Annotated in this window: 434 protein-coding genes, 9 tRNA genes and 1 pseudogene (2 of these 444 cut by a window edge); 273 read left to right on the forward strand and 171 right to left on the reverse strand. The window is 69.1% G+C overall.

The genetic code is table 11. From position 1 onward, the window contains the following. From AB0J78_RS00535 to AB0J78_RS00575, 9 genes are all read right to left on the reverse strand, one after another. Nucleotides 1–283: the 5' end (the start) of an N-acetylmuramoyl-L-alanine amidase gene (locus AB0J78_RS00535; RefSeq protein ID WP_132677506.1), read on the reverse strand. 866 nt of this gene lie to the left of the window's left edge; the window shows 283 of its 1149 coding nt (coding positions 1–283); the start codon lies at nt 281–283; its stop codon lies beyond the left edge, outside the window. A 331-nt stretch (nt 284–614) separates the two neighbouring features. Beyond that, a complete protein-coding gene (trxA, locus tag AB0J78_RS00540; protein ID WP_363785376.1) occupies nt 615–941 on the reverse strand; it encodes a thioredoxin in 327 nt (108 codons plus the stop codon). 162 nt (nt 942–1103) lie between these two features. Then, the gene (gene trxB, locus AB0J78_RS00545) at nt 1104–2084 is read right to left on the reverse strand and encodes a thioredoxin-disulfide reductase (protein ID WP_363785379.1); all 981 of its coding nucleotides are present in this window, start codon (nt 2082–2084) and stop codon (nt 1104–1106) included. Nucleotides 2085–2251: 167 nt separating this feature from the next. Beyond that, nucleotides 2252–3076 (reverse strand): hypothetical protein, encoded by an 825-nt coding sequence (locus AB0J78_RS00550; RefSeq protein ID WP_363785381.1) that lies wholly within the window; start codon nt 3074–3076, stop codon nt 2252–2254. Next, nucleotides 3073–3678: an RNA polymerase sigma factor SigM gene (sigM, locus tag AB0J78_RS00555; protein ID WP_363785384.1), complete on the reverse strand. Its 606-nt coding sequence runs from the start codon at nt 3676–3678 to the stop codon at nt 3073–3075. Before sigM ends, AB0J78_RS00550 begins: the two co-directional genes overlap by 4 nt. A gap of 129 nt (nt 3679–3807) precedes the next feature. Then, the gene (locus AB0J78_RS00560) at nt 3808–5367 is read right to left on the reverse strand and encodes a protein kinase family protein (RefSeq protein WP_363785387.1); all 1560 of its coding nucleotides are present in this window, start codon (nt 5365–5367) and stop codon (nt 3808–3810) included. An 84-nt stretch (nt 5368–5451) separates the two neighbouring features. Further along, a complete protein-coding gene (gene murJ / locus AB0J78_RS00565) occupies nt 5452–7260 on the reverse strand; it encodes a murein biosynthesis integral membrane protein MurJ (protein WP_363785389.1) in 1809 nt (602 codons plus the stop codon). A 102-nt stretch (nt 7261–7362) separates the two neighbouring features. Next, nucleotides 7363–9576, reverse strand: a complete 2214-nt coding sequence (locus AB0J78_RS00570; protein ID WP_363785391.1) for a DUF6049 family protein — start codon at nt 9574–9576, stop codon at nt 7363–7365. Beyond that, the gene (locus tag AB0J78_RS00575; protein WP_363785394.1) at nt 9573–10145 is read right to left on the reverse strand and encodes an NUDIX hydrolase; all 573 of its coding nucleotides are present in this window, start codon (nt 10143–10145) and stop codon (nt 9573–9575) included. The genes AB0J78_RS00570 and AB0J78_RS00575 overlap by 4 nt, the downstream gene beginning before the upstream one ends. A 124-nt stretch (nt 10146–10269) precedes the next feature. Here AB0J78_RS00575 and AB0J78_RS00580 point away from each other — a divergent pair, with 124 nt between their 5' ends. Next, a complete protein-coding gene (locus AB0J78_RS00580; protein ID WP_363785396.1) occupies nt 10270–11754 on the forward strand; it encodes a CCA tRNA nucleotidyltransferase in 1485 nt (494 codons plus the stop codon). Nucleotides 11755–11905: 151 nt separating this feature from the next. Beyond that, entirely contained in the window at nt 11906–12478 is a 573-nt protein-coding gene (locus AB0J78_RS00585) for a YqgE/AlgH family protein (protein WP_363785399.1), read from the forward strand. Nucleotides 12479–12605: 127 nt separating this feature from the next. Here the strand turns inward: AB0J78_RS00585 and AB0J78_RS00590 are convergent, their stop codons facing one another. Further along, nucleotides 12606–13007 (reverse strand): SdpI family protein, encoded by a 402-nt coding sequence (locus tag AB0J78_RS00590; protein ID WP_363785402.1) that lies wholly within the window; start codon nt 13005–13007, stop codon nt 12606–12608. Between the two features lie 290 nt (nt 13008–13297). Between AB0J78_RS00590 and leuS the strand changes: the two genes are divergently transcribed. The 3 genes from leuS to AB0J78_RS00605 all read left to right on the forward strand — a co-directional run bounded on the left by leuS (nt 13298) and on the right by AB0J78_RS00605 (nt 19624). Further along, nucleotides 13298–16201 carry a leucine--tRNA ligase gene (leuS, locus tag AB0J78_RS00595; protein WP_363785405.1) on the forward strand — a complete coding sequence of 968 codons (2904 nt, stop codon included), beginning with the start codon at nt 13298–13300 and terminating at the stop codon, nt 16199–16201. Nucleotides 16202–16506: 305 nt separating this feature from the next. After that, nucleotides 16507–18450 (forward strand): acyl-CoA dehydrogenase, encoded by a 1944-nt coding sequence (locus tag AB0J78_RS00600; protein ID WP_363785407.1) that lies wholly within the window; start codon nt 16507–16509, stop codon nt 18448–18450. Between the two features lie 166 nt (nt 18451–18616). Further along, entirely contained in the window at nt 18617–19624 is a 1008-nt protein-coding gene (locus AB0J78_RS00605; RefSeq protein WP_363785410.1) for a hypothetical protein, read from the forward strand. Here the strand turns inward: AB0J78_RS00605 and AB0J78_RS00610 are convergent, their stop codons facing one another. The 4 genes from AB0J78_RS00610 to AB0J78_RS00625 are packed head-to-tail and all read right to left on the reverse strand — an operon-like array spanning nt 19625 to nt 22850. Continuing rightward, nucleotides 19625–20905, reverse strand: coding sequence for a cytochrome P450 (locus tag AB0J78_RS00610; RefSeq protein ID WP_363785412.1), 1281 nt, complete (start codon nt 20903–20905; stop codon nt 19625–19627). Between the two features lie 15 nt (nt 20906–20920). Further along, nucleotides 20921–21271, reverse strand: coding sequence for a DUF742 domain-containing protein (locus AB0J78_RS00615; RefSeq protein WP_363785415.1), 351 nt, complete (start codon nt 21269–21271; stop codon nt 20921–20923). Then, on the reverse strand, nt 21268–21675 hold the full coding sequence (locus tag AB0J78_RS00620; protein ID WP_363785417.1) for a roadblock/LC7 domain-containing protein: 408 nt from the start codon (nt 21673–21675) through the stop codon (nt 21268–21270). Before AB0J78_RS00620 ends, AB0J78_RS00615 begins: the two co-directional genes overlap by 4 nt. Further along, the gene (locus AB0J78_RS00625) at nt 21672–22850 is read right to left on the reverse strand and encodes an ATP-binding protein (RefSeq protein ID WP_363785420.1); all 1179 of its coding nucleotides are present in this window, start codon (nt 22848–22850) and stop codon (nt 21672–21674) included. The genes AB0J78_RS00620 and AB0J78_RS00625 overlap by 4 nt, the downstream gene beginning before the upstream one ends. Nucleotides 22851–23496: 646 nt before the next feature. On the opposite strand from AB0J78_RS00625, the gene AB0J78_RS00630 reads away from it, so the two are divergent. Beyond that, nucleotides 23497–23811, forward strand: coding sequence for a hypothetical protein (locus AB0J78_RS00630; protein ID WP_363785422.1), 315 nt, complete (start codon nt 23497–23499; stop codon nt 23809–23811). 7 nt (nt 23812–23818) lie between these two features. On the opposite strand, the gene AB0J78_RS00635 is transcribed toward AB0J78_RS00630, so the two are convergent. After that, nucleotides 23819–24517 carry a TetR/AcrR family transcriptional regulator gene (locus AB0J78_RS00635; protein ID WP_363785425.1) on the reverse strand — a complete coding sequence of 233 codons (699 nt, stop codon included), beginning with the start codon at nt 24515–24517 and terminating at the stop codon, nt 23819–23821. Nucleotides 24518–24702: 185 nt separating this feature from the next. Here AB0J78_RS00635 and AB0J78_RS00640 point away from each other — a divergent pair, with 185 nt between their 5' ends. Beyond that, nucleotides 24703–24969, forward strand: coding sequence for a glutaredoxin domain-containing protein (locus AB0J78_RS00640; protein WP_363785428.1), 267 nt, complete (start codon nt 24703–24705; stop codon nt 24967–24969). A 238-nt stretch (nt 24970–25207) separates the two neighbouring features. Here AB0J78_RS00640 and AB0J78_RS00645 read toward each other — a convergent pair whose 3' ends face one another. Continuing rightward, on the reverse strand, nt 25208–25492 hold the full coding sequence (locus AB0J78_RS00645; RefSeq protein WP_363785431.1) for a hypothetical protein: 285 nt from the start codon (nt 25490–25492) through the stop codon (nt 25208–25210). A 256-nt stretch (nt 25493–25748) separates the two neighbouring features. Between AB0J78_RS00645 and ptsP the strand changes: the two genes are divergently transcribed. After that, nucleotides 25749–27383 carry a phosphoenolpyruvate--protein phosphotransferase gene (gene ptsP, locus AB0J78_RS00650; RefSeq protein ID WP_363785433.1) on the forward strand — a complete coding sequence of 545 codons (1635 nt, stop codon included), beginning with the start codon at nt 25749–25751 and terminating at the stop codon, nt 27381–27383. A 107-nt stretch (nt 27384–27490) separates the two neighbouring features. Here the strand turns inward: ptsP and AB0J78_RS00655 are convergent, their stop codons facing one another. Together AB0J78_RS00655 and AB0J78_RS00660 are read right to left on the reverse strand one after the other, a co-directional pair. Then, nucleotides 27491–28168, reverse strand: a complete 678-nt coding sequence (locus AB0J78_RS00655) for a response regulator transcription factor (RefSeq protein ID WP_363785435.1) — start codon at nt 28166–28168, stop codon at nt 27491–27493. Beyond that, nucleotides 28165–29340 (reverse strand): DUF5931 domain-containing protein, encoded by a 1176-nt coding sequence (locus AB0J78_RS00660; protein ID WP_363785437.1) that lies wholly within the window; start codon nt 29338–29340, stop codon nt 28165–28167. The genes AB0J78_RS00655 and AB0J78_RS00660 overlap by 4 nt, the downstream gene beginning before the upstream one ends. Nucleotides 29341–29547: 207 nt before the next feature. On the opposite strand from AB0J78_RS00660, the gene AB0J78_RS00665 reads away from it, so the two are divergent. Beyond that, nucleotides 29548–30744 (forward strand): GGDEF domain-containing protein, encoded by a 1197-nt coding sequence (locus AB0J78_RS00665; protein WP_363785439.1) that lies wholly within the window; start codon nt 29548–29550, stop codon nt 30742–30744. Nucleotides 30745–30843: 99 nt separating this feature from the next. Here AB0J78_RS00665 and AB0J78_RS00670 read toward each other — a convergent pair whose 3' ends face one another. Further along, nucleotides 30844–32034 carry an AI-2E family transporter gene (locus tag AB0J78_RS00670; protein ID WP_363785442.1) on the reverse strand — a complete coding sequence of 397 codons (1191 nt, stop codon included), beginning with the start codon at nt 32032–32034 and terminating at the stop codon, nt 30844–30846. Nucleotides 32035–32359: 325 nt separating this feature from the next. On the opposite strand from AB0J78_RS00670, the gene AB0J78_RS00675 reads away from it, so the two are divergent. After that, nucleotides 32360–33115 carry a hypothetical protein gene (locus AB0J78_RS00675; RefSeq protein ID WP_363785444.1) on the forward strand — a complete coding sequence of 252 codons (756 nt, stop codon included), beginning with the start codon at nt 32360–32362 and terminating at the stop codon, nt 33113–33115. A gap of 161 nt (nt 33116–33276) precedes the next feature. After that, nucleotides 33277–34401, forward strand: coding sequence for a hypothetical protein (locus tag AB0J78_RS00680; RefSeq protein ID WP_363785447.1), 1125 nt, complete (start codon nt 33277–33279; stop codon nt 34399–34401). 65 nt (nt 34402–34466) lie between these two features. On the opposite strand, the gene AB0J78_RS00685 is transcribed toward AB0J78_RS00680, so the two are convergent. Together AB0J78_RS00685 and AB0J78_RS00690 are read right to left on the reverse strand one after the other, a co-directional pair. Then, nucleotides 34467–35705, reverse strand: coding sequence for an IS30 family transposase (locus AB0J78_RS00685; RefSeq protein ID WP_363785450.1), 1239 nt, complete (start codon nt 35703–35705; stop codon nt 34467–34469). A 70-nt stretch (nt 35706–35775) separates the two neighbouring features. Beyond that, a complete protein-coding gene (locus AB0J78_RS00690) occupies nt 35776–37071 on the reverse strand; it encodes a glycosyltransferase family 87 protein (RefSeq protein WP_363785453.1) in 1296 nt (431 codons plus the stop codon). 341 nt (nt 37072–37412) lie between these two features. Between AB0J78_RS00690 and AB0J78_RS00695 the strand changes: the two genes are divergently transcribed. After that, nucleotides 37413–38270 (forward strand): sensor domain-containing diguanylate cyclase, encoded by an 858-nt coding sequence (locus tag AB0J78_RS00695; RefSeq protein WP_363785455.1) that lies wholly within the window; start codon nt 37413–37415, stop codon nt 38268–38270. A 133-nt stretch (nt 38271–38403) separates the two neighbouring features. Here AB0J78_RS00695 and AB0J78_RS00700 read toward each other — a convergent pair whose 3' ends face one another. After that, the gene (locus AB0J78_RS00700; RefSeq protein ID WP_363786341.1) at nt 38404–39501 is read right to left on the reverse strand and encodes an inositol-3-phosphate synthase; all 1098 of its coding nucleotides are present in this window, start codon (nt 39499–39501) and stop codon (nt 38404–38406) included. A gap of 20 nt (nt 39502–39521) precedes the next feature. Further along, on the reverse strand, nt 39522–40145 hold the full coding sequence (locus AB0J78_RS00705) for a PadR family transcriptional regulator (RefSeq protein WP_363785458.1): 624 nt from the start codon (nt 40143–40145) through the stop codon (nt 39522–39524). Nucleotides 40146–40357: 212 nt separating this feature from the next. On the opposite strand from AB0J78_RS00705, the gene AB0J78_RS00710 reads away from it, so the two are divergent. From AB0J78_RS00710 to AB0J78_RS00730, 5 genes are all read left to right on the forward strand, one after another. Beyond that, complete coding sequence (locus tag AB0J78_RS00710) at nt 40358–40762, forward strand: DUF5318 domain-containing protein (protein WP_207918906.1); 405 nt, start codon at nt 40358–40360, stop codon at nt 40760–40762. 103 nt (nt 40763–40865) lie between these two features. Then, nucleotides 40866–43952, forward strand: a complete 3087-nt coding sequence (locus tag AB0J78_RS00715; protein ID WP_363785461.1) for a transglycosylase domain-containing protein — start codon at nt 40866–40868, stop codon at nt 43950–43952. 144 nt (nt 43953–44096) lie between these two features. After that, entirely contained in the window at nt 44097–45671 is a 1575-nt protein-coding gene (locus AB0J78_RS00720; protein ID WP_363786343.1) for a glycosyltransferase 87 family protein, read from the forward strand. A 29-nt stretch (nt 45672–45700) separates the two neighbouring features. After that, nucleotides 45701–46105 (forward strand): hypothetical protein, encoded by a 405-nt coding sequence (locus AB0J78_RS00725; protein ID WP_363785464.1) that lies wholly within the window; start codon nt 45701–45703, stop codon nt 46103–46105. Nucleotides 46106–46254: 149 nt separating this feature from the next. Next, nucleotides 46255–46449 (forward strand): PspC domain-containing protein, encoded by a 195-nt coding sequence (locus tag AB0J78_RS00730; RefSeq protein ID WP_363785466.1) that lies wholly within the window; start codon nt 46255–46257, stop codon nt 46447–46449. Here the strand turns inward: AB0J78_RS00730 and AB0J78_RS00735 are convergent. From AB0J78_RS00735 to AB0J78_RS00750, 4 genes are read right to left on the reverse strand one after another with little or no spacing between them, the layout of a single operon-like run. Then, nucleotides 46413–47078, reverse strand: a complete 666-nt coding sequence (locus AB0J78_RS00735) for a hypothetical protein (RefSeq protein WP_363785469.1) — start codon at nt 47076–47078, stop codon at nt 46413–46415. The genes AB0J78_RS00730 and AB0J78_RS00735 overlap by 37 nt on opposite strands. Then, nucleotides 47075–47905 (reverse strand): ABC transporter ATP-binding protein, encoded by an 831-nt coding sequence (locus tag AB0J78_RS00740; protein WP_363785471.1) that lies wholly within the window; start codon nt 47903–47905, stop codon nt 47075–47077. Before AB0J78_RS00740 ends, AB0J78_RS00735 begins: the two co-directional genes overlap by 4 nt. Continuing rightward, entirely contained in the window at nt 47902–49317 is a 1416-nt protein-coding gene (locus tag AB0J78_RS00745; protein WP_363785473.1) for a M20/M25/M40 family metallo-hydrolase, read from the reverse strand. The genes AB0J78_RS00740 and AB0J78_RS00745 overlap by 4 nt, the downstream gene beginning before the upstream one ends. A gap of 54 nt (nt 49318–49371) precedes the next feature. Beyond that, complete coding sequence (locus AB0J78_RS00750; protein ID WP_363785475.1) at nt 49372–50010, reverse strand: GPP34 family phosphoprotein; 639 nt, start codon at nt 50008–50010, stop codon at nt 49372–49374. Nucleotides 50011–50467: 457 nt separating this feature from the next. Here AB0J78_RS00750 and pdhA point away from each other — a divergent pair, with 457 nt between their 5' ends. The 3 genes from pdhA to AB0J78_RS00765 are packed head-to-tail and all read left to right on the forward strand — an operon-like array spanning nt 50468 to nt 54082. Continuing rightward, on the forward strand, nt 50468–51709 hold the full coding sequence (gene pdhA, locus AB0J78_RS00755) for a pyruvate dehydrogenase (acetyl-transferring) E1 component subunit alpha (RefSeq protein WP_363785477.1): 1242 nt from the start codon (nt 50468–50470) through the stop codon (nt 51707–51709). Continuing rightward, nucleotides 51709–52725, forward strand: coding sequence for an alpha-ketoacid dehydrogenase subunit beta (locus tag AB0J78_RS00760; protein ID WP_363785480.1), 1017 nt, complete (start codon nt 51709–51711; stop codon nt 52723–52725). Before pdhA ends, AB0J78_RS00760 begins: the two co-directional genes overlap by 1 nt. Nucleotides 52726–52738: 13 nt before the next feature. Next, complete coding sequence (locus AB0J78_RS00765; protein ID WP_363785483.1) at nt 52739–54082, forward strand: dihydrolipoamide acetyltransferase family protein; 1344 nt, start codon at nt 52739–52741, stop codon at nt 54080–54082. 41 nt (nt 54083–54123) lie between these two features. On the opposite strand, the gene AB0J78_RS00770 is transcribed toward AB0J78_RS00765, so the two are convergent. The 3 genes from AB0J78_RS00770 to AB0J78_RS00780 form a co-directional block, all read right to left on the reverse strand. Beyond that, nucleotides 54124–54594: a pyridoxamine 5'-phosphate oxidase family protein gene (locus tag AB0J78_RS00770; RefSeq protein ID WP_363785485.1), complete on the reverse strand. Its 471-nt coding sequence runs from the start codon at nt 54592–54594 to the stop codon at nt 54124–54126. A 101-nt stretch (nt 54595–54695) separates the two neighbouring features. After that, nucleotides 54696–54977 (reverse strand): hypothetical protein, encoded by a 282-nt coding sequence (locus tag AB0J78_RS00775; protein ID WP_207918846.1) that lies wholly within the window; start codon nt 54975–54977, stop codon nt 54696–54698. 473 nt (nt 54978–55450) lie between these two features. Further along, the gene (locus AB0J78_RS00780) at nt 55451–56005 is read right to left on the reverse strand and encodes an SCP2 sterol-binding domain-containing protein (RefSeq protein WP_363785487.1); all 555 of its coding nucleotides are present in this window, start codon (nt 56003–56005) and stop codon (nt 55451–55453) included. A 120-nt stretch (nt 56006–56125) separates the two neighbouring features. Here AB0J78_RS00780 and AB0J78_RS00785 point away from each other — a divergent pair, with 120 nt between their 5' ends. Continuing rightward, nucleotides 56126–56803 carry a TetR/AcrR family transcriptional regulator gene (locus AB0J78_RS00785; protein WP_363785490.1) on the forward strand — a complete coding sequence of 226 codons (678 nt, stop codon included), beginning with the start codon at nt 56126–56128 and terminating at the stop codon, nt 56801–56803. Between the two features lie 65 nt (nt 56804–56868). Here the strand turns inward: AB0J78_RS00785 and AB0J78_RS00790 are convergent, their stop codons facing one another. Together AB0J78_RS00790 and AB0J78_RS00795 are read right to left on the reverse strand one after the other, a co-directional pair. Next, nucleotides 56869–57705, reverse strand: a complete 837-nt coding sequence (locus AB0J78_RS00790; RefSeq protein ID WP_363785492.1) for a MaoC/PaaZ C-terminal domain-containing protein — start codon at nt 57703–57705, stop codon at nt 56869–56871. Nucleotides 57706–57719: 14 nt separating this feature from the next. After that, nucleotides 57720–59051: a 3-oxoacyl-ACP reductase gene (locus tag AB0J78_RS00795; protein ID WP_363785494.1), complete on the reverse strand. Its 1332-nt coding sequence runs from the start codon at nt 59049–59051 to the stop codon at nt 57720–57722. 126 nt (nt 59052–59177) lie between these two features. Here AB0J78_RS00795 and AB0J78_RS00800 point away from each other — a divergent pair, with 126 nt between their 5' ends. Further along, nucleotides 59178–60455, forward strand: coding sequence for an acetyl-CoA C-acetyltransferase (locus tag AB0J78_RS00800; RefSeq protein WP_363785497.1), 1278 nt, complete (start codon nt 59178–59180; stop codon nt 60453–60455). Nucleotides 60456–60801: 346 nt separating this feature from the next. Then, nucleotides 60802–61992 (forward strand): ATP-binding protein, encoded by a 1191-nt coding sequence (locus AB0J78_RS00805; RefSeq protein ID WP_363785500.1) that lies wholly within the window; start codon nt 60802–60804, stop codon nt 61990–61992. Nucleotides 61993–62449: 457 nt separating this feature from the next. Here AB0J78_RS00805 and AB0J78_RS00810 read toward each other — a convergent pair whose 3' ends face one another. Beyond that, nucleotides 62450–63382 (reverse strand): aminoglycoside phosphotransferase family protein, encoded by a 933-nt coding sequence (locus tag AB0J78_RS00810; protein WP_363785503.1) that lies wholly within the window; start codon nt 63380–63382, stop codon nt 62450–62452. A 191-nt stretch (nt 63383–63573) separates the two neighbouring features. Between AB0J78_RS00810 and AB0J78_RS00815 the strand changes: the two genes are divergently transcribed. After that, nucleotides 63574–64347, forward strand: a complete 774-nt coding sequence (locus AB0J78_RS00815) for a LysR substrate-binding domain-containing protein (protein WP_363785505.1) — start codon at nt 63574–63576, stop codon at nt 64345–64347. 2 nt (nt 64348–64349) lie between these two features. Here the strand turns inward: AB0J78_RS00815 and AB0J78_RS00820 are convergent, their stop codons facing one another. Next, nucleotides 64350–66224 (reverse strand): arabinofuranosyltransferase, encoded by a 1875-nt coding sequence (locus AB0J78_RS00820; protein WP_363785508.1) that lies wholly within the window; start codon nt 66222–66224, stop codon nt 64350–64352. A 150-nt stretch (nt 66225–66374) separates the two neighbouring features. Here AB0J78_RS00820 and AB0J78_RS00825 point away from each other — a divergent pair, with 150 nt between their 5' ends. The 8 genes from AB0J78_RS00825 (at nt 66375) to AB0J78_RS00860 (ending at nt 77664) form a co-directional block, all read left to right on the forward strand. Next, nucleotides 66375–68222, forward strand: a complete 1848-nt coding sequence (locus AB0J78_RS00825) for an NHL domain-containing thioredoxin family protein (RefSeq protein ID WP_363785510.1) — start codon at nt 66375–66377, stop codon at nt 68220–68222. A 214-nt stretch (nt 68223–68436) separates the two neighbouring features. Continuing rightward, nucleotides 68437–68757 carry a co-chaperone GroES gene (locus tag AB0J78_RS00830; protein ID WP_132672051.1) on the forward strand — a complete coding sequence of 107 codons (321 nt, stop codon included), beginning with the start codon at nt 68437–68439 and terminating at the stop codon, nt 68755–68757. Between the two features lie 88 nt (nt 68758–68845). Further along, nucleotides 68846–70927, forward strand: a complete 2082-nt coding sequence (locus AB0J78_RS00835; protein ID WP_363785513.1) for a VanW family protein — start codon at nt 68846–68848, stop codon at nt 70925–70927. Nucleotides 70928–71500: 573 nt separating this feature from the next. Beyond that, nucleotides 71501–72286, forward strand: a complete 786-nt coding sequence (locus tag AB0J78_RS00840) for a basic amino acid ABC transporter substrate-binding protein (protein ID WP_363786345.1) — start codon at nt 71501–71503, stop codon at nt 72284–72286. Between the two features lie 144 nt (nt 72287–72430). Beyond that, entirely contained in the window at nt 72431–73228 is a 798-nt protein-coding gene (locus AB0J78_RS00845; protein ID WP_363786347.1) for an amino acid ABC transporter permease, read from the forward strand. Continuing rightward, on the forward strand, nt 73225–73968 hold the full coding sequence (locus AB0J78_RS00850; RefSeq protein WP_363785516.1) for an amino acid ABC transporter ATP-binding protein: 744 nt from the start codon (nt 73225–73227) through the stop codon (nt 73966–73968). The genes AB0J78_RS00845 and AB0J78_RS00850 overlap by 4 nt, the downstream gene beginning before the upstream one ends. A gap of 382 nt (nt 73969–74350) precedes the next feature. Beyond that, a complete protein-coding gene (locus AB0J78_RS00855) occupies nt 74351–76627 on the forward strand; it encodes an oxidoreductase (RefSeq protein ID WP_363785518.1) in 2277 nt (758 codons plus the stop codon). Between the two features lie 170 nt (nt 76628–76797). Further along, nucleotides 76798–77664, forward strand: a complete 867-nt coding sequence (locus AB0J78_RS00860) for an SGNH/GDSL hydrolase family protein (RefSeq protein ID WP_363785520.1) — start codon at nt 76798–76800, stop codon at nt 77662–77664. A gap of 147 nt (nt 77665–77811) precedes the next feature. Here AB0J78_RS00860 and AB0J78_RS00865 read toward each other — a convergent pair whose 3' ends face one another. Further along, complete coding sequence (locus tag AB0J78_RS00865) at nt 77812–79026, reverse strand: ROK family transcriptional regulator (RefSeq protein WP_363785522.1); 1215 nt, start codon at nt 79024–79026, stop codon at nt 77812–77814. Between the two features lie 121 nt (nt 79027–79147). Between AB0J78_RS00865 and AB0J78_RS00870 the strand changes: the two genes are divergently transcribed. The 3 genes from AB0J78_RS00870 to AB0J78_RS00880 are packed head-to-tail and all read left to right on the forward strand — an operon-like array spanning nt 79148 to nt 82199. Further along, on the forward strand, nt 79148–80482 hold the full coding sequence (locus tag AB0J78_RS00870; protein ID WP_363785525.1) for an extracellular solute-binding protein: 1335 nt from the start codon (nt 79148–79150) through the stop codon (nt 80480–80482). Next, entirely contained in the window at nt 80428–81360 is a 933-nt protein-coding gene (locus AB0J78_RS00875; protein ID WP_363785527.1) for a sugar ABC transporter permease, read from the forward strand. Before AB0J78_RS00870 ends, AB0J78_RS00875 begins: the two co-directional genes overlap by 55 nt. Next, the gene (locus AB0J78_RS00880) at nt 81360–82199 is read left to right on the forward strand and encodes a carbohydrate ABC transporter permease (RefSeq protein WP_363785530.1); all 840 of its coding nucleotides are present in this window, start codon (nt 81360–81362) and stop codon (nt 82197–82199) included. The genes AB0J78_RS00875 and AB0J78_RS00880 overlap by 1 nt, the downstream gene beginning before the upstream one ends. A gap of 51 nt (nt 82200–82250) precedes the next feature. Here AB0J78_RS00880 and AB0J78_RS00885 read toward each other — a convergent pair whose 3' ends face one another. From AB0J78_RS00885 to AB0J78_RS00910, 6 genes are all read right to left on the reverse strand, one after another. Continuing rightward, on the reverse strand, nt 82251–82388 hold the full coding sequence (locus AB0J78_RS00885; protein ID WP_363785532.1) for a hypothetical protein: 138 nt from the start codon (nt 82386–82388) through the stop codon (nt 82251–82253). A gap of 221 nt (nt 82389–82609) precedes the next feature. Continuing rightward, nucleotides 82610–84424: a phosphoenolpyruvate carboxykinase (GTP) gene (locus AB0J78_RS00890; RefSeq protein ID WP_363785534.1), complete on the reverse strand. Its 1815-nt coding sequence runs from the start codon at nt 84422–84424 to the stop codon at nt 82610–82612. Between the two features lie 434 nt (nt 84425–84858). Continuing rightward, complete coding sequence (locus AB0J78_RS00895; protein WP_363785536.1) at nt 84859–85704, reverse strand: DUF6802 family protein; 846 nt, start codon at nt 85702–85704, stop codon at nt 84859–84861. 190 nt (nt 85705–85894) lie between these two features. Next, nucleotides 85895–87748, reverse strand: coding sequence for a dynamin family protein (locus tag AB0J78_RS00900; protein ID WP_363785539.1), 1854 nt, complete (start codon nt 87746–87748; stop codon nt 85895–85897). 85 nt (nt 87749–87833) lie between these two features. After that, the gene (gene grpE / locus AB0J78_RS00905; protein ID WP_363786349.1) at nt 87834–88292 is read right to left on the reverse strand and encodes a nucleotide exchange factor GrpE; all 459 of its coding nucleotides are present in this window, start codon (nt 88290–88292) and stop codon (nt 87834–87836) included. Between the two features lie 5 nt (nt 88293–88297). Continuing rightward, nucleotides 88298–89821, reverse strand: coding sequence for a dynamin family protein (locus AB0J78_RS00910; RefSeq protein WP_363785541.1), 1524 nt, complete (start codon nt 89819–89821; stop codon nt 88298–88300). A gap of 213 nt (nt 89822–90034) precedes the next feature. On the opposite strand from AB0J78_RS00910, the gene AB0J78_RS00915 reads away from it, so the two are divergent. From AB0J78_RS00915 to AB0J78_RS00925, 3 genes are all read left to right on the forward strand, one after another. Beyond that, nucleotides 90035–90832, forward strand: a complete 798-nt coding sequence (locus tag AB0J78_RS00915; RefSeq protein WP_363785544.1) for an HAD family hydrolase — start codon at nt 90035–90037, stop codon at nt 90830–90832. A 182-nt stretch (nt 90833–91014) separates the two neighbouring features. Next, nucleotides 91015–91959, forward strand: coding sequence for an ABC transporter ATP-binding protein (locus tag AB0J78_RS00920; protein ID WP_363785546.1), 945 nt, complete (start codon nt 91015–91017; stop codon nt 91957–91959). Then, nucleotides 91956–92681 (forward strand): ABC transporter permease, encoded by a 726-nt coding sequence (locus tag AB0J78_RS00925; RefSeq protein ID WP_363785549.1) that lies wholly within the window; start codon nt 91956–91958, stop codon nt 92679–92681. Before AB0J78_RS00920 ends, AB0J78_RS00925 begins: the two co-directional genes overlap by 4 nt. 591 nt (nt 92682–93272) lie before the next feature. On the opposite strand, the gene AB0J78_RS00930 is transcribed toward AB0J78_RS00925, so the two are convergent. Then, a complete protein-coding gene (locus AB0J78_RS00930) occupies nt 93273–93740 on the reverse strand; it encodes a universal stress protein (protein WP_363785552.1) in 468 nt (155 codons plus the stop codon). Between the two features lie 233 nt (nt 93741–93973). Between AB0J78_RS00930 and AB0J78_RS00935 the strand changes: the two genes are divergently transcribed. The 4 genes from AB0J78_RS00935 (at nt 93974) to AB0J78_RS00950 (ending at nt 98492) form a co-directional block, all read left to right on the forward strand. Then, nucleotides 93974–94543, forward strand: coding sequence for a hypothetical protein (locus AB0J78_RS00935; RefSeq protein WP_363785555.1), 570 nt, complete (start codon nt 93974–93976; stop codon nt 94541–94543). A gap of 59 nt (nt 94544–94602) precedes the next feature. Then, nucleotides 94603–95316 (forward strand): tRNA (guanosine(46)-N7)-methyltransferase TrmB, encoded by a 714-nt coding sequence (gene trmB, locus AB0J78_RS00940; RefSeq protein ID WP_363785558.1) that lies wholly within the window; start codon nt 94603–94605, stop codon nt 95314–95316. A 186-nt stretch (nt 95317–95502) separates the two neighbouring features. Further along, nucleotides 95503–96711, forward strand: coding sequence for a nitric oxide synthase oxygenase (locus AB0J78_RS00945; RefSeq protein WP_363785561.1), 1209 nt, complete (start codon nt 95503–95505; stop codon nt 96709–96711). 449 nt (nt 96712–97160) lie between these two features. Then, the gene (locus AB0J78_RS00950; protein WP_363785563.1) at nt 97161–98492 is read left to right on the forward strand and encodes an amidohydrolase; all 1332 of its coding nucleotides are present in this window, start codon (nt 97161–97163) and stop codon (nt 98490–98492) included. A 48-nt stretch (nt 98493–98540) separates the two neighbouring features. On the opposite strand, the gene AB0J78_RS00955 is transcribed toward AB0J78_RS00950, so the two are convergent. After that, the gene (locus tag AB0J78_RS00955) at nt 98541–99233 is read right to left on the reverse strand and encodes an SDR family oxidoreductase (protein ID WP_363785566.1); all 693 of its coding nucleotides are present in this window, start codon (nt 99231–99233) and stop codon (nt 98541–98543) included. 131 nt (nt 99234–99364) lie between these two features. Here AB0J78_RS00955 and AB0J78_RS00960 point away from each other — a divergent pair, with 131 nt between their 5' ends. After that, nucleotides 99365–100666, forward strand: a complete 1302-nt coding sequence (locus AB0J78_RS00960) for an MFS transporter (protein WP_363785568.1) — start codon at nt 99365–99367, stop codon at nt 100664–100666. Between the two features lie 175 nt (nt 100667–100841). Here AB0J78_RS00960 and AB0J78_RS00965 read toward each other — a convergent pair whose 3' ends face one another. Continuing rightward, nucleotides 100842–102899 carry a PhoX family phosphatase gene (locus AB0J78_RS00965; protein ID WP_363785571.1) on the reverse strand — a complete coding sequence of 686 codons (2058 nt, stop codon included), beginning with the start codon at nt 102897–102899 and terminating at the stop codon, nt 100842–100844. A 370-nt stretch (nt 102900–103269) separates the two neighbouring features. On the opposite strand from AB0J78_RS00965, the gene AB0J78_RS00970 reads away from it, so the two are divergent. Continuing rightward, entirely contained in the window at nt 103270–104004 is a 735-nt protein-coding gene (locus tag AB0J78_RS00970) for an rRNA adenine N(6)-methyltransferase family protein (RefSeq protein ID WP_363785574.1), read from the forward strand. Nucleotides 104005–104096: 92 nt separating this feature from the next. On the opposite strand, the gene AB0J78_RS00975 is transcribed toward AB0J78_RS00970, so the two are convergent. The 8 genes from AB0J78_RS00975 to AB0J78_RS01010 form a co-directional block, all read right to left on the reverse strand. After that, entirely contained in the window at nt 104097–106052 is a 1956-nt protein-coding gene (locus tag AB0J78_RS00975; protein WP_363785577.1) for a PhoX family phosphatase, read from the reverse strand. Nucleotides 106053–106186: 134 nt separating this feature from the next. Continuing rightward, a complete protein-coding gene (locus tag AB0J78_RS00980) occupies nt 106187–107410 on the reverse strand; it encodes an MFS transporter (protein WP_363785579.1) in 1224 nt (407 codons plus the stop codon). Nucleotides 107411–107536: 126 nt separating this feature from the next. After that, nucleotides 107537–109285 carry a hypothetical protein gene (locus AB0J78_RS00985; protein WP_363785582.1) on the reverse strand — a complete coding sequence of 583 codons (1749 nt, stop codon included), beginning with the start codon at nt 109283–109285 and terminating at the stop codon, nt 107537–107539. A gap of 131 nt (nt 109286–109416) precedes the next feature. After that, nucleotides 109417–109791 carry a fluoride efflux transporter CrcB gene (crcB, locus tag AB0J78_RS00990; RefSeq protein ID WP_363785585.1) on the reverse strand — a complete coding sequence of 125 codons (375 nt, stop codon included), beginning with the start codon at nt 109789–109791 and terminating at the stop codon, nt 109417–109419. Further along, a complete protein-coding gene (locus tag AB0J78_RS00995) occupies nt 109788–110234 on the reverse strand; it encodes a CrcB family protein (RefSeq protein ID WP_363785587.1) in 447 nt (148 codons plus the stop codon). The genes crcB and AB0J78_RS00995 overlap by 4 nt, the downstream gene beginning before the upstream one ends. Nucleotides 110235–110370: 136 nt before the next feature. After that, nucleotides 110371–110922, reverse strand: coding sequence for an OmpA family protein (locus AB0J78_RS01000; RefSeq protein ID WP_363785589.1), 552 nt, complete (start codon nt 110920–110922; stop codon nt 110371–110373). Between the two features lie 199 nt (nt 110923–111121). Next, nucleotides 111122–111922 carry an ABC transporter permease gene (locus tag AB0J78_RS01005; RefSeq protein ID WP_363785591.1) on the reverse strand — a complete coding sequence of 267 codons (801 nt, stop codon included), beginning with the start codon at nt 111920–111922 and terminating at the stop codon, nt 111122–111124. Then, the gene (locus AB0J78_RS01010) at nt 111919–112869 is read right to left on the reverse strand and encodes an ATP-binding cassette domain-containing protein (protein WP_363785594.1); all 951 of its coding nucleotides are present in this window, start codon (nt 112867–112869) and stop codon (nt 111919–111921) included. The genes AB0J78_RS01005 and AB0J78_RS01010 overlap by 4 nt, the downstream gene beginning before the upstream one ends. Nucleotides 112870–113109: 240 nt before the next feature. Between AB0J78_RS01010 and AB0J78_RS01015 the strand changes: the two genes are divergently transcribed. Beyond that, nucleotides 113110–114951 (forward strand): acyl-CoA dehydrogenase, encoded by a 1842-nt coding sequence (locus AB0J78_RS01015; protein ID WP_363785596.1) that lies wholly within the window; start codon nt 113110–113112, stop codon nt 114949–114951. A gap of 66 nt (nt 114952–115017) precedes the next feature. On the opposite strand, the gene AB0J78_RS01020 is transcribed toward AB0J78_RS01015, so the two are convergent. Both AB0J78_RS01020 and AB0J78_RS01025 read right to left on the reverse strand, forming a co-directional pair. Continuing rightward, a complete protein-coding gene (locus AB0J78_RS01020) occupies nt 115018–116328 on the reverse strand; it encodes a glycosyltransferase 87 family protein (protein WP_363785598.1) in 1311 nt (436 codons plus the stop codon). A gap of 64 nt (nt 116329–116392) precedes the next feature. Beyond that, nucleotides 116393–117160, reverse strand: a complete 768-nt coding sequence (locus AB0J78_RS01025) for a deoxyribonuclease IV (protein WP_363785601.1) — start codon at nt 117158–117160, stop codon at nt 116393–116395. Between the two features lie 177 nt (nt 117161–117337). Between AB0J78_RS01025 and AB0J78_RS01030 the strand changes: the two genes are divergently transcribed. The 6 genes from AB0J78_RS01030 to dnaB all read left to right on the forward strand — a co-directional run bounded on the left by AB0J78_RS01030 (nt 117338) and on the right by dnaB (nt 122193). After that, nucleotides 117338–118276, forward strand: coding sequence for a hypothetical protein (locus AB0J78_RS01030; RefSeq protein ID WP_363785604.1), 939 nt, complete (start codon nt 117338–117340; stop codon nt 118274–118276). Nucleotides 118277–118661: 385 nt separating this feature from the next. Further along, nucleotides 118662–119003: a 30S ribosomal protein S6 gene (gene rpsF / locus AB0J78_RS01035; RefSeq protein WP_132621878.1), complete on the forward strand. Its 342-nt coding sequence runs from the start codon at nt 118662–118664 to the stop codon at nt 119001–119003. A gap of 44 nt (nt 119004–119047) precedes the next feature. Further along, complete coding sequence (locus tag AB0J78_RS01040) at nt 119048–119539, forward strand: single-stranded DNA-binding protein (RefSeq protein ID WP_132672017.1); 492 nt, start codon at nt 119048–119050, stop codon at nt 119537–119539. A gap of 50 nt (nt 119540–119589) precedes the next feature. Then, nucleotides 119590–119826: a 30S ribosomal protein S18 gene (gene rpsR, locus AB0J78_RS01045; RefSeq protein WP_093419808.1), complete on the forward strand. Its 237-nt coding sequence runs from the start codon at nt 119590–119592 to the stop codon at nt 119824–119826. Nucleotides 119827–119846: 20 nt separating this feature from the next. Then, nucleotides 119847–120299 (forward strand): 50S ribosomal protein L9, encoded by a 453-nt coding sequence (rplI, locus tag AB0J78_RS01050; RefSeq protein WP_132672016.1) that lies wholly within the window; start codon nt 119847–119849, stop codon nt 120297–120299. A gap of 493 nt (nt 120300–120792) precedes the next feature. Further along, nucleotides 120793–122193 carry a replicative DNA helicase gene (gene dnaB, locus AB0J78_RS01055; RefSeq protein WP_132621872.1) on the forward strand — a complete coding sequence of 467 codons (1401 nt, stop codon included), beginning with the start codon at nt 120793–120795 and terminating at the stop codon, nt 122191–122193. 189 nt (nt 122194–122382) lie between these two features. On the opposite strand, the gene AB0J78_RS01060 is transcribed toward dnaB, so the two are convergent. Further along, entirely contained in the window at nt 122383–122943 is a 561-nt protein-coding gene (locus AB0J78_RS01060) for a DinB family protein (protein WP_363785608.1), read from the reverse strand. Nucleotides 122944–123405: 462 nt separating this feature from the next. Between AB0J78_RS01060 and AB0J78_RS01065 the strand changes: the two genes are divergently transcribed. After that, entirely contained in the window at nt 123406–123801 is a 396-nt protein-coding gene (locus AB0J78_RS01065; protein ID WP_363785610.1) for an SSI family serine proteinase inhibitor, read from the forward strand. A 44-nt stretch (nt 123802–123845) separates the two neighbouring features. On the opposite strand, the gene AB0J78_RS01070 is transcribed toward AB0J78_RS01065, so the two are convergent. Then, entirely contained in the window at nt 123846–124502 is a 657-nt protein-coding gene (locus tag AB0J78_RS01070) for a methyltransferase domain-containing protein (protein WP_363785613.1), read from the reverse strand. A gap of 98 nt (nt 124503–124600) precedes the next feature. Here AB0J78_RS01070 and AB0J78_RS01075 point away from each other — a divergent pair, with 98 nt between their 5' ends. Next, nucleotides 124601–125068 carry a nitroreductase family deazaflavin-dependent oxidoreductase gene (locus tag AB0J78_RS01075; protein ID WP_363785616.1) on the forward strand — a complete coding sequence of 156 codons (468 nt, stop codon included), beginning with the start codon at nt 124601–124603 and terminating at the stop codon, nt 125066–125068. Nucleotides 125069–125148: 80 nt separating this feature from the next. Here the strand turns inward: AB0J78_RS01075 and AB0J78_RS01080 are convergent, their stop codons facing one another. Both AB0J78_RS01080 and AB0J78_RS01085 read right to left on the reverse strand, forming a co-directional pair. Then, nucleotides 125149–125622 carry an OsmC family protein gene (locus AB0J78_RS01080; RefSeq protein WP_363785619.1) on the reverse strand — a complete coding sequence of 158 codons (474 nt, stop codon included), beginning with the start codon at nt 125620–125622 and terminating at the stop codon, nt 125149–125151. A gap of 93 nt (nt 125623–125715) precedes the next feature. Then, a tRNA-Gly gene (locus AB0J78_RS01085) sits at nt 125716–125786 on the reverse strand. A 90-nt stretch (nt 125787–125876) separates the two neighbouring features. Here AB0J78_RS01085 and dcd point away from each other — a divergent pair. Both dcd and AB0J78_RS01095 read left to right on the forward strand, forming a co-directional pair. Then, nucleotides 125877–126458 carry a dCTP deaminase gene (dcd, locus tag AB0J78_RS01090; RefSeq protein ID WP_132621854.1) on the forward strand — a complete coding sequence of 194 codons (582 nt, stop codon included), beginning with the start codon at nt 125877–125879 and terminating at the stop codon, nt 126456–126458. A 278-nt stretch (nt 126459–126736) separates the two neighbouring features. Beyond that, complete coding sequence (locus AB0J78_RS01095) at nt 126737–128143, forward strand: sugar porter family MFS transporter (RefSeq protein WP_363785621.1); 1407 nt, start codon at nt 126737–126739, stop codon at nt 128141–128143. Between the two features lie 161 nt (nt 128144–128304). Here AB0J78_RS01095 and AB0J78_RS01100 read toward each other — a convergent pair whose 3' ends face one another. After that, nucleotides 128305–128514: a hypothetical protein gene (locus AB0J78_RS01100; protein WP_363785623.1), complete on the reverse strand. Its 210-nt coding sequence runs from the start codon at nt 128512–128514 to the stop codon at nt 128305–128307. Between the two features lie 79 nt (nt 128515–128593). Between AB0J78_RS01100 and AB0J78_RS01105 the strand changes: the two genes are divergently transcribed. Both AB0J78_RS01105 and AB0J78_RS01110 read left to right on the forward strand, forming a co-directional pair. After that, on the forward strand, nt 128594–129451 hold the full coding sequence (locus tag AB0J78_RS01105) for a helix-turn-helix transcriptional regulator (RefSeq protein ID WP_363785626.1): 858 nt from the start codon (nt 128594–128596) through the stop codon (nt 129449–129451). Further along, nucleotides 129411–129599 (forward strand): DUF397 domain-containing protein, encoded by a 189-nt coding sequence (locus AB0J78_RS01110; protein WP_363785629.1) that lies wholly within the window; start codon nt 129411–129413, stop codon nt 129597–129599. The genes AB0J78_RS01105 and AB0J78_RS01110 overlap by 41 nt, the downstream gene beginning before the upstream one ends. A gap of 52 nt (nt 129600–129651) precedes the next feature. Here the strand turns inward: AB0J78_RS01110 and AB0J78_RS01115 are convergent, their stop codons facing one another. Further along, a complete protein-coding gene (locus AB0J78_RS01115; RefSeq protein WP_363785632.1) occupies nt 129652–131880 on the reverse strand; it encodes a (Fe-S)-binding protein in 2229 nt (742 codons plus the stop codon). Nucleotides 131881–132382: 502 nt separating this feature from the next. On the opposite strand from AB0J78_RS01115, the gene AB0J78_RS01120 reads away from it, so the two are divergent. The 6 genes from AB0J78_RS01120 (at nt 132383) to AB0J78_RS01145 (ending at nt 137908) form a co-directional block, all read left to right on the forward strand. Then, nucleotides 132383–132706 (forward strand): multidrug efflux SMR transporter, encoded by a 324-nt coding sequence (locus AB0J78_RS01120; RefSeq protein WP_363785635.1) that lies wholly within the window; start codon nt 132383–132385, stop codon nt 132704–132706. A gap of 5 nt (nt 132707–132711) precedes the next feature. After that, on the forward strand, nt 132712–133296 hold the full coding sequence (locus AB0J78_RS01125) for a TetR family transcriptional regulator (RefSeq protein ID WP_363786351.1): 585 nt from the start codon (nt 132712–132714) through the stop codon (nt 133294–133296). A gap of 323 nt (nt 133297–133619) precedes the next feature. Further along, nucleotides 133620–135494 carry a molecular chaperone DnaK gene (gene dnaK / locus AB0J78_RS01130; protein WP_363785638.1) on the forward strand — a complete coding sequence of 625 codons (1875 nt, stop codon included), beginning with the start codon at nt 133620–133622 and terminating at the stop codon, nt 135492–135494. A gap of 17 nt (nt 135495–135511) precedes the next feature. Further along, nucleotides 135512–136216: a nucleotide exchange factor GrpE gene (grpE, locus tag AB0J78_RS01135; RefSeq protein ID WP_363786353.1), complete on the forward strand. Its 705-nt coding sequence runs from the start codon at nt 135512–135514 to the stop codon at nt 136214–136216. 25 nt (nt 136217–136241) lie between these two features. Further along, nucleotides 136242–137435 (forward strand): molecular chaperone DnaJ, encoded by a 1194-nt coding sequence (gene dnaJ, locus AB0J78_RS01140; protein ID WP_210968147.1) that lies wholly within the window; start codon nt 136242–136244, stop codon nt 137433–137435. Between the two features lie 44 nt (nt 137436–137479). Next, nucleotides 137480–137908: a helix-turn-helix transcriptional regulator gene (locus tag AB0J78_RS01145; protein ID WP_165944488.1), complete on the forward strand. Its 429-nt coding sequence runs from the start codon at nt 137480–137482 to the stop codon at nt 137906–137908. Between the two features lie 294 nt (nt 137909–138202). Here the strand turns inward: AB0J78_RS01145 and AB0J78_RS01150 are convergent, their stop codons facing one another. Beyond that, the gene (locus AB0J78_RS01150) at nt 138203–139306 is read right to left on the reverse strand and encodes an FAD-binding oxidoreductase (protein WP_363786355.1); all 1104 of its coding nucleotides are present in this window, start codon (nt 139304–139306) and stop codon (nt 138203–138205) included. 351 nt (nt 139307–139657) lie between these two features. Between AB0J78_RS01150 and AB0J78_RS01155 the strand changes: the two genes are divergently transcribed. The 5 genes from AB0J78_RS01155 to AB0J78_RS01175 all read left to right on the forward strand — a co-directional run bounded on the left by AB0J78_RS01155 (nt 139658) and on the right by AB0J78_RS01175 (nt 145317). Next, the gene (locus AB0J78_RS01155) at nt 139658–140374 is read left to right on the forward strand and encodes a pyridoxamine 5'-phosphate oxidase family protein (RefSeq protein ID WP_363786357.1); all 717 of its coding nucleotides are present in this window, start codon (nt 139658–139660) and stop codon (nt 140372–140374) included. A 328-nt stretch (nt 140375–140702) separates the two neighbouring features. After that, nucleotides 140703–141167 (forward strand): MarR family transcriptional regulator, encoded by a 465-nt coding sequence (locus AB0J78_RS01160; RefSeq protein ID WP_307870184.1) that lies wholly within the window; start codon nt 140703–140705, stop codon nt 141165–141167. Nucleotides 141168–141333: 166 nt separating this feature from the next. Further along, entirely contained in the window at nt 141334–141825 is a 492-nt protein-coding gene (locus tag AB0J78_RS01165; RefSeq protein ID WP_363785642.1) for a MarR family winged helix-turn-helix transcriptional regulator, read from the forward strand. 74 nt (nt 141826–141899) lie between these two features. Then, entirely contained in the window at nt 141900–144329 is a 2430-nt protein-coding gene (locus tag AB0J78_RS01170) for an MFS transporter (protein ID WP_363786359.1), read from the forward strand. Nucleotides 144330–144450: 121 nt separating this feature from the next. Next, nucleotides 144451–145317, forward strand: a complete 867-nt coding sequence (locus AB0J78_RS01175) for a YceI family protein (protein WP_363785645.1) — start codon at nt 144451–144453, stop codon at nt 145315–145317. A gap of 204 nt (nt 145318–145521) precedes the next feature. Here AB0J78_RS01175 and AB0J78_RS01180 read toward each other — a convergent pair whose 3' ends face one another. Beyond that, nucleotides 145522–147099, reverse strand: coding sequence for an alanine/glycine:cation symporter family protein (locus AB0J78_RS01180; protein ID WP_363785647.1), 1578 nt, complete (start codon nt 147097–147099; stop codon nt 145522–145524). A gap of 226 nt (nt 147100–147325) precedes the next feature. Here AB0J78_RS01180 and clpB point away from each other — a divergent pair, with 226 nt between their 5' ends. Next, complete coding sequence (gene clpB / locus AB0J78_RS01185) at nt 147326–149911, forward strand: ATP-dependent chaperone ClpB (RefSeq protein ID WP_363785649.1); 2586 nt, start codon at nt 147326–147328, stop codon at nt 149909–149911. Between the two features lie 93 nt (nt 149912–150004). Here clpB and AB0J78_RS01190 read toward each other — a convergent pair whose 3' ends face one another. Beyond that, nucleotides 150005–151210, reverse strand: a complete 1206-nt coding sequence (locus AB0J78_RS01190; RefSeq protein WP_363785652.1) for an MFS transporter — start codon at nt 151208–151210, stop codon at nt 150005–150007. 90 nt (nt 151211–151300) lie between these two features. Between AB0J78_RS01190 and AB0J78_RS01195 the strand changes: the two genes are divergently transcribed. From AB0J78_RS01195 to AB0J78_RS01215, 5 genes are all read left to right on the forward strand, one after another. After that, entirely contained in the window at nt 151301–151924 is a 624-nt protein-coding gene (locus AB0J78_RS01195) for a helix-turn-helix domain-containing protein (protein WP_363785655.1), read from the forward strand. A gap of 109 nt (nt 151925–152033) precedes the next feature. Beyond that, nucleotides 152034–152732 carry a hypothetical protein gene (locus AB0J78_RS01200; protein WP_363785658.1) on the forward strand — a complete coding sequence of 233 codons (699 nt, stop codon included), beginning with the start codon at nt 152034–152036 and terminating at the stop codon, nt 152730–152732. Nucleotides 152733–152805: 73 nt separating this feature from the next. Then, nucleotides 152806–153579: an SDR family oxidoreductase gene (locus tag AB0J78_RS01205; protein ID WP_363785661.1), complete on the forward strand. Its 774-nt coding sequence runs from the start codon at nt 152806–152808 to the stop codon at nt 153577–153579. Nucleotides 153580–153597: 18 nt separating this feature from the next. Then, nucleotides 153598–154140 carry an orotate phosphoribosyltransferase gene (gene pyrE / locus AB0J78_RS01210; RefSeq protein ID WP_363785663.1) on the forward strand — a complete coding sequence of 181 codons (543 nt, stop codon included), beginning with the start codon at nt 153598–153600 and terminating at the stop codon, nt 154138–154140. Next, nucleotides 154137–154781: an RNA methyltransferase gene (locus AB0J78_RS01215; RefSeq protein WP_363785666.1), complete on the forward strand. Its 645-nt coding sequence runs from the start codon at nt 154137–154139 to the stop codon at nt 154779–154781. The genes pyrE and AB0J78_RS01215 overlap by 4 nt, the downstream gene beginning before the upstream one ends. A 111-nt stretch (nt 154782–154892) precedes the next feature. Here the strand turns inward: AB0J78_RS01215 and AB0J78_RS01220 are convergent, their stop codons facing one another. From AB0J78_RS01220 to AB0J78_RS01230, 3 genes are all read right to left on the reverse strand, one after another. Continuing rightward, nucleotides 154893–155564, reverse strand: coding sequence for a VTT domain-containing protein (locus AB0J78_RS01220; protein WP_363785669.1), 672 nt, complete (start codon nt 155562–155564; stop codon nt 154893–154895). A 321-nt stretch (nt 155565–155885) separates the two neighbouring features. Beyond that, nucleotides 155886–157040 (reverse strand): N-acetylglucosamine-6-phosphate deacetylase, encoded by a 1155-nt coding sequence (gene nagA, locus AB0J78_RS01225; protein ID WP_363786361.1) that lies wholly within the window; start codon nt 157038–157040, stop codon nt 155886–155888. Between the two features lie 126 nt (nt 157041–157166). Continuing rightward, nucleotides 157167–157736, reverse strand: a complete 570-nt coding sequence (locus AB0J78_RS01230; RefSeq protein WP_363785671.1) for a SigE family RNA polymerase sigma factor — start codon at nt 157734–157736, stop codon at nt 157167–157169. A gap of 93 nt (nt 157737–157829) precedes the next feature. Here AB0J78_RS01230 and AB0J78_RS01235 point away from each other — a divergent pair, with 93 nt between their 5' ends. From AB0J78_RS01235 to AB0J78_RS01250, 4 genes are all read left to right on the forward strand, one after another. Next, nucleotides 157830–158108 carry a YciI family protein gene (locus AB0J78_RS01235; protein WP_363785673.1) on the forward strand — a complete coding sequence of 93 codons (279 nt, stop codon included), beginning with the start codon at nt 157830–157832 and terminating at the stop codon, nt 158106–158108. 208 nt (nt 158109–158316) lie between these two features. After that, the gene (fbaA, locus tag AB0J78_RS01240) at nt 158317–159351 is read left to right on the forward strand and encodes a class II fructose-bisphosphate aldolase (RefSeq protein WP_363785675.1); all 1035 of its coding nucleotides are present in this window, start codon (nt 158317–158319) and stop codon (nt 159349–159351) included. Nucleotides 159352–159638: 287 nt separating this feature from the next. Further along, the gene (locus tag AB0J78_RS01245) at nt 159639–160049 is read left to right on the forward strand and encodes a DUF3151 domain-containing protein (RefSeq protein WP_363785678.1); all 411 of its coding nucleotides are present in this window, start codon (nt 159639–159641) and stop codon (nt 160047–160049) included. Between the two features lie 197 nt (nt 160050–160246). After that, nucleotides 160247–161335, forward strand: coding sequence for an FUSC family protein (locus tag AB0J78_RS01250; RefSeq protein WP_363785681.1), 1089 nt, complete (start codon nt 160247–160249; stop codon nt 161333–161335). Here the strand turns inward: AB0J78_RS01250 and AB0J78_RS01255 are convergent. The 3 genes from AB0J78_RS01255 to AB0J78_RS01265 form a co-directional block, all read right to left on the reverse strand. Next, nucleotides 161332–161574 (reverse strand): hypothetical protein, encoded by a 243-nt coding sequence (locus AB0J78_RS01255; RefSeq protein ID WP_132680425.1) that lies wholly within the window; start codon nt 161572–161574, stop codon nt 161332–161334. The genes AB0J78_RS01250 and AB0J78_RS01255 overlap by 4 nt on opposite strands. A gap of 188 nt (nt 161575–161762) precedes the next feature. Then, nucleotides 161763–162395, reverse strand: coding sequence for an HNH endonuclease family protein (locus tag AB0J78_RS01260; protein WP_363785683.1), 633 nt, complete (start codon nt 162393–162395; stop codon nt 161763–161765). Nucleotides 162396–162547: 152 nt separating this feature from the next. Continuing rightward, complete coding sequence (locus AB0J78_RS01265; protein WP_363785685.1) at nt 162548–163186, reverse strand: hypothetical protein; 639 nt, start codon at nt 163184–163186, stop codon at nt 162548–162550. Between the two features lie 166 nt (nt 163187–163352). Between AB0J78_RS01265 and AB0J78_RS01270 the strand changes: the two genes are divergently transcribed. Further along, nucleotides 163353–164639 carry an adenylosuccinate synthase gene (locus AB0J78_RS01270; protein ID WP_363785688.1) on the forward strand — a complete coding sequence of 429 codons (1287 nt, stop codon included), beginning with the start codon at nt 163353–163355 and terminating at the stop codon, nt 164637–164639. A 42-nt stretch (nt 164640–164681) separates the two neighbouring features. On the opposite strand, the gene AB0J78_RS01275 is transcribed toward AB0J78_RS01270, so the two are convergent. Together AB0J78_RS01275 and AB0J78_RS01280 are read right to left on the reverse strand one after the other, a co-directional pair. After that, nucleotides 164682–166295 (reverse strand): Na+/H+ antiporter, encoded by a 1614-nt coding sequence (locus AB0J78_RS01275; RefSeq protein WP_363785690.1) that lies wholly within the window; start codon nt 166293–166295, stop codon nt 164682–164684. 215 nt (nt 166296–166510) lie between these two features. Then, entirely contained in the window at nt 166511–167611 is a 1101-nt protein-coding gene (locus AB0J78_RS01280) for a glycerophosphodiester phosphodiesterase (protein WP_363785693.1), read from the reverse strand. 186 nt (nt 167612–167797) lie between these two features. Here AB0J78_RS01280 and purD point away from each other — a divergent pair, with 186 nt between their 5' ends. From purD to AB0J78_RS01295, 3 genes are all read left to right on the forward strand, one after another. Further along, complete coding sequence (purD, locus tag AB0J78_RS01285) at nt 167798–169060, forward strand: phosphoribosylamine--glycine ligase (protein WP_363785696.1); 1263 nt, start codon at nt 167798–167800, stop codon at nt 169058–169060. A gap of 95 nt (nt 169061–169155) precedes the next feature. Then, nucleotides 169156–170319, forward strand: a complete 1164-nt coding sequence (locus AB0J78_RS01290; protein ID WP_363785699.1) for a pyridoxal phosphate-dependent aminotransferase — start codon at nt 169156–169158, stop codon at nt 170317–170319. A 129-nt stretch (nt 170320–170448) separates the two neighbouring features. Further along, the gene (locus AB0J78_RS01295; protein WP_363785701.1) at nt 170449–170613 is read left to right on the forward strand and encodes a hypothetical protein; all 165 of its coding nucleotides are present in this window, start codon (nt 170449–170451) and stop codon (nt 170611–170613) included. 208 nt (nt 170614–170821) lie between these two features. Here the strand turns inward: AB0J78_RS01295 and AB0J78_RS01300 are convergent, their stop codons facing one another. Further along, complete coding sequence (locus AB0J78_RS01300; protein ID WP_363786363.1) at nt 170822–171415, reverse strand: HAD family phosphatase; 594 nt, start codon at nt 171413–171415, stop codon at nt 170822–170824. A 23-nt stretch (nt 171416–171438) separates the two neighbouring features. Next, on the reverse strand, nt 171439–172461 hold the full coding sequence (locus AB0J78_RS01305; RefSeq protein WP_363785703.1) for a GntG family PLP-dependent aldolase: 1023 nt from the start codon (nt 172459–172461) through the stop codon (nt 171439–171441). Nucleotides 172462–172628: 167 nt separating this feature from the next. Between AB0J78_RS01305 and AB0J78_RS01310 the strand changes: the two genes are divergently transcribed. From AB0J78_RS01310 to AB0J78_RS01320, 3 genes are all read left to right on the forward strand, one after another. Continuing rightward, on the forward strand, nt 172629–173144 hold the full coding sequence (locus AB0J78_RS01310; protein WP_132671969.1) for a SigE family RNA polymerase sigma factor: 516 nt from the start codon (nt 172629–172631) through the stop codon (nt 173142–173144). Between the two features lie 51 nt (nt 173145–173195). Continuing rightward, nucleotides 173196–173813: a hypothetical protein gene (locus AB0J78_RS01315; RefSeq protein ID WP_363785705.1), complete on the forward strand. Its 618-nt coding sequence runs from the start codon at nt 173196–173198 to the stop codon at nt 173811–173813. 89 nt (nt 173814–173902) lie between these two features. After that, the gene (locus AB0J78_RS01320; RefSeq protein ID WP_363785707.1) at nt 173903–174487 is read left to right on the forward strand and encodes a TetR family transcriptional regulator; all 585 of its coding nucleotides are present in this window, start codon (nt 173903–173905) and stop codon (nt 174485–174487) included. 55 nt (nt 174488–174542) lie between these two features. On the opposite strand, the gene AB0J78_RS01325 is transcribed toward AB0J78_RS01320, so the two are convergent. Then, the gene (locus tag AB0J78_RS01325) at nt 174543–175010 is read right to left on the reverse strand and encodes a hypothetical protein (RefSeq protein WP_363785710.1); all 468 of its coding nucleotides are present in this window, start codon (nt 175008–175010) and stop codon (nt 174543–174545) included. 106 nt (nt 175011–175116) lie between these two features. Between AB0J78_RS01325 and purB the strand changes: the two genes are divergently transcribed. Next, nucleotides 175117–176550, forward strand: coding sequence for an adenylosuccinate lyase (gene purB, locus AB0J78_RS01330; RefSeq protein WP_363785712.1), 1434 nt, complete (start codon nt 175117–175119; stop codon nt 176548–176550). 258 nt (nt 176551–176808) lie between these two features. Here purB and AB0J78_RS01335 read toward each other — a convergent pair whose 3' ends face one another. Then, nucleotides 176809–177456 carry a TenA family protein gene (locus AB0J78_RS01335; RefSeq protein ID WP_363785715.1) on the reverse strand — a complete coding sequence of 216 codons (648 nt, stop codon included), beginning with the start codon at nt 177454–177456 and terminating at the stop codon, nt 176809–176811. A 72-nt stretch (nt 177457–177528) separates the two neighbouring features. Here AB0J78_RS01335 and AB0J78_RS01340 point away from each other — a divergent pair, with 72 nt between their 5' ends. Both AB0J78_RS01340 and AB0J78_RS01345 read left to right on the forward strand, forming a co-directional pair. After that, entirely contained in the window at nt 177529–178419 is an 891-nt protein-coding gene (locus AB0J78_RS01340; RefSeq protein ID WP_363785718.1) for a phosphoribosylaminoimidazolesuccinocarboxamide synthase, read from the forward strand. A 223-nt stretch (nt 178420–178642) separates the two neighbouring features. Next, nucleotides 178643–179386, forward strand: a complete 744-nt coding sequence (locus AB0J78_RS01345; RefSeq protein WP_363785720.1) for a DUF2334 domain-containing protein — start codon at nt 178643–178645, stop codon at nt 179384–179386. Nucleotides 179387–179458: 72 nt separating this feature from the next. On the opposite strand, the gene AB0J78_RS01350 is transcribed toward AB0J78_RS01345, so the two are convergent. Both AB0J78_RS01350 and AB0J78_RS01355 read right to left on the reverse strand, forming a co-directional pair. Further along, entirely contained in the window at nt 179459–180094 is a 636-nt protein-coding gene (locus AB0J78_RS01350; RefSeq protein ID WP_363785723.1) for an MBL fold metallo-hydrolase, read from the reverse strand. A gap of 104 nt (nt 180095–180198) precedes the next feature. Further along, nucleotides 180199–180609 carry a hypothetical protein gene (locus AB0J78_RS01355; protein ID WP_363785725.1) on the reverse strand — a complete coding sequence of 137 codons (411 nt, stop codon included), beginning with the start codon at nt 180607–180609 and terminating at the stop codon, nt 180199–180201. A gap of 233 nt (nt 180610–180842) precedes the next feature. Between AB0J78_RS01355 and purS the strand changes: the two genes are divergently transcribed. Genes purS through purL form a run of 3 tightly spaced genes read left to right on the forward strand, consistent with a single transcriptional unit; the run spans nt 180843 to nt 184062 of the window. After that, complete coding sequence (gene purS, locus AB0J78_RS01360; RefSeq protein WP_132621754.1) at nt 180843–181082, forward strand: phosphoribosylformylglycinamidine synthase subunit PurS; 240 nt, start codon at nt 180843–180845, stop codon at nt 181080–181082. Beyond that, nucleotides 181079–181756 carry a phosphoribosylformylglycinamidine synthase subunit PurQ gene (gene purQ, locus AB0J78_RS01365; protein WP_363785728.1) on the forward strand — a complete coding sequence of 226 codons (678 nt, stop codon included), beginning with the start codon at nt 181079–181081 and terminating at the stop codon, nt 181754–181756. Before purS ends, purQ begins: the two co-directional genes overlap by 4 nt. Then, entirely contained in the window at nt 181753–184062 is a 2310-nt protein-coding gene (gene purL / locus AB0J78_RS01370; protein ID WP_363785730.1) for a phosphoribosylformylglycinamidine synthase subunit PurL, read from the forward strand. The genes purQ and purL overlap by 4 nt, the downstream gene beginning before the upstream one ends. 15 nt (nt 184063–184077) lie before the next feature. Here purL and AB0J78_RS01375 read toward each other — a convergent pair whose 3' ends face one another. After that, entirely contained in the window at nt 184078–185061 is a 984-nt protein-coding gene (locus AB0J78_RS01375) for a pentapeptide repeat-containing protein (RefSeq protein ID WP_363785733.1), read from the reverse strand. Between the two features lie 118 nt (nt 185062–185179). Continuing rightward, nucleotides 185180–185929: a lysozyme gene (locus AB0J78_RS01380; RefSeq protein WP_363786365.1), complete on the reverse strand. Its 750-nt coding sequence runs from the start codon at nt 185927–185929 to the stop codon at nt 185180–185182. Nucleotides 185930–186379: 450 nt separating this feature from the next. Between AB0J78_RS01380 and AB0J78_RS01385 the strand changes: the two genes are divergently transcribed. Further along, complete coding sequence (locus AB0J78_RS01385; protein ID WP_363785735.1) at nt 186380–188545, forward strand: EAL domain-containing protein; 2166 nt, start codon at nt 186380–186382, stop codon at nt 188543–188545. A gap of 45 nt (nt 188546–188590) precedes the next feature. On the opposite strand, the gene AB0J78_RS01390 is transcribed toward AB0J78_RS01385, so the two are convergent. Both AB0J78_RS01390 and AB0J78_RS01395 read right to left on the reverse strand, forming a co-directional pair. Next, on the reverse strand, nt 188591–190450 hold the full coding sequence (locus tag AB0J78_RS01390; RefSeq protein ID WP_363785738.1) for a glycoside hydrolase family 15 protein: 1860 nt from the start codon (nt 190448–190450) through the stop codon (nt 188591–188593). A 95-nt stretch (nt 190451–190545) separates the two neighbouring features. After that, complete coding sequence (locus AB0J78_RS01395) at nt 190546–191121, reverse strand: type VII secretion system-associated protein (RefSeq protein WP_363785741.1); 576 nt, start codon at nt 191119–191121, stop codon at nt 190546–190548. A gap of 184 nt (nt 191122–191305) precedes the next feature. Between AB0J78_RS01395 and AB0J78_RS01400 the strand changes: the two genes are divergently transcribed. From AB0J78_RS01400 to purM, 6 genes are all read left to right on the forward strand, one after another. Further along, complete coding sequence (locus tag AB0J78_RS01400) at nt 191306–191722, forward strand: PRC-barrel domain-containing protein (protein WP_363785744.1); 417 nt, start codon at nt 191306–191308, stop codon at nt 191720–191722. A gap of 289 nt (nt 191723–192011) precedes the next feature. Beyond that, nucleotides 192012–193184 (forward strand): S8 family peptidase, encoded by a 1173-nt coding sequence (locus tag AB0J78_RS01405; RefSeq protein WP_363785746.1) that lies wholly within the window; start codon nt 192012–192014, stop codon nt 193182–193184. 270 nt (nt 193185–193454) lie between these two features. Continuing rightward, entirely contained in the window at nt 193455–194243 is a 789-nt protein-coding gene (locus AB0J78_RS01410) for a DNA-binding response regulator (RefSeq protein WP_363785749.1), read from the forward strand. Nucleotides 194244–194407: 164 nt separating this feature from the next. Then, a complete protein-coding gene (locus AB0J78_RS01415; protein WP_363785751.1) occupies nt 194408–194797 on the forward strand; it encodes a sterol carrier family protein in 390 nt (129 codons plus the stop codon). Between the two features lie 163 nt (nt 194798–194960). Beyond that, nucleotides 194961–196523 (forward strand): amidophosphoribosyltransferase, encoded by a 1563-nt coding sequence (purF, locus tag AB0J78_RS01420; protein ID WP_363786367.1) that lies wholly within the window; start codon nt 194961–194963, stop codon nt 196521–196523. A gap of 82 nt (nt 196524–196605) precedes the next feature. Continuing rightward, the gene (purM, locus tag AB0J78_RS01425) at nt 196606–197718 is read left to right on the forward strand and encodes a phosphoribosylformylglycinamidine cyclo-ligase (protein ID WP_363785753.1); all 1113 of its coding nucleotides are present in this window, start codon (nt 196606–196608) and stop codon (nt 197716–197718) included. Between the two features lie 662 nt (nt 197719–198380). On the opposite strand, the gene AB0J78_RS01430 is transcribed toward purM, so the two are convergent. Next, nucleotides 198381–198569, reverse strand: coding sequence for a DUF3073 domain-containing protein (locus AB0J78_RS01430; RefSeq protein ID WP_093419982.1), 189 nt, complete (start codon nt 198567–198569; stop codon nt 198381–198383). Between the two features lie 246 nt (nt 198570–198815). Between AB0J78_RS01430 and AB0J78_RS01435 the strand changes: the two genes are divergently transcribed. Next, nucleotides 198816–199694: a hypothetical protein gene (locus AB0J78_RS01435; RefSeq protein ID WP_132680455.1), complete on the forward strand. Its 879-nt coding sequence runs from the start codon at nt 198816–198818 to the stop codon at nt 199692–199694. Nucleotides 199695–199810: 116 nt separating this feature from the next. Here the strand turns inward: AB0J78_RS01435 and AB0J78_RS01440 are convergent, their stop codons facing one another. The 5 genes from AB0J78_RS01440 to AB0J78_RS01460 all read right to left on the reverse strand — a co-directional run bounded on the left by AB0J78_RS01440 (nt 199811) and on the right by AB0J78_RS01460 (nt 203971). Further along, nucleotides 199811–200617: a methyltransferase domain-containing protein gene (locus AB0J78_RS01440; RefSeq protein WP_363785755.1), complete on the reverse strand. Its 807-nt coding sequence runs from the start codon at nt 200615–200617 to the stop codon at nt 199811–199813. 102 nt (nt 200618–200719) lie between these two features. Beyond that, nucleotides 200720–201637, reverse strand: coding sequence for an asparaginase (locus tag AB0J78_RS01445; protein ID WP_363785758.1), 918 nt, complete (start codon nt 201635–201637; stop codon nt 200720–200722). Beyond that, nucleotides 201634–202194: an aerial mycelium formation protein gene (locus AB0J78_RS01450; protein ID WP_363785761.1), complete on the reverse strand. Its 561-nt coding sequence runs from the start codon at nt 202192–202194 to the stop codon at nt 201634–201636. The genes AB0J78_RS01445 and AB0J78_RS01450 overlap by 4 nt, the downstream gene beginning before the upstream one ends. Before the next feature lie 212 nt (nt 202195–202406). Further along, a complete protein-coding gene (locus AB0J78_RS01455; RefSeq protein WP_363785764.1) occupies nt 202407–203549 on the reverse strand; it encodes a folate-binding protein in 1143 nt (380 codons plus the stop codon). 38 nt (nt 203550–203587) lie between these two features. Beyond that, nucleotides 203588–203971 carry a transcriptional repressor gene (locus tag AB0J78_RS01460; RefSeq protein WP_132672099.1) on the reverse strand — a complete coding sequence of 128 codons (384 nt, stop codon included), beginning with the start codon at nt 203969–203971 and terminating at the stop codon, nt 203588–203590. Nucleotides 203972–204111: 140 nt separating this feature from the next. Between AB0J78_RS01460 and AB0J78_RS01465 the strand changes: the two genes are divergently transcribed. Beyond that, nucleotides 204112–204960 (forward strand): aminodeoxychorismate lyase, encoded by an 849-nt coding sequence (locus AB0J78_RS01465; protein WP_363785767.1) that lies wholly within the window; start codon nt 204112–204114, stop codon nt 204958–204960. Between the two features lie 190 nt (nt 204961–205150). On the opposite strand, the gene AB0J78_RS01470 is transcribed toward AB0J78_RS01465, so the two are convergent. Further along, nucleotides 205151–205792 carry an FABP family protein gene (locus AB0J78_RS01470; RefSeq protein ID WP_363785769.1) on the reverse strand — a complete coding sequence of 214 codons (642 nt, stop codon included), beginning with the start codon at nt 205790–205792 and terminating at the stop codon, nt 205151–205153. Between the two features lie 257 nt (nt 205793–206049). On the opposite strand from AB0J78_RS01470, the gene AB0J78_RS01475 reads away from it, so the two are divergent. Further along, nucleotides 206050–206793: a methyltransferase domain-containing protein gene (locus tag AB0J78_RS01475; RefSeq protein ID WP_363785772.1), complete on the forward strand. Its 744-nt coding sequence runs from the start codon at nt 206050–206052 to the stop codon at nt 206791–206793. 52 nt (nt 206794–206845) lie between these two features. On the opposite strand, the gene AB0J78_RS01480 is transcribed toward AB0J78_RS01475, so the two are convergent. The 7 genes from AB0J78_RS01480 to AB0J78_RS01510 all read right to left on the reverse strand — a co-directional run bounded on the left by AB0J78_RS01480 (nt 206846) and on the right by AB0J78_RS01510 (nt 210858). Further along, on the reverse strand, nt 206846–207145 hold the full coding sequence (locus tag AB0J78_RS01480) for a DUF1416 domain-containing protein (RefSeq protein WP_363785774.1): 300 nt from the start codon (nt 207143–207145) through the stop codon (nt 206846–206848). A 34-nt stretch (nt 207146–207179) separates the two neighbouring features. Beyond that, on the reverse strand, nt 207180–208019 hold the full coding sequence (locus AB0J78_RS01485; RefSeq protein WP_363785776.1) for a sulfurtransferase: 840 nt from the start codon (nt 208017–208019) through the stop codon (nt 207180–207182). 32 nt (nt 208020–208051) lie between these two features. Then, entirely contained in the window at nt 208052–208495 is a 444-nt protein-coding gene (locus AB0J78_RS01490) for a DUF4395 domain-containing protein (protein WP_363785778.1), read from the reverse strand. Between the two features lie 130 nt (nt 208496–208625). Further along, the gene (locus AB0J78_RS01495) at nt 208626–208691 is read right to left on the reverse strand and encodes a putative leader peptide (RefSeq protein ID WP_363786369.1); all 66 of its coding nucleotides are present in this window, start codon (nt 208689–208691) and stop codon (nt 208626–208628) included. A gap of 138 nt (nt 208692–208829) precedes the next feature. Beyond that, on the reverse strand, nt 208830–209267 hold the full coding sequence (locus tag AB0J78_RS01500; RefSeq protein WP_363785781.1) for a thioredoxin family protein: 438 nt from the start codon (nt 209265–209267) through the stop codon (nt 208830–208832). Next, a complete protein-coding gene (locus AB0J78_RS01505; RefSeq protein WP_363785783.1) occupies nt 209264–210067 on the reverse strand; it encodes a DUF2993 domain-containing protein in 804 nt (267 codons plus the stop codon). Before AB0J78_RS01505 ends, AB0J78_RS01500 begins: the two co-directional genes overlap by 4 nt. Then, nucleotides 210064–210858: an alpha/beta fold hydrolase gene (locus AB0J78_RS01510; RefSeq protein WP_363785786.1), complete on the reverse strand. Its 795-nt coding sequence runs from the start codon at nt 210856–210858 to the stop codon at nt 210064–210066. Before AB0J78_RS01510 ends, AB0J78_RS01505 begins: the two co-directional genes overlap by 4 nt. 183 nt (nt 210859–211041) lie before the next feature. Between AB0J78_RS01510 and AB0J78_RS01515 the strand changes: the two genes are divergently transcribed. From AB0J78_RS01515 to pstB, 6 genes are all read left to right on the forward strand, one after another. Beyond that, nucleotides 211042–211806, forward strand: a complete 765-nt coding sequence (locus tag AB0J78_RS01515; RefSeq protein WP_363785788.1) for a response regulator transcription factor — start codon at nt 211042–211044, stop codon at nt 211804–211806. Nucleotides 211807–211889: 83 nt separating this feature from the next. Next, nucleotides 211890–212837 carry a mycothiol synthase gene (gene mshD / locus AB0J78_RS01520; protein WP_363786371.1) on the forward strand — a complete coding sequence of 316 codons (948 nt, stop codon included), beginning with the start codon at nt 211890–211892 and terminating at the stop codon, nt 212835–212837. A gap of 221 nt (nt 212838–213058) precedes the next feature. Further along, the gene (pstS, locus tag AB0J78_RS01525; RefSeq protein WP_363785791.1) at nt 213059–214174 is read left to right on the forward strand and encodes a phosphate ABC transporter substrate-binding protein PstS; all 1116 of its coding nucleotides are present in this window, start codon (nt 213059–213061) and stop codon (nt 214172–214174) included. A 165-nt stretch (nt 214175–214339) separates the two neighbouring features. Continuing rightward, nucleotides 214340–215305, forward strand: a complete 966-nt coding sequence (gene pstC / locus AB0J78_RS01530) for a phosphate ABC transporter permease subunit PstC (protein ID WP_363786373.1) — start codon at nt 214340–214342, stop codon at nt 215303–215305. Further along, complete coding sequence (gene pstA / locus AB0J78_RS01535; RefSeq protein ID WP_363785793.1) at nt 215302–216216, forward strand: phosphate ABC transporter permease PstA; 915 nt, start codon at nt 215302–215304, stop codon at nt 216214–216216. Before pstC ends, pstA begins: the two co-directional genes overlap by 4 nt. A gap of 11 nt (nt 216217–216227) precedes the next feature. Next, complete coding sequence (gene pstB / locus AB0J78_RS01540) at nt 216228–217004, forward strand: phosphate ABC transporter ATP-binding protein PstB (protein ID WP_363785796.1); 777 nt, start codon at nt 216228–216230, stop codon at nt 217002–217004. A gap of 256 nt (nt 217005–217260) precedes the next feature. Here the strand turns inward: pstB and AB0J78_RS01545 are convergent, their stop codons facing one another. The 7 genes from AB0J78_RS01545 to AB0J78_RS01575 form a co-directional block, all read right to left on the reverse strand. Beyond that, nucleotides 217261–218100 carry a helix-turn-helix transcriptional regulator gene (locus AB0J78_RS01545; protein ID WP_363785799.1) on the reverse strand — a complete coding sequence of 280 codons (840 nt, stop codon included), beginning with the start codon at nt 218098–218100 and terminating at the stop codon, nt 217261–217263. A 151-nt stretch (nt 218101–218251) separates the two neighbouring features. After that, nucleotides 218252–218899 carry a phosphate signaling complex protein PhoU gene (gene phoU, locus AB0J78_RS01550; protein ID WP_132621699.1) on the reverse strand — a complete coding sequence of 216 codons (648 nt, stop codon included), beginning with the start codon at nt 218897–218899 and terminating at the stop codon, nt 218252–218254. Nucleotides 218900–219002: 103 nt separating this feature from the next. Next, nucleotides 219003–221306, reverse strand: a complete 2304-nt coding sequence (locus AB0J78_RS01555; protein WP_363785801.1) for an LCP family protein — start codon at nt 221304–221306, stop codon at nt 219003–219005. Nucleotides 221307–221557: 251 nt separating this feature from the next. After that, the gene (locus tag AB0J78_RS01560; protein ID WP_363786375.1) at nt 221558–222304 is read right to left on the reverse strand and encodes a GGDEF domain-containing protein; all 747 of its coding nucleotides are present in this window, start codon (nt 222302–222304) and stop codon (nt 221558–221560) included. Between the two features lie 370 nt (nt 222305–222674). Further along, the gene (locus AB0J78_RS01565) at nt 222675–223070 is read right to left on the reverse strand and encodes a hypothetical protein (protein WP_363785804.1); all 396 of its coding nucleotides are present in this window, start codon (nt 223068–223070) and stop codon (nt 222675–222677) included. Between the two features lie 9 nt (nt 223071–223079). After that, nucleotides 223080–224234: a tRNA dihydrouridine synthase DusB gene (gene dusB, locus AB0J78_RS01570; protein ID WP_363785807.1), complete on the reverse strand. Its 1155-nt coding sequence runs from the start codon at nt 224232–224234 to the stop codon at nt 223080–223082. Nucleotides 224235–224359: 125 nt separating this feature from the next. Beyond that, nucleotides 224360–224986, reverse strand: a complete 627-nt coding sequence (locus tag AB0J78_RS01575) for a superoxide dismutase family protein (protein WP_363785810.1) — start codon at nt 224984–224986, stop codon at nt 224360–224362. A gap of 435 nt (nt 224987–225421) precedes the next feature. Here AB0J78_RS01575 and AB0J78_RS01580 point away from each other — a divergent pair, with 435 nt between their 5' ends. Next, the gene (locus AB0J78_RS01580; protein ID WP_363785813.1) at nt 225422–225721 is read left to right on the forward strand and encodes a hypothetical protein; all 300 of its coding nucleotides are present in this window, start codon (nt 225422–225424) and stop codon (nt 225719–225721) included. A 21-nt stretch (nt 225722–225742) separates the two neighbouring features. On the opposite strand, the gene AB0J78_RS01585 is transcribed toward AB0J78_RS01580, so the two are convergent. Beyond that, the gene (locus AB0J78_RS01585) at nt 225743–226114 is read right to left on the reverse strand and encodes an ArsC/Spx/MgsR family protein (RefSeq protein ID WP_132672095.1); all 372 of its coding nucleotides are present in this window, start codon (nt 226112–226114) and stop codon (nt 225743–225745) included. Further along, nucleotides 226114–226890: an ABC transporter ATP-binding protein gene (locus AB0J78_RS01590; protein WP_363785817.1), complete on the reverse strand. Its 777-nt coding sequence runs from the start codon at nt 226888–226890 to the stop codon at nt 226114–226116. The genes AB0J78_RS01585 and AB0J78_RS01590 overlap by 1 nt, the downstream gene beginning before the upstream one ends. 47 nt (nt 226891–226937) lie before the next feature. On the opposite strand from AB0J78_RS01590, the gene AB0J78_RS01595 reads away from it, so the two are divergent. Further along, the gene (locus tag AB0J78_RS01595) at nt 226938–227588 is read left to right on the forward strand and encodes a TetR/AcrR family transcriptional regulator (protein ID WP_363785820.1); all 651 of its coding nucleotides are present in this window, start codon (nt 226938–226940) and stop codon (nt 227586–227588) included. A 4-nt stretch (nt 227589–227592) separates the two neighbouring features. Here AB0J78_RS01595 and AB0J78_RS01600 read toward each other — a convergent pair whose 3' ends face one another. After that, a complete protein-coding gene (locus AB0J78_RS01600) occupies nt 227593–227802 on the reverse strand; it encodes a hypothetical protein (protein ID WP_363785822.1) in 210 nt (69 codons plus the stop codon). Between the two features lie 132 nt (nt 227803–227934). On the opposite strand from AB0J78_RS01600, the gene folP (AB0J78_RS01605) reads away from it, so the two are divergent. From folP (AB0J78_RS01605) to folP (AB0J78_RS01615), 3 genes are all read left to right on the forward strand, one after another. Continuing rightward, nucleotides 227935–228801 carry a dihydropteroate synthase gene (folP, locus tag AB0J78_RS01605; protein ID WP_363785825.1) on the forward strand — a complete coding sequence of 289 codons (867 nt, stop codon included), beginning with the start codon at nt 227935–227937 and terminating at the stop codon, nt 228799–228801. After that, nucleotides 228801–229547, forward strand: a complete 747-nt coding sequence (locus AB0J78_RS01610) for a pyrimidine reductase family protein (protein ID WP_363785828.1) — start codon at nt 228801–228803, stop codon at nt 229545–229547. The genes folP (AB0J78_RS01605) and AB0J78_RS01610 overlap by 1 nt, the downstream gene beginning before the upstream one ends. A gap of 152 nt (nt 229548–229699) precedes the next feature. Next, nucleotides 229700–230515: a dihydropteroate synthase gene (gene folP, locus AB0J78_RS01615; protein ID WP_363786377.1), complete on the forward strand. Its 816-nt coding sequence runs from the start codon at nt 229700–229702 to the stop codon at nt 230513–230515. Nucleotides 230516–231453: 938 nt separating this feature from the next. Here the strand turns inward: folP (AB0J78_RS01615) and AB0J78_RS01620 are convergent. Then, a tRNA-Lys gene (locus tag AB0J78_RS01620) sits at nt 231454–231529 on the reverse strand. Between the two features lie 149 nt (nt 231530–231678). Between AB0J78_RS01620 and AB0J78_RS01625 the strand changes: the two genes are divergently transcribed. The 4 genes from AB0J78_RS01625 (at nt 231679) to AB0J78_RS01640 (ending at nt 235512) form a co-directional block, all read left to right on the forward strand. Next, the gene (locus AB0J78_RS01625; protein ID WP_363785829.1) at nt 231679–232218 is read left to right on the forward strand and encodes an N-acetyltransferase family protein; all 540 of its coding nucleotides are present in this window, start codon (nt 231679–231681) and stop codon (nt 232216–232218) included. A 180-nt stretch (nt 232219–232398) separates the two neighbouring features. Continuing rightward, nucleotides 232399–233580, forward strand: a complete 1182-nt coding sequence (locus tag AB0J78_RS01630) for a cobalamin-independent methionine synthase II family protein (protein ID WP_363785832.1) — start codon at nt 232399–232401, stop codon at nt 233578–233580. 39 nt (nt 233581–233619) lie between these two features. Then, a complete protein-coding gene (locus tag AB0J78_RS01635) occupies nt 233620–234318 on the forward strand; it encodes a class I SAM-dependent methyltransferase (protein ID WP_363785834.1) in 699 nt (232 codons plus the stop codon). A gap of 51 nt (nt 234319–234369) precedes the next feature. Next, nucleotides 234370–235512: a serine hydrolase domain-containing protein gene (locus AB0J78_RS01640; RefSeq protein WP_363785837.1), complete on the forward strand. Its 1143-nt coding sequence runs from the start codon at nt 234370–234372 to the stop codon at nt 235510–235512. 7 nt (nt 235513–235519) lie between these two features. On the opposite strand, the gene AB0J78_RS01645 is transcribed toward AB0J78_RS01640, so the two are convergent. After that, nucleotides 235520–236062 carry a chorismate mutase gene (locus AB0J78_RS01645; protein WP_363785840.1) on the reverse strand — a complete coding sequence of 181 codons (543 nt, stop codon included), beginning with the start codon at nt 236060–236062 and terminating at the stop codon, nt 235520–235522. Between the two features lie 209 nt (nt 236063–236271). On the opposite strand from AB0J78_RS01645, the gene AB0J78_RS01650 reads away from it, so the two are divergent. Beyond that, complete coding sequence (locus AB0J78_RS01650) at nt 236272–236799, forward strand: phosphatase PAP2 family protein (protein ID WP_363785843.1); 528 nt, start codon at nt 236272–236274, stop codon at nt 236797–236799. A gap of 1 nt (nt 236800) precedes the next feature. Here the strand turns inward: AB0J78_RS01650 and AB0J78_RS01655 are convergent, their stop codons facing one another. Beyond that, nucleotides 236801–237415 carry a YigZ family protein gene (locus AB0J78_RS01655; protein WP_363785845.1) on the reverse strand — a complete coding sequence of 205 codons (615 nt, stop codon included), beginning with the start codon at nt 237413–237415 and terminating at the stop codon, nt 236801–236803. A gap of 155 nt (nt 237416–237570) precedes the next feature. Here AB0J78_RS01655 and AB0J78_RS01660 point away from each other — a divergent pair, with 155 nt between their 5' ends. After that, nucleotides 237571–237732, forward strand: a complete 162-nt coding sequence (locus AB0J78_RS01660; protein ID WP_363785847.1) for a hypothetical protein — start codon at nt 237571–237573, stop codon at nt 237730–237732. Between the two features lie 191 nt (nt 237733–237923). On the opposite strand, the gene AB0J78_RS01665 is transcribed toward AB0J78_RS01660, so the two are convergent. Beyond that, nucleotides 237924–239045: a 5-methyltetrahydropteroyltriglutamate--homocysteine S-methyltransferase gene (locus tag AB0J78_RS01665; protein ID WP_363785850.1), complete on the reverse strand. Its 1122-nt coding sequence runs from the start codon at nt 239043–239045 to the stop codon at nt 237924–237926. A gap of 170 nt (nt 239046–239215) precedes the next feature. Between AB0J78_RS01665 and AB0J78_RS01670 the strand changes: the two genes are divergently transcribed. After that, on the forward strand, nt 239216–240376 hold the full coding sequence (locus AB0J78_RS01670) for an FAD-dependent monooxygenase (protein WP_363785852.1): 1161 nt from the start codon (nt 239216–239218) through the stop codon (nt 240374–240376). A gap of 65 nt (nt 240377–240441) precedes the next feature. On the opposite strand, the gene AB0J78_RS01675 is transcribed toward AB0J78_RS01670, so the two are convergent. From AB0J78_RS01675 to AB0J78_RS01690, 4 genes are all read right to left on the reverse strand, one after another. Next, nucleotides 240442–241266, reverse strand: coding sequence for an aldo/keto reductase (locus AB0J78_RS01675; RefSeq protein ID WP_363785855.1), 825 nt, complete (start codon nt 241264–241266; stop codon nt 240442–240444). Nucleotides 241267–241382: 116 nt separating this feature from the next. Next, nucleotides 241383–242591 (reverse strand): MFS transporter, encoded by a 1209-nt coding sequence (locus tag AB0J78_RS01680; protein WP_363785858.1) that lies wholly within the window; start codon nt 242589–242591, stop codon nt 241383–241385. A gap of 201 nt (nt 242592–242792) precedes the next feature. Further along, on the reverse strand, nt 242793–244505 hold the full coding sequence (ctaD, locus tag AB0J78_RS01685) for a cytochrome c oxidase subunit I (RefSeq protein ID WP_363785860.1): 1713 nt from the start codon (nt 244503–244505) through the stop codon (nt 242793–242795). A gap of 176 nt (nt 244506–244681) precedes the next feature. Further along, a complete protein-coding gene (locus AB0J78_RS01690) occupies nt 244682–245251 on the reverse strand; it encodes a TetR/AcrR family transcriptional regulator (RefSeq protein WP_363785863.1) in 570 nt (189 codons plus the stop codon). 90 nt (nt 245252–245341) lie between these two features. Between AB0J78_RS01690 and AB0J78_RS01695 the strand changes: the two genes are divergently transcribed. Genes AB0J78_RS01695 through AB0J78_RS01705 form a run of 3 tightly spaced genes read left to right on the forward strand, consistent with a single transcriptional unit; the run spans nt 245342 to nt 250124 of the window. Continuing rightward, nucleotides 245342–246955: a carboxyl transferase domain-containing protein gene (locus AB0J78_RS01695; RefSeq protein ID WP_363785866.1), complete on the forward strand. Its 1614-nt coding sequence runs from the start codon at nt 245342–245344 to the stop codon at nt 246953–246955. Nucleotides 246956–246964: 9 nt separating this feature from the next. Next, on the forward strand, nt 246965–248962 hold the full coding sequence (locus AB0J78_RS01700) for an acetyl/propionyl/methylcrotonyl-CoA carboxylase subunit alpha (RefSeq protein ID WP_363786379.1): 1998 nt from the start codon (nt 246965–246967) through the stop codon (nt 248960–248962). 4 nt (nt 248963–248966) lie between these two features. Next, the gene (locus AB0J78_RS01705) at nt 248967–250124 is read left to right on the forward strand and encodes an acyl-CoA dehydrogenase family protein (protein WP_363785869.1); all 1158 of its coding nucleotides are present in this window, start codon (nt 248967–248969) and stop codon (nt 250122–250124) included. A 63-nt stretch (nt 250125–250187) separates the two neighbouring features. Here the strand turns inward: AB0J78_RS01705 and AB0J78_RS01710 are convergent, their stop codons facing one another. Continuing rightward, entirely contained in the window at nt 250188–250649 is a 462-nt protein-coding gene (locus AB0J78_RS01710) for a hypothetical protein (protein WP_363785871.1), read from the reverse strand. Nucleotides 250650–251179: 530 nt separating this feature from the next. Between AB0J78_RS01710 and AB0J78_RS01715 the strand changes: the two genes are divergently transcribed. From AB0J78_RS01715 to AB0J78_RS01740, 6 genes are all read left to right on the forward strand, one after another. After that, the gene (locus tag AB0J78_RS01715; protein ID WP_132680513.1) at nt 251180–251419 is read left to right on the forward strand and encodes a hypothetical protein; all 240 of its coding nucleotides are present in this window, start codon (nt 251180–251182) and stop codon (nt 251417–251419) included. A gap of 231 nt (nt 251420–251650) precedes the next feature. Then, nucleotides 251651–252241 carry a TetR/AcrR family transcriptional regulator gene (locus AB0J78_RS01720; protein WP_363785873.1) on the forward strand — a complete coding sequence of 197 codons (591 nt, stop codon included), beginning with the start codon at nt 251651–251653 and terminating at the stop codon, nt 252239–252241. A 312-nt stretch (nt 252242–252553) separates the two neighbouring features. Next, nucleotides 252554–252626, forward strand: a tRNA-Glu gene (locus AB0J78_RS01725). 23 nt (nt 252627–252649) lie between these two features. Then, a tRNA-Asp gene (locus AB0J78_RS01730) sits at nt 252650–252726 on the forward strand. 29 nt (nt 252727–252755) lie between these two features. After that, nucleotides 252756–252829 (forward strand) — tRNA-Phe (locus AB0J78_RS01735). 413 nt (nt 252830–253242) lie between these two features. Beyond that, nucleotides 253243–253800 (forward strand): AAA family ATPase, encoded by a 558-nt coding sequence (locus AB0J78_RS01740; protein WP_363785876.1) that lies wholly within the window; start codon nt 253243–253245, stop codon nt 253798–253800. A gap of 161 nt (nt 253801–253961) precedes the next feature. On the opposite strand, the gene AB0J78_RS01745 is transcribed toward AB0J78_RS01740, so the two are convergent. From AB0J78_RS01745 to AB0J78_RS01785, 9 genes are all read right to left on the reverse strand, one after another. Next, entirely contained in the window at nt 253962–255275 is a 1314-nt protein-coding gene (locus tag AB0J78_RS01745; protein WP_363785878.1) for a site-specific integrase, read from the reverse strand. 11 nt (nt 255276–255286) lie between these two features. Next, nucleotides 255287–255580, reverse strand: coding sequence for a helix-turn-helix domain-containing protein (locus AB0J78_RS01750; protein ID WP_363785880.1), 294 nt, complete (start codon nt 255578–255580; stop codon nt 255287–255289). After that, nucleotides 255577–256872: a DUF3631 domain-containing protein gene (locus tag AB0J78_RS01755; protein ID WP_363785882.1), complete on the reverse strand. Its 1296-nt coding sequence runs from the start codon at nt 256870–256872 to the stop codon at nt 255577–255579. Before AB0J78_RS01755 ends, AB0J78_RS01750 begins: the two co-directional genes overlap by 4 nt. 26 nt (nt 256873–256898) lie before the next feature. Next, nucleotides 256899–257906: a bifunctional DNA primase/polymerase gene (locus AB0J78_RS01760; protein WP_363785884.1), complete on the reverse strand. Its 1008-nt coding sequence runs from the start codon at nt 257904–257906 to the stop codon at nt 256899–256901. Between the two features lie 411 nt (nt 257907–258317). After that, entirely contained in the window at nt 258318–260525 is a 2208-nt protein-coding gene (locus AB0J78_RS01765) for a cell division protein FtsK (RefSeq protein WP_363785886.1), read from the reverse strand. Next, on the reverse strand, nt 260522–261361 hold the full coding sequence (locus AB0J78_RS01770) for an ABC transporter permease (RefSeq protein ID WP_363785889.1): 840 nt from the start codon (nt 261359–261361) through the stop codon (nt 260522–260524). Before AB0J78_RS01770 ends, AB0J78_RS01765 begins: the two co-directional genes overlap by 4 nt. Next, nucleotides 261358–261642: a hypothetical protein gene (locus AB0J78_RS01775; RefSeq protein WP_363785891.1), complete on the reverse strand. Its 285-nt coding sequence runs from the start codon at nt 261640–261642 to the stop codon at nt 261358–261360. The genes AB0J78_RS01770 and AB0J78_RS01775 overlap by 4 nt, the downstream gene beginning before the upstream one ends. 121 nt (nt 261643–261763) lie before the next feature. After that, nucleotides 261764–262303 carry a hypothetical protein gene (locus AB0J78_RS01780; protein ID WP_363785894.1) on the reverse strand — a complete coding sequence of 180 codons (540 nt, stop codon included), beginning with the start codon at nt 262301–262303 and terminating at the stop codon, nt 261764–261766. Then, a complete protein-coding gene (locus AB0J78_RS01785; RefSeq protein ID WP_363785896.1) occupies nt 262300–262608 on the reverse strand; it encodes a hypothetical protein in 309 nt (102 codons plus the stop codon). Before AB0J78_RS01785 ends, AB0J78_RS01780 begins: the two co-directional genes overlap by 4 nt. 165 nt (nt 262609–262773) lie before the next feature. Here AB0J78_RS01785 and AB0J78_RS01790 point away from each other — a divergent pair, with 165 nt between their 5' ends. After that, nucleotides 262774–263103, forward strand: coding sequence for a helix-turn-helix transcriptional regulator (locus AB0J78_RS01790; RefSeq protein ID WP_363785899.1), 330 nt, complete (start codon nt 262774–262776; stop codon nt 263101–263103). A 6-nt stretch (nt 263104–263109) separates the two neighbouring features. Here the strand turns inward: AB0J78_RS01790 and AB0J78_RS01795 are convergent, their stop codons facing one another. After that, nucleotides 263110–263313 (reverse strand): hypothetical protein, encoded by a 204-nt coding sequence (locus AB0J78_RS01795; RefSeq protein WP_363785901.1) that lies wholly within the window; start codon nt 263311–263313, stop codon nt 263110–263112. A 185-nt stretch (nt 263314–263498) separates the two neighbouring features. On the opposite strand from AB0J78_RS01795, the gene AB0J78_RS01800 reads away from it, so the two are divergent. Then, nucleotides 263499–264239 (forward strand): helix-turn-helix transcriptional regulator, encoded by a 741-nt coding sequence (locus AB0J78_RS01800; RefSeq protein ID WP_132621333.1) that lies wholly within the window; start codon nt 263499–263501, stop codon nt 264237–264239. Between the two features lie 11 nt (nt 264240–264250). Further along, complete coding sequence (locus tag AB0J78_RS01805) at nt 264251–264727, forward strand: NUDIX domain-containing protein (RefSeq protein ID WP_363785904.1); 477 nt, start codon at nt 264251–264253, stop codon at nt 264725–264727. Here the strand turns inward: AB0J78_RS01805 and AB0J78_RS01810 are convergent. The 4 genes from AB0J78_RS01810 to AB0J78_RS01825 form a co-directional block, all read right to left on the reverse strand. After that, nucleotides 264715–265263, reverse strand: a complete 549-nt coding sequence (locus AB0J78_RS01810) for an HD domain-containing protein (protein WP_363785906.1) — start codon at nt 265261–265263, stop codon at nt 264715–264717. The two genes, AB0J78_RS01805 and AB0J78_RS01810, sit on opposite strands and share 13 nt — an antisense overlap. A gap of 271 nt (nt 265264–265534) precedes the next feature. After that, nucleotides 265535–265729, reverse strand: a complete 195-nt coding sequence (locus tag AB0J78_RS01815; protein WP_363785908.1) for a hypothetical protein — start codon at nt 265727–265729, stop codon at nt 265535–265537. Continuing rightward, complete coding sequence (locus tag AB0J78_RS01820; protein WP_363785911.1) at nt 265726–265956, reverse strand: hypothetical protein; 231 nt, start codon at nt 265954–265956, stop codon at nt 265726–265728. The genes AB0J78_RS01815 and AB0J78_RS01820 overlap by 4 nt, the downstream gene beginning before the upstream one ends. A gap of 89 nt (nt 265957–266045) precedes the next feature. Further along, nucleotides 266046–267254: a helix-turn-helix transcriptional regulator gene (locus tag AB0J78_RS01825; protein ID WP_363785913.1), complete on the reverse strand. Its 1209-nt coding sequence runs from the start codon at nt 267252–267254 to the stop codon at nt 266046–266048. Nucleotides 267255–267526: 272 nt separating this feature from the next. On the opposite strand from AB0J78_RS01825, the gene AB0J78_RS01830 reads away from it, so the two are divergent. Together AB0J78_RS01830 and AB0J78_RS01835 are read left to right on the forward strand one after the other, a co-directional pair. Then, nucleotides 267527–267841 carry a hypothetical protein gene (locus tag AB0J78_RS01830; protein WP_363785915.1) on the forward strand — a complete coding sequence of 105 codons (315 nt, stop codon included), beginning with the start codon at nt 267527–267529 and terminating at the stop codon, nt 267839–267841. Between the two features lie 108 nt (nt 267842–267949). Beyond that, nucleotides 267950–269368: a PIN-like domain-containing protein gene (locus tag AB0J78_RS01835; protein ID WP_363785918.1), complete on the forward strand. Its 1419-nt coding sequence runs from the start codon at nt 267950–267952 to the stop codon at nt 269366–269368. Nucleotides 269369–269478: 110 nt separating this feature from the next. Here the strand turns inward: AB0J78_RS01835 and AB0J78_RS01840 are convergent, their stop codons facing one another. From AB0J78_RS01840 to AB0J78_RS01855, 4 genes are all read right to left on the reverse strand, one after another. Beyond that, nucleotides 269479–269961, reverse strand: a complete 483-nt coding sequence (locus tag AB0J78_RS01840; RefSeq protein WP_363785920.1) for a hypothetical protein — start codon at nt 269959–269961, stop codon at nt 269479–269481. After that, nucleotides 269958–270245 (reverse strand): helix-turn-helix transcriptional regulator, encoded by a 288-nt coding sequence (locus AB0J78_RS01845; protein ID WP_363786381.1) that lies wholly within the window; start codon nt 270243–270245, stop codon nt 269958–269960. Before AB0J78_RS01845 ends, AB0J78_RS01840 begins: the two co-directional genes overlap by 4 nt. An 811-nt stretch (nt 270246–271056) precedes the next feature. Then, complete coding sequence (locus AB0J78_RS01850) at nt 271057–271272, reverse strand: pentapeptide repeat-containing protein (RefSeq protein ID WP_363786383.1); 216 nt, start codon at nt 271270–271272, stop codon at nt 271057–271059. A gap of 100 nt (nt 271273–271372) precedes the next feature. Further along, nucleotides 271373–272617 carry an MFS transporter gene (locus AB0J78_RS01855; RefSeq protein WP_363785923.1) on the reverse strand — a complete coding sequence of 415 codons (1245 nt, stop codon included), beginning with the start codon at nt 272615–272617 and terminating at the stop codon, nt 271373–271375. A 411-nt stretch (nt 272618–273028) separates the two neighbouring features. Here AB0J78_RS01855 and AB0J78_RS01860 point away from each other — a divergent pair, with 411 nt between their 5' ends. Next, nucleotides 273029–273502: a hypothetical protein gene (locus AB0J78_RS01860; RefSeq protein WP_363785925.1), complete on the forward strand. Its 474-nt coding sequence runs from the start codon at nt 273029–273031 to the stop codon at nt 273500–273502. Nucleotides 273503–273584: 82 nt separating this feature from the next. On the opposite strand, the gene AB0J78_RS01865 is transcribed toward AB0J78_RS01860, so the two are convergent. The 6 genes and pseudogenes from AB0J78_RS01865 to AB0J78_RS01890 all read right to left on the reverse strand — a co-directional run bounded on the left by AB0J78_RS01865 (nt 273585) and on the right by AB0J78_RS01890 (nt 279289). After that, nucleotides 273585–274154 (reverse strand): alpha/beta fold hydrolase, encoded by a 570-nt coding sequence (locus tag AB0J78_RS01865; protein WP_363785928.1) that lies wholly within the window; start codon nt 274152–274154, stop codon nt 273585–273587. 366 nt (nt 274155–274520) lie between these two features. Further along, nucleotides 274521–276872, reverse strand: a complete 2352-nt coding sequence (locus tag AB0J78_RS01870) for an excinuclease ABC subunit UvrA (RefSeq protein ID WP_363786385.1) — start codon at nt 276870–276872, stop codon at nt 274521–274523. A gap of 11 nt (nt 276873–276883) precedes the next feature. Next, nucleotides 276884–277293, reverse strand: a pseudogene (locus tag AB0J78_RS01875) (VOC family protein). Nucleotides 277294–277303: 10 nt separating this feature from the next. Then, nucleotides 277304–277744 (reverse strand): helix-turn-helix transcriptional regulator, encoded by a 441-nt coding sequence (locus AB0J78_RS01880; RefSeq protein ID WP_363785931.1) that lies wholly within the window; start codon nt 277742–277744, stop codon nt 277304–277306. A 57-nt stretch (nt 277745–277801) separates the two neighbouring features. Next, nucleotides 277802–278389: a TIGR03086 family metal-binding protein gene (locus tag AB0J78_RS01885; RefSeq protein ID WP_363785933.1), complete on the reverse strand. Its 588-nt coding sequence runs from the start codon at nt 278387–278389 to the stop codon at nt 277802–277804. A 252-nt stretch (nt 278390–278641) separates the two neighbouring features. Continuing rightward, entirely contained in the window at nt 278642–279289 is a 648-nt protein-coding gene (locus AB0J78_RS01890; RefSeq protein ID WP_363785936.1) for a hypothetical protein, read from the reverse strand. A 62-nt stretch (nt 279290–279351) separates the two neighbouring features. On the opposite strand from AB0J78_RS01890, the gene AB0J78_RS01895 reads away from it, so the two are divergent. After that, complete coding sequence (locus AB0J78_RS01895; protein ID WP_363785939.1) at nt 279352–280797, forward strand: PLP-dependent aminotransferase family protein; 1446 nt, start codon at nt 279352–279354, stop codon at nt 280795–280797. A 386-nt stretch (nt 280798–281183) separates the two neighbouring features. Here the strand turns inward: AB0J78_RS01895 and AB0J78_RS01900 are convergent, their stop codons facing one another. Continuing rightward, on the reverse strand, nt 281184–281912 hold the full coding sequence (locus AB0J78_RS01900) for a hypothetical protein (protein ID WP_363785942.1): 729 nt from the start codon (nt 281910–281912) through the stop codon (nt 281184–281186). Nucleotides 281913–282398: 486 nt separating this feature from the next. Here AB0J78_RS01900 and AB0J78_RS01905 point away from each other — a divergent pair, with 486 nt between their 5' ends. The 4 genes from AB0J78_RS01905 (at nt 282399) to AB0J78_RS01920 (ending at nt 287341) form a co-directional block, all read left to right on the forward strand. Continuing rightward, the gene (locus AB0J78_RS01905; RefSeq protein ID WP_363785944.1) at nt 282399–283556 is read left to right on the forward strand and encodes a S8 family serine peptidase; all 1158 of its coding nucleotides are present in this window, start codon (nt 282399–282401) and stop codon (nt 283554–283556) included. A gap of 121 nt (nt 283557–283677) precedes the next feature. Further along, entirely contained in the window at nt 283678–284262 is a 585-nt protein-coding gene (locus AB0J78_RS01910; RefSeq protein WP_363785947.1) for a sigma-70 family RNA polymerase sigma factor, read from the forward strand. Next, nucleotides 284259–284732, forward strand: a complete 474-nt coding sequence (locus tag AB0J78_RS01915) for a hypothetical protein (protein WP_363785950.1) — start codon at nt 284259–284261, stop codon at nt 284730–284732. The genes AB0J78_RS01910 and AB0J78_RS01915 overlap by 4 nt, the downstream gene beginning before the upstream one ends. Then, nucleotides 284729–287341 carry a CHAT domain-containing protein gene (locus AB0J78_RS01920; RefSeq protein ID WP_363785952.1) on the forward strand — a complete coding sequence of 871 codons (2613 nt, stop codon included), beginning with the start codon at nt 284729–284731 and terminating at the stop codon, nt 287339–287341. Before AB0J78_RS01915 ends, AB0J78_RS01920 begins: the two co-directional genes overlap by 4 nt. Before the next feature lie 3 nt (nt 287342–287344). On the opposite strand, the gene AB0J78_RS01925 is transcribed toward AB0J78_RS01920, so the two are convergent. Further along, nucleotides 287345–288514 (reverse strand): pyridoxal phosphate-dependent aminotransferase, encoded by a 1170-nt coding sequence (locus AB0J78_RS01925; RefSeq protein WP_363785955.1) that lies wholly within the window; start codon nt 288512–288514, stop codon nt 287345–287347. A gap of 290 nt (nt 288515–288804) precedes the next feature. Here AB0J78_RS01925 and AB0J78_RS01930 point away from each other — a divergent pair, with 290 nt between their 5' ends. Next, nucleotides 288805–290013 carry a DUF445 domain-containing protein gene (locus AB0J78_RS01930; RefSeq protein WP_363785957.1) on the forward strand — a complete coding sequence of 403 codons (1209 nt, stop codon included), beginning with the start codon at nt 288805–288807 and terminating at the stop codon, nt 290011–290013. Between the two features lie 63 nt (nt 290014–290076). Here AB0J78_RS01930 and AB0J78_RS01935 read toward each other — a convergent pair whose 3' ends face one another. Beyond that, on the reverse strand, nt 290077–290622 hold the full coding sequence (locus AB0J78_RS01935) for a CGNR zinc finger domain-containing protein (RefSeq protein ID WP_132680534.1): 546 nt from the start codon (nt 290620–290622) through the stop codon (nt 290077–290079). A 102-nt stretch (nt 290623–290724) separates the two neighbouring features. On the opposite strand from AB0J78_RS01935, the gene AB0J78_RS01940 reads away from it, so the two are divergent. The 6 genes from AB0J78_RS01940 (at nt 290725) to AB0J78_RS01965 (ending at nt 294002) form a co-directional block, all read left to right on the forward strand. Then, on the forward strand, nt 290725–291105 hold the full coding sequence (locus AB0J78_RS01940) for a VOC family protein (protein WP_363785959.1): 381 nt from the start codon (nt 290725–290727) through the stop codon (nt 291103–291105). A 93-nt stretch (nt 291106–291198) separates the two neighbouring features. Further along, complete coding sequence (locus AB0J78_RS01945) at nt 291199–291615, forward strand: helix-turn-helix transcriptional regulator (RefSeq protein ID WP_363785961.1); 417 nt, start codon at nt 291199–291201, stop codon at nt 291613–291615. 8 nt (nt 291616–291623) lie between these two features. Continuing rightward, on the forward strand, nt 291624–292292 hold the full coding sequence (locus tag AB0J78_RS01950) for a hypothetical protein (protein ID WP_363785963.1): 669 nt from the start codon (nt 291624–291626) through the stop codon (nt 292290–292292). A 116-nt stretch (nt 292293–292408) separates the two neighbouring features. Beyond that, nucleotides 292409–292693 (forward strand): DUF2516 family protein, encoded by a 285-nt coding sequence (locus AB0J78_RS01955; protein WP_363786387.1) that lies wholly within the window; start codon nt 292409–292411, stop codon nt 292691–292693. Further along, nucleotides 292693–293433, forward strand: coding sequence for an alpha/beta hydrolase (locus AB0J78_RS01960; RefSeq protein ID WP_363785965.1), 741 nt, complete (start codon nt 292693–292695; stop codon nt 293431–293433). The genes AB0J78_RS01955 and AB0J78_RS01960 overlap by 1 nt, the downstream gene beginning before the upstream one ends. A gap of 20 nt (nt 293434–293453) precedes the next feature. After that, a complete protein-coding gene (locus AB0J78_RS01965; RefSeq protein ID WP_363785967.1) occupies nt 293454–294002 on the forward strand; it encodes a YbaK/EbsC family protein in 549 nt (182 codons plus the stop codon). 47 nt (nt 294003–294049) lie between these two features. On the opposite strand, the gene purU is transcribed toward AB0J78_RS01965, so the two are convergent. The 4 genes from purU to AB0J78_RS01985 form a co-directional block, all read right to left on the reverse strand. Then, nucleotides 294050–294922: a formyltetrahydrofolate deformylase gene (gene purU / locus AB0J78_RS01970; RefSeq protein ID WP_363785969.1), complete on the reverse strand. Its 873-nt coding sequence runs from the start codon at nt 294920–294922 to the stop codon at nt 294050–294052. A 32-nt stretch (nt 294923–294954) separates the two neighbouring features. Then, nucleotides 294955–295680, reverse strand: coding sequence for a maleylpyruvate isomerase family mycothiol-dependent enzyme (locus AB0J78_RS01975; protein WP_363785971.1), 726 nt, complete (start codon nt 295678–295680; stop codon nt 294955–294957). Between the two features lie 44 nt (nt 295681–295724). Further along, nucleotides 295725–296576, reverse strand: a complete 852-nt coding sequence (locus AB0J78_RS01980) for a class I SAM-dependent methyltransferase (protein ID WP_363786389.1) — start codon at nt 296574–296576, stop codon at nt 295725–295727. Between the two features lie 95 nt (nt 296577–296671). Beyond that, the gene (locus AB0J78_RS01985) at nt 296672–297190 is read right to left on the reverse strand and encodes a DUF2505 domain-containing protein (RefSeq protein WP_363785973.1); all 519 of its coding nucleotides are present in this window, start codon (nt 297188–297190) and stop codon (nt 296672–296674) included. Between the two features lie 37 nt (nt 297191–297227). On the opposite strand from AB0J78_RS01985, the gene AB0J78_RS01990 reads away from it, so the two are divergent. The 12 genes from AB0J78_RS01990 (at nt 297228) to AB0J78_RS02045 (ending at nt 310709) form a co-directional block, all read left to right on the forward strand. After that, the gene (locus AB0J78_RS01990; protein WP_363786391.1) at nt 297228–298340 is read left to right on the forward strand and encodes a UDP-N-acetylmuramate dehydrogenase; all 1113 of its coding nucleotides are present in this window, start codon (nt 297228–297230) and stop codon (nt 298338–298340) included. 77 nt (nt 298341–298417) lie between these two features. Further along, a complete protein-coding gene (locus AB0J78_RS01995) occupies nt 298418–299425 on the forward strand; it encodes a hypothetical protein (RefSeq protein ID WP_363785975.1) in 1008 nt (335 codons plus the stop codon). Between the two features lie 274 nt (nt 299426–299699). After that, a complete protein-coding gene (locus tag AB0J78_RS02000) occupies nt 299700–300839 on the forward strand; it encodes an Ig-like domain-containing protein (protein WP_363785977.1) in 1140 nt (379 codons plus the stop codon). Between the two features lie 263 nt (nt 300840–301102). Then, on the forward strand, nt 301103–302377 hold the full coding sequence (gene mshA, locus AB0J78_RS02005) for a D-inositol-3-phosphate glycosyltransferase (protein ID WP_363785978.1): 1275 nt from the start codon (nt 301103–301105) through the stop codon (nt 302375–302377). After that, nucleotides 302374–302856, forward strand: a complete 483-nt coding sequence (locus tag AB0J78_RS02010; RefSeq protein WP_363785979.1) for a YbjN domain-containing protein — start codon at nt 302374–302376, stop codon at nt 302854–302856. The genes mshA and AB0J78_RS02010 overlap by 4 nt, the downstream gene beginning before the upstream one ends. Before the next feature lie 693 nt (nt 302857–303549). Further along, on the forward strand, nt 303550–304293 hold the full coding sequence (locus tag AB0J78_RS02015; RefSeq protein ID WP_363785981.1) for a phosphoglyceromutase: 744 nt from the start codon (nt 303550–303552) through the stop codon (nt 304291–304293). 293 nt (nt 304294–304586) lie between these two features. Beyond that, nucleotides 304587–305783 carry an ATP-binding protein gene (locus AB0J78_RS02020; RefSeq protein ID WP_363786393.1) on the forward strand — a complete coding sequence of 399 codons (1197 nt, stop codon included), beginning with the start codon at nt 304587–304589 and terminating at the stop codon, nt 305781–305783. Next, nucleotides 305780–306460: a response regulator transcription factor gene (locus AB0J78_RS02025; protein ID WP_132621411.1), complete on the forward strand. Its 681-nt coding sequence runs from the start codon at nt 305780–305782 to the stop codon at nt 306458–306460. Before AB0J78_RS02020 ends, AB0J78_RS02025 begins: the two co-directional genes overlap by 4 nt. A gap of 132 nt (nt 306461–306592) precedes the next feature. Then, on the forward strand, nt 306593–307684 hold the full coding sequence (locus AB0J78_RS02030; RefSeq protein ID WP_363785983.1) for a Ppx/GppA phosphatase family protein: 1092 nt from the start codon (nt 306593–306595) through the stop codon (nt 307682–307684). Further along, nucleotides 307681–308856, forward strand: coding sequence for a hypothetical protein (locus tag AB0J78_RS02035; RefSeq protein ID WP_363785985.1), 1176 nt, complete (start codon nt 307681–307683; stop codon nt 308854–308856). Before AB0J78_RS02030 ends, AB0J78_RS02035 begins: the two co-directional genes overlap by 4 nt. A 105-nt stretch (nt 308857–308961) precedes the next feature. Then, a complete protein-coding gene (locus AB0J78_RS02040; protein ID WP_363785987.1) occupies nt 308962–309822 on the forward strand; it encodes a sugar phosphate isomerase/epimerase in 861 nt (286 codons plus the stop codon). Nucleotides 309823–309923: 101 nt separating this feature from the next. Continuing rightward, nucleotides 309924–310709 (forward strand): thioesterase family protein, encoded by a 786-nt coding sequence (locus AB0J78_RS02045; protein WP_363785989.1) that lies wholly within the window; start codon nt 309924–309926, stop codon nt 310707–310709. A 51-nt stretch (nt 310710–310760) separates the two neighbouring features. Here AB0J78_RS02045 and AB0J78_RS02050 read toward each other — a convergent pair whose 3' ends face one another. Further along, nucleotides 310761–312389, reverse strand: a complete 1629-nt coding sequence (locus AB0J78_RS02050; protein WP_363785991.1) for a long-chain fatty acid--CoA ligase — start codon at nt 312387–312389, stop codon at nt 310761–310763. Nucleotides 312390–312529: 140 nt separating this feature from the next. On the opposite strand from AB0J78_RS02050, the gene proC reads away from it, so the two are divergent. The 6 genes from proC to AB0J78_RS02080 all read left to right on the forward strand — a co-directional run bounded on the left by proC (nt 312530) and on the right by AB0J78_RS02080 (nt 316825). Further along, the gene (proC, locus tag AB0J78_RS02055) at nt 312530–313339 is read left to right on the forward strand and encodes a pyrroline-5-carboxylate reductase (protein ID WP_363785993.1); all 810 of its coding nucleotides are present in this window, start codon (nt 312530–312532) and stop codon (nt 313337–313339) included. 314 nt (nt 313340–313653) lie between these two features. After that, on the forward strand, nt 313654–313878 hold the full coding sequence (locus tag AB0J78_RS02060; protein WP_132621425.1) for a helix-turn-helix domain-containing protein: 225 nt from the start codon (nt 313654–313656) through the stop codon (nt 313876–313878). Between the two features lie 182 nt (nt 313879–314060). Continuing rightward, a complete protein-coding gene (locus AB0J78_RS02065; protein ID WP_010241351.1) occupies nt 314061–314162 on the forward strand; it encodes an AURKAIP1/COX24 domain-containing protein in 102 nt (33 codons plus the stop codon). 146 nt (nt 314163–314308) lie between these two features. Continuing rightward, nucleotides 314309–315343: an NAD-dependent epimerase/dehydratase family protein gene (locus AB0J78_RS02070; protein ID WP_363785996.1), complete on the forward strand. Its 1035-nt coding sequence runs from the start codon at nt 314309–314311 to the stop codon at nt 315341–315343. A 23-nt stretch (nt 315344–315366) separates the two neighbouring features. Next, nucleotides 315367–316275, forward strand: a complete 909-nt coding sequence (locus AB0J78_RS02075) for a lysophospholipid acyltransferase family protein (protein WP_363785998.1) — start codon at nt 315367–315369, stop codon at nt 316273–316275. 142 nt (nt 316276–316417) lie between these two features. Beyond that, a complete protein-coding gene (locus tag AB0J78_RS02080) occupies nt 316418–316825 on the forward strand; it encodes a VOC family protein (protein WP_363786000.1) in 408 nt (135 codons plus the stop codon). Between the two features lie 207 nt (nt 316826–317032). On the opposite strand, the gene AB0J78_RS02085 is transcribed toward AB0J78_RS02080, so the two are convergent. After that, nucleotides 317033–317920 (reverse strand): HAD-IB family hydrolase, encoded by an 888-nt coding sequence (locus tag AB0J78_RS02085; protein ID WP_363786395.1) that lies wholly within the window; start codon nt 317918–317920, stop codon nt 317033–317035. A 185-nt stretch (nt 317921–318105) separates the two neighbouring features. Then, complete coding sequence (locus AB0J78_RS02090; protein WP_363786002.1) at nt 318106–318792, reverse strand: sigma-70 family RNA polymerase sigma factor; 687 nt, start codon at nt 318790–318792, stop codon at nt 318106–318108. A 426-nt stretch (nt 318793–319218) separates the two neighbouring features. Here AB0J78_RS02090 and AB0J78_RS02095 point away from each other — a divergent pair, with 426 nt between their 5' ends. The 20 genes from AB0J78_RS02095 to AB0J78_RS02190 all read left to right on the forward strand — a co-directional run bounded on the left by AB0J78_RS02095 (nt 319219) and on the right by AB0J78_RS02190 (nt 337740). Beyond that, complete coding sequence (locus AB0J78_RS02095) at nt 319219–319437, forward strand: glutaredoxin family protein (protein ID WP_210968622.1); 219 nt, start codon at nt 319219–319221, stop codon at nt 319435–319437. A gap of 403 nt (nt 319438–319840) precedes the next feature. Continuing rightward, nucleotides 319841–320602: a redox-sensing transcriptional repressor Rex gene (locus AB0J78_RS02100; RefSeq protein ID WP_363786397.1), complete on the forward strand. Its 762-nt coding sequence runs from the start codon at nt 319841–319843 to the stop codon at nt 320600–320602. Then, complete coding sequence (locus tag AB0J78_RS02105; protein WP_363786004.1) at nt 320599–321984, forward strand: glutamyl-tRNA reductase; 1386 nt, start codon at nt 320599–320601, stop codon at nt 321982–321984. The genes AB0J78_RS02100 and AB0J78_RS02105 overlap by 4 nt, the downstream gene beginning before the upstream one ends. Further along, nucleotides 321981–322919 carry a hydroxymethylbilane synthase gene (gene hemC / locus AB0J78_RS02110; protein ID WP_363786006.1) on the forward strand — a complete coding sequence of 313 codons (939 nt, stop codon included), beginning with the start codon at nt 321981–321983 and terminating at the stop codon, nt 322917–322919. Before AB0J78_RS02105 ends, hemC begins: the two co-directional genes overlap by 4 nt. 14 nt (nt 322920–322933) lie before the next feature. After that, nucleotides 322934–324466 carry a bifunctional uroporphyrinogen-III C-methyltransferase/uroporphyrinogen-III synthase gene (locus AB0J78_RS02115; RefSeq protein ID WP_363786008.1) on the forward strand — a complete coding sequence of 511 codons (1533 nt, stop codon included), beginning with the start codon at nt 322934–322936 and terminating at the stop codon, nt 324464–324466. A gap of 220 nt (nt 324467–324686) precedes the next feature. Continuing rightward, nucleotides 324687–325670 carry a porphobilinogen synthase gene (gene hemB, locus AB0J78_RS02120; RefSeq protein WP_363786010.1) on the forward strand — a complete coding sequence of 328 codons (984 nt, stop codon included), beginning with the start codon at nt 324687–324689 and terminating at the stop codon, nt 325668–325670. Beyond that, nucleotides 325667–326242, forward strand: a complete 576-nt coding sequence (locus AB0J78_RS02125) for a hypothetical protein (RefSeq protein ID WP_363786012.1) — start codon at nt 325667–325669, stop codon at nt 326240–326242. Before hemB ends, AB0J78_RS02125 begins: the two co-directional genes overlap by 4 nt. A gap of 43 nt (nt 326243–326285) precedes the next feature. Beyond that, a complete protein-coding gene (locus AB0J78_RS02130) occupies nt 326286–326813 on the forward strand; it encodes a hypothetical protein (protein ID WP_363786014.1) in 528 nt (175 codons plus the stop codon). 111 nt (nt 326814–326924) lie between these two features. Further along, the gene (locus tag AB0J78_RS02135; RefSeq protein WP_363786016.1) at nt 326925–327578 is read left to right on the forward strand and encodes a hypothetical protein; all 654 of its coding nucleotides are present in this window, start codon (nt 326925–326927) and stop codon (nt 327576–327578) included. Further along, the gene (locus AB0J78_RS02140) at nt 327578–327937 is read left to right on the forward strand and encodes a hypothetical protein (RefSeq protein ID WP_363786018.1); all 360 of its coding nucleotides are present in this window, start codon (nt 327578–327580) and stop codon (nt 327935–327937) included. The genes AB0J78_RS02135 and AB0J78_RS02140 overlap by 1 nt, the downstream gene beginning before the upstream one ends. Beyond that, nucleotides 327934–328383 (forward strand): DUF3093 family protein, encoded by a 450-nt coding sequence (locus AB0J78_RS02145; protein ID WP_363786020.1) that lies wholly within the window; start codon nt 327934–327936, stop codon nt 328381–328383. Before AB0J78_RS02140 ends, AB0J78_RS02145 begins: the two co-directional genes overlap by 4 nt. 101 nt (nt 328384–328484) lie before the next feature. Next, nucleotides 328485–329120, forward strand: coding sequence for a hypothetical protein (locus AB0J78_RS02150; RefSeq protein WP_363786022.1), 636 nt, complete (start codon nt 328485–328487; stop codon nt 329118–329120). Between the two features lie 13 nt (nt 329121–329133). Then, nucleotides 329134–329466, forward strand: a complete 333-nt coding sequence (locus AB0J78_RS02155) for a hypothetical protein (RefSeq protein ID WP_363786024.1) — start codon at nt 329134–329136, stop codon at nt 329464–329466. Between the two features lie 153 nt (nt 329467–329619). Continuing rightward, a complete protein-coding gene (gene hemL, locus AB0J78_RS02160) occupies nt 329620–330969 on the forward strand; it encodes a glutamate-1-semialdehyde 2,1-aminomutase (protein WP_363786026.1) in 1350 nt (449 codons plus the stop codon). After that, nucleotides 330966–331610 carry a histidine phosphatase family protein gene (locus tag AB0J78_RS02165; protein WP_363786028.1) on the forward strand — a complete coding sequence of 215 codons (645 nt, stop codon included), beginning with the start codon at nt 330966–330968 and terminating at the stop codon, nt 331608–331610. Before hemL ends, AB0J78_RS02165 begins: the two co-directional genes overlap by 4 nt. Then, complete coding sequence (locus AB0J78_RS02170; RefSeq protein WP_363786030.1) at nt 331607–332200, forward strand: TlpA disulfide reductase family protein; 594 nt, start codon at nt 331607–331609, stop codon at nt 332198–332200. The genes AB0J78_RS02165 and AB0J78_RS02170 overlap by 4 nt, the downstream gene beginning before the upstream one ends. 467 nt (nt 332201–332667) lie before the next feature. Continuing rightward, the gene (locus AB0J78_RS02175) at nt 332668–333450 is read left to right on the forward strand and encodes a cytochrome c biogenesis CcdA family protein (RefSeq protein ID WP_132671813.1); all 783 of its coding nucleotides are present in this window, start codon (nt 332668–332670) and stop codon (nt 333448–333450) included. After that, nucleotides 333450–335075, forward strand: coding sequence for a cytochrome c biogenesis protein ResB (locus AB0J78_RS02180; RefSeq protein WP_363786032.1), 1626 nt, complete (start codon nt 333450–333452; stop codon nt 335073–335075). The genes AB0J78_RS02175 and AB0J78_RS02180 overlap by 1 nt, the downstream gene beginning before the upstream one ends. Continuing rightward, the gene (ccsB, locus tag AB0J78_RS02185) at nt 335075–336073 is read left to right on the forward strand and encodes a c-type cytochrome biogenesis protein CcsB (RefSeq protein WP_363786034.1); all 999 of its coding nucleotides are present in this window, start codon (nt 335075–335077) and stop codon (nt 336071–336073) included. Before AB0J78_RS02180 ends, ccsB begins: the two co-directional genes overlap by 1 nt. Nucleotides 336074–336267: 194 nt before the next feature. After that, complete coding sequence (locus AB0J78_RS02190; protein ID WP_363786036.1) at nt 336268–337740, forward strand: MinD/ParA family protein; 1473 nt, start codon at nt 336268–336270, stop codon at nt 337738–337740. Between the two features lie 200 nt (nt 337741–337940). Here AB0J78_RS02190 and AB0J78_RS02195 read toward each other — a convergent pair whose 3' ends face one another. Both AB0J78_RS02195 and AB0J78_RS02200 read right to left on the reverse strand, forming a co-directional pair. Continuing rightward, nucleotides 337941–338141 (reverse strand): hypothetical protein, encoded by a 201-nt coding sequence (locus AB0J78_RS02195; protein ID WP_363786038.1) that lies wholly within the window; start codon nt 338139–338141, stop codon nt 337941–337943. 324 nt (nt 338142–338465) lie between these two features. After that, nucleotides 338466–338690 carry a BldC family transcriptional regulator gene (locus tag AB0J78_RS02200; protein WP_093414319.1) on the reverse strand — a complete coding sequence of 75 codons (225 nt, stop codon included), beginning with the start codon at nt 338688–338690 and terminating at the stop codon, nt 338466–338468. A 196-nt stretch (nt 338691–338886) separates the two neighbouring features. On the opposite strand from AB0J78_RS02200, the gene AB0J78_RS02205 reads away from it, so the two are divergent. The 7 genes from AB0J78_RS02205 (at nt 338887) to AB0J78_RS02235 (ending at nt 343372) form a co-directional block, all read left to right on the forward strand. After that, a complete protein-coding gene (locus tag AB0J78_RS02205; RefSeq protein WP_363786041.1) occupies nt 338887–339261 on the forward strand; it encodes a DUF4229 domain-containing protein in 375 nt (124 codons plus the stop codon). Then, on the forward strand, nt 339258–340355 hold the full coding sequence (locus tag AB0J78_RS02210; RefSeq protein ID WP_363786043.1) for a PLP-dependent cysteine synthase family protein: 1098 nt from the start codon (nt 339258–339260) through the stop codon (nt 340353–340355). The genes AB0J78_RS02205 and AB0J78_RS02210 overlap by 4 nt, the downstream gene beginning before the upstream one ends. 104 nt (nt 340356–340459) lie before the next feature. Further along, nucleotides 340460–341026, forward strand: a complete 567-nt coding sequence (locus AB0J78_RS02215; protein WP_363786045.1) for a DUF3558 family protein — start codon at nt 340460–340462, stop codon at nt 341024–341026. 225 nt (nt 341027–341251) lie between these two features. Continuing rightward, nucleotides 341252–341581: a hypothetical protein gene (locus AB0J78_RS02220; protein WP_363786047.1), complete on the forward strand. Its 330-nt coding sequence runs from the start codon at nt 341252–341254 to the stop codon at nt 341579–341581. Between the two features lie 13 nt (nt 341582–341594). Beyond that, on the forward strand, nt 341595–342437 hold the full coding sequence (locus AB0J78_RS02225; RefSeq protein ID WP_363786049.1) for a hypothetical protein: 843 nt from the start codon (nt 341595–341597) through the stop codon (nt 342435–342437). A 13-nt stretch (nt 342438–342450) separates the two neighbouring features. Continuing rightward, entirely contained in the window at nt 342451–342879 is a 429-nt protein-coding gene (locus AB0J78_RS02230; RefSeq protein ID WP_363786051.1) for a hypothetical protein, read from the forward strand. A gap of 16 nt (nt 342880–342895) precedes the next feature. Continuing rightward, a complete protein-coding gene (locus tag AB0J78_RS02235; protein WP_363786053.1) occupies nt 342896–343372 on the forward strand; it encodes a hypothetical protein in 477 nt (158 codons plus the stop codon). Between the two features lie 45 nt (nt 343373–343417). Here AB0J78_RS02235 and AB0J78_RS02240 read toward each other — a convergent pair whose 3' ends face one another. The 3 genes from AB0J78_RS02240 to AB0J78_RS02250 all read right to left on the reverse strand — a co-directional run bounded on the left by AB0J78_RS02240 (nt 343418) and on the right by AB0J78_RS02250 (nt 346757). Then, nucleotides 343418–344290 (reverse strand): 1,4-dihydroxy-2-naphthoate polyprenyltransferase, encoded by an 873-nt coding sequence (locus AB0J78_RS02240; protein ID WP_363786055.1) that lies wholly within the window; start codon nt 344288–344290, stop codon nt 343418–343420. A 35-nt stretch (nt 344291–344325) separates the two neighbouring features. After that, on the reverse strand, nt 344326–345495 hold the full coding sequence (gene menE / locus AB0J78_RS02245) for an o-succinylbenzoate--CoA ligase (protein WP_363786057.1): 1170 nt from the start codon (nt 345493–345495) through the stop codon (nt 344326–344328). A 338-nt stretch (nt 345496–345833) separates the two neighbouring features. Then, nucleotides 345834–346757: a 1,4-dihydroxy-2-naphthoyl-CoA synthase gene (locus AB0J78_RS02250; RefSeq protein ID WP_363786059.1), complete on the reverse strand. Its 924-nt coding sequence runs from the start codon at nt 346755–346757 to the stop codon at nt 345834–345836. 133 nt (nt 346758–346890) lie between these two features. Here AB0J78_RS02250 and menD point away from each other — a divergent pair, with 133 nt between their 5' ends. Beyond that, the gene (gene menD, locus AB0J78_RS02255) at nt 346891–348570 is read left to right on the forward strand and encodes a 2-succinyl-5-enolpyruvyl-6-hydroxy-3-cyclohexene-1-carboxylic-acid synthase (RefSeq protein ID WP_363786061.1); all 1680 of its coding nucleotides are present in this window, start codon (nt 346891–346893) and stop codon (nt 348568–348570) included. A 247-nt stretch (nt 348571–348817) separates the two neighbouring features. Beyond that, on the forward strand, nt 348818–350317 hold the full coding sequence (locus tag AB0J78_RS02260) for a M1 family metallopeptidase (protein ID WP_363786063.1): 1500 nt from the start codon (nt 348818–348820) through the stop codon (nt 350315–350317). A gap of 4 nt (nt 350318–350321) precedes the next feature. Here AB0J78_RS02260 and AB0J78_RS02265 read toward each other — a convergent pair whose 3' ends face one another. Then, complete coding sequence (locus AB0J78_RS02265) at nt 350322–351611, reverse strand: isochorismate synthase (protein ID WP_363786065.1); 1290 nt, start codon at nt 351609–351611, stop codon at nt 350322–350324. An 88-nt stretch (nt 351612–351699) separates the two neighbouring features. Between AB0J78_RS02265 and AB0J78_RS02270 the strand changes: the two genes are divergently transcribed. The 3 genes from AB0J78_RS02270 to AB0J78_RS02280 all read left to right on the forward strand — a co-directional run bounded on the left by AB0J78_RS02270 (nt 351700) and on the right by AB0J78_RS02280 (nt 353878). Further along, entirely contained in the window at nt 351700–352197 is a 498-nt protein-coding gene (locus AB0J78_RS02270; RefSeq protein WP_363786067.1) for a DUF3592 domain-containing protein, read from the forward strand. Between the two features lie 106 nt (nt 352198–352303). After that, the gene (paaC, locus tag AB0J78_RS02275) at nt 352304–353236 is read left to right on the forward strand and encodes a 1,2-phenylacetyl-CoA epoxidase subunit PaaC (RefSeq protein WP_363786069.1); all 933 of its coding nucleotides are present in this window, start codon (nt 352304–352306) and stop codon (nt 353234–353236) included. 126 nt (nt 353237–353362) lie between these two features. Further along, a complete protein-coding gene (locus tag AB0J78_RS02280) occupies nt 353363–353878 on the forward strand; it encodes a hypothetical protein (protein WP_363786071.1) in 516 nt (171 codons plus the stop codon). On the opposite strand, the gene AB0J78_RS02285 is transcribed toward AB0J78_RS02280, so the two are convergent. Further along, nucleotides 353871–354722 (reverse strand): inositol monophosphatase family protein, encoded by an 852-nt coding sequence (locus AB0J78_RS02285; protein WP_363786073.1) that lies wholly within the window; start codon nt 354720–354722, stop codon nt 353871–353873. The genes AB0J78_RS02280 and AB0J78_RS02285 overlap by 8 nt on opposite strands. A 177-nt stretch (nt 354723–354899) precedes the next feature. Here AB0J78_RS02285 and AB0J78_RS02290 point away from each other — a divergent pair, with 177 nt between their 5' ends. Continuing rightward, a complete protein-coding gene (locus tag AB0J78_RS02290) occupies nt 354900–356024 on the forward strand; it encodes a glycosyltransferase family 1 protein (protein WP_363786075.1) in 1125 nt (374 codons plus the stop codon). A gap of 34 nt (nt 356025–356058) precedes the next feature. Further along, nucleotides 356059–356748, forward strand: a complete 690-nt coding sequence (locus AB0J78_RS02295; protein WP_363786077.1) for a demethylmenaquinone methyltransferase — start codon at nt 356059–356061, stop codon at nt 356746–356748. Nucleotides 356749–356769: 21 nt separating this feature from the next. Here the strand turns inward: AB0J78_RS02295 and AB0J78_RS02300 are convergent, their stop codons facing one another. Further along, a complete protein-coding gene (locus AB0J78_RS02300; RefSeq protein ID WP_363786079.1) occupies nt 356770–357687 on the reverse strand; it encodes a LysR family transcriptional regulator in 918 nt (305 codons plus the stop codon). Between the two features lie 97 nt (nt 357688–357784). On the opposite strand from AB0J78_RS02300, the gene AB0J78_RS02305 reads away from it, so the two are divergent. The 20 genes from AB0J78_RS02305 to AB0J78_RS02400 all read left to right on the forward strand — a co-directional run bounded on the left by AB0J78_RS02305 (nt 357785) and on the right by AB0J78_RS02400 (nt 381016). Further along, nucleotides 357785–359056, forward strand: coding sequence for a citrate:proton symporter (locus AB0J78_RS02305; protein WP_363786081.1), 1272 nt, complete (start codon nt 357785–357787; stop codon nt 359054–359056). Further along, nucleotides 359057–360346: an acyclic terpene utilization AtuA family protein gene (locus tag AB0J78_RS02310; RefSeq protein WP_363786083.1), complete on the forward strand. Its 1290-nt coding sequence runs from the start codon at nt 359057–359059 to the stop codon at nt 360344–360346. Further along, the gene (locus AB0J78_RS02315) at nt 360333–360632 is read left to right on the forward strand and encodes a hypothetical protein (protein WP_363786085.1); all 300 of its coding nucleotides are present in this window, start codon (nt 360333–360335) and stop codon (nt 360630–360632) included. The genes AB0J78_RS02310 and AB0J78_RS02315 overlap by 14 nt, the downstream gene beginning before the upstream one ends. Nucleotides 360633–360886: 254 nt before the next feature. Beyond that, nucleotides 360887–362185, forward strand: coding sequence for a geranylgeranyl reductase family protein (locus tag AB0J78_RS02320; protein ID WP_363786087.1), 1299 nt, complete (start codon nt 360887–360889; stop codon nt 362183–362185). Nucleotides 362186–362378: 193 nt separating this feature from the next. Continuing rightward, nucleotides 362379–362744 (forward strand): NADH-quinone oxidoreductase subunit A, encoded by a 366-nt coding sequence (locus AB0J78_RS02325; protein ID WP_132621507.1) that lies wholly within the window; start codon nt 362379–362381, stop codon nt 362742–362744. An 83-nt stretch (nt 362745–362827) separates the two neighbouring features. Continuing rightward, a complete protein-coding gene (locus tag AB0J78_RS02330; protein WP_363786089.1) occupies nt 362828–363499 on the forward strand; it encodes an NADH-quinone oxidoreductase subunit B family protein in 672 nt (223 codons plus the stop codon). A 5-nt stretch (nt 363500–363504) separates the two neighbouring features. Continuing rightward, nucleotides 363505–364266, forward strand: coding sequence for an NADH-quinone oxidoreductase subunit C (locus tag AB0J78_RS02335; RefSeq protein ID WP_363786091.1), 762 nt, complete (start codon nt 363505–363507; stop codon nt 364264–364266). A gap of 19 nt (nt 364267–364285) precedes the next feature. Continuing rightward, a complete protein-coding gene (locus AB0J78_RS02340; protein ID WP_363786093.1) occupies nt 364286–365614 on the forward strand; it encodes an NADH-quinone oxidoreductase subunit D in 1329 nt (442 codons plus the stop codon). Further along, the gene (gene nuoE, locus AB0J78_RS02345) at nt 365611–366366 is read left to right on the forward strand and encodes an NADH-quinone oxidoreductase subunit NuoE (RefSeq protein ID WP_363786095.1); all 756 of its coding nucleotides are present in this window, start codon (nt 365611–365613) and stop codon (nt 366364–366366) included. The genes AB0J78_RS02340 and nuoE overlap by 4 nt, the downstream gene beginning before the upstream one ends. A gap of 8 nt (nt 366367–366374) precedes the next feature. Next, complete coding sequence (gene nuoF / locus AB0J78_RS02350) at nt 366375–367673, forward strand: NADH-quinone oxidoreductase subunit NuoF (protein ID WP_363786097.1); 1299 nt, start codon at nt 366375–366377, stop codon at nt 367671–367673. Beyond that, nucleotides 367670–370198, forward strand: coding sequence for an NADH-quinone oxidoreductase subunit G (locus AB0J78_RS02355; protein ID WP_363786099.1), 2529 nt, complete (start codon nt 367670–367672; stop codon nt 370196–370198). The genes nuoF and AB0J78_RS02355 overlap by 4 nt, the downstream gene beginning before the upstream one ends. Beyond that, nucleotides 370195–371502, forward strand: coding sequence for an NADH-quinone oxidoreductase subunit NuoH (gene nuoH, locus AB0J78_RS02360; protein WP_363786101.1), 1308 nt, complete (start codon nt 370195–370197; stop codon nt 371500–371502). The genes AB0J78_RS02355 and nuoH overlap by 4 nt, the downstream gene beginning before the upstream one ends. Further along, nucleotides 371489–372055 (forward strand): NADH-quinone oxidoreductase subunit NuoI, encoded by a 567-nt coding sequence (gene nuoI, locus AB0J78_RS02365; RefSeq protein WP_132621523.1) that lies wholly within the window; start codon nt 371489–371491, stop codon nt 372053–372055. Before nuoH ends, nuoI begins: the two co-directional genes overlap by 14 nt. Next, nucleotides 372052–373002 carry an NADH-quinone oxidoreductase subunit J gene (locus AB0J78_RS02370; RefSeq protein WP_363786103.1) on the forward strand — a complete coding sequence of 317 codons (951 nt, stop codon included), beginning with the start codon at nt 372052–372054 and terminating at the stop codon, nt 373000–373002. Before nuoI ends, AB0J78_RS02370 begins: the two co-directional genes overlap by 4 nt. Further along, entirely contained in the window at nt 372999–373298 is a 300-nt protein-coding gene (nuoK, locus tag AB0J78_RS02375; RefSeq protein WP_093414272.1) for an NADH-quinone oxidoreductase subunit NuoK, read from the forward strand. Before AB0J78_RS02370 ends, nuoK begins: the two co-directional genes overlap by 4 nt. A gap of 23 nt (nt 373299–373321) precedes the next feature. After that, the gene (nuoL, locus tag AB0J78_RS02380) at nt 373322–375304 is read left to right on the forward strand and encodes an NADH-quinone oxidoreductase subunit L (RefSeq protein WP_363786105.1); all 1983 of its coding nucleotides are present in this window, start codon (nt 373322–373324) and stop codon (nt 375302–375304) included. 64 nt (nt 375305–375368) lie between these two features. Then, on the forward strand, nt 375369–376946 hold the full coding sequence (locus AB0J78_RS02385; RefSeq protein ID WP_363786107.1) for an NADH-quinone oxidoreductase subunit M: 1578 nt from the start codon (nt 375369–375371) through the stop codon (nt 376944–376946). Nucleotides 376947–376972: 26 nt separating this feature from the next. Further along, nucleotides 376973–378514 carry an NADH-quinone oxidoreductase subunit NuoN gene (gene nuoN / locus AB0J78_RS02390; protein WP_363786399.1) on the forward strand — a complete coding sequence of 514 codons (1542 nt, stop codon included), beginning with the start codon at nt 376973–376975 and terminating at the stop codon, nt 378512–378514. A gap of 47 nt (nt 378515–378561) precedes the next feature. Then, the gene (locus AB0J78_RS02395; protein ID WP_363786109.1) at nt 378562–379590 is read left to right on the forward strand and encodes a polyprenyl synthetase family protein; all 1029 of its coding nucleotides are present in this window, start codon (nt 378562–378564) and stop codon (nt 379588–379590) included. A gap of 145 nt (nt 379591–379735) precedes the next feature. Next, entirely contained in the window at nt 379736–381016 is a 1281-nt protein-coding gene (locus AB0J78_RS02400; RefSeq protein ID WP_363786111.1) for a hypothetical protein, read from the forward strand. Nucleotides 381017–381029: 13 nt separating this feature from the next. Here the strand turns inward: AB0J78_RS02400 and AB0J78_RS02405 are convergent, their stop codons facing one another. After that, nucleotides 381030–381473, reverse strand: a complete 444-nt coding sequence (locus AB0J78_RS02405) for an Lrp/AsnC family transcriptional regulator (RefSeq protein WP_363786113.1) — start codon at nt 381471–381473, stop codon at nt 381030–381032. Between the two features lie 74 nt (nt 381474–381547). On the opposite strand from AB0J78_RS02405, the gene ddaH reads away from it, so the two are divergent. After that, on the forward strand, nt 381548–382402 hold the full coding sequence (gene ddaH / locus AB0J78_RS02410; protein WP_363786115.1) for a dimethylargininase: 855 nt from the start codon (nt 381548–381550) through the stop codon (nt 382400–382402). A 49-nt stretch (nt 382403–382451) separates the two neighbouring features. Here ddaH and AB0J78_RS02415 read toward each other — a convergent pair whose 3' ends face one another. Further along, complete coding sequence (locus AB0J78_RS02415; RefSeq protein WP_363786117.1) at nt 382452–383360, reverse strand: YceI family protein; 909 nt, start codon at nt 383358–383360, stop codon at nt 382452–382454. A gap of 196 nt (nt 383361–383556) precedes the next feature. On the opposite strand from AB0J78_RS02415, the gene htpX reads away from it, so the two are divergent. Next, nucleotides 383557–384432, forward strand: coding sequence for a zinc metalloprotease HtpX (htpX, locus tag AB0J78_RS02420; RefSeq protein WP_363786119.1), 876 nt, complete (start codon nt 383557–383559; stop codon nt 384430–384432). On the opposite strand, the gene rfbA is transcribed toward htpX, so the two are convergent. The 3 genes from rfbA to AB0J78_RS02435 form a co-directional block, all read right to left on the reverse strand. Further along, nucleotides 384429–385304, reverse strand: a complete 876-nt coding sequence (rfbA, locus tag AB0J78_RS02425) for a glucose-1-phosphate thymidylyltransferase RfbA (RefSeq protein WP_363786121.1) — start codon at nt 385302–385304, stop codon at nt 384429–384431. The genes htpX and rfbA overlap by 4 nt on opposite strands. 206 nt (nt 385305–385510) lie before the next feature. Continuing rightward, nucleotides 385511–386002: a YajQ family cyclic di-GMP-binding protein gene (locus tag AB0J78_RS02430; RefSeq protein WP_210968354.1), complete on the reverse strand. Its 492-nt coding sequence runs from the start codon at nt 386000–386002 to the stop codon at nt 385511–385513. Nucleotides 386003–386049: 47 nt separating this feature from the next. Next, the gene (locus AB0J78_RS02435; RefSeq protein WP_363786124.1) at nt 386050–386442 is read right to left on the reverse strand and encodes a VOC family protein; all 393 of its coding nucleotides are present in this window, start codon (nt 386440–386442) and stop codon (nt 386050–386052) included. Between the two features lie 379 nt (nt 386443–386821). On the opposite strand from AB0J78_RS02435, the gene AB0J78_RS02440 reads away from it, so the two are divergent. Both AB0J78_RS02440 and AB0J78_RS02445 read left to right on the forward strand, forming a co-directional pair. Beyond that, complete coding sequence (locus tag AB0J78_RS02440) at nt 386822–388048, forward strand: PAS domain S-box protein (RefSeq protein ID WP_363786126.1); 1227 nt, start codon at nt 386822–386824, stop codon at nt 388046–388048. A gap of 1077 nt (nt 388049–389125) precedes the next feature. After that, nucleotides 389126–389734, forward strand: a complete 609-nt coding sequence (locus tag AB0J78_RS02445) for a hypothetical protein (RefSeq protein WP_363786128.1) — start codon at nt 389126–389128, stop codon at nt 389732–389734. Nucleotides 389735–389744: 10 nt separating this feature from the next. Here the strand turns inward: AB0J78_RS02445 and AB0J78_RS02450 are convergent, their stop codons facing one another. The 3 genes from AB0J78_RS02450 to AB0J78_RS02460 form a co-directional block, all read right to left on the reverse strand. After that, nucleotides 389745–390095 carry a signal peptidase I gene (locus AB0J78_RS02450; RefSeq protein ID WP_363786130.1) on the reverse strand — a complete coding sequence of 117 codons (351 nt, stop codon included), beginning with the start codon at nt 390093–390095 and terminating at the stop codon, nt 389745–389747. After that, nucleotides 390095–391693, reverse strand: a complete 1599-nt coding sequence (locus tag AB0J78_RS02455; protein WP_363786132.1) for a transcriptional regulator — start codon at nt 391691–391693, stop codon at nt 390095–390097. Before AB0J78_RS02455 ends, AB0J78_RS02450 begins: the two co-directional genes overlap by 1 nt. Nucleotides 391694–391844: 151 nt before the next feature. Next, nucleotides 391845–392192, reverse strand: coding sequence for a GntR family transcriptional regulator (locus tag AB0J78_RS02460; RefSeq protein WP_363786134.1), 348 nt, complete (start codon nt 392190–392192; stop codon nt 391845–391847). Between the two features lie 113 nt (nt 392193–392305). Here AB0J78_RS02460 and AB0J78_RS02465 point away from each other — a divergent pair, with 113 nt between their 5' ends. From AB0J78_RS02465 to AB0J78_RS02520, 12 genes are all read left to right on the forward strand, one after another. After that, entirely contained in the window at nt 392306–392587 is a 282-nt protein-coding gene (locus tag AB0J78_RS02465) for a hypothetical protein (protein ID WP_363786136.1), read from the forward strand. After that, nucleotides 392584–392997, forward strand: a complete 414-nt coding sequence (locus AB0J78_RS02470) for an RRQRL motif-containing zinc-binding protein (RefSeq protein WP_363786138.1) — start codon at nt 392584–392586, stop codon at nt 392995–392997. The genes AB0J78_RS02465 and AB0J78_RS02470 overlap by 4 nt, the downstream gene beginning before the upstream one ends. Nucleotides 392998–393030: 33 nt before the next feature. Then, on the forward strand, nt 393031–393246 hold the full coding sequence (locus AB0J78_RS02475; protein WP_363786140.1) for a hypothetical protein: 216 nt from the start codon (nt 393031–393033) through the stop codon (nt 393244–393246). A 62-nt stretch (nt 393247–393308) separates the two neighbouring features. Then, on the forward strand, nt 393309–393485 hold the full coding sequence (locus AB0J78_RS02480; protein WP_363786142.1) for a hypothetical protein: 177 nt from the start codon (nt 393309–393311) through the stop codon (nt 393483–393485). An 89-nt stretch (nt 393486–393574) separates the two neighbouring features. Continuing rightward, entirely contained in the window at nt 393575–393796 is a 222-nt protein-coding gene (locus AB0J78_RS02485) for a hypothetical protein (RefSeq protein WP_363786144.1), read from the forward strand. A gap of 110 nt (nt 393797–393906) precedes the next feature. After that, complete coding sequence (locus AB0J78_RS02490) at nt 393907–394734, forward strand: ABC transporter permease (protein WP_363786146.1); 828 nt, start codon at nt 393907–393909, stop codon at nt 394732–394734. After that, nucleotides 394731–396965 (forward strand): FtsK/SpoIIIE domain-containing protein, encoded by a 2235-nt coding sequence (locus AB0J78_RS02495; protein ID WP_363786148.1) that lies wholly within the window; start codon nt 394731–394733, stop codon nt 396963–396965. Before AB0J78_RS02490 ends, AB0J78_RS02495 begins: the two co-directional genes overlap by 4 nt. 535 nt (nt 396966–397500) lie before the next feature. Then, on the forward strand, nt 397501–398109 hold the full coding sequence (locus AB0J78_RS02500; RefSeq protein ID WP_363786150.1) for a GGDEF domain-containing protein: 609 nt from the start codon (nt 397501–397503) through the stop codon (nt 398107–398109). After that, complete coding sequence (locus tag AB0J78_RS02505) at nt 398106–398783, forward strand: hypothetical protein (protein WP_363786152.1); 678 nt, start codon at nt 398106–398108, stop codon at nt 398781–398783. Before AB0J78_RS02500 ends, AB0J78_RS02505 begins: the two co-directional genes overlap by 4 nt. Nucleotides 398784–398863: 80 nt before the next feature. Further along, nucleotides 398864–400213, forward strand: a complete 1350-nt coding sequence (locus AB0J78_RS02510; protein WP_363786154.1) for a DUF3631 domain-containing protein — start codon at nt 398864–398866, stop codon at nt 400211–400213. Nucleotides 400214–400266: 53 nt separating this feature from the next. Beyond that, nucleotides 400267–400458 carry a helix-turn-helix domain-containing protein gene (locus AB0J78_RS02515; RefSeq protein ID WP_363786156.1) on the forward strand — a complete coding sequence of 64 codons (192 nt, stop codon included), beginning with the start codon at nt 400267–400269 and terminating at the stop codon, nt 400456–400458. After that, nucleotides 400455–401813: a tyrosine-type recombinase/integrase gene (locus AB0J78_RS02520; RefSeq protein ID WP_363786158.1), complete on the forward strand. Its 1359-nt coding sequence runs from the start codon at nt 400455–400457 to the stop codon at nt 401811–401813. The genes AB0J78_RS02515 and AB0J78_RS02520 overlap by 4 nt, the downstream gene beginning before the upstream one ends. Before the next feature lie 125 nt (nt 401814–401938). On the opposite strand, the gene AB0J78_RS02525 is transcribed toward AB0J78_RS02520, so the two are convergent. Further along, nucleotides 401939–402020, reverse strand: a tRNA-Tyr gene (locus AB0J78_RS02525). Between the two features lie 73 nt (nt 402021–402093). After that, nucleotides 402094–402402: a hypothetical protein gene (locus tag AB0J78_RS02530; RefSeq protein WP_363786160.1), complete on the reverse strand. Its 309-nt coding sequence runs from the start codon at nt 402400–402402 to the stop codon at nt 402094–402096. A gap of 73 nt (nt 402403–402475) precedes the next feature. On the opposite strand from AB0J78_RS02530, the gene AB0J78_RS02535 reads away from it, so the two are divergent. The 13 genes from AB0J78_RS02535 (at nt 402476) to rplA (ending at nt 411339) form a co-directional block, all read left to right on the forward strand. Then, on the forward strand, nt 402476–402730 hold the full coding sequence (locus tag AB0J78_RS02535) for a hypothetical protein (protein ID WP_363786162.1): 255 nt from the start codon (nt 402476–402478) through the stop codon (nt 402728–402730). A 60-nt stretch (nt 402731–402790) separates the two neighbouring features. Then, nucleotides 402791–403768 (forward strand): alpha/beta fold hydrolase, encoded by a 978-nt coding sequence (locus tag AB0J78_RS02540; RefSeq protein WP_363786164.1) that lies wholly within the window; start codon nt 402791–402793, stop codon nt 403766–403768. A 312-nt stretch (nt 403769–404080) separates the two neighbouring features. Beyond that, complete coding sequence (locus tag AB0J78_RS02545; protein WP_363786166.1) at nt 404081–406708, forward strand: EAL domain-containing protein; 2628 nt, start codon at nt 404081–404083, stop codon at nt 406706–406708. A 132-nt stretch (nt 406709–406840) separates the two neighbouring features. Next, nucleotides 406841–406913 (forward strand) — tRNA-Thr (locus tag AB0J78_RS02550). Between the two features lie 102 nt (nt 406914–407015). After that, nucleotides 407016–407091 (forward strand) — tRNA-Met (locus AB0J78_RS02555). Nucleotides 407092–407155: 64 nt separating this feature from the next. Beyond that, on the forward strand, nt 407156–407320 hold the full coding sequence (gene rpmG / locus AB0J78_RS02560; protein WP_132621563.1) for a 50S ribosomal protein L33: 165 nt from the start codon (nt 407156–407158) through the stop codon (nt 407318–407320). A gap of 153 nt (nt 407321–407473) precedes the next feature. Continuing rightward, nucleotides 407474–407923 carry a MaoC family dehydratase N-terminal domain-containing protein gene (locus tag AB0J78_RS02565; RefSeq protein ID WP_363786168.1) on the forward strand — a complete coding sequence of 150 codons (450 nt, stop codon included), beginning with the start codon at nt 407474–407476 and terminating at the stop codon, nt 407921–407923. Next, a complete protein-coding gene (locus tag AB0J78_RS02570) occupies nt 407920–408339 on the forward strand; it encodes a MaoC family dehydratase (RefSeq protein ID WP_363786170.1) in 420 nt (139 codons plus the stop codon). The genes AB0J78_RS02565 and AB0J78_RS02570 overlap by 4 nt, the downstream gene beginning before the upstream one ends. A 178-nt stretch (nt 408340–408517) precedes the next feature. Further along, nucleotides 408518–408590, forward strand: a tRNA-Trp gene (locus AB0J78_RS02575). Between the two features lie 30 nt (nt 408591–408620). After that, nucleotides 408621–408995 carry a preprotein translocase subunit SecE gene (gene secE, locus AB0J78_RS02580; RefSeq protein WP_363786172.1) on the forward strand — a complete coding sequence of 125 codons (375 nt, stop codon included), beginning with the start codon at nt 408621–408623 and terminating at the stop codon, nt 408993–408995. A gap of 79 nt (nt 408996–409074) precedes the next feature. Beyond that, nucleotides 409075–409947: a transcription termination/antitermination protein NusG gene (gene nusG / locus AB0J78_RS02585; RefSeq protein ID WP_363786174.1), complete on the forward strand. Its 873-nt coding sequence runs from the start codon at nt 409075–409077 to the stop codon at nt 409945–409947. Between the two features lie 154 nt (nt 409948–410101). Then, nucleotides 410102–410536: a 50S ribosomal protein L11 gene (gene rplK / locus AB0J78_RS02590; protein WP_132621571.1), complete on the forward strand. Its 435-nt coding sequence runs from the start codon at nt 410102–410104 to the stop codon at nt 410534–410536. Nucleotides 410537–410631: 95 nt separating this feature from the next. Beyond that, nucleotides 410632–411339, forward strand: coding sequence for a 50S ribosomal protein L1 (gene rplA / locus AB0J78_RS02595; protein ID WP_363786177.1), 708 nt, complete (start codon nt 410632–410634; stop codon nt 411337–411339). Nucleotides 411340–411546: 207 nt separating this feature from the next. On the opposite strand, the gene AB0J78_RS02600 is transcribed toward rplA, so the two are convergent. Next, complete coding sequence (locus AB0J78_RS02600) at nt 411547–412305, reverse strand: hypothetical protein (RefSeq protein WP_363786179.1); 759 nt, start codon at nt 412303–412305, stop codon at nt 411547–411549. Nucleotides 412306–412599: 294 nt separating this feature from the next. Here AB0J78_RS02600 and rplJ point away from each other — a divergent pair, with 294 nt between their 5' ends. The 13 genes from rplJ to AB0J78_RS02665 all read left to right on the forward strand — a co-directional run bounded on the left by rplJ (nt 412600) and on the right by AB0J78_RS02665 (nt 425387). Further along, complete coding sequence (rplJ, locus tag AB0J78_RS02605) at nt 412600–413115, forward strand: 50S ribosomal protein L10 (RefSeq protein WP_363786181.1); 516 nt, start codon at nt 412600–412602, stop codon at nt 413113–413115. A gap of 133 nt (nt 413116–413248) precedes the next feature. Next, on the forward strand, nt 413249–413635 hold the full coding sequence (gene rplL / locus AB0J78_RS02610) for a 50S ribosomal protein L7/L12 (RefSeq protein ID WP_132673914.1): 387 nt from the start codon (nt 413249–413251) through the stop codon (nt 413633–413635). 489 nt (nt 413636–414124) lie between these two features. Further along, nucleotides 414125–415372 (forward strand): ABC transporter ATP-binding protein, encoded by a 1248-nt coding sequence (locus AB0J78_RS02615; protein ID WP_363786183.1) that lies wholly within the window; start codon nt 414125–414127, stop codon nt 415370–415372. Then, complete coding sequence (locus tag AB0J78_RS02620; RefSeq protein WP_363786185.1) at nt 415369–416157, forward strand: ABC transporter permease; 789 nt, start codon at nt 415369–415371, stop codon at nt 416155–416157. The genes AB0J78_RS02615 and AB0J78_RS02620 overlap by 4 nt, the downstream gene beginning before the upstream one ends. Nucleotides 416158–416179: 22 nt before the next feature. Further along, nucleotides 416180–417019 carry an ABC transporter permease gene (locus AB0J78_RS02625; RefSeq protein ID WP_132673917.1) on the forward strand — a complete coding sequence of 280 codons (840 nt, stop codon included), beginning with the start codon at nt 416180–416182 and terminating at the stop codon, nt 417017–417019. After that, nucleotides 417016–418359, forward strand: coding sequence for an MCE family protein (locus AB0J78_RS02630; protein ID WP_363786188.1), 1344 nt, complete (start codon nt 417016–417018; stop codon nt 418357–418359). Before AB0J78_RS02625 ends, AB0J78_RS02630 begins: the two co-directional genes overlap by 4 nt. Beyond that, a complete protein-coding gene (locus AB0J78_RS02635; RefSeq protein ID WP_363786190.1) occupies nt 418356–419417 on the forward strand; it encodes an MlaD family protein in 1062 nt (353 codons plus the stop codon). The genes AB0J78_RS02630 and AB0J78_RS02635 overlap by 4 nt, the downstream gene beginning before the upstream one ends. Further along, nucleotides 419414–420394, forward strand: a complete 981-nt coding sequence (locus tag AB0J78_RS02640; protein WP_363786192.1) for an MCE family protein — start codon at nt 419414–419416, stop codon at nt 420392–420394. Before AB0J78_RS02635 ends, AB0J78_RS02640 begins: the two co-directional genes overlap by 4 nt. After that, nucleotides 420391–421584, forward strand: a complete 1194-nt coding sequence (locus AB0J78_RS02645) for an MCE family protein (RefSeq protein ID WP_363786194.1) — start codon at nt 420391–420393, stop codon at nt 421582–421584. Before AB0J78_RS02640 ends, AB0J78_RS02645 begins: the two co-directional genes overlap by 4 nt. After that, nucleotides 421584–422777, forward strand: a complete 1194-nt coding sequence (locus AB0J78_RS02650; protein ID WP_363786196.1) for an MCE family protein — start codon at nt 421584–421586, stop codon at nt 422775–422777. The genes AB0J78_RS02645 and AB0J78_RS02650 overlap by 1 nt, the downstream gene beginning before the upstream one ends. Then, a complete protein-coding gene (locus tag AB0J78_RS02655) occupies nt 422777–423880 on the forward strand; it encodes an MlaD family protein (RefSeq protein WP_363786198.1) in 1104 nt (367 codons plus the stop codon). Before AB0J78_RS02650 ends, AB0J78_RS02655 begins: the two co-directional genes overlap by 1 nt. Nucleotides 423881–423892: 12 nt before the next feature. After that, entirely contained in the window at nt 423893–424411 is a 519-nt protein-coding gene (locus tag AB0J78_RS02660; RefSeq protein ID WP_363786200.1) for a nuclear transport factor 2 family protein, read from the forward strand. Nucleotides 424412–424448: 37 nt separating this feature from the next. Then, nucleotides 424449–425387: a hypothetical protein gene (locus AB0J78_RS02665; RefSeq protein ID WP_363786202.1), complete on the forward strand. Its 939-nt coding sequence runs from the start codon at nt 424449–424451 to the stop codon at nt 425385–425387. 99 nt (nt 425388–425486) lie between these two features. Here AB0J78_RS02665 and AB0J78_RS02670 read toward each other — a convergent pair whose 3' ends face one another. Next, complete coding sequence (locus AB0J78_RS02670; protein ID WP_363786204.1) at nt 425487–428732, reverse strand: CHAT domain-containing protein; 3246 nt, start codon at nt 428730–428732, stop codon at nt 425487–425489. 1102 nt (nt 428733–429834) lie between these two features. On the opposite strand from AB0J78_RS02670, the gene rpoB reads away from it, so the two are divergent. Together rpoB and AB0J78_RS02680 are read left to right on the forward strand one after the other, a co-directional pair. Beyond that, nucleotides 429835–433329 (forward strand): DNA-directed RNA polymerase subunit beta, encoded by a 3495-nt coding sequence (gene rpoB, locus AB0J78_RS02675; RefSeq protein WP_363786206.1) that lies wholly within the window; start codon nt 429835–429837, stop codon nt 433327–433329. Nucleotides 433330–433445: 116 nt separating this feature from the next. Further along, nucleotides 433446–437357, forward strand: coding sequence for a DNA-directed RNA polymerase subunit beta' (locus AB0J78_RS02680; protein WP_363786208.1), 3912 nt, complete (start codon nt 433446–433448; stop codon nt 437355–437357). Nucleotides 437358–437457: 100 nt separating this feature from the next. On the opposite strand, the gene AB0J78_RS02685 is transcribed toward AB0J78_RS02680, so the two are convergent. The 3 genes from AB0J78_RS02685 to AB0J78_RS02695 all read right to left on the reverse strand — a co-directional run bounded on the left by AB0J78_RS02685 (nt 437458) and on the right by AB0J78_RS02695 (nt 439650). Next, nucleotides 437458–437580 (reverse strand): hypothetical protein, encoded by a 123-nt coding sequence (locus AB0J78_RS02685; protein WP_363786210.1) that lies wholly within the window; start codon nt 437578–437580, stop codon nt 437458–437460. Nucleotides 437581–437735: 155 nt separating this feature from the next. Further along, nucleotides 437736–438182 carry a DUF6319 family protein gene (locus AB0J78_RS02690; protein ID WP_363786212.1) on the reverse strand — a complete coding sequence of 149 codons (447 nt, stop codon included), beginning with the start codon at nt 438180–438182 and terminating at the stop codon, nt 437736–437738. Between the two features lie 103 nt (nt 438183–438285). Then, nucleotides 438286–439650, reverse strand: coding sequence for a PLP-dependent aminotransferase family protein (locus tag AB0J78_RS02695; RefSeq protein ID WP_363786214.1), 1365 nt, complete (start codon nt 439648–439650; stop codon nt 438286–438288). Nucleotides 439651–439817: 167 nt separating this feature from the next. On the opposite strand from AB0J78_RS02695, the gene AB0J78_RS02700 reads away from it, so the two are divergent. The 11 genes from AB0J78_RS02700 to fusA all read left to right on the forward strand — a co-directional run. Next, nucleotides 439818–440351: a YbaB/EbfC family nucleoid-associated protein gene (locus AB0J78_RS02700; RefSeq protein WP_363786216.1), complete on the forward strand. Its 534-nt coding sequence runs from the start codon at nt 439818–439820 to the stop codon at nt 440349–440351. A 14-nt stretch (nt 440352–440365) separates the two neighbouring features. Beyond that, on the forward strand, nt 440366–440674 hold the full coding sequence (locus tag AB0J78_RS02705; RefSeq protein ID WP_363786218.1) for an ESX-1 secretion-associated protein: 309 nt from the start codon (nt 440366–440368) through the stop codon (nt 440672–440674). Further along, nucleotides 440671–445668: a hypothetical protein gene (locus tag AB0J78_RS02710; protein ID WP_363786220.1), complete on the forward strand. Its 4998-nt coding sequence runs from the start codon at nt 440671–440673 to the stop codon at nt 445666–445668. The genes AB0J78_RS02705 and AB0J78_RS02710 overlap by 4 nt, the downstream gene beginning before the upstream one ends. Nucleotides 445669–445675: 7 nt before the next feature. After that, nucleotides 445676–446029 (forward strand): hypothetical protein, encoded by a 354-nt coding sequence (locus tag AB0J78_RS02715; RefSeq protein ID WP_363786222.1) that lies wholly within the window; start codon nt 445676–445678, stop codon nt 446027–446029. Beyond that, a complete protein-coding gene (locus AB0J78_RS02720) occupies nt 446026–448053 on the forward strand; it encodes an ADP-ribosylglycohydrolase family protein (protein ID WP_363786224.1) in 2028 nt (675 codons plus the stop codon). Before AB0J78_RS02715 ends, AB0J78_RS02720 begins: the two co-directional genes overlap by 4 nt. Before the next feature lie 39 nt (nt 448054–448092). Beyond that, nucleotides 448093–450309: an ADP-ribosylglycohydrolase family protein gene (locus AB0J78_RS02725; RefSeq protein WP_363786226.1), complete on the forward strand. Its 2217-nt coding sequence runs from the start codon at nt 448093–448095 to the stop codon at nt 450307–450309. A 17-nt stretch (nt 450310–450326) separates the two neighbouring features. Then, nucleotides 450327–454229 (forward strand): ADP-ribosylglycohydrolase family protein, encoded by a 3903-nt coding sequence (locus tag AB0J78_RS02730; RefSeq protein WP_363786228.1) that lies wholly within the window; start codon nt 450327–450329, stop codon nt 454227–454229. Continuing rightward, nucleotides 454226–455662: a TNT domain-containing protein gene (locus AB0J78_RS02735; protein WP_363786230.1), complete on the forward strand. Its 1437-nt coding sequence runs from the start codon at nt 454226–454228 to the stop codon at nt 455660–455662. Before AB0J78_RS02730 ends, AB0J78_RS02735 begins: the two co-directional genes overlap by 4 nt. A gap of 506 nt (nt 455663–456168) precedes the next feature. Further along, nucleotides 456169–456543: a 30S ribosomal protein S12 gene (rpsL, locus tag AB0J78_RS02740; RefSeq protein ID WP_009948619.1), complete on the forward strand. Its 375-nt coding sequence runs from the start codon at nt 456169–456171 to the stop codon at nt 456541–456543. Beyond that, the gene (gene rpsG, locus AB0J78_RS02745; RefSeq protein ID WP_132673935.1) at nt 456543–457013 is read left to right on the forward strand and encodes a 30S ribosomal protein S7; all 471 of its coding nucleotides are present in this window, start codon (nt 456543–456545) and stop codon (nt 457011–457013) included. The genes rpsL and rpsG overlap by 1 nt, the downstream gene beginning before the upstream one ends. Before the next feature lie 96 nt (nt 457014–457109). Beyond that, a protein-coding gene (fusA, locus tag AB0J78_RS02750) for an elongation factor G (RefSeq protein WP_363786233.1) crosses the window boundary here: on the forward strand, nt 457110–458788 show its 5' portion. It continues 424 nt past the right edge of the window; 1679 of the gene's 2103 nt are visible here — the first part of the coding sequence; the start codon lies at nt 457110–457112; its stop codon lies beyond the right edge, outside the window.

A 458788-nucleotide genomic window follows, 5' to 3' on the forward strand; every position in this document is an offset into this window, starting at 1 on the left:
CGAACACGTCGTCACCGCTGACCGGCTTGGACACCAGGAATGCCAGCGAGCGGTCGCCGAGGCGCCACCGGGCGTCGGTCAGCGCGCGGTAGGTCGCCGGGCCGACGACTCCGTCGGTGATCAGGCCCCGCTGCTGCTGGAAGCCGCGTACCGCTTGTTCCACCGCTTCGTCGAAGAGCGCGGGCCCTGGCCGGCCGTTTGCCGGCAGCAGTCCCAGCGACGCAAGGGTGTTCTTGATCTCGGCAACGGCCGGACCGACGTCACCGCGGTGGAGCAGCTGCATGCACTCCTCGCTCGATTCAGGCGTCGGCGAGACCGACGCGGAGGATTGTCGGGATTCTCCCGAGTTCTGCGTTTGCGGAGCGGGTCCGCGGCTGGCGGACCCGTCGGGTCATTGTGCCTTGTGCGCCGTACCCCGGCGCTGCGGCCTACGAGCACCGGGCCGGACGTGCGACAACGGACCGTACACGAATGATCCCTCGCTGCGGCGAGAACGAGCCCCACCGCAGCGGCGGGGCCCGTGAAAGCACGAACCCGCCGTCACTGTCCTATCGACAAGACGGCGGGCGTGCGTTATTCGGTTGCCTCAAAACGAGGTTGACTTCACAGCGAAATCACAGGTAGTCGGACAGGTCCGACAGCAGCGCGGCCTTCGGCTTGGCGCCGACGATCTGCTTGACCGGCTCGCCGTTCTGGAAGACCAGCAGGGTCGGGACCGACATGACCTGGTAGTCGCGGGAGATGCCGGGGTTCTGGTCGATGTCGAGCTTGGCGACGGTGATCTTGTCGGCGTGCTCGTCGGCGATCTCCTCCAGCACCGGGGCGACCATCTTGCACGGGCCGCACCAGGTCGCCCAGAAGTCGACCAGCACGGGCTTGTCGCTGTCCAGGACGGTGGCCTTGAAGGAATCGGCGTCCACGGTCACGGTGTTGCCGGCCATGTTCAGCTCCCTTTTCGTTGAAAGTGGGACGGTTTGCTCAGGGGTGCGGGAGACGTGTGCGAACCCGCGGCGGTGCGAGCTGCGAGGGCGGACTTCCTAGCTCGCGGCTGCGCCGCCCGCACGCACACGGTTCCGGGACACGCTGTGGAATTGTTCTGGGGCTCAGGCCCCGTAGCCGCCGCCGACCAGCTCGGAGGCGATCTCGGCCTGCGGGGTCTCGTTCTCGGCGAGCCAGCGCTCGGCGTCGATCGCGGCGGAGCAACCGGACCCGGCGGCGGTAATGGCCTGCCGGTAGGTGTGGTCCACCAGGTCGCCGCAGGCGAACACGCCGGGCACGCCGGTATGCGTGCTGGGCTGCTGCACCTGCACGTAGCCCTCGTCGTCGAGAGCGACCTGGCCGCGCACCAGCTGGCTGCGCGGGTCGTGCCCGATGGCCACGAACATGCCGCTCACGGCCAGCTCGGAGGTCTCACCGGTGAGCGTGTCGCGCAGCTTCAGCCCGGCGACCTTGCCCTCGCCCTGGACTTCCTCGACGGCCTTGTTGGTCAGCCACTTGATCTTCTCGTTGGCCCGAGCGCGCTCCAGCATGATCTTGGAGGCGCGGAACTCGTCGCGGCGGTGGATGATCGTCACCGACTTCGCGAACCGGGTCAGGAAGGTGGCCTCCTCCATCGCCGAGTCACCGCCGCCGATCACGGCGATGTCCTGGTCGCGGAAGAAGAACCCGTCGCAGGTGGCGCAGGCGGAAACACCGCGGCCGAGCAGGGTTTCCTCGCCCGGGATGCCGAGGTAGCGCGCCGCGGCACCCATCGCGAGGATGACCGCGCGGGCCTTGTGCTCGACCCCGTTGGCGACGACGGTCTTGACGTCGCCGGAGAGGTCGATGCGCTCGACGTCCTCGGTGCGCAGCTCCGCGCCGAAGCGCTCGGCCTGCGACCGCATCTGCTCCATCAGGTCGGGACCCATGATCCCGTCTTTGAACCCGGGGTAGTTCTCCACATCGGTGGTGGTCATCAGTGCCCCACCGAACTGGGTTCCTTCGAAGATCACCGGCTCCAGCTCTGCCCGTGCCGCGTACACCGCAGCGGTGTAGCCGGCAGGACCGGAACCAACGATGATCACGTTGCGGACGTCGCTGGTCACCGCGCCCCTTCCCTTCGTAGCGTCTCCGCCGCGCTCAGCGCGACCGTATTGGCATCAACGCGATCCTATTCGGCGATGTTCCCGAACCCCGGGACCGGTGCGTCACAGCACAACGCGCCCGGTTCCTCCCACGATGCGGGAGCCGGGCGCGTTGCGGGCGGGGCTGTTCAGCCGCCGAAGGTGCTGTCGGAGACGGTCGAGGGGTTGCCCGGGCCGCAGTCCGCGCCGACCGCTAAGAGGCGGAACTTGCCGAGGCCGCCGCCCGGCAGGATCAGCAGCTGGGCGGGTTCGCCGTTGAGGGTGATCTCGCGAGCGCCCATCGGTTTGCCGCCCCGCACGCCGTTGGCCTGCAGGCAGCCGATCAGCTGCTGCGGGTCGGCGAGCGTGGAAACGTACTGGTCCGAGGCCATGACCTGCGAGAACTGCTGTCCGTCGAGGGTGACCTGGTCGCCGGCCAGGGCCAGCGGAGCGCCGTGGCCCCCACCCGGCTGGGTGGCGGTCGGGATCGGTGGCTGGGCGGTGTTGTCGTTGTCGCCGGTTCCGGGCAGCACGGCGAAGACCACGGCGGCTGCCGCTGCGGCGACGCCGACCAGCCCGGCACCGATGGTCGTCCTGCGGCGTCGGCGGGCCTTGGCCGCGGCGAAGTCGACGACCTGCGCCTCGTTCCCGGCTGGCGCTGACATCGTTGGCATCTGCGGCGCGGGTTGCGCGGGCGCGGACTCGCGGGTCCAGTTCCGGACCTCGTCCTGCAGCGCCGCGTCGATGCGCGCCGAGACGTCGTCGGGAATGGTCAGCGGGGGCAGGTCGGCGAGATCGGTGGTGGTGGCGTCGAGCGCCGCCATGATCTCCCTGGCCTCCGGGTCCGCTTCGACCTGACGACGCAGTTCGTCGGCGGTCGGTCCGTCCAGCACTCCTGCGTGCAGGTCGGCCAGCAGGTCCAGGGACCAAGGTGGTCCCTGCGGCGCCCCCGTGCGCCGGCTCTCCCCACTCATCGTCCCTCCCGTCGACGCATGGCCATCGCGTCATCTGGGACGTTCGCATCTGCACTTGGGTTCCGCAGGTGTCCCAGAAGTTTCGCGAGTCTTGCTCGGCCGCGTGCACATCGGCTCTTGACGGTGCCGTCGGCGATGCCGAGCATCACCGCGGTTTCGGCCACCGAATACCCCTCCACGTCGACCAGCACGATCGCCGCTCGCTGGTCCTCGGGGAGCTGGGACAGCGCTTCCTGCACGACCATGCTGGTGTCCCGATCGGCGATCGCGTCGCGCGGGACGGCAGGTTCGGGACCGGACTCGGGCAGCGGAACCGTGGGCCGCGCCTGGCGGCGCCGGATCCGGTCCAGGCACGCGTTCACCACGATCCGGTGCAGCCAGGTCGTGACGGCCGATTCGGCGCGGAACGACGCGGCGTTGCGGAAGGCCGAGATCATCGCGTCCTGTAACGCGTCCGCCGCTTCATCGGGGTCGCGCATGGTCCGCAGGGCCACGGCCCACAGCCGGTCCCGATGTCGGCGGAAGAGCTCGGAGAACGCATGTGGATCCCCGTTGGTGTGCGCCGCTATGAGATCGGCGTCTGAGAGGGCAGGGACAGACACGGCTCAAGACAATACTGACTGTGAATCACGGGCAGGTCCCCGTGCGGGAATGGAATCGAATTCCCCTGGTCAGCCAACGAAAAAGCGGATGTGATCGTGACTGCGATCACATCCGCTTCGTCGTGTCGGTCAGGCCACCGAGCCGGTGACCGTGACCTCGTTGATCTGCGAGGAGAACTCGCTGCCCTTCTGGGGCAGCTGGGTGAGGACCACCATGATCTTGCTGCTGGGCGCGACCGCCTCCAGCTTGATCGGGGTGTCGCCCGCGGCGAGGACTCCGCTGCCGAGCAGCTTGGAGTCCATGCTCGGCGAGCCGTCGACCTGGCGGATCTCGACCTTCGAACCCGCGCTCGGCGAGTTGATGACGACCTGCTGCAGCACCGACGGGCGTTCCAGCGTCAGCACGGCACCGGTGGCGGTGTTGATGCCGCCGGGACCGAGCTGCTGGAAGTAGCCGAAGGTCGACCAGTAGGTGCCCGGGTCGCCGTCGAAGAGGTTGTTGATCCGCGCCGGCGCGTCCGGATCGCCCTGCGCGGTGAACGACGTCCCCTCGGTGACCCGCACCGGCGCCGCCTGCGACGGCGGTTGCTGGGTGGCGGTTCCGGGGTTGTTGCCCTCGATCACCTGGCCGGAGCCGCTGGACTGGTTCGACTCGGTGAAGATGCCGATCACGCCGACCGCGATCCAGCCGATCACCAGGATCGTCGCGACCGCGAGCACTCCGACGCTGATCGCCAGCTTGCGGCGTTTGGCCTCGTCCGGCTTCGGGTCGTCGCGGCGCCACACCTCGTTGGACTCGGCCGGCGGCGCGCCGTTGGACAGCGTGCTCGCCGACTCGTAGGTCGCGTACTGCTCCAGCACCCGCAGCACGGCGGCACCGGTCCGGACGCCCCCGGTGGTGCCGGTCGAATCCGGGTTGCCCAGCGCGCGAACCGCGACGGTGGACAGCTCCATCGGCACGGTCGGGCGAAGAGTGCGCGGTGCGACCAGATTTCCGTCCGGTCCGGTCGGAGCCGACGGCAGGCCCTCGGGCGTGTCGCCGAGCGCCCAGCGCCCGGTCAGCAGCAGGTACAGCGCGGCGCCGAGCCCCCGCACGTCGTCGCTGGAGGAGGCGTGCGAGAGCGGACCCGGGAACGCCATCCGCACTTCGCCTTCGGGCGTGACCCGGATGCGCTGCGGGTGGTCGGCGCCCAGGACCAGACCGGCGTGGTGCGCCGATTCGACCGCAGCGGCCAGCGGTTGCATCAGCCGAGCGGCGGTTCCGGGAGGCAGCGGTCCTTCGGCGACCAGGTCCAGGAGGTCCGTGCCGTGCGTCCACTCGGCGATGACCAGGCCGAGAACGCCGGGCGGATCACCTGCGGACTGCGTGACGACGTCGAGCACCCGCGCGACGCCGACGTGGTTGAAGGTGCTGGCGTGCATCGCGCGTTCCAGGGTGCGTCGCGCGTTGGTGGCGGCCTGCGCGTCGGCGCGATCCCCGATCAGGATCGTCAGCGCGACGTCGCGGCCCAGGACTCCGTCCTTGGCACGCCACAGTTCGGCGTTGCAGCGCTCGTCCGAGCCGACCTTGGAGAGCAGCCGATACCGGCCGTGGTCCAAGACCCGACCCGGTGTGAGCTGCTCAGCCGAAGAATCGGCTTCCGGTTCGTCGCTGTCCGCCGCGATCCGCTCGGTGGGTTTGCTGGTCACCTTCCCTCTCCCGCTCCTTCCGGTCCGCCTACGGGTTGCCCTCACGGAAGGAGACTTCCTAGACGAGGGTACGTGACGAGAATGTCAGCGACGACGCAGCAAACCGGTGAGGCGCCCGATCGCGGGTTGAAGTTCGGCCACTCGAAGCATCGACATCAGCCCGAAGATCACCGCGAAGCCCAGCACGCTGCCGATCAGCAGCTGGAGCCATCCGGTTCCGGCGCCCGCCGAGCCCGGGACGAGCGCGTCGATGCCGACCGCGACACCCCACGCGGCGAGTCCGCCGACCACCGAGGCGACGAGAGATTTGGTCAGTGTGACGAGGAATCGGCTGCTGCCGAGCGGGCCGAGCCGGTGCCGCAGCCACGCCTCGCCGACCAGCCAGCCGACGATGAAGGTGAAGGAGTTGACGAAGGTCAGGCCGAACACGATCTGGTCCGACGGCAGCATCGCCGCGACCAGGACCGCCAGCAGCACCTTCGCGACCGTCATCACGACCATGATCAGCGTCGGGGTGCGGGCGTCGTTGAGCGCGTTGAACGTCCGCATCTGCATCATCGTCAGCGCGTACGGCAGCACGCCGAAGGCCGAAATCGCCAGCGCCAGACCGAGTGTCGTGGCCGATCCGGTCTCACCGCGAAGCGCGAACAGCGACAGCGCCAGCGGCACGCCGAGCGCGGTCATCACCGCGCTGACCGGCATCAGCGTCACCGTCGACAGCCGGTTGCCCAGCGACAGGTCGTCGATGACCTTGGCGTAGTCCTCGTCCGCCGCGGCCGCCGACATGCGCGGCAGGATCGCGGTCATGATCGAGAAACCGATGACGCCGTAGGGCAGCTGCAGCAGCATCCACACGTAGTTGTAGGTCGACCAGCCGCCCGCGTCGCCGGTGAAGGCGACCCGGCTCAGCGCGATCAGGCCGACCTGGCTGACCGCGACGTAGGCCAGCATCCACAGCGCCAGCCCGCCGAACTCCGACAGCCGCGAGTCCCAGCCCCAGCGCCAGCGGAAGGTGAATCCGGTGGCGCGCAGCGCGGGGACCTGGATGGCGGCCTGGCTGACCACGCCGAGCGTGACGCCGATGCCCAGCACCAGCACGTGCGCGTCGGTCATCGACACCGGGTTCACCGACATCTCGCCCGGCAGCAGCATGTAGACGCCGATCGTGACGATCACGACCAGGTTGTTGACCACCGGTGCCCAGGCCGGCGGGCTGAAGATCTGCTTGGACTGCAGGATCGCGCCGGCCAGCGCGGACAGGCCGTAGAAGAAGATCTGCGGCAGCAGCAGGTAGGCCAGGACGTTGACCAGCTCGGTGTTCGAGGTGTCCGACTCGGTGACGAAGATCCAGGTCAGCAGCGGGGCGCAGACCACGGCGATCAGCGTGCCGATGCCCAGCACCACCACGGCCAGCGTCATCATCTGCTGCACGAACCGCTCGCCGCCGTCGGCGTCGGCCTTCTGCGAGCGCACCAGCACCGGAACCACGACGCTGGTCAGCACCCCGCCGATGAGCAGCTCGAAGATGCTGTTGGGCAGCGTGTTGGAGACGTTGAACGAGTCGTTGACGACGCCGAAGCCGACCGCGAAGGCCAGCAGCAGCTTCCACAGGAAACCGGTGATCCGGCTGATCAGCGTCGCGATGGCCATCGAACCGCTGGCCTTGAGCAGCGAGGGCTTGCCGGGCGAGACCGGCCGGATGACCTGGGTCTGCTCGGCGGACTGCTCGAACGCCTGGTCCGGTCCCGGCTCGGCGGGGATCGCGGCGATCGGCTGCGTCTCGGCGACGTGCCAGCCCTGCCTGCTGCCCGCGCCCGGCACGGAGGTGCGGTGGATCGGCATGGTCGGGCCGTCCGGCTGCCCGCTCGTCCGCCGTGGATCTGGTCGGTTCACTGCCTCAATCCTTACCCGCCTGCGCCACCCGGGAGCACCGGGACGTTCGCACCAGGATCTCAGAAGCAGTTCGCGAACTTCCTTCGGTTCTCGGCCACCCCGTCAGCGCTGGTCGCGGTCGCCCTCGGGAGCGGACGGAGCGGACGTCACCGCGTGCGCCAGCGGCTGCGTCTCGGCCTCCTCCACCGACTTCTGAGCTACCGCGGTGCGCTCCCGGCGGGCCTTGGCCTTCTTCACGATCCGGCGCACCGACATCAGCACCAGCACGGCTCCCGCGATGCCCGTGAGCCACGGGATCATCGCGCCGTACTCGGTGGACTCCATCGGCAGCCGCTTGGTGGTGCCCAGCGGGGTGCCCGCGTCGGCGGTCACGCTGATGTCGACCATGAACCGGCCGGCGCGCTGCGCGGAGGCCTCCAGCATGAACTGGCGTCGCCCGTTGGCGGGCACGGTGGCCAGGCCGCCGCCGAAGTCGTGCTGCACCTCCACGCCGGGAACCGTGGGGATCTTGAACCGGATGCCGACGGTGAACGGCAGGTCGTTGACCACGGTGACCGGGATCGGGCTGTCCGAGGACAGTCGGTTGGTGGTGCCCGGGTACTCCTCGATGCGGACCTTGCCGAGCATGTCGTTGATCGGCGAGGTCGCCCGGCGGACCCAGTCCTCGGCCGCGCCGGAGTTGCCGCGCCAGGCGCTGGAGACGCCGTGCAGCAGGCCGTTGCGCAGCGGTGTGGTGACCCGGCCGGGCGAGACGGTCTGGGCGCGGTCCGATTCGGAGGAGCGCGCCAGGTCGCCGACCTTGAAGTTCTGCGCGGCCAGCTTGTCGATCGCCTCGCGCGAGATCTCCGAGCCGCCTGCCTGCACGGGGTAGGTCAGTTCGGCCTCGTCGAGCGTCGCCGGGTTCGGCGAGGGCAGCGCGGTGAGCCGGATCAGCCCGTCGGAGTCCAGCTTCGACATGCCGGTGAGCAGTCCGCGCAGGTCGTCGGCCCGCATGTTCCAGCGGCGGGGCGGCACCAGCACCGAGGTCGCGTTCGGGACGAATCCGTCGGTCGCCCGGAAGGCCAGTGCGCCGAGCGCGTTCTGCGAGGTCAGCGCGCCGCCGCTGGGCGGTGAGGGCTCGGTGACCTCCTGCTTGGTGTCGCGGTTGGGGTCCAGCGCGGACGCCAGCAGCGGGTCGATCGGGATCGCGGTCCGGTTCTGGCCGCGCAGCTTGACCGGGGTCAGCGAACCCGGCGGGACGTTCACCGCGCGGGTGTCCAGCAGCATCGTCGACGGCAGGTCGCCCACGGGCCGCTCGGTCAGGGCGCCTTCGATCGGCCACATCACGTCGCGCGGTTCGACGCCGAGGCCGTCCGGGGCGCTGAGCAGCTTGGCGCCGTCCATCGCGCCGTTGACGAGGTCGCCGAGCCCGGCGCGTCCCAGCGCGACCACATCGGCGTCGGCGTAGGGCAGCGGGATCACGCAGCGGCCGGTGGTGGCCTGGCGCAGCTTGGTCAGCCACAGGTCGGCGGCGGAGCGGCCGATGCCCTCGACGAGGGCGCCGTTGGGCTGGCGGACCTGGTAGCCGCCCTGCATGGCCTTGGCGGTGATCAGCAGGTCCGGGTCGATGGCGAAGCACAGCGCGTTGCCCAGCGAGGAACCGGCCGGGGCGCTGTCGCTGATGGCCTGCACGAGGTCGTAGAGCCGGCCTCCGGGCGCCAGCGAGGTGGACAGCTGGTCGTCGACGAGGACCGCACGACCGCCCGGCAGCGCCTCGCGCTCCAGCCGCGGCGTGTCGACGATCGGCACGACCAGGGTCGTCGGGGTGGCCTGCGCGGGGCGCATCGGCGGTTGCCCGGGGAGCGAGGTGACCGGCAGCAGGAACTCGGACTCGGCGACCGTGCTGCGCCCGGCCTGGATGTTGACCACCAGCGGGTAGACGCCGGTCTGGTTCAGCTGCAGCGAGTTCGAGCCGGTCAGCGGGATGCGGACCTGGACGGGCAGCGACTGGCCGGGTTCGAGCCGGTCGGTGACCGGCGAGAAGGACGGCTCGGTGATGCCGGTGACGCCCTCGCGCATGGCGCGCTGGACGGCGGGTTCGCCGTTCGGCGGGGTGCCGCGCTCGATGCGGGCCTGGACGCCGTTCAAGGCGTGTCCGCTGCGGTTGGTCAGCCTGCCGCTGACGACGACCTCGCCCGGCGAACCCCCACCCACCACCGAGGGCGTGACCTTGGTCACTTCGAAGTCGGCTGAACTGCCGCCCTGCGCGGTCGCCGGAGTGACCGGCAGCATCGCGACCATCAGCAGCGCGCACAGCGCGGCCAGCAGAAACCTCACGCCTGCTCCGTCCCGCTCCCTCTCGTCGGTCGTGCCCCGAGGCGCTCGCCTCCAGCGAGACCCACACCGCCGCGATCGCCGTCGTCGCGCAGGCTCAGGGCCCGGCGCACCAGCCGGCGTTCGTCGGCGTAGGCCAACACCTCGTCCAGCTCACCGAGCGGCACCCATGCCACCTCGGTGACCTCCACGTCCTCGTCGGACAGCTCTCCGCCCACCGCATCCATCAGGAAGTGGTGCACGGTCTTGTGGATTCGTCGATTTCCCGCGACGAACCAGTAATCGATGGTGCCGATCGCGGTCACAACACGGCCGATGATGCCGGTCTCCTCAGCGACTTCCCGCACCGCGGTCTGCTCCGGCGTCTCACCAGGCTCGATGTGCCCCTTCGGCAGCGACCACAAAAGTCGCCCCCTGCGATCAAGCCTCCCGATGATCGCAGCCAGCCCGTGGACGCCGTCGACCACCAGCCCGCCCGCCGAGGTCTCGTCGACAGTCCGCAGCCGACGCCGTCGGCGCCGGTTTCGACGCCCCGGCTGGGAACCGCCGGAGCGGCCGGGCGACGGGGGCATGCCCTGATGGTAGTTGCTCCAGGATCGCGTGGTCGTCTTGCTCAGCGGCGCGGGCGGTGGAACTTCGGCGCACTTCCGGGCGTGCGTCGTGGGTGGCCTCGCGTGGCCGATACCCTGGTTAATCGTGTCTAACGAGCAGCCCATCGGTTCCGGCCCGACGTCCTTGGAACGGGACGCCCAGCGCAACGCGGTCGTCGAGCTGATCAAGGTCGCACCGGTCGCCGAGGAGCTCGGCAAGCGGTTCGCCGCAGCCGGGCACCGGCTGTACCTGGTCGGCGGCAGCGTGCGGGACGCGCTGCTGGGGCGCCTGGGCACGGATCTGGACTTCACCACCGACGCGCGGCCCGAGCGGGTCCGCGAGCTGCTGGCCGGGTGGGCGGAGACGATCTGGGACACCGGGATCCAGTTCGGCACGCTCGGCGCCTTCCGGCACGGCACCACGGTGGAGATCACGACCTTCCGCGCCGACAGCTACGACCGCGTCGGCCGCAACCCCGAGGTGGCCTTCGGCGACACCATCGAGGGCGACCTGGTGCGCCGCGACTTCACCATCAACGCGATGGCCATCCAACTGCCCGAGCGCGCCTTCGTCGACCTGCACGGCGGCATGACCGACCTGGTGGACAAGCGGCTCGACACCCCGGCCGCGCCGGAGGACTCCTTCGCCGACGACCCGCTGCGGATGCTGCGCGCCGCCCGCTTCGTCGCCCAGCTCGGCTTCACCCCCAGCGACCGGGTGGTGACGGCGATGACCGAGATGTCCGCCGAGATCGCCCGGATCACCCCCGAGCGGGTGCAGGTGGAGCTCTCGAAGCTGCTGTGCGGCGAGTTCCCGAGGCGCGGCGTGGAGCTGCTGGTGTCGTCCGGCCTGGCCGATCACGTGCTGCCCGAGGTGCCGGCGATGAAGCTGGAGATCGACGAGCACCACCAGCACAAGGACGTCTACAGCCACTCGCTGACCGTCCTCGACCAGGCCATCGACCTGGAGAAGGCGGCCGACCCGGACGCCGAGCCCGACCTGGTGCTGCGGCTGGCCGCGCTGCTGCACGACATCGGCAAGCCGGCGACGAGGCGGTTCGAGTCGGGCGGCGGGGTGAGCTTCCACCACCACGAGGTGGTCGGCGCGAAGATGACCCGCAAGCGGATGCGCGCGCTGCGCTACCCCAAGGACGTCATCAACCAGGTCGCCGATCTGGTGTTCCTGCACCTGCGGTTCCACGGCTACAGCGATGGGCAGTGGACGGACTCGGCGGTGCGCCGCTACGTCAACGACGCGGGCCCGCTGCTGCCGCGGCTGCACAAGCTGGTGCGCGCCGATTGCACGACGCGCAACAAGCGCAAGGCCAACGCCCTGCAGCGCGCCTACGACGATCTCGAGGAGCGGATCGATCGGATCGCCGCCGAGGAGGACCTGGCGAAGGTGCGCCCGGACCTCGACGGCAACGAGATCATGGGTCTGCTCGGGGTCGAGCCGGGACCGGTCGTGGGCAAGGCGTGGAAGCACCTCAAGGAGCTCCGGCTGGATCGCGGACCCATGTCCCGCGAGGAGGCGATCGAGGAACTCCACCGCTGGGCCCGAGAGCAGGGAATCGAAACCCCAGGTCAGTGAGCCTCCAGCGGATCGGTATTAATACTGAACGATGACTATTGAGTGGAAATGCTCGATGTTCATCATTCGTTCGTATCGATTTCCCGTTTTCCGCCCATCTTGTTGCGCGAGGACGGGGTCACCTCCGCCCATCCGGTGAGATCATGCGGAGGTGGGATCGGACGCTGAGGTGGAGCCGGGGACGCTGCTGGTCGCTGCTCCGCAGCTGATGGACAAGAACTTCCGGCGAACCGTCGTCTACGTCATCCACCACCGCGCGGAGGGCACCCTCGGCGTCGTGCTGAACCGGCCGAGCGAGGTCGCGGTGCACGACGTGCTCCCGAAGTGGGGCGACCACGCCACGCTCCCCCAGTCGCTGTTCGTGGGCGGGCCCGTCGAGCAGCGCACGGCCATCTGCCTGGCCACGTTGCGAACGGGCGAGGACCTCACGGCGATCGACGGCGTGGTGGGCGTGCGAGGCCCGGTGGGGATGGTCGACCTGGACGGGGATCCGGAGGAGCTGGCGCCCAAGGCTCGCGGGCTGCGCTTCTTCGCCGGCTACGCGGGCTGGGACGCCGGCCAGCTGGCCGGGGAGATCGACAGGGGCGACTGGCTGATCGTTCCCGCGCTGCCGGACGACGTCATCGCCGACCCCGACACCGAGCTGTGGTCGAGGGTGCTGCGCAGGCAGGGGCCGCCCCTGGCGTTCCTGGCCACGCACCCCGGCGACGTGAAGCTGAACTAGTGGTCGCTTCGCTCGGCGGTGCGAGCTGAGCACCCACCTGAAACCGCGGCTCCGGTGCACCCGTGGTTCTCCACAGCCTGTGGATAAACAACTGTGGATAACTTGGGGACAAGTGCGGAAGTGCTGGTCAGCCGCCGCAGCAGCCGCCCGCGCAACCGCCGCAGCCACCGGCCGGAGCGGGAGCGGGCACGGCTTCCGCCGCGCGGTTGCCCACGACCCCGCCGAGGGTCATCAGCACGAACGCGCCGACCAGGCCGAGCACCGCGACCATCGCGACGCTGAAGCCGTTCGCCAGCGCGGGCATCGAGGCACCGGCCAGCGCGGCGATCGCACCGGCGGCCAGCATCGCCGGACCGGAGGCGCGGTTGGCGAGCTCGAACGCCTCCTCGCTGCGCATCGCGGCGGGAGTCCGCACGCCGACGTAGGTGTTGAGGGGCAGCGAACCCCGAAGGCCCCGGAACCCGAGCAGCAGCAGGGCCGCTCCGCCGAGGATCAGAACCGCGCAAAGGATCACCTGGACAGCGAGCACCCCAGCAGCCTAAACCTCCGCTCGCGGCCGATCCGCCGGACATCGGCTTGAGGTGCCCTGTCCCACACGTCCGCCGCACGGCTGAGCGGAAACCGTTTTGCCTGGTCCGCTACCCTGGGACCATGCACGCGAGGCTGCTTCTTGCGAGGCCGCGTTGAGTCGATAGGACCGGTTCAGCGCGGCGACCCCTCATGCCCGATCAGGGCCTGGGGGGTTTTCCGTTTTCCGGGGGCGGCACACTAGAGCGCACGAACGCGCGCGTTCCGGCGGAGCAGGGAAGGACGCAGAACATGACTGGCCAGCCAGAAGAGGTCAACACAGCGGGGCCGGCCTCTTCTTCAGAAGAGGTGCCGCCGTTCCGCTACACAGCGGGCACCGCGACCGAGATCGAGCAGCGCTGGCAGCGGGAGTGGACCGAGCGCGGCACGTTCCACGCGCCGAACCCGGCGGGCTCGCTCGCCGACGGCGAGGTGCCCGCGGACAAGCTGTTCGTCCAGGACATGTTCCCGTACCCGTCCGGTTCCGGTCTGCACGTCGGCCACCCGCTGGGCTTCATCGGCACCGACGTCTACGCCCGCTACCACCGCATGCTGGGCCGCAACGTGCTGCACACGATGGGCTTCGACGCGTTCGGCCTGCCCGCCGAGCAGTACGCGGTGCAGACGGGCACGCACCCGCGGACCACGACCGAGCAGAACATCGAGCGCTACCTGGGCCAGATCCGCCGATTGGGCCTGGGCCACGACGAGCGCCGTCGCATCGCGACGACCGACATCGAGTTCTACCGCTGGACGCAGTGGATCTTCCTGCAGATCTTCAACGCCTGGTACGACGCCGACGCCGACGGCGGCAAGGGCCGCGCCCGCCCGATCAGCGAGCTGGAGGCCGAGTTCGCCGCAGGCGAGCGCGCCACCCCGGACGGCCGCCCGTGGGCGGAGCTGTCCGACGACGAGCGCCGCGAGGTCGTCGACTCGCACCGGCTGGCCTACCTGTCCGAGGCGCCGGTCAACTGGGCGCCGGGTCTGGGCACCGTGGTGGCCAACGAGGAGGTGACCGCGGACGGGCTGACCGAGCGCGGCAACTTCCCGGTGTTCCGCCGCAACCTGAAGCAGTGGATGATGCGGATCACCGCCTACGCGGACCGCCTGGTCGACGACCTGGACCGGCTGGACTGGCCGGACAAGGTCAAGACGATGCAGCGGAACTGGATTGGCCGCTCCCAGGGCGCCAACGTGGTGTTCCCGGTCGGCGAGTCCGGTCGTTCCGTCGAGGTCTTCACGACCCGTCCGGACACCCTGTTCGGCGCGACCTACATGGTGCTGGCGCCGGAACACCCGCTGGTCGACGAGCTGACCGCGGCCTCCTGGCCGGACGCCACCGATGACCGCTGGACCGGTGGCGCGGCCACCCCGGCGGACGCCGTGGCCGCCTACCGGCGTGCCGCGTCGATGAAGTCGGACCTGGACCGGCAGGAGAACAAGGAGAAGACCGGTGTCTTCACCGGTGCCTTCGCCACCAACCCGGTCAACGGCACCCGCATCCCGATCTTCATCGCCGACTACGTGCTGATGGGCTACGGCACGGGCGCGATCATGGCGGTCCCGGGCCAGGACCAGCGCGACTGGGACTTCGCCACGGTCCTGGGGCTGCCGATCATCCGCACCGTGCAGCCGGCCGACGGATTCGACGGCGAGGCCTACACCGGCGACGGACCGGCCATCAACTCCGCGTCGGACGCCACCGGCCTGAGCCTCAACGGCCTGGACATCGCCGACGCCAAGAAGACCGTGACCGCCTGGCTGGAGGAGCACGGCCACGGCCGCGGCACCGTCCAGTACAAGCTGCGCGACTGGCTGTTCGCCCGCCAGCGCTACTGGGGCGAGCCGTTCCCGATCGTCTACGGCTCCGACGGCGTGCCGCGCGCGCTGCCGGAGGACCAGCTGCCGGTCGAGCTGCCCGAGGTCGAGGACTACTCGCCGCGCACCTTCGACCCGGAGGACGCCGACTCGCGCCCGGAGCCGCCGCTGGCCAAGGCCGAGGCGTGGCGCCACGTCGAGCTGGACCTGGGCGACGGGCTCAAGCACTACGAGCGCGACACCAACGTCATGCCGCAGTGGGCGGGTTCCTGCTGGTACCAGCTGCGCTACATCGACCCGGACAACTCCGAGCGCTTCGTCGACCCGGCCAACGAGCAGTACTGGATGGGCAAGAACGCGCAGGCGCACGGCGGCAACGACCCGGGCGGCGTGGACCTGTACGTCGGCGGTGTGGAGCACGCGGTGTTGCACCTGCTGTACTCCCGCTTCTGGCACAAGGTGCTGTTCGACCTGGGCCACCTGTCCTCTGAGGAGCCGTACCGGCGGCTGTACAACCAGGGCTACATCCAGGCCTACGCCTTCACCGACCCGCGCGGCGTCTACGTCCCGGCCGAAGAGGTCGAGGAGTCGGACGGGAAGTTCTACTTCCAGGGCCAGGAGGTCCGCCGCGAGTACGGGAAGATGGGCAAGAGCCTGAAGAACTCGGTCTCCCCGGACGAGATGGCCGACGCCTACGGCGCGGACACGTTGCGGCTGTACGAGATGTCGATGGGCCCGTTGGAGGCCTCGCGGCCGTGGGCGACCAAGGACGTCGTCGGCTCGCACCGGTTCCTGCAGCGGCTGTGGCGCAACGTCGTCGACGAGAGCACCGGCGAGCTGCGGGTGACCGACGAGGAGCCGGACACCGAGATGCTGCGCGCCCTGCACAAGACGATCGCGGGCGTCCGGGAGGACTTCACCGAGCTGCGGTTCAACACGGCCGTGGCGAAGCTGATCGAGTTCAACAACCGGATCACCAAGACGTACGCGTCGGCCGCGGGCACGCCGCGTTCGGTGGTGGAGCCGCTGGTGCTGATGGTGGCGCCGCTGACTCCGCACCTGGCCGAGGAGCTGTGGACCCGCTTGGGCCGCACCGAGAGCCTGGCGCACGGACCGTTCCCGGCCGCTGACGAGCAGTACCTGGTAGAGGACTCGATCGAGTACCCGATCCAGGTCAACGGCAAGGTGCGCTCCCGCATCCAGGTCCCGGCCTCGGCCGACCAGGACGCGGTCAAGGCCGCGGCCCTGGCCGACGACAAGATCGCGGCGGCCCTCGACGGCAAGGACCCCCGCAAGGTCATCGTCGTCCCGAACCGCTTGGTCAACATCGTCGCCTGACCTCACCCCACCTCGTAAGCCGGAACACGGCAGTCATCGGACGCCCGAACACCGCGGTGTTCCGCGGGCCCGAATACTCCGGTAATCGGGGGTCTGATTACTGCCGTAATCCGGGTTGTCCGGGTCGGGCCGGGTGGTGTGAGCGTGGCGTGGAGGGGCGTCCCCTTTGGGGGCGCCCCTTCGTCGTGTCCGGGGTGGGAGCGGCGGGTGCGGCACTACGCTGCGTGGTGAGTTACGTCGCATAGCAGGGTTACCCGTCGGTAACTACGGTGGGCGGCACACGGGACGAGCTAGTGGAGGCCGCGATGACCAACGCCGCATTCGACGCAGGTGAGCTCCGCAGTCTGCTGGACGGCAGGTGGGCGTCCGTGCGCGAGAAGGTCCGCGACTCGCTCGGCGAGAACGAGCTCGGCAACGCCGACGACCTCGACACCGAGAGCCATCGGGCGCGGACCCTGGAGCAGCTGCGCCTGCTGGCCAAGTCCGGCGTCCCCGAGCTCGGCTTCCCCGTCGCCCAGGGCGGCAGCGGTGACCAGGGCGGTTCGGTTGTCTCGCTGGAAATGCTGTGCGGGAACCTGTCGCTGATGGTCAAGTCCGGCGTGCAGTGGGGCCTGTTCGGCGGTGCGGTCGTGGCGCTGGGAACCGAGCACCACCACGAGAGCTACCTGCGCGACATCATGAGCGCCGAACTGCCGGGCTGCTTCGCGATGACCGAGACCGGCCACGGCTCCGACGTGCAGAGCCTGCGCACCACCGCCACCTACGATCCGGCGACCCGCGAGTTCGTCGTCCACACCCCGCACGAGGCGGCGCGCAAGGAGTACATCGGCAACGCCGCGCGCGACGGGCGCATGGCCGTGGTGTTCGCCCAGCTCATCACCGCGGGGGAGAGCCACGGCGTGCACGCGCTGCTGGTCCCGATCCGCGACGCGAGCGGGAACACCTGCGAGGGCGTGCGGATCGAGGACTGCGGGCGCAAGGCCGGTCTCAACGGCGTCGACAACGGCCGCATCTACTTCGACCAGGTGCGGGTGCCGCGCGAGAACCTGCTCAACCGCTACGGCGACGTCGCCGAGGACGGCACCTACAGCAGTCCGATCGACAGCCAGGGCAAGCGGTTCTTCACCATGCTCGGCACCCTGATCCGCGGCCGGATCTCGGTGGCCGGAACCTCGGGCGCCGCGGCGAAGCTGGCGCTGGAGATCGCGCTGCGCTACGCCGACGCGCGCCGCCAGTTCGACCGGCCGGGCACCGGCGAGGAGGTCGTGGTCCTCGACTACCTGGCGCACCAGCGCAAACTCCTCCCGGCGCTGGCGAAGTCCTACGCCCTGCACTTCGCGCAGGAGGAACTGGTGCAGGCCCTCGACGAGGTCGGGCGGGGTGACGACGAGCGGGCCCAGCGCGAGCTGGAATCCCGCGCCGCCGGGCTGAAGGCCATCACCACCTGGCACGCCACCCACACCATCCAGGCCTGCCGCGAGGCGTGCGGCGGAGCCGGCTACCTCACCGAGAACCAGCTGGCGGGGCTCAAGGCCGACACCGACGTGTTCACCACGTTCGAGGGCGACAACACGGTCCTGCTCCAGCTGGTCGCGAAGGGGCTGCTGACCGATTACAAGGACCAGTTCGACGGGATCGGCACGCTGGGCCTGGCGAAGTTCGTCGCGGACCAGTTCGTCGGCGCGGTCATCGAGCGCTCCGCCGCGCACTCGATCGTGCAGCGCATCATCGACGCCTCGAACAAGGACGACATCCTCGACCGCGGCTGGCAGCTCAAGCTCTTCGACGACCGCGAGGCGCACGTCCTCGACGGCCTGGGTCGCCGGTTGCGGAAGGCCAACAAGGACAACGCCTTCGAGGTGTTCAACAACGCCCAGGACCACGTGCTGCGCGCGGCCCGGGTGCACATCGACCGGCTGGTGCTGGAGGCGTTCGTCGCCGCCGTAGACCGCTGCCAGGACCCGCGCAACGCCGAGATCCTCGACAAGCTCTGCGACCTCTACGCGCTGTCCACCATCGAGGAGGACAAGGCGTGGTTCCTGGAGCACGAGCGGATCAGCCCGCGCCGCGCGAAGTCCGTCACCCAGGCCGTCAACGAGCTCTGCGGTGAACTCCGGCCGCACGCCGTCGACCTCGTCGACGGCTTCGGCACGCCGCGCCAGTGGCTGACCGCCCCCATCGCCACCGGCGCCGAATCCTCCCGCCAGGAAGCCCAACGAGCCCACGACGAGGCCAATCCCCTACCGTGACCAGTCTTTTTCGAATTTCGCGCGAAATTCGAGTCCGAACTTCGGGGCTCGAACTTCGCGCGAAATTCGAATTTCGGGACTGGAGTTGTCGGAAGCGGAGGGAACCGAATCGACTCGGGTGCGTCTGAGGTGGTGTTCGTGTTGATCGCCACTGAGGGAGAGAGCGATGAGGGTGCTGGTTCGGAAGAGCGTCGTGGCCGTTGCGTGCGGTGCGTTGCTGGTGGGGGTTCCGGCCACGGGTGCGGCCGCGGGCGGAGACGCCGTAGCCGCGGCGATCCCGGCCGCGGTGGCAGGGGCCGGTGGCGGTGCTGGGGCCGCGGAGATCACCTGCGATTCCGACTCCAGCGGCCAGGACGCCTCCTTCTACAGCGGGCCCTCGGCGGGCTACACCTACGACGAGAAGTTCAGCGCGGGCCCGAAGACCCCGGGACTGCCCGACCACACCCCGCAGGGCCTCGCCGCGTGGAACGACTGGGACGGCGCGGGCAACGGCCTGCTGCTGGTCACCGCCTACGGCAAGGACGGCTCGAACGCCAAGATCTACGGCGTCGACCCCTCCACCGGCAAGACCGTCGGTGACGTCGAGATCGCCGAAACCCACGCCAGCGGCATCGCGATCGCCCGGGGCTGGGCGTTCGTGACCGGCAGGAACAACGCCGAGGGCCACTACACCATCCGCAAGTACAAGCTCAGCGAGCTCGCCGACGCGCTGAAGGCCGAGGGCAGCCCCTACGTCAAGCAGACCGGCCAGGCCCGCGAGGTCTACGGCGCGTCGTTCCTGTCCGGCGACGGGAACACGCTCTACGCGGGCAAGTACAGCCGCGAGGGCCGCGAGAAGATGTACGCCTACAGCGTCGCCGCCGACGGCGGGCTGACCACCGGCAAGTCCTTCGAGATCCCGAAGGGCACGCAGGGCCTGTTGGTCACCGGCGACAAGTTCGTCTACAGCACCTCGCTCTCCCGCGACGTGCGCAGCAACCTGTACGTGATCGACAAGGGCGCCACCGACATCGACATCCCGTCGACGCGCTGCTTCCGCTCGCCGAGCATGTCCGAGGGCATCGACGACCTGGGCGGAAACGCCTACGTGCTCTACGAATCCGGTTCCCACCAGTACCCGGACGCCCGCAACGTCATCGACGAGCTGCACAAGGCGCCGGTCGCGGGTCTGTGATCAACCGCCGCGCAGCCACCTGCTGAACGCGGCCCACCGCCCGCCGGGCCGGTAGGTGTCGGGTTCGCGTCGGACGACGGGCGCGGGTGAGCCGAGCCAGGGCCGGATCTGCCTGGGCGGCGGCGGGAACCGCACCGGCAGCGAGGCCAAGGACCGGTGGAACGGGCCGGACTTCCACTCCAACGCCTCCGAGGGCACCGCGGGTTCGAGGTCCGGTAACCGGTCCAGGACGCGTTCGACGGCCGCGGTGCCCGTCATCCGCGCGATGCGCTGCGCGGGTGACGGGCACGCGTGCCTGCCCGCGCCGAAGGCGACGTGCGCCCGGTTTCCCACGCGGCCGCCTGAGTCGACGGCGGGATCGGTGTTGGCCCCGGCGAAGCTGATCAGGAGGGGTTGGTCGGCGGGCACCGGGTTGCCGCCGACCTGCACCTCCCGAGGTGGGAAGACCGTGCCGAAGTTGGCGATCGGCGGATCGGACCACAGCACCTCGTCGAGCGCGTCGGCCACCGGCAGGCTGCCACCGGACAGGTCCCCGGCGAACCGCTCGTCGACCAGCAGCAGCCGCAGGGTGTTGGCGATCAGGTTCTGCAGCGGCTCGCTCCCGGCGCTGCACAGCAGCGCGATCTGGTGCACGGCTTCGTCATCGGTCAGCCCGGCCTGGTGCGCCAGCAGCCACGACACGACGTCGGGTCCCGGCCGGCTCCGCTTCGCGGCGACGAGCTCGGCGACGGCCGTGCCGATCCCCCGCCCTCCGTCGACGCCGTCGAACAGCGCCAGCGCGCCGGAGACGATCTTCTCCGAGATCACCGGTGGCGCCCCGCAGATGCGGGTGACCATCAGCAGCGGCAGCACTCGCGCGTACTGCTCCACCAGGTCGGCCTCGCCGTCGGGGGCGAACCGGTCGATGAGCGCGTCGCCGGTCTCCTCCAGGTGGGTGCGCAGTTCCCGGGTGTCGACCCGCGCGAGCGCGTCGGTCACGGCGCCGCGCAGCCGGGCGTGGGTGGCGCCGTCGGTGAACATGCAGTTCGGCCGGTAGGTCATCATCGGCAGCACGGGGCAGCCCTGCGCGACGGTGCGCTGCCAGGTGCGCGGGTCCTTCGGGAAGTTCGCGGCATCGCGCAGCACCTGAAGTGCTTCGGCGTAGCCGAGCACCAGCGTGGCGGGCACGTCGGGTGCGATCTCCACCGGAGCCGTCGGACCCGCCCGGCGCAGCCGCCGGTAGACGGTCTGCGGGTCGGCGGCAAATTCCGGTCCGTGCAGCCGGGTTCGATCGTCGGTCACGAAGTCTCCTGCTCTCTACAAGCTGGCCCGAAGCCCGTCCAGGACGTTCTGCAGCAGCCCGACGTCCGGTGCTTCCAGGTCGTGCCGGGCGCTGCGGGTGACGATGTGGCCGCTGTCCAGCAGGTCGCCGAGCAGCACTTTCGTGACGCTCATCGGCAACTTGAGGTGTCCGGCGATTTCGGCGACGGACATCGCCCCGTCGCTGCAGAGGTGGAGCACGCGCCGCATCTCGGGACCGGCCGTGCCGGGCGGGGCTTCGCGCACCGCGTAGACCTGGGTGTCCATCTCGAAGGTGTTGCGCGACGGTCGTGCCCGGCCGCGCGTGACGACGTGCGGCCGGACCAACGCGCGCTCGCCGCGCTTCACGCGAACTCACCGACGCGTTGACCGGCGCTGAGCTCCTTCCCGAGCCGTTGGACGAGTTCCATCAACCGGTGGGTCATGGTCTCCACGTCCACGCCGTGTCCCGCCGATGCGGCGACGTAGGCGCGCGGACCTGCGGCGACGAGGAACACGTAGCCGTGGTCGTACTCGGTGATGGTCTGTCGCCAGGACTTCTCGGTCGAGCCGCAGAACGCGGAGTTGGCCCGTGCCAGCGATTGCAGGCCGGACATGGCGGCGGCGTGCCGCTCGGCGTCGTCGGAGGTGATGTCGGCGGAGTGGGCCATCAGCAGGCCGTCGGAGGACAGCAGGACGGCGTGCCTGGCCTCCGGGATCCGCAGTGCCTCGTCGAGCATCCACCCCAGGTCGTGTTGTCGGTTGCTGTTCATGATGCGGAGGTTCCCTTTTCGTCGTCCGGTTCGTCCTCGGACCCGCGACCGGTGAGGCTGCCGCGCTGCCACGCGCCCATCACCGATGGCTTGCCCGTTCCCCAGGAACCGTGCTCGGCGGACTGCGCGGGCACGGCGTGGCTGCGGCGCTGCCGCTTGGGCAGGCCCGTGCTGGTGTGCTGATCAGCGGCCGGTTCGTTCATCGCCGGTGCGGGCACCGGTGTTTCGGCCTTGGTGAGCAGTTCGTTGGGCAGGAACAGCACCGCGCGCATGCCCCCGTAGGGCGAGGCGGCCTCCACGAAGACCTTGAACCCGTAGCGCGCGGCGAGCACGCCGGCGAGCGCGAACCCGATCTGCGGCGGGTCGCCCAGCTTGTTGATGTCGACGACTTCCCGTCCGGTGAGCAGCGCTTTCGCGCGTTCGCGGGCTTCGGGGTTCATGCCGACCCCGGCGTCGTCCACGACGATGGACAGCCCGTTGTGGGCGGGCTGGAAGTGCACCTGGACCTGCGTGGCGGGCTGCGAGTAGCGCGCCGCGTTGTCCAGCAGTTCGGCGAGCGCGAGCACGACGGGTTCCACGGCCCGGCTGGACACCGAGAGCTCGCTCTCGGAGTGCGCCTCGATCCGCAGGTAGTCGCGGATCCGCGAGGTCGCCCCGCGCACGACGTCGAGCACGGGCGCGGCGGATCGCTGCTGGCCGGGCCAGGTCCCGCACAGCACGGCGGTGGCCTGGGCACGCCGCACGAGCTGCGAGTTCGCGTGGTCGATCTTCATCAGGCCGGCGAGCACGGCGGGATCGTCGTGCTCGTGCTGCATCTCGCTGATGGCGAGCTGCTGCTCGTTGGCGAGGCTCTGCACGCCGCGCATGGTGGAGATCATGGTGGCCTTGGCGGCGCGATCGGCGCGCTGCCTGGTCTCGTCGGCGAAGCCGGCGAACTGGCCGATGACGGTTTGCATCTCCTGGTGGAAGGGGGTGTCGGCGAGGTTGGGCCGCAGTGGTCCGGGCACGTCGATGGGCAGGCCCCGCTCGGCGTCCATCAGCGCTGGGAGTCGCCGCGTGACCAAGTGGTGCGCTTCTTCGTCGCGCAGCCGGCTCTGGAACTTGAGGCGCTGCAGGGAAACCAGGAAGGCCAGCAGAATCACTACGATTGCCGCGAGGGCAACCCACAATGCCACGTCCACTTGGGAGTGCTCCGTCGTTAGCGTGCGTGAATGAATTCGAAAGCGCTGGGATCGTCGAAGTTACCACGCTGGAGGTGCGGCAATCGAAAGTGATTCACCGCGCAAACAAACACTGATCGTGACGGATCACGTGGTATGACCAGCGAATATGTGACCTGCGTAGCGTGCCATTGCGACACACGCGTGATTCGCGGTGGCCGTCTGACCGTCATTCAGACGCGCTCAGTGACAACGCGGTGGTCACCGCCTGGCACTCCGCCGAACGACGGAAATTCGCGAACCGGAGCAACCGAATTCACTGCCAGAATCACAACCCCTCGAGTATTGGATTCCCCGATCTGATGAACCTCGAGTAATCGGCTCGTCCCGTAGTTACAATGCCCCGTTTCCGATCGACTCAATCCCCGAAAATGATCAGCGGGCGTCTCTTCTTTCCTCCTTGATCTTCGGGCGTTCCGGCCTTCGCCCCCGGCGTCTCCCCCGCCCGCGAGATCTGGCGGGATCCCCTGCCGGGCTCCGCGGGCGGGTCGCTAGTCTCTCCACATCGGACTGATGAAAGTGGAGGTAAGTCAACATGTTTCACGGATTCAAGCTTCTGGAGTTGTCTTCCGGGTGGCTCGTCGTGGCGGGATCACTCTTCGTGACAGCGGTTTTCCTGCTGACCTTCCCGCTGCGCGGGGGTCACGGCCAGCACGCGGGTTCCGGGCCGGGTGCGCTGACGGTGTGGGCGCTGCGGGAGTCGTTGAAGCCGCGATCGCCTCATTTCCACGAGATCGCAGAGCTTTTCCGCCTCATGAGCCTCGAACCGAAGCCCGTCGGGCCCGCGCGCGTGCGGGAGAGGCTGGAGCCACCGCCCTACGTCGGAGCACACCGCAGCCGGGTCGAAGACGCGGTTGAGCTCATTCACCCCAGGGTGGAGGTCTACCTGGACCCGGCGGCGCTCCGACCACACTGAGTCAGGATCAGGTCAGGCCGCTCTCCGCTGCCAGCTCGTGCAGGGTCGCGTCGAAGAGCTGATCGGCGTGGAACAGGTCGAACGGGAAGCGGCCGAAGACCTCCAGCGCGATGTGCCCGTAGAGGCGCACCCACCAGCGCATCAGGAAGTAGACCGCCTCGGCGTCCATCGCCTCCGGCGGCATGTCGATGCCCTCGTGGGAGAAGGCCTCGGCCAGCGACTTCTGCTGCACCGAGAGGTCCGGCAGGTCGATCGGTGCCTTGACCATCTCCCCCGCGTTGGGGTTCTCCGACATCATCGGGGCGACGATGCTCAGGAACACGCTCGCGAACCGGTCCGGCTGCCGGGAGCGGTCCTTCGGGGTGGCGAAGACCAGCGCGAACTCCTTCGGGTGCGCCAGCGCCCACGCGCGGAACCGGCGGCAGACCGCGAAGGTGCGGCCCAGGAAGTCCTCGCTGGACGGGTCGAACGCCGTCGACAGCTCGTCGGAGAGATCCGCGCAGATGTCGTCGCACAGCTGTCGCAGCAGGTCTTCGCGGGAGGCGTAGTAGCGGTAGAGGGCGGGCGCGGTGATGCCCAGCTCGCGCGCGATCGCGCGCAGCGTCACCGCGTCGCTGCCGTGCTCGACGAGCAGCGTCCGAGCGTGCCGCCGGATGTCCTGCTCGGTGGCTGCCCGCGCTCGCTCGCGCGGTGACAGCTCCGTCATGTCCCCAACCTCTCGGTCCGCGGAATGCGTCCACCTCGTAGGACGTCGGTCAGACCGTAACGGGCGTCACCACCGGGCTCCAAGGTCGGCCGCGCAAGCCATGAGCTGCGTCTCGTGCGAATGAATTCGGCGCCGCGGTTGTTCAAGCTCGAGAGGAAGAGCCGTGCGGGAAACCTGGAGGTCGGATGTCCGCCGAGCAAGTCACCGTCTACAGCAGGCCGGGCTGCCCGTTCTGCATGTCGCTCCGCGCCGGGCTGCAGCGCTCCGGTCTGGAGTTCAACGAGGTCGACATCTGGCAGGACCCGGATGCGGCGGGCGTCGTGCGCTCCATCGCCGATGGCAACGAGACGGTGCCGACCGTGGTGATCGGGGACTGGAAGGCGGTCAACCCGTCGACCCGCGAGGTCGTCGCCGCGGTGGCCGAGCACGCCCCGCACCTGCTGCCCGCCTGAGGTTTCGAGCTGAGGGCCGACCGCACGGGGGGCGTTGCGGCCGGCCCACAGCAGGTTGCGATCGTCGATGGCGCGAATACCGACGAGCGACAACCTGTTCAGTTTGACGGCAACTCCCCTGGGAAAGATCCACCTTGACCCCTGAATTCGCTCGAACGGTGGATCAAAGGCGGAATAATCATTTGTGTCCGAGAGCACAGAATTTTCGCGATTCACGATGTCGTCCCTGGTGGGAGCTCTAATCGCGCCTTTTGTTCGATCTTTTGCGGGATTTCCGCAGATCGTGTTTGTCGGGTGCCCCGGTCGAAGCGACCGGGGACTGGGACGCGTCGTGATGGCTGGTGTCGACCGGCTCTCCTGGAACGGGATCCACCCGGCCGGGGATTTCGGCGCGGGGGTCGGTTTCCCGATCATCATCAGCCGGTTTGGGCTGGGCCGCGAAGAAGCTCGCGAGGGCGGTGAGCTGTTCGGCGAGCCGGTCGACGTCGAGTCTCGGTTCGGTGAGCGTCGCGGTGAATGTCATGGCTCTAGCCTGCGATTTCAGGGGTGCGAGCCGGATCCGTACGGCTACTCAGTTGTTACCTATGAGTAATGCCACCCGCTGCTGCATTCGGGTGACGTAGGAACCCACGGCGGGTAGCGGGACTGCCCCCTGGCTCACACGATCAAGCCAAACGTCGAACACGTCCTTACGCTGGTTGTCAGCGGTGCGTTCTCGTCTGTGTCGTATCCGCGCCGGGTGCTTCTGCTGTGCAACTCGGAAAGGTATGGTCTAGACCATGTCGCGTTTGACTGGTGTCGGAGTCAGCTCCGGCCGCGCCGCCGGGCCGATCGTCCGGGTCGCCGAACCGCTGCCCGAGCCCGCCGCCACACCCGCCCCTGTCGACCAGGTCGCCGAGGCCGCGCGGATCCGCCCCGCCGCCGACGCGGTGGCCGAGGGGCTGTTCCAGCGCGCCGCCAGGGTCGGAGGTGACGCCAAGGCCGTGCTGGAGACCACCGCCGCCATGGCCATGGACCCGGCTCTGATCTCGCAGGCCGAACAGCTCGTCGCCACCCGGTCGCTGCCCGCCGTCCGCGCCGTCTACGAAGCCGCCAACGGCTTCGCCGACGCGCTGCGCGCCGCCGGAGGCTACATGGCCGAACGGGCCCGCGACGTCCACGACGTGCGAGACCGCATCATCGCCGGGATCGACGGCGTCACCCCGCCCGGCGTTCCAGAGCTCTCCGCCCCGAGCGTGCTGGTGGCGCGCGACCTCGCGCCCGCCGACACCGCCGACCTGGATCCGAAGCTGGTGCTCGCGCTGGTCACCGAAGAGGGCGGGCCCACCAGCCACACCGCGATCCTCGCGCGTGCGCTGGGAATCCCGGCGGTCGTCGCGGTGCGCGGGGTGCTGACCGCCTCCGGCGCCGGCGCCACCGTCGACGGGGACGCGGGCGACGTCGAGCTCTCCGACACCGAGGTGGCCGTGCGCGTCGCCGAGCGACCCGAGCACGCCGACTGGAACGGCGTCGGCCAGACCTCCGACGGGGTCCCGGTCAAGGTGCTCGCCAACGTCGGATCGGCCACCGACTCCACCACCGCGGTCGCCGCCGGGGCGCAGGGAGTCGGCCTGTTCCGCACCGAGTTCTGCTACCTCGGCGCCGACGTCGAACCCGACGTCGCCACCCAGCGCTCCGCCTACGCCGAGGTGCTCACGCCGTTCGCCGGCAAGCCCGTGATCGTGCGGACCCTCGACGCCGGTGCCGACAAACCGCTGTCGTTCCTCGACATGAGCGCCGAGCCGAACCCTGCGTTGGGCGTGCGCGGTCTGCGAGTGGCCTTCGACCGGCCCGACCTGCTGGACTCCCAGCTCGAAGCGATCGCCGGTGCCGCGCAGGACTCCGGTGCCGAGGTGTCGGTGATGGCGCCGATGGTCGCCACCGCGGACGAGGCCGGTTGGTTCGCCGAACGCGCTCGCGCCAACGGAATCGATCGAGTCGGCGTGATGATCGAGGTCCCGGCCGCAGCGCTGTCCGCGGCGGAGATCCTGCATGCGGTGGACTTCGTCAGCATCGGCACCAACGACCTGGCCCAGTACGTCTTCGCCGCCGACCGCATGGTCGGGGCGCTCGCCGGTCTCAACGACCCGTGGCAGCCGGCGCTGCTGCGGCTCATCGCGATGGTCGGGCAGGCGGGTCGACAGGTCGACAAACCGGTGGGTGTCTGCGGTGAGGCCGCCTCCGACCCGCACCTGGCCGGGGTCCTCGCGGGCCTGGGCGTCACCAGCGTGTCGATGAACTCCTCCGCCGTCCAGGCCGTCGGCGCCGCGCTCGCCCAGCACCCGCACGCCACGTTCCGCAAGGCGGCCGAAGCCGCGCTGGAAGCACCGAGCGCGGCAGCGGCGCGGCAGACGACCAAGACGACCCTGGTCTAGGGACTGTTGAAGAACGCGGCGGAGCCGCTGCGCTTTCCCCTTCGGGGGTTTCTGCCACCGGCACCGCCCAAGCGACGCAATTCCTCAACAGCTCTCCGGGACCGGCGTCAGTTCTCCTCTTCGGGCTCGCCGTCCTGGTCGAGTCCGTGCTCGATGGCGTAGCGGGCCAGCTCCACGCGGTTGTGGAGCTGGAGCTTGCGCAGGGTCGACTGGACGTGGTTCTCGACCGTGCGGTGGGAGATCACCAGCTTGTTCGCGATCTGCCGGGCCGTCATGCCCTTGGCGACCAGCCGCAGCACCTCGGTCTCGCGCTCGGTGAGCTGCGGCGCCTGGTGCTCGGAATCCGGCGTGATCGCCATCCGGCGGTACTCGCCCAGAACCAGCCCCGCCAGGCCCGCCGTGAACACCGCGTCGCCCGCGGCGGTGCGGCGGACCGCGTCCACCAGCTCCTCCGCCGAAGCGGACTTGACCAGGTATCCCGAAGCGCCGGCCTTCACCGCCTCCAGTACGTCGGCGTGCTCACCGCTGGCCGACAGCACCAGCACCCGGGTCCCGGGGATCTCCTGGGTGATCTGCAGCGTCGCCTGAACGCCCGAGGTGTCGCCGAGGTTGAGGTCCATCAGCACCACGTCCGGCGTCACCGCCTGCGCGATGCGCAACGCCGACGCGGCATCGCTCGCGGTGGCGCGGACGTCGAAACCGCGCTCGCTCAAATCGCGCGCGACCCCGTCCCGCCACATCGGGTGGTCGTCGACGACCATCACGGTGACCGGCGGTTCGCTCATCGCTGTCCTCCTCGGCGGCGTTTCGGCTCCGGAACGCGCGGGATCCGGACCTCCCACTCGGTGCCCTCGCCCGGCGCGGTGTCGAGACTGATCTTCCCACCCAGGGCGGCGACCCGACCCCGGATGGATTTCGCAATCCCCATCCGCCCTTCGGCGGCAGCCTCGTCCAACCGCCCGTCGGGGATGCCGGGTCCGTCGTCGCGGACGCTGAGCACCACCTCGTCCGGCAGCTCCTCCAGCAGCACCCAGGCCTGGGCCTGAGCGCCCGCGTGCCTGTCGACGTTGGCCAGCGCTTCCCGGGCCACCGCCGCGAGGTCGGCGCTGAGCTGCTCGCTCAGCCGGACCGCGTTCCCCGGCACCGACACGTGCACCCGCGCGGTGCGGAACCCCTGCAGGCGGGCCGCGAGATCGGTCTCACCGTCCTCTGTGGTCTCCGGCTTCGTGGCGATCAGGGAACGCAGCTTGATCTCCTGCTCCCCGGCCAGTTCCGCCAGTTCGGCCGCCTCCCCGCCGAGCTCCGCGCCGCGCCTGCGGACCCGCGCCAGCACCTGCAGCACGCTGTCGTGGATGGACCGGGCGAGCCGTTCCCGTTCCGCGGTGGCGGCTTCGGCGCGCAGCGCCTGCGCGAGCCGTTCGGTGGAGCGGCGCGCGGTGTCGGAGTTCAGGCCGATCACCAGGCCCACCCCGACCAGCAGCAGCGTGTCCAACGCCATGTCCGATCCGGTGCGGCCCCGGACCAGCAGATTGCCCGCGGCGGCGAGGATTCCGGTGACGACACCGCCCTTCATCCCCCACTGCACCGCAGCCGCCGTGACCCCGGTGGAGTGCCAGACCGTCACCACCGAGGGATTCGAGGAGTTCATGTGGGCCTCGGTGAGGATGAACTCGTTGAGCAGGAACAGCGCGTTGACCACCACGACGTCGGCGGCCACCAGCCGGTTGGTGCGCCCGGCTCGGGTCCGGTAGCGCCAGACCGTGAAGGCCGTCCACACCGCCATGCAGATGATGCAGATCGCCGCCAGCCACGGCCGCTCGTAGGCGTCGAAGAACACGACGAACCACACCGCGGCGTAGAGGAACGTCACGACGCGAAAGACGTTGTGCCCCCGCCACAGCGGCGTTCGGCCGTCGGCCACCTGAGGTGGCGTCGGCGATGCTTGCCAACCGGTCAACTCGAACTCCTCCCGAGCGCCCATCCTGCCCCACGAGGACTCCGTTGCGGAATCGCGTGGTCGGGAAAGCGAAATGCGTCGCACTGCTCCGAACCGCCGATCCGCGACGCCCGGTTGGGGGCGTTCACCGCGAAACGCCGTTCCCGTTTTCACGTTGTGCTTCGGTGTGCTCATTCGCTGTGCCAGGCTCCCGGCGGGAGGTGACTGATGGGCGGTTGGTTGCTGTGGCGCATGCGTCCTGCTGCGATCGGCTACGTCCTGTTGGTCCAAGCGCTGGCGCTGGCGCTGGTCGTGCTGGTGTTCATGACCGGGCGACGACCCGCCCCCGACGACCTGCTGAACTTCGCGGCGCTCGCCTCGACCGCCGGCGCGACCATCGTGATCACCTCCGTGTCGATCAACCTCCGGCGGCAGATCCGGCGCAACCCGTGGACCCTGCACATCGTCTACCTGGCGGCCGGAATCCTGTTGCTGCCGACCAACCTCCTGGTCCTGCTGCTGCTCGGGCCCGCGCTGCACGGCGTCCTGCACGACCGGCCGGAAGCGCACCGCTGGCTGTTCACCACCGCGGCCACGACCGTCGCCACGTTCGCCGCGCGGCTGGTCGCCGGGTGGAACGAGCCGGTGTGGACGGCGGTGAACTTCTTCGCCATCGGCGTGGTGCTGCTGGTGGTGCGCGCCTCGGTGGTCGCGGGCGGGATCCGGTTGCGCACGCCCGGAGCTCCGCGCTCCACAGTGCTGGGTGAGCCGATCGACGTGCTGCTGGGCATCGTCGCGGCCAGCCTCGGTGGACTGCTCGCGGTCGCGATGTCCGCGGAGCCGCTGACCGCGCTGCTCGCCGGGCCCCCGATGATCCTGCTGGACCTGGCCGGCCAGCTGCCGCAGTGGCGGCGGACCGCTCAGCACGACGGCAAGACCGGTCTGGCCAACTCCTCGCACTGGGAGCGCATCGCCCGCGTGGAGCTGATGCGCGCCCGGCAACGGCAGCAGCCGGTCGCCCTGCTGCTGCTGGACCTGGACCGCTTCAAGCGGGTCAACGACGAGCTCGGCCACCTGGCCGGTGACACGGTGCTGGCCAAGTTCGCGAACATGCTGCAGGACAACGTCCGCAGCGAAGACCTGGTCGGTCGCTTCGGCGGCGAGGAGTTCGTGGTGCTGCTGCCCGGAACCCAGGGCGAGACGGCCTACCGTGTCGCGGACCGGATCCGGGTGTCCACGGCCGCTCTGTCGGTGGAGACCCGGGACATCCACGGCGACCAGCGGGAGCTCACCGGGCTGACGGTGAGCATCGGCGTGGCGACCACCGGCCGGTTCGACTACGAGCTCACCGATCTCCTGGTGGCCGCCGACGCCGCGATGCTCGCCGCCAAGGCGGCCGGCCGCAACGTCGTGACCGTCGCTTGAGCGCGGTGGGCAATCACCTCGTGGGTGGCGGGAACCCCGGACCGGCGTCGCGGCGCCCTCCCCGGAGAACCGCTGAGAAATCTCCCCGCGGCAGATCCTTCAGTCCTTCTTCTGGTCGTCCTCGGGTTCTTCGTCCGCGGTCTTCTCCTCGGCCGGCTCGGCGTCGGCGGGCGCGGACGGTTCCAGGGGGATGCTGCCGGTGGTGTCCGGGAGCTCCTCCTCTGCCGCGATCAACGCCCGGATCGCGGCGTTGAGCACCGCGACCAGCGGGATCGCCAGCAGCGCGCCGACGATGCCGTTGATGACCACGCCGATGCTGATCGCCAGCACGACGCCCAGCGCGTGGATCTGCACCGCGCGACCGAGGATCAGCGGCTGGAGCACGTTGCCCTCCAGCTGCTGGACCAGCAGCACGATGCCGACCACGATCAGCGCCACGACCCAGCCCTTGGTCACCAGCGCCACCAGCACCGCGACCGCACCCGAGGCGACCGCGCCCACGATCGGCACGAATCCGCCGAGGAAGACCAGCGCGGCCAGCGGGATCGCCAGCGGAACGCCCAGGATCACCAGGCCCAGCCCGATGCCGAGCGCGTCCACCACCGCGACCAGCGCGGTCGCGCGCACGAAGCCGACCAGCGACGTGAACCCGGCGATGCCCGCGTTGTCCACCCGGTGGCGGACCTGGCGCGGCGCCAGGCGGACCACGAAAAGCCAGACGCGGCGGCCGTCGTAGAGGAAGTAGATGAGCGTGAACAGCGCCAGCACGATCCCGGTCAGCAGGTTGCCGAAGGTGCTCGCGGTGGACAGCGCGCCGCTGGTCAGGACCGCCTGGTTGGACTGCAACCAGTCCCGTGCCTGCTGGATGTAGTTGGCGATCTGGTCGTCGTTGAGGTGCAGCGGCGAGACCGCCAGCCACTGCCGCATCGCCTCGAGGCTGGCCACGACCTGGCGCTGCAGGTCCGGGAAGCCGTTGATGAAGGCGTTGACGACGAAGGTCAGCACACCGCCGACCACGGCGAGACCGCCGACGAGCACCATCGCCGTCGCCAGCGCCCGGGGCACCTCGCGGCGCGCCAGCCAGGACACCAGCGGTGCCAGCAACGCCGCCAGCAGCAGCGCGATCGCCACCGGGATCACGACCACGTAGATCCGCGTGATGATCATGCCCGTCACGTACAAGGCGGCGGCGATCACCAGCATGCGCCAGCTCACCGCCGCGGAAACCCGCAGAACCCGGGGGATCGCCGTCGAGGCGTCGTCGGGCTCGCTGATCTTCAGGTCGCTCACACCGCCACCGTATCGCCGATCTCCACCCCGCATCCCCACAACGGGCACCCCCACGAACTCCGCCGCCGACCGGGCCGGGGTGACCGGATCACTCCGGTATTCCGGTCACCGAATACCGCGGTAATCCGGGTCGGCCGCCCGGGGCCGGTTGGTGGCGGGATGTCCGGTTCGGGCGGGTCGGCAAGTCGAGCGGTGTAACACGATGTAGCGAACTGGCTTCTCTGCGCTTACGGAAGACGACCTTGTTTTGAAAGAGTTCCCGTCGCGAGGGAGGACGAAGCTCCGTGGGGGAGCCACAGCAGGCCGAGGAGGTTCTGGCACCGCGATGTCCGTCCGTGACCGTACGACGCAGACCGCCCGACGGCGGTTGCTGGGCCGTGCCCTGGTCCTGGCGGGCACGGCGGTCGCCGGAACCTCCGCGGCCTTGCTGGTCGGTCAGCCCGCGGAAGCCGAATCCGGGACGCCGACGGACGCGCTCGCCGAAGCTCCGGTGCTGTCCGAAGCCGCCGCGCTTCCCGGCGATGCCGCGGACCTCCCGGCGACCGCGCTGGAGCACGTGCGACAGGCGGACCCCGCTTCGTTCCCGCTCGACGAACTGGACCCGCTGGCCCTGGTGCCCGACGAACCGGTCGGACACCTCATCCCCGGCGGCAACGACGACGCGACCGCCGCACCCGCCCAGACGCCGCAGGACACCGAGCCCGCGGCGTCGCCGATCGAACCCGCAGACGGGCCGGACCGGCAGGCGGACGGCCCGCCGCCACCGGCGGCCGCGAACACCCCCGATCCCGAGCCGTCCACGGCATCCCCGCAGGTGGACGCTTCGGTCCGGGTGGCCGGACAACCCGTTCCGGACACCCCGAACACCCCCGAGCCGGAGCGTCCGGCCGTGAACACCGCACTGCCCGCGTCGAGCGGCTGCGCCAAGACGGCGGACGGTCAGCAACCGGGCGCCGGCCTCCCCGGCCGGTACCCGGCGGCACCGCTCGCCGACGGGGCGCGTCCGGACGCGTGCGCGCAGGACCACGCCGAAGTGCTGCGAGGGGTGCCGTCCCCTCGCCCCGGCGCGACCCCTGACTGACCCGCCTGCCGGCACCGATTCGCAGCGTGGCGAACGCGCGTGCCGGCGACTTCGCGATCTGAGTCCAACGCCGACCGATCATGATCAAGTTCTGATGACGGTGCGGCGCTCGAAGTTGATTTTCCCCCGGAACGCGGGGAGCCTGGTTAAGGAGAAGATCCATGCAGACTTGGGCGAAGCGCGGCGTTCAGACCGCGCTGGTCACTGGTGGCATGCTGGCCGTCGGTACGGGGGTCGCTTCCGCCGGGGATGCCTGTCAACAGCGTCCGATGCCGTTGGGAGAGTCGGTGTTCCCGCCCGCGCTCGACGACACTGCGCCGCTCGGCCGTTGCCTGGCCGGAGACCTGTTCTCAGAGGGTGCGCAGCACAACAGCCCGGTGGTCGAGTCCGGCCGCGGGCAGCTCGACGAGTCCGCCAACGAGCTGACGCGCGAGATCCCCGCGCTGCGGTTCCAGGACTCGCCGCTGAAGCTGGCCGGCTGGGCGGCGGACCCGTCCGAGGCCACGCCGCTCGACCTGCGCCGTTCGCCGCAGGGCAGTGCGCCGACCACCCCGGCACAGGGCTTCCACCGCTCGCTGAGCTGGTCCGCGCCCATCGGTGACGTCGTCCGCGACCGGCTCCCCGCCGGCGGACCGCAGACGGCCGAGCTGGTCATCCCGCACGACGACCTCGTCTACTTCGACGGCTTCGCCCCGGCCAACGGGATCATGGAGCTCTACGAAGGCGCCCTCGCCCCCCGCGAGGAGGCCCCGGTGGAGACCGGCGGCCTGCTGGCCACCGACTCCGTCGACCTGACCTCCGCCGACGTGGGCGGACTGCGCAGCGACCTGCGCACCGTGCCGCCGCTGGTGCTGTCCGCGGCCCTGGCCGAACCGCCCGCTCCGCCGGCCGCGCCGGTGGAGTTCGTGCCGCTGGACGTGCCGGGCGAGCGGCAGGCCCCGGTCACCGAGGTGCCGCCGCTGTCCGGGCTGTCCCTGCTGGAGCTGTCCAAGGTGCCCGGCACGGTCGAGCGCAGCGGTCCCGGCCTGTCCGCTCCGATCCCGGGCCTCGGCGAGCTCAACGCGCTGCAGAACGGCCAGACCTCGGCGCCGGCGCCCAGCCGGATCACCGCCGCTCTGGAGGACACCGTCCTCCCGGCGCACACCATGGTCGCGTCCCGGTCCGAGCTGCCGCTGCTGTCCGGCACGGCCGGTGCCCCCGACCTCACCCTGCCGATGCCGGCCATCAGCCCCGAGCTGATGCACCGCTTCGACAACGCCGAGACCGTGGTCATGCCCCGCGCCTGACCCCGCGCAGCAGAAGGCCCCGCCCGCTGTGGGGCGGATTCGAGGGGTCGTCGCAACACAACTGGTCAACTGGCTTGGGCCAGGAGCTTAGCGAAGCGCTCGGCTGGGGTGTCCCAGCCGAGCGTTTTGCGTGGGCGACCGTTGAGTTCGGCGGCGACGGCGTCCAGGTGCTCGGGGGTGTGGGGCGACAGGTCGGTGCCCTTGGGGAAGTACTGGCGGAGCAGGCCGTTGGTGTTTTCGTTTGAGCCGCGCTGCCAGGAGCTGGCCGGGTCGCAGAAGTAGACCGGGATCCCGGTGGCGACGGTGAACGCGTGGTGGCAGGCCATTTCCGTGCCCTGGTCCCAGGTCAGCGACCGCCATAGGTGGGCGGGCAGATCAGCGACCGCGCCGGTGAGGGCGTCGCGGAACAGCTCGGCGGAACGGCCGTCGGGCAGGTGGATGAGCTTGACGAACCGTGTGGCGCGCTCGACCAGCGTGCCGATCGCCGAGGCGCCGTCCTTGCCGATGATGAGGTCGCCCTCCCAGTGCCCGGGGATGGCGCGATCGGCGACCTCGGCGGGCCGTTCGCTGATCATCACCATCTTGTGGGTGTAGCGCGGCTGACGACGGCGGGCCTGGCGGCGCGGTTTGCGCATGACGCGGCCGGTGCGCAGGGTGTTGGCGATCTCTCGCCGCAGCTCACCGCGTCCCTGGATGTAGAGGGCCTGGTAGATCGTCTCGTGGACCACGTGCATCTCCGGCTGGTCGGGGAAGTCCCGGCGTAGTTGGCCGGCGATCTGCTCGGGGCTGAGCTTGCGGTCCAGGTGGGCCTGGGTGACCTGGCGTAGCTGCAGGTTCGTGGTGATCTTGCGTGGCTTGGGGCGGGGTCGCCGGGCCAGTGCCCGGTCCTGCGCGGAGTAAGGCCGGTAAGCCCACTTGCGGACGTCTCCCCGCAGCGGCATCCCGTTGCGGCGGATCTCCCGGCTGATCGTCGACGGTGATCGTCCCAGCTCCCGGGCGATCGTGCGGATGCCCGCCTGTTCCCGCCGCCGATCCGCGATGTAGAGGCGTTCCTGCTGGCCCAGGTACCGAGAACACACATCGGGGCGCCCCGCCGGACGAACCGGTGGGGCGCCCTTCGTGTTTCCGGTCGGCTGCCTGCCGTTGCGCCATCGCTTGCCGGTCCGCCGGTTGATCCCCACGATCCGGCACGCCTCCATGCTGCTGTACCCCTGCTTCACAAGATCAAAGTACGCAGCACGCTCCCGGTGGAGACCCTTGCGTCCCGGCCCCTTGTCCCGGTCCTTGCGGATCTCGAAGTCCATCGCATCCCCGAAGATCGGGTGTTGCGACGACCACTAGAACCCAAGTGGAAGCGGACGGGGCCTTCTCGCGTCAGGGGGTCACCGCGGGCTTCTCGGACCGCGGGATGTCGACCGGTGTCCGGTCGCGTTCGCGCCACCACAGGTAGCCGTTGTAGGCCAGGTAGGCGACGCCGAAGTAGACGTAGGAGTTGCCGACGAACTGCTCGAAGACGTTCCAGGTCAGCTCCAGGCCCTTGCCCTGGGGCATCTTCCAGTGCGGGCCCATCATGAAGAACCCGCTGATCAGCGTCGTCATCAGCAGCATCGCCCAGTCCCGCCGCACGTACGCCGCGCCTGCCAGCAGCACCAGTCCGGGGATGGCCCAGACCCAGTGGTGCGACCAGGAGATCGGCGAGAGCAGCAGACCGAGCACGCCGTTGAGCACCACGGCGGTGGGCAGGTCTCGCTGCCGGACCGCGTTGATCATCCCCAGCACCGCCAGGCCCAGCACGAGCACCGCGAGCACGCCCAGCACGAGCGTGAGGTTCGGCGCGCTCAGCTTGGACAGCAGCGACTTCAGCGACTGGTTGCCCGCGTAGGTCGAGGCGTCACCGGTGAACTTCGGCCCGAAGTTGACGTGGCTGTTGGCGAACATCTCGTGCAGCCAGAACCGGCGGGCGTTGTCGAAGGTGATCAGCAGACCGACAAGGGCGGTGCCGACGAAGGTCAGCAGCGACACCGCGATCGTCCGGAAGTCCCGTCGCAGCAGCGGCAGCAGCAGGAACACCAGAGGTGTGAGCTTGATGCCCGCGGCGATGCCGATCAGCAGGCCGCGCGGGTAGGGCAGCTTCTTGGTGCCCTCCACCCGCCACAGCAGGTCGACCACCACCAGCGCCATCAGCACGATGTTGATCTGCGCGTAGGTGATCGTCTCCATGATCGGTTCGCTGATCGTGGCGATCGGCAGCACGGCCGCGGTCACCATCAGCACCCGATCCCGGTGAGCCTGCAGGAACGTCGACTCCCGCAGCACCACGTACAGCGTGGTCAGCAGCGCCAGGTGGCTGACCAGCATGATCACCGCGGTGGAGACCACCTTGGGCACCAGCGCGAGCGGCGCGAACACGATCGCCGCGAACGGCGGGTAGATGAACGGCAGCTTCAGACCCGACTCGGTGGGCGGCAGGTTGTGGTAGAGATCGCGGCCGCCCAGCAGCGCTTGGGCGCCCTGCCGGTAGACCTCGCCGTCGATGTGGTCGTGGGTGTTGACCGTCGAGACCACCACGATGGCGATCAGCTCCGCGATCGCGATGACCGCCAGCAACGACCTGTGACTGCGCAATCGTTCGGCCAGCGGAACCAGATCCGCGGTTCCGGGCATTGGCATGCACCATCCTCTCGGCTACCACTGCCGCTCAAGGGTAGAGATGGGCTCGACGCGGTCGGACGCTCGGCGTCGCGCGGAAGCCCATTCGTGACGCACTCTCTATCGGGAGCGGCTCCGAGGTGTTTCGCACAGGCCTTCTCGATCGTGTTTCACCTGCATGAATGATCAAAATTCGATCATCGAGGTGACTCGTGGGGAAGGTGTGGTCAAGCCCCTGACACTGCGTTATAAGCGGAGCGTGAAACCACCATTACGGGTGGTCGCTTCTCTCTTGAAATGCGCCCCTGCACAAGGGGAGGCTCAGACGGACTGCTCCGTTTGGTGGGGAGGGAGGGGGCCGAATGAGTGTCCTTGACGTGGCTGCTGCCCAGCTGGCACCCGTGTGGGACGAGCTCGTCAGCGGGCTGAACGTCGGGGTGCTGCTGACCGATGACCGCGGCCAGGTGCTGGCCACCAACGACGTCGCCGCCGAGCTGATGCAGCTGGACCGGGCCGATCTGCTGACCGGAACTCGTCCTCACGACTGGCAGGTCCGCGACGACACCGGCTCGCCCATGCCGGACTGGGCCGACCTGGCCGGTCAGGTGCTGCGCGCGGGCTGCCCGCTGTCCATCCCGCTCGTCATCATCAGCGGTCGCACCGAGAGCCGCATCTGGGCCGACTACCACGCCGTCACCGTGCAGGGCCGCAGGCGAGTGCTCGTCCTGCTGCAGTCCGTGCACACCGACGTCTCGCACTCCTCCGGCCTGCTCGACCCGCTGACCGGTCTGCCCGGTCGCGTGCTGCTGCTCGACCGGCTGCAGCAGTCGCTGGTCCGGTCCCGCTCCCGCGGCACGCTGTCGACCCTGGTGCTCATCGACGTGCAGCGGCTCGCCGACTTCAACGCCGCGCACGGCTTCGAGCGAGGCGACGAGCTGCTGTCGACGTTGGCCGGTCGGCTGCGCGAGGGCCTCAAGGACGAGCACACCGTGGCCCGCTACGGAGGGGACGAGTTCGCGGTGGTCGCCGAACACCCCAGCGGAACGGGCGAGCGGATCGCCGCCCAGGCGCGCGAGGTGGCCGGCTGGCCGATGCGCGTCGGCCGCAAGCGCGTCCGCCCCGACCTGCGGGTCTCCTGGGTGACCACCGATGGCCTCGCCTCGGTCCACTCGGTCCTGGCCCGGGCGGAACAGCAGCTCACCGCGAAGGCGCGGACCTGACGACCGCTGGATCGCCCCGAAGAGAGCCTGGTCGTCAACCAGGAAGGAGGTACTGCGTGGGTCAAGTAACCCCTGCTGAACGAAGCGGGGCACCCACGGTGAGGTGGGTGCCCCGCTTCCTGTTCATGACGGTTCAGCGCTCGGCCTCGCCCGAGATGAAGTCCTCGACCGCCTGGTAGGCGTCGGAGTCGGAGTACTGCTCCGGCGGCGACTTCATGAAGTACGACGAAGCCGACAGGATCGGGCCACCGATGCCGCGGTCCTTGGCGATCTTCGCGGCGCGGATCGCGTCGATGATGATCCCCGCCGAGTTCGGCGAGTCCCACACCTCGAGCTTGTACTCCAGGTTCAGCGGCACGTCGCCGAAGGCGCGTCCCTCCAGCCGGATGTAGGCCCACTTGCGGTCGTCCAGCCACGGCACGTAGTCCGACGGACCGATGTGCACGTTGCGCTTGCCCAGGTCGCGGTCGACCTGCGAAGTCACCGACTGCGTCTTGGAGGTCTTCTTCGACTCCAGGCGCTCCAGCTCCTTCATGTTCAGGAAGTCCATGTTGCCGCCGACGTTGAGCTGCATCGTGCGGTCCAGGTGCACGCCCCGGTCCTCGAACAGCTTGGCCAGCACGCGGTGCGTGATGGTGGCGCCGACCTGCGACTTGATGTCGTCACCGACGATCGGCACGCCGGCCTCGGTGAACTTGGCGGCCCACTCCGGGTCGGAGGCGATGAACACCGGCAGCGCGTTGACGAAGCCCACGCCCGCGTCGATCGCGCACTGCGCGTAGAACTTGTCGGCGTCCTCCGAGCCCACCGGCAGGTAGGACACCAGGACGTCGACCTCGGCCTCGCGCAGCGCCTGGACCACGTCGACCGGCTGCTCGTCGGACTCCTCGATGGTCTCCCGGTAGAACCGGCCGAGACCGTCGTGGGTGTGCCCGCGCTGCACGGTGACGCCCAGCGGCGGCACGTCGGCGATCTTGATGGTGTTGTTCTCGCTGGCGACGATGGCCTCGGAGAGGTCCCGACCGACCTTCTTGGCGTCCACGTCGAACGCGGCGACGAACTTCACGTCGCTGACGTGGTAGTCGCCGAAGGCGACGTGCATCAACCCGGGAACCCTCGTGTCCGGATCGGCGTCGGAGTAGTAGTGCACGCCCTGCACCAGCGACGCAGCGCAGTTCCCAACGCCGACGATCGCCACTCGCACCGAGCGACCGGGACGATCTCCGCCCATGGCAGGGCCCTCCTTCTTGGTCATCTGTCGTGTCCTTGCTTGATTCGTGCCGGTGGCTGATTACCCACATCTGGGCGTCCACAGGCATCGGGCCGCCCGGACGTCGAGGCAGCTGCCTGCTCGACGCGTTCGGTCTCGATGATCTCGTCCAGCCAGCGAACCTCGCGCTCGCTGTGGTCCAGCCGCAGGCGGTGCAGTTCCCGCGTGTAGCGGTCGAGGCATTCCCCGGAACGGGCCAACGCGCTGCGCAACCCCTCCTGGCGCTCCTCCACCCGGCGGCGCCGGGCCAGCAGGATGCGCATGCGCGCCTCGGCGGGCGTGCGGGAGAAGAACACCACGTGCACGCCGAAGGCGTTGTCCTCGCAGGAACGGGGGCCGCTGTCGGCGACCAGCTCGTCGAAGCGCTGCTCACCTGCGGCGGTGATGCGGTACACGCGGCGGGCGCGGCGGCCCCACGCCTTGGACTCCTCGGCGTCCGATTCCTCTTCGATCAGCCCGGCCCGGCACAGCCTGCGCAGCGTCGGGTACAGCGACCCGCAGGAGAGCGCGCGGAACACGCCGAGCGTGTCGTTCAGCTGTTTCCGCAGCTCGTATCCGTGCATCGAGGAGCTGTGCAGGAGCCCGAGCACCGCGAGTTCGAGCATCTGCACCTCCTACGAGCGTCTAATAGGCGCCGCGAATAATAAGGACTGCCAGCGTCGGCAGGGGCACCCGGCGGAGTATATCGCGCCGATATATCGAGACTCACAGTCGAGCGGTGCCAGAGGTGGTCGGCGTCACCGCACGTGGTGGCGGAGATGCCCGCCTGCCCTGAACGGCGCATGGAGCGCGCGGGGGCGGCACGTACCCTGTGGTCGTGCGGACCCAACGGCAAGTGGTCGACTACGCGTTGCAGCGCCGAGCGCTCCTCGCGCAGTTGCACGCTGGCCGCGTCGGGGTGATGGAGGTCTGCGACGCCGACCCGTACTTGCTTCAGGCGGCGAAGTTCCACGGTGAACCCAGCGACACCACCTGCCCCGTGTGCAGGAAGGAAGAGCTGACCCAGGTCTCCTGGGTGTTCGGCGACGCTCTCAAGCACGCGTCCGGATCGGCGCGCAAACCCGAAGAGCTGGACCGGATGGCCAACCTGTTCGAGGAGTTCAACGTCTACGTCGTCGAGGTGTGCCGCACATGTAACTGGAACCACCTGGTGCTGTCTTACGTTCTCGGGACCAACGGCTTGAACGACGGCCGATCCGGGCGCAAGACTGCAGCGGAGTGAGATTCGGTCGTGCACCCGGCACGCCCGCACGCGCCGATGCGGCGCACCCCCGACGTGAACGCATCACCGGCGTCGCCCCGACGCCTGTCCTGGAGGCCAACTCGTGAACGACGAGCGTGACGACCATGCCAAGGGCCGCCACTCCCGGCATCCGAACCCCGACGGTCGCCCCACGCCACCCCCGCCGCAGAACCCCGGCCCTCCCGGTGGTCAAGCAGGACCACCGCAGCGGCCGGCCGGCGGACCCCCGCCGCCCCCGCCCGGCGGTCCGGCGTGGCCGGGAGAGCAGCCCGGTGGTCGTCCGGGAGCCGGTGGGCAGCAGCCGCCGCCCCCGCCGGGACGTCCCGGCGGGCAGCCCGGTGGGCAGCAGCCGCAGTGGCCCGGGGCCGAGGCCCCGGAGGAGACGACCGGTGCGTGGACGCCGTCCTTCGACGACGACTCCGCACCGGGTTCGAGCCCGTCGCCGCTGACCAGCAAGTTAAACGGGGAGGACGACGCGACGAGCTACTCGCCGTCACCACCACCACCGCCTCCTCCCCCGGGCCGTCCGGGACAGCCACCGGCGGGGCAGCAGCCGCCCGCCGGTCGTCCCGCGCCGCCACCAGGTGAGGCGCCGACGCAGAACCTCCCCCAGACGCCGGGCGCCGACCGTGGCGCTGCCGGTGCCGCAGGTGCTGCCGGTGCCGCAGGTGCTGCCGGTGCTGCCGGTGTCGCAGGTGCGGCCGGAGCCGCAGGTGCAGCTGGAGCCGGTGGTGCCGCTGCCGGTGCTGCCGGTGCTGCCGCCGGTGCGGGTGCGGTTGCCGCAGGTGCCGCTTCGGGCGGTGCCGGTGTCACCCGTGAGCCGAATCTGCTGACGCACTCGGACCAGGCGACGTACAACTACTACGCCGACGACTTCGACGACGACCCCTACGGCGACGACGATCGGTTCGGCGACCACCAGAGCGGCGGTGCCGCAGATGTCGGCAGCGCCGCTTTCCCGGGCAGGGACGACGACGAGGATCCAGACGACGACATGAGTGCCGCCCAAGCCAAGCGCGCCGTCCTGTGGCGGCGCATCCGCAGGGCCTGCTACGTGGGCGCGGCCGCAGCGGTGATCATCCCGACGCTGGTGTTCATCTACGGCTACCTGTTCTGGGAAGCGCCGGATGAGCAGAAGCTGCTGAACATGAAGCAGCCGATCACCATCACCTACGCGGACGACTCGCCGCTGGCGACGGTGAGCTCGGACGGTTCGCGCGAGGTCGTCCGCGATCTCAACCAGGTGTCCAAGCCGCTGCGGGACGCGACGATCTCGGCCGAGGACGCGAGCTTCTACACCAACCCCGGCTTCGACTTCCAGGGCATCGCCCGGTCGGTGTTCTTCATGTTCACGGGCTCCGGTGTCGGTGGTGGTTCGACGATCACCCAGCAGTTCATCAAGCTCGACCTCGAGCTGAACAAGTCGGATCCCGACTACGTCCGCAAGATCAAGGAGATCGTGCTCGCGTTCAAGATCACCAACGAGCGCGAGAAGGACGACATCCTCCTGTCGTACCTCAACACCGCCTACTACGGCCGAGGCGCCAACGGCATCACCGCGGCGGCCAACGCCTACTTCGGCAAGAAGCCGAGCGAGATCACCCCGGCCGAGGCTTCGGTGCTGGCGGGCATGGTGCAGCGCCCGAAGGGCAACGACCCGCGCGAGGACATGGAGCAGGCCACCTCGCGGTTCGACTACGTGCTCGACCAGATGGTCAAGAACGGCTTCCTGCCCGCTGCCGAGCGCGAGGGCCTGCAGCTGCCCGAGACCCGCGGTCAGAGCGACTGGCGGATCGACCGGCGGCTGACCCCGGACCAGTTCAAGATCAAGGACCAGGTCCTCCGGGAGCTCGAAGAGGCCGGCTACGACGAGGACACGCTGGCCCGCGAGGGCTTCAAGATCAAGACGACGATCGACCCGAAGGCCCAGAAGGCGGCGGTCGAGGCCGCCACCACCCAGGCCGAGAACACGCTGCCGGACAACATCAAGACCTCGCTGGTGGCGGTCGAGCCCAAGAGCGGTGAGGTCAAGGCGTACTACGGCGGCGGCGGGGACGTCGGTGGCTACGACTGGGCGGTCGCGCCCACCGAGCCCGGTTCGTCGTTCAAGCCGTTCGCGGTGCTGGCGGGTCTGCACAAGGGCATCGGCATCGGCGAGTTCTACGACGGCAGCAGCCCGCAGACGATCGCGGGAACCGAGTTCGCCAACGCCCCGAACGTGGCCTGCGACGTGCCGAACCACTGCGGTGTCCGCGAGGCGATGACGAAGTCGGTGAACACCGTGTTCGTCAACATGGCGTCCCGGTTCGGGCCGCCGGCCATCGCCGAGGCCGCGCACGCCGCCGGCGTCCCGACGGAGTACAAGTCGGGCAAGGGCTCGACCAAGACCCTGCAGAACGCCGACGGTCAGACCCAGTCCGGTGTCGCGCTGGGCATGTACCCGGTGAAGCCGATCGACATGGCCAACGCGTACGCGACGCTGGCGAACCAGGGCAAGTCGCACACCCCGCACCTGGTTCGGGAGATCACGCCGCGCGAGGGTCCGGCGATCAAGATCCACAACGAGCCGGTCAAGACGCTCTACGACGAGTCGGAGTCGGAGGCCGCGAAGCTGGCCTACAACACGATCGCGTCGATGTTCGACGTCGCCGACCACGCCAAGCGGGGTCTCGAAGGCGGCCGGCCGGTGATGTCCAAGACCGGTACGCACCAGTACCTGGACACCAAGGACAACGCCACCGCGTGGATGATCGGTGCGACTCCGCAGCTGTCCACCTCGGTGTCGATGCTGGCCAGCGAGAACGGCCGCAACATCCCGCTGGAGGACAACTCGGGCACCAGCTTCTACGGCGGCAAGTACCCGGCGATGGTGTGGCAGCAGTTCATGAACAGCTACCACAAGGGACTCAAGGTGGAGCAGTTCAAGAAGACCGACACCATCGGTCAGTTCCAGGACATCCCGCTGCCGCCGCCCCCGACCTCGTCGGAGCCGCCGTCGAGCTCGGCGCCGCCGCCCACGATGCCGAGCGACTCGCAGGACCAGGAGCCGACGACCAGCCGGGAGAAGCCCGGTGACGGTCAGGACTGCGGCGGGTTCTTCGAGCCGCCGTGCGAGTCCGAGACGAGCAGCCCCGGTGACGTCGCACCAACGCGTCGGTTCGGCGAGTAGTCGGAGCTGAAGCAGGAAGGGCACCCGTCCACCCGGCGGGTGCCCTTCCTGCTTTTCGGGGCCAAGTAGCATCCGGGCGTGTCCACCAACGAATCCGCCGATCGGGAAACAGCGGCGTCCTCGGGGAACGTGCTCGCGGCAGCGGTGGACAGTTCGTCCCTCTCACCGGCGGATCGGGTCCCGCCGACCTGGACGGAGTCGTTCCCGCGCAAGGTCAGTCGGCTCTTCGGCGGTCCGCTCGGCAGGCACGCGCAGGTAGGGCGGCAGTGGTTCTGGACGCCGCTGCGGGTGATCCTGCTGCTGGCGGTGCTGACGCTGGCCGCGGCGTGGCTGTTCAAGGCGCCCTGCCAGATCACCTACGACACCGGCAGCGGTCCGCAGCTGGACTGGCGGAACAGCAAGCAGTACGTCGCCATGTGCTACACCGACATCATCCCGCGCTACGGCGTGGGAGATCTCGCGCCGGACAACGCCTTCCCGTACAAGACCGGCTGGGTGGAGAACCAGGGCACGCCGAACGAGCAGGTCCGCTACATGGAATACCCGGTGCTGACCGGGCTTTTCCAGTGGATCAACGCCCGCACCGCCGACGGTTGGGCGACGCTGGCCGGTTTCGGCTGGCTCCCGGGTGGACTCACCAGCGTCCTGTACTTCAACATCACCGCGCTGTGGCTGGCGGCGGCCTGGCTGGTGACCGTCTGGGCGCTGGTCCTGCTGGCCCGCCGCCGCGTCTGGGACGTCGCGCTGGCCGCCGCCTCGCCGCTGGTCTTCGCGCACGCCTTCATCAACTTCGACGCCCTGGCCGCGGCGCTGGGAACCGCCGGTCTGCTGGCCTGGGCGAGGCGACGACCCGCGCTGGCCGGGGTGCTGATCGGCATCGGCGGCGCCACCAAGCTCTACCCGCTGTTCTTCCTCGGACCGCTGCTGATCCTGGCCTGGCGCGCGGGGAAGCTGCCCGACGCCGCGCGCGCGGTGCTGGCCGCCGCGGTGGCGTGGCTAGCGGTGAACGTCCCGATCCTGCTGGCGTACCCGGACGGCTGGGGCGAGTTCTTCCGGCTGAACAGCCAACGGCCCGCCGACCCGGACTCGCTGTACAACGCGCTGATGCACTTCACCGGTTGGGGCGGTTTCGACGGGCAGCTGCCGGCGGGCGCGACGCCGGTGGTGCTCAACGCGGTCAGCCTCGGGCTGTTCCTGCTGGCCTGCCTGGCGATCGGTTGGCTCGCGCTGGCCGCTCCGACCCGGCCGCGCGTGGCTCAGCTGTGCTTCCTGGTGCTGGCGGCGTTCCTGCTGACCAACAAGGTGTGGAGCCCGCAGTACTCGCTGTGGCTGGTTCCGCTGGCGGTGCTGGCGATCCCGCGCTGGCGGTTGCTGCTGACCTGGATGGTCGTCGACGCCGCCGTGTGGGCGCCGCGCATGTACTACTACCTGGGCACGGCCAACAAGGGACTGCCGGAGGGCTGGTTCCTGGGCGCGGTGCTGGTCCGGGACGCGATGGTCGTGCTGTTGTGCGTGCTGATCGTCCGCGAGATCCTCGATCCGGCCCGCGACAAGGTGCGCACCGCGCTGACGGTCTGCGGCGAGCACCCCGGCGGCATCGACGACCCGTGCGGCGGTCTGCTCGACGGCTCCCGGGACCGGTTCGTGTTACCCGGTGTCGCTCGTTGGGGGCAGCGAACTCTCGCTGCGGGCCGGGGGGCTCTAGCTTCGAAGCGCTGATCCGCTCGTCTCGTGGAGGTGCTTCTCAGATGTCAGGTCGCATGCTGACCGTCGTTCTCGCCGCAGTCGCGGTGGCCATCCCCGCTGCGGCCACGGCCGCGACGGCCGCGCCACCGGCCCCGGTCCAGGTCCAGCTCGGTGAGGCCAAGTGCCAGGACATGTCGGCCATGGTCGCCTCGATGCCGATGCTCGCGCCCGCGTTCCCCGACGCGGCCCACACCCCGGTCGTGGAGTACCGGATCACCGGCGCGCCTGACGCACCGATGACGCCTTACGAGGTCAAGGTCAACGGCGAGACCAAGGGCTCCGGTTCGGTGGGAGCCAAGGGCCTGATCGTCTCCAGCACCTCGGTGCCCAACAACACCACCACCAAGTTCGAGGTCACCTCGGGCGAGAAGGTCCTGGCGACCCGCACCTACACCCCCGCTTGCTGATCGGACCAGCGCAGATCGTCGCGGCCCCCGGGATTCCCGAGGGCCGCGACGGCGTTTCGCGATGGTGAGGGAGGGCCAGGGGCGGGGTCCGGGGTTGGTCAGGGCTCTTCCCTGAGGTTTCGCGGGCGCCCGCAACGCATTCTGAGTGCATGACGACCTACCAGAAGATGTCCCTGTCCCGTCCGAAGGACCAGGCGGTGATCGCCGGGGTCTGCGCCGGCCTGGCGCGGCGCTTCGGCATGAAGCCGACGACCGTCCGGATCCTCTTCCTGCTCTCCTGCCTGCTCCCGGGCCCGCAGTTCGTGGCCTACATCGTCCTCTGGGCGCTCATCCCGAAGTCCTGACGCCACGCGGTCAACGCCGTTGTCAGGACCAGCAGCAGCACCGCCGTGAGGGCGGCCTGCACGAGCACCGCAGGGGGTGCGGTGTCGGCGCCGAGGGCGAACAGCAGTGGGAACGCGAGGGGAACCCACTTCGCCAGCAGCGTCACCGTCAGCAGGACCACCGCCGCGACCAGGGTGTATCCGATGCGGGGGATCACCAGGGCCGAGCACGGCAGCGCCACGGCGACGCCGAAGACCGAGCAGATCAGGTGCACCAGCAGGCCGAGGGCGAGCGTGGTGAGCGGGACGTGGGCGTCGTGCGTGACGGCGCCCCAGCCCACCGCCAGCACCGCGAGCCCGGCCGAGCACGACAGCGCGGTCAGCACCACGCCGATCAGCACGCGGGTGGACGAGCCCGCGTGCGCGGCGATGATCATCCGCTGCTCCGGGCCGGACAACCCGGCCAGGGCGATCGTCAACCAGCACGCCACCACCAGCGAGGAGGCGGCCGTGACCGCGTACCCGGGCAGCGCGGGACCCTGGTTCGTGCTGTAGAAGACAGCGAGCAGTCCGATGTGGACCAGCACGGGCGGCACGTACCGCTGGGAGTGCCAGAGCTCGGCGAGCTGGTAGCGGACCAGCGCGATCACCGCTGCCTCCCGGGGGATTCCACCGCGACGACCGAGCAGCCGAGCTCGATCGCCTCCGCCAGCACGGCTTCCCGCCGGGTCGATTCCACCTCCAGCTCCACCGTCCGCCCGCGGCGGACGTCGAGCACGCCGTCGCACCCGGACCAGTCGGCGGCCCGGCCGCCGTGCAGCACGATCCGGCAGGTCGCGACCCCGGCTTCGAACTCGACGAGCCGCCCTCCGGTCAACCGGTACGACCGGGTGGCCGCGGTGCGCACGAGCTCCGGGCGGTGATCGGTGAACACGACGGCGGCGCCTTCGGCCGCCACCTCCGCGATGACCTCGGTGAGCACCGGACGGGTCTCGACGTCCAGTCCGGACCACGGCTCGTCGAGCACCAGCAGCTCCGGTTCGGTCAGCAGCGCCTGGGCGAGCGCCACCTTCTGCGCGTTGCCCTTGGACAGCTCCCGCAGCGGCGCGTCCGGACCACCGGCCAGGGCGAACCGCGCCAGCCACCGAGCCGCGCGTTCATCGGCGTCGGAGCTGGTCAGGCCGCTGATCCGACCGAGGTGGCGGAGGTAGGCGCGGGCGCTCATCCGCTGCCGCGCCGGGAACCGGTCCGGCACGTAGCCCACGCGCGGCACGGTCCGGACGGCACCGCCGGACGGCCGGGACACCCCGGCCAGGACCCGCAGCAGCGTCGACTTGCCGGAGCCGTTGGAGCCCAGGACGCCGACCACCTCGCCGGGGTGGACCGCCAGGTCGACGCCGCGCAGCACCGCGTGCCGGCCGTGCCGCTTGGTCAGACCGGACACGGCCGCGACGGGCTGCGCGGCGGTGCTGCTCACCGAGTCGCGTGGGCGTCGAGCACGTAGGCGATGGCGCTGGTGATCTTGGCGGCGAAGGCGAGGTTCAGGTTCTCGTCCGGGACGTGGGCGTTGCTGTCCGGGCCGAGGGCGCCTGTGACCACGAACTGCGCGTCCGGGTAGGCCTCGTGCAGCAACCCCATGAACGGGATCGAGCCGCCCAGGCCCAGGGTCCGCCAGCCCGCACCGAAGATCTCCTCAGCCGCGACGTCCAGCGCCCCGGACAGCCACGGGGCCGGGTCCGGCGCGTTCCAGCCCAGGCCCGCTTCGGAGTGCCCGAAGCTGACGCGGGCGCCGTAGGGCACCTCCTCCGACAGCCGCCGCTGCACGGCGGCCAGCGCGGCTTCGGGGTCGGCGGTCGGCGGCAACCGGAAGCTCAGCTGCAGCGTCGTCGACGGGCGCAGGACGTTGCCGGCGTCGGCGGGCTTGGGCAGCCCGTCCGCGCCGATCACCGACAGAGTCGGCCGCCAGGCGTTGTTCAGCGCCAGCTCCACCTCGTCGTCGGTGACCGGCCGCATGCCCTCCGGCCACGGCACGGAGCCGGTGACCATGCCGGGCACGGCCTCGATGGCCGCGCGGGTCTCCGCGATCCGGTTCTCCGGGATGGACACGGTGAGCTCGGGCAGCAGGATCTCGCCGGTGGCGGAGTCCTCGATGCGGTCGAGCAGCTGCCGCATGATCCGGAACGAGCTGGGCACGATGCCGCTGGCGATGCCGGAGTGCAGCCCGGAGTCGAGCACCTGCACCTCGACCTCCAGCTGGACCATGCCGCGCAGCGAGTTGGTCAGCCACATCCGCTGGTAGTCACCGGCGCCGGAGTCCAGGCACACCACCAGGGACACGGCGCCGAGCCGGTCCCGCAGGTGTTCCAGGTAGGCGGGCAGGTCGGGGCTGCCGGATTCCTCGCCGGTCTCCAGCAGCACGACGCAGCGCGCGTGCGAGCCGCCGTTCGCGCGGACCGCCTCGATCGCGGTGACGGCCGCGTACCCGGCGTAGCCGTCGTCTGCGGCGCCCCGGCCGAAGAGCTTGCCGTCGCGCACCACCGGGGTCCACGGGTCCAGGCCCTCCGACCAGCCGCCCAGCGGCGGCTGCTTGTCGAGGTGGCCGTAGAGCAGCACGGACTCGTCCGGGGCGTCGGCCGATCCGGGAACGTCCACCAGCAGCAGCGGGGTCCGTCCGGGCAATCGGACGACGTCGATCTCGGCGCCTTCGATGCCGCGGCCGTCGATCCACGCCCGCACGTGCTCGATGGCGGCGTCGAGGTGTCCGGTGTTCTCCCAGTCGGCGTCGAACGACGGCGACACGGCGGGGATCCTCACCAGCTCGGACAGACTCGGCAGAATCGCTTCGTCCCACGCCTGGTCAACGGTCTTGGAAACAGCAGCTCGATCCACGAGCGCGATCCTATGCCCGCGCCCGGAGGCGCGTCGGCCCGTGGCGTGAGTCGGTCAGCTGCTCGAAGCCGCCGCACCGGCCACCGTCACCGCGGTGATCGTGGCGGTGGTCTGCGCGATGACGTCGCGGACGGCGCCGCCGAGCTGCTCGCCCTTGCTGATCTCCTTGAGCCGCTTGCGCTCGGCCCGGTCCAGGCCCAAGACCACGTACAGCCCGGTGGCGTGCGTGAGCGCCGCGAGCAGGGCCAGGCGTTCGTCGAGTTCCACCTCGTTGCGAGCGGCGGCCCTGATGCGGGCGATCAGCGCGTCTCGCGTGCCCGGATCCGGCGCGAACCTGTCGTAGGAGATCCGCAGGAACGACTTCTGCTCGCGGTGCATCAGTCCGCGTTCGGCGAGGGAAGCGGCGTGCACCTTGCGCGCACCCCGGCGGCTCTGGATGAACGTCGTGGCCGCCACGGGTTTCCGCTTCGGGCCCGCCTTGTGCTGGAGGAACCCGATGGTCTGGTCGATCCAGCCGACGCCGGCCGGTTCGGCGTCCAGCACGGTCAGCTTCTTCTTCTCCAACCCGACGCGTTCGGTCAGCACCAGTTCGCCCAGCTCGGCGGCGCCGGTGTAGTCGGAGGTCGAGTAGTAGGAGCCGTTGGGCTTGTGCAGCAGCAGCACGAACTCCTCGGGCAAGCTCAGCGCGGTCATGCCAGGAGTCTGGCAGCGATCAGGGCGCGACGGCGGTCTTCAGCGCGAGCTCGTGACGTTTGTCAGTCGAACTCGTGCACTGGTCTGTTCGGGGGGCGTCACCGGGGTGGGGGTTGTCGTATTCGCGCAAGCTGAGACGCGGCCTCCCCAATATCGGTACTGCAATGGTCCGTAACTCGTTAGTTGGTCCTCCATTAATTCGATGACCTGCGAATTCGGTCCGTCCACAGAAGAACTACCGTGATCTCACGGGAGTTGATCGCTCGCTGCTGTACCGATCCACTCCCTGTGGCAGGGCTCACGGCCCACGCGGTTTTCGTGCCAGGATGACGAGGAGCGATCCATCGCTCCGCTCGGGCCGGCCGGGTGACCCACCAGGTCAACGGCAGGTCGGCGGAGCAAGCCGGTCTCCACCGCCACAAGCGGTGGTCGTCGGCGCGACACGAGGAGATCACACATGTCCCCCGAGCAATGGACGTCCTCTTCAGGTAATCCGCCCGCGAAGCGCACCGACCTCCCTGCCGCAACCGCAGCCAAGCCCACACGGGAGCAGGTGATCGCCGGTTTGCGCGCGACGAGTGAAGGCGGGGCTGACCTCGTTCAGCTCCTCACCCCAGAAGGCCAGCGGGTTTCGCACCCCGACTTCGACATCGACATCTCCCCCGAGCAGCTGCGCGACCTGTACCGCGACATGGTGCTGGTCCGTCGCGCCGACCGGGAGGGCAACGCCCTGCAGCGCCAGGGCCAGCTGGGCATCTGGGTGCCGCTGCTGGGCCAGGAGGCCGCCCAGATCGGTGCGGGGCGGGCGATGAAACCGCAGGACATGGCGTTCCCGAGCTACCGGGAGCACGGCGTGGCCTGGACCCGCGGCATCGACCCCACCGAGCTGCTGGGCATCTTCCGCGGCACCGACCACGGCAGCTGGGACCCCACGAGCACCGGGTTCCACCTGTACACGATCGTCATCGGCAACCAGTGCCTCAACGCCACCGGGTACGCCATGGGCCAGCGCTTCGACGGCAAGGTCGGCGATCCCGACGGCGAAGCCACGATGGTGTTCTTCGGCGACGGCGCCACCAGCCAGGGCGACGTGCACGAGGCCATGGTGTGGTCGGCCGTCTACGACTCACCGGTCGTCTTCTTCTGCCAGAACAACCAGTGGGCGATCTCCGAGCCCCTGGAGCGCCAGACCCGAGTACCGCTCTACCAGCGCGCCAGCGGCTACGGCTTCCCCGGCATCCGGGTGGACGGCAACGACGTGCTGGCCAGCCTCGCCGTCTCGAAGTGGGCGCTGGAGGAGTGCCGCAACGGCAACGGCCCGGTGCTCATCGAGGCGTTCACCTACCGGATGGACGCCCACACCACCTCCGACGACCCGACCCGCTACCGGATGTCCGACGAGCAGGAAGCCTGGAAGCTCAAGGACCCGATCGAGCGACTCCGGGTGCACCTGATCCGCGAGCACGCCGCTGACCAGGACTTCTTCGATTCCATCGACGCCGAGGCGGACCAGCTCGCCGCGCGGTTCCGCGAGTTCTGCTTCAACATGCCAGAGCCGCCACCGGAACGGCTGTTCTCGCAGGTCTACGCCGAGGAGACCCCGCAGATCGCCGCGCAGCGCGAGGACTACCTGCGCTACCTGTCCGGATTCGCCGACGAGGCTGCCAGCGGAAACGCGGTGGCGGGAGGTGTTCACTGATGGCCGCGCCCGCTCTCGAACGCCCGACCACCCCGTCGGGGACCCAGACCGTCACCATCGCCAAGGCGCTGAACATGGGGCTGCGCGCTTCGCTGGAGCGCGACCCGAAGGTGCTGATCATGGGTGAGGACGTCGGCAAGCTCGGCGGCGTCTTCCGCATCACCGACGGCCTGCAGAAGGACTTCGGCGAGCACCGGGTGCTCGACACCCCGCTGGCCGAGTCCGGGATCATCGGCACCGCGATCGGCCTGGCCATCCGCGGCTACCGGCCGGTGTGCGAGATCCAGTTCGACGGCTTCATCTTCCCCGGCTTCGACCAGATCATCAGCCAGCTCGCCAAGCTGCACTACCGCAGCCAGGGCAAGGTCAAGATGCCGATCGTCATCCGGGTGCCCTTCGGCGGCGGCATCGGTGCCGTGGAGCACCACTCGGAATCGCCGGAGTCGCTGTTCGCGCACATCGCCGGCCTGAAGGTGGTGTCCTGCTCGAACCCGGTGGACGCCTACTGGATGCTGCAGCAGGCCATCGAGTGCGACGACCCGGTGCTGTTCTTCGAGCCCAAGCGCCGCTACTACGAGAAGGCGGAGCTCGACACCTCCATCGATCCGCTGCCGCTGCTGAGCTCCCGCGTCGTGCGGTCCGGCTCGGCGGTGACCGTCGCGGCCTACGGCCCGATGGTGCGCACCTGCCTCGACGCGGCGACCGCTGCGGCCGAGGACGGGCTGGACCTGGAGGTCGTGGACCTGCGCGCGCTGTCCCCGCTGGACCTGGGTCCGGTGTTCGAGTCGGTGCGTCGCACCGGCCGGTTGGTGCTGGTCAGCGAGGCGCCGTCGGAGTCGTCGGTGACCTCGGAGATCGCCAGTCGGGTGCAGCAGGAGTGCTTCTACTCGCTGGAGGCCCCGGTGCTGCGGGCGACCGGGTTCGACACGCCCTACCCGCCGTCGAAGTTGGAGGAGGGCTTCCTGCCCGACCTCGACCGGGTGCTGGACGTCGTCGACCGTTCGCTGGCGTACTGAGGGGAGTTCATCGATGGCGCTCAAGAAGTTCCCGCTGCCCGACGTCGGCGAAGGCCTGACCGAGGCGGAGATCGTCGGCTGGAAGGTGCAGCCGGGCGAGAACGTCACCGTCAACCAGGTGATCGTGGAGATCGAGACGGCCAAGGCGTCGGTGGAGCTGCCCTGCCCGTGGGCGGGCACGATCCGCGACCTGCTGGTGGAGCCGGGCCAGACCGTCGAGGTCGGCACGCCGATCATCAGCATCGACATGGCCGGTGCCGACCCCGAACCGGAACACGAGCCGGACGAGGGCTCGGGCAAGATCGGCGAGGAGTCCAACGGCCGGATCGCCACGCTGGTCGGCTACGGTCCGCGGACCTCGGCGGCCAAGCGGCGTCCGCGCAAGGACCGGCACCCGGCCACCAACGGCACGCCGACCAACGGCACCGCGACCGCCACCGCCGTCGCACCGCCGGAACCGGAGGAACCGCAGGTCGAAGAGGCCGGTGGGTTCGTGCCGCTGGCCAAGCCGCCGGTCCGCAAGCTCGCCAAGGACCTCGGCGTCGACCTGCGCTCGCTGGCCGGGTCCGGCTCGGGTGGCGTGATCACCCGCGACGACGTCCAGGCCGCGGCGGCTCCGACCGCTGCTCCGGCCACGCCGGCCGCCGCTCCTTCCGGTGACCGCGAGCGGCGGGTGCCGATCAAGGGCGTCCGGAAGGCGACCGCGCAGGCGATGGTGGACAGCGCGTTCACCGCTCCGCACGTCACCGAGTTCCTGACCGTCGACGTCACGCCGATGATGGAGCTGCGCGAGCAGCTCAAGTCGGACCCGGCGTTCCGCGGTGTGAAGATCACGCCGCTGGCGTTCGCGGCCAAGGCCATGTGCCTGGCCGCCCGCCGGACCCCGGACGTCAACGCGACCTGGGACGAGGCGGCGGGCGAGATCGTCTACAAGGACTACGTGCACCTCGGGGTCGCGGCGGCCACGCCCCGCGGACTGGTGGTGCCCAAGGTCCGCGACGCCGACCGGATGTCGCTGCGCGAGCTCGCCGAGGCCCTGGAGCAGCTGACCAACACCGCCCGGGAGGGCAAGACGACTCCTGCGGACATGGTCGGCGGCACGATCACCATCACCAACGTCGGCGTCTTCGGCGTCGACACCGGCACGCCGATCATCAACCCCGGTGAGTCCGCGATCTTCGCCTTCGGCGCGATCCGCGACATGCCGTGGGTGGTCGACGGCCAGGTGGTGCCGCGCAAGGTGTGCCAGCTGGCGCTGAGCTTCGACCACCGCGTGGTCGACGGTCAGCAGGGCTCCCAGTACCTCGCCGACGTGGGCGCGCTGCTGGCGAACCCGAGCATGGCGTTCACCTACTGATGCACGGCCGAGGGGCGTTCCCGGCGAGCCCGGGGCGCCCCTCACGTGCGCTTGAAGACCCGAACCCCCTGGTCGGGGGTCCACGAGGTGATCACCAGGTGGGTCTGGTCGTCGGAGAGCCTGGTGGTGACGACCTCGGTGATCGCGCAGCGGAAGAGGTGGGCGTCGGTCTGCGGCGGCTGCGCCTCGGTCACCCACGCGGCCTGCTCGTCGCCGGTGACCTCGACGGCCACGCCGGAGATCTTGACGTCCGGTGCGGACATCGTCCCGTCGCCGGGGTTGGTGTGGAGCGCGAAGCGCCCGTCGCGCTGCAGGTCGCGGGCCTTGCGGGCGCCGGGCATGGACCCGAACGTCAGGTCTCCCCCGTACCAGCCGGCCTCCGTGCCGCTCACGCGCGGCGCGCCGTCCTGGCGCAACGTCGCCAGCACGTGGTGCTGCATCGACTCCAGCCGAGCCCGAGCGGCCGAGGCCAGCTCAGGTGCCTGTTCGGCGAACTCCTGCCATCCGGTCATGCCGACCAGAGTGGCAGGCGGCACCGACAGCGCCAGGACAGACGAACGGCCCGCCCCTGCCATCCCCCCGGATGCGGTGCGGGCCGTTCGGCCAAGTCTGGTCAGTTCCCCTTGCGACGGCGTCCGCCGCGGCGGGATCCGGAGTTCCCGGAGCTCGAAGATCCGGAACCGGAGGCGGAGCCTGCCGACACGGCGACGGGTTCTCCCGCCTCCGCCGAGGTCTCCTGCTCGGGCTCCTGGGACTTCTGCTCGTCGTACTCGCGGAGAAAGTCGAACGCGTGCTTGTCGAAGTCGTGGATGTCGATCTCCGGCAGTTCGCCGAGCTCGTTGTTGAGCTGCTTGAAGATCGGCGTTTCCACCTCAGGCGTCGTCAACTTCTTCACCGCTTCGCCCTCCCGTTCGTCATCGAAGCGTTGGCCGAGCCGAGCCCTCCCCGCGGAGCTCGTTCGATGAGCGTTGGACCTCGCGGGTCCTTCACCCACCGGTGGGACGCATGCCGCCGCTCATCCTGACGCGGCGGCACGCGGTTCACCCAATTGGATCAGTGCCTTGCACCTGCCCACGCACATGGTGCAACAACGATCCCGATCCAGCCGGATGAATCGATCTCACACATCCGCCAAGCCGCATACTGCCCTCTACCTAGTCAACACCGGTACCCGTTGTGCAATTCCGCACCGTGTCATATGCCACTGACCTGCGGTTAACCTCTGGAACAAGTTGATCTGCTAAAGGGACGAGGCCGGGAGAACGCGAACGGACCGGCTCCACTTGGGGGTGGGGAGCGCGGTCCGTTCGCTTGGTGCCGGGTCGCCGTGGGGGGCTTTTTCCGCCGACCCGGTGTCCGAGGGGAAGTTCACGCCTTCGGTATCTGGAAGAGCTTGGGCAGGTTGACGGCGAAACCGATGTCGCCGGCGAGCCTGACCCGCCGCGCCATCACCAGCTTCGGGGCGGTGGTGTTGCCGGAGGTCAGCTGCAGGAAGTCCAGCGGGACCATGGTGATGGTGACCGTCGCGGCGTCGTGCTGGGCGCCCTTGGTCACCTGGCAGCGGCCGTCGGTGAGCGCGCACTCGTAGTGCAGCAGGTCCTCGCCCTTGCCGATCCGCCAGTTGACCACCGCGTGACGGCGCTTGGCGTGTTCGGGCTGGTAGTGCTCGCTCATGCGCCGGAAGACCTCGTCGATGATGTTCTCGCGCAGTTCCGGCCTGGCGAGCACGGCGTTGAGCTGGTCCTCCGAGGCGCGCGAGATCAGCCGCGCGAACTGGTCGGGGGTCAGTTCGCTGAGGTCGATCCCGCCGCCGGCGGCGGATTCGGAGGCGGCGCGCAGCAGCTGGACCAGCTCGGCCTTGTCGATCTCCCGCGGGTCGACGTGGGCGAGGGTCGCGATGGGGTCCGACGGGGATTGAGGCATCGCTGCCCACCTCCATTACCTACCGGAGGGTAAGACTACGCACGAGTAGGTTGGCGGGCAAGGCACCAGAACTGAGTCGCTCCAACTAACCTGAGGCGAATTACCAGGGTATGAGGTGAGATGGAAGATCATCGGGACAGCGAGCGCCCGCGTTCCCGGCGTTTGCCGAGGGCCGTTCGCGAGCGGCAGATTCTCGACGCAGCCGTGGAGGTGTTCGCCAAGCACGGTTTCCACAACGCGTCGATGGACGAGATCGCCGAGACCGCGAGCATCTCGAAACCGATGCTCTACGCCTACCTCGGTGCCAAGGACGAGCTGTTCGTCGCCTGCGTCCGCCGCGAGGCCGCGAAGCTGGTCGAAGCCATCGGAGCGGACATCGGGACCGGTCTGGCCCCGGCCGACCAGCTCTGGCACCGCCTGCACATGTTCTTCGAGTACGTGCACGTCAACAAGGCGGGTTGGCAGCTGCTGCACCGCCAGGGAGACGTGCCCGGCGAGCCCTACGTCCAGGAGCTCTCCGAATGGCGGGAGCGCGCCACCCAGCTGATCGCGGCGCTGCTCGCCGAGGCGACCACCGACCAGCCGCAGCCGATGCAGTCCGAGCAGACCGAACCCTTCGCGGCGGCCCTGGTCGGAGCGGGTGAAGCGCTCGTCGAGTGGTGGTTCCAGCACCCCGATTTCACCGCCGAGGGCATGGCCATGCGCCTGATGAACATGCTCTGGCTCGGCTTCGGCGAGCTCGTCGAAGGCCGCTCCTGGTTCCCGTCCTCCCAGACCGAGGACCCCACCGGCTCCTGACCACCGCGCCGCGACGGACCGGCCCCCTGCGACGGGTCGTCCGCGGCAGGGGGCCGGTCGTCGGGTCAGCTCGTGATCGAGCCCGTGAGGTGCGGTTTTCCGGACCGGGAGTGCAGGGCGAAGTCCCAGCCGGAGCCCGTCGGGCGCATCGTGAAGTCGGCCTTCGACGGAAGCAGCAGGGGCTTGGCGAAGTCGACGTCCACCGTGAACGCCCCGGGGATCCGGCCCTCCAGCGCAGCCAGGCAGCGGGCCTTGGACCACATGCCGTGCGCGATCGCCTTCGGGAAGCCGAAGACCTTCGCGGTCAGCGGGTGCAGGTGGATCGGGTTGCGGTCGCCGGACACCGCCGCGTACTCGCGGCCGATGTCGGCGGGGACCCGCCACGTGCCCGACGCCGCGCCCGGCTCGATCTCCCGGCGCCGCTGCTGCGGGGCGTTCTCGTCCCGCTTGCCCACCCGCAGGTAGGTGCTGGTCTCCCGCCAGACGACCTCGTCGTCGACGCTGGTCTCGGTGACCACGTCGAACTGCTTGCCCTTCGGGTGCGGGCGCAGGTCGGCGACCCGGACCTTCTGCGTCAGCTCGTCGGTCACCAGCAGCGGCCGGTCCTGCTGGATCCGGTTGGCCACGTGCACCAGGCCGACCAGCGGGAACGGGAAGCCCTTGTCGGTCATCAGCTGCACCGACGCCGGGAACGACAGGATGTGCGGGTAGGTGATCGGCAGCTCGTCGCGCAACCCGAACCCGCAGACCCGGTTGTACTCGGCGAGATGCACGGGATCGATGGTGATCCCGCGCCGCACGTACTCGGTGTCGGGCAGCTCGCCGCCCCGGCGGGTCGGGCCCGTCGCGGCGGCCTTGAGGTACAGCGACCCCAGGTTCGGAGCGGTGGAAAGTTCCGGCATGTCCTCTCCCGACCTCAGGCGCCGAGCAGGCTCTGGCCGCAGACCCGGACCACGTTGCCGTTGACGCCGCCCGACGCGGGGTTGGCGTACCAGGCGATGGTCTCGGCGACGTCGACCGGCTGGCCGCCCTGCGACATGCTGTTCATCCGGCGACCGGCTTCCCGCACGAACAGCGGGATCGCCGCGGTCATCTTGGTCTCGATGAAGCCCGGCGCGACCGCGTTGATGGTGGCGCCCTTCTTCGCGGCCAGCGGCGCGGTGGACTGCACGTGCCCGATCACACCGGCCTTCGACGCGGCGTAGTTGCCCTGGCCGACGTTGCCGGCGATGCCGCTCATCGACGACACGCAGATGATCCGGCCACCGGCGCGCAGCGGGGAGCCCTTGCCGAGCAGCTTCTCGTTGATGCGCTCCTGCGAGGTCAGGTTCACCGCGAGCACCGAGTCCCACTGGGCCTCGCTCATCCGGCCGATCGTCTTGTCGCGGGTGATGCCCGCGTTGTGCACCACGATGTCCAGGCCGTCGTGCCGCTCGCTGAAGTGCTCGGCGAGCTTGGCGGGGGCGTCCTCAGCGGTGATGTCGAGCTGGAGGGCCGAGCCGCCGATGCGGTTGGCGACCTCGCTGAGCTCGCCGCCCTGCGCGGGCACGTCCAGGCAGACCACGTGGGCGCCGTCGCGCGCCAGGGTTTCGGCGATGGACGCGCCGATGCCCCGGGAAGCACCGGTGACCAGCGCGATCTTGCCCTGCAGCGGGCGGTCCTGGGCGATCTCCGGCACGTCGGCCTTGCCGATGCGGAGGACCTGGCCGGACACGTAGGCGGACTTGCCGGACAGCAGGAAGCGCAGCGTGGAGTCGGTGGCCTTCTCGGCGCCGTCGGCGACGTAGACCAGCTGGGAGGTGGCGCCGCGCTTGAGCTCCTTGCCCGCGGTGCGGGTGAAGCCCTCCAGCGCGCGCTGAGCGGTGGCCGCGCGCGGGTCGGACAATGCTTCCGGCTGGGTGCCGAGGACGATCAGCCGTCCGCAGCGGTCCATCTGCCGGATCGCGGGCGCGAAGAACTCGTACAGGGCGCGCAGGCCCTCGCTGGAGGTGATTCCGGTGGCGTCGAAGACCAGGGCGGCGTAGCGCTCGTCGTCGGCGCGCTCCTTGCGGACGTCGGCACCGACTTCCTGCAAGGTCGCGTTCAGCGAGTCGGCGAGCCGGCCCGAACCGCCGAGCAGCACCGGACCGGTGATCAGCGGCTCGCCGGGCTTGAAGCGGCGCAGCGGGGTCGGGTCGGGCAGGCCAAGCTTCTTGACGAACTGGCGCCCGAACGCGGACTGGGTGAACTGCTGGTATCGATCGGACATCTCTGGACACTCCCGAGGAGGCGGTTCATGAGGGTTCGGACACGAAGTCGCGCGGTCGCTCGACGGCTAACCTACCCGCGAGTAGATTAGATTGGCCAGGAACGAACCAGCAACGAGGGAGTAGGTATGACCACCGTTCGGCGAGTCGCGATCCTCGGCGGCAATCGGATCCCGTTCGCGCGATCCGGCGGTCCCTTCGCTCGCGCGTCCAACCAAGACATGCTCACCGCCGCGCTCGACGGGCTGGTCGCGCGGTTCGGCCTCGCGGACAAGACCGTGGACGAGTTCGTCGCCGGCGCCGTGCTCAAGCACAGCCGTGACTTCAACCTCGCCCGCGAAACCGTGCTGGGTTCCAAGCTCGACCCTCGCACGCCCGCCCACGACGTGCAGATGGCGTGCGCGACCGGGCTGGAAGCGGTCGTCTCGGTCGCGAACAAGATCGCGCTCGGCCAGATCGAGGTCGGCATCGGCGGCGGCGTGGACTCCGCCAGCGACGCCCCCATCGCGGTCAACGACGACTTCCGCCGGGTGCTGCTCAAGGCCAACCACGCCAAGACCACCGGCGCCAAGATCAAGGCGCTGGCCGGCGCCCGGCCGCAGCACGTGGTGCCGGAGATCCCGCAGAACTCCGAGCCGCGCACCGGTCTGTCCATGGGTGAGCACGCGGCGAAGACCGCGCTGGCCTGGGAGATCACCCGCGAAGCCCAGGACGAGCTGGCCGCGCGCAGCCACCACCGGCTCGCCGCCGCCTACGACCGCGGCTTCTTCGACGACCTGATCACCTCGTTCCAGGGCGTGGCCAAGGACCAGAACCTGCGCCCGGACAGCTCGGTGGACAAGCTCGCCAAGCTCAAGCCGGTGTTCGGCAAGGGCGAGGGCGCCACTATGACCGCGGGCAACTCGACCCCGCTGACCGACGGCGCCTCCACGGTGCTGCTGGCCAGCGAGGAGTGGGCCAAGGCCAACAACATCCCGGTGCTGGCCTACCTGTCGGACATCGCGCCGGCCGCCGTCGACCACGTCAGCGGTGACGAGGGCCTGCTGATGGCCCCGGCCTACGCGGTCCCGAAGCTGCTCGACCGCAACGAGCTGCAGCTCGGCGACTTCGACTTCTACGAGATCCACGAGGCGTTCGCCTCGCAGGTGCTGTCGACGCTGAAGGCCTGGGAGGACCCGGACTTCTGCAAGAACCGCCTGGGCCGGGACAAGGTCCTGGGCGAGATCGACACCGCGAAGCTCAACGTCAACGGATCCTCGCTGGCCGCGGGTCACCCGTTCGCCGCGACCGGTGGTCGCATCGTCGCCACGCTCGCCAAGCTGCTGTCGGAGAAGGGCCAGGGCAAGGGCCTGATCTCCATCTGCGCGGCAGGTGGTCAGGGCCTCACGGCCATCGTCGAACGCTGACGCCCCCGCCTGACGCGAAAGCCCCGGTGCACCTCGGTGACCGGGGCTTTCACATGCCCATCGGGCCGTATACAGATCTCTAGCAAAATCACTACACACCCGGATACACCCCAATCCGGAACCTTTACCGACCGGATTTCAGTGGAAACCAGGGCTCCGATTTCAGTGGAAGTCGGGTTCCGGATTTCCACTGAAATCCGGCACCGGCACCGGCACCGGCACCGGCACCGGGATCGGGGGCGGAATCGGGACCGGGACCGGGACCGGTGGGGAGGTGGACACGCCTGTACCGGAATCTCGCCAAGTATCGAATTTGAGCTAGAAACGCGGATACAGTCCGACGGTTATGGACCCGGTCCGCAACCCCTTCGCCCCCGGCGCCGGACAGCGACCGCCTGAAATGGCCGGACGCGCTCGCGAGCTGGACGCCTTCGACGTCGTGCTCGAACGAGTCGCCCGCGGACGTCCGGAGCGGAGCCTGGTGCTGACCGGGCTCCGCGGCGTCGGCAAGACCGTGCTGCTCGGCGAGCTGCGCTCGATGGCGGTCCGGCGCGGCTGGGGCGCGGGCAAGGTCGAGGCGCGTCCGGAGGCCGGCCTGCGTCGCCCGCTGTCCGCCGCCCTGCACCGCGCGATCCGAGACCTGGCCGTCCGCCACCGCGCCCCGGACCGGGTCGAGGAGGTCCTGGCGGTGCTGAAGGCGTTCGCGCTGAAGGCCAACCCGGCCGACGCGAAGCTGCGCGACCGCTGGCAGCCGGGCATCGACGTGCCCGCCGCAGTGGGCCGGGCCGATTCCGGAGACATCGAGATCGACCTCGTCGAGCTGTTCACCGAGGTCGCGGACCTCGCCGCCGACGTGGGCACCGGCATCGCGCTGCTGCTCGACGAGATGCAGGACGTGCAGGCCGAGGACGTCTCCGCGCTGTGCGCGGCGTGCCACGAGCTGTCCCAGTCCGGCGCGCCGCTGGTCGTCGTCGGGGCCGGACTGCCGCACGTGCCCGCCGTGCTGTCGGCCAGCAAGTCCTACTCGGAGCGGCTGTTCCGCTACGTCCGCATCGACCGGCTGGACCGCTCCGACGCCGACCGCGCCGTGATCGCGCCGATCGAGCGGGAAGAAGCCGAGATCACCCCGGCCGCGCTAGACACGTTGTTCACCGTCTCGGGCGGCTACCCGTACTTCGTGCAGGCCTACGGCAAGGCGACCTGGGACGCTGCCGTGCGCACCGAGATCGCCGAGGAGGACGTCCGGCTCGCGGCTCCGGAGGCGGAGTCGGAGCTGGCGGTCGGCTTCTTCGGCTCCCGCTACGAGCGGGCGACCCCGGCGGAGCGCGAGTACCTGCGGGCGATGGCGGAGCTCGTCGAGGGCAAGGACGAGCCCGCGCCCACGGCCAAGATCGCCGAGTACCTGGAGCGACGTCCGTCGTCGTTGTCCCCGGCCCGCGACGCGCTGATCAAGAAAGGGCTCGTCTACTCCGGGGAGCGCGGCCAGATCGCCTTCACGGTCCCGCACTTCGGCCGCTACCTGCTGACCCAGGACTAGCGGTCCATCGCGATCTCTAGCCTCGTATAGGAAGAGTGCTAGATCGCCTGATGCGAGGCGATGGACGGCCAACATCGACACGAGCCGTGCGGTTTCCGCGCCCTTCCGCCGCCGGAGCGGGTGAATAACAGTGACCTAAGACACATCGTGCAACGTGTGTAACGAACCCAGGGTGGGTGTCGATATTCATGATGACCCCGCGGTGCTGTCGGACCCCCGACCTGGCAGCATCGCGGGGCTTTCCAATTTCCGGGGTCCTCCAGCCCGCCTCCGCCGCGTTCTGATCAGCGCCGCATCTCGTCGAGGACGAGGACTCGGTCGTCCCAGTAGGTGCGCTGGACCTCGGCGGGATCGTTCTGGTCGAGGTGCTCGGATCAGCCGGAGGCGCGGCGTCGGCCGGTGCCGAGAAGGCCGCCAGGCAAGCGGCGGATGCGAGCGAGCGCGAGGGCTCACCGGTTCAGCCGCTCAGACCCCCGTCGAACGGCGTGGTCCGCCACTGCTCGATCGCGGGCCGCACCGCGTCGGCGAGCATCGGCAGCTGCGGCACGAGAGCCAGGCACGCGACCGACCGCAGCGCGCCGACGGCGTTGACGAACCGCAGCACGCGCCGGTCGAGCCGCCGCAGGCCCAGCGAGCGGGCGCGGGCGTCGTAGGACGCCTCGCACTCGGGGCCGAAGGCCGCCAGGTCCCACTCGACCGGACCGAGCGTGACCAGCTCGAAGTCGGCGCAGAGCTCGCCGTCGAGGGTGCGGACGATGTTGAACGGCGGCGCGTCTCCGTGGATCGGCTGGAGCTCCGCTCGGAACTCCGCCTCGAACGCCTCGCGCGAACTCACCAGCGGTTCCAGCACCGCCCACTCCCGCCGGGCGCGGTCGAGATCGGCCGGGTCCAGCAGATCTCGCCGCGCTTCGAGGTCGACCAGGGCATCGGTGATCATCTGCGGTTCGGCTGCCGACAGGAACGGCAGCTCGCCGGGGTATCCGCGCAGCGCCCGGTGCAGGTCGGCGACCAGCCCGGAGTTGTGCGCGTAGTCGGGCTCGGCGGCCTCGACGATCTCGGTGAACTGCCAGAACGTCATCGAGAACCCGTCGCGCTGGACCGGTTCGGCAGGCACCAGCGGACTCGGCGGGATCACCGGATGCCCTTGCTCAGCCAGCCACGCCACCACGTCGAGCTCGGTCCGCTGCCGCATCGCCTGGACCGCGATGCCGCTGGAGCGGGGCAGCACCACCGGCACCCGGACGACCACCGGCGCCGGTGCGAGGTGCACGACGACGGAGAACAGGTCGTGCAGCACTCGCGCCTCGCTCACGTCGAGGCCGAGCTCCCGGCCGGCGGCCACCGCCGCGCTCAGCGCTCGTGAAGTGCGTTGTCGATCGTCCGGTCGCATCCCGCTGATGTTGCCGCGCGGAGCGACCCGGCGCGAGCGAATTCGCGACGAGCAGCGTCAGCAGCACGAGTCCGGCCGCCGCGACCGCGACCCAGGACGTCGCCGTGCCCAGGGGTTCGGCGAGCGCGATGAGGCCGACCGCGATCGCCGGGCAACCCGCCCCCAGGTAGAAGGCGAGGTAGAGCGCTCCGGTGATCGCGCCGCGCTGCGCCGGAGGTGCCGTTCGCTCGACGGCAGCGGCGGCGCCTCCGTACGCCAGCCCGTGCCCGGCGCCCGCCGTGACCGCCGCGATCAGCGTGACCGCCACGGCGGAACAACCCAGCGGCTCGTTCGCGCTGTGCGGCTTCTCCACCGCCGCCACCCGCCTGCTCCCACCGGCCGCGGCGGCGCTGCGCGAGCACTACCCGCAGGTCCAGGTCCGGGTGATCGAGGCCGAACCGGCGCGCTGCTTCGACCTGCTGCTCTCCGGCGACGCCGACCTGGCCCTGGTGATCAACACCGCGGACCTGCCGCCGTCCGCGGACGAGCGCTTCGAGCAGCAGCAGCTCCTCGACGACCCGCTGGACCTGGTGGTGCCGGTCGGTCACCGGTTGGCCGAGCGCTCCCGGGTGTCGCTGGCCGATGTCGCCGACGAGCAGTGGATCGTCGGAAGCCCCGGCAGCACCTACCACCAGCTGGTGCGCGCCGCCTGCATGTCGGCCGGGTTCAGCCCGAACGTCGCGCACCACGCCGACGAGTGGGACACCGGAACGGCCCTGGTCGCGCACCACTTCGGCATCATCCTGGTCCCGCGCCTGGCACGCCTGCACGACTGGCCGGTGGTGCGCATCCCCCTGCACGGCGAGCCCGCCCCGGCCCGCAGGATCCTCGCCGCCACCCGGCTCGGCGGCAGCAGCCACCCGTTGGCCCGAACGGCGCTCGCCACGATCACCGCCACGGCGAAGACCCTGCTGCCCACGCCCTGAGCTCAGCGCACCCCGATCACCGCGAACGGGCCCACGTCCTGCCGGACGAACCCGGGCGAGTCGAACAGGGCGGGGTCGAACCGCACGTCGTAGACCTGCACGTTGGGCTGGTGCGGGAACGCGTCGTGGGACAGCGTGATGTGCAGGCCGTCCGGCCGCCGCCGCAGCACGAACGCGTTCGGCGGCGCGAACTCGCCGCGTCGCAGCAGCTCCCGCAGCCTGCGCGGATCACCGGCTTGGGCCCACCGGGAGATCTCGGCGGAGCGGTCCTCGTACCGGGACAGCGGGTTGGCGTAGTGCGGGGTCTCCTGCTGGAAGCCCCAGAAGGGCGCGAAGGACAGCAGCGGGTAGTGGGCCGTCAGCAGCACGGTGTCCGAGGGTTCGCGGCCGGTCGTCTCGCGCACGGCGCGCAGCAGGTCGTCGTGCCAGGCGCCGTCGACGGCGGGGTCGTCCTGGCGCTGCGCGTTGCTCCCCGTCGGGTAGTAGTCGGTGTGGGCCGGTTCGGCGGCCTCCGCGATCTCGGAGGTCAACGCCGTCTCCACGACGCCGACCGCACCGGCCAGCCCCAGCAGGAACGTCAGCGCCGCGGCTTGAACCCGCACGTGTTCCGGCAGCAGCGGCTGGATCCGCCGCCGAAGCTCCAGGATCCCCAGCACACCGGCCACGGCCAGCGCCACGTCGAGCACCACCGCCACCCGGAACGCGAGCAGCGTCGTGTGCGCCGCGACCGCCATCGTCGACAGCCCGAACCACAGGTAGACCACGCCGGTGAGCGCCAGCAGCGCCGCGGCCACCTCGCTGTGCCGGAAGGCCAGCACCGACCAGCAGAAACCGGTCAGGCACAGCACCCCGAACAGCGAGGGCTCCAGGAACGGCAGCGGCGGCACCGACTCCGGCGGCAGGTAGTTGTTCGCCGCTCCCGCCGAGGGCGCCCCGCCCAGCCGCGCCACCAGGAACGGTCCCCAGCAGGTCAGCGCCACCACCCCGGCGACCGCGCCGATCCCGAGCACGCGGGGCGCGAGCTCCCGGACGGGACGGATCCGCCGCGCGGCGAGCACGACCGCCATCGTCAGCACCACGGCGGTCGCGAACGCCAGGTGCAGCGCGTAGCTCAGTCCCGCGAAGCCGAGGAACACCCCGACGCCGATCACGGCCCCGACATGCCGGTGCGCCCGACAGCGCAGCAGGTGCCAGGCCACGACCGCGACCGGCGGGAGCCAGGCCGCCGCCATCCACGCGTACGGCTCGTCGAACCCGTGGAGGAACCCCGACAGGCCGGTGGCGACCGCGGCCAGCACCGCGATCCGCCGCCGCAGGACCGCGCTCCACAGCACGAAGGCGACGACCGAGGTGATCGCGACGGTCACCAGCGCGAACGGTTTGAACGCCGCCCAGGCGGGCATCCCGGTCAGCTCGGCGAAACGCCCGCCGAGCCAGAACCAGCCCGCCGGGTAGTACGGCGGCAGATCCGCGTAGTTCATGTCCGCGAGCGCCGGCGAGTCCGCCAGCCGCGTCAGGTACTGCGTCCGGAACATCTGGTCGATCGAGGTGCCGCCGTAGTAGAGCCGGGTCGGCTCCAACGGCCACGCCAGCACGGAGGTGACCAGCGCGGACAGCGCCACCCACACCGCGGGCACCAGCTTGCGGCCGACGACGTCGAGCAGCGCGGCGCCGAGCAGCAGCGCGAGGACGACGACCGCGCAGGCGGTGGCCGCGACCTCCGGCAGGGCGGTCGGCTCGCTGAGCCCGAACCGCGCGATCGGCAGCTGCACCGCCAGGCTCGTGGCGGCCGCGACGACGACCGCCGCCCCCAGCTCACCGATCAGCCGCACCGCCGACCGCGACCGAAGACACCCCTGCGCAGCCGAATGTTCCACGATCAAGTGACCTTAGGTGGTCACGCCCGCATCCCGAGCTCGCAAACGGAGTCCCTCGTCCGCCCGATCGTCCGAAGGCGGCAGTGAGGCGCGACTCAACGACCCCGGCCCTTGGGAACAGTCGTCGTGGGGGTGTTGTTGACTCCTGTTGTGAGTGTTGAGCAGCAGAAACGTCGGGGTCGGGTTCGTGCCGCCGAGCTGGTGGGACGGCAGTGGTTGAACACCGGAGGCAAGGAGCTCCAGCTCCAGGACTTCCGGGGCAAGGTCGTCGTCCTGGACTTCTGGACCTTCTGCTGCATCAACTGCCTGCACGTGATCGACGAGCTGCGCCCGCTCGAAGCCGAGTTCGCCGACGAGGTCGTGACCGTCGGCGTGCACTCGCCGAAGTTCGAGCACGAGGCCGATCCGGACGCCCTGATCGCCGCCGTCGAGCGCTACGCCGTGCACCACCCGGTGCTCGACGACCCCGAGCTGACCACCTGGCAGAACTACGCGGTGAAGGCGTGGCCGACGCTGGTCGTCATCGACCCCGAGGGCTACGTCGTGCACGTCGCCGCAGGTGAGGGCCACGTCGAGGCGCTGCGCAGCGTGATCTCCGAGGTCGTCGCCGAGCACGAGGCCAAGGGCACCCTGCACCGCGGCGACGGCCCCTACGTGCCACCGCCCGCGCCGGAGACCACGCTGCGGTTCCCCGGCAAGGTCATCGCGCTGAACAACGGGAACCTGCTGGTCTCGGACTCGGCGAACCACTCGCTGGTGGAGTTCGAGTCCGACGGCGAGACCGTGGTGCGCCGCATCGGCACCGGTGAGCGGGGACGCGCCGACGGCGTCGAGCCGACGTTCGCCGAGCCCGCCGGGCTCGCGGCGCTGCCGGAGGACGTGGCGGCGGCCGTCGGCTACGACGTGGTCGTCGCCGACACGGTGAACCACCTGCTGCGCGGCCTGCGGCTCTCCGACGGCGCGGTGACGAGCCTGGCCGGCATCGGTGAGCAGTGGCGGGACGGGTCCGACAGCGGCCGGGCGCTGGAGACACCGCTGACCAGCCCGTGGGACGTCGCCTGGTGGGAGCCCGCCGGTGGCGTGGTGATCGCGATGGCGGGCAACCACACGCTCGGCCTGTTCGACCCGAACACCGGCGAGGTCCGCCGGTTCGCGGGCACCACCGTCGAAGGCCTGCGCGATGGTGCCGCTGACCAGGCGTTCTTCGCGCAGACCTCCGGTCTCGCCGACGGCGGCGACCGGCTGTGGCTGGCCGATTCGGAGACCTCCGCGCTGCGCTGGGTGGAGGCCGACGGCGACGGCTTCGCGATCCGCACCGCCGTGGGCACCGGCCTGTTCGACTTCGGCCACGCCGACGGTCCGGCGGGCGAGGCGCTGCTCCAGCACCCGCTGGGCGTCGCCGTGCTGGCGGACGGTTCGGTCGCGGTCTGCGACACCTACAACGGCGCGATCCGCCGCTACGAGCCCGCCACCGACGAGGTGTCGACACTGGCCACCGACGTCTCCGAGCCCTCCGGCGCGACCGTCGTCGACGGCGAGCTGGTCGTGGTCGCCTCCGCCGCCCACCGGCTGGAGCGCCCGGTGCCGCCCGGCCTGGCAGCGAAGCTGATCAGCGGTGCGTCGCAGCAGGTCAAGCGGCCAGCGACCGAGATCGCTTCGGGCGAGGTGGAGCTCGCGGTGGTGTTCACGCCGCCGCCGGGCACCAAGCTCGACGAGCGCTACGGGCCCTCCACCCGCCTGGAGATCACCTCGACGCCGGAGGAGCTGCTGGTCGAGGGCGCGGGCGTGGGCACCGACCTGACCCGTCGTCTCGTGCTGGCCGACGGGATCGAGCAGGGCGTGCTGCACGTGGTCGCCCAGGCCGCCAGCTGCGACGACGACGATGAGGTCGAGCACCCCGCGTGCCGGCTGACCCGGCAGGACTGGGGCGTGCCGGTCACGATCTCGGACGGCGGCCCGGACCGGCTGCCGCTGGTGATGGGCGGTCTCGACGCCTGACCGGCACTGCTGGGACGGCGGGGACGAATTGAGACCTATCTGGTATTTGAGCTCGAAACCCCAGGTCATGGGGATGTGGACGGGGCCGCTCTCAGTTGAGCGCGGCCCCGTCGTCGCGCGTTGCCCAGGAGAATCGCGAATCGCGTGGTCAAGGCCGTGTTTTGAGGGCCCCCTGGCCCCGGGGTCACCCGGCGGTGGCAAGTAAACTTTTCGGGTGACCGATGCCAAGCTCGAAATCCAGATGCTGCACGACAGGGTCATGGTGCGCATCGCTGCTGAATCCGGGGAACGCCGCAGCAGCGGCGGCATCGTGATTCCGGCGACCGCGCAGATGGCCAAGCGGCTGATCTGGGGAGAGGTCTTCGGCGTGGGAAGTCACGTGCGGACCGTCAAGGTCGGCGACCAGGTCCTGTTCAACCCCGACGAGCAGTTCGAGGTCGAGGTCCAGGGGCAGGCGTACCTGGTGATGCGGGAGCGGGATCTGCACGCCGTGGCCACGGAACAGACCGAGCAGGGCACGGGCCTGTACCTGTAATCGGCGCCCCGAGCCGGAACCCCGGCCAGCGCGGGCGAGCGAGCACTTCCACGCCCCCACCGCACGACCGACAGGAGAAGGGGAAGCGGTGCCGGAAAACCACGACAACCGCACTGGTGCGGACCCGTCCACCGAACGGCTGCGCACCGACTCGGGCCAGCAGCACTCGTCCGACACCGGGACCACGCAGGCCTGGCCCGTCCAGGACCCCCAGGGCCAGGGCGGATCACCCGCGCCGGAGTCGGACAGCGAGCGCACCCAGCAGATCGCCGCGCTGCCCGCGGACTTCAGCGGCTTCCCCATCGGCGCCACGCAGACCATCCCCGCCGTCGGCTCCGATCAACCCACGGCCTACCACGGCGCCGAGCAGACCGATCCCGGCGCGACGCAGATGTTCGGCGGCCAGCAGGGCGGTGTCGGGGGCAGCCAGCTGAGCTGGAACACCTCCGACGAACCCACGCCCGCCGACGAGAAGCGGCAGAAGCTGCTCAAGGGCGGCCTGATCGCCGGTGCCGCCGCCGCTGCCCTGGTGCTGCTCTACGTCGGCGACCTGCTGTTCACCAGCGGATCGCTGCCGCGCGGCACCGTCGTCGCAGGCGTCGACGTCGGCACCCTCGACCCGGCCGCCGCCGAGAGCAAGCTCCGCGACGAGCTCGAACCCGGCCTCGACAAGCCGGTCCGGCTGCAGGTCGGCGACCGCGGCGCCACCGTCAAGCCCGACGACGTCGGGCTGCAGATGGACTGGGCCGAGACGGTCAAGAAGGCCGACGACGAGCCGCTGAACCCCTTCACCCGGATCGGCTCCCTGTTCAGCACCCACGACGTGACCCCGGTCAGCCGCAGCGACCGCGAGCAGCTGGTGGCGGCGCTGCAGGAGGTCAGTCCGCAGCTGGGCCTGGAGCCCACGGACGGCGACATCCGCTTCGAGGGCACCACGCCGATCCCGGTGAACCCGGTGCCCGGCCAGAACCTCGACATCCAGCACGCGGCCGACGCGGTGCAGGCCAAGTGGGCTGAGGGACGGCCGATCTCGCTGCCGGTCACCCAGCTCCCGGTGAGCACCACCCGCGAGGGCGTGCAGAAGGCGCTGCACGAGATCGCCGAGCCGGCCGTGGCCTCGCCGGTGACCGTGCGCGGCCAGGGCAAGAACGCGACGCTGGCACCGGAGGCGATCGCCGAGGCGCTGCGCTTCACCCCCGACGGTCGTGGCGGCCTGAAGGCGAGCCTCGAAGGTCCCGTGCTGGTGGGAGCCATCGAACCGCAGCTGCGCGACACCATGAAGCCCGGCAAGAACGCCGAGATCAAGCTGGAGAACGGCGCTCCGGTCGTGCACCCGTCGGAGGACGGTGTCGGTGTCGACTGGGAGAAGAGCCTGGCGCCGCTGCTCGACACGCTGCGCAAGCCGCAGCAGCGCGCGGTCCAGGCGGTCTACGTGCCGGCACCGGCGCAGTTCACCACCGACCAGGCCAACCAGCTCGGCATCCGCGAGGTCGTCGGCGAGTTCCAGACCGGCGGTTTCGAACCGGCTTCCGGTGTGAACATCCGCCGGGTCGCAGAGCAGGTCAACGGCGCGATCCTGCGTCCGGGCGAGACGTTCAGCCTCAACGGCTACACCGGACCGCGCGGCGTCCCGCAGGGCTACGTGGAGTCGGGGATCATCGAGGACGGCCACCCGGGCAAGGCGGTCGGCGGTGGCATCTCGCAGTTCGCGACCACGCTGTACAACGCCTCGTACTTCGGGGGCATGCAGGACGTCGAGCACAAGGCGCACAGCTACTACATCAGCCGCTACCCGGCGGGTCGCGAGGCGACGGTGTTCCAGTCACCGAACGGCAAGAGCATCATCGACGTGAAGTTCAAGAACGTCGCCAAGAGCGGCATCATGATCACCACGGAGTGGACTCCGTCGTCGATCAAGGTGAAGCTGTGGGGCACCAAGCAGTTCGACGTGCAGTCGTCGACGGGCCCGCGCACCGAACCGACGCCGCCGATGGAGAAGCCCGGCCCGGTGACCGGCCCCTGCAGCCCGAGCAAGGGCACGCCCGGCTTCACCGTCGTCGACACCCGCACCATCCGGGACATCACGACCGGCCAGGTTCGCACGGAGAACCAGAAGGTCAAGTACAACCCGCAGCCGATCATCCACTGCCCACCGCCACCACCGCGCTGATCAGCGACGACGAGGGCCCTTCCCGTTCCGGGAGGGGCCCTTTCGTCGTCATGGGGACATGTCGACATCCCCGTCGGGGCACTTGTCGACATCGCGCCACGGGCGGTTCTGGTCCGAACCGTCCATGACCAAGGTCCTCTTTGTCCGGACAGTTCGGACCAGAACCGCCACTGGCCACCGCGGGCGGGACCACGCCCCCGGTTCCTCCCGGTAATGGCGGGATGTCGACATATCGCTCTTCAGCGCTGCGCGTCGGCCACTGTGCGTGGTGGTCGCGTTGGGCTCGGGCCGTGGTGGTGGCCACAGGCCGGGGGTGTTCGGCCTGGTGGGGAGGGTGTGGTTCTGGTGCGAAAGCGGTGTGAGCGCGGGAAATCCTTTCGCTCGGCCAGCCCTGGTGAGGCAGGTTTGCCGCCTGGTGACCGCCGGGTTGATCGCGGATTTCGACGAACTTGATGGATTCGCAACACGAGGTATTGGGTTTACGTCCGATCGAGTGGCACCATTCGAGCACCCGCGTTCTCACCTACTAGGAGTTACATCGTGGCGCGTCGCAGGACCCTCCGTGCGCTGGCAATGTTGCCCGCGCTGACCCTGGCTGTGGCAGTGACAGGTTGTGTCGAATCCACGACGGGTGGCGGTGCCCCAGGCGGCGGCGAACTGAGCCTCATCGCTCCTGGTTCGCTGACCACCTGCACCCATCTCCCCTACGAGCCGTTCCAGTTCCCCGGCGAAGGCGGCAAGATCGTCGGCTTCGACGTCGAGCTGGTGGACCTGGTCGCGCGCGACCTCGGTGTGCAGCAGAAGATCGTCGACGCGCCGTTCGACGAGGGAATCCAGTCGGGTGAGTCGCTCAACAGCGGCCAGTGCGACGTGGCCGCCGCCGCGATGACCATCACCGACTCCCGCAAGCAGAACCTGGACTTCTCCGACCCGTACTTCAACGCGGAGCAGGCCCTGATGGTCAAGAAGGGTTCGGGCATCACCGACCTGTCCCAGCTGCGCGGCAAGAAGCTGGGCGTGCAGGTCGGCACCACCGGCAAGGACTACGCCGAGGCGCACAAGGCCGAGTTCGGCTACGAGGTCGTGGACTTCGACGACCTGGCCCTGCAGCAGACCGCGGTCAAGACCGGTCAGGTCGACGCCGCGGTGAACGACAACGGCGTGCTCTACAACTTCGCCAAGAACAACCCGGACACCGAGGTCACCAAGGAGTTCGTGACCGGGGACAAGTACGGAATCGGCGTCCGCAAGGGCAACGCCGCGCTGCTGGCCAAGGTCAACGAGTCCCTCGCCAAGGCCAAGCAGTCCGGTGAGTACGACCGCATCTACGAGAAGTGGTTCGGCAAGAAGCCGGAGTGACCCGCTGATACGTGGCATCTCGGGGCCGGCGTCGAACACGCCGGCCCCGAGCGGTGCAGCGGGGCCGCGCACACCGTCGCGGTAGCCCGCCGGACATATGGAGAGAAGTCGATGACAACCGAGATCGAGCGGCCCAAGGCAGGCATGGGCCGACGACAGCGGGCGCGGCTCAACCTCGGAATCCAGTACGCGGTGCTGGTCGTGGTTCTCGCCCTGGTGATCTTCATCGCGGACTGGGGCCAGATCGGCCGGGCGTTCTTCAACATCGAGGTCGCCAAGGCGCAGTTCCCCGACGTGATCACCACCGCGCTGCTCAACACCCTCATCTACACCGCGGTGGGCTTCGCGTTCGGCCTCGGCCTGGCGATCGTGCTGGCGCTGATGAAGATGTCGCCGGTTGCCCCCTACCGGTGGATCGCCACCGGCTACATCGAGCTGTTCCGCGGACTTCCCGCCCTTCTGGTGTTCATCGCGTTCGGCTACGGCATGCCGATCGCCTTCGGGCTGAAGTTCAACAACCTCTCCACCGTGATGCTCAGCCTCGGCCTGGTCGGCGCCGCCTACATGGCCGAGACCATCCGGGCGGGCATCCAGGCGGTGCCGAAGGGCCAGGTCGAGGCGGCGCGCTCGCTGGGCATGTCGTCGAGCCGCACGATGGTGACCGTGGTGCTGCCGCAGGCCTTCCGGATCATCCTCCCGCCGCTGACCAACGAACTGATCCTGCTGACCAAGGACTCGTCGCTGATCTACCTGCTGGGACTGTCGGTCGGCCAGTACGAGCTCGCCAAGTTCGGGCGCGGCGCGCTGAACCAGTACCAGTCGCTGACGCCGATCCTGATCGCCGGTCTGTGCTATCTGATCATCACGATTCCGCTGTCGCGCGTCTCCGACCTGCTGGAGCGCAAGTTCGGCGGCGTCCGGACCAAGGGGGCCACCAAGTGAGCGACGTGATGATCGAGCTCTCCGGGCTGAGCAAGTCCTTCGGCTCGCTGGAAGTGCTGCGCGACATCGACCTGCAGGTCCAGCGCGGCGAGGTCGTGTGCGTCATCGGGCCGTCCGGGTCCGGCAAGTCGACCCTGCTGCGCTGCGTGAACCTGCTGGAAGAGCCGTCGGCGGGCAAGGTTTCGGTCGACGGCACCGAGCTGACCGACCCGGACACCGACCTCGACGGCTCCCGGCGTCACGTCGGCATGGTCTTCCAGCAGTTCAACCTCTTCTCCCACCTGTCGGTGCTGGAGAACCTGACGGTGGCGCAGCGCAAGGTGCTGGGCCGCTCGAAGGAGGAGTCGGAGAAGGTCGCCGAGGAGAACCTGGCCAAGGTCGGGCTCTCCGAGAAGGCCGGTTCGATGCCCGCGCAGCTCTCCGGCGGTCAGCAGCAGCGGGTCGCGATCGCGCGGGCGCTGTCGATGAACCCGCACGTGATGCTCTTCGACGAGCCGACCTCGGCGCTGGACCCGGAGCTGGTCGGCGACGTGCTCGGCGTGATGCGGCAACTCGCCGATGAGGGCATGACGATGCTGGTGGTGACCCACGAGATGCAGTTCGCCCGCGAGGTCGCCGACCGCGTCCTGTTCATGGACGGTGGCGGCATCGTCGAGCAGGGCCCGCCGGCCGAGGTCATCGGCAACCCGAAGGAGGAGCGCACCCGCACCTTCCTGGCCCGAGTGCTGGATCCGATCTAGATATCCGTCGTCCTGCTCAGCGGTGCGAGTGGGGGAACCTGAGCGGCTTCGTGGACTCCGCGCGCCACTCCTTGAGTATGTGAATACGCGGCGTCGCGGCGTGCTCGCCACGAAGCCGCTCAGAACCCCCGGCGGTGCAGGTTGCTCAGGTGGTGAAGGAGAAAGCACCTTCGGTGCTTGCCTGACGTGGGATGGCTCTTGAGTTGTGCTTCGGACGACCCTGGCGTGTTGGTGTGCGACACGCCGGGGTCGTTTCACGTGGAACGGGAGGTCAAGTAGGCCATCCCGGTGTTTTCTGGTGCGGGGCGAAACCTCATGTCGTGGTCAGACGTCCTAATAGGTAGATGATCGACAACGCGTCACGCGGTTTCGGGGGCTACGGGTGCCTAGCGGCAAGGTGAGGGAGAACGGCAACGGTCCGCTGACCGCGGCCGAGCGACGAGTGGACGAGCTGCTGCGGCAGGGCAGACCGGAGACGCCGGAAGGCGAACCGCTCGACGTGCTGGCCGAGGAGTTCGAGGCGGACAAGGAGATCCGCGGCGAGTTCCTCACGCGGCGGCTGATCGACTCGCCGGACGAGGCGAGCTGGCGGCCCTTCACCAGGAAGGCCCGGCAACAGCCGGTGATCCTCATCAAGGACGCGGTGATCAGCGGCTGCCTGGACCTGCGCGCCGCCGAACTGCCCTACCTGCTGGAGTTCGTCCGCTGCCGGTTCCTCGAAGCCCCCGACGTCCGGCAGGCGTCGCTGGCCGGACTGGTGCTGCGGAACTGCCTGCTGCCGGGGATGCAGGCGCGGAACCTGCGCACCACCAGCGACACCCACCTGCTGCACTGCACCAGCCGCAACGGCGTCATCGACCTCGCCGACGCCGAGCTCGGCGGCTCGCTGCTGCTCAACGGCAGCGACCTGAACAACCCCGGCCGGCGCGCCATCTACGCCGACCGGCTGACGGTGGCCGGGGCGATGCTGGCCATGGGGATCAGCGTCGCCGGCGAGATCCGCATCCCCGGTGCCAAGATCGGCGGCAACCTCACGCTGGCCGGTGCCACGCTGCGCAACCGGGGCCGGTTGGCGCTCAACGCCAACGGGATCCAGCTCGGCGGTTCGCTGCGCTGCGACGCCGACCCGAACACCGGGAAGTCCTTCACCGTGGCCGGGCTGGTGTTCATCCCGAGCGCCACCATCGCCGGTGATCTGCGGATGCGCGACGCCGTGCTGGAGCCCGGGATGAGCCCGCCGAGGCGGGGCGAGTCGCCCTACGACGACCCGACCAGCACGCTCATCGCCGACCGCAGCCACGTGCACGGCGACGTCGAGATGGACGAGAACTTCCGCAGCGGCGGGACGATTCGCATGGTCAGCGCCCGCATAGAGGGGGACCTGCGGTTGTCCGGCGCTCAGATCGACCTGACCTGGGCGCAGTCCGCGCGGGCCGCGGTGGACCGCTCGCTGCGCGCCCTGCACATCGACGGCACCGAGATCCGCGGCAACCTCGCGGCGGGTTGGGTCAACGTCTGGGGCGAGTGGCGGATGACCGACGTCCAGGTGCACGGCAGCTTCCAGCTCAACCGGGCTCGGCTGACCGGCGCGCGGACGGATGTGCTGCAGGCGAGCCGGATGACCGTCGGCAGCAACTTCGACTGCCGGGAAGCCGACATCAGCGGGTCGATCCAGCTGCAGGGCGCCTCGATCGGCGCCAACCTCGACCTGCGGGCCAGCGAACTCACCAAACCCGCCTGGCACCGCCACAAGCTCGCCTACAAGCCCTCGGTGGACCTGCGCGGAGCGCGGATCGCGCGGGACCTGGTCTGCGCCTCGGGCGTCCGGCCGTTCGTGGCCGAAGGCGAGGTGCAGCTGCGCCGGAGCGAGATCGGCAGGCAGGCCAACTTCTGGGGAGCCCGGCTCGGAGACGGGTTGAGCCGCAACGCCATCAACGGGTTCGGCCTGGTCGCCCAGGAGCTGACGCTCAGCGTCGAGGATCCGCCGAAGGGCCGGATCCTGTTGCGGCAGGCCCAGTGCGAGCTGCTCGCGGACAACGCGCGGCTGTGGGAGGCCAGCGGCGGAGTCGACGTCGAGGACTTCAGCTACGACAACTTCACCGACAGCGTCGAACCCACCGACGTGGACAAGGTCAAGGAGCGGCTGGCCTGGCTGCGCGCCAACTCGGGCGACCGCTACCAGCCCGGGTCCTACGACCAGCTCGCGCACGTCTTCAGCGGCAACGGCAACGAGGAGCACGCGGTCACGGTGCTGATCGAGAAGCAGCGCCACCGCTACAAGGCGATCGCGGCCTCGACGCGGCCCGCGTTCCGCCCGCCGGTCCGCTTGTGGAGCCTGCTGCAACTGGCGACGGTCAGCTACGGCTACCGGCCGCTGCGCGCCCTGATCTGGCTGGTGCTGCTCACGGCCGCGGGCACCACGTGGTTCTCGGTGCACGGACCGCTGCAACCGGTCAACGACGAGGACCACCCGCACTGGAGCCCGCTGCTCTACACCGTCGACCAGCTGGTCCCGATCATCAACCTCGGCCACGACGTCATGTGGCGGACCCAGGGTCCGTCGCAGTGGATCACCGTCGCGCTCATCGCCGCGGGCTGGATCCTCGCCACCACGGTCGCGGCCGGCATCACCAGAGCCCTCCGCCGGGACATCCAGTGACCCCTCACCCGTCCGGGGCGGGCGGATTCGAATTTCGCGCGAAATTCGAAAAGCCCCGCCCCTTCGGGGGATTCCTGCCCTCCGTGCGGGTGGAATCCGGGTTCTGCGGGCTGATCTCGTGCTCAGATCGAGGAGTTTGGTCGCCTTGATCGGCTCGGGAGGTCTTCGTGGTGGGGTTGCGGTTGCCGGTGCTCGCCGGTGTCGGCGTGATGGCGTTGATGTCCGCGGGAGTTCCCGCGGGGGCACAGGAGGACGCGTTCGAGTACGTGGCGATGGGGGATTCGGCGGCGGCCGGCCCGCTGGTTCCGGGACCGGACCCGAACCTGCTGTGCTTCCGCTCGACGAGCAACTACCCGCAGGTCGCGGCGGCCCGGTTGGGCGCGCAGCTCAAGGACGTGACGTGCTCCGGGGCGGAGACCGAGGACTTCGCCGGTCGCCAGCACCACGTGCTCTCGCCGCAGTACGACGCGCTGAGCGAGACCACCGACCTGGTCACGGTGACCATCGGCGGCAACGACGTCTCCCTGGTGCAGGCGGCGGTGTCGTGCCTGAACGCGCTCCCGGAGCCGGTCGGCTCGTCCTGCGCGGACAGCTTCACCGCCAACGGCGACGAGCTGGCCGAGCGGATCGACGAGTTCACCCCCGACTTCGACGAGGCGCTGGAGGAGATCACCGACCGGGCGCCGAACGCGCAGGTCGTGGTGGTCGGCTACGGCACCTACCTGCCCCCGGGCGGCTGCTACCCGGAGCAGCCGATGTGGGCGCGCGACGCCGACTACATCCAGTCCACCGTGGACCGTCTGAGCGCGCGGCTCGGTGAGCGGGCTCGTGCGCACGGCGCGACGTTCGTCGACCTCGGTCCGGTCAGCGAGGGCCACGACGTCTGCCAGGCGCCGCAGGACAAGTACTTCGAGGGCGTCGTGCCGACCTCGTTTGCCGCTCCCCTGCACCCCAACGCCAACGGCATGACGGCCTTCGGCAACGTCGTCGCCGACGCGGTGTCGGGCTCGCGGCCAGGCCGCGAGCCCGCGGCATAGCCGCTGTTCAGGTATCGCGTTGCTTGGCGGTGCGGATGGCGGAAACCCCCGGAGGGGAAAGCGCAGCGGCTCAGAACCTCGGCCGTGCGAGCTGAGTCCGTCACCTGAAACAGCGGTTTCGCCACGCGAGCCGATCCAGGGACATCCTCAGGAGCCCAGCAGCGTGTTCAGGCGGGGCGAGTAAGTGTGGTCGAACACCAGTGACGCCGCGCCGACCGCTGCGGCGTCCTCGCCGATCAGCGCGTTCTCCACGCGCACCGGGCGCACCTGCGGCGCCCACACCTGCGCGGTGATCACCTTCGACACCCGGTTGCGGACCAGGTCGGAGACCTGCCGCAACGCGGGTCCGCCGAGCACGACGCGGTCCACGTCGAGGACGCTGACCACCGAGGCGAGCGCCTGGCCGAGGCGGGTCGCGGTCTGCCGCAGCACCTTGCGGGCCTCGGCCTCCCCGGCCACCGCGTCGCGGCACAGCTGGTCGTAGGCGGCGGCGACGGAGGTGGGCGCGGGTCGGCCGATGGCGGTCCGCCAGTCGGCGACGATGGAGCGCATCGAGCAGTACGCCTCCAGGCAGCCGCGCTTGCCGCAGTGGCACTCGCGGGAGCCCCCGCTGTGCACGTGCCCGATCTCGCCCGCGTTGTTGCTGACCCCGCGGTGCACCTGGTCGCCGAGCACGACGCCGATGCCCACGCCGGTGCCCAGGTAGACGTAGACGAACGAACCGGATCGCTGCGCGCAGCCCGACCAGCGCTCGCCGATCGCGGCGGCGGTGGCGTCGTTGTCCATCACCACCGGCAGCCCGAACCGCTCCTCGACGAGGTCGGCGAGCGGAACCTCCGTCCAGCCGTCGAGGTTGGGCGGGTCGAGGACCTTGCGGTGCGCGGGATCCAGCGGTCCGGGCACGGCGAGGCCCGCGCCGAGCACGCGCTCGGGTTCGAGCCCGGAGCGGCGCACCAGCTGCTGCCCGATGCGGGTGAGGGCTGCGGCGACCGAGGCGGGCGTGGCGTCGGAGGGGAGCCTGCGGGCGGTGCGCAGCCGGACGCCGCCGGCGAGGTCGACGAGCACTCCGGTGATGCGCTCGGGGTCGAGGTGCAGGCCGACGGCGGAGTAGGCGTCGGGCACCACCTTGAGCAGAACCCGGCGCTTCCCGCCGGTGGAGGGGGCGTGGCCGTTCTCGGTGACGAGCCCATCGTCCATCAGGGCCCGCACGATGTTGGACATGGTCTGCGCCGTCAGCCCCGTGCGCTGGGCGAGTTCCACGCGGCTGATCTCGCCGTGGCGGCGGATCGTGTCCAGCACGACCGCGCGGTTGAACCCACCGACTCGGGGCAGGTTTGTGCCTTGCCACGACGGATTGGTCATGCAGCGCTCCTCGTTGAGACCCGCAAGATCATTGACTTGTGCAAACGTTTGGACTTATGTTGCCCACGAGTGTGATCCGGATCTCAGGTTAGTCGCAAGCGTCACAGGCCGGAGGAGCCAGATGCGCCGGACAACCGCGTTAGCCGCCATCCTCACCGCTGCCCTGGGCCTTTCCGCCTGCGGCGGATCTGCCGAGGACCCGAACACGATCACCGTCGCTTACCACCGATACGGCAACACGCAGCAGGTCGACGCGTTGATGCAACGCGTCAAGCAGCAGTACGAGCAGGCCAATCCCGGGAAGTTCGTCAAGCTCGACCCGGTCGTGGCACCGGAGAGCGAGTACCTGTCCAAGCTCCAGCTGCGGATGCGGTCGGAATCCACCGCGCCCGACGTGCTCTACGAGGACAGCTTCAACGTCAACTCCGACGTCGACGCCGGATACCTGCTGGCCCTGGACGACCGGCTCGCCCAGTGGCCGGACTGGAACTCCAGCTACATCGGCACCACCAAGCAGGCGGGCAAGGCCGCCGACGGCCGGATCTACGGCGTTCCGCTCGACACCGACACCCGAGGGCTCTGGTACGACCGGAAGCTGTTCGCCGAGGTCGGGCTGCCGGAGGAGTGGAAACCGCGCACCTGGGACGACATCCTCGCCGCCGCCCGCCAGATCAAGCAGAAGCGTCCCGACGCGATCGGCATCGACATGCCGCTGGGCAAGGCGGAAGGCGAGTCGGTGAGCATGCAGACCGTCGAGATGCTGCTCTACGGGACCGAAACCGGAACTCTCTACGACGAGCAGCAGCGCAAGTGGGTGGTGCCCAGCAAGGGGTTCACCGACGCGATGGGGTTCATCTCCACCGCGGTCGGCGAGAACCTGACGCAGAGCAAGCCGCAGATCGCCGACGCCCAGTACGACAAGAACCAGCGCGACCAGCTGGCCCGCGAGGGCAAGGTCGGCATCCGGCTCGACGGCAGCTTCGCCTCCGGCAACTGGCAGGACGCCGGTTGGACGGACTGGACGAAGACCATGGCCGCGACACCCATGCCCACCCAGTTCGGCCAGGCGCCGGGGACCGTGACGCTCTCGGGCGGCTGGACGCTGGCGGTCAGCGCGGCCAGCGACAAGCCCGACGACTCGTTCGCGTTCATCAAGCAGGCGTTGAGCGTGGACAACGTCGTGCAGTACTCGGCGGCCACCGGCAACCTGCCCGCGCGGGCCGATGCCGCGGCCGATCCCCGGGTGACCGAGGCCAACCTGCTCAACCAGTTCTGGATCGGCCTGCTGGCCAACACCCATTACCGGCCGGCGTTGCCGGAGTACCCGAAGGTGTCCGAGGAGATCCAGAAGTCCGTGCTCGACGTGGTCGGCGGGCGGGCACCCGCCGAGGTGTCCGACCAGTGGTCGCAGCAGGTCTCGCGGATCGTGGAACCGGCCAACACCCGGGCGGGCTGACGATGTCGGCGGTGCGGCGGTGGCTGGCGCTGATGGCTCCGGCTGTGCTGCTGCTCGGGCTGTTCGTGATCGGACCGATCCTGTGGAGCGGCTACGTCTCGTTCACCGACGCCGCCCTGACCGGCGCGGCGGCCAGCGATCCGGAGTTCGTCGGGCTGGACAACTACCGGCGGATGTTCGCCGATCCGGCGCTGTGGCACGCGGTGTGGGTGACGGTGGTGTTCACCGTGGGATCGGCGGTGATCGGGCAGAACTGCCTGGGCATGTTCATCGCGCTGCTGACCCGGCACCGCAAGCGCTGGCTGCGCAACGCCGTCGGCATCGCGGTCGTGTCCGCGTGGGTGCTGCCGGAGCTGGTCGCGGCGTTCGCGATCTACGCGTTCCTCAACTCCGAGGGCACCTTGAACAACGTGCTGGTCGCGGTGGGCCTGGAAGGTGTGGACTGGCTGTACCACGCGCCGGTGCTGGCGGTGGTGCTCGGAAACGTCTGGCGCGGCACGGCGTTCTCGATGCTGGTCTACCAGGCCGCGCTGGCGGAGGTGCCCAGCGATCTCACCGAGGCCGCCGAGGTCGACGGCGCCGGGATGCTGCGCAGGTTCTGGCACGTCACGCTGCCGGTGATCCGCCGGACGATCACCACCAACCTGATGCTGATCACGTTGCAGACCATCGGCGTGTTCACGCTGATCTACGTGCTCACGGCGGGCGGGCCGAACGCGGCGACGCAGACGCTTCCGCTTCTGATGTACGACTCGGCGTTCGAGTTCGACGAGATCGGCTACGGCGCCACGATCTCCCTGGTCCTGCTGGCGATCGGCGGTTCGTTCGCCGTGCTCTACGCCTTCAGCATCGGCGATCCGGACGAGGAGGGGTCGTGATGGCCGGAGTCACCGTCGCGAGGCGGCGCTCGGTGTCGGTGGTGGTGCACCTGGTGCTGGCGGTGGTCGCGCTGGCGTTCCTCGCACCGCTGCTGTGGCTGCTCACCGCGTCCTTCGACGCCGAGGCGCCGCTGTCGGCGCAGCTGCCGAGCGCGTTCACCCTGGACAACTTCGCCCAGGTGCTCACCTGGGAGACCAGCGTTCGTCCACTGTGGAACGGATTGCTGATGTGCGGTGGCGCGGCGCTGGTCTCGGTGGTCTCGGCGGTGCTGTGCGCCTACCCGCTGTCGCGCTACCAGCTGCGGTTCCGGCGACCGTTCCTCTACCTCGTGCTGTTCGCCTCCGGGCTGCCGATGACCGCGGTGATGGTGCCGGTCTACAGCATGTTCGTGCAGGTCGAGCTGGTGGACTCGATGTTCGGCACGACGTTGTTCCTCGCGGCGACCTCGTTGCCGATCGCGATCTGGATGACGAAGAACTTCATGGACGGCGTCCCGATCAGCCTCGAAGAGGCCGCCTGGGTCGACGGCGCGTCGGCGATGCAGGCGTTGCGCTCGGTGGTGCTGCCGCTGATCGTCCCCGGCATGGGCGTGGTCGCGATCTTCACGTTCATCAACGCCTGGGGGAACTTCTTCGTCCCCTTCATCCTGCTGCTCGACCCGGCGAAGCAGCCCGCCTCGGTGGGAGTCTTCGCCTTCTTCGGTCAGGGCGGGCTCATCGCCTACGGCCAGCTCGCCGCCTACTCGATCCTCTACACGGCACCGGTCATCGCCCTCTACCTGGTCGTCTCCCGCTACCTCGGCGGAGCCTTCAACCTGGCCGGGGCCATCAAGAACTAGGCAGGAGACCGGGTCGCGCGCGGTCGTTCTCGCGCCACCCGGCCTCGCCGGTCATCGCTCGACGGACGCCGCTCGATCGCGGTCGTCGGTCTCGATCGGGACGGTCGCGCCGTCACCCTCGAGCCGCAGCGAGACGTACACCGCTGCCGCGGCGACCAGGAACAACACCAGAAATGCCAAGCCGGCCATGAGACACCCCCTCGTCCGATGGGCCGCTGCGCAATCGCAGACATCCATGAGACGCACGTCATGGGCGGTCGGTTGCTCGGCCGTCGTCGAAGACGCGAAAGCGGCGCCTCCCCTCGCGAGGGGAGGCGCCGCTTCGGGTACGCGCACGATTGACGTCCGCGTCAGACGGGTGGGGTACCGGAGCTTCCCACGACGATCCGGTACCGCCGCCCGCCCAGGTCTCAGCCCAGGCGCTGCTTGAGGGCTTCGAACTCGTCGCGCATCGAGGTGGGCAGGTCGTCACCGATGGTGTCGAACCACTCCTCGATCAGCGGCAGCTCCGCCTTCCACTCCTCGACGTCGACGTGCAGCGCGGTCTCCACGTCCTCGACCGGGGTGTCCAGGCCGGACAGGTCGATCTGGTCGGCGGAGGGAACGCGGCCGATCGCGGTGTCCTCGGCGGCGGCGTTGCCGTCGATGCGCTCGACGATCCACTTGAGCACGCGCGAGTTCTCGCCGAAGCCCGGCCACACGATCTTCTTGCCGGACTCGTCGCGGCGGAACCAGTTGACGTAGAAGATCTTCGGCAGCTTGGTGGCGTCAGCCGACTTGCCGACGTTCACCCAGTGCTGGAAGTAGTCGCCTACGTTGTAGCCGATGAACGGCAGCATGGCCATCGGGTCGCGACGGACCTCGCCGACCTTGCCGGCCGCGGCGGCGGTCTTCTCCGAGGACAGGGTGGCGCCCATGAACACGCCGTGCTGCCAGTCGAAGGACTCGTTGACCAGCGGAACCGTGGTCTTGCGGCGGCCGCCGAACAGGATCGCCGAGATCGGCACGCCGTTCGGGTCGTCCCACTCGGGCGCGAGGATCGGGCACTGCGACATCGGCGTGCAGTAGCGCGAGTTCGGGTGCGCGGCCTTGACGTCCGAGTCCGGGGTCCAGTCGTTGCCGTGCCAGTCGGTGAGGTGCTGGGGGTTGCCCTCCATGTCCTCCCACCAGACGTCGCCGTCGTCGGTCAGCGCGACGTTGGTGAACAGCGAGTTGCCCTGCTCGATGGTGCGCATCGCGTTCGGGTTGGTCTTCCAGTTGGTGCCCGGGGCGACGCCGAAGAAGCCGGCTTCCGGGTTCACCGCGTAGAGGCGGCCGTCCTCGCCGAAGCGCATCCAGGCGATGTCGTCACCGAGGGTCTCGACCTTCCAGCCCGGGATGGTCGGCTCCAGCATCGCCAGGTTGGTCTTGCCGCAGGCCGACGGGAACGCCGCCGCGACGTAGTGGACCTTGTCCTCCGGCGAGATCAGCTTGAGGATGAGCATGTGCTCGGCGAGCCAGCCCTCGTCGCGCGCCATCGCCGAGGCGATGCGCAGCGAGTAGCACTTCTTGCCCAGCAGCGCGTTGCCGCCGTAGCCGGAGCCGTAGCTCCAGATCAGCCGCTCCTCCGGGAAGTGGGTGATGTACTTGGTGTCGTTGCACGGCCACGGGACGTCTTCCTCGCCCGGCTCCAGCGGCGCACCCACCGAGTGCAGCGCGGGTACGAACTCGGCGTCGGTGCCCAGGCGCTCCAGCACCTTCGCGCCCATCCGGGTCATGATGTGCATCGAGACCACGACGTACTCGGAGTCGCTGATCTCCACGCCCAGCCGCGGCGGGTCGGCGTCGAGCGGGCCCATGCAGAACGGGATGACGTACATCGTGCGACCACGCATGCAGCCCCGGTAGAGCTCGGTCATGGTGGCCTTCATCTTGGCCGGGTCCATCCAGTTGTTGGTGACCCCGGAGTCCTTCTCGTCGACCGAGCAGATGAAGGTCCGCTCCTCGACGCGCGCCACGTCGGACGGGTCGGACGCCGCGTAGAACGAGTTCGGCTTCTTGTCGAGACGCTTGAAGGTGCCGGCCTCCACGAGGCGGTCCGTCATCCGCGTCCATTCGTCCTGCGAACCGTCACACCACACCACACGATCGGGTGTGGTCAGCTCCGCGACCTCACGCACCCACGACAACAGGCGCTCGTGCTTGGTCGGGGCCTGGTCGAGACCGGGGATGGTCACTGCGGTCATCGCGACGTGTCTCCTGACTGGGCGCCACAGCCCGGATTGTTCGCCGACGAGCTCGCCCGCCGACGTTTGCAGGGAAAGCTTCGCCCGGCCCGGAGAGCCGGGCGAAGTGGAAAAGGGATGCATCGAGGCTAACGGGGATAACGGCGCGCAATGAAGATCGGGGTTGTCGGTTCTCTCACAGGAACGATAAGGGAATCGATTCAGTTCGCCTTTCCTTCCGGGTGCTCCCGGAAATCTCATCGCGGGTGCTGCCTGGGCTGCCAGATTTTCCGGCGAAGCGGACACGAGTGCGAACGACCGGTGAACCGGGGATAGCCGCCGAATGGCGGTTGCCGGATGCAGAGTCTGAAGATGAAAAACCGCCCGATGGCCTGAGAATGAGGCCACGGGCGGGTGGTGGAATCACATTCCGTCGTGAATTGTGCGACGCCGCGTCACACCCAGGAGTCGTCCTTCGCGGGACTCGACGGTTCGCCCTCGCACATCGCCGGAGGACCGGCGTCCGCTGCCGGGGCCGGGGCCGGGGCCGGGGCCGCTGCCGGTGCCTTCGGCTGGAGCTCGGGCTCGTCGAAGGTCCAGGTCGCGTCGTCGGTCGCGGAGGCGAACTCGTTCGGGGCGTACTGACCGTTGTCGCCGATCTGGCCCTGCTCGGCGACCGTCCACTCGCCGTCGCCGGTGTGGTGCGAGATGGTCACGTCGCCGGTCTGCGTGATCTCGACGACCTGGTCGGCGGACCCGTCGCCGTCGACGTCGGTGACCAGCACGGTGTTGCCGTTGTCGGACTGCACGACCGCGGTGTCGGCGATGCCGTCGGAGTTCGTGTCCTCGGTCGCCGGTCCGACCTGCACGTCGCCCTGCGGGGTGTCCATGACCATCTGCTTGCCGTCGTCCGGACGACCGTCACCGGCACCGCCCGGGTGCTGTTGCGGGGTTTCGGCGGTCCACTCGCCGGTGTCGGCGTGGAACCGCGCCTGGTCGAGGACCTGGCCCTCGTTGCTGATCGACTGCATCAGGTCCGCGTGACCGTCGGCGTTCTCGTCGATGTAGGCGACGTAGCCGTCGTCGGTCATCACCGCGACCGTCTCGTCCAAGCCGTCGCCGTCGAGGTCGTAGTTGGCCTCGGCGGTGTACTCCTCGCCGTCGACGGTGACCTTGATGTCCCCGTCCCCAGCGCCGGTCTCCTCGATGTACACGTCGGCACCCTCCGCCGCCTTCACCTGCAAGCCGTTGGACGCAGCGTAGAGCCCCGGGGTTCCGTCCAGGAACCACCCATCGCCCAAGACCCCCGTCTCGTCCCCCGGGATCCGGAAGTCGGACCCCCGATTTCCACTGAATTCCGGTTCCCGAACTCAGTGGAAATCCGAAGGGCCGACCGGTCGGGCGAGGTCAGAGCCGTGGGCGAGGTCAGGTGCGGGATCTCCGGGCTGCCTGGAGGTGATCGGTGGAGGTCTCCGGGTGACCAGGCTCGGGTCAGGACACCGTGTCGCGGAGGTTCCTGATGCCGGCGAGGAGGTGTTCGGCCCGTTCCCGGCCGGTGGTGGATTCGGTGAGGCGGCGGTCGACGGTCTGGAGGCGGCGGCTGCGCTCGGCCGCGTCCATCTTCAGGGCCTTGTCCACGTCGCGGAGTTCGCCCTCGATGGCCTCGATCCGCCTGGTCAGCGCGTCGTCGAGGGCCAGCGAGAGCTGCTGCTCGGCTTCGATGAGCTGCTCGGCGACGAGCTGGTCGAGGGCCGACCGGGCGTCGGCGATAGCGTCGGTGAGCCACTGCTTGAGGTGCTGCTTGTCGGCCGCGTGCTTGCGGGTGCGGGCCATCCACCAGCCCGCGCCCAGCCCGAGCACGATCGTCACCGGCAGCACCACCGGGTTCAGCGCCGCGACCCCGAGCCCGGCCAGGGGCATCGCCGCCGCGCGGCCCACGCCCAACCCGCCGGAGACGCCCATGAAAACCAGCAGCTTGTCCTCGGCGGTGGGCGGTCGCTTGTCCGGCGGGCGCAGCGCGATCGGAGCCTGCACGCCCCGCGCGAACTGGGAGCGGATCACGTCCAGCTCCTCGGCGGAGAACAGGTCGTTGAGCGCCTGCTCGGCCACGGCCGCGAGCCTGGCCGAGAGCATGGTGGCGATCCGGGTGGAGGCCATCTGCAGCGCGATGTCGACTTGTCGAGGAAGGTCGTTGATGTCCTTGCGCCCGGCGTTGTCGATGGACCGGCGGAACCAGTTCTGCACCTCGCGCACCTGGCGGCTGACCTCGTGGCTGGTCTCCACCCGGGTGCGCTGGATCTCGCCGCGCAGCTTGACCTGCCAGCCCCGGGTCGACGAGCGGCGGGCGGTGCTCAGCTCGTCGCGGCGGGCGCGCAGCGACTCGGCCTCGTCCTCGCCGACGGTCAGCGCGCGCTTCTCGGCCTCCAGGTTCGCGGTCAGCTCGCCCAGCACGCTGGACAGGGCGCGCATCGTGTTGGCCTCGCCGAGCATCGCCGACCGCCCGGCGATGAGCCGTTCGAGCTCGTCGCGCAGTTCGACCACGCCGGACTTCTCGCGCAGCAGCGCCGCGTTGGCGGATTCGGGTGCTTGCGCGGCGCGCAGGTGCATGCGCGCGGAGACCGGGAAGATCGGCACCTCGGCGAAACGGGGCGCGTGCTCGGCCAGCAGCTTGCGGTCCTCGGCCAGCACCTGCCGCCAGCCGCGGTGCTGATCGGTCTTGGCCAGTGCGAACAGCACGGTTTCCACGCGTTCGCCGACCTGCTGCAGGAACTCCAGCTCGCCGCGGGTGAACGGGGACGAGGCGTCGACGACGAACAGCAGCGCGGTCGCGGACACGGCCGCCTCGCGGGCGAGCTCGCCGTGCAGCTCCTCCAGCCCGCCGACGCCGGGTGTGTCGACCACGGTCAGCTCGGCCAGCGCGTCCAGGGGCGCGGTGACGCGCACGTAGCGCGGCGGCAGCTGTCCCTCGGGCAGCTCGCGGCCCGCGCTGGTCCAGTTCGGCAGCTCGTCGAGCTCGAAGGGCACGGGATCCTGCTGCCCGGGGTAGCAGGCGTGGGCCGTCCACTGCTCGTCGTGCTCGAACTGCAGGTAGGTGGCGGTGGCGACGTCGGCGTCCACCGGCGAGAGCCCCGGATGCTCCATCAGCGCGTTGACCAGGGAGCTCTTGCCCCGGTTGGTCTCGCCGACGACCACCACGCTGGGCGTGGCCGGGCGACTGCGGCGGACCTGCTCGACCCAGTCCCACGCTGCGGGGTCGGCTTCGCGCAGGAACCCCAGGAGCTTGTCGCGGGTCTGCTTGACCTGCTGGGGAAGCGCAGCGGCGACCGCAACACCAGGTGCCGTCATGCGCGTCCTTTCCGTTCTCGCAGGTCGAAGTTCCCAGGTGGTGGAGGAGCCGATCACGGCACCACGAGCGTCGAAGGTACCCGGATCAGGTGCGGAGTTGGTAGACGGTGACGACCGGGGCCCGCAGGACGCGGTCGTGATCGGCGAAGCCGAGGAGCTCGGTTTCGGCGATGACGCCGTCGAGAGAGGGGTCGTCGGTGGGCAGGGTGCCGCCGGCTTCGTGGAAGGCGGGGTCGAAGCGCTCCCCGTCGGGCCGCAGCGGGGCCACGCCGATGCTCGTGAGCCCGTCGGCGAGCCGTTCGGCGACTCCCGCGCTGCGGGCGCGGTCGACCGCGTACACACACAGCTGGATGAGCGCGGCGCGGTCGGTCAGCGCCTGCTCCAGCGGATCGATGACGGTTTCGCTGGTCACGGCGGTCATGTCTGTCCCCTGATCGGCGGCAGCGTCGGAAGCCGGGTCACCGGCTTCTGGGAGAACAGACGAACCCGATAGGGGCTCGGTTCCGCTTCCGAGTGACTTCTTCGGTCGTCGCCAGCCCCGCACGGTGATCACCTGGTTCGCAGTTGCTGCCAGATCAGGAAGTAGGCCCGGTGCACCACGTGCGCGACCCGGCTCTGCGCGGGCGTGGCACCGAAGGAGGAGAAGGACCGCCACCAGTTGGCGCGCTCCAGCGCGAGTTCGATCAGCTCGGACTGCGGCAGTTCCGGCCGGCCGAGCTGCTCGCCGGGGTCGGTGCTGCCGCCCACCTGCATCACCTCTTCGGCCAGGTCCGGCGGCATCTCCACCGACCCGGCAGCGACCATCGTCAACGCCTCCAGCACGCGCAGCTGGTGGGCCTCCGGCCTGGCCAGCAGCCCTTCGATCGCGTCGTGCACCTTCTGGCGCTCGTCGCCGTCGCCGGAGGACTGCGCGAGCGCCGTGATCGACGCCAGCGCGGCCGCGGCCTTGATGCCGTCGGCGCGCGCCCGGAACACCGAGTCCAGCCGGCCCAGCACCGACGCCAGCCCGGAGGCGTCGCGGATCCGCCGACGCAGCTCACCGGCGGTGATGTCGGGCTGGGCGTCCAGCGCGTCCAGCGCGCAGCGCACGCCGTGCAGGTCCATCCGCTCCAGCAGGTTCGCGCGGGTGCCGGCCGGGACGTCGCACTCCCAGCTGGTGAACAGGTCCGCCGACAGCAGCAGGGTCTCCCGCGTCGACTCGTCGAGCTCGGCCAGCGAGCGCAGCGCCTCGGCGTCCGGGGCGGTGAAGCCGCCGGTCTCGGAGGTCTCGGCGAGCAGCCCGATCACCGGCAGCACGTCGGCGACCTTGGGTTTGAGCAGTTCCGACTGCTTGGTGGCCAGGATCTCGGCGGCCTTCCACACGTCGTCGTCCGCGCCGTCGACGGTGTCGGCCTCGATCATGTCGGCCTTGTTGAGCAGCGCGATCGCGTTGACCGGACCGGCTTCGCGGCTCGCGGTCGCGGCGGTGAAGGCGGCCAGCGCCTGCTCGTCGTCGGCGCGCACGCCCTGGGTGACGACGTAGAGCACCGCCTCCGCGCCGATCACGGCGTCGCGGGAGACCGGGTCGAGCTGCTGGGTGCCCAGCGCCTGCTCGGTGCGCGCGACCGAGGCCGAGTCCAGCGATCCCAGTCCCGGGGTGTCGATCACGGTCAGATCGCGCAGCACCGCGTTGGTCAGGTAGGCCTCCAGGTGGGAGACCTCGTCGAAGTCCACGCCCAGGTCGGCGGGGATGCCGCCGCCGGGGTCGAACGGGATCGCCTGCTTGCGGCCGTCGTGGAACACGACCTCGACCCGGTCGACGGTGCCGTACTGGAAGCGGGTCACCAGCCGGGTGCACTCACCGACGTCGGTGGGCGCGACCCGCCGTCCGATCATGGCGTTGACCAGCGTGGACTTGCCGGACTTGATCCGGCCGGCGACGGCGACCTGCAGCGGGGCGCCGAGCCTGCGCAGCACCTCGTCGAAACCTTCGGCGGTCTTGTCGGACAGCTGCGGTTGCAGTCCCGCGCACAGCCGGGCGACTGCGGCCGACAACGGGCCTGCCCAGCTCTGCTGCTCGGGTGCCGTGTTCAAGGTTCCCTCTCGATGGAGTCAGACATTCCGGACTTCCCGGGAATCCGCCCGCACCATCCTGCCACGTCCCGCCAACCCTCCGGTCGAAGTCCACAAAGGACGATCGGCGACCGGTTCTTCCGGCCGGGCGCGAGCTGTTCGTGGACGCTCGCTCAGGCCCTGCCGCCCGGACCGCCGGGGAGGCGGCTTCTCGCCAGGCCCTAGCCTGCGAACGTGAGCGTTGACTTCAAGCCCGACCTCGTCGCCCTCGACATCGACGGAACCCTGCTGAACCCGGACACCGACACCATCTCCGACGCCGTCAAGGCCGCCGTGCGCCGCGCGGTGGACTCCGGCGCGCAGCTGGTCCTGGCCACCGGGCGCACCTTCCTCGGCACCGCGCCCGTGCTCGACGAGCTCGGGCTGACCAGCGGGTTCGCGCTGTGCTCCAACGGCTCCGTGCTGGTGGATGTGGCCCGGCGCGAGCCGGTCTCGGTGGCCTCGTTCGACGCGACGCCGGTGCTGCGGGCGCTGCAGGAGCACCTGCCGGGCGCGATCTTCGCCGCCGAGGACGTCGGGGTCGGCAACCTCGTCTCCGCCCCGTTCGACCCCGACAAGCTGCACGGCCCGCAGCGGATCACCCCGGTCGACGAGCTGACCACCCACCCGGTGCCCCGGCTGATCGCGGAGTGGACGGCGCACGACCCCGCTGAGCTCGCCGAGACGCTCGCCGGCGTCCGACTGCCGAACTGCACGATCTCCGTCGACACCTACGAGCCGTGGGTCACCGTCGTCCCGGATGGGCTGTCCAAGGGTGCGGCGCTGGAGAAGCTGCGCACCGAGCTCGGCATCGCCGCGGGTTGCACGTTCGCGGCGGGCGACGGCACCAACGACTTCGAGATGCTGAGCTGGGCGACTCGCGGCGTCGCGATGGGCCAGGCACCCCTGGACCTGCGCGCCACGGCCGACGACACGATCGGCGCGGTCTCGGAAGACGGTCTCGCCGTCGAGCTCAACCGCCTCTTCGCCTGAGCGCCTGTTCTCGCAGCTCGCGACTCCGCCGTAGGGAGCGGTCCGCGACCCGCCCTGAAAGTCCACTGTGGATCGAAAAGGCAGGACCGGGGTGCTGCTCCGGGACAACCCCGAGGTGCGTCATCCTCGGAGTCGATTCACTACTACCGGCACGGCTCCGCGTCCCAGCAACAGGAGTGATCATGATCGAGGCGAGTGGCCTCACCAAGCGCTACGGCCAGAAGGTGGCGGTGGACGACCTGTCGTTCACGGTCAAACCCGGTCACGTCACCGGGTTCCTCGGCCCCAACGGCGCGGGCAAGTCCACGACGATGCGGATGATGCTCGGGCTGGACAACCCCACGTCCGGCGAAGTGCGCATCAACGGCAAGCGCTACAGCGAGCTCCGCAACCCGCTGCGCACCGTCGGCGCTCTGCTGGACGCCAAGTGGGTGCACCCCAACCGCTCGGCCCGCGCGCACCTGCGGTGGATGGCGCGTTCCAACGGGATCGCGATGCAGCGCGTCGACGAGGTCCTGGAGCAGGTCGGGCTCAGCGACGTCGCTCGGCGCAACGCGGGAGGGTTCTCGCTGGGGATGTCGCAGCGCCTGGGACTCGCGACCGCGCTGCTCGGCGACCCCGAGGTGCTGCTGTTCGACGAGCCCGTCAACGGCCTCGACCCGGAAGGCATCCACTGGATCCGCCGGTTCATGCAGGGCCTGGCCGCCGAAGGACGTACCGTCTTCGTCTCCAGCCACCTGCTGTCGGAAATGGCGCTGACAGCCGAAGAGCTCGTCGTCATCGGCCGCGGCAAGCTGATCGCGCAGTGCAGCACGGCCGAGTTCGTCGACAACGCGGGCAGCAGCTCGGTTCTGGTGCGCTCGCCGGAGGCCCCGCAACTGCAGAAGCTGCTCGGCGACGAGCAGATCACCGTCCGCTCCTCGGAGGCCGACCGCCTGGTGGTCGACGGCGCGACCACCGAGCAGATCGGTGAGCTGGCCGCGCAGCACCAGATCGTGCTGCACGAGCTCACCGCGCAGCGCGGTTCGCTGGAAGACGCGTTCATGCAGATGACCAGCGACTCCGTGGAATACCAGACCACGCTCGGCGAGGCGACCGAGCTGACCGCCCAGGGGGTGGCCCGATGACGTTGCTCGCCGTCGAGCGCATGAAGCTCTTCTCCACCCGTTCCCCGTGGTGGTGCATGTTCCTCGCCCTCGCGCTGCCGATCGGGTTCACAGCCCTGATCGCCGCCGTCTCCGACGGGATGTCGGTGAGCACAACGCAGTTCGGCTATCAGTTCGGGCTGATGGTCACGCTGGTGCTGGCCGCGCTGGCGATCACCACCGAGTACCGGTTCGGCACCATCCGCGCGACCTTCCAGGCCGTGCCGAACCGAACCGCGGTGCTGCTGGCCAAGACCGCGGTCGTCGCGGTGCTGGCGCTGATCATCGGCGAGATCGGCGCGTTCGGCTCGTGGGCGATCTCCACGGTGCTGCAGCCCAGCTCGGACCTGGCGATCACCACCGCCGAGCAGTGGCGCGAGATCGCCGGTGTCGGGCCGGTGTTCGCGTTCTCCGCGATCCTGGCGGTCGGGGTCGGGATGCTGGTGCGGCAGACCGCGGGCGCGGTGACCATCCTGCTGCTGTGGTCGCTCATGGTGGAGAGCCTCATCGCGCTGGTGCCCGAGGTCGGGCAGGACATCCAGCGGTGGATGCCCTTCGTGATGGCCGACCACTTCCTCAAGGGCGGCGGGAACATGGCCGTCGACATGCCGCTGGGACCGTGGGGAGCGCTCGCGTACTTCGCAGCCGTCACGGTGGGTGTCTGGTTGATCGGATTGGCCGTGACGCACCGGCGCGATGCCTGACCAGCAGATTTGATCATGACTCCGAAACACCTTGATCAAATCGGCTAATTCCCAGCTGGGCCCGGGATAGCAAAACGTTACCGAGCCCGGCCGAGAGTCTGATCACGCCGACCGATAGGATCCACTTGCAAGATCGAGCGGTCGCCATCGGCACGCCGGTCGCACCGGGTCACATTGGACACGGTGCGTCAGCGGCGGATCACCCAGTGGTTCGAGAGCGCTGAAGCACAACCAAAGACGACCGACTGCAGTAGCGCTCGGGGGCGCCGGCGGTCGGGACGGGGGAGGGCCCCGGGCTGTCATTCGGGGGATGGCCCGGGGCCCTGTGCTTTCTACGCTTCCCACGTCCAACCCACCCCAGTTCGTTCAGTTTTTCTCGGGTGGATGAGATGTCTGGTCTCACCTTGCTTGGCGGTGCGGGTGGCGGAACCTGAGGCGGCCCTCCTGCTCCGGGCGCGCCGACTCATGTATGCCAATACACCACGTCGACACGTCCTCACAGGAGAACCGCCTCAGAACCCGCGGCGGTGCCGGTTGAGTCCCGCACTTGAAGCGGCGGCTTGCGCCGCATTTCCCAACAGCTGGTGGCTGCTAGACCATCGGGCGGACGACCAGGACTGGGCAGGCTGCGTGGCGGACGCACTGTTCAGCGACGGATCCGAGCATCAGGCCGGAGAACCCGCCTCGACCGCGGTGGCCGACGACCAGGAGGTCCGCGCCCCGGGAGGCCGAGAGCAGGGCTTGCGGCGAGGGTGAGTGGACCACGTGGATCTCCACGGTGACCTTCGGCGGGTCGCCGAGCTTGTCGGCGACGAGCTTCGCCGTGTCCCGCTCCACTTCCTGTTGGAACGCTTCGGTGCTCGGGACGGCGTTGGGTGGGCAGTCGGCGGGACGCGGTGCCGTGCGCAGGCTCCAGGCCCGCACGACGTGCAGCACGGCGTTGCGGCGCTCGGCCTCCTCCGCGGCCACGATGAGGGCTCGCAGCGACGACGCCGAGGTGTCCAGGCCTACGACGACACCGCCGTTGATCTCCACGCGTTGGAACGTCTGATCCGGCACGCCTCTACTCCAACCGCCACGGCTCCTGTTGTCGAGCCAGCGTCCATTAGGTCAACCGAACGAGTTTTTCATGTGATTGCAATCACATTTTACACGCTTGTCTCATTCGTCGGTTTGGCTGTGGTAAGGCATAAGTAGAGGTGTCCCGCAACCAGCGTCGTTTGGGGGCATGCGCTGGCCGTGGGCGAGTACTTCAGCTCGCGTCTATCTCCACCACAAGAGGAGTGGGCCACATGCTGTCTTCACAAGAGCGCGCTTCGATCGACGTACGCGGCGGCGGTCGCGCCAAGCACATCGGCGACGACGTCCAGCTGGAGCCGGTTCCGCGGCTCGAGTGGTCGCTGGCGACCGAAGCCCACCCGCCCGCCACCGAGGCCGCGACACCCGCATCGCTGCGGGGAAGCTGGATCCACACCGCTTCCGAGCGGCAGGTCCTGGAACTCTTCCGGAAGCTCCACGGCGCCAAGCGCCGGCTGCCCGCGCCCTGGTGGCTGCGCGCGCTCGATCGCGGTGACCTCGCTTCCCGCGCCGAGGCGTTCCAGATCGAGGACGAGGTGCACGCCGTGCTCTCGGCCCGGTCCGGCTGGGTCTTCGTCCCCTGGGTCGGCATCAGCGAAGCCGGGTACTGGGAATACGCCCCGTCCGACCGCGGCTCGGTGAAGATGCCCACCACCGTCGTCCTGACCGACGAGCACGACGGCTGGCTGAACGTCGTCCCCGCCTACCGCGACGAGGAACCGCTGCCCGTGCCGACCAGCACGACCAAGCTGCTCTCCCTGCTCCCGCAGGTCGAGGTGTGGTGAGCCGCTAGCCGAACACGCGGTGGTCGGGGGCCGCCGCCGGTTTGCGATAATTCTTCCTCGTGAATTCTCCTGACCAGCAGGTTCCGTTCCGCCGCACCGTCGTCAGCTACGTCCAGCGGGGCGAGCGGATGACCGTCGGCCAGCAGCGGGCCTGGGATCGCCACTGGGCGGAGCTCGGCTCCGAAGTCACCGCGCTGCCCGAGGGGCCGTTGGACGTGGAGTCCTGGTTCGGCCGTTCCGCGCCCGTGGTGCTGGAGATCGGCTCGGGCATGGGCGAGACGACCGCGCAGCTCGTCGCGGCTCAGCCGGACGTCAACTACCTGGCGGTCGAGGTCTACAAGCCCGGTCTGGCCCAGCTGATGCTGCGCGCGGAGAAGCTGGAGGTCTCCAACCTCCGCCTGCTGCGCGGCGACGCGATCGTGCTGCTGCGCGAGCACGTCGAGCCGGGATCGCTGGACGAGGTGCGGATCTACTTCCCGGACCCGTGGCCGAAGAAGCGCCACCACAAGCGCCGCCTGGTCCAGCCGGAGTCGGTCGAGCTGATCACGTCGCGGTTGCGCCCCGGCGGCGTGCTGCACCTGGCCACCGACTGGGAGAACTACGCCGAGCAGATGCGCGAGGTCTGCGAGGCCGAGTCGCAGCTGAGCAACCGCTACGCCGACGAGCCCGGCGGTTGGGCCCCGCGTCCCGACTGGCGTCCGGTGACGAAGTTCGAGAACCGAGCGCACGACGAGGGCCGCGAGATCCGCGACCTGATCTACGAGCGGGTCTGACTCCTGATGGGCGATCCTTGATCGGCCGAGATGTTCACTCGAATGGTCGATCAAGGATTCCGTCAATCGCGTCGAAACTAGTTACATCGCGTCAACGGCCACCTGTTCGTGGCGGCTCAAGATCACCGGAAAGAGAACGGCTCTGAGCTGCCCAGTCAGCAGGTTTCGCGACTACGTTTGCGCGGCGTGACGGCTATTCGCGAGGAACTCATCCCGAGCCAGACGGGCCCGTCGGAAACCGCCGCCGAGGACTTCCTGCGCTCCTTCCACTCCGCCCACCCCGAAGCCGGTTCCCTGCGCGAACGGCTCGCCGAAGTGCGGCGCAGCATCGCCGAGACCGGCACCTACCGGCACACCACCGCAGAGCTCTCCTACGGAGCCCGCGTCGCGCTGCGCGACAGCGGCTGGTGCACCAGCGGCTTGCCCTGGCGACGGCTCAAGGTGCGCGACCTGCGCGGCCTGCGCAACGCCTCGGCCATCGCGAGCGAGTGCTTCGAACACCTGCGGCTGGCCACCAACGCCGGCCGCATCCAGCCGCTGATCACCGTCTTCGCCCCGGACTCCCCCGAGGCGTCCGGCCCTCAGATCTGGAACGAGCAGGTCGTCCGCTACGCCGGGTACTCACTGGCCGACGGCGGCGTCCTCGGCGACGCCCGCTACCAGGGCTTCACCGCGAAAGCGCAGAACCTCGGCTGGAAACCCCCGGCGGAGCGAGGTCGCTTCGACCACTTGCCGCTGGTCGTCGAGACCGAGCACGAGGGCGTCACGCTCGCCCCGCTGCCGCGCGACGTAGTCCAGGAAGTCCCGCTGGAACACCCCGAGCACCGCTGGTTCGGCGAACTCGGGCTGCGCTGGCACAGCGTCCCGCTGATCAGCAACATGCAGCTGCTCATCGGCGGGGTCCGCTACCCGGCCGCACCGTTCAACACCTGGTTCGTGGGCACCGAGATCGGCACCCGCGGCCTGGCCGACGACCACGCCTACGGCCTGACCCGGCAGGTCGCCGAACGGCTGGGCATGGACACCTCCACCGAACGCAGCCTGTGGCGGGACCGGGCGATCGTCGAGATCAACCGCGCCGTGCTGCACTCCTTCGACGCCGCTCGCGTCACCATCACCGATCACCACAGCGAAGCGCTGCACCGGCTCGAATGGCTGCGCTCGGGACGCCGCCCCGGCGGGTCCGCACCGGCGTTCACGGTCAGCAAGGCCGCGGCCCGCCGAGCCAGAAGCGGATCGGACGATCGACCAGTGCCGGAGGCGCGGGTAACCGCCCGCCGGGAACCGGCCGCAGCTGAGCAGGACGCGTCTCCAGAAGAGCGAAATCGCCCCCGCTACGACGTTCTTGCCCGGATGAGCCGCCGTTGTCTGGGCACGGACCTGCCCCAGGAGTGAAGCGGTTCTCGCGGCGCTCGCGCTCCCCACCGCCGTAGTTCTCCAGCAGGTCCTGCAGCACGGAGCTCAGCGCCATCAGCAGCAGTGCGATCATCGCGATGGCGGCGGCGATGGCGGTCATCGTGGTCTCGAACATGGTGAACCTCCCCGACTCGGGTTCGTCGCTCCCAGCGTGGCTGCTGCGATGCCTCGGGCGGATCGGCCAGCTGGGGATGTTTTCCCTGATCATTCGGTTGGCCCATCAGGGCTCCGCCCCTAAGGGCGGGGCCTCGGTGCGGCCTGGTTCAAGATTCGGGCATCGGCGCGAGAACCGGTATCGGCCTGCAGGCCAGCAATCGAGCCGCTCAGGTCGGCCGATCGGCCAGGTCGTGTTGACCTTTCGGCCAAGGCCGCGGCGGCCGGGGAACGAGGCCGTCCGGTTGTGGATCGCGGTGCGGCAGAATGCGGTCATGCCGACCGCACTCCGCCTGCACGCACCGATGGCCCTGCCCTGCGACACGACCTGCTCGGTCGTCCGGGACGCGGTCGTGGACGTCGACGACACCGGCCGCATCAGCTATTGCGGACCTCGCCAGGGCGCACCGGAGCGGTCCAACGACGTGGTCGTCCGCGAATGCGGCGGAATCCTGCTGCCCGGCCTCATCAACGCCCACGCCCACAGCCCGATGACCCTGCTGCGCGGCATGGGCGCGGACCTGCCGCTGCTGCGCTGGCTCAACGAGGTGATCTTCCCGGCCGAGGCAAGGCTGCGGCCGTCCGACGTGCGCGCGGGCATGGAGCTGGGATGCGTTGAGATGCTGCGCGCTGGTATCACCACCAGCGCGGAGATGTACTTCATCGCCGAGTCCATGGTCGAGGCGACGCTGGCGGTCGGTTCTCGCGCGGTGCTGGCCTCCGCCGTGATCGACACCCCGGCCCTGGAGGCGCTCGGCGGTTGGCGCGGCGCGGTCGAGGGCATCGACCGCTGGATCGACGCCGACGGCCTGCGCTTCGGCCCCGGCGAGCGCATCGAGCTGGCCTACGGCCCGCACTCGGCCTACCTGCTGCCGCCGGAAGCCCTTCAGACGATCGGCGAGTCCGCGCAGCAGCGCAACGCCCTGGTCCACACCCACGTCGCGGAAACCCTCGCCGAGGACGCGGCCCAGCGAGAGGAGTACGGCTCGGTCCCGGCGCTGCTGGACAAGCTCGGCGTGCTCGAAGGCCGGGTCGTCGCGGCGCACGGCGTGCACCTCAGCGACGAGGACATCGAGCTGTTCGCGCGGCGCGGCGTCGGTGTCGCGCACTGCCCGGGTTCCAACGCCAAGCTCGCCTCCGGCACCGCCCGGCTGGTCGAGCTGCTGGCGGCGGGCGTGCCGGTGGGACTGGGCACCGACGGGCCGTCCAGCAACGACGACCTCGACCTGTGGGAAGAGGTGCAGCTCGCGGGCCTGTTCGCGCGCACGGTCACCGGCGACGCGACGGCGCTGAGCGCGCGAGCCGCGCTGCTGGCCGCGACCCGCGGTGGTGCCGAGGCCCTGCACCGCGACGACATCGGTGCGCTCGAACCCGGCCGCTGGGCCGACATCGTGCACCTCGACGTCGACAACCCCGCTTTCGCAACGGGTCTGGACGCACCCGACGATCAGGTGATGTCGAACGTGGTGTGGGCAGCGGGTTCGCGCAGCGTGCGCGACGTGTGGGTCGCAGGCGAGGCGGTCCTCAGCGACCGCGAACCCACCCGAGTCGACCGTCGCACGGTGCAAGCCGCGGCCCGCACCGCCGCCCAGCACGTCCGGGGCTGAACACGACGGAGCCCCGGACCGCGCAGGCCCGGGGCTCGATGTGAACGATCACGCGGCGGCGGGGCGCACGATGATCTCGGTGAGGTGCGAGTCCGGGGTGGCGTTGACGGCCGAGATGATCGGCTTGGCCACGGACTCGGGACGCAGGTAGCGGTCGGCCTCGAAGTTGCCGCCTTCCTGCTCGCGGACGGAACGCTGCATGTCGGTCGCTGTCCGGCCGGGGAACACCGAGGTCACGCGCACGCTGTTGGCGGCTTCCTCGGCGCGCAGCACGTCGGCGAACGCGCGCAGCGCGAACTTGCTGGCCGCGTAGGCACCCCAGTTCGGCTTGGCGCTCAGGCCGGCGCCCGAGTTGACCAGCACGACGTGGCCCTGCGCGGCGCGGAGCTGGGGCAGCAGCAGGCGGGTGAGTTCGGTGACGGCGAAGAGGTTGACCTCGAAGGTGCGCCGCCAGGAATCGCCGGTGACGTCGGCGATGTGGCCGAGCTCGACGAGTCCGGCGCAGTGCACCAGGACGTCGACTCGCTCGATGTCGGTCGCGGCGTCGGCCAGAGCGGCGTGGTCGGTGAGTTCCACCGGCCACTCGCGGGCGGCGCCGGGAAGGTCGTTGATCAGGGTCTGGATGGCGTCGGTGTCGCGGCCGCCCAACAACAGGTCATGAGTGTTGGACAGCTCACGCGCGACCGCGGCACCGATACCTCGTGAGGCGCCGGTGACCAGGGCAATCGGGCGTTCTGGCATGCCTGTAACGCTACAGGTGGCATATTTCACCGGGGCTATCGGCCGTCCCAACCTCCGGTCTGGTCTTGACCTGGTGGGCGGGCTGCGCGTATGCCCATCCGGTGAGCAGCGCCAACGTAGTCTCTGCGGAGATGCAGAACCGGATCCTGCGCAAGGTCGCGGTCCGGCTGATGCCCTTCCTGTGCCTCCTGTACTTCGTCAACTACCTGGACCGGGTCAACATCGGCTTCGCCGGCCCGAACGGCATGAACGACGAACTGGGCATGACCGCAACGGTCTTCGGGTTCGCCTCCGGCATCTTCTTCCTCGGTTACCTCGTGCTGGAGGTGCCGAGCAACCTCGCCCTGCACCGCTTCGGCGCCCGCAAGTGGCTGGCCCGGATCATGATCACTTGGGGGATCGTCGCGACCGTGATGGCCTTCGTGCCCAACGCGACGACGCTGGTGGTGCTGCGGTTCCTGCTGGGTGTGGCCGAGGCCGGGTTCTTCCCGGGCATCATCCTGTACCTGACGTACTGGTTCCCGGCGGTCCAGCGGGCGAAGGCCGTCGCGCTGTTCATGGCCGCGGTTCCGATCTCCAGCGCCATCGGCGCGACCGTGTCGAGCGCGCTGATCAGCGGCGGGCACGGCGTTTTCGGCCTGTCCGGCTGGCGGTTCATGTTCCTGGTGGAGGGCGTGCCGGCGATGCTGCTGGCGGTGGCGACCTGGTTCTACCTGACCGACCGGCCGGAGCAGGCCAAGTGGCTCGAGGACGAGGAACGCGAGTGGCTGTCCGGTCAGCTGGAGGCCGAGCGCGCCGAGACCGAGGCCGCGCACGCGTGGCCGCTGCGCAAGGCGCTGACGCACCCGCGGATCCTGGCGCTGGCGTTCGTCTACTTCGGCATCGCCTACGGTCTCTACGCGCTGGGCTTCTTCCTGCCCACGATCGTCAAGGGCTTCGAGCAGCAGTACGGCACGGATCTGTCCACGATGGAATCCGGCCTGGTGACGGCGGTTCCGTACGTGATCGGCGCGGTGGCGATGGTCATCTGGGCCGCGCACGGCGACCGCACCCGCGAGCGGGTCTGGCACGTGGCGCTGCCGATGCTGATCGGCGGTGTGTCCATCCCGATCGCGCTGTACCTGGGCAACCCGTTCATGGCGATGGTCGCGGTGACGATCTGCGCGGTCGGCGTCTGCGCCGCCCTGCCGACGTTCTGGGCGCTGCCCAGCAACTTCCTGGCCGGCGCCGCGGCAGCGGGCGGCATCGCGCTGATCAACTCGCTCGGCAACATCAGCGGCTTCGCCGCGCCCTACATCACCGGAGCCCTGGCCGACGTCACAGGCTCCCAACGCTCCGGCCTCTGGGTCGTCGGCATCGTCATGATCGCCGCCGCCATCACGGTCATCGCCCTCCGCACCGCCCCGAAGGAGTCCACCACCTCCCAAGGCTGATCTCGTCCAGTCGACAGGATTTCAATGGAACTCAGATCCCCGATTTCAATGGAAGTCGGGGATCGGGTTTCAGTGGAAGTCCGGTCACCTGAGGTGACCTCTAGGACCAGGGGGCGGGAACGCAACGAGGGCCCCCGGCCGTTGTGGCCGGAGACCCCCGCGCTCGCAAGGTGGATCAGCCGCGGCCGATCTCACCGCCGTCTTCACGCCAGATCGCCACGACCGACGGACGCGGCTGCGAGGTGCCGCCGTCCGGCCAGTGCGACGCCGGGTTGCCGGCGCTGTGCCCGTCGATCTCGCCCGGGTGCTGCACCGACACGGTCACCAGCTTGTCGCGCACCACGGGGCCGCAGGCCTCGGCGCCCTTGGGCACGGTCAGGAACTGCTTGACGAAACCGCGCTCCGGTCCCGCGACGGGCACCGCGAACAGGCCGTCGTTGGATTCCAGCGCGTTGCCGTCGGTGGAGATCCACAGGTTGCCGTGGCGGTCGAAGGCCACGTTGTCCGGGCAGGAGATCGGGCTGACCTCGGACTTGTCGAACCCGCCGAAGTAGGTGCTCGGGTCGTTCGGGTCGCCGCACACCAGCAGCAGGTTCCAGCCGAACCGGGTGCCCGTGGTGTCGTCGTCGACCTCCAGCACGTGGCCGTGCTTGTTGCCGACGCGCGGGTTGGCCTCTTCCGGACCCGCGTTGCCCTCGGTTCCGCGGTTCTTGTTGTTGGTCAGCGCGCAGTACACCTTGCCGTTGACCGGGTTGGGCTGGATGTCCTCCGGCCGGTCCATCTTGGTGGCGCCCGCCTTGTCGGCGGCCAGGCGCGTGAAGACGTAGACCTCCTCGGCGGTGAAGCCGGGGACGAAGGACTCCTTGCCGCTGGCCAGCGGAATCCACTCGCCGATGCCGTCGAACTTGCCGTCGGCGGGCAGCTTGCCGGTGCCGTCGATCTCGCCCGCCGGGCTGTTGCCGGTGAACTTCGCGACGTAGAGGGTGCCGTCGTCGAGCAGGGCCATGTTGTGCCGGCGGGCCAGCGCGGTGGTGCCCGACTTGACCTGGCCGTTGGAGACGAACTTGTAGATGTAGTCGAAGCGCTCGTCGTCACCGGTGTAGGCCACGACGCGACCGTCGTCGGCGATCTGGACCGCGGCGCCCTCGTGCTTGAAGCGGCCGAGCGCGGTGTGCTTGACCGGCGTCGAGGACGGGTCGTGCGGGTCGATCTCGACGATCCAGCCGAACCGGTTGACCTCGTTGGGCTCCTGCGCGATGTCCCAGCGCTTGTCGAACCGCTCCCACTTGCGGGTGCTGTCGGTGCCTTCGAAGCCGTAGCGGCCGAGGCGCTCCTTGGCGACCGGGTCGGTGACCGTGTCGGCGTTGGCGAAGTACTGGTTGAAGTTCTCCTCGCCGGACAGGATCGTGCCCCACGGGGTGAGGCTGCCCGCGCAGTTGTTCTGCGTGCCGAAGACGGTCGTGCCGGTCTTGTCGGCCGAGGTCTTCAGCAGGTCGCTGCCCGCGGCGGGTCCGCGCAGCTCGAACGGGGTGTTGAGGGTGATGCGCCGGTTGAAGCGGCTCGTCGCCGGCTTGAGGCTGCCGTCGTCCTGACGCTTGACGAGCACCACCGACAGACCGTGGGCGGCCCAGGCGATCTTGGCCTGCTCCTCGGTGGGGTTGTTCTCGTCGTAGCCGAGGAACATGTGCGACTCGGTGGTGTACTCGTGGTTGCACACCAGCAGGCTCTCGCCGCCGGTCGAGTCGAGCGCGATGAGTTCGGCGAAGTCGTTGTTGTAGCCGAACTGCTTCTCCTGCGCGGCGGCGCTCTGGTTGGCGAAGTCGAACTCGGGTGCGCCTTCGACGACCGGGTCGCCCCAGCGGATCACCACGCCCTGCTGGTAGCCGTCGGCGATGACCACGGCGTCTTCGGTGTTGGGCGCGACGGGCGCGAAGTCGGTGCCGGGCACGGCGCCTCGGGTCGATGCGGGCTTGGGCGCCGCGGCGGCGGTGCCGTTGAGCATGGCCGCGCCGCCGACGGTCAGCGCGAGCGCGCCGGTGGCCTTCAGCGCGCCACGACGGCTGAGCACGGCCTCGACGATGTCACCGAAGTAGGCGTTGCCGGAGGTGTTCGGCGCCTCGTGCTGGCAGGCGTTGCCGCAGCGGTACTTGCAGGTGACCGAGGAACGGCTGGCGCTGTGGTGGGAGATGAGGGGGAGCGGGATGACCCGCCCGCTGTCCTGTCGGGAAGACAAGCGGACCTCCATGGGATTGGTTCGGAACACTCGAACGTTAGACAGATCGGGCGATGTCCTCGGTACGTCCGGGTGAACAGGAACCGAACAGGCAACGCAGAGTCGCCGACGCCCCGCCGCGACGCCGAGCCGCGAAAAATCGGTTTCGGGCTCGTGAGGACGGCTGTAGGTTTGTCGACATGGGGATTTGTGCTGCTGTTTTCTTCATCCGGCTGCGTTCCGCTTAGGCGGCGCGGCCAGTAGATCGCGTCGCCGTTCGCGTCCGGGTCTCGTTCCCTGACGCGCGGTCGATGCTGCGGAAGTTCACCCGCCGGCCTGCGCGCGCGAGATCCGGTTTTCCACCCGGCTCGCGAGTGCAGGAGCAGTCCCCATGTCACACCGCCGCAGGTCGGCGCGCGATCGCGCGCGCCGCGAACTCGGCCAGAACTTCCTGATCAACCCCGGCGCGGCCCGCCGCATGGCCCGCGCGCTGACGCCGTCGCAGGACCTCGTCGTCGAACTCGGAGCGGGCCGCGGCGCGCTGACCCGAGAGCTCGTCGAGCTCGGGCGCCCGGTGACCGCGGTCGAGCTCGACCCGCGCTGCGTCGAGCGACTGAGCGCGGAACTCCCGCAGGTGCGCCTCCACCACGGCGACATGCGGGAGTTCCGGTTCCCGGAGAGGCCGCACGCCGTGGTCGGTAACCTGCCGTTCGGTCTCACGACGACGATGACCCGCAACCTGCTCACCACCCAGAACTGGACCGAAGCGGTGCTGCTGATCCAGCACGAGGTGGCGGGCAAGCGGGCGAGGGGCGGCAGTCAGCTCAACGCCCAGTGGTCGCCCTGGTTCGAATTCCGGCTGCTGGGCGAGGTTCCGGCGCAGCACTTCCGGCCAATCCCGGCGTGCAGCGGCGGAATCCTCCGCATCACCAGGCGGCAACTCCTCCCGGTGGAGCGCAGGAGCGACTACCAGGACTTCGTGCGAGCCGTCTACCAGGCGAGGGGTCGATCGCTCGCGGAGATGATCCGCAACGTCACCGGCCACCGCGTCCACGGCCTGCCGCCTCTGCCGAAAGACCTGACATCGCAGGCCTGGGTGCGGCTCTACCGGCGGATCAGGAGCTGATCGGGAGGCCAACCGCAGCCGGGGCACCGAGAACCGCGAGCCCGGCACGTGGCGGTGCCGGGCTCGCGGACTGCGGGGGCTTCGAGCGCTGATCAGCGCCAGACCGCGACCACCGAGGGCCGGGGCTGGGTGGTGCCTCCGTCGGGCCAGTGGCTTGCGGGGTTGTCGGCGTCGGCACCGTCCAGCTCGCCGGGGTGCTGGGCGGAGACGAGGACGAGATCGTCCTCGATGACCGGCCCGCAGGCTTCGGCACCGCGCGGGACGCTGAGGAACGCCTTGACGTGGCCGCGTTCCGGGCCCTCCAGCGGGACGGCGTAGAGGCCGTCGTTGAAGCCGAGCGCGCCGCTGGAGTCTGTGGTGATCCACAGGTTGCCCTGGCTGTCGAAGGCGACGTTGTCCGGGCAGGTGATCGGGCTGACCTGCGACTTGTCATATCCGGCGAAGTAGGTCGACGGGTCGGCCGGGTCGCCGCAGACCAGCAGCAGTCGCCAGGTGAACCGGTTGCCTGCCGGGTCGTCGTCGAGTTCGACGACCTGCCCGTGCTTGTTGGTGTTGCGCGGGTTCGGTTCGTCGGCGGGCGCCTTGCCCTCGGTGCCGCGGTCGGAGTTGTTGGTCAGCGCCGCGTAGACGCGCCCCGTCGTGGGGTGCGGCTGGACGTCCTCGGGCCGGTCCATCTTGGTGGCGCCGGCCTTGTCGGCGGCCTGGCGGGTGAAGACGTAGACCTCCTCGGCGCTCATGCCGTCGACGAAGCTGGTGTCGTTGTGCGCCAGCGGAATCCACTCGCCGACGCCGTCGAACTCGCCGTCGGAGGGCAGTTTCCCGGTTCCGTCGATCTCGGCGGGGTTGTCGCCGGTGAACTTCGCGACGTAGAGGGTGCCCGTGTCCAGCAGCGACGTGTTGTGCCTGCGGGCGTGGCCGCTGCCGCCCGGTTTCATCTTCCCGTCGGAGACGAATCGGTACATGTACTCGAACTTCTCGTCATCGCCCATGTAGGCGGCGACGCGGCCGTCGTCGAGGACGCGGATGTTGGCGCCTTCGTGCTTGAGTCGGCCGAGCGCGGTGTGCTTGACCGGGGTGGACGTCGGGTCGTGCGGGTCGACCTCGATGATCCAGCCGAACCGGTTGGGTTCGTTGGGCTGCTGGCCGAGGTCCCAGCGCGAGTCGAAGCGCTCCCACTTGCGGTCGGTCGCACCGCCGGAGATCCCGTAGCGCGCAAGGCGTTCCGCGGTCACCGGATCGGTGATGCCCTCGGCGTTGGCGAAGTACTGGTGGAAGTTCTCCTCACCGGACAGGATCGTGCCCCACGGCGTGACGCCGCCGGAGCAGTTGTTCATGGTGCCCAGCGAGCGCGTACCCGTCGGATCGGCAGGGGTTTTCAGCCACTCGCTGCCCGCGGCGGGCCCGCGCAGTTCGAACGGGGTGGTGAGGGTGATGCGCCGGTTCAGCGGGTCGATCACCGGCTTCTTGTCCTCCAGCACCACGACCGAAAGCCCGTGCGCTGCCCAGGAGATCCTGGCCTGCTGCTCGGTCGGGTTCTCCGAGTCGTAGCCGCGGAAGACGAACTCCTCGGTGACGTACTCGTGGTTGTTGACCATCAACCTGCGCCCGTCGGGCAGCGGCAGCAGCGCGCAGAAGTCGTTGTTGTAGCCGAACTGGCCTTCTTGCGCCTCGGGCGACTGGGCGTCGAAGTCGAACTCCGGTGCGCCGGGCAGGATCGGGTCCCCCCAGCGGATCACGATCTGCTGCTGGAAGCCCTCGGGGATCACCACCGCGTCCTCGGTGTTGGGCCGGATCGGCACGAAGTCCAGACCCGTTGCGGCGGCCGCTTCGCGGGAGGCGAGCGCGGGAACCGCGAGCGCGGCCGTGGCCACCGCTCCGGCCTTGAGCAGGCCGCGACGGCTGAGCACCTGTTCCAGGACCTGCCCGAAGTAGGCGTTGTCCGAGGTGTTCGGCGGGTGTTGGGAGCACTGGTCGCCGCATCGGTAGCGGCAGGTGACGCGGGCACGCCCGCCGGTGAGCAGCGGCAGGAGTCGACGTTCGGGAGCCACCAGGACCTCCAAAGCTGTTCGAGAACGGCTTGGAGCGTAAGCGAACGTCAACGTCGTGCAAGCGATTGGCGAACATTGGGCGACAACACGAAGCGGCGCGCGGATCGAGATCCGCGCGCCGCTTCGTCGTTCGATCAGACCTCTTCGCCGACCACGGCGGCTTCGGCCGGGATCTGCTGGGCGTCGGCCTTGGTGCGCAGGTCGGTGACCAGCAGCAGCGCGGCGATCACGCACAGGGCCGCGCCGACGGCGAACGGCGCGTGGTTGGAGCCGAACCAGGTGGCGACGTGGCCGACCAGGGTCGCGGCGGCGGCGCCGCCGAGCCAGCGGCAGAAGTTGTAGCCGGCGCTGGCCACCGGGCGCGGCGCGTCGCTGACGCTCATCGCCGAACCGGTGAACAGCGTGTTGAGCAGGCCCGAGGCCAGTCCGCTGAGGATCACGCCGACGACCACGACCGGCTTCGAACCGAACGCCATGACGCCCAGGATCACCGCGTAGAGCAGGACCGCGATGATCGTGCCGCCGACCTCGCCGAAGCGGGCCGCGAGCTTCGGCGCCAGCGTCACCCCGGCGACCGCGACGCACAGACCCCAGCCGAAGAACACCAGGCCGACCGCGATCGCGCCGAACTCCAGCACGAACGGCGACCAGGCCAGCACGATGAAGAAGCTCGCGGTGTAGAACGCCGAGCCCAGCGAGGTGCGCAGCAGGCCGCCGTGCTTGAGCGCCTTGATCGGGTCGAGGACGCCGATCTTGGCGCGGGTCGAGCGATCCCCGTCCTTGGGCAGGAAACCGGCGGCGAGGATCAGCGCGACGGCCATCAGCGCCGCGGTGCCGGCGAACGGGCCCCGCCAGGAGATGTTTCCGAGCAGGGCGCCGAGCAGCGGCCCGGTGGACAGGCCGATGCCCAGCGCCGCCTCGTACAGCAGGATGGCCGCCTGCTGGCCGCCGGAGGCGGCGCCGACGATCACCGACAGGGCGGTGGCGATGAAGAACGCGTTGCCCAGACCCCACACCGCGCGCAGCGCGACGAGCTGGCCGATCGAGCTCGCCAGCGCGCACGCGATGGTCGCCAGGACGATCAGGACGAGGCCGGTGACCACGGTGCGCTTGGGCCCGTAGCGGGCGCTGAACGCACCGGTGACCAGCATGGCCACGACCTGAACGCCCAGGTAGGACGAGAACAGCAGGGTGACCTGCTCCGGTCCGGCGTTCATCGCCTCGGCGATGGACAGCAGGATCGGGTCGACCAGGCCGATTCCCATGAAGGCGATGACCGCCGCGAACGCGGTGATCCACACCGCCTTCGGTTGTCCCTTGAAGACGTCGAGTAACCGAACTTCGTGCCCGGCGCTCATCGCCACGCCACCCCTCATCAACGGCGTTGGCAGCTGCGGTTGCGGCTGCTGTGAAGTCAAACCGTTCGCAATGCTAAACAATTCTCGTTAGCAGAACAAACGGACATGAGGAGCGTCACCGGCGAATCAGCCGTCCAAGGCGCTGCGCGCCGCCGCCGCGACCTCCTCGTCCTCGTGGTTCTCGGCCAGCGCCGCCAGCAGCGCGCGGGCGTGGGAATGCCCGCTGCCGGCCAACTCGCCCACCAGCTGCAACTGCTCGTCCGTCGGCTGCTCGGCGACATCGCCGACGAACAGGTCGACGTCGGTCTCCAGCGTCACCGCCATCGCGTCCACGCTGAACAGCAGCTGATCACCGTCGCGCGCCACCTGCTCATCGGTCGCGGCCTGCAGCCACATCCGCACCGCCGCACCGCACACCGGATCGTCGACCAGCCCGCGGGCCGCGGTCACGCCCTCCTCGCCGGTCGCCTCCAGCAGCGCCAGCGCGGGCATCCGGACCACCGGGTCGTCCACCAGCTCCAACAGCCCGCTCAGCTCGTCCGCGGCCTGCTTCGGACCCCGGTCCTCGACCCAGCTCGCCGCCAGCACCTGCTGGACCGGCGCCGGGGCGGCGGCGAACAGCAGCGCCACCAGCTCCGCCGGGGCCAGGCGCAGCGCATCGGTCGTCGGCACGTGGAAACCGAACGCGCGCAACGACTCCCTCGCGGCCCACACACCCGCGGGAAGCAGCTCCACGAACGTTTCGACGGGCAGCGCGGTGCGGTCCTCGTCGGTCGCGGACCGGGTGCGCAGCGCTCCCATCGCCTCCCACTGCTCGACGATCCGCTTCACCAGGGCCAGCACCGGGCTCGGATCCTCGGCGCCGAGCACGTCGGCGGCGGTGAACGCCACGACCTCCAGCGGCACCTCCTCGCCGGCCGCGTAGAGCACGCTCAGCACCGACTGGACCAGCTCGGGCAGCTCGTCCTCGTCGTCGGAGTCGGCGGCGATGTTCTCCAGCCCGTCGCGGAAGACGTCGTCGAGCAGCACGAAGCTCTGCCACAGCTTCGTCCACAGCAGCTCCGGCTCGGCCAGCAGCGGAGCGGCGATCAGCGTCGGAACGACCCGCTCGCCCGAGACGCGCAGCAGGCCCGCGCGCTGCGCCCACTCCAGCAGCAGCCCCGCGGTGGCGGTGTCGCTGCCCAGGCTCGCGGCCAGCTTGTCGACGTCGCCGTCGCCCGCGTGCTCCACGACCGCGCGGATGCGGTCCATGATCGGCGCGCCGGCCGCGATCTCGCGGTGCGGCTCCGACTCGGTCAGCTCCACCGGGCTCAGCCACAGCTTCGGCTGCTGCTCGGGCTCGGTGGCCTCGCGCGCGGTGATCTCGTCGGCGGTGTCCTGGTCGACGTCGAGCTCACCGGCGTCCACGGCGTCGTGGAACTCCTCCACCGCGGCGTCGTCGGAGTCGTCGACTCCCAGCTCCCGCATGGTGGTCGTCCAGAACTTTTCCGAACTCCACTCCGTCGGATCGGCCATCGCGCTCAGGTAGGCGGGCGTGGCCGCGTCCACCGCGTCGTGCAGGGCGGAAACCGGATCGGTCGAGGTCAGCAGGCGCTCCTCGGCCAGGAAGTCGAGCCACCGGTGCAGCAGGTCCGGCGTCGCCGACCACTCGCCGGTCAGCACGGCCCGGCGCGGCACCACCTCGGTCAGCACGCGGACGAGGTCCTCCTCGCTCCAGTGCGCGAGCATGCCGTCGGCGAGGAACTTGTCGTCGAGCAGCAGCTCGACCAGCTCGGCTCCGTCGAGCTCGGGGTGGCGGTTGGTGAAGCGGTCGATCAGTTCGGCGCTGGCCTCGTCGAAACGTTCCTGCTCGCCGTGGATGAAGACGGTGCGCATGGTGACCCCATTCGCTCACGTGTGCGGATCTCGTGCCCAAAGGTTAGAGACAACCCGAACCGAATCCGGGGAGCGCGAGCGGGGTCGTGCACTCGTGTCGTGATCCCCCGTTCGGGTGCTGTTTCCCGCGGTCAGTGCCAGATCGAGGCGGCCAGCACGACGCCGAGCACGCCCGAACCCAGCCCCACCAGCACCGATCCGACCACGTTGAGCAGACCGAACAGCCGCTGACCGCCGGTCAGCAGCCGCACGCTCTCGTAACCGAAGGTGCTGAACGTCGTCAGCGCGCCGCACAGACCCACGCCCAGCGCGGTCTGCAGCACCGGCACGGACGCGCCGAACAGCGCGGCCCCGGCGAGGAAGCCGAGGATCAGCGAACCGACCGCGTTGACCACCAGCGTCCCCCACGGGAACCCGGTGTCGTGCCGCGCTTGGACCCAGCGGTCGGTCAGGAAGCGCAGGCTCGCCCCGGTGGCGCCGCCGAGCGCGACGAGCAGGAGCGTCACGCGGCCTCCCGTCGCAGTCCCCGCGCCACCGCCCGGGTGGCGATCACGCCGACGAACACCGCGAGCAGGCAGCACAGCACCGTGGCCAGCAGGTAACCCAGCGCCGCCAGCGGTGCGGAGAGCGCCAGCCGCAGCGCGTCGGTGACGTAGGTGGAGAACGTGGTGAACCCGCCGAGCACGCCCACGCCCAGGAGCGGTCGCAGCAGGCGGTGCGGGGTGGCCAGCTCGGTGATCACGCACATCAGCACGCCGATGGCCAGGCAGCCCAGCGCGTTGACCAGGAACGTCGAAACCGGGCCCGGCCACACCAGGCTCGTCGACCAGCGCAGGACCGATCCGATCGCGCCGCCGCCGGCGACCGCGGCCAGCACGTCCCACGGGATTGCGAAGGCAGCTTTGCCCGCTGGTTCGCGGACCGTCCGCACCTCGGTGGGAGAAGCCATCGACACCTCCGTGACTGCTCCCGCAGAGAGTACCGGCCGGTTGCCCTGACCAGCACCGATCGCGACCGAACTCTCACCTGGCGCGCGCACGAGAAGCGGGGCGGCCGATTCCCGGCCGCCCCGCTGGTGGAACCGCTTACTGGATCTTGATCTCGACCTTGCGGGACGCGGCCGGGTCACCGCCCGCGTCGCCCTCGCCGGTGGCCTGCATGCGCTCGGCCGGTACCCCGGCCTGCGTCAGCTGGTCGACGACCGCCTGGGCGCGAGCCTGCGACAGCTCCTTGCTGTCCTGGCTGGAGCTCGTCCCGGCCGCGGTGAAGCCCGCGACCTGGAACTTCAGCTCCTGCGGAGCGGACTTGAGCATGTCGGCGGCCTTGGTGACCGTCTCCTTGCTCTGGCCGGTGAGCTCGCTGCTGTCCGGGTCGAAGGTGATCGGTGAGCTCTGGTTGAGCTGGTCGAGCTGTCCCTGGAGTTGAGCCTTGGCCTGGTCGCCGCCCTGCTCACCGGCGCCCATCCCGCCCGGCTGCTCACCGTTCGGAGGCTGCTGCTCGGCGCCCGGCTGGGCCTGGCCCGCCTGCGGAGCCCCGGGCATCGCCGGCATGCCCTCGGGGGCGTTGCCGCACCCGGCGAGCAGTGCCGACGTGCAAGCGATCACTGCGGCGGCGTAGTTGACGTTCGTTCGGCGCATAACCCACCTCGCGGTCCGTGGCGCGTATCTCGGAGACGGGCAGATAGTGCGGGCTGATTGAGTGAAAAACGCTCAACATCTGCGCGAGTCCGGTGTCGTTCACACCAAGGAGTTAACCGCGAAGTGCGCTCCTACCAGGAGAAACGCGTTTTCTGGGCAGCGCTCGGGGACGTCCCCCGTGGACATCCTGAAGGATCTTTCATCGACTCGCCACGCGACGGTAGCGAGCCACCGCGAGCGGGATGAAGATCGCCAGGATCACCAGCGCCGACACCACCGAGTACAGCACCGCGTGCTGCGCCGGCCAGCTGTCCGGAGGCGGACCGGTCACCCGCAGCGGGTTGCCGTAGAGCTGACGCAACGCGTCCGAGTAGACCGTGATCGGATTCCACTCCGCGAAGGTCCGCAGCGGACCGGGCATCGATTCCGCGGGCACGAAGGCCGAGGACACGAACGTCACCGGGAACATCCACAGCAGACCCGCGCTCTGCGCGACCTCGACGCTGCGCGCCACCAGGCCGATGAATGCCCCCACCCACGACATCGCGAACGAGAACAGCAGCAGGAGGCCGAAGGCCAGCAGAGCGTCGAGGAGGCTGCCCCGGATCCGCCAGCCGACGATCAGCCCGCACAACGACATGATCACCACGGTCAGCACGCTGACCAGCAGGTCGGAGCTGGTGCGCCCGAGCAGCACGGCCACCCGTGACATCGGCAGCGACCGGAACCGGTCCATCATGCCCTTCTGCAGGTCGTTGGCCAGGCCGATCACGGTGAAGGAGCTGTTGAACGCCACGGTCTGCACGAAGATCCCGGCGATCAGGAACTCCCGGTACGCCTCGCCGCCGAGGCTGCCGCCGAAGACGTAGGCGAACATCAGCACGAACATGATCGGCTGCGCCGTGCTGGCCAGCAGCAGATCGGGGTTGCGCTTGATGTTCATCAGGTTCCGCCACGCCACGACGTTGCTGTCGCGGAGGCTCACCGCCAGCGCGTTCATCCCTGCTCCTCCTCGGCGTGCCGTCCGGTCAGACCCAGGAACACGTCGTCCAGCGTCGGCCGGTGCAGCCCGACGTCGTTGACCGCGACGCTGTCGGCGTCGAGCCGCCGCAACGCCTCGATCAGGGCCTTCGGCCCGGTCTCCACGGCCACCGTGACGCGCCGCAGCGCCACCTCCACCTGCGGTTCGGCCACGCCGACCTCGCGCAGTACCCTGGCCACCGCGGGCAGGTCGGCGGCGTCCTGCGCGATCAGCTGCAGGCGCTCGCCGCCGACGCGGGACTTGAGCTGGTCGGCGGTGCCGCTGGCGATGACCTCGCCGTGGTCGATGACCGCGATGGAGTCGGCCAGCTGGTCGGCCTCCTCCAGGTACTGGGTGGTCAGCAGGACCGTGGTCCCGTCGGCGACGAGCTCGCCGATGACCTCCCAGGTGTCCATCCGGCCGCGCGGGTCGAGCCCGGTGGTGGGCTCGTCGAGGACCACCACGGGTGGCGCGGCGACCAGCGCCCCGGCGAGGTCCAGCCGTCGGCGCATGCCGCCGGAGTAGCCCTTGGAGGGCCGGTCGGCCGCGTCGTCGAGCTTGAAGCGGTCGATGAGCTGCCGGGCTCGCGCGGAGGCGTTCGAGCGGGACATCCCGTAGAGGCGGCCGACCATGTAGAGGTTCTCGTAGCCGGTCAGGTTCTCGTCGACCGCGGCGTACTGACCGGACAGGCCGATCGACCGGCGCACGGCGTGCGGGTCGGCGAGCACGTCGTGCCCGGCGACGAACGCGCGGCCCGAGTCCGGCCGTAACAGCGTGGTCAGGATGCGGACCGTGGTCGTCTTGCCCGCTCCGTTGGGGCCCAGCAGCCCGAGCACTTCGCCGCTGGGCACTTCGAGGTCGATCCCGTTCAGAGCTCGGGTGGAGCCGAAGCTCTTGACCAGGGCCTCCGCGCGTACGGCGGTCATCTGTACCCCCAGAGTGATGTCCGGATCGCCCACTGTAGGGCGCAGGGGTGACAGGCCGCCTTCGAATTTATCGCGACGCGGGAATTTTGCGGAAGGGAAAGCAGGTCAGGAGGGGTGCGAGGGGAGGGTGGCACAGGTCGCCTCGACAGAAGTTACCGCCAGGTAATACCCTTCTTGTTACCGACGAGTAAGGGCTCGTAGCCGGGCCCACCCGCAGCAGCGTGCAAGAGGGAGCCTTCGATGGGCCACTACAAGAGCAACGTCCGAGACCTCGAGTTCAACCTCTTCGAGGTCCTCAAGGTGCAGGAACGACTGGGCAAGGGCGCCTTCGAGCAGTCCGACCAGGACACCGTTCGCGGCGTGCTTTCCGAACTCAACGAACTGGCCACCGGGCCGCTCGCCGAGTCCTTCGTCGAAGGTGACCGCACTCCCGCGCACTTCGACCCGACCACCCACTCGGTAACCCTGCCGGAGTCCTTCAAGAAGTCCTACCAGCAGGTCATGGACGGTGAGTGGTGGCGCCTCGGCCTGCCGGACGAGCTGGGCGGCTACGGAATCCCCCCGACCGTCACCTGGTCGGCCGCCGAACTGATCCTGGGCGCCAACCCGCCGGTCTACATGTACATGGCGGGCCCGAACTTCGCGACGATCCTCTGGAAGAACGGCACCGAGGAGCAGAAGAAGTGGGCCGACCTCATGATCGAGCGCGGCTGGGGCGCCACCATGGTCCTCACCGAGCCCGACGCCGGTTCTGACGTCGGCGCCGGCCGCACCAAGGCCGTGCAGCAGGAAGACGGCAGCTGGCACCTCGACGGCGTCAAGCGCTTCATCACCTCCGCCGACCAGGACATGACCGAGAACATCATGCACCTGGTGCTCGCCCGCCCCGAGGGACCCGGCATCGAGGCCAAGCCCGGCACCAAGGGCCTGAGCCTGTTCCTGGTGCCCAAGTTCCACTTCGACGGCGAGACCGGTGCGCCGGGCGACCGCAACGGCGCCTTCGTCACCAACGTCGAGCACAAGATGGGCCTCAACGCCTCCGCCACCTGCGAGGTCACCTTCGGCCAGCACGGCACCCCGGCCAAGGGCTGGCTGCTCGGCGAGGTCCACGACGGCATCGCGCAGATGTTCCAGGTCATCGAGTACGCGCGGATGATGGTCGGCACCAAGGCCATCGCCACCCTGTCGACCGGCTACCTCAACGCCCTCGACTACGCCAAGGAGCGCGTCCAGGGCGCGGACCTCACGCGCAGCACCGACAAGACCGCCCCGCGCGTCACCATCACCAACCACCCCGACGTGCGCCGCGCCCTGATGCTGCAGAAGGCCTACGCCGAGGGCCTGCGCGCCATCTACCTCTACACCGCCGACTACCAGGACCAGATCACCCAGGGCAAGCAAGAGGGCAGCGACGTCACCCTCGCCGAGGCCGTGAACGACCTGCTCCTGCCCATCGTCAAGGGCGTCGGCTCCGAGCGGGCCTACGAGATGCTCACGCACTCGCTGCAGACCCTCGGTGGCTCCGGCTACCTGCAGGACTACCCGATCGAGCAGTACATCCGCGACGCCAAGATCGACAGCCTCTACGAGGGCACCACCGCGATCCAGGCGCAGGACTTCTTCTTCCGCAAGATCGTCCGCAACCAGGGCGCGGCCATCGGCCACCTCGCGGCCGAGATCCAGAAGACGCTGGAGGCCACCGACGCCGACGAGCGCCTCAAGGAAGAGCGCGAGCTGCTCACCCGCGCCCTCGGCGACGTCCAGGGCCAGCTCGGAACGCTGTTCGAGTTCCTGACCTCCGCACAGGAGGACATCAAGAACATCTACAAGGTCGGCCAGCACGCCGTGTCGTTCCTGATGTCGGTCGGCGACCTGCTCATCGGCTGGAAGCTGCTGCAGCAGGCCGAGATCGCGCTCGCCGCGCTCGACGCCGGCGCCGGCAAGGACGAGTCGTTCTACCAGGGCAAGGTCGCGGTCGCCCGCTTCTTCGCCAAGAACGTCCTGCCCGAGCTCACCGGTCGCCGCAAGATCATCGAGGCCGCCGACAACTCCCTCATGGAGCTCGACGAGTCCGTCTTCTGATAGGACCCCTCAGAGCGAGGGACCCGCGGCGCGCAGCCGCGGGTCCCTTCTCACGTCCACCCGGTCTCAGCCGAGGCTTCTGACGCGGTGCCGCGAGGTCTCAGCCGACACCTCGCCGCCCGACCTCCGCTCGTCGATGGTCGTGCGGGCCGACAGGAAAGCCACGAACAGCCCCACCAGCAGCGCGGCCCGGCCCCAGACCCCGATCATCAACGCCTGCGCCGTGAAACCGTCGTGCACACCGCTCGGAATCCCCTCGTTGTTCAGGTGCAGCCAGCGGAAGATGCCCGTGCACATCGCGAAGTCCGCCACCAGGTAGGCCGCGATCCACCCCCAGCGCACCTGCACCAGCACGAAGAACGGCAACAACCACAACGCGTACTGCGGCGAATGAACCTTGTGCAGCAGCAGGAAGCCGCACAGCATCGCCGCCGAAACCTGCACCCACGGATAGGTCCCGGTCCTCTCGAACCGCAACCAGCCGATCCAGCACGCCAACGCGAACGACACCAGCATCAGCCCCGGCGAGACGATGCCCATCGCGGCCTGGAAACCGTCGTCCCCGGTCCAGCCCCGGAAACCCCAATACCACACCGAGTTCGTGCTCAAATCCACCTGACGCCGCGACTGGAACTCGAACGACGCCGCCCAGCCCTGAAAACCCGCCAACGCGAACGGAACGTTGACCAGCAGGCCCGTCGCCGCAGCCGACCCGGCCACCCGCAACGCACCCCGCCAGTCCCGGCCGCCCTCGGTGAACACGTACAGCATCAACGGCAGCACGAAGATCGCCGGATACAGCTTCAACGCGAAACCCAGCCCCAGCAGCACCGCGGCCACGGTGGACCGACGCGCCAACGACGCGCGCCAGCGGTGCATCACGAACACCGCCGCCACCGCGCTCGCCACCACCGGCAGATCCCAGTTGTGATCCGCGTAGAGGACCAACGGCGGCCCGATCGCCCACAGCAGCGCCCGCCAGCGGCTCAACCGCCCCAGCCACCACGCCACCGCGAGCCCGAACGGCGCCATCAGCAGCGCCGACGACAGCAGGAACCCGGCATCGGTGTTCACGAACAACGCTCCGGCCCAGATCAGCACCCCGGTCAGCACCGGGTACTCCACGACACCGCCCCACAGCGAGCCGTCCTCGTCGATGCCCCCGTTCACGTACGGGAAGACGTGCCGGTCGATGTCCCGGCCCACCCACAGGTTCTGGATGTCGGAGTAGCAGACGTCCCGGTAGGACCGCGTCTGGTAGTCCGGCACCGAGCGGCCCCACTCGTTGAACTCCGGACCCGTGCAACGCGCCTTGTTCGCGTACCCCAACGCCAACGTCACGGCCGTCAGCAGGCACAACACCGCTAACGCCGACATCGTCAAGCCCCGCGCGACCTTGATACCGGGCTCCTCTCACCCGGACCAGCCGGGAAACAGCCGTTCAGCTCGCCTTCGAGCGGAGGAATTCGATGTCGGCGGCCTGCCCCTCGTCCGGGGTCTCGACCACCACCGGCGCACCGGCCCTCGACACCACGCCCACCAGGAGCTCAGGGTCGATGTTGCCCGAACCGATGTTGGCGTGCCGGTCCCGCGACGAACCGAACTCGTCACGCGAGTCGTTGAGGTGCACCAGATCGATCCGGCCGGTGATCGCCTTGACCCGGTCCACCACGTCGAGCAACTCCTCGCCCGCCGCGTGCGCGTGGCAGGTGTCCAGGCAGAACCCCGCACCGAACTCGCCCACCGCGTCCCACAACCGGGCCAGCACGTCGAACCGCCGGGCCATCGCGTTCGCGCCGCCCGCGGTGTTCTCGATCAGGATCGGCACCTCGAAGCCGCCCTCGTCGGCCTGCCGCTCGAACAGCTTGCGCCAGTTCGCGATGCCCTCGGCCGGATCGTCGTCCTTCGTGACGTGCCCGCCGTGCACGATCAAGCCCTGCGCACCGACCTCCGCAGCGGCCTTCGCCTGCTGCACGACCGACTTCCGCGACGGGATGCGGATCCGGTTGTTCAACGAAGCCACGTTGATCACATAAGGTGCGTGGATGAAAACGGCGACGTCGCTGCCCCGCAGCTGTTCTGCCTGCGGATGCGGCTTCGGCGCCTTCCACCCCTGCGGGTCGGACAGGAAGAACTGCACCACCTCCGCGCCGCGCTCAGCGGCCGCGGTCAGCGGGTCGTCATCGCGAACATGGGCGCCGATACGCATGGCACGCAGTCTATTCGTCCACACCGTCCGAACCCGGGAACCGGGGCGCACCGGGGTGTTCCACACTGTGGAACATCAACGGATTTGCCGGATGGCCGCAACCAACGGCGGTACTCGCGCGTTAGGAGCTTTGAGACAGTGACTGTCGATCCGGAGCCGTTCGCGGGGAGGCGAGCCATGGGTACCTGGGGTAACCCCAACCCACTGATCAAACCGAACGCGCTCCGCCGCACCGTGTCGGCTGGTGCCGCAGGTCTGGTGCTCCTGGCGGGAAGCTGCCTCGGCGCGGGAACGGCCGCCGCCGCTGAGCCGCTGGTCGTCGACCAGCCCATCGCCATCGTCTCCGGTGAGATCGGCCAGCCGATCTCCGTGCTGCCCAAGACGCTGGACTTCAAGCTCAACCAGGCCGTCCTGCTGGCCATGCCGCTGGCCTTCGGCCCCGCGTCCGACGCCTCCGAGCAGTTCGCCTCGGGCAGCCCCATCGCGCTGGGCACCGCCGAACCCGGCGCCAACTCCTACTCCGGCCGCGAGATCGCCCAGGCCGCGACACCGCGCCTGAGCGAACTCGGCCTGCCGGAGGACAAGGTGGAGGCCGTCCGCTTCCACTTCACCAACCTCGTCAGCCTCGGGAACTCGATCACGGTCAACGTGCCGGAGCCCGAGGAAGAGCCGCCTCCGCCCCCGCCCTCGCAGGAACCACCGCCCGAGCAGCCGTCGCAGACGCCTCCCTCGTCGCAGACCCCGGCACCCGCTCCCGCCGGGCCGCCGCCGTCCGCGCCGTCCACCAGCCCGGTGCCGAGCATGCCCAGCGCCAACGGTGCTCCGGCCGCGGTCAGCATGCTGCCGCCGAGCCTGCGCGGCTCCTCGCTGCCGTGGGCCCAGGCCCGCTACGGCCAGGTGCCGGGCATGGCGCCCAACGTCGGTGACCTGGCACGACAGGCTCAGGAACGGCAGCGCGTCCAGGACGAGCAGGACGAGATCCGCGCGGCCGGCCAGGCCGAAGCCCTCCCCACCGAGGTCTCCGAGCGAGTCGCCCTCCCGGTCCTCATCGCCGCCGTCTCCCTCGCGGTGGTGACCGCTGCGCTAGTCCGAGCCTGGGTCCTCCGACGCCACTGAACTGGGTTTTTTCGCTGTGCTCTTGCTGCTCAGCGGTGCGGGTGGCGGAACCTGACACGCCTTCTGGCTCCGGGATCCGCGACTTGAGTATGTCGATACGCGGCGCTGCGGCTGTCCTCCCCAGAAGACGTGTCAGAACCCGCGGCGGTGCCGGTTGATCAGGTGGGGCAGTGAGAAAGCGACTTCGTCGCTTGCCTGACGGTGGTTGGGGTGCCGCCTGGGCGTGGGGCGCCTTCGGCGCTCTCTTCGGTGGTGGGTACCGCTGAGCGGGCCAATCGCAGCAGCGTCAGGGGCCCTTGCTACCGTTGCCTGGTTCGTTGACGCGAACGACCCTCCTGCCACGGAAAGTCCGTGGCCGTGAGTCCACAGGAGGTGAATGGTCTTCATGCGTCACTATGAGCTCATGGTCATCCTGGACCCGAGCCTGGACGAGCGCACCGTCGCTCCGTCCTTGGAGAACTTCCTCAACGTCGTCCGCAACGACGGTGGCACCGTCGAGAAGGTCGATGTCTGGGGCCGTCGTCGGCTGTCCTTCGAGATCAACAAGAACTCCGAGGGCATCTACGTCGTCCTGGACCTCAACGGCGAGCCGGCCACCATCAAGGAGCTGGACCGTCAGCTGAACCTCAACGAGTCGATCCTGCGGACCAAGGTCCAGCGGAAGATCGTTGAGCCCCGCAAGGTCGCGCGCGCCGCCAAGGCCCGTGCCGCCAAGGCGTCTGCCTGATCCAGGCCCGTACCCGCTAACGACCAGACTGGAGTCCCCAGGTCATGGCTGGTGAAACGGTAATCACGGTGGTCGGCAACCTGACCGCCGATCCGGAGCTGCGCTTCACCCCGTCCGGTGCTGCGGTCGCGAACTTCACCGTCGCGTCCACCCCGCGGACCTTCGACCGCCAGAGCGGCGAGTGGAAGGACGGCGAGGCGCTGTTCCTGCGCTGCAACATCTGGCGGCAGGCTGCGGAGAACGTGGCCGAGACGCTGACCCGGGGCATGCGGGTGGTCGTGCAGGGCCGGCTGCGCCAGCGGTCCTTCGAGACCAAGGAAGGCGAGAAGCGCACGGTCGTCGAGCTCGAGGTCGATGAGATCGGTCCGTCGCTGCGCTACGCCACCGCCAAGGTCAACAAGGTCAGCCGTGGTGGCGGCGGCGGTTTCGGTGGTGGCGGCGGAAGCGCCCCGGCCGGTCCGCCGGCCGACGACCCGTGGGGTTCGGCCCCGCCGGCAGGTTCCGGCGGCGGCTTCAGCGACGAGCCGCCGTTCTGACGCTCGCCGCAGCTAACGCTTAGGAAGTTTTTCGTTCAGGAGGAAGACCAATGGCCAAGGCGCCTGTGCGCAAGCCGAAGAAGAAGGTCTGCGTGTTCTGCAAGGACAAGGCCACGCTGATCGACTACAAGGACACGACGCTGCTTCGGAAGTACATTTCCGACCGCGGCAAGATCCGTGCCCGCCGGGTCACCGGCAACTGCAGCCAGCACCAGCGCGACGTCGCCATCGCGGTGAAGAACGCGCGTGAGATGGCCCTGCTGCCCTACACCTCGACCGCTCGCTGATCTGAGAAAGGAGTCACGTCATGAAGATCATCCTCACCGCTGACGTGTCCGGCCTCGGCGAGTCCGGCGACATCGTCGAGGTCAAGGACGGTTACGCGCGGAACTACCTGCTGCCCCGCAACCTGGCCATCGTGGCCACCAAGGGTGCGCAGAAGCAGGTCGAGACGATCCGTCGCGTCCAGGAGAACCGCCGCGTGCGGAACCTGGAGCACGCCCACGAGCTCAAGCAGCAGCTGCAGAACCTGGACGCGGTCACGCTGACCGCCAAGGTCTCCTCGCAGGGCAAGCTGTTCGGCTCGATCACCAGCGGCGACGTCGTCGCCGCGGTCCGCAAGGCCGGTGGCCCGAACCTCGACAAGCGTTCGGTCTCGCTGCGCGGCCACATCAAGTCGCTGGGCAAGCACGTCGTCGACGTGCAGCTGCACCCCGACGTGACGGCCAACGTCAACGTCCAGGTGACCGGCGAGCAGTGACCCGGTAGTACCGGATTCTTCAAACGGCATCGTCCACTCCGGCATTCGTGTGACGGGGTGGACGATGCCGTGTCCCGGCCGTGCACTGGCGGTCACGATGATCTCTCTTGGATCACCCACCGCTGTTGATTGCGACACGCCGATGGTGGCGACACGCCGGGAGTTTTCCACGGATTTCTTCCACAGCCTGTACGCAGGCTCTGAACTGGGGTTTCTAGTCGATCAAGGCTACTTGTCCCCAAGTTGTCCCCAGTGGCGCGGAACGCTGTCCGGAGTTATCCCCAGCTCGTTTCAATCTATCCACAGGTTGTCCCGAGGTTTGTCCACAACTTGAGTTGCCTGCTCTATGCGGGCGATCTAGCTTCGCGCGCGTGCGCTTGTGCCTACGGTCCGTCTCGGTGTCCCGATGACGGCGTGGGTGCGTGCGAGAGGTTTCGGTCGCCGTGGTGTGCACGGACGACAGGCTGCTGGCCGGAGGAGGTGACGGGGTCCGGTGACGGTTCCCGACGATCGGGACGACGACCCGTACTTCGCGGACAACGGTGGGGGTGCACCCGGCGGCGCCAGCACGTTCGAGCGCCAGCCTCCGCAGGACCTCGCGGCCGAGCAGTCCGTGCTCGGCGGAATGATGCTGAGCAAGGACGCGATCGCCGACGTCGTCGAGGCGCTGAGCCCGAACGACTTCTACCGGCCCGCGCACCAGGCCATCTACGACTGCATCCTGGACCTCTACGGCAGGGGTGAACCGGCGGACGCGATCACGGTTTCCGCGGAGCTGGAGCGCCGCCAGGAGCTGGTCAAGGTCGGCGGCGCCCCGTACCTGCACACCCTGATCGCCACGGTCCCCACGGCCGCGAACGCCGGCTACTACGCGGAGATCGTCTCGGAGAAGGCGATCCTGCGCCGCCTCGTGGAGGCGGGCACCCGCATCGTCCAGCTGGGCTACCACGGCTCGGAGGGCGCGGCGATCGAGGAGGTCGTGGACCGCGCCCAGGCGTCGATCTACGACGTCACCGAGCGCAAGGCCAGCGAGGACTACCACGCCCTGGAGGAACTCCTCCAGCCCACGATGGACGAGATCGACGCGATCGCGTCCCGGGGCGGGGAGTCCCAGGGCATCCCCACCGGCTTCGCCGACCTCGACGCCCTCACCAACGGCCTCCACGCAGGCCAGATGATCATCGTCGCGGCGCGACCTGGCGTGGGCAAATCGACTCTGGGACTGGATTTCGCCAGGTCAGCGTCGGTGAAGCACGGTTTGGCGAGCGTCATCTTCTCGCTGGAGATGGGGCGCACCGAGATCGTGATGCGCATGCTCTCGGCCGAGGCGCGCATCCGCCTGGGCGACATGCGCGGTGGCCGCATGACCGACGACGACTGGACCCGGCTGGCCCGGCGGATGAGCGAGATCAGCGAAGCGCCGATCTTCGTCGACGACTCGCCGAACCTCACGATGATGGAGATCCGGGCCAAGGCGCGGCGTCTCAAGCAGCGCCACGACATCCAGCTCATCGTCGTGGACTACATGCAGCTGATGACCTCGGGCAAGCGCGTCGAGTCCCGTCAGCAGGAGGTCTCGGAGTTCTCCCGAAACCTCAAGCTGCTGGCGAAGGAGCTCGAAGTCCCGCTGATCGCGATCTCCCAGCTCAACCGTGGTCCGGAGCAGCGAACGGACAAGAAGCCGCAGCTGTCGGACCTCCGTGAGTCGGGTTCCCTGGAGCAGGACGCGGACATGGTCATCCTGATCCACCGACCCGACGCCTTCGAGCGAGACGACCCCCGCATGGGCGAAGCGGACCTCATGGTCGCCAAGCACCGTGCAGGTCCCACCGCGACGATCACCGTCGCCCACCAGCTCCACTACAGCCGCTTCGTCGACATGGCCCAGGAGTAGCCGCAGCTCCCGAGGTCTCGGTCCTCCTCCACACCGTCCGCGACCCCGTCTCCGCAGCCTGACCTCACCAACCCGGATTACCGCAGTATTCGGGTCCCGGATTACGGCGGTATTCCGGGGTTCTCCGGCACCGAGACCGGGTGCGGGAGACCTCGGTGGTCGGGCGTGATCACCGGGTTTCGCGGCGCTCTAGCTGTGGGCGTAGAGGTCTCGGATGAGGCAGACCTCGGAGAGGTGGTGGATGAGTTCGCGGTTGATGTGCAGGACCAGCTCTGCCATGGGTGCCGTCGGGTAGGGCTCCTTGTCGCCGACGGGTTGGCGGAGCTGGGCTTCGGTGAGGTGGTGCAGTCCGGTGAGCCAGACGTCGAGTTGGGTTTCGAGCTGGCCGAGCGCGGTGGCCGCGTCACCCGCGTACTCCCAGGACTCGTAGGTCGCCTCGGGCGCGCCGAAGTGCGCGGCGCTGCGGGTGGCGAGCACGCCGACGATGACGTGCCCGAGGCGCCAGGCGATCGTGGTGAACGGGGCCGGTTCCGGAGCGGGGAAGCCGTAGTCGATCGTGAAGTTCCCGGCGCCTGCCTGGATCTGCGCGTTCGAGGTGCCGCGCGGCCGGACGCTCCAGGCGTCGGGTACCGGGGACCAGAAGTACTCGTCGTCGGTCAGGCCTTCCAGGCGCGGCCGGATCAGGTTGGTCCAGTGCCACTCCCACTGCTCCCGGAGGACCTGGGGCCAGTCGAAGTCTTTCGCATCCATCCCGTCAGCCTGGCACCGATGCCCGACAGCGGCAGGTCGTCGCGAGGTGTTGACCTCGACTTTTGATGTCGGTCATCCGGTGGCGAAGGCGGGTCTGGACGGGCTGGCGCGCGCGTTGGCGGCTGATCTCGGGCCGTCGTCTCACCGCGAATTTCTGAAGCTCGGCGCTGGAGTTGCGGGTGTTCTCCCGGCGGATTTCAATGGTCGGCGGAACTGCGATTCTCAGTTGAAATCGGCGAGAATCGAGTGTCCTCAGTAGACGCGTAACCACCCGCGCGTAAGAATCTTTGTGTTGTCGCTGAATTGGGTGACACAGGGCTACGTCGGGTAATGCAGTAGCGTGTGGCTCACTCGGTTCGGCGGTTCGCCAGCCGAATTCAGGCTCGCGGGAAGCATTGGCGCGCAGTTAGTTTCCCGCGCAACAGCTGTACCGAAATCCTGCAACAGGAAAGTTGAGGAACGGTGTTTGCGAAACTGACTCGCCGAGCGCTTCTCGCCTCGGCCCTCATCGCCGGAACCGCGGTCGTCCCCGGAATCGCCCACGCGGCGCCGGCCGACAGCACCATGCGCCTGACCGTTCAGGGCCGGGACGTCACCGCGAACAAGCTCGGTGAACTCAAGTGCCACCCGGCGGGTGGCACGCACAAGCACGCGGCCAAGGCGTGCGAGGAGCTGGAGAAGGTCAACGGCGACTTCACCGCGATGCAGGCGACCGTGTCGAAGGCCTGCACGATGCAGTACCAGCCCGTCACCGCGAAGATCGAAGGCAAGTGGCGCGGCAAGGCGGTCAGCTACACGCAGACCTTCTCCAACAGCTGCACGATGCAGGTCAAGACCGGCGTCGTCTTCGAGCTCTGAGGTCGCTGCTCGGCGGGCTCGGGTGAGAGCCCGCCGAGCACGGCTCAGCGCGTGAAGAGCGCCCGCCAGGACATCACGTCCGCGTTCGCCGGCAGCGGCGCCTTCTCGATCCGCTCGACCCGCAGGCCGCCGGTGGCGAAGGCTTCGATCTCACTGCGGGTCAGCGGCCACGGCGGACCGTCCACATCGGTGCCTTCGGCTCGCACCCCCGAGATCACCAGCAGCTCGCCGCCGGGCGCGACCATCGCCGCGACCCGTTCGGTGGCTTCCGCGCGCAGTGACAGCGGCATCGACTGCACGGTGATCGACTCCAGCACGAAGTCGAACCCGCCGATCCACTCCGCGGGCGGATCCAGCAGGTCAGCGGTCACGTACTCGACCCCGGAGCCGGCGTGTCGCGCGCGGGCGTCGCGGATCGCGGTCTCGGAGATGTCGAACGCCGTGGTCCGGAACCCCAGCGAGGCAACGAATTCGGCGTCGCGCCCGTACCCGCAGCCGACCACCAGCGCCGAGAGGCCGGAACCGTCCACGCCGCGCCCCCACTCGGGCAGCAACCCGTGCGGTCCCTCCAGGTCCCACGGCACCATGGCCTCACCGCCGGAAGCGGCGGCGTAGAGCGGCTCGAACCAGCCCGTCGGTCGTCCTTCCGACAACGCTTCCCCGGCGAACCGGCTCGCATCGACGTCCCTCGGATCCACCATTCCCCCAAGCACCCGGAAGTTCGCAGAACCCGGACATCTTCCCAGCCACGTCCACCGAATTTCCCGTCGCGTGGAGGGGTCTGTGCTCTGCTGGACGGATGAAGGATGACCGGTCCTCGCGGGTCGCGGACTTGGCCGCGAGGCTGCTGCGCACCAGGTGGCTGGTTCGGGCGCCGATCGGGATCTTCCGCGCGGGTATGGGGTGGGTGTTCGGACAGCGCCTGCTCATGCTCGAACACCTCGGGCGGAAGTCCCAGCAGCCCCGGTACGTGGTCCTGGAGGTCGTCGACCGGACGGAAACCGGCTACGTCCTGGCCGCCGGTTTCGGCGAGCGAACCCAGTGGCTTCGCAACCTCGACGCGCATCCCGGCGCCCACGTCTCCATCGGTGCTCGGGTGCGGATTCCGGTGGAGGCCAGGAGGCTGACGCCGGCCGAGGCGACCGAGACCCTCCAGCGCTACGCCGCCAGGAACCCCCGAGCCTGGGCCAAGCTCCGCCCGATCTTCGAGCGGACGCTGGGAGCCCCCATCTCGGAATCCGGCGCGATGTTGCCATGGTCGCCCTGACCGAGACACGTCCGGACTCCTGCGGCGGCTGACCACGCCCGGCAGCTGCACCTGCTGTTCCGCGTCGGAACCGGGTGATGTCAGAGGACGTGGGCCTGGGGTTGGTGGTGGATGGGGAAGTTGACCGAGCGGGCGATGAAGCAGACCTCGTGGATCTTGCCGTGCAGCGAGTTGGCCTCGTCGATCATCGATTCCTCGGTGACGGTCACCTGGGGCCGCAGCGTCACCTCGGTGAGCTGGCCGCCGCCTCCGCGCTCGTCCATGGTCATGACGCCGTGGGCGTCGTCGGTGTAGTCGACGACGACCACTCCCGCGTCCGCGCACAGGTGCAGGAACCAGAGCATGTGGCACTGGGCGACCGTGGCGACCAGCAGTTCTTCCGGGTTCCAGCGGGCCGGATCGCCCCGGAAAGCGGGGTCGGATGACGCCGCGATGGGATCTTTCCCCTGCGCCAGGATCTCGTGCGCGCGGCTGAAAGACCGGTAGTCGTTCGTGCCGCTGCCGAGATTCCCGGTCCATTCGACCGAGACGTCGTAACCATGCGCATTCGCCATGCGAGGAGTGTAGGCAGCGGATTGGTGAAAGCGGCGGGAAAAAGAAGGACCCAGGGAAGCGCGGGGCTTCTGACCTGGGCCTTCGTTCCTCGGAGCGGATGACGGGAATCGAACCCGCGTTCTCAGCTTGGGAAGCTGATGTTCTACCATTGAACTACATCCGCATTCGTCGCAACGGTGCTCCCCGTTCGACGCTGCGTAGATTAGCACGATGGGCGGGGAAGATCGACATCGGCTCCCGATACCCTGGTCTTGTGCTGCTGAGTGATCGGGACCTGCGTAAAGAGCTGGACGAAGGACGTCTCGAACTGGATCCGTTCGACGCGTCGATGATCCAGCCGTCGAGCATCGACGTGAGGCTGGACCGGTACTTCCGGGTCTTCGACAACACCCGCTACACCCACATCGATCCGTCGAAGCAGCAGGACGAGCTGACTTCGCTGGTCGAGACCCACGAGGACGAGCCGTTCGTGCTGCACCCGGGCGAGTTCGTGCTGGGGTCGACGTTCGAGTCGGTGAAGCTTCCCGACGATCTGGCCAGCCGGCTGGAGGGCAAGTCCTCGCTGGGGCGGTTGGGTCTGCTGACGCATTCCACGGCCGGGTTCATCGATCCCGGCTTCAGCGGCCACATCACGCTGGAGCTGTCCAACGTGGCGAACCTGCCTATCACCCTGTGGCCCGGCATGAAGATCGGTCAGCTCTGCCTGCTGCGGCTGTCCAGCCCCGCCGACTTCCCGTACGGGTCGAAGGAAGCGGGTTCGCGGTACCAGGGTCAGCGCGGCCCGACGTCCTCTCGCGCCTACCTCAACTTCAACGTCACCGACACCCGCCGCTGAGCCGCGGTCCGGTGGGGTGGTTCAACCACCGCCATCGCCGCGGGATCGCGGTGTGAACCAGTGCGGTGCGGAGCTGGCCGGTAACGCTTCGCGTTCCCAGTGAATGTGACGTTTTGCCAGGTAAGCGCTGTTGCCTGGAGATTTGATGTTGGGTGAAACAAATCACCCTGAATCGAGCAAGGCAAGTGCGGGGTTCAGAACTTAGGATCCCCTCCGCCCGGCGCTCTGGAACGATCCCGCAACGGGGCGGATCGGCGTGTGGGTAAGCGGGAGAATCGATGTCCGCATTGCAGTCGCGTGCCTCGGGCGGAACCGCCAAGCTCGGGCACGTGGTGATGATCGCCGGGGCTGCGGCTCTCGGCGGCTTCTTGTTCGGCTACGACACCTCGGTGATCAACGGCGGTGTCGACGCGATCCAGGAGCACTTCGGCGTCGGCTCGGCCCTGACCGGCCTGACCGTGTCGTCGGCGCTGCTGGGCTCGGCCGTCGGTGCCGGAATCGCCGGTGGCCTGGCAGACCGGATCGGCCGGATCCGCGTCATGCAGCTGGCCGCCGTGCTGTTCATCATCAGCGCCATCGGCTCGGCCGTTCCCTTCGCGATCTGGGACCTGGCGATCTGGCGCGTGGTCGGTGGTGTCGCCATCGGCATCGCCTCGGTGATCGCCCCGGCTTACATCGCCGAGGTCGCGCCCGCCGAGTACCGAGGTCGGCTCGCCTCGTTGCAGCAGTTGGCGATCGTGCTCGGCATCGCCTTGTCGCAGCTGGTCAACTACGCCCTGGCGGCGTTCGCGGGCGGAAGCGCGTCCGGGATGCTGGGGCCGATCCAGGCCTGGCAGTGGATGCTGGGCGTGGCCGCGATCCCGGCCGTGGTCTACCTCGTGGTGGCTTCCGCGATCCCGGAGTCGCCGCGCTACCTGGTCGCCGCAGGCAAGATCGACCGGGCGCGAGAGGTGCTGAACAAGATCGAGTCGGGTGACGCCGACGCCAAGATCACCGAGATCCAGAACGCTCTGGGCGGCGAGCGGAAGCCGAAGCTGAGCGACCTGCGAGGCAAGTTCGGCGTGCTGCCCATCGTGTGGGTCGGCATGGCGATCGCCGCGTTGCAGCAGTTCGTCGGCATCAACGTGATCTTCTACTACTCGTCGTCGCTGTGGCACTCGGTCGGCATCAACGAGGAGAGCTCGCTGCTGCTGAGCCTGTTCACCTCGATCGTGAACATCATCGGCACCCTCGTGGCCATCGCGCTGGTCGACAAGATCGGCCGCAAGCCGCTGCTGGTGATCGGTTCGGTCGGCATGACGGTCTCGCTGGCCGTGACCGGTTGGGCGTTCAGCTTCGCGCAGGTCGTCGGCGAGGACGCCATGCTGCCCGCGCAGTGGGGTGTCGTCGCGCTGATCTCGGCGAGCGCGTTCGTGCTGTTCTTCGCCGCCTCCTGGGGCGTGGTGATGTGGGTGCTGCTGGGCGAGATGTTCCCGGCGCGCATCCGCGCCGCCGCGCTGGCCGTCGGCACGGCGACCAACTGGGTGGCGAACTGGCTGGTGACGGTGAGCTTCCCGAGCATGCGGGACTGGAACCTGCCGGTCACGTACTTCATCTACGCGGCCTTCGCGGCGCTGTCGGTGGTCTTCGTGGTCAAGTACCTGAAGGAGACCAACGGCCGCTCCCTGGAGGAGATGGGCAGCTGACCCGGCTCCTCGCAGCCGCAGTCGAGGGCGTCCCCACCCCGGGGGACGCCCTCGACTGCTTTCGGGGCCCGGACAGGCCTCGGGGCTGCGGTGGGGAGGTGGGATTCGAATTTCGCGCGAAATTCGAACGGCTTCACTCGGGTGTGGTCGCGGCGGGTTGGTCAGGGGCGGTAGAGGGTGAGGTTGAAGAGGTCGCCGAAGCGGGCGTTGGCGTTCTCGGCCGTGTCGAAGACGGCGAACTGGCTCCTGCCCCGTTCCAGCCAGAACAGGACCGCTCTGGACTCCAGCTCCATGCCCCAGATCTGGACCTTGTCGGGGTCGGGGGTTCCGTCGGTGTTCTTCTCGGCGAGGCCGAAGATCTTCGGTGTCATCGCGTTGATGGTCCGCACGGGATTCCCCCGTTGGGATCACCGCAATCGGGAATCCCGGTCCCGGGTTCCCGCTGCGATCATGGAATTCGTGCGCAGCAGCCCCACGTTCCGGCGGCGTCGGCTCGCGCGGCGGATACGAAGGTTGCGGGAGGGCGCCGGGCTCACCCAGGAGCAGGCCGCCGCGTCGCTGGACATGTCGACAAGTGCCCTTAGCCGCAAGGAGACCGGCGAGGTCGCCACCTCCGTGCACGAGGTGCGCTCGATGATGGACCTCTACGACGCGTACGAACCGGGGCTGGTCGATCTGGCCAGGTCAGCGAAGGCGAAGCCCTGGTGGCACGCCTACGGCATTGGTAATCGTGGCTACTACGAACTGGAAGAAGAAGCCGTTTCGGTCCGTGAATGGCAACTCGGAGTCATCCCGGGCATGTTCCAGACGGAGGAATACGCGAGAGAGCTGTTCGTCGGCTCGGTAGCACCTGACCGGATTCCGACGGTCACGGCTGCGCGGATGCGGCGAAAAGACCGCCTCGGTGACATGACGTACGAAGTGATCATCGAGGAGTCCGTGCTGCGGAGGCCGATCGGGGGAGTCGATGTCCTGCGACGGCAGCTTCGGCAGCTGGTTGAACTCGCCGAGTTGGACACCGTCACGATTCGGGTGCTGCCGAACGAATCCGGGACCTCCTTCGGTCTGGAAGGTTCCTTCGTGTTGCTCAGCTACCCGGACCCGGACGACCTCGACGTTCTCTACGTCGAACATGCTTCAGGCTCGACGCACATCGAAAACCCTGCGAGCGTCCAGCGGGCTACGCTGACCTTCGAGCGATTGCGTGCCGTGGCGTTGAGCTGCGCGGACTCGCTCGCGCGGATCCGAGAGCTAGCGGAGGCCGAGCATGGATCTCACGAAAGCCCAGTGGCGCAAGAGCAGTCGTAGCGTCGGCGGCGAAGGTTCGGCATGCGTCGAGGTTGCGTTCGTCGAAGAGGAAGTCGCGGTCAGGGATTCCAAGAGCCCGGAAACCGGAACCCTGGCTTTCCCCGCCGAGTCCTGGCGGCGGTTCTTAACGTCCCTCTCCGACCGCTGAACGTGAGAAGGGCGCCTCCCGCACGGGAGGCGCCCTTCTCACGTCAGAACCGTCAGCTGGTGGCGGGTTCCGCCTCGGCTGCGCCGTCCTTCTTGTCGTCGCCGCGCTTGACCGCGTTGAGCAGCAGCTGGGCGACGTCGACGACCTCGACGGACTCGCCTGCGACCTTCTCGCTCTTCCGAGCGGTCAGGCCGTCGGAGAGCATCACCTTGCAGAACGGGCAACCGGTGGCGATCTTCGAGGGGGCGGTGCCCAGGGCCTCGTCGACGCGCTCCTGGTTGATCCGCTTGCCGGTGCGCTCCTCCATCCACATGCGGGCACCGCCGGCGCCGCAGCACATGGAGCGGTCCGCGTGGCGCGGCATCTCGCGGAAGGTCGCACCCGCGGCACCGACCAGGTCGCGCGGCGGCGTGTAGACCTTGTTGTGCCGTCCCAGGTAGCAGGGGTCGTGGTAGGTCACGTCCTCGGCGACCGGGGCGACCGGGGTCAGGCGCTTCTCGCGGACCAGCTTGTTGAGCAGCTGGGTGTGGTGCACGACCTCGTAGTCACCGCCGAGCTCGGAGTACTCGTTGGCGAGGCTGTTGAAGCAGTGCGCGCAGGTCGCGACGATCTTGCGCTTGCCCGGCTCGCGGCCCTCGAACACCGAGTTGAGGACCTCGACGTTCTGCTGGGCCATCATCTGGAAGATGAACTCGTTGCCCGCGCGGCGGGCCGGGTCACCGGTGCAGGTCTCCTCCGGGCCCAGCACCTTGTACTTCACGCCCGCCATGTGCAGCAGCTCGGCGACGGCCTGGGTGGTCTTCTTCGCGCGGTCCTCGAAAGCACCGGCGCAGCCGACCCAGAACAGGTACTCGTCGTCGGCGGCGAGCTCACCGTCGAAGACCGGCACCTCGAAGTCCAGGTCCTCGGTCCAGGCGAGGCGGTCCTTGGCGTTCTGGCCCCACGGGTTGCCCTTGTTCTCCAGGTTCTTGAACATCCCGCCCAGCTCGGTCGGGAAGTTCGACTCGATCATGACCTGGTAGCGGCGCATGTCGACGATGTGGTCGACGTGCTCGATGTCGACCGGGCACTGCTCGACGCAGGCACCGCAGGAGGTGCAGGCCCACAGCACCTCGGGGTCGATGACGCCCATCTCCTCCGGACCGCCCACGAGCGGGCGCTCGGCCTCGGCCAGCGCCAGCGCGTTGATCTTGCCCAGCTTCTCCTCGGCGCCCTCACCGGTGATGCCGACCTCGTCACCGGCCATGTCCTTGCTGCCACCGGCGAGCAGGTACGGGGCCTTGGCGTAGGCGTGGTCGCGCAGCTGGGTGATCATCAGCTTCGGCGACAGCGGCTTGCCGGTGTTCCAGGCCGGGCACTGCGACTGGCAGCGACCGCACTCGGTGCAGGTGGTGAAGTCCAGCCAGCCCTTCCAGGAGAAGTCCTCGACCTTGCCGGCGCCGAACACGTCGGTGTCGGGGTCGGCTTCCTCGAAGTCCAGCGGCTTGCCGCCCGACATCATCGGCTTGAGCGCGCCCAGGGCGACGTCGCCGTCGTCCTCGCGCTTGAAGTAGATGTTGAAGAACGCGCTGAAGCGGTGCCAGGCCACACCCATGGTCATGGTGCGCGCGACGACGATCAGCCAGACGGTGGCGCTCATCAGCTTGATGAAGGCGAACACCGAGACCAGGTTCTCGCTGGCGGGCAGCAGCATGCCGACCGGGCCGGAGACGAACTCGGCCCACAGCGGGACCTCGTGGACGCCCAGGGCCGCCTTGGCCGCGCGGACACCGAGGATGCCGATGCCCTCGATCAGCACCACGGCCTCGATGAAGTAGGCCCAGGCGAAGTTGGAGCCCTGGAAGCGGGAGACCCGTCCGGCCTTGCGGGGGTGGTTGGCCTGGCGGATCGCCATCAGCACGAGGATGCCGACGACCGTGCCGACGCCCAGGGCCTCCATCAGCAGGTGGTAGATCGCCAGGTGGTCGAGGATCGGCCAGCCCCAGGTGGGGACGAAGACCTCGCCGTAGGCCTCGAACAGGGCAAGGGAGCCGAGCAGGAAGCCCCACATGACCAGCCAGTGCCACACTCCGACGTTGCGGAACTTGTTCATCCGGGTGTGCGCGGCGAACTCCTTGACCAGTGTGGCCAGACGCGCCAGAGCCGGACCGTTCCGGGTGTCGTCGGGTTGCCCGAGGCGGATGATCCGCACGAATCGGGCGATGGTCATGGCGAACATGCTCCACGCGACGACGCCGAGCGCGACCGAGATCGCGCCAAGCGTGATCTGTACAGCACCCATGCTCGCGGCCTCCTGTTTCGGGGGTTGTCCGTTTGGGGAGCGTACGCCCTGTTACCCGCTGGTAACCACGGGGGCTGGGGCGTGAATTCGGGAACAGACGGTGATTCTGCGAGACCCCAGGTCGAAAAACTACTTGGGCGATCGTTCAGTTTTCTGCTACTTTTGGTGCTGTGGCGGCCAGATCGCGGTCGTCCGGGGTCCCGGGTGTTTCTGGAGTTGTCGCTGTTGAACGCACGGTGCAGGAGTGGGCACGTGCCGCGGTTCCACTGCTGCGGCTGTGCCGATCAAGGCGGACTGATGAATGGTTGTGCGATTTTCGCCACGTAATTGATCGAGTGAACGTCATCATCGATCAATCCGCACCTGGGGGTGGGGGCGCGGTGGAACCGAACGGCGGAGGCGCGACGACCTCGGCCGAGCGCTGACCCCTTGGTTCCCGCGACCCGGGGACGCGCAGGTCCTAAAAGTTGGGCGATCGCCCATGTTGATTCGAGGAGGTCTCGTGGCGTACCTGCTGCTCGTGGTGGCGATCTGCAGCGAAGTGGTGGGCACGGTGTCGCTGAAGCTGTCGGAAGGCTTCAGCAAGCCCGTCCCGTCCGCGGCGGTCGTGATTGGATATGCGGTCGCGTTCACCGCCATGAGCGCGGTGCTCAAGCTCGGACTGCCCGTCGGGGTCGTCTACGCGATCTGGGCGGGAGCCGGAGTCGCGCTGGTCGCCGTCATCGGAGCGGTGTTCCTCGGGGAGTCGATCACCGCGGTGCAGGTCGGGGGTATCGCGCTCATCATCGGCGGGGTGGTGGCACTGGAACTGGGAGGCGCGCATTGACAGAGGTGACCGACGGGCGGCGGCTCAAGGGAGAACGCCGCCGCCGCGCGATCGTCGACGCGGCGCTGCGGGTCGTGGCCCGCGAGGGCGTCGGCGCGGTCAGCCACCGCAACGTCGCGCGCGAAGCCGGTGTCCCGCCGGCGTCGATCGCGTACTACTTCAACGGCATCGACGACCTGCTGGTCGCCAGCCTGCTCGACGGGTGCGAAGGGCTCGTCGAGCAGATCAACGCCGTCCGCGAGCAGGTCACCGACAACACCCAGTGGCCGCGCGCCATCGCCGAACTGCTCGTGCGCATGATCGTCGAGCAGCGCGAGCGCACCCTCGGCGAGTACGAGCTCTACCTCCTCGCCGCCCGCCGACCCGCCCTGCGCCCGGCCGCGCGCCGCTGGATCGAACTCATACGGGGCAACATCAACAACGGCGAGGGCGGCAGCGACCCGGTCATCAGCGCCTTCATCGCGGGCATCGACGGCCTGCTCATCCAGGCCCTCATCGCCGACGAGCCCCCCACCGCCGACGACCTCGAACCGGTCCTCCGCTTCCTCATGCACCCCCACGACCACCTCGGAGTCCCGTCCCCGGAGTGACCGCACCCCTGCGGCCGGTGCCGGAGCACCGGATTTCAATGGAAGTCAGGGGTCGGATTTCCATTGAAATCGGGGTCCTGGTTTCCATTGAAGTCGCGTCACCCCCGGCGGGACGGGCGGCCCTCCGGCGTGTCGGGTGGGTCACCTGGCGGGTTTCGGGGAACTGATCTGGCTGGTCAGGCGTTGGAGTGGCAGAAAGCTTGAGCGCCCCTTGCTCAACCCGTTTGACGGTGCGCATGGGTAGTGGGTAAAACTTGAGCGAGCAAGGCTCAAGAGCCGGAGACGGCCTTGGGCGGACTGGACTAGTACTGGAGGAACCACCCATGGCGCGAGCGGTCGGCATCGACCTGGGGACGACCAACTCCGTCGTTTCCGTCCTGGAGGGCGGTGAACCGACGGTGATCGCCAACTCCGAGGGCTCGCGGACCACGCCGTCCATCGTGGCCTTCGCGAAGAACGGCGAGATCCTCACCGGTCAGCCTGCGAAGAACCAGGCGGTCACCAACGTTGACCGCACCATCCGGTCGGTCAAGCGCCACATGGGCACCGACTGGAAGGTCGGCATCGATGACAAGGACTACACGCCGCAGGAGATCTCCGCGCGAGTCCTGATGAAGCTCAAGCGCGACGCCGAGTCGTACCTGGGCGAGGACGTGACCGACGCGGTCATCACCGTCCCCGCCTACTTCGAGGACGCCCAGCGCCAGGCCACCAAGGAAGCCGGTCAGATCGCCGGCCTCAACGTGCTGCGCATCGTCAACGAGCCGACCGCCGCCGCCCTGGCCTACGGCCTGGACAAGGGCGAGGCCGAGCAGACGATCCTGGTCTTCGACCTCGGTGGCGGCACCTTCGACGTCTCGCTGCTGGAGATCGGCGAGGGCGTCGTCGAGGTCCGCGCCACCTCCGGTGACAACCACCTCGGTGGTGACGACTGGGACGAGCGGATCGTCGACTGGCTGGTCGAGAAGTTCAAGTCGTCCAACGGCATCGACCTGACCAAGGACCGCATGGCCATGCAGCGGATCAAGGAAGCCGCTGAGAAGGCCAAGATCGAGCTGTCCTCCTCGTCGACCGCGGGCATCAACCTGCCCTACATCACCGTCGACGGTGACAAGAACCCGCTGTTCCTGGACGAGACGCTGTCCCGCGCCGAGTTCCAGCGGATCACCTCCGACCTGCTCGAGCGCTGCCGCAAGCCGTTCGAGTCCGTCATCCGCGACGCGGGCATCAAGCTCTCCGAGATCGACCACGTCGTGCTCGTCGGTGGTTCCACCCGCATGCCGGCCGTGTCCGACCTGGTCAAGGACCTGACCGGCGGTCGCGAGCCGAACAAGGGCGTCAACCCGGACGAGGTCGTCGCCGTCGGTGCCTCGCTGCAGGCCGGTGTGCTGCGCGGTGAGGTCAAGGACGTCCTGCTGCTCGACGTCACCCCGCTGTCCCTGGGCATCGAGACCAAGGGCGGCATCATGACCAAGCTGATCGAGCGCAACACCACGATCCCGACCAAGCGCTCGGAGACCTTCACGACCGCTGACGACAACCAGCCGTCGGTGCAGATCCAGGTCTTCCAGGGCGAGCGCGAGATCGCCGCGCACAACAAGAAGCTCGGCATGTTCGAGCTGACCGGCCTGCCGCCGGCGCCGCGCGGCGTCCCGCAGATCGAGGTCACCTTCGACATCGACGCCAACGGCATCGTGCACGTCTCCGCCAAGGACCTCGGCACCGGCAAGGAGCAGTCGATGACGATCACCGGCGGCTCCGCGCTGCCGAAGGACGACATCGAGCGGATGGTCTCCGACGCCGAGGCCCACGCCGAGGAGGACAAGAAGCGTCGCGAGGAGGCCGAGGCCCGCAACCAGGCCGAGACGCTGGTCTACCAGACCGAGAAGGTCCTCAAGGAGAACGACGAGAAGCTGCCCGAAGAGACCAAGACCAAGGTCAAGGGCGCGATCGACGAGGTCAACGAGGCCCTGAAGGGCGAGGACGTCGACGCCATCTCCAGCGCCGTGGAGAAGCTGGCCACCGAGTCGCAGGCTCTCGGCCAGGCCCTCTACGCCGACGCCGGTGCCGCCGCCGCGGGCGACGCGGGTGCCGGTGACACCGCTGGTGAGGCCGGCGCGGGCTCCAGCTCCTCGGCCAAGGACGACGACGTGGTGGACGCCGAGATCGTCGACGACGAGGACGAGAAGAAGAAGTGACTTCGGACAGGCCCGAAATGTCGCGCAACGAAGGCGAGCAGCAGGAGCCGGTGGTCGTCCGGGATCGGCGTCGAATCGACCCCGAGACCGGCGAGCGCCGGACCCCTGCTCCGAACGGAGACGAGGCTCAGGTGGCCGAAAGCATGTCCGGCACCCTCGACGAGGAGTTCGGCCAGGCCGACGAGTCGGCCGACCTGCCCGTCGACGGTGCCTCGCCCGAGCAGGGTGGCGAGTCCACCGGCCTGCAGAAGCAGGTCGACGAGCTCACCGCCGACCTCAAGCGGGTCACCGCGGAGTACGCGAACTACCGCAAGCGGGTGGAACGCGACCGCGAATCGGTGATCGCCGCCGCGAAGGCGTCGGTGGCCGGCGACCTGCTGACCGTCCTCGACGACCTGGAGCGGGCCGAGGCGCACGGCGACCTCAACGGCGCGTTCAAGGCGGTGGCCGACAAGCTCATCGGCGCGCTGAACTCCTCCGGTCTGGAGGCGTTCGGGGCCGAGGGCGACGAGTTCGACCCGTCGGTGCACGAGGCCGTCCAGCACACCACCTCGTCGGAGGTCTCCGGCCCCACGGTCACCACCGTGATGCGCCGCGGCTACCGGTTCGGCGAGCGGGTGCTGCGCCCGGCGATGGTCGCGGTCACCGACTACGAGGCCGACGGGGACACCGCGTCCGAGGCCGGTGCCGACCAGTCCGGCGAGTCCACCGAACAAGAGTGACCATGAGCGGAAGGAGGAGCGTCCGGTGAGTGCCAGGGAATGGCTCGACAAGGATTTCTACGCTGAGCTGGGCGTCTCCTCCGATGCTTCGTCCGAGGACATCAAGAAGGCGTACCGGAAGCTGGCTCGGGAGAACCACCCCGACGCCAACCCCGGCAACGCCCAGGCCGAGTCCAAGTTCAAGGCGGTGTCCGAGGCCTACGGGGTGCTGTCCGACCCCGACAAGCGCAAGCAGTACGACGAGGCCCGGCGGCTCTTCGGAGCCGGCGGGCTCGGCGGTGCGGGCGGTGGCTTCGGCGCTCCGGGCGGCTTCGGCGGTCCCGGCGGTGCCGGTGGCGGCTTCGACCTCGGTGATCTCTTCGGCGGTCAGCAGGGGGCCGGTGGCCTGGGCGACCTGTTCGGCGGGTTGTTCGGCAACCGGCGACCCGGTGGCGGCGCGGGCCCGACCACGGCCAGCCGGCCGCGGCGCGGGGCCGACGTCGAAACCGAGGTGCGCATCGACTTCTACGAGGCGGTGCGCGGTGCCACGGTGCCGTTGAGGCTGTCGAGCCCGGCGACCTGCCAGACCTGCCGGGGCTCGGGCGCCAAGCCCGGAACCCGGCCGCGCGGCTGCTCCACCTGCGGCGGAGCCGGTCTGGTCACCCGCAACCAGGGCGCGTTCGCGTTCAGCGAGCCGTGCCCGGACTGCCGGGGACGCGGCCAGATCATCGACAGCCCGTGCGAGGACTGCGCCGGTGAGGGCATCAGCACCCGCACCCGGACGCTGACCGTGCGCATCCCGCCAGGGGTGGACGACGGGCAGCGGATCCGGCTGGCGGGACAGGGCGAGCCCGGACGTCAAGGCGCCACCTCGGGTGATCTGTTCGTCGTGGTGCACGTCAACGGCAACAAGGTGTTCGGACGATCCGGTGATGACCTGACGATCTCGGTCCCGGTCACCTTCCCGGAACTCGCGCTGGGCACTACGTTGGCGGTGCCGACCCTGGACGGGAAGGTCACGTTGAAGGTTCCCGCCGGAACCAGCAGCGGACGGACTTTCCGGGTGCGTGGCAAGGGCGTGGGCAAGAAGGCCGGTGGCAACGGGGACCTCCTGGTGACGCTGCAGGTCGCGGTGCCGTCGAAGCTCGACGGCAAGGCGGCCGAAGCGCTCGCCGAGTACGCCGAGGCCACCGCCGATCACGACCCGCGCAGCGAGCTGAACGAGTTGCTCGGGAGGTAAGCATGGCCGGCCGCATGACGGGTCCCGGTGGGATCGGACCGGAGATGGGATTCGCGTTCCCGCCCGGTTCCAACGAGGACACCCCGATGTTCGTGATCTCGGTGGCGGCGCAGCTGTCCGGGCTGCACGCGCAGACCCTGCGCAGCTACGACCGGCTCGGACTCGTCTCGCCCGGTCGCACTGCGGCAGGCGGCCGACGCTACTCGCTGCGCGACATCGCGCTGCTGCGCGAAGTCCAGCGGCTCTCCCAGGAGGAGGGCGTCAACCTGGCCGGGATCAAGCGCATCATCGATCTGGAGAACCAGGTCGACGCGCTGCAGGCCAAGGTCACCGAGCTCACCGAGGAGGTCGCGGCGGCCTACGCGGCGGCGGAATCGGCAGCGGCCCAGATCCACGCCTCCTACCGCAGGGACCTTGTCCCCGTGCGCCAGGAGACAGCGCTAGTCGTCTGGAAACCCAACCGCAAGCGGTAAGGAGGAAGGTATTGATCTCCTTGCTTGGCGGTGCGGGTGGCGGAACCTGAGGCGGTCCTCCTGCTCCGGGCGCGCCGACTCATGTATGCCAATACACCACGTCGACACGTCCTCACAGGAGAACCACCTCAGAACCCGCGGCGGTGCGAGCTGCTCAGGTGGTGAAGGAGAAAGCGGCTTCGCCGCTTGTGAAGGCAACAAAACGGCACCCCCCGGTCATGGGGAGGTGCCGTTTCGCGTCAGCCAAGCGGCGAACCCGGTTCGCACCGCTGAGCAGGATGAGTGGAACTTCAGTCAGTCCAACGTGAAGGGGTCGTAGCGGATGTTGTCGAGGGTGGTGCCCGCGACCAGCATCTTCGAGACGGTGGCGCGGATCATCGCCGGGGAACCGGAGACCAGCACGTCCCAGCCCTCCCAGGCCCCGTAGCGGGAGACGACGTCGGCGATCGTGCCGTGCTCGACCCCGTCGACGTTGGGGTCGTTCTCCAGCACGGCCGTGATCGTCAGCCACGGGTTGTGCATCGCGATGCGGCGGAGGTTCTCCAGGTCGTAGAGGTCGTCGCGGGTGCGTCCGCCGTAGAAGAGCTGCACGCGCGGGTTCTCGCCGTACTGGGCGAGGTCGTCGATGATCGCGCGCAGTGGCGTGACGCCGGTACCGCCGGCGATCATCAGGACGTCCGGCGAGTTCTCCCGGTCGACGGTCAGCCGACCCATCGGCGAGCCGATCCGCCACTGGTCACCGGGCTGCGCGTGGCCGACCAGCGCACGGCTGACCCAACCGCCATCGACGGAGCGGACGTGGAACTCCATCACGCCGTCCTCGCTGGGCGCGTTCGCCGGCGACAGGTACCGCCACATCCGGGGCCGCTGGGGGACCTCGACGCTGACGTACTGGCCGGGCGCGTAAGGCACCGGGTGATCGGTCTGCACGCGGACCACGGCGAGATCCCAGCTCAGCCGCTCGTGGTGCAGGACCTGGCCGGTGTACCAGGCGGGACCGTCGTCGGCGGCCGCCGCTTCGGTCATCGCCGAGGCCATGACCGTGTAGGCCTCCGCCCAGGCGCGTTCGACCTGGTCGGTCCAGCTGTCACCGGCGAAGCGCTTGATGGCTGCCAGCAGTGCGGTGCCGACCGCCTCGTAGTGCTGGGTGACGACACCGAACTTGCGGTGATCGCGACCCAGCTGCTGCAAGAACGGGAGCAGCTCATCGGGCTTGTCGACCATCTGGATGACGTGCACGAGCGCCCGAAGCAGGCGGCTGCGCTGCACCTCCATGTTGGCGGCGAACAGCTCGCGCGTGTGCGGCGCGATGCTGAACAAGGTGCCGTAGAAGAACTTCGCCACCTCGTCTGAGTGCGGTTCGACCACCGCGTAGCTCTCGCGGATGAGTCGAACCATCTTGCTCACACCGGAGTTGGACGGTTCGTTGTTCGGGGGCGGACCGGGGCTCAGTACGGCGTTCGTCATCGTTTCGGGCGCAGTCTTCTCCACGTTGGCGGCAGGCACCTGGGGTGGGCGCAACCGCTACCTGCAAACGTTCCCCGACATCAGGGGCGACCCTAACCCCTGATCGGGCGTACGTCTGCCTTGATGGCACTTTCGAGTGCTTTGTAACTACTTCACGTAGATAATCCATCAATCGGTCGGGGGAAAGCTAGTGGCGAGGCTGTTACCGGACAGGGCGACATGACACGGTGGTCCGCCGTGACCCCCGATCACGTCAACCCGGTCGGCGTGGCTCCCGATGCCATGCTGGACCTAGAGCTGTCCGACAGCACAGCGCCCCCCGTCCCGACCCCCGCCCGATTATCCGAGTCGCAGCTCACCGACCCGTTCTGGCAGGAAACCCCGACTCTGCCCGGATCGGCCGGTGAGCACCTGCTCCAGAGCGCCTACGGCACCGAGAAGCGGGCCCGCCGCTTCTACGACGACCAGGTGCTGGACAGGCTCAACGAGGAGATGAAGGCGTTCATCGGGCGCATGGAGCTGGCCTTCGTGGCCACCTCCGACGCCAGAGGCGAGTGCGACTCCAGCCTGCGGGCAGGACCGCCCGGCTTCATCGAGGTCCTCGACGACCAGCACGTCTGCTACCCGGAGTACCGGGGCAACGGGGTGATGGCCAGCCTCGGCAACATCAGCGAGAACCCGCACGTCGGCATCCTCCTGGTGGACTTCGTCACCGACCTGATCGGCCTGCACGTCAACGGCAAGGCCCGCATCGTCGAGGACTCCGACCTGCGCGGCATCTACCCAGCGCTGCCCTCGGAGTTCGATCGAGGCCGCACGCCCGAGCGCTGGGTGGTGGTGCAGGTCGAGGAGGCCTACATCCACTGCCGCAAGCACATCCCCCGGATGATGCCTGTCCTGCGGGAACGCACCTGGGGCACGGACGATGTGAAGCGCAAGGGCGGCGACTACTTCAGCGCCAAGGGCATGCCCCGCCCCTGGCACGAGGTCACCGCCTGAGGTCCTTGGTCCGCCCTGCTGGGCGGTGCGGGTGGGAACCTGAGCGGCTCCGTGGACTCCGCGCGCCGCTCCTTGAGTATTCCGCTTACCCAGGGGGTGGACATCGGCGTGCGGCGTGCTCGCCACCAAGCCGCTCAGAACCCCCGGCGGTGCGAGCTGCTCAGGTGGGGCGAGGAGAAGGCGCCTTCGGCGCTTGCCTGACGGGTCGGGTATCGGCGAGCCGGTCGTCTGGTTGGAAATCGGGTTGACTGGTTCTCGGGCTGGTGCTCTGCGTTGCGGGCGTGCTCCCTAGAGTGGGGCGAAACGGTCGCAAGGTGCGGGGAGAGACGTGAGCGAGCAGGACGACGAGATCGCGGAGGACCCCGCGCGCCGCGAAGCGGCCGAGGAGATCGAACGCGAGCTGGTGATGATGTTCCGCAACGCGCGGAACCTCTCCACGCACGTCGCCGCGCTGGTGCATCCCGACCTGGACCCGGCGTCCTACACGATGTTGCTGATGGTGGCCAACGAAGGACCGCTGCGCGGCATGGACCTGGCCGGCCGCACCGGCCTGGACAAGTCCACCGTCTCGCGGCAGATCGCCACCCTCGTCGACCTGGAGCTGCTGGAGCGCGCGCCCGACCCGGACGACGGCCGCGCCCGCCGCATCCAGCTCTCCGACCTGGGGCAGGAGCGCCTGGAGCGGGTGCGCGCCGAGCGCCGCAAGCACCTCCACGGCCAGTTCGCCAGCTGGAGCACGCAGGACCTGGCGGACCTCGCCCGACTGCTCGGCAAGCTGAACCAGACCAGCTGATCTGACGGCTCCGGCCACCCCGGCACGCCTGCTCCCGCGTGCTGAATCGTGCCCCATCAGGCAAAACGGCCAAAACCGGCCGTGGTGCGAGTCACCCTGATTTCAGTTGCGTGCTGCAACCAAGTGGTCCTATTGTTGCCTAGAGCAACTAAAAGGATGGGCTCGCATGGGACCTACACCAGAGACCTGCGGTGAGCTGCTCCGGCCACTTCGCGCCTTGATGGGCCTCAAGCAGGTCGCGCTGCAACGGGGGTTGCAGCTCTCCGACCAGGTGCCCTACGCCGCGGCGGGGCTGCTCACCGAGCTCGTGCACCGCGGCGAATGCCGGGTCTCCGACCTCGCTCACCACCGCGTCGTCGACGCGTCCGTGGTGAGCCGGCAGGTGAACCAGCTCGAACAAGCCGGACTGATCACACGCCGACCGGACCCCGCCGACCGCCGGGTCTCGCTGCTGCGGACCACCGAGCTCGGCGACCGGGTCGTCGCCGAGCTCGAGCAGAAGAAGGCGGAGTGGATCGGCGAGGCGCTGGTCGACTGGGAGGACGCGAAGGTCCGCGAACTGGCCCGGTTGCTCGGCGACGCGATGTCGGACATCCGCCGCCACACGATCGAAAGCGGAGATCACTCAGACTCCGGGATGAGGGAAGGAACTCGATGACCAGCTCGACGGAGACGGCGCCCGCGGTGTCGACTCAACCGAGCGCGCCGCACGAGTCGGCCCAGGACCAGGCGATGTCGCACCGCCAGATCCTGGAGGCCATGTCCGGCCTGATGTTGGCGCTGTTGGTCGCCATCCTCAGCTCGACCATCGTGTCCAATGCGCTGCCGAGGATCATCGCCGACCTGCACGGCACCCAGGGCCAGTACACCTGGGTCGTCACGGCGATGCTGCTGACCTCCACGGCCTCCACCCCGCTGTGGGGCAAGCTCTCCGACCTGTTCAGCAAGAAGCTGCTGTACCAGATCGCGATCACCATCTTCACCATCGGCTCCGTGGCCGGTGGGTTCGCGCAGTCGATGGAGACCCTGATCGGTTTCCGCGCGCTGCAGGGCATCGGCATGGGCGGCCTGCAGGCGCTGATCCAGGTCGTGATCGCCGCGATGGTCCCGCCGCGCGACCGCGGTCGCTACAGCGGCTACATCGGCGCCACGTTCGCCGTGGCCACCGTCAGCGGCCCGCTGGTCGGCGGCGTCATCGTCGACACCCCGTGGCTGGGATGGCGCTGGTGCTTCTGGGTCACCGTGCCGATCGCCGTCATCGCCTTCATCGTGCTCGGCCGGGTGCTCAAGCTGCCGGTGATCAAGCGCGAGGTCAAGATCGACTGGTTCGGCGCGCTGTTCCTGGTCGGCGGTGTGTCGCTGCTGCTGATCTGGGTCTCGCTGGCCGGCAAGAACTTCGACTGGCTCTCACCGGAGACCGGCTACTTCGTCGGTGGCGGCATCCTCGCCCTGATCATCGCCGTCATCATCGAGTCGAAGCACAGCGAGCCGATCGTGCCGCTGAAGATGTTCCGCAACCCCACGGTCACGATGGCCACCATCGGCACCGTCGCGGTCGGCACCGCGATGTTCGGCGGCGCGGTGTTCCTGGGGCAGTACTTCCAGATCGCGCGCAGCTTCAGCCCGACCACCGCGGGCCTGATGACGCTGCCGATGGTCGGCGGTCTGTTCATCTCCTCCACGGTCAGCGGTCAGGTCATCTCCCGGTACACCGGCAAGACCAAACCGTTCCTCGTGGTCGGCTCGATCGTGATGATCATTGCGATGGGGCTACTGAGCACCGTCGATCATGAAACGAACCTGGTGCTGGTGGGGGTCTACCTCTTCCTGATGGGCACCGGAGTGGGCATGCTCATGCAGAACCTGGTGCTGGCGGTGCAGAACGCCACCAGCGCCAAGGACATGGGCTCGACGACCTCCGTCGTCACCTTCTTCCGCACCTTGGGAGGTTCGGCTGGTGTGTCGGTGCTAGGCGCGGTGCTGGCCACCCGCGTTCAGGACTACATCGTGGAGGGCCTGGCGAAGATCCCCGGTGCGGCCCAGGCCGCGGCCGCCGGCGGAGGAACCGGATCGCTGGACATCGGACACCTCCCCGGGCCGATCCAGACCATCGTCCGCGCGGCGTACGGGGATGCCATCGGCGACATCTTCCTCATCTCGGCGTGCATCTCCGTGGTCACCTTCCTCGCGGTGCTGTTCATCCGCGAGAAGCCGTTGCGGACCACGATCGAAAGCAACGAGGAAATGGAGACGGCTTCAGTGGCCGCACACGAAGAGGGCCGGAACAACGGCGCGCAGACGAACTCCGCCCAGGCCAGCCCGTGGACCGAGCCGTCGATCCCGTCGTTCGCCTCCAACGGCGCGGCGCTGACCGGCCGGTTCATGGAGGACCAGGAGCACGCCCAGCAGCGGGTCGTGCACGGAGTCGTCCACGACTCGATCGGAACCCCGGTTTCCGGCGTGGTGCTGACCCTCACCGACGCCAACGGGCGCCAGGTGGAGCGGGCTCGCACCGACAACGACGGCGAGTTCGACTTCGCCGTCGACAACGGTGGCACCTACGTGCTGATCGCCTCCGGCGGCAGCTACCAGCCCACCGCCTCGATGGTGGTCGTGGCCGACCGCCCGGTGCGGCACGACGTGCAGCTGCTCGGCGCCGGTGAGCTCAGCGGTCTGGTGCACGTCGGCGGTGTCGGCGTGCCGGGCGCGATGGTGGTGCTCACCGACGTGCGCGGCGAGGTCGTGGCCACCAACGCCACCGACGCCGACGGCGACTACGGCTTCTCCGACCTGGTCGGTGGCTCGTACGCGCTGACCGTCACCGCGGACGGATACCGTCCGGTGGCCCACCCGATCGTGGTCACCGATGGGGAGCGGGTGCGCCTCGACGTCGCCCTGCAGACCGGGGCGCAGCTGAGCGGCGTCATCCGGTCGGCCAACCTGGGCGTGCCGGTGCCGGACGCGCGGGTGACGCTGCTCGACGCTTCGGGCGCGGTGGTGGCCGCGGACACCACCGACATCGACGGCAACTACCACTTCACCGACCTGCCCGACGGCGAGTACACGGTGATCGCCAGCGGTTATCCGCCGGTGGCCGGCTCGCTGCGGCTGACGGGCCAGGAGACGTCGCACGACGTCGACCTGGGCTACCCCGAAGGCTGACCGGTCGCACCAGCACCACCCGGAGGTCACGGTCGTGCTGCGGCGGGCGGGATCGGCTGGACGTCGGCCCGCCCGCTGAGCAAGATCATGACCGAGCTCTGCTTCAAAGGAGTGTTTTCAGATGGATCTCGGCCAACCGCAGGCCGCGGCCGCCAACGGCGAGACCGGCGCCGCCCGGGGTTCCGGGGCGGTGACGGCGTCGGTGCGCGGCAGCGACGGCTGGCCGGTGCCGGAGGCGGTGGTCACCGTCATCGACGGTAGCGGCACCCAGGTCGCACGAGCTCAGGGCGACGGGCAGGGCTCGGTGATGGCCTCCGGCCTCGCCGCGGGCGCCTACACCGCGATCGTCACCGCGATCGGCCACGAGCCGGTCGCCCGCACCACCCTGGTGCACGAGGGCGCGACCGCCAACCTCGGTGACGTCGAGATCCGCCGCGTCGGCGGCGCCGACTTGCCCGCCCCCGGGCTGTGGCGGATCGACCCCGTGCACTCCTCCATCCAGGTCACCGCCAAGCACCTGGGCCTGAGCAGCATCCACGGCCGCTTCAACGAGTTCTCCGGCGAGGTGCGCATCGGCACCCCGATCGAGAAGTCGCTGGTGGAGGCCCGCATCAACGCCGACACCATCGACACCGGCAACCAGCTGCGCGACGACCACCTGCGCACCGAGGACTTCCTCAACGTCGCCGAGTACCCGGAGATCGTCTTCCGCTCCACCGGGCTGCGCCCGCGCGGCGGCGACAAGTGGGACCTGGCGGGCGAGCTCACCATGCTCGGCGTGAGCAAACCGGTCATGCTGGACACCCGCTTCGACGGAGTCGGTCCCGACCAGTGGGGCGGCACCCGGGCCTCGGCCTCGGCGGTCGCGCAGCTGCGTCGCGACGACTTCGCGGTGCGGTTCAGCCAGTCGCTCAAGAGCGGCATCGCCACCGTCGGCACCACCCTGCGCGTGCAGATCGACATCCAGGTGGTGCACGAGCAGGAATGAGACCAGGAGCGGTCTGCTGTGGCTGGCTCGGCCGCTCCTCGAAAGAAGAAGCCGTGCGCACGTCGGGGGTGCGCACGGCTTCTTCACATCTTGGCGTCCGAGGTGGAATCGGTTTGCGCAGCGGTGCCAGTTGCTCAGGTGGGCAAGGAGGAAGCGACTTCGTCGCTTACCGGGATCGCCCCGCAACCGGCACCGCCACCGGGGTCAGACGCCGGACTTCTCGTCGACCTTGCGGACCTCGCCGGAGCGGATCTTGGCCTTGTAGTCGGCCAGCTCCCGCTTGACCACCGGGATCATGATGTAGAGGCCGATGATGTTGAACAGGGCCAGAAGGAACAGCACCGCGTCGGTGAAGTCCATGACGCTGCTCAGGCTCAGCACCGAACCGACGATCACGAACAGGCAGAACACCACGTTGTAGATGTTGCGGCTCACCGAGGTGTTGCCGAACAGGAACAGCCACGCGCGCTGGCCGTAGTAGCCCCAGGTGATGATCGTGGAGACGGCGAAGAGCACGACCGCCACGGTCAGCACGTACGGGAACCAGGGCAGGACGCTGGCGAACGCCTCGGAGGTCACGGTGACGCCGTCCGGCTCCTCACCACCGGCCAGCACCGCCTTCTGGCCCTCGACCCACAGCTGCGGCTGCGCGATGACGATGGTCAGCGCGGTCATGGTGCAGATGATGACGGTGTCGATGAAGGGCTCCAGCAGCGCCACCAGGCCCTCGGTGGCGGGGTGCTGGGTGCGGACCGCGGAGTGCGCGATCGGCGCCGAGCCCAGACCGGCCTCGTTGGAGAACGCGGCGCGCTGGAAACCGACGATCAGCACACCGATGAGACCGCCGAATCCGGCCTCCGGGGTGAACGCGCCCTGGACGATCGTGACGACCGCGTCCGGCACGGCGGTGATGTTGACGCCGATGACCGTCAGCGAGGCCAGGACGTAGATGATCGCCATCGCCGGGACGAGCTTGCTGGTCACCGCGCCGATGGACTTGATGCCGCCGACCACGACCGAGCCGACGATGATCGCCAGGATGACGCCGAAGATCAGCGCGGCACCGTCCGAGCCGAGCAGGCCCTCGTCGCCGCCGGTGACGTCGCGCACCTGGGCGAAGGTCTGGTTGGCCTGGAACATGTTGCCGCCGCCGACGCCGAACAGCAGGATCATGATCGCCGCCAGCACGGCGAGCACCTTGCCCAGGCCGCGTCCGAAGGCGTTGGGGATCTGCTCGGCGAGGCCCTTGCGCAGGTAGTGCATCGGACCGCCGTGAACGTTGCCGTTCGCGTCGATCTCGCGGTACTTCACCCCGAGGGTGCACTCGACGAACTTGGTCGCCATGCCGAGCAGGCCGCAGAGGATCATCCAGAAGGTCGCACCCGCGCCGCCGACGGTGACCGCGACACCGACACCGGCGATGTTGCCCAGACCGACGGTTCCCGACAGCGCCGAGGCCAGCGCTTGGAAGTGGTTGATCTCGCCCGGTTCGTCCTTGCTGGTGTACTTGCCGCGCACCAGGTCGACCGCGAGCTTGAAGTTCCGGATCTGCACGAAGCCGAAGACCAGCGTGAACACCGTCGCGGCGATCACCAGCCAGGCGACGATCCACGGGAAGCTCACGCCGAGGACGGTGATCTCACCGAACACGAACCCGGAGAAGGCCTCCGAGATCGGCGTGAAGACGTTGTTGATGGTGTCCTCGATGCTGGCGAGTGGGCCGGCATCAGCCGCAAGGACGAGTTCGCCGTCCGGCGGTGGTGTCCCCAAGGTGTAGGTCATGGCGCAATAGCAAAGCGAGCAAAACCCCTGAAAGCAAGCACTGTGCGTAACAATCTGCGGAAGGTTGATCCGATTGGTCAGACCTATGTTTACGCCGTGTGAAAAAAGAAACCTAGTGTGAAACTGAGCTTGAGCGGAAGGCGCTCAACTTTTGTTATGTTGGACGTGTGGAGTCTGGTGCCGACAAGCGGGACGACCAGGCACGACAAGCGGCACGAGGTGAGGAATGGACGCGTTCAACCCGACGACGAAGACTCAGCAGGCGATCTCCTCCGCGGTTCAGGCCGCCACGATGGCCGGAAACCCGGACGTCGGCCCTGCGCACGTGCTCGGCGCCCTGCTCGCGCAAGGTGACGGGCTGACGGCACCGCTGCTCACCGCCGTCGGGGCGGACGTCGCCGACGTGCGGCGCGAGCTCGACTCGCTGACGCACTCGCTGCCCGCCGCCACCGGCAGCACCGTCGGCGCCCCGCAGCTGTCGGGCGAGGCCGTCAAGGCGCTCACCCGCGCGCAACGCCTGGCCACCGAGATGGGCGATGAGTACGTCTCCACCGAGCACCTTCTGGTCGGCCTGGCCGCCGAGGGCGGCCGCGTCGCCGACCTGCTGCGCAAGCACGGCGCCACCCCCGACGCCTTGCGGGAGGCCTTCGCCAACGTGCGCGGCTCGGCCCGCGTGACCAGCCCCGATCCCGAAGGCACCTACCAAGCGCTGCAGAAGTACGGCCAGGACCTCACCGAGCGCGCCCGCGCCGGTGAGCTCGACCCGGTCATCGGCCGCGACGCCGAGATCCGCCGCGTCGTGCAGGTGCTGTCCCGGCGGACCAAGAACAACCCGGTGCTCATCGGTGAGCCCGGCGTCGGCAAGACCGCCATCGTGGAGGGCCTCGCGCAGCGGGTCGTCGCAGGTGACGTGCCCGAATCGCTGCGCGGCAAGCGGGTCGTCGCGCTCGACCTCGGTTCGATGGTGGCCGGCGCGAAGTACCGGGGTGAGTTCGAGGAGCGGCTCAAGGCGGTGCTCAAGGAGATCACCGAATCCGCCGGTCAGGTGATCACCTTCATCGACGAGCTGCACACCATCGTCGGCGCCGGGGCCACCGGTGACGGTTCGATGGACGCGGGCAACATGATCAAACCGATGCTCGCGCGCGGCGAGCTGCGCATGGTCGGTGCGACCACGCTCGACGAGTACCGCGAGCACATCGAGACCGACGCCGCGCTGGAACGCCGCTTCCAGCAGGTGTTCGTCGGCGAACCCAGCCCCGAGGACGCCGTGGCGATCCTGCGCGGGCTCAAGGAGCGCTACGAGGTCCACCACGGCGTCCGGATCACCGACGGCGCCCTGGTGGCCGCCGCGACCCTGTCCGACCGCTACATCACCGCCCGCTTCCTGCCGGACAAGGCCATCGACCTCGTCGACGAGGCGGCGTCCCGGCTGCGCATGGAGATCGACTCGCGCCCGGTGGAGATCGACGAGGTCGAGCGCGCTGTGCGCCGCCTGGAGATCGAGGAGATGGCGCTGGCCAAGGAGACCGACCCGGCCTCGGTCGAACGGCTCGCCGCGCTGCGCGCCGAGCTCGCCGACCGGCGCGAGAAGCTCTCCGAGCTCACCGCGCGCTGGCAGCAGGAGAAGGAGTCCATCGACAAGGTCCGCGACCTCAAGACCCAGCTGGAACAGCTGCGCGGGGAGTCCGAGCGCGCCGAGCGCGACGGCGACCTCGGCAAGGCCGCCGAACTCCGCTACGGGCGAATCCCCGCGCTGGAGAAGGAACTCGACACGGCCACCCACGCGCAGACCGAGCGCAAGGCGATGCTGCAGGAGGAGGTCACCGCCGACGACGTCGCGGACGTCGTCAGCGCTTGGACCGGCATCCCCGCGGGTCGCCTGATGGAGGGCGAGACCACCAAGCTGCTGCGGATGGAGGACGCCCTCGGCGCCCACGTCGTCGGCCAGTCCGAAGCGGTGCGCGCGGTCTCCGACGCGGTCCGGCGCACCCGCGCCGGTGTCTCCGACCCGGACCGGCCGACCGGCTCGTTCCTGTTCCTGGGCCCGACCGGGGTCGGCAAGACCGAGCTGGCCAAGGCGCTGGCCGGTTTCCTTTTCGACGACGAGCGGTCGATGATCCGCATCGACATGAGCGAGTACTCCGAGAAGCACTCGGTGGCCCGCCTGGTCGGCGCCCCGCCCGGCTACGTCGGCCACGACCAGGGCGGTCAGCTCACCGAATCGGTCCGCCGCAGGCCCTACTCGGTGGTGCTGTTCGACGAGGTCGAGAAGGCCCACTCCGACGTCTTCGACGTGCTGCTGCAGGTCCTCGATGACGGGCGGCTCACCGATGGGCAGGGCCGCACGGTCGACTTCCGCAACACGATCCTGGTGCTGACCTCCAACCTCGGGTCGCAGGCCATCGCCGATCCCAACCTCGGCGAGCGGGACCGCGACGAGGCCGTGATGTCGGTGGTGCGCGCGCACTTCAAGCCCGAGTTCCTCAACCGGCTCGACGACGTCGTGGTGTTCCACCAGCTCAACACCGAGGAGCTCACGTCCATCGTGGACATCCAGGTGGACCGGCTGGCCAAGCGGCTCGCGCAGCGGAGGCTGAGCCTCGACGTCCAGCCGGCGGCGCGGGACTGGCTGGCGCTCAACGGTTTCGACCCGATCTACGGCGCTCGTCCGCTGCGCCGCCTGGTGCAGTCGGCCATCGGCGACCAGCTGGCCCGCAAGCTCCTCGCGGGCGACATCCGCGAGGGCGACAAGGTCCGCATCGACGTCACCGACGACAACGACGCCCTCACCGTCGAACCCGCGAATTGACCTCACGTTCGGGTGAACGATTCGAATTTCGCGCGAAATCTGAATGCCGAAGTTCGGGCTCGAATTTCGCGCGAAATTCGAATCACCCTGGTCTCAACGGCGAAAGGTGGACAGGGCTGCGATCGCGGCGAAGAGGGAGGCCGCCGCGGTGAAGACCAGGGTGGCGGTGGTCAGGTCCGTGATGGTGCTGATGTAGCCGAGCACGACCGCGGGGACCGTGGCCGACAGGTAGGCGACGACGTAGATCATCGCCGCCGTGCCCGCGCGCTGGTGCGGGGCCGCCAGGCCGGTGAGCATCCGGAAGGCGCCCATGAACATCAGTCCCCAGCCGACGCCGAGCACGGCGGTGGCCGCGAAGAACAGGTCGGCGTGGTGGGACAGCACCGCGGTCGCGATCCCCGCCATCGGGATGATCATCAGCACCGCTCCGACCCGCACCGCTCGCTCGGCGGCCCAGCGGGCCAGCAGCAGCTGGGTGAGCCCACCGACCCCGGCCAGCACCGCCACCGGAAGTCCGCTGATCAGGTTCGGGAGGTCGTGCACCATGCCCTTGGCCACCGACGGGGCCAACGACATGAACATCCCGCCGACGATCCACGAGGCCAGCACCATGGTCGACATCAGCGCGAACCGGGCGCCCTGGCCCGCCGGGACGACCGGCCGGCGCGGGCGCAGCGCCTCCCCGATCGAGCTGATCTTCGCCACCGGTTCCGGCATCGCGAGCACGATCGGGAGCGCCACCGCGAAACCGGCGGCGAGCAGCAGGTAGCTGGTCAGCGTCGGCCCCGGGACGAACTGCACCAGGATTCCCGACAGCAGCGATCCGCCCGCCATGCCCAGCGCCGCCGCGACCCCGTTGACCAGGGATCCCTGGCTGGATCCGGGGCGCTGGAAGTCCAGCAGCGCACCGCTGATCGCGCTCGTCGCCGCACCCGTGGCCAACCCCTGCAGCACGCGGCCGGCGAACAGCCCGCCGACGCCGGTGGCCAGCGCGAGCACCAGCACCGCGGCGATCTCCACCACCAGCGCCCCGATCAGCACCGGACGTCGCCCGATGTGGTCCGAGAGCGACCCGCACAGCAGCAGCGCCACCAGGATCGCCACCGCGTAGGAGGCGAACACCTCCGTCAGGACGGTGTTGGTGAACCCCCACCGCTGCTGGTAGATCGAGTACATCGGGGAGGGGGCGGTGGAGGCCATCAGGAACAGGGCGTAGATCCCGCCGATGAACCAGAACGAGCCGGAACGTGACAACCCGCGCTCGCGCGTGAGGCTCGGGCGTGCCAGTTCGGTGGTCATGGATTTCCTCTTCGGTCGGGTTCGGGGTGTCCGGACAACGACAACCTCTTAGCGGAACGAACCATTCCGCGCGGGCGTAGCCTTGTGCGCATGGCCACAGCAACGACCGCGCGGCACGACGACGCCGTCATCCGAGCCGCCCGGGAGGTCTTCGCCGAGCACGGGATGGCCGCTCCGATGGCCGAGGTCGCCAAGCGCGCCGGGGTCGGCGTGGCGAGCATCTACCGCCGCTACCCGAGCAAGGCCGAGCTCGTCGAACAGGTGCGCATCGCGGCGTTCCGCCTGGTCATCGATGAGGCCGAGGCCGCGCGCGCCGAGGAGAGAGATCCGTGGCGGGCGCTGAGCCGCTTCATGCACCGCTGCCTGCGGGAGGGCTCGGGAATCGGCACCGTGCTGCCGCAGCTGGAGAAGCGGCACACCTTCTCGGTCGAGTTCCGCGACCTGCAGCAGCGCGTCGCCGAGGTGATCGAGGCCCTGGTCGATGACGCCAAACTGGCCGGAGAGCTCCGCGCCGACGTCGACTGGACCGACGTCCTGCTGCTGTTCAAGCACCTCAACCCGTCGCTGCCGACGACCGAGTCCCGCCGTGCCGAGCTCCGCGCCCGCTACCTCGGCCTGGTCCTGGAAGGTCTCCGCGCCGACGGCGCTGCCCTGCGCGGTCCGGCGCCGGACACGGCCGAGTGGCGAGCCCTCTGCGACAACCGCGCCGAGTGATCCGACCGGTTCGCGGTTTTCGCACGTCAAGGTCAACCGAACGAGCGGTTCGGATTCCGATGCGCAGGTGATCTTCGAGTTCCGCGATGTTCGGACTACCCTGCCCGGTGTGGGCATACCTGCGTGGCTCTGGTTCCTCGTCGCCGTCGTCGCGATCGTCGCCGGCGTCGCGTTGCTGATCTCCGACCGATCGCAGCGCACCTCCAACAACCGGGAGCGGCGTCGCTGGGCGGCGCTGCGCGGTTGGCAGTTCGCCGAAGTGGATCGCGTCCTGCCGACGCGGTGGGAGCGCGGCGTGCTCGCCCAGTACGGCGCGACGACCGCGATGGACGTGGTGGCGGGCTCGACGTTCACCGCCGACGGCCGTCGTCAGGTCTACGTGCTGGACCTGGATGCCGCGGGCAAGACCGTCGCCGTCCTGGTGGGCGTCCGCTGCCGCCGCACGACCCCGGCGACCATCGAGCTGTGGCTGCCGGACGTGCCGGTGCCCCAGGACTCCGGGCTGGACCTGCTGGGGCCGGTCGGTTCGCGCTACGCCTTCGTCACCGAGGTCGCCTCGGCCCGCCCGCTGGTCACCGCCGACCTGGTCGACGCCACCGAGGAGATCGGCCAGGACGTCACCGTGGTCTGGCTGGAGAACGACTGGGTGCTGGCCGCGATGCACCCGGCCGACGCCGACCCGGCACGCCTGGAGCGCCTGCTGCGCGATCTCGGCGACCTCGCCGACCTGGTCGACCCGTTCGACAGCGACCCCAACGACGCGCCGACCGAGACCGAGGCGGAAGAGACCTCGCAGCACATCCAGTAGGTCAAGCGGCGCAGCCGCACCGCTGAGCAAGCCGACCTCAGCCGATGGTTTTCGAGACCGGTAGGTTCGGGATATGCCTACCGCACTCGTCACCGGTGCCACTGCGGGTATCGGCCGCACCTACGCTCGTCGGCTGGCCGCCGAAGGTCACGACATGGTCCTGGTCGCGCGCGACACCGAGCGGCTCGAAGAGCTCGCCGACCGGCTGCAGACCAGGCACAACGTGCGGGTCGAGATCCTTCCTGCGGACCTCTCCGACGCCGCGCAGCGGGCGAAGGTCGCCGAGCGCCTCAGCGACGCGACCAGGCCGGTGGACGTGCTGGTCAACAACGCCGGGTTCGGCACCGGCGGAGCCTTCTGGGACCTCGCGCCCGAGGTGCTGCGGCAGCAGCTGGACGTCAACGTCGCGGCGGTGCTGGAGCTGACCCACGCGGCGGTGCGGACGATGCGCGAGCGCGGACGCGGCGACGTGATCAACGTGGGCAGCGTGGCCGGTTTCTTCACCGTCTCCGGCTCCACCTACGCCGCCACCAAGGCGTACGTGATCGCCTTCTCCGAGGGCCTGGCGACGTCCCTGGCGGGCACCGGGGTGCGCGTCATGGTGCTGTGCCCCGGCTTCACCCGGACCGAGTTCCACGAGCGCGCCGGGCTGGAGATGAGCAGGCTGCCGCGCGCCTTCTGGCTGCAGGCCGACCAGGTCGTGCACGAGTCGCTGGCCGACCTCCGCGCGGGCAAGGCGGTGTCGATCCCGGGCGCCCAGTACAAGGCGCTGGTCGCCATCGGACGGCTGATCCCGAAGAAGTTGCAGCGCATGGTGGTCACCCGCACCGTTCCCGGCCGGACCTGAGAACTATCCTCGGTTCTCGTGGTGAACGAGAAGCAGCGCTCCGAACTGGCCCGACTGGTCAAGGAGCTCGCGGTGGTGCACGGCAAGGTGACGTTGTCCTCCGGCAAGGAGGCCGACTACTACGTGGACCTGCGTCGGGCGACCCTGCAGCACCAGGCGGCCCCGCTGATCGGGAGTCTGCTGCGGCAGATCACCGCTGACTGGGACTACACCGCCGTCGGCGGGCTGACCCTGGGCGCCGACCCGGTCGCCGCGGCCATGATGCACGCCGACGGTCCCGCGCTGGACAGCTTCGTAGTGCGCAAGTCCGCCAAGGCCCACGGCATGCAGCGCCAGATCGAGGGACCGGACATCACCGGCAGGCGGGTGCTGGCCGTGGAGGACACCTCGACCACCGGCGGCAGCGTGCTCACCGCCGTCGAGGTGCTGCGCGAGGCGGGCGCCGAGGTGGTCGGCGTGGCGACCGTCGTCGACCGCGACACTGGGGCTCGCGAGGCCATCGAGGAAGCGGGACTGCCCTACCGCACGTTGCTGGGGCTGTCCGACCTCGGACTGGCGTGAGCGAGGACGTCGGGCCCACCGAGTGGGGCACCAGCGTCGGCGTCGGCCCGTGGGAGGGCCCCTGGCCGGACGACGAGCGCTACGACCCGGAGCTGCTGGAGCACGGTGACCGCCGCAACGTCGTCGACCACTACCGGTACTGGCGGCGGGAGGCGATCGTCGCCGACCTGGACCTGCGGCGGCACGAGTTCCACGTGGCCATCGAGAACTTCCAGCACGACCACAACATCGGCACGGTGGTGCGCACCGCCAACGCGTTCCTGGCGGAGGCGGTGCACATCGTGGGTCGCCGCCGCTGGAACCGGCGCGGCGCGATGGTCACCGACCGGTACCAGCACGTGCACCACCACCCGGACGTCGAGTCGCTGAGCGCGTGGGCGCGAGAAGCGGACCTGGCGGTCGTGGCGGTGGACAACGCGCCGGGCGCGATCCCGGTGGAGCGCGCGGAGCTGCCGCGCCGGTGCGTGCTGCTGTTCGGCCAGGAGGGGCCCGGCCTGCACGAGGAGTCCCGCCGCGAGGCCGACATGGTGGTCTCCATCGCGCAGTTCGGCTCCACCCGATCGATCAACGCCGGGGTCGCCGCGGGCGTCGTCATGCACACCTGGGTGCAGCAGCACGCCGACCTCGGCTTGGCGTGGTGAGGGCTCCGCGTCCGAACCGTCCATGATCGGTCGGTTCGGGCCAAAACCGCCCCCGGATGCGAAAGAAGAGCCGGACCCGAGTGGGTGCCGGCTCTTCTTTCGAGGGTTCCGTCAGGCCGCTTCGCGGGCCTTCTCGCGGCGTCCCTTGATGTACTCGATGATGATCGGCACGATCGAGATCACGACGATGACGATGGCCATGGCCTCGATGTTGTTCCGGATCCACGGGATGTTGCCCAGGAAGAACCCGAGCAGCGTCATGCTCAGGATCCAGGCCACACCGCCGATGGCCGAGTAGCTGAAGAACTTCTTCTGGTCCATCTGACCGATGCCGGCCACCGCCGTGATGAACGTGCGGACGATCGGCACGAAGCGGGCCAGGATGATCGCGCGGGCGCCGTACTTCTCGAAGAAGGCGTGCGTCTTGTCGACGTGCTCGCGCTTGAACAGCTTCGAGTCGGGCTTGTTGAACATCGCCGGGCCGACCTTGCGCCCGATCCAGTACCCGGTCACGTTCCCGACGAAGGCGCACATCGCCAGCAGCACGCAGACCAGCCAGATCGGCGTGTTGATCGCGCCGATGGCGACGAACATGCCGGTCACGAACAGCAGCGAGTCACCCGGCAGGAAGAAGCCGATGAGCAGACCGCATTCGGCGAAGATGATCAGGCAGACGCCGATCAGCGCGAACGGGCCGAGACCAGAGACGATGTTCTCCGGATTCAGCCAATCCGGAAGCAGAGCGAGCGCGGGCTGTGCCGCGGCGGCGAATTCGGACGTCACGCTTGCCAACGGTACCGTGACGCCGCTTCGCCCGGATTTCGGGAGAGCTGCGGGACATCAACGCAGCGCACACCCACGATCACCCAATGGGGTAAAGGACTGTGACGCCCGCCGCGAGCGAACCGGACAGGAGTCCCAGGACGATCACGAAGAGCAGCACTCTCGTGGAACTGGGTCGCAGCGTGCGCTGCGACGAGGAGGGACGGCCGCTCGCTCGCGCCCGTAACGCGGCGGACAGCGTGTCCTCGGTTTCCCGGCCGTTCATCCCCCGACCCTAACCAGCAGCCCGGCCGAACGGCTGCAGATCGGCGATGCAGCAGGTCACGCGGGTTCGGTGAGCCACCGGCCGCCGTGCATGACGCCCTGCAGGTCCAGGTCGTCACCGAGCACGACCATGTTCGCCTCCGCGCCCGGGCGGATCTCGCCCACGTCGGTCAGCCCGAGCCGCCGCGCCGGGTTCGTCGAGGTGGCCGCGACCGCGGTCGGCACGGACAGCCCGCAGCTGCGCACCAGGTTGCGGAACGCGGCGTCCATGGTCAGCGTGCTGCCGGCCAGCGAGCCGTCGGCCAGCCGGGGTTCGCCGTCGACGACGGTCACCGGCAGCGCGCCCAGCTCGTAGGTGCCGTCACCGGCGCCGGTGGCGCTGATGGCGTCGGTGACCAGGATCGTCCGGTCCGCTCCGGCGTGGGTGGCGGCCAGCCGGGCGACGGTCGGGTGCAGGTGCACGAGGTCGCAGATCAGCTCCACGCTGACCCGCTCGTCGTCGAGCAGCGCGCCGACCGGTCCGGGCTCGCGGTGGTGCAGCGGACGCATGCCGTTGAACAGGTGCGTCGCCACGGTCGCCCCGGCCTCCACGGCCTCCAGCACCTGGTCGGCGACCGCGTCGGTGTGCCCGACGGCCGCGATCGCACCGCCGTCGACCAGCTGCCGGACCGCGTCCCGCGAACCGGGCAGCTCGGGAGCCAGGGTGACCATCCGGACCGTGCCGCGGCCGGCGTCGAGCAGCTGGCGGACGTCGTCGGCCTCCGGCGCGCGCAGCGCCTCCGGAGCGTGCGCGCCGCACCGGGCGTGGGAGAGGAACGGTCCTTCCAGGTGAACACCGGCCACCAGGCCCTCGGCGGTCAGCTCGGCCAGCGTGGCGATCTGCTTGACCAGCTCCGGCACCGGCGCGGACACCAGGCTGGCCAGCATCGTGGTGGTCCCGTGCGCGCGGTGGTGGGCCACCGCGGTCTCGGTCTGCTCGGGTTCCAGCGAGGTGAACGAACCGCCGCCACCGCCGTGGCAGTGGATGTCCACGAAGCCCGGCACCAGCCAGCGCCCGGACAGCTCGATCGCCGGGCCCTGGGGGACGGCGCCGTCACCGACGGCGGCGATCTTGCCCGCGGACACCCGCACCCAGCCCGGCTGCGCGACTCCGCCCGGGGTGACGACCCGCGCGCCGGTGAGGATCAGTTCGGCAGTGTTCACAACGACGATCCTCCGCCAAACGCGAGCAGTGGTCTACACCAAAATCGGTGTTTTGCGGCTCAGCCCGAACTCGCCGAGCCGGTCACGGACGGTGAGACCGGAGGGAATGCCTGATTCGCCGAATATAGACCGTCGTCAACTAGCGATGTGCTTCTGCAACGCCTCCAGGGCGCGGCTCGCCGTCGACTTGACGGTGCCCTTGGAGACGCCGGTCGCCTCGGCGATCTCGGCCTCCGACAGGTTCCCGTAGTAGCGCAGCACCAGCACCTCGCGCTGCCTGCGCGGCAGCTTGCCCAGCGCGTCCACCACGGCCTGGTGCTCGGCGGTGAGCATCGCCAGCGACTCCGCGGAGCGCGCGTTGGCCTGGTGCGGCGGCTGGTACTCGCGGGCGGTCTTGCGGCGGCGCAGCATCGAGCGGGAACCGTTGACGACCGCCGTGCGCAGGTAGGCGATCGCGGCGTTGGCATCGCGCAGCCCGGACCAGTTCCGGTAGAGGCCGGTGAACGCCTCCTGGACCACGTCCTCGGCGCTGCTGATGTCGTCGACCAGCAGGATCGCCAGCCGGACCATCCGCATCCGCTGCTGCTTGTAGATGTCCTCCAGGGACAGCGGTTGCTGCGTCTGCCGGTGGACTCCGTCCAACTTGCGCAGCGTGCCGAAGGTCTTCTCGACGCTGCGCTCGATCCCTTCCGAATCACCGCCCATGATCGAAGAACTTACCCGGCGAGGATGGGTTCGCGGGGTGGGTTCGGGTTAGCGTCGCGTGGATCGTTGAATTCGCCGCTAGGGAGGCACAACATGGCGAGGTTCGTTGTCGAGCTGGTCTACGGGCCCGACGAGGACAAGAGGCTGGCGGTCCGCCCGGAGCACCGGGAGTACTCGCGCGGACTGGCCGAACGGGGCACCCTGCTGGCCGGCGGGCCCTACACCGACGGCAAGGGCGCCCAGATCATCTACGAGACCGCCGACGAGGCCGAGCTCGAAGACGTCCTGGCCGCCGACCCGTACACCGAGGCCGGGGTGATCGCCTCGACCACCATCCGCCAGTGGGAAGTCGTCACCGGCGCTTGGCTGTAGGCGGCGAGGGCCCCAGCGTGTGAGTATGTGCACAGGAACGTTTTCTGAATCCTTGCACCAACTTTTCAAAACAACACCGCTGGGGCACTGTGACGCGCGAAAGAGTGGTATGTGCCCCGACGCGCCGCGGACGGTGCGCTGGGGTTCCTAGGATGCTGCGCGATCTCGCGACACTTCACGACCGAACTCCATCTGAGGAGGATGACCGATGCCCATCGCGACCCCCGAGGTCTACACGGAGATGCTGGACCGGGCGAAGACCGGTGAATTCGCCTACCCAGCGATCAACGTGACCTCGTCGGAGACGCTCAACGCGGCGCTGCGCGGGTTCGCCGAGGCCGAGAGTGACGGCATCATCCAGGTGTCGACCGGGGGCGCCGAGTTCGCCTCCGGCACCAAGGTCAAGGACATGGTCACGGGTGCCACCGCGCTCGCCGAGTACGCGCACGTCGTCGCCGCCAAGTACCCGGTGAACATCGCGCTGCACACCGACCACTGCCCGAAGGACAAGCTCGACGGCTACGTCAAGCCGCTGATCCAGATCAGCCAGGAGCGGGTCAACCGCGGCGAGAACCCGCTGTTCCAGTCGCACATGTGGGACGGCTCGGCGATCGACCTCGACGAGAACCTGCAGATCGCGCAGGAACTGCTGGAGCTGTCGGCCAAGGCCAAGATCGTCCTGGAGCTGGAGGTCGGCGTCGTCGGCGGCGAAGAGGACGGCGTCGCCAACGACATCAACGACAAGCTCTACACCGCGCCCGGCGACTACATCAAGACCGTCGAAGCCCTCGGCACCGGCGAGAAGGGCCGCTACCTGCTGGCCGCGACCTTCGGCAACGTGCACGGCGTCTACAAGCCGGGCAACGTCAAGCTGCGCCCGGAGATCCTCAAGCAGGGTCAGGACGTGGTGTCGGAGAAGCTGGGCCTGGCCGCCGGCTCCAAGCCGTTCGACCTGGTCTTCCACGGTGGATCCGGTTCGCTGCTGGAGGAGATCCACGAGGCGCTCACCTACGGCGTGATCAAGATGAACATCGACACCGACACCCAGTACGCCTTCACCCGGCCCATCGTGGACCACATGCTGAAGAACTACGACGGTGTGCTCAAGATCGATGGCGAGGTCGGCAACAAGAAGACCTACGACCCGCGCAGCTACCTCAAGGTCGCCGAGCAGGCCATGGCCGCTCGCGTCGCGCAGGGCTGCGAGGTCCTCAAGTCCGCAGGCCGCATGATCGCCGGCTGAGTTTTCTCGGTTCGCACTCGCCTCGCCGGGCGGTGCGGGTGGCGGAACCTCAGCGGCTCTCTGGCTCCGGGATCCGAGACTTGTGCATGTCCAATACACGACGCTTCGGCTGTCCTCCCCAGAGAGCCGCTGAGAACCCGCGGCGGTGCGAGTTGCTCAGGTGGTGAAAAGAGAAACCGGCTTCGCCGTTTGCCTGACGTTGGTTGGCTTTGTTGTCTTTCGACGGTCCGTTCGCCCTGTGGGTGGACGGACCGTCGTCGTCTTGGGCGAAGTGCGAGGATGGGGTCATGACGAGGAATCTGTTGGAGCCGCCGGAGACGCTGCTGCCGGAGAGCCCGGAGGCGCAGGGCGCCCTGGACGCAGGCACCGACCCCGCCGAGGTCGCCGCGCAGCACCCGGCGTTCAGCGCCGCTTGGGCCGCGCTCGCCGACAACGCCCTGAACAGCGGGGAGAACATCGCCGCCTACGCCTACGCGCGCACCGGGTACCACCGCGGCCTGGACGCCCTGCGCCGCTCCGGCTGGAAGGGCTTCGGCCCGGTCCCGTGGCGCCACGAGCCCAACCGCGGCGTGCTCCGCTCGGTCGCGGCACTGGCCAAGGCGGCTCGCGCCATCGGCGAGATCGAGGAGTTCGACCGCTGCCGCCAGCTCCTCGAGGACAGCGACCCGGCCTCCCTGGAAGCCAACGACCTCGCCTGACGACCACGAACCCGGCCACGCGCGGACGCCCTGCCCGCACGTGGCCGGCTCGTCGTACCCGGATCCCGCACGTCCCGGGGTGACCGGATTTCAGTGGAAATCGGGAACCCGATTTCAGTGGAACTCCGGGCCCCGATTTCCACTGAAATCCGGGACCGCCCGGCGGGCGCGGGCGTTCGGTGGCGGAGGATGGTGTCGTGCTGCGTTTGCGTGAGGAGTTGATCCGCCGGCTCCGGCGGTTGCTGCGAACCGGTGTGCCGATCGTCCAGTGCGCGCTGGCCGCCGGCGTGGCCTGGTTCCTCGCGCACGACGTCGTCGGGCACGTCGCGCCGTTCTTCGCCCCCATCGCCGCGGTGATCTCGCTGGGCGTCTCGCTCGGGCAGCGGATGCGGCGAGCCCTGGAACTGGTCGTCGGCGTGAGCATCGGCGTCGGGGTCGGCGACGTGCTGATCTCGGTGATCGGCACCGGGACCTGGCAGATCGCGCTGGTCGTCGCGCTGGCGATGTCCACCGCCGTGCTGCTGGACAGCGGCGGCGTGATCGTGCTGCAGGCCGCGTCCTCGTCGGTGTTGGTCGCGACGTTGCTGCCGCCCGCCACCGCGGGCGGGCTGACGCGGATGCTCGACGCCGCGATCGGCGGGCTGGTCGGCTTCGCCGTCGCCGCGCTGCTGCCCGCCAACCCCCTCGCGGTCGCGCACCGCAACGGTCGCGTGGTGCTGGGAGCGCTCGCCGACGCGCTGCGCGGGGTCGCGAGCGCGGTCGCGCACCGCGACATGTCGATGGCCGCCGACGTGCTGGCCGATGCTCGCAAGAGCCACAAGTCCGTCGAGGAGTTCCGCGCTGCGCTGGAGGCCGGAGCCGAGATCGCCAGGTTCGCGCCGATCCGCTGGCGCAGGCGCGGCGACCTGGAGCGCTACGAAACCGCCGCCACCCCCGTCGACCGCGCGCTGCGCAACACGCGCGTGCTGACCCGGCGGGCGCTGGCCGCGCTGCGCGACGAAGAACCCGTTCCGCGACCGCTACCGGGCATGCTGGAGGAGCTCGCGGGAACCGTCGTGCTGCTGCGCGACGAGCTGGCCAGCGGCAAGGATCCGCTGCAGGCCAGGGAAGCCGCGCGCGCAGTCGCCAAGAAGTCCACAGTGGAACTCCTGGGTGAGGGCGACTTCTCGATGCAGGTCGTGGTCCTGCAGGTGCGCTCGATCGCCGTCGACCTGCTGCAGGCGTCCGGCCTGACCCGCGCCGAAGCGGTCGCCACCCTGCCGCCACTGCACCCCGAGGAGAGCTAGGGCCGGTTCAGCACGGCTGCCAGGCAGGCGTGCAGCGGCTCGTGGTCGCGCGGGTCGTGCAGCTCGCAGTCGGCCGCTGAGAGGCGGTACCACTCCTCGGCACCCGAGTAGCGGATCCACACCTGCACCGCGCCCTGCTCGCAGGAGGTCGCCAGTTCCAGGTCGCCGGTGATCACGCCGACCTCGTCGGTCATCACCCCGCCCGGAGGCGCGGTCAGAGTCGTGCGCAACTCGCCCATGACCGCAGTATGCCTTTCCGGGGTTCGTTCGGGGCCCTTCGCGCGGCGGTGCGGGTGGCGGGAACCCCGAACGGGAAAGCACTGGGGTCCTCCTGCTCCGGGCGCGCCGACTCGTGCGTGCCCAAGGCACCACGTCGACGCGTCCTCGCAGGAGGACCACCTCAGGTCGAGGAAGCGGCTGCGCCGCTTCAGCAGCCGTCCAGGGCGGTCTGGAGAGCGCCCTTCTCGGCTTCGGTGATGGTCAGCTGGTACTTGTGCTTGGTGCCGACCCACATCGAGGCGTAGGTGCAGTGGTAGTCGGTCGCCGGCGGCATCCAGGTCTCCGGGGTCTGGTCGCCCTTCTCCTGGTTGACGTTGTCGGTGACCGCGATGAGCTGCGGGCCTTCCAGGTCGTTGGCGAACGCCTGGCGCTGGTCCTGGGTCCACTCGGCGGCACCGGAGCGCCACGCGGCGGCCAGCGGCACGATGTGGTCGATGTCCACGTCGGACGGCTGGGTCCAGGTCTCGCCGTCGTACGGGCTGGCCCAGCTGCCTGCGGTCGGGTAGCAGTCGGAGCCGACCTCGACGCCCTCGCCGTCCCGCTTGAGCACCGCTTCGCGGGTGTTGCAGTTGTCCGGCCCGTCGATCCAGTGCGGGAACTTCTCCCGGCTGTAGCCGTCCATCGAGCCCTCGGCGGCGACGGTCAGCTCAGCGAGCTCGGCCTTCGCGGTCGCCGGGTCGGGGACTCCCGGCGGCTCGGCGGCGGCCGGGATGGCGAGGCCGATGCTGATCAGTCCGGCCAGCGGCAGGGCGGTCAGGGTGGCGCGCAACGAACGTGTCATGGCTTCCTCCGCAGTGGGCTAGATCGCCTGCTTCGAGATGACGATTGCCCACGTGGGTGGCCGATTCAATGCCGAGGAGTGGCCGGAAGGTGACATGGCGTGAAGTCGCCACCGATCGCGCTACCAGAATGTGAATTCCACACACTCGGTGATCAACGCGCCAGGTTGAGGTCCTCGGTGTGCCGGTACCAGACCCACTTCTCCATCGGCCTGGGGTGATCGGTGCCGTCGTGCCGCACGGTGGCCGACCGGAACGACGCCTGGAACGCCCGCCCCCGGGCGGATTCGGTGCGACGGCGCAGCAGCCCGCGCCGGGTGATGCCGACCCGCAGCCCGTCCATCGGGGGTTCGATCGTGTGGTTCAGCGGATCGGCCGTCGGGTCCGGCAGCGGTGCCGCGTCCGGGTCCGGGGAGACCACGAGGCTCTGCGCGGCGCCGTTGAGGACCTGCGCGTCGTCGCAGTACGCCTGGCCGGTGATCGGTGCGATCACGCCCTCCCCCAGCAGGATTCCGCCCGAGTCGTCCCTGATCAGCGGCACCGGTCGCGGGGACGCGGTCAGCGCGCGCTCGAAGTCCCCGACGGCCAGCCCCCACAGCCGGGCCACCGGCGAGTCGGCCACCGGCACGTAGCCGACGGTCAGTTCGGTCAGCCGTTCCTTGCGCAGCAACCGCAGCACGACGGCCGCCAGGTCCATGTCAGTGCCGTGCACGACCACCCGATCGGTTGCTTCTGCCAGCAGCGGATCGACCTCGTTGCGACCCGGCGCGGCGGAAACCTCGTGCCATTGCACAGAGTCACCGGACGGACGCGCTGCGCCATCAACGTTTCCGCAGGACAATGCGGTGGTACTCACGTTTCGCTCCTGGTTTACCCTGATCGACCGGCATACCCCGTGGTGGGAGCGGGCGAAGCGTGCGGTCACGCTGGCGACCACCCAGTCCAGGTTGGAGTTTCACATGCCGGCGATCGTGCTGATCGGCGCCCAGTGGGGCGACGAAGGCAAGGGTAAGGCGACAGACCTGCTCGGCGAGCAGGCGCAGTGGGTCGTGCGTTACCAGGGCGGCAACAACGCGGGACACACCGTCGTGCTCCCGGACGGGCAGGACTTCGCGCTGCACCTCATCCCGTCGGGGATCCTGACCCCCGGCGTGACGAACGTGATCGGCAACGGCGTCGTCGTCGACCCGGGCGTCCTGCTGGAGGAGCTCGCCGGTCTGGAGGAGCGCGGGGTCGACACCTCGCGGCTGCTGCTGTCCGCCGACGCACACCTGATCATGCCGTACCACGTGGCCATCGACCGCGTGACCGAGCGGTACCTGGGCAAGAAGCAGATCGGCACCACCGGCCGCGGCATCGGCCCCTGCTACCAGGACAAGATCGCTCGCGTCGGCGTGCGGATGCAGGACCTGCTCGACGAGAAGATCCTGCGCCAGAAGGTCGAGGCCGCCCTCGACATCAAGAACCAGATCCTGGTCAAGGTCTACAACCGCCGCGCGATCGACGCGGAAGAGGTCGTGGACACCGTGCTGGGGCAGGCGGAGAAGTTCGCGGGCCGCATCGCCGACACCAAGCTGCTGATCAACAAGGCGCTGGAGCGCGGCGAGCGGGTGCTGCTGGAAGGTTCCCAGGGCACGCTGCTCGACGTCGACCACGGCACCTACCCGTTCGTGACCTCGTCGAACCCGACCGCCGGTGGCGCTTCGGCCGGTTCCGGCATCGGCCCGACGAAGATCAGCGCGGTGATCGGCATCCTCAAGGCCTACACCACGCGCGTCGGTGCGGGCCCGTTCCCGACCGAGCTGACCGACGAGGCCGGCGAGAACCTGCGCAAGCAGGGCGGCGAGTTCGGCGTGACCACCGGTCGCTCGCGGCGGACCGGGTGGTTCGACGCGGTGATCGCCCGCTACGCGACCCGCGTCAACGGCATCACCGACTACTTCCTGACCAAGCTCGACGTGCTCTCCGGCCTGGAGACCATCCCGATCTGCGTCGCGTACGACGTCGACGGCGAGCGGGTCGAGGACATGCCGATGACCCAGACCGGCGTGCACCACGCGGTTCCGGTGTACGAGGAGATGCCGGGCTGGTGGGAGGACCTCAGCGACTGCCGCAGCTTCGAGGACCTGCCGGCCAACGCCCGCGCCTACATCGAACGCATCGAGGAGCTCTCTGGCGCCCGCGTGTCGGCGGTCGGCGTGGGTCCGGGGCGCGATCAGACGATCGTGCGCCACTCGATGGCCTGATCCTCTCGCGGTGGACGGGGTTTCAACTGAAACTCCGTCCCCTCAGCGGTTCCGCCAGGAGCTCTCCACAGCGGCTTCCTGCAGGTCGAGTTCGCGGAGGACGCGGCGCAGCACCTCGTCGTCGAGGTTGCCCGCGTCGCGTTCGTCCGCGATCGCCGAGCGCTGCACGTCGATGATGCTGCGCCGCAGCTCGGAGAACGTCCGGGTCGAGGTGTCGGCGCGCTCCGCCGGAGTCCGCCCCACCTGATCGGCCGCGGCCATGCCCTGGTGCTCGACCAGGCCTCGCATCCGGGAGACCATCCGGTTCAGCGCGGAGCTCTCGCAGCGCGCGTCGGCCGGGGTCAGCCCGTCCAAGTAGGCCAGGGCCGCGTTCGTGGCGATCCGCCGCGCCTCCGCCTCGGCCTGGTCGTCGCTGCGCGCCTCCTCCGGGTCGGTGATGCCCAACCGGCGGATGAGCAGCGGCAACGTGGTGCCCTGCAGCAGGATCGTGCCGACCGTGACCACGGCGGCGACGAACTGGATCACCTCGCGGCCGGGCAGCGGAGCTCCGCTGCCGGTGGTGAACGGGATCGCGCCCGCCGCCGCCAGCGTCACCACGCCGCGCATCCCCGCCCAGGACAGCACCGCCGTCCGCCGCCACCGGCCGCCGCGCTGGCGACCACTCCTGATCAGGTGCGACACGCCGGGCAGGTAGTTCGAGGCGAACATCCAGAGCACCCGGAACGCCATCAACGACAGCAGGATCAGCAGCGTGGCCAGCGCGATGTCACCCGCCGGGCGCCCGGACTCCAGCACCTCGGTGACCACCGACTTCAACTGCAGGCCGATGTAGGCGAACACCAGGCTCTCCAGCAGCAGGTTGATCGCGCCCCACACGGTGTGCTCCTGCAGCCGCCCGGCGGCGCGCGCCCGGGGCAGGTTGTGGCCCACGTACAGCCCGGCGGTGACCACCGCCAGCACGCCGGAACCGCCCAGCTCCTCGGCCGTCAGGTAGGCGATGAACGGCACGAGCACGCCCAGCAGCGTCGCAATCTGCACGTCCGGGATGTGCTGGCGGGCCAGCTGCGCGAGCATCCCGAATCCCAGCCCCAGCACGACGCCGACCACCACGGCCAGCGCGAACACCCACAAGCCCTGGGCGAGCGTCGGCGTGGTCCCCACGGCCGCGGTGATCGCCATCCGGTAGATCGTCAGCGCGGCGGCGTCGTTGATCAGGCTCTCGCCGCCGAGCACCGTCATCACCCCGCGCGGCAGCTTCAGCTGGCGGCCGATCGCCGCCGCCGTCACCGCGTCCGGCGGGGCGATCACCGCGCCCAGCACGATCGCCGACGCCAGCGGCAGGTCCGGGATCAGCAGGAACGCGATCCAGCCCAGCACGAACGACGTGACGATCACCTGCAGCACCCCGTGGTGCACGATCGGACGGATCCTCGCCCTGAAGTTGGTGAACGAGCTCTCCAGCGCGGCCGCGTACAGCAGCGGCGGGAGCACGGCGGTGAGCAGCAGCTCCGGCTCGATGCGCAGCTCGTCGAGCCCGGGCACCAGCGACACCGCCATGCCGACCGCCACCAGCAGCAACGGCGCAGCGATCTCCCGGCTCCGCGCCAGCGCCGTGACCAGCAACGCCCCGATGAGGACCAGAATCAGCTGGGTCAACTCGCACCTCCGTCCACGATGGACACCCTAGGTGCGCACCCCCGCGATCACCCGAAACGACGAAACCGCCGCCCCCTAAAGGGGACGACGGTCTCACTCATCTCGCACTCCACCCCGGGGCACCCGACTTCCACGGAACTCAGGGGTCCGATTTCCACTGAAATCGGGTTCCCGACTTCCACTGAAATCCGGTCACCCCAGGTGGGGCCGGTGGGTCAGTGCTGGTCTCGGGCGGTGATGGCGAGGTCGGGCATGTCGCTGAAGACGCCGTCGATGCCCTGGTCGTAGAGGGCGTGGAAGAAACCGAGGGCGTCGCCCCACTGGGCCGGGTCCTGCGAGGACTGGAAGTCCGCGGGCAGGAAGTTGTTCTCGGCGCGGACGGTGTAGGGCACGACCTGCAGACCGGCGGCGTGCGCGTCGGCGACCACGGTGGTCGGCTCGGTGAGGTGGTTGCTGTCGTCGACCGGGAGGATCACCTTGGTGTCGGGGCCGATCACGTCCGCGTAGGTCGCGATCTCTTTCAGCCCCTCCGGCGCGACCAGGTCGGCGTAGGTGCGCGGGTCACCGGCTTCGATGAAGTCCTGCGGTGCGCCGCTGTTGCTGATCAGCTGAACGAGCCGCACCCGGAGCTGTTCGCGCAGCTCCTTGAGGTTGCCGACCTCGAAGGACTGCACGACGACCTTCGCGTCCTCCTCGTTCAGGCCGTTGGCGTCGAGCGCCTCGACCACTCCGGGCTCGACCGGCAGGCCGAGCTTGCGGAAGTAGCTGGGGTGCTTGGTCTCCGGAGCCACGCCGATGTCGCGGCCGAGCTCCTCGGACAGCCGCTCTCGCAGGTCCAGCACCTCCTGGAAGGTCGGCACCTCGTAGAGGCCGTCGTAGACCGTGTTGTGCTGGCGGATCTCCGGGATGCGCTCCTTGGCGCGCAGCGTCTTGAGCTCGGCGAGGGTGAAGTCCTCGGTGAACCAGCCGGTCATCTCGGTCCCGTCGATGACCTTGGTGGTCTTGCGGGAGGCGAACTCCGGGTGCTCGGCGACGTCGGTGGTGCCGCCGATCTCGGGCTCGTGCCGGGCGACCAGCACGCCGTCCTTGGTGGGCACCAGGTCGGGCTCGATGTAGTCGGCGCCCATCCGGGCGGCCAGCTCGTAGGAGGCGAGCGTGTGCTCCGGCCGGTAGCCGGAGGCGCCTCGGTGGCCGAACACCTCGATCTGCGCGGTGTCCGGGGCCGGCTCGGCGGCAGCGGGCCCCACCGAGGTGGTCACCCCGAGCGCGGCGGCGCCCACAACGGACAAAGCGATCAACCGTCCCCGAATCGTCATGCGTTCTCCCCGTTCCGATTGTGGCGGCTCCACCCAACCCCCCGCATCCGACGCCAGGGGCACACCAGTGCGACGTGCGGCCGACCGCCGGGTGAACGCCGCGCGACCTGCGATGCGCCATCCGGCGGCAACACTTCCCCGGGGGCAGCCGCCAAGTGGCCCACCGCACGCTCTACGCTGCGTTTTGTGCGAATCCTCGTGATCGGCGGCGGCGGCCGGGAGCATGCGATCGTGTTGGCGCTGTCCCGTGATCCGTCCGTGACGGCACTGGCCTGCGCGCCCGGCAACGCCGGAACCGCCGCGCTCGCCGAGTCCTACGCCGTCGACGTCGCCAAGCCCGACGAGGTGGCCGCGCTGGCCACCCGCTGGAAGGCCGACCTGGTGGTCTTCGGACCGGAAACACCGCTGGTCGCAGGCGCTTCCGACGCCGTGCGCGCCGCGGGCATCCCGTGCTTCGGCCCGTCCAAGGCGGCGGCCCGCATCGAGGGGTCCAAGGCCTTCGCCAAGGACGTCATGGTCTCCGCCGGTGTGCCGACCGCGCGCAGCGAGATCGTGGACAACCCCGCGAAGCTGGACGCCGCGCTGGCCGGTTTCGGCCCGACCTGGGTGGTCAAGGACGACGGTCTGGCCGCGGGCAAGGGCGTGCTGGTCACCGGTGATTTCGACGCCGCCCGCGCGCACGCGATGAAGCTGCTCGACGGCGGCCACCCGGTGCTGCTGGAGTCCTTCCTCGACGGGCCCGAAGCCTCGCTGTTCTGCCTGGTCGACGGCACCACCGTGGTCCCGCTGCTGCCCGCGCAGGACTTCAAGCGCGTCGGTGACGGCGACGCGGGCCCGAACACCGGCGGCATGGGCGCCTACGCGCCGCTGCCGTGGGCCCCGGACGACCTGGTCGACACCGTGGTCCGCACGGTCGTGCAGCCCACCGTCGACGAGCTCGACCGCCGCGGCACCCCGTTCTCCGGCCTGCTCTACGCCGGACTCGCGCTGACCTCGAACGGCCCGCAGGTCATCGAGTTCAACTGCCGCTTCGGCGACCCCGAGACCCAGGCCGTGCTGGCGCTGCTGCACACCCCGCTGGCGCAGCTGTTCAACGCCGTGGCGCGCGGTGAGCTCGCCGAGCAGCCGGAACTGGAGTGGGAGCAGGGCTCGGCGGTGACGGTCGTGCTGGCCGCCGAGGGCTACCCGGGCCGCCCGCGCGTCGACGACGTCATCCAGGGCTCGGACCTGCAGGGCGTGCTGCACTCCGGCACGCGTCGCCGCGAGGACGGCGCCGTGCTGTCGTCGGGCGGACGGGTCCTGTCGGTGGTGGCCACCGGTTCCGACCTCAGCACCGCCCGCGACGAGGTCTACCAGCGGGTCGAGCGCGTCCACCTGCCCGGTGCGCACTGGCGCACCGACATCGCCCTTCGCGCGGTCGACGGCGAGATCAGCGTTCCGAAACCCTGACGACCGGCGGCACCGGCCGCGTCCGCGGTGGCCGGTAGCGGCCGGAGCGGTCCCGGTCCTCGGGATCCGCGCCGGCATCTGGCACGCTGGCTCGCATGGTGAAGCCCGCCGCGCTGGCCGCAGCACAACGCGCGAACGTAGACCCGTTCCAGGTCATGGAGGTCCTCACGGCCGCAGCCGCCCGGCAGCGGGCGCGCGGCGACGTCGTGTCGCTGGCCGCCGGTCAGCCCTCCACCCCGGCGCCGAAGGCGGTCCGCGAGGCCGCCGCGCGGGCGCTGGAGAGCAACGCGCTGGGTTACACCGAGCAGCTCGGCGTCCTGGAGCTGCGGGAAGCCATCGCCGGGCACTACGAGAAGGCGTACGGCCGCTCGGTCCCGGTGGACGAGGTCGTGGTGACCACCGGCGCCTCGGGCGCGTTCCTGCTGGCGTTCCTCGGCGCCTTCGACGCCGGTGACCGGGTCGCGCTGGCCAGCCCGGGGTACCCGGCCTACCGCAACATCCTGTCCGCGCTGGGCTGCGAGGTCGTCGAGCTGCCCTGCGACGCGTCCACCCGGTTCCAGCCGACCGTCGAGATGCTCGAAGCCCTCGACGAGCCGGTGCGCGGGCTGATCGTCGCCAGCCCCGCCAACCCGACCGGCACCGTGCTCTCCCGCGACGAGCTCGCCGGGCTCGCGGAATGGTGCGAGGCCAACGGGGTGCAGCTGATCAGCGACGAGATCTACCACGGCCTCAGCTACGGCGAACCGCTGCACACCGCGCGGGAGTTCTCCGCCGAGGCGATCGTGGTCAACAGCTTCTCCAAGTTCTGGTCGATGACCGGGTGGCGCCTCGGCTGGATGCTCGTGCCGCCGCGCCTGCTGCGCGCGGTCGACTCGCTGACCGGGAACTTCACCCTCTGCCCGCCCGCGATCTCGCAGCAGGCGGCCGTCGCGGCGTTCAGCCCGGAGGCCTACGACGAGGTGGAGGCCCAGGTCGAGCGCTACCGGGAGAACCGGGCGCTGCTGCTCGACGGTCTGGCGGACGCGGGCATCACCAAGGTCGCCCCGGCGGACGGCGCCTTCTACGCGTGGGTCGACATCAGCGATCACACCGACGACGCGGCGTCGTTCTGCCGCCGGCTCCTCGACGACACGGGCGTGGCGCTGGTCCCCGGCGTGGACTTCGACCCGGCCCGCGGCCACCACTACCTGCGCCTCTCCTTCGCGGGCGATCCCCACGACATCACCGAGGCCGTTCAACGGCTCGGAGCCTGGCTGTAGACCCGGTGGCTCGGCGGGGCTCAGGGGCACCCTGATGTTTCCCGGAACCGGGCCTTCGACCTGCCGATTTCCGCGTTCCCTCTGGCAGGCTGGACGCGCGGGACTCTCCCCGGTGAAGAGGTGGTCGTGATGTTGTGGAAGGTGCTCGGCGGTCTGCTGGTCCTGTGGCTGGTGGTCTCCGTCGCCGGAGTGCTGATCAAGGGCCTGTTCTGGCTCGCGGTGATCGGCGGGATCCTGTTCGTCGCCACCGCCGCCCTGGGCTGGGCCAAAGACAAAAAGGAAATCAAGCCCTAGGTGTAGGCCCATCATCACGGTGGTCGGCTTGCTTGGCGGTGCGGGTGGGGGAACCTGACCGGCTCCGTGGACTCCGCGCGCCACTCCTGATGTATTCCGCTTACCCAGGGGGTGGACATCGGCTTCGCGGCGTGCTCGCCACGAAGCCGCTCAGAACCCCCGGCGGTGCAAGCTGCTCAGGTGGTGAAGGAGAGAGCACCTTCGGTGCTCAGGCGGCCAGTTTTTCTTGGAGGAGGTCGCGGGCGTGGTCGGCTGAGTGCCAGAGCTCCGCGTTGAGGCCTGCTTGCCGGGCGCCGGCGATGTTCTCCGCGCGGTCGTCGAAGAACAGGCATTCGGCGGGCTCGGCGCCGAGGGTGTCGAGCAGGATCCGCCAGATCTCCGGGGCGGGCTTGGTGACGCGCAGGTCGCAGGAGAACAGCAGGTGGTCGAAGAACCGCGCCCACGGCTTGCTCTCACCGGCGCGGGCGAACGTCGTCGAGGCGTTGGACAGCAGCGCCAGCGGTACCTCGCGCCGGTGCAGGTCTTCCAGCAGTGCCAGCGAATCCGGGTCGGCGAACATCCAGCCGTCGACGTCGACGCTGGTCAGGCGGTGGATCAGCGAGTCGTCCAGCTCGCGGTCCAGTCGTGCGGCCACCGCGCGCCAGTAGTCGGCGTCGGAGATACCCGCGTCGTAGGCCCGGCGCTCGGCCCAGTAGGCCTCCTCGAAGGTCGGCAGATCGGTGTCCAGCATCGCGGCCATGTCGGGCAGCGCGTGGGTGCGTCGGCTGATGACCTCGCCGTAGTCGAACACGATCCACCGCAGCATTCGAACCTCCGCTCCTCGCGCTAGACCCCGGCTCGGTCGATCCGGCGCAACGCCTCTTCCACGTCCGACTTGGACACGTCCCGGTGCGTGACGAACCGGACCTGCCCGTTCATCGGCACCGCCAGCACGCCCACCGAGCGCAGCCGCTGCAACGTCAGCTGCACGTCCGGGACCGCCGCCAGCAGCATGTTCGTCTGCGGCGCGGTCACCTGCCAGCCCTGCTCGGTCAGGCCGTCGGCGAGCACCCGGACGTTGTCGTGATCGTCCGCCAGCGCGTCGACGCGGTCCAGCGCGACCAGCCCGGCCGCGGCCAGCACACCGCCCTGCCGGACGCCGCCACCGAGCATCTTGCGGATCCGCCGCCCGGCCTTGATGAACTCCGCTTCTCCTGCCAGCACCGATCCGACCGGCGCGCCGAGACCCTTGCTCAGGCACACCTGCACGCTGTCCACGCCCACCGTCAGCGCGGCGGGAGGCACACCGAGCGCGACCGAGGCGTTCCACAACCGGGCGCCGTCGAGGTGCACCTTGAGGCCGAGCTCCTTCGCCGCGGCCGCCAGCCGTGCGTGCTCGTGCGGCGGGAGGACCGCCCCACCCGCGCCGTTGTGCGTGTTCTCCAGGCACAGCAACGTGGTGTGCAGGGCGTCGTAGGCCATGGTCAGGTTCGCCTGCGTGCGCACCGCCTCGGCCGTGGGCGCGCCCGGACCGGCGTCCCACTCCAGCGGATCCGGCATCCCGCCCGCCAGCCACGCCGCCGAACCGAGCTCGTGGTTGAGCACGTGCGCACCGCGCGGCGCGAGGAAGCGGTCGCCCCGCTTGAGGTGCAGCATCAGCGCGATCAGGTTGCCCATCGTGCCGCTGGGCACCCACAACGCCGAGGCGGTGCCCAGAAGCTGGGCCACCCGTTCCTCCAGCGCGCGCGTGGTGGGATCGTGGTCGAGGACGTCATCGCCGACTTCGGCGGCGGCCATCGCGGCAAGCATCTGCTCGTCGGGACGAGTCACCGTGTCGGAGCGGAGATCGATGGGCGCCGGAGTGGTCACGAACAGATCACATCACACCTGCACCGGGTCGGGGCAATGGCCCTGTGAGGCGTGATCTCACCGCTGCGGTATCAATCACAGGTGGATCGGCTCGAAACGTCGTGCAACGGTTCGGGCACGCGATCCCGTCATAGCAGTGCAGGCAACGAACGAGCGGAGAGTTCCGCGTGGACCAGCGCGAAGAGCAGGAGTTCGCGGAGTACTTCGTGGCTCGGCGGGAGGCGGTGCGTCGGATGGCGTACATGATGTGCGGCGACTGGCACCGCGCGGACGATCTCGCCCAGACCGCGTTCATCGCCCTGCACCGCCACTGGCGAAAGGTCCGGGACAAGGGCGCGCTCGACGCGTACGTGCGCCGGACCTTGACCCGGGCGGTGATCGACGAGTCGAGGCGGCCCTGGCGACGGGAGAGGGCCGCCGAGACTCTGCCCGACAGTCCGGTCGACGACCCGGACGTGGACGACTCGGTGTCCACCAGGCAGACCCTCATCGCGGGGTTGCGCAAGGTGCCGCCGAAGCAGCGCGCCGTGCTGGTCCTGCGGTTCCTCGAGGGGCTGGACGTCGCGGGAGTGGCGGCGGTGATGCGATGCAGCGAAGGAACCGTGAAGAGCCAGTGCGCCAGGGGGTTGGCGACGCTGCGAGAGGTGCTGGGAGACGAGCTCGGGGATCTGAGGTCCGCGTGAAGGGGGTGCGGGTTGGACGAGCGCAAGCTCGAAGAGCTTTTCCGTGACTCGGTGCGAGCCGTTCCGCCGGCGTCGTTCGACGAAGGCGACATCTCGACGGCGTCGCGGCGGATCACGGCCCGGCGCCGGATGACCGCGACCGCCGGTGGGACGGTCGTGGCGGCTGCGGTGCTGGTCGGCGGGATCGGGGCGGGAACCGGTTGGTTCTCGTCGAAGACCGACACGGTGGCGAGCCCGCCGCCGGTGGCACCGCAGACGGCGGCACCCGGCCCGCATCTCGAGTCCGGCGGGATCAGCCCGCGCTCGTCCGGCTGCCAGCCGGACGCGTCGCTGGTCGAAGCGGTCGAGGCCACGCTGCCCGAGGCCGGGAGCACCACGCCGACATCGGTGCGCACGTGCCCGACCGGCGCGAAGGCGGCGGCGTTCTCGCTGCGCGACGGTGCCGCGGCAGGGCGGGTGACGGTGATGATCAGTCCGGCGGGCGCGGCGCAGGCGGGCCAGTCGGCCCCAGGCGACGTGCAGCGTCCCGACGGTGCGCAGCAGTCGGTGCGCAAGGCGCGCAGCGGCAAGCTCGTGGTGGTGCTCAGCGAGCCCGAGGCCGGTTCGCCGGGGGCTCCGTTCGTCACGCGGGTCGGCAGCATCGCCGGGGACCTCGCCACCCGGTTCTGATCGGTGAAGCGGCTGGTCGGCCGTGCTGCGGAGTTCCTCCGCAGCGGCGATCAACCGGATGTTCCGGACACGGCATAGGATCGCGGGTCATGACAGCGGCCAGCACACCGAAGGGCGAGCGGCGGCGGCAGGCGTTGGTTGCGGCTGCGGCGCAGCTGCTCGTCGAGGGCGGGTTCGACGCGGTGCGGCACCGCGCCGTTGCCGAGCGCGCCGCGCTTCCGCTGGCGTCGACGACCTACTACTTCTCCTCGCTGGAAGACCTGATCACCGCAGCGGTGGAGCACAACGCGAGGGAGGAGCTCGCCGCCGGGCGGGCCCGGCTCGCCGATCTGTCCGAGCAGCAGCGCAGCACCGACGCGGTGATCGAACTCCTGCTGGACCTGCTCCTGGGCGTCGACTCCCGGCACGGCGGCGTCGAGCCGGTGCTGCTGCGCTACGAGCGGCTGGTCGGCTCGCCGCGCCGCCCCTACCTCGCCCCGCTGATGCGCGAGATGGCCGTCGAGCTGCAGAACCTGCTCGCGGAGATCTTCTACCGCAGCGGTATGGAGGTGGGCGCGGAGCGGCTCACCGAGCTCGTCGCGCTGGTCGACGGAGCCGTGGTGAACGCGCTGATCGAGTCCGATCCCGATCCGCGCGGAGTGGCCCGCAGAATGTTGCGCACGCAGCTTTCCTGATTCGCGTGCAAGAACGCCGCCCGGTCATCTGGCGAACCGAGAACGTTCTTTCACGTTAAAAGTCCCAACTGGTTTCCGCGTAATTCTTGACCTCGGCGATTCCTTCGCACGCTGGGCACTTTCTTGTGACTTTCTTAGTCAGCGGATCGCGGCCCAGCGGGGTTGGCTGCGGAATCTTGATCTGAACGTCGCAGAGCGCCGCTACGCATTGCCCGGCGTACACCGCCCCTGGTCGCATGGTCGTCGCGTGGCGTTCCGCCTGACCTGCGCCCACGATCCAGAACACGTCCTGCCGATCTTCGGTGAACCTGGTGATGTCCATCCGCTCCCGTTCCCGTGCACAGCCGCGAATGCGTCGGTCAACCATAAGTTCGCGCCGTTGTATTCGTCCAGAATCCCACACCGGATCGAGCGGAATTGATGATTTCGCCGAACCGGCGATTGACGGAAAATGTTTCACGACGTGAACGCCCTGGGACGGACGAGTTCGGCGGGGTCGGGATTCGATCGCGGCGAACTCCACGGGCAGCGGCCCCTCAGCCACCTCGGGTGCACCGATCCGCGACGCCGAGCGGGTCGTCAGCCGCTACGCAGAACGAGTCGACACGCCCGTCAATTATCCTGGCCGGGTGACGGACAAGCCCAGCATCCCCAATGTTCTCGCCGGTCGCTACGCCTCGCCGGAGCTGGTCGAGCTGTGGTCGCCGCAGCACAAGATCGTTCTCGAGCGGAGCCTCTGGCTGGCCGTGCTGCGCGCCCAGGCCGACCTCGGCATCGAGGTGCCGGAGCAGGCCGTGGCCGACTACGAGCGGGTGCTGGAGCAGGTCGACCTCGACTCCATCGCCGCGCGTGAGCGCGTGACCAGGCACGACGTGAAGGCCCGGATCGAGGAGTTCAACGCCCTGGCCGGTCACGAGCAGATCCACAAGGGCATGACCTCGCGGGATCTGACCGAGAACGTCGAGCAGCTGCAGGTCCGCCGCAGCCTGGAGCACGTCCGCGACCGCACCGTCGCCGTGCTCGCCCGGCTGGCCAAGCTCGCCGGGCAGAACGCCGAGCTGGTCATGGCCGGTCGTTCGCACAACGTCGCCGCGCAGGCCACCACGCTGGGCAAGCGCTTCGCCACCGCCGCCGACGAGCTGCTCGTCGCCTTCCGCCGCCTCGAAGAGCTCCTCGACCGCTACCCGCTGCGCGGCATCAAGGGCCCGGTCGGCACCGCTCAGGACATGCTCGACCTGCTCGGCGGCGACACCGACAAGCTCACCGAGCTGGAGCGCCGCGTCGCCGGTCACCTCGGCTTCGCCAGCACGCTCACCAGCGTCGGCCAGGTCTACCCGCGCTCGCTGGACTTCGAGGTGCTGAGCCTGCTCTCGCAGCTGGCCGCCGCGCCCTCCAGCGTCGCCAAGACGATCCGGCTGATGGCCGGGCACGAGCTGGTCACCGAGGGCTTCAAGCCCGGCCAGGTCGGCTCCAGCGCCATGCCGCACAAGATGAACACCCGCTCCTGCGAGCGCGTCAACGGTCTCGCGGTGATCGTGCGCGGGTACGTCTCGATGAGCGCGGAACTGGCCGGTGACCAGTGGAACGAGGGCGACGTGTCGTGCTCGGTGGTCCGCCGGGTGGCGCTGCCGGACGCGTTCTTCGCCTTCGACGGCCTGCTGGAGACGTTCCTGACGGTGCTCGACGAGTTCGGGGCGTTCCCGGCCGTCGTGGCCCGCGAGCTCGACCGCTACCTGCCGTTCCTCGCGACCACCAAGGTGCTGATGGGAGCGGTTCGCGCGGGCGTGGGCCGGGAGGTCGCGCACGAGGCGATCAAGGAGAACGCCGTCGCGGTCGCCCTGGACATGCGCGAGCAGGGCGCCGAGCGCAACGACCTCCTCGACCGGCTCGCCGCCGACGAGCGGCTGCCGCTCGACCGCGAGCAGCTGGAAGCCCTCCTGGCCGACAAGCTGGCCTTCACCGGCGCAGCGTCGTCCCAGGTCAGCGACGTCGTCGCCGCAGTGGAGAAGGTAGCGACCCAGTACCCCCAGGCCGCGACCTACTCCCCGAGCGACATCCTCTGACCTGCACCGCCCGCCACCGGGCGAGGGCCAGGAACTACCGCTCCGCGTTGCTTGAGGAATGCGGCGGTAGCCGCTGTTTCAGGTGTGGGACTCAGCTCGCACCGCCGCGGGTTCTGAGGTGGTTCTCCTGTGAGGACGTGTCGACGTGGTGTATTGGCACATGAGTCGGCGCGCCCGGAGCAGGAGGACCTCAGTGCTTTCCCATTCGGGGGTTTCCGCTACTTGCACCGCTGAGCAAGGTGAGATCTGAATGAACCTTCAGTCCCAGTGGGCGTTGAAGAAGTCGATCTCGCACTTGGTGGCCTGCTGGAACAGGCGCAGGCAGCGGGCTCGTTCGCGCTCGTCGAGGTCCGCGCCGATGCGGTCGAGCTCGGAGCGCAGCCAGGTCACCCACTCCTTGAAGTCGGGGTTGGCGTGCAGCTCGATCCACTCGGCGTGGACGAAGTTCTCCGGCTTCGCCGGTGCACGCACCGCCCACTCCAGGTAGGTCCACTCGGCGACGGTGAGCACCGTCAGGATCTCGGCGTAGCCGCCGTTGTCGCGGGTGTCGCGCATCAGGTCGCGGAACGCCACCGTCGCCGGGTCCAGCTCCGGGTTGACCCGGTCGGCCTCACCGATTCCCAGCGCGTCGAAGGAGCGCTGGAAGTAGGTGTTCTCCTCGCTGGTGACCACCGCGATGCTGCCCGCCAGCGCCAGCCGCGAGGAGTACCGGTCGGCCTGGGCGACGGCGGCGCCGAGCAGCGCAAGGAAGTCGTCCACGAACTGGTAGTCCTGCACCAGGTAGGAGCTCATGTACTCGTCGGGCATGGAACCGTCGAAGAGCGCGTCGGTGAACGGGTGCTCCACGACCTGGGTCCAGTCGGGTTCGCTGCGACCGCGCAGCCAGTCGGTGAAATTCTCGGTCACGATCTCCTCCTCCTGATCCCCTCAATCCCACCACGTGCGAGCCGCCAACCTGCGGTGGGAGACAATCGCGTCGTGGTTGCACTCGCCGATTACCCCCAGATCGCGGCAGGCAAGGTTCGCCAGCTGCACGCCGTTGACGACGAACACCTGCTGCTGGTCGCCTCGGACCGCATCTCGGCCTACGACCACGTGCTGGACACGCCGATCCCGGACAAGGGCGCCGTGCTCACCGCGATGAGCGTGTTCTGGTTCGAGCTGTTGGCCGACGAGCTGCCCAACCACCTGGTGGCCCGCGACGACCCGCGCATCCCCGCCGAGGTCCGCGGCCGCGCGCTGCTGGTCAAGCGGCTGAGCATGGTGCAGGTGGAGTGCGTGGCCCGCGGCTACCTGACCGGGTCCGGGCTGATCGACTACCAGCGCACCGGTTCGGTGTGCGGCGTCGCGCTGCCGGACGGGCTGGTCGAGTCGTCGCGTCTGCCGGAGCCGATCTTCACCCCGGCGACCAAGGCCGAGATCGGCGAGCACGACGAGAACGTGAGCTTCGAGGCCGTCGCCGCGAAGGAGGGCACCGAGCTCGCCACCGAGCTGAGGGACCTGACGCTGCGCGTCTACGCCCGCGCGGCGGAGCACGCGCGCGAGCGCGGCGTGATCCTGGCGGACACGAAGTTCGAGTTCGGCCACAACTCCGCCGGTGAGCTGGTGCTCGGCGACGAGGTGCTGACCCCGGACTCGTCCCGCTACTGGCCGGCCAACGGCTACGAGGCGGGCAAGGTCCAGCCGTCCTTCGACAAGCAGTTCGTCCGCAACTGGCTGACCTCGGAGGAATCCGGCTGGGACCGCCATTCCGACACCCCGCCGCCCGCGCTGCCGGACCACATCGTCGAGGCGACCCGGGCCCGCTACATCGAGGCGTACGAGCGCATCACGGGCCGCTCCTTCGCCGACTGGCCGCAGGGCTCCTGACCACGGGCTTTCGAATTTCGCGCGAAATTCGAGTCGAGAACTTCGGGGTCGAATTTCGCGCGAAATTCGAATGCTTCACCCGGTAGCGGGATTGGGCGGCGTGTCGCGGGGTGGACCTGGCCTGCGCGTTTGATGGTTGCGGGGTGGAGGTTCGCCGGATTTGCGCCGGGGGGACACCTGGCTTTCAGGTAACGGTCACCCGCGCCAGGCCGAATGGGTGTTTGTGAGCACGCCGCTCGTGGTGTCGTTGTCGGGGCTGGAACACCGGTCGCTGGACAGCTGCGCGGATTTCGCCGCGGAGCTGGACCGCCGGAACGTCCCGCTGTCCTTGTTGATCTCTCCGAGCCCGACCGATCTCGACGCCCGCGACCGCAGGTCACCGCTGCTCGGCTGGGTGGCCGATCGGCTCAACGGCCGGGACACGGTGAGCCTGCACGGCTTCGCCCGCAGCTCACCCGGTCTGCGCTCGCGGCTCGCGCCTGCGGCGCGGCTCCCCGCGCACGAAGCGGGTTTGCGGCTGGTGGCGGCCTCGGCGGTGCTGGAGCAGGCCGGGCTGCGCACGCACACGTTCATCCCGCCGCGCTGGCTGGCCTCGCCGGGAACGGTCCTGGCCGCTCAGCGGCGTGGCTTCGCGGTGTGCGCGGACGCTCTGGGCGTGCGCGACCTCGGCACCGGCACCGTGCTGCGGTCCCGCATCCGGATCTTGGGTCCGGGTGAGGTCGCGGAGCCGTGGTGGTGCCGGGCGCTGGTGCTGGGCGCCGGTCGCGCGGCTCGCCGAGGACGTGCCGTCCGCTTGGCGCTGGAGGCGCAGACGCTGGCGAAACCGGCGGTGCGCCACGCGATCCTGGACGCGGTGGACCTGGCGCTGCACCACGGCGCCGAGCCCGTCACCTACGCCTCGTTCGCCACGGTCCGCTCGGAGCCGGACCGGATCCCGACCCCGCGGATTCCGCACGAGGCCTGGTGATCGGGACATGGTCCGAACTGCCCGGGCGAGGACATCGATCATGGACGGTTCGGACCACGACCGCACATCGCCCTAGACCTCCGTGGCCGAGCCCCGGGGGAGGACGTCGACCGTGGTCTCCGAGGGGCTGAGCTCTTCGAACCTGCGGTAGTGCATCGCGGGCATCGCCAGGACCGCTTCGTGGATAGGCACGGCGGCGCGCGGCGCGACGGCGCGCAGGAAGTCGACGGCCTCGGAGAGCTTGAGCCAGGGCGCGCCGGTAGGCAGGCCCAGCACGTCGACCCGCTGCTCGGGGACGTGGAACGCGTCGCCCGGGTGGTAGAAGGCGCCGTGGTCGACGAGGTAGCCGATGTTGTCGATGTTCGGGATGTCCGGGTGGATCACCGCGTGCTGCCCGCCGACGATGTTGATCGAGGATCCGCCCAGTTCAAGGGCGTCGCCGGGCCGAGCCGTGGTGGCGGTCAGGCCCTTCTCGGCGACGGCGGGAGCGCTGCCCGGGTCGACGACCAGCCGGGCGTCCGGGTTGGCCGCCAGCAGCGCCGGGAGCCGCTCGAAGTCGAGGTGGTCGGGGTGCTGGTGGGTGATCAGCACGGCGTCGAGGTCGCGCAGGTCCTCGAAGTCGGTCGAGAACGCGCCCGGATCGAGCAGCAGCCTGGCCGACCCGGTCTCCAGCAGCACGCACGCATGTCCGAAGTGGGTGATGTGCACGCGAATCCTCCTCAGCGGCGGGCGAAATCCGCACCCCACTCTGCCACCGCCCGCGCGAGGGCGAAGACCGGTGGCCCCCGAGCCCCGCCGGTCTTCGCCTCCTGTCATCGGACGGTGATGGTGACTCCCGGAACCGAGCCGCCGCCCACGCGTGCGTGCACCACGTACTGGCCGGGCGGGACGTCGCCGATGGTGGCGACCGCGTCGGCGCTGCCGCCGGAGTCGCGGACCAGGTGGGCGACTCCCTCGTCGGCGCCCATCGGGTGCTCGGAGTCGCGGACGAACGAACCGGAGGAGATCCAGCTCAGCGCCTCCGGCCCGTGGTCGAGGTGGATCTTCAGCTGCTCACCCGGGCGCACCACGGCGCGGTCGACGGTCAGCCCGTCGCCCTGGGCGGTGACCGCGGCGGTCGGCGCGGTGCCGGTGGCCGGAACAGCGGTGGCGATGGGCCCGGTGGCGGTCAGCGCGAGGCCGGCGAGTGCGGCTCCGGCGAGCGCGGTCTTCAAGCTGCGCATCGTGAAATCCCCTCAGTGCGAGCGATGTCGTTGATGTCCTGAAGACGCCCAACCCCGGAATAGGTTCAGACAACCACCCCTTCGGGTGATGCAGAACACAGGCGATGGGTGAGCTGCGACGCACGTCAGGCCCCTGCTCGGGAGGGCGAACGCCCAGCTCAGTTACGCTGCGCACGTACTGCTGGCCATCCGCCGGTACCGGCGGATCTGCACGGAAACCGGGAGCAGCACCCGTGGCCCGAGTCGTTGTCGACGTCATGCCGAAGCAGGAGATCCTCGACCCGCAGGGACAGGCGGTGGCCAACGCGCTGCCCCGTCTCGGGTTCGACGGCATCACCGAAGTCCGCCAGGGGAAGCGGTTCGAGCTGGAGGTCGCCGACGACGTCGACGATGCCACGCTCGCCAACATCGCCGAGACGTTGCTGGCCAACCCCGTGATCGAGGACTTCGTCGTGCGCCGGGTGGAAGCATGAGCGCGAAGATCGGTTTCATCACCTTCCCCGGCACGCTCGACGACGTCGACGCCGCGCGGGCGGTCCGCCGTGCCGGTGGCGAGGCCGTCGCCCTCTGGCACGCCGACCACGACCTCAAGGGCGTCGACGCCGTGGTCGTGCCCGGCGGCTTCTCCTACGGCGACTACCTGCGCTGCGGCGCGATCGCCAAGTTCGCACCGGTGATGACCGAGGTCATCATCGCCGCGGGCAAGGGGATGCCGGTGCTGGGCGTGTGCAACGGCTTCCAGATCTTGTGCGAGTCCGGGCTGCTGCCCGGCGTGCTGACCCGCAACGCGGGCCTGCACTACGTGTGCCGCGACCAGTGGCTGAAGGTGGAGAACAACTCCAGCGCCTGGACCACTCGCTACGACGCCGGCGCCGAGCTGCTCATCCCGATCAAGCACGGCGAGGGCAACTACGTGGCCGACGAGGCCGTGCTCGACCAGCTCGAAGGCGAAGGCCGCGTGCTGTTCCGCTACGCCGGGGAGAACCCGAACGGGTCGCGGCGCGACATCGCGGGCATCACCGACTCGCGCGGGCGGATCGCGGGCATGATGCCGCACCCCGAGCACGCGATCGACCCGCTGACCGGGCCCACCGACGACGGCCTCGGCATGTTCCTGTCCGTTCTGGATTCTTTGGTGGCAGCGTGACCGACAAGATCGACACGGCCGGTGGAGCCGGCCACATCGACTCCGTCGACCGGGCGAAGACCTCTCCGGACGTCGACCAGCCGTTCCGCGAGCTGGGCCTGAAGGACGACGAGTACCAGCGGATCCGCGAGATCCTCGGCCGCCGGCCCACCGAGGCCGAGCTGGCGATGTACTCGGTGATGTGGAGCGAGCACTGCTCCTACAAGTCCTCGAAGGTCCACCTCAAGTACTTCGGCGAGACCACCACCGACGAGATGCGCGCCAAGATGCTCGCCGGCATCGGCGAGAACGCCGGCGTGGTCGACATCGGCGACGGCTGGGCGGTCACCTTCAAGCTGGAGAGCCACAACCACCCGTCCTACGTCGAGCCCTACCAGGGCGCGGCCACGGGTGTGGGCGGCATCGTCCGCGACATCATGGCGATGGGCGCCCGCCCGGTAGCCGTCGCCGACCCGCTGCGCTTCGGCCCCGCCGACGCCCCGGACACCAAGCGCGTCCTGCCCGGCATCGTCGCCGGAGTCGGCGGCTACGGGAACTGCCTGGGTCTGCCCAACATCGGCGGCGAGGTCGTCTTCGACGATTCCTACGCCGGGAACCCGCTGGTCAACGCCATGTGCGTCGGCGTGATGAAGACCGAGGACCTGCACCTCGCGCACGCCTCCGGCAAGGGCAACAAGATCATCCTCTTCGGCGCGCGCACCGGCCTCGACGGCATCGGTGGCGTGTCCGTGCTGGCCTCGGAGACCTTCGACGGCGACGAGAGCGCGGGCGGCCGCAAGAAGCTGCCCAGCGTGCAGGTCGGCGACCCGTTCGCCGAGAAGGTGCTCATCGAGTGCTGCCTGGACCTGTACCACTCGGGCCTGGTCGTGGGCATCCAGGACCTCGGGGGCGCCGGGCTGTCCTGCGCGACCTCCGAGCTGGCCGCGGCCGGTGACGGCGGCATGCGCGTCGACCTGGACCAGGTCCCGCTCCGCGCCGTCGGCATGAACGCCGCGGAGATCCTCTCCAGCGAGTCCCAGGAGCGCATGTGCGCCGTCGTGGATCCGTCCAAGGTGGACGCGTTCATGAAGGTCTGCCAGAAGTGGGACGTCACGGCCAACGTCATCGGTGAGGTCACCGACGGCGAGAACCTCGAGATCTACTGGCAGGACGAGCTCGTCGTCGACGTGCCGCCGCGGACCGTGGCCCACCACGGCCCGGTCTACCAGCGTCCCGTCGAGCGGCCGGGCGAGCAGGACCTCATCGCCGCCGACAACGCCAACACCCTGGCCCGTCCGTCCACTTCGGACGAGCTGCGGGAGACCATCCTGACGATGGCCGCCTCGCCGAACCTGTGCTCGCGCGCGTGGGTCACCGACCAGTACGACCGCTACGTGCGGGGCAACACCGTGCTGGCCCAGCCGTCCGACGGCGGCGTGCTGCGCATCGACGAGGAGACCGGTCGCGGCATCGCGATCGCCACCGACTGCAACGCGCGCTACACCAGGCTCGACCCGTACACGGGTGCGCAGCTGGCGCTGGCCGAGGCGTACCGCAACGTGGCCACCACCGGTGCCACGCCGATGGCCGTCACCAACTGCCTGAACTTCGGTTCGCCGGAGGACCCGGGCGTGATGTGGCAGTTCCAGCAGGCGGTGCGCGGCCTGGCCGACGCCTGCGCCGAGCTGGGCATCCCGGTCACCGGCGGCAACGTCAGCTTCTACAACCAGACCGGTCAGCAGGCGATCCTGCCGACTCCGGTCGTCGGCGTGCTCGGCACGATCGACGACGTCACCCGCCGCATCCCCACCGGCATCGGTGGCGAGGAAGGCGAGACGCTGATCCTGCTCGGCGAGACGCGCGAGGAGTTCGGCGGTTCGGAGTGGGCCCGCGTGGCGCACGACCACCTCGGCGGCACGCCGCCGAAGGTCGACCTGGCCCGCGAGAAGCTGCTGGCCGAGATCCTGCTCGCGGGTTCCCGCGACGGCATGATCTCCGCCGCGCACGACCTCTCCGAGGGCGGTCTGGCGCAGGCGCTGGTCGAGACGGCGCTGGTCGGCGAGTGCGGTGCCCGCGTGGTGCTGCCGGAGGGCGCGGACCCGTTCGTCCAGCTGTTCTCCGAGTCCGCCGGTCGTGTCCTCGTCGCGGTCCCGCGCTCCGAGGAGCTGCGCTTCACCGACATGTGCACCGTCCGCGGCCTGCCGTGGGCAAAGGTCGGCGTCGCCGACGCGGGCTCGAACTCGCTGGACATCCAGGACGTCACCGAGATCCCGCTGCCGGAGCTCCGCGAAGCCTGGGAAGGCACCCTGCCGAAGCTGTTCGGCTGAGGCCCGGAAGTCCGCTCACTCAGGAGCCCCGACCGCGATGGTCGGGGCTCCTGTCGTTCCGGTCAGGTCCGGGGCCTGCTCGAAGACGACGCCGTCGAAGTCCGACCGCCCTTCGAACGTCGAACCGGCCAGCGTCACCTCGTCGGCGAAGGCGCTGTCGGAGAACTTCACGGGCCCGTGGAACGTGCTGCGCTGGCAGCGCACCGGGCCGCCGAAGTCCACGCCGCTGAACCACGCGCGGCGGTGGAACACCGCGTCGTCGCAGCGGAACCTGCCGCTGAGCCGGCCGGTGCCGAAGGCGCTGCCGGTGAAGTAGACGTCGCCGTGGAAGACGCTGCGACTGAGGTTGTTGCTGCTGAACAGGTGCGCGTAGCGCAGCAGGACGGTGCCGACCTTGCGGTCGGACAGCTCGAAGTACTCCAGCGTCGCCCCGGTCAGGTCCAGGTCGAAGGCGGGTTCCTCGGCGTCGTCCGCGCCGGGCAGCAGCTCGGTGATCAGGCGCTGCGCGGTCAGCCGCACCTGCAGCTGGCGCTCGGCGTCGTCGGACTCCTCCGGCGTCCAGCGCTGCGACGGCGAGTAGCGCGGGTGCTGGAAGGGGCGGCGCAGGTAGGAGCAGAGCACGTCGAGGACGGTCTGGGTGTAGTCGCGATTGCTGCGCGCCAGACCCGCCAGCGCGTGCAGCGCACCCACCCTGACCTGGTCGGTCTCGTGCCCCAGCAGCTCGACCGCGCGGGCGAAGCGCTCGTCGGCGACGCGGTCGCGGTCCAGGTCGGCGCGACGGCTCTCCAGGCTCTGCCGCTGCTCCTCGACCCGTCGCCGCCGGTCGTTGAGCCACAGCGCGTACAGCGCGACCACCGACCCGGCCGCGAGCCCTCCGGTCCGCAGCGCGTCCGCCCCGGTGATCCGCGGGTCGAACACCAGCAACCCGACGCTCACCCCGCACAGCACGAGGATCGCCAGCGAGATCGTCAGCACCAACCCGACCTTGCGTTCACCCATGCCGGTGATTCTCCCCGAAGCCGATCACCGACAGGTGCCCTTCCGCACCGGGGAACCGGATTACTCCCGTATTCCGGGGCCTGATTACCGGAGTTTTCCGGGTCTGGGTGCGGCGGGGTCAGCCCTGGGCCAGGGCTTGGAGGTTTGAGATGGGGCCGTTGAAGGTGTTCTGGTCCAGGGGGTCCGAGGTGTGCTGCCAGAACGTCCACAGCAGCCAGCCGCGGGGGAGCTCGCCGGGACTGTCGGCGTAGCGGGCGATCCACAGCGGGTTGGTGGTGCCGAAGGTCCCCGAGACGCACTGGTTCCACCAGTTCGCGCTGGTGTAGATGACCGGGTAACGGCCGGTGCGCGCGTGGTAGGTGTCGCTGAAGTCCTTGATCCACGCGGTCAGCGCGTCCTCGCTCATGTCGTAGCAGACCTGGCCGTACGGGTTGTACTCCACGTCCAGCGCGCCGGGCAGCGTGCGGCCGTCGGCGGACCAGCCGCCGCCGTTGTCGACGAAGTAGTTCGCCTGGGCGGCTCCGCTGGAGGCGTTGGGGATCGCGAAGTGGTAGGCGCCGCGGATCATGCCGACGTCGTAGGACCCGTTGTACTGCTGCGCGAAGTACGGGTTGGTGTAGCTGTGGGACTCGGTCGCCTTGACGTAGGCGAACCGCTTGCCCTGCCCGTACCAGGACGCCCAGTCGACGTTGCCCTGGTAGCTGGCGACGTCCATGCCCGGCACGGTGGCCAGCGGGTCGAGGTTCGGCTCCGGCAGCGGATCCAGGGGCTCGAACTTGCGGATCTGCGATCCCAGCGTCGCGTTGTCCTCGTCGGCGGGACTCGCCTGAGCCGGGGCCGTGAGCACCGAGCACGCCAGCGCGACCATCAGGACCAGGGCTGATCGACCGCGTGCAGTCATCGTGGCCTCGCATTCACGGATGGTCGTGGAGCATGTCGAGCGACTACGCATCGTGCCCCGAAAGTGTGGCGAACGCTTTCCGGGAGCTGAAGGTGTTGTGTTAGCTTTTGACCGGATCGGCTCAATCCGTACAGCTGCGGGGCACCCGAACAGGGGTTTTGGCGAAGAATTGCCAGCGCAACCTCTGGGGGTGGGTTGAGCGTCTAACAGTGGGGGTTCGAACTCCGTCGCCGTTCATCGATGAACCGATCGCGGGCGGTAGCGGTATTTGTCTCTCGGCCACGCGGATGGCCGCCTGACACAGGTGTCGCGACTGCTCCGGGTGCCGTACATGATGTTCGACTGCCAAGCTCAACCGGTCGTATGCTCCGACGAGTAACGGCCCAGGCTAGGACGACGAGTGGAGGGCGCCCAGGCATGACTGGCTGGACCGCGCCGGTGCCCAGCGCTCACGAGGTGGCCGCCAAGGTGAACCGAACGGACCGACGACGCTTCGCCGCGGTCTGGGCGCAGGCGCTCATGGGAACCAGCTACGTGCCGATGACCAGCGCCGAGGTGGAAGGTCGTCTGCACGGTTACACCGACCGCCTGGTCGACGCGCTGGTCGGTGAGCCCTTCGACGCCTCGCCTGCTCGCGCGGTGGGCGCTGACCTGATCGGTGTGCACTTCACCAGCTCCGAGTCGCTCGCCCGCACCGTCGAGCTCATCGGCGACGAGATGCTCGACGTGCTGCGGCTCGGCGACGACCCGGTGTGGCGCAAGCGCGTCGCCGCGCTGCAGGCGGCGCTGTGCTCCGGGTTCGTGCAGGCCGCGCGCAAGCGCACGCTCGACGAGCAGGAGGCCATCCGGCAGGCCGTGCTCGACGCGCGCGACGCCGTCGAGCTGGCCCTGCGCACCAGCGAGGCCCGCTTCCGGGCGATCTTCTCCGAGGCCGCCATCGGCATCGGCATCGCCGACATCGATGGCCGGATCCTGGAGGTCAACGCGTCGCTGGCGCGCATCCTGGGCCGTTCCCCCGACGACATCCGCCGGATGCAGGTCCCGGACATGGTCCACCCCGCTGACTCGGAGCGGATCTGGCGGCTCTACGACGAGCTGCTGCGCGGCGAGCGCGAGCAGTTCCGGGTGGAGAAGCAGTTCTCCCGGCCCAGCGGCAAGACGGTGTGGACCGAGCTGTTCGTGTCCCTGATCCGCGACGACGACGGCAAACCGCTCTACCAGGTCGCCCTGATCGAGGACGTCACCGACCGCCGCGAGCTGCAGGAACGGCTCCGCTACCAGGCGATGCACGATCCGCTGACGACGTTGCCGAACCGGGCGTTGTTCCTCGACCGCCTGGAATCGGTCCTCAAGCGCCACGACCGCGACGACCGGATCGCGCTGTGCTACATGGACCTCGACGGCTTCAAGGTCATCAACGACAGCCTCGGCCACCACGTCGGCGACGAACTGCTGGTGACCGTCGCCGAGCGGCTCGCCGCGGCGGTGCACGGCGACGACCGGCTGGTCGCGCGGATGGGCGGGGACGAGTTCGTCATCCTGCTGCAGAACTCCACCGGGACCGAGCAGGCTGTCGAGATCGCTGAGCAGGTGCTGTCGGTCATCGACGAGCCGATCCGCATCGACGGCCACGAGCTGACCGTCTCGGCCAGCGTCGGCATCGTCGAGCGGAACGTCGACGGGCAGACCGCCGCCGAGCTCATGCGCGACGCCGACGTGACGCTGTACTGGGCGAAGTCCGACGGCAAGGGCCGCTGGGCGCAGTTCGACCCGGAGCGCAACGCCAACGAGGTCGCCCGGCTGCGGCTGGCCGCCTCGATGCCCGCGGCGTTGGAACGCGAGGAGTTCTACGTGGACTACCAGCCGCTGATCGGGCTGCGGGACAGCTCGGTCGTCGGCGTCGAGGCCCTGGTGCGCTGGGCGCATCCCGACCTCGGCAGGCTCGGGCCGGACAAGTTCATCGGGCTCGCCGAGGAGACCGGGCTGATCGTCCCGCTCGGCCGGTGGGTGCTGCGCAAGGCGTGCGAGCAGGCCAAGCGGTGGCAGGACCGGTTCGGCGACTCGGCACCGTTCGTCAGCGTGAACCTCGCGGTCCGGCAGTCGCGCGACCCGAACCTGGTCCGCGACGTCGTCGAGATCCTGGAGGAGACGGGTCTCGCGCCGCACCGGCTCCAGCTGGAGCTGACCGAGAGCACGATCATGTCCACCGCCGACGAGCCGCTGGACAAGCTGCGCGCGCTGGCGCGGATGGGCGTGCGCATCGCCATCGACGACTTCGGCACCGGCTACTCCAATCTCGCCTACCTGCGGCACCTCCCCGTGCACGAGCTCAAGATCGCCGGCTCGTTCATGGAGGGCCTGCGCGACGCCGAACGCGCCGACCCGGTTGACGCCCGCATCGTCGGCACCCTCGTCGACCTCGCGCACACGCTCGGCCTCACGGTCACCGCCGAGGGCGTGGAGACCCAGGCCCAGGCCCGACGCATGGCCGAGATCGGCTGCGAGACCGGCCAGGGCTACCTCTGGGCCAAACCCGGCGATCCCCGGACGGTCACCGACTACATCTTCTCCCACCTGGAGTAGGAGCTGCTCGGGATCACCGCGCGGTGCGGGCGGCGGGAACCGCGCTCATGACAGATCCTGGCCGAGCCCGTTGCGCCGGGACTTCTGCTCCCGCGTGCGGCCGCCGTAGAGGACCGCCGCCGAGTTGACCAGCGCGAGGTGGCTGAACGCCTGCGGGAAGTTGCCGGTGAAGCAACCGCTCGCGGCGTCGAACTCCTCGGAGTAGAGACCGACGTCGTTGGCCATCTCGAGGAGCTCGACGAACATCCGCTCCGCCTCGTCGCGCCGGCCGCAGTAGACCAGCGCGTCGACCATCCAGAACGAGCAGGCCAGGAACGAACCCTCCCGCCCCTTCAGACCGTCGACCTCGTTCGGCTCGTCGGTGGTCGTGTAGCGGTCGACCAGCACCCCGCGCTGGAGCTCGCGCTGGATGGCCTCGACGGTGCTGCGCATCCGCTCGTCATCGCCGGAGAGGAAGCCGACCGCGGGCAGCAGCAGGACCGAGGCGTCCAGCGAGGTTCCGCCGTAGAATTGGGTGAACGCGCGGATCTCGGGGTTCCACGCGCGCCGCAGCACCTCCTCGCGGACCTCTTCGCGCAGCTCCCGCCAGTGCTCGACCGGGCCCGGCAGCCCGTCCTCCTCGGCAGCGCGCACGGCGCGGTCGAAGGCGACCCACACCATCACCTGCGAGTGCGTGAAGTGCCGGTCCGGCCCGCGCACCTCCCACAGCCCGCGATCGGGTTCCCGCCAGATCCGCTCCAGGTGGGCGAGCATGCCGCGCTGCACGGCCCACGAGTCCTCGTTCTCCACCAGTCCGCGTTCGCGGGCCAGGTGCAGCGCGTCCATCACCTCGCCGTAGACGTCCAGCTGCCGCTGCCGGTAGGCGGCGTTGCCGACCCGGACGGGGCTCGTGTCCCGGTATCCGCGCAGCCAGTCCGCTTCCCACTCGATCAGGTGCCGCTCACCGCCGACGCCGTACATGATCTGCAGGTCAGCGGGGTCGCCGGCCACGGAGCGGACCAGCCAGCGCCGCCACGCCTCGGCCTCAGCGGTGCAGCCGAGGTCGTCGAGGGCGAGCAGCACCAGCGTGGCGTCTCGGAGCCAGCAGTAGCGGTAGTCCCAATTGCGGTTGCCGGGAACGGCTTCCGGCAGCGAGGTGGTGGGGGCGGCGACGATGCCCCCGGTGGGCGCGTAGATCAGCGCCTTGAGCGTGGCCAGCGAGCGGCGCACGGCCTTCGAGTAGGGCCCGTCGTAGACGATCTTGGACGACCAGTCCCGCCAGAACCCCTCGCACTCCCGCAGTTCCTGCTCCGGGTCCATCGGCGCGGGCAGCGCGTCGGGGTCCGACGACCACTGCAGCACCCAGGACATGCGCTGACCGGCGGAGATCGTCCCGGTGTGGCGGTGGGCGCGTTCGCCGTCGACCCGGGTGGGCAGTTCCTCGCCGCGCAGCACGACGGTGTGCGGACCGGCGATGCCCACGACGTACTCGTCGAGCACCGGCACGGTCTCGCTGACCCGCCGCACCCACGGCACGGAATCGCCGTAGTCGAAGCGCAGCACCCAGTCGAGCTGGAAGCCGACCTCGCCGGACACGCCCTCGACGATCCGCACCACGCACGGCTCGTCGTGCTGGTTCACCTCGTGCGGCGGCATGAAGTCGATCAGCCGCAGCACGCCGGTGTCGGTGCGGAACTCCGTTTCCAGCACCAGGGAGTTGTCCCGGTACCGCCGGCGCACCTCGCGCACCGGCTCGGTCGGGGCGATCGACCAGCGGCCCTCGCCGCCCAGCAGCCTCGCGAAGCACGCGGGCGCGTCGAAGCGCGGCAGGCACAACCAGTCGAGAGATCCGTCCTTGCCGACGAGGGCGGCCGTGCGCAGGTCGGACAGCAGCGCGTAGTCCTCGATCAATCCCGGTCCGGTCACCTCGCCGACCCTAGGTTCGACGTGGGTGACCGGCCTACCGTCGATCGTGTTGTGTCAGGTACCCCTACCCGCACCGCCGAGCGAGATGAGCGGCCTCATTCACCCTGGTCCTCGGCGAACTGGACGAGGACGCCGTTGGGGATCACCGCCTGGACGGCCTCGTGCAGGTTGAGGCCGAGGTCGTAGCCGCCGAGGACGTCGGGCAGCCAGGAACCGGGAACCGTGCGGTAGCCCGGCCAGTCCTCGGGAACCCGGGAGGGCGACGTGCAGGCCGGGACCAGCGTGGTCCCGTCGGACATCTCGGCGGTGTAGACGTTGCGGTCTTCGGCCGACGGCGCGTAGAGCATCACCTCGCCGTCCAGCACCGCCTGCGGCAGGTCGTCCTCCGGGCGCTCGCCGTCGGCGATCTCGTCGAGCACGCGCTCCAGATCGTTGCTCGGCTCCGGCCGGTGCAGCATCAGGTCCGAGGGGACGTACTGCTCGTTGAACTGGAACTCCTCGTCGATCACGCCGTTCTCATCGATCCGGTAAGCACCCACGACGCCCTCCGGCGGCATGTCGCCCTCGTCGTCCTGGGCGTAGCCGGGGTCGGCGATGTACAGCCAGGTGTTCGGGTTCTCCTTGGCGTGCGCCCGCATCTCGTCGGTGATCGGCGGCGTGGGTTCGGTCATGAGGATCGAGACTCCGTTAACTCGGCTGGACAAGAACACGCCCCGCGACTGCCGAGCGTTCCCGTTGAAGGGTCCCATTCTTTGCCCCGGGTGGTCCGAAGAGGTCAGTCCGCCGTTTTGAGGTGCCGCGCCGCGCGACGAAGGGGGAGACTTGGTTCCCGGGCTTTGCGGGGAGGGGTGCTCGATGATCGGTCAGCGGGAAGCGTTGCGCATGTTCGGGTGCGAGGTCTTCGATCCGGCGGGGCAGCGAATCGGCATCGTGGGACAGCTGTTCATCGACGACGACACCGAACAACCCGCGTGGATCACGGTCCAGACCGGTCTGTTCGGCACGAACGAGAGCTTCGTGCCGCTCGACGGCGCCGCTTTCGACGGCGACACGCTCACCGTCTCGGTCGGCAAGGAGGCGGTCCGGCAAGCACCTCGGGTCGACCTGGACAAGGGCGACCTGCCGCTGGCGACGGAACGAGCGCTGTTCCGCTACTACGGGATGACCTACGGCGTGGATCCCGAGCCGGCCGACGGCGATTCCGAGCAGTCCGACGAGTACGTCGAGTCGGTCCGGCTGCGGTTGCGGCGCTGGGTAGCCGCCACCCGCTAGAGCGTCCGCACCCTCCGTTATATTGAGTACGCAGTGTTACTCCTACTTGCGGGTAACAACTGGGAAATCCGGCGATCGCCGGGCCGTTCAGCCCCTTGCGCTTGCCCGGGTTTCAGCTGCTCATTCCCGGTAAGACTGGTCCGTTTGGGAATTCGTTAACCCCAACGTCCGATTGTTTGGCGCAAAATCGCCAACGTCGCCCATATGAGTGCACTCGCTGGTTACGTTCCGCTCTGAAACACCTCCGCTCGGCCCCACCCGAGCGGAACCGTTTGAAGGAGGGGAACGCATGAGGAAGCTGCTCTTCGGCACCGGGGCAGGGGTTGCCGCAGCGGCGCTCGTGTTCGCCGGAGCTCCCGCCGGCGCACAGCCGCAGGTCGAACTCGCCCCGCTGACCCTGCACCCGCAGGCACAGTCCAGGGACACCGCGGACGTCTACATCGTCAACCTCAAGGACGGCATCGCCCCGCAGGGCATCGCCGAGGAGCTGGGCGTTCAGGCCCGGCACACCTACACCACGTCGATCAACGGCTTCTCGGCCAAGCTCAACCCCGAGCAGCTGGAGAAGGTCCGGGCCAGCGACAAGGTCCAGAACATCTCGCAGAGCTACCGCATGGCGGTCGAGCCCAACGTCAAGCCGGCCGCCGTCGGCTCGTGGGGCCTGGACCGCATCGACCAGCCGGCGCTGCCGCTGGACGACAGCTACACCCCCACCGGCAAGGGTGAGGGCGTGACCGCCTACATCATCGACACCGGCATCGCGCCCGACCACCCCGACTTCGGCGGTCGCGCCTCGGTCGGCTTCGACGCCACCGGTGGCGACGGCATCGACAAGCAGGGTCACGGCACGCACGTCGCCGGCACCATCGGCTCCAACACCTACGGTGTCGCCCCGGCTGCCAAGCTCGTCGGCGTCCGCGTCCTGGACGACCAGGGCCAGGGCACCACGGAGTCCGTCGTCGGCGGCATCGACTGGGTCGCGCAGAACCACGACGAGAACTCCGTCGCCAACATGTCGCTGGGCGGTCCGAAGGACCCGGCCCTCGACGAGGCGGCCACCAACCTGGTCAACAGCGGCGTGTTCCTCGCCGTCGCCGCCGGCAACGAGTCGCAGGACGCCGAGCAGGTGTCCCCGGCCAGCGCCGAGGGCGTGTTCACCACGGCAGCGTCGGACAACACCGACACCTCCGCCGAGTTCACCAACTTCGGCGCCACCGTCGAGGGCTACGCCCCCGGCGTGGACATCGTCTCCACCGTTCCCGGTGGCAGCACCGAGGCGATGAGCGGTACCTCGATGGCCAGCCCGCACGTGGCCGGCGTCGGCGCGCTGTTCCTGGGCGCCAACCCGGGCACCGCTCCGGCCGACGTCATCAAGGGCCTGCAGGGCCAGGCGTCCGCGGGTGTCGTCCAGGGGGCCCCGCAGGGCACCCTCGCCGACCTCCTGCAGATCGGCGACCTGTGATCGCCTGACGCGATAGAGCGCCGTCGCGGGCCCTTCCTGAGCGCTTCAGGGAGGGCCCGCGCTGCGTGAAGGCGCTGTTTTCGGGGGTATCGGGGCTCCGCTGATCGGGCGTAAAACACGTTCGTCGCCCAACTTGTCCGGCGAAAGTCGGTTCCGGCGGTTGTTCCCGGTGGATACGTTGCCAACAACAGGGGGAGCTCAGTGTCCATTGCGGTGCCGCGCCTGAACGCGAGGCGGGCGTCGCCGGGGCACATCGAGGAGGGATGTGCCGTGTTACCCGGATACACCGAGGAACTGACCAAGGCACCGACCGGAGTCGCCGAGCCGGGCGCACCGGAACAGCTCAGCCAGCGCACCGTGCAGGCGCAGGTCGCATCGGTCACCCGAGCGGCTCGGGCGCAGGGCGGCAGCGCGGGAGTGCTGCAGGTCGTGCACGGGGCCAAGCGGGTCGGCTGGGCGGCTTACGAGCTGCAGGCCAGCGCCACGCACCTGGTGCAGGGCGTCGCCAAGCCGCCCTACGCGCAGACCGGCACGCTGGACTCGCTGGAATCGCGCAAGCTCGCCGAAGGCGTGCGCTACCAGGTGCTCTACGACCGCTCCGCGCTGGCTCGTCCGCCGCAGCTGGACATCACGACCAAGCTCGTCGCGCTGGGCGAGCAGGCGCGGGTGATCCACGTGGCGCCCACCAAGCTGATCATGGTGGACAACGAGATCGCGCTGCTGCCGCTGACCGTCACCGAGACCTCGGTGGAGAGCGCGGTCGTGGTGCGCAGCTCGGCGATGCTGGCGGCGATCGCCCGCATCTTCGAGGACCTGTGGCGCTACGCGGCGCCGTTCACGGCCAACCAGGACCTCGACGGCAACGAGCTGCGGCCCACCGAGGAGGAGCGGTGGATCCTGTCGCTGCTGGCCTCGGGCGCCACAGATGACACCATCGGCCGGCTGATGGGTTTCAGCGCTCGCACCGCGCACCGCCGGGTGCGCGAGCTGATCTCGCGGCTCGGCGTCGAGACGCGGTTCCAGGCCGGTATGCAGGCGGTCAAGCTCGGTTGGCTGTGAATCGATCTGGCGGGTGAATCGATCAGGCGTCTCGGCACCGGTTCCGCACATCTGAGCACCGGCACCGAGGCGCACGATCGGGCGGTGCGGTCCGAACCGTCCATGATCAACATCCTTTTGCCCGGTCAGTTCGGACCACAACCGCCCGCACTAGACTTCGCGCCATGCCGAAGCGCGGTGCGGTGGACCCCGGGGAGATGCGCGAGGCGGTCACCGCCGTGCGCGACTGGCTCGACGACGCCGAACGCCGTCCCGCCAGGCCGGAGATGGCCAAGGCCGTGCGCCTGAGCCTGCGGACGCTGGAGCAGATCGCGCCCGGCAACAGCGTCGAGGTGCGGGTCCCGCCGTTCGCGGCCGTGCAGTGCGTCGAAGGGCCCAGGCACACCCGCGGTACCCCGCCGAACGTCGTCGAGACCGATCCGCGGACCTGGCTGCTGCTCGCGACCGGACGCCTGACCTGGTCGGAAGCCGTCGAAGGCGGGCTGCTGACCGCTTCGGGCTCGCGCTCCGACGTCTCCCAGTGGCTCCCGATCGTGCGCGTGGAGCAGGGCTGAGGGCTTCGGACCTGCTACGTGTTGTGATGAGATGGCCGACACGCTTCGGGTGGGGTTCGCCCAGGTTTCCCGCGCCTTACACTGAGGTGTAACTCCGGCTCCGTCATCCAGGGAGTTCTCGGTGGTCACCGACCGTCCGGCTAGTGCCAGCACGACAACGGACCTGCCCTTTCCGACCTTCGACACCTCCGCCGACGCGTTGGAGCGGGACATCCCCCGCGAAGAATGCGGCGTGTTCGGCGTCTGGGCCCCTGGCGAAGAAGTCGCCAAGCTCTCGTTCTACGGGCTCTACGCCCTCCAGCACCGAGGCCAGGAAGCCGCCGGCATCGCCGTCGGCGACGGCTCTCAGGTGGTCGTCTACAAGGATCTGGGCTTGGTCAGCCAGGTGTTCACCGAGCAGACGCTCGCTTCGCTGCACGGTCACGTCGCCGTCGGGCACTGCCGGTACTCCACCACGGGTGGAGGATCTTGGGAGAACGCGCAGCCGACCTTCCGCACCACCGGTGCGGGCAGCGGCCTCGCGCTCGGACACAACGGCAACCTCGTCAACACCGCCGAGCTGCTGGAACGCGCGCGCGACTTCGGCAAGGTCGACGGCGGCAACCTGTCGTCGCCCGCCAACGGCTGCGAACGCGCCTCCAGCGACTCCGACCTGGTCACCGGCATGCTCGCGGCCAAGGCCGCGGACATCGGCCTGGAGCAGGCCGCGATGGAGCTGTTCCCGACCGTCTCGGGCGCGTTCTCGATGGTCTTCTGCGACGAGGACACCCTCTACGCGGTCCGCGACCCGCAGGGCGTGCGCCCGCTGGTGCTCGGCCGCCTCGAACGCGGCTGGGTCGTGGCCAGCGAGACCGCCGCGCTGGACATCGTCGGCGCGTCGTTCGTCCGCGAGGTCGAGCCCGGTGAGCTGCTGGCCATCGACGCCGACGGCCTGCGCTCGCAGTCGTTCGCCAGTCCCAAGCCCAAGGGCTGCGTGTTCGAGTACGTCTACCTGGCGCGCCCGGACACCACGATCTCCGGCCGCACGGTGCACGGCACCCGCGTGGAGATCGGCCGCAGGCTGGCCAAGGAGCACCCCGTCGACGCCGACCTGGTCATCCCCGTCCCGGAGTCGGGCACCCCGGCCGCGGTCGGTTACGCCCAGGCGTCCGGCATCCCCTACGGCAACGGCCTGGTGAAGAACTCCTACGTGGGCCGGACGTTCATCCAGCCCTCGCAGACGATCCGCCAGCTGGGCATCCGGCTCAAGCTCAACCCGCTGCGCGAGGTCATCCGCGGCAAGCGGCTGGTCGTGGTCGACGACTCCATCGTGCGCGGCAACACCCAGCGCGCGCTGGTGCGGATGCTGCGCGAGGCCGGAGCCGTCGAGGTGCACGTGCGGATCGCCTCGCCGCCGGTGAAGTGGCCGTGCTTCTACGGCATCGACTTCGCCTCCCGCGCCGAGCTGGTTGCCAACGGCCTCGACGACGACGGCGTGCGGCGCTCGATCGGCGCCGACAGCCTCGGGTACGTCTCGCTGGACGGCCTGATCGCCGCCACCGAGCAGCCCCGCAACCGGTTGTGCGCGGCCTGCTTCGACGGCGAGTACCCGATCCCGCTGCCGGACGACGCGCGGATCGGCAAGTACCTGCTGGAAGGACTCGGCAACGAGCGAGGCGTGGCCGGTCCCGCCGAGCCCGTGCTGCCCAGCGGTTACGGGGCGGAAGACGCGCTGCAACGTCCTTGACCTCACCGTCGCCGCGTAGCGTTGGTCGTGCCAGGATTGCGCGTCCGGCGAATCGCAAATCGCACTAGATGTGGAGCCAGTCGTGTCCGAAGACCTGATCGCAGGGTCTGCCCAATCCGAAACCCCGAAGGCCACTTACGCCGCGGCGGGAGTGAGCATCGAGGCCGGTGACGAGGCGGTGGAGAAGATCCGCCCCTGGGCGGAGCGCGCGACGCGGCCGGAGGTGCTCGGTTCCCTCGGCGGGTTCGCGGGCCTGTTCCAGCTCAAGCTCGACCGCTGGAAGGAGCCGGTCCTCGCGTCCTCCACCGATGGTGTGGGCACGAAGCTGGCCGTGGCGCAGGCCGTGGACAAGCACGACACGGTCGGCATCGACCTGGTCGCCATGGTCGTCGACGACCTGGTGGTCGCCGGTGCCGAGCCCCTGTTCCTGCAGGACTACATCGCCGTCGGCCAGGTCATCCCGGACCGGATCGCGGACCTGGTCAAGGGCATCTCCGAGGGCTGCGTGCAGGCGGGTTGCGCGCTGCTGGGCGGCGAGACCGCCGAGCACCCGGGGATGATGGCGCCCGGCGAGTACGACATCTCCGCCACCGGCGTGGGCGTCGTGGAGGCCGACGGGATGCTGGGGCCGGACAAGGTCCGCACCGGCGACGTGGTCATCGCGATGGGCTCGTCCGGTCTGCACTCCAACGGCTACTCGCTGGCCCGGCACGTGCTGCTGGACCTGGCGCGGATGCCGTTGGAAGGCCACGTGGAGGAGTTCGGCCGCACCCTCGGCGAGGAGATGCTGGAGCCGACCCGGATCTACACCAAGGACTGCCTGGCGCTGGCCGCCGAGGCGGAGGTCCGGACGTTCGCGCACGTCACCGGCGGTGGTCTCGCGCAGAACCTGGCGCGGGTCATCCCGCCGGGCCTGACCGCCACGCTGGACCGCGGCACGTGGACGCCCGCGCCGGTGTTCCGGATGATCGCCCAGCGCGGCCGGGTCGAGGCCGAGGAGATGGAGCGCACCTTCAACATGGGCATCGGCATGGTCGCCGTGGTCACGGCGGAGGACGTCGACCGCGCCCTGGCCGTGCTCACCGCCCGCCACGTGCCCGCCTGGGTCCTCGGCGAGGTCGCCAAGCAGCCCACGGTCGAGGGCGCAGGCGAGGACGACCGAGTCGTCCTGCGGGGCAACCACCCCCGCTTCTGACCAGCACGCGAAAAGCCGCAGCACCACCACGGCGCTGCGGCTTTTCGCATGCCTAAAAACGTCAGGCAAGCGCCGAAGGTGCTTTCTCCTCGCCCAACCTGAGCAGCCGGCACCGCCGGGGGTTCTGAACGGCTTGGTGGCGAGCAGGCCGCGACGCCGCTTATTCACGAGTGGCGCGCGGAGTCCACGGAGCCGCTCAGGTTCCCCCCACCCGCACCGCTGCGCAGAAGGACCACCTCGGAGATCGAAAGTTGAAGCCGGGTCGTGCGGGCCGCCTCTCGGCGGGTGGCACTGATGGGCTCCAGCCGAACGGTATTCCCAGCAGGCGATAGTTGGAGCCCGGGGGCACGCGCACGACGCCGGCACCCCCTACAACGAGTGGGCCCCGCCGAGGATTCCCGGCATGGTGGCGATCACCCGTTGGAGGGTCTTCACGCGCGCAGCACCAGGGGCGGTGCGGGAGTTGATCCCCGCACCGCCCCTGGGGCGTTCTCCGTGTTCAGTCCCGTTTCCGGGTGTTTCTCAGACGTGAGTGGCGCCGCCGGTCGTGACCGGCGGCGCCATCCACGGCGTTGTTCCTCTTGTGGGTCCTGCGAGCTAAGCGACGCACTCCGCCATCGAGCGAACAGCGTTGAAACCGCTGTTCTCACCGGAGGAGCGCGTCAACGTCGACCGTAGTCGTAGTCGTCGTACCCGTCGTCGTGCGAGTCATCGCGGTCTTCGCTGGACCACTCGCCGGACTCCGAGGTCGACAGCTCTCGCTGCAACGCCTCTATGTCCATGGACGGGGAACTGTACTTAAGCTCGCGGGCCACCTTCGTCTGCTTGGCCTTAGCCCGGCCGCGCCCCATGGCTCGACCCCCTCGCACAGGGTGTGCGGGGCGGACAGGGGAAAGCCGGCCCCGCATGATCTCGACAACTTTTCCTGTAACTACCGTACCGTGTCGAGGCGGTTCAACGCGACGTGGTGCCAGGAGTTGGCCGCCGTGTCTTGGGTGACGTGGCACTCGCCCGATTCGATCAACCGCTCGGCGCGGCTCGCGGAGGGCCGTGAGTCGCGCGAACCGGCTCGTCGGGGGCATGACACCATGCTCGCTGTGCCAGAGCCGTTCGTCGCCTATCTGAGGGTTTACGAGCCCCTGTCGTCGTTCGAGTCACCGCTGCGCGAGGAAGTCGACGCTGCGGTGGAGCGCGGGTCCGTTGACCCGTTCGACGCGGGGCTGTGGGAGCAGCACCTGTGGCTGCGCAGCCAACTCGCCGCGCCTCCGCGGTTGCTGCCGGGCGAGAACGCCGACGGCGAGGTCCAAGGCGTGGGCGGGGTGCTCGTGCTGGATCCCGAGGACGTGCCCACCGCCCCGGCCGCCACGGTTGGCCCGGGACCGCTGGTGTGCCCGCTGGACGTGCACGGCCGCGCTGCGGCGGCGCTGGTGGGGTTCCTGGGCGACGCGGAGATCCCGTTGCGCACGGCGGCTCTGCCGGAGTCGGTGGACAAGGCCCGCACCCGCGCGGGCGCGGTGGTCAGCGAGCTCTCCGGCGGCGCCGTGCACGTGCTGTCGTCGACCTGGACCGTTCCGCTGCCCTGGTTCGTCGTGGTGGACCCGACCGAGCGCTGCGTGTTCACCGAGCCCGATCGCCGCCGCGTCTGCTGGCGGGTCGCGATGGCCGACGCCCGCCGGCGGGTGGCTCGCGCGCATTCGGTGTCGAAGCAGTCGATCGGCGAGGACGGCCCGACCCGGATCCTCAAGGAGACCGGGCGCTGGCTGGAGCGCTTCCACCCGCACAGCGCCGTCGAGCTCGACTACGGCGGCCTCGTCCAGCTGATGACCCAGTCGGACCTCGACGCCGACACCTCGGCCGAGGACGTCCACGCCATCGTCGACGCGATGGAAGCCGATGACGCCGAAGAGGTCGCCACCCGCTACGAGCAGCTCCGGGACTTCTGGTCCGAGTTCGCCGCCCGCGAACACCACAACTGATCCCCGCTCAACCCGTGCTCCTGAAGTCACCCCGCGCGGGTGGTCTTTCCGATTTCAGTGGAAATCGGAAACCTGATTTCCACTGAAATCGGGAACCCGCCGCAGGGGTGATGAGGTCAGGGGTGGCAGCGGACTTCGCCGTTGAGGACGGCGAACCAGCCGGAATCGGCGTCACGCCACGCGTGCCAGGCCTGGGCGAGGGACTCGAGTTCGTCTCGGGTGGTCAGGCCGTAGGTGATGGCCTGGTCGGCGAAGGAGGACTGGCGGATGCGGTCCGCCCAGAGGCCGCCCCACCAGGCGCGCTCCTCGGGCGTGGCGAAGCACCAGGCCGAGGCGGTGCACTCGACGTCGGTGAAACCCGCCTCCAGGGCCCAGGCCTTGAGGTGCTTGCCGCCGTCGGGGTAGGCGTCGTTGCGGCGCGCGACAGCGCGGTAGAGCTCCAGCCAGCGGTCCATCCCCGGGTGATCGGGCGACCAGCGCATGCCGCCGTAGTCGGCGTCGCGGGCGGCGACGACACCGCCGGGCTTGCACACGCGACGCATCTCGCGGAGTGCGGCGACCGGGTCGGTGAGGTGCTGCAGGACCTGGTGGGCGTGCACGACGTCGAAGGAGTCGTCGGCGTGGGGCAGGCGGTAGACGTCGGCGACCTCGAACCGGGCGTTGTCCACCCCGCGCTCGGCCGCGGCGGCGCGCGAGATCGCCAGCGGTTCTTCGACGTTGTCGATGCCCAGCACCTGGCCCGGCGCGACCCGTTCGGCGAAGTCGAGGGTGATCGTTCCCGGACCGCACCCGACGTCGAGCACCTGGGCGCCGGGGCGCAGGTCGCCGAGCAGGTACCCGGCCGAGTTCTCAGCCGTCCGCCACTGGTGCGACCGCAGCACGCTCTCGTGGTGCCCGTGCGTGTACGTGTCCTGCGCGCTCATGCTCACCGTCCCGAAATGTGGGATATCTGTACCGCGATATGAGCATATCGCGGGCAAGGTGCTGGTGAGAAGCGTTCGATCTCGACCCGAAATCCGGGAAGGTCAGTTCAGGGCGTTGGGGATGAGGCGGATCGAGCCGACGGGGTGGCCTCCGCCGAAGACCGGTTCCTCGGCGAGGTCGTCCAGGCCCGTGATGCCGAGAGCGGAGAGGACGCCGACCGCGATCGGAAGCCGGGCGCGGTCACCGCCGTCGGCGATCTTGATCGCCGCGGCGCGGCCGTCCGGCAGGGCGAAGGCGAAGACGCCCTCCGCGCCGATCTTGCTGATCAGCCCCGGGACCGCGCCCATCAGCCGGACGTCCTCGCGGCCGGTGCCCGAGACCAGCCACGGGTGCTCGTGCATCCCCTGCCCGACCGGGGTGTTGACCAGCCGCTGGAACACCCGGGCCAGCCCGGTCAGCGAGATGGCGAACAGCGGGGTGCCGCAGCCGTCGACCGCGGTGTTGGCCAGCGGCTCGCCGGCCAGGTCCACGACGGTGTCGGCGATCGCGACCTGCAGCGGGTGCTTCGGATCCAGGTAGTCGGCGGTGGACCAGCCGTTGGTCACGCAGGTGGCGAGCATCGCGGCGTGCTTGCCGGAGCAGTTCATGGTGATCCGCCGCTCCTCCGAGACGCCCCGGCGCGCGGCCTGGCCCATCGGCAGGTCCGGCGGGCAGCGCAGGTCGTCCTCGGTCAGGGAGAACCGCTCCAGCATCTCGGAGACGCGAGCGATGTGGTCCTGCTCGCCGCTGTGCGAAGCGGCGGCGAGCGCCAGGTCGGCGGAGGGGAGTTCGAGCCCGCAGCGCAGCATTCCTGCTGCCTGCGCGGGCTTGAGCGACGAGCGCGGGTACATCGGAGCGGTCGCGTCACCCCGCGTGATCAGGGGCGCACCGTCCGGGTCGATCACCACCACTGAAGCGTGGTGCACACCTTCCCGAAGTCCACTTCGGATGATCTCGACGAGTGGAACAGGTGGGATCAACGCCGGTCTCGCTCCTCTGCCAGAAGGTCATCCACCGACGCGGCGCCCTCCCGGTAGCGGCGGGCGATCTCCGCGTTGAGCCGATCCACGACCTGCTGAACCTCGCGGCGGCGCTGCGAGACCGAGTCCTCCTCGGCGGTGTAGGCGCTCAGCGCCCGGTCCAGCTTCTCATCGGACAGCGACATCACGTCGGAGAGGTCCACGTCCGAGACCAGCGCTTCCACGTGCCTGCGGTGCGCCTCGGCCCGCGAGGGCTCGGTGGTCTGGTAGCGGCCCGAACCGGCGGCCGGGCCGACCGCGTTGTCGGACAGGATGTTCACCAGCTGCTCGACCACGGACCGCGAACCGTCCTCGCGCCGACGGCGCTGCTCGGCGCGCACGATGTCGATGCGCGCGTGCAGCACCCGTCGCAGGTAGGACAGGTCCGTCTCCTCCTGGGCGGCCTCGTCCCGCAACGCGCGCACATCACCCAGCACGTGTTGTTCGATGCCACTGGTGTAGTCCGGGGACAGGACCCTGTCGATACGGCGCCGTCCACCCGGGCGGACTTCGATCACGTGGCCATCCTCCGGCAATTCGGTCGAGCTCGCCAACAGTTCGGGTGATGTCGTTACGACAACAGTGTGACGCCGAGCGTTCGATCAGCGTTCCTCGGTGTTCGAAACGACCCCTGATCGGGCGACCGGCATGTCTCAAGGCATACCCGCCCTGTCAAACACCGACGTCACTTGGCGCGCAGAACTTGAGGGCCGTTACCGAAACTAACCGGTCACCGGCCGCGCAGCCGGTCGGCGGCCACCCGGCCGGGGGGCTCACCGCTGTCCGGCGGCACCGAGTCCGGGTCGACCGCGGCGGCCACCGCGCGGTCCTCCTCCGGATCACCGGCCATCAGCTCTCCGTCCACCGGAGCCGTGCGCTTGAGCAGCGCCAACGCCACCGGCCCGAGCTCGTGGTGCTGCACGACGCTGCCCACCCGGCCGACCTTGCGGTCGCCGTGGAACACCGGGTCGCCGATCTCCGGCGAGACCTCCACCGAACCGTCCAGGTGCAGCAGCACCATCCTGCGCGGGGGCTTGCCGACGTTGTGGACCTTCGAGACCGTCTCCTGGCCGCGGTAGCACCCCTTGGCCACGTGCGCGGCGAGGTGGATCCAGCCCAGCTCGTGCGGGATCGCGCGGTCGTCGGTGTCCATCCCGACCCGGGGACGCAGCGCCTCCACGCGCAGCGCCTCGAACGCCATCGTGCCCGACGGGCGGATGCCCGCGTCGGTGAGCTTGAGCCACCAGTCCACCAGCGATTCGCGCGGAACCAGCAGGTCGTAGGTCTGCAGCGCGCGGAACGGCACGTTGCGCACGAACCCGCCGCCCGGCAGTCCGCGCACCTCGTAGGCGTCGGAGGGGACCTCGGTGAACCCGGCGAGGATGCCGCCGGCGTCGGGGCCCATCGCGGTCAGCACCGCGAACTCCGAGGTGGCGTCGCGCGGCTCGACCTTCGACCAGAACCGCATCGCTTCCAGGTAGTCCGGCAGCGACTGCCTGCCGTTCACACCGATCGACGGCAGCGCGCTGGTGACGTCCGAGGCCGCGTCGGTGTCCAGGTACACCACGCCCTCGTGGTGGGCGACCAGCATGTGGCTGTCCACCCGGCCGTGGGTGTCGAGCACGAGCGCCTCGGTGCCCTGCCCGTCGGGCAGTTCCGTGAGGTGCTGCGAGAGCACCAGGTGCAACCAGCTCAGCCGCTCTTCGCCGGGCACCGCGATGACCTCGCGGTGCGAGCGGTCCACCAGAACCGCCGAACGCGCTGCCGAGCGCTGCTCGGCGAACGGGTCGCCGAAGTGCCAGGGAACGCCGCGGTCCACCGAGTCCTCCGGCGCGGGCACCGCGCCCGGCAGATCCAGCGTGGGTGAACTCATTCAACGCTCCTTGAGGTCGTGCTCGTGCGACACCGGGTTCAGCCGATGTCGGCGGCCTGGCATTCCCGGCAGGTGCCGGACAGCGCCAGGTGCGTCGCGTCGAGGGCGAAGCCGTGCTCGGCGCGCAGCTTGTCGGCCAGCTCGTCCATCGTCTCGATGGCCACCTCGTCGATCCGGCCGCATCGGTGGCAGGCGAGGTGGACGTGCTCGTGCTCCTCGGCGGAGTAGGTCGGCGCACCGTGACCGAGGTGGGTGTGCCGCACCAGCCCGAGCTGTTCGAGCAGGTCGAGTGCCCGGTAGATGGTGGTGATGTTGATCGTCGGGGCGATCTCCTGCACCTTCTTGCACGCCTGCTCCGGCGTGGCGTGGCCCAGCTCGCGCACGGCGTCGAGCACCAGCTGGCGCTGCGGCGTCATGCGCATGCCCCGTTGGTGCAGAGTGCTGCGCAGCGATCCCTGGTCGCTCAATGCCGCTCCCGTGCTCGACGCGCTCGGATGGGGAAACCCACCTCGATCGTAACCTCCGGGCCGACTCCGGGAACTGGACGCTCTACCCTTCCGGCATGCGCGTACTGGCACTTTTGGACGGAACCCTCGCCGATCCCGAAGCTCCGCTGTTCCGGGCCGATGACCTCGGTGTGATGCGAGGTGACGGCTGCTTCGAGACGATCCTGGTCGTCGACCGGAAGCCGCGCGAGCTCGGTCCGCACCTCGACCGCATGGAGAGGTCCGCGCGGCTGCTGCAGATGCCGCTTCCCGAGCGCGCGGCCTGGGAGCGCGCAGGGCAGGCCGTCATCGACGCCTGGCCGTGGGATTCCGAGCCGGAGATGGGCCTGAAGCTCGTCTGCACCCGAGGCATCGACGGTGGGGACGGCACGCCGCACGGGTTCGCGATGGGCATGGACGTCGGGCCGGATACCAAGCGCAAGCGCGACAGCGGAGTCGAGGTCGTGACCCTCGACCGCGGCTACGCGCCGGACCTGATGGACAGGGCGCCGTGGCTGCTGCTGTCGGCCAAGACGCTGTCCTACGCGGTGAACATGGCCGCGCTCCGCGAGGCCGAGTCGCGCGGCGCCGACGACGTCATCTTCACCGCCAGCGAGGGCACCGTCCTGGAAGGCCCGACCTCGACGGTCGTGCTGGCCCAGGGCCGCAAGCTGCTGACCACGCCACCGGCCTCGGGCGTTCTGGCGGGCACCACCCAGGGCGCGCTGTTCCGCGCGGCCGAGCAGGCGGGCTGGGAGACCGAGGTGGTCGACTTCCCCACCCCGGCGCTCTTCGAATCCGACGGCGTCTGGCTCGCCTCCAGCATCCGCCGCCTGACCCAGGTCCGCGCCATCAACGGGACCTCGGTGAAGGCCGACGACGCGCTGCACACCGAGATCGTCAACCTCTACGAGTCGAACTACTGAGGCGTCAGGCAAGCGGCGAAGCCGGTTTCTCCTTCACCACCTGAGCAGCTCGCACCGCCGGGGGTTCTGAGCGGTGCTGTGGCGAGCACGCCGCGACGCCGTGTATTGGACATACATCAGGAGTGGCGCGCGGAGTCCACAGCGCCGCTCAGGTTCCCCTACCCGCACCGCCAAGCAGGGTGACCAGAGATCAGCCTGCGACCCGGTCGAGCTTTGCTGAGAGACGCGGCTGGAGTTCGTGCTCCGAGGTGGCTCGCTCCTCGACGTAGGCGAGGGCTCCGTCGACGACGCCGTAGAGGCGGCTGGCGGCGGTGACGTCTTCGCCCGTCGGGGTGCGCAGCACTGCGTCGGTGCCGAACTCCCAGGTCGTGGTGTTGCGCGGCTGCCCGATGAACAGCTCCGAGACGCCCGTCGAGTGCATCAGCATGAGCTCGATGGTGTCGTCGGGCTGCGGGCGCAGGAAGCCGGTCTCGCGGAACGCGGGTGCCACGACGTTGCCGCCCTCGCCGTCCAGCCGCCACGCGCGGCTGGAGTACATCAGGAACGGGCGGCCGTCGTGCGAGATCGTCACCTGCTGGACGAACCGGAAGGTCTCCTCCAGCGACGGGTGGGAGGCCTCGCCCTCGCCGCGCCACACGCCGACCAGCGGCAGCAGCGACAGGCATGCGTCATCGAGCGAGGGGCCCAGCCGCAGGTTCGCGGTGTCGCCCTCGCCGGGGAGGTCGTCGAACTCCGGGACGTTGAGTTCCCGGGTGATCTTGGCTCGTTCCGCCGCCGCGGCAACTGCGGCGTCGCCGCTGCCCGGCTGCGGTTCGTTCGGCGTTGCAGTCATCGCATCGAGGCTACAACGAGGCCGTCATCAGTCGTTGTACAGGCGGTACACCACGTAGAAGGCGAACCAGATGGTCGCGACCGCAGCGAGTCCGACGAGCGTGACGAGGCCGTAGTGCAGAAAGTCGAGGAGTTCCACGGATGAAGGATAACCACGGCGACCTCCCAGCGGAGTGTGGCGTGCGGCATGATCGGCGTGGTGAGCGGCGGGAACGGGCCGCTGAACACCAGGAACGTCAGAGCCGGGACGAGGATCACATGGACTTCGAGACGCTGCGCGAGCGCGCGCTGGCCTACCGCGAGGAGCTGCTGGCCCGCAAGGACAAGATCGCGCCGGCCGACTTCGGTTGGTACCCGTACGACACGATGGCCAACATCTTCCACCTGGACGCCCTGCTCAGCGGGCCCCAGCGGCAGGTGTTCGACGGCATCGCGGGCACCCGCATCGCCGACATCGGTGCCGCCGACGGCGATTTCGGGTTCTTCCTGGAGGACGAGCTGGGCTGCGAGGTCGACCTGATCGACAACGCGCCCACCAACTTCAACGGCCTGCGCGGTGCCCGGCGCCTGGTCGAGGAGCTGCCGTCGCGCGCCCAGGTGCACGAGATCGACCTGGACGCCCAGTTCCGGCTGCCCGCCGAGCGCTACGGCGCGGTGTTCTTCCTCGGCCTGCTCTACCACCTGAAGAACCCGTTCCTGGTGCTGGAGCGCCTGGCCGAGCGCGCCGAGCTGTGCTTCGTCTCGACCCGCATCGCCCAGGTCACCCCGGACGGCACGCGCATCGCCGACCAGCCGGTCGCCTACCTGCTGGACCCGGCCGAGGCCAACGACGACGCCACCAACTTCTGGATTTTCAGCGAGACCGGTCTCCGCCGGATCTTCGACCGGACCGGCTGGGACGTCGTCGACTTCACCACGGTCGGCTGCCGGCAGGACTCGGATCCCCGGACCCCGGACCGCGACGAGCGGGCCTTCGCGCTGCTGCGCTCCCGCAAGGTCTGAAACGGCGAAGGGCCGGCACCCCGCGAGGTGCCGGCCCTTCGTGCTGCGCAGGTCAGGCGACCGCGATGTCCACGGCGTGGACTCCGGTGCCCGTCGGGGAGACCTTGGACTCGCCCTTGCCGCTGCGGTGCAGCGCGCGGACGGTCCAGTCACCCGGAGCCGCGTAGAACCGGAAGTCGCCCTCCTCGGAGGTGACGACCTCGGCGGTGAACTCACCCGAGGAGTCCAGCAGGCGGACGAAAGCCCCGCCGACGGGCGACTCCCCGGACCGCACCTTGCCGGCCACGACGACCTGGTCAGTGGCCTCGTCGACCGCGGTTGCCGACTGCTGCGGCGCTCCGCATCCACTCATGTCACAAACTCCTTGCTCGGTGTTACCGGGGTGATCAGGCCTCGGACGGGTTCTCGATCGGCACGCCGACCAGCGAGCCGTACTCGGTCCAGGAACCGTCGTAGTTCTTGACGTTCTGGTGGCCCAGCAGCTCGCGCAGCACGAACCAGGTGTGCGACGAGCGCTCGCCGATGCGGCAGTAGGCGATGGTGTCCTTGGCGGTGTCCAGCCCGGCCTCGCCGTAGATCTCCTTGAGCTCCTCGTCGGAGCGGAAGGTGCCGTCCTCGTTCGCGGCCTTGCTCCACGGCACGTTGATCGCGCTGGGGATGTGGCCACCGCGCTGCGCGGCTTCCTGCGGCAGGTGAGCCGGGGCCAGCAGCTTGCCGGAGAACTCGTCGGGCGAACGCACGTCGACCAGGTTCTTGTTGCCGATGGCGTCCACGACCTCGTCCCGGAAGGCGCGGATCGAGGTGTCCGGCTCCTGGGCCTTGTAGGTGGTGGAGGCCTTGTTCGGCTCTTCCTTGGTCAGCTCGCGGCCGTCGAGCTCCCACTTCTTGCGGCCACCGTCGAGCAGCTTGACGTCGCCGTGTCCGTAGAGCTTGAAGTACCAGTAGGCGTAGGCGGCGAACCAGTTGTTGTTGCCGCCGTAGAGCACCACCGTGTCGTCGTTGCTGATGCCCTTGGCCGACAGCAGCTTCTCGAAGCCCTCGCGGTCGACGAAGTCACGACGGACGTGGTCCTGCAGCTCGTTCTTCCAGTCCAGCTTGATGGCCCCGGGGATGTGGCCGCCGTCGTAGGCGGTGGTGTCCTCGTCCACCTCAGCGAACACCACCCCGGCGGTGTTCAGGTTCTCTTCGGCCCACTCGGTGGAGACCAGGACCTCTGCGCGGCTCATCGAGCGACTCCTTCGTTGATCTTCGAACTTGGTCAGTCTGTTGTGGACGCCCCGGCCGGCGCGAACCGGCGGAGCACCAGGTACATCTGGCAGCCGAGGCAGTAGCCGAACACCGCGTTGAGCAGTGCCGCCACCAGGGCTAGGGCGTTTGCCGCGATGCCGAGAGTGGTCAGGTCCGCCGCGTAGCCGATGGTGGCCACGAGGGTGAAGACGAAGCCCACTCCTTGCGAGAAGCGAACGGGTGCGGGGTCCTCGCGGTCCTCCGGCGCGACCGGTGGGAGCTTGGACCGCACGGTGGTGCGGTACAGCGCGCCCCACGGGTTGAGCTGCATTCCGATGAACGCGCACAGACCGAACAGAACCATCTGGGCCGCCATGACGCGCCAGCTCGTGGTCACCAGACCCAACGCGAGGATCACGCTGGTCATCGCTGCGGTGAACCTGACCCCGCGTGGGTCGAGCGTCGTGACAGACATCTTTCGAGGGCCTCCTGACGATGTGGACTGGGTCTGCCGAGTCCGTCAGGCGGTGGGCGCGCGCCGGCGAGAGTCATGAGGACATGACGAGGCCGTGCTTGGAACGCGTACTACCGCCCGGTCAGTGCCATCAACACAGGCTGCTACCCACGCGGCAGAGATCAACCGCGCGCCTTCGGGTCAGCAGTACATGCACGAGACGGAGGTTACCCGGATAGACCGATCGCCGGGAAGAACGTTCATACAGTGGGACGGATTAGACCGTGCTGCTCACTTTGCGCGGCGGTGCCGGGTGCTCAGGTGGTGAACGAGATGATGGCTGCGCCGTTGCAGGTCACAGGAGCGGCTCGATCGCCTCGGAGAGGGCCTGGGGGCGGGGGACGCCGCCGACGCGGAACAGCTCCCGGCCCGCGCGGTCCAGTACCAGGGTCGTCGGGGTGCTGTGGACGCGCAGCGGCGTGGACCACTCGGGGTGGTCGGTGAGGTCGACCTCGACGTGGCGGACGTCGGTGGTCTTGCCCGCGAAGTCGGCCAGCAGGATGCGGGCGTGCCGGCACGGCTGGCAGAAGGTGGTCGACAGCTGGAGCAGCGTCACCTTCGCGTCCGGTTCGGGGGCGTCGGCGAGCCGCTGCTTGAGCCCGTCCGGGAAGTTGTCGGTCACGATCTCCTCACCGCCGCTCTCGCGCACCTTGCCCTGCCGGGCCTGCCAGACCAGCCCAAGCACGAGGGCCACCGGCACGACGATCAGCAGTGCGATCACACCTGGGCTCATCCCGTGGTCACCCCGTTGCCGTTGATCGTGACGTTCTCCGCGGTGCCCTCGATGACCAGCGCGCCGCGCTCGGCGCGCACCGCCGTGGGCTGCACCTCGAACGGCAGCATCCCCGGGTCGAGGGTGGTGTTGAACTGCTTGAGCACCGACTGCTCGAAGATCGGCGGCAGGTCGATCGGTCCCAGCGCGCTGTTGTTCAGCTCCAGCTTGCGCGGCTCGATCTCCATCTTGCCGTTGACCAGCGACAACACCGCGATCACCCGCACCTTGTTGTCGGAGCCCGCGATGTTGACGGTGCCGTCGAGCTGCACCGGCACGCGCTGGTCGTCGCCGCCCTCGGCCAGCCGCTTGTCGGACTCGCTGATGTTGCCGTCGTCGTCGGCGAGCGCGTCCGGGGCAGCGGGTTCGATGGTCAGGTCCTGGATGCCGATCAGGCGGGCGACGTCGGAGGCCTTCAGCTTCACCCGGCCCACCAGCTGGTCGACCGTGAACTGATCGGCGGTGCCCGCGATGACCTCGGAGGTCGCGACCTTCACGCCGTGCAGGTCGGCTTCGATGCCCACCTCGTTGAACGGCTCGACCGGCACCGCGTTGGCCACCAGCTGCACGTCGCGGTAGTTGCCCGCGGCGACCTGGGTCAGGAACGGGAAGCCGTTGATCGAGACTTCGGGCTGCTCCGGCAGCTTGAGCTGCTGGGCGACCTTCTTCGACACCTGGTACTCGGCGAACGCGGCCGAGCCGAAGTCGGCGGCGACCAGGAGGCCGATGACGAGGACGAGGGTGATCGCGAGCTTCTTCACTCCGCGCGTTCCGTTCTGTCGGGGCGCCGGGGGCCCGACCGGGCCCGATCGGGTGGTGTCACTGTATCGACCGCCCACGCCGCGATCCGGTCCACCAGTTCGGGGGTGGTCGAGCTCTCGGCGTGGCGCATGCCCTCGACCAGCCAGAACTCCGCGCCGCCCGCTTCGCTGAGGGCGCGCGCGTCGGATGGTGGGAAGTAGTGATCTTCGGCACCGTGCACGATCAGCTGCGGCACCTCGATGCGGGTGGCGAGTTCGATCGGCGACACCGGAACCCGAGGCCAGGGACCGGCCAGCCGGACGCCGAGCAGGCGGGCGCTCAACCGCCCGTGGGGTTGTTCGAGCAGCCAGTGGACCCTGCGCATCGCGGGGGTGTCGCGCACGAACCAGCGCGCCGGGCTGCTCACCGAGATCACCGCGTCCGGCGGGGTGCCCAGCGCGGCCTGCCGGAGCACGACCGATCCGCCGAGGGAGAACCCGACCGTGACGACGCGCTCGCAGCCGGCCGCGCGCAGGTGCGCCACGGCCACGTCGATGTCCATGGCCTCGTTCGGGCCGACGGTGGTCCGCCCGCCGGAGCGGCCGTGGCCGCGGAAGTCCGTGGCCAGCACCGGCCCGTGCGTGGCGAGCCGTTCCAGGACGCTGCGCACGCCGGGCTTCCGGATGTGGTTGGTGAAGCCGTGACCGACGACGAAACCCAGGGGCGCCGGAAGCCCCGGGCCGGGGTGCAGAACGCCGCGCAGCCGGGTTCCGTCTTCGGCTCGCAACGTGACGGGGCGACCGCGAAACATCTGTGAAACATGTGGTGCGCTTCCGTTCACAAATGTGATGCCCTCGGTTGGACCTGGGTTTTTCCGCCGCATGTCGGTTATTCTCCTTGCCATCCACAGGCAACGACGCCAAGTCATCCGATGACTGCGGGTGATGGCCACTCACGGCCGTCAGTCGTTCTCGCCTGGAGATGGAGGCCCCAGATGAGCTCCGAGCTGCTCCTGCTGACCAGTGAATCCGATTGCGACGCGGTCCTTCCGTCGCTGGCACTGCTGCCGCACCGGGTGCGAGTGCTGCCCGCCGACCCCGGGGCCATCCTGTCGGGCGGTGCGCACGACGTGGTCATCGTCGACGCCCGCACCGACCTCGTGGGCGCCCGTGATCTGTGCCGCCTGCTCGCTGCCGGTGACGCACCGGTGATCGCCCTGGTCAACGAGGGTGGTCTGGTGACCGTCAACGCCGAGTGGGGGGTCGACGACATCCTGCTGCCGACCACCGGACCGGCCGAGATCGACGCCCGGCTGCGCCTGCTGGTCTCCCGCCGCAGCGAGTCCTCCTCCACCGGTGACGGTTCGCTGAGCGTCGGCGACCTGGTCATCGAGGAGGCCACCTACACCGCCCGGCTGCGCGGCCGGGCGCTCGAACTGACCTACAAGGAGTTCGAGCTGCTGAAGTACCTGGCCGGTCACGCGGGCCGGGTGTTCACCCGCGCCCAGCTGCTGCAGGAGGTCTGGGGCTACGACTTCTTCGGCGGCACCCGCACCGTCGACGTGCACGTCCGGCGGCTGCGCGCCAAGCTCGGCCCGGAGCACGACTCCATGATCGGCACCGTGCGCAACGTGGGCTACAAGTTCGTCCGCCCGAACCGCGGAGGTTCGACCTCCCCGCTGGCCGCCGAGGTCGCGGAGGCCGAGTCCGCTGCGGCCGAGGCCGTGGAGTCAGCGGACTTGCGGAGCCTCAACGCGTAACCGCGAGATCACCTGACGAAGCCCTCGATCTTGAAGGTCGGGGGCTTCGTCGCGTGCGCGTGGGTAGGGTCGTGGATGTGCAGCTGACTTGGCGTAATGGACTGGACGACAGCGAGACGGCCGAGGTGATGGGCCTGCTCGACGAGACCGAGAAGGCCGACGGTGTCGCTCCGGTCGGTGAGCACGTGATCCTGCGGCTCAAGGCCCACCGCGACGTCGTCCACCAGATCGAGCCGGTGCAGGCCGATGTGCGGTCCGAGCACTTCATCGTTCGCGATTCCGGCGGTGTCCTGACCGGCTACGCGCACCTGGACACCGAGCACGAGGCCGGTTCGGGTCAGCTGGTCGCCGAGCTCGCCGTCCACCCCGAGCACCGGAGGCTGGGTGCGGGCACCCGGCTCGTCGAGGCGCTGCTGGAGCGCGCGGATCTGGGTGCCGAGCCGGACGCCGACACCGGGCGGCTGCGGATCTGGTCGCACGGCGAGCACCCGGGCGCGTTGCGGCTGTCCGAGCGCTACGGCTTCCACCGGCCACGCGAGCTGTGGCGGATGGGCCGCGAGCTGGCTGAGCCGGAGCTGCCCGACGCGCAGCCACCGGAGGGCGTGGCCATCCGCACCTTCCGGCCCGGCGAGGACGAGGCCGCAGTGGTCCGGGTGAACCACCGCGCGTTCGTCTGGCACCCGGAGCAGGGCGACATGACCGAGGAGGACGTGCGCGCCAAGGAGAAGGAGGACTGGTTCGACCCGGAGGGCTTCTTCCTGGCGGTCGACGAGTCCGGCGAGCTCCTGGGGTTCCACTGGACGAAGGTCCACCCCGACGGGACCGGTGAGGTCTACGTCGTCGGTGTCGACCCGCACGCGCAAGGCGGCGGCCTGGGGAAGTCACTGACCGTGGTCGGCCTGCGACACCTTCGGGATACCGGGCGTAGTCGCGTCATCCTCTACGTCGAAGCCGACAACGTGCCTGCGGTGAAGGTCTACCAGCGGCTGGGCTTCGCCAAGTTGGACAGCGACGTGCAATTCGGACGCTGAGCCGAGAATGCTGTGAGTCACGGTGCGAGTGGAAGATCTACCTCCCCCTCGCCCGTTGGGGTGTGTCCCCGCTTACTAAGCGTGCCTTGTTCACTTCGCGTTCACTTGGATGGTGAAGGCAGTCCATCCTCGCTGCTTAGCGTCTGGCACAAGCGGCATGAAGCACGAGCCTGCGCGGCTCGGCCGCGCCCGGCAGTTTGTCCCTTGGGTGGAGGAACGAAGTGAGAATCAAGCGGCACAGCGCTGCGTTGGCCGTCGTCGCCGCGGGCGCGCTCGTGCTCGCCGGCTGCGGCTCGGACCAGAACGTCCCGCAGGGCGGCGGCAACCCGGCCCTCGACGGCCTGCAGGTCGCGTGCGGTACCAAGCCGGTCTCCGGTGAGGGCTCGTCGGCGCAGAAGAACGCGGTCGACGTCTTCGCACGCGACTACGGCCTCAAGTGCCCGAACCAGACCGTCAACTACACCAAGTCCGGCTCCGGCAAGGGCGTCGCCGCCTTCACCGCCGGCCAGATCGACTTCGGTGGTTCCGACTCCGCGCTGAAGGAGGAGAAGGGCGAGGTCGCCAAGGCGGCCGAGCGCTGCCAGGGCAACCCGGCCTGGAACCTGCCGATGGTGTTCGGTCCCGTCGCCATGTCCTACAACATCCCCGGCGTCTCCGACCTGACTCTCAACCCCGACGTGATCGCCAAGATCTTCAAGGGTGAGATCAAGAAGTGGGACGACCCGGCGGTCAAGGCGCTGAACCCCAACGCTCAGCTGCCGTCGATCGACATCGTTCCGTTCTTCCGCTCGGACGAGTCGGGCACCACCGAGAACTTCCAGAAGTACCTCAAGACCGCCACCGGTGGCGCGTTCTCCGGTGAGGGCAAGACCTTCCAGGGCGGTCAGGGCGTCGGCCAGGGCCGTGACGGCTCCGACCAGGTCGCGCAGTCGGTCAAGGCCACCGAGGGCGGCTTCACCTACGTCGAGTGGTCCTTCCCGAAGAACCTGGGCCTGGGCATCGCCAAGATCGACAGCGGCGCCGGCCCGGTCGAGCTCAACACCGCCAACGTCGGCAAGGCCATCGAGGGCGCCAAGATCGAGGGTGAGGGCAACGACCTCAAGGTCGACCTGGAGTCGATCTACGGCAACAAGGCCGCGGGCGTCTACCCGATCGTGCTGAACACCTACGAGATCGTCTGCTCGAAGGGCTACGACCCGGAGACCGCCAAGGCGGTCAAGGCGTTCCTGACCGTGGCTGCCAACGCCAACCCGCAGGAACTCGAGAAGGCGGGCTACGTCCCGCTGCCGGAGAGCTTCAAGGGCAAGGTCCTGGAAGCCGTCAACGCCATCTCTTGATAGTGACCGGGCCCGCCCGCACCCCGGGCGGGCCCCTGGTCCAACGGACAAGATGAGAGGCTGCAAACAGCAGTGACCGACTCGACGAGAGCCGCCACGCGCCCCGCGGGCACCACCGGTGCCCAGCGGGGCGCTTCGGCGCCCAGTTCCGGACCGGAGGCACCCATTTCCGCTCCAGAGAAGACAGCGGGCAAGTCCTCCCGCGTCGGCGACAAGGTGTTCTCCTCGCTCGCCACCGCTTCGGGTGCGTTCGTGGTGGCGGTGATCGCTGCCATCGCGATCTTCCTGCTCATCCGGGCGATCCCGGCGCTGCAGGTGAACCAGGTGAACTTCCTGTTCAGCAGGGAGTGGGACACCCGGGACCCGAGCAGCATGAGCTTCGGGATCCTCGACCTCGCGTGGATCACCGTGGCCAGCTCCATCGTCGCGCTGGTGATCGCGATGCCGCTGTCCGGTGGGATCGCCCTCTTCCTCACCCGGTACGCGCCGAGGAACCTGGCCCGCCCGTTCGCCTACATCGTCGACCTGCTGGCCGCGGTGCCCTCGGTCGTCTACGGCCTCTGGGGCTTCCTGGTGCTGGGCCCGTTCCTCAAGCCGGTGTCGACGTGGCTGAACGAGACGCTGGGCTGGATCCCGATCTTCGGCCAGGGCAACATCGCCCAGGTCGACTCCGGCGCGAACGTCTTCACCGCCGGGATCGTGCTCGCGGTGATGATCATCCCCACGATCACCGGCGTGACCCGCGAGGTCTTCGCGCGCACCCCGGACGCGCAGATCGAGGGCGCGCTGGCGCTCGGCGCGACCCGCTGGGAGGTCATCAAGACCACGGTGTGGCCCTTCGGCCGGAACGGCTTCGTGGGCGGTTCGATGCTCGGCCTCGGTCGCGCGCTGGGCGAGACGATGGCGCTGACCATCATCTTGAGCGCGACCACCGCGCCTCCCGGGTACAGCATCTTCGACAGCGGAGCGACCTTCGCGTCCAAGATCGCCCTCGGGTCCGCGGAGTTCAACAACAACCTGCAGGTCGGGGCCTACATCTCGGCCGGTCTGGTGCTGTTCGTCATCACCTTCGCAGTCAACGCGATCGCGCGCTGGATCGAGAGTGCGGCCGGCGCTAAGGGGAAGTCATGAGGACCGACGCTGCCGACGTGGAGCAGCTCGCAACCGCGCCGGCCTTCCAGAGCATCGGCTTCGGCCGGAAGTTCAAGGACAACCTGGCCACCGTCCTGTTCGCGGCGGCCTTCGTGATCGCGGTCATCCCGCTGCTGTGGGTGCTGTGGACGCTGCTGGAACGCGGTCTCCAGCCGGTCCTCAGCGCCGACTGGTGGTCGCACTCGTTCAAGGGCCTGCTGCCCACCGACACCGGCGGCGGCGTTTACCACGCCATGGTCGGCACCGTCTTCGAAGGCCTGGTCTGCCTGGTCTTCGCGGTCCCGCTGGGCGTGATGGTCGCCGTCTACCTGGTCGAGTACGGACAGCAGTCGAAGCTGGCGAAGGTCGCCACCTTCATGGTGGACATCCTCAGCGGTCTGCCCTCGATCGTGGCCGGCCTGTTCATCTACGCGCTGTGGATCACCACCTTCGGCTTCACCCGCAGCGGTTTCGCGGTGGCGCTGGCGCTGCTGCTGCTGATGCTGCCGGTCGTCGTCCGGGTCACCGAGACGATGCTGCTGATCGTGCCGAACGAACTGCGCGAGGCGGCCTACGCGCTGGGTCTGCCGAAGTGGAAGACGATCGTGCGGATCGTGCTTCCGACCGCGCTGTCGGGCATCGTCACCGGCGTCATGCTCGGCCTGGCGCGCGTTCTCGGCGAGACCGCGCCACTGCTGATCCTGGTCGGGTACTCCTCGGCGATCAACTTCGACCTCTTCGGCGGGGAGATGGCGTCGCTGCCGCTGACCATCTTCATGGAGCGCAGCACCGGAACCATGGCCGGTGACTACCGGATGTGGGGGGCGGCGCTGACCCTCGTGATCGTCATCATGCTGATCAACCTTGCCGCGACCGGTCTGTCCAAGATCTTCGCGATCAAGACCAAGTAGGGACTTTCGAAATGGCCAAGCGTCTCGACATCAAAGACCTGAACCTGCACTACGGCAAGTTCCACGCCGTGCAGGACGTGACCCTGCAGGTGCCCGCCCGCAGCGTCACCGCTTTCATCGGTCCCTCCGGTTGCGGCAAGTCCACCGTGCTGCGGTCGCTGAACCGGATGCACGAGGTCATCCCGGGTGCCCGCGTCGAGGGCAAGGTGATGCTCGACGGCGAGGACATCTACGCCGACAACGTCGACCCGGTGCAGGTGCGCAAGACCATCGGCATGGTCTTCCAGCGGGCCAACCCGTTCCCCACCATGTCCATCCGGGACAACGTGGTGGCCGGGCTGAAGCTGGCGGGCGAGAAGAACAAGTCGCACCTCGACGAGGTCGCCGAGAAGGCGCTGCGCGGCGCGAACCTGTGGGAAGAGGTCAAGGACCGGCTGAACAAGCCGGGCGGCGGCCTCTCCGGCGGTCAGCAGCAGCGGCTGTGCATCGCCCGCGCCATCGCCGTGCGTCCCGACGTGCTGCTGATGGACGAGCCCTGCTCCGCGCTGGACCCGATCTCGACCCTGGCGATCGAAGACCTGATCTCGCACCTCAAGCAGGACTACACGATCGTCATCGTCACCCACAACATGCAGCAGGCCGCCCGCGTCAGCGACCAGACCGCGTTCTTCAACCTGCGCGCCGTCGGTGAGCCCGGTCAGCTCGTGGAGATCGACGAAACCGGCAAGATCTTCTCCAACCCCACCCAGAAGGCCACGGAAGACTACATCTCCGGCCGCTTCGGCTGACCTTCGGCGACGCGAAATGCAGGGCCTCCCAAGGGAAGCCCTGCATTTTTGTCCTCTTCTCACGTCAGGCAAGCGACGAAGTCGCTTTCTCCTCACCCCACCTGAGCAACTAGCACCGCCGCGGGTTCTCAGACGTCTTCTGGGGAGGACAGCCGTAGCGCCGCGTATCCGTTCCATACTCAAGTCTCGGATCCCGGAGCCAGAAGGCGTCTGAGGTTCCGCTTCCCGCACCGCCAAGCAGAAGGACCACAGAGTCTTAAACCGGCAGCTCGTCCGCAATCGAGGAGATGAAGGCGCTGGAGTCCTTCGGGGTCATGGCGCTGGTGCAGACCTGCTCGAAGGCTTTGAGGTAGTCGGCCGTGTCGGCGGCCTTGTCCAGGAAGCGGGAGTTGGCCGAGTCGCCCAGGTGCACGACCTGGGGGTCGGCCTCGTTGGTGAAGGAGAACACCGCTGCGCGGTCGCCCATCAGCGGGTGGCCGCCGTGATGGAACGGCAGGACCTGGATGGTGACGTTGCGGCGGTAGCCCAGCAGCACCAGGTGCTCCAGCTGCGCCCGCATCACGGCGGGACCGCCCACGCGGCGCCGCAGAGCCGACTCGTCGAGGACCGCCCACAGCTCCAGGGGTTGTTCGCCCAGCAGCCGCTGCTGGCGCGTGGAGACCACCTTGAGCCGTTCGGCGATCTCGTCGTCGGTGAACACCTGGGAGTCCGAGGCCAGCAGGGCCTGGGTGTAGTCGGTGGTCTGCAGCAGCTCGGGCAGCGGGTCGCTGCCGAAGCAGCTGACGGCCTTCGCCGAGGTCTCCAGCCCGAGGTAGGTCTGCAGGCCGGGACGCAGCGCCGTGCTGGGGTACTGCTGCCACCAGCCGCGCTGCTTGGAGTCCTGGGCCAGGTCGATGAGCGCTTCGAGCTGGTCGCCGGCGACGCCGTAGAACTCGGCCATCAGGCGCACGTCGGAGGTGCGCACCGGTACCCGGCCCAGCTCGATCTGGCTGATCTTGCCCTGCGAGCAGTCCAGGTGGGCGGCGACCTCGCGGTGCGTGCGGCCGGCGATCTCGCGGAGGCGCCGCAGTTCACTTCCCAGTCGACGTCGGTGCACGGTCGGACTCTTACCCACCGAGCACCTCATCGGTACGAGTTCGGTCGCTTCTCACTCGAAAGAGGATGGCACACGATGATCACAACATCGAGTGCTGAGACCGACTATTAATACTTTCCGCGCAAGATCGTCACCGACCAGCGAAAAGCGATCAACGGGACGGCATCTTTCCGGTCACGATGAACTCGACCCGGCGAGCGACCGCGACCGCGTGGTCGGCGAAGCGCTCGTAGAAGCGGCCCAGCAGCGTCACGTCGACGGCCGTGGCCACGCCGTGCTCCCAGTCCGGGCTCATCAGCACGGTGAACAGGTGGCGGTGCAGGTCGTCCATCTCGTCGTCGACCTCGTCCAGCAGCCGGGCTGCCTCGACGTCCTGGGTGCGGATGACGGTGCTGACCTGGTGGGCCAGCTTCACGGCGATGCGGCCCATCTCGGCGAAGTAGGCGGCGACGTCGTCCGGCAGCACCGCGTTCGGGTGCCGGCGCCGGGCGGCCTTGGCCACGTGCAGGGCGAGGTCGCCCATCCGCTCCATGTCCTCGGCGGCGTGGATGGTGGCGATGACGCTGCGCAGGTCACCGGCCACCGGGGCCTGGAGGGCCAGCAGCCCGAAGGCGTACTCCTCGGCCCGGGACCGCGCCTCGTCGACCAGCGCGTCCTCGTCGATGACCTGCTCGGCCAGGCTCAGGTCGGTCTCCAGGAGCGACTTGGTGGCGCGCTCCATCGCCGTGCCGACCATCGCCGACATGGAGGCGAGAACGTCGGTCAGCATGCCTAGTTGTTCCTGGTAGACCTCGCGCATGTCACCCAGCGTACTTCCCCGCGGAATCGGACAGAATGACCTGTGGTGAACCGGAGGTGAAATCGGCGTGATCGACCAGCTCGAAGCCGACGATAAGCGCAGGTCAGCCGCAGATCTCGGTTCCAGCGCTCACGGTTGAGTCACCCGGGAGGGACGGCTCCGCGGGCTGCTGGTGCAGCACGCGGCCGACACCCGCCGCGCCACCGGAACCGCCCGATCCGCCGGTCGGACTGGACTGGGCGGCCTTCTGCGGAGTGCCGTCGGTGGTCACCGGTGCGTCGTCGATCATCGACTGGAACAGCGCCCTCGCGGCGTCGTCGCGCAGGACTTCCATGCCCTCTTCGTTGGCGTAGCCGGTGGTCGGGACCGTCACGAAGGTGACCTTGTTCGGGTCCAGGCCCTGCAGCTGCTGGCCCAGGTCCATCAGCCGGTCGGCGCCGATGTTGTCGCCGAAGGTGTTGGCGCTGACGGCCTTGACGAAGTCGCTGAGCTTGCGCGGGTCCAGCAGCACCTGGCTGGACATGGTCTTGCGCAGCAGCGACGACAGGAACATCTGCTGGCGCTGCATCCGGCCGTAGTCCGAGGTCGGGTCGCCCTTGACGTGCCGGGCGCGGACGTAGGTCAGGGCCTGGTCGCCGGTGAGGTTGTGCCGTCCGGCCTCGGGGATGACCGTGCCGAGCGTGGAGTCCACGACGGGCTTCTCGGTGCAGATCTCGACGCCGTGCACGGCGTCGACCATGGACTTGAAGCCGTTGAAGTCGATGCCGAGGAAGCTGTCCATCCGCAGGCCGGAGAGCTGCTGGATGACCTTGGTGGTGCACAGCGGGCCGCCGACCGCGTACGCCTCGTTGAGGCGCGCGCCCTTCTTGCCCGGGACGATCTCGCCGCTGTACTTGCCGGTATTGGGGTCCCAGCGCTGGCAGTCGGGCCTGTCCACCTGCAGGTCGCGCGGGAAGGACACCAGCTCCACCCGGCTCCGGTCGGCGGGGATGTGGGCGACCATCGTGGTGTCCGAGCGAGCGCCCGGTTCGTCGTTCTCGTCGCCGACGCCGTCGGACGCACTGGCTCCGGCGCGGGTGTCGGAGCCGATCATCAGGAAGTTCTGGTCGCCCGCCTGCCCGGCGGCGTCCTTGATGTCGGAGGAGTTCGGGTCCAGCGCCAGCACGGCGGGGGGTCCGAACAGCGCGGTCGCGCCCCAGGCGAAGCCCAGCGACAGGAACACCGTCAGCGACGCGGCGACCGCCACGGCCATGACGATGAGGTGCGTGCGGCGCTTGCGCTGCTTCTTCTTCCACTCCATGCGCGACCCGCCACCGCGGTCGTCGCGGAAGTCGAAGGGCATGTCGCTGCCGAGCTCGGGTTCCTTCTTGTTGCCGGGGAGCCACGCGTAGCGCTTGCGGCGCTTGGCCTCCTCGGCGGCGATCTCGTCGTGCACCGCGGAGAACCGGGCGAGCGTGAGGTCGATCTGCTCGATGTCGTTCTTGCGATCGTCTTCGTCGCCGAAGTCCTCGGCGATGCCGGCTTCGTCGTCGAACTCGTCGAGTTCGGAGTAGCCGTCGGCGGGCGCCACGATCGCGGTCTTCTCGGCCTGCTCGACCGGCGGCGGCGTGGGTTTGGCGGGCCGCGCGGGCCGCTCCTGCTGCGGGGCCGCCGGCACGCGCGGGTGCTGCGTGGTGGCGTCCATGTCGGCGGGCGGGTGCGCGGGGGCCGGATGCGCGGGGGCCGGGCGCGGGTTGCGGCCGGACGGGGGTGAGACGCGCTGCGGGGCGTCGGTGCTCAGCGCCTGGCTGATCCGGGTGGCCTCTTCCGCCGGCGGCTCGGGGTTGCGCCGGGCGGGACGCGCGGCGGCACCACCGGTGAACGCGGCGGCGGCTCCTGGAGCGGCGGGAGGTGGTGGCGGGGTGGGTCGCTGATTGCGACCGGAGGGCGGGGACACCGGGCCTGCCGGCGGCGGCTGCACGGGCCGCGGACCGGTGCTCGGCGGGGTCCAGCCGGCCGGGGGCGCCGGGTTGTTCGGCGGAGCGGGCGGCGTGGGCATCGGGCGACTCGGCGGTGCCTGCCGGGGGCGGCGGCCGGTCGGCTCGGGCGAGGTCCACGCCTGCGGAGGTTCCGGCGGTGCCTGCGGAGCGGCCCGACGCGGGCCGGTCTGCGGGGGTTTTTGCGGAGGTTTTTGCGGAGGTTGAGGTGCCGACGGCGGCTGCGGCTCAGCGGCGCGGCGGTGGCCGGAGGTGCCCGGTCCCTTGCCGTGCTTGGACAGCAGGTCGATCACGCGGGTGCCACCCGAGCCGTCCTCTGACAACGCGCGTCGGCGACGTCCGGAACCACTTGCCGAACCGGTGGCATCGGCGTCTTCGTCGGGGCGGGTACGCCGGTGCCCGAAGTCGCCATGCCGGGGGTCTTGCGGCACGCGTGTTCCCTCCCAACCTGCCTCAGTCATCGTTCTGCGGATCTTGACGCGCTCGATACTCCCCGACATGTATCGCGTTGCGCCTCAAAGATAGTACGGCTGATCGCCCGAACTGACGATAGCGCCGACAGTTTCTTCACAATCAGTGCACGATCCTACCGTCCCGCTGGTCTGTTACGACTAACAGTGCTAAGCCAGATGACCGGTATGCGCGCAGCTTGAAGGCACCGAGTGTCCTCGGGTGATCGCCATCAGTAACCGACGGCTCTCCCGGCCTCGGAGACGCGCTCGCCTGCGGCACCGGCCAACCGGACTTTCGCGCCCTTCCGGTACGCGACGGCGTTCCGGCCGGCCCGCTTCGCCGCGTACAGCAGAGCGTCGGCGGAGATGAGCTGTTGCTCGCCCGAGACGTGCCCGCCGGTTCCCTGCTCGTGCACGACGCCGATGCTGATCGTCACGCCGAGTCCGGACGCCATGGTCTCCCACGGGAAGTGCTCCACGCGCTGCCGGGCCGCTTCGCAGACCTGCACCGCCGAGTTGGGCAGGATGTGCGGCAGCACCAGCACGAACTCCTCACCGCCGTAGCGGGCGCAGAACGCGCCGTCCGGCAGCGCCTCCTGCAGCAGGTCGACGACGCGCTGCAGCACCCGGTCCCCGAACAGGTGTCCGTAGGTGTCGTTGACCAGCTTGAACCAGTCCAGGTCGATCAGGGCCACGGCAATGCCCTCGCCGGTCATGGAGTTCTCGGCGACCAGGTCCGCGAGCCGTTCGTCGAGGTAGCGACGGTTGTAGCTGGCGGTGAGGCTGTCGCGCAGGCTCTCCTCGCGAGCCTTGGCGTGCTCCTTGCGCAGCAGTTCGACCTCGCTGCGCAGCTGTTCGGGCACGGCGGGCTTGTCCGACGACATCATGTCCAGCGCGGACCGCAGGTGGTGGTACGCCTGCCGCCACTGGCCCCGGGAGGCCAGCAGGCGCGCGATGGACTCGTGCAGCTCCGCCATGCCCGTGCCGCCGGCGACTTCCTCACGGCTGCGAGGCGTGGGCGGTTGCGGCACGTCACCGCCACCGGAGTGCGGGTCTTGCCCGGCGTACCTGTTGCGGATCACGTCGACCACCTCCCGTCCGCGCTGTCGTCATCTGACGGAACGATCATGCCGGTTGGACTCGCCACACATCTCAATTCGCGCGATCGGGTGACAACGTCGGCGATCGGAGACCGAGTCATCGGCTCCTAGGTGTGTACCGGGCGGAGGGGCGGATGTGGAAGCGAATCGGTTCGGACCCACCCGCACGGACGAGCCAGTGTCGGTTTCATATCACCGCCCTGCAACCGCATCGAGGTGATCTTGGCCGCATGTCAGAGGTTTTCGGTTATTGGGGACAGGGTGCGAACCCGAAGGTCCGCCCGTCGAGGACTACGAGGTGTTGTGACCCGATTTGATGACCGGTGGCGCTGCCGTTCACGCGGGTGGTGACTTCGACGCCGATCGCCCAGATCTCGCCGCGCGGGACCACGCCGTCGGCGGTGAATCCGGGGTCGGGCCGCAGCGTGCTCCAGGCGGGGTCCAGCTGGACCGTGAGATCGCCCAGTTCGCACGTGCTGTCGGTGAAATCGGGGTGCTGCGAGCGGTGGAAGAACTCCTGCTGCGCCTGCGGCCCGGCTGTCGCGGCGGTGTTGTTGTCCGCGAAGTAGCCGCGGAAGTCCGGTTGCTGCGGGGCCGTCGCACACCCGGCCGCGCACAGCGCGACCAGGAGCGGCCAGACCACTCGCACGGGTCAGCCGCCGCTGGAGTCGATCTCCGCGCCCGAGGGCACGGTGAGGTCGTCGGGGTCGTCGAGCCAGCCTTCCGGCAGCACGACCTTGCCCGCCGATCCCTGCCGTCCGCGCGGTCCTTCGGCGTCGACCGGGAACGGCACGTCCGGGTCGAGCTGGGCCAGCAGGTCGTCGAGCTGCGCGAGGCTGGAGACGAGTCCGAAACCCTGCCGCAGATCCGATCCCACGGGGAATCCCCGCAGGTACTGCGACATGTGCTTGCGCAGGTCCCGAAGGCCCTTCTCCTCGCCCATGTGGTCGGCGAGCAGCTCGCCGTGACGCCGCAGCACGCGCGAGACCTCGCCCAGGTTCGGGCCTTCCGGAACGGGGCGTCCGGTGAACGCGGCTTGCAGGTCGCGGAACAGCCACGGGCGCCCGAGGCAGCCGCGGCCGACGACCACGCCGTCGCAACCGGTTTCGGCCACCATCCGCAGCGCGTCGTCGGCGCTGAAGATGTCGCCGTTGCCGAGCACCGGGATGGAGGTGACGTGTTCCTTGAGAGTGCGGATCGCCGACCAGTCCGCGGTGCCGGAGTAGCGCTGCGAGGCGGTCCGGCCGTGCAGCGCGACGGCGGCGGCACCGTTGTCCTCGGCGATGCGACCGGCGTCGAGGTAGGTGATGTGCTCGTCGTCGATGCCGATGCGGAACTTCACGGTGACCGGGATCCCGGCGGGCTCGGCGGCTTCGACGGCGGCGCGCACGATGTCGGCGAACAGCCGCCGCTTGTACGGCAGCGCCGATCCGCCGCCCTTGCGGGTCACCTTCGGCACCGGGCAGCCGAAGTTCATGTCGACGTGATCGGCGAGGTCCTCCTCGACGATCATGCGCACGGCCTTGCCCATGGTCAGCGGGTCGACGCCGTAGAGCTGCATCGAGCGCGGGTGCTCGTCGGCGTCGAAGGTGATCATTTCCAGCGTCTTCGGGTGCCGTTCCACCAGCGCGCGGCTGGTGATCATCTCGCACACGTACAACCCGGCGCCGTACTCCCGGCACAACCGCCGGAACGCGACGTTGGTGATCCCAGCCATGGGCGCGAGCACCACCGGCGGATCGACCACGTGGGGTCCGATCCGCAGCGTCTTGGCGCCCGTCGCGGCGGGCAGGTCCAGAGCGGTCATCGCACCCATTGTCCCTGATGCCGAACCTCGATCACCCGTGACCTGCGTCGCGGTCGTTCTCGCAGCCGGAAGAGCAGGGAGGGCACCCGCCTGTCGGCGAGTGCCCTCCCGCTGGTTCAGGCGGCTCAGAAGTCCGCGGCGATGCAGGCCAGGCGAGAGCCCGCGGAGCCGGCCTTGCCGGGCTCGGAGTGGGTATGGGTCTCGTGGATGACGACCGACTGGGCGTCATCGCGGGTGGCCAGCGCCCAGGAGCCCTCGGCGGCGGCGGTGCCGTTGCCCTGGGCGTCGGTGTGGAAGTCCAGCCAGACCTCGTTCTGCGGGTTGGCGAAGGCCGGGTCGACCGACGGCTTCACCGGGTCCGCCTTCTCCTGGTAGTGCGAGCCGGCGTCCTCGCCGGTCGGGCCGCACGGCTTGACGTGCACGTGCGCACCGTAGGCGCGGTTCGGCTGCAGGCCCTTGACCTCGACGGTCACCTTGCTCTTGCCGTCGGCGTTGGAGGAGGACACGTTGATCTGCCCGCCCACCGGCACCTGGTCCGGCTTGTAGGTGATGGCCTTGGCGGCCGGTGAGAAGTTCTCGAACGTCCCGGAGGTCTGCTTGCCCGCAGCGGACTGTCCCTGGGCGGGAGCCTGCGGCGCGGGCTGGTGCTGCGCGTGCTCGGCCGAATCGCCACCGCCGCAGCCGGCGAGCAGTGCGCCGGCGGTGCACAGGCCCGCGATGGAACCGAACAGTCGCGTCCGCTGCTGAAGCATAGGTATCTGTCCTTAGTGGTTGCCGACGTATCGGCGCCGTTTCTGCCCGCATGAACGGTTTTGGCACATTCAGGTCACGCCTGCTCAGCGGCCGTGCGGGCAATCCCTTCCCTGGGGCTTTGATCCTATGTGCCCAAGGTTGCGGTCCGGCATCACCCGGGCCACGTGGAATCGAAACTTCCGGTTGGGCGAAGAAATCGCCCCAGCTCGGCACGATCAAGCCTCGGTCCGGAGCGACCCTCGTCACGCCCGGCGCGCACGATTCCACATTGGACTAGACCCGACGTCCCAGCGGGCTCCGGCGAACGCGCGCACCGCTGCTCCGTTCGGACGATCATCGCGGCGCGTCGTGGCGAGCGTTGCGGACGGGGTGTGAGATGCCTAATGTGTTACTCGAAGTAACAGGTTCGCTCGACGTCTCCGGAGGAGGTTGCGGTGCCGGTTCCCGAAGCGCTCTCGAAGCTGGTCGACAGCACGGTCGCGCAGACCGCGAAGTTCTACGAGCAGGTTCGCGAGGACACCGCCGAGCACGTCGCGCGGTTCTCCGGACGTGCCGCCAGCTGGGCGGATCAGGCCGGTGCCGCGACGGCGGAGTTCACCGACGACGCCGCGACCAAGGCGGCGGCGGTGAGCAGGACCGCGGCGGACCGGGTCGCCCACGCCACCAGCGGTCTCGCCGACAACGTCGGTGAGCGCATCATCCGCGTCGGCGAGCGTCTCAGCCGCCGCGACTGATCCGCCGAAAACCCTTGGCGGCTAGGCGTTCTTCTCGGCGTCGAGGACGCGGCTCACCGATTCCGGGTCGCGGCCGACGACGGTGGTGCCCTCGGACGCGGTGATGATCGGCCGCTGGATCAGCTTCGGGTTCTCGCTCATCAGCCGCAGCCAGTCGTCCCGGTGCTCGGCGTCCTTCGGCAGCTCGCGGAGCCCGAGCTCCTTCGCCACGGCCTCGCCGGTTCGCGCGATGTCCCACGGTTCCAAGCCGAGTCGCCCCAGCACGGCTTCGAGCTCGGCGACGGACGGAGGGTCTTCGAGGTACCGCCGCACGGTGTACCCGGCCCCGGCGGCGTCGAGCTCACCAACAGCGGAACGGCACTTCGAGCACTGCGGGTTGACCCAGATCTCCATCACGGCTCCACACTACCCACGCCGCCAGCCAACACCGCCTGATGCCCTTTGTAAGCAGCAAGAACCTCCTGCACCGAACCGATCTCGCGGATCGTGCCCTCGTCCATCCAGATAGCCGTGGTGCACAACTCCAGCAGGAGTTCGTCGGAATGCGAGGCGAACACCAGCATTCCCGAGCGTTCGACCAGATCCACCATGCGATGGCGGGCTTTCGCGATGAATGCCGCGTCGACCGCGCCCAAGCCCTCGTCGAGAATGAGGATCTCCGGGTCGATCGTGGTGACCACCCCGAGCGCCAAGCGCACCCGCATGCCGGCGGAGTAGGTGCGCAGCGGCATGTGCAAGTAGTCGCCGAGCTCGGTGAACTCCGCGATGTCGTCGGCGCGTTCCCGCATCTGCGCGCGGGTCATGCCGAGGAACAGGCCGCGGATGACGATGTTCTCGTAGCCCGAGACCTCGGGGTCCATCCCAACGCCGAGGTCGAAGACCGGGGCGACCTTGCCCCGGATGCGGGCGGTGCCGCGAGTGGGTTCGTAGATGCCCGACAACAGCCGTAGCAGCGTCGACTTGCCCGCTCCGTTGTGTCCGACGAGCGCCACGCGGTCGCCGTCGCGCAGCGACAACGAGATGCCCCGCAGCGCCTCGATCACCGGCACCTTGGCCCCGGTGCCGATCTTGCCTCCGACCTTGCCGAAGACCTTCTTCTTTAGTGAGCGCGTTCTGGCGTCGAAGATCGGGAAATCGACGTAGGCGTCGCGCACCTCGATGTTCACCACGGTCCGGCCTCGCTCTCGTATAAGCGAACGAAAATTACCATTCGCATATGGAGAGTTCGAAGGCAGGCGGTAGCGTCGTGGAGATGACCGCCCCGCATTTCCGGCCGCCGCAGCAGGCACGCAGCCGAGAGTCCCTGCAGAAGCTGCTGACCTCGGCCGAGGACGTCCTCAGCACAGGCGGCATCGACGACTTCACCGTCGCGGCGGTCGCCGAGCACGCGGGCGTGTCGGTGGGCGCGATCTACCGTCGCTTCAGCGGCAAGGAACAACTGCTCGAAGCAGTGAAGGACCAGCTCCTCGAACAGCTGGAATCGGCTGTGGCCGAGGCCCTCCGGTCAGCCCGTCCTGGCCTGCGCGGCTTGATCGAAGCCTTCACTCGCGCGATGGCGGGCGCCTTCTCGGGGCACACCCGGGCCTTCCCCGAACTGCTCAGCGGGCAGTCGGCGGACGGCGCCGAGCGCGGCTTGCGGGCGTTGGACACGGTCCAACGGGCACTCGTCGACGCCGTCGAGCCGCACTTGAACGACATCGCGCGGTCCGAACCGCGGGCTGCCGTGCGGTTCACCGCTCGCACCATCATCGGCGCCTGCGTTCACCGAGCCGCCAGCAGCCACGCCTGGCCGGACGACCTGACCTGGCCGATCTGGGCCGACAGGACCGCGGACATGGCCGTTGCCCACCTGACCTCGCACGATTGACATCTCAGGCGCGGGACCAGAGGTTCTGGAGGGCGTGGTTGACGGTTTCCGGTTCTTGGACGTGCGGGTAGAAGCCGGGCACCGTCAGGAGTTCTCCGCCGATGCGGTCGGCGAGAACCTGGGCGGCGATGGTGAGCGGTTCGCCCGCGAGCTGCCGGTAGGGCCGGTGGGCGGTTTTGGTCCGAACCGACCGGGCAGAACCGACATCGATCATGGGCGGTTCGGACCGAGACCGCCCGATGCCAACGGCCGCGGAGGCGAAGGGTGAGCGGACCGTGGAACAGCCCTGGTTCGGTAGGCTCGGCGAGAAGCGATATGCGCCGAGTTTTCCCAGTTAGGGGGCTGGATGCCTGAGTTGGCCTTCCGGGGCCGGGCTGTGGTCAGCGATCGGGCCTTGATCATGGCGATCGTCAACCGCACGCCGGATTCGTTCTACGACCACGGCGCCACCTTCGAGGAAGGCCGGGCTCGGGCGGCCATCGCCGACGCCGTCGCGGAAGGCGCCGACGTCCTGGACATCGGCGGCATCCCGGCGAGCCCGGGTCCGGAGGTGACGGTCGAGGAGGAGATCCGCCGCGTGCTCCCGACCCTGGAGTGGACTCGCGCGGAGTTCCCCGACCTGATCATCAGCATCGACACCTACCGGCACGAGGTCGCCGACCGCGTGTGCCAGGCCGGCGCCGACCTGCTCAACGACACGTGGCAGGGCTACGACCCGGAGATGCTCGACGTCGCCGCCCAGTACGGCGCCGGTTACGTCTGCTCCCACACCGGCGGGCTGGAACCGCGCACCGACCCGTCGCGCCCGCACTACGACGACGTCGTCGCGGACGTCATCGACCAGACGACGACGCTGGCGGAGAAGGCGGTTTCGCTCGGCGTTCCCCGCGAAGGCCTGCTGATCGACCCCGCGATCGACTTCGGCAAGAACACCTACCAGTCGCTGGAGATCCTCCGCCGGTTGCCGGAACTGATCGACACCGGCTGGCCGGTGCTGATGGCGATGAGCAACAAGAACGTCGTGGGCGAAACGCTCGACGTGGAGCTCGGCGACCGCGTGACCGGCACGCTCGCCGCGACCGCGCTCGCCGCGCAGGCCGGGGCTGCCATGTTCCGCGCGCACCAGGTCCGGCAGACCCGGCACACCCTGGAAATGGTCGCGAGCATCGCAGGCGGGCGCGAGCCCTCGAACGTCGTGAGGTATCTGGACTGATGCACCTGTTGTGGCCGCCCGACGAGGCGGGGAACGTCGAACGCGCTGAGCTCGAACGCCTCTACGGGTATCCCGAGGGCGAGTCCAAGTGGCTGGCGGTGAACTTCGTGTCGAGCGCGGACGGTGCCGTCGAGGTCGCCGGACGCTCCGGCGGGCTGACGAACGCGGCCGACCGCGAGGTGTACCCGCTGGGGAGCAAGCTGGCCGACGTCATCCTGGTCGGGTCGAACACCGCGGTCATCGAGGAGTTCCGCGGCATCGACCCCGACGAGGACCAGGCCGAGCTCCGCGAGCGCCACGGTCTGGCGCCGATCCCCCGCATCGCGGTCGTCACGTCCGGTCGAACCCTCCCGCCGGAGCCGCCGGTGATCACCGACGCCCAGGTCCCGACGATCGTGATCACCAGCGGTTCAGCACCTCGCGAGCTGCGGGAGCAGTGGGACGCGGCCGGTGCGGAGGTCGTGCTGGCCGGTGAGTCCGAGGTCGACTTCGGCGCGGCGATCGCGGCACTGGAACAGCGGGGCCTCCGGCGGATCCACTGCGATGGCGGCCCGCGGCTCTTCGGCTCGCTGCTCGAAGCGGGTGCCGTCGACGAGCTGCGCCTGACGATCTCGCCGCTGCTGGTGTCCGGGACGGCGGACCGGATCGCCACGGGCGCCGGCATCGACCCCGCCCGGCTCAGCCTCGCCTCGGTGCTCGCGCAGGACGACACCCTGCTGGTCCGCTACCTGGTCTCGAACAGCTGAGCGCTCCTCGCGGCTCGGCTGTTCTGGCAGACTTGCCCGCATCGGGCCTCCGAGGCCCTCTCAGGAAGGAACGGGCATTGCGAGATCTTGGATCCAGCGCGGTCGACTTGGTCTTCCGCGGTCGCCGGGTTGTTCGGGACCGGGCGTTGGTGATGGCGATCGTCAACCGCACGCCGGATTCGTTCTACGACCGAGGCGCCACCTTCGAGGAAGACGCGGCCAAGGCGGCTGTGGAACGCGCTGTCTCAGAGGGCGCCGACGTGATCGACATCGGCGGGGTGACCGCGAGCCCCGGCGCCGAGGTCGACACCGAGGAAGAGATCCGGCGCGTGCTCCCGACGGTGGAGTGGACCCACCAGAACTACCCGGACGTGCTGATCAGCGTGGACACCTGGCGGCACGAGGTGGCCGACGCGGTCTGCCGAGCGGGCGCGGACATCATCAACGACGCCTGGGGCGCCGCTGACCCGCAGATCCTCGACGTCGCGGCGAACTACGGCGCGGGGTACCTGTGCACCCACGCCAACCGCGACCCCCGCGCCGAGCCGGTCCGCTCCGACTACGACGACGTCGTCTCCGCGGTGGTCCACGAGACCACGCGCTTGGCCGAACTCGCCGAGTCCAAGGGCGTGCCCCGCGAGGGCATTCTCATCGACGGCACCGGCTACGGGAAGAACACGGTGGACCACCTGGAACTGGTGGCACGCGTGGAGGAGATCGTCTCCGCGGGATGGCCGGTGCTGATGGCGCTGTCGAACAAGACCTTCGTCCGCGAAAGCCTGGACCTGGACGTCGCCGACAAGGACGAGCTCCTCACCGGCACCCTGGCGGCCACCGCCGTGGCCGCCCACGCCGGAGCCATCATGTTCCGCTCCCACCAGGTCCTGCCCACCCGGCGCACGCTGGAGATGGTGGCCTGCATCCGCGGCATGCGCTCCCCGATCAGAGAACAGCAGTGGATCTCCTGACCTGATCAGGACAGCAACAACCCCAGGCCTGGGGTTGTTGCTGGGCCGCCATGGGAATCGAAAACCTGCACCACGATCCATGGTGGACAGCGCTTGTCGTTTCCTGGCAACGCCTTTGGGAACCTGATCGGACGGATTCCAATTTCGCGAGAAATTGGAACTCCCCCAGCGGGCGGGCGTGTTGTGAAGATCTCGAAGTTCGCCTCGCCTGGCGTTGTTCGCCGTCGTCCGCAGCTGGTTCTCGGCAACTGGTCGGCGACTTCCGTGGTCACCAACGTGGTCTGACGACGTTGGCCGACCGCGTTTGCTGGGTCCGTGCGCGGTGCGAGTGGAGCGCTGGGCCAGCCGGAGAGAGGTGCGGCCAGCCCAGCGCCCTTGCGAGTCGTTGACCGCCCACGTATGGGGGTGTCGTAGGCGGTCAACGTGAACGTCACTCGCGGTGCAGAACGATAGGTGGACGCACCATGCGCCATCGGTAGGCGCAGCTATTCGACCTGCAGTCCACTCAATCGGATTACACCCCCTGGCACTGAGCGCCGAAAAAGGCGGCACGCCCGGCCAGGCGGCAGGTGGGCTGCGGGGAGTTCGTTCGCCACCTGGCGCCCGATCCGACGTGAGGTTTGGTCGGGCCGGCCAGCGAGGTGCAGCGACCGACCCGTGCCGAGCCTTCTGGATCTTCCCCATCCTCCAGCCCGACAACCCAAGGTAGAACACTCGTGCGAATGATCGCCAGTTGTGGACCCCGGGACAGCTTCGGCAAGGGACAGCTCTGGGGTCGCGTGCGCCGGTTTTGGGTCGGGCCTCAGATGTTGAGCGGGCCGGTCGTCTCAACGTCGGCCACTGCCCTTCCGGCGGGCTGGCGAGGGCCGGGACCTGCGAGTCGTTCGGGTCGGGCGTGATCTTGAAAAAGAACCCCAGGCCGTGTGACCTGGGGTTTTTGGTGGGCCGCCAGGGGATCGAACCCTGAACCCGCGGATTAAAAGTCCGCTGCTCTGCCAGTTGAGCTAACGGCCCTCGAGCGCAAGGTTACAAGGTCCGGATGATCTTCGTGGCTCGTGGTAGCGGCAATTCGGACCGAAGTCACACCATGGCGTCCGGTTGGTCGCGCAACCGGGGTCTGCGGATGCGTGCACTTCCGCCGAACTCGAAGGGAGAGCGACGTCTTGACCTACCAGCACCGCCTCGCCACGCGCGAGGATCTGCCTGCGATCGTGAACATCTACAACTCGGTGATCCCGGAGCGCTCGGCCACCTGCGATCTGGAACCGGTCACGGTCGCCTCCCGGGAGGCGTGGTTCGCGGGGTCCGATCCGCAGCGCCATCCGATCTGGGTCGGCCACGAGTCCGGGAAGCCGGAGGTCGTGACCGGGTACGTGTCATTGGAGCCGTTCCTCAACGGGCGCCGAGGCTACGACGTCACCGCCGATCTGGCGCTGTACCTGCATCCCGAACATCGGGGCGCCGGCCAGGGCGCGTACCTGCTGAGCCAGGCCATCGCGCGGGCGACCGAACTGGGCTTGCGGACGATCGCGACGACGATCTTCGTCTCGAACGAGCGGAGCCTCCGCCTCTTCCGGTCCCACGGCTTCCAGGAGTGGGGACGTCTTCCGGCCGTGGCCGATCTCGACGGTCGTGCTGAGGACGTCGTTTTCGTGGGGCTTCCGCTCGGGCCCGCCGGGGGCGGCGGTTTCGGTCTGAGCTGACCGGGCCAGCCAGATGTTGATCATGGTCGGTCGGATCGGAACCTTCCGGTGCGCACTCGAACGCTCCCGGTGGGTTTCCGGGGCGTGGTGGGGGTGTTGACCGGAAGCCGGGGGCGGAGAAGGGTTCGGAGTGCGGTCCTGGGGGCCGTGTTCGTCAGGGTTGCCGGCAGAAGGAGAGCCGTGAGCAGGATCCTCGCGACGCACACCGGAAGTCTGATCCGTCCGACCGAACTCCTGTCCTTCCTGTCCGCGAAGGCCCGAGGCGCGGCCGTGGACGAGGACGCCTACCAGCTGCACCTGTCCGAGTGCGTCGACGATGTCGTCCGCAAGCAGGTGGAGGCGGGTGTCGACGTCGTCGACGACGGCGAGATGGGCAAGGCCAGCTGGATCACCTACCTCTACGAACGGGTCAGCGGCCTGGAATCGCGGCCGATCGACCTCGAAGGGTCGAGCATGCTCCCGCCGAGCCGCGACCGGCAGGCGTTCCCCGGTGCCTACGCCGAGCTCGACGCGCTCGACGAGGCGGCCGTCCGCAAGAGCAGCGCGCAGGAGCAGGCGCCGTCGGCCTGGTACTGCACCGGTCCGCTGCGCTACGACCGGACCGCGATCGACCGCGACATCGCCAACGTGAAAGCCGCTGTGGCGCAGCACGAAGGGGTCGAGGCGTTCCTTCCGGTGGTCGCGCCGGCGAGCGCCTACTGGCTGACCAACGAGCACTACGACTCCGAAGAGGAGTTCGTCTTCGCGCTGGCCGACGTGCTCAAGCAGGAGTACCGGGCGATCGTCGACAGCGGCCTGCTGCTGCAGGTCGACGACGCGGTGCTGATGCACGAGGGCGACACGATCCTGGCCGGGGGCGGTTCCTACGACGACTACCGGCGCTGGGCGGAGCTGCGCGTGCGGGCCCTCAACCACGCGTTGGAGGGATTGCCGGAGGAGCGCGTCCGGTACCACGTGTGCTTCGGCAGCTGGCACGGTCCGCACGCGTACGACCCACCGCTGCGCGACGTCATCGACCTGATCTTGCAGGTCAACGCGGGTTCTTACGCGATGGAGCAGGCCAACCCGCGGCACGAGCACGAGTGGCGGGTGTGGGAGGACGTGAAGCTGCCGGACGGCAAGAAGCTCATCCCGGGCGTGGTCACGCACCACACCAACGTCGTCGAGCACCCGGAGCTGGTGGCGCAGCGGCTGGTTCGGCTGGCGGGTGTCGTCGGGCGGGACAACGTGCTCGCCGGAACGGACTGCGGTTTCGCGCAGGGCGCCTTCGTGAAGCGGGTCCACGAGGAGATCCAGTGGGCGAAGCTCTCGGCTCTGGCGGAGGGCGCGCGACTGGCGTCGCAGCATCTTTGGAGTCGCTGATTTCCTCTGTGCCGCTTCGTTTTTCGGTACCATGACCGGATGGGAGATGCTGCTCGTTCGGTGCGCGACGTTGACGGTCTGCTGCGGATGCTCGACGAGATCTTCCCGGCGCCAGAACCGTTCTGGGACCGCTTCTACGACGACCGCGACCGGGACGTCCCGTTCTTCGCCGCCAAACCGGATGAAAGTCTCGTGTCCTACCTGGACAGAGGGATGCTGGAGACCGGCCGCGCGCTGGATCTGGGGTGCGGTCCCGGCCGCAACGCCGCGCACCTGGCCGCCTCCGGGTTCGACGTCGACGCGGTGGACCTGTCGGCCACCGCGATCGCGTGGGCCCGGGAGCGATCCCCGGAGGTCCGCTTCCACCAGGGCGACGCCTTCACCGCGGACCTCACGGGCCCCTACGACCTCATCTACGACTCCGGCTGCTTCCACCACCTGCCGCCGCACCGCCGGATCAGCTACCTCGACCTGCTCGACCGGCTCCTCGCCCCCGGTGGGCACCTGGCGGTCAGCTGCTTCGCCGCCGGAGTCGACAACTCCGGGACCGAGCTCCCCGACCTGGAGCTCTACCGCCAGGGCGTCCTGGCCGGAGGTCTCGCCTACACCCACGAGGAGCTGCGGGACGTCTTCGCCGATCTCACCCCCGTGGAGGTCCGGCCGATGCGCGTCCAGCCGCCGGAGTCACCGGTCTTCGGCGTGGACTTCCTCCAGGTCGGTCTCTTCCGGCGCCGATGAGTTCCGGGGTGCCGTCGAGTCGACATACGAAGGCTTCGAAGGAGGACGACGGTGGGATTCGATCAGACCAGGCTGGCGCGGATGCGCCAGGTCATGGAGGGCTACGTCGCCGACGGCACGCTCCCCGGAGCGGTGACCGCGGTCAGCCGCGGCGGTGAAACGCACATCGCGTCGTACGGGAACCTGTCGATCGGCGGCGAGCCCGTGCGGCGCGACACGATCTTCCGCATCGCCTCGATGACCAAGCCCATCACCGCTGCGGCCGTGATGAGCCTGGTGGAGGAGTGCGCGCTGCGGCTCGACGACCCGGTCGAGGAGTGGCTGCCCGAACTCGCCGACCGGCGCGTGCTGACCAGCCCGGACGCCCCGCTGTCGGACACGGTCCCGGCGACTCGGCCGATCACCGCGCGTGACCTGCTGACCTTCACCTTCGGGCTCGGCGCCGTGCCGGGCGACGTGCCGATCGCGAAGGCGATGCACGAAGCGGGTCTGTCACCGTCCCCGGTCGACCCGGGCGTGGCTCCCGACGAGTGGATGCGGCGGCTCGGCGAACTCCCGCTGGCGTACCAGCCCGGTGGCCAGTGGCTCTACCACACCGGCTCGGACGTGCTCGGCGTGCTGATCGCCCGCGCGACCGGGCGGGAGCTCGCGGACCTGCTGCGCGAGCGGATCTTCGAACCGCTGGGGATGCGCGACACCGGCTTCCGCACCTCGGCCGAATCCCGGGTTCCCACCGTCTACATGCCCGACGAGGGCGTGCTCGTCCCGTTCCCCGCACCCGCTTCCGAGGAGCCCGCCTTCGGCTCGGGAGCGGGAGGACTGCTGTCCACGGCGGACGATTTCCTCGCGTTCTACCGGATGCTGCTCAACGGCGGGAAGCACGGGGGAACCCGCGTGCTGTCCCGCGCGTCGGTCGAGCTGCTCACCACGGATCGTCTCGTCGAGGCGCAGAAACCCGATCCCGCAGCCACTTTGCCCGGCAACGTCGGCTGGGCGTTCGGGCAGAGCGTGGTGACCCGGCGGGTCGGTCTGGCGGGGGTCGGCCAGTTCGGCTGGAGCGGGGGCTTCGGCACCACCGCGTTCGCCGAACCGGCCGAGGACCTGATCGGAATTCTGCTCACGCAGCGCGCGCTGACCGGAGGCGCACCGCACTTCCAGGACTTCGAGACCACCACCTACCAGGCCCTCGCCTGAGCGGAGGTCAGGAGCAGATCGAGGGGATCGCCCGGCCCAGCCCGGCCTGGTGCAGGACGGTGAGGTCGTGCGCGGTGCGGGCGTAGGTGCTGAGCAGCCGGCCGTCGCAGGACGGGCCGTCGCGCAGCTCATCGGTGTCGCGGAGCTGCAGCAGGATCGCCTCCCCCAGTCGATCCAGCTCGGGGCGGATCTCGCCGAGATCGGGCCGCTCGGTGGGCTGCTCGTCCGGGTGGGCGCTCCAGTGCGCGTGCAGCCCTCGCTGCACGAGCTTGCTGGCCTCGATCTGGTCGCGGAACACTCGTGTGGCCTCCTCGGGGTCGAGCCCCATCTCGGCCGCCTTCACCGCGACACCGTCGAGCACCTGCTGCTCGCGCTCGGGGTCCTCGATCGGCGAATCCGTTCCCCACTTGGCCGCCGCGACCTGGTCGGACAGCGCCACGCGCTCCGCGGCCGAACCCACCAGCGGGTCCAGCGCTCCTCCCGCGCTCGCCGGAAGCCCCAGCCCCAGAACAGCGACGACGACAGCACTTCCGACGATCAACGAACGCATCGCAGAACCCTCCCAGAAGATCGGTTTCCCTCCACTCATACACACGGCTCCGGTGCGGGGTAACGGATTTCCGCTGAACTGGTGATCCCGTTGAAATCCTGCGGGAATTCGCCCCCCGGCCGGTGTGCCGGGCGATGCCCGGGAATCCGGTTAGGGTGGGTGTGGTGGATTTCAGCTCCGAGTTGTTCCGTGTCATCGCGGGGTGGGGTGTGGCTTCTCCGGCCTGGGTGCAGGCCGTCGCGGTGGTGCTGACCGATGCCTTGCTGCTCGCGTTCATCCCCGTCGCCGTGTTCGTGTGGTGGAGGGTCGACCGGCGGATTCGAGCGATGCTGGCGATCTTGCTCTCCGGCGGCTCCGCGTGGGTGCTCAACGGCCTGGTCAAGGCGCTCATCGAGCAGCCGAGGCCGTGCCGCGCGATGCCCGTTCCCACGGTCGAGCACTGCAGCGAGGTCGGGATCTTCTCGCTGCCCAGCGGGCACTCGGCCACGGCGGCGGCGTTCGCGGTGACCGTGGCCGCGCTGTGGCGGCGCGCCGCCGCGGTGGTCGCGGTCGTGGCGTTGCTGGAGGCGTTCCTGCGGGTCTACATCGGTGTGCACTACCCGCATGACGTGGTCCTCGGCCTGCTGTTCGGAACGCTCATCGGCACGATCGCCGCGGTGGCGGGCAAGCCCGGCGACAGACGTCCTCCTGCCGCACCCGCCGGCAGCGCTGCGGTCACCACGTCGACTGCGTCCTGACCTACATCTCGGCGTGGACGAGCGGGCCTTCGGCGGCCTGAGCGGCTCCGCCGGTGCTCTCGGCCAGCCAGGCGTGGAACCCGTCGACGTCCTCCACCGGCACGTGGACGTGGAAGCGGACCGCGGCGTCGTAGGAGGTGTCGGCGACCAGGTAGCCGGCCGACCGCAGGTCGTTGTCGAGCCTGCCCGCCAGCACGTAATCGGCCTCCACCAGCAGCACCCGCACCGGTCGCCGCCGAAGGGTCCCGACGTCCTCCAGTGCCGCCGACACCGCGCCCCCGTAGGCGCGGACCAGACCGCCCGCGCCCAGCAGCACCCCGCCGAAGTAGCGGGTCACCACGGCCACGGCGTTGGTGATCTCGTTGCGGCGCAGCACTTCCAGCATCGGCACCCCGGCCGTGCCCGCGGGTTCGCCGTCATCGCTGGACTTCTGGATCTCGCCGGAGTCGCCGAGGACGAACGCCGAGCAGTGGTGGCGGGCGTCGTGGTGCGTCTTGCGCTGGAGCTGGATGAACTCCCGCGCCTCGGACGCCTCGGTCACCCGCGCCAACGAGCAGATGAACCGGGATCTGCGCACCTCGATCTCGTGCTCGCCCGACCGCTTGATCGTCCGCATCAACCCTCCCCCGGCCATCTTCCCACCTGGGGGTTCAAAGATCGGCGTGTGGGGATTTTCATGGAAGGGACGGGCGATTTCCGCCTTGTCGGTGCCGCCACGTACCGTCCACCCTCATGGAGCAATCATCGAGCCCGTTTGAACCAGGCGTGCGGGTGCGTGCCACGTTCGGCCGGTTCCGTGATCAGGAGGGCACGGTGGTGGAGGCCGCCACGGGTCTCCCGCAGGTCTTCGAAGGCCCGGTCCTCTGGGTGAGATTCGACGGCGCCGAAGAACCGGGCCTGGTGGCAGGACGCTTCCTCGAAGAAGCGGCCTGATCTCGATCTGACGCCGTCCGCGGCGGTGCCGGGTAAGCAGAACCTGAGCGGCTCCGCGGACCGCGGGTGCCGTCGCGCATGCGGTCCAACGCACGACGCGACGGCCGTCCTCGCCACGAAGCCGCCCAGAACCTGCGCGGTGCGATTGCTCCGGTGGGAAGGACGAGGACCGAGCAACCGCCCGCGAACGATCAGCCCCAGACCTCCTGGGCCGTTTCCACGACCAGGCAGAGCTTGGCGACCTCTTCGTCGTAGGTCAGGGCGTTGCCGTCCTTGGTCGAGGCGAATCCGCACTGCGGCGACAGGCACAGCTGGTCGAGGTCGACGTACTTGGCGGCCTCGTCGATGCGGCGCTTGAGGTCGTCCTTGGACTCCAGCTCACCGCGCTTGGTCGTCACCAGGCCCAGCACCACGTGCTTGCCCTTGGGCACGTACCGCAGCGGGGCGAAGGTGCCCGAGCGCTCGTCGTCGAACTCCATGAAGAAGCCGTCGACCTCCAACCGGCCGAACAGCGCCTCGGCGACGAAGTCGTAGCCGCCCTCGGCGACCCACGAGGAGCGGAAGTTGCCCCGGCACATGTGCGTGGTCACCGTCAGCGTGTCCGGGCGGCCGCGCAGCGACTCGTTGATCAGCTCGATGTCCTTGACGTGCGCGTTCTCGCCGTCCTCGCCCCGGGCGTTGAGCATCTCGCGCTGCTTCGGGTCGTTGAGGTAGGCCAGGCTCGTGTCGTCGAGCTGCAGGTAGTGGCAGCCCAGGTCGGCCAGGGCGCGCACCTCCGCCCGGTAGGCGGCGGCGAGGTCGGCGCGGAACTCGGCCATGTCCGGGTAGACGCTGGAGTCGACGGCAGCGGGGCCGCCCCGGTAGGTGAGCATGCCCGGCGACGGGATGGTCAGCTTCGGTGTGTTCTTGGTGGTCTTCGAGGCCAGGAACCTGAAGGCGTCGGCGAAGATCGTGCCCGAGAGCTTGATCTTGTCGGTGACCTTCAGATCGGGGGTGATGAACTCGATGTCACCCTGGGCGTTGTGGAACTGGACCTTGAGGCTGTTGTCGTCGACGCGCTCGACGCCGTCCAGCTGGTACAGGAAGTCCATGTGCCATGAGCTGCGGCGGAACTCGCCGTCGGTGGCGCTCTGCAGGCCGATGTCCTCCTGCATCTTCACGACCTGGGTGATCGCCTCGTCTTCGATCCCGCGCAGCTCGGCGTCGTCGATGCGGCCGGCCGCGTGCGAGTCTCGGGCTTCCAACAGGCGCTCGGGGCGGAGCAGGCTGCCGACGTGGTCGGCCCGGAACGGTGGTGCAACACGTGGGCTCATGGCAGGCAACATAGTTCTCGGGTACCCCGGTGCCTAGGCGAGTTTTCATTTTCCGAAAACCTGTCCCCGTTATGCTGCGGCGTAGCCGTTCACGGCGTGTGACCAAGGACAATTCGGTACATACGGTCGAGTGGATAAAATTGTCGGGGCAGCTACGTCGGGGATGACGGATGGAGACGATGCGAGTTCTCGTGATCGGAGCCGGAGTCGGGGGACTCGCAATCGCCAACGGGTTGCTCGGCAAAGGCCATGACGTGCAGGTTTATGAGCACCACGACGCCTTGAGAACGTCTGGGGCGGGCATCACGGTGTGGAGCAACGGCACCGCGGCGCTGCGCGAGCTGGGCGTGGACATCACCGACCGGGGGCATCAGCTCGACAGCCTCCGGTCACTCACCGAATCCGGACGGTTGCTCTGGGAAGCCGACCTGGACGAGGTCACCGAGCGGCTCGGGTCGCCGACCGTGCAGATCCCGCGCCGGGAGCTGATCGCGGAGATGGCCGCCGCGCTGCCCCCGGGCGCGCTGCAGTTCGGCCGCCGGTGCGTGACGGTCAGCGAGCACTCCGATCACGTGCGGGTCGAGTTCGCCGACGGCTCCAGCGCGGTCGGCGACGTGCTCATCGGCGCCGACGGGCAGCGCTCGGTGGTGCGCCAGCAGGTCCTCGGCGGTGATCCCGCCAAGCCCACCGGCTGGGCCAGCTGGCAGGGACTGACCCGCAGCGAACTGCCGGTAGCCACGGGCAGGCAGACGCTCAACATCGCCGGGCGCAACGCGCACTGCGGGCTCATCCCCACCGGGGACGGGCTGCTGCACTGGTGGTTCGACATGCCCTGGAAGGAGGGCGACCGGGTCCACACGGTCGCCGAGCTGCGCGAGATGTTCCGCGGCTGGCCGGGTCCGGTCGAGGCGCTGCTGGCCTCCGTCACCGACGACGACCTGGGCTTCTTCCCGCACATCCGGCACAAGGTCCCGCACATCTGGGGCGGGCCTCGCAGCACCCTGCTCGGCGACGCCGTGCACGCGATGCCGCCCGCGGTGGCCCAAGCGGCCAACCAGACGCTCGAAGACGCCTGGCTGCTCACCCAGTACATGGCCGACGCCGAGGGCACCCCGGCCGAGCGGCTGCGCGCCTACGAGTTCGAACGCCGCCCGCGGGTCCTCAAGGTCTCCCGCACGGCGGCGCTAACCTCGGCGCAGCGCCGGACCCCCATCCAGCGCATCGCCCGCTTCCCGGGCTGGCTGGCCACCCACAGCCAGGTCGTCTCGCTGCGCTCGGGCAGCAACATCCTGCGCGCCCTGGCCCCGAGGCCCCGCCTCCGCGTCGCCTGACCGCGAAGGAGAAAGACCCCCGACCACCAGCGGCGGTCGGGGGTCTTCTCAGCGAGGGCGAAGGCTCACATCTCGTCAGGGTTCGGGCCGACGCGGACACCCGTTTCGAGGGCGGTGATGGCCTTGACGTCGTCCTGGGCGAGCTCGAAGTCGAAGACCTCGATGTTCTCCTTGATGCGCGAAGGCGTGACCGACTTCGGGATGGTCACGTTGCCCAGCTCGATGTGCCAGCGCAGCACGATCTGAGCCGGGGTCTTGCCGTACTTCTCCGCCAGGTTGGCGACCGTGGCGCTGTCCAGCAGGCCGTTGTTGCGGCCCAGCGGGCTCCACGCTTCGGTGGCGATGCCGTGCTCGGCGTGGAAGGCGCGCAGCTCGGCCTGCGGCAGGTTCGGGTGCAGCTCGATCTGGTTGAGCGCGGGCACGATGCTGGTCTCGTCGAAGAGGCGCTGCAGGTGCGGGATCTGGAAGTTCGACACGCCGATCGCCTTGGCGCGGCCGCTGGTGTAGATCTTCTCGAACGCCTTCCAGGTGTCGACGTAGGAGTCCTGGCTCGGAACCGGCCAGTGGATCAGGTAGAGGTCCACGTAGTCGAGGCCCAGGCGGGACAGGCTGTCGTCGAACGCCTTGAGCGTGCTGTCGTAGCCCTGGTCGTCGTTCCACAGCTTGGTGGTGACGAAGAGGTCCTCACGCTTGACGCCCGAGTCGGCGATGGCCTTGCCCACGCCTTCCTCGTTGCCGTACACCTTCGCGGTGTCGATGCTGCGGTACCCGGCGTCGATCGCTGCGCGGACCGGGGCGATGACCTCGTCGGCCGGAACCAGGAAGACGCCGTAACCCAGCTGAGGCATGGATGCACCGGTGTTCAGCGTGACGTTCGGAACCTGAGTCATGTGCGTGTTTCCTCCACCGAATTCGGGATTGGTCTGGCCAAGGGGCCCCGGTCGGCTGGAACCGATTCAGGGCCCCTTGCATTCCAGAGCACTCTTGTGAGCTGAGCAACCGCAGATCAGGCGGTGAGCTCGGATTCGGTCGCGGGCGAGGCCTGGTGCGAGGCCACGACCCCGCCCCGCTTCGGGCGGCTGTCCAGCCGGCCCGACAGCACTGCGAAGCCGAGTCCGACGAGCGCCAGCAGCGCGCCGATCCAGCTCGGCGAGACCAGCCCGAACCCGGCGGCGATCACCACGCCGCCCAGGTAGGCGCCCAGCGAGTTGGCGATGTTGAAGGTGGACTGGATGCTCGCCGAGCCCAGCGCGGGGGCTTCCTTCGCCTCGTCGAGGATGCGGGCCTGGATGCTCGGGATCGCGGTGAACCCGGTCGCGCCGATCAGGAAGACCATGATCGGAGCCATGATCGGGTTCTGCGCGGTCAGCGCGAACACCACCAGCGACACCGCCAGCGCGGAGATGCCCGCGCACAGCGTCTTGAGCGGTGAGCGGTCGGCGAGCCGTCCGCCCACCGCGGTGCCGACGGTCATGCCGACGCCGAACACCGCCAGCAGCGGGGTGACGGCGGTGGCGCTGAAACCGGTGACGTCGGTGAGCACGGGCTTGATGTAGCTGTAGAAGGAGAAGATCGCGGCGAAGCCGAACACGACGACGGCGAAGGCGAGCCACACCTGCGGGCGCCGGAACGCCCGCAGCTCACCGCGCAGGCTGACCTCGGTGGGCTTGGGCTGCTTGGGCACCAGGATCGCCACGGCGGCCAGGGCGATCACGCCGATCACGGCGACCAGGCCGAAAGCCCAGCGCCACCCGAGGGCGTGTCCGAGCTGGGTGCCGATCGGCACGCCCACGATGTTGGCGACGGTGAGGCCGATGAACATCATCGAGATCGCCTGCCCGCGCCGGTCGGCTGCGACCAGCCCGGCGGCGACGACCGCGCCGATGCCGAAGAACGCGCCGTGCGGCAGTCCGGAGATGAACCGGGCGGCCAGCAGCGTCTCGTGGTTCATCGCGAACGCGGAGAACAGGTTCCCGGCCGTGAACAGCACCAGCATGTTCAGCAGCATCGTCTTGCGGCGCGAGCGCAGTCCGATCATGGTGAGCGCGGGCGCGCCGATGACGACGCCGAGTGCGTACAGCGAGATGTAACCGCCGGCGTCGGGGATCGACACCTGCAGGTCGGTGGCCACTTCAGGCAGCAGCCCCATCATCACGAACTCGGTCGTTCCGATCCCGAATGCGGCGATGGCCAGGGCCAACAGGGCAATGGGCAAGGAAGTCTCCCGTGTGGTGAAGAAGGTGGTGGTCTCTTCCGCGCGCGCTGCACTGCACGGCGTTGTCAGGCGATCGTCGCTTCGTGGGTGCGCGGTCGTCGGAAACGATTCAGTTCAGCGCCGACGATGGCGCTCCGCTTACGTCCAACAGTACGCAGGCCTGCGCTCTTCCTCGTCGGAGTATGAACCGCGCCACGGAGGTCATCGCCCGTTCGGCCCAGGGCCGCGGCGCAGCGAGGCGTGCGCTTCGGACTCCAGGCGATCGGCCATGTGCGGGTAGTGCAGTTCGAAAGCCGGGCGGATGGACCGGATGCGCGGCAGCGCGGTGAAGTTGTGCCGCGGCGGCGGGCACGTCGTCGCCCACTCCAGGGAGTTGCCGTGGCCCCACGGGTCGTCCACGTCCACCGGCGTGCCGAAGCGGTAGCTGGTGAGAACGTTGTAGAGGAACGGCAGCATCGAGGCGCCGAGCACGAACGCGCCGATGGTGGAGACCGTGTTCAGAGCCGTGAAACCGTCGGTGACCAGGTAGTCGGCGTAGCGGCGCGGCATCCCCTCGTCGCCGAGCCAGTGCTGCACCAGGAACGTCAGGTGGAACCCGACGAACGTCAGCCAGAAGTGCAGCTTGCCCAGCCGCTCGTCGAGCATCCGGCCGGTCATCTTCGGGAACCAGTAGTAGACCCCGCCGAACACCGCGAACACGATCGTGCCGAACAGCACGTAGTGGAAGTGCGCCACGACGAAGTAGGTGTCGGTGATGTGGAAGTCCAGCGGCGGTGAGGCCAGCAGCACCCCGGTCAGGCCGCCGAGCAGGAACGTCACCAGGAACCCGATCGAGAACAGCATCGGGGACTCGAACGTCAGCTGTCCGCGCCACAACGTCCCGATCCAGTTGAAGAACTTGATGCCCGTCGGCACCGCGATCAGGAACGTCGCGAACGAGAAGAACGGCAGCAGCACGGCGCCCGTGGCGAACATGTGGTGCGCCCACACGACCGCGGACAGGCCCATGATCACCATGGTGGCCAGCACCAGCCCGGTGTAGCCGAACAGCGGTTTCCGGCTGAACACCGGCAGGATCTCGGTGACGATTCCGAAGAACGGCAGCGCCACGATGTAGACCTCGGGATGGCCGAAGAACCAGAACAGGTGCTGGTAGAGGATCGCTCCGCCGTGGGCCGGGTCGAAGACGTGCCCGCCGAGGTGGCGGTCCACCAGCAGCCCGAACAGCGCGGCCGTCAGGATCGGGAACGCCATCAGCACCAGGATGCTGGTGGCCAGGATGTTCCAGGTGAAGATCGGCATCCGCCACATCGTCATCCCCGGGCAGCGCAGGCACACCACGGTCGTGATCATGTTGACCGCGCCCAGGATCGTGCCCAGACCGCTGACGATCAGCCCGGCCGCCCACAGGTCGCCGCCGGGACCGACGCTGAACCCGCCGCGCGACAGCGGTGCATAGGCGGTCCAGCCGAAGTCGGCCGCGCCTCCGGGCATCAGCAGGCCGCTGATCACGATCAGCCCGCCGAACAGGAACAGCCAGTAGGAGAAGGCGTTCAGCCGCGGGAACGCCACGTCCGGTGCGCCGATCTGCAGCGGGAGGATCACGTTGGCGAAGCCGAACACGATCGGCGTGGCGAACAGCAGCAGCATGATCGTGCCGTGCATGGTGAACAGCTGGTTGTACTGCTCCTGGGACAGGAACTGCAGGCCGGGGGCGGCCAGTTCACCGCGGATCAGCAGCGCCATCGCTCCGCCGGCGATGAAGAAGGCGAACGAGGTGATCAGGTAGAGGATCCCGATGTCCTTGGGATCGGTGGTCCGCAGCCAGGGCACCAGCCGCGCGCCCTTGCGCGGGCGCCTGCCGGCCGCGGTCCGGGTGGGCACCGGCGTCGGTTGGATCTGAGTGGTGGCCATGCAGCCTCCGGCCTTCGCGGGAGCGACCTCTACCGACCAATGCTCCGTCCTTACCCGCGAATCCGCCCTCGCAATCTTCGTCGCGCGGTCAGGTCTGGCGCTGCTGATCACGGGCCGTTCGAGCCGGAGAGGACTTCGGTGGAATCCCGGCTCCACGATCCGGAGCCCGGCGGGGTTCAGATCGCTGCGATGGCTCCGTGCGCCATGTCGCGGAGGAGTCGCGCCATCGCCGAGGTGTCCAGGTGCGCGCTGAACGGCGTCGAGTTGATCAGGCCGAAGACCGCGTGCGCCGCCGCGCGGGCGCGGGGCCGGTCCAGCTCCGGGCGGGCGTCGCGGAGCACCGCGACCCACACTTCGACGTAGAGCCGCTGGGATTCCCGGACCCGGCGGTGGTCGCGGTCGGAGAGGGAGTCCAGGTCGCGCATGTGCACCGTGATCAGCGCGGGGTTGTGCAGCGCGAACTCCACGTGCCAGCGCACCAGGCGGTCCAGGGCGTCCTGCGGTTCGGAAGCGGCGTCGACCCGGTGCTTGCCGCCGAGCAGCAGCCGGTCGCTGATGCCGGTCAGCAGCTCCGCCAGCATCGCGTCCTTGCTGCGGAAGTGCCGGTACAGCGCGGGTCCGGAGATGCCCACGGCGGCTCCGATGTCGTCGATGCCGACGCCGTGGAAGCCGGCGCGCGCGAACTTCTCCGCCGCCGCGGTCAGGATCTGCTCGCGCCGGGTCGGTTTCGCCGCATCGGTCGACATGCTGCTCAATACTAGACGACTCTGTTAACCGGCGTTAACATGGAGCACAAGTTAACGATGACTAACCGAGCCAAGCGGAAGGTGTGCCCCATGGATGCGCCCGCTCTGCGCACGTCGGTGGACCCGGGCTCGCCGGAGTTCGCGCGCAACGCCGAGCAGCACGCCAAGCTCGTCGACGACCTCAACGCGCAGCTGGACAGGGCCCGCCTGGGTGGGCCGGAGAAGGCGCGCATCAGGCACGTCGAGCGCGGCAAGCTGCTGCCCCGGGATCGGGTGGACGCGCTGCTCGACCGCGGTTCGCCGTTCCTGGAGCTCTCGCCGATGGCCGCCCACGGCCTCTACGACGACGAGGCTCCGTCGGCGGGGATCATCACCGGAGTCGGCCGGGTGTCCGGTCGCGAGTGCGTGGTGGTGGCCAACGACGCGACGGTCAAGGGCGGCACCTACTACCCGGTGACGGTCAAGAAGCACCTGCGCGCGCAGGAAGTCGCACTGCACAACAACCTGCCCTGCCTGTACCTGGTCGACTCGGGCGGTGCGTTCCTGCCCAGGCAGGACGACGTGTTCCCGGATCGCGAGCACTTCGGCCGGATCTTCTACAACCAGGCCACGATGTCCGCGCGCGGCATCCCGCAGATCGCCGCGGTCCTCGGTTCCTGCACGGCGGGCGGTGCCTACGTGCCGGCGATGAGCGACGAGGCCGTGATCGTGCGCGAGCAGGGCACGATCTTCCTGGGTGGTCCGCCGCTGGTGAAGGCAGCGACCGGGGCCGAGGTGACCGCCGAGGAGCTGGGCGGCGGAGAGCTGCACTCGCGCACCTCGGGTGTCACCGACCACCTCGCCGCCGACGACGCCGACGCGCTGCGCATCGTCCGCAACATCGTCAGCACGCTCGGTCCGCGTGAACCGCGCCCGTGGGAGGTCGCGTCGAGCGAGGAGCCCGCGGTCGATCCCGACGAGCTCTACGGTGCGGTGCCCACGGACTCCCGCACCCCCTACGACGTGCGCGAAGTGATCGCGCGGATCGTCGACGGAAGCCGCTTCGCGGAGTTCAAGCACGACTACGGCCAGACCTTGGTGACCGGTTTCGCCCGCATCCACGGCCAGCCGGTCGGCATCATCGCCAACAACGGGATCCTGTTCAGCGAGTCCGCCCAGAAGGGCGCGCACTTCATCGAGCTGTGCGACAAGCGCTCGATCCCGCTGGTGTTCCTGCAGAACATCTCCGGGTTCATGGTCGGCAAGGAGTACGAGGCCGGCGGTATCGCCAAGCACGGCGCGAAGATGGTCACCGCCGTCGCCTGCGCCCGGGTCCCGAAGTTCACCGTGGTCATCGGCGGTTCGTTCGGCGCGGGCAACTACTCGATGTGCGGCCGGGCGTACTCGCCGCGGTTCATGTGGATGTGGCCCAACGCCCGGATCTCGGTGATGGGCGGTGAGCAGGCCGCATCCGTGCTGGCCACGGTCCGGCGCGACCAGCTGGACGCGCGCGGCGAGCAGTGGCCCGCCGAGGACGAAGAGGCGTTCAAGCAGCCGATCCGCGACCAGTACGAGCACCAGGGCCACCCCTACTACGCGACGGCGCGGCTCTGGGACGACGGCGTGATCGACCCCAAGCAGACCCGGGACGTGCTGGGGCTGGCCATCTCGGCGGCGGGCAACGCACCGCTCGAACCGATCTCCTACGGCGTTTTCCGGATGTGAGGGATGAGCATGTTCGACACCGTGCTGGTCGCCAACCGCGGGGAGATCGCGGTTCGAGTCGTCCGCACCCTGCGTGAACTGGGCATCCGCTCGGTCGCGGTGTTCAGCGACGCCGACCGCGATGCCCGCCACGTGACCGAAGCCGACACGGCGGTCCACATCGGACCCGCGCTGGCGACCGAGAGCTACCTCAACGGCAAGCGGATCCTCGATGCAGCCCGGGAAACCGGCGCGCAGGCGATCCACCCCGGTTACGGATTCCTGGCCGAGAACGCCAACTTCGCGCGCGCCTGCGAGCAGGCGGGCGTGGTGTTCATCGGTCCGCCCGCGAGCGCGATCGAGTCGATGGGCGACAAGATCCGCGCCAAGCAGACCGTCTCGGCGGCGGGGGTCCCGGTGGTGCCGGGCCGCAGCGACGCCGGCATGACTGACGCCGACCTGCACCGGGCCGCGCTGGAGGTGGGGTTCCCGGTGCTGCTCAAGCCCTCGGCGGGCGGCGGCGGCAAGGGAATGCGGCTGGTGCACGCCGAAGCCGAGCTGGACGACCAGATCGCCTCCGCGCGCCGCGAGGCCGGCTCGTCCTTCGGCGACGACACCCTGTTCGTCGAGCGGTTCGTCTCGCGACCCCGGCACATCGAGGTCCAGGTCCTCGCCGACTCGCACGGCAACGTCGTGCACCTCGGCGAACGGGAGTGCAGCCTGCAGCGGCGGCACCAGAAGATCATCGAAGAGGCGCCGTCGCCGCTGCTCGACGCCCAGACGCGCGCCCGGATCGGGGCCTCGGCGGCCGACGCGGCGCGCGCGGTCGGTTACACCGGTGCCGGCACGGTGGAGTTCATCGTCTCCGCCGACCGGCCGGACGAGTTCTTCTTCATGGAGATGAACACTCGCCTGCAGGTCGAGCACCCGGTGACCGAGCTGGTCACGGCGGTGCGCGGCGAGCGCGGTGTGGACCTCGTCGAGCAGCAGGTCCGGGTGGCCTCGGGCCAGCCCCTGACCTGGGAGCAGCAGGACCTGACGCTCGACGGTCACGCCGTCGAGGCCCGCGTCTACGCCGAGGACCCGGCCCGCGGCTTCCTGCCCACCGGCGGTGAGCTCCTCGCCGTCCACGAACCCACCGGTCCGGGAATCCGCGTCGACTCCGGCATCCGACCCGGCGGCAGCGTCGGCTCCGACTACGACCCGATGCTGGCCAAGGTCATCGCCTGGGCTCCCGACCGGGCCGACGCCCTGCGTCGTCTCGACAAGGCCCTCGCCGACACCACGATCCTCGGGCTGAACAGCAACATCGCCTTCCTTCGCGCCTTGCTGCAGCACGCCGACGTCCTCGCGGGCGACCTCGACACGGGCCTGGTCGAACGCGACCTGGACTCGCTGACCGAGAGCGAGGTGCCCGAGCACGCCTACGTCGCCGCGGCGCTGGAACGCCTCATCGCGGTCCAGCCGAGCAGCGGAGCCGACCCCTGGGAAGCGCCCAACGGCTGGCGCCTCGGCCGCCCGGCGTGGAGCACCTGGCGCTTCACCGGAGATCTCAAGGTCCACCTCCGGGGTGCTCCGGAGCGCGCGGAGGTCGCGGTCGAGACCGGGGACACGACGGCGTCGACGGACACCTCCGGCCACCTCCAGGGCGACACCCTCACCGTCACCTACCAGGGACGGACCCGCCGATACCGGTGCGCGCACGTCGACGGCACCACCTGGCTGGCCGCGGACGGGCACACCTGGGCACTCACCGAGCACCGGCTGCTGGCCGAACGCGGCGGCGCCGCCGGCCGCTCCGACGGTGTCGTCACCGCCCCGATGCCGGGAACGGTGCTGGTCACCGACGTCACGCAGGGGCAGCAGGTGCGCAGCGGACAACGACTGTTCGTCGTCGAGGCGATGAAGATGGAGCACACCGTCACCGCCCCGATCGACGGAACAGTCACCGAAGTTCACGCGAGGAGGGGGCAGTCGGTCGGGCTCGATCAGCCGCTGGCCGTTCTCACCGCTCAAGGGGAGGAATGACGCGATGGTTGACCACCGGCTCAGCGAGGAGCACGAAGCGCTGCGCGAGAGCGTGCGGGAGTTCGCGCGCAAGGAAGTAGCCCCGGTCATCGCCGACTACTACGAGCGGGAGGAGTTCGCCTACCCGCTGGTGCGCAAGATGGGTGAGATGGGCCTGTTCGGCCTGCCGGTCCCGGAGGAGAACGGCGGCATGGGCGGCGACTACTTCGCGCTGTGCCTGGCGCTGGAGGAGCTCGGGCGCATCGACCAGTCGGTGGCCATCACCCTCGAAGCCGGGGTGTCGCTGGGCATCATGCCGATCCTGCGCTTCGGCACGGAGGAGCAGAAGCGCACCTGGCTGCCCAAGCTGGCCCGGGGCGAGGTGCTCGGGGCGTTCGGCCTCACCGAGCCCGACGGCGGTTCCGACGCGGGCGCCACCCGCACGACGGCGGTGCTCGACGGCGACGAGTGGGTGATCAACGGTTCGAAGGCGTTCATCACCAACTCCGGCACCGACATGACCGGGTTCGTCACGGTCACCGCCGTCACCGGTGAGCGTCCGGACGGCCGCAAGGAGATCTCGGCGATCCTGGTGCCCTCGGGCACCCCGGGCTTCACGGTCGCCAAGAAGTACTCGAAGGTCGGCTGGAACGCCTCCGACACGCACGCCCTGTCCTTCGACGACTGCCGGGTCCCGGCGGACAACCTCGTCGGCGAACGCGGCCGGGGTTACGCCCAGTTCCTGGCCACGCTCACCGAGGGCCGGGTGGCGATCGCCGCGCTCGGCGTCGGCACGGCTCAGGGCTGCGTCGACGAGTGCCTGCGCTACCTGGGAGAACGCGAGGCGTTCGGGCACAAGATCGGCGAGTACCAGGCGATGCAGTTCAAGGTCGCCCAGATGGAGCTGCGGGCCCACACGGCCCGGCTGGCCTACTACGACGCGGCCTCGCGGATGCTGCGCGGCGAGCAGTACAAGAAGGAGGCCGCGATCGCCAAGCTGGCCTCGTCGAACGCGGCGATGGACAACGCCCGCGACGCCACGCAGATCTTCGGCGGCTACGGCTTCATGAACGAGACGCCGGTGGGGCGCTTCTACCGGGACTCCAAGATCCTGGAGATCGGTGAGGGCACCAGCGAGGTGCAGCTCATGCTCATCGCCAGGGAGCTCGGCCTACCGGCCTGAGCAAGACGAGAGGTCGTGGTCGCGAGCGGGGGCTTCGCGGCCACGACCTCTTCTTTCGCCGTCTCACATGGGTCGATAGCGGTCGACCGGGACGGTCATCTCTTCGGTCTGCTCGACGTCGGGGATGCCGCCGGCGAGTCGTGCTTGCATCGGGTCGGGGGCGTTGTCGGGGTGGGGGCCGTCCTGACCGGGCCACGCGGGCGCGTGAGCCATCGGCTGCTGCTGCGCCTGCGGCTGGGCCGCGTGTTCCTCTTCGGCGATCTCGAGGTGCTGCATCACCCAGTCCCGCGCGAGCGAGGCGGGGGATGTTCCCTGCTTGAAGGCGAGCTCGCGGAGACGCTCGTTGGCCAGCAGCGGCAGCCGCAGCTGGTACACCTGAGCGGCACCGAAGCGACGCCCTGATCCGGTGGTTTCGGGGCTTTCCTCCGGGTCAAGCGCAGCCAGGTACGACTCGAATTCGGGGTCCGGTTCGGCTTCTTCGGCGGGCTTGCGCTGCCGATTCGCCTTCGTTCGTCCTAGAGCCACGCGGACACGATAACGGTTGTATTGCGGCCTGCCTATCGTGGCGACCTTGGAGTTCGGCTCGCGGTTCTGGGCGCGAGACCGCCACCAGCGAGTCTTCCGATCGGGTGAGATTTGGCGAAAACCCGCTCTGACGTGGAAGGCCCCCGCGCCAGGGGGAGGAGCACGGGGGCCGGAGGGGGATCTCCACAGGTGCTGACCGGGGGTGTGTCAGCGCCGCTAATTGTGGCATGCGCCTCCCTCTCTCGGGGAGCGTTGCGGCCACGATTCGTGCATCCGGCGCCGTCCGCCTGCGCCCGGTAGGGGGTCCCGCTCGCCCGCTGCGGACCGCGAGATCGCAATGAACCGGAATGCGAGGGCCCTCCTGTTCGTTGTCCGGGGTGGACGCACGGTGTGATGCAGGCAATATCCGAAGTGGATCGAGCCACGCACGCGATTACTCTCAGTTGAAGGCGAATCACTCTCTGGGGGGCTGCGGCTGTTGACAACCTGTGGATAACCTGCGGCCGGAACCCGAGGGCCTGGGAGGCGTCATGTACGGGTCGCTGGACGTACGAAAGTTCTTGTGGCAGCAGGAAGACGGGCAGTCGCGGCAGCAGTCCGCGGTGCCCGGGCAGCGCGTCGGCGAGCCCTCGCGCATCTCGGAGGAGCAAGTGCACCGAGCCAGAATCGCGGTCGCTCGCAGCGCCGAGAGCGCGGAGGACTGCCGCCTGCTGCTGGACATGCTGGGCCTGGTCCCGGACGAGGACGGGCAGCCACCGGTGGCGCGCTGACCTGGAACGCGTCGTGGGCTGGACCGCGCGTCGGCCGGTCCTGAGGCGCGCGTGATCTCGCTGGCCGAACTCACCGTCGGCAGGCGTTCTACGAACGTGTGACAACCTGTGTTCCGCTGGGCGAAAGGTGCGCATCCGGGGTAACTTCCGGTGGCATATTTGATCAACCGTTCGGGCGTGCGTCGCCCGCATGGGCGGTCAGGCATGGCCACCGGGGGTCGGAGTCGATCAATGGCACAGCAGCACCGGGCGCAGCTCACCCGTCACTCGATCATGGTCGCCGCGGCGGAGGAGATCGACGACGTCGGTTACGAGGCCGCCAGGCTCAGCGCGATCCTGCGCCGCTGTGGAACCACCAAGGGTGCGTTCTACTTCCACTTCAGCGGCAAGCTGGAGGTGGCTCACGCGCTCGTCGAGCGCTACCGCGAGCACCTCGCCCAGCTGAGCAACGGCTGGTACGAGCGCGGGCAGGACCCGCTGGCGACGATGGTCGGCCTCACCTGCGAGACGGCTCGCCGCCTGGAGGAGGACGTGCTGCTGCGCGCGGGCCTGTCCCTGGCCTGCAACCACGTCGGCACGGACACGGACGGCTGGGAGTTCCTGTTCGACGACCTGATCCGCCGCGCCGCCGACCACGGCCTGCTGCGTCCGGGCGTGGACCCGGCCGCGACGGCCCGCCTCTGCTACGCGGTGGTCGTCGGCACGAACCTGCTCGTAGCGGGCGACCCGAGGCGCCTCGCATCCCGCCTGGAGGAGTCGTGGGGAGTCCTGCTCTCGGGCCTGGCGGTCGACGGCTCCGGGGTCTCCGCGTCGGTCGGATGATCATGAGTCGTGGATCACAAAACTCCACAACTAGCCGATTTGACCGTTTCCAGGCCTGGCTGAGCCCCTCGGTCGCCTCGGGGCGGCCCGCAGGGCGCCTCCGCTGATGGTGGCGATTCGGCAGGTCAGGGGACTAGTATCGGGCCTGAGCGCGGAGCGCTGGGGCGGTCCGCGACGGTGTCGCGCGGCTAAAGGGACCCCCGGTTTGGGTGGCTGGAAGCGTGTGTCGTAAGCTTTCATCACTGCCAACGGGGCGCCCCGAAAGGGAAAGCCGGTTGGAGGCGAAGGCCGGACCGGTTTCGGATCGGTCAAGCCCCCATCGTCTAGCGGCCTAGGACGCCGCCCTTTCAAGGCGGTAGCGCGGGTTCGAATCCCGTTGGGGGTACGAACAACTGAAGATTGAAGCATGGCCCAGTGGCGCAGTTGGTTAGCGCGCCGCCCTGTCACGGCGGAGGTCGCGGGTTCGAGTCCCGTCTGGGTCGCCAAGGCGAACGGCAACACGCCGGACGCTATCGGCCAGGTAGCTCAGTTGGTACGAGCGTCCGCCTGAAAAGCGGAAGGTCGGCGGTTCGACCCCGCCCCTGGCCACCGCTCTTACCTGCGAAGAAGCCCCTCCGGATCCCGGAGGGGCTTTTTTGGGTCTCAGTTTGGGTCTCATTGGTGGCAGGCGCGATGGTCCGTGTCAGCGAACTTGAGGACCTGTAGGCGGGCCGGCCGCGGCACGTTGATCTTGATGCGCCTGTGGTTCCCAGGTCGCCTCAGCCCGAAGTCACGTTGCTCAGTCTCGTGGCGCTTCTTCAATGGGCGATCAGCGGTAACCAGCACAGTGCGCTGTTATGCCTGCGAGTGAGCGGCCGGTTCTTCTATGCTTGCACGGACCGTCCCGGTCGAGCTGGACTCCTGGGTTCATGCGGTCGAAACCGTGATCATTTTCCCCGTATCGGGTTGTTACCCCGGCGAACCATGCCTCCACCCGCTCTTAGTCTTAGGAAGGAGTTGCTATGCCCAGTTACATACTCACCGGCGCCCCTGGCGCCGGGAAGACTGCCATCTTGCGCCGACTGGAGGTCGAAGGGCATGTCGTTGTTGAGGAGGCCGCAACAGACGTCATCGCGCTTGAGCAGGCCCTTGATCGAGGAGAGCCTTGGAAAGAGGACCGGTTCATAGACAAAGTAGTGGCTCTGCAGCAGCAGAGGCAGAACGCCACTCGGGCAACTGCGACCACCACCACCACCGCCGTCTTCTTCGACCGCTCTCCGGTATGCACTCTTGCCCTCAGTCACTATCTGGGCTTCACACCGTCACGTCGGCTTACCGAAGAGGTTGATCGTGTTGTCTCAACGAACGCGTACGCGTCAACGGTCTTCTTCGTCCGCAACCAAGGCTTCGTCGAGACTACGGCAGCCAGGCAGATCGGTCTCGAAGACTCGCTTGTCTTCGAGCAACTACACGAAGAGATGTACCGCGAACTCGGGTTCCGACTCGTCGACGTGCCGGCGGCTCCGCTGGAGGAGCGCGCCGCACTGGTCCGGCAAGTGGTTGAGCGACAAGCGCGATGATCGCACCCACGCGCTCCTGCCAAGCGTGAGCTCAATAGTGGTTGTGCCCCGGCGATCAGCCAGACGACCACATGATCGTGCTGATACCGGCCGGAAGTGGGATGGCCGCAAGCCGGTCTACGCCGAAGTCAGGCGTAGACCGGCTTTGTCTCAATTTCGGTCTAGTTCACTCCCCAGAAGTAGCTGTTGAGGCGGTCGGCGACGTCTCGTCTGAGGGTGTCGGTGACGTGCATGTAGCGCTGTTTCATGGAGATGGTTGACCAGCCCATGAGGTCCATGACCGTTCGGTCTGGGACGCCGAGGATGAGCAGGACTGTGGCGGCGGTGTGGCGGGCGTCGTGTAGGCGGGCCTCGCGGACGCCGGCCTCGGTGAGTACGGCCTTCCACCCGTCGAGGTCTCGGCGTGGGTCGAGGGGTTTGCCGTTGGGCTGGGTGAACATCCACCCTCCTTCTGCCCACTCGTTGGCAGCTCGTTCCCGTTCCGCGGCTTGGACCTTTCGGTGGCGAGTGATGAGCTCCAGGAGTTCGTTCGGCACGGGGATGCTGCGGCGGCCGGCGCGCGATTTGACGTCGACCTCGACCAGCCCGCCGTTCCTGCGCTGCGGGCACCACCTGGCGTGGTCGGTGCAGTCAGGCGGGCAAGGCGGAGGACAAGTGCGGGTGTGGCGCTTGCAGCCGTCCGGGCAGGGTTTGGTCTTGTGATACTTGGCTCCGCAGGCGTGGGCGTCCTTGCATCCGTGCTGCCAGGTCTGACGCTGGAGCGCCTTGCGAATCCGGATCATGGCCCGGCGTTCGTCGAAGTTCTCCCACTTCAGCGCGAGTGATTCGCCTTGCCGGGTGCCGAGGGCTAGGGCGATTACGAACCGGACTCCGTTGCGGCGGTCGAGGCAGACCTTGAGGATTCGCTGCACGTCCTCAGCGTCGAGCGGTTCGATCTCCTCTTCCTCCAGGCGTGGCGCCTTGGCGATTTCCAGCGGATTCCTGTTGATGTAGCCCCGCTTGTACGCCTCACCGAAGGCAGTCCGTGCCGTGCGGTGCACCTGGTGCGCGGTGCCGGGCTTGAGGCCGGAGTCGAGCATTCGGCGGTAGAGCTTTTCGAAGAGCTCCGGGTGCTTCTCGATGTGGTCCAGCCGGTGAGCTCCCAACCCCGGTATCAGGTGCTTGTACACAGCCGTCTGGTAGCCACGCATCGTCTTGTACCTGGTCGTGAGCGGTGCGATGTCCTCTACCCAGTGGGTCAGCCACCGCTCGACCTTCCAGCTACGCCCCTTCTTGCGAACCTTCCCTGAGGACCGCTCGGCCTCCAACTTGCTGACCTGTTCCGCGACCTCATCGCGGTTCTTCCGCTTGACGTGTCGGCGATCCGGCTTCCCGTCGTCGCCGACGCCCATCGTCACGCGGCCGTGCCAGAGGCCGTCGTTGCCGAAGTAGATCGACGAGCGTCCGTTGGCGGCCCTGCTGCGCTTCTCTTCCACCTTGGCCTCCTTCAGGCGCTTCGCTGGTTGATGAGTCGGTTGGCGTAGTCCTCGATCGCGGCCTTGGGCACGCGGCGGAGTCGGCCGATCTGGACGGATTCGAGTTCGCCGGCCTTGACGAGTGCGTAGGTCTTGGTCCGGCCGATGCCGAGTTGTTCGGCTGTTTCCTCGACGGTCAGCAGCACGCGGTCGGGCATCTTGCGGGCGGGTGGTGCCGGTGCGGCCGGTTCGGGGATGTCCTGCTCGGCGAGCATCGCTGCGAGTGAGGCGAGGGTGGCGGCGAGTTGTGCGGTGTTCGCTGTCATGCGATCCCCCTGGTGTTGATGGTGCGTGGGGTGGCCGTCCCAGCCGTCCCATCCGTCCCAATGCAGGTCAGGCTGGGACGGCTTGGGTTGCTGGGACGGCTTGTGCCGTCCCAGGGGACTGGGCCGGTGATCTGGGTGGGACGGCTTGAGCCGTCCCGGTCGGTGTTGCCGTCCCGCGCTGACCTGGGCTGGGACGCTTGGGACGGCTGGGACGCCTCCCCCGCAGGGGCCTCCGGAGGGCAGTACCGAGCCCAGGCGTCGGCGAAGTCGGCGCGGCGGTAGCCCTTGGCCTGAGAGCCGTCGGGGAACCGAACGTTCGCTGACCTGATCTCGAACTCGGCGAGCAGCTTGGACAGCTTCGCCGGGCTCAATCCGCCAGGTCCGTAGTCGCGCCACGGGGCTTCGAGGTCGGAGTTGAGCTGCCGGAGCAGATCGGCGGTGGAGATGACCTGTGCGTCGTTGAACGCGGTGCGGCAGTCGACCAGCAGCCGAGTGCGGATGGTGCCCTGGTCGTTGTCGGTGGCTTCGGCGAGGAGGTCAACCGCGGCTTGGCGTGCGCGGTCCGGCCAGCTGCCGCCGGCGTGGTCTGCTACTGCGATCAGCGGTTCCCACGTATCCGCCGCTCGGTCTTCCAGCGGCATCTCAGGTTCGGCGCGTTCGAGGGTGTTGAGGTCGCCTCGAAGCCAGGCGGTCATCTGGTCGCCCAAGTGCGTCAGGGCCGGGCGGTCGCGACGGTGGCGGTAGGGCGAGACGGACTCGCCTGGAGCGCGTCGCCGCATCCGGACGATCACGGCGCGGTCCTCGATGGTGTCTGGCATGGCGCCGATGCCAGCCAACGCGGCCATGGCGAACGTCGGAATGGCCTCGACCTTGCGAGTGTTCGCGTCGAACCGGATTGCGGGTCGGTTGCGCTGGTGGCCGGCGTTGAGCAGACCTCGCAGGTCCTCGTTGCTCGCAGCCTCGGCGCCGAAAATCGTGTCGGCTTCGTCAACCAGCATCGTGGGCGGGTCGTCGGTGATGGAGCGGTAGATCGCCGAGGGCGAAGCGTTGACGGTGATCAATGGCTCGTAGCAGACGGCTTCGACCACATCGAGCAGTCGCGATTTCCCGCAGCGCTTCTCCGGGGCGCGGATCACCAGGCGCGGGGCGTGTGCCCAAGCGGGCTGGGCGTGGGTCGCGGCAATCCACAGCACCACGGCGTCGACGGCCTGCGGGCTGGGCAGGATGACGTAGCGGGTCAGCGCGGTGTGCAGCTGGTCGAGTAGCCCGGCCCCGTTGGGTTGAGACGTCATTGAGCTACCTCCTTCCGAGCTTGTGGTCATGCGATGCGGTTTCCGAGGCCGTGCAGTGAGTCCGGGCCGTCGTGGGTTCCGCGCTCCCAACCGCGGAGGGCGTTGCGGCGGGCGGCGGCGGGTTCGAGCGGTTTGCCGGTGCGCTCCCGCCGGCGGAGCGCGGCGGCGGTCAGGGCGTCGATCGCCTCAGTTGCCGTCCAAGGGGCGGTGTCGTAGGTGGCGAGGTTGGCCAGTCGGCGAGCGGCCGCGTAGACCAGGCGCCAGCGCTCCCCTGGCTCGGTTTCGACCTTGGTCAGCTGGCCTTCCCAAACGCGCTGCCAGTAGCCCGGCGCGTGATCGCCCGCCCGCTGCGCCCGGAGGTTGGGAGCCACCGGTGCCGGTGTGGCCGGTGGCGTGACGCGCTGGCACAGCCAGTCCGGCAGTGCTGCAACCTCGGTGGTGGTCGAGACGCGGCGGTAGGTGCCGACGAGATCTTCCGGAGGTGAGGTGATCGAGGTTCCGGGCGCGAGGACGTAACCGCCCTGGGCGCGGACGTCGATCTGGTGCCCCACACGCCCGGTTGCGTCGCTGGAGACGTCCAGACCAGTGGGAGCGCGGAAGTACAGGTGCCGGCCTCCGCTGGGCGTGGCCACGGTCAGGGTCGTCGGCCAGGAGGCTCCAGCGGCGATGCTCAGAGCGTCGAGGGCTTCCAACCCGTCTCCGACTGGACTGGGCACGTCGTGCGCGGCCGGGGACGGGGCCTTGTCCTTGCGGTCGAGGTCGAGCACGACCAGCCCGGACGGGCCGGTCGCGATGCCGACGCCGGCGCTGGGCGTCCGTGCCCACCACTGGCGAATCAGCTCCGGCTTGGTGGTGGCGGCGAGGAGTCCATGGCAGGGCTGTTCAGCGGCCAGGCACCGGCAGACGGTCGGAGCGGCGTGGCCGGTCTTGCAGTGCGGGCAGTTGGCGAAAGGTCGTTTGCTGAACGGGCGGAGAGGAAAGACGTGGATGCCCTGGGTGGCAAGCCAAGTCGCGATGGTGATGTTCGTGGTCATGGCTGGCCCCTTTCAGTGGCGGTGGTGGTTGGCGCGGTGGATGCGGCGGGCGGCGTTGATCACACGGCGGCCGGGGCGAAGGCGAAGGCCGGTGCCGTCACAGGGCGGGCAGAGCCGGAGGGCGCGGCCGAAGGGGGCGCGGCGTTTGCCGGTGCCTCGGCAGGTGCGGCAGGCCTTGAAGGGCCAGAACCAGCACGTCACTCCGTAACCAAACGTGACCAACAGGAGTGCGAGGAACAGGACGGCGCTAGCAGGGTCGGTGGGGGTCACAGATGGCCTCCAGGGCGGTTTTTGGGCGCACTGGCCCACGCACCTCTAGGGACTAGGGCGCTGGTGAAAAGCGGGATGGGGGCCTAGCGGGGTCTCTAGACCTAGAAGGCCGGTCGTCTAGGTCTAGAGACCCGGCGAGGGCTAGCCGGACCCCTCGCTGCGATTACGCTGTGCAACTTCCTGGGCGATGTCGGCGCGGGTGATGCCGATGCGGCTGGCGCCCTTGCCGTCGTCGGTGGTTCCCCACACCTGGCCGGTACGGATGCCGTGCCGCTTGAGCGCGGCGGTCAGATCGGCCGACTCGGTGTAGGTGCCGTAGACCTCCGGCCTGAGCTCATACAGCCGGGCGATGACCCGCTCGTTCCAGACCTTCTTCTCGGTCTCGCCCACCACGGCCAGGATGTCTTCGAGCAACGTGTCCTTCTTCGACACCGACTCGTCGACCTCCGGCACCTCACCGACCGCGTGACCGGTCAGCGTGCCGGCCTGCTCGCGCAAGGTGCGGGCGTAAGCGGCAACCTTCTCCGAGGCAGGACCATCCAAACCGGCCACGGTGCGCACGATCTGCGCATCGGAGCCTTCGCCGACCAGATAGCCAATGCCCTTGTCGGCCCAGGCGAACGTTGTTGCGCGCACGCCTTGCTTGTACTTGGAGGTGCCGAGGACCATGTCGTTTTCGGTCTGGCCCTGCACCTTCAGGCAGAACCGTGTGGAGACGTTCGCGCTGATCCCGGTCGGGAGGCTCTTGGCGTCCGGGCGCTGGGTGGCCAGCATGATGATGATCCCGAGCGCCGGGCCGCGTTTGACCAGGTCGGTGCAGATGGCTTCGAATTCCTCGCCGTGGTCGGGGTGCTCGAACCACACCTGGCACTCGTCGACACCGATGACGATCGGGTGCAGACCGAGCGATTTCTTGCCGGCCAGCTCCGGGGTGACCTTGTTCTCGGGAGCGAGGCCTTGCTTGGCCAGGTCGCGGATGAGCTTCGCGCGGCGGCGGAGCTCGTCGCGGAGTTTGCGCAGGTCACTAATGGCCTTTTCGATCTCTTCGTCGTCGTCTCCGACGCCGTGGGCGTGGGTGACTTTTTCCAGGGGGTCGAGGTCGCCGGTGCCCTTGAGGTCGTAGGTGTGCAACTCCGCCCTGGGGTCGAGTGCGGCGATGAGCAGCAGCTCGCGCAGAGCGAAGGTCTTGCCCATGCGCGGGATTGCCCCGATCGCCACGCTGGTGAACATCAGCCGGAGATCGACCCAGCGGCCGCGCTGGTCGGTGCCGAAGGGCTGGGGCTGGAACAGGTCGACCTTGACGCCCTTGCGCAGTGCCCAGGCGGGTTGCTTGGCCTTGCGCATGTCCTGGTCGCCGACCCACAGGATCAACCGGGCCGCGTGCTCGGCGTTGTCGGCTTCCGGCCACACGCACCCGAGCGGGCGGCGGAGGCCGGAGGCGAGCTTTTCGCGGCGATCCATGATGTCCCCGACCGTCACCCCGTGGGGCAAGTCGACGTCCGCCCGCCATCCCTTGCCATCACGCGAAATCGGCTTGGGGAACCCGATGCCTTCCCCGCCCTTGCCCATCGCCTGGTTGATCCCCGAGATGCCCAGGGAGGCGAGGGCGATTTCGACGGCGTTGCTGGTCAGCTTCGGCACCTTCGTCGCCTCCACCGCCCGCGAGGCGATCGGCTGATCCGCCGGAGCTCCCAACCACCCCACCGCGCCGAGGGCGCCGGCCACAATGGCGTACTGGACCAGCTCCGGGAGGAACGCCCGTCCGAGGAAGAACGCCGCCAACGCGGCCGCGCCCAGACCCACCGTGGCGTAGAACCGTCCTCGGACCCGGCTATCACGCTGGCTCGACAGCCGGAGGTATTCGGCGGCATCCGCGCGGTCAGCGGCAGCATGGCGAACGGTCCGGCCTTCGGCGTCGGTCACCCACCGCAGAAACCCACCCAGCAGCCGCAGCGTCCCTTGTGGAATTCGGATCAGGATGCGGCCGAGGTAGACCGGGCACCGCACCGCGTGGAAGGCGAAGGTGTGGCCGGCGTAGCCCATCGCCCACTTCGCGGTCTCCCGGAACTCCTCCACGCTGCTCGCCCAGCCAGGCAGGATCGGTTCCCGCTTCTGGTGCCGGACCAAGCTCGATCCCGCCTCGGCGGTATGGGGCTGGTCAACCTGCGGGGCCTGGTCCTCGTCGACCAGCTCGCCATCGATGACCTGGTGCTCCGACTCGCCCTCATCGCGGGTCTGGTCGGGGTTGAGGCGTTCGGAGGGGAAGCGCAGCACCCGCGCCTGCTCGCCGTCCTCGTGCGCCTGGTGCTCGTTGCTCTTGGTCTTGGGGGTCTGCGGCTGTTCGGTCATCGCTGCACCTCCCGGTGGTCATTGGTGTCTTTGATCAGGTGGGCCAGGCCCGCACCCATGCCGAGCACTGCGACGGGTAGGCAGGCCACGGCGGCGGTGATGAGCCACGGGGCCTCGGTCATGCCGGCGGCCTTCATCAGGTGGAAAGCGATCTGACCCAGTGCTCCGAGAGCGAGTGAGCCGAGCGCGGAGTACTTCGCGAATCTGCGAGCCTTGGTCGGGACCTGGCCGGAGAGCCACACGCGCAGGGCGTAGGCGGCGTAGGTCTCCACCCCGATCGGGAGCGTGATCGCGGTGTTGATCGCGAACCCGTCCGCGATCCCAGGCAGTGGGTGCACGATGCCGAACCCGGTCAGCTGGCCGAGTCCGACCCACCCGGACCAGATGGCCACGAACGCGGGCAAAGCCAGCAGCATGACCGGCCACACCGCCACCGGCCTCGGCGTCTGCTCCTGGGTGGGCGCATCCGGGTCTGCGGCAGCCGTGATCGGCTCAGACTCCTCCTCCCGCACCGGCTCCACCTCATCCGGAACCGGCTCAACCTCGGCCACCGTGTCCGCTTGAGTGGGCTCGGGCTCGGTGGGGTGGTCGTGGGTTTCGGTAGGTTCGTCGGCGGTCCGTTCGGTGACAACGTGCAGACCAACCGGGTTGGGAGCCTTGGCCGGGTGCTCGTCGGCCAGGCGGTCCAGGATCACGCGGGCCTTCGGCGCCCCGATCCGCAAATCAGCCATCAACTGGTTCCGACTCGGCATGTGCCCCAACTGCGTGACCAGCTGGCGGGCCTGCGGCAGCAGCTCGGCAACCGGTACGGGGTAGGAACTCTTCGCGGTGGTCATCGGCCCACCCCCACAGGAAGCCGCGGAGCAGGCACCCGAGCACCCAACCCATCAACGGCCGTCATGACCAGCCGCAACGCCACACCAAGGCCGAAAAGCCCGACGCCGAGGGTGCGGGCGATACCGGAGGCCACCGCCAGGGCGAAGAGCACGACCAGCGGCAGAACGGTCAGGACGGTGACCCGCAGCAGCCCGGCGGCCACCAGCAACACCAGCGGCAGCACCACGACCACGGCCAGCTCGATCAGCAGGCTCAGCAGTCCGAGGATCAGGGTCTTCATCGCACACCCCCACAGGGGCTGGTGGCGATCCGTAGCATCGGAGATCTCCTAACGGATTGTTGATCGATGGGAGACCCGGCCCAGCAGTAGGTTTGGCGACTGGCCTGCTGGGCCGGGTGCATCAAAAAGCCCACGTGGTCTCGCCGCCGTCGACACGCTCGGCAGCCCTCAACAGGGCCTCGGCCATCAAGTCGTCGTTGCGGTGATCCGCCCAATAGGCCTCATCCCGCGCCGCACACGGCCCGTACCGCTCGACGTACTCCCTGGCCTGCCGGTCGCACCGCAGTTCGCTCCGCGTCTCGTCCGACGCGCTCGCCTCGGCCGTCTCGTCGGCCGGTTCGGCGGGCGCGACCAGCAAGGGCTTGCCGGTGATCTGGGAACGCCACGGCCCCTTCTGCCCCTGAAGGCCCCTGCGCTCCATCTCCAGATAGGCCGCCGTGGGGACCTCATCAACGTGGGGCGGAGGCGCGTCGATCTCGAAGCGGAACGCACCGCAATCGCAGGTCCACCGCACCGTCACCTCAGTGACCTGCTCACCACGGCTGGGCTTGTGCCCCGGGCAGGTCAGCTCACGCCGCCGCCTGGCACCCCGAGAACCGTCCTCGGTCGAAAACTGCGACACCGGCCGCCCGGACAACAGCCAATTCAGCAACCCGTTCACGCCGCCTCCCCGGAGTCCGCATCGGTGGTGATCAGCCGCAGCGCGGCGCCGGCCTCGCGACGCTCGTAGCGACGCAGCCGCGTCCGCTCTCCCGCGCCCAGCTCCGACCAGACGAACGGCGTGACTGGCAGCTCGCCCAGCTGCTCGGCGATGACCTGATCCCAGTAGTTCTGCACCGCCTCCTGCTCGAACTCACTGAGCTCGGCCTCGCAGCCGGCCAGCTCGGCGCCGAACGAGGCGTAGGCCTCGATGTCGTGCTGTCCGTCCAGGTCAGAGGCGAACGTGTCGTAGTTGTGAGAGTGCATCTCCCAGGCTCCTTCCTTGAGCGATGCGCGAACATTAGCGCAACTATTAGCGCTACGGAAGCGATGGGGGGTGACCACGGATAACTCCTGCTTGGGATTTCTCGGGGAAATGGGAACTTCAGCGCTAGGATTTGCGCTGATAGGAGTGGGTCAACGGGAGGTGTCGTGGGCAAGGACTGGGACGCAGTAGCGACCGCAATCAACACCCGATTGGCGGAGCTCGACCTCACGCAGCGAGAGCTCGCCGAGCGGTCCGGGGTGAGCACCGCGACTCTGCGACAGCTCCAGAACAACTACGAGCCGCGTCGTCGTAGTCCGCGCTTGCTGGCCGCCATCTCCGAAGCGCTCCGCTGGCCGTCCGACCACCTGGCCAAGGTCCTCGAAGGCGAGTCCCCTGAAGAGGAAGCGGACCTTCGCGCGGAAGTCGCCCGCCTTCGCGAGGACGTGGCTGAGCTGCGGGAACGCCTCGGCGTTCTGGAGGAGAAGCAGGCCTGACATCGGTCAGCCGCCGATCGCCTGAAGGAAGGTCGCCAGGACGTCGCCGGCGCCGGCGAACTTCGTCCACAGGTCGCCGATCACGTGGGCCGACTCGACCGGCTGCTTGATGATCATCGATCCGACCGCGAACAGGACCAGGAAGCCGATCAGCTTCGGCATCACACCGCCGCCAGCCTTCGGCATCATCGGAACCGCGTTCTTCGCCATGAGTTGCCTCCTCGGTCAGCCCCGCCGCCGATTTGGTGGTCGGGGTTTTTCCGTCTCTGGCAACAAGTTCACCGCGAAACCGCGGACGTTCCCACGGGTCTTTCCGGGTCGGTTGCAGACGTCCTCGCAGCTCTATAACGTCTGCTCAACGTCCCAAAAGGTCCTCAAAACGTCCCGAGGTAGAGATGGCGAACGAGCGTCTTCGTGCAGCAGTGCGCGCGGCTGGCCTCACGATTGAGCAGGTCGCCGCCAAGGTGCGAGTCGATGAGAAGACTGCCGGACGCTGGATCACCAAGGAACGGAAGCCGCACCCGCAGACCCGGAGGAAGGTCGCTGAGCTGCTCGGCACGTCCGAGGTCCAGCTCTGGCCGTCCCTGGCGGAAGACCCGCACACCACGCCGAACCAGGACGTTGAGCTGGTGCACCTCTTCCCGTCTCGCTCGGCTGTGCCGTTCGAGCTGTGGAACGAGCTGATCCACGGCGTCCAGGAGCGCATGGAGGTGCTGGTCTTCTCGGGGCAATTCCTCGTGGAGCAGCACAACATCCTGCCCGTGATCAGGCGGAAAGCCGAAGAGGGCACAGTTTTTCGCTTCGCGGTGGGGGATGAGACCTCGCCGGCGGTCATCCAGCGCGCGGTCGAGGAGGGTACGACCGGAGGCTTGGAAGGCCGGATTCAGATGATGCGGCGCTATCTGAGCAAGGTTGCGGAGTTGGACAACGTCGAGATCCGGACCCACGGGACGATCCTCTACAACTCCATCTACCGCTTCGACGATCAGATGCTGGTCAACGGGCACGCCTTCGGCTCCCTTGCCGGTGAGAATCCCGTTCTGCACCTGCGTCAGGTGGACGACGGACCGATGTGGGAGCACTACCTGCGGTCGTTCGAGCGCGTGTGGCAGGAAGCCACGCCGGAAACCGTCTGAGGAGCACAACCGTGGCCCGCGTGGACTATTTCAACGACCCCAACGCACCGGCGGCCAACTCAGTCGTGCCCTCGGTGACCGCAGCCATCCGCAACGACGCCGGCGACATCCTGCTGATCCACAAAATCGACAACGACCTGTGGGCGCTGCCGGGCGGTGGCCACGACGCTGGCGAATCCCTCACCGACACCGTGGTTCGCGAGGTCAAGGAGGAAACCGGCCTCGACGTCGAGGTCGTGCGCCTGGTCGGCACTTACACCAACCCCCACCACGTCATGGCCTACGACGATGGGGAAGTGCGGCAGCAATTCTCGCTGTGCTTCGAGGCCAAGTGGGTCGGTGGCCGGCCGCGCGAAGACGGCAGCGAAACGAAAGAGGTCCGCTGGGTCGCCCCAACGGACCTCGATCGCCTGAACATCCACACCTCGATGCGCCTGCGCATCGATCACGCGCTGGACGAGACGCGCACGCAGCCCTACTTGGGCTGAGCGGCCAAGCGCTGTTCGGTTCGCCGGACGGCATCAGCCATGACAGGACGTGCCTTCACCCACGTGCGGTGAACCGGGTCTTCGGGCGCGTAGCGGCTGAAGATCTCTTCGATCCGCTCGTCGTAGGCCAGGCGTTGCCCCGCCGGCCCGGTGGTGAGGTCGGCCATGACCAGCGCATCCAGCAATGCCGAGTCCTCGAACGGGAACTCGGCCAACTCGTCAGACATGCCGCGCTCGGCCGCCTCGAAACGCGCCCCGGAGTGGTGCGCGACGAGGTTCACGATCACCTCGGGCCACTCCTGTTCCCGGAGGTACCGGGCACCGTCGAGCGGGTGGAACTTGGTGTGGCCGATCTCGGGGGCGTATCCGATGTCGTGCAGCCAAGCCGCGGCGACCAAGATGTCTCGGTCCTGCGGTGGCACGGCGTCGCTGAGCTCGGACGCTCGTGCAGCGACTGCCTGAACATGCTCCCAACGGCGCCCCAGCGGGGCCACGAAGCGTTCGGCAGTCTCGGCGGCTTGCTGGACCAGCTCCATGTGCGCTCACGCTACCTTTCACGGTCTCAAACGGTCATCGGCGAGTTGGGTTGTGCATCGAAGCCCGGCGATTACGGAGCGCTGTGCCGGGCTCACGCGGATCTTTCGGGGAGGCGCGGCCTTGTCCTTGCCTCGCTGGTCAGTGCCGGTGTCGGCGATTTCATGGCGCGCTGAGAGCGCCGTACGCGACTTGTTCGGGAACGTCCGGAGGGATGGAGGGCGTGGAACACCGAGGAGCGCGGAGTTCGGGGCCATCCGCGCCCCTCGGCTGCTAGGGGATCTCGGATGCAAGGCGATCGGTGATGCAGCTTGGGCAGGCGCGAGCGGAGATCGGGTGGTTGCTTTCGCCGGCGTTAAGGCCGCAGAGGGTCCGGCCGTGGTCGTCCTGGCGGCGTTCGTGCACGACGCCGAGGTGGTCGGTCCACACCTGGGCGTAGCGCTGCTCGCATTGAGTCGGGGCGCTCATGACTCGGCCTGCTTTCGGCAGATGAGGTTGCAGGCGTGGATGCGGGCGTACTCGCGCAGACTCACGGCGACGCAGTCGTCGCAGGCGTGGGTGGGGTGGGTGCCATAGTTGCCGACGGGTTGGCCGCAGAAGGTGTTTCCGGTGCCGGCGTTGCGGATGTGGACGCAGCCGTCAGGACTGGTCCACAGGCCCGCGTCGAGCGGGGGCGTTGCTGGTGCCGCATCCATGCACCCAACGCTGCCGAACCACCACGGTTCGTGACCTTGAATGCGGGGCTATGCGCATCAGCCCAGTGCTGATGCGCATAGCCAGGCGGTTAGCGGCTGGTCATGGTCCGGTAGGAGTCCTGGAGCTCGCCTGCGGTTGGGAGCTTTCCTGCGGTGACGTGGTTGACGACTTCGCGCACGCGCCACCAGTTGGACGGGGCGACCTGCCCGGACTCGATCGCTGTCTGGGCCGCATCGGCCGCTTCGTCTAGGCGCCCGTTGCGCGCGGCGCAGAGAGCGAGGTCGACGTGGGCGGTGGCGTAGCGGCGGGGCCAGGGCTGGAAGTCGTTGGTGGGCCGGAAACGCTCGATGACCTGGCGGGCGTGTTGCTCGCCTTCCGGGTCGCCGAGCCAGGCCAGGGTGGTCGCGGTGTAGGCCGCGGCTTTGCCGGGGTCGTATCGGTAGTGGTGCTCAGCCGGCACCGGCTTCGGTAGATGCGCCGACAGCGAATGGACCCGCTCGACGGTGCGGTAGGTGGCGTCGGCTTCACCGAGTCGCGCCCACGCCCGTCCTTCCTGGGCGGTCGCCTGGATCTCAGCCGAGCTTCCGGACGGTGCGATCGACTGGGCGTGCTGGGAGAGCTCGGCGGCACGCCGATAGTTGCCGCCGGTGAGGGTGCGCCAGGCCTCGGTTTCGTAGCACCAGGCACGGATCTCGTCCTGCTCTGCGTGGGTGGCCAGACCTGCGGCGGTGCGCAGCCGGGCGGTGGCCGGCGCGTGCTGGTTCAGGTCGATGTGCACCGTGGCGGCCAGCAAGGAGAACCAGCCACCGAGCACCAGCAGGTGACGGTGGGCGGCGAGGGTCTTGCGGGGCGCGTCGATGAGCTGGGAGATGTAGCCCAGGTGCTCCCGCAACCGGGGCAGCAGGTCGTGCGGGCTGGACGCGGGGTAGGCGGTGGCCAGGTCATCGAAGGCCATTTCGAGCTGGGCCAGCGTCTCGGTGCTGATGTCGGAGGCCGCGACCCTGCGGGCCAGCTCCATCGCATCGGTCTCGTCGCTCGGCCGCATCGCACCGGCGGCCGGGATGCCCCTGGTCGCAGGTTGCGGGGAAGCGGCGTTGGCTAGGGCGCGGAGCTCGCCGCCGGCGCACAGCAGCGCGTCTAAGGCGTCCACGGTCGCAGGTTCGGGGCGTTGCCGGTCGTTCTCGTACCGGGAGAGATTGCCCTGGTCGAGGTGAAGTTCCTGGGCAAGTTGGGCTTGAGACAGGCCGGCCGCACGACGATGCCGCCGCAGGGCCTGCCCGAAAGACTCCACGGACATGGTCCTCTACCTTCCCGCCGGAAACCCCCACCGGCGCCCCCAGAGCGTCCCCTGGGGGCTAACACCTCCGGCGGGAGGCAAGATCCAGCATGCCAGCCGTGACACGCCCCGATCGAGGACAACGCCAAACTGGCGATCTTTCGAACGCACGTTCTATGATGCTTGTAGGTCGGGTCGGGCGATGGGGAAGATCGACCGACCCGATGCGGGCCGGTCGATCTGCACCCCACTTCGACCGGCCCGCCCTATGGGCACACCAGGGCGGGCATCACATGGCGCACAAGGACGGGGACTGGCAGGGCACCCGGCAACGACCAGACGCCCCAGTCCCCGTCTGGATCAAGCTCGCCTACGTTCTGCCGCCCAGCCCACGACCCGGCGGCCTCGACGGAATCCCGCTCCGAGTCCGTGCCGCTGGCATCGACATCACCAAGATCGTCCCGGGCGTCCTACTCGCCTGGCACCAAACCATCACCGGTGACTGGTGGGCACTCGTCACCTTCGAACTCACCAACCGGTCAAGAAGGCCGGGTCTGGTGGTGACTCAACTCGTGCCGCCTGCCGCTGTAAGACAGCGCCAAAGCTAGCCTGCCGCTGGCTGGTGACGGTCCGTGTGCCTCGAGGCCCCATCACCCCGAGAACGGGATGCAGACTCAGGGACGACGTCCTACGGCCGGGTCACTATGTTGTCCCCTGTGACGGACAACCCTGAAGACCGGCGCCGGTTGACAGTCGACTTTGCGGGCTTGCTGAATCAGAGGCGGGTCCCGCCGGAGCGCTTCTTCCAGTGCGGGCTGGTCGTCTTGGACGCCAACGTTCTGCTCGATTTGTACCGGCTTACCCCGGAAGCTCGCGCTCAAGTGCTCGATGCCTTCACAAGGGTGGGTACGAGGCTTTGGGTGCCGCATCAGGCTGCTACCGAATTCAGTCGGAACCGTAAACGTGTCGTCGAAGACCGCATGTCATCGTTCAGGAAGGTGCGACGACTCTTACAGACCGCTGAAGCAGACGCTGTCGCCGTGCTGGAGTCTGCGGTGTCGCGTTTGCAGGAGCTCCGCGACGTTAACGGCACTACCAGGGCGTGGGATCTTCGAGCGGCGGAACTTGATCAGGAGCACCTCGCTTCCCGTCTCGACGGGCTTATGGTGCCAGCCCTCGAAGAACTGTCGACCTTGGAGGAAGAGCACGACCTGCATCCGAAAGACATGCAGCAGGTTGATGCCGTACTATCGCAGGTCGACCAACTTCTAGCCGGCCGCATCGGACCGGCGTTCCGCCCCGAAGAGCTCCGCGCATTGGTCGAAGAGGCCCACGCCTTTCGCTTCCCAAACGAGATCCCTCCTGGCTTTCGCGACGCCTCCAAGGAAACGCCGTTACGTGCGGCGGGAGACTACTTGCTCTGGCGTCAGACAATCGATAGGGCAGTGCAAGAGGTCCATGGTGAGCGTCTCGTCATGCTGATTACGAAGGACTTCAAGAGCGACTGGTGGGAGTTAGACTCGAAAAGGCGGCCCCGAGGCCCTCTTCCTGAGCTTGTGCAGGAGATGCGTGACCTTGCTGATTCCGACCTGCTGCTGATTTCTTTGAAAGATTTTATCGAGGGTGCAAGAAAATATCTGTCGTCAACGGTTTCTGATGAGACGCTGGAACAACTCCGAGAAGCCAGTGGTGACGTAGAATCATTGCTGCCTGCAGAATTCCGCGAACCGTCCTCTGTGCCTGACCTCCAAGAGCTTCCGCCTCTCGAATTCGAGCGACTTATCCGTTACCTCCTAATTCAAATGGGGTACAACGTCGAGGTAGGCCCGTCTCTCGCTCGCCCTTACGATTTTTGGTTAACGGCAGGACCTGAGATGGAAAATGTTCCTGCCATTGTCGAAGTAAAGCGTTACAGAAGGCCTGTTCCTTCCGAGGTGGTCTATCAGTTAATTGGCGCTGTCCGACACACTTCCGCGCGATCGGCAATGTTGATCACTTCGAGTTCATTCGCGAAGGAAGCTCAGTGGATCGCCGAGGCGGAGCCAATCGAACTGATCGACGGAAAGATGCTTGTTGAACTGTTGGCTGGCCATGGAATTCAGGCCCAGATTGGGGGGCGAAAGAAGGGTGATTAGTCAAGTCGCGCACCTTCGCGGAAAGTCAGCGGTCCAGCCCCGTTGAATTCGCACGACCCGTAGTCAGAAAAAAGAGCGTCCAGGATGAAACCTAGACGCTCAATACGCGGTTAGCGGCTACCTTGCCGCACTCGTGCACAGTTTGTGCAGTTCGCGTCCGTCATGAGGAACTTTTTGCTCTCCCGGTATGCGCCGTGGCTGAGCTCCTTGCCGCACTCCGTTTCGGCGCGGCCATCCCACACGTAGATCCGCCCGTGATGGATGACGCTACCTTCGATCACGTTGCTGATGAAGCGGATGCCGACGGGTTCTGAGGCGGCCAGTGTGCTCGGGCTGCGCAGTCGCGCTCGCAAGGCCCTTAGGCGGCTCGGCAAAGCATCAGTCAGGCCTGCAGCAAGGAGGTCAGCAACGAACAGTGGGCGTTCGACCCTGCTGTGCGCGTAGAAGGCCGCGAGGTGTTCATCTCGGCGCGGGTCATCCTTTGGGTAGATTCGGACCAGCAGTCGCAGCACGAACCCGGGCGCGAAACCGAAGACAAGCAACACCATAAGCAGGTTGTGCCAGGACACAACTGCTTCGAGTAGTTCCGTCAACCCGCCCACCCCATCCGAAATCCACGGGGCCGCCCTTCTGCCTCGGCGGCATGCAGCATTGCAGCAAGTTCATGCCTGCCTCGGTCCGTCAACTCGTAGTAACGCCGTGGTGGCCGCCCCTTGATCGTCGACGGATCTTCCCATCCGTCGACGAGCCAGCCTTCATTAAGCAGACGAGTCAGCATCGGGTAAAGCACTCCGGAGCGGACGCCGGCCTGCCTGCCGAGCTCGTATCCCCAGTGCTTGCCGGTCGGGTCTTCTAGCAGTGTGACCGCGACCTGCATCAACGCATGAGTTCTCCTCATCGGGCTATCCTACATAGGTATTCCAATATCTAGGTAGGGGGTCCAGGGTGAGGACGCCAGGAAGAAGCGCGCCTACCTCCCGGCGCCTGGGAGGCATGCGATTGCTGGAGTGTCCCGTCTGAACCAAAAGGTCGTCGCGTCGTTTCCTGGGCCGCCGCGGGGAAGTTTGCAGGCTACGCGCGGTTGTCCCTGCTTACCTTGCACTCTCGGCCAGCGTCGCGGTCATCATGCACCGGAAACTTTCCGTTCTTGTTCAACGTGAGTTTTCGGCCGCAGCACGGGCACTCGCGACGGCTTCGTGGCCGTGCACAGCGGTCCACGCGGTGGACGAAATTCGAGGTCCCAGAGGCAGGACAGCGCTTCTGTGTCCAGCCGCCGAAGAAGTGCACCTCTTCGAGGTAGTGGACTGGCACGGCGCGAGCCTTGGTCATTCGTAGGGGTAGGCAACACTCCGCACAGTGCATCTTTCGCCCTTCTGTCGAGCCCGATGTGGTGGATGATGCCCGAGTCGTTCGAGCCCAAGCAGCCACCGAGCGGGCGACACCTTCGCTGGCGACGTCGAGGTGCCCTCGAAAGCCGGTGTGCAGCCCCTGTTCAATGAGTGCGACGTGGCTGGCGCGGTCTCATTTTTGGTCTCGTTCATCGCCGTTCAGCGGAGGTCTGACTACTCGCCTGAAGTTCACGGTAGGTCTTTGACCAGCAAGTATCGGGCGATCGGCCTTTGCTGAACCGATGATCGTAGAACTGAAAAGCGGAAGGTCGGCGGTTCGACCCCGCCCCTGGCCACCGCTCAGAGCTGCGAAAACAGCCCCCGTTGATCTCGACGGGGGCTTCTTCGTCTCATTTTTCGTCTCAGTTTCATCCGGGTTGTGGTTCTGAACTGCCGATGCGTCCAGGTGCACTTGTCGGCTTGTCCCGAGAGCTTGGTCTCGTTTAGGCGCGCGCCTCGAAGGTTCACCTCGCCTACGTTCGAGTGCCTCAGATCGGAACCGGCGAGGTTTCGAATTTGCGAGTCGGGTGCTGCTCAACATCTGGCGTTCGAACGTCCCCGGGGCATTTGGTCCGGCAATAGGTGTTGGGACGCGGGTCGGGTTGGTGGAGGGGTGTCAAGCGTCGTTTGCTGAGGGTGTTTCCGACACTGCTCGGTTGTCTGGATGTTCTGGGGGTTTCACCGCGTGTGCGGGGAAGCGCGGTGTGAGCCAGCGGAGACCGTAGATCGCGGCGCTGGCGCTTGCTGCGACGAGCATCCAGGGGACCCACACGCCTGCAGCAAACAGGCCGGCGAGCGCGGGGGCGAGGGCCTGGGGAATGGTGAAAGCGTACTGAAAGGTGGCGAGGTAGCGGCCTCGCATTTCGGGTGGTGCGGCAGCCTCGGCGAGCGCGTTGACCCGCGTTGCGGACAGCAGGGCCGCGGCGGCTTGAAGCAGCGTTGCCGATAGCAGGAAGGCCGGTAGCGATGCTGGGGTGATGAAGACGGCAGCGAGGCTCATCAAGCACCACACCACGCAAAGCCCTGCGCTGATAGCAAGCGTCGTGGTCCGGGCGAGATACCGGGTTGCACGGACGGCTGCGGTACCACCGATGCTCAACGAGGTGGTGAGCAAAGCCAGCATCAAGCCCGGAAGCCAGGCGGGGCCGGTGAGTTGTTCGAGCACGTAAACGGGAACGCCCACAAGGAAAAAGTCGCTTGCCAGCGCGAGCAATGCCGTGACCGCGATAAAAATCAGGAACGGCCGATCTTGCAGGACTCCCCGACTGCCGGGCTCCGTGGCTTGCTGCGAATCTCGTGAAGCACCTGCCCCCTGGACAAACAGGGCCAGCACCAGAGCACACGCGATGAAGCTGAGTGCGTTGACGCCCACCACGAGCCGGAGTCCGGTCGCCCCGAGTGTGCTCAGAAGCCCGCCACCGGCTAGCGCGCCGAGCCCGAAACAAGCAGACCGCACCATGCCCACGACGGCAAACGGCCTGTCTTTCGCGCCTTCTCCGTACACATCAGCGATCAGCGAGAACAGGGCGCAATAGAAGAGCTGGAGCCCGGCGGCAAGCAGGATCGCGGCCAGGAACGTCACCGCCACGCCATCGGCCACGAGATAGCTCAACGCGCCGAGCGCCTGCATGAGCTGGGCGGCGATGACCACGGTTCGTGGCCCCACTCGGTCGACGAGCCGCCCCGCCGCGGGTGGGACAAGGAACCCTACGAGGGTGCCCGTTGCCACCACGATGCCCGCGAGCGCGAGCGGTATGCCAACGACCCGCGTCGCGTACACCAGCGCCAAAGGCAGGAACAGCCCAGAACCGAAATCGTCCACTCCCAATGCGACCAGCAGGGCGAGCCAGCTTCGCCTCACCAAGGAGCCACCCTCTCGATCACGAATAGCGGTCGTGTGCTGCCCAAGTGCACGAACGGGTCACGTTAATCGATTCGCCGGTTCGTGGTCATGAGCTGGACGACGTAATCGTGCGGATCGAGTCAAACCGGTGGGACACAACCCGCAGACTGTTCGATCGATCTGAGAACTGATCCACAAGTCGACAATGAGATGTGGGCGTTTTCGAGCGTTCGGGTGGCTGGCGTTCCCCGGCGTCGCGGTGACGACGCGGCAGCCCGTCACCGGTGTGACGCGAAGTGAGCTGCGTCGCGTCGGCGGCTCGCGCTGTCACGGATGCCGCCTCGGTCCCGTCGTCTCCACGACGAGCACTTCGTCCCGCCCTTCGCGACCAGAGGAGAAGGGCGCTCGCATCGAGAACAGGAGGAGCTCGTGATCAGTTCAAGCGAAGCGCGGCAGGACAAATCTCCGAAGGTCGTGATCGATCGTGCGTGCCTTGCGGTTCTGACCTTCGCATCCGTGTTCACCGGCGCGTGGGCGTACTTCGCGCCGAGGTTCTTCTACGACTCCTTCCCCGGTCTCGGCCTGAGCTGGTTACCGCAGCTGGGGCCGTACAACGAGCACTTCGTCAAGGACGTCGGGGCGATGTTCCTGGCGTTGGCGGTGCTCAGCGCGGTCGCCCTCAGGCACGCCGATGACGGGCGGTCGTCGCGGATGGCGGGGGCGGTGTGGCTGGTGTTCAACGTCCTGCACTTCGGCTACCACGTGACGATGCTGCACATGTACGAACCGCTGGACCAGGTCCTCAACGTGATCGTGCTCGGGGTTCTGATCGTCGTTTCGGTCCCCCTGGTGGCGCAACCGCGTGCTGACGGCCGGAGAGCTGGTGGAGACCGGCGGTTCTGAGCCGCTGCGAATATCCACAGTGGACCTGAGTCGGGGTGGCCCGGATCGAGATCCGCCGGACCGCCCCGTTCTCAGGTCACCGTCATGCGACGAACGTGCGGACGTCCTGCGACACGCCGTCGTCGCTGAGGAAGCCGAGGTGCGTGATGCACCCGGTCTGGGTGTTGCGCGCGCCCGAGACGACCGTGCTGTCATCGGGGTCGATGGTCTCGTCGCAGGTCGACCACCACGTGCCGTAGCTGACCGCGCCCGGTGATTCGTCCCCGTCGTTGAGGGTGGTCAGGAATTCCGACCCCGGCCGCATCTCCACGCAGGACGCGTCGAAGCAGGTGTTCGCCGACGTGGTGCCGTGGTTCGGGCCTGCCAGCGAGACCCAGTCGTCGACCTTGTCGGCTCCGCCGACGAACTTGAGGTACCAGCGGCTGTTGAGCCCGCCCATCGAGTGCGTGACGATGTCGACCTCGGTCGCGCCGGTCCTGGCGAGCACGTCGTCGACGACGGCGGAGAGCTGGTCGGCGGTGGTCTTGTTCGACTGCGAGGTGTTGTAGTTCCAGGCGGTGAGCTCGCCATCGGTGTAGCCGTCGGCCTTGAAGTCGGCCACCAGCTCGTTCCAGTTGGAGGCGCTGCCGTTCCAGCCGTGAACGAAGATCACCGGATTGCGTTCGACTGCTGTCGCGGGTCCTGCGGTGAGGGGCAGAGCGGTTGCTGCCGCTAAGGCGGCGGTCACGAACAGACGGGTTCCGCGCATGGGTTCCCTTTCGCTTGGAGGCAACATCGCCGGGCGGATGAACCAACGGCTTGCCGCTCGCGGAGGTGCGCCTGCCCGGTTCTCATCACCCCGATGGCCGCTAACCGCGTTATGGGGCGTTTCCGAGCGCGCTCGCGAAGAGCCTGGTCGCGGGTGATGGGAGCCCGAAGCGGTGCGCATCACTCCGGAAAGTCCCCAGACCAAGCGCTGAGCAGAGGAATCCCCTGCCGATCTCGGGAGGGGATTCCTCGGGGCGTTACTGCAAGGCGCTCAGGCTCGGACGTAGTCGGCGAGGTGTCGGGCGGTCAGCGTCTTGCCGGACGCGACCAGGTCGGCCGGGGTGCCTTCGAAGATGACCTGACCGCCGTCGTGACCGGCGCCCGGACCGAGGTCGATGATCCAGTCCGCGTGGGCCATGACCGCCTGGTGGTGCTCGATGACGATCACCGACTTGCCGGATTCCACGAGCCGGTCGAGCAGGCCGAGGAGCTGTTCCACGTCCGCCAGGTGAAGACCGGTGGTGGGCTCGTCGAGGACGTAGACGCCGCCCTTGTCACCCATGTGCGTGGCCAGTTTGAGGCGCTGCCGCTCGCCACCGGAGAGCGTGGTCAGCGGCTGGCCGAGGCGCAGGTAGCCCAGGCCCACCTGGTCCATGCGCTCCAGGACCTTGTGCGCGGCGGGCGTTCGGGCGTCCCCGCCGCCGAAGAACTCCTCGGCCTGGGCGACGGACATGTCCAGCACCTCGCTGATGTCGCGCCCGCCGAAGCGGTACTCCAGCACCGAGGCGTTGAACCGCTTGCCCTCGCACTCCTCGCACGTCGTGGCAACGGTCTCCATGATCCCGAGGTCGGTGTAGACGACACCGGCACCGTTGCAGGTGGGGCACGCGCCTTCGGAATTCGCGCTGAACAGAGCGGGTTTCACGCCGTTGGCCTTGGCGAACGCCTTGCGGATCGGGTCGAGGAGCCCGGTGTAGGTCGCCGGATTGCTGCGCCGCGAACCGCGGATGCCGCTCTGGTCGATGGACACGACGCCTTGTGCTGCCGGGAGCGAACCGTGGATCAGCGAGCTCTTGCCGGAACCCGCGACCCCGGTGACCACGCACAGCACGCCGAGCGGCACGTCGACGTCCACCTCGCGCAGGTTGTTCGCCGTCGCGCCGCGGATCTCCAGCGCACCGGTGGCCTGGCGGAACTCCGACTTGAGCGAGGCCCGGTCGTCGAAGTGCTTGCCGGTCACGGTGTCGCTGGTGCGCAGACCAGCCACGTCGCCCTCGAAGCAGACCGTGCCGCCGTCGGTTCCGGCGCCGGGACCCAGGTCGACGACGTGATCGGCGATGGTGATCGTCTCCGGCTTGTGCTCGACGACCAGGACCGTGTTGCCCTTGTCGCGCAGCCGCAGCAGCAGGTCGTTCATCCGCTGGATGTCATGCGGGTGCAGCCCGATCGTCGGCTCGTCGAACACGTAGGTCACGTCGGTCAGCGACGACCCGAGGTGCCGGATCATCTTGGTGCGCTGGGCTTCACCGCCGGACAGGGTGCCGGCGGGCCGGTCCAGCGAGAGGTAGCCGAGGCCGATCTCGACGAACGAGTCCAGGGTGTGCCGGAGCTTGCCGAGCAGTGGTTTCACCGACGGTTCGTCCAGCCCGCTGACCCATTCGGCCAGGTCGCTGATCTGCATCCGGCAGACGTCGGCGATGTTGATGCCCGCGATCTTTGACGACCGGGCTCCTTCGCTGAGCCGGGTGCCGTCGCACTCCGGGCAGGTCGCGAAGGTGATCGCGCGGTCCACGAAAGCGCGGATGTGCGGCTGCATCCCCTCGCGGTCCTTGGCCAGCATCGACTTCTGGATCCGCGGGATCAGACCCTCGTAGGTGACGTTGACGCCCTCGACCTTGACCCGCGTGGCCTCCTTGTGGAGCAGGTCGTGCAGCTCCTTCTTGGTGTACTTGCGGATCGGCTTGTCCGGGTCGAGGAACCCCGAACCCATGTAGATCCGCCCGTACCAGCCGTCCATGGTGTAGCCGGGGATGGTCAGCGCACCCTCGCGCAGCGACTTCGAATCGTCGTAGAGCTGGGTGAGGTCGAAGTCGGAGACGTTGCCGCGTCCCTCGCACCTCGGGCACATGCCGCCGGTGATGCTGAACTCGCGGCGCTCCTTCACCTTCGTCCCGCCGCGTTCCATCGTGACCGCTCCCGCCCCGCTGATGGAGGCGACGTTGAACGAGAACGCCTGCGGTGAGCCGACGTGCGGTTTCCCGAGCTTGCTGAACAGGATCCGCAGCATCGCGTTCGCGTCGGTGGCGGTGCCGACCGTGGAACGCGGGTCCGCGCCCATCCGCTCCTGGTCGACGATGATCGCCGTGGTCAGCCCGTCGAGCACGTCGACGTCGGGTCGCGCCAGCGTCGGCATGAAGCCCTGGAGGAACGCGCTGTAGGTCTCGTTGATCATCCGCTGCGACTCGGAGGCGATGGTGCCGAAGACCAGCGAGCTCTTGCCCGAACCCGACACGCCGGTGAACACGGTCAACCGGCGCTTGGGGATCTCGACGCTCACGTCCTGGAGGTTGTTGACCCGCGCCCCGTGAACCCGGATCAGGTCGTGGCTGTCGGCGATGTGCATCGCGGCTCCGTTCACTGCGCTTCCTGGATTCTGATCATGTTCCCGGCGGGGTCCCGGACGGCGCAGTCGCGCACGCCGTAGGGCTGGTCGGTGGGTTCCTGGACGATCTCGGCGTCGCCGGCCTGCAGCGCGTCGAACGTGGCGGTGAGATCGGGTGTGGCCAGCAGATTCCGGCGTAGGTCCCCTTGGCCATCATCTCGCTGATCAGCTGCCGCTCGTCGTCGGTGATGCCCGGGTCGACGCCCGGCGGGTGCAGCACGATCGAGGTGCCGGGCTGTCCGGGCGGGCCGACGGTCAGCCAGCGCATCCCGGCGTAGCCGACGTCCTTGCGGACCTCGAAGCCGAGCAGATCGCGGTAGAAGGCCAGGGCCGCCTCCGGGTCGTCCTGCGGGAGGAAGCTGGCGTTGATGCTGATGTCCATGGCAATCACGCTATGAGCTGCTTCCCGACGGCGCTTCTCGATTCCTGACCGGTCTGGTGACCTGCTTGGCCAGGCACGGCACGATCGCCGCCGTCCCGGCCGCCTCGCGCCGGTACGTGCTGGGCGGGACCCCGACGAGCTCGGTGAACCGGGTGCTGAAGGTGCCCAGCGACGAGCAGCCGACCTCGAAGCACACCTCGGTGACGCTCAGGTCGCCTCGCCTCAGCAGCGCCATCGCCCGCTCGATCCGCCTGGTCATCAGGTAGGCGTAGACGGATTCGCCGTAGGCGGCGCGGAACCGCCTGCTGAGGTGTCCAGCGGACATGTTCACCCCGCGCGCCAGCGCCTCGACGTCCAGCGGCTGCGCGTGCTCGCGGTCGACCCGATCCCGGACCTGCCTCAGCAAGGCGAGGTCCCGCAACCGCGCCGACCTGCCCGATGCCCCACCCACCTGCGAAATCCTGCCACGCCCGTCCGACAACCGCGCCCGTTTCATCCCGAAACGGGATCAGGGCTCGCGGCCGGTGAAGGCCAGCAGCTCCTCGAACGGGCTCGCGTCCTCGGGTGCCGACGCGGCCGCGCCGAACATCCCTTCGGCGCGCAGCTCGTCCTCGCTGCTCTGGGACTGGAACCGCAGGACGGCGTCGACGGCGGCATCGTCCGGTGAGTACGGCAGGCCGACCGCGCGGGCCAGGTCCCAGCCGTGGATCACGGTTTCCGACAGGCTGATGTTGGCGACGACCCAGCCCGGCGTCGGGCCGAACGCGAACGCGAGCTGCTGATCGAGAACGCCCGGCCTGCTGAAGGCTGCCAGGGTGAGCCGCGCCGCTTCGCCGAACGCGGTCGCCATCTCGTCTTCGGAGAGCTGCGGGTCGTCGGCGGGCAGCTCGGGGGCCTGCCCCGCCGCGACCTGCCCGAAGTACCTCGCACCACCGACGAGATGACCGCCGACCTGGCCGACGGTCCACCCCTCGCACGGGCTCGGATCCCCGAACCGCTGCGGCGGTACCGCCCGCAGCACCGCGGAGGTGTCTTCGAAGGCCCGCTCCAACGACCCGACCAGCTCAGTACCCGTCACCGGTTCTCGCTTCCGCATGTCCGCTCCTCGTCTCCGCGCTGTCGCAGAGGTAGACCGGCGATCCGCTAGGAAGTCATCGCCGCGGCGATCTCCCGGGTTTGTCGGTGGCCCCGGGTAGCGTTCGGATGACCGCGGGTGGGGAGGTCCAGAAGTAGCGACGCCCCCGCGCTCAACCGGCCTGGGGGTTACCGGGAGTGCGGGGGCGTCAAGGTCCACCCCTGGGGGTCAGGTGGACGGCGTCAATGCTACTGCGTGGTATCCGAGATGTCTCTAGGGGCAGAGATCTTTTTTCACGCGCACGGCGGTGAACCGGAGGCAGGTTTGTGTGAGTGGCCCGATCGCCACCGCGTAGAGGACCGTCCCGAGGCCGGCAGTCCCGCCGAGCAGCCAGCCCGCTGCGAGCACGCAGACCTCGATGGACGTCCGCACCAGGCGCACCGACCAGCCCGTTCGCGCGTGCAGCCCGGTCATCAGCCCGTCCCGAGGGCCCGGCCCGAGGCGGGCGCCGACGTAGGTCGCGGTCGCCAGCGCGTTGAGCACGACCCCTGCGATCAGCAGCGGAACCCTGATCCCCAGAGCCTCCACCGGTGGGAGAAGGGCGAGGGTGGCGTCCACCGCGAACGCGATCAGCAGCACGTTGGCGACCGTGCCCACGCCCGGCCGCTGCCGCAGCGGTAACCAGGAGAGCAGGACCGCGACGCCCACCACCGCGCTCGCCATCCCCATGCTCACGCCCAGCCGCTCCGAGATCCCCTGGTCGAGCACGCTCCACGGCGACAGGCCGAGGTCGCCGCGCACCATCAGCGCCAGGCTCGCCCCGTAGAGCAGGAGTCCGCCGATGAGCTGCGGGAACCGGGCGTGCGGGCGGAAGCGCACTGACAGCGGAGAGAGGTCCAGTGGAGCGGGGATCGAAGCCATGACTCCTTTCCTACCCGCGAATTGGACTTCATATCGATAGCCAATCGGGCTAGATTGGACTCATGTTGCCGACTCCGGGTGCCCACATCTACGGCCAGAAGCTCGTCGATCTCCTCGGAACCTGGCACGGCGCGTCCCGACCCTCTTCGCAGCTGCTCGCCGAGGGCGTTCGCCAGCTGGTGCTCGACGGACGGCTACCGCCGGGAACGCGGCTGCCCGCCGAGCGGGAGCTCGCCGCCGCCCTCGACGTGAGCCGGACCCTGGTCGCCAGGGCGATCGAACGGCTGCGGGAGGACGATTTCGTGGCGAGTCGGCGAGGCGCCGGCTCGTGGGTGAAGCTGCCGGATTCGCGGCGGGGCAACGAGATGCACGGCGGTTGGTTCCCGTCCAACGACCCGGGTGTGATCAACCTGGCCCAGGCGACCCCGGGAGCTCCGCCCGAGATGCGCGCAGCCGTGGAGCGCGCGCAGGTGCGCCTCGCCGAGCAGCTCGGTGACCACGGTTACCAGCCGCACGGGCTCCCCGCGCTGCGCACCCGCATCGCGGAGCGCTACACCGCGCGCGGTCTGCCGACCAACCCCGAGCAGATCCTGGTCACCAACGGCGCTCAGCACGCGTTCGCGCTGGTCCTGCGCACGCTGGTCGCCCCCGGCGAGCGGGTCCTCGTCGAACACCCCACCTACCCCAACGCCGTCGAGGCCCTGCGCGGCCACGGGGTGACCCCGGTGGCCGTGCCGATGACCGACGACGGCTGGGACCTGGAGCTGCTCAACGCCACGCTGCGCCAGACCGCGCCCCGGCTGGCCTACCTGATCCCCGACTTCCACAACCCGACCGGTGTGCGGCTGGACGCCGAGGGCCGGTCGCGGCTGGCGACGGCTCTGGCGAGGACCTGCACGAACGCGGTCATCGACGAGACGTTGATCGACATCGACCTCACCGGCGAGGAACCCCCGCCGCCGATGGCGAGCTTCACCGAGCGCGCCATCACCATCGGCTCGGCGGGCAAGTCGTTCTGGGGCGGGTTGCGGCTCGGCTGGATCCGGGCCGGCGAGGAGTTCGTGCAGCGGCTGGTGCTCGGCCGGGCGGCCGTCGACCTGGGCACGCCGGTGCTGGAGCAGCTGGTGCTCGCGGAACTGCTCGACGACGCCGAACCGGTTCTGGCCCGGCGGCGGGAGGAAACTCGGCAGCGGCTCGACGTCTTGGTCGCCGCACTGCGGGAACACTTGCCGGAGTGGCGTTTTCGCTCACCCGACGGCGGGTTGTCGCTCTGGTGCGACGTCGGCGAACCCATCTCCAGCAGGCTGGCGGTCGCGGCCGAGGCACATGCGGTTCGATTGGCGCCGGGCGCTCGCTTCTCGGTGAACGGATCTCTGGAGCGCTGGATCCGGGTGCCCTACACGTTGCCGGGTGAACGGCTGGTCGAAGCCATCCAGCGGCTCGCTGCGGCAGCGGGTTCGGTGCGGCCAGGACCAGCACCGAACCCGCTCACCGTTCCGATCGCCTGAAGCTGACACCCCTCGTAGAAAGCTTCAGGCCCGCGCCAGGTGAAATCCGTGCGAACTCCCGTGCGGTCTCCGCACGGATTCCACCCCGGAGTAGTCGCCGGCCGCCCGTCGGCACGGCCCCTCGACGTGCCGACGGGCGGTTCGACCAGAGGGCGCCACCCCGGTGCCGCAGGGGCAATTGCGGCACCGGGGCCAGGGCCCAGTCCTGTTCTTTCAGCAGGTCAGAGACGCTTAATCAGCGATGTTCTTGATCGACGCTGCCGGACAGGCTGGTGGCGCCCCGTTCCGATCCGGTCGGGCGCAGGCGTCCGGATCGGAGTTCATCGGGTGGTGTTGACACCAGGGTCACCGCAGAAGCGGTGATGCGCAGGCCGGAACTGCCGCGATCAGTCAGGCGACGCCGTGGTTTCGGCCGATCGTGTGTTGACGTTCGGTCCGATGTCGCGCTGGGCCACCAGGATGGCAGCGGTGCCCGAGAGATCAGGTGCGGTGGGCAGGATGGCGTGCGCGTTGCGCAGGCCGCCGACACCACCGACGCTCGCCGTGGTCAGCGAGCTCGCGGGAGGCGAGCAGGGAGACGGCACGGCAGGGCTCGAACTGTCGCCGTCCGGCGCTTCGTCCGCATCAGGTGCCCGGGGCCGTGCGTCATCGCGAGCGGTGCTGGTTCCCGACGCCTTCACCGATTTGCGGACCGCCGGCCCGGTGACCACGGCGCTGGACGGTGCGTTCGACTGCTCGTCGGCGACGGCGTGGGTGTTCTTGTGACGTGCGCTGCTGCCCTTGCCCAGCGAGTCGTGCTCGCTCTGGGAGGCGGAATTCGCCTGGGAGGAGGAGTTGCCGTTGGCCGAGGAGCTGGCGCTCGCGGAGGCGTTCCCGCTCGGCACCGCGCTCGCGTTGGAGTTCGCCGACGCGTTGGCGGTGTCGGGGGCCGCCGGTTCGGCGGGTGCGGCCTTCTCCGGTTTCGCCGGTTCTGCCTTCTCGGGCTTTTCCGGCTGAACCTTTTTCGGTGGGTCGGGCTTCTCGGTCTCGACCGACTTCTGAGGCTTGGTGGTCTTCTGCTGGGAGACCTTCCCGGCGGGCTTCGACGATTTTCCGGAGTCCGAGCCCTTGGCCATTGATCCCGCGGAGTGATCAGCGGAGTCGGGCTTGCTCGACGCTGATGCCGAAGCGGGCTGCGATACGCCCGGTTTGTCGGCGTGCGCATTCTCAGCGGCTGAAGCCGCGGTCGCACCGCCGACCATCACTCCCAGGCACAAACCGCTGAAGAGAGAGGCCCTGACCAGAAACGCAGCGATCCGCGAACGGGGACCGCGCACTGCGCGAATTCCCATCACGGTCACCACCGCCAATTCCGGTCGAGTCGCGCCACGTGGCGCGGTGGAGCAACGGTTGCGCCACGATCGGCGCCGCCGGCTGACATTCAACCACCCCAGGGGGCGATTTCGGACCACCTCGAGCGACGATCACGACAGTTGGGCCAGCATTCTCCATGCATTTGGAGGACCCGGAAGGGGCCAAATGTTGTCGGAAGGGATGACTCCCTTTCCCCGAAGGGGTCTCGTCCGCTGTGGACCTAGACCGAAAGCGGCACAGTGTCCGCTGTGGATCAGGATCAGAATCAGGAACGGCTGGGTCTTGCCGAACTCCATCGCATCTGGACGTCCTACGGGCACGAGATGCTGCTGCACGATCCCGGCGGCGATGGCGAATGCCTGGTCAGGCGCGGTGAATTGCTGGCCCCGGCGGACTCGCTGGATCCGGTGCTCGACCGGTACCGCAGATGGATCGATCGGGTGCACCACGACGAAGACCTGCTGCTCGCCCGAATTCGGCTCCGCGATGCCGAACGCGACCATTGCGTCGACCTGGCCGGAGAGGCCGCCGGTGCGTCGGTGAACAACGTCCACGTCGGAAGTCCGGTCATGTTCGGAACGCCGGTGATGTTCGGCACCGGAGAAAAACCGGAATTCACCCATCCGGTTGCCGAGCCGCCTTCGGTCGAATGGGAACCACCGGTGTTCGTCGGCGTGCTCGACACCGGTTGCGACCCGCATCCCTGGTTCACCGGCCGTCCCGGATTCGAAGCTGTTCCGGAAGTGTTGGACGCCGACGACGATTCCGGGCAGGACCGGCAGGCCGGGCACGGCACCTTCGTCAGCGGAGTCGTCCTGCAGCACGCCCCGGGCGCGGTCATCCGGCCGAAGCGCGTGCTGTCCTCGCTGGGATTCACCGACGACTACACCGTCGCCTCCGGTCTGCGGGCTCTGCGGCGTTCGGCGCAACGCCGGGGCGAGTCGGTCGACGTGGTCGTGCTGACCTCCGGCTGCCACACCGCCGACGACCGCTGCCCGGAGGTTCTGGCCTCAGCGCTGCGCGCGATGGACCCGGCCGTCGTGGTGGCCGCGGCCGGCAACCACGGCCGGACCCGGCCCTTCTGGCCCGCGGCGATGCCCGAGGCGCTGGCCGTTGCCGCGACCGGGGCCGACGGCAAGATCGCCCCGTTCTCCAACACCGGCGACTGGGTCGACGCCGCGGCGCCGGGTGTGGACGTGCGCAGCTGCTTCGTCCGGATGGCCTCCGGCGGCGACCGCGACTTCGGCTTCGCCCGCTGGAGCGGGACGTCCTTCGCCGCGCCCCGGGTCGCCGCCGTGATCGCCACGGCCCTGCAAGCGGACCGCAACCGCGCACGGGCGCGCGAACTCGTCGAGCACTGCTACCCGTACGGCACCGCGCTGCCGGAGCCCGTCGCGGCCGAGTGATCAAGTACCGCATTTCTTGACCCGATCGTGGGGTATCCAGCGCCAACTGAATCTTTGAGCACCCCTTCGTCCTCTTACTCGGTGGGAAGGAAGAGATCACCGAGCTCCGGAGGTGCTGGTCGTGTACGAGGTCGGGGAAGCCGGTCCGGCTGCGGTGCTGCTGAATCGGGTGGCGTCCGGGGACGAACAGGCGTGGCGGGAACTGGTGGACCTGTACACGCCCGTGATCTGGGGTGTCTCGCGGGCGTACGCCGGCAGCACCGCGGACGCCGAGGACGTCTGCCAGGCGACCTGGTTGTCGTTGGCGGAGAACCTCGAACGGCTCCGCGAGCCCGACGCCCTGCCGGGCTGGCTGGTCACCACCGCCAGGAGGAAGGCCATCCGGTTGCGCCGCGCGCGGGCGCGGGAAGCGCCCGTCGGCCTGGACACCGATCACCTGGGCGCCGCCGAGCACTCCGAGGCCGCCGAGAAGCTGGCGCTGCGCGTGGTCTCCGGTACTCGGCTGGCGCAGGCGTTCGGCGCGTTGCCGCATCGCTGCCAACAGCTGCTGCGGGTCCTGGCCGTCGCGCCGGAGACCACCTACGCGCAGGTCAGCGAGGCGTTGGGGATACCGAGAGGAACGATCGGCCCGAAGAAGAGCCGGTGCTTGGCCGAGCTGCGCAGGCGGCTGGTCAGCGCCGACCTGCCCGAGGAGGTGGCGGGATGAAGCAGCGGATTCCGGCGGAACTGCGCCGACTGCGCGAACTGTTCCAGACCCAGGACCCGGTCCCGGACCGAGTGCTGGCCGACTCGTACGCGGCGGTCGCGATGCGGGCGGTGCGCGGTGACCGGGGCGAGCTGACGCTCGTCGGCGACTCCGCGGACGAACGCATCGGGGTGCGCGCGGGCGGCTCGCAGTCGCGCGTGCTGACCTTCGCGATGCCCGGCCGGGTGCTGGAGATGGACGTGGTGCCCACGACGGCCGGACTGGTCCGGGTGTCCGGGATGGTGCTCAACAGGTCCGGGCAGGCCCCGCCGACCGGCGAGGTGGTGTTGCGCCACCCGTCCGGCGAGCGCAGCGGTGAGCTCGACCGGGACGGCGCGTTCCAGGTGACCGACGTACCGCGCGGCCCGCTGAGCGTGGTGTTCCGTCCCGAGCGGGCCGAGCCCGCCATCGCGGATTGGCTGGTCTGTTGAGCGCGGCGACGGCGGTGGCGCCGCCGGATGCGATCGAGGCCGCGCTGCGCTGGCGCGACGAGGCGACCGCGGCACCGCAGGACGCGTTGCGGGAGGCCGAACGGCTGCTGTCGGGCGCGGCTTCCGACGGTGAGTTGCGGGTGCTGGCCCGGCACATCGCCGCGCTGGCGGCGGTCGAGCTCGGCCGGGTCGACGAGGCGCGCGGGCACGTGCGGCTCGGGCTGTCCACCGCGCAACGCGGTGGCTGGTCCAAGCGGGCCGCGCAGCTGCAGCTGACGCTGGCGTGGATCGAGCTGGAACGAGGAGCCACCGGTGCGAGCTGGGCGAACCTCGCCGCCGCCGAACCGCACCTGCCCGCCGAGGACCGGCCCAGGGCGACGTGCCTGCGCGGGTTGCTGCACTGCCAGCGCGGCCACCACCGGGACGCGAGGCTGCGCCTGACCAGCGCGTTGGTTCACCTCGACGGGGATCGGCGGTGGAAGGCCAACGCGCTGCTCGGTCGCGGCCTGGCCAACCTCTACACGAACAGGTTGGAGGAGGCCGAGCAGGACCTGGCCGACGCCGAGCGGATCTTCGCCGACGACGCCCGCGGTGCGCGCGCCGCGGGCTGCCGCCACAACCGGGGCTGCGTGGCGTTCCGGGCGGGCGATCTGCCCCGTGCGCTGCGACTGTTCGAGCAGGCGGTGGCGGCCGGGCTCGACGTCACCGCGAACCCGGAAGCGCTGGTGGACCGGGGTGAAGCGCTCGCGGCGGCGGGACTGACCCAGCGCGCCCGCGCGGTGATGGAACAGGCGGCGCAGCGCTTGGCCGCCACCGGACGGCAGGGCCGGCTCGCCGAAACCCGGCTCGCGCTGGCGGAATGCGCGCTGCGCGACGGCGACCCGGCTGCGGCGGCGGAAGCGGCGAGCGCGGCGAGGCGGTTGTTCCGCGACCAGAAGCGGCCCGCGTGGGCGGCGTTGGCCTCGGCGACCGTGTGGCAGGCCAAGCTGCGGTCCGGGCAGAACACGCGGTACGCCTTGTCCGCGGCGCGACGGGCGGCCAACGCGTGCGAGGACTTCGGGTGGCGCGTGGCCGCCGCCGAGCTCCGGCTCACCGCTGGGCGCACCGCACAGGCGGCGGGCCTGAACTCGGTGGCGCGCAGGCTGCTCGGGCGCTGCGCTGATCTGCGCGAGCTCGCCGTGCCACCGCAGCTGCGAGCCCTGGGCTGGCTGGCCGAGGCGTTGCTCGCCGAACAGGAGGGCAACACCGCCCGGCTGCTGCGGGCGTGCCGCGCCGGGCTCAAGGCCGTCGACGGTCAGGCCGTCGGCATGGCCGCCTTCGAGATGCGGGTGCACGCACTGGGGCTGGGCGACGAGATCGGCGCGGTCGCCGTGCGCGCCGCGCTGCGCATCGGCGACCCGCAGCTGGTGCTGCGCTGGACCGAACGCTCCCGGGCCAGCGCACTGCACCGCCGGGCGCTGCGACCGCCATCGGACCCGCGGCTGAACGCGGCGCTTGTCCGGCTGCGCGGTGCGGTGCTCGACGCGCAGCGCGCGGCGGACCCGAAACGGGCCATGAACACCGTTGCCGAGCTGGAAGAACAGGTGCGGCACCAGGCGATGCTGGTGGAAGGCCGCACCGATCGGCTGCGGGCGCCGGCCGAGATCGGCGAGATCAACGCCGAACTCGGGGACGCCGTCCTGCTGAGCCTGTTCTCCGAGCGCGGCAGGCTCTTCGCGGTGTCCATCGTGGACGGTGAAGCCGCGTTGCACGTGCTCGGTCCGGAAGCCGCGGCGGAGAGCCAGGCCGTCCGCCTCCGCCACCTGCTCGCGCGGCAGGCGTGTGGCGTGGACACCCGCGCGGCCCCGATGTTCGAGCACGGGGTCGACCTGGCCGCGGCCGAACTCCAAGCGCAGCTGCTGACGCCCGTCCTCCCGGCCCTGGAGCAGGGACGTGAACTCGTCGTGGTGCCGACCGGTCGGCTGCACCTGCTGCCGTGGGCGGCGCTGCCCGCGTGCCGGGGCGGCCCGGTCACGGTCAGCCCGTCGATCCGCTGCTGGCTGGGCGGTGCTGAGCGGGCGCGTGCGACGGATCCGGCAGACGGCAAGGCGTGGATCGCCGGGCCGCGTCTGGACCACGCCGACCGCGAGGTCCGCACGCTGCACCACCGCGGCGGCGGGCGGCTGCTCACCGGGTCGGGTGCGAAAACCGACCGGGTTCTGTCCGCATTGGACGGAGCTCGCGTCGCGCACCTGGCCGCGCACGGCCACTTCCGCGACGACCAACCGCTGCTGTCCTGCCTGGACCTGGACGACGGCCCGCTCTACGCGCACGACCTCGACGGTCTCCGCCGCAGCCCCACCACGGTGGTGCTGTCGGCCTGCGACGTCGGGAAGTCCGCGATCAGCAGGGGCGATCAGCTCAGCGGGCTGACCGCGACCCTGCTGGATCGGGGCACCGCGACGGTGATCGCCAGCGTCGTCCCGGTCCCCGACGAGCGGACCGTGGAGGTGATGCTGACGCTCCACGACGGGCTCGACGCAGGCATGCCACCTGCCGCTGCCCTGGCCGAAGCCCAAGCGCGGCACGGCGAAGCGGGGTTCATCTGCATCGGGTACGGAGGTGGTTGAGGACTACCGCAGCTTGTGCAGTCGGCGGATGCCTTCGTCGAGGACCTCGTCCTTCTTGCAGAACGCGAAGCGGACCAGGTGCTGGAAGTCGCCCGGGTTGTCGCAGAACACCTGCACCGGGATGGCGGCGACCCCGACGCGCTCGGGCAGCGAGCGGCAGAAGTCGGCCCCGTCGTTGAAGCCCAGCGGACGGACGTCGGCGCAGATGAAGTAGGTGCCCTCGCTGTCGAGCACGTCGAACCCGGCTTCGCCGAGGCCGTCGGAGAGCCGGTCCCGCTTGCGCTGCAGGTCGGAGCGCAGCTGGTCCACCCAGGCCAGCTCGTTGCGCAGCGCGTGCGCGACGGCCGGTTGGAACGGCGCGCCACCGACGAAGGTCATGAACTGCTTGGCGGCTCGCACGGCCGCGACCAGCTCGGACGGGCCGCAGACCCAGCCGATCTTCCAGCCGGTGGCGCTGAAGCTCTTGCCCACGCTGGAGATCGACACGGTCCGCTCGGCCATGCCCGGCAACCCGGCCAGCGGGTGGTGCGCGCGCCCGTCGAACAGCAGGTGCTCGTAGACCTCGTCGGTGATGGCGATGACGTCGTTGTCCCGGCAGACCTCGGCGATCGCTGCCAGCTCGGCATCGGTGAACACGGTGCCGGTCGGGTTGTGCGGCGAGTTGAGCACCAGCGCTCGGGTCTGCGGGCCGACGACCGACCGCAGCTGGTCGAGGTCGAGCTCGAAGCGGTGGTCGGGGCCGTGGCGCAGGCCGACGGTCTTGCGCACCCCACCGGCCATCGCCACCGCGACCGGGTACGAGTCGTAGTACGGCTCGACGAGCACGACCTCCTCGCCGGGCTCGACCAGCGCCATCATCGTCGCGGTCAGCGCCTCGGTGGCGCCGACGGTGACCAGCACCTGGCCCTCCGGGTCGTACTCGGTGCCGTAGAGGGCGGCGCGGTGCTCGCTGATGGCCGCGCGCAGCTCGGGCTCACCTGCTCCCGGCGGGTACTGGTTCACGCCGCTCGCGATCGCTTCCTGCGCGACGCGGAGCATGCTCTCCGGGCCGTCGGTGTCGGGGAAGCCCTGGCCGAGGTTGACCGCGCCGGTGCGGCGGGCCAGCTCGGTGATCTCCGCGAAGATCGTGGACGTGAACGGCCGGAGGCGGGAGGTCAAAGCAGGAGTGCGCACGCCTCCGGATGCTAATGCATCGGACGAAGCCGGTGACCAGCGTTTTAGCGCCGCCGGCGGTCGTCTCGCGCAGTGGAACCGGAGGCGGCTCGGGGCGCGCCGACGCGTTCTCGCCAACGCACGTCCACCCCGGAGAGCGGCCGCTCGCGGGTCTCCGCCAGGTCGTCGTGGCCGCTGTTAGCAAGGCCACGTGGTCGCGTTCGCCCCGGCTTGCCCCGAAACGCTGCAACAATCGATGCGTGCACCCCTCATCGGTTCCCGACTCGGAAAAGCGCCGGAGTCTTCGGCGGATGAAGACCGTCGCCACTGCATTCCTGCTGGTGGCGGTAGCGGTCTACTTCTTCGCTCGCTGGCAGGAGACCGCCGGAGCCGGAGCGTGGGTGGGCTACGTCCGAGCCGCCGCGGAGGCGGGCATGGTCGGTGCGCTGGCGGACTGGTTCGCGGTGACCGCGCTGTTCCGGCGCCCGCTGGGCCTGCCGATCCCGCACACCGCGATCATCCCGACCCGCAAGGACACCATCGGTCGCAGCCTCGGCGACTTCGTCGGCACCAACTTCCTCGCCGAGAACGTGGTGCGCGACAAGCTGCGCAGCGCGGGCATCAGCCGCCGGGTCGGGCTCTGGCTCGACGACGCCGATCACGCCGAGCGGGTCACCTCCGAGCTGGCCACCGCCGTGCGCGGTGCGGTTCAGGTGCTCCGCGACGATGACGTGCAGGCGATCATCGAGCACGGGGTCGTGCGCAAGCTGGTCGACCAGCAGTGGGGACCGCCGCTGGGGCGGATCCTGGGCCAGGTGTTCACCGACGGCTCGCACCACAAGCTCGTCGACCTGGTCTGCGATCGCGCCTACGACTGGGTGCGCGACAACCACGAGACCGTGCTGCGGGTGGTCAGCCAGCGGGCGCCGTCGTGGTCGCCGAAGTTCGTCGACGCGATGCTCGCCGACAAGATCTACGCCGAGGTGCTCTCGTTCGCGTGGGCGGTGCGGACCGACTCCGAGCACCCGATGCGCCAGGCCGTGGACCGCTTCCTGGTCGAGTTCGCGCACGACCTGCAGCACGACGAGAAGACGATGGCCAAGGCCGAGCAGATCAAGCACCAGGTGCTGGAGCACCCCGAGGTGCAGAACCTGGTGTCCTCGGCCTGGGGCACGGCCAAGAAGATGCTGCTTGACGCCGCGGAGGACCCCTCCAGCGAGCTGCGCGTGCGGGTCCGGGACGGCCTGCGCTCGCTCGGCGCCCGGCTGCACACCGAACCCGAGCTGCGGGAGAAGGTCGACGGCTGGCTGGAAGGCGCCGTCACCTACGTGGTGTCGAACTACCGCGACGAGCTGACCGCGCTGATCACCGACACGGTGGAGCGCTGGGACGCCCAGGAGACCTCGCGCAAGATCGAGCTGCAGGTCGGCCGCGACCTGCAGTTCATCCGCATCAACGGCACCGTCGTCGGCGCCCTCGCCGGCCTGGCGATCTACGCGATCTCGGACCTGCTGTTCTGAACGCGCACTGCCTGCGAGCGGCGTGGCCGCGAGGCGTGCGAACCACCCGCGCCGCCGGTGTTCTCAGGCCGGTGTGTGCCTCTCGCGCCAGGAGCGGGCCTTCTCGCGGTTGCCGCAGACGCGCATCGAGCACCAGGTGCGCGATCTGTTGCGCGAGCGGTCGTAGAACGCCCACAGGCAGTCCTCGGCCGGGCAGATCTTGATCCGATCCCAGTGCTCGGTGTGCACCAGCCGCGTGGCGGCGACCAGCACGCTGCCCAGCGCGTCCACGCCGACCAGCGAGGGGATGCCGTTGCGCAGCTGTATCTGCACGGGCCACGTCGTGTTCGCCAGGCCGGAGGGGCGCATCCCGTAGGTCACCGCCGACCGCATCGTGTCGCGGATTTCGCGGGCGGCTTCGACTTCGGAAACCACGACCAGACCGCGTTCGGTGCACCACCGCTGCCATCGGACGTGATCATCGAGGACTTCGGTGCCCTTCTCGGCGTCGCACGTGTTGAGGAAGGCCAGGACTAGCTCGATGTCGTGGTCGAAGTCGAGTTCGACCGCCTCCAGCACAGGCGCGCGGCCCACTTCCGGAGCGACAGCTCTGCTGTTCACGGACACCATCGTAAGCCAGTAGGGGGTTGCGGCCGACCCCTGTAACCAGCATTCTGCTTCTTGACGGTTAGTAACCGCCAACACGTCGAGACTGGTTTGAGAGGGAGTGCGATGAGTGCGTTGAAGCTCGCCGCGTACGCGATCGACTGCGCCGACCCGCGTCGGCTCGCCGAGTTCTACGGGCGGCTGCTGGGCTGGCAGATCGATGAGGAGGAGTCGGGGGATCGCTGGGTGGAGCTCGCCGACCCGTCGGGCGGCGCTCCGCTGGCCTTCCAGCTCGACCCCGATCACCGGCCGTCGACCTGGCCCGATCGGGAGGTTCCGCAGATGGCGCACCTCGACGTCCGGGTGAACACGCTCGACGAGGGGCACGAGCGGGCGATCGGCGCCGGTGCGGTGCAGCTGCCGCAGCCAGCCGATCAGCTCGACGCGAAGTTTCGGGTTTACGTCGATCCGGAAGGTCACCCCTTCTGCATGTGCGCAGCTCAGTAGGGTTGTCGGCCGAGCGCTGACAGGGCGTTAGCTGAGTGCTTGCAATAGTTAGCACTCGGCCGTATGGTGGGTCGTGAGCCGGAGAGGTGCCCGATGGAACGCATGGACAAAGCAGTCCCCAAAGCGGTGAACCAGGCGGTCAGCGACCTCGGGAGCTACATCCGGACCCAACGCAACAACGCGCAGATCTCGTTGCGACAGCTGGCGAAGCTCGCCGGCGTGTCCAACCCGTATCTGAGCCAGGTGGAACGCGGACTGCGCAAGCCGAGCGCGGAAATCCTGCAGCAGATCGCCAAGGGGCTGAGGATTTCCGCTGAGGCCCTCTACGTGCAGGCCGGAATCCTGGAAAGCCGCGAGTCCGGGCCCGTGGTCGACGCGGTCCTCGCCGACCCGGAGCTCAACGAGCGGCAGAAGCAGGTCCTCCTGGACATCTACTCCTCGTTCCGTCGCGAGCAGGACGCGACGGTGGACGGGGACGCCAACGGGAACACCCACCAACCCGAGGAGTGAACCGCGAGATGCCGACTTTCCCCAAGACCGACGACGTCAACAAGGCATTCAAGGACGGCGTCGACCAGGCGCGCACGCCCCTGCTGGCCGCGCTCGGCGCCGGTGACCTCGCCGCGCAGGCCGTGCTGGACGCCGTGAACAAGTTCCGCACCCAGGTCACCGAGCGCACCGAGTCCGCCAAGGCCGAGCTGCCCAAGGACTTCAGCGAGTTCAAGGCCAAGCTGGACCCGTCCGAGGTCCGCAAGCAGCTGGAGACCTACGGCGAGTCCGCCAAGAAGATCTATGACCAGCTCAGCGAGCACGGTGAGGAGACCTTCAAGAAGCTGCAGGACTCCTCGCAGGTGAAGAAGGTCCGCGAGCAGGTCGGCACCGCTCAGGGCCGGGTCGAGGACACCGTCGGCGACGTGCGCGGCCTGGCCGACGACGTGCTGGGCAAGGTCACCCGCACCTTCGCCAAGGACGAGGACCAGACCCAGACCGCCCAGACCGAGACCGCCCAGGCCGACTCCACCAAGGCGGAGACCGGCCAGGCTCAGACGGGCCAGAGCGAGACCGCCGCCGAGAAGCCCGCGGCGAAGCCGGCTGCGGCGAAGGCCGACCCGGCCGCCAAGGCGACGGCCCCCAAGTCGACCCCCGCCGCCAAGAAGTCGACCCCCGCCAAGACCAGCGGCAACTGATCACCGCGAGCACCGGTCCCGGTACCCGACGCGGGTGCCGGGACCGGTCGCTGTGAAGGTGGGTGCCTTCCGCGTTGATGAGCACGTAAGGTGGGGACGTGGGTTTTTCGAGCGGAATGCCGCTGTACTGGTGGATCCTGACGGTCATCTGGGTCGTGTGCATCCCCGTCGGTGTGTTCGCTTTCGTGCACGCCGCGCTGCAGCGCGCGGACGCCTTCACGGCCGCGGACAAGCTGAACAAGCTGGCCTGGATGGGGATCACCGGTGCCGCCGCGCTCCTGCTGATCCTCGACATGCGCGGCCCCTACGGGATCATCTGGATCGCCGGTCTGGTCGCCGCCCTCGTCTACATCGTCGACGTCCGTCCCAAGGTGAGGGAAGTCCAGGGACGGTCCTGGTAGTGCACGCCCGTCGTCGGGTGCTCGGCAGCGGCACCCCGGTGACGCTGGTCGTGCACGGACTCGGCGCGACCGAGGGCGAGGCGCGCATTCCCGCATCCGGGCTGCGCGGCACCCGGGTCGTGATGACCCTGCCCGGCCACGGCTCCGCGCCGGACGCCCCGGTCGGCTACTGGAACTACGGTTCGGTCGCCGCCGACGTGCTCGCGGTCGCCGACGAGGTCGGCGCGACCCAGGCCGTCGGCGTCTCGCTCGGCGCGGGCGCTCTGACCCGCATCGCCGCCGAACGCCCGGACCGCTTCGAGCGTCTGGCGCTGCTGCTCCCGGCTGCCCTGGACCGTCCCCGCGAACCCGCCGCGGCCTGGGCCTACGAGCGCCTGGCGGCAGCGGTCGCCGCGGACGACGGCGGGGCGAGCCTGCACGAGGTGCTGGCCGCGGAGATCCCGCCGGGCGTCGAGGTCGGCGACCACCTCGACCAGCGCGCCCGGGCGCTGTCCCGGCTCTCCGAGGCGCTGCGCGACCTGCCCGAGCAGGTCCCGGTCGCCGACGCGGGCGCGCTGTCGGACGCTGCCGCGGAGGTCCTGGTCATCGGCGCCACCGACGACCCCATGCATCCCGCCTCGGCGGCGAAGGCGACCGCTGCGGCGTTCCGCTCCGCACGGCTGGAGCTGCTGGAATCGCAGGCCCCGATGCTCACCCACCGCAGGCAGCTGCGGGACCTGCTGACGAACTTCCTCCGCTGAGCGCTCTATCGTGGGCGACCATGGGTTTCGATTGGTCCGCAGCCGCGGGAACGCTGGAAGTCACGACCGCGCTGGAACGGCTCGACCTGCTGGCCGACCCGGTCGCCGAGGTCGTGCGCTCGCTCGGTGACGATCGGGTCGGCGCCACCGAGATCGACCCGGAGCTCGCCGACACCGCCGCGTTCTGCGAGAAGTACGGGTCGCCGCTGGAGCGGTCGGCCAACTGCGTGGTGGTCGCGGGCAAGCGCTCCGGAGAGGTCCGCTACGCGGCCTGCGTCGTGCTGGCCACCACTCGCGCTGACGTCAACGGCGTGGTCAAGCGCCGCCTCGACGTGCGCAAGGCGTCCTTCGCGCCGATGGACGAGGCGGTGTCGCTCACCGGCATGGAGTACGGCGGGATCACCCCGTTCGGGCTCCCGGGCTCGTGGCCGATCTTGATCGACGCGAGGGTGGCCGAGGCGGGCGCGGTGGTCGTCGGCAGCGGCCTCCGCCGGAGCAAGATCATCACCCCGGCGGACGTCCTCACCGAGCTCCCCGGAGCGGAGCTCCTGGAGGACCTCGCCCGCTGAACCGCGGTGTTCCTGGCGACAGTTCCGCCTCGCGCGGGGGGCAGGGGTCAGAAGACGACGGTGCGCTTGCCGTGGACCAGGACCCTGTCCTCCACGTGGGCGCGCAGGCCGCGGGCCAGGACCATCTTCTCGATGTCGCGGCCCTGGCGGACCATGTCGGTGACGTCGTCGGTGTGGTCGATGCGGATCACGCCCTGCTCGATGATCGGGCCCGCGTCGAGCTCCGCCGTCACGTAGTGGCAGGTCGCGCCGATCAGCTTCACGCCGCGCTCGTACGCCTGGTGGTACGGCCGGGCGCCCGCGAACGAGGGCAGGAAGCTGTGGTGGATGTTGATGGCCTTGCCCGCCCACCGGTCGCACAGCTCCGGCGGCAGCACCTGCATGAACCGCGCCAGCACGATCGCGTGCGGGTCGTGCTCCTCCGCCAGCGTCCTGACCTGCTCGAACGCGGCGGCCTTGGACTCCGGGTCCTTGCTGAAGGGCACGTGGTGGAACGGGATGCCGTGCGCCTCGGTGATCGGCCCCAGCTCCGGGTGGTTGCCGATCACCGCGCACAGCTCGACGTCCAGCTCCCCGGACCCGACGCGCCCCAGCAGGTCGTGCAGGCAGTGCGCCTCCTTGGACACCAGCACGACGACCCGGCGCCGCTCACCGGTGTCCCAGACCCGCCACTCCGCCTGGTCGCTGAGCCCCTCCGCGACGGCCGCGAAGCGCTCGCGCAGCTCGTCGACGCCGAAGGGCAGCGAGTCCGCGCGCACCTCCTGCCGCGTGAAGAACCAGCCGGTCGCGATGTCGGTGTGGTGACCGGCCTCGACGATCCAGCCGCCGAACTCGGCCAGGAATCCGGATACCCGGGCGACGATCCCGGTGCGGTCGGGGCAGCCGAGGCTGATGACGAAGCGGCGTTCGGAAGAGCTCACGACGATGATTGTCGCAGGTGGGATGGGCTACATCAGCGTCCGGCCGCCACTCCGGCGAGCGTGGTGTCGCCGGTGACCAGCGCCGAACTCGGACGTCCCCACACCCGGCGGTAGAGGGCGTCTGCGGTGCCCGCCACGGTCGCGTCGGTTTCCAGCCCGGCGTCCGACGGAGCCCCCGTCGTGGGTGGTTCGCCCGGCCGGTAGGTCACCAACCAGGCCCGACCGGCGTCCGCCGCGTGGTAGAGCACGGTGCCGGCGTGCTCGCGGGTCGTCCAGTCGCCCAGCGGCAGCAGCTTGGTCAGCATCTCGTCGATGCCGTCGGCCGCCAGTTCGGGGTCGAAGACCAGGTCGCCGCCCTGGCCGAGGACGAGTTCGACGTCGAGCCGGTGGATCGCGGTCTCGTGCGCGACCCGGCGCGCCCACCCGGCCGGGGTCCCGCCGGCGAAGATCGCGTACACCGGGAGGTCGGGGTCCACCGTGGACAGCTCGGTGCGCAGGTCGGTGCGGAGTTCGTCCCACCAGGACAGCGCGGCGTCCAGATCCGCCGGCGCTTCGGGCGCTTCCGGTCTGCTGCCGCCGCGCTCGACCTTCAGCGACTCCCGCGCTCGCCAGTAGGCCTGCGCGACGTGCCCGGTCAGCTGCCGGACGTCCCAGCCGGGACAGGTGGGCACAGCGGCGTCCGGGCCGCTCTTGAGCACCGCGCGGCGGAACGCCTCCGCCTGCTCGTGGAACGCATCGAGGTGGAAGTCGAGATCCATGCCCCCCATTAAAGGTGCTGAGCCCGTGGCGCGAAACGGAAATCTCACACCTGCGGGGCGACCGCCGTCCAGGGGACGGTGAGTTCGCCGAGGCGCCAGCGGGGGTGCCGGTCGAGGACCGGCCACCGCTCGGCGAACAGGCGGGCGGTGTGCGCCCAGCGCGCCCGGGGGCCGAAGGTGGCGTGCGGGGCGGCCTTCGCCCAGCAGACGTCGAGATCGCTGAGCAGCGCGTGGACCCGTTCGCCGGGGACGTTGCGGTGGATCAGCGTCTTGGGCAGGCGTTCGGCCAGGTCGGAGGGCTTGTCGATGTCGGAGGGCAGGCAGGCCAGGGTGAGCGTGCGAGGCCCTTCCCGGGTGAGCGTCACCCAGCAGCAGCGGCGGCCGATCTCGTCGCAGGTGCCTTCGACGAGCAGTCCGTCCGGCGCCAGCCGGGAGCACACCTCGTCCCACGCCTTCCACGCTTCCGGTTCGGTGTACTGGCGCAGCACGTTGAGCGCGCGGATCAGCGCCGGGCCGGGGAAGTCGCGGATCCCCGCCGCGAGCCCGGCGAGTTCGAAGCCGCCGCGCCGGAACTCCAGCCGGGGCGGGTCGGCCACGGCCTTGCCCGCCGCCACCCGATCGGGGTCGATCTCCAGACCGACGACCCGCAACCGCGGGTGCAGCCCGGACAGCCGCTGCGCGAGCTCGACGGTCGTCGTCGGGGTCGCGCCGTAGCCGAGGTCGATGACGACCGGCTCGACGGCCTTGCGCACCGCGCGCGCCACCCACGGGGTGCCGGCGATCCAGCGGTCGATGCGGCGCAGCCGGTTCGGGTTGGTCGTGCCGCGGGTGGGCACGCCCATCGCGCGGGCGCGTCCGGCGGCGAGCCGGGGATTGCGCTTCTTCGGGACGTTCATCGCGGGTGGGACCCGGAGCGGCGCCGCCCCCTCTTCGCGGTGAGCGCCCGAGCGGGTTTCCCCCACCGCTGCGCGGCGGGACGGCGAAGAGCTCATCAGCCGTGCTTGACCAGCCAGGCGGCGGTGAAGTTCTCCTCGGCCACCAGCATCTTCTGCACCTGGTCCGCGATGAGGTCTTCGAGCTTGCCGGAGATGAACGGGACGGTGACCTTGACCGTGCCCTCCACGACGAGTTCGCTGACCGCGGTGCCGGTCGGCGCCACCAGGTCGCGCAGCCACATCGAGCCGGTGATCGAGCACGGCGCTCCGGCGATCTCCGCGGCGATCTCGCCCGTGTAGTGGCCGTCCTCCTCGCGCCGCCAGGACTCGCTGCGGTCGATGAGCAGGTCACCGCCGACGACCGTGCGGGCCAGCGACGGGAGCTTGTCGACGGGGACGCCCTGCCTGGTCTGGAAGCGCGCGCCGTCCTCGGTGCCCACGTGCTGCACGAGGGTCGCGGTGGAGCCCCCGAGCTCCTCCAACCGGGCTGCGAGGTAATCGGAATCGATCAGCGCCCGGTACACCTCGACGGCGGACCGTTCGGAGGTGCTGCGGTGCTCGATGCGGCGTGCCATGCAGCGGAGGTTACCTTTGGCAATCGTGAGTGCCTCTATGTCCGGTGCCGAAGAAGTGCGCGAGAACACTGCCCTGCCTGGTGAACGGCCGGGCGGTGGGTCGCCGCTGGCAGAGTTCACCACCCTGCGACTCGGCGGCCCCGCGACCGGTCTGGTGGTCGCCACGAGCGACGACGCGCTGATCGACGCGGTCCGCGCGGCCGACGGGAACGGTCACCGGCTGCTGGTGCTGGGCGGCGGCTCGAACCTGGTCGTCGCCGATGAAGGCTTCGACGGGCACGCGGTGCGCATCGCCACGAAGGGCCGCGAGTACGACAACGTCGGCGACGGGATCGTCCAGCTCACCGCCGAGGCGGGCGAGGACTGGGACGACGTGGTCGCCGACTCGGTCGAGCAGGGCTTGGGCGGGCTGGAATGCCTCTCCGGCATCCCGGGCCTGGCCGGGGCGACCCCGGTGCAGAACGTCGGCGCCTACGGCGTGGAGGTCTCCGAGCTGCTGGTCTCGGTGGATCTGCTGGACCGGGCGACCGGGCGGGTGCGGACCGTGCGGGCCGCGGACCTGGGGCTGACCTACCGCAACAGCGTGCTCAAGCACAGCGAGGCGGCGGTGGTGCTGCGCGCTCGCTTCCAGCTGCACGACAGCGGGCTGTCGGCCCCGATCCGCTACGCCGAGCTCGCCCGCACCCTGGAAGTCGAGCCCGGTGAGCGGGTCGACGCGGCGAAGGCGCGGCAGGCGGTGCTGGAACTGCGGCGCGGCAAGGGAATGGTGCTCGACCCCGCCGATCACGACACCTGGAGCGCGGGTTCGTTCTTCACCAACCCGATCATCGCCGAGGCGGAGCTGCCGGACGTGATCGCGCGCATCGCCGCGCAGGTCGGCGCCGACCAGCGGATTCCGCAGTACCCGGCGGCGGGCGGCGGGAAGCTGTCGGCGGCCTGGCTGATCGAGCGCGCCGGCTTCGCCAAGGGCCACCCGGGACCGGGCGGACGCGTCGCGCTGTCCTCCAAGCACACGCTGGCGCTGACCAACCGAGGCCGCGCCACCACCGCTGATCTGCTGGGACTCGCCCGCGAGGTCCGCGACGGCGTGCGTTCCGCGTTCGGCGTCACCCTCGTGCCGGAACCGGTCATGGTCGACTGCGAGGTCTGACTAGCGGCCGTAAGGGTGACGCTTAGTGACTGATCGATAACCCTGAGTGTTAAATGGGGTGGGTGGAGGGGGCCACCATGTTGAGCATCAGGGAACTTCGGGATCGGGCGGTGATCCGTCCGATCAAGCGCGCGGTCGAGGATCAGCTGCTCGACCTGCCCGGCGTGACGGGCGTCGACATCGGCAGCAGGACTCGCGCGGGCTCCCGTCTCCGGGAGCAGGTCATCGTCGTGTCGGTCGTGGGCAAGCGGCCGCGGGAGACGCTCGGGCGCGGCGACTGCGTGCCCGCCGAGGTCTTCGGCATCCCCACCGACGTCGTCCAGGAGCAGCCCGTCCTGCAGCACATTCACCGCGCGCGCGGTGAGCCGCTGCGGTGGCCGACCCGGACCATCGGTTCGGACGGCTGCAGCGCGGGCTGCCCGACTCGGGCGGTGCGCGGCGGCAGCGGTCTGGCGCCCTGCCGGGCGGTCCGGCTCGGGTCCGGCGAGTACCGCCGCGTCGGCACCCTCGGGGTGCTCGTGACCAGTGATTCCGCCGAGCCGATGGGGCTGACGACCTTCGACGTCGGCTGTCTGGACGACGCCTGGTCGGTGGGCGACCGGATGGCCGACGCCGACAGCGGGAGGGTGCACGCCGAGCTCGCGCGGGCGGCGCTGTCCGGCAGGGTCGATGCCGCGGCGGTCAGCCTCGTCCCGGGCCTGGCGGCTTCGCCCGAGGTCGGCGGGCTGGGGCCGGTGACCGGTCGCGCTCGCGCGTACCCGGGTGAGCTGGTCCGAAAGCACGGCTTCGGCACCGGTCTCACCGACGGCTTCGTGACCTCGACCGACGCCACCATCCGCGTGGACCACGGCGAGGCGTTGGGCGTGCGGGTGCTGCGCGAGCAGATCCGCATCGCCACCGACCGGCCGCGCTTCTGCGGTCCCGGTGATGCGGGCGCGGCGGTCCTCGACCCGGGCGGCCGGTTGGTGGGTCTGCACGTCGCAGGTGCCTCCGATGGCGCGATCGGTTTCGCGACGCCCATCGGTGACGTTCTCGCCGAACTGGACGTCCGGCTCAATCCGCAACCGCAACCGCTCGGCGTCTGAGCGGTATTTCGCGCGAATTGTCTTGGGTTTTCCCGCCGAATGCCATTCGCGCGGATTGCGCGCAATTCGGGCTGGTTGACGTGTGGTTCAGCGGTTGTGATGCGATGCACAGCGAGGTTCGGACATCTTTTGGTTCCTTCGCGCGTCTTTAATGGTGGGGCGAGGGGAAATCGTCGGCTGAAGGAGAAGTGGGCCGGTTCCGCTTTTCCGGCGATGTCCCATTCATCATGGTTTGACTCAATTTCAGAGAGGACTTTTCAAAGTGAGTGGTGTGATGCGGCTGCCTTGGCGCGTGTTGTTGGGGGCGCTGGCGGCCGTCCTGCTGATCTCGGGCTGTTCCGCGCAACCGCCGGGGCAGTCCGAACCCGCTCCGCCGGTCGCCGCGGTCCACTTCGAACCGGGTGCCGGTGCGGGTGAGGTCAGTCCGACCGCTCCGATCAAGGCCACGGTCGAGCAGGGCCGTTTCGAATCCGTCCAGCTGACCAACGGCGACGGCAAGGCCGTCGCCGGGCAGCTGTCCGCGGACGGCAGGACGTGGCAGGCCGGCGAGGCGCTCGGCTACGGCAAGGACTACACCTGGTCCGGCCAGGCCGTCGGCACCGACGGGAAGAAGGCGCCGGTGCGGGGCTCCTTCCGGACCGTGCAGCCGAAGAAGACGGTTCGCGCGACCGTGAACCCGACCGACGACGCCCAGGTCGGCGTCGCGATGCCGATCAGCGTCAAGTTCGACGAGCCGGTCAAGGACAAGGCCGCCGCCGAGCGGGCGCTGAGCGTGCAGACCTCCACGCCGGTCGAGGGCTCGTGGGCGTGGCTGTCGGACAAGCAGGTCGACTACCGGCCCAAGGAGTACTGGCCGGCCAACACCCACGTGACGGTCAAGGCCGACCTCTACGGCGTTCCCTACGGCAACGGCGCCTACGGCCTTGCTGATCTGACCAGCGAGTTCGACATCGGCCGCGCGCAGATCGTCAAGGCCGCGGTGGGCACCCACCAGATGGTCGTGATGCGCGACGGGCAGCAGGTCGCCAGCTACCCGGCCAGCTTCGGCGAGGAGTACGACCCGGGGCGCAACACCCCGAACGGCACCTACATCGTGATGCAGAAGAACCCGGTCGAGATCATGGACAACCCGCGCTACGGCTACCGCGACGTGCGCAAGACCTGGGCCGCGCGGTTCTCCAACCACGGCGAGTTCATCCACGAGAACCAGGAGAACGCCGCCGCGCTGGGCAAGGTGAACAACTCGCACGGCTGCATCAACCTCAGCGCCGCCGACGCCAAGGCCTACTACGACAGCGCCCTGCTGGGCGACCCCGTCGAGGTCACGGGCTCGGCCAGCTCGATGGAGCCCCGCTACGACGTCTACGACTGGATCCTCACCTGGGACCAGTGGACGGCGAAGTCCGCTCTCTAGTCGGATGCGCTCGTTCCGCGCAGGGTTGCGAGGAGAAATCGGCTTCGCCGCTCGACTGCACGGCTGCTGTGACGGAAGCCACCGAGTGGCGGCGGAGTTGAGGGCTTCGCCGCCCCTTGGCGGTAGCGTCGAGCGTTGGCTCCGAGGTTTCGCCGGCTCGACGGGAATGTTTCAGCGGCGCGCGATGTCGGAGTTGATCAGCGTCCGAACGACTCGGGCGGACCGGCTTGCGAGGGCAGCAGATGACTTCCAGGACATTACGCATGCGGCCTCGCCGCGCCGCCGTCTTCTCGTTGCACACCTCCCCGCTGGAGCAGCCCGGTACCGGTGACGCCGGCGGGATGAACGTCTACATCGCTCAGACCTCCCGGCGGTTGGCCGAGCTCGGCACCGAGGTGGAGATCTTCACCCGCGCCACCTCCTCCGACATCCCGCCGATCGCGGAACTGGCCCCCGGGGTGCTGGTCCGCAACGTGGTGGCGGGGCCGTTCGAGGGCCTGGACAAGAACGAGCTCCCCTCGCAGCTGTGCGCGTTCGCCGCAGGCGCGCTGCGGGTGGAGGCCCGGCACGAACCCGGTTACTACGACCTCGTGCACTCGCACTACTGGCTGTCCGGGCAGGTCGGCTGGCTGGCGCGGGAGCGCTGGGGCGTGCCGCTGGTGCACACCGCGCACACCCTGGCGAAGGTCAAGAACGCCAACCTCGCCGAAGGGGATTCGCCGGAACCGCGGGTCCGCGTGCTGGGCGAGGAGCAGATCGTCGATCAGGCCGACATGCTGGTCGCCAACACCGAGTTCGAGGCCACCGATCTCGTCGACCGCTACGACGCCGATCCGGACGCGGTCGCGACCATCCCGCCCGGTGTGGACCTGGACGTCTTCACCCCCGGCGACGGTGTCGCTGCCCGCGATCAGCTGGGCGTTCCGGCAGACGCGCTGGTGCTGGCGTTCATCGGCCGGATCCAGCCGCTGAAGGCCCCGGACGTGCTGCTGCGCGCGGCCGCCGAGCTGCTGGGCCGTCGTCCCGAACTGCGCGAGCGGCTGGTCGTGCTGGTCGTCGGCGGACCCTCCGGCAGCGGGTTGGAGCGGCCCCGGGCGTTGCAGCAGCTGGCGGTGGACCTGGGCATCGACGACGTGGTGCGCTTCCTCCCGCCGCGTGGCGGGGCGGAGCTCGCGCAGGTCTACCGGGCCGCCGACGTGGTGGCGGTGCCCAGCCACAACGAGTCGTTCGGCCTGGTCGCGCTGGAGGCGCAGGCGTGCGGCACTCCGGTCGTGGCGGCGGAGGTCGGCGGTCTGCCGGTCGCGGTCCGCGACGGTGTTTCGGGACTGCTCGTCGACGGGCACCGCACCGGGCAGTGGGCCGACGCACTCGGTTCGGTCGTGCTGGACCGCGGTTTGCGGGAGCGGTTGGCGAGCAACGCCCGCGAGCACGCGACCACGTTCTCCTGGGCGCGCACGACCGAGTCGCTGCTCGACGCCTACGCGCAGGCCAAACTGGCCTTCAACCGGAGTCTGCGGATCGAGGAGGTGACGGCGTGAACCCCGAGCAGGTCATCACGTCCACGCTGGAGGCCAACGAGCTCGGCTACCAGGACAAGGGCGGCAGCCGGTTCTTCGTCACGCTGCCCGGCGCCAAGAAGCTGCAGACCAACTGCTGGCTCATCGTCGCCGAGCACGCGCTGCTCATCGAGGCGTTCGTCTGCAGGCAGCCGGACGAGGCGCACGAGGACGTCTACCGCTACCTGCTGCGCCGCAACGCCAAGCTCTACGGCGTCCACTACACGATCGACAAGTCCGGCGACATCTACCTGGTGGGCCGCATCGGTCTCCACGCGGTCACCGAGGAAGAGCTGGACAGGGTCCTGGGCCAGGTCCTGGAAGCGGCGGACGGGGACTTCAACACCCTCCTGGAACTCGGCTTCGCCACGGCCATCCGCAGGGAGTGGGCCTGGCGCGAGTCCAGAGGAGAGTCCCTGGCCAACCTCCAACCCTTCAAACAACTGGTGCAAGAAGACTGAGGCCCCCACCCGTCAGGCAAGCGGCGAAGCCGCTTCCACTCTCACCACCCGAGCAACAGGCTCCCCCCCCCGTCAGGCAAGCGCCGAAGGCGCTTTCTCAGTGCCCCACCTGAGCAGCCGGCACCGCCGGGGGTTCTGAGCGGTGCTGTGGCGAGCACGCCGCGACGCCGTGTATTGGCATACATCAGGAGTGGCGCGCGGAGTCCACAGCGCCGGTCAGGTTCCCCTACCCGCACCGCCCCGCAAAACGACCACGATCAGAACCAAGAGAAAAACCCCCACGAGGGGGGCGGCTCGGGAGAGAGGGGGAGTCACGAGCTCGAGCCGCCCCACCACGCTGGTCCCGCCTGACGGGTCTGGAGGGCGGGGGGCACCCTGGACCCGGCGGGGTGCGGTTCGTTGGGGGAGCTGAACCGCGTTTCTCGCTCTCGCTGGATCGGGGAGTGCGTGGGAGCCGATCAAGGAGAGCATTGCCAACTTCGCAGAGTTATGTAGCCGCCACAAGGCTGCCGCATTACTCCATTCGTGTGATGTTCGGAAAGAAAACTAGAGCAGGAGCCCTGGAGAGGGCCATATCTTCCACGGAAAGTGACGACCGACACGGTCGTGTCACAGTCGTACGGTGATCGAGTAACTCTCGGGTGAAGCTCACAACCTCGCTGCCCTGCTCAGGTGTGCGGATAGCCTGGGGCCATGACTTCGACTTTGGTGCTGCTGCGGCACGGTGAGAGCACGTGGAACGCCGAGAACCTGTTCACGGGCTGGGTGGACGTCCCGCTGTCGGACAAGGGCCAGGCCGAGGCCAAGCGCGGCGGCGAGCTGCTGCGCGAGGCGGGTGCGCTGCCGGACGTGCTGCACACCTCGCTGCTGCGGCGCGCGATCTCCACCGCGAACATCGCCCTCGACGGCGCTGACCGTCACTGGATCCCGGTCAAGCGCGACTGGCGGCTCAACGAGCGCCACTACGGCGCTCTGCAGGGCAAGAACAAGAAGCAGACGCTGGACACCTACGGCGAGGAGCAGTTCATGCTCTGGCGCCGTTCCTACGACACCCCGCCGCCGGAGATCGAGCTCGGCGACGAGTTCAGCCAGGACTCCGACCCGCGCTACGCGGACCTCGGCGCCGACATGCCGCGCACGGAGTGCCTCAAGGACGTCGTGGCCCGGCTGCTGCCGTACTGGGAGTCGGCGATCGTCCCGGACCTCCAGGCCGGCAAGACCGTGCTGGTCGCCGCGCACGGCAACTCGCTGCGCGCGCTGGTCAAGCACCTGGACGGGATCTCCGACGAGAGCATCGCGGGGTTGAACATCCCCACCGGCATCCCGCTGCGCTACGACCTCGACGAGAACTTCAAGCCCACCAACCCGGGCGGCACCTACCTGGACCCGGAGGCCGCCGCGAAGGCCGCCGCCGCCGTGGCGAACCAGGGCCGCTGAGCCGCAGACAGCGGTGGAGGGCGCCCCGGCACGTAGCCGAGGTGCCCTCCACGCGTCACCCACGTGGGTGAGGAGTGGCGAAAAATCGCCCACTCGGGGAACGGAGCGCTACCGAGGCTCGGTCGGTAGCTGAACCCGCTCCGAGCAGGGGGTGAACCAGAGGTGAAGAACGGCCCGATTCGTGTCACGGGCGTCACTGAACGCCCTCGTGGACTGGCCCTTCCCCACCCGCGCTTGCTTACGATGCAGATGTGACCGCTTTGGGCTACACCGCCCTGATCATCGCCGCGCTCCTGCTGGGCGCGGTCGGCGGATTCTTGGCAGCCGGAGGATCCCGGCCCTACCGCAAGTCCCAGCCGCAGGGCCCCACCGTCGCAGAGCTCCTCCAGCGCCAGGTGCACACCAGCACCAGCGGTGTCGTGCTGCTCAACCGCTTCGGCGACGTGGTGCTGCACAACCCGCGCGCTGCCGAGCTGGGCGTGATCCACGACTACCGAGCCGACCCCCGGGCGCAGAAGGCCGCTGAACAGGCGCGCAAGACCGGGGAGACGGTGACCGTCGACCTCTGCCCGCTGGACGGGCGCGCCTCGCTGGCCGGACGCGGTCCGGCCGCCGTGATCGGCGACGTCCGCCCGCTCGGCGACGGCTTCACCGTCGTCGACGCCGCGGACCAGTCCGACTCGGTGCGGCTGGAGGCGACCCGGCGGGACTTCGTGGCCAACGTCAGCCACGAGCTCAAGACGCCGGTGGGCGCGCTGGCGCTGCTGGCCGAGGCGCTGCTCGACACCGCCGAGGACCCGGAAGAGGTCCGGCGCTTCTCCACCAAGATCCTGCACGAGTCGACCCGCCTCGGGACGCTCGTCTCCGAGCTGATCGCGCTGTCCCGCCTGCAGGGCGCGGAGCGGCTGCCGGAGCTCAACTCGATCGAGGTGGACGAGGTCGTCGAGGAGGCGCTGGGCCGGTCCCGGCTGGCCGCCGAGTCCGCCGGCATCGAGATCGCGGTGGACGGGCCGTCCGGGTACCTCCTGGAAGGCGACCGGGCGCTGCTGGTCACCGCGCTGACCAACCTGATCACCAACGCGGTCAACTACTCGTCCCACGGGAGCCCGGTGTCGATCTCGCGCCGGTTGTCCGAGGACTTCGTCGAGATCGCGGTCACCGACCGCGGTATCGGGATCGAACCCGAACACCACGAAAGGGTGTTCGAGCGGTTCTTCCGGGTGGATCCCGCTCGCTCGCGGGCCACCGGCGGTACAGGTTTGGGGCTGGCCATCGTCAAGCACGTCGCCGCGAACCACGGAGGCGAGGTGAAGCTGTGGAGCAGGCCGGGGACGGGTTCCACCTTCACCATCCGCGTGCCCAGGCACGGCACGGGCGAGTTCGACGGTGATGAGGCGACCACCGAACCGGATCGTGCGGCACCAGCCGCGCGGTCGATCACCGAAAGCGCGGACGGCGTGACAACCGTCGAAACGGGAGGAGTCCGGTGACCAGAGTGTTGATCGTGGAGGACGAGGAGTCCTTCGCCGACCCACTTGCCTTCCTGCTCCGCAAGGAGGGCTTCACGGCCGCCGTCGCGACCAACGGCACCGATGCCCTGGACGAGTTCGACCGCAACGGTGCGGACATAGTGCTGCTGGACCTGATGCTGCCCGGGATGAGCGGCACCGACGTGTGCAAGCAGCTGCGGCAGCGTTCCGCGGTCCCGGTGATCATGGTGACCGCGCGCGACAGCGAGATCGACAAGGTCGTGGGTCTGGAGCTGGGAGCGGACGACTACGTCACCAAGCCCTACTCGGCGCGCGAGCTGATCGCCCGCGTGCGCGCCGTGCTGCGCCGCCGCGGTGAGGCCGAGGAGCTGCAGCCGCAGGTGCTGGCGGCGGGCCCCGTCCGGCTGGACGTCGAGCGGCACGTGGTGACCGTCGAGGGCGAGGACGTGAGCCTGCCGCTCAAGGAGTTCGACCTCCTGGAGTACCTGCTGCGCAACGTCGGCCGGGTGCTCACCCGCGGTCAGCTCATCGACCGGGTGTGGGGTGCGGACTACGTCGGCGACACCAAGACCCTCGACGTGCACGTCAAGCGGCTTCGCTCGAAGGTCGAACCGGACCCGGCGGACCCGCGCTACCTGATCACGGTGCGTGGTCTTGGCTACAAGTTCGAGGCCTGAGCCGGGCGCGCGGGACCGGTCGCATCCCCGAGGGGCTGCTGACCTGGTGGCGGGCGTGTTCGGAGTGTTCCGGAACGCAGTTTCCCGCCCACCTGACGCCCCGGCGCATGCGCAGCCGGTAATTTGTCGGTCATGCGCCTAGGGGTCCTCGACGTCGGATCCAACACCGTCCACCTGCTCGTGGTGGACGCGCACCGTGGTGCGCATCCGACCCCGATGACATCGGAGAAGACCGTGCTGCGGCTCGCCGAGCGGATCGGTGCGCACCAAGGGCGGCTCTCCGACGACGACGCCGACGAACTGATCCGGACCATCGCCGAAGCCCGGGATTCGGCCGTGGCGGCCGGTTGCGACGAGCTGATGGCCTTCGCGACCTCGGCGATCCGCGACGCGGACAACGCCGTGGAGGTCCTGGAGCGGCTGCGCACCGAGACCGGGGTCGAGCTGGAGGTGCTGCCGGGCGAGGACGAGGCCCGCTACACCTTCCTCGCGGCCCGCCGCTGGTACGGCTGGTCGGCGGGCAACCTGCTGCTGCTGGACATCGGCGGCGGTTCGCTGGAGATGGCGCTGGGCATCGACGAGCATCCGGACCTCGCCGTCTCGCTGCCGCTGGGCGCGGGACGGATGAGCCGCACGATGCTCAAGGACCCGCCGAAGCAGGACGAGATCAAGAAGGCGCGGGACTGGCTGGAGGGCCAGCTGGCGCCCACCGCCAAGAAGTTCCGCAAGCTGGCCCGGCCGGACCGGGTGGTGGCGTCGTCGAAGACGTTCCGCTCGCTGGCCCGGCTGACCGGCGCCGCACCGTCCTCGGCGGGGCAGCGCGTGTCGCGCACGCTGACCGACACGGGGCTGCGGCAGCTCTTGGCGTTCATCACACGCATGTCCTCCAGCGACCTCGCCGCGCTCGACGGTGTGAGCTCCGCGCGGTCGCACCAGCTCGTCGGAGGTGCGCTGGTCGCGGAGGCCGCGATGAAGGCCTTAGGCGTCACCGAACTCGAGATCTGCCCGTGGGCGCTGCGCGAGGGAGTCATCCTTCGGCGGCTGGACCACACCAACGGAGATAGTCACACTGCGTTCAAGAGCGGCGTTCCGGTGCGTGCGGGGGGCACGGAAGGGCTCGTGCCGGCGCAGGAGAATGCGTCCGGCCCGACACGGGATGAAACCGAGGCACCGGTGGACGGAACTGGACTGCGAACGCGGCACGGGGCACGGTGGGAACGATGAGTCGGGACAGCGGGGCGGACCAGCCCACCCAGCGCACCGTTGCAGAGCTGCTCGCCGAGTACGGCGGCAGCTCGGAGAAGAGCTCCCGGCGCCGGCGCAGGAAGGCCGAGGACCCGACCGAGACGGCGCCTCAGGAGATCATCAACCGGGTGCTGTCCGACAGCGGCAAGATGCGCGCGGTCAAGCCGGACGAGGAGCCGCCGACCAGCCGCAGGCAGTCGGGTCCGGCCTCCTCCCCGCCCCAGGCGGCTCCGGCGAGCCCACCGCCCGCTCAGCCTCCGGCGGCCCAACCTCCGGCGGCACCACCAGCGGCCCAACCTCCGGCCGCCCAGGCTCCGGCCCCCCAAGCTCCGGCAGCGCAGCCTCCGGCTCCCCAGCCTCCGGCCTCTCAGCCCCCGGCGAAGCCGCCGCAGGCCTCCGGGCCGGTGTCGCCGCCCAGCACGCCCGCGCGCCCCGCGGCCGAACCGCCGGCCGAGTCCGGCGGCGCCGGTTACTGGGCGCAGCGCTTCGGCAGCACGGGCAGCGCCTCCTCGACCCCGCCGGCGCCCTCCGCGCCGAGCAGCGACGCCGAGGCGACCATCCGGCAGCCCGCGCTGCCGGCCCCGCCCGCTCGGTCGGGGCCGCCGATGGCGCCCGCAGGCCCGCCGCAGCTGCCGGAGAACTTCACCGAGCAGCTGCCGCGCATCGACGGCGGTGCTGATCAGGCGTACCCGGCGCAGACCGCCGAGCCCAACGCCGATCCGTACGACTACGAGTCCTTCGACGACTCCGAGCAGAGCTACTCCGGTGCCTACGAGCAGCCCTACGACGAGCCGTACGACCAGGCCTACGACGAGGACTACGACACCTCGGCGCCCGCCGGGCTGAGCGACGACTACGACCCCGACGACGAGGTCGACCGCCCGCCGTCGGCGGGCAAGGAGTGGGGCACGCTCGCCCTGCAGGGCGTCCTCGGCCTGGTCGGCGGAGGTGCCGTGTGGGTGGGTTTCCGCTGGTTGTGGATCAACGCGACCCTCGCCGCGTTCGGCGCGGCCCTGGTGTTCACCGGCCTTTTGGTGCTCGTTGCGTGGAAGTTCTTCCGCACCAACGATCTGCAGACCATCCTGCTCTCGGTGCTGGTCGGCCTGTTCTGCACGGTGTCGCCGGCCGCGTTGCTGTTGATCAATCAGTGAGAGGTTGTCGGTGTTGGCTCGGACAGGTGAACGCCGGGCGGTGCGAGGCCGGACGACCCACCGCCGCGCAACCTCACCGAGGTCGTGGGTCATGCTTGGTTCGAGATGACGGGACAACCATCGCGGTCTGAGCGCCAGGACACCCCCGGGCGGATTCCGGTGGGGCTGTCCAGCGCCTCGGTGTGGCCGCAACCTGCTCGCGCGGCCTTCGAGATGTCCGCCGACCTCGGTTTCGACGGGGTCGAGGTGATGGTCTGGGCCGATGCGGTCAGCCAGGACGTCGACGCGCTGAGCCGGTTGTCGCAGCAGCACGGGGTGCCGGTGCTCGCGGTGCACGCGCCCTGCCTGCTGATCACCCAGCGGGTCTGGTCGCCGGAACCCGAGGAACGCCTGCGCAGGGCCGTGGTCGTGGCCGGCGAGCTGGGCGCTTCGACGGTCGTGGTGCACCCGCCGTTCCGCTGGCAGCGCCGGTACGCCGACGCCTTCCCGGAGCTGGTCGAGGAGCTGGAGGAGATCAGCGGCCTCAAGATCGCGGTGGAGAACATGTTCCCGCTGCGCCCGCCGAACACGCTGAACCGGCTCCGCAGCAACCGGAGCAACGGGCTCTCGGCGTTCAAGCCCTCACCGGACCCCACCGACGTGGGCTTCCGCAACTACACGCTGGACCTCTCGCACGCGGCCGCGGCTCACGTGGACGCCATCGAGCTGCTCAAGCGGATGCGCGACGGCCTCGCGCACGTCCACCTCGCCGACGGCACCGGCGCCTCCCGCGACGAGCACCTGCTGCCCGGCCAGGGCAGCCAGCCGTGCGCGGAGGTCTGCGAGGCGCTGGCGGCCGACGGCTACGACGGTTCGGTGGTGCTGGAGGTCAACACCCGCAAGGCGCGGAATCCCCAGCAACGAGCGGAAATACTCGCCGAAGCGCTGCTGTTCGCCCGTCTGCACCTGGAACCGCTGGGAGCTTAGGGCCGCTAACCGATACCTGATGATCAACTTCGGGCAAGGTCATTAGAATCGTCGACCATGAACTCGTTGCGCGTAGTGGGCGTTCGACCGGTGGATCGCACGTGACCGAGGTCCAGGATCCGTTCTCCGCGGCCACTTCGGTGCGTTCGCTCGGCGACGGCAGTTACGTCGCGAACCTCCACCCGGATTGGGCTGTCGGTGACAACCCGCACGGCGGGTACTTGCTGGCACTGCTCACCAGAGCCGTCAGCGACGGCAGCGGGCTCGAACCGCTGTCGATCAGCGCGCAGTACCTGCGCCCGCCGCGCGTCGGGCCGGTGATGATCCGGTTGCAGCCGCTCAAGACCGGCAAGACCGTCACAGTGGTGCGCGCGGCGCTGGAGCAGCGCGGTCAGGTGTGCGTCGACGCGACGGTCACCGCGGGACGGATGCCCGCGGCCGAGCCCGAGTGGTCGGATCTCCCGTCAATGCCGGTCAACCCGCCGCCGGACGCCATCGACCTCAGCCAGTCCACGAGGTTCTTCCACCTCGCCGAGGTCTGCGACATGCGGCTGGACCCGAACACGGCCGAGTTCCTCAACGGCGGCACCGGTGAGCCCCGCTACCGGATGTGGGTCAGGCCCCGCGAGGGCCAGCCCGACCTGCTGTTCGGCCTGGTCGCGGGGGATCTCACGGTTCCGGTCACGCTGAACATGGGCCGCTTCGGCTGGGCGCCGACGGTGCAGCTGACCGCCTACCTGCGCGCTCACCCCGCCAACGGGTGGCTGCGCATGCTGGTCGACTGCCGGGCCGTGCACGGCCAGTGGTTCGACGAGGACGTCCAGGTCATCGACTCGGTCGGCCGCCTCATCTGCCAGGCCCGCCAGCTCGCCCTGTCCCCCTCCTGACGCGGGAGCGAGGGCGGGGACGCCCGCCCGTCCCCGCCCTCGCCGCCTCGATCAGGTGAGGTGGATGACGTCGAGATCGCCTTCGGAGTGCTGCTTGCGGAGGCGCTTCTTGTCGAACTTGCCGACGCTGGTCTTCGGCGCCTCGGTGATGAACGTCCAGTACTCGGGCAGCTGCCAGCGCGCGACCGAACCCGACAGGAACTCGCGGAGCTCCGCCGCGTCGGCGGTCTCGCCCTCGCGCAGCACCACCGCCACCAGCGGGCGCTCCGACCACTTCTCGTCCGGGACGCCGATGACCATCGCCTCGGCCACCGCGGGATGCGCCATGACCTGGTTCTCCAGCTCCACCGATGAGATCCACTCGCCGCCGGACTTGATGACGTCCTTGGCCCGGTCGGTCAGGTGCAGGAAGCCCTCGGGCGTCAGGTAGCCGACGTCGCCGGTGCGCAGCCAGCCGTCGTGGAACTTCTCCGGATCGTCGTCGCCGTAGTAGGCCTCGGCGACCCACGGGCCGCGAACCTCCAGCTCACCGACGCTCTGCCCGTCCCACTGCAGGAACCGGCCGTCGTCGTCGACGAGCCGCGCCTCCACCGAGGCCGGCAGCCGCCCCTGACTCACGCGGTAGGCCCACTGGTCCTCGCCGGTGACTCCGGCGGGTGGCCGGGCGAGGCTGCCCAGCGGCGAGGTCTCGGTCATGCCCCAGGCGTGCACGACCGTGATGCCGTACTCCTCCTGGAAGGTCCGCATCATCGCAGGTGGGCACGCCGAACCGCCGATCACGACCTCGCGCAGCGAGGAGATGTCGCGGGGCTCCTTCTCCAGCTCGGCGAGCACGCCCTGCCAGATGGTCGGCACGGCCGCGGCCATCGTCGGGCGCTCGGCGGCCATCATCGCCACCAGCGGTTCGGGCTGCAGGAACCGGTCCGGCATGATCATGGAGGCGCCGACCATGAACGCCGCGTAGGGCAGGCCCCACGACATCGCGTGGAACATCGGCACCACCGCGAGACCCCGGTCGCCCTGCTCCAGGGCCATCCCGTCGGTCATGCACACCTGCATCGAGTGCAGGTAGATCGAGCGGTGCGAGTAGACGACGCCCTTGGGGTTGGCGGTGGTCCCGGACGTGTAACACATCGCGGCGGCGGAGCGCTCGTCCAGCTCGGGCCAGTCGAACTCCTCCGGCTGCCCGGCCAGCAGGTCCGCGTAGCCGTGCACCTCGACGCCCGCTGGTGCGTCCAGGGCGCTCGCATCACCGCCGACCACGACCGCGTGCCGGACGGTCTTCATCTCGGGCAGCAGCTTGGCGAACAGCGGCAGCAGGGTGTGGTCGACCAGCACCACGTGGTCCTCGGCGTGGTTGGCGACGTAGACCAGCTGCTCGGGGAACAGGCGGATGTTGAGGGTGTGCAGCACCGCGCCCATGGACGGCACCGCGAGGTAGGCGGTCAGGTGCTCGGCGTTGTTCCACATGAACGTGCCGACGCGCTGGTCACCGGTGACGCCCAGTCCGCGCAGCGCATGCGCCAGCTGCGCGGCTTCCCGGCCGATCTGGGCGTACCCGCTGCGCCGGGGCTCGGCGCCGGTCCAGGTCACGACCTCGGCGGTGGCACCGTGCGGACCGGTTCCCTGCCGCATGATCCGGGCGATCGAGAGGGGGCCGTCGTTCATCGTGCTCAACATGGTCGAAGCTCCTTCGCTGTGGGGGTCGCGTGGCGGCGGCGGGGTGAAAGACCTTCGATGTGTGGTGCGAAACACAGTAGCGGCCGGTGCGGGTCAACGGGAGGGGTCGACACGCAGCGTGGTCTGGCACCCTGAGCCTCATGACGACCATCGCCGTGCTCGGAGCCGGAAAGATCGGAGAAGCCCTGCTCTCGGGCTTGATCAAAGCCGGACGGGCCCCGTCCGATCTGCTGTTCACCGAGCGCTTCCCGACTCGTGCCGAGGAGCTGACCAAGACCTACGGCATCTCGCACGTCGACGTGCCCACGGCGGTGCAGCGCGCGGACGTGATCGTGGTGGCGGTCAAGCCGCAGGACATCGAGCCGCTGCTGGACGAGATGGCGCCGAAGATCCCGGGCGGCAAGCTGGTCGTGTCGCTGTGCGCGGGTCTGCCGACGAAGCTGTTCGAGCGCAGGTTGCCCGAGGGCACGGCGGTCGTCCGGGTCATGCCGAACACCCCGATGCTGGTCGGCGAGGCCATGGCCGCCATCTCCGGTGGCGCGCACGCCGCGGATCGGGACCTGGACCTCGTCGAGGAGCTGCTGGGCAGCGTCGGCAAGGTCGCGAGGGTTCCGGAGAGCCAGCAGGACGCGGTCACCGCGCTGTCGGGCTCCGGTCCCGCCTACTTCTTCTACCTGGTCGAGGCCATGATCGACGCCGGGATCCTGCTGGGCATCCCGCGCGCCACCGCCGCCGACCTCATCGTCCAGTCCGCGGTCGGCGCGGCGGCCATGCTCCGCGAGGGCGGCGGGCACCCGGTCATGCTCCGCGAAGCGGTCACCTCCCCGGCGGGCACCACCATCGCAGGCATCCGCGAGCTGGAGAAGCACGGAGTCCGAGCAGCCCTCATCGACGCCATCGAAGCAGCCCGAGACCGCTCGATCGAACTCGGCAAAGCCCACGAAGACTGACGTCAGGCAACCGGCGAAGCCGGTTCCTCAGTGCCCCACCCTCGCAACCGGCACCGCCGCGGGTTCTGAGCGGTGCTGTGGCGAGCACGCCGCGACGCCGTGTATTGGCATGCATCAGGAGTGGCGCGCGGAGTCCACAGCGCCGCTCAGGTTCCGCCACCCGCACCGCCCAACAAGCCAACCGGCAACCTAAGAGGCAAAAGTCAACTCAACAATTGTTGTGTGTCCCGTTAGTCTCGATGGAGCACGTGCGTGAGGTTTCCGGCGGACGGGGAAGCCGCCGGGGGCGACACGTGTGGAGGGCACGGTGAAGCATGTCTGCGAACTCCGAACCCGGGCGCCAGGCACCGCCGAGCATGGGCCAGGTGCGGTTCCTCACCGTCGCCGAGGTGGCCAAGCTGATGCGGGTGTCGAAGATGACGGTCTACCGGCTCGTGCACGCCGGCGAGCTGCCCGCCGCCAGGGTGGGCCGCTCGTTCCGCGTGGCCGAGAAGGACGTCCACGCCTACCTCGAACACGCCTACTACGACGCGGGTTGAGCCGCTCTCGAAGATCACCCCCAGGCCCGCCCCGGGGGTGATCGAAGCGCGCTTGCCGGACCACGGCGGCAGGGCCCAGACCAGGGCAGGTAAAGTTTTGGGTTGGTCGTGCCTGATGCGCTCCTGGCAGCTGCTCCGGCACGGAAGACGTTCGAACCGCCGTCAAGAGTGAAGGAGTCCGCATGGGCTCGGTCATCAAGAAGCGCCGCAAGCGTATGTCCAAGAAGAAGCACCGCAAGCTGCTTCGCAAGACGCGCGTCCAGCGTCGCAAGTTGGGCAAGTGATCTGACCAAATCCGCCGTCGACCCTCGGAGTCGACGGCGGTTTTGCTTTTTCGACCCCGCCCGGTAACGCCGTGCTGGCTGGTAGGAGGCGGGTCCGCCTGTAGCATCGATCTCTGGCGGCACTCCTTCGACTGCGCGGGGTGAACATGGGGCCGAAAGTCGTGCTGGTGACGGGTGTCAGCCGCTTCCTGGGCGGTCACCTGGCGGCGCGGCTGGCGGCCGACCCGGCGATCGACCGGGTGCTGGGCGTGGACACGGTCCAGCCCGGCCGCGACCTGATGCGGCGGATGGGGCGCACCGAGTTCGTGCGCGCCGACATCCGCAACCCGCTGATCAGCAAGGTGATCAACAACGCCGGGGTCGACACCGTCGTGCACGCGGCGATCAACACGCACACGGGTCCCGGTGGCCGGACGACGCTCAAGGACATGAACGTCATCGGCTCCATGCAGCTGCTGGCGGCCTGCCAGCAGTCGCCCCGGGTCCGCAAGGTCGTGGTGCGCTCCACCTGCGCCGTCTACGGGTCCAGCTCCCGCGATCCCGCGGTGTTCACCGAGGACATCGAGCCGAAGGACCTGCCGTCGTCCGGTTACGCCAAGGACGCCGTGGAGATCGAGGGCTACGTGCGCGGCTTCGGCCGTCGCCGGCCCGACGTGGACGTCACGACGCTGCGGTTCTCGAACCTGATCGGTCCGCGCATCGACGCGATGCTGGCCCGCTACTTCATGCTGCCGGTGGTGCCCACCATCCTCGGTTTTGACGCGCGCTTCCAGCTGCTGCACTCCGAGGACGCGCTGGCCGTGCTGGAGCGCGCGACGCTGGGCGACAAGACCGGCGTCTACAACGTGGCCGGTGACGGGGTGCTGATGCTGTCGCAGGCGATCCGCCGGGCGGGCCGGGTGGCGCTGCCGCTGCCGAGCCCGTCGGTGCCCGCCGTGACGCAGCTGTTCCGCAGCGCCCGGCTGGTGGACTTCTCCCCGGAGCAGCTGCGCTTCCTCAACTTCGGCCGGGTGCTGGACACCACGCGGCTCCGTGAGACCTTCGGGTTCACCCCGCGCTGGACCACCCAGCAGGCGTTCGACGACTTCGTGCGCGGACGCGGCCTGCGCCCGGTGGTGGAACCGGAGAACATCATGGCGGTGGAGCGGCGCGCCGGAGAACTGCTTTCGAGACTGCGGTGAGCGGAAGGCGAGACGGAGGCGCGATGGCCGATGCGCAGGTGATCCCGTTGCGACCGGAGAACGGCGATCGGATTCCCCCCACCCCGGACGAGCCGGGCTGGGAGGAAGCCGTCATCGACGTGCTCGCCTTCGCCCGACGTCGGCTGCTCGGCGACTACCGGGTCGACGAGTTCGGCTTCGACGAGGAGCTCACCGACGAGGTCTTCCTGAGGCTGATCCGCCCGTTCTACGAGAAGTGGTTCCGGGTGGAGACCATCGGCGCGCACAACGTTCCGGATGACGGCGCGCTGGTCGTCGCCAACCACTCGGGCACCTTGCCGTGGGACGCGCTGATGACCACGGTCGCGCTGCACGACCACCACCCCGCCGAGCGGCACCTGCGGATGCTGGGCGCGGACCTGGTGTTCCGCATGCCGATGCTGGGCGCGGTGGCCCGCAAGGCCGGGCACACGCTGGCCTGCAACCCCGACGCCGAGCGGTTGCTGACCGGCGGGGAGATCGTCGGGGTGTGGCCGGAGGGCTTCAAGGGCATCGGCAAACCGTTCAAGGACCGCTACAAGCTGCAGCGCTTCGGCCGCGGCGGTTTCGTCTCGGCCGCGCTGCGCACCGGCGCGCCGATCATCCCTTGCGCGATCGTGGGAGCCGAGGAGATCTACCCGAAGCTGGCGGACCTGAAGCCGATCGCCCGGCTGCTGGGTCTGCCCTACTTCCCGGTGACGCCGCTGTTCCCGCACTTCGGTCCGCTGGGCGCGGTGCCGCTCCCCTCGAAGTGGTACATCGAGTTCGGTGAGCCGATCGAGACCTCCGGGTACCCGGAGGGCGCGGCGGACGATCCGATGCTGGTGTTCGGCCTGTCCGACCAGGTCAGGGAGATCATCCAGCACACGCTCTACCGGCTGTTGTCGCAGCGCACCAACGTCTTCCTCGGTTGATGTCCACCCGGACTGATGATCCGGGGCCGCCGGGCGTGCGTGGGGCGTCGCCGCGTGACGAGGATGTAGCGGGCCGGCGCGGCGGGCGGGGATGCCGCCGCGCCGGCTCATTCGCACCCCTAAGTGCAGGAGGCGATTCACCGTGGCGAAGCTCAACCCGTACCTGCAGTTCAACGGCGACGCCAAGCAGGCGTTGGAGTTCTACCGGTCGGTGCTCGGCGGGGAACTGGCGCTCAACACCTATGGTCAGTTCGGTCAGGCCGAAGGCCCCTCCGCGGACAAGATCATGCACGGCAACCTGATCACGCAGCTCGGTTTCACGCTGATGGCGGCCGACGCCCCGCCGGACATGCCCACCCAGTCCGGCAGCAACTTCTCGATCAGCATCAGCGGCGATTCGGACGACGCCGACGCGCTGCGCGGCTACTTCATCAAGCTGGCCGAAGGCGGCCAGGTCCTCGTCCCGCTGGAGAAGCAGATGTGGGGCGATGAGTTCGGGATGTGCACCGACCGGCACGGCGTCAACTGGATGGTCGACATTGCAGGTTGAGTGTCGTCGGTTTGCGTGGCGTTGCGGGTGAGGGAAACCCCCGGACGGGGAAGGCGCAGACGTCCTCTGGTTCCGGGATCCGCGACTTGAGCACGTCCAATGCGCGGCGCTGCGGCTGTCCTCGCCAGAGGACGTCTGAGAACCCCCGGCGGTGCGAGTTGCTTGCTCGGGGTGCTGCGAGAGTACCTTCACCGCCTGCGGTGCTGGTCAGGATCGGTCTCGGCGGCGGTAGGCGAGGCCTGCTGCGACCGCGCCCGCTGCCGCGCCCGCGCCGAGCATGGAGTTGAGGCCGATGCGGACGGCCTTGCGGCCGGTGCGGAAGTCGCGGACCTCCCAGTCCCGGGCGCGGGCGATCTCGCGCAGCCGCTGGTCCGGGTTGACCGCCACCGCGGTGCCCACGACCGACAGCATCGGGATGTCGTTGGCCGAGTCCGAGTAGGCGGTGCAGCGGCGCAGGTCCAGGCCTTCGCTGGCGGCGATCGCGCGCACCGCGTGCGCCTTGGCGCGGCCGTGCAGCATCTCGCCGACCAGGCGGCCGGTGTAGATGCCGTCCTCGCTCTCGGAGACCGTGCCCAGGGCGCCGGTCAGGCCGAGCCGCCGGGCGATGATCGAGGCCAGCTCCACGGGGGTGGCGGTGACCAGCCACACCCGTTGCCCGGCGTCGAGGTGCATCTGCGCGAGCGCGCGGGTGCCCGCCCAGATCCGGTCGGCCATCAGCTCGTCGTAGATCTCCTCGCTGAGGTTGACCAGCTCCTCGACGCTGCGCCCGGCGACGAAGGACAGCGCCTGCTCGCGGCTGGCCTGGATGTCCTGCGGGTTCTCCCGGCCACCGATCCGGAACTTCAGCTGCTGCCAGGCGAACCCGGCCAGGTCACCCGGGTTGAAGAACTTCCGGGCGGCGAGGCCTCGCGCGAAGTGGAACAGCGAGGCGCCCATCATCATCGTGTTGTCGACGTCGAAGAACGCCGCCGCAGTCAGGTCCGGCGGTGTCGTGAGCGTCCCGTCCTGAACCGGGGCGGCCGCAACCGCCGCCTCAGCTGAGGCGCGACCCGCTACTTTCGCGCTGTCGATCTGCTCTGTGCTGGACGTGCGCATGCCGTTGTGGTCCGCGTCATCGGCCGAGCCCTGCCGTGTCGGCACCGCCGCGCCTCCCAGGGTCCTCCGGAGTGGTGGTGTGCGAAGTCCGTGATCTCCAACCGGCCCCTGTCCGGGACGGCTGCCTCATAGCTTAAGACCTCGTCCGCGCCACGATTGCGCACCTCCGCCGGGATCGGCAAGCGCTATCGGAGATCGTCGGGCAGGAGTTGCGCCAGCCTGCGGACCGCGCGGTGCTGCAGGGCCTTGACGGCGCCCTCGTTGCGTTGCATCGCGATGGCCGTTTCGGTCACCGACATGTCCTTGAGGAACCGCAGCCGGATGCATTCCCGCTGGTCGGGGTTGAGCTGGCGGATGCACTGCAGCAGCTCGTCGTTGGTGGCGTCGAGCAGCACCTGGTGTTCGGGCCCGACGTGCGAGCCCTTGGCGGGCAGGTGGTCGGTGACCTCGGAGGTCGGGATCTCCAGGCGGTTCCGGCTCGACTTGATGTGGTCGAGTATGAGGTTCTTGGCGATGGTGATGAACCAGGCTGCCACGTCGCGGCCCTGGTAGCTGATCGAGGCGATGCGCCGCAGCGCACGCAGGAACGTCTCGCTGGTGATGTCCTCGGCCAGGCAGTGGTCGCTGACCCTGAACAGCACGTACCGGTAGACGGTCTGGGAGTACTCGTCGTAGAGCCTGCCGAAGGCGTCGTTGTCGCCTTGCTGCGCCGCGCTGACGTAGGCCCAGGTGTCCGGGGCGAACCTCTCGGTCGGCCAGCTGTCCGGCACGGAGACGTTCGTGCGCGTTGAACTCACCGGCCGCGGCGAGACGTGTTGAGTGAGGTCTGCGGTGTCGGGGGCGGGGGGTGTGAGCGTCTTCGGGCTGCTCATCTCCGGCGACCTCCTGCCTTCGTTGGCTTCACCGGCTCTGGTGGTTCTGGGACGCATCGGGCCGGCAACCATGTCGTCGTACCCGTGACGGGCACCTGATCCGGGGACCGATCAGCTACGACGGGTCGCGCCGATACCGCTCGATCGGGCCTTCACTCGACTGGCGAACGCCCACCGGGATGGGCGTTGGAGCAGCAGCATACGTGTTGTTACTCAGAAGTAGGTAGATCTCTCCGGTGACGGTCCGGTCGCGCTCCGTGCTCTTCGAGCGGAATGACCATGATCACGCCGGGTGATTTTGCGCACGTGAGCTGCTCGGTCCTGCAGGTGAGCCCGGTCTCCGCGGTGTCGCGGGCTGAGTACGTTGGAAGTGCCGAATTTTTTCGAACGACTCGCCGAGGAGGCGACGTGCACGAGGTGACCGTGATGTCCCGCGAGGGCTGCCACTCCTGCGTCGACGCGATCGCCGACGTGCGTCGGATCTGCGATGAGCTGGGCGTGGCGTGGTCGGTCAGCGATGTCGACGCCGACTCGGAACTGCGCGCCGAGTACGGCGACCGCGTCCCGGTGATCTTGATCGATGGAGTCGAGCACGGTTTCTGGAAGGTCGAGGAAGAACGCTTCCGCCGCGCGCTGCGGAACTGACCGCCCTCGGAGCCCGGCGACGTCGGTCACGTGCCCTGTACCACCCGTTTTGGCACTTCAGGGGGGTATCCGCAATGATGGCGGGGAAGGTTTGCGCCTCCGGTGCGCTCGCCCCCGCTGACTTTGTGCATGCATTCACAAATGGCTACGGTGTAGGGGTCGTGCCGCCGGAACTCCCCGTCGGATTTTCCGGCGCGGAACAGCGGATCGGGTGGTTCCGTCTCACCGTTTCCCCGGTGTTCGCACCACTTCGGTGCCGCCCGAGGCGCAGACCACCAGCAGGCGAGGGAGATCCAGCGTGACGGCCCAAGGAGCGGACGTGCCAGAAGGAGACGGGCAGACACCTGCCCGGACCGCTGCGTCCCCGGGAACGTCGAACGGGGCCGACGCCAACGGCACCTCCATCGCCGTCCCGGCCGCCCGCGAGCGCGCCCGCTCCATCCCGGAAGCGGCCGTCGCCCGGCTCGCGGTCTACCTGCGCGCCCTGTCCGCGCTCGCCGAGCAGGACATCACCACGGTCTCCAGCGAGGAGCTCGCCACCGCGGCCGGCGTCAACTCCGCCAAGCTGCGCAAGGACCTCTCCTACATCGGCTCCTACGGCACCCGCGGCGTCGGCTACGAGGTCGAGGTGCTGATCGGTCAGATCGAGCGGACGCTCGGCCTGACCCGCAAGCACAGCGTCGCCGTCGTCGGGATCGGTAACCTCGGGCACGCGCTCGCCAACTACGGCGGGTTCCCGGGCCGCGGATTCCCGGTCTCGGCGCTGTTCGACCTCGACGACGACCTGGTCGGCGTGCCGGTCGGCGGCATCCCGGTCAGCCACATAGACGACATCGTCGAGGTGTGCTCCGAGCGCGAGGTCACCATCGGCGTCATCGCCACCCCCACCCAGGGCGCGCAGGAGGTCTGCGACCGCTTGGTGGCCGGCGGCGTCATGTGCATCCTGAACTTCGCCCCGATCGTGCTGCAGGTCCCCGAGCACGTCGAGGTGCGCAAGGTCGACCTGGCGGTGGAGATGCAGATCCTTTCCTTCCACGTGGCCCGACGGCAGCAGGAAGCCGCGAGCGCGGTCGACGGCGCGGCGTCCGACGGCGGACCGCCGGGCGGCGGCGCGGGGCTTCCGGGTGAGATCGATTCGGCGAACAGGATGGTGGAACGGCTGTGAACCTGCTCACCGTCGGGATTTCCCACCACAGCGCACCGGTCCGGGTCCTGGAGCGGGTCGCCATCAGTGGCGGGGACATCAACAAGATCCTCGACGAGCTCGTGCTGCGCGAGCACATCGCCGAGGCGTTCGTGATCTCCACCTGCAACCGGGTCGAGATCTACGCGCTGGCCGAGACCTTCCACGGCGGCCTGGACGACGTGACGGCCGTGCTGTCGCGCCACTCCGGCACCGAGGTCGGTGAACTGGCCGATCACCTCTACGTCTACTACGCCGGCGCCGCCGTCGAGCACCTGTTCTCGGTGTCCTCCGGGCTGGACTCGATGGTCGTCGGCGAGGCCCAGATCCTCGGCCAGCTCCGTCAGGCGTACGGGACCGCCGACGAGCGCGGCACCGTCGGCAAGACGCTGCACGAGCTGGCGCAGCAGGCGCTGCGCGTCGGCAAGCGCGTGCACAGCGAGACCGGCATCGACAACGAGGGCGCTTCGGTGGTCTCGGAGGCCCTGGCCGACGCCGAGGCCGCGCTCGACGGCCTCGAGGGCAAGAGCGCGCTGCTGGTGGGCGCCGGTTCGATGGGCGGCCTGACCGCCGCGCAGCTCAAGCGAGCGGGCATCGGCCGCATCGTCATCGCCAACCGCACCGCCGCCAACGGCGAGCGGCTGGCCGAGTCGCTGCGCGCCGACGGCGTGGACGCCGGCACCGCGGACCTCTCGGGTCTGGCCGACGCGATCGCCGCCGCGGACCTGCTGGTCGCCTGCACCGGTGCGGTCGGTGCCGTGGTGACCGAAGAGGTCGTCTCCGCAGCGCTGGTGGTTCGGGACGACCGGCCGGTGCTGTGCTGCGACCTGGGTCTGCCGCGCGACATCGCCGCCGAGGTCGGCGACCTGCCCGGTGTCACCGTCGTCGACCTGGCCAGCCTGCAGCACCGGCTGTCGGCCAAGCAGGGCGGCAACGAGTCCGAGCGGGCCGCCGAGATCGTCGCCGAGGAGGTGCGCGGCTACCTGGCCGCGCAGCGCTCGGCCGAGGTGACGCCCACGGTCACCGCGCTGCGCAAGCGCGCCGCCGAGGTCGTCGACAGCGAACTGCTGCGACTGGACTCGCGGCTTCCCGACATCGACGCGCCGACGCGCGAGGAGCTCAACCGCACGGTGCGCCGCGTGGTGGACAAGCTCCTTCACGCGCCGACCGTCCGCGTCAAGCAACTCGCGTCGCAGCCGGGTGGTTCCGACTACGCCGACGCACTTCGTGAGCTCTTCGAGCTCGACCCGCAGACCGCTGCGGTGATCGGCACCCCGCAGGCCGAGGAGAACCTCCCAGGCGGGGTCACGGTCGCCCAGGCGCTGCTGCGCGGCCGGGCGGAACAGGACGGTGAGGACCGTTGAACAAGACCCTCCGGATCGGCACCCGCGGAAGCGCGCTCGCGATGGCGCAGAGCACGTGGGTCGCCGAGCAGTTGGAGGCGGCGGGTTACCCGACCCAGCTGGTGTCGGTCACGACCCCCGGTGACCAGTCGATGGCCCCGATCGCCGAGATCGGCGTCGGTGTGTTCACCTCGGCGGTGCGCGAAGCCCTCGTGAACGACGAGGTCGACGTCGCCATCCACTCCTGCAAAGACCTGCCGACCGAACCGGACCCCCGGTTGTCGCTGGCCGCTGTCCCGGTCCGGGAGGACCCGAGGGACGCGCTGGTGGCACGGGACGGTCTGACGCTCGGCGAACTGCCCCCGGGGTCCGTTGTGGGCACCGGTTCGCCGCGCCGCGCCAGTCAGCTCCGGGCCGCCGGCCTGGGGCTGGAGGTGCGCGGCATCCGCGGCAATGTGGAGACCCGAATGCGCAAGGTGACAGACGGCGAGCTGGACGCCGTCGTCCTCGCCCGCGCCGGGCTGGCCCGGGTGGGCCGGCTTTCGGTGATCACGGAAACGCTCGATCCACTGCAGATGCTGCCCGCGCCCGCCCAGGGCGCGCTCGCAGTGGAATGCCGCGTCGACGACGTGGACACAGAGCACTTGCTGCAGTCCGTTTTGGACGATGAGGCCAGCCGCGCCGCGGTTGCCGCCGAACGCGCTGTGCTGGCCCGGCTTGAAGCCGGCTGCCACGCGCCGGTCGGCGCGCTGGCCGAAGTGGTGGAGGACCTCGACGATGACGGGCGCGTGGCGCTGCGCCTGTCCCTTCGTGGAGTGGTAGCGACCGACGACGATGTTCTGGTTCGCGCTTCCGCCACTGGTGAGACGACCGCCGCAGAGCAGCTGGGCCTGGAACTGGCCGATGAGCTGCTCGAAGCCAGGGCCGCTTTGCTCAGCGGTCCCGGCAGTAGTTGATGGGGAGTGCCCTGATGACCCGAGCACGTAAGACCCCCGGACGGATTGCTTTCGTGGGTTCCGGTCCCGGTGACGCGGGACTTCTCACCGTTCGGGGCCGGGATGTGATCGCCCGCGCTTCGCTGCTGGTGACCGACCCGGACGTACCCGCCGACATCGTCGCGATGGCCGCCGAGGGGGCGGAAGTCCGCCCCGCCGTCGGCGACCCCGCCGACGTGGCCAAGGACCTGGTGAACGAGGCCGACACCGGCCGCAACGTGGTGCGCCTGGTCGCCGGTGACCCGCTCACCGCCGACGCGGTGGTCCGCGAGACGCAGGAGGTCTCCAAGACCGAGGCACCGTTCGACGTCATCCCCGGTGTTTCCGGCGGCAGCGCGGTTCCGGCCTACGCCGGCATCGCGCTGGGCGCGGTGCACACCGAGGTCGACGTCCGCGGTGACGCGGACTGGCCGGCGCTGGCCGGTGTGCCCGGCGCGCTGGTGCTGCACACCACGGGCAGCCACCTCGCCGAAGCCGCTTCGCGGCTGGTCGAGCACGGCCGTCCGGCGACCACCCCGGTCGCGGTGACCGCGTCCGGAACCACGGTGCAGCAGCGCACCATCGACACCACGCTGGCTTCGCTGGCCGCCGACGCCGGCGAGCTGCAGGGCCACCTGGTGGTGACGATCGGCGACATCGTCTCCGAGCGCAGCAAGCTGTCCTGGTGGGAGTCCCGAGCCCTGTACGGCTGGAAGATCCTGGTGCCGCGCACCAAGGAGCAGGCCGGCGTGATGAGCGAGCGGTTGTGGTCGCACGGTGCGGTGTCGCACGAGGTGCCGACCATCTCCGTGGAGCCGCCGCGCAGCCCCGCTCAGATGGAGCGCGCGGTCAAGGGCCTGGTCGACGGCCGCTACCAGTGGGTCGTGTTCACCTCGGCGAACGCGGTCCGCGCGGTGTGGGAGAAGTTCGCGGAGTTCGGCCTGGACGCCCGCGCGTTCTCCGGTGTGAAGATCGCCTGCGTCGGCGAGGCCACCGCGGAGAAGGTGCGCGCCTTCGGCATCATCCCGGAGCTGCTGCCCTCGGGTGACCAGTCGAGCGAGGGCTTGCTGCAGGAGTTCCCGCCGCACGACGACATACTGGACCCGGTTGACCGGGTGCTGCTGCCGCGCGCCGACATCGCCACCGAGACGCTGTCGGCCGGGCTGCAGGAGCGCGGCTGGGAGGTCGACGACGTGACGGCCTACCGCACCGTCCGCGCCGCTCCGCCGCCCGCGGAGACCCGCGAGATGATCAAGACCGGTGGTTTCGACGCCGTCTGCTTCACCTCGTCCTCCACGGTCCGCAACCTCGTCGGCATCGCGGGCAAGCCGCACGCCCGCACTCTCGTCGCCTGCATCGGCCCGAACACGGCCGAGACGGCGAAGGAGTTCGGTCTGCGGGTCGACGTCCAGCCCGAGGCCCCCCGGGTCGAGGAGCTGGTCGACGCCCTCGCGGCCCACGCGGCCCGCCTCCGCGCGGAAGGCGCGCTGCCGCCCCCGCGCAAGGCCAAGCGAGCCCGCCGGAGCTGATCCGGCGACGAACGCCGATCGAGACCCCGAAGGGCGCCCAGGACACCACGTCCGGGCGCCCTTCGGCGTCTCACCGGGACGAACACCGCTGTTGGAGTCCCTCGAGACCGCCTCGGGTTGAGGGGACGATCACTGTCGGTTGAGGTCTCCGGAGTCCGAATTTCCGGAGTGGTTACGCTCGGGGTGTCACCCCGCCTAGTCAGCTTGGGGAGCCGCTGTTATGTATCCGACGAGCCGTCCCCGTCGACTCCGCCGCAACCCGGCGGTGCGTCGGCTGGTTTCCGAGACCTCCGTGGAACCGCGGCACCTGGTGCTGCCGATGTTCGTCCGCGAAGGCGCCTCCGAGCCGGTGCCGATCACGTCGATGCCCGGGGTCGTGCAGCACACCCGCGACTCGCTGAAGAAGGCCGCCGTCGAGGCCGTCAGCGCGGGCGTCGGTGGGCTGATGCTCTTCGGCGTGCCGGAGAAGCACGACCCGGACGGTTCCGGCGCGGTCGACCCCGACGGGATCCTCAACGTCGCGCTGCGCGACCTGCGCGCCGAGGTCGGCGACAGCACGGTGCTGATGGCCGACCTGTGCCTGGACGAGTTCACCGATCACGGCCACTGCGGCGTGCTGGACGAGGACGGCAACGTCGACAACGACCGCACGCTGCAGATCTACGGCGAGATGGCCGTGGTGCAGGCGCAGTCCGGTGCCCACGTGGTCGGGCCGAGCGGCATGATGGACGGTCAGGTCGGCGTGATCCGGGATTCGCTGGACGCCACCGGCTTCGACGACGTGTCGATCATGGCCTACTCCGCGAAGTACGCCTCGGCGTTCTTCGGCCCGTTCCGCGAGGCCGTCGACTCCCAGCTCAAGGGCGACCGCAAGACCTACCAGCAGGACCCGGCCAACGGCCGCGAAGCGCTGCGCGAAGCGGACCTCGACCTGGCCGAGGGCGCCGACATGGTGATGGTCAAACCGGCCATGTCCTACCTGGACGTGCTGCGCGACATCGCCGGTGTGGCCGACGTCCCGGTCGCCGCCTACCAGGTGTCCGGCGAGTACGCGATGATCGAGGCGGCGGTGGCCAACGGCTGGCTCGAACGTCAGCGCACCGTGCTGGAGGCGCTGACCTCGATCCGCCGCGCGGGAGCGGACGTCGTGCTCAGCTACTGGGCCACCGAAGCCGCGCAGTGGTTGCAGGACGCGCGCGCATGACCGACTTGGAGCAGCGGGTGGACGCCTTCGGCCGACCGGTCCCGCCGCCGGAACCCCCGCAGCCGCCGAAGGCGCTGCAGACCGCGCGGTGGCTGTGGATCGGCGCCGTGCTGGTCGGCGTGGTGCAGGCGTTCGTCGAACTCCTCGATCGGCAGCGGCTGATCGGCGAGCTGCGCCAGCTGCAACCCGAGATGACCCAGACCGACCTGGACGCCGCCGCCAACAGCGGCATCATGTTCACCTTCATGTTCAAGGCGTTGACGTTGATGGTGTACGTGCTGCTGTGCAGGCGGATGCTGGAGGGCCGCAACTGGGGCCGGATCACGCTCACCGTGTTCGGCGGTTTCGGCGTGTTCAACGCCGTGATCACCGTGCTGACGGTGTCGCTGGTCGGCCCGGCGCTGATCAAGCAGCTGACCGGGATGACCGTGAGCGGCGTCGACGTTGTGTTCGCGGTGCTGGTGGCCGCCGTCGAGGTCGCGGCGATCGTGTTCATGTACCGGTCCGAGGCGAACCGGTTCTTCCGCGAGTCCCGCGGTTTCCGTCCGCAACCACCCCGTAACGTGTGGTGACCGTTCGGTGGACACGGCCTTGGCCCGTTCCTAGGCTGGCCTGGTGACGCCGCCAGACGCAGTCAACCCGTACGGCGCTGCCCCGCCGCCACCGCCGGAGCGTTCGCCGGGGTCGCAGCGCCCGCGCACGATCGACAACTCGTTCTGGGCAGGGGTCGCCAGCCCGGTCGTCGGGTTCGTGATGTTCGCGCTGGCGTTCGCGACGATCAGTGACGCCGAGCTGCAGATGGTGCTGGGGCAGGCGGGAGCGACCGGTCAGCCGGCGCTCAGCCTCGAACAGGCCCGTGCGCTGTTCCAGGTCACGATCGCGATCGCGGTGGTGTTCTGCCTGGTCCTGGCGGGGTTGTGGATCATGTTCCTGATCTTCATGCGCAACGGCCGCAACTGGGCTCGCATCGTGATCACGGTGGTCGGCGCGCTGTGGTTCCTGCTGACGATCCCCACGGTCATCGGAGGCGCGGCCGGCGGGATCACCACTGCCCTCGTCGCCGTCCTCCAGCTCGCGACGATCGCCGCCACCATCGTCTACGCGTACCTGGCGCCTTCGAACCAGTACCTCCAGCCCCGCTGAACCACCCGGTTGCTCCGCTCGCCGGAGCCAGGTGGTGATGTGAACGTCCTCTTCGCGGTACTTGACCTGAACCGGTGGACAGGGGTATCGGCTGGTTTCTAGGGTTCGTGCGTGAACTTCCCGCAGAATCCTTGGCAGCAGGGTGGTTACCCGCAGTCGGGGACTCCTTCCGGCGGTTTTCCGCAGCAGCCCGGCGGATACCAGCCCTACTCGCAGAACCCGTTCAGCGCGCCGCCGGTGCCCGTCCACGAGATGGCCGTGCCGCAACGGCCCGCGACGGTCGAGACCGCGTTCTGGATCGCCGTCGTGCTCCCGCTGCTGGTGACCGTGCTCAACGTGGTCAGCTACCTGGTGCTGCAGGGCTGGGTGCAGGACTCGATCGGCGGGGGTTCGGAGGACGTCGCCGCGGACGTGACCTCCGCGGTCAACGGCGTGATGATGGTCTTCTTCGTCATCCTGACGATCTTCTACCTGATCCTGACCGGGCTGTGGATCACCTTCGGCTTCAAGCTGCGGGCCGGCCGCAACTGGGCGCGCGTCACCCTGACGATCTTCGCCGCGTTCTGGGCGATGTCGAGCATCGGCACCCTGGCCTCCGGCGGCATGGCGACCGGTCTGAGCGAGACCGAGGCGCTGCCCGGCGGCTACTACGCGCTGAGCTACGTGCAGGGAGGGCTGGGAGTGGTCGGCACGGTCGCCTTCGTGGTGCTGGTCTTCACGGCGAAGTCCAACGCCTACTTCGACGCGTCGAACCGCCGGTACTGATGGCACCGCCGAAACCGCTGCGCATCGCGGTCGTGCTGTGGTGGGTCGTGGCCCTGCTGCTCCTGCTGGAGACCGGGCTGGCCTGGTTCGATCCCGCCGTCCAAGGCCGGTTGTTGCTGGTCAACACCGTCGTGGGGGTCGTCATGGCGGTGCTCTACCTGGCGCTGGGCGCGCTGGTGTTCCGCCGCCAGGCGTGGGCGCGGTTCGCGCTCACCGCGTTCGCCGCGGTGCACGCCGTGCTGATGGTCGTTTCGGGTGCAGGTTTCGGAATCCCCGTCCTGCTCCTTGTGCTGGGAGTCGCCGGAACCGTATTGATGTGGGCGCAGCAGAGCTCCGACTTCCTGACGGGTGAGCGATGAGCGATCCGGTGTTGTACTCCGAACGCGGCAGCAGCTGGTGGCCGGTGCTGTGGGGCCCGGCCTTCGCGCTGCTGGGACTCCTCGCCGAGCAGCTGACGCTCGGCCCGCAGCACCTCGCCGGGTGGATCCTGGTCGGCCTCGCGCTCGCCGTCGGCGCGGCCATCTGGGTCTACGGCAGGCGGCGGCTGCTCGCGGTGAGCCTGACGACGTCCGAACTGGTGCTCGGCAGGGAGGCGCTCGACGTCGAGAAGATCGCCCAGGTCAGCGACGTGGGAGCGCCCGTGGGGGCGCGCGTGCTGGGCGGCAGCTGGACTGTCCCGAAGGGCACCGGCGAGATCCCGCTGCGGCTGACCGACGACACCGTCGTGCTGGCCTGGGCCAAGGACCACGAGAAGCTGTCGGCCGAACTCGCGAACCTCGTCGAGAAGCGCTCGTCGGAGCTCTAGGCAGCAAAGTGCCCCGGGCGGCATGCGCGAAGCAGAGGCGGACCCGGGGCCTACGCCGTCCAATCTAGCACGAGATCCACAGCGGTCGAAAGGAAAGCCCCATGACCAGGGACGACGTCGAGCTCCCCGGTTGGGTGCGGGAGCTGCTGTCGGAATCGCGCTTCGACCGCTACCTCAAGAAGGCCGGTGGTGACGTCGACGTCGCGGTCCGGCTCTACGACTGGAACGTGCAGGTCTCGGCGGCCTTCTACGGCCCGCTGCACTGGCTGGAGGTGTCGCTGCGCAACGCCCTGCACCACCGCCTGCGGGAGCGCTTCGGCCGCGACGACTGGTGGAAGGTCGCGCAGCTGGCCGACAACGCCAAGTTCAAGATCGGCCGCGCGCGCCGCAAGATCGAACGCCGGGCGGACTTCACACCCGACGACGTGGTGGCCGAGCTGACCTTCGGGTTCTGGGTCTCGCTGCTCAGCCGCACCCACGACCGGCAGGTCTGGGTCCCCGCGGCGCACCGCGCGTTCCCCCACTACACGGGCCCGCGCAACGCGCTGCACGACGACTTCATGGGCATGCTCGACTTCCGCAACCGGGTCATGCACCACGAACCGATCTTCTACCTCGACCTTCCCGAGTACCACGAGCGGATCTACCGGCTGCTCGGTCACCTCTCCCACGACGCGGCACGGCACGCCGAGCGCACCGACCGGATCAGCGCGGTCCTCGACGCCCGCGACGTGTGAGACGCTTTCCGCCGTGACGACTGCCGAACCGTGGCCCGCGAGCGGGCCGAAGCTCGACGGCGACGCCGAACCGGTGCGCTCGGGTGGCCGGCTGAACCAGCCGTGGCGCGCGGCCGTGGCCGGGATCGAACTGGTCGCCGCGGTAGCGCTGGTGCTGCTCGCGTGGTGGGCGTGGCACCGCGGCGTGGTGACCATCTACCTGCCCGGACCGCGAGGCGCCGTGGACGTGGTGACCCGCTCCATCGGCAGCTGGCTGTCCGGTGCCGTCATCGCCGCCACCTTCGCCGGACTGCTGCTCATCGACGCCCTGCGCCAGATCGGCCTCGCCATCCGAGCGGGTAGCTAGAGGTCGCTCGCGGCGGAGCGGCTGCCTCAGCTGGGGGACTCAGCCCGCACCACCGCGGGTTCCGCCACCCGCACCGACACGCACGGTGACCGCTGACCAGCCCTTGAAATGGTGTGCGCTCGGCCACAGTGCGGGGGGTGTCAAACTGGGGGCGTGACAGCTTCTGCGAACTCCGCTTCGACCCGGCACGACGATCCGGCTCCGCAGTCGCGGCAGCTGTTCGAGCGTGCGCAGGCGGTGACGCCCGGCGGCGTCAACTCCCCGGTCCGCGCCTTCCAGTCCGTCGGCGGCACGCCGCGGTTCATGGTGCGCGGCGAGGGCGCCTACCTCTGGGACGCCGACGACAACCGCTACGTCGACCTGGTGTCATCCTGGGGCCCGATGATCAACGGGCACGCCCACCCCGACGTCGTCGCCGCGGTGCGGGACACGGCGGTGCACGGCACGTCCTTCGGCACGCCCGGCATGGGTGAGATCGACCTGGCGCAGGAGATCATCGACCGCGTCGAGCCGGTCGAGCAGGTCCGCCTGGTCAACTCCGGCACCGAGGCGACGATGAGCGCCGTGCGGCTCGCCCGCGCCTTCACCGGCAAGCAGAAGATCGTCAAGTTCGCCGGCTGCTACCACGGCCACGTGGACGCGCTGCTGGCCAGCGCCGGTTCGGGCGTCGCGACGCTCGGCCTGCCGACCTCGCCGGGCGTCACCGGCGCGCAGGCCGCCGACACCCTCGTGCTGCCCTACAACGACCTCGAAGCCGTGCGGCAGATCTTCGCCGAGCAGGGCGACGAGATCGCCTGCGTGATCACCGAGGCCGCTGCGGGCAACATGGGCACGGTCGCGCCGGTGCCCGGCTTCAACGCCGGGCTCAAGGAGCTTACCAGCGCCAACGGTGCGCTGCTGATCATGGACGAGGTGATGACCGGCTTCCGCGTCTCCGCAGCCGGCTGGTTCGGCATCGACGGCGTCGCCGGTGACCTCTACACCTTCGGCAAGGTCATGTCCGGTGGTCTTCCCGCCGCCGCCTTCGGCGGTCGCGCCGACGTGATGTCGCGCCTCGCGCCGACCGGCCCCGTCTACCAGGCGGGCACGCTCGCCGGGAACCCGATCGCCGTCGCCTCCGGCCTGGCCAACCTCCGCGCCGCCGACGCCTCGGTCTACGCGGCGCTGGACCGCAACGCCGACCGGCTCCGCGAGCTCATCGGGTCCGCGCTGAGCGCCGAAGGCGTGGTCCACCAGATCGCCTCGGCGGGCAACATGCTCAGCATCTTCTTCAGCGAGACGCCGGTGCACGACTACGAGCAGGCCCAGGCCCAGCAGACCTGGCGCTTCCCGGCGTTCTTCCACGAGCTGCTCGCGCGCGGCATCTACCCGCCGCCGAGCGCCTTCGAGACCTGGTTCGTCAACGCCGCCATGGACGACGCCGCCTTCGAGCAGATCGCCGACGCACTGCCGCACGCCGCGCGGGCAGCCGCCGCGGCGACCGCCCCGGAGGCGTCGAAATGACCGAACCCCAGGCTGAGAAGACCCTCGTGCACTTCCTCCGCCACGGCGAGGTGCACAACCCGGAGGGCATCCTCTACGGCCGACTTCCCGGCTACCGGCTGTCCGACAAGGGCGAACAGCAGGCCAAGCTCGTCGCGGAGTTCCTCTCCGGGCACGACATCGCCCGCGTGATCTCCTCGCCGCTGCAGCGCGCGCAGGAGACCGCCCGCCCGCTGGGCGCGATGTTCCAGGTCGACGTGGCCACCGACGCCCGGCTCATCGAGGCGGACAACCGCTTCGAGGGCCTGAAGGTCTCCGTCGGCGACGGTGCCCTGCGGTCTCCCCGGCACTGGCCGAAGCTGTGGAACCCGTTCGCGCCCTCCTGGGGAGAGCCCTACCTGGAGATCGCGCACCGGATGCTCGGCGCCGCGCACCGCGCGCGTGCCGCGGCGGCCGGGAGGGAAGCGGTCTGCGTCTCGCACCAGCTGCCGATCTGGACGCTGCGCCGCTACGTCGAGGGCAAGCCGATGTGGCACGACCCCCGCCGCAGGCAGTGCTCGCTGGCGTCGGTGACGACGCTGGTGTTCCGCGGCGAAGAGCTGGTGCGGGTTGCCTACGTCGAGCCCGCAGGTGGCACCGATCCGAGAGTGACGGGCGCATGAGGAAGCTTCTTCTGCGGCTCGGCCTGATGACGGCCGTGCTGGCGATGGTCGGTGGCTGCGCCACCGAGGGCGACGACTCGAACAAGGCGGGTGGCGAGTTCACCTTCGTCTCGCCCGGCGGGCAGACGCGCATCTTCTACCCGGCGGGTGAGCGGGGACGGATCAGCCACCTCTCCGGCGACGACCTGCTCAACCCCGGGAAGCAGCTGGGAATCCAGGACTTCCAGGGTCAGGTCGTGGTGCTCAACATCTGGGGCTCCTGGTGCGGCCCGTGCCGCTCGGAAGCCGACGACCTGCAGGCCGTGCAGGACAAGCTCGGTCCGCAGGGCGTGCAGGTGCTGGGCATCGACGTGCGGGACAACCAGAGCGCGGCGGCGGACTTCCACCGCGACCGCGGCCTGAGCTACCCGTCGATCTTCGACCCGGCAGGCCGCACTCTCCTCTCGCTGCGCCAGTTCCCGCGCAGCACCGTGCCGGCCACGATCGTCCTCGACCGGCAGCACCGGGTCGCGGCGATCTTCCTGACGGAGATGCTGGAGAGTGAGTTGCTTCCCGAGGTGCAGAAGATCGCGTCCGAGCCTGCTGCGTAGGTGGTTTGGCCGGGGTTCAGTGGTCGTGCTGCGTAGCGGAGCCTTAGCGGTCTTCTGGGGCTGGTTTTACTGCAACTACTCAGTGGTCCTCTTGCTTCGCGGTGCTAGAAGCGGAACCCGAGCGGCTCTCTGGCTCCGGGATCCGAGACTTGTGTATGTCCAATACACGGCGCTACGGCTGTCCTCACCAGAGAGCCGCTCAGAACCCGCGGCGGTGCCGGTTGCTCAGGTGGGGTGCTGAGAAACCGGCTTCGCCGGTTGCCTGACGGTGGTTGAGCGCCGCTTGCTCGTGCCCCCGTAGTTGTGACGCCGGTCTCCTGCGGGGAGACGTTGGTCCTGAAATGGGTGGGACCAACGTCCTCCTGGTGCGTGGTTCGTGCCTGGGCATCGCGTTCACCTGGGGGTTCGTGGGCTGGTTCACCGAGCCCGGTGCGTGAGGGCGACGTCGGCTTTCCTACCCTCGAAGCGTGAACCCCACCGAGCTCGCCGCGTCCGGACCGCTGCTGTTCGCGGCGGCTATCGCGGCGCTCGCCGGGGCGATCAGCTTCGCCTCGCCCTGCGTGGTCCCGCTGGTGCCCGGCTACCTGGCGTACCTCGCCGGTGTTGTGGGCGCCGATTCGCCGCCGGTCGACGAAGCCGAAGCCGAGGAGAACCGGCGCGGCCGATGGCGGGTGGCCGGTGCCGCGCTGCTGTTCGTGGCCGGTTTCAGCGTCGTGTTCGCGGCCGGAGCGCTGCTGCTGCTCGGGGTGTCCGACGCGCTGCTCACCAACGAGCTGCTGCTGCAGCGCATCGGCGGAGTCGTCACGGTCGCGATGGGCCTGGTGTTCCTCGGCCTGATCCCCGCCCTGCAGCGCGACGTGCGGGTGCACCGCGTGCCTCGCGCCGGGGTGTGGGGCGCGCCGCTGCTCGGCGCGGTGTTCGGCCTCGGCTGGACCCCGTGCCTGGGACCGACTCTGGTGGGCGTCATCTCGGTCGCCGCCGGCACCGATGTGGACACCGGAACCGCGCTGCGCGGGATCCTGCTGGTGCTCGCCTACTGCGTCGGCCTCGGCGTCCCGTTCGTGCTGCTGGCCTTGGGCGCCCGCTGGGCGGTGCGCAGCGCGGGCTGGCTGCGGCGGCGCGGCCGCGCGATCCAGATCGCGGGTGGAGTGCTGCTGGTGGTGGTGGGCCTGCTGCTCGTCACCGGTCTGTGGGGAGAGCTGATCTCGATGCTTCGTGGCCCGATCGCCGGATTCGAGACGCCGATCTGATGCGCGACCACCTCACGACCGCCCTCGCTTTCCTGCGCAACACCTGGCGCGGGCTGACGTCCATGCGCACCGCGCTGGTGCTGCTGTTCCTGCTGGCCATGGCCGCGCTGCCGGGTGCGCTGATCCCGCAGCGCTCGCTGAACCGGTCCGAAGTGGACAAGTACTTCCAGCAGTACCCGGACCTCGCGCCGCTGCTGGACAAGATCGGCATGTTCGAGGTCTTCAGCTCGGTCTGGTTCGCCTCGATCTACGTGCTGCTGTTCATCTCGCTGATCGGCTGCCTGCTGCCGCGCTGCTGGGAGTACTTCAAGCAGTGGCGCAGCAAGCCGGTCCGCACCCCGCGCAACCTGGGCCGACTGCCGCACCACGCGGAGAAGACGCTCGACGGCACCTCGGTCGACGAGGCCATCGCCGCGGCGAAGACCCGGCTGCGCGGCTGGCGGATGGTCGAGCACACCGAGACCGACGGAGCCCGGTCGATCAGCGCCGAGCGCGGATTCCTCCGCGAGGTCGGCAACCTGGTGTTCCACTTCGCGCTGGTCGGACTGCTGATCGGCCTCGCGGGCGGCAAGCTCTACGGCTACGAGGGCCAGGTCATCGTGGTGGCCGACGGCTCCGAGTTCTGCAACTCCGGCACCTACAACTACGACTCGTTCCGCGCGGGCCTGTCCGTGGACGGCACCCAGCTCTCCCCGTTCTGCGTCAAGGTCGACGACTTCGACGTCGACTACCAGCCCAACGGCCAGGTGGCCAACTACCGCGTGGGCATGCAGTACCAGTCTGGCGAGGGGTTGGAGACGAACTCCTGGCTGCCATACACGCTGCAGGTCAACCACCCGCTGCGCACCGCCGGTGACCGGATCTACCTGACCGGCAACGGCTACGCGCCCCGGTTCACCGTGACCTGGCCGGACGGCCAGCAGCGCACCAGTCTCGTGCAGTGGCAGCCGATGTCTCCGCAGACGATGCTCTCGCAGGGCGCCACCAAGTTCGACCAGCCCGGCGTGACCGACGAGGTGCAGCGCAGGCAGAGCCAGCTGGCGATCACCGGCCTGTTCGCGCCGACCGCGGCGTTCGACGGCAAGATCCTCAGCTCCGGGTTCCCCGACCTGCTGGACCCGACCGCGGCCATCGACGTGATGCGCGGAGACCTGGGCCTGGACTCCGGACGCGGTCAGTCGATCTTCGGCGTCGACCAGTCGATGGTCGAGCAGGGCAGGCTCAACCGGATCGCACGGGAGAACGTCCGCGTCGGCGAGGAGATCCGCCTCGACGACGGCACCACGGTCCGGTTCGACGGCGTCGAGCGCTGGGCGAACCTGCAGGTCTCGCACGATCCGTTCCAGACATCGGTGCTGGCCTTCGCGGTGCTCATCATCTTCGGACTCGGCACCTCGCTGATCGTCAAGCGCCGCCGCATCTGGGTGCGGGCGGCTCCGCACCCGGAATCCGCCGAAAGCTCCGCCGCGCGTACCGTTGTCGAGGTCGGCGGGCTCGCCCGCACCGATCAGGCCGGGTACGGCGAGGAGTTCGCCCGGATCGCCGATGACCTGCTCGGTGCGGATGTCGACCACTCGCCCCAGCCCCGCGCGGACGCTGGGACCGCGCGCGAAAGGAAGAGCTGATGCCGGTCAACGAGACGCTGTCGAACTACAGCGACATGGCCTACGCCACCTCGGTGGTCATCTACATCGCGGCGATGCTGCTGTACTTCGGCGAGTTCGCCTACGGCCGGGTCGCGACGGCGGCCCGCACCCGCGAAGCCGCCCTGGTGGGCGCGGAGAAGTCCTCCGAGGCCAAGGACGTCGTCGGCCACGTCCCGGCCCAGCCCAAGCGTCCGCTGGCCGAGCGGCTCGGCGGCATGGCCGTGTCGATGACCGTGCTCGGCGCGCTGGTGCACTTCGGTTCCCTGCTGACCCGCGGTCTGGCCACGGGCCGCGTGCCGTGGGGAAACATGTACGAGTTCGGCTCGGCGATCTGCCTGGCCGCCGTGGTCGCCTGGATGATCGTGCTGTTCCGGCAGCTGCGCAACGCCCGCCGCGAGGCCACTCCGGCCCAGCTGCGCGGCCTCGGCGGCTTCCTGATGCTGCCGGTGACGCTGCTGCTGTTCCTGTCCGGCACCGTGCTCTACGCGGAGGCCGCGCCGCTGCAGCCGGCGCTGCAGTCGTACTGGATCGTCATCCACGTCGCCGCCGCGATCGTCTCCAGCGGTGCGCTGCTGTTCGCCGGTGTCGCCAGCATCCTCTACCTGCTGCGTTGCCGGTACGAGAACAACCCGCTGAAGATGACCAAGTTCGGTTCGCGGCTGCCCACCAGCCAGGCGCTGGACCGGATGGCCTACCGCGCCACCGTGATCATCTTCCCGGTGTGGACGTTCGCGATCGTGGCCGGCGCCATCTGGGCGGAGGCCGCGTGGGGCCGCTTCTGGGGCTGGGACCCCAAGGAGACCTGCGCGTTCATCGCCTGGATCGTCTACGCCGCCTACCTGCACGCGCGCGCGACCGCGGGCTGGCGAGGGGTGCGTTCGGCGTGGATCAACGTCCTCGGCCTGGCCGTGATGATCTTCAACCTGTTCTTCGTGAACCTCGTCGTCACGGGTCTGCACTCCTACGCCGGGCTGTGAGCAGCACCCGATCCGGCGTTCGCAGGAGTGCGACGGCGCGTTCGGCTCGCAGCCGTGGCGTGAATCGCGTTTGGTGGCGTGAGAAACCCGCGGCGCCTACCTGCCACCTATGGTGACTAGGGGGTATGTGTGGGTTTAGGTTGCTGTGCGCAAGCGCGGTACAGCTCGGCTCGAACGTTGGAGGGACGGCGACGGTGACGGGACAGTACGAAGAGCCCGAGACGAGGCGGGACGTCGGTGCCGTCTCGCCGCAGGCCGACGACCCGGCCGGCACCGAGGCCGGGAGCAAGAGCGGCAACGGCTCCTACAGCGACCCGGAGACGCGGCCGCACCAGCCCAAGCCGGTTCCGGAACACCCCGAACCGTCGTACGTGGACCCGTCGCAGCCCGACGTGTCCGGCCCCTTCCCGGTCGCGGACACCCCGCAGCCGTACTACCCGAGCGGAGCGCCGGTGTACCCCGACCCGTCCCAGTCAGGCCCGCACCCGCAGCAACAGCAGCCGTGGCCCGGATACCCGGGGACCCAGTCCGGTCCCCACCAGGTCTCGGGCCCGCACCAGGTCACCGAGGGCGGCTCCGGCCCGGTCCCGGTGAGCCCGTACGCGCCCGTCTCGGGCGGTCAGTCCGGGCCGTTCCCGACCGGCCAGCCCTACCCGCAGCAGCCGCCCCAGCAGCCCGGTCCGCAGCAGCAGGGTCACCAGCAGCCCGGTGGTCCGCAGCACCCGCAGCCCAACGCCGACCTCTCGTCCGCGCAGCTGCTCCGGCAGACCAAGCGACCGCCGCAGTCCGGCTGGCGCAAGGCCGTCTACGTGGCCAGCGGCAAGACGGTCAACTTCGGCGAGGGCCCGACCGACCGGCGCCGCCGCGAGCTCATCACGCGGATCAACCAGCCGCTGCAGGGCTGCTACAAGATCGCGATGCTCAGCCTCAAGGGCGGCGTCGGCAAGACCACCGCGACCGCGACGCTCGGCGCGACCTTCGCCTCGCTGCGCGGCGACCGGTGCATCGCCGTCGACGCGAACCCGGACCGCGGCACGCTGAGCCAGAAGATCCCGCTGGAGACCACAGCGACCGTCCGGCACCTGCTGCGCGACGCGCACCGGATCCGCCGCTACAGCGACGTCCGCTCCTACACCTCGCAGGGTCCGAGCAGGCTGGAAATCCTCGCCAGCGAGCAGGATCCGGCCGTGTCCGAGGCCTTCAGCGAGGACGACTACCGGCGCACCGTGACGCTGCTGGAGCACTTCTACAACGTGGTGCTCACCGACTGCGGCACCGGCCTGATGCACTCGGCCATGAAGGGCGTGCTGGACGTCGCCGACTCGCTGGTGATCGTCTCCTCCAGCTCGATCGACGGCGCCCGCAGCGCTTCGGCCACTTTGGACTGGCTCGACGCCCACGGCTACGGCGAGCTGGTCTCCCGCTCGGTCGCCGTGATCAACTCCGTGCGCCCGGCATCGGGCAAGGTCGACGTGGACAAGCTCGGCGCCCACTTCGCGTCCCGCTGCCGCGCCGTGTCGCGCATCCCGTTCGACCCGCACCTGGAAGAGGGCGCGGAGGTCGAGCTCGACCAGCTGGCGGCTCCGACGCGGATGGCGCTGCTGGAGCTGGCAGCAATGGTCGCCGACGACTTTCCCCACGCGCCTGGGCGTCAAGCTCAGGCCTGAGCGGGTTTCCGGCTCTTCCTGCATGGCGGTGCGGGTGGGGGAACCTCAGACGTCCTCTGGCTCCGGGATCCGCGACTTGAGTATTAGGAGATACGCGGCGCTGCGGCTGTCCTCCCCAGAGGACGTCTGAGAACCCCCGGCGGTGCGAGTTGCTTTCGTGGGGTAATGAGAAAGCGGCTTCGCCGCTTGCCTGACGGGGGTTACTTGAGGCCGCCGCCGTCGTCGTCGGTGCCGCGTTGGTTCTTGCGCTGCTCTTCGGCGATCTTGCGGAGGAAGTCCGGGTCGTCGTCGGGCGCGACGGGTGCTCTTCGGGCGCGCGGCGTGGCGACCTGCGGGCCGAACGCCTTCCACATCAGCACAGCGATGGTGAGCGCGCCAATGGCGGCGAGGGCATAGATCATCGTGGCCACCTCCAACCGTTCCGCTTACGACACTAGCCAATCAGAGGCGGTGGTGTCTTTGTCCGGAGGTGTCCGGTTCGAGCGGGGTCCCTGGTGACGCCTCGCGGACGTGCGAGGTGCCACCAGGGACGGCGGTCGTCATCGGCCGGCCGCCCAGCGATCTTCGACTTGGTGCAGTGATTCTCGACTGTTGCGACTGCTTTACCCGGCGCCTGCCGCGGTGCCTTGAGCACTCACCACGAGGGGTTTGGCAAGTGGACCTGCGCACCGCCGCGTTGACTTCCGCGCCGCTTCGAGATGTTTCGCCGCTGCCGGACCGGTCGGTCAGGCGGTGCGGTTCACATCGTTGGTCAGCTCGGCCAGCAGGGTGCGGACCTCGGACTCGCGGAAGCGACGGTGGCCACCGGGGGTGCGGATCGAACCGATCCGGCCGGCGGTCGCCCATCGGGTCACGGTCTTCGGGTCGACCCGGAAGAGCGCCGCGACCTCACCCGGGGTGAGGAGCTGCTCCTGACCGTTCTGTCGAGGCTGCTGAGTCGACGCGGTCACGTGTGACCTCCACTTTTCGCGATAACTGGTATTCGGGCATTCCGGTCGCAATCGTGGCACCTGAAGGGTCAGGTACTCGAACGTTTGGGTTTAGGTAAAGGGAAGGTAAGGGACGAAACCGGCGCTTCGGGCGCTCTGACCTGCGGTCCCCGGATGCCGAGCCGGTCGCTCTCAAGGGTGCTCTACCCTGGATGACGTGCGGGAACAGCAGGAGACGAGAACCGACGAACCCGAAACCGCGGTCGCCGCGACCCCCGGGACGGGTCCCGAGCAGCCGACCGGCGAGACGTCCGAGGTCAAGCCCGACCTGGTTCGTGACATCGCGCTCTACACCGCGGCCCGGTTCGGCCTGGTCGCAGTCGTCGCGGTGCTGCTGATGCTGACCGGGGTGCCGGTCCTGGTGGCCCTCGCCGTGTCCGTCGTCGTGGTCATGCCGCTGTCGCTGGTGGTCTTCGGCAAGCTCCGGCGCCGTGTCGCGGTCGGCATGGCCGAGCGCACCAAGGACCGCCGCGAACGCCGCGAGCAGCTGCGCGCCCAACTGCGCGGCGACGCGCCCGCGGACGCCGAATGACCAGCGACATCGACCGCTCCTGCGAGCGCACGCGGGCCTGGACCAGCGAGGCCGTCCGGATCATCGAGGCCGACGCGAACCGCAGCGCCGACACCCACCTCCTGCGGTACCCGCTGCCCGCTGAGTGGGGGATCGACCTCTACCTCAAGGACGAGTCAACACATCCGACCGGTTCGCTCAAGCACCGGCTGGCCCGTTCGCTGTTCCTCTACGCCATCTGCAACGGCTGGGTGACCGAAAACACACCCGTGATCGAGGCTTCGTCCGGATCGACGGCGGTCTCGGAGGCCTACTTCGCCCGACTGCTCGGATTGCCGTTCATCGCGGTGATGCCCCGATCCACCAGCGGCGAGAAGGTCGCGCTCATCGAGTGGCAGGGCGGCCGTTGCCACTTCGTCGACGAGCCCGGCGCGATCTACGCCGAGTCCCGGCGGTTGGCCTCCGAGCTCGGAGGCCACTTCATGGACCAGTTCACCAACGCCGAACGCGCCACCGACTGGCGGGGCAACAACAACATCGCCGAGTCGATCTTCGAGCAGCTCGCGCTCGAACCGCACCCGGAACCCGCCTGGATCGTCGTCGGCGCCGGTACCGGCGGCACCAGCGCCACCATCGGCCGCTACCTGCGCTACCGCAGGCTCGGGACCCGGCTGGCCGTCGTCGACCCGCAGCGCTCGGTGTTCTTCGAAGCCTGGCGCGACAGCGATCCCTCGCTGACCAGCGACTCCGGCTCGCTCATCGAGGGCATCGGCAGGCCGAGGGTGGAACCGTCGTTCATCGGGCAGGCCATCGACCGGATGATCAAGGTCCCGGACGCCGCCTCCATCGCGGCCATCCGCTGCACCGAGCAGGTCCTCGGACGCCGCGTCGGCGGCTCCACCGGAACCAACCTGTGGGGCGTGTTCGCGCTGGTCTCCCAGATGCTCGCCGAGGGCCGCAGGGGCAGCATCGTCACGCTGCTCTGCGACGGCGGCGAGCGCTACACCAACACCTACTTCGACGACGGCTGGGTCGCTGACCAGGGCATGGACCTGGAGGCCCCGCGCAAGATCCTGGACCACTTCCACAGCACCGGTGAGTTCCAGGCAGACTAGGAGTTGTTCATGAGAGCGGCGGAGCCGATCGGGTTCCGCTACCCGCGCCGCCGAGCGGAGCGGTCTCCCGCGGCTGGACGATCGTGCGTGGTGGAGGAGGACCGGTGGTCGCCAAGCGCCTGCTGATCAGCGCGGTGCTCGCGAGCGCCGCACTGGCCGGCTGCACCGCTGTGCAGCAGGTGGTGCCCAGCCCGCCGTCCTCGCAGCCCAGCACCTCCGAGGAGTCCACAGCGACCAGCACCGCCCCGTCGATCACCCGCGAGGTTCCGCCGGAGCAGCGGCGGATGCTCGGATCGATGTCAGCGCAGGAGCTGTGCGGGCTGGTCCGGCCGGACGAGATCGCGGCGCTGGCCTTCGAGGTCGAGCCCGGACGGGCGCGCGAGGTGGGGATCGAGCCCCCGGTGCGCGGATGCGGGTTCCCCGACCGCAACGGGGGTAGCGAAGTGCTCATCGGAGCTCAGGCACCCGGTTTCGCCGACCTGGGGACCGAGGAGGTCGAGCTCGGCACCGTTCGCGGAACGCAGGTCCTGCGGGCCGACGGTTGCACCGTCTACGCCCCCGTCGCGGGAGCCACCCTGCAGATCGTGGTGATCGCCGACCAGGCCGACACCGACCAGTGCGGCATCGCTTCGGACCTCGCCCAGTACGTGCTGCCCGCCGTGGTCGCGTGACGCGGAAGATCTCCAACGCGTAACGCTTCACCGGAAGCTCGTTCGCGGTCTGACCGGATCGGTTCGAATTCTCGCGACTGGGGGAGTTCGCACGCGCGGGATCGAGCGCGTGACGGTGCCCGGACGAGCCGACGAGATCATCGCGCCGGTTTTCGCCCGGATGTGCCTTTCATCGCGGCTGATTCGTCAACGCGCGCTCCCCGAACGGCGACAAGAGGGGGTGGGATGGCGGGGAATCTGCGGGTGATTCCGTCGGAGCTCAACGGCTTCGAGGGACTTCTCGAGCGAAACACCGGCCATTTCAAGAAGATCGGCGAGTGGGCCGAGAGCACCGCGTCCGACACGAGCGGTTTCACCGGTTTGATGGTGGTGTTGGTCCCGGCTGTGGAGGCGGTCACCGCGCTCTACGGAGAAACGCTTCAGCTGGCGCATTCGGCGCTGCATAAGGTCAGGGAGGATCTCGCCGAAACCGCCTCGGAATACGAGGAGGTCGAACGGAAGGTCGTCCTTTCGCTCCAGCGGATCCAGTCCGATCTCGACGAGATCAAGGTCTGAGGGGGCGGAGGAATTGGCTTCGTACGAAGACGCCGAGGACCCGCTGGCCCTCCTCGAGGCGGATCCGAGCAAGAGCAACCAGGATTCGTTGCAGCAGGCCGTCGAGGACGCCGGCTGGCAGGTGCAGGCGGTCAACTGGGTCTACGAGCAGGTCACCGGCGAGAACCTGATCGAGCAGCTGATCTCGCCGATCACCGGGGACTTCTCCAAGATCGAGACCAACGCCGAGGCGTGGAACCAGATCGGTGAAGCCCTGCGAGCGGTCCGCAAGAACCTCAACCAGGGCATCAGCGACCTGCGGAAGAGCTGGGACGGCTCCGGTGCCATCGCCTTCGAGACGCTGCTGGTGAGCACCTGGACCGTCGCGCTCGAAGGCGACGCGATGCTGGCGCAGCTCGTCGGCCAGGGCTTCCAGAAGGCCGCCGAGATGTCCCGCCGGATGACCGACAAGGCGCTGGAGCTGATCAAGAAGCTGGTCGACCGGCTCATCGAGACGGCGTCCACCGGCTGGATCCCGGTCGCCGGCTGGGCGAACGTGGTGCGCAACGTCGAGAAGTGCGTCGAGATCGTGCTGGCGGTGCTGGAGCTCTTCGAGGCCTTGCAGCAGATGTACGACTCGGTCGTGCAGCTGGTCGACTCCATCAAGGGCGCGGGCACCAACCTGGCCAAGATCACCGACGCCAACAGCCTCGGCGACGTCATCAACGTCGGGCTCCAGGCCAAGGACGACATCACGGCCGTCACCGAAGCGACCTCCGGGGCGCGCGGCTCGGCGACCGGCGTGCGGAACGCCGCCGGAGGGGTCCGGACCGCGGCGGGAAGCGGCCACCAGCCGCTGTCCTCGGGAAGCATCTGAGCGGGGGGCTGCGATGAGCCAGGACTGGAAGACACCGGAGGTCCGCGCGGCCGAGGAGATGGTCGAGGAGCGGATGCGCCAGGCCGAGGAGGCGCTGGCGAAGGCGACCAGGTTCGAAGCCGAGCTGCCGGAGGTGAAGCTCACCGACGAGCGGATCGAGGAGATCCAGCAGCACGTCCGCGACGGCAACGCGCCCGCGGAGATCGTCGCGTTCCAGCGCCGAGTCGACGACGGCGAGTTCAGCTGGCGCGAGGTCGCCGACGGCACCGCGTTCCGCGACGAATCGGTGCGCGCGGCCTTCGCCGCGAGCGTGCGGAACATGCAGCAGGCCAAGGAGATGCTCGACGCGGGCTACGACGCCGCGACCGTCATCACCAACGACCCGAACCGGCCCGCCGACGCCGGGTATGACGACGAGCCGCCGGACTCGTTCCTGCGGTGAGGGGGATCGAACGACGATGAATCGCAAGACGTTGCTCGGCATCACCATCGGATGGGCGGTGCTGATCGGCCTGGTCGCCGCGGTGCTCCTCGGGATGGCGATGTTCAGCGGGACCTCGCTGGCCAAGTCCACGACAGCTTCGGGTTCCTCGGGTCCGGCCTACGCGTGGGACGGCGAGCCGATGATGATCACCAGCTCGGACAAGAAGAAGACCGCGGTCTGCCGCGTCGTGCCGGAGCGCGGTGAGGCGCGCGAGGTGACCAGCTACCGCGCCGAGAGCCGGTACCAGGTCAACCGGATCACGCCCTGGTTCTCCGGTGCGGCGAAGATGACCTGCACCACGCCCGTGCGGATCCGCACCGGATCGCAGGTGACCGTCTACGAGCTCGCCACCAAGAACCGGATCGCGCAGCTCGGCGCCGCGGTGGTCGCCGTCGCGCCGTTCCTCGCGGTCAGCGTGTTCGGCCTGGGAGTGCGCAAGACCCACGCGTGATCGAGCGGTGTCCCGCAGCGGTCCGCCCGCTGCGGGACACCACCGTCAGCCGAAGGCCAGCGCCAGGCCCGTGATGGCGCCCCAGGCGAGCATGGCGAACCCGGTGTCCCGGACCGCCGGGATCAGGTAGCGGCCGGTGGCTCCCCGCACGACCGCCCGCAGCGGGATGAGCAGCAGGGGCAGGGCCAGGAAACCCAGCAGCGCCCAGGAGTTGCGCAGGCCGATCAGGACCGTGATCACGAACGGGACCAGCGCCAGAGCCGTGTAGAGCGTGCGGGTGTCGCGGTCGCCGAGCATGACGGCGAGGGTCCGCTTGCCCGTGACCCGGTCGGACGGGATGTCGCGGAGGTTGTTGGCCACCAGGACGGCGCAGGACAGCGCCCCGACGCCCACGGCGGCACCGATGCCGAAGCCCGAGACCGTCCCGGCCTGCACGAACATCGTGCCCAGCACGGCGATCAGCCCGAAGAACACGAACACCGCGAGCTCGCCCATCCCGGCGTAGCCGTACGGCTTGCTGCCGCCGGTGTAGAACCAGGCGCCCGCGATGCACAGCGCGCCGATCGCCAGCATCCACCACTGACCGCTCAGCGCGACCACACCGAGCCCGGCCAGCGCCGCCACGCCGAAGCACGCGAAGGCCGCGTTGCGCACCGCGCCCGGCCGCGCGGAGCGCGACCCGACGAGGCGGAACGGGCCGACGCGGGAGTCATCGGTGCCGCGGATGCCGTCGGAGTAGTCGTTGGCGAAGTTCACCCCGATGATCAGGCTGACCGAGACGGCCAGCGCCAGCAGCGCGATCAGCGGGTCGAACTCGTCCACTCCCGCGGCGGCACCGGACCCGGCCAGCACCGGCGCGATCGCATTCGGGAAGGTGCGCAGACGGGCACCTTCGATCCATTGCGCGACAGTCGCCATGAGCCTCATCTTCGCTCACGCGGCAAGTCCCTCGGCTAGCAGGTCAGCTGCTCGGCGAGCGCGCGCCGGTCCGGTTTGCCGGGGCCGCGCAGCGGGAGCTCGTCCACCAGCGCGATGCGCTTCGGGGTGGCCACGGCGCCGAGGCGTTCGCGAACGGCGGACCGGAGGTCCTCCTCGTCCGGCCGGGCCGCGGGATCGGACACGACGGCGGCCACCACCGCCTGCCCCCATTCCGCGTCGGGAACGCCCAGCACGCACGCCTCGCGGACACCCGGCTGCTCGGTCAGGACCCGCTCGACCGGCAGCGGCGCGACCTTCTCCCCGCCGGTGATGATCATGTCGTCGGCGCGTCCGAGGACTTCCAGCTCGCCGTCGGCGAAGCGGCCGAGGTCGCCCGTGCGGAACCAGCCGCCCGCGAACGCGGCGGCGTCCGGCTGGTTGCGGTAACCCCTGGCCAGCATGGGCCCGGCGAGTCGGATCGGCCCCAGCTCGCCGTCCACGTCGACCTCGGTGATGTCCAGCGGCACGCCGTCGTAGACGCAGCCGCCGGAGGTCTCGCTCATGCCGTAGGTGGTGGTCACCCGGACTCCGCTGTCCCGTGCCCGGGCCAGCAGGGCGGGCGGAGTGGCGGCGCCGCCGAGCAGCACCGCGTCGAAGCCGCGCAGCGCGTCCAGGCCTGCGCCGCCGTCGTTGAGCAGCCGGGACAGCTGGGTCGGGACCAGGGCCGTGTAGTGCGGGAGGTCGGAGGCCAGCAGCTCGCGCGCCGCCGCGGCGAAGCCGTCCGGGCGGAAGCCGCCGGAGGTGTCGACCGCGCGCGGGGTGGTGCCGGCGACCAGGGCGCGGACCAGGACCTGGATCCCGGCGACGTGGTGCGCCGGCATCGCCAGCAACCACTCCCCCGGCCCGCCGAGCCTGCGGTGGGTGGCCTCGGCCGAGGCGCGCAGCGAGCCGGCCGGCAGCAGCACGCCCTTGGGAGTGCCGGTCGAGCCGGAGGTGGCGATGACCAGGGCCGTCGGGTCGTGCTCGGCGTCCTCGCCGGGGTTCAGCGGCCCGATCAGGTGCTGCGCCTGTCCGGGGGCGTCGGCCGCGACCGGCAGCAGCGCGGGGCCGTCACCGCCCAGCGCCCGGCGCAGCTCGGGCAGCACGTCCAGCGCGCCGGTTCCCGAGGGGACTGGAAGCGGCTGGAGTTCCCGGGGGTTCGGCATGAGCTCCATTCTCGGCACCGGCGCCGTTGCCGACTCCGCCGGTGGCCCGAGAGTTTCGCCACTAGCTCACCTGTTCGAGCGATCAAGTGTTCGAAAGAGCCGGTCGATGTTCTTGGTGTGAGCGGAAGGAGGAGGCGATGTTTCTCGTGTTCGTGCTGGTCGTCCCGGTCTTCGCCGGGACTCCGCCGCAGCCGCAGCGGTCGTCGGGTTCGCCACAGGCCCGGCCGCGGGCCGGTGCTGACACCGACCCGGCCGGACCCGTGCGGGAGGCACCGGACGAGGAACGCCCGTCGGGGCTGTTCCTGTCCGGAGTCCTGCCCGAAGAGGGGTGGGAGGTTTCAGAAGTACCAGGGGAAGGGGGACCAGTCGGGGTCCCGCTTCTGCAGGAACGCGTCCCTGCCCTCGACGGCCTCGTCGGTCATGTAGGCGAGCCGGGTGGTTTCACCGGCGAAGAGCTGCTGACCGACGAGCCCGTCGTCGATGGCGTTGAACGCGTACTTGAGCATGCGCTGCGCCGTCGGGGACTTGCCGTTGATCTCCCGGGACCACTGCAACGCGGTGGCCTCCAGTTCGGCGTGCGGGACGACCTCGTTGACCATGCCCATCTGGTGGGCCTGCTCGGCGGTGTAGGGGCGTCCGAGGAAGAAGATCTCGCGGGCGAACTTCTGCCCGACCTGGCGTGCCAGGTACGCCGACCCGAAGCCTCCGTCGAAGCTGCCGACGTCGGCGTCGGTCTGCTTGAACATGCCGTGCTCGGCGCTGGCGAGGGTGAGATCGCACACGACGTGCAGGCTGTGCCCGCCGCCGGCGACCCAGCCCGGGACCACCGCGATGACGATCTTGGGCATGAACCGGATCAGCCGCTGCACCTCCAGGATGTGCAACCGGCCGGCACGTGCCGGGTCGACGGACTCGGCCGTCTCGCCACCGGCGTACTGATACCCGGAACGACCGCGGATGCGCTGGTCCCCGCCGGAGCAGAAGGCCCAGCCGCCGTCCTTCTCGGACGGGCCGTTGCCGGTGATCAGCACGCAACCGACGTCGCTGCTCATCCGCGCGTGGTCCAGTGCGCGGTAGAGCTCGTCGACGGTGTGCGGGCGGAAGGCGTTGCGGACCTCGGGGCGATCGAAGGCGATGCGCACCGTGCCCTTGCCGGGGCCGTCCTCGACGCAGCGGTGATAGGTGATGTCGGTGAAGTCGAAGCCCTCGATGGGCTCCCACAACTTCGGATCGAACAGCTCAGAGACAACGGGATTCTGCACACCTGGGACAATAGGGGGCGCAAGTGCTCGGCGCGGGGTCCTCCCCGCGACCGCCCGGTGCTTGCGTGGACGTCGACGGAGGGAGCCGCGGACCCTCCGCCGTTGTCCGCCAGGCGATTTCAGAGGTGATCGGTTGAACCCGTCCACAGCCCAGGCTGAGGTCATCGTCGACGAGCTCGTCCGAAACGGGGTGCGCCACGCGGTGCTCGCCCCGGGGTCGCGCAACGCACCTCTCGCCTACGCTCTGCACCGGGCCGCGCACGCTGCGCGTTTGAGGCTCCACGTGCGGATCGACGAGCGCAGCGCCGGCTTCCTGGCCCTGGGCCTGGCCGCGCGCACCCGTCAGCCGGTTCCGGTGTTCTGCACCTCCGGCACCGCCGCGAGCAACCTGCACCCTGCGGTCAGCGAGGCTTATCACGCCGGGGTGCCGCTGTTGGTGATCACGGCCGACCGGCCGCCGGAGCTGCGCGCGGCGGGAGCGAACCAGACCATCGACCAGCACCGGCTGTACGGCAGCGAGGTGCGGTTGTTCGACGAGCTCGGCGTCGCCGAGGCGCGTTCCGGGCAGAACGCCTACTGGCGGAGTCAGGTGTGCCGCGCCTGGGCTGCCGCGGCGTGCGGCATGCGCGGCGGGCCGGTGCACCTCAACCTGCCTTTCCGGGAGCCCCTGGTGCCCGACGGCGACGCCGACTGGTTCGAGCCGCTGGAGGGACGACCGGGCGGTGAGCGGTGGACCGAGGTCGCCGACCGCGGAGCCTCGCCGAGATCGCTGGGACGGTTGAGCTCCGGTCGCGGTCTGGTGCTGGTGGGCGACTGGGGTGCCGAGGAGGCGAGCGCCTGGGGCGAGCGCGTCGGCTGGCCCGTGCTGTCGGAGGTCGGCGGCGTCGGGGTGTCCGGCCCGGCTGCGATCAGCACCGGGATGTGGCTCCTCAACCTGCCCGAGTTCATTCGCGAGCACCGGCCCGAGCAGGTGCTGTGCGTGGGACGCCCGACGGTGTTCCGCCAGGTCCAGCAGCTGCTCGCCGATTCCGGGGTGGAGGTGCTCCTCGCGCACGGCGGGATCGGCTGGCCCGCGCCCGCGCACGACGTGCGGGAGGTCGCCGAGACCTTCGGGACCGACTCCGAAGGTCCCGGACCCGTTGACCCCCAGTGGCTGACGGCCTGGCAGCAGGCCGACCAGAAGGCTTCCGCTGCGCTGCACGCCGCCCTCGACCTGGAGCGGTGGCCGAACGGCCCGGCGGTGGCCCGCGAGGTGGTCGACGCCCTGCCGGAGAACTCGCTGCTGGTGCTCGGGTCGTCGAACCCGAGCCGGGACGTCGCGCTCGCCGCGCGGCAACGGCCCGACGTGCTGGTGCACCGCAACCGGGGCGCGGCCGGCATCGACGGGACGGTCTCCACGGCGCTCGGCGCGGCAACCGGCCACGGCGGCCCGGCGTACGCGCTGCTGGGCGATCTGACGTTCCTGCACGACAGCAACGGTCTGATGCTCGGCCCGTACGAGCAGCGGCCGGATCTGACGATCGTGGTGTTCAACGACGACGGCGGAGGCATCTTCAGCCTGCTGGAGCAGGGCGGTCCGGAGCACAGCGACTCCTTCGACCGCGTCTTCGGCACGCCGCACGGCACCGACCTGGCGCAGCTGTGCGCGGCGCACGGGGTCGAGCACGTCCAGGTGCCGGGCCACTCCGAGCTTCGTGAGGCGCTGCGGCCGAAACCCGGTCTGCGCGTCGTCGAGGTGCGTGCCAACCGGGACGAGCTGCGTGCGGTGCACCAACGGCTGCACGCGGCCGTCCGCTCCGCGCTGCTCGGCTGAGGACGTCCGCGCGAAAATCGTTGCGGTGGAATGCGATGCGCGTCGCAGAAGCGTGAACGCCCGGTTTCAACCGCAGGTGGGTCGGGGTGCGTCCGGCCACTGTGGTCGGACGGGTGGGTTAGCCCGTTGGTGTGTATTCGCGTTTTTCCGCGTGGTGATGGGAAAAACTCGATGCGAAAAGCGCAGCCGGTGTGAACGTGTTTGCCTAGTCTCCTGATCGGACCAAGAAGTTCGAGGAGGTGGCAGGGTGATTCGACGACAGGGCCTGCGCGCGGTGATCGCGGCCTGCTGCGCGAGCGCGGTGCTCGCCGCGCCGGCGTTGGCGGGAAGCGAAGGGCCAGGCGCGCCGGGAGCGGGCGACGCCTACTTCCCCGGTTATGGCAACGGCGGCTACGACGTCTCCCACTACGACCTGCAGCTGCGCTACCAACCCGCTGACGACCACCTGCAGGGCACGGCGACGATCGTCGCGACCGCCACGCAGGACCTGACGGCGTTCAACCTGGACTTCGCCCTCACCGCGAAGTCGGTGCGGGTCAACGGCATGCCGGCGCAGTTCGCCCAGAACGGCCTGGAGCTCACCGTGACCCCGCCGGCGACCCTGCCGCAGGGCGAGATGGCGACCTTCGTCGTGGAGTACGAGGGCACGCCGTCGACCGCGGAGTTCAACGGCCTCAACCCGTGGGTGCGCACCTCCGACGGGGCGTTGGCGATCGGCCAGCCGGAGATCTCCTCCTGGTGGTTCCCCGGCAACGACCACCCGAGGGACAAGGCCACCTACGACGTGGCGGTGACCGTGCCCGAGGGCACCGAGGCGATCTCCAACGGGGTGAACACCCGCAACAACAGCCTGGGCGGGTGGACCACCTGGAACTGGCGCAACACCGAGCCGACCGCCACCTACCTGGCGTTCATGACCATCGGCCAGTACGAGATCAGCAGCAAGACCGGTGCGTTCGGCCAGCCGTTCGTCACCGCCTACTCCGACAAGCTCGGCCCGCTGGCCGGACCGGCCAAGGCCAGCATCGAGCGCACCCCGGAGGTCGTGGACTTCCTGACCCAGCTGTTCGGTGGGTACCCGTTCTCCGCGCAGGGCGGCGTCGTCCCGTCCGAGGGCCTGAACTTCGCCCTGGAGAACCAGACCCGCCCGACCTACAGCCACAAGTTCTTCCAGAGCGCGGCGAACACGTCGGTGGTCGTGCACGAGAACGCCCACCAGTGGTTCGGCGACTCGGTGTCGGTGGACACCTGGCGCGACATCTGGATCAACGAGGGATTCGCGTCCTACGCGGAGTGGTTGTGGTCGGAGGCGCAGGGCACCGGCACCGCGCAGGAGCTGTTCGACCACTACTACAACTCCTACCCGGCGGATGACCCGTTCTGGCAGGTCCTTCCGGGAGATCCGGGTGCCGAGAACGTCTTCCACGACGCCGTCTACGACCGGGGCGCGATGACGCTGCACGCGCTGCGCAGCGTCGTCGGCGACGAGGCGATGCTGGACATCACCCGCACCTGGGCGGCGGAGCACCGCTTCTCGACCGGCACCATCGAGCAGTTCATCGAGTTGGCGGAGCAGAAGTCCGGCAAGCAGCTCGACGAGGTCTTCAACACCTGGCTGTTCACCAAGGGCAAGCCCGCGGTGAACCCGGCGGCAGGCGTCGCGGCCAGCGCGGCCCGGGAGAGCGTGCCCACGCCGCCGGCGGTCGCCGAGATCGACCGCGCGCACGAACACCTCCACGACCACTAGCCGGTCAGCGAACTCCTTCCAGGGCTTCGCGCACCGGGAGGAGCTTCGCCTCGACCTCGGCCACCTCCAGGTCCGGGTCGGAGTCGGGCACGATGCCGCCTCCGGCGAACAGCCGGACCCGGCCGCCACGAGCACCGCCGGAGCGCGCTCCGGCGGTGCTCTGCTGTTCGATCTGCCCGCAGCGCAGCGCGATGCCGAGCTCGCCGTTGCCCGCGCCGTCGACCCAGCCGACCGGGCCCGCGTAGCGGCCGCGGTCCATGCCTTCGAGCTCGGAGATCAGCGGCACGGCGTCCTCGGTCGGGGTGCCACCGACTGCCGCCGTGGGGTGCACCGCTTCGACGAGGTGCAGCAGCCCCGACCCGTCGGGCGTGTCGGCCAGCTTGCCTTCGACGTCGGTGGCCAGGTGCAGCACGTTGCGCAGCCGCAGCACCGACGGCGACGTCGGGACCGACAGCTCGCTGCAGAACGGGCGCAGCTTCTCGGCCAGCGACTCGGCGGCGTAGGCGTGCTCGCTGCGGTTCTTGGCGGAGTCGAGCAGTTCTGCGGCGATCTCGTCGTCGGTGCGGCCGGTGTGCGGCCAGGCCGTGCCCGCCAGCACCCGGGAACGGACCTCGTACCCGCGCCGCTCCAGCAGCAGTTCCGGGGTGGCGCCGACCAGGCCGTCGACCGCGAAGGTCCAGCAGTTCGCGTAGCGCGTGGCCAGGTTGTGCAGCAGGAAGCGCTCGTCGAGCGGCTCGGAGGTGTTGGCGACGAGATCGTGCGCGAGCACGACCTTGCGGAGCCCACCCCGGGATTCCCGCATGAGCCGGACCGCCTCGGTCACCGCCTGCCGGTATGCCGTGGACGACAGTCGGCCATCGCTGTAGGAGACCGTGCCGGGCTGGCGCACCGGCTCGGGTTCCGGTTCGGGCGCGTCGCCGATGGTGGTGATCCAGCGGACGCCGTCCCGCTCCCCGATGATCACCTCGGGCACCACCAGGACCGAGTCGCCGGGGCGGCCGGCGAAGGCCAGGCTGGTGAAGGCCACCGGTCCGCAGCCGGGCAGCCCCACCGCGTCATCGACGTCGATGTGCCCGCACAGCTGCCGCCACCACGCGTCGGAGTCGGTGAAGCGATCCGTGCCGGAGGTGTCCAGCCGCGCCGCGCAGCCCCATCCGACCAGGCCCTGACCCTCGCGGACCCAGCTCAGCGACTCGCCGCCGGGGAGCAGGTCCAGCAGCGGGCGGTCGTGCCGTGGGTCGGCAGGATCGAGTCTGCGGGTGCGCGCCGTCAGCCGCCTGGATGTAGTCGCCACGCTTGGAGCGTATTCGGAGTGCGGATCCGGGTGGGCTGACCGGCCGCGTGGCCCTGGCCACGACCCCCGGCCCCTACAATCGGTCACCGTGGCAGGCGACGCGGTGACCCAGGACGCGGCCGACTCGGTGACCGGCTCAGACACGGACGGTGACCAGTCGGTGGTACAGCCCTCGCCTGGGCGGGTTCGCCGCCGAGTGGCACGAGGTGTGCTGATCACTGGCTTGTTGCTGTCGGTCATGGGACTGTCGATCATCGGTGCCTGCTTCATCAACGACCGCACGATCGTGGAATCCCGGGGCCAGGCGGTGGCCGAAGTCGTGGACACCTCGTTGACCCGGACCGTGGTGCGGTTCAACACCGAGGACGGGCGCGTCTACATCCCGCCGAACGGCGTGATCTACCCGACCGACCTGCAGGCGGGGCAGCTGGTGCGAGTCGAGTACGACTCCCGCAACCCCGACCTGGTGCGCGTCGCGGGCCGCACCGCGGTGATCTCGCTGCTGCCGGTCCTCAGCGCGCTGGCGGTCCTGTGGGCGGTGCTGCTGCCGACGTATTGGCTGCTCAGGAGATCCGACAGGGACTGAGGACCCTTCCGGGGCCTTTCGGCCGGTGCGAAACTGGGTATCCGCCGCAAGGGGGTCGGTGGTCACACGCCGAAGGGCCGACCCCGCGTCTGCGAGGTCGTTGCCCATGAACACCCCTAGAGCGTTGTCCGACTCGCCGCAGGTGCAGCAGCAGTGGGTGCTCGGTGCTCCGGTGCTGTCCACCGTCGACCGGTCGGTGCCCGCTGAGGTGGATCCCGCCGATCTGGCGCTGTACTGCACGATGCTCGGGGACGACGCCCTGGTGCTCGCCCACCGGCTGACCGAGTGGGGGATGCGCGCAGGTCTGGAGGAGTCCGCAGCGCTCGGGGAGATCGCCTACGACCTGCTCGGACAGGCGCGGATCCTGCTCGGCCGGGCCGTCGAGGTGCGCGGCGAGCAGGACGAGGACCTGCTCGCCTACCAGCGGGGACCCGGCGAGTACCGGAACGTGCGGTTGGCGGAGATCGACTGCGGTCCTGGGCCGGGCGGTGACTTCTCGACCACGGTGGCCCGCCTGCTGCTGTTCACCACCTGGCGCCTCGCGGTCTTCGAGGAACTCGTCACCTGCAGGGACGCGGTGCTGGGGACGCTGGCGGCGAGGTCGCTGCACCGGCTCGCGGAACACCGGGACCACGCCGCGCAGTGGGTGATCAAACTGGGTGATCACGGGCCCGGCGGATCGTGGCTGATGAGCGCCGGGCTGCAACGCGTGTGGCCGCTGGCAGCGGAGCTGTTCGTCGCGCACCCGGTCGAAGCGCGGCTGGCCGACGCCGGCTGCGGCGTGGACCCCTCCCGCCTGCGCGTGGGGGTGGGTCAGGGGCTCGACGAGGTGTTCTCCATCGCTCGCCTCCAGCGCCCCGCCCCCACCGAGTTCGGCGATTTCGTCCGGCCGGGCGGTCGCGACGGCGCGCACACCGAATCCATGGAGTTCCTGCTGGCCGACATGCAATACCTGGTCAGGGCGGGGCTGGCCAGCGGTCGCTCCGCGCAGAAGCCGCGCGACGAGCGAAGTTTCAGAAATGCAATGGAAGATGAGTAGTTCCCCGCAAGCCGATGAGCACCGGCCGGGCGCACAGTGATCGAGGGGGTATCGGAGCGTCGGAAGCAGAGGCCTGGGGGTCTTCCGCGTTCCTCGGTCGGGGACTAGTGGAAGGGCGCAACGCGGATGGCCGAGATCTGGTTGCAGGTGCTCATAGGGTTGATGGCGGGATGTGCCGGTGCGGGCTTGGTGCTCGTGGTGCGCAGACGTCCCGCCGAGCAGGTCGTGGAGGATCCCGAACCGGCACCGGAGCCGCTGCCGCAGCGGGAGCCGGACGGCTGGGGGCCGTTCGTGCAGCACTGCGAGCAGGCGGTGCTGCGGGCGAGCCGGGCGGTCGAGGCCATGTCCTCGCAGCAGGCCCGCAACCGGTTGCTGACCGTCGTGCGCCGGATGGACGCCGAGCTGCCCAACCTGCGCGTGCTCGCCGAACTCGGCAGGGGTCTGGGGCCGACCTCTCGCGACGTCGAGATCGCGGGCCGGGTGCGGGACGAGCTGACCGAGGCCGAGAAGCGCTTCGGCGCGGTCACCGGTGAGGTTCTCGAACTCGTCGAGGACCCCGATCCCGAGCGGGTGGGCGAGCTGCGCGGGCGGTTCCCGCTGCTGCGCCCGATCTCGGCGGTCCTGCCGGAGCCGGTCAGCTAGCCGGCACCTCGGCCGCCTGCGCCCACCACTCGTGGACCTCGACGGCCGCACCGGGCGCGGCGACGAGCAGCCCGTCGCGCGGCAGCGGGTTCGGCTCTCCGCGCCGGTCGAGGACCGTGGCACCGGCCTCGGTGGCCAGCGCGAGAGCCCCGGCGACGTCCCACTCCTCGTAGTCGTCGAGCACGGCGGCGATGGTGTGGCCGAGGGCGACCTGGGTGATGGCCAGCGCCGGAGAGCCCAGTAAACGCACGCCGACCTGCGCGCTGGCAGCGTTGGTGATGAACCGGTCCATGCCCGGCCACGGCCCATTCTTGGTCAGCTCGGTGCACACGATGCCGCCGCGTATCTCGGAGCGGTCGGGCAACCGCACCGGAGTGCCGTTGGCCCGCATGCCCCGGCCTCGCGCGGCCGCGTAGATCTGGGTCCGGTACGGGTCGGCGACCACGCCGACCACCGGCCCGAAACCGTCGAGCATCGCCAGGCTGTAGGCGCACCAGGGCAGCCCGGCCACGTAGTTGGCGGTGCCGTCCACGGGGTCCACCGACCAGCGGAACTCCGAGGCGCCCTGCTGCGGTGGCACGCTCGGTTCTGCACCGAACTCCTCCCCGAACACGGGGGTGCCGGGGAACTCGTCGGCGAGGATGCGGCGGGTGTGCCGTTCCAGCGTGCGGCCGGTGTCGGTGACCCAGTCGAAAGGCGACTCGCTGGGCTCGGGCCGCGCCCCTCTGCCCGCGGTCGCGATGATGACGTCGGCGGCGTCGTTGGCCAGCCGACCGGCGACCTCGAACGCCCGCGACACCAGGGCCGGTTCGATCTGGGCGGGTGGAGTAGGCAGGGCCGTCATGCGTCCCCAGCCTCCGCGCGGCGAGTGACCGCTCAGCAACGTGAAGGTGACCGGCCGTGGAGCCGCAAGCCACGTTTGCGGGCCGATGGGCGAGTTGGGGTGGTCTTCGGTTGTCGTTGGGGATCGCGTCACGTTGCCTTCGGCTGCTCGCCGGAACCGGCGGCGACCGTGTTGTCCGTGCGCATCGCGATCGTGACCGAGAGCTTCCTGCCGCAGATCAACGGAGTGACGAACTCGGTGTTGCGGGTGCTGGAGCACTTGCGTCGTCGAGGCGACCAGGCCCTGGTCATCGCCCCCGGACCCGGTCCGGACGAGTACGCGGGCTTCCCCGTCATCAGGCTGCCCGCGGTGGACCTGCCGATGGTGTCGTCGCTGCCCATCGGGTTCCCGAGCCGCCGCGTGCTGCGCGGGCTCCAGGATTTCGCGCCCGACGTGGTGCACCTGGCTTCGCCGTTCGTGGTGGGGGCGCGCGGGATGAACGCCGCGCGGCGGCTGGGTGTCCCGACGGTCGCCGTCTACCAGACCGATGTGGCGGGTTTCGCCGAGTCCTACGGGCTCGGGCTGACCGCGAAGGCGGCGTGGAAGTGGATCCGCCGCCTGCACTGCCACGCCGACCGCACGCTGGCCCCCTCGACGTGGGCGGTGGAGACGCTGCGCGAGCACGGCGTTCCGCGCGTGCACCGGTGGGGTCGCGGTGTCGACACCGAGCGGTTCACGCCGCGCAAGCGCGACGAGCAGCTGCGGGCCGAGTTGGCTCCGAACGGTGAACTGCTGGTGGGATACGTCGGCCGATTGGCGCCGGAGAAGCGCATCGAGCGGCTCGCCGAGCTGGACGGCACGTCCGGCGTGCGGCTGGTCGTGGTCGGCGACGGCCCGGAGCGCGAGCGGTTGAACGTGGAACTGCCCAACGCCGCGTTCCTCGGTCAGCGCACCGGCGACGAGCTGGCCCGCATCTACGCCAGCCTCGACGTCTTCGTGCACACCGGTCCGCACGAGACGTTCTGCCAGGCGGTGCAGGAGGCGATGGCCTCCGGCGTCGCCGTCGTCGCCCCGGACGCGGGCGGGCCCCGCGACCTGGTCGAGGTGGGGCGCACCGGCTACCTGCTGCCCGCGCACGACGACGCCGAGCACGCGGCGGCCTTGCGCCGCGCCATCGCCGACCTGCGCGATCCCGCGCTGCGGGAGCGCTTCGGCACCCACGCCCGCAACGCCGTCGCAGGTCGCACCTGGCCGGCCCTGTGCCGCCAGTTGGTGGACCACTACGCGGCGGTGAGCGGGTACGTGGAGTCGGCAGCTGCCTGAACCGGCTCCGGAGCGGGCCACGTACGCTTCGGGTGTGTCTCGGGCAGGCTTGGACAAGAACCCTCGCGAAGTCGCGGCGATGTTCGACGGCGTCGCGCGTCGGTACGACCTGACCAACACCGTGCTGTCCTTCGGGCAGGACCGGCGCTGGCGGAAGGTGACCCGGCAGCTGCTCGCGCCCCAGCAGGACGAGAAGGTCCTCGACCTCGCTGCCGGCAGCGGCGTGTCGACCGTCGAGTTCGCCCGTTCCGGCGCCTACTGCGTCGCGGCCGACTTCTCGCTGGGCATGCTCTCGGTCGGCAAGGGCCGGGGTGTGCCGCTGGTGGCGGCCGACGCCCTGCACCTGCCGTTCGCCGACGACGCCTTCGACGCCGCGACGATCTCCTTCGGCCTGCGCAACCTCGCCGACACGGTCGCGGGCCTGCGCGAGATGCGCCGCGTGGTGCGGCCCGGTGGGCGCCTGGTGGTGTGCGAGTTCTCCACCCCGACGTGGCAGCCCTTCCGCGGCGTCTACATGAACTACCTGATGCGCGCGCTGCCCCCGATCGCCCGCGCGGTCTCCTCCAACCCGGACGCCTACGTCTACCTCGCCGAGTCCATCCGCTCCTGGCCCGACCAGCGAGCCCTCGCCGAGCTCATCGGTGAAGCCGGCTGGACCGACACCACCTGGAAGAACCTGACCAGCGGCGTGGTGACGGTTCACCACGCGAAGAACCCGTCCTGATCATCCCGGGGCGGAAGCGGCTCAGAGCCAGGTGGTTTCGGGCGTCGTGGTCCTGGCCCAGGTGAGGGCTCGGGTGAAAGCCCTGGTGGCCGGGGGCTGCGGATGGTGGGGAGTGCGGATCACCGCGATGCGCCGGTGAGTCTCCGGTGCTGCCAGGGGTACGTGGACGAGGCCCGCGAAGGCGATCAGGGGTAGGACCATCCCGGGCATGACGGCGGTGCCGAGACCCGCTGCGACCAGTCCCGCCACCGCGGTGATGTTGCCGGATTCCAGGACGATCCGCGGGTGGGCCTCCGCGGCGGCGAAGGCGCGGTCGGCGTGCTGGCGGATGCTGGAGTTCGGCGCGAACGCGATGTGCGGTTCGGTCGCCAGCTCCGCCCAGGTCAGCGACTCGCGCGCGGCGAAGCGGTGCTGCTGCGGGAACACCGCGCACATCCGGTCCGTGGCGATGGGGTGCACGGCCAGATCGGGCAGCGGTTCGGCGACGACCGTGACGCCCAGGTCGACGGTGCCCGCGCGAACCTTGGCAAGGACCTCGTCGGACATGCCGTCCTCGATCGACAGCTCCACGTCCGGGTAATCCGCGCGGTAGGCCGAGACGACCGGGGGCAGCAGGATCGCCGCCATCGACGGCAGCGCCGCCACCCGGACGCGGCCGCGGGTTCCTGCCAGGAAGCCTTGGAAGTGGTTGATCCCGGCGTCGAACGAGTCCACCACCCGCCGCGCGACCAAGCAGAACTCGGCGCCCTCCGGCGTGGTGACCAGGTTGCGGGTGGTGCGCTGGAACAGCGTGATGCCGAGCCTGCGCTCGACGTCGCGCACCGCGCGGCTGATCGAGGACTGCGCCAGGTGCAGCTGCTCGGCGGCAGCGGTGAACCCGCCGGTGTCGTGCACCGCGAGAACCAGCCGGAGCTGCTGCACGGTCAGATCCATGCCCATGGTGCATGAATCTATCAACAATCAGTGCTTGACCAGCATGAGCGAGGTGGATCACAGTTCTTCCGTCCGGCCCAACGGCGGTGTTCGGAGGTTGCCCATGCTTGCCGCGAGTGGATTCCTGACGATCGGCGTGTTCCTCGCCCTGGTGCTCTCGCGCAGGGTGTCGGTGCTGTTCGCGCTCACCCTGGTGCCGATCGCGGCGGCACTGCTCAGCGGTCACGGCGCCGGGCTCGGTGAGCTGGTGGCCGATGGCCTGGTCACCGTCGCCCCGGTGGCCATCATGATCACCTTCGCGGTGCTGTACTTCAGCCTGATGATCGACGCGGGGCTGTTCGACCCCGCCGTCACCCGCATCCTGCGCTGGGCCAAGGGCGACCCGCTCAAGATCACCGTCGGCACCGCGCTGCTGACCCTGCTGGTCGCGCTGGACGGCGACGGGGCATCCACCTTCCTGATCACCGTCTCCGCGCTGCTGCCGATCTACCAGCGGCTGGGGATGCGCCGGATCGTGCTGGCCGGTGTGGTGTGCCTCGGCGCCGGGGTCATGAACATGGTGCCGTGGGGTGGGCCGACGGCCCGTGCGATGGCCGCGCTGAAGCTCGATTCCGCGCAGCTGTTCCTGCCCGTGCTGCCCGCCATGATCGCCGGCATCTGCTGGGTGCTGGTCGCCGCCTACCTGATCGGCCGATCCGAGCGGAAGCGGCTCGGCGTGGTGAGCATCGAGGCGGGCGAGCGGGTGCGGCTGACCGGCGTGGACCGCGTTCGGTTCTGGATCAACGCGGCGCTGACGCTGACCCTGGTCGGCTGCCTGCTGTTCCAGCTCGCCGACCTCGAAGTGCTGTTCCTGGTGGCCTTCCTGGTCGCGCTTCTGATCAACCGCCCGTCGTGGCAGGGCCAGCAGGAGCTGTTCGCCAAGCACGCCTACAACGTGGTGCTGGTCGTCGTGGTGATCTTCGCGGCCGGTGTGTTCACCGGCATCCTCACCGGCACCGGCATGATCAAGGCGATGGCCGAGAGCCTGGTCGCGGTCATACCCGACGCGGGTGGCGCCCTGCTGCCGGTGGTCACGGCCATCGCCGGGATGCCGTTGAGCCTGGTCTTCACCCCCGACGCCTTCTACTACGGGGTCGTGCCGGTGCTGGCGGAGACCAGCGCGGCGTTCGGCGGCGATCCCGCCGCGATCGGGCGGGCGGCGATCCTCGGCCAGATGACCACCGGGTTCCCGCTGAGCCCGCTGACCGCCTCGACGTTCATCCTGCTCGGCATGTCCAAGGTCGATCTCGGCGACCACCAGCGGTTCATCTTCGGCTGGGCCTTCGGCACCACGCTGGTGATGACGGCGGTCGCGCTGCTCACGGGGGTGCTGTAGATGCGCATCGGCAGTGGAGCCGGTTTCGCCGGCGACCGCCTCGAACCGGCGCTGGAGCTCGTGCGGGCGGGTGTGGACGACCTGGTGCTGGAGTGCCTGGCCGAGCGCACCATCGCCCTCGGGCAGCAACGCAGGTTGGGCGATCCGGATCAGGGCTACGACCCGTTGCTGCGCGCGCGGTTCGAGCGTTTGCTGCCGGTCGCGGTGCCGAACGGAGCACGAGTGATCACCAACATGGGCGCCGCCCATCCGCTGCGGGCGGGCGAGGTCACGCGGGAGGTGATGACGGCCGCTGGGCTGGTCGGCCGCATCTCCGTGGTCACCGGCGACGACGTGCTGGACCGGCTCGACCCGGCCACGGCCGCCCTGGAGGACGGCATCCCGCTGGCCGAGCACGGCGAGATCGTCTCCGCCAACGCCTACCTCGGTGCCGAGGCGCTGCTGCCCGCGCTGGACGCGGACGTGGTGATCACCGGGCGGGTCGCCGACCCGTCGTTGTTCGTGGCACCGATCGCGCAGCGGATGGGCTGGGACCTCGACGACGTGCCGCGCGCCGCCGCAGCGACGCTGGTCGGCCACGTCCTGGAGTGCGCGGGGCAGGTGACCGGCGGCTACTTCGCCGACCCGGGCGTCAAGGACGTTCCCGGGCTGGCCGAGCTCGGGTTCCCGTTCGCCGACGTCGCCACCGACGGCAGCGCGACCATCGGCAAACCGGACGGGACCGGCGGGATGGTGACGGTCGGGACGGTGCGCGAGCAGCTGCTCTACGAGGTCACCGATCCGACCGCCTACCGCACGCCCGACGTGGTCCTGGACTTCCGCGAGGTCCGCGCCGAGCGGACCGGTTCGGATCGGGTGCGCATCAGCGGGGCGCGCGGGCGGGCCCGGCCGGAGGAGCTGAAGGTCAGCGTCGGCTACCGCGCGGGGCACCGCGCCGAATGCGGCATCAGCTACGCCGGACCGGGGGCGGCCGATCGGGCGAGGCTGGCCGCGGACGTGGTGACCGAGCGGCTGCGCGGCGCCGGACTGCGCGTGCGCGCCGACGTGCTGGGGGCGATGGGCGATCCGGACGGCGAGTGCCGACTGCGGGTGGCCGCCATCGCGGAGGACCGGATGGCAGCGCAGACCGTCTGCCACGAGGTCGAATCGCTCTACACCAACGGCCCTGCCGGAGGCGGTGGGGTGCGCACCGACGTGCGCGAGGTGATCGGCATCGTCTCCGCCCTGATCCCCAGATCCGATGTGACATCGCAGGTCACGTTCCTGGAGGTGAACGATGCGACTGCATGAGATCGCGCACTGCCGAGCGGGCGACAAGGGCGACACCTCGATCCTGTCGGTGTTCCCCCACGACGACGCCGACTACGACCGCCTGCGCCGGGAGCTCACCGCGGACCGCGTCCGCGCACACCTCGCGGCACAGGTCCGGGGCGAGGTCACCCGCTGCGAGCTCCCCCTGCTCAAGGCGTTGCAGTTCACCTGCCACCGAGCGCTCGACGGGGGCGTGACCACGTCCCTGTCCCTGGACACCCACGGCAAGACCCTCAGCTCGCGCCTCCTCGCCCTGGATCTGTGACGCGAGGGGCTGGTGGGGCCGGTGGTCCGAACCGTCCATGATCGATGTCCGCTTTGCCCGGTCGGTTCGGAGAAGAACCGCCCACCGGTGACCCGCGGCGAGGCGCGCCGCGTTGCCCCGGACGGCGGGTTTCCTCACTCAGGTGGCCTACGCGAAAGGGTCGATCGCGCTGGTGCAGCGGCTTAGACTCGGAGTTAGTGAACTCGTTCACAAGCGGGTTTCGCACCGAGCACTGCACTAGTTCGAGGAGTGTCATGACCAGCGCCACCAGCCGCCGCCGACCGGACGATGACGCCGATGTGATCGTCGTCGGAGCGGGCCCGGCCGGCTCGACGGCTGCGACGTACCTGGCCAGGGCGGGACTGGACGTCCTGCTGCTGGAGAAGAGCGTCTTCCCGCGGGAGAAGGTCTGCGGCGACGGGATCACGCCGCGGGGCGTCAAGCAGCTCATCGACCTGGGCATCGACACCAGGGAAGAAGCCGGCTGGCTGCACAACAAGGGCCTGAGGGTCGTCGGCGGCGGAGTCAGCCTGGAGCTCGACTGGCCGAGCCTGTCCGACTTCCCGCCCTACGGCGTGGTCCGCCCGCGCAACGACTTCGACGACCTGCTGGCCCGCAACGCCCAGCTGGCCGGGGCCCGCCTGTTCCAGCAGACGAGCGTCAGCGCCGCCATCACCGACGAGCGCACCGGCCGGGTCGTCGGCGTGGAGGCCAAGACCGGACCCGAGCGCAGGCCGGTGACCTACCGGGCGCCGCTGGTCGTGGCCTGCGACGGGGTGTCGGCTCGACTGGCCCTGTCGGTGGGCATCCAGAAGCGCGACGACCGGCCGATGGGCGTGGCCGTGCGCCGGTACTACACCAGCCCGCGCACCAAGGACGAGTTCTTGGAGTCGCACCTGGAGCTGTGGGACAAGTCCAACCCGGCCGACCCGACGCTGCTGCCCGGGTACGGCTGGATCTTCGGCATGGGCGACGGGTCGGTCAACGTCGGGCTGGGCATCCTGTCCACCTCGTCGGCCTACGGCAAGACCGATTACCGGCAGTTGCTGCGGTCCTGGCTGGACGGGACCCCCGAGGAGTGGGGATTCCGGGAGGACAACGCCACCGGCAAGATCGGCGGCGCCGCGCTGCCCATGGGCTTCAACCGCACCCCGCACTACCGCGACGGCCTGCTGCTGGTCGGCGACGCGGGCGGCATGGTCAACCCGTTCAACGGCGAGGGCATCGCCTACGCGATGCAGTCGGCCCGGCTGGCGGCCGAGTGCGCGGTGCACGCGATGGCGCGACCGACCGCGTTCTCCCGGGAACAAGCCCTGAGCCGGTACCCGATGGCGGTGCAGCAGGAGCTCGGCGGCTACTTCCGGCTCGGCAATATCTTCAGCAAGTTGATTGGCAATCCCACGGTCATGCGGATGGCCACCAAGCACGGTCTGCCGCGGCGGACGCTGATGCGTTTCGTGTTGAAGCTGCTGGCAAATCTCTACGACGAGAAGGGTGGGGACGCCATGGATCGTGTGATCAGCACCACTACTCGCGTCACCCCTAGCGCGTGACCCTGAGTGTCTGGTCAGATGTCCCGGTAACCGTGAGAGAAGTCATAAAGTTAGGTACGCCTCACTACGGAGCCGATTCGGGCGACCGCATAGAGTGCGCACCAGGAGCCTGAGGCGTGACCTGCGCCTCGGCGGGGACTGACGATGTGTGTCCCGGGCCACAAGACTCGGAACCGGTTGGAGGGGAGCAAAGGTGCTCGACCCGTACATCCCGTTGGTGCTGTTGTTCGCGCTGGCGCTGGGATTCGCGGTCTTCTCGGTCGCGATCGCGCCGCTCGTCGGTCCCCGCCGCTACAACAAGGCGAAGCTCGACGCCTACGAGTGCGGGATCGAGCCCTCGCCGCAGCCCGTCATCGGCGGCGGCCGGATGCCCGTCGCCTACTACCTGACCGCGATGTTGTTCATCCTCTTCGACATCGAGATGGTCTTCCTCTACCCGTTCGCGGTCTCGGCCGACGCCCTGGGGATGTTCGGCGTCGTCGAGATCGTGCTGTTCATAGCGACCGTCGGCTTCGCCTACATCTACGTCTGGCGGCGAGGCGGACTGGACTGGAACTAACCGGAGCGCTAGCGCCCGGTCCGCCGGGCGCCTGAGACGAACTACAGGGACTAGCCGCAAGGACGCGGGAAGGAGTGCCGGCGATGGGGCTTGAAGAGCAGCTGCCCAACGGCATCCTGTTGGCCAACGTGGAGAAGCTCGTCAACTGGACCCGGAAGACGTCGATGTGGCCGGCGACGTTCGGGCTGGCTTGCTGCGCCATCGAGATGATGACCGTTGGCGGTTCCCGCTACGACATCTCGCGGTTCGGCATGGAGCGCTTCTCCGCCACCCCGAGGCAGGCCGATCTGATGATCGTGGCCGGTCGGGTGACCAACAAGATGGCTCCGGTGTTGCGCCAGATCTACGACCAGATGCCCGAGCCGCGCTGGGTGCTGGCGATGGGCGTGTGCGCCTCCACCGGCGGCATGTTCAACAACTACGCGGTCGTGCAGGGCGTCGACCACGTGGTGCCGGTGGACATGTACCTGCCGGGATGCCCGCCGCGCCCGGAGATGCTGCTCGACGCGATCCTCAAGCTGCACGCCAAGATCATGGACGAGCCGATCAACGCCAAGCGCGCGCAGGAGAAGCTCGAACGCGGCGACCGCACCCCGATGATCCCGTCCTCGGTCCGGTACGCGCCGAAGAACGCCTCGCAGCGCAAGCGCGCCGAGCGGCAGCAGGCCGCGCAGCGACGCGAGATGGGCGGAACGGACGAGCTCGGCGCGTTCGAGAGCACGCCCGAGCGCCCGGAACTCAAGTCGGGTAGGTGAATTCGATGGCGGACAAGGAAACCACCCCGGCCCCGGGCGAACCCGGTTCGAGCGCCGAGCGCGCCGCGGACCTGGCGCCCACGGGAGCCGAACCGGCCCGCGCCGGAGCACCGACGGCTGGCCGGGAGCGGCAGGGCATGTTCGGCGTGCGCGGCACCGGTGACACCTCGGGCTTCGGCGGGCTGCACCTGCCGGCCTACGTGCCACCGGCCGGCGAGCGCCCCTACGGCGGCTGGTTCGACGAGGTCGCCGACGCGCTCTTCGAAGCGTTGCGCGCCAAGGGACTTCCGGACGACACCGTGCAGCAGGTGACCGTCGACCGCGGCGAGATCACCTTCTACCTGCGCCGCGACAACCTCGTCGAGGTCTGCCGCATCCTGCGCGACGACCCGGCGCTGCGCTTCGAGCTGTGCAGCTCGGTGTCCGGTGTGGACTACGGGCCGGACGCGCCGCAGCGGCTGCACTCGGTCTACCACCTGACGTCGATGACCTACCGGCGCCGCATCCGGCTGGAGGTCGCCGTGGACGTGGAGGACCCGCACCTCCCGTCGATCGTGTCGGTCTACCCGACCGCCGACTTCCAGGAGCGCGAGTCCTGGGACATGTTCGGCCTGATCTACGACGGGCACCCGGCGCTGACCCGGATCCTGATGCCCGACGACTGGGACGGTCACCCGCAGCGCAAGGACTACCCGCTCGGCGGAATCCCGGTGGAGTACAAGGGCGCCGAGATCCCGCCGCCGGACCAGCGCAGGGCCTACTCGTGATCGCGGAGAGGTGTGGGCAATGACCACCGAATCACTCACCGGCGCGTACCCCGCCGAGTCGAGAGACACCACCGAGGGCCGCATCTTCACCGTCACCGGCGGCGACTGGGACGAGTTCCTGGACGAAACCGGCGGCGAGGAGCGGGTTGTCATCAACCTGGGCCCGCAACACCCGTCCACGCACGGCGTTCTGCGGCTGGTGCTGGAGCTCGAGGGCGAGACGGTCACCAAGGCCCGTTCGGTCATCGGGTACCTGCACACCGGCATCGAGAAGAACACCGAGTACCGGACGTGGACCCAGGGCGTCACCTTCGTGACGCGCATGGACTACCTGGCGCCGCTGTTCACCGAGACCGCCTACTGCCTGGGCGTCGAGAAGCTGCTGGGCATCGAGGCGCCGAAGCGGGCCCAGACGTTCCGCGTGATGCTGATGGAGCTCAACCGGATCTCCTCGCACCTGGTCTTCCTGGCCACCGGTGCGATGGAGCTGGGCGCGACCACCGGCATGACCTACGGCTTCCGCGAGCGCGAAGAGGTCCTGCACCTGCTGGAGTTCCTGACCGGCCTGCGGATGAACCACGCGTTCGTCCGGCCCGGTGGCGTCGCGCAGGACCTGCCGGAGGGCTGGCAGGACAAGGTGCGCGAGTTCATCAAGGTCATGGACACCCGCCTGCCGGACTACGACAAGCTGTTCAGCGGTCAGCCGATCTGGAAGCAGCGGCTGAAGGACGTCGGCTACCTGCCGCTGGACGGCGCGCTGCAGCTCGGGGTGACCGGACCGCTGCTGCGGGCCGCGGGACTGCCGTGGGACCTGCGCAAGGTCGAACCGTACTGCGGGTACGAGGAATACGACTTCGAGGTGCCCACCAGCAACGACGGTGACTGCTACGCGCGGTACCTGCTGCGGGTGCAGGAGATGCACGAGTCGCTGAAGATCATCCGGCAGTGCGTGGACAAGATGGAGTCCGGCCCGCACATGGTGGAGGACGCCAAGATCGCCTGGCCGGCGAAGCTGAGCATCGGCGCCGACGGCATGGGCAACTCCCTGGACCACGTCCGCAAGATCATGGGCCAGTCCATGGAGTCGCTGATCCACCACTTCAAGCTGGTGACCGAGGGCTTCGACGTCCCGCCCGGCCAGGTGTACGCGCCGGTCGAGTCGCCGCGCGGCGAGCTGGGCGTCCACATGGTCTCCGACGGCGGCACCCGGCCGATGCGGGTGCACGTGCGCGAACCCAGTTTCGTGAATCTGCAGGCGATGCCGGCGATGGCCGAAGGCGGACTGGTGGCCGACGTGATCGCGTCCGTCGCCTCCATCGACCCGGTGATGGGCGGGGTGGATCGATGACCGAGCAGTTCGAGTTCACCACCACCGAGGAGCAGACCGGCGCGGTCGACACCTCGGTGTTCGGCGAGGACACCCGGGCCGAGGCGAAGCAGATCATCGCCCGGTACCCGGAGTCGCGATCGGCGCTGTTGCCGATGCTGCACCTCGTGCAGTCGGTGCAGGGGCACGTCAGCCCGGCGGGCATGAAGTTCTGCGCCGAGGAGCTGGCGCTGTCGGTCGCCGAGGTCAGCGCCGTGGCGACCTTCTACACCATGTACAAGCGCAAGCCGTGCGGTCAGCACCTGGTCAGCGTGTGCACCAACACGATGTGCGCGGTGCTCGGCGGCGACGCGATCTACAAGGCTCTGGGCGAGCACCTGGACGTCGGGCACGAGGGCACGGCCGGGGAACCCGGCACCGAGGGCTCGATCACCTTGGAGCACGCCGAATGCCTGGCGGCCTGCGATCTCGGGCCGGTGCTGCAGGTCAACTACGAGTACTACGACAACCAGACGCCCGAGAAGGCGCTGGAGCTGGTCGAGGCGCTGCAGCGCGGCGAGAAGCCCGCGCCGACGCGCGGACCGGCGCTGTCGGACTTCCGGGGCGCCGAACGCCAGCTGGCCGGGTTCTTCGACGACCTCGACGACACCGTGACCGGACCGTCGCAGGCGACCGAGACCAACCGCGGCGCCTCGCTGGCCCAGGACCGCGGATGGACCGCGCCGAGCATGCCCGATGACGCGGAACTCCCGCCGCTGCCGGAGAAGAAGTGAGGGTGGCCATGACCGAACCGAGCACCAGCCCGGTGACCCCGGTGCTGACCAAGCGGTGGCTGTCGCCGAACTCCTGGACGCTGCACACCTACGAGCAGCTGGAGGGCTACACCGCCCTGCGCAAGGCGCTGCGAGCTCACCCGGACCAGCTGATCGAGCTGGTCAAGGCGTCCGGGCTGCGCGGTCGCGGCGGCGCGGGGTTCCCGGCGGGCGTGAAGTGGAGCTTCATGCCCAAGGATCCGGTCAAGCCGCACTACCTGGTCATCAACGCCGACGAGGGCGAACCGGGGACCTGCAAGGACATCCCGCTGATGATGGCCGACCCGCACTCGCTGATCGAGGGCTGCATCATCGCCAGCTACGCGATGCGCGCCAACCACTGCATGATCTACGTGCGCGGTGAGGCCCTGCACCCGATGCGGCGGCTCCACCACGCGGTCCGCGAGGCCTACGCCGCCGGGTACCTGGGCAAGAACATCCTGGACTCCGGTTTCGACCTGGACATCGTCGTGCACGCCGGGGCGGGCGCCTACATCTGCGGTGAGGAGACCGCGCTGCTGGACTCCCTGGAGGGCAAGCGCGGTCAGCCGCGGCTCAAGCCCCCGTTCCCCGCGGCGGCCGGGCTCTACGCCTGCCCGACGACGGTGAACAACGTGGAGACAATCGCGTCGGTCCCGTTCATCGTCAACGGCGGTTCGGACTGGTTCCGCACCATGGGCAGCGAGAAGTCGCCGGGACCGAAGATCTACTCGATCTCCGGGCACGTCGAGAAGCCGGGCCAGTACGAGGCGCCGATGGGAACCACGCTGCGGCAGCTGCTGGAACTCGCGGGCGGCATGAAGGGCGGCGTCCCGCTGAAGTTCTGGACCCCGGGCGGGTCCTCGACACCGCTGTTCACCGCCGAGCACCTGGACGTCCCGCTGGACTTCGAGGGCGCGGCCGAGGCCGGATCGATGCTGGGCACCACGGCCGTCCAGGTGTTCAACGAGACCGTGTCGGTGCCGTGGGCCGTGATGAAGTGGACGCAGTTCTACGAGCACGAGTCCTGCGGCAAGTGCACCCCCTGCCGGGAGGGCACCTACTGGCTCGCGCAGGTGCTGGAACGGATGGTCGACGGGCACGGCACCGAGGAGGACATCGACACCCTCCTCGACGTCTGCGACAACATCTTCGGCCGCTCGTTCTGCGCCCTCGGCGATGGCGCGGTCAGCCCGATCACCAGCGGTATCAAGTACTTCCGCGAGGAGTTCCTCGCGTTGTGCGACAAGAACAAGTCCGCCGCGGAACTGGTAGGAGCGGCCCGATGACCCTGGCACCCGAATCCGAAGCGCGCCCGGTCCCCGAGGGCTACGTCCGGCTCACCATCGACGGGATCGAGGTCGAGGCGCCCAAGGGCGAGCTGCTGATCCGGACCGCTGAGCGGATGGGCATCACCATCCCGCGGTTCTGCGATCACCCGCTGCTGGACCCAGCGGGTGCCTGCCGGCAGTGCCTGGTCGAGGTCGAGATGAACGGCCGTGCGATGCCGAAACCGCAGGCCTCCTGCACCATGACGGTCGCCGACGGGATGGTCGTCAAGACGCAGAACTCCTCGCCGGTGGCGGACAAGGCGCAACAGGGCGTGATGGAGCTCCTGCTGATCAACCACCCGCTGGACTGCCCGGTCTGCGACAAGGGCGGCGAGTGCCCGCTGCAGAACCAGGCGCTCAAGCACGGCCGCGCGGAGTCCCGCTTCCACGACACCAAGCGGACCTTCGCCAAGCCGGTGCCGATCTCCTCGCAGGTCCTGCTGGACCGCGAGCGCTGCGTGCTCTGCCAGCGCTGCACCCGGTTCTCCAAGCAGATCGCCGGGGACCCGTTCATCGAGCTGCTGGAGCGCGGTGCGCTGCAGCAGATCGGCATCGGCGAGCAGCAGCCGTTCCAGTCCTACTTCTCCGGCAACACCATCCAGATCTGCCCGGTCGGCGCGCTGACCAGCGCCGCCTACCGGTTCCGGTCGCGGCCGTTCGACCTGGTCTCCACCCCCGGGCAGTGCGAGCACTGCGCGTCGGGCTGCGCGACCCGGACGGACTGGCGGCGCGGCAAGGTGATGCGCCGGCTGGCCGGGGACGACCCGGAGGTCAACGAGGAGTGGATCTGCGACAAGGGTCGCTTCGCGTTCCGCTACGCCAACGCCGCCGACCGCATCACCCGGCCGCAGATCCGGGAGAACGGCAAGCTGCGCGAGGCGTCCTGGACCGAGGCGCTGCAGGTCGCCGCCGAGGGGCTGACCGCCGCGCGTGACGCGGGCGGGGTCGGGGTGCTTCCCGGTGGCCGGTTGACCGTCGAGGACGCCTACGCCTACTCGAAGTTCGCGCGGGTCGCGTTGCGCACCAACGACATCGACCACCGCGCCCGGCCGCACTCCACCGAGGAGCTGCGGTTCCTGGAGTCCACCGTGGTCGGGGTGACGCCGGAGAACGGTGTCACCTACGGCGATCTGGAGTCCGCCCCGGCGGTGCTGTGCGTGGCGTTCGAGCCGGAGGAGGAGTCGCCGATCGTCTTCCTGCGGCTGCGCAAGGCCGCGCGCGCGGGCGGGACTCAGGTCTTCCACATCGCCCCGCGCACCTCGCCGGGAGTGGAGAAGACCACGGTCATCACCCACGCCGGAGGCCCGGTGCGTACCGGTTCGCTGGTGCAGTGCGTGCCCGGTGGCGAGGCCGCCGCGCTGGAGTCGCTGCCGTCCGATGTGGACGAAGCGATCCGGCAGCAGGGCGCGGTGCTCATCGTCGGTGAACGCGCCGCCGAGGTGCCCGGCCTGCTGTCCGAGGTGCTGCGCACGGCCCAGCGCACGGGCGCCCGGGTCGCCTGGATCCCCCGCCGAGCCGGAGAACGCGGCGCCATCGAGGCCGGTGCGCTGCCGACGCTGCTGCCCGGCGCGCGTCCCGTCGTCGACGACCACGCCCGCTCCGACGTGGAGCGGACCTGGGGCATGGCGCCCGGTTCGCTGCCCGCCGCCGCGGGTCGCGACGCCACCGAGATCCTCACCGCCGCCGCTTCCGGGGAGCTCTCCGGCCTGGTGGTCGGCGGCGTCGACCCGGACGACCTGCCCGACCCGGAGCTGGCCCGCAAGGCCCTCACCGGAGCCGGTTTCGTGGTGAGCCTGGAGCTCCGCCCCAGCGCGGTGACCGAGCAGGCCGACGTGGTGCTGCCGATCGCGCCCAGCGTGGAGAAGAGCGGCAGCTACCTCAACTGGGAGGGCCGCCGCCGCGAGTTCACCACCACCATCGACGGCACCGGCGCGCTGCCGGACTGCCGGGTGCTGGACACCCTCGCGGTCGAGATGGACGCCGACCTGTTCACCCAGACCCCGGCCGCCGCGAGCGCCGAGCTCGACAGGCTCGGCACCCACACCGGCGGACGTACCGCGGCCCCGGACGAGGCCGTCGCGCACGCACCACGACCCGGCCCCGGCCAGGCCGTGCTGGCGACCTGGCGGCAGCTGCTGGACAACGGTTCGCTGCAGGTGGAGGAGCCGAGCCTGGCGGGTACCGCCCGCAACCGGGTCGCGATCGTCTCGCCGGAGACCGCCAAGCGCGTCGAGATCAGTTCTGGACAACGGCTGGAGGTCCGCACCGAGCAGGGCAAGATCGTGCTGCCGGTCGAGATCGCCGACATGCCCGACGGCGTCGTGTGGGTGCCCACCGACTCCGGGAAGGCCCGCGTGCACAAGGTTCTCGGCGCCGGTCACGGAGCTCTCGTCGACATCGCGCCGAGCAGCGCGAGCCCGGAGAGCAACGGGCATTCGCTGAACGGCAATTCCCCGGCCCACCACAACGGGGGGAACGCATGACCAGAACAGCCGAACTGCTCGCCGACGACCCGATCTGGCTGATCCTGCTCAAGGTCGTGGCCATCTTCGCCTTCCTGGTGCTGATGACGCTGCTGACGATCTGGGCGGAACGCCGGGTCATCGGTCGCATGCAGCACCGGCCCGGCCCGAACCGAGCGGGACCGTTCGGCATCCTCCAGTCGCTGGCGGACGGCCTGAAGCTGGCCTTCAAGGAGGACATCCGCCCGGTCATGGCCGACAAGTGGGTGTTCTTCCTGGCCCCGGTCATCTCCGCGACGCCCGCGCTGGTGTCGTTCGCGGTGATGCCGATCGGCCCCGAGGTCACCATCTTCGGCGAGCGCACCGCGCTCCAGCTGGTGGACCTGCCGGTGGGCCTGCTGGTCGTGCTGGCCTGCGCCTCGATCGGCGTCTACGGCATCGTGCTCGCCGGCTGGGCTTCCGGTTCCCCGTACCCGCTGCTGGGTTCGCTGCGGTCGGCGGCGCAGGTGATCTCCTACGAGATCGCGATGGGCCTGTCGTTCGTCGCGGTCATCATGTACGCGGGCACGCTGTCGACCTCCGGCATCGTCGCAGCGCAGGAGAACGGCTGGTTCTTCGCGCTGCTGCCGGTGAGCTTCCTGGTCTACTTGGTGTCGATGGTCGGCGAGACCAACCGCGCTCCGTTCGACCTCCCCGAGGCCGAGTCCGAGCTGGTCGGTGGTTTCCACACCGAGTACTCGTCGCTGAAGTTCGCGCTGTTCTTCCTCGCCGAGTACATCAACATGGTCACCGTCTCCGCGCTGGCGACGACGCTGTTCCTCGGCGGCTGGCACGCGCCGTGGCCGCTGTCGCTGATCGGCGACGGGGTGCTCAACACCGGCTGGTGGCCGGTGCTGTGGTTCCTCGGCAAGACGATCGCGTTCCTGTTCTTCTTCGTGTGGCTGCGCGGCACGCTGCCCCGCCTGCGCTACGACCAGTTCATGGACCTCGGCTGGAAGCTGCTGGTCCCGGTCAGCCTGGTGTGGATCGTGGCGGTGACCGTGATCCGGGCGCTGCGCAACTCCGAGACCGTCAGCACCCAGCAGTTCATGATCGGCGGCGCGATCGTGGTGGTGATCCTGGTCGCGGCCACGTTCCTCATCCCGGACCGCAAGCCCGAGAACGACCCCGACGAGGTGCCGCTCTCGGGCAGCGGGTTCCCGGTGCCGCCGATCGACCTGGAAGTCCCCAAGACCCCGCCGCGGCGCACCCCGGTGCGCAGCGGCACCGGCTCCGGCGAGCTCGCGGGTCCGGAAGGCGAGGAGGCGCCCCATGGGAATGTTTGATCCGATCAAGGGATTCGGCGTCACCTTCTCGACGATGTTCAAGAAGGTCGTCACCGAGGAGTACCCCGAGGTCAAGAAGGTCGCCGCGCCCCGGTTCCACGGCCGCCACCAGCTCAACCGGCATCCGGACGGGCTGGAGAAGTGCGTGGGCTGCGAGCTGTGCGCCTGGGCGTGCCCGGCCGACGCGATCTTCGTCGAGGGCGGCGACAACACCGACGAGGCCCGCTACTCACCCGGTGAGCGCTACGGCATGGACTACCAGATCAACTACCTGCGCTGCATCGGCTGCGGGTTGTGCATCGAGGCGTGCCCGACGCGGGCGCTGACGATGACCAACGAGTACGAGACCGCGGACGACAACCGGCAGGACCTGATCTACACCAAGGCCGACATGCTGGCGCCGCTGCTGCCCGGCATGGAGCAGCCGCCGCACCCGATGCGCCTCGGCGAGGACGAGCAGGACTACTACGTCAACGGTCCCGAGCTCGCCAAGCAGCGAGGGGTTCCCGCGGGATCGACGGTGGAATCCGGTCCGGAGGTTGATGCGCGATGAGCACCGGAATCGTGCTGGCACAGGCCGGCGACGTGGTCGGCACCGGGGAGGCGGTGCTGTTCTGGGTCCTCGGTCCGCTCTCGCTGCTGGGCGCGCTCGGCATGGTCTTCGCCCGCAACGCGGTGCACTCCGCGCTGTGGCTGGTGCTGACGATGCTGAGCCTGGGCGTGCTCTACATGGGTCAGAGCGCGCCGTTCCTGGGCTTCACCCAGATCATCGTCTACACCGGCGCGATCATGATGCTGTTCCTGTTCGTGCTGATGATGGTCGGCCGCGACTCCTCGGACTCGGTGGTGGAAGTCCTGCGCGGACAACGCCTCTGGGCCGGGATCGGCGGGGTCGGCCTGGCTGCGCTGCTGGTCTCGGGGCTGGCCCGGTCGCTGACCTCGGTGCAGGCGGCACCGCCGCTGGACTCCTGGTTGCCCGCCGGCGGTGGAGCGGGCGGCCTCGGTCGGCTGATCTTCACCGACTACCTGTTCCCGTTCGAGCTGACCTCCGCGCTGCTGATCACCGCAGCGGTCGGCGCCATGGTGCTGGCCTACGGCGGCAAGGGCCGCGGCCCGCGCCTGAGCCAGCGGGAGCGCGCGAACGCGCGGTTCCGCGGCGAGCGCCCGTCGCCGCTGCCCGGTCCCGGCGTGTACGCCACGGCCAACTCGGTCGCGGTGCCCGCGCTGCTGCCGGACGGCTCGGTCGCGCCGGAGTCGCTGTCGGAGCTGCTGGAGAACCTGCCCGCCGAACGGCTCGACGAGGAGCGTCGCGCGGTCGCCGGTGACGAGCCCGAACCCGACGCGCACGCGCTGATCGAAGAGCCGGAGCCGCCCGAGCAGAACGGCTCCGGCAAGTCCGGTGAACCGGTCATCGACGCGGGTCCTGAGATCCCGGCGCCGGGCGGCAACGGTCACTCGGACCAGCGGGCCGGTCACGCCACCGAGGAGGTTCACCAGTGACCCCCACGTACTACCTGCTGCTGTCCGCGCTGCTGTTCTCGATCGGCGCGGTCGGAGTCCTGGTGCGGCGCAACGCCATCGTGGTCTTCATGTGCGTCGAGCTGATGCTCAACGCGGTCAACCTGACGCTGGTCACCTTCGCCCGCATCGAGGGGACGGTGCACGGGCAGGTCATGGCGTTCTTCGTGATGGTCGTCGCGGCCGCCGAAGTGGTGGTCGGCCTGGCCATCATCATGTCGATCTTCCGGACGCGTCGCTCGGCCTCGGTCGATGACGCCAACCTGCTCAAGTACTGAGAGGGCGCGTGGTGACGGCAAAGATGCTTGAAACCGCAGCGGGGGTCGCCGAGGCGACCGGGCCCGCGCAGTCCTACGCCTGGCTGCTGGTCGCGTTCCCGCTGGTGGGCGCCGCGATCCTGCTGATCGCGGGACGCCGTGCCAACGGCTGGGGACACCTGCTGGGGTCGGCCACGGTGATCGCCTCGTTCGTCTACGGGCTGTGGCTGTTCACCTCCGTGACCGGTGTGCCGCAGAGCGAGCAGGTCCGCGAGCTGCACCTGTTCTCCTGGATCCCGGTCAACGCGCTGCAGGTCGACTTCGGGCTCCGGCTGGACCCGCTGTCCGTGGTGTTCCTGCTGCTGATCACGGGTGTGGGATCGCTGATCCACCTGTACTCGATCGGCTACATGAGCCACGACCAGCAGGGGCGCACCGGTTCGGCCAACACCGAGCGCCGCCGGTTCTTCGCCTACCTGAACCTGTTCGTCGCCTCGATGCTGATCCTGGTGCTGGGCAACGGTTTCGTGACGCTCTACCTCGGCTGGGAGGGCGTCGGTCTGGCCTCCTACCTGCTGATCGGCTTCTGGCAGGGCCGTCCTTCGGCGGCCGCGGCGGCGACCAAGGCTTTCGTGATGAACCGGGTCGGCGACGTCGGCCTGGCGCTGGCGATCTTCCTGCTGTTCGCCAACCTCGGCACCACCCAGTACGCGGAGGTCTTCGCCCGCGCCGGTGAGCTCTCGCCGGGCGTGCTGCTGGCGATCACGCTGCTGCTGCTCCTCGGCGCCTGCGGCAAGTCCGGCCAGGTCCCGCTGCAGGCGTGGTTGCCGGACGCGATGGAGGGCCCGACCCCGGTTTCGGCGCTGATCCACGCCGCGACGATGGTCACCGCGGGCGTCTACCTCGTCGCCCGCTCCAACCCGCTGTTCTCGCTCTCCCCGGGCGGGCAGCTGGCCGTCACCATCGTCGGCGCGGTGACGCTGCTGGTCGGATGCGTCATCGGCTGCGCCTACGACGACATCAAGAAGGTCCTCGCGTATTCCACGGTCAGCCAGATCGGCTACATGATGCTGGCGGTCGGGCTCGGCCCGGCGGGGTACGCGCTGGGCATCATGCACCTGCTCACCCACGGCTTCTTCAAGGCCGGGCTGTTCCTCGGCGCCGGTTCGGTCATGCACGGCATGAACGACGAGGTCGACATGCGCAAGTTCGGCGGCCTCGCCCGGTACATGCCGATCACCTTCGGCACGTTCGGCCTCGGCTACCTCGCGCTGATCGGGTTCCCGTTCCTGTCCGGCTTCTACTCCAAGGACGCCATCATCGAGGCGGCGTTCGGCCAGGAGGGCTGGCGCGGCTGGGTCTTCGGCGGTGCCGCGATGCTGGGCGCGGGCATCACCGCGTTCTACATGACGCGGCTGGTGCTGATGACGTTCTTCGGCGAGAAGCGCTGGAAGAACCTCAAGGCGAGCAACGGGGAGGACTTCCACCCGCACGAGTCGCCGGCGATCATGACCGCGCCGATGATCGTGCTGGCCGTCGGTTCGATCGGGGCCGGCATGTTCCTGGCGGGCGACGACCTGCTGGTGACGTTCCTGTCGCCGTCGCTGGGCGAGCTGCAGGAAGCCCACCACACCGCGATCCCGCACGCGATGATCCCCGTCCTGACGGTGGCCATCTCCGCGCTGGGAGCGGTGATCGCGTGGCTGGTCGTGGGCCGCAAGCCGGTTCCGGTCGAGCGCCCGGCGAAGGTCTCGCCGGTGGTGCGCGCGGCCCGCGCCGACCTCGGCGGCAACGCGCTCAACGACCTCGTCGCGGTGCGCCCGACCTTCGGCCTGACCAAGGGCCTGCTCGCGGTCGACCGCAAGGGCGTCGACGGCACGGTCTCCGGCATCGCCGCGCTGCTGACCTTCAGCTCGGGCCGGATGCGCCGCTGGCAGACCGGTTTCGTCCGGTCCTACGCGCTGTCCATGCTCTTCGGCGGTGTCGTGGTGATCGCCGCCCTGATGGCGGTGGGGATCCCGACATGACGACCTCGCACGGACCCGTTCTGCCCAGTCCTGTTCGGCACAGTGAGCTCCGGGAGGAGATCCGATGACCCTGCTGCTCGCCCTGGTGCTGCTGCCGATCGTCGGGTCGGTGGTGGTGGCGCTGCTGCGCGGCAACGCCGGCGCGGCGAAGTGGACCGCGCTGGGGTTCTCCCTCGCCGAGCTCGTGATCGCCGTCGCCGCGTGGTTCGCCTACGACCCGGCGGGCCCGCGGATGCAGCTGACCAGCTCGATCCCGTGGATCCCGTCGTTCGACATCAACTTCTCGCTCGGCGTGGACGGCATCGCGCTGGTGATGGTCCTGGTCATCGCCGTGCTGATGCCGCTGGTGCTGGGCTACAGCTGGGGCGAGAAGCTGCCCGAGGGCCGCACGCACGGCGGGTTCTTCTCGCTGCTGCTGCTCGAACAGGCGCTGACCGTGGCGGTCTTCGCCGCCACCGACGTGTTCCTGTTCTACGTGCTCTTCGAGATCATGCTGATCCCGATGTACTTCCTCATCGGCGGCTACGGCGGTGAGAACCGCAGCTACGCGGCGGTGAAGTTCTTCCTGTACTCGTTCCTCGGCGGCCTGATCATGCTGGCCTCGGCCATCGGCGCGTACAGCTACAGCGCCCAGGTCACCGGCGAGGGCACCTTCGACTGGGCCAAGCTCGTCCCGATCCTGTCGGACGCCCCGCTGAACGTGCAGATCTGGCTGTTCCTGGGCTTCTTCACCGCGTTCGCGATCAAGGCCCCGCTGATCCCGTTCCACACCTGGCTGCCGGACGCCGCGCAGCAGGCGCCGATCGGAGTCGCGGTGATCGTGGTCGGCGTGCTGGACAAGGTCGGCACCTTCGGGTTCCTGCGCTACAGCCTGCCGCTGACCCCGCAGGCGTCGCTGCAGCTGGCGCCGCTGGTGCTGGTGCTCGCGGTGATCGGGGTGCTCTACGGCTCGCTGCAGGCGTTCGGGCAGACCGACCTCAAGCGCTTCATCGCCTACGTCTCGATCGCGCACTTCGGGTTCATCGCGCTCGGCATCTTCGCGTTCACCTCGCAGGCGCACGTCGGCGCGGTGTCGTACATGATCAACCACAGCATCGCCACGGGCATGCTGATCCTGGTCATCGGCATGATCATCGTGCGCGGCGGTTCGACCCGGATCGCCGATTACGGCGGCATGGCGAAGGTGACGCCGCTGCTGGCGGGCACGCTGCTGATCGCGGGGCTGAGCACCCTGTCGCTGCCGGGCACCAACTCCTTCGTCAGCGAATTCCTCGTGCTGGTCGGGTCTTTCCCGACCCGCCCGGTGTACACGACGCTGGCCACGATCGGCATGGTGCTGGCCGCGGTCTACGTGCTGTGGCTGTACCAGCGGACGATGCAGGGCCCGGTGCGCGGCGACGCGCTGCTGGGCACCGCGACCGGGCCGGGGGCGGTGACCGACCCGAACCGCGAAGGCGCGCACCGGCTCCGGCTGGCCGACCTGGGCCCCCGGGAGATCGCCGTGCTGGCCCCGCTGATCGTGCTGATCATCGGGCTCGGCGTGTACCCGCAGCCGGTGCTGGACGTGATCAACCCGTCGGTCGCGGCAACCATGAGCGAGGTCGGCGTCACCGACCCCGTGACCTCGCAGGGAGGTAACTGACAGTGGTCAAGGGATTCCCGAGCCAGCTGGGTTCCGTCGAGATTCCGCCGATCGACTACGCGGCGATCGCGCCGGTGCTGGTGATCCTCGGTGCCGCCTGCCTGGCGATCCTGGTCGAGGCGTTCCTGCCCCGCCACCAGCGCTGGTCGGTGCAGGTCGGGCTCAGCCTGGCGTCGATCGTCATCGCCGGTGTCGCGCTGGCCGCGTTCGCGCGGTCCGCCGGGACCGGTGTGACCACGCTGTCCGACTCGCTGGCCGTCGACCCGCCGACGCTGTTCCTGTGGGGCACGCTGCTGGCGCTCGGACTGGGTTCGGTGCTGCTGATCGCGGACCGCTCGGTGGAGCCGGGCGGCGCGTTCGTGGCGGAGACGATCCCGGCCGAGGGCCCGGGAACGATGAGCCGCGCCGCCGCGTCGGCGTCCGGGATGCGCACCGAGGTCTTCCCGCTGGCCCTGTTCGCGCTGGGCGGGATGATGGTGTTCTGCGCGGCCAACGACCTGCTGACGATGTTCATCGCGCTGGAAGTGCTGAGCCTGCCGCTGTACCTGATGTGCGGGCTGGCCAAGCGCCGCCGGTTGCTGTCGCAGGAAGCGGCCGTGAAGTACTTCCTGCTGGGCGCGTTCGCCTCGGCGTTCTTCCTCTACGGCCTCGCGCTGCTCTACGGCTACGCGGGCTCGGTGAAGCTGCAGGCGATCGCCGACGCCACCGCCGGTTCGGAGCGCTCCGACACGCTGCTGTTCGCCGGTCTGGGCCTGCTGCTGGTGGGTCTGCTGTTCAAGGCGTCGGTGGGTCCGTTCCACACCTGGACCCCGGACGTCTACCAGGGAGCCCCGACCGCGGTCACCGGTTTCATGGCCGCCTGCACGAAGGTCGCGGCCTTCGGCGGCATCCTGCGCGTGCTGCAGGTCGCCTTCGAGGCGTCCAGCTGGGAGTGGCGCGGCGTGGTCTGGACGATCGCCGTGGTCTCGATGGTGATCGGCGTGGTGCTGGGTCTGACCCAGCGCGACATCAAGCGCATGATCGCCTACTCCTCGGTGGCCCACGCGGGGTTCATGCTGCTGGGCGCGCTCGCGCTGTCCGACCGCGGTCTGGCGGCGACGCTGTTCTACCTGCTCGCCTACGGGTTCACCACGATCGCCGTGTTCGGTGTGATCAGCCTCGTACGCCGGGCCGACGGTGAGGCAACTCACCTTTCGGACTGGGCGGGTCTGGCCAAGCGTTCACCCCTCGTCGCCTGGGTGTTCACCTTCCTGCTGCTCGCTCTCGCCGGCATCCCGATGACCAGCGGTTTCGTCGGAAAGTTCGTGGTCTTCGAGGCCGCCCTGACCGATGGCATGGCACCGTTGGTGGTGGTGGCCCTGGTGGCGAGTGCGGTTGCGGCCTTCTTCTACCTTCGTGTCATCGTGCTGATGCACTTCCAAGAACCGGCTGCTGACGGCCCCACCGTGAGCGTGCCGGGTGCGTTCACGACGGCGGCGATCACGCTGGGCGTGGTCGTGACGTTGTTGCTGGGCGTGCTGCCGACGTTGGCTCTGGACTGGGCGAACGTCGGGGGATTCGTGTCGTAGAGTGCTCGCCCGTAGGGCGATCGTGGGGGAGCGAAGGCGACGGTGACGTGAGCAGGCCAGCGGATGACCCGATCAATGAACTGAGCGCAGCCGGGTTGGGTGGTTTCCAGATCACCGACACCGAGCTGGCCGACTCGGTCAAGCAGGGCATGGCTCGCGTCGAGCAGCTGCTGCACCACGAGGTGCAGAGCGACCTCGACTTCGCCACGCGCACTTCGCTGCACCTGGTGGATGCGGGCGGGAAGCGCTTCCGCCCGCTGTTCGTCCTGCTCGCCGCTCAGTTCGGCGACCCCACGAGCGACGAGGTCGTCAAGTCCGGCGCTGTGGTGGAGATGATCCACCTCGCGACCCTCTACCACGACGACGTGATGGACGAGGCCACCATGCGGCGGGGCGCTACCAGCGCCAACGCCCGCTGGGACAACTCCGTCGCGATCCTCACCGGCGACTTCCTGTTCGCCAAGGCCTCCCAGCTGATCGCCGACCTCGGCGCCGAGGCGGTCCGCCGGATGGCGGCCACCTTCGAGGCCCTGGTCACCGGGCAGATGCGGGAGACCGAAGGGGTCGGCGAGGACGATGACGCCGTCGACTTCTACCTCAGGGTGATCTACGAGAAGACCGGTTCGCTGATCGCGACCGCCGGCCGGTTCGGCGCCTGGTTCTCCGGGGCCGACGAGGCGACCATCGAGTCGCTGGAGCGCATCGGCAAGCTGATCGGCACCGGGTTCCAGATTTCCGACGACATCATCGACATCGCCTCGCCGTCGAAGGAATCCGGCAAGACCCCCGGCACCGACCTGCGCGAGGGCGTCAAGACGCTGCCGATGCTCTACGCGCTGGCCGACGAGAACTGCCCGTCCCGGTTGCGCGAGCTGCTGGGGCGTCCGCTGTCCACCGACGCCGAGGTCGCCGAGGCCTTGGGGCTGCTGCGCGAATCGCGCGGTCTGGAGCGGACTCGCGGCACGCTGCAGGAGTTCGCCGACGACGCCCGCAAGGAACTCGCCTCGCTGCCCGACGTGCCGGCCAGGGAGGCGCTGTCCTCCCTCGTCGACTACGTGGTCGCCCGCACCTGGTGATGCGCTGCTGTCGACGCGCGGTCTGTCTTGAACTCGCCGTCTGATCACGAGCGGGTCAAGGAGGTACCGGGTTGGCTCGCACGCGTGGTAGGAACCCGGGTGTGACCGGCGGAGCTGCTGGAGCCCCGGAGGAGGGACATCTCTCGTGATCACCTGGCTGTTCACCCAGGTGTGGCTGTGGAGCCTCGCCGCTTTCCTGTTCGGCGCGCTCGTCACCTGGGCGTTGTTCGTCAGGCCGTTGCGGCGCAGGCTCAAGGCCGAGCTGGCCAGGCCGCGCTACGCCGAACCCGTCTACGACGAGCCGATCTACGACGAGACGGTTTACGAGACCTACGCGGACGAGCCGGTCACCGAGCACCGGTCTCTGGACCTGCTGGAGCAGCGCTCGCCTCAGTGGGAGGCCCCGGAGGAGCAGCGCTCGCCCCAATGGGAGGCCCCCGAAGAGCAGCGCGCGCCTCAGTGGGAGGCCCCCGAGGACCAGCGTCCGCCCCAGTGGGAGGCGCCGGAGCAGCAGCGCGCGCCCCAGTGGGAGGCCCCCGAGGAGCAGGATCTCGATGAGTGGGACCGCCGGCCGCGCCCGTGGGTCGCTACGGAGACGACCCGCTCCGCTCCGGTGGAGACGCAGCGCCTGCCGGAACCGGAACCGGAACCCGAGCCGGAGGCGCCGTCCGGGGACAACACCTGGTTCCGCAACCCCGAGGTGGAGGAGCCCAGGACCGAGTCGCGCCCGTCGCAGTTCCCGCCGGGAGCCGACGCCGAGGAGGCCGATCAGCTCTCGGGCCAGCTCCGCTCGCTGTTCGAGCCGGAGTCCAGCGGTGACGCCGGGGAGCCCTACAAGCCGCCGATCGGCGCCGACGCCACGCAGGTCATCCCGCCCGTTCCCGGCGAGCAGCCGCAGGCGAGCGGCAGCCTGAACGGCGACGGTACCGAGGCCAAGCCGCTGCCGAAGCGCACTCCGCAGCCGCGCTCCGACTCGGCCGTGCAGGCCGATCCGCCGAACATCCCGGACTCGCTGCGGCAGCGCGTCCAGAGCGGTGAACCGCTCTCGCGCGGTGACGAGGGCGCGGAGCCCCCGGAGATCAACCTGGTCGACAACCCCGACGACTCCGCTCCGCTTCCCCGCCGGACCCCGGGCGCAGGCCCGCACCCGGGCCGCGACGCCAAGTGGGAGAAGCCCTCGGAGACCTCACAGGCGCAAGAACCCGTCCCGGACCGCCCGGAACCCCGCCGGGCCGGGGCCGAGGCGCCTCGCCCCGCGCCCGCTCAGGCCCCCGCCTCAGCAGGCCCGATGATCAAGGGGCATTCGGCGTCCCGCACGTACCACACCCCGGACTCGCCGCAGTACGACCAGATCAGCGCGGACGTCTGGTTCCGCACGCCCTCCGACGCCGAGATCGCCGGCTTCGAGTCCTGGAACCGCTCCTGAGCTCACCCGCGGTTCAGTCGGTCTGGGGCTGGCGTTCGAGCAGGCGCGAGAGGACGACCGTGGAGACCGTGCGGGAGATGAAGTCGACCTCGCGGAGCCGTTCCATCGCCTCCTCCAGGTGATGGATGTCGGCCGCGCGCAGGTGCACGATGGCGTCCGCCTGCCCGGAGACCGTGTAGGCGGCGACGACCTCCGGCAGCGGTTCCAGCCCGGTCCGGATCCGGTGCGCGGGGACGTTGCCGTGGCAGTGGACCTCCACGAACGCCTCCGTTCCCCAGCCCAGCGCCTCGGGATCGACCACTGCGGTGAACCCCTGCAGAACGCCCTGGTCGAGCAGCTTGTCGACCCGTCGCTTCACCGCGGGCGCGGACAGTCCCACGTCCGAACCGATCTCCGCGTAGCTCGCGCGAGCGTCGGAAACCAGGTGCGAAATGATTCGTTGGTCCAAGGCGTCCATGCGCAACATTCTGCCGTAAATGACGAACGGAGCGGCGTTGATGGTAGGTATCCGTAGCGCTTAGATTTCGATTCATGACGGCAACAGCGGCGCGACCCGCCGAAACGCTCGCGGCCAAGCAGGCCACCACCCGCCACTTCCTGATGTGCCCGCCCGCGTACTTCACCGTCGAGTACGTGATCAACCCGTGGATGAACCCGGACGAACCGGTGGACGCGGCGCTGGCGATGGCGCAGTGGGAAGAGCTGAAGGACACCTACGTGCGGCTCGGTCACACCGTGGACACCATCGAGCCGCAGCCCGGCCTGCCCGACATGGTCTTCGCCGCGAACTCCGGCACGGTGATCGAAGGCCGCGTGCTCGGCTCGAAGTTCCGGGCTCCCGAGCGCGCCGCGGAGGCCGAGCACTTCCGCCGCTGGTTCGTCACCCGCGGCCACCGCGACCTGGTGATGCCGACCCGGATCAACGAGGCGGAGGGTGACTTCGCCTGGACCGGTGAGGTGCTGCTGGCCGGGACCGGGTTCCGCACCGACCCCGCAGCGCACGCCGAGGCGCAGGAGGCCCTGGGCGTTCCGGTCGTCTCGCTCAACCTGGTCGACGAGCGCTACTACCACCTGGACACGGCCCTGTTCGTGCTGGACAAGGGACCGAACGCGCAGATCGCCTACTACCCCGGCGCCTTCTCCGAGGGCTCGCGCCGGGTGCTGGCGCGGATGTTCCCGGACGCGGTGATCGCCGACGAGGCCGACGCCTCCTGCTTGGGCCTCAACGGGGTCTCCGACGGCCACCACGTGGTGCTGCCGTTCGAGGCGACGGGCCTGGCCGGGCAGTTGGAGGAACGCGGGTACGAGGTGATCGGGCTCGACATCTCCGAGCTCCGCAAGTCCGGTGGCGGCCCCAAGTGCTGCACCATGGAACTGCACGCCTGAACCGGGAGAACGGCTGCGCGAGGTGCTCGTGCAGCCGTTCTCCGCGCAGTCACACCATGACCGCCTGAACGCCCAGCTCGATGCTGACCGTCGGGCCGACCACCGCGATGCCCTTGGCGAGCGTGGCCTGCCAGTTCACCGAGTAGTCCTCGCGGCGCAGGGTCGCCGTGGCGTCGCAGGCGACCCGCAGGTCGCCGTCGAACCCGGGACCCTGGAACGTGCGTTGCCCCAGGTAGACCGTGGACAGTTCCACCGGGCTCGTGGTGCCGCGCAGGGTGAGGGAGCCGTTGACCTTCCAGCGGTCCGCGCGCACGTGGGTGAGCCGGTCGCTGCGGAAGTGGAGCTGCGGGTGCGACTCGACGTCGAGGAAGTCCGCCGACCGGAGGTGGTCGTCGCGCATCTTCACGCCGGTGTCGATGGAGGCGGCCTCCATGACGACCTCGATCCGCGAGTCCTCGAACCGGGGCGCCACGTCGATCACGCCGTCGAACCGCCGGAACTCCCCGTGGATCTTGGACAGCCCGATGTGCTGCGCGACGAACCGGATCTCGGTGTGGTACGGGTCGAACCGGTAACGGCCGGGCTGCGGCAGCTGCAGCGAGTCGTCCGGCTCCACTCCGATGCTGCCTAGCGGGGAGTGCTGGTTGACCTGCACCTGAATCCGAGTGCTGTGGCGGCGGAAGCCGCCGGAGGTGAGCGACAACCGGTGCGTGCCGGGGGCGACGGCGAGGGCGAAGCCGCCGTAGGAGTCGGTCTTGGTCTCACCGATGACCTGGTTGAGCCGGTCGACGATGGTGACGTTCACGTCGGGGAGGAGTGAGCCGCGATCGTCGTGCACCTGCCCGCTCACCAGACCGCTGTCCAGTGGCGTGGGGTGCAGGGAGAATCCGCCGCGGGGGGAGCGCGCCGGGGTGCCGGGGCTGGCCGACAACCGTCGGCGCAGCTTGGCGAGGACCATTGAGATTCCCTTCTGAGCATCCTCCGGGAGGGGGAAGCGGAGGAACGATTTCGGTTTCAATCACTGGGCATTTCAGCCTAGATCGACCATCGAGTTCACCCGATCGGAGGGCGTAGTTGCATTCCGCACATTCGTTCAGCGGAACCAGCCGTCGACGCCAAGCGTTTTCCAGTTGAATCACGGGCGGAGGCATGAGGTGCACAGTCATTTCAACGGTCTGAAGACCGCGGTGCTGCTCGGCGGGATGAGCGCGCTGGTGCTGCTGGTCGGTGCGATCTTCGGTCGGGCCGGACTGGTCATCGCGCTGGTCGTGGCGCTGGGCATGAACGGGTTCGCCTACTTCAACTCGGCGAAGCTGGCCTTGCGGTCGATGCACGCCAGGCCGGTCTCGGAAGCCGAGCAGCCGGCCATGTACCGGATCGTGCGCGAGCTGGCGACCTCGGCGCGGCAGCCGATGCCCTCGCTGTACATCAGCCCGACCCGCGCCCCGAACGCGTTCGCGACCGGCCGCAACCCGCGCAACTCCGCGGTGTGCTGCACGACCGGGATCCTGGAGCTGCTCGACGAGCGCGAGCTGCGCGCCGTGCTCGGCCACGAGCTCTCGCACGTCTACAACCGCGACATCCTGATCTCCAGCGTGGCCGGAGCGCTGGCCAGCGTCGTGACGTTCCTGGCGAACTTCGGACTGCTCTTCGGCATGTTCGGCGGCAGCGACGAGGACCGCCCGAACCCGTTCGCGATGCTGCTGGTGGCCCTGCTGGGGCCGATCGCGGCCGCGGTGGTGCAGATGGCGGTCAGCCGGTCCCGGGAGTACCAGGCCGACGCCTCGGGCGCTCAGCTCACCGGCGATCCGCTGGCCCTGGCCTCGGCCCTGCGCAAGCTGCAGCTGGGGACGCAGGCGGCGCCGCTGGCCCCCGAACCGCAGCTGGTGTCGCAGTCGCACCTGATGATCGCCAACCCGTTCCGCCCGGGCGAACGCTTGACCAGGTTCTTCTCGACGCACCCTCCGATGGACGAGCGCATCGCGCGGCTGGAGGGCATGGCGGGCAGGCAGCTGCCCCCGATCCACTAGGCGCCCGCCTTGCGGGCGACCTCCATCACGTACTCGCCGTACCCGGACTTGACCTGCTTGGCGCCGAGCTCGTAGCAGGCCTCGGCTGAGATGAAGCCCATCTTCAGCGCGATCTCCTCCAGGCAGGCGATCCGCACGCCGGTGCGGTGCTCGAGCACCTGCACGAACTGCCCGGCCTCCAGCAGCGAGTCGTGCGTCCCGGTGTCCAGCCAGGCGAAGCCGCGGCCGAGCTCGGTCAGGTGCGCGCTGCCTTCTCGCAGGTAGGCGAGGTTGACGTCGGTGATCTCCAGCTCGCCTCGCGGCGACGGGGAGAGTCCCTTGGCGATGTCGACCACGGCGTTGTCGTAGAAGTACAGCCCGGTGATCGCCATGTTCGACCTGGGCTCGGTGGGCTTCTCCACGATCGACAGCAGCTTGCCGTCCGCGTCGACCTCGCCGACCCCGTACCGCTGCGGATCCCTCACCGGATACCCGAAGAGGGTGCATCCGCGCAGGTCACGAACGCAGTCGCGGAGGATTCCGGAGAAGCCCTGGCCGTAGAAGATGTTGTCGCCGAGCACCAGCGCGACGGACTCGTCGGAGACGAAGTCGGCCCCGATGACGAAGGCTTCCGCCAGCCCGTTGGGCTGCGGCTGCTCGGCGTAGGAGATCTCCAGCCCGAACTGCGATCCGTCGCCCAGTAAACGCCGGAAGAGCGGCAGGTCGGACGGGGTGGAGATCAGCAGGACCTCCCGGATGCCCGCGAGCATCAGCACCGAGACCGGGTAGTAGATCATCGGCTTGTCGTAGACCGGGAGAAGCTGCTTCGACACGGCCTGGGTGAGCGGGTGCAACCGAGTCCCGCTGCCTCCGGCCAGCACGATCCCCTTCACACAGCACCTTCCCGATCAGCCGGCGCGGCGTCCCCGCCCCGAACCCGACGACGAGCGTATCCGGGCGAGGCCGGGAGGGGACATCCGCGCAGCTCCGAGGCGGGTTCCCGCCAGGGCTGGGTGGGCGCCGGGCGGTTTTGGTCCGAACTGATCGGGCAGAAGGGACATCGATCATGGACGGTTCGGACCAAAACCGCCCCGAGGGCCTACCGGTAGTTCTCGAACTGCAGGGCGACGTCGAAGTCGGAGGACTTCAGCAGCGAGATGACGGCCTGCAGGTCGTCCTTCTTCTTGCCGGACACGCGCAGCGCGTCGCCCTGGATCTGCGCCTGGACGCCCTTCGGGGCCTCGTCGCGGACCTTCTTGGAGATCTTCTTCGCGATCTCCTGCGAGATGCCCTGCACGATCTTGCCGGTGACCTTGTAGATCTGGCCGGAACTCGCCGGTTCGCCCATGTCCAGGGCCTTCAGCGAGATGTTCCGCTTGATCAGCTTCTCCTTGAAGACCTCGATCGCGGCCTTGCAACGCTCCTCGGTCTCCGATTCCAGGACGACCGCGTCCTCACCGGACCAGGAGATCTTGGTTCCTGTGCCGCGGAAGTCGAACCGGTTGGCGAGCTCCTTGGCCGCCTGGTTCAGCGCGTTGTCCACCTCCTGGTGATCCACCTTGCTGACCACGTCGAAGGACGGGTTTGCCACCTTGACTACCTCCCGGTTGAGCCGCTGTTCAGGTCTGCCTGAACACGCTACCGGGATCCGAGGAGATCCCACTTGTTACCCGCGACGTCGCGGAAAACGACCACCCGGCCGTAGGGCTCGGTCCGGGGCTCGCCCAGGAACTCCACCCCGGCCTCGACCATCCGCCGGTACTGCGCGTCGAAGTCGTCGACCTGCAGGAAGAAGCCCACACGGCCCCTGGTCTGGTTCCCCACGGCCGCCGCCTGCGCGTCCCCATCGGCCTTCGCCAACAACAACCCTGTCCCGGCGTTCGGCGGCTGAACCACAGCCCACCGCTTCTCCCGCCCATCGTTGGTCAACGAAGGTGAATCCTCCACGAGCTCGAACCCGAGCACACCCACGAAGAAAGCGATCGCCCGGTCGTAGTCGTCCACCACGAGAGAAACCAAAGAGATCCGCATCAACCCATCCTCCACCCAGCCAACGCCAGGTGGAACCGGATCAGCCCGAGCCCACCCCTCCCCAGGACGTACCGGATTACCCCGGTAATCGGGAGGCGGATTACCGCCGTAATCAGGTCCCCGAATACGGCCGTAATCGGGGGCGGAACCCGCCGTCATCGTGAAACTTGCCGCACGAGGTCGAGATCAGCGACCGTCTCCTGCTGCGCCTCAGCGCCGGCTGAAGACCGGCTGGGGTGAGCAGGCCCCATCCGGACAGCGCGAATCGAGCGCAGCTCGTCGAAAAGTCGGTTTCCGAAGGCGATGCCCCGCTGCGTGGCAAGTCACTCACAGGGGTGAACCGCCTCGACATGCGGGCGAGGCCGTCTACCGTCGGCCTATGCCCTTACCGGGTGATGAGGATCGGATTCCGTGGCGGGTCGTGTGCGACCAGGCCGCATCCGCGATGACGGTGCTCGACCTGGAGGGGCGCTTCCTCTACGTCAACCAGGCCCTGTGCCGTCTCCTCGGCTACGAGCGGGACGAGATCGTCGAGAACCACCGCCACCACTACATCCACCCTGACGACACGGTGGGGCTCGACATGATCGGCGACGTGCTCGCGGAGCCCTCGGGCGAGGTCTCCCACGAGTTCCGATGCGTGTGCGCCGATGGGCGGGTCATCTGGTTGCTCCTGTCCGCATCGGTCATCCGGGACGACGAAGACCGTCCGCTCTTCATCGTGACCCACGCGCAGGACATCACAGACCGGCACGAATCCAACTACCGATGGCAACGGACGTTCGCCAACGCTCCCATCGGGATGGCACTGCTGGACGCGCACGGGGTGTGGACAGAGGTCAACGCCGCCTTGTGCGAGTTGGTCGGTTATAGCCACGACGAGCTGGTGGACCGGGATCCCACCGACCTCACCTACCCGGACGAGGAGGTGAGCGCGGCGCTCGCCGATGTCTTCGAGGGGCGCATCGACCGGGTGAGCGTTGAAACCCGCTACCGGCACAAGGCCGGGTACCCGGTCTGGCTGCTCATCCGGGTCAGCGCGGTACCAGGCCCGGAGGGCGCGCCGGTGTGCGTGGTCGGCCAGTACGAGGAGATCGGTGATCGGCGCATGTCGGACGAGCACCTCGCGCACTTGGCCCTGCACGATCCGCTGACCGGGTTGGCCAACCGCGCCCTGTTGGCCGATCGGCTGGATCACGCACTTGCGGAGCTACCACGCGACGGGGGAGTGCTCGCCGTGATGCTGGTGGACCTCGACAAGCTGAAGGAGACCAACGACGGCCATGGGCACGCCGTCGGCGATCAGCTCCTGATCTCGGCGGGTGACGCGCTGCTGCACGCCGCGCGGACCGGTGACACCGTGGCTCGCGTCGGGGGAGACGAGTTCGTGGTGGTCAGCCGCGTGCCCGATCTCGCGGCGGCGGAGGCGCTTCGCGATTGCGTGGAGAAATACCTGAAGACCGACGTCGTCGTGTCGGGCTGCCGGGTTTCCCTGCAGGCGAGCGTCGGGCTTGCCACCACGACCTTCCCGGCGCTCTCCCGCGTGGAGCTGCTGGACGCCGCCGACCGCGACATGTACGTCCGCAAAGCTCGGAGCCGAAGCTAGAGGGCCTGAACTTTGTGGCGCGCATTTGGCCGGCTCGTCGTACATGGCTGGACTGCAAAGCTTCTCGGGTTGGTCGGCTCTCGGCTCAGCGTTGGTAGCTGTAGCGGTAGCTGCCGTACGGCGTGGTGCAGGTGGTGGTGTCGCCCTTCTGCACGCAGCTGGTGCCCGGAGCCCGGTAGCTGAAGGAGCCCTCGTCACGCGGGGTCTTCGAACTGGGTTTCTGCGTCGTGGACTTGTTCTTCTTTTGGAGATCACGGGCTGCTCGGAGATCACCTCGCCGTCGCGGGTGATGACCAACTCCTTGGAGTTGATGGTGTAGACGTGGCCATCGTTCTCCTCGGTCTCGTACGTCCCGGCGGAGATGCGTTCGGCAGGAAGGGTGATCGACCCGGCCGCGCTGGAGCCGCGGTAGTAGACCTGCCCGGAGATTTTGCACAGCTGCACGCGCGACTGCTTGGTCCGATACGTCGCAAAGCAGTTGTCCCCCTTCTCCTGAACTGCCGAGCTCTGCGACTGGGCAGGCTGAATCGAGGGGTCAGCTGCAGCGGCCGTAGTCCCGAGGCACAGGAATGAGCCCGCCAGGGTTAGGGCGACGAGTGATTTGCGCATCGGTGATCACCTCAAGGCCAGACTCGGCAAAGGGCGTCGGCGTGTGAAGAGCCGAAGGGCCTCGGGAGGGCCGGCCAGCCGGGCGCAGGCTTGCGCTGTGAGAACGCTGTGATCAGCTTCGGGCTGGTGGCGATCCCGGTCGGGCCGTCCAAGCCGCATTGGGTGTGGCCAGACATTGTCCAGAAGCTCTCGTGCTGAGCCCGCTGGGAGTCGTACACAGCCGGACAACGCGAAACAGCCCCCTGACCGCTTAGTAGCAGGTCAGGGGGCCGTTTTCGGTGGGTGCCGGGTGGAGGATTCGAACCTCCGAAGGCAATGCCGGCTGATTTACAGGCTCACGGTCGGAGGCGCTTTGAGCTGCGAAAACGCCCCATATCGGTTTAGCTTGGCCAGGGATCGGCCATAGCGGCCTTGTGCAGGGTCCTGGGATGCGACGCAAGATCGTGTTGCCCTGGCATTGGAGGGGGCATGGATCGCAGCTTTTTCGTCTCGTTGTTCGTGAGCTTGCTAGCGCTTGCCGGTGTGTTGTTCAGCAGCCTGGTAAGCCTTGGCGGTGTGTTGTTCGCCACGTTGTGGCGGGAAGGTAAGGAAGACACGCGGCGAGAGCAAGAGAGGGAAGCTGAGCGTAAGGCCCGCGAGGACGAGCGTGAACTCGAGCGTGAGCGCCGTTGGCTTGAACGTAAGTTGGCTGCTTACACGGAGTACCTCACTCGGGTCAACAGCTTGGAACGCAGTTGTGGGGACATACGGGAAGGGCGGCTGGCTGTGCGCGCCGATGGGCCTTCGGAAACCCTTGAAGCGCTCTTCAGCTCGACCGAGGAGCTTGGACTCCTGGTACCCCCGAACATCCATCAGAAGCTGGAGACGCTGACCTTTGTATGCGCCAATCTCCTCTTTCACTCCCGAACGCTGGCTGAGGCTGACCTTGATCGAGTGGACCTGACTGAGCGAAAGGCCATCCTTGAGGTCATTAACAAAGCAAAGGATGCTCTGCAGCGAGAACGCAAAGAGTTCATGCAACTAGCGGGTAGGGACCTCGGGAGGCAAGCCAGCCAAACTGCCCCCGAAGGGTCCTGAACGCCTGTGTCTAGCCAGGAAGAGATGGCCACCGGACGGTGACGACGACGGAGTCCTCTTCTGCCTCCCATGAGTGTTCAACGCCTGGTCCCCACACGAGGTAGTCGCCCTGGCGCTGCAGGAGGGCCCTGCCGTCGGTGAGGTAGACGTGGAACTTGCCTTGGATGAGCATCACGAGAGTGGTGCGTCGATCATCGGGAGCCCACTCGGGGCGCTTCTCGCCTGCTGGGTGAGTGCCCCACTTGACCTCGACGTCCTTGGAGTGGCGTACACCCTCGCTGGGGTCGATGAAGTGGCCGAGGATCCAGCCGCGGCGCTCGCTGCCGTCGTCTGCGGCGTTGCCGGTGTACCACTGGGTCATTACTGGATCTCCCATTCGATTGCTGGGGCGTCGACACGGGGGCTGTCTAGCTCGGAAAGCCTCCGCAATCCTTGCAGGAAGGCGAACAGGCCCTCGTTGCTCCATGCCACGTCTGCGGCCAACTCGGCAAGTAGCTCGCGGTCCATGCTGGAGAACTGCTGGAGCCTGCTCGACTCCCAGTTGGCCTCCACTTGCCCGCCGAACCGCTGCCAGAACTCCTCGTCCTGGATAACGATCAGGCTGGCGAACTCGTAGTTGCCGCTGACCAGGTTCAGGCCGAGGCCGGTGCACTCCATGAGCCATTGGTCGCTGTTCTCGGTAAGCCAGCGCATCGGCGCGGAGAGCCTGCTCGGGTGCATGGGGTCGGCGCTGCGTTGCGGCGAAATCGTGTTGTCGACGTCATCCCGACCGAACAGCTCCTCCTCCATCTCCCGCTGCAACGTGAGGCCGATCTGTGTGTCCTCGCGCTGGTCGATGAGCGGTTCGTGGAAGGACTTCGGGATGGGTGCGAGTCGGCGCGAAGCATTCAGTACGTTTCCGCCGCGTTCTTGGACGAGAAGCACGTAGTCAGCGGGCCGCCGCCCGCGTGCCGGCCGCGCGATCGCGCAGAGCGCCAGTGGCCCACCGGCGCAGAGCCGTTGCCGGGTGTCGAGGACTGAGCCAGCGTCTGGAAGGTAGTGGTCTCGCAGCGGCAGATCGCCGGGCCGTGTTGAGCGTCCCTCGGCTATCGCGTCGACCATCTCGCCTTCGAGTAGGTCCATCGTCAACGCGTACTGGACGAACTCGGCGATGCCGAACGAGCCACGGAGCTTGCCCGGACCGACGTCGGCTTCGAGTAGCCGGTACAGCGAGGCATTGACCAGGCGGGTGTCCTCTTCGAGGGTTTCTGCGATCCGCTGAATGGCCTTGTCCGTAGCGAAGTCGTCCAGGGCAGCCTCGTACTCAGGCGCCTTTCGTTCGAGATCGAGCTGGTCATTTTCGGGTGTGAGCACGCACCGCAGATCCAACCAATCCGCGCTGGTGAGAACGCTGGTGATCGCGCTCTGCTCCTGCTCGATCCGGGCGGCGTAGGTGCCCCATCCTGCTGGAGCTCCGGCGTAGTAGTCCTGCAGAGCGGTCGCGAGTTGATGCTGATCCACGCGGCTGCGGCGGGAACGTCGGTCGCGCAGCGCGTTCGGCTCCAAAGCGGCGATGCGGGCGAGCACTTCCTTGCGTGCGGTACCGCTCGACCAGCCTGCCTTCTGTTCAACCCAGTCAAGCGCTGCACCCACGTTTGGATCAGTGCTCATGCGCCGTTCCGCTTCGGTCGTGTCGCGTCCAGCAGGTGCGTCCGCAGTGCCGGTCAGAGCCGTCTCTCCGGGCCTCCCACGCGCCAGAAGCAGAGAAAATCTTGCTTTGACCTGGTCGTCTGCTTGATGCAGCACCGTGTCGAGTGCTTGCTGAAGCTCGCTTCCCGGTTCCGTGTCCGGGTTCCCGTTCCACTTTGCGACCGTTCGCACCGCCGTTCCGAGGCGATCTGCGAAGGCTTCGTTGGTCAGCCGCAATGCCCGCTGAAGCGCATTGGCTCGTCCGCCCGTCCAAATGTCGACGACGTCCACTCTCGCTAGCTCCTGTCGGCCGGGTGCATCGCGAGTGCACTGCTGGTGCATCGCTGGTTCATCAGATTTCCGCAGGTCACGGGGTTGAATAACTGGTGTCAGACGGAAACAGACACCAGGGAGGTCCACCGTGATCGAAGCGTCAGCCGAGTCACCGACCGGCTTCGGACTGGGCTTGCTCGACGGCCTCGACCCGCAGCCGAAGCTCCCGCAGCTCATCGCGGATCGCCTGCAACTCGGATGCCTCGCCATCGGCGGTGTCGACGGGCTTGGCGTTGACGAACGTGCCGCGTCCGCTCACCGAGGTCAGTACTCCCTCGTGCTGAAGCTTCTTGACGGCAACGTGAACGGTCAGCTCGGCGACGCCGTAGTCCTCAGCGAGCGAGCGCAGGGACGGAAGCTTCTCCCCGACCTGCACCTCCCCGGACGTGATCCGGCGTCGTAGGTCGTCCTCGATCTGTGCGCTCAGCGGCTGAGCGCTCTGCTGGTTGATCGCCACAACGCCAGGTTAACCCGGAACACCTCATCCGCACTAGTGCGCCACAAACACCCCTTGACAGCTAGCGCACTAATGCGCCTTAATGTGCCTAAGTCGAACGACAGGAGCCAGAGATGCGTAAGTCCCCCGAGGCACGTAGCACCGCCATCGAAGAGCCGTTGGAGGGCGAGCGAGCCGCGTTGGCTACGGACCGGATCGCGGTGAAGCTCGAACTCGATGTCCTTGATGCCGAGACCGCCGTGCTGGAGTCGGAAGCTCTGGGCATCACGGATGTGGTCGCGATGCGGCGCTTGGACCGTGCCCGTAGCGAGCTGCGCAAGTTCTTGGCGCGGCGACAGTGGGCTCGGGCTCTGTCGGCCGCCCCGGCCTCCATCGACGGCGGTGCTGCCGCATGAGCCGCCGGACTGCGCTGCAGTGGGTTGAACTGCCGGACGGGCGCTGCGAACTGGGGTGGATCGACCACGGGTTGCCGACGTTCAGGTTCGGGCACGCGCCGTCTGGTCTGGCCACTCGCCGTCAGCTGCGCGAGGCCGGGTTGTGTCCGGGTGGGCAGGGCATCGTCGCCCAGATCACCTGGAAGCGCGGTCGACGGTGGGCCGGGTTGTACCGCATGGACCTGGCGAAGCCCAAGCGTCGTCCGAGTCTCGGCCAGCAACTCGCCGTCTGTAAGGCCCTTCGCGCCAGGCGTACGTGCCCGACCTGCCCGGCCGGGCAGCGAGTCAAGGACTACTACCTGCCCACCAGCCCTCGGCGGTGCTTCGACTGCCTTCGCCACGCCGAGGAAATCGCCCAGCTCGCTGCGTAATTCGCTGAAGTCCGTCCTGATTGGAGAGTCGCTGTGATTACCTACAACGTTCTGATCGGACTGATCATCGTGATCCTCATCCTGGCGCGCAAGCGCATGGATTGGACGCAGCTCATCGGTGGCATGGCACTGGCGTTCCTGCTGCTGCCGACCGTCGTCGGCGGGCCGATGGCCGACGTGACGCACACGTTCGCCACCGCGATCACCAATGCCGCCAACGGGGTGCTGGCCGACGTCGGCGTCAGCTAGCCGCCCTGCTTCCCAAGGGTGAACGAACTGCAAAGCATCAAGGATCGAAGGGACAGCTACTGATGGGCAAGAGCAACCCCTGGCACACGATCGTCAAGAAGTCCTGGTGGGACGGCTCAATGATCACCCTGTGCGGCCAGAAGATTCCGAGCGGCAGAGGCGAAACCGATACCTGGTACCTGCCCCGCACCGGACCCAGTTGCACAGCCTGCGAATCCGCCAAGAAGCGCGGCAAGTAGCCGCGCCCCGGCCCGGCAGTCATTCCGCCAAGAACCACCTGCCGGGCCGGGCTCCTCACCACCTATCCAGCAGTTAGGAGACCACCAGCATGCCCACCCCATCTCCTGATGGCCACAACCAGGTGCGCCGGTACCCGGTGGCCCAGAACGAGACCGATCCACGGTTCACCATCGGCCTGATCATCGAGGTCGCGGAGGTCCTGCAGCAGCACGGCTATCCCCGTATCGAAGCCGCCAACGCCGCTGACTTTGTAGAGCTGCAACTGGCGCTGTTCGCGTTCCTCTACACCGGAGGGGGTGAGCTGGCATGAGCGCACCGAGCACGACGCACAGCGCCTACCCGCCCGCAGTTGACGAGTTGGTGCCGCGTGCCCGCCAGTTGGCGACAGATCTGGGTCGAGTGCCCTCGCGGAACCGATTGATGAGCGAGTTCCGCATCGGTGCGAAGAAGGCCACCGCGTTGCTGAAATACCTCGACGGTGAACCTGCCGGGGGCGACGAGACCAAGGCCGCCCAGTCTGACCGTGAGGCGAACTCGGTCCGCTTGCACGTGGTGCCGGAGACCGTCGAGTCCGACCGGACTGCCGCGAGCCCGGCCCCCATCGATGCGCCGACCCTGCCGAGCGCCGTACCGGCCACGCAGGAGTCGGCCGAGCTCGGCCACGAGCCGGACCAGACTTCGGGGTCGGCGACTCCGGAGGTGACCGCCGCTGCTGACGCGTCGGGTCAGGTGAAGGCATCCGCAAACCCGGGCACGGGACCGGAGGCTGAAGGGCGTCCGGCGGTGCGGGTTCCGGCGAGCTGGCCAGTTCTGCTGCTGGCGCTTCCGGCGTTCGTCGCGATCTGGTCCGGCTGGGTCGGACTGGGTTCATTGACCGGGTTCGGCATGGTCCGCCCGCTGCCCGGTATCGCCGACTGGTTCGCGATCAACACGGCGATCACGTTGCCGATCGGAGTCGAAACCTACGCCGCCTACGCCTTGCGGGTCTGGCTATCGGGCGCAGTCCCATCTCAGGCGCGCCGGTTCGCGAAGTGGTCTGCACTTGGCTCGCTCGCGCTGGGTGCGCTGGGACAGATCGCTTATCACCTCATGACCGCCGCTGGGGTCACACACGCCCCGTGGTGGATCACCACCGTCGTCTCGTGCCTGCCCGTGGCCGTGCTGGGCATGGGCGCCGCCTTGACCCACCTTCTGCACACCCCCAGCTCCGACGTTCCCACCGCGACCGATGGGGAGGCTCGCCGATGACTGAGCACCACCACGACCACGAGCACCACGACAACCGCGATGAGCAGCACGCCGAGTCCGGCGAGGACGCCCGCGTGTACCCGTTCCCTGGCAAGCCTGAACAGCCTCCGGCAAATGCCGAAGCCACTGACACCGGTCGTGAGGTCGAGCCGGTGGGTCAGATCTTGGAAGGCGAGCTGGTTGGCGAGAGCGACAAGGACAGCTCGGAGCGGGTGGATTCGCCCGACACCGAGGAAGGCCCGTCGTTTTGGGAGCGGCTGAACCGAGCAGAGCGGCGGGCGGTCCTGCCGAAGTGGCTGTCCTCGCGCGACCAGCTGCGTGAGGCCGCGAAGTGGATGACCGGGCACTACACCCACGCTGCCGCGTACCACGCGGCTCGCTGCCCGGTCTACGCGGCGAAGCTGGCCAGCCAGGCTCCGCGCGGTACGGCTCGCCTGACGTCGGGTCTGGCGCGGTGGGTCTTCGATGCTGAGGGCCAGCCACTGCGCAGCGCTGCCGCCCGGCGGGAAGACGCAGCTGAATATCTGCGGCTGACGACCCAGCGCGACCACCGGGTCCGCACCCGGCTGGCGCTAACCCTGCCCGTGCTGCTGGTCGGCCTGCCGATCGCTGCCTACCTGGTCACCGGTCTGCCCACCCTGCTGTCCTGGCTGGTTGCCGCAGGCGTGATGCTGGCGCTGGGCGCGGCCGGTGGACACAGGGACCGGCCGATCGCAGGCCGGGCGGTGGTGTCGACGCAGGTGGCCAAGCTGACCAGCGACATCGTGGAACGCGCACTTGCGTCGCTGGGCATCGCCGAAATCAACAAGGTCATGGGGCCGCGAGGCCACGGGATCGCCTTCCCCAAGCCCATCACCCGTGAGGGTCCGGGCTGGCGTGCCGACATCGACCTGCCCCACGGGGTGACCGTGCCGGACATCGTCGAGCGCCGGGAAAAGCTCGCCTCCGGGCTGCGCCGCCCGCTGGGTTGCGTCTGGCCCGAGGCCGATGGCACCGAACATGCCGGCCGCTTGGTGCTGTGGGTCGGTGACCAGGACATGGCCAAGGCCAAGCAGCCCACCTGGCCTCTGCTGAAGAAGGGCACCGCCGATCTGTTCAAGCCGGTCCCGTTCGGCACCGACCAGCGCGGCAGGCCCGTGTCCATCACGTTGATGTACGCCAACCTGCTCATTGGCGCGATGCCGGGCGTGGGCAAGACGTTCGCGCTGCGGGTGCTGCTGCTGGCCGCAGCACTGGACGCCCGCGCCGAGATGCGGGTCTTCGAGCTCAAGGGCACCGGTGACCTGGAGTCTCTGGAGAAGGTGGCGCATCACTACGGGTCCGGGCCGGATGACGGCACGGTTGAGGCAACCCTCGAATCGTTGCGCGAGGTCTACAAGGACCTGGAGACGCGGGCCGCCACGATCACCCGGCTGGCGCGCGAGAACAAGGCCCTCGTCCCCGAGAACAAGGTCACCCCCGACCTCGCGGGACGTAAGGACCTCGGGTTGCACCCGCTGGTGTTCGCCATCGACGAATGCCAGGAGCTGTTCTCACACCCAGAGTTCGGCAAGGAAGCCGGTGAGCTCGCCACGGCCATCATCAAGCGCGGCCGTGCGCTGGGCGTAATCCTCATTTTGGCCACGCAGCGCCCGGACAAGGACAGCCTGCCCACCGGGGTGTCGGCCAACGTCGGAATCCGGTTCTGCCTTCGTGTGATGGGACAGATCGAAAACGACATGGTGCTGGGCACCTCGATGTACAAGAACGGCGTCCGGGCCTCGACGTTCACCGCCAAGGACAAGGGCATCGGCTACCTGGTCGGCAACGCTGAAGACCCGCAGATCGCACGCTCGGCCTATGTGGACAACCCAGCCGCCGACACCATCACCGACCGCGCCCGCGCCGCTCGGCACGCCGCCGGAACGCTGTCCGGCCACGCCCTCGGCGAAACCACCCGCACCGAACGCGCCGACACGCTGCCCGAGGACCTGCTGAGCCTTCTCGGCCCGGACGAGGACAAGGTCTGGACCGAAACCGCCGCCACCCGGCTCGCCGGAACCTGGCCCGAGGTCTACGGCTCCATGACCGCCGACCAGCTCACTGCCTCGCTCAAGCCCCACGGACTCAAGACCAACCGGCAGGTCTGGGGCACCGACGACGGCGGACAGGGCCGCAACCGGCGTGGTTTCCACCGCGCCGACCTCGCCCAGATTGTTGCGGAGCGTAACCGAAAGCGGGATGCCGGATAGGCCCAGCGGGGCCGCTAGACCTAGCACCCCCACCCGCTAGACCTAGCGGCCCCGCTAGCGCCCGCGCACCACACCTGCCCAGCACGCTAGCCACTAGCGCGCTGCGGGGAGACCTGTCCCAAAAACCCTGGCAGGAGGCATATGACCCCCACGCAACAGTTGCTAGCCGCCCTCGCGCCCATCGCTCTGGTGTACACGCTCTGTTACTTCGCCACCTGTGTGATCTGGCCCTTCAAGCCCTGCAAAACCTGCCACGGAACCGGCAAACGCCACGCCCGCATCGTGACCGCCTTCCGCCTGTGCACCCGCTGCCAAGGCACCGGCCGCCGCATCCGATTTGGCCGCCACTTCTACAACCGCACCACCGGACACCGCCGCCGCCACCGCTCTCGGAGATGAGCCCTCATGACCAAGCCGACGCACATCGTCCCTGACCCCAACAGCATCCGCGCCTGACCCAAGCAGCAAAAAGGTCCCGCCCGCACACCTACCACCAGCGCCGGGCGGGACCCCTACCCCTCTAGGAGGCACCCCCATGTTCGCAGAAATCTCGATCCTGCTGGGCACCACCGGATGGGCGAGTGCGGCCACCACCGCCGCATGGATCTACCGCCGCCGCTTGCGCACCGACTCGTTGACCGGCCTCGGCAACCGCCAAGCCCTGCACCACCGGGCACGGCGCGAGCGGTTCACCCGCAGCCTGATCGGGCTGTGCATGGTCGACCTCGACCAGTTCAAAGCCATCAACGACACCCACGGCCACGACTTCGGCAACAAGGTCCTGGCCGCCGTCGCCACCCAACTCGCCACCGTGACCGAGCCCGGTGAACACGCCATACGCCTGCACGGCGACGAGTTCGCCATCTGGCTCGGCCCCATCCCCACCAGCAGCGCCGCCGAGCAGCGCGCCGAAGCGATCACCGCCGCGCTGGCCGAACCCATCTGGGTCGACGGCCACCGCTTGACCGCCCTGGGCAGCGTCGGCCTCGCCGTCGCACCGGCGCACACCCCGCTGACCGACCTGCTCGGTCAGGCCGACGCGCACATGTACGAGGTCAAGGCCAACCGCCGCCTGACCGTGCTGCCCACCCACTCCGACCGCACCCGCGACAACGCCCACTTCCCCGGAGGTGAAGCCGCATGAACCCCACACACCCAACGCCATCCGGCCCCATCACCGTCGACACCGAAGCGGCCTTCGTCGGCTGCCTGATGCGCTGCGACGCCGAAGCCGCGCGCGAGCTACTGGCCGGGATGCGCGCCGACGACCTCGCCTCACCCATTGCCTCCGAGGTGCTGGCGCTGGCCATCGGCCTCGTCCCGCGCGGCATCGCCCCGGACCCTGCCGTGCTCTACGCGGAAGCGCGCCGGACCGGACGGCTCGACACCGAGCACCGACACGAACTGCTGACCGACTGGCTCATCGACACCTACCGCGCCGCCGCCGAACCCATCGTCGGCAGCTACCTCAAGACGTCCGTGCTGGAAGCCGCATACCGGAGAGCCCTCCGCGAGTACGCCTACCGCATCCTCACCCGCGTCGATCACGTGGAAGCAAGCCAGCTGGCCGACCTCGCCGCCCTCGACGACCGCGCGATCGACCTCCAACAACGCCACCACCGCGCGACCGAGGGCGAAACCACCCGGCCCATCACACCAGCCACCCAGAACGAGTCGCGCACAGGCGATTTCAGCGCCGTCTCAGAGAGTCGCAGCAGCTCGCCTCACCGGCCGGGAGCCAGGGGTGGCAACACCCGACTCGACCTGTCACAGGGCGGCTCAACCCCCGCCAGTACCCACCGAGAAGAGGCCGCATGAGCAGCCCCCAGCCACAGAGCCCCGGACTCGGCCGCATTCAGCGCCCCAACCCACCAACAGACCAAGAAGGAGACATCACGATGACCGCCGCACCCGCTCTCCACGTCGTCGGCTCCACCGACGACCGACAGCGTTCACCAGTGCGGTCCGGAGCCGAGGTGCTCGACGACGTCACCGCCTTCCTCAGCCGCTTTTTGGTACTGCCCTCCGAACACTGCGCCCCGACGATCGCGCTGTGGTTCGCCCACACCCACGCCGCGCACCTCTTCTACGCCACGCCGCGGCTCATCCTCGATTCCGCAGAACCCGGCAGCGGCAAGACCCGCGTTCTCGAAGTCGGCCAATACCTCGTCCGCGAGCCGGAGATGACCATCTCGGCCACCACCGCCGCGCTGTTTCGCATGGTCAGCTCCGGCCCGATCACGATCCTGTTCGACGAGGTCGACGCCATCTTCAACCCCAAGAACGGCGGCAACTACGAAGATCTCCGCGCCATGCTCAACGCCGGATACAAGCGCAGCGCCACCATTGCCCGCTGCGTCGGCGACGCCAAGGCCATGAAGGTCGAGCGGTTCCCGGTCTACGCCCCAGCCGCGCTGGCAGGCATCGCCGGGCACATGCCGGCCACCATCACCACGCGCGCGATCACCATCCACATGCGAAAGCGCGCTCCCGACGAACCCGTCGAGGAGTTCCTAGAAGAAGACGTCGAGCACGAAGCCGCCCCGATCCGGGACGAACTGGCCGCATGGATCGAACAGACAAGCACCGACCTGGCCAAGGCGCGCCCCACCATGCCGCCAGGCGTCTACGACCGCTCCGCCGAGATCTGGAAACCGCTGCTCGCGCTGGCCGACCAGGCCGGTGGGCACTGGCCCGAAACCGCCCGCGCTGCCTGCCAGCACTTCGTCAACGCCAGCGGCCCCGGCACTCAGTCGCTCGGCGTGCGGCTACTGGCTGACCTGCGTGAACTCTTCACCGCGCGCGGCGTCGACCGTATGCCTACCGCCGACATCCTTTCTGCGCTGCACAGCCTCGATGAAGCGCCCTGGGGCGACCTCCACGGCAAGCCGCTCGACGCCCGACGCCTCTCAAAAGAGCTGTCCCGCTTTGACGTCCACTCCAAGAACGTCAGGCAGCCCGGAGGGCAGGTCCCCAAGGGCTTTCGCGTCGATGGCGAAGACGGGCTCGCCGACGCCTGGCGACGCTACCTGCCTAATGCCGCTACCAGCGCTACCGCCGCTACCGCCCAGGTCAGACCGGTAGCGGACGAAAAACCCATGCCGCTACCAGCGCTACCCGAAACCCAGTCAGGTAGCGGCGGTAGCGGCAACGAAAACCGCTCCGCTACCGGTCTGACCAGCGAAGTAGCGGCAGTAGCGCCGGTAGCGGACAACACCAGCAACCCGAGATCGGAGGACCCGACCTGACCGGCCCATCACCTCGCCCGACAACCCGTTTGCAACCTCCCGGGAGGCAGTTCATGGCGAAACGTAGCGGCAACTGGATGACCGTCGCGGAGTTCTGCGAGGAGATGGGCATCGCTCGGACGACCTTCGACGACTGGCGTGCGAAGCAGCGAGCCCCCAAGGCCATCCGTCTGCCCAACGGCTCACTTCGCATCCGCCGCACCGACTTCGAGAACTGGCTCGACACTCTGGAGAACGCCGCATGACCGAAACCAGCTACGCCGTCCGCATCTGGAAGCTTCAGGTCCGAAAGAACCAGCACGGCAAGGTCACGAGCTACCGGGCACGTTGGGAAGTTGCTGGCCAGACACGTCAGGAGACCTTTAAGACCAAGGCACAGGCCGAGAGCTTTCGTGCGGAGCTCCTCAGCGCAGCCCGCAAGGGCGAAGCGTTCGACATCGCTAGTGGTCTTCCAATTTCAGTTACTCGCAGCACTGAAGACCGGAGCTGGTTCGACTTTGCCTGCGACTTCGTCGACATGAAGTGGCGCGATACCTCACCAGGTCAGCGCAAGAGCACGGCCGACTCCCTCGCTCCGATTTCCGCAGCGATGCTGACGACGAATCGTGGGGCACCTGCACGCAAGACCCTCAATCAGGCGTTCCGTATCGCATTCAACCCTTCAACCCGCAGCCAAGAACAGCCACCCGAGATCAAACAAGCTCTCAAGTGGATCACGGACCACAGCCGCAACGTAAGCGATCTCAGGAAGCCTGACGTCCTTCGAGATGTGCTGGGAGCCCTTGACCTCAAGCAAGACCAAACGCGCGCGGCCCCGGACACTGTCCGACTGCGCCGCACCACGTTGACGAACGCAATTCACTACGCAATCGAGCGGAAGCTGCTCACCAGCAATCCACTACAGGAGATCAAGGTTCGACGACACGGCACAACGCTGAAACAGGTCGATCGCCGTGTCGTAGCCAACCCGGTCCAAGCTCGGACGCTCTTGGCGGCAGTTGATGAGCGAGTTCCACGGCTGACCGCATTCTTCGCTCTCATGTACTTCGCTGCTCTACGGCCTGAGGAAGTCACGAACCTCCGCAAGCGCAACCTGTCGCTGCCCCAAGAGGGCTGGGGCGAGTTGCACCTCGAGCGAGCTACGCCCGAGATCGGAGAGGAGTGGACGGACAGCCGAACCGCCAGCGAGGAGAGAAGCCTGAAGCACCGCAATGACGACGTCGGCAGAACCGTGCCGTGCTCTCCAGAGCTAACGGCGTTCCTCCATCGCCACCTCGAGAGGTTCGGTACCGCGCCAGACGGACGGCTGTTCTGGGGCCGACGGAATGGCGGGCGGCTTTCCAGCACGGTCTACGGCCGGGCCTGGGCCAAGGCTCGCGCGGATGCGTTCACGGCTGAGGTGGCCGCTACGCAGCTCGCAAAGCGCCCGTATGACCTCCGCCACGCGGCGGTATCGACGTGGCTCAACGCCGGAGTGGAGCCCACGAGGGTTGCGGAATGGGCTGGGCACAGTGTCCATGTCCTGCTCCGCGTCTACGCGAAGTGCGTTGACGGTGGGGAACAGGAAGCTCGCGCGCGTATCGACCGAGCGTTGGGCTGAAACCGTGGCCAGACATTGGCCAGAGACAGCCGGGTAGAGCCCGTGTACAGCCGGGTACAGCCGGACTGCAAAGCAAAGACCCCGTGACCGCTTTGATGCTGGTCACGGGGTCTTTTTCCTGCTTGTGCCGGGTGGAGGATTCGAACCTCCGAAGGCAATGCCGGCTGATTTACAGTCAGCTCCCTTTGGCCGCTCGGGCAACCCGGCGTGCTCGCCAGCGTGCTGGCTTGCGAGAAAAGCATACAGACCAGTCGTCGCCGTTCCTCAGCGGGGGTGCGGATCAGGCTTCTTCTGGGCGGAAGACCAGGTCGTCGGCTTTGGCCTCGCCCGCGCGCAGGATCTCGCGGGCCTCGTCGTCGAGAGTGCCGGGGAAGTCCCGGCCTGCTGCCTTGATCAGGACCATGAGGCGTTTCGCCAGGCCGCGGGCTTGGGTGAGGCGGATCTGGTCGGCCGTCAGCAGCTGGCGGGACTCGTCGAGCATCTTGCGGTAGCGGTGGTTGAGGTCCGCGCGGGAGTCGAGGAGTTCCAGCGCTCGCGTGAGATCCGCGAGTTCCGACGTTTCGACCTGGACGAAGTACGGATCGAGCACGCGCACGACCCTACTGGTGGCGGATCGACGTCGGTGGTCCTGCTCAGCGGCTTCGTCGGGTTAGCGTGGAGGCATGGCCATCGACCGCGCGGCACGCGCGAAGCGGCGCGAGGAGTTGCGGGCCGCTGCGCCCGCACCCGTCCCGGAGCGCTCCAGCGCGGGGAGCGCGGCCATGGAGGTCGAGGGGCTGTTCAACGTCGGGGTCAAGCACCAGCTGGACCAGCTCGCCTGGGTCGAGGTGGCGAAGGAGGACGAGCGGGAGTCCGGTGCCGGCCCCCTCGACCTGGAATCCAGAGTCGTGCGGCTCAAGCCCTCGGATTCGGCCTAGACCGGTCGCGCCCGCTCAGGGCTGATGCGCGCGGTCGGCCCGACTCCGTATGTTCGAAGTGTGCCCTCGAGCGCTCCTTCCACCCCTGGGTCTGCCACCGACGTCGGCCCCGGCTACCGCGACCACCTGCACTGGCAGCGTTATCAGGCGTTCTTCCCCGGCGCGCTGCGCCTGAGCGCCGACAACGCACCCGACGAGCAGTGGTGGCAGTGGCGCGGGCTGAAGGTGCACGTGGACCGCGTCGAGCGCGCCGGCGCTCCCGCCAAGGTCATCGCGCTGCACGGCGTCGGCACCTACGGGCGGATGCTCGCCCCCTACGGCAGGCTGCCCGCGTTGGCCGACCTCGACTACATCGCGCCTGACCTGCCCGGATTCGGCCTCACCGGGACACCGCTGCTCGGCGCGACCTACTCGGACTGGCTGAACTGCGCGCGCGACCTGGTGGAGCGCGAGAAGGCGCGCGATTCGCGTCCCGTCGTGCTGCTGGGCGTGAGCACCGGGGGCCGGCTCGCCTACGACGTCGCGGCGAGCACCGAGGTCGACGGCGTCATCGCGACCTGCCTGGCCGACCCGTGCCGCGACGAGGTTCGGCGGGTGCTGGCCGCGCGACCCGAGATGGCGCGCTGGGCCGGTCTGCTCTCGCTCGTGCGCGAACCGCTGTCGGCGGTGCGGCTGCCCGTGCACTGGTTGGTCAACATCGCCGCGGTGTCCAACCAGACCCAGTACGCCAACCTCGCCTGGGCCGACGAGCTCGCCGGTGGCGGCTTGATCTCGCTTCGCTTCGCCCGCAGCTGCCTGACCACCGGACCGGTGCTGCCGCCCGAGCGGTTCACCGGGACGCCGCTGCTGCTCGCGCACCCCGACGAGGACCGCTGGACACCGCCGCTGCTGTCGGAGGAGTTCTTCGACCGCATCGCCGGGCCGACCCGCACGACCGCGCTGCGCGGGTCCGGTCACCTGCCCGTCGAGGAGTCCGGGCTGGCCGACCTGGACCGTGCTGTGCGTGACTTCCTGGACGAGTTCGATCTCCAAGGATGACGTTTTGTGGTTAGACCGAATACGTACCGTTACCTCCGTCTGATGTTGTTGCGGTGATCCTCACAAAGTTGTGAGTCAGCTGTGAGAAGCTCAAAAGCTTCTTGCGCTTCACCGCGACCGGCGAAGTTTCCGCAGGTCAGAGTGGCCTTGATGGAAAGCGGTTCCGCGCCACCCCCCGGTTGAACCCATCTGATGCGTGCATCCGGAGTGCGTCGCGAGGGCCATTCGACCCTGGCCATCCGTGCTCTCGTGCGTCACGATCGGCGGACGGACTTATGTGGTACGGCCGTATCGCCAGCGGGAGGAGCGTGGATGATCGAGCGTCACCGCTCCCTCGGTCCGCATTCCGGTCTGGAACCATCCAGGCCACCGGTCAGAGCCGAAGTCGATCCGGTGCGCCGCCGGATGTTCGCGAGCTTCTCGTTCGTGGTGCTCGCCGCGGGCGTGGGAGTCTCCCTGCTCACCGCTGGCGGCCTCGAGTCGCGCTACACCCCTGAACTGCTGTTCATCGGTCCGCTGCTGGCCGTCGGCTTCCTGCTCGCCGAGCAGCTGACCATCGACGTCGACGTCAAGCGCGTCGGCTGGACGATCTCCTTCACCGAGATCCCGCTGCTGCTCGGCCTGCTCACCGCGCCGTTCGAAGTGGTGCTCGCGGCGAACCTGCTGGCCGGGCTCGGCGCCCAGGTGGGCAGGCGCGCGGCCACCCACGTCGTCTACAACGGCGGCGTGCTGTGCCTGGAGATCGCGGTGCCGTTCGCGGTCGCCAACCTGGTCAACCAGGCCCTCATCGGCGTCGCCCCCGACTGGTTCGGGCCCGTCGTCGGCACGCTGACCTCGCCGCTGATCAGCTGCGGGTTCGCGCTGGCCGCGCTGACCGTGCTGGGCGGTGCCATGAAGGTCGCCGCGGGCGCGCGGCTGGCCGGGCGCACGCTGGCCGTCGGCCTGCTCAACACCTCCGTCGGCCTGATCGGGTACGAGGTCGCCATCGGCACGCCGTGGGGCTGGCTGCTGGTCGGGCTCGTCGCCGTCGCCGTGATCGGCCTGTACCGGGCCTACTCCGACCTGCTGCGCGAGCAGCGCGACCTGGAGGCGCTCAGCGACGTCAGCCTCAGCGTGGCCCGCTCCGGGCAGGGCGCGCAGACCTCGCCCGACCCCGTCGGCGAGCAGGCCGTGCCGGTCGGCGAGTGGGAACCCGTCGCCGAGCGGATCCGCGAACAGCTCAACGCCACCCGGGTCGTGCTGCGGCTGCGGCTGGACCCGCGCGGCGAGGTCACCACGCTGGTCGCCGGGGAAACCATGCCCGAGGCCGCGGTCCAGGCGGCACCGGACGCGCTGCGCGATGACCCGCTGCTGCAACTGCCCGGCAGCCACGTGCGGTCCTTCCGGACGCTCGAAGCGCCGGAGGAGGTTCGCCGCGCGCTGCGGCAGCGCGGCGCCTACGAGGCGCTCGTGGTCCCGCTCCGGGGCGCCAGCCAGCTGCTCGGCGCCGTCGAGGTCCACGACCGGGTCAGCCGCTGGCGCGGATTCGGCCGCGCGGACGTGCGACTGCTGCACACCCTGGCCAGCCACCTGGCCACCGCCATGGACAACCGCAGGCTGCTGGCCAGGCTGCGGCACGACGCCTACCACGATCCGCTGACCGGGCTGCTCAACCGCACCGGCTTCCGCGAGATCTCCGGGAACGAGCTCCGCGCCGGCCGCGCCGCCGTCGTGCTGCGGGTCGACCTGGACCTGCTCACCACGGTCAGCGAAGCACTCGGCTACACCTGGGGCGACCGGATGGTGGTCGCCGCCGGGCAGCGGATGCGGGAAGCCCTCGGTGATGCTCCGCTGGCCCGCCTGGAGGCCAACTCGTTCGCCGTCCTGCTGCTGGACCACACCGAGGAGCAGGCGCACCAGGTGGCGCTGCGGCTGTGCGACGTGATCGCCATGTCCTACCCGCTGGACCGGATAGTCGTCGAGGCCGCCGGGGTCGCGGGCTACGCCTCCTCGGCACCCGCCGACGGTGAGGCCGAGACCGACGTCGACACGCTGCTCCAGCACGCCGATGTGGCGGTGCGGGCCGCGCGCAACGGCGAGGACGGCGTGCGCTGCTACGCCCCGGCCATGGGTCAGGTGTTCCTGCGCCGCTTCCAGCTGGTCACCCAGTTCAGGCAGGCGCTGGACACCGGTCAGGTCGAGGTGCACTACCAGCCGAAGGTGGCGCTGCCGGAACGTCAGGTCGTCGGCGCCGAGGCCCTGGTGCGCTGGTCGCACCCGGAGTACGGGCGGCTGGATCCCGACGAGTTCGTGCCGCTGGTGGAGGCCACCGGGCTGGTCGACGCGCTCACCGCCTTCGTCATGGAGTGCGCGCTGGTCAAGATCCGGCAGTGGCTGGACCGCGGGCTGCGGATGTCGGTGGCGGTGAACCTGTCGGTGCGCAACCTCGCCGACGAGACCTTCCCCGAGCGGGTCGCCGAGGCGCTCGAACGCCACGACATCCCGCCCGAGCTGCTCACCCTGGAGCTGACCGAGTCCAGCGTGATGGCGGACAAGGAGCGGTCGCTGCCGGTCCTGCGGCGGCTGCACGCGATGGGCGTGGTGCTCGCGGTGGACGACTTCGGCACCGGCTACTCGTCGCTGGCCTACCTGCGGCAGCTGCCGGTGGACGAGGTCAAGATCGACAAGAGCTTCGTGCTGGGCATGGGAACCGATCTCAGCGACCTGGCGGTGGTGCGCACGATCGTCGAGCTCGGCCACTCACTGGACCTCGCCGTGGTCGCCGAGGGCGTCGAGGACGACGCCGCGCGGGACCAGCTGGTGGGCATGGGCTGCGACGTGGCCCAGGGCTACCTGATCTCCCGCCCGCTGTCCGAGGAGCGCTTCGAGGCGTGGCTGCAGGCCCGCACGAAGCGCGATCGGGGCAGCCGCGAGGAGACCGTGCTCACACTCCTGCACTGATGTCCGAATTCGCCCGATCCGGTGGGGCGCCCTGTGAAAAGGCGGCTATGACCTGCGTTTTCGCAAAAGGGTACCCCCCTGTTCCGGGGGGTCCCGCAGGTGTGTAAAGTTCTAATCGCTCCGCAAGGGCACGCCCCAATAGCTCAGTCGGCAGAGCGTCGCCATGGTAAGGCGAAGGTCTACGGTTCGATTCCGTATTGGGGCTCGAAAGGCAGCCGCGGTGCTCGGTAAACTGGGTGCTGTGGCTGTTTTGCGTGGGATATCCTGCGTCGCTTGAGGCAACCGGTGCACACCGCGGCCTCGGCATGGCGGTGTAGCTCAGTCGGTAGAGCAAGCGGCTCATAATCGCTGTGTCGCCGGTTCAAGTCCGGCCACCGCTACCAGTCACGGGTTCGCAAGGATCTCTCCAGCGAACCGACCCGTTACGACCGAGAGAAAGGCACCCCCGTGGCCGCCACCGACGTTCGACCCAAGATCACGCTGGCGTGCGAGGAGTGCAAGAACCGCAACTACATCACCAACAAGAACCGGCGCAACAACCCGGACCGCTTGGAGATGAAGAAGTTCTGCATGAACTGCGGCACGCACAAGCTCCACAAGGAGACCCGCTGATCCCAGCGGTTCCTTCGGAACGCCTTCGAGAGCCCGTCCCCGGTTGATCCGGGGTCGGGCTCTTCTCGTTCTCCGGGGTCTCGGCGGCTCGGGCGGTCGCTGGAAGGTCGCAGCGGCTCCGCCGATCCGGATCAGACCTAGTAGCCTTCCCGCGTGCCGCTCGACCAGTCATTCATCGGACGTGAATACCCGCCCACCGAGCCCTACGAGGTGGGCCGGGAGAAGATCCGCGAGTTCGCCCGCGCGATCAAGGACGACTCCCCGCTGCACCACGACGTCGAGGCTGCCAAGTCCGCCGGCTACCCGGACGTGATCGCGCCGCCGACCTTCGCGGTGATCCTCTCGATGGCCGCGCAGGACCAGATCGTCGAGGACGATCAGCTCGGCGTGGACTACAGCCGCGTGGTGCACGGCCAGCAGGACTTCGTCCACCACCGGCCGATCCGCGCCGGTGACCGGCTGCTGACGGTCGCGCACGTCGACGACATCAAGACCCGCGCGGGCAACGACTTCCTGACCATCCGCGTGGAGATCACCACCACCGACGGGGAGCAGGTCTGCACCGCCACGTCGATGTTGGTCGTGAGGGGGCCTGAGGCGTGAAGCTTTCGGAGATCAACGTCGGGGACGAGCTGCCGCCGCTGAGCGTGCCGCTGGAGCGGTCCGATCTGGTCCGCTACGCGGGCGCCTCGGGCGACTTCAACCCGATCCACTGGAACGAGCGGTTCGCCAAGGAGGTCGGCCTCCCGGACGTGATCGCCCACGGGATGCTGACCATGGCGCTGGCCGGACGGCTGGTGAGCAGCTGGACCGGTGATCCGGGCGCGATCGTGCGCTACGGCGTGCGGTTCACCCGCCCGGTGGTCGTCCCGGACGACGGCAGCGGCGCTGTGGTGGAGCTCGGCGGCAAGGTCGCGAAGATCAACGACGACGGCACGATCAAGGTCAACATCACCGCGAAGGCCGCCGATCAGGGCGTGCTGGGCGGCGCTTCGGCCACGGTCCGCATCCCTGCGTGACGCACTGCGCTCACCAGCGGTGAAGTCGTCTTCTCGCCAACACGGGGGGTGCCGTTGGAGAAGCGTTCTCCACGTGCCGTACACTTTCGAACCTGGGATGCCTGAGCACCTTGAAACCCACAGTTTCAAGGCTGGTGAAGGGCGTCCCGACTTTGCGGTCGGGCTTCACAGGCCGCAGAGGGGTGTAGCTCAATTGGCAGAGCAGCGGTCTCCAAAACCGCAGGTTGCAGGTTCAAGTCCTGTCACCCCTGCGTCGATGCGACGGTGAGCGGAGGATGGTCGTGAGCGAGGACCGCGAGCAGGGCCAGGACGGAGCGCGCGAGGGCGCCCGTCCGTCCAGCGCCGCGGCGCGGCGCGAGCGTCGTGCCTCCGCCCGTTCCCAGTCGGGCTCCGGTCCGGCGCGCACAACTGAGTCGAAGGGTCGGCCCACTCCCTCGCGGGATGGCCGGCAGGGTCGGGTTTCGCTGTTCCGGAAGATCGGGCGCTTCCTGCGCGAGGTCGTCGCCGAGCTGCGCAAGGTCATCTGGCCGACACGCAAGCTGCTGATGACCTACACGCTTGTGGTGCTGGTGTTCGTCAGCATCATGGTGGCGTTCGTCGCGGGTGTGGACGTGCTCTTCGCGAAGGGCGTGGGCTGGCTGTTCGGCACTGGCTGAACCTCCGGGCCCGCCTAAGTGGTGCCGGCGGCGAAACAACGACCCGGCACGCAACGCACGAGAGGAAGCGAGACCGACTGTGACCTCGCACGAGGAGACCTCCCAGGAAGCCACCGGCCTCACCGACGAGCAGGTGCAGCCCGAGGCTGCCGAAGCCGGGGCCGTGTCCGTCGAGGCTGAGGCAGCCGACGCAGTCGATTCCTCGGAAACCGACTCCGCCGAAGAGGCCGAGGACGCCGCGGCCGGCGACACCGAGGCCGCTGACGCTGAGGAGACCGCGTCCGACGACGCGGAAGCCGACGAGGCCGACGCCGAAGAGGCGGAAGCAGAAGACGTCGACCCGGTCGAGGAGCTGCGCGCAGCGCTGCGCCGCGCGCCCGGTGACTGGTACGTGATCCACTCCTACGCGGGTTACGAGAACAAGGTCAAGACCAACCTCGAGACCCGTGCTCAGACGCTCGACGTCGAGGACTACATCTTCCAGGTCGAGGTGCCGACCGAAGAGGTCACCGAGATCAAGAACGGCCAGCGTAAGATGGTGCAGCGCAAGGTGCTGCCCGGCTACATCCTGGTCCGGATGGATCTCAACGACCAGTCGTGGAGCGCCGTGCGCAACACGCCGGGTGTGACCGGATTCGTCGGTGCGACCTCCAAGCCTTCGCCGCTGACCATTGACGACGTGCTGAAGTTCCTCGCGCCGCAGGTCGAGGAGAAGAAGCCGGAAGCGGGCAAGAAGGCCGGCGCGGGTCAGACCGCGGCCGCGACCAAGACCGCGGTCGAGGTCGACTTCGAGGTCGGCGAGTCCGTCACCGTGATGGACGGCCCGTTCGCGACGCTGCCGGCCACCATCAACGAGGTCAACGCCGACGCCCAGAAGCTCAAGGTGCTGGTGTCGATCTTCGGCCGCGAGACCCCGGTCGAGCTCTCGTTCGACCAGGTCTCCAAGCTCTGACCGCTCTCCCGTCTGCGGGAGCGCGGCGGGCTGCGCGCGGATCTGGCAGGACCCGCGCAGCAGGGGCGATTCCACCGTCTCGTGGTCTCGCCAGATTCGGTGCCGCCTTCCGGCGGGATCGAGCAACCGGATAGCGAAGACACAGGAAGCAAACATGCCGCCCAAGAAGAAGAAGCTGGCAGGGATCATCAAGCTGCAGATCCAGGCCGGCCAAGCCAACCCGGCTCCGCCGGTCGGCCCGGCGCTGGGTCAGCACGGCGTCAACATCATGGAGTTCTGCAAGGCGTACAACGCGGCCACCGAGGCTCAGCGTGGCAACGTCGTGCCGGTTGAGATCTCCGTGTACGAAGACCGGTCCTTCGACTTCAAGCTGAAGACCCCGCCGGCCGCGAAGCTGCTGCTCAAGGCCGCTGGTGTGCAGAAGGGCTCCGGCGAGCCGCACAAGTCCAAGGTCGGCAAGGTCTCCATGGAGCAGGTCAAGGAGATCGCGCAGACCAAGATGGAAGACCTCAACGCCAACGACATCGACCAGGCCGCGAAGATCATCGCCGGTACTGCTCGTTCGATGGGCCTGACGGTCGAAGCCTGAGCCGCTGCCGGTTCCGCCGGCGCGCACGGGTAGTGGGAGGGCGCATGCGCAGCCCGACCAACCACAACTGATCCAACCTGACTCTTAGGACAGAAATGGCACAGCGCAGCAAGGCATACCAGCAGGCGGCCGAGCTGATCGACCGGGAGCGTCTCTACACCCCGTCGGAAGCCGCCGAGCTGGCGAAGAAGACCACCAAGGTCAAGTACGACGCCACCGTCGAGGTCGCTCTGCGGCTGGGCGTCGACCCCCGCAAGGCAGACCAGATGGTCCGCGGCACCGTGAACCTGCCGCACGGCACTGGTAAGACTGCTCGCGTCATCGTGTTCGCCACCGGCGACAAGGCCGCTGAGGCCGAGGCCGCCGGCGCGGACGCGGTTGGTTCCGAGGACCTGATCGAGCGCATTCAGGGCGGCTGGCTCGATTTCGACGCGGCGATCGCCACCCCGGACCAGATGGCCAAGGTCGGCAAGATCGCTCGGGTTCTCGGCCCGCGTGGCCTGATGCCGAACCCGAAGACCGGCACCGTCACCCCGAACGTCACCAAGGCGGTCGCGGACATCAAGGGCGGTAAGATCAACTTCCGCGTCGACAAGCAGGCCAACCTGCACTTCATCATCGGCAAGGCGTCCTTCGACACCGAGAAGCTGGTGGAGAACTACGCGGCCGCGCTGGACGAGATCCTGCGCGCCAAGCCGTCGGCGTCGAAGGGCCGGTACCTGAAGAAGGTCACCTTCACGACCACGATGGGCCCGGGCATCCCGGTGGACCCGGCCGCCACGCGCGTGTCGGCTTCCGCCTGACCCGATATCCCTTCGAAAGAGGGCGAGCGCTCCACGAGCGCTCGCCCTCTTTCGCATTCCACGACGATTCTCGTCATACCTGGATGATCGATATCCCATTTGTCCGGACGGTTCTGAGCAAAACCGATGCGCTTCCCGGAATGGTGACGGGCAGTGCCGAGGCGGTCACTCCGGAACGACGATTCGAGCCGTTCCGGAATTGTTCGGTCAGGGGCAGGCGGAACTGGTCAGGGCGTAAGCGGAGATGGTCCAACCGCCCTGCGGTGTGCGGGTGAGTTTGAAAGTCCCGAGACCCGGTCCGCCGCTGACTTGGAGCCGGCAACCCGGCACCTGCGCTTCCGGTCCCGCTTCCACGATGGCGTCGTGGGCGAACTTCGGATTCGCGTAGGCGTTGAAGTCGGTGATCTGGCCGTGCACCGCGCGCGCCGCGCCCGCGCAGTCGGGGGCGCCGTAGGCGGCGGCGAAATCGGCCTTGCCCTGGTCGTCGAACAGCGCGCACGCCTGCTCCGGCGGTTCGGCCCGCAGGTAGTTGAAGACGCTGCGAATGGCCTGCTGCGGGTTCTGGGCGGTCATCGGCACCGAGTCGACCGGTGCGCCCCCACCGGAGCCGTTGCCGCCGGACGAGCCGTCGCTGCCGAAGTAGTGGTCGTAGGCCAGGTTCAGCAGGAGCAGCGCGACGAGGACGTAGATGATCCGCCGCACCCACTTGCGGCGGAGCAGACCGAGGGCCTTCTTCCACCCGGGCTTCTCGGGAGCCGGGGTGGTCGTGCCGCCGCCCTGGGACGCCTGCCACTCCTTGAACCGCTTGAACTCCAGGAACTCCTGGTACTCCGGGTCGTCGCCCACCTTCGGAGCGTCGCCGCGCGGAGCCGGTTCCGGGGGCCGGTCGTGCTCGGCGACCTCCACGACTTCGGCGTCGACGATCTCGGGCAGGTTGTCGGAGCGCGGTTCCCGCTGATCAGCCACGCACACATGATGCCGGGCGACGGGGGGCCGGTGGAAGCGCCCGTCCCGAGTCGAGTACTCTTGTCGAGGTTCCACCCAAGACCGCTGGTCTTCCTCCCGGCTCGGCAACGAGCGGGAAGGAACGAAGGTCCCGTGAGATGCGGGCGGCCCGCGCAGGAGGGACGAGGCTGGTCACGCGTGTCTTGTCGCGCGCGCACCGATTTTCACGCCCCGTGCTGCCCTGCGCCGGGGCGTTTTGTCGTCTCAGGACCGACTGGATGGGTCAGCCACAGTCGGAAACAGAGAGGAGGCGACATGGCGAAGTCCGACAAGGTCGATGCGGTCAGCGAGATCTCGGAGAAGTTCAACAACTCCACCGCTGCCGTTGTGACCGAGTACCGCGGGCTCTCGATGGCTCAGCTGTCTGAGCTGCGCCGCGCGCTCGGTTCGAACGTGAGCTACCGTGTCGCGAAGAACACGCTGGTCAAGCGTGCCGCCGAGCAGTCGGGCGTCGAGGGTCTCGACGACCTGTTCGTCGGCCCGACCGCGATCGCCTTCGTCGAGGGCGAGCCGGTCGACGCAGCCAAGGCGATCAAGGAATTCGCCAAGGGCAACCAGAACCTGGTGATCAAGGGCGGGTACATGGACGGCCGTGCGCTGTCCGTGTCCGAGGTCGACAGCATCGCCGACCTCGACTCGCGCGAAGTCACGCTGAGCAAGCTGGCCGGTGCCATGAAGGGCAAGATGAACGAGGCCGCAGCGCTGTTCGTCGCGCCTGCTTCGCAGGTCGCTCGCATGGCCGCCGCCCTTCAGGAGAAGAAGGGCGAATAAGACTCTCCGCAGTCCGCAGTGGACGGTGCGTGAGAGCGCGCCGCCGATGCGGGTCCGCGGACCGTCTTTCGCGCGACAACCCCCCACCGGGATGCCGACGGCATCCGGGCTTTGAGCAGAAAGGAACGCCGACATGGCGAAGCTGAGCAACGACGAGCTGCTGGACGTCTTCAAGGAGATGACCCTCCTGGAGCTGTCGGAGTTCGTGAAGCAGTTCGAGGAGACCTTCGACGTCACCGCCGCCGCCCCGGCCGCGGTCGCCGTTGCCCCGGCCGCCGGTGGCGAGGCCGCCGCCGCTGAGGAGCAGGACGAGTTCGACGTCGTCCTCGAGGGCGCCGGCGACAAGAAGATCCAGGTCATTAAGGTCGTCCGCGAGATCGTCTCCGGCCTGGGCCTGAAGGAGGCCAAGGAGCTCGTCGAGGGCACCCCGAAGGCGATCCTGGAGAAGGTCGACAAGGAGAAGGCCGAAGAGGCCAAGGGCAAGCTGGAAGAAGCCGGCGCCTCCGTCTCCGTCAAGTGACCTTTCTTTCCTGATCCGGTGCTCCCTCTGCCTGGCGGTGCCGGTAGCGGAACCTGACACGCCGTCTGGCTCCGGGCGCCACTCCTCGTGTATGCCAATACACGTCGTCGCGGCGTCCTCACCAGACGACGTGTCAGAACCCGCGGCGGTGCGGGCTGCTCAGGTGGCCCCCCGCGCTCGCGGCTCCGCCGCTTGCACTGGGTTTGTAACTGGTTCTGGGTCTCTGACTCACGGTAAGAGAACGGGCACTCGCTGTTGCGGGTGCCCGTTCTCTTTTCCTTTGCGCGGAAACAAGGGCCTTTTTTCGGACGAATCCGAGATGGCTCCTTGATTTGTAGTGAACTCATGAGTAACCCTGCTGCGTCGAGCTCGTTGCATAGGTGTGACGCCAACTACCTTCGTAAGGCGCGTCACATGTGCAAGGGTGCTTCTTCGGGGATGGATTGCCTCCTCCCCGAAATCGGTGTAATCGAGGACGCGGAGGTTCCGATGGGCGTCGAGGTGGTTGTCGACGGGCTCTCGAAGTCCTTCGGCCCGCAGACCATCTGGCGGGACGTCTCGCTGAATCTGCCCCAGGGCGAGATCAGCGTGCTGCTCGGGCCTTCCGGCACCGGTAAGTCGGTGTTCCTGAAGTCGCTGGTGGGTCTGCTCAAGCCGGATGAGGGCAAGGTCGTCATCAACGGGACGGACATCTGCACTTGCTCGGAAAAGGATCTCTACGAGGTCCGGAAGCTTTTCGGCGTGCTGTTCCAGGACGGCGCGCTGTTCGGTTCGATGAACCTCTACGACAACATCGCGTTCCCGCTTCGCGAGCACACGCGCAAGAGCGAGTCCGAGATCCGCAACGTCGTGCTCGAGAAGATGGAGATGGTCGGTCTCATCGGCGCGGAGGACAAACTCCCCGGTGAGATCTCGGGCGGCATGAAGAAGCGCGCGGGTCTGGCCCGCGCCCTCGTGCTCGACCCGGAGATCCTCCTGTTCGACGAGCCCGACTCCGGTCTGGACCCCGTCCGGACCGCGGTGCAGAACCAGCTGATCGTCGATCTCAACGCGCAGATCGACGCGACGTTCCTGATCGTCACCCACGACATCAACACCGCGCGGACCGTGCCGGACAACATCGGCATGCTCTACCGCCGCAACCTGGTGATGTTCGGCCCGCGCGAGGTCCTGCTGACCTCCGACGAGCCCGTGGTGGTGCAGTTCCTCAACGGCCGCCCCGACGGGCCGATCGGCATGAGCGAGGAGAAGGACACCGCGCTGGTCGAGGCGGAGCTGGCCAAGCACGGCCGGCCCCAGGTCCCGGCGATGATGCCGCAGCTGGAGGTCAGCCCCGGACTGCCGGACCGCACCGCGGTGCACCGCCGCAAGGACCGCGTGCTGCGTCAGCTGCGCTCGCTGAACCCGACCGCGCAGGAGGAGATCCTCAAGAGCCTGACGCCGGACGAGCTCGCCCTGTACGGGTTCAAGTCGCCCGCCACCGGTTCCTGGCCGCAGCAGCAGGCGGCCCCGCAGGCTCCCGCTCAGCAGGCGCCGCCGCAGCAGTTCCCGCCGCAGCAGCCCGCGCAGCCCGCCCCCGCTCAGCCCGCTCCCGCGCAGCCCCAGCAGCAGAGGCGGCCGTCGCCGCACCCGCGCCAGCCCGAGGAAGAGCCGGCCTGGCCCGGTGGGTTGCAGGCGGAGGAGGAGACGGCGGGTTCTCGTCGCCGTTGGTTCGGCCGCAAGCGAGGTGAGCAGTGAGCGCGTCCCGGGCCCAGTTCCCCGGTGCCGGTGGGCTGCGCCAGACGGGCCGCCTGTTCGCGCTGGGGATGGACATCGTGCGGGCAATGCCCACGCGACCGTTCCAGATCCGCGAGTTCATCCAGCAGTGCTGGTTCATCGCCAGCGTCACGATCCTGCCGACGGCGCTGGTCTCGATTCCCTTCGGCGCGGTCATCGCGCTCCAGCTGGGGTCGCTGACCAGGCAGATCGGTGCGCAGTCGTTCACCGGTGCCGCCAGCGTGCTGGCGATCATCCAGCAGGCCAGCCCGATCGTGACGGCGCTGCTGATCGCCGGTGCCGGTGGTTCGGCGATCTGCGCCGACCTGGGGTCGCGCAAGATCCGCGACGAGATCGACGCGATGGAGGTGCTGGGCGTCTCGCCGATCCAGCGCCTCGTGGTGCCCCGGGTGCTGGCCGCGATGCTGGTCGCCGTGCTGCTCAACGGCATGGTCAGCGTCGTCGGCGTGGTCGGCGGCTACACCTTCAACGTGATCATGCAGGACGGCACGCCAGGCGCGTACATGGCCAGCTTCAACGCGCTGGCGCAGCTGCCGGACCTGTGGATCAGCGAGCTCAAGGCCCTGATCTTCGGCTTCTTGGCAGGCGTGGTGGCAGCCTTCCGGGGTTTGAACCCGCCACCAGGCCCGAAGGGCGTCGGGGACGCCGTGAACCAGTCGGTGGTGATCACCTTCCTGCTGCTGTTCGCGGTGAACTTCATCCTCACGACGCTGTACATGCAGCTGGTCCCGCCGAAGGGAATGTGATGGCCGCCAGGGGAATGGGAACATGGTGACGATCTCGCAGCGCGCCAAGCGCGCGGCCCGACGGCCGGTGGAGATGCTGGACGACCTGGGTGACCAGATGTCGTTCTACATCCGATCGCTGGCATGGATTCCGCGGGCGATCCCGCGCTACGCCAAGGAAACGCTGCGCCTGCTGGCCGAGGTCAGCTTCGGCAGCGGCGCCCTCGCGGTCATCGGCGGCACGGTCGGCGTGATGATCGGCCTGACGCTGTTCACGGGAACGGTCGTCGGCCTGCAGGGCTTCGCGGCCCTCGACCAGCTGGGCACCTCCGCCTTCGCCGGCTTCATCTCGGCCTACTTCAACACGCGTGAGATCGCGCCGCTGGTGGCCGGTCTGGCCCTGTCGGCGACGGTCGGTTCCGGGTTCACCGCCCAGCTCGGCGCCATGCGGATCTCCGACGAGATCGACGCGCTCGAGGTCATGGGCGTGCCGAGCCTGCCCTACCTGGTGACCACCCGCGTGATGGCCGGATTCGTCGCGGTCATCCCGCTGTACGTGCTGGGCCTGCTGACGTCCTACGTCGCGGCCCGCGGTGTCACCGTCTACCTCTACGGCCAGTCGGCGGGCACCTACGACCACTACTTCAACCTGTTCCTGCCTCCCGAGGACGTGCTGTGGTCCTTCGGGAAGGTCCTGATCTTCAGCGTGGTGGTGATCATGACGCACTGCTACTACGGGTACCGCGCCAGCGGCGGCCCCGCCGGGGTCGGCGTCGCGGTGGGACGCGCGGTGCGGACCGCGATCGTGACCACCGCCCTGCTGGACTTCTTCCTCAGCCTCGCGATCTGGGGCACCACGACGACCGTTCGGATCACCGGATGAGCGCGGACGGAGCGGTCACCAAGGTCAAGCGCAGGCTGATGGGTCTGGCGCTGCTGATGAGCATGGTCATGTTCGTCGTGCTGTGCCTGGCGTTCTACAACAAGTCGTTCACGGCGTCCTCGGACGTCATCCTCAAGGCGGCCTCGACGGGCAACCAGCTGTTGCCGGACTCCGACGTCAAGGTGCGCGGCATGATCGTGGGCCGGGTCGTCGAGGTGAAGTCCGACGGCAAGGGCGCCGAACTACACCTGGCGCTGCAGCCGGACATGGCCGAGAAGATCCCGGCCAACGTTTCCGCGCAGCTGCTGCCGCGCACCCTGTTCGGCGAGCGCTACGTGGCGCTGGACATGCCGGACAAGCCCTCGTCGAAGACGCTGGCCTCCGGCGGCGTGATCGAGCAGGACCGCACCAGCGCGGGCCTGGAGCTGGAAACCGTGCTGGCGGACACCATGCCGGTGCTGCAGGCGGTGAATCCCGACGACCTGTCGGCCACGCTCAACGCGCTGGACCAGGCGCTGTCGGGCCGCGGTGAGCAGGTCGGCGAAACGCTGACCCAGCTCAACACCTACCTGGACGGGCTCAACCCGTCGGTGCCGGACCTGCGGGACAACCTGCGGGAGCTGGTCGGCGTCGCGCAGACCTACGAGCAGGCCGCGCCGGACATCATCTCCGCGCTGGACAACTTCTCCACCACGGCGCGGACCCTGGTGGACCAGAAGCAGAACCTGCAGAAGATGACCGGGCAGCTCACCACCACCTCCGGTGACCTGACGACGTTCCTCGACGCCAACGGCCAGAACATCATCCAGCTCGCCGACGCCCAGCGTCCGACGCTCGACGTGCTGGCCAAGTACTCGCCCTCCTACCCGTGCTTCCTCGGCGAGATGGCGGAGTACGTCCCGCGCATCCGCAAGGCGTTCGGCGAGGGCACCAACGAGCCCGGTCTGCACGTGACGCTGGAAGTCGCGCCGCACCGCGGCAAGTACCGCCCGAACCAGGACGAGCCGGAGTTCGCCGACAAGCGCGGACCGCGTTGCTACAACTTCATGGAGCACCTGGACCCGATGCCGGAGTACCCGCCGGACGGGCCGTTCAAGGACGGCTCGGTTCCCCCGCCCGCGTCGCGTCCGGCCAACGGCGGCCTGAACCCGCCGGCGGCCAGCGTTCCGCAGTCGGCACCGGCGGGCACCGCCGCCCAGTGGGTCAACTCGCCGGCTGAGCGCGACATGGTCGCCACCGTGCTGGCTCCTGCTCTGGGCCGTCCCTCCTCAGAGGTTCCCGACTGGGGCAGCCTGCTGGTCGGCCCGGTCCTGCGAGGTGCGGAGGTGAGCTACCGATGAACGGGATCAGCATTCGCGGACCACTGGTCAAGTTCCTGGTCTTCGTCGTGATCACCTCGCTGGCCACCGGCCTGCTGATCATGACGATCGCCAACCAGGACCTGCGCTCGTCGAGCTCCTACACCGCGCGGTTCACCGACGTCACCGCCCTCAACGAGGGCGACGAGGTGCGCATCTCGGGTGTGAAGGTCGGTGAGATCGAGAGCATCGAGCTCGTCGACAACAAGGTCGCCGAGGTCAGGTTCAACGTCGCCGACCGGCGGCTGCCGTCCTCGGTGACCGCGACCATCAAGTACCGGAACCTGGTGGGGCAGCGCTACATCGCGCTGGAGCAGGGCGCCACGCCCACCACCGGCTCCGGCGGCGCCTCCGGCCGCACCGTCCAGGGTGGATACCTGCCGGTGGGCGGCACGATCCCGCTGGAGCGCACCAAGCCGGCGCTGGACCTGACCGTGCTGCTCGGCGGCTTCAAGCCGCTGTTCCAGGCGCTGTCGCCGGAGGACGTCAACAAGCTGTCGTACCAGATCATCCAGGTCCTGCAGGGCGAGGGCGGCACGGTGGAAAGCCTGCTGTCGCACACGGCTTCGCTGACGACCACCATCGCCTCGCGCGACCAGGTGATCGGCGAGGTCATCAACAACCTCAACGGCGTGCTGGACACCGTGAACACGCGTGACCAGCGGCTCTCCGAACTGGTCGGCCAGCTGCGGCAGGTGGTGTCCGGACTCGCCGAGGACCGCGACTCCATCGGCAGCGCGATCACCGCGATGGACGGGCTGACCAACACCACCGCCGGGCTCCTGCAGGACGCCAGGCCCGGGTTGCAGCAGGACATCGCCGGCCTCGGTCAGGTGTCGAAAAACCTCAACGACCACGAGCAGCTGGTGGACCAGGTGCTGCGCAACATGCCGAACAAGCTGGAGAGCTTGAGCCGGACCGCCTCGCACGGGTCGTGGTTCAACTTCTTCCTGTGCAAGACCTCCGGCAACGTCGGCGTCGGCAACGTCAACCTGCCGCTGCCGCTGATGCCGGTGACCCAGCCGAGGTGCCAGCCATGACTTCCTACTCCCAGCGCGACCCGCTCAAGATCGGCGTCGCCGGCATCCTGGTGCTGGTGCTCGCGTTCCTGCTGGTGGCCAACTACGAGCGGCTGCCGCTGGTCAGCGGCACCACCTACACCGCGCAGTTCACCGAGGCCGCGGGACTGCGCGAGGACAACGAGGTCCGGATCGCCGGTGTCAAGGTCGGCACCGTCTCCGACGTCGAGCTCGAAGGCGACCACGTGCTGGTCAGCTTCCGGGTCTCCGACGCCGAGCTCGGTGACCACACCACCGCGGCGATCAAGGTCAAGACCCTGCTCGGCCAGAAGTACCTGGCGCTGGACCCGCAGGGCTCCAAGGAGCTCGACAACGACCAGCCGATCCCGCTGAACCGGACCATGTCGCCCTACGACGTCATCGAGGCGTTCAGCGACCTGTCCAAGAACGTCGACCAGATCGACACTGGGCAGCTGGCGAAGAGCTTCGAAACGCTGTCGAGCACGTTCAAGGACACCCCGGGCGAGGTCAGCGGGGCCCTCAACGGGCTTTCGCAGCTCTCCAGGACCATCTCCTCGCGCGACGAGCAGATCGAGCACCTGCTGAACAACACCACGCAGGTCTCCCAGCAGCTCGCCGACCGCAACGAGGACTTCGAGAAGCTGCTCTCCGACGGCAACCTGCTGCTGCAGGAGCTGCGGGCCCGCCGCGACTCGATCTCGTCGCTGCTGACCGGGACCCAGGAGCTGTCGCAGCAGCTGACCGGGCTGGTCGACGACAACCAGGCGCAGCTCGGGCCGACGCTGCAACAGCTGGACAAGGTGACCAAGATGCTGCAGCGCAACCAGCAGAACCTGGACCGGAGCCTGAACACCTTCGCCCCGTTCACCAGGCTGTTCTCCAACGTCCTCGGCAACGGTCGTTGGTTCGACACCTACATCTGCGGTCTGCTGCCGCCCGCCGTGGGACCGATCAACCAGGAGGGTTGCAAGCAATGACGAACGCACCCTCGAAGAGCTCGAACCTGGCCAAGGTCCTCACCATCGGGATCGTCGTCGTGCTGCTCGGCGCGGTCGGCGGCTGGTGGCTGTTCTACGGCGCGGCGGAACGCAAGGTCACGGCCTACTTCGACGCCGCGGTCGGCCTGTACCCGGGCGGTGACGTGCGCGTCCTCGGCGTCCCGATCGGCACCATCGACGAGGTGACGCCGCAGGGCAAGCAGGTCAAGGTCACGCTGAGCGTGGACCGCGACACCGCGATCCCCGCCAACGCGAGCCTGGTCGCGGTCTCTCCCAGCATCGTCTCCGACCGGTACGTGCAATTCGCCCCGGTCTACAAGGGAGGCCCGAAGCTGGGCGACGACGCGGTGATCCCCGCCGAGCGCACCGCGACGCCCGTCGAGCTGGACAACATCTACCGCAGCCTCAACGACCTGACCAAGGCGCTGGGGCCCCAGGGGGCCAACAAGGACGGCGCGCTGACCGACCTGCTCAACACCGGTGCCGCCAACCTGGAGGGCAACGGCAAGGCGCTGTCGGAAACGCTGCGCAACCTCGGTGAGGCGGGAACGACGCTGTCGGGCAACAGCGAAGAGCTGTTCAAGACGGTCGACAACCTGCAGCGCTTCACCGGGATGCTGGCCGAGAACGACGGCCAGATGCGCCGGTTCAACACGCAGATGCAAGAGGTCAGCAGCAATCTCGCCGGAGAGCGCAACGACATGAGCGCGGCCCTGGCCGAGCTGTCCGTGGCACTGGGCAAGGTGGAGTCCTTCGTGCGGGACAACCGCTCCCAGGTGCAGTCCAACGTCAGCCAGCTCCACGACGTGGCCGCCGTGCTGGTCAAGCAGAAGGCGGCGCTCAACGAGTCGCTGACCACCGCGCCGCTGGCGATGAGCAACCTGAACAACTCCTACAACGGCGCTTCCGGAACGCTGGACCAGCGCGCGATGTTCAACGAGCTCAACCAGCCCCCGCTGGTGGCCGTGTGCAAGCTGCTCGACCAGTCCACGCCGCAGCAGGTTCCGCTCGAGGTCAGCAGCGCCTGCGACGCCCTGCGCCCGGTGCTGGCAGGCACCGAGAAGCTGCCGACGCTGGCCGAGTCGCTCAACGCGGTGCAGAACGGCAAGCTGCCGCCGTTGCCGCTGCCGCTGACCAACGGACTTCAGCCCGCTGGAGGTGGCCGGTGATGCGGTCCGGTTTGACTCGTCTGGTGCGATCCGTCCTCACCCGCTCCTCGGCCGTCAAGGTCGGCGCGGTCGCGACGGTCGGCCTGCTGGCGCTGTCGGGTTGTTCCTCCCGAGGCGTCTACGACATGCCGCTGCCGGGCGGCGCCGACGTCGGCAGCCGCCCCTACGACGTGAAGGTCCGCTTCGCCGACGTGCTGGACCTGGTGCCCAACGCGGGCGTCCGGGTCAACGACGTCGCGGTCGGCCGGGTCTCCAACATCGCCCTCGCTCCGGGTACGTGGGAGGCCGAGGTGACCGTCACCGTCAACGGCGACGTGAAGCTGCCGGCCAACTCCACCGCCCGGCTGCGCCAGTCCAGCCTGCTCGGTGAGAAGTACGTCGAGCTGGCCGCTCCGCAGGAGGCCGCCGCCGGGCGGCTGACCGACGGCGCGACCATCGGGCTCAACCGCTCCAACCGCAACCCCGAGGTGGAAGAGGTCCTCGGCGCGCTGTCGCTGCTGCTCAACGGCGGTGGTGTCGCGCAGCTGCAGGACATCACCAAGGAGCTCAACAAGGCGATGAGCGGCCGCGAGTCCGACATCCGCGGCCTGCTGAACAACCTGGACGAGCTGGTCTCCGGGCTCGACGCGCAGCGCAACGACATCGTGCGGGCGCTGGACAGCATCAACCGGCTCTCGGCCAAGCTCAACGAGCAGCGCGGCAGCATCGACACCGCGCTGCGCGACCTCGGACCCGGTCTCCAGGTGCTCAACGAGCAGCGCGGACAGCTGGTGACCATGCTGCAGTCGCTGGACAGGCTGTCGGGCGTGGCCACCAACGTCGTCGACAAGTCGCACGAGGACCTGGTGCACGACCTCAACCAGCTCGCGCCGACGCTGCACCAGCTCGCCGCCGCCGGTGACACCCTGCCGAAGTCGCTGGAAACCCTGGTCACCTTCCCGTTCCCGGACAACGCGGTGGACGGCATCGGGGGCAGCGACTACAACAACCTGTACCTCAAGGTCGACCTGAACCTGAGCTCGATCGTGGAGAACCTCGGGCGCTCCCGCCAGCCGCTGCTGCCGGTGCCCGACGGACTCCCGCTGCCGCTGAACGGACAGACGCAGCAGCCCCAGCAACCCGCACCGCCCCAGCCGAAACCGGAGGAATCCGGTGGCGGCGTGCTGGGCTGGCTGTTCGGAGGTGACAACTGATGCTCACCCGTCGAGCCCGATTCCAGATCATCGGCTTCGTGCTGATCGCGCTGATCGGTTGCAGCTACGCAGGGTTCAAGTACGCCGGCCTGGACCGGCTGTTCGGCAACCGCGGTTACGAGGTGGCGCTGAACCTGGCCAGCACCGGCGGTGTCTTCCAGAACGCGGAGGTCACCTACCGGGGCGTGCCGATCGGCCGGGTCGGCGAGCTCAAGCTCACCGACGACGGCGTCCAGGTCCCGCTGGACATCGAGGAGAGCGCGCCGGCGATCCCCTCCGACGTCGAGGCCGTGGTCACCAACCGGTCCGCGGTCGGTGAGCAGTACGTGGACCTGCGTCCCAAGCAGGACAAGGGCCCGTACCTCGAGGAGGGTTCGGTCATCGCCGAATCCCGCACCACCACGCCGCTCCCGGTCCAGGACCTGATGATGAACCTGGACTCGTTCGCCAACTCCGTGCCGCAGGACTCGCTGCGCACCGTCGTCAGCGAGCTGGGAACCGCCTTCCGCGACAACGGCGGTCACCTGCAGACGATCCTGGACACCTCGCGGGAGTTCACCACGCAGGCGCAGAACCACCTGCCGCAGACGGTGCAGCTGCTGGAGGACGGCAAGACCGTGCTGGCGACGCAGAACGACCAGGGCTCGGCGATCAAGTCCTTCAGCAAGGACCTGAACCTGTTGTCGCAGTCGCTGGAGCGCTCCGACGGCGACCTGCGCGGTGTCATCCAGAAGGCGCCGCCCGCAGCGGTGCAGCTGTCCGGCCTGATCAAGGACAACCCCCGGCTCGGGCCGCTGCTGGCGAACCTGACCACGACCGCGAACCTGCTGTCGTCGCACACCGACGGCATGGAGCAGCTGTTCATCAGCTACCCGGCTCAGGTCGCGGTCTCCAACACCGTCGTCCCCGGGGATGGCACGGCTCACTTCGGACTGGTTCTCAACCTGTTCGACCCGATGCCGTGTACCAAGGGGTACGAGGGAACACCCGAACGGGCCGGTACCGACATGTCGTCGGCGCCGCTCAACAAGGACGCGCACTGCGCGGAGCCTCCGGGCAGTCCGACCTCAGTGCGCGGCGCGCAGAACGCACCCGGGCAGTAAGAGAGGCAACACGTGACCGTTCAAGCCGACACCGCTCGCCGGCGGCCCAAGCTGTCGCTGGTGCTGTTCGTGGTGAGCCTGGTGTGCGCCCTGGTCCTCGGGGTGCTGTGGGTGCTCGCCAGCAACAACTCCTCGGTGGCCTACGCCGGGACGCGTGATGAGGCGCTGCAGCAGGGTCAAGAAGCGATCGTCAACTTCAACACCCTGGACCACAAGGACATCGACCGCGGTCTGCAGCGGTGGGAGGACAACTCCACCGGTGCGCTGCGGGACGAGGTCCGGAAGGGCCGCAAGGACTACGCGACCCGGATCCAGCAGGCCAAGAGCAGCACCACCGCTCGCGTGCTGGACGCGGGCATCGTCGAGCTCGACGAGAACGCGGGCAAGGCCCGGATGATCGCGGTCGTGCAGATCACGGTCACGGTGGAGGGCCAGCCCCCGGCCAACAAGCAGGATCGCTACCAGGCAGAACTCACGCGTGAGGGCGACGTCTGGAAGATCAGCGGACTGGGCACCGTCCCGGTCGGCTGAACGGCGAGACCCGAAAGCGATTCGAGGAGTACAGCCAGTGCCTACCAACCGCCGTTCCGGCACGAACCGGCAGCCAGCGGCCCGCCGGCCGAAGGTGGCCGGCCTGCGCAAGCGCCCCACCTCGCCCGCCTCCTCCGAGGAGACCGCGAAGACGGAGGAAGAGGACCAGGTCAACGGCACTGCGGTGACCGATCAGCCGGAGGCCGCCGAGCCCGAGGCCGCCGAGCCCGAGGCCGCGGTCGCTGAAACCGCCTCCGCCGAGCCGGAGACCGCCGGGAGCGAGTCCGCTGAGCCGGAGTCGCAGGTCAGCGAGGCTGTTGCCGCCGACGAGCCGTCGTCCGCGGAGGAGTCGTCCGCCGTCGAGCCGGAGCCGAGCGGGACCGCGGAGGTCGAGACCCAGGACGCCGGCACCCAGGACGCCGAGACCGAGGACGCCGAGGCCGAGGGGTCGAAGTCCGACGTCGCGGAGTCCGGCGAGACCGGCAAGCCGTGGGTGTTGTGGGGCGCGACGGCGCTGCTGTTCGCGCTGGCGCTCTTCTTCGGCGTCTCGACCTACACGACCTACAACACCGGCCCCGCCGCGAACGAGGCGTTGACCTCGGCCGGGGAGACCAGCGAGGTCAACGGCCAGGTCAGCGACGGCATCGAGAAGCTCTTCTCCTACGACTTCAACGACACGGCCAAGACCGAGAACGCCGCCAAGGACCTCCTGGTCGGCTCGGCCGTGCAGAAGTACGACGAGCTGTTCGCCCTGGTCAAGCAGCAGGCACCGCAGCAGCAGCTGATCGTCACCACCACGGTGAAGAACAGCGCGGTGACGCGCCTGGAAGGCGACCGCGCCGAAGTCCTGGTCTTCGTCGACCAGCACGCGATGCGCGCCAACACCGGTGAGTCCAACATCGGCCCCGCTCAGCTCTCGGTCAGCGCCGAGAAGCAGGGCGACAAGTGGAAGATCACCCAGCTCACGCTGCGCTGACCGGCCCCCGAGGCAGCACCAGCGGGCAGTTCTGGTCCGAACCGTCCATGATCGATGACCGTTCCGTCCGGTCAGTTCGGACCAGAACCGCCCCGGGGCTCACGGTCCGACGTGGACGTGGGCGCTCCAGGTCGCGTGTGCGTTCGGACGCGCGTTGCGGATCTCCCGGGCCGCGTTGTGCAGCGCGTAGGCGGCACCGTCGGTTCCGTACCCGCTCTGCCCGAAGACCTCCGAGTAGAAGTCCGCGTGCGCCTCGATCGCGCTGTTCACGTCGACCTCCCACAGGGTGCCGATGACGTGCGTGAACCCGGCGAACCCCAGCGCCGAGGCCAGCGACAGCGCAGCCGCGCACGGCTGATCGGCCGCGGTCGCGACCTGACCCAGGTAGCAGAACTCCGCCTTGTCCAGCGCGACCTGACCCAGCTCGACCAGACCGAGCGGCCGCTGGCCGTCGCGGTCCAGCAGCATCCCGGCGGCGGGCTGGGCGGGGAACTGCGAGCTCGGCTCGCAGATGTGCACCCACGGGTAGTTCGGCAGCATCCGCAGCACGTCGGTCGCGCTGGCGCTCTCGGTCGAGATGATCTCCGCGCCCGGCCAGTGCTGGGCCAGCACCTGGTTCTGCGGCGGCAGCTCGCGCGAGACCTGCTCCGCCGATCCGGCCGCCACCAGCGCCTCGCCCTCCGGCACCGGCCTGGTGCGGGCGCGCAGCAGGCAGCCCAGCGTCGGCGTGTGCGACGAGACGACGCGATCCAGCGCCGAGGCGCCCGCGTGCGCCGTCGCGGAGTGCAGCGGCAGGTAGGCCGATGCGCCGAAAGCGCTCCACCAGACCCGCGGCCAGCGCGCACCCGCGGCCGGTGTGTTGAGGTATCCCATCCGGTCCAGCACCGGGCGCACCAGTCGCACCCACGTCCAGTCCAGCACCTCGGCCATCGACGCGTGGTCGTCCTGCTGCGCGGCGGTCAGCAGCGCGAGGGCCTGCTCGCCCGCCTTCTCCGGGGTGGCGTGCGGGATCGGGACGGTCAGCACCCGGCCGCCGAAGATCACCAGCACGTCCGAGCGGTACCGGCTGAGGTTGACGATCGCCACCGACCCGTCGCCGCCGACACCGCTGAGCTCGGAGAACGGCCGGATCCGCAGATGCGTCGGCTGGACCTCGCGGACCTCGTCGATCAGCACCGCCCAGGACTCGGCCAGCCGCATCCGGTCGTCGGTGTCGCCCAGGTCGGGGTCCTCGGCCGGGCGGTCCAGCAACCGCCGCAGCCGCACGATCTCGTCGGCGAGGTCCGGGTGCTCGCGGTGCAGCGAGCCGAGCTCGCCCCCGCTGGGCAGGAAGTCCGCCAGGATCGCCGACCTGCCGTGCTCGATGAGCTCCACGGCCTTGCCCGGCTCGCCGGCCTCGATGGCGCTGGCCGCCGCATCGGCCACGATCGAGGCCCAGCGCTGCTGCGCGCTCGGCGAGGCCACGACCCGCTTGCCGCGCGTCATCAGCGGCAGCAGCTCGACGGCGGTGGTGAACGACTCCAGCGCCTCCGACCAGCGCTGCTCCTGAGCGCTGATGCGGCCTGCCAGCGCGGCTGCCCGTAGCCGCTGCTCGGCGGGCGCGTTGATCTGGGTGGCGGCCTCGGTGAGCACCTTGCGTGCCCAGCGGTGGTACCGGCGGCGACCGGTGCGCTGGTGCAGCGCCTGCAGAGCCCGGCCGAGCTGGATGGACACCGCCGCCCGCCCGGGAGTGGTGTCCGGCATCCCGATCAGCGCTTGGTCGAACAGCTCGATCGCGGTCTCGACGTCCTGCGCGCGCCCGGCCCGCTGGAACCGGTGCGCCAGCACCGCGCCCAGCTGCACCCACGCGATGTGCTGGGTCTGGGGGTCCGAGGACTTCGCCGCCTCGCGGGCCAGTTCACCGGCGCGGTCCAGGTCGTCGCGGTTCTCGACGTGCTCGTAGCGCACCAGCAGGCTCGTGTTCAGCGCGGTGATCATCCGAGCGCGCTGGGAGGGAGCGGCGGCCTCCACCGACGCTTCGCCCGCGGTGACCGCGGTCTCCAGCGCCTTGGCCTCGCCGCCGTGCATGAAGTGCCTGCGCAGCAGGATCGCGTAGCCGCCCAGCGCGAGCGAGCGGTGGGTGTCCTCGGCGGCCAGCGCCCGCACGGCCGGTGTGATCGGGCGCAGCACGCGGCGCAGCTGGCCGGCCTCGCCGGTGGCGTCGACGTGCTCGGCGGTGGCGGCGGACAGCTGCCAGACGGCCGTGCCCAGTTGCGGGTTCCCGGCTTCGAGGACGCCGAGGACGCCGATGAGCTCGTTGATCGCGGAGTTGAGGTCGGTGAGGTCGCCGTTGCGCTGGAAGCGCAGCCGCAGCCCTTCGGCGTACCGGCACAGCCCGCCGCGGCGGGCGTCGCCGTCGGGCAGCGCACCCGACCCGGCCGACAGGTGCTTGATCGCCTCGTCGAGGTCGTCCGGGTCGCCGTTGCGCTGGTAGCGGCGCATCAGCGCGGCCCCGAGGTTGATCAGCAGCTCGGAGGTGGTGGCATCGCTGGCCGGGGAGATCCGCGCGGCTTCCCGGAACACCGCGATGGATTCCTCGTCGGATTGCGCCGAGTCCGCGAGCTGGGCGTGCAGCTTCAGCGCGTTGGCCAGCCGCAGCAGCACCATGGGGCGCCGCTGGTCGCGCTTGGGCGTCTTCTCGACGGCTTCGCGCGCGACCTGCGCGCTGTCGGCCGCGAACTGGGCCTGACCGGTCTTGCCCGCGAGGTCGGTCAGGGCCAGCGCGAGGTTGCAGTAGTAGAGGATGCGGTCGCGGTCGCCGGAGTGCGCGGAGTTCGTCGCCGCCCGGTAGTAGCCGATGGCGTCTTCGAGATCGGCGAGCTCGCGGCTGCGCACGTAGGTCAGCTGGACGGCGCTGCCGAGGTTGTTGAGCACGCCCGCTCGGGCGGGGTCGTCCTCGCGCAGCACGCCCGCGGTGGTGCGGAAGACCTCGGTGACCCACTGCAGGTTGCTGAAGTCGAGCGTGGTGACGATCTGGTTCATCGCCGCGATCGCGTCCGCGTAGCGCTGCTCGGCGCTGCGACGCTCGGTGCCCCCGGGTTTGGCGCCGACCGCGCTGTGCCCGCCGGTGGCGGGTCCGCCCCTGCCGGGTCCGCCGCCGAAGCCGGGATTGGTCCCGGTGCCGGGGTTGGTGCCGGTGTGCGGACCGCCGGGTCGTGCGTCGGGGCTGTCCGCGGTGGGCTCGCCGTCGTCATCCGGTGCGAACCAACTGGATTGAGGGGGTTGAGGGCCGCTCTGGTCCTTGCCTCCGGTCCAACGCTGCAGCCCGCGGAACCGCTCGCTCGCGCGGCTTGCATCGTCTGTCATCGGTCGTTTCTCCTGTGGCCTGCCGGGCACCGGTCGGGGAAGCCGGTGGTCATCTCACGTTACCGGCGGAGGTATTTGTCGAGTAGCCCATGTGTTACTAGGTGGGATCGCCACAAGGTGACGCGTCCCCCCGGTTGGATGTAATTGCTGAGCTTCGGTTGGTGAAACTACTAGCTCTGCGCGACGGCATCAGCCCCGTAGGGGAAGGTTTGCGGCATCTTGGGGTCTCGATGTGGTCAAGCCGCCTGGATGGTCGCCCGGAGTCGATATCGAGCCCCACAGCGTTACGACGTTCGGGTGGCGGCCGTCCAGGTCACACCACATGCCGCCACTCACCGTAGTCGTTCATGAACGGGCGTTTCCAGATTTCCCGACCCCCGCGAGTGGTCTCGGGTGGTCCCGCTAAATGGTCTGGGCCAATCTTTTCAAGATCGCGAAACCGGACCCTTCGAAATTCGCGCACGAGTTCTGGGGTGAATCCACTCGGGCGGGTGCGAATTGGGGCCCATGGGGCTCGTGGGAATTGTGTGGCGTGCGTCGCGGAAGGGCGGGACGGGCCGAGAATGACCACTTTCAGGTGGAGCTCGACCGCGTCGAGGTGGTCTCGGGTGGTCTCGCGGCGGCCTCGGACGGGCCGGAAGTGTGTTCCGGGTCCCTCCTCTGTGGCCTGAAGGGGGTTCCTGAGCCGTTGTCAAGAGCCGATCGGAGGGGGTTCGCCAAGGGCGTGAAGGAACTGCCGCATGTGATGATCAACAGGCCCTGACCAGGTTAAAAGGGCCTTTCGGTGGTCACGCGAGGTGATCGTGTTTTCCGCCACGAGAGTGATCGATCGGTGATCTCTTGACTGAAAGCGCGTGCGGGTTCACTCTGGTCCTCAACGCGGGGCTGGGCCGCCATCGGTGGGCCCCCTCGACAGCTGGCGTCCTTCCGGCTAGACTGCTACTTTGCGCTGCCCTCCTATTGGTCTGCCCGCACTGGACCGTAGGATGGTCGGCGCCATTGCACCCTTGACAGCTGTGCTAGTGATCTGCGCGCTTGCCTGACGCGCGCTTTTTGCCGTGAGCATGGCTGTAGCCAGTTCAGAGTCCCGGAAGGACGCATCTTGGCAGTCTCCCGCGCGACCAAGGTCTCTGCAGCTTCCAACTACACGTCGGGGATCCCTGGGGCACCCAAGCGGGTCTCGTTCGCGAACATCCGCGAACCGCTGAACGTGCCGAACCTGCTAGACCTGCAGATCCAGTCCTTCGAATGGCTTGTCGGTAACGAGGCCTGGTTCCAGCGCCGGGTCGACGCCGGCGAGGACAATCCGGTTGGTGGTCTTGAGGAGGTCCTCAGCGAGATCTCCCCGATCGAGGACTTCTCCGGATCGATGTCGCTGTCTTTCTCCGACCCGCGCTTCGACGAGGTCAAGGCCTCCGTCGGGGAGTGCACGGACAAGGACATGACCTACGCGGCGCCCCTGTTCGTCACCGCTGAATTCACCAACCACTCGACTGGCGAGATCAAGAGCCAGACGGTGTTCATGGGTGACTTCCCGATGATGACCGACAAGGGCACCTTCATCATCAACGGAACCGAGCGGGTCGTGGTCTCCCAGCTCGTGCGTTCCCCCGGTGTCTACTTCGACCAGTCGGTCGACAAGACCACTGACAAGGACGTCTTCAGCGTCAAGATCATCCCGAGCCGCGGTGCGTGGCTCGAGTTCGACGTCGACAAGCGCGACACCGTCGGTGTCCGCATCGACCGCAAGCGCCGTCAGCCGGTCACCGTGCTGCTCAAGGCGCTGGGCTGGTCCACCGAGGCCATCCGCGAGCGCTTCGGCTTCTCCGAGACGCTGATGGCGACCCTGGAGAAGGACCACACCGGCGGCACCGACGAGGCGCTGCTGGACATCTACCGCAAGCTGCGCCCGGGCGAGCCGCCGACCAAGGAGAGCGCGCAGACCCTCCTGGAGAACCTGTTCTTCAAGGAGAAGCGCTACGACCTGGCTCGCGTCGGCCGCTACAAGGTCAACAAGAAGATCGGTCTCTCGCAGTCCTACGAGACCGGCGTGCTGACCGAAGAGGACATCGTCACCACGATCGAGTACCTGGTCCGCCTGCACGCAGGCGAGATCGAGATGCCCGCTCGCGGTGAGGACGCCGGCGACAACATCCCGGTCGAGGTCGACGACATCGACCACTTCGGCAACCGCCGCCTGCGCACCGTCGGCGAACTGATCCAGAACCAGGTCCGGGTCGGCCTGTCGCGCATGGAGCGGGTCGTCCGCGAGCGGATGACCACGCAGGACGTCGAGGCGATCACGCCGCAGACCCTGATCAACATCCGCCCGATCACGGCGGCGATCCGGGAGTTCTTCGGCACTTCGCAGCTGTCGCAGTTCATGGACCAGACCAACCCGATCGCGGGTCTGACGCACAAGCGTCGTCTCTCCGCGCTCGGCCCGGGTGGTCTGTCCCGTGAGCGCGCGGGCATGGAAGTCCGAGACGTGCACCCCTCGCACTACGGCCGCATGTGTCCGATCGAGACGCCGGAAGGCCCGAACATCGGTCTGATCGGCTCGCTGGCCACGTTCGCGCGGGTCAACCCGTTCGGCTTCATCGAGACGCCGTACCGCAAGGTCGTCGACGGCCGGGTCACCGACCAGATCGACTACCTGACGGCCGACGAAGAGGACCGCTACGTCAAGGCGCAGGCCAACGCGGTCATCGACGACGACGGCAACTTCGTCGACGAGCGCGTCCTGGGTCGACGCAAGGGCGGCGAGGTCGAGCTGCTCGCCCCCACCGAGATCGACTACATGGACGTCTCGCCGCGGCAGATGGTCTCCGCCGCGACCGCGATGATTCCGTTCCTGGAGCACGACGACGCCAACCGCGCCCTGATGGGTGCGAACATGCAGCGTCAGGCGGTGCCGCTGCTGCGCAGCGAGTCCCCGCTGGTCGGCACCGGCATGGAGCTGCGCGCCGCGGTCGACGCCGGTGACGTGATCACCGCCGACAAGGCCGGTGTGGTCGAGGAGCTGACCGCCGACTTCGTCACGATCATGGCCGACGACGGCACCCGCCGCTCGTACCGGATGGAGAAGTTCTCCCGGTCCAACCACGGCACCTGCATCAACCAGAAGCCGATCGTCAACGAGGGCGACCGGATCGAGGCCGGGCAGGTCATCGCGGACGGACCGTGCACCGAGAACGGCGAGATGGCCCTGGGCAAGAACCTGCTCGTGGCGATCATGCCGTGGGAGGGGCACAACTACGAGGACGCGATCATCCTGAGCCAGCGCCTGGTGCAGGACGACGTGCTCACCTCGATCCACATCGAGGAGCACGAGGTCGACGCTCGCGACACCAAGCTCGGTGCCGAGGAGATCACCCGGGACATCCCGAACGTCTCCGACGACGTGCTGGCCGACCTCGACGAGCGCGGCATCATCCGCATCGGTGCCGAGGTCCAGGGCGGCGACATCCTGGTCGGCAAGGTCACCCCGAAGGGCGAGACCGAGCTGACCCCGGAGGAGCGGCTGCTGCGCGCCATCTTCGGCGAGAAGGCCCGCGAGGTCCGCGACACCTCCCTGAAGGTGCCGCACGGCGAGACCGGCAAGGTCATCGGCGTCCGCGTGTTCAACCGCGAGGACGACGACGAGCTGCCCCCGGGCGTCAACCAGCTGGTGCGGGTCTACGTCGCGCAGAAGCGCAAGATCCAGGACGGCGACAAGCTCGCCGGCCGCCACGGCAACAAGGGCGTCATCGGCAAGATCCTGCCCGCCGAGGACATGCCGTTCCTGTCCGATGGCACCCCGGTCGACATCATCCTGAACACCCACGGTGTTCCGCGACGGATGAACATCGGCCAGGTGCTGGAGACGCACCTCGGCTGGATCGCCTCGCGCGGTTGGACGATCGACCCCGATGCCGAGTGGGCCAAGCGCCTGCCGGAGGAGCTGCTCGACGTCGAGCCCGGGACCAACACCGCCAGCCCCGTCTTCGACGGTGTGCGGGAGGAGGAGATCACCGGTCTGCTCGGCTCGACCAAGCCGAACCGCGACGGCGACCGGATGGTCGGCGGAGACGGCAAGGCGCAGCTCTTCGACGGCCGCAGCGGTGAGCCGTACCCGTACCCGACCGCGGTCGGCTACATGTACATCCTCAAGCTGTCGCACCTGGTGGACGACAAGATCCACGCCCGTTCCACCGGCCCGTACTCGATGATCACCCAGCAGCCGCTGGGCGGTAAGGCGCAGTTCGGTGGTCAGCGCTTCGGTGAGATGGAGTGCTGGGCCATGCAGGCCTACGGCGCCGCCTACACGCTGCAGGAACTGTTGACGATCAAGTCCGACGACGTGGTGGGCCGCGTCAAGGTCTACGAAGCGATCGTCAAGGGCGAGAACATCCCCGAGCCGGGTATCCCGGAGTCGTTCAAGGTGCTGCTGAAGGAGCTTCAGTCGCTGTGCCTGAACGTCGAGGTGCTCTCCAGCGACGGCGCCGCGATCGAGATGCGCGACACCGAGGACGAGGACCTGGAGCGTGCCGCTGCCAACCTCGGCATCAACCTGTCCCGCAACGAGAACCCGTCGGTCGACGACATCGCGCACTGACCCTCGCCGCCGGCCCGCGGGCCTAGTCCCGCGGGCCGGCGACCGACCCAACCTGGCACTTGCTTCAACCGGTGGCACCGCGAGAAGCACCATTCGACCAAGGGAGAAGACCCGACGTGCTTGACGTCAACTTCTTCGATGAACTCCGCATCGGCCTCGCCACGGCCGACGACATCCGCCAGTGGTCGTACGGCGAGGTCAAGAAGCCCGAGACCATCAACTACCGAACCCTGAAGCCGGAGAAGGACGGACTCTTCTGCGAGAAGATCTTCGGTCCGACCCGGGACTGGGAGTGCTACTGCGGTAAGTACAAGCGGGTCCGCTTCAAGGGCATCATCTGCGAGCGCTGCGGCGTCGAGGTCACCCGCGCCAAGGTGCGTCGTGAGCGGATGGGCCACATCGAGCTGGCCGCCGCGGTCACCCACATCTGGTACTTCAAGGGCGTTCCCTCGCGGCTGGGCTACCTGCTGGACCTGGCCCCGAAGGATCTCGAGAAGATCATCTACTTCGCGGCCTACGTGATCACCGGTGTGAACACCGAGCTGCGGCACAACGACCTGTCGACGCTGGAGAGCGAGATCAGCGTCGAGCGCAAGCGGACCGCTGACCAGCGCGACGCCGACCTGGAGGCCCGGGCCCAGAAGCTCGAGACCGACCTGGCTGCGCTCGAGGCGGAGGGCGCCAAGAGCGACCAGCGCCGCAAGGTCAAGGAAGGCGCCGAGCGCGAGATGAAGCAGCTGCGCGACCGCGCGCAGCGCGAGCTCGACAAGCTCGACGAGATCTGGGACACCTTCACCAAGCTGGAGCCCCGTCAGCTCATCGCCGACGAGGTCCTCTACCGCGAGCTCTACGACCGGTACGGCGAGTACTTCACCGGTGGCATGGGCGCGGAGGCGATCCAGACCCTGCTGTCGAACTTCGACATCGGCGCCGAGGCCGAGTCGCTGCGCGAGACCATCCGCAGCGGCAAGGGCCAGAAGAAGCTGCGCGCGCTCAAGCGGCTCAAGGTCGTGGCGGCCTTCCAGGCCACCGGCAACGACCCGAGCGGCATGGTGCTCAACTGCGTGCCGGTCATCCCGCCGGACCTGCGTCCGATGGTGCAGCTCGACGGTGGTCGCTTCGCGACCTCCGACCTCAACGACCTGTACCGCCGCGTGATCAACCGCAACAACCGCCTCAAGCGACTGATCGACCTCGGCGCCCCCGAGATCATCGTCAACAACGAGAAGCGGATGCTGCAGGAGTCCGTGGACGCGCTGTTCGACAACGGCCGTCGCGGACGTCCGGTCACCGGCCCGGGCAACCGGCCGCTGAAGTCGCTGTCCGACCTGCTCAAGGGCAAGCAGGGTCGTTTCCGCCAGAACCTGCTGGGCAAGCGAGTCGACTACTCGGGCCGTTCGGTCATCGTCGTCGGCCCGCAGCTGAAGCTGCACCAGTGCGGTCTGCCGAAGGAAATGGCCGTCGAGCTGTTCAAGCCCTTCGTCATGAAGCGGCTGGTCGACCTCAACCACGCGCAGAACATCAAGTCCGCCAAGCGGATGGTGGAGCGCCAGCGCCCGCAGGTGTGGGACGTGCTGGAAGAGGTCATCGCCGAGCACCCCGTGCTGCTCAACCGCGCTCCCACGCTGCACCGCCTCGGTATCCAGGCGTTCGAGCCGCAGCTGGTGGAGGGCAAGGCCATCCAGCTGCACCCGCTGGTCTGCGAGGCGTTCAACGCGGACTTCGACGGTGACCAGATGGCGGTCCACCTGCCGCTGTCGGCCGAGGCTCAGGCCGAGGCCCGGGTCCTGATGCTGTCCAGCAACAACATCCTGTCGCCGGCCTCCGGTCGGCCGCTGGCGATGCCGCGTCTGGACATGGTCACGGGCCTGTACCACCTGACCCGCCTGGTCGAGGGCGCCAAGGGTGAAGGTCTGGCGTTCTCGTCGGTCGGCGAGGCGATCATGTCCTTCGACCGCGGTGTGCTGGACCTGCAGGCCAAGGTCAAGATCCGCCTGCGGGACCTGGTCCCGAACGCGCAGCAGATGCCGGAGGGCTGGGAGCCGGGTCAGGCGTGGATCGCCGAGACCACGCTGGGCCGCGTCTGGTTCAACGAGCTGCTGCCGGAGGACTACCCGTTCGTCGACGACCTGCTGCCGAAGAAGAAGCAGGCCGCGATCGTCAACGACCTCGCCGAGCGGTACCCGATGGTCACCGTCGCCCAGACGCTGGACAAGCTGAAGGACGCCGGTTTCCACTGGGCCACCCGTTCCGGTGTGACCGTGTCGATCACCGACGTGGTCGTGCCGCCGAACAAGACCGAGATCCTCGACGGCTACGAGGCCAAGGCCGACCAGGTCGAGAAGCGGTACCGCCGCGGTGCGCTGTCCTACCAGGAGCGCAACGCGGAGCTGGTCAAGGTCTGGACCGCGGCCAAGGACGAGGTCGCCGAGGCCATGGAGACCAACTTCCCCGAGGACAACTCGATCAGCACGATCGTGAAGTCCGGGGCGGCCGGTAACATGACCCAGGTCGTTCAGCTGGCCGGTATGCGTGGTCTGGTGTCGAACCCGAAGGGTGAGTACATCCCGCGCCCGATCAAGGCGAACTTCCGCGAGGGCCTGTCCGTGCTGGAGTACTTCATCTCCAACCACGGTGCTCGAAAGGGTCTGGCCGACACGGCGCTGCGTACGGCCGACTCGGGTTACCTGACCCGTCGTCTGGTCGACGTCTCGCAGGACGTCATCGTGCGCGAGACCGACTGCAGCACCGAGCGCGGCGTCAAGATGCCGATCGCGGAGTTGCTGCCGGACGGCAAGCTGCTGCGCGACCAGCACGTCGAGACCAGCGTCTACGCCCGCACGACCGCCGAGGACGTCACCGACGCCGACGGCAACATCGTGCTGGCTCGCGGGTCCGACCTGGGCGACCCGGCGATCGAGAAGCTGCTCGCCGCGAAGATCACGAAGGTCAAGGTCCGCAGCGTCCTGACCTGTGAGTCCGCGGTCGGCGTCTGCTCGGTCTGCTACGGCCGCTCGATGGCCACCGGCAAGCTGGTCGACGTCGGCGAGGCCGTCGGCATCGTCGCCGCCCAGTCCATCGGTGAGCCCGGTACGCAGCTGACGATGCGCACCTTCCACCAGGGCGGTGTCGCCGGTGACGACATCACCACCGGTCTGCCGCGTGTCCAGGAGCTGTTCGAGGCCCGCGTTCCGAAGGGCAAGGCCCCGATCGCCGACACCTCCGGCCGCATCCGGCTGGAGGACAACGACCGCTACTGGAAGATCACGATCATTCCGGACGACGGCGGCGAGGAGATCGTCTACGACAAGCTGTCCAAGCGTCAGCGGCTCGCGGCGATCTCGGTGGACGGCACCGAGCGGCAGGTCTCCGACGGCGACCACGTCGAGGTCGGTCAGCAGCTGCTCGAAGGTGCGGTCGACCCGCACGAGGTGCTGCGCGTGATGGGCCCGCGCGAGGCCCAGCTGCACCTGGTGAACGAGGTGCAGGAGGTGTACCGGTCGCAGGGTGTGGGCATCCACGACAAGCACGTCGAGGTCATCGTCCGCCAGATGCTGCGCCGGGTCATCATCATCGACTCGGGTGCCACCGAGTTCCTGCCCGGTTCGCCGGTCGAGCGCTCGCAGTTCGAGGCGGAGAACCGCCGCGTCGTCGCCGAAGGCGGGGACCCGGCTTCCGGCCGTCCGGTGCTAATGGGCATCACCAAGGCGTCGCTGGCCACCGAGTCGTGGCTGTCGGCGGCTTCCTTCCAGGAGACGACCCGCATCCTCACCAACGCCGCTATCGAGGGCGCGAGTGACAAGCTGGTCGGCCTGAAGGAGAACGTGATCATCGGTAAGTTGATCCCGGCTGGTACGGGCATCAACCGGTACCGCAACATCCAGGTGCAGCCGACCGAGGAGGCACGGGCCGCGGCCTACGCGATCCCGTCCTACGACGACAGCTACTACACCCCGGATGTGTTCGGCGCCGGCACCGGTGCGGCCGTCCCGCTGGACGACTACGACTTCGGCCGCGACTACCGCTGAAGTCCGAAGTAACCAGGCGCCCCCTGCCCGACTCCTCCGGGCAGGGGGCGCTTTCTTCGCTTCAACCGATGTTCGTCGTGGGTGTTGTTGTGCGCTATTACTAGCGCTGAGTTTCGTCGGCGATGGCGTCCGCGGACGAGGGCTGCGCGTCGTAGTGGTCGGCGAGGGCTTCCGCCTCGATCTTGGGCATGGGGAGCGTCTGCTCAGCGGGGGCTGGACTCATGCGTCGGAAGTTAGTGCAGATCCGTGGTCAGGCGGAACCGCTGTTGATCATTTCGTTGACTTTCGAGCATGAAAAAGCCCCTGCTGGGCAGGGGCTCTTTCATGTCCAGGGGGCCATGCCTGGGAGGGGACCACGGCGCCCCGGGAGTCCTCGGGTCAGCCTTCGAGCTCGGCGAGGGCCTTGCGGACTCGCTCGACCTCGGCTTCGAGCTCGGCGAGCTTGGCCTCGTGCTGCTGGCGGGCTTCGTTGATGACGCCTTCGATTGTCTCGGAGATCTCCGAGTTGAGCTCGGCGGCGGCCTTGGACACGGCGGCGGCCGCGACCGGCAGGGCCTGCACGACGCGCTTGCCCTGGTGCATCAGGTCGGCCTGCCACTCGCCGTCGGCGGTGCCGGTGACGGTGAGCGTGAGCTCGACGGTGCGGGTCTTCTTCGCGGTGCTCTTGCGGGTCTGGCGCTTCTTGGGCGCCTCAGCCTGAGCCTCGGAGGACTCGGTGGCCGCCGGAGCCGGGGTTTCGGACGAGGGGGCCTCGGTCGCGACAGCGGAGGGCGCCGTGCTGTCCGCGCCGGTGGTCTCGGCCGGAGTGGTCTGCTCTTCGGTCAACTCTGTGCTCCTGTGTATCGCGGGAGGGGACACCAGAATAGAACAGGTGTTCCCCATCTGTTGCAGTGGACACGCCGACGACGCGCAGTGTCGCCTGAACGGGTCACCGTTCGAGGACGGCGACCAGGGCTTGCAGTGCGGGACGGAACGCGCGGTCGGAGGGCGCCGCGTACCCGACGATCACGCCGGGCGGGTGCGAGCCGGGGCTGAGCCAGTGCGGCCCCAGCACCTGGAGCTCCACCGACCGCCGCCGCGCCCTGTCGAGGACTTCGAGTTCCGTGGGTCCTTCCGGATCCAGCTGCAAGGTCACGTGCAGTCCCGCCGAGATCCCGGCCGGGTGGGGCCGGTGGTTCGCACGCATCCCGCGCAGCGCTTCACCGAGCTGGGCGCGACGCTGACGGTAGGCGGCGCGCGATCGGCGGACGTGCTGATCGTAGGCCCCCGACAAGATCAACTCAGCCATGGCCAGCTGTTCGAACAGCGGAGCGTGCAGTCCGCTGTGCCGCTTGAGCTCCCGGACCGGTTCCACCAGCCGCGACGGCAGCGCCAACCAGGCCAAACGCAGCGCGGGCGCCAGCGTCTTGCTCGCCGTGCCCGCGTAGACGACGTTGTCCGGCGCCATTCCCTGGAGCGAGCCCATCGGCTGCCGGTCGAAGCGGAACTCGCCGTCGTAGTCGTCGTCGATGACGAGCATGTCCTCGTCCTTGGCGCGCCGCGCCAGCTCCGCCCGTCGCGCGGAGCTCATGCTGACGCCGAGCGGGAACTGGTGCGCCGGGGTGACCACCACTGCTCGGCTGCGCAGCAGCGACACGTCGATGCCCTCGTCGTCGACCGGGATGCCGTGCACCGACATCCCGAACCCGGCGGGGATGTCCCACAGGTGCGGCGCCGACGGGTCCTCGAAGTCGACGGAGGACTCGCCTCGATCGGCAAGGGCATTGCTGAGCAGCGACAACGCCTGCGTGTAACCGTTGCAGACGATGATGTTGGCCGGTGTGGTCGCCACCGCTCGCTCGCGCGCGAGGTAGTCGGCGAGCGCTTCGCGCAGCCGCGGATGCCCCTGCGGATCGCCGTAGTCGAGGTCGTCGGTGGGCACGTCGCGCAGCGCGCGGCGGCTCGCCGCCAGCCAGTCCCGGCGCGGGAAGGCGCTCAGGTTCGGCCGACCCGAGCGGAAGTCCCAGCGCGCTACGTCCGGCTGCGCGGGCTCGGGCGCGTCGGGCTGCGCGGGGGTCGCGAGAAGCTCGGCGACGACGGTGGGAGCGCCCTGACGGGCGACCAGGAACCCCTCGGCGACGAGCTGGTCGTAGGCGCGGGTGACGGTGCCGCGCGCGATCCCGAGCTCCTGGGCGAGCGAGCGCGTCGAGGGAACCCGGCTTCCGGCCGGCAGCGACCCGTCCCGGACGGCGGACCTGAGGGCCTCGGCCAGCTGCCTGCTGTCCGGGTGAACCAGCCCAGCGAACCATCCCACCGTCACGGTCCAGACCTTAATACCTGGAGCGGTGCCCGGTCCGCGCAGCGGTGCCTCCCGGGCCACCGTGATTCTCGCCTCGGTGGGAAAAATCCGATCCGGCCTGCCGGCGCACGATCGGTTGATAACGTGCTCAGCCGCTGGACAGTTGATCGACGGGGAGTGTCGTGGCGGAGGATTTCGGCAGGGACATCGGTGCCGCCGAGCGGATGGTTCGCGAGTGGCAGGACCGGGCGGCGGAGAAGGCCGAGAAGTTCAACCGCCTGCAGCAGCAGGTCGAGCAGATCTCGGTGACCGAATCTTCCCGCGATGGCGCGATCCGGGTGACCGTGGCGTCCACCGGGATGCTGCAGGACCTGCAGCTCGCCGACAACGCCAACAACCGGCCGATGCCCAGGCTCGGCGCGGAGATCATGCGGCTCGTGCAGCAGGCGCAGGCCAAGATCCCCGGGCAGATGCAGCAGGCCGTCGAGGGCACCGTCGGGCTCGCCGACTCGGCCGCCCAGCACGTGCTCGACCAGGCCCGCAAGCACTTCCCGGAGCCCCCGCCCGAGGAGGAGTCGCCGCGCGGCGCCCGGCCGAACGAGATCCGCCCGGCCGCCGAGGACGACCACCAGCCGCCGCAACGTCGGCAGTCGCCCGGCCGCCGCAGGCCCGACGACTTCGACGACGACTTCGGCAACGGCTCCTTCCTGCGCTGACCCGGGGACTGCACATGCCTGACGAGATGAACGTCGCGATCGAGAACCTGCGCACCCACGCGTCCAAAGTGGATGGTGTGGTGGACCAGCTGAGCACGGCCGTCGACGTCTCGCAGCAGGTTTCGCTGAACAACGACGCCTACGGCATCCTGTGCCGGCCCTTCGCGTGGATGATCGACCCGGTCGAGCAGAACGGCGTCGATGCGCTGCGGGAGGCCGTGACGTCGATGCGGCAGATCGCCGACGACGTGCGCGCCACCGCCGAGGACTACCAGCAGGTCGACGACTCCAACAGCGCCCTCATCCGAGGGGTCCAGCCGTGACGAACCCGCTCGTCGAGAAGCAGCCGGAGAGCAACGACGGCTTCATCACCCAGGGCAGCGGTGACGCGGGCTGGGCGAGCGGCATCGGCATCGCCGAATCCGTCAACGACGTCTCCAGCCTCAACGAAGGTTCGAGCTGGGTCGAGTCCGGGCTCGCCTACGGAGGGCTCGCGATGGAGGGCATCAGCCTCGCCGTCGACCCCATCGGCACCCTGCTCTCCTACGGGTTGTCCTGGTTGATCGAGCACGTCCAGCCGCTCAAGGAAGCTCTCGACTGGTTCGCAGGAGACCCCGACGGCGTCGCCGCCTACGGCAAGACCTGGGAGAACGTCTCCAAGGCTGTCGAGGAGGCCGCCCAGCAGTACAAGGACGCCGTCAAGGCCGACACCGCGAGCTGGACCGGTGCCGCGGGCGACGCCTACCGCAAGACCGCCGCCGAGAAGGGCGAAGCGCTCGCCGGAGCGGCGAAGCTCGCCGGGACCATCAGCTCGGTCGTGACGATCATGGGCGAGGTCGTCTCGTTCGTCCGCGAGTTCGTCCGCGACCTGGTCGCCGACTGCATCTCGCGGCTGATCACCTACGCGCTGGAAGCCCTGCTGCCGCCGATCGCATCGCTGGCCTGGGTGATCCCGCAGGCGGTCGCGTTCATCTCCAAGACGGTCACCAAGATCGCCGACATCGTCGGCAAGCTGACCAGGACGATCAGCAACGTCTCCCCGAAGCTCGCCAAGCTCGCCGAGGTCTTCGGCGACGTCATGAAAACCCTCGGCGACAAGGGCAAGGCCGGTGCCGGGGCGATCGGGAAGGTCGCCGAGAAGCTCGACGTCGCCGAGCGGATCGCGGAGAAGACGTGGAAGAAGGTCGACGACACCTTCGGCACCGACGTCGTCGGCAAGCACAACGCCAAGTTCGGCGGCGGCCCGGACGCGCCGAGCTCGGGAGACGGCGAGTCGTCCTCGGGTGATTCGGCTTCCGGTGGTGGGGAGTCAGGTCCTCGGTCGTCGAGCGGTGCTTCGGGGCAGGGGGATTCGCCGTCTTCGGCCCGCTCGGAATCCACCGGGGAGACCGGCTCTCCGCGTTCCGAGTCCACTTCGGACGGTTCGTCCGCCGGTGAATCCGCCGGCGGGCGCGGCGACGTGGGCGCGGATTCGCGGTCGAGCGCTGATTCGGGTGCATCGACGCGCATCGATTCCGGTGCCGGGTCGCAGGACGGTTCGAACTCCGGCGGTTCGGCTCGGTCCGACACCCAGTCGCAGGACGGTTCGGGCTCGGGTGGTTCGAACCGCACCGATTCCGGTTCTCAGTCGCAGGATGCTTCGGACTCGACGCGATCCGACTCCGGTTCGGGATCGCAGTCGCAGGCCGATTCCAATCCGAGCTCGGGCTCTCAGCCGCACGCGGACTCCGGAGGACCGCAGGCTCGCCCCGATTCGGGGACCCAGTCGCACGCGGACCCGGGTGGAGCGACTCGCGCCGACACGGGGTCGAGCAACGCCGGCTCGTCCAGTGCGAACAGCTCCGACGTCCCGCGAGCCCCCTCCAGCACCTCGGCGGCCGCCGTCGACGCCCCGGCCAGGCCGGACGCGGCCGCGCCGCAGTCGGCCCCTGCGGCTCCGCGCCCGGACCAGCCCTCGGGCAACGCCCCTGCCAGCGCAGCGGGCTCTCCGGCGAGCCCGTCGGCTCCCGGCGGCGCAACGCCGTCGCCGCGCGGTGGACGTCAGGGGCAGGGCGGCTGGACTGGCACCTCGGGGCATCCGGGCGCCGTCCGCGACCTCCCCACCAACGCGCCTCGGACGCCGCGTTCCCCGAGCCACCCCGCGGGCCCGCGCCTGGACGCCCCGGCCCCCGCGCGCGCCCCCAGGGGCGGGATGCCGCCTCGCCAGGCCCCGCACGCGCCCGGGCCGATGCGGCCTGTCCGGTCCGGCGCGCCCCACGCTCCGATCCGGCAGGGAACGCCGGTGCAGCGACCGCAGGGCGCCCCGCCTCGGCCGCCCCACCTGCGCACCGCGGATTCGCCCCGCACGCCGATCCCGTCCCAGCGCGCTCCGGAAACGCCGAACAGCCTTGCTGAACAGCCAAAACTCGATGAGCCGAAGGTTTCGACGGCGGAGTCGATGGCGGCCGAGACCCCGCCGAAGGACCAGTGGCAGGCCGGTCATCACATGGTCGACCACACCCCTCGCCTCAACATCTCGCCCGAGCTCCGGGAGAAGCTCGGGCCGTTCCGACGCGACATCGAAGCCACCGGCGCGGGCCTGTCGTTCACCAAGCCCCCGGTGACGAACTACTTCGGCCGAGCCGAATGGGCGCACAAGCGGCCGAGGTGCTCGGTCGACCCGAACCGCTTCACGGTCGAGATGCACGGCGGCCCGAACGGCGTGAAGTTCAAGCACATCGATCTCGACGCCAAGGAACTCGCCGAGATCATCAGAGGCTCCTCGGGCTACAAGGAAGGCACGCCGATCCGCCTGGTCTCCTGCGAGACCGGCGCCGACGTGCCCGATGGCTCCAAGAACTTCGCCCAGCAGCTCTCCGAAGAACTGGGCGTGGAGGTGCTGGCCCCGAACACCAACGCGTGGGTCGACAACCACGGCAACATCTACGCCAGCGAATCCAGCGCCAAGTTCGACAAGGACGAGTCAGGCACGCCGAAACCCCGCCTCGACTCCCCCGGCGAGTGGACCGCCTTCCGCCCCGACGGCACCAAAGCCGTCCACAGCAGCCCCTACCCACCGGGCCACCAACCGGAATGGGTCCGCCACGGCGTCCAAGCCGAGAGCGCCCAGATCCGAGGCATCTTCGGCCGACGCAAGGACGAAGACTTCTCCATCGACCCGGTCACCGGCCACAACTACAGCAACGCACCCCCACAGGGGCACTACGGCCCGCCACCGCAGAACCACGGCTACCACCCGCAGCAGCAGAGCTTCCAGCAAGCACCCAACCAGGGGTTCGCGCAGCAACCGCAGCATCAGGGCTACCCACAGCAGGGATATCCCCAGCAGGGCTACCAGCCGCAGGCGTACCCGCATCAGGCCTACCCGCAGCCCGGACCGGCACAGCCACACCCGCAACCGAGTGCGCCCCCGCACTACTCGAACCAGCCGTACCAGGGCTACCCGCAGCAGCCGAATTCGCCGCAGGGGTATCCGCAGCACAGCGCTCCGCAAAATCACCCGCAGCAGCCGAGCGGTGGCTACCCGCAGCAGCCGCAGCACGTCTCGCAGCAGGGCGTGCACTCGCCGCACCCGCAACACCAGGCTGCGAACCCGCAACCTCCGCAACAAGGCGCCTACCCGCCCCCGCAGCAGCCTCAGGGCGGGTACGCGCCTCCGCAGCAGCCCGCACACACGCAGCCTCGGCAGAGGCCACCGCAGCAGGGCTTCTCGCCACAAGGAGGGCGACCGAACGCCTTCCGGCCCAGCAATCCGGCACAGCCGTGGCACGGGGCGCAGAACGCCCCCGCCCCTGCTCAGGGCGGGTACGGGTCGAGGGCACAGCCCCAACAGCCGTACGGGCATGCGCCGAACGCCGCTGCGCCGACTTCGAACCCGACCGCGCCGGGCGCGCCCGGTCAGCCGCAAACACCGTGGAACAACGCGACTCCGCAGCCCCCGTCAGCACCGCAGCAACCTGCCGCGCCGAACCCGAGGCCGCAGCCCCCCGGGCCCCCGACAACCCACCAACCTGCCGCGCACCAGGGCGGGGGCGCATCACGCCAGCTGGACGGTGTCGGGCCATCCGCTCCGAACGGGCCGGCTGCGCCTGCGGCGACACCGTCGAAGCCCGTGCTCGACGACTTCACCCCGGCGCAGTCCGGCACGCCCTCCGCAGCGCATGCTCCGGCGGATTCCTCCTGGAAATCTGACTTCGAACCAGCGGGCGGTTCGAAGCCCGCGCCCGTTGCGTCCAGCTCGCACGCGACCCCCTCGACGTCGAAGCCCGTCCTGGACGATTTCGACCCAGGCCCCGCCCACCACGAGACACCGCACACCCCGAACAAGGTCGAAGGCGACTTCGCGCCGAAGGACGCGCCGCAGCAACAGGCGCCGTGGTCCAACGCTCCGCGCGGTTCGACGCCCCCTGACGCTCAGCGGCCGCAGGACTCACCCGGCCAGCACCAATCTTCTGCCGGGGGCGCTGGGCAGCCGAACTCCCCGCACGGTTCCTCTCAACCGGTGAATCCAGCAGGTTCTCCGCACGTCCAAGGCGGAGGCTCGACTGGTGGAGCTGGTGCGGCGAGCTTCCCGTCCTCGCCCGATGCGACGCCTCCGAGTCGTTCCTTCGAAGACTTCCTGCGTGACAACGGTTTCGAACAGGGATCGTTGGTCCCGAATGCTCCGCACGCTGATGCGCCTGAACTCGGCGACCGCAATCCGCTCGACGAGTTCGACTTCTTCGGCGACAAGGACTTCCGCGCAACAGCCGATGACCACTCGGCGCTCCGACAGCTCGGCAAGGTGCTCAGCGATGCCGAGATCCAGGAAATCCGGGGGCGAAGGCCGGACATCGAGCACATCACCGACGAAGAGCTCTCGGCGATGTACCTCTACACCGGTATGGATCACCAGTACTGGAACGAGGCCCTGCGCAACGGGGACGTCGAAGAGGTGCGCAAGTACGAGACCGTGATCAGGAACGCCGTCTCGGGGATGAACAAGCTCCCGGACTGGACTTCGACTCCGGAGGTCCCGAAGGTTCACCGCGGTATCTACATCGATTCCTGGGACATGGACAACTTCCTGGACCGGTACTCGGATGGGGCAGAGGTCACGGAGAACGCCTTTACGAGTTCTTCAAAGTCGGATCCGTTCCCGGGCAATGTTGAGTTCGTGATCGAGGCCCGCGAAGGCAAGGATCTTGAGTTCCTCAAGCCGTATGGGGGCATGCGCGAAGTGGCGTGGCCACCGGGGAATCGCTTCGCAGTCAGCAGTCGCGAGTTCAACGAGGATACGGGTAAGTGGACGATCCGGCTGAAGGATCTTGGAAGGTGAGATGGCCATGCGCGAGGAGGTGACGTGGCCACCGGGTAGTCGCTTCGAAATCCTGAGCAAGGAGTTCAGTGATGATTTGGGGAAGTGGGTTGTCCGCCTCCGGGACCGTGGGGTTACACCGCTGAGTCACGAGGAGCTCGTGCGGAAGTACAGCACGGACTGGAGCAAGCGGTCTCCAGAAGAAAGAGCGGCGGCCGAGGCTGATCGGGAGTGGTTGCGCGAGTTGCATCGCAGCGGCCGTCGGTCGACTCCCAAGCCGGGGGACAATTTCCCCATCGGGCTGGATGACAACTTCAAGCCCTTCCCCGCCAAGCGCAGGCGTGACGCGGGGAATGCAGCCGAGGACGGAGAAGCGGGATGAGTCAGCAAGGGCCGACGACCGCGCTTGAGCAGGCCATCGAGCGGTACGCGAGCGACCCCGAGGCCATCGATCAGGTCTACCGGGAGTTCTTGGTCGCGAAGTTGCTCCTGGTGACGTCCGAGGATTCGTCGGACCCGGTCATGGTCAGCGTCGAAGGTCAGGAGAAGCAGCAGGTCTGGGTGTGCACGAACAAGAAGGCCGTGCCGGACTTCGCTCCGGGCACGACCGTCGTGAACGGGTACCAGCTGCTGCCGATGTTGCCCGAGTTGAACGTGCACGTCGCAACCTCTCCTGAAGCCCAAGACGTGATGCTGATCGGTTCGCGGACGATTCTGCACTCGGCACCCGAGATCACCGACGAGTTGCGGGCCGTGGCGCAGCAGCAGCCGGGAACCTGGGTCGGTGTGCCGGACCGCATGTACCAGGGACAGCCGCGCGACAAGGTCCCCGAGCACGCTTTCGTCGGTGAGTACTGGGTGGACGAGTCCGGTGCGGTGACCGGTCAGTACCGGCCGAGCTCGAAGTACAAGCCGTCTCCGCTGACATTGGGATTCCCGGAGCCGGTGAGCATGTTGGAGAAGGTCCTGCACCTGCACACCGCCGGATATGTCTCGACAGGCGCGCTCGTGACCGTCCTCGCGGACAGCGACTTCGCATTGGTGGTCGAGGAGGACGGGGTCGCCCCGATCTTCCCGCTCGGTGGCAGGAAGGTCCTGTTCGGTGCCTCGGCGGTCAAGTACGTCCCGGACTTCGCGAAGGGGGCGCACAAGGCCAACCTGGCCTCGATCGAGCCGTTCCTGGACGAAGCCGGCCTCGTGCTCGACATCGCCACGAGGCACCAGGCGTTCATCGAAGGCTCGATGCTCAAGCAGGAGCTCGAGAAGCGCCGAGCGGCTGGGCAGAACCCGCAGCCTGCTGCCGTGCCTGAGAAACCCATCGACGCCCACGAGCGGTTCCTCGGTTCCATGCTCGCTGGTGCGATGGGGGACGCGCTTGGGTATGCGATCGAGTTCAGCGACATCGACATGATCCGGCGGCATCACGGGGCTGATGGGGTGACCGGGCCGGTGTCGCGGGACGGGGTCGCTCAGATCTCCGATGACACCCAGATGATGCTGTTCACGTTGGAGGGCTTGGTCCGTGCGCATGTCGCGCGGCGGGTGGAGCCGCGGGACAACGATCCGGTTCCTGAGGTGCAGCACGCGTATCAGCGCTGGTACCACACGCAGGGGCCGGAGTGGCGTACCGCGGGTGGGCCTTACGCGCAGCACCTGCAGCGGCCTGACGGCTGGTTGATCACCAACTGGGAGCTGTTCGCGAGTCGGGCTCCGGGCAGCACCTGCATGTCGGCTCTGGCGAACTTCGCGCAGACCGGGGTCTTCGCGACTCCGCAGCATCGGATCAACAACTCCAAGGGCTGCGGCGGGGTGATGCGGGCGGCTCCGGTCGCGGCGTGGTCGAACGATCCGAGCGAGGTCTTCCTCGTTGCGGTGCGGACTGCCGCGCTGACGCACAGTCATCCGAGCGGGTTCCTGTCGGCCGGAGTGTTGGCGGTGATCGTGCATCAGCTGCTGCGCGAGGTTCCGCTGCACGATGCCGTGCGGATGGCGCGGGATCTGCTGACGCGGTGGCCGGAACACGAGGAGCAGCTGCAGATCCTCGACCGTGCGGTGGCGTTGGCTGACCGTGGTCGTGTGTCGCCGGAGGAGTTGAAGGCAGAGCTCGGCGAGGGCTGGGTGGGCGAAGAAGCGCTCGCCATCGGCCTTTACGCCGTGCTGGCCACGGACAACCTGCGTGATGCGCTGTTGCTCTCGGTGAACCACTCCGGTGATTCGGACTCGACGGGGATCGTGTGCGGCAACATCGGCGGCGCGCTGTACGGAACTCGCGCCATTCCGGCGGAGTGGCTGCAGACGTTGGAGCTGCGCCAGATCATCGAGACCCTCACCAACGATGCCCTGGCGGAGTTCAGCCCCGGCCCTCCCACCGACCCGTCGTGGACTCAGCGCTACCCCGCCTGGTGACTCACTTTCGAGCAGGCTCCTGAGGCACGGATGGTTGTGATGGGTAGTACTGGGGATGAGACTTTGCGCCGGCCGAGCAGGCGGACTCTGCTGGGAGGCGAGGGGCTCGTTGCGGAGCGTGCGCAGCGGTTCCTCGGTGCTGTTGTCGGGGCGTTGATCGGTGACTCGCTGGGCCACCGGGTGGCTTCTTTGGGCTGGCCGGAGATCCGGGAGCAGTTCGGCGAGTCCGGTGTGACCTCGCTGGAAGCGCGCACCGAGGATGAGCGGATGTCGGACGGTCTGGTGATGCTGGCGTTGTCGCTGGACGGCCGGATCAGGCTCGATCGTGCGCTGGTTCGCGGTGCGGATCCCGTGGCTGAGCTGCGCGCTACCTATGAACTGTGGACGTCGGATTCTGCGGAGGCATCGCAACGGGCAGGCTGGTTGGGAAAGCATCTTCCGCAACGGGTTCGCGGTTCTGGTGCGGTTGACGCCGTCGCGGCAGGTCTGTCCGGGCGATCGCTGAACCTCCCGGAATTCCTGTACGCGGCCATTCCCGCCAGTTCGTGGTCGCAGAGCAGTCGAGAGGTCATCGCGCACGCAGAGCAGGTGTGCGGTGTGCTCGGGAAATCCGGTGAGTCCGTAGCCGCGGTGCAAGCTCTGGCGGTGATCCTGCAGCAGGCCGTGATGACCAGGAACTACGTCCGCGGTTTCGGTCAGGTCATCGAGGTCGACGCCGATGAGTTCGGTTCCGGGCGCGAGGAGCTGCTGCACCTCATGCGGGCCGCTGATGCCTTGGCCCGCCCGGGCATCACGCCTGAGCAGGTCGAGACCCTCGGTGACGGTTCTACACCCGCTTCGGCGCTGGCGATCGCCGCGTGCGCGGTGCAATCCGCGGCGACGGACTTCGATGAAGCGATGCGAATCGCGGTCAACCACTCCGGCAACAGCGTGGTGACCGGAGCGCTGGCTGGGGCGATCATGGGTGCCGGCTTCGAAGGTCTCGACGTGATCCCCTCGCACTGGGCTGAAGGACTGTCGACGTCGGCCAAGCTGGTCTTCCGGCTCGCCCAGGACGTTCCTGCGCAGCTTGGTGACGTTCCCCGCGACGACGAGGAATGGAATCAGCGGTACCCGTTCCTGAGCGAAACCCGATCGGACACAGCAATGGCATCTGCTGCTTCACCCATCCATGCGCACGAGCGGTTCTTGGGGTCGATGCTCGGTGGGGCGATGGGAGATGGGCTCGGGTATGCGATCGAGTTCAAGGACATCGAGGTGCTGCGGCGGGATTACGGGCCAGCCGGGGTTACCGGGCCTGTGCTTCGGCAGGGGGTTGCCCGGGTTTCTGATGACACGCAGATGATGTTGTTCACGCTCGAAGGGTTGATTCGGGCGCATGTGGCGCGGCGGATGAAGCCGACCGACAACGATCCGGTTCCTGAGGTGCAGCACGCGTATCAGCGCTGGTACCACACGCAGGGGCGGGACTGGTTGACCGCAGGTGGTCCCTATGCGCAGCACCTGCGCCGGCCCGACGGCTGGTTGATCACCAACCCCGGGTTGTTCGATACCCGGGCTCCGGGGAACACCTGCATGACGGCTCTGTCGAACTTCGCGCAGACGGGGGTTTCGGCTACTCCGCGGCATCGGACCAACGATTCCAAGGGGTGCGGCGGTGTGATGCGGGCTGCGCCGGTGGCGGTGTGGTCGAACGATCCTGCGGAGGTGTTCTACGCGGCCGTCGGGACCGCGGCGTTGACGCACAGCCATCCCAGCGGGTTCTTGTCGGCCGGGGTGTTGGCGGTGATCGTGCACCAGCTGATCCGCGAGGTTCCGCTGCGCGAGTCCGTGCGGTTGGCGCGGGAGTTGCTGACGCGGTGGCGGGAGCACGAGGAACAGCTTCAGATCCTCGACAAGGCGGTCGCGCTGGCCGAGCGCGGAGTCGTTTCGCCCGAGGAGATCGCGCAGGAGCTGGGTGGTGGCTGGGTCGGCGAGGAAGCTCTCGCGATCGGGCTCTACGCCGTTCTGGCCACCGACGACCTGCGCGATGCACTGCTTCTTTCGGTGAACCACTCGGGGGACTCGGACTCCACCGGGATGGTGTGCGGCAACATTGGCGGGGCGCTCCACGGGGCCCGGGCCATTCCAGCGGACTGGTTGGGGACCCTCGAACTGCGCGGACTGGTCGAAACCGTGGCCAAGGATGCGCTGGCGGAGTTCAGCCCGGGACCACCGACGGACCCGGGGTGGGCGCAGCGCTACCCCGCCTGGTGAGCAACGAGGAGAAGGCGATGACCGACCCGCAACGACAGCTGAGCTGGGCCGATCGTTTCCGAGGTGCGCTGCTCGGCGGCGCCGTGGGCGATGCCCTCGGTGCCGGGGTCCGGCACACCTCGACCGCCGAGATACAGCAGTGGTTCGGCCCGCGCGGCGTCGTCGACTACCTCCCCGTCTACGGGAGGCGCGGCGCCGTCACCGATCTGACGCAGCTCACCGTGTTCACCCTCGAAGGCCTGCTGCGCGCCAAGGCCGAGGGCTGCACCGGCTTACCGACCGAGTTCGTCTTCGCCAACCACCTGCGCTGGCTGCACACCCAGGGCGTGCCGTGGGAGTTCGCGATGTCGGCGTTCGCGGCGACCGAACCCGCGCCCACCAGCTGGCTGCTGGAACGTCGCGAGCTGTACTCGACCCGCAACCCGGCCGGCAACGCCCTCGGACTGCTCGGACGCATGGCGGCGCGGTCGCCGCTGGGACCCGACGGTCGCCTGCACCCGCCGGTCGACGCCGACGGTTCCGCCGACTACCCGGTGCTGGCAGCCCCGGCGATGGTGTGGTCCAACGTGCCCGAAGGCGTGTACGCGGCGGGCGCGGGCATCGCGAACCTCTACACCTCCGGCGCCAACTCCGTCGCCGCAGCCGGTGTGCACGCCGACGTGCTGGCGCAGCTCATCCGCGGCATCCCGCTGTGGGACGCCGTCACCAGCTCCGACCAGCGCAGGCTCAACGCCGCCTACCGGGTGGCCGGGGTGCCCGCCGACGTGCGGCGAACCGTGCACGCGGCCATGTTCACCGGTCAGCGCGGCGGAACCCCCGGCCCGCTGGACATCGACATCGAGTTCGACGTCGCCGACAAGCCCGGGGAGCTCGGCATCGCGCTCGCCGCGGTCGGCAGCACCCGCACCTTCGCCGACGCCGTGCAGGTCGCGGTGAACAACTCCGCCGACAGCGCCGTCACGGGTGCACTCGCCGGTCAGCTCGCGGGTGCGCTGCACGGCCCCGCCGCGATTCCCGCGCAGTGGCTGGACGAACTCGAACTCCGCCAGGTCATCGAGACCTTGTGCGGCGATGCGACCGAGGCGTTCGCGCCGCCGCCACCGCCGCAGTGGGCGCAGCGCTACACGCGCGGACCCCAGCAGACCGGACCTCGCCAGATCCCCGCCGGACCAGCGAAGACCGTCGAGGGCTCCGCTGAGCAGACGATGGTGATGCCGGCGATCACGGCCGACACCCCGCCGCCCGCCGCCCCGCTCACCTCGCCGCGGCCGGCCGCACCGGAGCCGCCGGTCGCTCAACGGCCCGTCGCCCCGCAGCCCCCAGTCGCCCCGGAGCCGCCGGTCGCGCAGGCCCCCGCGCCGGAACCCGTCGTCAAGCCGGAACCGCCTGCGCGGGAGGAGATTCCGCGATTCGAGGTGCGGAACGCCGGCCAGATCGGCGCTCCGACGTTCCCGGCCTCCGCGCCCGCTGCCGAACCCGAGCGGGAAACCGAGACCACCGCGGTCTTCGCGGCCATCGGTTCCGAGCCCGACCAGGAACCCGATCGGACCCCCGTCGACCTCGAACCGCGTCCCCGCGCGCCCATCGACCTCCACCCGGGCGAAGCCGACGAGCCCGAACCGGAGGTCGCCGAACCCGCGCCGATCCCCGAAACACCCGTGGTCGACCTCGAACCCGAGCCGGAACCTGAGTCGGAGACCGAAACGACGCAGGTCGTCGAGGCCGTGTCCGACTCCGGTGAGCCCGCGGGTTCCACCGTCGTGGACGTGAGCGGCATCGGTTCGCCCTTCGACCTGATCGCCGTCCCCACGCGCGACGACAACGAACCCGAGCCGGACGCCCGCTTCACCCGCGACTCCGATCCCGAACTCCGCTTCGCCGACGCCGAGCCGGAGCCGACGCCGATCGACCTGAGACCGGACTCCGACGTGGTTCCCAACGTCGTTCCGGCTCTCGCGAAGCTCTCCTCGATCGAGCCGGAACCCGAACCGGTCGACGAGGAAGTCGAAGTGGTCGCGGAGGAGGCGGACGAAGTCACCGCCGAGCCGGAGGACTCCGAAGGCGAGGTTGCCGAGGCGGAAGTCGCCGAGACCGAAGACACTGAGCCGGAACACGCCGAAGCCGAGTTCGCCGCACCGGAAGACAACGAGCCGGAAGACGTCCAGGCTGAAGACACCGAGCCGGAAGACACCAGAGCCGAAGTCGTCGAAGAGGTTGAGGACGAGGCGACGGAAGAACCGCAGGAAGTCGAACCGAGCGAAACAGAGCCGGGCGAGGTCGAGTGGGACGAACTCGGGCGAGGTGAAACCGAGCAGGACGAGCCGGAGCTGCACGAGCTCGCGCGGGATGAAACCGAGTCGGACGAGACCGAGCTGGACGAGACCGAGCCTGACGAGGTCGCCTTCACCGAGGAGCCGGAGGAAGTCGAGTCGGCCACCTTCGCCGGGGAGCCGGCGGAGGACGCCGCTCCCGAACTCGACGAACCAGAAGACGACGTCACCACCGAGGACGCCGCTGCGGACACCGAGGACAGCGCCGCGGTCGAACCCGAGGACACCGTGGTCGACGTCGGCGAGGACATCCCCGCCGAGGCAGAACCGCAGGTGGTCGAGGCCCTTCCGATCTCGGTCGGCCGTCGCGTGCACGGCAAGAGTGAGGGGCCGGGCGACGCCGCACCGTCGCTGACCGAGCGTGTCCTGGGCTGCTTCCTCGGAGGCGCACTCGGCGACGCGCTGGGCGCGGACCTGGAGTTCATCACCGCCGCGCAGATCACCGAGCGCTTCGGCGCGACCGGTCCCAGCGGCCTGCGCGAGGCGTACGGCGTGCACGGGGCGATCACCGATGACACGCAGATGACGCTGTTCACCGCGGAGGGCCTGATCCGGGGAAGCGTCGCCGCGCGCACCCTCGGTGCCGTGGACCCGCTGCCCGAGGTGCAGCTGGCCTACCAGCGCTGGCTGCACACCCAGGGCGTCGAGTGGGACGCGGCGGCCGGCGAGTTCTTCGCCGACCACCCGGTGCCGGACGGCTGGTTGATCGAGGTCGCGGGCCTGTTCCACACCCGCGCCCCGGGCAAGACCATCTTCCGGGCGCTGACCGCCTTCGGCGACGGTCACCGGGCCGGTTCGCTGACCGAGAAGATCAACGACTCCAAGGGCTGCGGCGGCGCGATGCGCGCGGCACCGGTCGCGCTGACCTCCACCGATCCGGCCGAGGTGTTCGAGCTTGCGGCGCGCACCGCCGCGCTCACCCACAGCCACCCGGCCGGCTACCACTCCGCGGGCGCGCTGGCGGTGATCGTGCAGCAGGCGCTGCTGGGCCGCAGCCTCGACGACGGCGTGTGGCTGGCCCTGCAGGTGCTGGAGACCTGGGACGACCACGAGGAGACCACCGCCGCGATCAAGGCCGCCGTGGACCTGGCCGCCGAGGGCGTGCCGACGCCGGAGCGCGTCGCCGAGGTCCTCGGCGGTGGCTGGGTCGGCGAGCAGGCCGTGGCGATCGCGGTGTGCGCGGCGCTGGTGGCCGGCGAGGACGTGGAACTGGCGCTGAAGATCGCCGTGCACCACGACGGCGACAGCGACTCCACCGGCGCGATCTGCGGCAACATCGTCGGCGCGCTGCAGGGTGTGAGCGCGCTGCCGCTGGACTGGCTGGCCGAGCTGGAGCTGCGCGACGTCATCGAGCAGATGGCGCTGGACTGCGTCGCCGAGTTCGGCCGCGGTGGCTTCCAGCCGGGCCGCGCCGCCATCGACCCGCCGTCCGACCAGGACTGGAACGAGCGCTACCCGGTTCGGCCGCAGTGGTCGTCCGAACCGGCGACCGTCGGTGCCGACGCCGGGGGGTTCCCGTCGCCGAAGCCGGCACCTCGCCGCCGCCTCGACGGGGTGGCGAGCACCGAAACCGTTGAGGGGGACAGTTGATCAACGTCAGGCAGGGTGACCCGTTCCCGGTGCACCCGCCGTTCCCGGCGCCGGCCGCGTTCGGCGCGTTCCCGGACCGCACCGCGCAGCTGGCGGAGCTGCTGCAGGCGCTGCGAGCGGCGGTGGGTTCCGCCGAGGTCCGCTGCACGGCGCTGGGGACCCGCTTCGAGACCGACGCGACCGATGAGGTCTTCGAGCTGCTGCGCCGGATCCGCGACGTCGGCTACCGCCCGGACACCGGGGCCTGGACGTCCGCGGTGTTCTCCGGAGGTGAGCTGCACACCTCCCACGCCGAGCCGCAGTGGCGGAACGCGCCCGAGGACGGCCGCGCGCACCTCGACGAACTGCGGTTCTACCCGCGCCGCGACCCCGAGCAGTGGCTGCTCGCCCCGGCCTGGGACTACTTCGTGGACGCCGTCACCTACCCGGACGGGGCGACCGGCCCGCTGCGGATGCTGCCGGTGTTCGACGGCCGCGACGCGCAGGGCAGGCCGCAGGTGTTCCGGCCGGCGGTGCCGTGGATCGAGAAGCGCGAGGTGTTCAGCTACCTCAACGGCGGCGAGATCGTGCTGTCGGCGATGTCCACCGACGCCGACGAGCTCGACCCGGCCCGCGGCTCCGAGGTGCCCAAGCAGTTCCACACCGACGGCGTGTGGGTGTGGCCGCAGGCGATGGCCTACTACCTCGAAGAGCACGACATCGCGCCGCCGCCGGAGTTCCTCGACCACATCCGCCGCGCCCGCTACCAGGCGCCGACGACGGTCGCCGACGTCAAGTCGGCCGAGGCCAAGTCGCTGATCCTGGCCACCGACCCCGCCTCGATGCTGGCCCACCGGCCGGAGGACGCCTTCGTGGCGGTCGGCGCGCACCTGGCGGCGCAGGGCGTGAGCAGCCGGTTCTACAGCTTCGACGAGCCGGTCGGTGGCGGCTGGAGCATGCGGCCCGAGCCGGACGGCTGGTGGGCGGTGGAGGCCCACGACGACCGGCCGAACCCCAAGCACCGCTTCCCGGACCCGTGGACGGCGGGTTTCTTCCTGATCGGCGCGATGACCGTCGAGCGCGACCGCTACCTCCGGGAGCCGGACGAGCCGCTGCTGGACTTCGAGTGCCCGTGGCCGGAGATGGCCGACGAGCCGCCGCTGTCGTCCTACGACCAGAAGTTCGTGGTCCAGCTGCAGCCCGGTGACGAGCTCGACCGCTTCGGCGAACCGGTCGGCAACACCGCGTTCGTCGCGGGCACCACGATCCCGCAGCGCAGCATGCCGCCGGGTGGACAGCCGGGGCAGTACCGCCGCTACCGGGTGGTGAAGGCGTTCGACGCCATCACGGGCGTCGCCAGGCCTGAGCACGGCCAGGTCGGTGGCGGGACCGCCTACGTCCTGCCCAACTCCCTGAAAGTCCTGACCGAAGAGGGCTGGCTGACCGAAGCCTGAGCCGCCAACCGAGAACGGGGTGTCCGCGCGGACACCCCGTTCTCGGTTGGCGGGAGGGGCTTGTCACACGGGGTAGAATCCTGTGAGAAGTCGATGAGAGCTCGCACCTCATCTGTGGCGCGGAGCCCGCGCCGGGTGATCGAGCAGGTCAAGGGGACCCCCGTTTTGACCCTCTGAGAACGGGGCGGGTATCTTTGTTTATCGGACCCGACGCCAATCGGGTCGATCCGCATGCCCGTGCATGACGTGGCCGCCCGAGTGGAGGGCCGCGGCAGCGCCGAGGATGTGTGGAACTCTTCCGAAAACCCTCTGGGGTCTACCTCGGTTTCGGCCGGAACAGGCGCTGTGAGGGCCGAGGAGCGGGCGACACGCCCGACCTCGTGTGCGGGGGAGTCCCGAAACACAGTGCCTGACAGGTGCTCGACGCCCAGGGCACGCCGAAGCTCGAACGAGCGGCTGCTTGGTCGAGTACCTAAAAGACGCGAACGCTGACAGAAAGCCGGTCCATGCCCACCATCCAGCAGCTGGTCCGTAAGGGCCGCCAGGACAAGGTCGCCAAGACCAAGACCGCGGCGCTCAAGGGGAGCCCGCAGCGGCGTGGCGTGTGCACCCGCGTGTACACGACCACCCCGAAGAAGCCCAACTCGGCCCTGCGCAAGGTCGCTCGTGTCAAGCTGACCAGCGGCATCGAGGTCACGGCCTACATCCCGGGTGAGGGCCACAACCTGCAGGAGCACTCGATCGTGCTCGTTCGTGGCGGCCGTGTGAAGGACCTGCCCGGCGTGCGCTACAAGATCATCCGTGGTTCCGCTGACACCCAGGGTGTGAAGAACCGCAAGCAGGCTCGCAGCCGCTACGGCGCGAAGAAGGAGAAGAGCTGATGCCCCGCAAGGGTCCGGCCCCGAAGCGGCCGCTGCACGCTGATCCCGTGTACGGCTCGCCGCTGGTCACGCAGCTGGTGAACAAGATCCTCGTGGACGGCAAGCGTTCGCTGGCCGAGAAGATCGTCTACGCGGCCCTGGAAGGCTGCCGGGAGAAGACCGGTACCGACCCGGTCGTCACGCTGAAGCGTGCCCTGGACAACGTCAAGCCGACCCTGGAGGTCCGCAGCCGCCGCGTCGGTGGCGCGACCTACCAGGTGCCGATCGAGGTGCGGGCCGGCCGGTCCACCACTCTCGCGCTGCGCTGGCTGACCACCTACTCGCGGCAGCGTCGTGAGAAGACCATGGTCGAGCGCCTCATGAACGAGCTGCTGGACGCGAGCAACGGCCTCGGCGCGAGCGTCAAGAAGCGCGAAGACACGCACAAGATGGCGGAGTCCAACAAGGCCTTCGCGCACTACCGCTGGTGAAATCTGGTGGGTCTTGCCCGCCAGCCGAACCGATTCGACAGCTTTGCACCTGTCACCGCGACTTGCACCTGCTGTTAGGGAACGGGGAAGAATCTCGTGGCACGCGACGTGCTGACTGACCTGACCAAGGTCCGCAACATCGGCATCATGGCCCACATCGATGCGGGCAAGACCACCACGACCGAGCGGATCCTGTACTACACCGGGATCACGTACAAGATCGGCGAGGTGCACGACGGCGCCGCGACGATGGACTGGATGGAGGAGGAGCAGAAGCGGGGTATCACCATCACCTCGGCTGCTACCACCACCTTCTGGGGCGACACCCAGATCAACATCATCGACACCCCCGGCCACGTCGACTTCACCGTCGAGGTGGAGCGGTCGCTGCGCGTCCTCGACGGCGCGGTCGCGGTGTTCGACGGCAAGGAAGGTGTCGAGCCCCAGTCCGAGCAGGTCTGGCGCCAGGCGGACAAGTACGACGTCCCGCGCATCTGCTTCGTCAACAAGATGGACAAGCTGGGTGCGGACTTCTACTACACCGTCGGCACCATCGAGGACCGGCTGCACGCCAAGCCGCTGGTCCTGCAGCTGCCGATCGGTGCGGAGTCCGACTTCCAGGGCGTCATCGACCTGGTCCAGATGAAGGCTCTGACCTGGCGTGGCGAGGTGTCCAAGGGCACCGACTACGCGGTCGAGGAGATCCCGGCGGAGCTGGCCGACAAGGCCGCCGAGTACCGGGAGAAGCTGGTCGAGGCCGTCGCCGAGACCGATGAGGACCTCATGGAGGCCTACTTCGGTGGCGAGGAGCTGACCCTGGAGCAGATCAAGGAAGGCATCCGCAAGATCACCGTCGAGCGCAGCGCGTTCCCGGTTCTGTGCGGTACCGCGTTCAAGAACAAGGGCGTTCAGCCCATGCTCGACGCGGTCGTCGACTACCTGCCCTCGCCGCTGGACGTCCCCGCCGTGCAGGGAACCCTGCCGGACGGTGAGACCCCGGCGGAGCGCAAGCCGCGCACCGACGAGCCGTTCGCCGCGCTGGTCTCCAAGATCGCGGTGCACCCGTTCTTCGGCAAGCTGACCTACATCCGGGTCTACTCCGGCAAGGTCGCCTCCGGTGCCCAGGTCATCAACTCGACCAAGGGCCGCAAGGAGCGCATCGGGAAGATGTTCCAGATGCACTCCAACAAGGAGAACCCGGTCGAGGAGATCCAGGCCGGTCACATCTACGCGGTGATCGGTCTCAAGGAGACCACCACCGGTGACACCTTGTGCGACTCCGCGAACCCCATCGTCCTCGAGTCGATGACGTTCCCGGCGCCGGTCATCGAGGTGGCCATCGAGCCCAAGACGAAGGCTGACCAGGAGAAGCTCTCCACGGCGATCCAGAAGCTCGCCGAGGAGGACCCGACGTTCCAGGTGAAGCTGGACGACGAGACCGGTCAGACGATCATCAAGGGCATGGGTGAGCTGCACCTCGAGGTGCTGGTCAACCGCATGAAGACCGACTTCAAGGTCGAGGCGAACATCGGTAAGCCGCAGGTGGCCTACCGCGAGACGATTCGCAAGTCGATCGAGAAGTACGAGTACACGCACAAGAAGCAGACCGGTGGTTCCGGTCAGTTCGCGCGCGTGATCATCAAGCTCGACCCGATCGAGCAGACGTCCGACAGCGCGACCTACGAGTTCGACAACAAGGTCACCGGTGGTCGGATCCCGCGGGAGTACATCCCGTCGGTTGACCAGGGTGCGCAGGACGCCATGCAGTACGGCGT

Source organism: Saccharopolyspora sp. NPDC049426, from assembly GCF_040676935.1.
GTDB lineage: Bacteria > Actinomycetota > Actinomycetes > Mycobacteriales > Pseudonocardiaceae > Saccharopolyspora.

Bases quoted from the DNA above. Each gene is read 5' to 3' on its own strand.
- AB0J78_RS01070 (WP_363785613.1), bottom strand. From the start codon at position 124,502: ATGGTGGATCCGAGGGACGTCGATGCGAGCCGGTTCGCCGGGGAAGCG.
- AB0J78_RS01825 (WP_363785913.1), bottom strand. From the start codon at position 267,254: ATGTCCGTGGAGTCTTTCGGGCAGGCCCTGCGGCGGCATCGTCGTGCG.
- AB0J78_RS01750 (WP_363785880.1), bottom strand. From the start codon at position 255,580: ATGACAGCGAACACCGCACAACTCGCCGCCACCCTCGCCTCACTCGCA.
- AB0J78_RS01280 (WP_363785693.1), bottom strand. From the start codon at position 167,611: ATGACGATTCGGGGACGGTTGATCGCTTTGTCCGTTGTGGGCGCCGCC.
- AB0J78_RS00780 (WP_363785487.1), bottom strand. From the start codon at position 56,005: ATGCCTCAATCCCCGTCGGACCCCATCGCGACCCTCGCCCACGTCGAC.
- AB0J78_RS00705 (WP_363785458.1), bottom strand. From the start codon at position 40,145: ATGCTCGAACTCGCGGTGCTCGGGCTCCTGCACAGCTCCTCGATGCAC.
- AB0J78_RS01010 (WP_363785594.1), bottom strand. From the start codon at position 112,869: ATGACCGCCGTACGCGCGGAGGCCCTGGTCAAGAGCTTCGGCTCCACC.
- AB0J78_RS02415 (WP_363786117.1), bottom strand. From the start codon at position 383,360: ATGGTCCTCGCCAAGCTGCGCCGACGGTTGTCGGCCAGCCCCGGCACC.
- AB0J78_RS01820 (WP_363785911.1), bottom strand. From the start codon at position 265,956: ATGGATGCGGCACCAGCAACGCCCCCGCTCGACGCGGGCCTGTGGACC.
- rplL (WP_132673914.1), top strand. From the start codon at position 413,249: ATGGCGAAGCTGAGCAACGACGAGCTGCTGGACGTCTTCAAGGAGATG.
- AB0J78_RS01145 (WP_165944488.1), top strand. From the start codon at position 137,480: ATGGGATTCGCGTTCCCGCCCGGTTCCAACGAGGACACCCCGATGTTC.
- AB0J78_RS02235 (WP_363786053.1), top strand. From the start codon at position 342,896: ATGAATCGCAAGACGTTGCTCGGCATCACCATCGGATGGGCGGTGCTG.
- AB0J78_RS02655 (WP_363786198.1), top strand. From the start codon at position 422,777: ATGCTCACCCGTCGAGCCCGATTCCAGATCATCGGCTTCGTGCTGATC.
- AB0J78_RS00840 (WP_363786345.1), top strand. From the start codon at position 71,501: ATGTTGCCCGCGCTGACCCTGGCTGTGGCAGTGACAGGTTGTGTCGAA.
- AB0J78_RS02405 (WP_363786113.1), bottom strand. From the start codon at position 381,473: ATGGACGCCTTGGACCAACGAATCATTTCGCACCTGGTTTCCGACGCT.
- AB0J78_RS01100 (WP_363785623.1), bottom strand. From the start codon at position 128,514: ATGACACCGAAGATCTTCGGCCTCGCCGAGAAGAACACCGACGGAACC.
- AB0J78_RS02280 (WP_363786071.1), top strand. From the start codon at position 353,363: ATGGCCGAGATCTGGTTGCAGGTGCTCATAGGGTTGATGGCGGGATGT.
- AB0J78_RS01430 (WP_093419982.1), bottom strand. From the start codon at position 198,569: ATGGGGCGCGGCCGGGCTAAGGCCAAGCAGACGAAGGTGGCCCGCGAG.
- AB0J78_RS01980 (WP_363786389.1), bottom strand. From the start codon at position 296,576: ATGAACGTCCCGAAGAAGCGCAATCCCCGGCTCGCCGCCGGACGCGCC.
- AB0J78_RS00890 (WP_363785534.1), bottom strand. From the start codon at position 84,424: ATGACCGCAGTGACCATCCCCGGTCTCGACCAGGCCCCGACCAAGCAC.
- AB0J78_RS02145 (WP_363786020.1), top strand. From the start codon at position 327,934: ATGAGCGATCCGGTGTTGTACTCCGAACGCGGCAGCAGCTGGTGGCCG.
- AB0J78_RS00980 (WP_363785579.1), bottom strand. From the start codon at position 107,410: ATGAGCGCCGGGCACGAAGTTCGGTTACTCGACGTCTTCAAGGGACAA.
- AB0J78_RS01500 (WP_363785781.1), bottom strand. From the start codon at position 209,267: ATGAGCCCAGGTGTGATCGCACTGCTGATCGTCGTGCCGGTGGCCCTC.
- AB0J78_RS00900 (WP_363785539.1), bottom strand. From the start codon at position 87,748: ATGACGGCACCTGGTGTTGCGGTCGCCGCTGCGCTTCCCCAGCAGGTC.
- pdhA (WP_363785477.1), top strand. From the start codon at position 50,468: ATGTCCCCCGAGCAATGGACGTCCTCTTCAGGTAATCCGCCCGCGAAG.
- AB0J78_RS00700 (WP_363786341.1), bottom strand. From the start codon at position 39,501: ATGGGCGGAGATCGTCCCGGTCGCTCGGTGCGAGTGGCGATCGTCGGC.
- AB0J78_RS00760 (WP_363785480.1), top strand. From the start codon at position 51,709: ATGGCCGCGCCCGCTCTCGAACGCCCGACCACCCCGTCGGGGACCCAG.
- AB0J78_RS02720 (WP_363786224.1), top strand. From the start codon at position 446,026: ATGAGTCAGCAAGGGCCGACGACCGCGCTTGAGCAGGCCATCGAGCGG.
- AB0J78_RS01415 (WP_363785751.1), top strand. From the start codon at position 194,408: ATGCCGAAGCGCGGTGCGGTGGACCCCGGGGAGATGCGCGAGGCGGTC.
- AB0J78_RS01795 (WP_363785901.1), bottom strand. From the start codon at position 263,313: ATGGCGAAGAACGCGGTTCCGATGATGCCGAAGGCTGGCGGCGGTGTG.
- AB0J78_RS02645 (WP_363786194.1), top strand. From the start codon at position 420,391: ATGACGAACGCACCCTCGAAGAGCTCGAACCTGGCCAAGGTCCTCACC.
- AB0J78_RS02445 (WP_363786128.1), top strand. From the start codon at position 389,126: ATGGATCGCAGCTTTTTCGTCTCGTTGTTCGTGAGCTTGCTAGCGCTT.
- AB0J78_RS01115 (WP_363785632.1), bottom strand. From the start codon at position 131,880: ATGGGTGCTGTACAGATCACGCTTGGCGCGATCTCGGTCGCGCTCGGC.
- folP (WP_363786377.1), top strand. From the start codon at position 229,700: ATGGCGATCGTCAACCGCACGCCGGATTCGTTCTACGACCGAGGCGCC.
- AB0J78_RS01945 (WP_363785961.1), top strand. From the start codon at position 291,199: ATGGAACGCATGGACAAAGCAGTCCCCAAAGCGGTGAACCAGGCGGTC.
- AB0J78_RS01575 (WP_363785810.1), bottom strand. From the start codon at position 224,986: ATGCTTCAGCAGCGGACGCGACTGTTCGGTTCCATCGCGGGCCTGTGC.
- nuoE (WP_363786095.1), top strand. From the start codon at position 365,611: ATGACCGAGCAGTTCGAGTTCACCACCACCGAGGAGCAGACCGGCGCG.
- AB0J78_RS01175 (WP_363785645.1), top strand. From the start codon at position 144,451: ATGGATCTCGGCCAACCGCAGGCCGCGGCCGCCAACGGCGAGACCGGC.
- AB0J78_RS01885 (WP_363785933.1), bottom strand. From the start codon at position 278,389: ATGCGGAAGCGAGAACCGGTGACGGGTACTGAGCTGGTCGGGTCGTTG.
- rpsG (WP_132673935.1), top strand. From the start codon at position 456,543: ATGCCCCGCAAGGGTCCGGCCCCGAAGCGGCCGCTGCACGCTGATCCC.
- paaC (WP_363786069.1), top strand. From the start codon at position 352,304: ATGAACACCCCTAGAGCGTTGTCCGACTCGCCGCAGGTGCAGCAGCAG.
- AB0J78_RS02330 (WP_363786089.1), top strand. From the start codon at position 362,828: ATGGGGCTTGAAGAGCAGCTGCCCAACGGCATCCTGTTGGCCAACGTG.
- trxA (WP_363785376.1), bottom strand. From the start codon at position 941: ATGGCCGGCAACACCGTGACCGTGGACGCCGATTCCTTCAAGGCCACC.
- AB0J78_RS02165 (WP_363786028.1), top strand. From the start codon at position 330,966: ATGACCGAACCCCAGGCTGAGAAGACCCTCGTGCACTTCCTCCGCCAC.
- AB0J78_RS01170 (WP_363786359.1), top strand. From the start codon at position 141,900: ATGTCGCACCGCCAGATCCTGGAGGCCATGTCCGGCCTGATGTTGGCG.
- AB0J78_RS01295 (WP_363785701.1), top strand. From the start codon at position 170,449: ATGTTGTGGAAGGTGCTCGGCGGTCTGCTGGTCCTGTGGCTGGTGGTC.
- AB0J78_RS02480 (WP_363786142.1), top strand. From the start codon at position 393,309: ATGGGCAAGAGCAACCCCTGGCACACGATCGTCAAGAAGTCCTGGTGG.
- hemB (WP_363786010.1), top strand. From the start codon at position 324,687: ATGTATCCGACGAGCCGTCCCCGTCGACTCCGCCGCAACCCGGCGGTG.
- AB0J78_RS01705 (WP_363785869.1), top strand. From the start codon at position 248,967: ATGGTTGACCACCGGCTCAGCGAGGAGCACGAAGCGCTGCGCGAGAGC.
- AB0J78_RS01845 (WP_363786381.1), bottom strand. From the start codon at position 270,245: ATGCAGGTCGCGGTCACACTGCTAGAAGACCCGACCGGCAAGCACTGG.
- ddaH (WP_363786115.1), top strand. From the start codon at position 381,548: ATGACGGCAACAGCGGCGCGACCCGCCGAAACGCTCGCGGCCAAGCAG.
- AB0J78_RS01930 (WP_363785957.1), top strand. From the start codon at position 288,805: ATGAAGACCGTCGCCACTGCATTCCTGCTGGTGGCGGTAGCGGTCTAC.
- AB0J78_RS01560 (WP_363786375.1), bottom strand. From the start codon at position 222,304: ATGGCGGAGCTGCACGAGTCCATCGCGCGCCTGCTGGCCTCCCGGGGC.
- AB0J78_RS01675 (WP_363785855.1), bottom strand. From the start codon at position 241,266: ATGACTCAGGTTCCGAACGTCACGCTGAACACCGGTGCATCCATGCCT.
- rpsL (WP_009948619.1), top strand. From the start codon at position 456,169: ATGCCCACCATCCAGCAGCTGGTCCGTAAGGGCCGCCAGGACAAGGTC.
- AB0J78_RS00605 (WP_363785410.1), top strand. From the start codon at position 18,617: ATGAGGGTGCTGGTTCGGAAGAGCGTCGTGGCCGTTGCGTGCGGTGCG.
- AB0J78_RS02630 (WP_363786188.1), top strand. From the start codon at position 417,016: ATGAGCGCGGACGGAGCGGTCACCAAGGTCAAGCGCAGGCTGATGGGT.
- AB0J78_RS01460 (WP_132672099.1), bottom strand. From the start codon at position 203,971: ATGCGCATGACGCCGCAGCGCCAGCTGGTGCTCGACGCCGTGCGCGAG.
- AB0J78_RS02625 (WP_132673917.1), top strand. From the start codon at position 416,180: ATGGTGACGATCTCGCAGCGCGCCAAGCGCGCGGCCCGACGGCCGGTG.
- AB0J78_RS02015 (WP_363785981.1), top strand. From the start codon at position 303,550: ATGACTTCGACTTTGGTGCTGCTGCGGCACGGTGAGAGCACGTGGAAC.
- AB0J78_RS01290 (WP_363785699.1), top strand. From the start codon at position 169,156: ATGGTGAAGCCCGCCGCGCTGGCCGCAGCACAACGCGCGAACGTAGAC.
- AB0J78_RS01150 (WP_363786355.1), bottom strand. From the start codon at position 139,306: ATGGTTCGACTCATCCGCGAGAGCTACGCGGTGGTCGAACCGCACTCA.
- AB0J78_RS01000 (WP_363785589.1), bottom strand. From the start codon at position 110,922: ATGCGCCGAACGAACGTCAACTACGCCGCCGCAGTGATCGCTTGCACG.
- AB0J78_RS01075 (WP_363785616.1), top strand. From the start codon at position 124,601: ATGAAGGATGACCGGTCCTCGCGGGTCGCGGACTTGGCCGCGAGGCTG.
- AB0J78_RS00805 (WP_363785500.1), top strand. From the start codon at position 60,802: ATGGACCCGGTCCGCAACCCCTTCGCCCCCGGCGCCGGACAGCGACCG.
- AB0J78_RS00870 (WP_363785525.1), top strand. From the start codon at position 79,148: ATGCGCCGGACAACCGCGTTAGCCGCCATCCTCACCGCTGCCCTGGGC.
- AB0J78_RS02355 (WP_363786099.1), top strand. From the start codon at position 367,670: ATGACCCTGGCACCCGAATCCGAAGCGCGCCCGGTCCCCGAGGGCTAC.
- AB0J78_RS02090 (WP_363786002.1), bottom strand. From the start codon at position 318,792: ATGAGCAGCCCGAAGACGCTCACACCCCCCGCCCCCGACACCGCAGAC.
- AB0J78_RS00635 (WP_363785425.1), bottom strand. From the start codon at position 24,517: ATGACGGAGCTGTCACCGCGCGAGCGAGCGCGGGCAGCCACCGAGCAG.
- AB0J78_RS02240 (WP_363786055.1), bottom strand. From the start codon at position 344,290: ATGGCGACTGTCGCGCAATGGATCGAAGGTGCCCGTCTGCGCACCTTC.
- AB0J78_RS02385 (WP_363786107.1), top strand. From the start codon at position 375,369: ATGACCCTGCTGCTCGCCCTGGTGCTGCTGCCGATCGTCGGGTCGGTG.
- AB0J78_RS02070 (WP_363785996.1), top strand. From the start codon at position 314,309: ATGGGGCCGAAAGTCGTGCTGGTGACGGGTGTCAGCCGCTTCCTGGGC.
- dusB (WP_363785807.1), bottom strand. From the start codon at position 224,234: ATGACCGCTCTGGACCTGCCCGCCGCGACGGGCGCCAAGACGCTGCGG.
- AB0J78_RS01095 (WP_363785621.1), top strand. From the start codon at position 126,737: ATGTCCGCATTGCAGTCGCGTGCCTCGGGCGGAACCGCCAAGCTCGGG.
- AB0J78_RS01870 (WP_363786385.1), bottom strand. From the start codon at position 276,872: ATGCACATCGCCGACAGCCACGACCTGATCCGGGTTCACGGGGCGCGG.
- AB0J78_RS01320 (WP_363785707.1), top strand. From the start codon at position 173,903: ATGACAGCGGCCAGCACACCGAAGGGCGAGCGGCGGCGGCAGGCGTTG.
- AB0J78_RS02320 (WP_363786087.1), top strand. From the start codon at position 360,887: ATGACCAGCGCCACCAGCCGCCGCCGACCGGACGATGACGCCGATGTG.
- AB0J78_RS02035 (WP_363785985.1), top strand. From the start codon at position 307,681: ATGAGTCGGGACAGCGGGGCGGACCAGCCCACCCAGCGCACCGTTGCA.
- AB0J78_RS01965 (WP_363785967.1), top strand. From the start codon at position 293,454: ATGGGTTTCGATTGGTCCGCAGCCGCGGGAACGCTGGAAGTCACGACC.
- AB0J78_RS00685 (WP_363785450.1), bottom strand. From the start codon at position 35,705: ATGGACTTCGAGATCCGCAAGGACCGGGACAAGGGGCCGGGACGCAAG.
- AB0J78_RS01190 (WP_363785652.1), bottom strand. From the start codon at position 151,210: ATGACCACCGAACTGGCACGCCCGAGCCTCACGCGCGAGCGCGGGTTG.
- AB0J78_RS01715 (WP_132680513.1), top strand. From the start codon at position 251,180: ATGTACGGGTCGCTGGACGTACGAAAGTTCTTGTGGCAGCAGGAAGAC.
- AB0J78_RS02125 (WP_363786012.1), top strand. From the start codon at position 325,667: ATGACCGACTTGGAGCAGCGGGTGGACGCCTTCGGCCGACCGGTCCCG.
- AB0J78_RS01645 (WP_363785840.1), bottom strand. From the start codon at position 236,062: ATGCGTTCGTTGATCGTCGGAAGTGCTGTCGTCGTCGCTGTTCTGGGG.
- AB0J78_RS01020 (WP_363785598.1), bottom strand. From the start codon at position 116,328: ATGTCGGCGTTAGCGGTGTTGTGCCTGCTGACGGCCGTGACGTTGGCG.
- AB0J78_RS01080 (WP_363785619.1), bottom strand. From the start codon at position 125,622: ATGGCGAATGCGCATGGTTACGACGTCTCGGTCGAATGGACCGGGAAT.
- rplK (WP_132621571.1), top strand. From the start codon at position 410,102: ATGCCGCCCAAGAAGAAGAAGCTGGCAGGGATCATCAAGCTGCAGATC.
- AB0J78_RS02615 (WP_363786183.1), top strand. From the start codon at position 414,125: ATGGGCGTCGAGGTGGTTGTCGACGGGCTCTCGAAGTCCTTCGGCCCG.
- AB0J78_RS01025 (WP_363785601.1), bottom strand. From the start codon at position 117,160: ATGCGTATCGGCGCCCATGTTCGCGATGACGACCCGCTGACCGCGGCC.
- AB0J78_RS01665 (WP_363785850.1), bottom strand. From the start codon at position 239,045: ATGAGCCCACGTGTTGCACCACCGTTCCGGGCCGACCACGTCGGCAGC.
- AB0J78_RS02370 (WP_363786103.1), top strand. From the start codon at position 372,052: ATGAGCACCGGAATCGTGCTGGCACAGGCCGGCGACGTGGTCGGCACC.
- ctaD (WP_363785860.1), bottom strand. From the start codon at position 244,505: ATGGCCACCACTCAGATCCAACCGACGCCGGTGCCCACCCGGACCGCG.
- AB0J78_RS02230 (WP_363786051.1), top strand. From the start codon at position 342,451: ATGAGCCAGGACTGGAAGACACCGGAGGTCCGCGCGGCCGAGGAGATG.
- AB0J78_RS02725 (WP_363786226.1), top strand. From the start codon at position 448,093: ATGGGTAGTACTGGGGATGAGACTTTGCGCCGGCCGAGCAGGCGGACT.
- AB0J78_RS01235 (WP_363785673.1), top strand. From the start codon at position 157,830: ATGGCGAGGTTCGTTGTCGAGCTGGTCTACGGGCCCGACGAGGACAAG.
- AB0J78_RS01260 (WP_363785683.1), bottom strand. From the start codon at position 162,395: ATGACACGTTCGTTGCGCGCCACCCTGACCGCCCTGCCGCTGGCCGGA.
- AB0J78_RS02730 (WP_363786228.1), top strand. From the start codon at position 450,327: ATGACCGACCCGCAACGACAGCTGAGCTGGGCCGATCGTTTCCGAGGT.
- rplI (WP_132672016.1), top strand. From the start codon at position 119,847: ATGAAGATCATCCTCACCGCTGACGTGTCCGGCCTCGGCGAGTCCGGC.
- AB0J78_RS01110 (WP_363785629.1), top strand. From the start codon at position 129,411: ATGGATCTCACGAAAGCCCAGTGGCGCAAGAGCAGTCGTAGCGTCGGC.
- AB0J78_RS00675 (WP_363785444.1), top strand. From the start codon at position 32,360: ATGTCCGTCCGTGACCGTACGACGCAGACCGCCCGACGGCGGTTGCTG.
- nuoF (WP_363786097.1), top strand. From the start codon at position 366,375: ATGACCGAACCGAGCACCAGCCCGGTGACCCCGGTGCTGACCAAGCGG.
- AB0J78_RS01480 (WP_363785774.1), bottom strand. From the start codon at position 207,145: ATGAGTGGATGCGGAGCGCCGCAGCAGTCGGCAACCGCGGTCGACGAG.
- AB0J78_RS01030 (WP_363785604.1), top strand. From the start codon at position 117,338: ATGGGTACCTGGGGTAACCCCAACCCACTGATCAAACCGAACGCGCTC.
- fbaA (WP_363785675.1), top strand. From the start codon at position 158,317: ATGCCCATCGCGACCCCCGAGGTCTACACGGAGATGCTGGACCGGGCG.
- AB0J78_RS02115 (WP_363786008.1), top strand. From the start codon at position 322,934: ATGACCCGAGCACGTAAGACCCCCGGACGGATTGCTTTCGTGGGTTCC.
- AB0J78_RS02065 (WP_010241351.1), top strand. From the start codon at position 314,061: ATGGGCTCGGTCATCAAGAAGCGCCGCAAGCGTATGTCCAAGAAGAAG.
- AB0J78_RS01060 (WP_363785608.1), bottom strand. From the start codon at position 122,943: ATGGATGCGAAAGACTTCGACTGGCCCCAGGTCCTCCGGGAGCAGTGG.
- AB0J78_RS01720 (WP_363785873.1), top strand. From the start codon at position 251,651: ATGGCACAGCAGCACCGGGCGCAGCTCACCCGTCACTCGATCATGGTC.
- mshA (WP_363785978.1), top strand. From the start codon at position 301,103: ATGCGGCCTCGCCGCGCCGCCGTCTTCTCGTTGCACACCTCCCCGCTG.
- AB0J78_RS00695 (WP_363785455.1), top strand. From the start codon at position 37,413: ATGAGTGTCCTTGACGTGGCTGCTGCCCAGCTGGCACCCGTGTGGGAC.
- AB0J78_RS00680 (WP_363785447.1), top strand. From the start codon at position 33,277: ATGCAGACTTGGGCGAAGCGCGGCGTTCAGACCGCGCTGGTCACTGGT.
- AB0J78_RS02030 (WP_363785983.1), top strand. From the start codon at position 306,593: ATGCGCCTAGGGGTCCTCGACGTCGGATCCAACACCGTCCACCTGCTC.
- AB0J78_RS02500 (WP_363786150.1), top strand. From the start codon at position 397,501: ATGTTCGCAGAAATCTCGATCCTGCTGGGCACCACCGGATGGGCGAGT.
- AB0J78_RS01510 (WP_363785786.1), bottom strand. From the start codon at position 210,858: ATGTTTCGCGGTCGCCCCGTCACGTTGCGAGCCGAAGACGGAACCCGG.
- AB0J78_RS01985 (WP_363785973.1), bottom strand. From the start codon at position 297,190: ATGGCACGCCGCATCGAGCACCGCAGCACCTCCGAACGGTCCGCCGTC.
- AB0J78_RS01270 (WP_363785688.1), top strand. From the start codon at position 163,353: ATGCCGGCGATCGTGCTGATCGGCGCCCAGTGGGGCGACGAAGGCAAG.
- AB0J78_RS01955 (WP_363786387.1), top strand. From the start codon at position 292,409: ATGCCGCTGTACTGGTGGATCCTGACGGTCATCTGGGTCGTGTGCATC.
- AB0J78_RS00765 (WP_363785483.1), top strand. From the start codon at position 52,739: ATGGCGCTCAAGAAGTTCCCGCTGCCCGACGTCGGCGAAGGCCTGACC.
- AB0J78_RS02640 (WP_363786192.1), top strand. From the start codon at position 419,414: ATGACTTCCTACTCCCAGCGCGACCCGCTCAAGATCGGCGTCGCCGGC.
- AB0J78_RS01515 (WP_363785788.1), top strand. From the start codon at position 211,042: ATGAGCTCCGAGCTGCTCCTGCTGACCAGTGAATCCGATTGCGACGCG.
- AB0J78_RS02085 (WP_363786395.1), bottom strand. From the start codon at position 317,920: ATGCGCACGTCCAGCACAGAGCAGATCGACAGCGCGAAAGTAGCGGGT.
- AB0J78_RS02440 (WP_363786126.1), top strand. From the start codon at position 386,822: ATGCCCTTACCGGGTGATGAGGATCGGATTCCGTGGCGGGTCGTGTGC.
- AB0J78_RS01400 (WP_363785744.1), top strand. From the start codon at position 191,306: ATGATCGGTCAGCGGGAAGCGTTGCGCATGTTCGGGTGCGAGGTCTTC.
- AB0J78_RS00935 (WP_363785555.1), top strand. From the start codon at position 93,974: ATGCTGTCTTCACAAGAGCGCGCTTCGATCGACGTACGCGGCGGCGGT.
- AB0J78_RS01355 (WP_363785725.1), bottom strand. From the start codon at position 180,609: ATGCGCAGCTTGAAGACCGCGCTCGCCGGAGCCGCACTCGCCGGCCTC.
- AB0J78_RS02310 (WP_363786083.1), top strand. From the start codon at position 359,057: ATGCGCATCGGCAGTGGAGCCGGTTTCGCCGGCGACCGCCTCGAACCG.
- AB0J78_RS02715 (WP_363786222.1), top strand. From the start codon at position 445,676: ATGCGCGAGGAGGTGACGTGGCCACCGGGTAGTCGCTTCGAAATCCTG.
- AB0J78_RS02470 (WP_363786138.1), top strand. From the start codon at position 392,584: ATGAGCCGCCGGACTGCGCTGCAGTGGGTTGAACTGCCGGACGGGCGC.
- AB0J78_RS00655 (WP_363785435.1), bottom strand. From the start codon at position 28,168: ATGAGCGAACCGCCGGTCACCGTGATGGTCGTCGACGACCACCCGATG.
- rplA (WP_363786177.1), top strand. From the start codon at position 410,632: ATGGCACAGCGCAGCAAGGCATACCAGCAGGCGGCCGAGCTGATCGAC.
- AB0J78_RS01600 (WP_363785822.1), bottom strand. From the start codon at position 227,802: ATGATCGATGTCGGTTCTGCCCGGTCGGTTCGGACCAAAACCGCCCAC.
- nuoI (WP_132621523.1), top strand. From the start codon at position 371,489: ATGGGAATGTTTGATCCGATCAAGGGATTCGGCGTCACCTTCTCGACG.
- AB0J78_RS00950 (WP_363785563.1), top strand. From the start codon at position 97,161: ATGCCGACCGCACTCCGCCTGCACGCACCGATGGCCCTGCCCTGCGAC.
- AB0J78_RS00800 (WP_363785497.1), top strand. From the start codon at position 59,178: ATGACCACCGTTCGGCGAGTCGCGATCCTCGGCGGCAATCGGATCCCG.
- AB0J78_RS02210 (WP_363786043.1), top strand. From the start codon at position 339,258: ATGACCAGCGACATCGACCGCTCCTGCGAGCGCACGCGGGCCTGGACC.
- AB0J78_RS01230 (WP_363785671.1), bottom strand. From the start codon at position 157,736: ATGGGCGGTGATTCGGAAGGGATCGAGCGCAGCGTCGAGAAGACCTTC.
- grpE (WP_363786353.1), top strand. From the start codon at position 135,512: ATGTCGCGCAACGAAGGCGAGCAGCAGGAGCCGGTGGTCGTCCGGGAT.
- AB0J78_RS02300 (WP_363786079.1), bottom strand. From the start codon at position 357,687: ATGGGCATGGATCTGACCGTGCAGCAGCTCCGGCTGGTTCTCGCGGTG.
- AB0J78_RS01205 (WP_363785661.1), top strand. From the start codon at position 152,806: ATGCCTACCGCACTCGTCACCGGTGCCACTGCGGGTATCGGCCGCACC.
- AB0J78_RS00620 (WP_363785417.1), bottom strand. From the start codon at position 21,675: ATGAACAGCAACCGACAACACGACCTGGGGTGGATGCTCGACGAGGCA.
- AB0J78_RS02040 (WP_363785987.1), top strand. From the start codon at position 308,962: ATGACGGGACAACCATCGCGGTCTGAGCGCCAGGACACCCCCGGGCGG.
- folP (WP_363785825.1), top strand. From the start codon at position 227,935: ATGCCTGAGTTGGCCTTCCGGGGCCGGGCTGTGGTCAGCGATCGGGCC.
- AB0J78_RS02095 (WP_210968622.1), top strand. From the start codon at position 319,219: ATGTCCCGCGAGGGCTGCCACTCCTGCGTCGACGCGATCGCCGACGTG.
- AB0J78_RS00795 (WP_363785494.1), bottom strand. From the start codon at position 59,051: ATGTCCGATCGATACCAGCAGTTCACCCAGTCCGCGTTCGGGCGCCAG.
- phoU (WP_132621699.1), bottom strand. From the start codon at position 218,899: ATGCGCGAGGTCTACCAGGAACAACTAGGCATGCTGACCGACGTTCTC.
- AB0J78_RS02050 (WP_363785991.1), bottom strand. From the start codon at position 312,389: ATGTTGAGCACGATGAACGACGGCCCCCTCTCGATCGCCCGGATCATG.
- rplJ (WP_363786181.1), top strand. From the start codon at position 412,600: ATGGCGAAGTCCGACAAGGTCGATGCGGTCAGCGAGATCTCGGAGAAG.
- AB0J78_RS01950 (WP_363785963.1), top strand. From the start codon at position 291,624: ATGCCGACTTTCCCCAAGACCGACGACGTCAACAAGGCATTCAAGGAC.
- AB0J78_RS02505 (WP_363786152.1), top strand. From the start codon at position 398,106: ATGAACCCCACACACCCAACGCCATCCGGCCCCATCACCGTCGACACC.
- AB0J78_RS02315 (WP_363786085.1), top strand. From the start codon at position 360,333: ATGCGACTGCATGAGATCGCGCACTGCCGAGCGGGCGACAAGGGCGAC.
- AB0J78_RS01740 (WP_363785876.1), top strand. From the start codon at position 253,243: ATGCCCAGTTACATACTCACCGGCGCCCCTGGCGCCGGGAAGACTGCC.
- AB0J78_RS00730 (WP_363785466.1), top strand. From the start codon at position 46,255: ATGACGACCTACCAGAAGATGTCCCTGTCCCGTCCGAAGGACCAGGCG.
- AB0J78_RS01760 (WP_363785884.1), bottom strand. From the start codon at position 257,906: ATGACCACGAACATCACCATCGCGACTTGGCTTGCCACCCAGGGCATC.
- AB0J78_RS01900 (WP_363785942.1), bottom strand. From the start codon at position 281,912: ATGGCCAAGGGCTCGGACTCCGGAAAATCGTCGAAGCCCGCCGGGAAG.
- AB0J78_RS00880 (WP_363785530.1), top strand. From the start codon at position 81,360: ATGGCCGGAGTCACCGTCGCGAGGCGGCGCTCGGTGTCGGTGGTGGTG.
- AB0J78_RS01245 (WP_363785678.1), top strand. From the start codon at position 159,639: ATGACGAGGAATCTGTTGGAGCCGCCGGAGACGCTGCTGCCGGAGAGC.
- AB0J78_RS01940 (WP_363785959.1), top strand. From the start codon at position 290,725: ATGAGTGCGTTGAAGCTCGCCGCGTACGCGATCGACTGCGCCGACCCG.
- AB0J78_RS01455 (WP_363785764.1), bottom strand. From the start codon at position 203,549: ATGAGTTCACCCACGCTGGATCTGCCGGGCGCGGTGCCCGCGCCGGAG.
- nuoL (WP_363786105.1), top strand. From the start codon at position 373,322: ATGCTTGAAACCGCAGCGGGGGTCGCCGAGGCGACCGGGCCCGCGCAG.
- menE (WP_363786057.1), bottom strand. From the start codon at position 345,495: ATGCCGAACCCCCGGGAACTCCAGCCGCTTCCAGTCCCCTCGGGAACC.
- AB0J78_RS01155 (WP_363786357.1), top strand. From the start codon at position 139,658: ATGCTGGACCTAGAGCTGTCCGACAGCACAGCGCCCCCCGTCCCGACC.
- AB0J78_RS02545 (WP_363786166.1), top strand. From the start codon at position 404,081: ATGATCGAGCGTCACCGCTCCCTCGGTCCGCATTCCGGTCTGGAACCA.
- AB0J78_RS00955 (WP_363785566.1), bottom strand. From the start codon at position 99,233: ATGCCAGAACGCCCGATTGCCCTGGTCACCGGCGCCTCACGAGGTATC.
- proC (WP_363785993.1), top strand. From the start codon at position 312,530: ATGACGACCATCGCCGTGCTCGGAGCCGGAAAGATCGGAGAAGCCCTG.
- AB0J78_RS01755 (WP_363785882.1), bottom strand. From the start codon at position 256,872: ATGACGTCTCAACCCAACGGGGCCGGGCTACTCGACCAGCTGCACACC.
- AB0J78_RS02335 (WP_363786091.1), top strand. From the start codon at position 363,505: ATGGCGGACAAGGAAACCACCCCGGCCCCGGGCGAACCCGGTTCGAGC.
- ptsP (WP_363785433.1), top strand. From the start codon at position 25,749: ATGTCGCGTTTGACTGGTGTCGGAGTCAGCTCCGGCCGCGCCGCCGGG.
- AB0J78_RS02685 (WP_363786210.1), bottom strand. From the start codon at position 437,580: ATGAGTCCAGCCCCCGCTGAGCAGACGCTCCCCATGCCCAAGATCGAG.
- AB0J78_RS01465 (WP_363785767.1), top strand. From the start codon at position 204,112: ATGCGCGTACTGGCACTTTTGGACGGAACCCTCGCCGATCCCGAAGCT.
- AB0J78_RS01670 (WP_363785852.1), top strand. From the start codon at position 239,216: ATGGAGACGATGCGAGTTCTCGTGATCGGAGCCGGAGTCGGGGGACTC.
- AB0J78_RS02520 (WP_363786158.1), top strand. From the start codon at position 400,455: ATGACCGAAACCAGCTACGCCGTCCGCATCTGGAAGCTTCAGGTCCGA.
- AB0J78_RS00750 (WP_363785475.1), bottom strand. From the start codon at position 50,010: ATGACCGCGCTGAGCTTGCCCGAGGAGTTCGTGCTGCTGCTGCACAAG.
- clpB (WP_363785649.1), top strand. From the start codon at position 147,326: ATGGACGCGTTCAACCCGACGACGAAGACTCAGCAGGCGATCTCCTCC.
- AB0J78_RS02180 (WP_363786032.1), top strand. From the start codon at position 333,450: ATGCGCGACCACCTCACGACCGCCCTCGCTTTCCTGCGCAACACCTGG.
- AB0J78_RS01375 (WP_363785733.1), bottom strand. From the start codon at position 185,061: ATGGGTGAACGCAAGGTCGGGTTGGTGCTGACGATCTCGCTGGCGATC.
- AB0J78_RS00785 (WP_363785490.1), top strand. From the start codon at position 56,126: ATGGAAGATCATCGGGACAGCGAGCGCCCGCGTTCCCGGCGTTTGCCG.
- AB0J78_RS01635 (WP_363785834.1), top strand. From the start codon at position 233,620: ATGGGAGATGCTGCTCGTTCGGTGCGCGACGTTGACGGTCTGCTGCGG.
- rpsF (WP_132621878.1), top strand. From the start codon at position 118,662: ATGCGTCACTATGAGCTCATGGTCATCCTGGACCCGAGCCTGGACGAG.
- AB0J78_RS01655 (WP_363785845.1), bottom strand. From the start codon at position 237,415: ATGCGGACGATCAAGCGGTCGGGCGAGCACGAGATCGAGGTGCGCAGA.
- AB0J78_RS00645 (WP_363785431.1), bottom strand. From the start codon at position 25,492: ATGACATTCACCGCGACGCTCACCGAACCGAGACTCGACGTCGACCGG.
- AB0J78_RS02510 (WP_363786154.1), top strand. From the start codon at position 398,864: ATGACCGCCGCACCCGCTCTCCACGTCGTCGGCTCCACCGACGACCGA.
- AB0J78_RS00985 (WP_363785582.1), bottom strand. From the start codon at position 109,285: ATGCGCACCGTCTTCATCCACGGCGAGCAGGAACGTTTCGACGAGGCC.
- AB0J78_RS02305 (WP_363786081.1), top strand. From the start codon at position 357,785: ATGCTTGCCGCGAGTGGATTCCTGACGATCGGCGTGTTCCTCGCCCTG.
- AB0J78_RS01005 (WP_363785591.1), bottom strand. From the start codon at position 111,922: ATGAACGCGCTGGCGGTGAGCCTCCGCGACAGCAACGTCGTGGCGTGG.
- leuS (WP_363785405.1), top strand. From the start codon at position 13,298: ATGACTGGCCAGCCAGAAGAGGTCAACACAGCGGGGCCGGCCTCTTCT.
- AB0J78_RS01765 (WP_363785886.1), bottom strand. From the start codon at position 260,525: ATGACCGAACAGCCGCAGACCCCCAAGACCAAGAGCAACGAGCACCAG.
- AB0J78_RS01995 (WP_363785975.1), top strand. From the start codon at position 298,418: ATGTTGAGCATCAGGGAACTTCGGGATCGGGCGGTGATCCGTCCGATC.
- AB0J78_RS01385 (WP_363785735.1), top strand. From the start codon at position 186,380: ATGACTGGCTGGACCGCGCCGGTGCCCAGCGCTCACGAGGTGGCCGCC.
- AB0J78_RS01810 (WP_363785906.1), bottom strand. From the start codon at position 265,263: ATGGAGCTGGTCCAGCAAGCCGCCGAGACTGCCGAACGCTTCGTGGCC.
- AB0J78_RS01490 (WP_363785778.1), bottom strand. From the start codon at position 208,495: ATGTCTGTCACGACGCTCGACCCACGCGGGGTCAGGTTCACCGCAGCG.
- AB0J78_RS02075 (WP_363785998.1), top strand. From the start codon at position 315,367: ATGGCCGATGCGCAGGTGATCCCGTTGCGACCGGAGAACGGCGATCGG.
- pstA (WP_363785793.1), top strand. From the start codon at position 215,302: ATGAGGACCGACGCTGCCGACGTGGAGCAGCTCGCAACCGCGCCGGCC.
- AB0J78_RS01830 (WP_363785915.1), top strand. From the start codon at position 267,527: ATGGCGCACAAGGACGGGGACTGGCAGGGCACCCGGCAACGACCAGAC.
- AB0J78_RS00970 (WP_363785574.1), top strand. From the start codon at position 103,270: ATGTCACACCGCCGCAGGTCGGCGCGCGATCGCGCGCGCCGCGAACTC.
- rpsR (WP_093419808.1), top strand. From the start codon at position 119,590: ATGGCCAAGGCGCCTGTGCGCAAGCCGAAGAAGAAGGTCTGCGTGTTC.
- AB0J78_RS02515 (WP_363786156.1), top strand. From the start codon at position 400,267: ATGGCGAAACGTAGCGGCAACTGGATGACCGTCGCGGAGTTCTGCGAG.
- AB0J78_RS01695 (WP_363785866.1), top strand. From the start codon at position 245,342: ATGGATGCGCCCGCTCTGCGCACGTCGGTGGACCCGGGCTCGCCGGAG.
- AB0J78_RS02140 (WP_363786018.1), top strand. From the start codon at position 327,578: ATGGCACCGCCGAAACCGCTGCGCATCGCGGTCGTGCTGTGGTGGGTC.
- AB0J78_RS00600 (WP_363785407.1), top strand. From the start codon at position 16,507: ATGACCAACGCCGCATTCGACGCAGGTGAGCTCCGCAGTCTGCTGGAC.
- AB0J78_RS01380 (WP_363786365.1), bottom strand. From the start codon at position 185,929: ATGGTCGCGCTGGCGTGCTCGGTGCTCACGGCCCCGGCTCAGGCGAGT.
- AB0J78_RS00725 (WP_363785464.1), top strand. From the start codon at position 45,701: ATGTCAGGTCGCATGCTGACCGTCGTTCTCGCCGCAGTCGCGGTGGCC.
- AB0J78_RS02635 (WP_363786190.1), top strand. From the start codon at position 418,356: ATGAACGGGATCAGCATTCGCGGACCACTGGTCAAGTTCCTGGTCTTC.
- AB0J78_RS01890 (WP_363785936.1), bottom strand. From the start codon at position 279,289: ATGGCTTCGATCCCCGCTCCACTGGACCTCTCTCCGCTGTCAGTGCGC.
- AB0J78_RS02670 (WP_363786204.1), bottom strand. From the start codon at position 428,732: ATGACAGACGATGCAAGCCGCGCGAGCGAGCGGTTCCGCGGGCTGCAG.
- nuoH (WP_363786101.1), top strand. From the start codon at position 370,195: ATGACCAGAACAGCCGAACTGCTCGCCGACGACCCGATCTGGCTGATC.
- AB0J78_RS01785 (WP_363785896.1), bottom strand. From the start codon at position 262,608: ATGCACTCTCACAACTACGACACGTTCGCCTCTGACCTGGACGGACAG.
- purQ (WP_363785728.1), top strand. From the start codon at position 181,079: ATGAGCGCGAAGATCGGTTTCATCACCTTCCCCGGCACGCTCGACGAC.
- AB0J78_RS00550 (WP_363785381.1), bottom strand. From the start codon at position 3,076: ATGAGTGGGGAGAGCCGGCGCACGGGGGCGCCGCAGGGACCACCTTGG.
- AB0J78_RS01585 (WP_132672095.1), bottom strand. From the start codon at position 226,114: ATGGAGATCTGGGTCAACCCGCAGTGCTCGAAGTGCCGTTCCGCTGTT.
- AB0J78_RS01700 (WP_363786379.1), top strand. From the start codon at position 246,965: ATGTTCGACACCGTGCTGGTCGCCAACCGCGGGGAGATCGCGGTTCGA.
- AB0J78_RS00810 (WP_363785503.1), bottom strand. From the start codon at position 63,382: ATGCGACCGGACGATCGACAACGCACTTCACGAGCGCTGAGCGCGGCG.
- AB0J78_RS01770 (WP_363785889.1), bottom strand. From the start codon at position 261,361: ATGACCACCGCGAAGAGTTCCTACCCCGTACCGGTTGCCGAGCTGCTG.
- AB0J78_RS00885 (WP_363785532.1), bottom strand. From the start codon at position 82,388: ATGGCCGGCTTGGCATTTCTGGTGTTGTTCCTGGTCGCCGCGGCAGCG.
- AB0J78_RS02490 (WP_363786146.1), top strand. From the start codon at position 393,907: ATGAGCGAGTTCCGCATCGGTGCGAAGAAGGCCACCGCGTTGCTGAAA.
- AB0J78_RS00690 (WP_363785453.1), bottom strand. From the start codon at position 37,071: ATGCCAATGCCCGGAACCGCGGATCTGGTTCCGCTGGCCGAACGATTG.
- AB0J78_RS02705 (WP_363786218.1), top strand. From the start codon at position 440,366: ATGCCTGACGAGATGAACGTCGCGATCGAGAACCTGCGCACCCACGCG.
- AB0J78_RS01775 (WP_363785891.1), bottom strand. From the start codon at position 261,642: ATGAAGACCCTGATCCTCGGACTGCTGAGCCTGCTGATCGAGCTGGCC.
- AB0J78_RS02220 (WP_363786047.1), top strand. From the start codon at position 341,252: ATGGCGGGGAATCTGCGGGTGATTCCGTCGGAGCTCAACGGCTTCGAG.
- AB0J78_RS01815 (WP_363785908.1), bottom strand. From the start codon at position 265,729: ATGAGCGCCCCGACTCAATGCGAGCAGCGCTACGCCCAGGTGTGGACC.
- AB0J78_RS01040 (WP_132672017.1), top strand. From the start codon at position 119,048: ATGGCTGGTGAAACGGTAATCACGGTGGTCGGCAACCTGACCGCCGAT.
- ccsB (WP_363786034.1), top strand. From the start codon at position 335,075: ATGCCGGTCAACGAGACGCTGTCGAACTACAGCGACATGGCCTACGCC.
- AB0J78_RS00845 (WP_363786347.1), top strand. From the start codon at position 72,431: ATGGGCCGACGACAGCGGGCGCGGCTCAACCTCGGAATCCAGTACGCG.
- AB0J78_RS01595 (WP_363785820.1), top strand. From the start codon at position 226,938: ATGGAGAGTTCGAAGGCAGGCGGTAGCGTCGTGGAGATGACCGCCCCG.
- AB0J78_RS02060 (WP_132621425.1), top strand. From the start codon at position 313,654: ATGTCTGCGAACTCCGAACCCGGGCGCCAGGCACCGCCGAGCATGGGC.
- pstB (WP_363785796.1), top strand. From the start codon at position 216,228: ATGGCCAAGCGTCTCGACATCAAAGACCTGAACCTGCACTACGGCAAG.
- AB0J78_RS00960 (WP_363785568.1), top strand. From the start codon at position 99,365: ATGCAGAACCGGATCCTGCGCAAGGTCGCGGTCCGGCTGATGCCCTTC.
- AB0J78_RS01935 (WP_132680534.1), bottom strand. From the start codon at position 290,622: ATGGTGTCCGTGAACAGCAGAGCTGTCGCTCCGGAAGTGGGCCGCGCG.
- AB0J78_RS00865 (WP_363785522.1), bottom strand. From the start codon at position 79,026: ATGACCAATCCGTCGTGGCAAGGCACAAACCTGCCCCGAGTCGGTGGG.
- AB0J78_RS01475 (WP_363785772.1), top strand. From the start codon at position 206,050: ATGGACTTCGAGACGCTGCGCGAGCGCGCGCTGGCCTACCGCGAGGAG.
- AB0J78_RS02435 (WP_363786124.1), bottom strand. From the start codon at position 386,442: ATGCGGATCTCTTTGGTTTCTCTCGTGGTGGACGACTACGACCGGGCG.
- AB0J78_RS00640 (WP_363785428.1), top strand. From the start codon at position 24,703: ATGTCCGCCGAGCAAGTCACCGTCTACAGCAGGCCGGGCTGCCCGTTC.
- AB0J78_RS01440 (WP_363785755.1), bottom strand. From the start codon at position 200,617: ATGAGCGCGCAGGACACGTACACGCACGGGCACCACGAGAGCGTGCTG.
- AB0J78_RS02495 (WP_363786148.1), top strand. From the start codon at position 394,731: ATGACTGAGCACCACCACGACCACGAGCACCACGACAACCGCGATGAG.
- AB0J78_RS02450 (WP_363786130.1), bottom strand. From the start codon at position 390,095: ATGACCCAGTGGTACACCGGCAACGCCGCAGACGACGGCAGCGAGCGC.
- AB0J78_RS00790 (WP_363785492.1), bottom strand. From the start codon at position 57,705: ATGCCGGAACTTTCCACCGCTCCGAACCTGGGGTCGCTGTACCTCAAG.
- AB0J78_RS01975 (WP_363785971.1), bottom strand. From the start codon at position 295,680: ATGGATCTCGACTTCCACCTCGATGCGTTCCACGAGCAGGCGGAGGCG.
- AB0J78_RS02150 (WP_363786022.1), top strand. From the start codon at position 328,485: ATGACCAGGGACGACGTCGAGCTCCCCGGTTGGGTGCGGGAGCTGCTG.
- AB0J78_RS01915 (WP_363785950.1), top strand. From the start codon at position 284,259: ATGAAGCAGCGGATTCCGGCGGAACTGCGCCGACTGCGCGAACTGTTC.
- AB0J78_RS02535 (WP_363786162.1), top strand. From the start codon at position 402,476: ATGGCCATCGACCGCGCGGCACGCGCGAAGCGGCGCGAGGAGTTGCGG.
- AB0J78_RS00575 (WP_363785394.1), bottom strand. From the start codon at position 10,145: ATGCCCCCGTCGCCCGGCCGCTCCGGCGGTTCCCAGCCGGGGCGTCGA.
- AB0J78_RS02485 (WP_363786144.1), top strand. From the start codon at position 393,575: ATGCCCACCCCATCTCCTGATGGCCACAACCAGGTGCGCCGGTACCCG.
- AB0J78_RS01470 (WP_363785769.1), bottom strand. From the start codon at position 205,792: ATGACTGCAACGCCGAACGAACCGCAGCCGGGCAGCGGCGACGCCGCA.
- AB0J78_RS02465 (WP_363786136.1), top strand. From the start codon at position 392,306: ATGCGTAAGTCCCCCGAGGCACGTAGCACCGCCATCGAAGAGCCGTTG.
- AB0J78_RS01255 (WP_132680425.1), bottom strand. From the start codon at position 161,574: ATGGGCGAGTTGCGCACGACTCTGACCGCGCCTCCGGGCGGGGTGATG.
- AB0J78_RS01895 (WP_363785939.1), top strand. From the start codon at position 279,352: ATGTTGCCGACTCCGGGTGCCCACATCTACGGCCAGAAGCTCGTCGAT.
- AB0J78_RS02170 (WP_363786030.1), top strand. From the start codon at position 331,607: ATGAGGAAGCTTCTTCTGCGGCTCGGCCTGATGACGGCCGTGCTGGCG.
- AB0J78_RS00665 (WP_363785439.1), top strand. From the start codon at position 29,548: ATGGGCGGTTGGTTGCTGTGGCGCATGCGTCCTGCTGCGATCGGCTAC.
- AB0J78_RS01990 (WP_363786391.1), top strand. From the start codon at position 297,228: ATGTCCGGTGCCGAAGAAGTGCGCGAGAACACTGCCCTGCCTGGTGAA.
- AB0J78_RS02000 (WP_363785977.1), top strand. From the start codon at position 299,700: ATGCGGCTGCCTTGGCGCGTGTTGTTGGGGGCGCTGGCGGCCGTCCTG.
- AB0J78_RS01610 (WP_363785828.1), top strand. From the start codon at position 228,801: ATGCACCTGTTGTGGCCGCCCGACGAGGCGGGGAACGTCGAACGCGCT.
- AB0J78_RS01165 (WP_363785642.1), top strand. From the start codon at position 141,334: ATGGGACCTACACCAGAGACCTGCGGTGAGCTGCTCCGGCCACTTCGC.
- AB0J78_RS01015 (WP_363785596.1), top strand. From the start codon at position 113,110: ATGGGCCACTACAAGAGCAACGTCCGAGACCTCGAGTTCAACCTCTTC.
- AB0J78_RS01800 (WP_132621333.1), top strand. From the start codon at position 263,499: ATGGCGAACGAGCGTCTTCGTGCAGCAGTGCGCGCGGCTGGCCTCACG.
- AB0J78_RS02285 (WP_363786073.1), bottom strand. From the start codon at position 354,722: ATGACGGCCCTGCCTACTCCACCCGCCCAGATCGAACCGGCCCTGGTG.
- AB0J78_RS02195 (WP_363786038.1), bottom strand. From the start codon at position 338,141: ATGATCTATGCCCTCGCCGCCATTGGCGCGCTCACCATCGCTGTGCTG.
- AB0J78_RS01690 (WP_363785863.1), bottom strand. From the start codon at position 245,251: ATGTCGACCGATGCGGCGAAACCGACCCGGCGCGAGCAGATCCTGACC.
- AB0J78_RS02340 (WP_363786093.1), top strand. From the start codon at position 364,286: ATGACCACCGAATCACTCACCGGCGCGTACCCCGCCGAGTCGAGAGAC.
- AB0J78_RS01405 (WP_363785746.1), top strand. From the start codon at position 192,012: ATGAGGAAGCTGCTCTTCGGCACCGGGGCAGGGGTTGCCGCAGCGGCG.
- AB0J78_RS01395 (WP_363785741.1), bottom strand. From the start codon at position 191,121: ATGACCGAACCCACGCCGCCGATCACCGACGAGATGCGGGCGCACGCC.
- AB0J78_RS00920 (WP_363785546.1), top strand. From the start codon at position 91,015: ATGATCGAGGCGAGTGGCCTCACCAAGCGCTACGGCCAGAAGGTGGCG.
- AB0J78_RS02650 (WP_363786196.1), top strand. From the start codon at position 421,584: ATGCGGTCCGGTTTGACTCGTCTGGTGCGATCCGTCCTCACCCGCTCC.
- AB0J78_RS00925 (WP_363785549.1), top strand. From the start codon at position 91,956: ATGACGTTGCTCGCCGTCGAGCGCATGAAGCTCTTCTCCACCCGTTCC.
- AB0J78_RS01105 (WP_363785626.1), top strand. From the start codon at position 128,594: ATGGAATTCGTGCGCAGCAGCCCCACGTTCCGGCGGCGTCGGCTCGCG.
- AB0J78_RS00770 (WP_363785485.1), bottom strand. From the start codon at position 54,594: ATGACCGGATGGCAGGAGTTCGCCGAACAGGCACCTGAGCTGGCCTCG.
- AB0J78_RS01485 (WP_363785776.1), bottom strand. From the start codon at position 208,019: ATGAGCCGCGCAGAGGTCCTGGTCTCCACCGAGTGGGCCGAAGAGAAC.
- AB0J78_RS01180 (WP_363785647.1), bottom strand. From the start codon at position 147,099: ATGACCTACACCTTGGGGACACCACCGCCGGACGGCGAACTCGTCCTT.
- AB0J78_RS00995 (WP_363785587.1), bottom strand. From the start codon at position 110,234: ATGGCTTCTCCCACCGAGGTGCGGACGGTCCGCGAACCAGCGGGCAAA.
- AB0J78_RS01195 (WP_363785655.1), top strand. From the start codon at position 151,301: ATGGCCACAGCAACGACCGCGCGGCACGACGACGCCGTCATCCGAGCC.
- dnaK (WP_363785638.1), top strand. From the start codon at position 133,620: ATGGCGCGAGCGGTCGGCATCGACCTGGGGACGACCAACTCCGTCGTT.